At 62.0% G+C, this 455,571-nt stretch carries 427 protein-coding genes, 14 tRNA genes, 6 pseudogenes and 1 riboswitch (2 of these 448 only partly in view); of the genes and pseudogenes, 287 read left to right on the top strand and 160 right to left on the bottom strand.

Going from position 1 to position 455,571, the window contains the following annotated elements; all coding sequences use genetic code 11:
- From hscA to G7016_RS02980, 14 genes are all read left to right on the top strand, one after another.
- A protein-coding gene (hscA, locus tag G7016_RS02915; RefSeq protein WP_181111347.1) for a Fe-S protein assembly chaperone HscA crosses the window boundary here: on the top strand, positions 1-946 show its 3' portion. 917 nt of this gene lie to the left of the window's left edge; only the last 946 of its 1,863 coding nucleotides appear in the window; its start codon lies beyond the left edge, outside the window; it ends in the stop codon at positions 944-946.
- Positions 947-949: 3 nt separating this feature from the next.
- The gene (fdx, locus tag G7016_RS02920; protein WP_181111348.1) at positions 950-1,291 is read left to right on the top strand and encodes an ISC system 2Fe-2S type ferredoxin; all 342 of its coding nucleotides are present in this window, start codon (positions 950-952) and stop codon (positions 1,289-1,291) included.
- 14 nt (positions 1,292-1,305) lie between these two features.
- Positions 1,306-1,506 (top strand): Fe-S cluster assembly protein IscX, encoded by a 201-nt coding sequence (iscX, locus tag G7016_RS02925; RefSeq protein ID WP_181111349.1) that lies wholly within the window; start codon positions 1,306-1,308, stop codon positions 1,504-1,506.
- Between the two features lie 87 nt (positions 1,507-1,593).
- A complete protein-coding gene (gene ndk / locus G7016_RS02930) occupies positions 1,594-2,019 on the top strand; it encodes a nucleoside-diphosphate kinase (RefSeq protein WP_181111350.1) in 426 nt (141 codons plus the stop codon).
- 28 nt (positions 2,020-2,047) lie between these two features.
- Positions 2,048-3,196, top strand: a complete 1,149-nt coding sequence (gene rlmN, locus G7016_RS02935) for a 23S rRNA (adenine(2503)-C(2))-methyltransferase RlmN (protein ID WP_181111351.1) — start codon at positions 2,048-2,050, stop codon at positions 3,194-3,196.
- A 22-nt stretch (positions 3,197-3,218) separates the two neighbouring features.
- Positions 3,219-3,977 (top strand): type IV pilus biogenesis/stability protein PilW, encoded by a 759-nt coding sequence (pilW, locus tag G7016_RS02940; RefSeq protein WP_181111352.1) that lies wholly within the window; start codon positions 3,219-3,221, stop codon positions 3,975-3,977.
- On the top strand, positions 3,977-4,990 hold the full coding sequence (locus G7016_RS02945; protein ID WP_181111353.1) for a RodZ domain-containing protein: 1,014 nt from the start codon (positions 3,977-3,979) through the stop codon (positions 4,988-4,990). The genes pilW and G7016_RS02945 overlap by 1 nt, the downstream gene beginning before the upstream one ends.
- A gap of 5 nt (positions 4,991-4,995) precedes the next feature.
- Positions 4,996-6,105: a flavodoxin-dependent (E)-4-hydroxy-3-methylbut-2-enyl-diphosphate synthase gene (ispG, locus tag G7016_RS02950; RefSeq protein WP_181111354.1), complete on the top strand. Its 1,110-nt coding sequence runs from the start codon at positions 4,996-4,998 to the stop codon at positions 6,103-6,105.
- Between the two features lie 40 nt (positions 6,106-6,145).
- A complete protein-coding gene (gene hisS, locus G7016_RS02955) occupies positions 6,146-7,432 on the top strand; it encodes a histidine--tRNA ligase (RefSeq protein WP_181111355.1) in 1,287 nt (428 codons plus the stop codon).
- Positions 7,433-7,480: 48 nt separating this feature from the next.
- Entirely contained in the window at positions 7,481-8,122 is a 642-nt protein-coding gene (locus G7016_RS02960; protein WP_181111356.1) for a YfgM family protein, read from the top strand.
- The gene (gene bamB / locus G7016_RS02965; protein WP_181111357.1) at positions 8,115-9,266 is read left to right on the top strand and encodes an outer membrane protein assembly factor BamB; all 1,152 of its coding nucleotides are present in this window, start codon (positions 8,115-8,117) and stop codon (positions 9,264-9,266) included. The genes G7016_RS02960 and bamB overlap by 8 nt, the downstream gene beginning before the upstream one ends.
- Positions 9,267-9,382: 116 nt before the next feature.
- Entirely contained in the window at positions 9,383-10,846 is a 1,464-nt protein-coding gene (der, locus tag G7016_RS02970) for a ribosome biogenesis GTPase Der (protein WP_181111358.1), read from the top strand.
- 81 nt (positions 10,847-10,927) lie between these two features.
- Complete coding sequence (locus tag G7016_RS02975; RefSeq protein WP_181111359.1) at positions 10,928-12,076, top strand: pyridoxal phosphate-dependent aminotransferase; 1,149 nt, start codon at positions 10,928-10,930, stop codon at positions 12,074-12,076.
- A complete protein-coding gene (locus G7016_RS02980) occupies positions 12,064-12,855 on the top strand; it encodes an amidohydrolase (protein WP_181111360.1) in 792 nt (263 codons plus the stop codon). Before G7016_RS02975 ends, G7016_RS02980 begins: the two co-directional genes overlap by 13 nt.
- A gap of 69 nt (positions 12,856-12,924) precedes the next feature.
- On the opposite strand, the gene leuA is transcribed toward G7016_RS02980, so the two are convergent.
- From leuA to xseA, 3 genes are all read right to left on the bottom strand, one after another.
- Positions 12,925-14,595: a 2-isopropylmalate synthase gene (gene leuA, locus G7016_RS02985; RefSeq protein ID WP_181111361.1), complete on the bottom strand. Its 1,671-nt coding sequence runs from the start codon at positions 14,593-14,595 to the stop codon at positions 12,925-12,927.
- Positions 14,596-14,918: 323 nt separating this feature from the next.
- Complete coding sequence (locus G7016_RS02990; protein WP_181111362.1) at positions 14,919-15,746, bottom strand: peptidoglycan DD-metalloendopeptidase family protein; 828 nt, start codon at positions 15,744-15,746, stop codon at positions 14,919-14,921.
- A gap of 2 nt (positions 15,747-15,748) precedes the next feature.
- A complete protein-coding gene (gene xseA / locus G7016_RS02995) occupies positions 15,749-17,128 on the bottom strand; it encodes an exodeoxyribonuclease VII large subunit (RefSeq protein ID WP_181111760.1) in 1,380 nt (459 codons plus the stop codon).
- Between the two features lie 85 nt (positions 17,129-17,213).
- Here xseA and G7016_RS03000 point away from each other — a divergent pair, with 85 nt between their 5' ends.
- The 6 genes and pseudogenes from G7016_RS03000 to tadA all read left to right on the top strand — a co-directional run bounded on the left by G7016_RS03000 (position 17,214) and on the right by tadA (position 23,688).
- Entirely contained in the window at positions 17,214-17,762 is a 549-nt protein-coding gene (locus G7016_RS03000) for a sugar ABC transporter ATPase (protein WP_181111363.1), read from the top strand.
- Positions 17,763-17,840: 78 nt separating this feature from the next.
- The gene (guaB, locus tag G7016_RS03005; protein ID WP_181111364.1) at positions 17,841-19,310 is read left to right on the top strand and encodes an IMP dehydrogenase; all 1,470 of its coding nucleotides are present in this window, start codon (positions 17,841-17,843) and stop codon (positions 19,308-19,310) included.
- A 169-nt stretch (positions 19,311-19,479) separates the two neighbouring features.
- Positions 19,480-21,057 carry a glutamine-hydrolyzing GMP synthase gene (gene guaA, locus G7016_RS03010; protein ID WP_181111365.1) on the top strand — a complete coding sequence of 526 codons (1,578 nt, stop codon included), beginning with the start codon at positions 19,480-19,482 and terminating at the stop codon, positions 21,055-21,057.
- 310 nt (positions 21,058-21,367) lie between these two features.
- Positions 21,368-21,658: pseudogene (locus G7016_RS03015) on the top strand (DNA-binding protein); the annotation flags it as partial.
- Positions 21,659-21,820: 162 nt separating this feature from the next.
- On the top strand, positions 21,821-23,194 hold the full coding sequence (locus tag G7016_RS03020) for a multicopper oxidase family protein (RefSeq protein WP_181111366.1): 1,374 nt from the start codon (positions 21,821-21,823) through the stop codon (positions 23,192-23,194).
- Positions 23,194-23,688 carry a tRNA adenosine(34) deaminase TadA gene (gene tadA, locus G7016_RS03025; protein WP_181111367.1) on the top strand — a complete coding sequence of 165 codons (495 nt, stop codon included), beginning with the start codon at positions 23,194-23,196 and terminating at the stop codon, positions 23,686-23,688. The genes G7016_RS03020 and tadA overlap by 1 nt, the downstream gene beginning before the upstream one ends.
- A gap of 122 nt (positions 23,689-23,810) precedes the next feature.
- On the opposite strand, the gene mltF is transcribed toward tadA, so the two are convergent.
- Positions 23,811-25,283 (bottom strand): membrane-bound lytic murein transglycosylase MltF, encoded by a 1,473-nt coding sequence (gene mltF, locus G7016_RS03030; RefSeq protein ID WP_181111368.1) that lies wholly within the window; start codon positions 25,281-25,283, stop codon positions 23,811-23,813.
- A 186-nt stretch (positions 25,284-25,469) separates the two neighbouring features.
- Between mltF and purL the strand changes: the two genes are divergently transcribed.
- Both purL and G7016_RS03040 read left to right on the top strand, forming a co-directional pair.
- On the top strand, positions 25,470-29,366 hold the full coding sequence (purL, locus tag G7016_RS03035) for a phosphoribosylformylglycinamidine synthase (RefSeq protein ID WP_181111761.1): 3,897 nt from the start codon (positions 25,470-25,472) through the stop codon (positions 29,364-29,366).
- 15 nt (positions 29,367-29,381) lie between these two features.
- Positions 29,382-29,693, top strand: a complete 312-nt coding sequence (locus G7016_RS03040; RefSeq protein ID WP_181111369.1) for a Nif3-like dinuclear metal center hexameric protein — start codon at positions 29,382-29,384, stop codon at positions 29,691-29,693.
- Positions 29,694-29,746: 53 nt separating this feature from the next.
- Here G7016_RS03040 and G7016_RS03045 read toward each other — a convergent pair whose 3' ends face one another.
- From G7016_RS03045 to G7016_RS03055, 3 genes are all read right to left on the bottom strand, one after another.
- The gene (locus tag G7016_RS03045; RefSeq protein ID WP_181111370.1) at positions 29,747-34,309 is read right to left on the bottom strand and encodes a hemagglutinin repeat-containing protein; all 4,563 of its coding nucleotides are present in this window, start codon (positions 34,307-34,309) and stop codon (positions 29,747-29,749) included.
- A 23-nt stretch (positions 34,310-34,332) separates the two neighbouring features.
- Positions 34,333-36,063, bottom strand: coding sequence for a ShlB/FhaC/HecB family hemolysin secretion/activation protein (locus tag G7016_RS03050; protein ID WP_181111371.1), 1,731 nt, complete (start codon positions 36,061-36,063; stop codon positions 34,333-34,335).
- A gap of 139 nt (positions 36,064-36,202) precedes the next feature.
- The gene (locus G7016_RS03055) at positions 36,203-36,748 is read right to left on the bottom strand and encodes a L,D-transpeptidase family protein (protein ID WP_181111762.1); all 546 of its coding nucleotides are present in this window, start codon (positions 36,746-36,748) and stop codon (positions 36,203-36,205) included.
- Positions 36,749-36,957: 209 nt separating this feature from the next.
- On the opposite strand from G7016_RS03055, the gene G7016_RS03060 reads away from it, so the two are divergent.
- The 3 genes from G7016_RS03060 (at position 36,958) to purT (ending at position 39,087) form a co-directional block, all read left to right on the top strand.
- Positions 36,958-37,557, top strand: a complete 600-nt coding sequence (locus tag G7016_RS03060) for a CoA pyrophosphatase (RefSeq protein ID WP_181111372.1) — start codon at positions 36,958-36,960, stop codon at positions 37,555-37,557.
- Between the two features lie 14 nt (positions 37,558-37,571).
- Positions 37,572-37,787, top strand: a complete 216-nt coding sequence (locus tag G7016_RS03065; RefSeq protein ID WP_181111373.1) for a DUF1289 domain-containing protein — start codon at positions 37,572-37,574, stop codon at positions 37,785-37,787.
- Positions 37,788-37,905: 118 nt separating this feature from the next.
- Entirely contained in the window at positions 37,906-39,087 is a 1,182-nt protein-coding gene (gene purT, locus G7016_RS03070; protein ID WP_181111374.1) for a formate-dependent phosphoribosylglycinamide formyltransferase, read from the top strand.
- Between the two features lie 53 nt (positions 39,088-39,140).
- On the opposite strand, the gene G7016_RS03075 is transcribed toward purT, so the two are convergent.
- The 3 genes from G7016_RS03075 to G7016_RS03085 form a co-directional block, all read right to left on the bottom strand.
- Positions 39,141-40,448, bottom strand: coding sequence for an MFS transporter (locus tag G7016_RS03075; protein ID WP_181111375.1), 1,308 nt, complete (start codon positions 40,446-40,448; stop codon positions 39,141-39,143).
- 235 nt (positions 40,449-40,683) lie between these two features.
- On the bottom strand, positions 40,684-41,892 hold the full coding sequence (locus G7016_RS03080) for a transporter associated domain-containing protein (protein WP_181111376.1): 1,209 nt from the start codon (positions 41,890-41,892) through the stop codon (positions 40,684-40,686).
- Positions 41,893-41,901: 9 nt separating this feature from the next.
- The gene (locus G7016_RS03085) at positions 41,902-42,714 is read right to left on the bottom strand and encodes a cytochrome C assembly family protein (RefSeq protein WP_181111377.1); all 813 of its coding nucleotides are present in this window, start codon (positions 42,712-42,714) and stop codon (positions 41,902-41,904) included.
- 191 nt (positions 42,715-42,905) lie between these two features.
- Here G7016_RS03085 and ffh point away from each other — a divergent pair, with 191 nt between their 5' ends.
- The 14 genes from ffh (at position 42,906) to G7016_RS03155 (ending at position 55,972) form a co-directional block, all read left to right on the top strand.
- Positions 42,906-44,279, top strand: a complete 1,374-nt coding sequence (ffh, locus tag G7016_RS03090) for a signal recognition particle protein (RefSeq protein WP_181111378.1) — start codon at positions 42,906-42,908, stop codon at positions 44,277-44,279.
- Between the two features lie 166 nt (positions 44,280-44,445).
- Positions 44,446-44,697 carry a 30S ribosomal protein S16 gene (rpsP, locus tag G7016_RS03095; protein WP_109262361.1) on the top strand — a complete coding sequence of 84 codons (252 nt, stop codon included), beginning with the start codon at positions 44,446-44,448 and terminating at the stop codon, positions 44,695-44,697.
- A gap of 5 nt (positions 44,698-44,702) precedes the next feature.
- Entirely contained in the window at positions 44,703-45,239 is a 537-nt protein-coding gene (rimM, locus tag G7016_RS03100; protein ID WP_181111379.1) for a ribosome maturation factor RimM, read from the top strand.
- A 3-nt stretch (positions 45,240-45,242) separates the two neighbouring features.
- The gene (gene trmD / locus G7016_RS03105; RefSeq protein WP_181111380.1) at positions 45,243-45,995 is read left to right on the top strand and encodes a tRNA (guanosine(37)-N1)-methyltransferase TrmD; all 753 of its coding nucleotides are present in this window, start codon (positions 45,243-45,245) and stop codon (positions 45,993-45,995) included.
- Positions 45,996-46,036: 41 nt separating this feature from the next.
- Entirely contained in the window at positions 46,037-46,387 is a 351-nt protein-coding gene (rplS, locus tag G7016_RS03110) for a 50S ribosomal protein L19 (RefSeq protein WP_181111381.1), read from the top strand.
- 158 nt (positions 46,388-46,545) lie between these two features.
- The gene (gene xerD, locus G7016_RS03115) at positions 46,546-47,442 is read left to right on the top strand and encodes a site-specific tyrosine recombinase XerD (RefSeq protein WP_181111382.1); all 897 of its coding nucleotides are present in this window, start codon (positions 46,546-46,548) and stop codon (positions 47,440-47,442) included.
- Between the two features lie 145 nt (positions 47,443-47,587).
- Positions 47,588-48,316 (top strand): bifunctional protein-disulfide isomerase/oxidoreductase DsbC, encoded by a 729-nt coding sequence (gene dsbC / locus G7016_RS03120; protein WP_181111383.1) that lies wholly within the window; start codon positions 47,588-47,590, stop codon positions 48,314-48,316.
- An 84-nt stretch (positions 48,317-48,400) separates the two neighbouring features.
- On the top strand, positions 48,401-49,705 hold the full coding sequence (locus G7016_RS03125) for a homoserine dehydrogenase (protein ID WP_181111384.1): 1,305 nt from the start codon (positions 48,401-48,403) through the stop codon (positions 49,703-49,705).
- Positions 49,706-49,889: 184 nt separating this feature from the next.
- The gene (thrC, locus tag G7016_RS03130; RefSeq protein WP_181111385.1) at positions 49,890-51,299 is read left to right on the top strand and encodes a threonine synthase; all 1,410 of its coding nucleotides are present in this window, start codon (positions 49,890-49,892) and stop codon (positions 51,297-51,299) included.
- Between the two features lie 162 nt (positions 51,300-51,461).
- A complete protein-coding gene (locus G7016_RS03135; protein WP_181111386.1) occupies positions 51,462-51,863 on the top strand; it encodes a response regulator in 402 nt (133 codons plus the stop codon).
- Between the two features lie 115 nt (positions 51,864-51,978).
- A complete protein-coding gene (locus G7016_RS03140) occupies positions 51,979-52,269 on the top strand; it encodes a DUF3509 domain-containing protein (RefSeq protein ID WP_181111387.1) in 291 nt (96 codons plus the stop codon).
- A gap of 204 nt (positions 52,270-52,473) precedes the next feature.
- Positions 52,474-53,016, top strand: a complete 543-nt coding sequence (locus G7016_RS03145; protein ID WP_181111388.1) for a YaeQ family protein — start codon at positions 52,474-52,476, stop codon at positions 53,014-53,016.
- A gap of 54 nt (positions 53,017-53,070) precedes the next feature.
- Positions 53,071-54,780 (top strand): single-stranded-DNA-specific exonuclease RecJ, encoded by a 1,710-nt coding sequence (gene recJ, locus G7016_RS03150; RefSeq protein WP_181111389.1) that lies wholly within the window; start codon positions 53,071-53,073, stop codon positions 54,778-54,780.
- An 85-nt stretch (positions 54,781-54,865) separates the two neighbouring features.
- Positions 54,866-55,972, top strand: a complete 1,107-nt coding sequence (locus tag G7016_RS03155) for an NADH:flavin oxidoreductase/NADH oxidase (protein ID WP_181111390.1) — start codon at positions 54,866-54,868, stop codon at positions 55,970-55,972.
- 131 nt (positions 55,973-56,103) lie between these two features.
- Here G7016_RS03155 and G7016_RS03160 read toward each other — a convergent pair whose 3' ends face one another.
- From G7016_RS03160 to G7016_RS03195, 8 genes are all read right to left on the bottom strand, one after another.
- The gene (locus tag G7016_RS03160; RefSeq protein WP_181111391.1) at positions 56,104-57,723 is read right to left on the bottom strand and encodes a glucan biosynthesis protein D; all 1,620 of its coding nucleotides are present in this window, start codon (positions 57,721-57,723) and stop codon (positions 56,104-56,106) included.
- A gap of 136 nt (positions 57,724-57,859) precedes the next feature.
- A complete protein-coding gene (locus tag G7016_RS03165) occupies positions 57,860-59,284 on the bottom strand; it encodes a gamma-aminobutyraldehyde dehydrogenase (RefSeq protein ID WP_181111392.1) in 1,425 nt (474 codons plus the stop codon).
- A gap of 16 nt (positions 59,285-59,300) precedes the next feature.
- Positions 59,301-60,107 carry an ABC transporter permease gene (locus G7016_RS03170; RefSeq protein ID WP_181111393.1) on the bottom strand — a complete coding sequence of 269 codons (807 nt, stop codon included), beginning with the start codon at positions 60,105-60,107 and terminating at the stop codon, positions 59,301-59,303.
- Positions 60,097-61,047: an ABC transporter permease gene (locus tag G7016_RS03175; protein ID WP_181111394.1), complete on the bottom strand. Its 951-nt coding sequence runs from the start codon at positions 61,045-61,047 to the stop codon at positions 60,097-60,099. Before G7016_RS03175 ends, G7016_RS03170 begins: the two co-directional genes overlap by 11 nt.
- 2 nt (positions 61,048-61,049) lie before the next feature.
- Positions 61,050-62,075, bottom strand: a complete 1,026-nt coding sequence (locus G7016_RS03180; protein WP_181111395.1) for an ABC transporter ATP-binding protein — start codon at positions 62,073-62,075, stop codon at positions 61,050-61,052.
- Positions 62,076-62,175: 100 nt separating this feature from the next.
- Positions 62,176-63,327 (bottom strand): putative ABC transporter substrate-binding protein YdcS, encoded by a 1,152-nt coding sequence (gene ydcS / locus G7016_RS03185; protein ID WP_181111396.1) that lies wholly within the window; start codon positions 63,325-63,327, stop codon positions 62,176-62,178.
- Positions 63,328-63,418: 91 nt separating this feature from the next.
- The gene (locus tag G7016_RS03190; RefSeq protein WP_181111397.1) at positions 63,419-64,885 is read right to left on the bottom strand and encodes a gamma-aminobutyraldehyde dehydrogenase; all 1,467 of its coding nucleotides are present in this window, start codon (positions 64,883-64,885) and stop codon (positions 63,419-63,421) included.
- An 87-nt stretch (positions 64,886-64,972) separates the two neighbouring features.
- Positions 64,973-65,881: a LysR substrate-binding domain-containing protein gene (locus G7016_RS03195; RefSeq protein ID WP_181111398.1), complete on the bottom strand. Its 909-nt coding sequence runs from the start codon at positions 65,879-65,881 to the stop codon at positions 64,973-64,975.
- A gap of 350 nt (positions 65,882-66,231) precedes the next feature.
- On the opposite strand from G7016_RS03195, the pseudogene G7016_RS25770 reads away from it, so the two are divergent.
- The 14 genes and pseudogenes from G7016_RS25770 to G7016_RS03260 all read left to right on the top strand — a co-directional run.
- Positions 66,232-66,654, top strand: a pseudogene (locus tag G7016_RS25770) (MCP four helix bundle domain-containing protein); the annotation flags it as partial.
- Between the two features lie 108 nt (positions 66,655-66,762).
- A pseudogene (locus tag G7016_RS25775) lies at positions 66,763-67,794 on the top strand (methyl-accepting chemotaxis protein); the annotation flags it as partial.
- Between the two features lie 14 nt (positions 67,795-67,808).
- Positions 67,809-68,318, top strand: coding sequence for a chemotaxis protein CheW (locus G7016_RS03205; protein ID WP_181111400.1), 510 nt, complete (start codon positions 67,809-67,811; stop codon positions 68,316-68,318).
- Positions 68,315-69,568 carry a CheR family methyltransferase gene (locus G7016_RS03210; RefSeq protein WP_181111763.1) on the top strand — a complete coding sequence of 418 codons (1,254 nt, stop codon included), beginning with the start codon at positions 68,315-68,317 and terminating at the stop codon, positions 69,566-69,568. Before G7016_RS03205 ends, G7016_RS03210 begins: the two co-directional genes overlap by 4 nt.
- A complete protein-coding gene (locus tag G7016_RS03215; RefSeq protein ID WP_181111401.1) occupies positions 69,565-70,248 on the top strand; it encodes a chemotaxis protein CheW in 684 nt (227 codons plus the stop codon). Before G7016_RS03210 ends, G7016_RS03215 begins: the two co-directional genes overlap by 4 nt.
- Entirely contained in the window at positions 70,245-72,518 is a 2,274-nt protein-coding gene (locus G7016_RS03220; RefSeq protein ID WP_181111402.1) for a hybrid sensor histidine kinase/response regulator, read from the top strand. The genes G7016_RS03215 and G7016_RS03220 overlap by 4 nt, the downstream gene beginning before the upstream one ends.
- Positions 72,515-73,525 carry a chemotaxis response regulator protein-glutamate methylesterase gene (locus tag G7016_RS03225; protein ID WP_181111403.1) on the top strand — a complete coding sequence of 337 codons (1,011 nt, stop codon included), beginning with the start codon at positions 72,515-72,517 and terminating at the stop codon, positions 73,523-73,525. Before G7016_RS03220 ends, G7016_RS03225 begins: the two co-directional genes overlap by 4 nt.
- Before the next feature lie 52 nt (positions 73,526-73,577).
- Positions 73,578-74,585 (top strand): diguanylate cyclase, encoded by a 1,008-nt coding sequence (locus G7016_RS03230; RefSeq protein WP_181111404.1) that lies wholly within the window; start codon positions 73,578-73,580, stop codon positions 74,583-74,585.
- 87 nt (positions 74,586-74,672) lie between these two features.
- A protein-coding gene (gene prfB, locus G7016_RS03235) for a peptide chain release factor 2 (RefSeq protein ID WP_181111405.1) occupies positions 74,673-75,768 on the top strand; the annotation gives its coding sequence in 2 pieces (ribosomal slippage) (positions 74,673-74,744 and positions 74,746-75,768; 1,095 coding nt in all).
- Positions 75,769-75,928: 160 nt separating this feature from the next.
- Positions 75,929-77,431, top strand: coding sequence for a lysine--tRNA ligase (lysS, locus tag G7016_RS03240; RefSeq protein WP_181111406.1), 1,503 nt, complete (start codon positions 75,929-75,931; stop codon positions 77,429-77,431).
- Between the two features lie 92 nt (positions 77,432-77,523).
- Complete coding sequence (locus tag G7016_RS03245) at positions 77,524-78,270, top strand: TetR/AcrR family transcriptional regulator (protein WP_181111407.1); 747 nt, start codon at positions 77,524-77,526, stop codon at positions 78,268-78,270.
- A gap of 13 nt (positions 78,271-78,283) precedes the next feature.
- Complete coding sequence (locus G7016_RS03250) at positions 78,284-78,835, top strand: hypothetical protein (protein WP_181111408.1); 552 nt, start codon at positions 78,284-78,286, stop codon at positions 78,833-78,835.
- Between the two features lie 18 nt (positions 78,836-78,853).
- Positions 78,854-80,131 (top strand): flavohemoglobin expression-modulating QEGLA motif protein, encoded by a 1,278-nt coding sequence (locus tag G7016_RS03255; protein ID WP_181111409.1) that lies wholly within the window; start codon positions 78,854-78,856, stop codon positions 80,129-80,131.
- 28 nt (positions 80,132-80,159) lie between these two features.
- Positions 80,160-80,996: an alpha/beta hydrolase gene (locus tag G7016_RS03260; RefSeq protein ID WP_181111764.1), complete on the top strand. Its 837-nt coding sequence runs from the start codon at positions 80,160-80,162 to the stop codon at positions 80,994-80,996.
- Positions 80,997-81,070: 74 nt separating this feature from the next.
- On the opposite strand, the gene G7016_RS03265 is transcribed toward G7016_RS03260, so the two are convergent.
- The 3 genes from G7016_RS03265 to G7016_RS03275 all read right to left on the bottom strand — a co-directional run bounded on the left by G7016_RS03265 (position 81,071) and on the right by G7016_RS03275 (position 82,853).
- On the bottom strand, positions 81,071-81,853 hold the full coding sequence (locus G7016_RS03265; protein ID WP_181111410.1) for an OmpA family protein: 783 nt from the start codon (positions 81,851-81,853) through the stop codon (positions 81,071-81,073).
- 40 nt (positions 81,854-81,893) lie between these two features.
- Positions 81,894-82,307: a DUF4398 domain-containing protein gene (locus tag G7016_RS03270; protein ID WP_181111765.1), complete on the bottom strand. Its 414-nt coding sequence runs from the start codon at positions 82,305-82,307 to the stop codon at positions 81,894-81,896.
- A gap of 165 nt (positions 82,308-82,472) precedes the next feature.
- Positions 82,473-82,853, bottom strand: a complete 381-nt coding sequence (locus G7016_RS03275) for a pilin assembly protein (protein WP_181111766.1) — start codon at positions 82,851-82,853, stop codon at positions 82,473-82,475.
- A gap of 160 nt (positions 82,854-83,013) precedes the next feature.
- Here G7016_RS03275 and ppc point away from each other — a divergent pair, with 160 nt between their 5' ends.
- The 7 genes from ppc (at position 83,014) to G7016_RS03310 (ending at position 89,875) form a co-directional block, all read left to right on the top strand.
- A complete protein-coding gene (gene ppc, locus G7016_RS03280) occupies positions 83,014-85,680 on the top strand; it encodes a phosphoenolpyruvate carboxylase (protein WP_181111411.1) in 2,667 nt (888 codons plus the stop codon).
- Positions 85,681-85,939: 259 nt separating this feature from the next.
- Positions 85,940-86,587 (top strand): adenylate kinase, encoded by a 648-nt coding sequence (gene adk / locus G7016_RS03285; protein ID WP_181111412.1) that lies wholly within the window; start codon positions 85,940-85,942, stop codon positions 86,585-86,587.
- Between the two features lie 81 nt (positions 86,588-86,668).
- Positions 86,669-87,352 (top strand): tRNA (adenosine(37)-N6)-threonylcarbamoyltransferase complex dimerization subunit type 1 TsaB, encoded by a 684-nt coding sequence (tsaB, locus tag G7016_RS03290; protein ID WP_181111413.1) that lies wholly within the window; start codon positions 86,669-86,671, stop codon positions 87,350-87,352.
- A gap of 136 nt (positions 87,353-87,488) precedes the next feature.
- A complete protein-coding gene (locus G7016_RS03295) occupies positions 87,489-87,791 on the top strand; it encodes a hypothetical protein (protein WP_181111414.1) in 303 nt (100 codons plus the stop codon).
- Positions 87,788-88,657 carry a DUF72 domain-containing protein gene (locus G7016_RS03300; protein ID WP_181111767.1) on the top strand — a complete coding sequence of 290 codons (870 nt, stop codon included), beginning with the start codon at positions 87,788-87,790 and terminating at the stop codon, positions 88,655-88,657. The genes G7016_RS03295 and G7016_RS03300 overlap by 4 nt, the downstream gene beginning before the upstream one ends.
- A 30-nt stretch (positions 88,658-88,687) precedes the next feature.
- Positions 88,688-89,371, top strand: a complete 684-nt coding sequence (locus G7016_RS03305; RefSeq protein WP_181111415.1) for an extensin-like domain-containing protein — start codon at positions 88,688-88,690, stop codon at positions 89,369-89,371.
- A 99-nt stretch (positions 89,372-89,470) separates the two neighbouring features.
- A complete protein-coding gene (locus G7016_RS03310; RefSeq protein WP_181111416.1) occupies positions 89,471-89,875 on the top strand; it encodes a hypothetical protein in 405 nt (134 codons plus the stop codon).
- Positions 89,876-89,995: 120 nt separating this feature from the next.
- Here G7016_RS03310 and G7016_RS03315 read toward each other — a convergent pair whose 3' ends face one another.
- Positions 89,996-91,099, bottom strand: coding sequence for an enoyl-CoA hydratase/isomerase family protein (locus tag G7016_RS03315; protein WP_181111417.1), 1,104 nt, complete (start codon positions 91,097-91,099; stop codon positions 89,996-89,998).
- A 109-nt stretch (positions 91,100-91,208) separates the two neighbouring features.
- Between G7016_RS03315 and ung the strand changes: the two genes are divergently transcribed.
- Positions 91,209-91,904, top strand: a complete 696-nt coding sequence (gene ung, locus G7016_RS03320; protein ID WP_181111418.1) for a uracil-DNA glycosylase — start codon at positions 91,209-91,211, stop codon at positions 91,902-91,904.
- On the opposite strand, the gene G7016_RS03325 is transcribed toward ung, so the two are convergent.
- The 4 genes from G7016_RS03325 to G7016_RS03340 are packed head-to-tail and all read right to left on the bottom strand — an operon-like array spanning position 91,899 to position 95,930.
- Positions 91,899-92,939, bottom strand: a complete 1,041-nt coding sequence (locus G7016_RS03325) for an AbrB family transcriptional regulator (protein WP_181111419.1) — start codon at positions 92,937-92,939, stop codon at positions 91,899-91,901. The two genes, ung and G7016_RS03325, sit on opposite strands and share 6 nt — an antisense overlap.
- On the bottom strand, positions 92,932-94,443 hold the full coding sequence (locus tag G7016_RS03330; protein WP_181111420.1) for a tripartite tricarboxylate transporter permease: 1,512 nt from the start codon (positions 94,441-94,443) through the stop codon (positions 92,932-92,934). The genes G7016_RS03325 and G7016_RS03330 overlap by 8 nt, the downstream gene beginning before the upstream one ends.
- Position 94,444: 1 nt before the next feature.
- Positions 94,445-94,906, bottom strand: coding sequence for a tripartite tricarboxylate transporter TctB family protein (locus G7016_RS03335; protein ID WP_181111421.1), 462 nt, complete (start codon positions 94,904-94,906; stop codon positions 94,445-94,447).
- Positions 94,907-94,949: 43 nt separating this feature from the next.
- Positions 94,950-95,930: a Bug family tripartite tricarboxylate transporter substrate binding protein gene (locus G7016_RS03340; protein WP_181111422.1), complete on the bottom strand. Its 981-nt coding sequence runs from the start codon at positions 95,928-95,930 to the stop codon at positions 94,950-94,952.
- Between the two features lie 216 nt (positions 95,931-96,146).
- Between G7016_RS03340 and G7016_RS03345 the strand changes: the two genes are divergently transcribed.
- Both G7016_RS03345 and G7016_RS03350 read left to right on the top strand, forming a co-directional pair.
- Positions 96,147-96,818 (top strand): response regulator, encoded by a 672-nt coding sequence (locus G7016_RS03345; RefSeq protein ID WP_181111423.1) that lies wholly within the window; start codon positions 96,147-96,149, stop codon positions 96,816-96,818.
- A complete protein-coding gene (locus G7016_RS03350; RefSeq protein ID WP_181111424.1) occupies positions 96,811-98,205 on the top strand; it encodes a sensor histidine kinase in 1,395 nt (464 codons plus the stop codon). Before G7016_RS03345 ends, G7016_RS03350 begins: the two co-directional genes overlap by 8 nt.
- A gap of 177 nt (positions 98,206-98,382) precedes the next feature.
- Here G7016_RS03350 and G7016_RS03355 read toward each other — a convergent pair whose 3' ends face one another.
- Both G7016_RS03355 and ygfZ read right to left on the bottom strand, forming a co-directional pair.
- Positions 98,383-99,195 carry an HDOD domain-containing protein gene (locus G7016_RS03355; protein ID WP_181111425.1) on the bottom strand — a complete coding sequence of 271 codons (813 nt, stop codon included), beginning with the start codon at positions 99,193-99,195 and terminating at the stop codon, positions 98,383-98,385.
- A 54-nt stretch (positions 99,196-99,249) separates the two neighbouring features.
- The gene (ygfZ, locus tag G7016_RS03360) at positions 99,250-100,194 is read right to left on the bottom strand and encodes a CAF17-like 4Fe-4S cluster assembly/insertion protein YgfZ (RefSeq protein WP_181111426.1); all 945 of its coding nucleotides are present in this window, start codon (positions 100,192-100,194) and stop codon (positions 99,250-99,252) included.
- Positions 100,195-100,333: 139 nt separating this feature from the next.
- Here ygfZ and G7016_RS03365 point away from each other — a divergent pair, with 139 nt between their 5' ends.
- Together G7016_RS03365 and G7016_RS03370 are read left to right on the top strand one after the other, a co-directional pair.
- Positions 100,334-100,588, top strand: a complete 255-nt coding sequence (locus G7016_RS03365) for an FAD assembly factor SdhE (protein ID WP_181111427.1) — start codon at positions 100,334-100,336, stop codon at positions 100,586-100,588.
- Entirely contained in the window at positions 100,572-101,039 is a 468-nt protein-coding gene (locus G7016_RS03370; RefSeq protein ID WP_181111428.1) for a protein YgfX, read from the top strand. Before G7016_RS03365 ends, G7016_RS03370 begins: the two co-directional genes overlap by 17 nt.
- Here G7016_RS03370 and nadB read toward each other — a convergent pair.
- Positions 101,036-102,646 carry an L-aspartate oxidase gene (gene nadB, locus G7016_RS03375; protein WP_181111429.1) on the bottom strand — a complete coding sequence of 537 codons (1,611 nt, stop codon included), beginning with the start codon at positions 102,644-102,646 and terminating at the stop codon, positions 101,036-101,038. The genes G7016_RS03370 and nadB overlap by 4 nt on opposite strands.
- Positions 102,647-103,160: 514 nt before the next feature.
- Between nadB and rpoE the strand changes: the two genes are divergently transcribed.
- The 11 genes from rpoE to pdxJ all read left to right on the top strand — a co-directional run bounded on the left by rpoE (position 103,161) and on the right by pdxJ (position 113,393).
- Positions 103,161-103,742: an RNA polymerase sigma factor RpoE gene (rpoE, locus tag G7016_RS03380; RefSeq protein ID WP_003252049.1), complete on the top strand. Its 582-nt coding sequence runs from the start codon at positions 103,161-103,163 to the stop codon at positions 103,740-103,742.
- A 31-nt stretch (positions 103,743-103,773) separates the two neighbouring features.
- Positions 103,774-104,352: a sigma-E factor negative regulatory protein gene (locus tag G7016_RS03385; RefSeq protein WP_181111430.1), complete on the top strand. Its 579-nt coding sequence runs from the start codon at positions 103,774-103,776 to the stop codon at positions 104,350-104,352.
- Between the two features lie 8 nt (positions 104,353-104,360).
- A complete protein-coding gene (locus G7016_RS03390) occupies positions 104,361-105,308 on the top strand; it encodes a MucB/RseB C-terminal domain-containing protein (protein WP_181111431.1) in 948 nt (315 codons plus the stop codon).
- Between the two features lie 261 nt (positions 105,309-105,569).
- Entirely contained in the window at positions 105,570-107,000 is a 1,431-nt protein-coding gene (locus G7016_RS03395) for a DegQ family serine endoprotease (protein ID WP_181111768.1), read from the top strand.
- A 174-nt stretch (positions 107,001-107,174) separates the two neighbouring features.
- Positions 107,175-108,971, top strand: a complete 1,797-nt coding sequence (lepA, locus tag G7016_RS03400) for a translation elongation factor 4 (protein ID WP_181111432.1) — start codon at positions 107,175-107,177, stop codon at positions 108,969-108,971.
- 9 nt (positions 108,972-108,980) lie between these two features.
- Complete coding sequence (lepB, locus tag G7016_RS03405) at positions 108,981-109,838, top strand: signal peptidase I (protein WP_181111433.1); 858 nt, start codon at positions 108,981-108,983, stop codon at positions 109,836-109,838.
- Between the two features lie 66 nt (positions 109,839-109,904).
- Positions 109,905-110,282, top strand: a complete 378-nt coding sequence (locus tag G7016_RS03410) for a DUF4845 domain-containing protein (RefSeq protein ID WP_181111434.1) — start codon at positions 109,905-109,907, stop codon at positions 110,280-110,282.
- Positions 110,279-110,971 (top strand): ribonuclease III, encoded by a 693-nt coding sequence (gene rnc, locus G7016_RS03415; protein WP_181111435.1) that lies wholly within the window; start codon positions 110,279-110,281, stop codon positions 110,969-110,971. Before G7016_RS03410 ends, rnc begins: the two co-directional genes overlap by 4 nt.
- Entirely contained in the window at positions 110,964-111,866 is a 903-nt protein-coding gene (era, locus tag G7016_RS03420; protein WP_181111436.1) for a GTPase Era, read from the top strand. The genes rnc and era overlap by 8 nt, the downstream gene beginning before the upstream one ends.
- Before the next feature lie 15 nt (positions 111,867-111,881).
- Positions 111,882-112,565: a DNA repair protein RecO gene (gene recO / locus G7016_RS03425; protein WP_181111437.1), complete on the top strand. Its 684-nt coding sequence runs from the start codon at positions 111,882-111,884 to the stop codon at positions 112,563-112,565.
- 75 nt (positions 112,566-112,640) lie between these two features.
- Entirely contained in the window at positions 112,641-113,393 is a 753-nt protein-coding gene (gene pdxJ, locus G7016_RS03430) for a pyridoxine 5'-phosphate synthase (protein WP_181111438.1), read from the top strand.
- Between the two features lie 43 nt (positions 113,394-113,436).
- Here the strand turns inward: pdxJ and nadE are convergent, their stop codons facing one another.
- The 5 genes from nadE to lon all read right to left on the bottom strand — a co-directional run bounded on the left by nadE (position 113,437) and on the right by lon (position 119,135).
- Positions 113,437-114,267 carry an ammonia-dependent NAD(+) synthetase gene (nadE, locus tag G7016_RS03435; RefSeq protein ID WP_181111439.1) on the bottom strand — a complete coding sequence of 277 codons (831 nt, stop codon included), beginning with the start codon at positions 114,265-114,267 and terminating at the stop codon, positions 113,437-113,439.
- A gap of 114 nt (positions 114,268-114,381) precedes the next feature.
- On the bottom strand, positions 114,382-115,338 hold the full coding sequence (gene cmoB / locus G7016_RS03440) for a tRNA 5-methoxyuridine(34)/uridine 5-oxyacetic acid(34) synthase CmoB (protein WP_181111440.1): 957 nt from the start codon (positions 115,336-115,338) through the stop codon (positions 114,382-114,384).
- Positions 115,335-116,078 (bottom strand): carboxy-S-adenosyl-L-methionine synthase CmoA, encoded by a 744-nt coding sequence (gene cmoA / locus G7016_RS03445; RefSeq protein WP_181111441.1) that lies wholly within the window; start codon positions 116,076-116,078, stop codon positions 115,335-115,337. Before cmoA ends, cmoB begins: the two co-directional genes overlap by 4 nt.
- 148 nt (positions 116,079-116,226) lie before the next feature.
- On the bottom strand, positions 116,227-116,631 hold the full coding sequence (locus G7016_RS03450; RefSeq protein ID WP_181111442.1) for a protease inhibitor I42 family protein: 405 nt from the start codon (positions 116,629-116,631) through the stop codon (positions 116,227-116,229).
- Between the two features lie 71 nt (positions 116,632-116,702).
- Positions 116,703-119,135, bottom strand: coding sequence for an endopeptidase La (gene lon / locus G7016_RS03455; RefSeq protein WP_258195050.1), 2,433 nt, complete (start codon positions 119,133-119,135; stop codon positions 116,703-116,705).
- A gap of 230 nt (positions 119,136-119,365) precedes the next feature.
- On the opposite strand from lon, the gene G7016_RS03460 reads away from it, so the two are divergent.
- From G7016_RS03460 to G7016_RS03475, 4 genes are read left to right on the top strand one after another with little or no spacing between them, the layout of a single operon-like run.
- On the top strand, positions 119,366-120,052 hold the full coding sequence (locus G7016_RS03460; RefSeq protein WP_375139207.1) for a methylamine utilization protein: 687 nt from the start codon (positions 119,366-119,368) through the stop codon (positions 120,050-120,052).
- A complete protein-coding gene (locus G7016_RS03465; protein ID WP_181111443.1) occupies positions 120,036-122,393 on the top strand; it encodes a putative bifunctional diguanylate cyclase/phosphodiesterase in 2,358 nt (785 codons plus the stop codon). The genes G7016_RS03460 and G7016_RS03465 overlap by 17 nt, the downstream gene beginning before the upstream one ends.
- Before the next feature lie 14 nt (positions 122,394-122,407).
- Positions 122,408-123,262, top strand: a complete 855-nt coding sequence (locus tag G7016_RS03470) for a DUF3034 family protein (protein WP_375139214.1) — start codon at positions 122,408-122,410, stop codon at positions 123,260-123,262.
- Entirely contained in the window at positions 123,262-123,687 is a 426-nt protein-coding gene (locus G7016_RS03475; RefSeq protein ID WP_181111445.1) for a group I truncated hemoglobin, read from the top strand. The genes G7016_RS03470 and G7016_RS03475 overlap by 1 nt, the downstream gene beginning before the upstream one ends.
- Before the next feature lie 143 nt (positions 123,688-123,830).
- Here the strand turns inward: G7016_RS03475 and G7016_RS03480 are convergent, their stop codons facing one another.
- Both G7016_RS03480 and G7016_RS03485 read right to left on the bottom strand, forming a co-directional pair.
- Positions 123,831-126,227 (bottom strand): glucose/quinate/shikimate family membrane-bound PQQ-dependent dehydrogenase, encoded by a 2,397-nt coding sequence (locus G7016_RS03480; protein ID WP_181111446.1) that lies wholly within the window; start codon positions 126,225-126,227, stop codon positions 123,831-123,833.
- Between the two features lie 92 nt (positions 126,228-126,319).
- Entirely contained in the window at positions 126,320-127,684 is a 1,365-nt protein-coding gene (locus G7016_RS03485) for a carbohydrate porin (protein WP_181111447.1), read from the bottom strand.
- A 148-nt stretch (positions 127,685-127,832) separates the two neighbouring features.
- Here G7016_RS03485 and G7016_RS03490 point away from each other — a divergent pair, with 148 nt between their 5' ends.
- Positions 127,833-128,498, top strand: a complete 666-nt coding sequence (locus G7016_RS03490) for a Pr6Pr family membrane protein (protein ID WP_181111448.1) — start codon at positions 127,833-127,835, stop codon at positions 128,496-128,498.
- Here the strand turns inward: G7016_RS03490 and G7016_RS03495 are convergent.
- From G7016_RS03495 to G7016_RS03520, 6 genes are all read right to left on the bottom strand, one after another.
- Complete coding sequence (locus G7016_RS03495; RefSeq protein WP_181111449.1) at positions 128,452-129,228, bottom strand: siderophore-interacting protein; 777 nt, start codon at positions 129,226-129,228, stop codon at positions 128,452-128,454. The genes G7016_RS03490 and G7016_RS03495 overlap by 47 nt on opposite strands.
- 3 nt (positions 129,229-129,231) lie before the next feature.
- Complete coding sequence (locus G7016_RS03500; protein WP_181111450.1) at positions 129,232-129,768, bottom strand: PadR family transcriptional regulator; 537 nt, start codon at positions 129,766-129,768, stop codon at positions 129,232-129,234.
- Between the two features lie 54 nt (positions 129,769-129,822).
- Positions 129,823-132,948 carry a transglycosylase domain-containing protein gene (locus G7016_RS03505; RefSeq protein ID WP_181111451.1) on the bottom strand — a complete coding sequence of 1,042 codons (3,126 nt, stop codon included), beginning with the start codon at positions 132,946-132,948 and terminating at the stop codon, positions 129,823-129,825.
- Positions 132,949-133,066: 118 nt separating this feature from the next.
- Entirely contained in the window at positions 133,067-133,288 is a 222-nt protein-coding gene (locus tag G7016_RS03510) for a hypothetical protein (protein ID WP_181111452.1), read from the bottom strand.
- 87 nt (positions 133,289-133,375) lie between these two features.
- A complete protein-coding gene (locus G7016_RS03515; RefSeq protein WP_181111453.1) occupies positions 133,376-134,797 on the bottom strand; it encodes a mechanosensitive ion channel domain-containing protein in 1,422 nt (473 codons plus the stop codon).
- A gap of 77 nt (positions 134,798-134,874) precedes the next feature.
- The gene (locus G7016_RS03520) at positions 134,875-135,786 is read right to left on the bottom strand and encodes a LysR family transcriptional regulator (protein ID WP_181111454.1); all 912 of its coding nucleotides are present in this window, start codon (positions 135,784-135,786) and stop codon (positions 134,875-134,877) included.
- A gap of 97 nt (positions 135,787-135,883) precedes the next feature.
- Between G7016_RS03520 and G7016_RS03525 the strand changes: the two genes are divergently transcribed.
- Positions 135,884-137,086: an aspartate aminotransferase family protein gene (locus tag G7016_RS03525; protein ID WP_181111455.1), complete on the top strand. Its 1,203-nt coding sequence runs from the start codon at positions 135,884-135,886 to the stop codon at positions 137,084-137,086.
- Here G7016_RS03525 and G7016_RS03530 read toward each other — a convergent pair.
- Entirely contained in the window at positions 137,083-137,607 is a 525-nt protein-coding gene (locus G7016_RS03530) for a DUF4174 domain-containing protein (protein WP_181111456.1), read from the bottom strand. The two genes, G7016_RS03525 and G7016_RS03530, sit on opposite strands and share 4 nt — an antisense overlap.
- An 84-nt stretch (positions 137,608-137,691) precedes the next feature.
- Positions 137,692-139,125, bottom strand: a complete 1,434-nt coding sequence (locus G7016_RS03535) for a M48 family metalloprotease (RefSeq protein WP_181111457.1) — start codon at positions 139,123-139,125, stop codon at positions 137,692-137,694.
- Positions 139,126-139,306: 181 nt separating this feature from the next.
- Between G7016_RS03535 and G7016_RS03540 the strand changes: the two genes are divergently transcribed.
- Entirely contained in the window at positions 139,307-139,546 is a 240-nt protein-coding gene (locus G7016_RS03540; protein WP_181111458.1) for a sulfurtransferase TusA family protein, read from the top strand.
- A 21-nt stretch (positions 139,547-139,567) separates the two neighbouring features.
- Positions 139,568-140,638: an AI-2E family transporter gene (locus G7016_RS03545; protein WP_181111459.1), complete on the top strand. Its 1,071-nt coding sequence runs from the start codon at positions 139,568-139,570 to the stop codon at positions 140,636-140,638.
- A 93-nt stretch (positions 140,639-140,731) separates the two neighbouring features.
- Here the strand turns inward: G7016_RS03545 and G7016_RS03550 are convergent, their stop codons facing one another.
- On the bottom strand, positions 140,732-141,196 hold the full coding sequence (locus tag G7016_RS03550; RefSeq protein ID WP_181111460.1) for a peroxiredoxin: 465 nt from the start codon (positions 141,194-141,196) through the stop codon (positions 140,732-140,734).
- A 10-nt stretch (positions 141,197-141,206) separates the two neighbouring features.
- Complete coding sequence (locus G7016_RS03555; RefSeq protein WP_168085969.1) at positions 141,207-141,767, bottom strand: glycine cleavage system protein R; 561 nt, start codon at positions 141,765-141,767, stop codon at positions 141,207-141,209.
- Positions 141,768-142,014: 247 nt separating this feature from the next.
- On the opposite strand from G7016_RS03555, the gene dapA reads away from it, so the two are divergent.
- The 7 genes from dapA to darG all read left to right on the top strand — a co-directional run bounded on the left by dapA (position 142,015) and on the right by darG (position 147,748).
- Positions 142,015-142,893, top strand: a complete 879-nt coding sequence (gene dapA / locus G7016_RS03560) for a 4-hydroxy-tetrahydrodipicolinate synthase (RefSeq protein ID WP_181111461.1) — start codon at positions 142,015-142,017, stop codon at positions 142,891-142,893.
- A 17-nt stretch (positions 142,894-142,910) separates the two neighbouring features.
- On the top strand, positions 142,911-144,026 hold the full coding sequence (gene bamC, locus G7016_RS03565; protein WP_181111462.1) for an outer membrane protein assembly factor BamC: 1,116 nt from the start codon (positions 142,911-142,913) through the stop codon (positions 144,024-144,026).
- A 1-nt stretch (position 144,027) separates the two neighbouring features.
- Positions 144,028-144,786, top strand: coding sequence for an MBL fold metallo-hydrolase (locus G7016_RS03570; protein WP_181111463.1), 759 nt, complete (start codon positions 144,028-144,030; stop codon positions 144,784-144,786).
- Between the two features lie 30 nt (positions 144,787-144,816).
- Positions 144,817-145,527 carry a phosphoribosylaminoimidazolesuccinocarboxamide synthase gene (gene purC, locus G7016_RS03575; RefSeq protein WP_181111464.1) on the top strand — a complete coding sequence of 237 codons (711 nt, stop codon included), beginning with the start codon at positions 144,817-144,819 and terminating at the stop codon, positions 145,525-145,527.
- 93 nt (positions 145,528-145,620) lie between these two features.
- Positions 145,621-145,710: transfer RNA gene (locus tag G7016_RS03580), tRNA-Ser, on the top strand.
- 345 nt (positions 145,711-146,055) lie between these two features.
- Positions 146,056-146,676 carry a type II toxin-antitoxin system toxin DNA ADP-ribosyl transferase DarT gene (gene darT / locus G7016_RS03585; RefSeq protein WP_181111465.1) on the top strand — a complete coding sequence of 207 codons (621 nt, stop codon included), beginning with the start codon at positions 146,056-146,058 and terminating at the stop codon, positions 146,674-146,676.
- On the top strand, positions 146,660-147,748 hold the full coding sequence (darG, locus tag G7016_RS03590; RefSeq protein WP_258195051.1) for a type II toxin-antitoxin system antitoxin DNA ADP-ribosyl glycohydrolase DarG: 1,089 nt from the start codon (positions 146,660-146,662) through the stop codon (positions 147,746-147,748). The genes darT and darG overlap by 17 nt, the downstream gene beginning before the upstream one ends.
- A 505-nt stretch (positions 147,749-148,253) precedes the next feature.
- Here the strand turns inward: darG and G7016_RS25460 are convergent.
- The 7 genes and pseudogenes from G7016_RS25460 to G7016_RS03620 all read right to left on the bottom strand — a co-directional run bounded on the left by G7016_RS25460 (position 148,254) and on the right by G7016_RS03620 (position 158,192).
- On the bottom strand, positions 148,254-148,691 hold the full coding sequence (locus G7016_RS25460; RefSeq protein WP_375139672.1) for a methyl-accepting chemotaxis protein: 438 nt from the start codon (positions 148,689-148,691) through the stop codon (positions 148,254-148,256).
- Positions 148,692-148,805: 114 nt separating this feature from the next.
- Positions 148,806-149,696: pseudogene (locus G7016_RS25465) on the bottom strand (PAS domain-containing protein); the annotation flags it as partial.
- Positions 149,668-152,415 (bottom strand): O-linked N-acetylglucosamine transferase family protein, encoded by a 2,748-nt coding sequence (locus G7016_RS03600; protein ID WP_181111467.1) that lies wholly within the window; start codon positions 152,413-152,415, stop codon positions 149,668-149,670. The pseudogene G7016_RS25465 and the gene G7016_RS03600, both read right to left, overlap by 29 nt.
- A gap of 163 nt (positions 152,416-152,578) precedes the next feature.
- Positions 152,579-155,626, bottom strand: coding sequence for a beta strand repeat-containing protein (locus tag G7016_RS03605; protein WP_181111468.1), 3,048 nt, complete (start codon positions 155,624-155,626; stop codon positions 152,579-152,581).
- A 654-nt stretch (positions 155,627-156,280) separates the two neighbouring features.
- Positions 156,281-157,072 carry a COG4705 family protein gene (locus tag G7016_RS03610; protein ID WP_181111469.1) on the bottom strand — a complete coding sequence of 264 codons (792 nt, stop codon included), beginning with the start codon at positions 157,070-157,072 and terminating at the stop codon, positions 156,281-156,283.
- A 129-nt stretch (positions 157,073-157,201) separates the two neighbouring features.
- A complete protein-coding gene (locus tag G7016_RS25470) occupies positions 157,202-157,375 on the bottom strand; it encodes a DUF3606 domain-containing protein (RefSeq protein WP_181111470.1) in 174 nt (57 codons plus the stop codon).
- A gap of 136 nt (positions 157,376-157,511) precedes the next feature.
- On the bottom strand, positions 157,512-158,192 hold the full coding sequence (locus G7016_RS03620) for an SAM-dependent methyltransferase (protein WP_181111471.1): 681 nt from the start codon (positions 158,190-158,192) through the stop codon (positions 157,512-157,514).
- 236 nt (positions 158,193-158,428) lie between these two features.
- Here G7016_RS03620 and G7016_RS03625 point away from each other — a divergent pair, with 236 nt between their 5' ends.
- From G7016_RS03625 to G7016_RS03650, 6 genes are all read left to right on the top strand, one after another.
- Positions 158,429-159,112: a lipopolysaccharide core heptose(II)-phosphate phosphatase PmrG gene (locus G7016_RS03625; protein ID WP_181111472.1), complete on the top strand. Its 684-nt coding sequence runs from the start codon at positions 158,429-158,431 to the stop codon at positions 159,110-159,112.
- On the top strand, positions 159,109-159,942 hold the full coding sequence (locus G7016_RS03630; protein WP_219856206.1) for a phosphatase PAP2 family protein: 834 nt from the start codon (positions 159,109-159,111) through the stop codon (positions 159,940-159,942). Before G7016_RS03625 ends, G7016_RS03630 begins: the two co-directional genes overlap by 4 nt.
- Positions 159,943-160,342: 400 nt before the next feature.
- A complete protein-coding gene (locus G7016_RS03635; protein WP_181111473.1) occupies positions 160,343-161,956 on the top strand; it encodes a phosphoethanolamine transferase in 1,614 nt (537 codons plus the stop codon).
- A gap of 184 nt (positions 161,957-162,140) precedes the next feature.
- Positions 162,141-162,911: a COG4705 family protein gene (locus G7016_RS03640; RefSeq protein ID WP_181111474.1), complete on the top strand. Its 771-nt coding sequence runs from the start codon at positions 162,141-162,143 to the stop codon at positions 162,909-162,911.
- Between the two features lie 236 nt (positions 162,912-163,147).
- Positions 163,148-165,736, top strand: a complete 2,589-nt coding sequence (locus tag G7016_RS03645) for a glycosyl hydrolase family 28-related protein (protein WP_181111475.1) — start codon at positions 163,148-163,150, stop codon at positions 165,734-165,736.
- Between the two features lie 170 nt (positions 165,737-165,906).
- Positions 165,907-166,242: a hypothetical protein gene (locus G7016_RS03650; RefSeq protein ID WP_181111476.1), complete on the top strand. Its 336-nt coding sequence runs from the start codon at positions 165,907-165,909 to the stop codon at positions 166,240-166,242.
- Here G7016_RS03650 and G7016_RS03655 read toward each other — a convergent pair.
- The gene (locus G7016_RS03655) at positions 166,239-167,039 is read right to left on the bottom strand and encodes an NAD(P)H-dependent oxidoreductase (protein ID WP_181111477.1); all 801 of its coding nucleotides are present in this window, start codon (positions 167,037-167,039) and stop codon (positions 166,239-166,241) included. The genes G7016_RS03650 and G7016_RS03655 overlap by 4 nt on opposite strands.
- Positions 167,040-167,100: 61 nt before the next feature.
- On the opposite strand from G7016_RS03655, the gene G7016_RS03660 reads away from it, so the two are divergent.
- The 9 genes from G7016_RS03660 to G7016_RS03700 all read left to right on the top strand — a co-directional run bounded on the left by G7016_RS03660 (position 167,101) and on the right by G7016_RS03700 (position 176,704).
- On the top strand, positions 167,101-168,027 hold the full coding sequence (locus tag G7016_RS03660) for a LysR family transcriptional regulator (protein WP_375139673.1): 927 nt from the start codon (positions 167,101-167,103) through the stop codon (positions 168,025-168,027).
- A gap of 134 nt (positions 168,028-168,161) precedes the next feature.
- Positions 168,162-170,324: an ATP-binding protein gene (locus tag G7016_RS03665; RefSeq protein ID WP_181111478.1), complete on the top strand. Its 2,163-nt coding sequence runs from the start codon at positions 168,162-168,164 to the stop codon at positions 170,322-170,324.
- 327 nt (positions 170,325-170,651) lie between these two features.
- Positions 170,652-171,788 (top strand): phosphoribosyltransferase domain-containing protein, encoded by a 1,137-nt coding sequence (locus tag G7016_RS03670; RefSeq protein ID WP_181111479.1) that lies wholly within the window; start codon positions 170,652-170,654, stop codon positions 171,786-171,788.
- Positions 171,778-172,536, top strand: a complete 759-nt coding sequence (locus G7016_RS03675) for a trehalose phosphatase (RefSeq protein WP_181111480.1) — start codon at positions 171,778-171,780, stop codon at positions 172,534-172,536. The genes G7016_RS03670 and G7016_RS03675 overlap by 11 nt, the downstream gene beginning before the upstream one ends.
- Positions 172,529-173,617: a cysteine protease StiP domain-containing protein gene (locus G7016_RS03680; RefSeq protein ID WP_181111481.1), complete on the top strand. Its 1,089-nt coding sequence runs from the start codon at positions 172,529-172,531 to the stop codon at positions 173,615-173,617. Before G7016_RS03675 ends, G7016_RS03680 begins: the two co-directional genes overlap by 8 nt.
- The gene (locus G7016_RS03685; RefSeq protein ID WP_181111482.1) at positions 173,617-174,546 is read left to right on the top strand and encodes an HpcH/HpaI aldolase/citrate lyase family protein; all 930 of its coding nucleotides are present in this window, start codon (positions 173,617-173,619) and stop codon (positions 174,544-174,546) included. Before G7016_RS03680 ends, G7016_RS03685 begins: the two co-directional genes overlap by 1 nt.
- A gap of 52 nt (positions 174,547-174,598) precedes the next feature.
- On the top strand, positions 174,599-175,048 hold the full coding sequence (locus tag G7016_RS03690) for a tellurite resistance TerB family protein (protein ID WP_181111483.1): 450 nt from the start codon (positions 174,599-174,601) through the stop codon (positions 175,046-175,048).
- Between the two features lie 8 nt (positions 175,049-175,056).
- Complete coding sequence (locus G7016_RS03695; RefSeq protein WP_181111484.1) at positions 175,057-176,091, top strand: TerC/Alx family metal homeostasis membrane protein; 1,035 nt, start codon at positions 175,057-175,059, stop codon at positions 176,089-176,091.
- Positions 176,092-176,125: 34 nt separating this feature from the next.
- Entirely contained in the window at positions 176,126-176,704 is a 579-nt protein-coding gene (locus G7016_RS03700; protein WP_181111485.1) for a TerD family protein, read from the top strand.
- A 21-nt stretch (positions 176,705-176,725) separates the two neighbouring features.
- On the opposite strand, the gene G7016_RS03705 is transcribed toward G7016_RS03700, so the two are convergent.
- From G7016_RS03705 to G7016_RS03745, 9 genes are all read right to left on the bottom strand, one after another.
- Complete coding sequence (locus G7016_RS03705) at positions 176,726-177,796, bottom strand: protein-glutamate methylesterase/protein-glutamine glutaminase (RefSeq protein ID WP_181111486.1); 1,071 nt, start codon at positions 177,794-177,796, stop codon at positions 176,726-176,728.
- A gap of 11 nt (positions 177,797-177,807) precedes the next feature.
- Positions 177,808-178,614 (bottom strand): CheR family methyltransferase, encoded by an 807-nt coding sequence (locus G7016_RS03710; RefSeq protein WP_181111487.1) that lies wholly within the window; start codon positions 178,612-178,614, stop codon positions 177,808-177,810.
- Positions 178,611-179,117 carry a chemotaxis protein CheW gene (locus G7016_RS03715; RefSeq protein WP_181111488.1) on the bottom strand — a complete coding sequence of 169 codons (507 nt, stop codon included), beginning with the start codon at positions 179,115-179,117 and terminating at the stop codon, positions 178,611-178,613. The genes G7016_RS03710 and G7016_RS03715 overlap by 4 nt, the downstream gene beginning before the upstream one ends.
- A gap of 13 nt (positions 179,118-179,130) precedes the next feature.
- A complete protein-coding gene (locus G7016_RS03720; RefSeq protein ID WP_181111489.1) occupies positions 179,131-180,768 on the bottom strand; it encodes a methyl-accepting chemotaxis protein in 1,638 nt (545 codons plus the stop codon).
- Positions 180,769-180,783: 15 nt separating this feature from the next.
- Positions 180,784-182,808, bottom strand: coding sequence for a chemotaxis protein CheA (locus G7016_RS03725; RefSeq protein WP_181111490.1), 2,025 nt, complete (start codon positions 182,806-182,808; stop codon positions 180,784-180,786).
- 28 nt (positions 182,809-182,836) lie between these two features.
- The gene (locus G7016_RS03730; RefSeq protein ID WP_181111491.1) at positions 182,837-183,133 is read right to left on the bottom strand and encodes an STAS domain-containing protein; all 297 of its coding nucleotides are present in this window, start codon (positions 183,131-183,133) and stop codon (positions 182,837-182,839) included.
- The gene (locus tag G7016_RS03735) at positions 183,130-183,498 is read right to left on the bottom strand and encodes a response regulator (RefSeq protein ID WP_181111492.1); all 369 of its coding nucleotides are present in this window, start codon (positions 183,496-183,498) and stop codon (positions 183,130-183,132) included. Before G7016_RS03735 ends, G7016_RS03730 begins: the two co-directional genes overlap by 4 nt.
- Before the next feature lie 64 nt (positions 183,499-183,562).
- Positions 183,563-184,747 carry a methyl-accepting chemotaxis protein gene (locus G7016_RS03740; protein ID WP_181111493.1) on the bottom strand — a complete coding sequence of 395 codons (1,185 nt, stop codon included), beginning with the start codon at positions 184,745-184,747 and terminating at the stop codon, positions 183,563-183,565.
- A 342-nt stretch (positions 184,748-185,089) separates the two neighbouring features.
- Positions 185,090-185,347, bottom strand: a complete 258-nt coding sequence (locus G7016_RS03745; protein ID WP_181111494.1) for a DUF465 domain-containing protein — start codon at positions 185,345-185,347, stop codon at positions 185,090-185,092.
- Between the two features lie 143 nt (positions 185,348-185,490).
- Here G7016_RS03745 and G7016_RS03750 point away from each other — a divergent pair, with 143 nt between their 5' ends.
- The 5 genes from G7016_RS03750 to G7016_RS03770 all read left to right on the top strand — a co-directional run bounded on the left by G7016_RS03750 (position 185,491) and on the right by G7016_RS03770 (position 190,166).
- Positions 185,491-185,856, top strand: a complete 366-nt coding sequence (locus G7016_RS03750; protein WP_181111495.1) for a 5-carboxymethyl-2-hydroxymuconate Delta-isomerase — start codon at positions 185,491-185,493, stop codon at positions 185,854-185,856.
- 180 nt (positions 185,857-186,036) lie between these two features.
- A complete protein-coding gene (locus G7016_RS03755) occupies positions 186,037-187,656 on the top strand; it encodes a phosphoethanolamine transferase (protein ID WP_181111496.1) in 1,620 nt (539 codons plus the stop codon).
- A gap of 63 nt (positions 187,657-187,719) precedes the next feature.
- Positions 187,720-188,856, top strand: a complete 1,137-nt coding sequence (rnd, locus tag G7016_RS03760) for a ribonuclease D (protein ID WP_181111497.1) — start codon at positions 187,720-187,722, stop codon at positions 188,854-188,856.
- On the top strand, positions 188,853-189,146 hold the full coding sequence (locus G7016_RS03765) for a YcgL domain-containing protein (RefSeq protein WP_181111498.1): 294 nt from the start codon (positions 188,853-188,855) through the stop codon (positions 189,144-189,146). Before rnd ends, G7016_RS03765 begins: the two co-directional genes overlap by 4 nt.
- Before the next feature lie 87 nt (positions 189,147-189,233).
- Positions 189,234-190,166 (top strand): D-2-hydroxyacid dehydrogenase, encoded by a 933-nt coding sequence (locus G7016_RS03770; protein WP_181111499.1) that lies wholly within the window; start codon positions 189,234-189,236, stop codon positions 190,164-190,166.
- A gap of 9 nt (positions 190,167-190,175) precedes the next feature.
- Here the strand turns inward: G7016_RS03770 and G7016_RS03775 are convergent, their stop codons facing one another.
- Positions 190,176-190,772, bottom strand: a complete 597-nt coding sequence (locus G7016_RS03775; RefSeq protein WP_181111500.1) for a nitroreductase family protein — start codon at positions 190,770-190,772, stop codon at positions 190,176-190,178.
- Positions 190,773-190,940: 168 nt separating this feature from the next.
- Here G7016_RS03775 and G7016_RS03780 point away from each other — a divergent pair, with 168 nt between their 5' ends.
- Positions 190,941-191,390, top strand: coding sequence for a YcgN family cysteine cluster protein (locus G7016_RS03780; protein ID WP_181111501.1), 450 nt, complete (start codon positions 190,941-190,943; stop codon positions 191,388-191,390).
- A gap of 104 nt (positions 191,391-191,494) precedes the next feature.
- On the opposite strand, the gene G7016_RS03785 is transcribed toward G7016_RS03780, so the two are convergent.
- The gene (locus G7016_RS03785; protein WP_181111502.1) at positions 191,495-191,866 is read right to left on the bottom strand and encodes a YgaP family membrane protein; all 372 of its coding nucleotides are present in this window, start codon (positions 191,864-191,866) and stop codon (positions 191,495-191,497) included.
- A 65-nt stretch (positions 191,867-191,931) separates the two neighbouring features.
- On the bottom strand, positions 191,932-192,402 hold the full coding sequence (locus G7016_RS03790; protein WP_181111503.1) for an RNA methyltransferase: 471 nt from the start codon (positions 192,400-192,402) through the stop codon (positions 191,932-191,934).
- A 146-nt stretch (positions 192,403-192,548) separates the two neighbouring features.
- Between G7016_RS03790 and G7016_RS03795 the strand changes: the two genes are divergently transcribed.
- Positions 192,549-192,803: a hypothetical protein gene (locus tag G7016_RS03795; protein WP_181111504.1), complete on the top strand. Its 255-nt coding sequence runs from the start codon at positions 192,549-192,551 to the stop codon at positions 192,801-192,803.
- 7 nt (positions 192,804-192,810) lie between these two features.
- Here G7016_RS03795 and G7016_RS03800 read toward each other — a convergent pair whose 3' ends face one another.
- Both G7016_RS03800 and G7016_RS03805 read right to left on the bottom strand, forming a co-directional pair.
- The gene (locus G7016_RS03800; protein WP_181111505.1) at positions 192,811-193,275 is read right to left on the bottom strand and encodes a Crp/Fnr family transcriptional regulator; all 465 of its coding nucleotides are present in this window, start codon (positions 193,273-193,275) and stop codon (positions 192,811-192,813) included.
- Between the two features lie 33 nt (positions 193,276-193,308).
- A complete protein-coding gene (locus tag G7016_RS03805; protein WP_181111506.1) occupies positions 193,309-195,351 on the bottom strand; it encodes a S9 family peptidase in 2,043 nt (680 codons plus the stop codon).
- A 111-nt stretch (positions 195,352-195,462) separates the two neighbouring features.
- Here G7016_RS03805 and G7016_RS03810 point away from each other — a divergent pair, with 111 nt between their 5' ends.
- Genes G7016_RS03810 through G7016_RS03820 form a run of 3 tightly spaced genes read left to right on the top strand, consistent with a single transcriptional unit; the run spans position 195,463 to position 197,322 of the window.
- Complete coding sequence (locus tag G7016_RS03810; protein ID WP_258195052.1) at positions 195,463-195,990, top strand: MFS transporter; 528 nt, start codon at positions 195,463-195,465, stop codon at positions 195,988-195,990.
- 24 nt (positions 195,991-196,014) lie between these two features.
- Positions 196,015-196,791, top strand: coding sequence for a class II glutamine amidotransferase (locus G7016_RS03815; protein WP_181111507.1), 777 nt, complete (start codon positions 196,015-196,017; stop codon positions 196,789-196,791).
- A 9-nt stretch (positions 196,792-196,800) separates the two neighbouring features.
- The gene (locus G7016_RS03820; protein WP_181111508.1) at positions 196,801-197,322 is read left to right on the top strand and encodes a DUF2937 family protein; all 522 of its coding nucleotides are present in this window, start codon (positions 196,801-196,803) and stop codon (positions 197,320-197,322) included.
- Positions 197,323-197,424: 102 nt separating this feature from the next.
- On the opposite strand, the gene G7016_RS03825 is transcribed toward G7016_RS03820, so the two are convergent.
- The 3 genes from G7016_RS03825 to G7016_RS03835 form a co-directional block, all read right to left on the bottom strand.
- Positions 197,425-198,603, bottom strand: coding sequence for a vWA domain-containing protein (locus G7016_RS03825; protein WP_181111509.1), 1,179 nt, complete (start codon positions 198,601-198,603; stop codon positions 197,425-197,427).
- A 21-nt stretch (positions 198,604-198,624) separates the two neighbouring features.
- The gene (locus tag G7016_RS03830) at positions 198,625-199,470 is read right to left on the bottom strand and encodes an AAA family ATPase (protein WP_181111510.1); all 846 of its coding nucleotides are present in this window, start codon (positions 199,468-199,470) and stop codon (positions 198,625-198,627) included.
- Positions 199,471-199,539: 69 nt separating this feature from the next.
- Complete coding sequence (locus tag G7016_RS03835; protein ID WP_181111511.1) at positions 199,540-200,616, bottom strand: DUF748 domain-containing protein; 1,077 nt, start codon at positions 200,614-200,616, stop codon at positions 199,540-199,542.
- A 134-nt stretch (positions 200,617-200,750) separates the two neighbouring features.
- Between G7016_RS03835 and cysK the strand changes: the two genes are divergently transcribed.
- From cysK to G7016_RS03850, 3 genes are all read left to right on the top strand, one after another.
- Entirely contained in the window at positions 200,751-201,725 is a 975-nt protein-coding gene (gene cysK / locus G7016_RS03840; RefSeq protein WP_181111512.1) for a cysteine synthase A, read from the top strand.
- A gap of 92 nt (positions 201,726-201,817) precedes the next feature.
- Entirely contained in the window at positions 201,818-202,756 is a 939-nt protein-coding gene (locus tag G7016_RS03845) for an aspartyl/asparaginyl beta-hydroxylase domain-containing protein (RefSeq protein ID WP_181111513.1), read from the top strand.
- 247 nt (positions 202,757-203,003) lie between these two features.
- Positions 203,004-203,543 (top strand): GNAT family N-acetyltransferase, encoded by a 540-nt coding sequence (locus tag G7016_RS03850; RefSeq protein ID WP_181111514.1) that lies wholly within the window; start codon positions 203,004-203,006, stop codon positions 203,541-203,543.
- A 75-nt stretch (positions 203,544-203,618) separates the two neighbouring features.
- Here the strand turns inward: G7016_RS03850 and G7016_RS03855 are convergent, their stop codons facing one another.
- The 3 genes from G7016_RS03855 to G7016_RS03865 all read right to left on the bottom strand — a co-directional run bounded on the left by G7016_RS03855 (position 203,619) and on the right by G7016_RS03865 (position 206,628).
- On the bottom strand, positions 203,619-204,887 hold the full coding sequence (locus G7016_RS03855) for a nitrate regulatory protein (RefSeq protein WP_258195054.1): 1,269 nt from the start codon (positions 204,885-204,887) through the stop codon (positions 203,619-203,621).
- Positions 204,888-204,965: 78 nt separating this feature from the next.
- The gene (locus G7016_RS03860) at positions 204,966-205,799 is read right to left on the bottom strand and encodes a DUF6279 family lipoprotein (protein WP_375139674.1); all 834 of its coding nucleotides are present in this window, start codon (positions 205,797-205,799) and stop codon (positions 204,966-204,968) included.
- Positions 205,800-205,908: 109 nt separating this feature from the next.
- Positions 205,909-206,628, bottom strand: a complete 720-nt coding sequence (locus G7016_RS03865) for a TorF family putative porin (RefSeq protein ID WP_181111516.1) — start codon at positions 206,626-206,628, stop codon at positions 205,909-205,911.
- 289 nt (positions 206,629-206,917) lie between these two features.
- Between G7016_RS03865 and G7016_RS03870 the strand changes: the two genes are divergently transcribed.
- The 4 genes from G7016_RS03870 to def all read left to right on the top strand — a co-directional run bounded on the left by G7016_RS03870 (position 206,918) and on the right by def (position 209,659).
- Positions 206,918-207,757, top strand: coding sequence for a CvfB family protein (locus tag G7016_RS03870; RefSeq protein WP_181111517.1), 840 nt, complete (start codon positions 206,918-206,920; stop codon positions 207,755-207,757).
- 115 nt (positions 207,758-207,872) lie between these two features.
- Entirely contained in the window at positions 207,873-208,061 is a 189-nt protein-coding gene (locus G7016_RS03875; protein WP_181111518.1) for a CsbD family protein, read from the top strand.
- 124 nt (positions 208,062-208,185) lie between these two features.
- Positions 208,186-209,112, top strand: a complete 927-nt coding sequence (locus G7016_RS03880) for a YihY/virulence factor BrkB family protein (protein ID WP_181111519.1) — start codon at positions 208,186-208,188, stop codon at positions 209,110-209,112.
- Between the two features lie 19 nt (positions 209,113-209,131).
- A complete protein-coding gene (gene def / locus G7016_RS03885; RefSeq protein ID WP_181111520.1) occupies positions 209,132-209,659 on the top strand; it encodes a peptide deformylase in 528 nt (175 codons plus the stop codon).
- 75 nt (positions 209,660-209,734) lie between these two features.
- Here the strand turns inward: def and alkB are convergent, their stop codons facing one another.
- The 4 genes from alkB to G7016_RS03905 all read right to left on the bottom strand — a co-directional run bounded on the left by alkB (position 209,735) and on the right by G7016_RS03905 (position 213,923).
- A complete protein-coding gene (gene alkB, locus G7016_RS03890; RefSeq protein ID WP_181111521.1) occupies positions 209,735-210,394 on the bottom strand; it encodes a DNA oxidative demethylase AlkB in 660 nt (219 codons plus the stop codon).
- A gap of 3 nt (positions 210,395-210,397) precedes the next feature.
- Positions 210,398-212,230, bottom strand: a complete 1,833-nt coding sequence (locus G7016_RS03895; protein ID WP_181111522.1) for an ABC transporter ATP-binding protein — start codon at positions 212,228-212,230, stop codon at positions 210,398-210,400.
- Between the two features lie 58 nt (positions 212,231-212,288).
- A complete protein-coding gene (locus G7016_RS03900) occupies positions 212,289-212,852 on the bottom strand; it encodes a peptidylprolyl isomerase (RefSeq protein WP_181111523.1) in 564 nt (187 codons plus the stop codon).
- 147 nt (positions 212,853-212,999) lie between these two features.
- Positions 213,000-213,923 (bottom strand): LysR family transcriptional regulator, encoded by a 924-nt coding sequence (locus G7016_RS03905; protein WP_181111524.1) that lies wholly within the window; start codon positions 213,921-213,923, stop codon positions 213,000-213,002.
- A gap of 137 nt (positions 213,924-214,060) precedes the next feature.
- Between G7016_RS03905 and G7016_RS03910 the strand changes: the two genes are divergently transcribed.
- The 5 genes from G7016_RS03910 to G7016_RS24980 all read left to right on the top strand — a co-directional run bounded on the left by G7016_RS03910 (position 214,061) and on the right by G7016_RS24980 (position 217,866).
- Entirely contained in the window at positions 214,061-214,660 is a 600-nt protein-coding gene (locus G7016_RS03910; protein WP_181111525.1) for an FMN-dependent NADH-azoreductase, read from the top strand.
- 49 nt (positions 214,661-214,709) lie between these two features.
- Positions 214,710-215,564 (top strand): carboxylate/amino acid/amine transporter, encoded by an 855-nt coding sequence (locus G7016_RS03915; RefSeq protein ID WP_181111526.1) that lies wholly within the window; start codon positions 214,710-214,712, stop codon positions 215,562-215,564.
- 112 nt (positions 215,565-215,676) lie between these two features.
- Positions 215,677-216,996, top strand: a complete 1,320-nt coding sequence (locus G7016_RS03920) for a DEAD/DEAH box helicase (protein WP_181111527.1) — start codon at positions 215,677-215,679, stop codon at positions 216,994-216,996.
- A gap of 90 nt (positions 216,997-217,086) precedes the next feature.
- Positions 217,087-217,464, top strand: a complete 378-nt coding sequence (locus G7016_RS03925; protein ID WP_181111528.1) for a transcriptional regulator — start codon at positions 217,087-217,089, stop codon at positions 217,462-217,464.
- Between the two features lie 279 nt (positions 217,465-217,743).
- On the top strand, positions 217,744-217,866 hold the full coding sequence (locus G7016_RS24980) for a PA1414 family protein (protein ID WP_258195055.1): 123 nt from the start codon (positions 217,744-217,746) through the stop codon (positions 217,864-217,866).
- 16 nt (positions 217,867-217,882) lie between these two features.
- Here the strand turns inward: G7016_RS24980 and G7016_RS03930 are convergent, their stop codons facing one another.
- Both G7016_RS03930 and speB read right to left on the bottom strand, forming a co-directional pair.
- On the bottom strand, positions 217,883-219,373 hold the full coding sequence (locus G7016_RS03930; RefSeq protein WP_181111529.1) for a purine-cytosine permease family protein: 1,491 nt from the start codon (positions 219,371-219,373) through the stop codon (positions 217,883-217,885).
- 120 nt (positions 219,374-219,493) lie between these two features.
- A complete protein-coding gene (speB, locus tag G7016_RS03935) occupies positions 219,494-220,444 on the bottom strand; it encodes an agmatinase (protein ID WP_181111530.1) in 951 nt (316 codons plus the stop codon).
- 155 nt (positions 220,445-220,599) lie between these two features.
- On the opposite strand from speB, the gene G7016_RS03940 reads away from it, so the two are divergent.
- From G7016_RS03940 to G7016_RS03950, 4 genes and pseudogenes are all read left to right on the top strand, one after another.
- Positions 220,600-221,493, top strand: a complete 894-nt coding sequence (locus G7016_RS03940; RefSeq protein ID WP_181111531.1) for a LysR family transcriptional regulator — start codon at positions 220,600-220,602, stop codon at positions 221,491-221,493.
- Between the two features lie 140 nt (positions 221,494-221,633).
- Positions 221,634-221,915 (top strand): annotated as a pseudogene (locus tag G7016_RS25475) (PAS domain-containing protein); the annotation flags it as partial.
- Between the two features lie 237 nt (positions 221,916-222,152).
- Complete coding sequence (locus tag G7016_RS03945; RefSeq protein ID WP_445674569.1) at positions 222,153-223,199, top strand: methyl-accepting chemotaxis protein; 1,047 nt, start codon at positions 222,153-222,155, stop codon at positions 223,197-223,199.
- Positions 223,200-223,360: 161 nt separating this feature from the next.
- Positions 223,361-223,939, top strand: a complete 579-nt coding sequence (locus G7016_RS03950; protein ID WP_181111533.1) for a tRNA-uridine aminocarboxypropyltransferase — start codon at positions 223,361-223,363, stop codon at positions 223,937-223,939.
- A 91-nt stretch (positions 223,940-224,030) separates the two neighbouring features.
- Here G7016_RS03950 and G7016_RS03955 read toward each other — a convergent pair whose 3' ends face one another.
- From G7016_RS03955 to G7016_RS03975, 5 genes are read right to left on the bottom strand one after another with little or no spacing between them, the layout of a single operon-like run.
- On the bottom strand, positions 224,031-224,684 hold the full coding sequence (locus G7016_RS03955) for an HAD family hydrolase (RefSeq protein WP_181111534.1): 654 nt from the start codon (positions 224,682-224,684) through the stop codon (positions 224,031-224,033).
- 22 nt (positions 224,685-224,706) lie between these two features.
- Positions 224,707-225,696 (bottom strand): ABC transporter ATP-binding protein, encoded by a 990-nt coding sequence (locus G7016_RS03960; protein ID WP_181111535.1) that lies wholly within the window; start codon positions 225,694-225,696, stop codon positions 224,707-224,709.
- 1 nt (position 225,697) lies between these two features.
- Complete coding sequence (locus G7016_RS03965; RefSeq protein WP_181111536.1) at positions 225,698-226,495, bottom strand: ABC transporter permease; 798 nt, start codon at positions 226,493-226,495, stop codon at positions 225,698-225,700.
- A complete protein-coding gene (locus tag G7016_RS03970) occupies positions 226,482-227,324 on the bottom strand; it encodes an ABC transporter permease (RefSeq protein WP_181111537.1) in 843 nt (280 codons plus the stop codon). Before G7016_RS03970 ends, G7016_RS03965 begins: the two co-directional genes overlap by 14 nt.
- A 2-nt stretch (positions 227,325-227,326) precedes the next feature.
- Positions 227,327-228,373, bottom strand: coding sequence for an ABC transporter substrate-binding protein (locus G7016_RS03975; RefSeq protein WP_375139676.1), 1,047 nt, complete (start codon positions 228,371-228,373; stop codon positions 227,327-227,329).
- A gap of 329 nt (positions 228,374-228,702) precedes the next feature.
- Here G7016_RS03975 and G7016_RS03980 point away from each other — a divergent pair, with 329 nt between their 5' ends.
- Both G7016_RS03980 and G7016_RS03985 read left to right on the top strand, forming a co-directional pair.
- Positions 228,703-229,413: a UTRA domain-containing protein gene (locus tag G7016_RS03980; RefSeq protein ID WP_181111539.1), complete on the top strand. Its 711-nt coding sequence runs from the start codon at positions 228,703-228,705 to the stop codon at positions 229,411-229,413.
- Positions 229,414-229,431: 18 nt separating this feature from the next.
- Positions 229,432-229,584 (top strand): hypothetical protein, encoded by a 153-nt coding sequence (locus G7016_RS03985; RefSeq protein WP_181111540.1) that lies wholly within the window; start codon positions 229,432-229,434, stop codon positions 229,582-229,584.
- Here the strand turns inward: G7016_RS03985 and G7016_RS03990 are convergent.
- The 6 genes from G7016_RS03990 to minC form a co-directional block, all read right to left on the bottom strand.
- Positions 229,581-231,677, bottom strand: coding sequence for a mechanosensitive ion channel family protein (locus G7016_RS03990; RefSeq protein WP_375139209.1), 2,097 nt, complete (start codon positions 231,675-231,677; stop codon positions 229,581-229,583). The two genes, G7016_RS03985 and G7016_RS03990, sit on opposite strands and share 4 nt — an antisense overlap.
- A gap of 62 nt (positions 231,678-231,739) precedes the next feature.
- On the bottom strand, positions 231,740-233,029 hold the full coding sequence (locus G7016_RS03995) for a M18 family aminopeptidase (RefSeq protein ID WP_181111541.1): 1,290 nt from the start codon (positions 233,027-233,029) through the stop codon (positions 231,740-231,742).
- Between the two features lie 73 nt (positions 233,030-233,102).
- Positions 233,103-233,738, bottom strand: a complete 636-nt coding sequence (locus G7016_RS04000; RefSeq protein WP_181111542.1) for an RluA family pseudouridine synthase — start codon at positions 233,736-233,738, stop codon at positions 233,103-233,105.
- A 69-nt stretch (positions 233,739-233,807) separates the two neighbouring features.
- On the bottom strand, positions 233,808-234,062 hold the full coding sequence (minE, locus tag G7016_RS04005) for a cell division topological specificity factor MinE (RefSeq protein ID WP_181111543.1): 255 nt from the start codon (positions 234,060-234,062) through the stop codon (positions 233,808-233,810).
- On the bottom strand, positions 234,059-234,874 hold the full coding sequence (gene minD / locus G7016_RS04010) for a septum site-determining protein MinD (RefSeq protein WP_181111544.1): 816 nt from the start codon (positions 234,872-234,874) through the stop codon (positions 234,059-234,061). The genes minE and minD overlap by 4 nt, the downstream gene beginning before the upstream one ends.
- 137 nt (positions 234,875-235,011) lie before the next feature.
- A complete protein-coding gene (minC, locus tag G7016_RS04015; RefSeq protein ID WP_181111545.1) occupies positions 235,012-235,767 on the bottom strand; it encodes a septum site-determining protein MinC in 756 nt (251 codons plus the stop codon).
- Positions 235,768-235,887: 120 nt separating this feature from the next.
- Here minC and G7016_RS04020 point away from each other — a divergent pair, with 120 nt between their 5' ends.
- Positions 235,888-236,823: a lipid A biosynthesis lauroyl acyltransferase gene (locus G7016_RS04020; RefSeq protein WP_181111546.1), complete on the top strand. Its 936-nt coding sequence runs from the start codon at positions 235,888-235,890 to the stop codon at positions 236,821-236,823.
- On the opposite strand, the gene G7016_RS04025 is transcribed toward G7016_RS04020, so the two are convergent.
- The 3 genes from G7016_RS04025 to G7016_RS04035 all read right to left on the bottom strand — a co-directional run bounded on the left by G7016_RS04025 (position 236,824) and on the right by G7016_RS04035 (position 239,909).
- The gene (locus tag G7016_RS04025) at positions 236,824-237,678 is read right to left on the bottom strand and encodes a pirin family protein (RefSeq protein WP_181111547.1); all 855 of its coding nucleotides are present in this window, start codon (positions 237,676-237,678) and stop codon (positions 236,824-236,826) included.
- Positions 237,679-237,841: 163 nt separating this feature from the next.
- Positions 237,842-238,618, bottom strand: coding sequence for an MlaA family lipoprotein (locus G7016_RS04030; RefSeq protein WP_181111548.1), 777 nt, complete (start codon positions 238,616-238,618; stop codon positions 237,842-237,844).
- Positions 238,611-239,909, bottom strand: a complete 1,299-nt coding sequence (locus G7016_RS04035; protein ID WP_181111549.1) for a serine/threonine protein kinase — start codon at positions 239,907-239,909, stop codon at positions 238,611-238,613. The genes G7016_RS04030 and G7016_RS04035 overlap by 8 nt, the downstream gene beginning before the upstream one ends.
- Before the next feature lie 203 nt (positions 239,910-240,112).
- Here G7016_RS04035 and G7016_RS04040 point away from each other — a divergent pair, with 203 nt between their 5' ends.
- Positions 240,113-240,514: a hypothetical protein gene (locus G7016_RS04040; protein ID WP_181111550.1), complete on the top strand. Its 402-nt coding sequence runs from the start codon at positions 240,113-240,115 to the stop codon at positions 240,512-240,514.
- Between the two features lie 4 nt (positions 240,515-240,518).
- Here G7016_RS04040 and G7016_RS04045 read toward each other — a convergent pair whose 3' ends face one another.
- A complete protein-coding gene (locus G7016_RS04045; RefSeq protein WP_181111551.1) occupies positions 240,519-242,066 on the bottom strand; it encodes a glycoside hydrolase family 17 protein in 1,548 nt (515 codons plus the stop codon).
- A 291-nt stretch (positions 242,067-242,357) separates the two neighbouring features.
- On the opposite strand from G7016_RS04045, the gene G7016_RS04050 reads away from it, so the two are divergent.
- The 3 genes from G7016_RS04050 (at position 242,358) to G7016_RS04060 (ending at position 245,299) form a co-directional block, all read left to right on the top strand.
- Complete coding sequence (locus G7016_RS04050) at positions 242,358-243,209, top strand: glycine betaine ABC transporter substrate-binding protein (protein ID WP_181111552.1); 852 nt, start codon at positions 242,358-242,360, stop codon at positions 243,207-243,209.
- Between the two features lie 123 nt (positions 243,210-243,332).
- Positions 243,333-243,644: a DUF485 domain-containing protein gene (locus tag G7016_RS04055; protein WP_181111553.1), complete on the top strand. Its 312-nt coding sequence runs from the start codon at positions 243,333-243,335 to the stop codon at positions 243,642-243,644.
- A complete protein-coding gene (locus G7016_RS04060; RefSeq protein ID WP_181111554.1) occupies positions 243,641-245,299 on the top strand; it encodes a cation acetate symporter in 1,659 nt (552 codons plus the stop codon). Before G7016_RS04055 ends, G7016_RS04060 begins: the two co-directional genes overlap by 4 nt.
- A 198-nt stretch (positions 245,300-245,497) precedes the next feature.
- On the opposite strand, the gene G7016_RS04065 is transcribed toward G7016_RS04060, so the two are convergent.
- The 3 genes from G7016_RS04065 to G7016_RS04075 form a co-directional block, all read right to left on the bottom strand.
- Complete coding sequence (locus G7016_RS04065) at positions 245,498-245,803, bottom strand: HigA family addiction module antitoxin (protein ID WP_181111555.1); 306 nt, start codon at positions 245,801-245,803, stop codon at positions 245,498-245,500.
- A 7-nt stretch (positions 245,804-245,810) separates the two neighbouring features.
- Positions 245,811-246,089, bottom strand: a complete 279-nt coding sequence (locus G7016_RS04070) for a type II toxin-antitoxin system RelE/ParE family toxin (protein WP_181111556.1) — start codon at positions 246,087-246,089, stop codon at positions 245,811-245,813.
- Positions 246,090-246,250: 161 nt separating this feature from the next.
- On the bottom strand, positions 246,251-246,403 hold the full coding sequence (locus G7016_RS04075) for a DUF3309 family protein (protein ID WP_040262120.1): 153 nt from the start codon (positions 246,401-246,403) through the stop codon (positions 246,251-246,253).
- A gap of 204 nt (positions 246,404-246,607) precedes the next feature.
- On the opposite strand from G7016_RS04075, the gene G7016_RS04080 reads away from it, so the two are divergent.
- The 3 genes from G7016_RS04080 (at position 246,608) to csrA (G7016_RS04090) (ending at position 248,294) form a co-directional block, all read left to right on the top strand.
- On the top strand, positions 246,608-247,414 hold the full coding sequence (locus tag G7016_RS04080; RefSeq protein ID WP_181111557.1) for an SDR family oxidoreductase: 807 nt from the start codon (positions 246,608-246,610) through the stop codon (positions 247,412-247,414).
- Positions 247,415-247,451: 37 nt separating this feature from the next.
- Complete coding sequence (locus tag G7016_RS04085; RefSeq protein WP_181111558.1) at positions 247,452-247,781, top strand: YnfA family protein; 330 nt, start codon at positions 247,452-247,454, stop codon at positions 247,779-247,781.
- Between the two features lie 318 nt (positions 247,782-248,099).
- Positions 248,100-248,294: a carbon storage regulator CsrA gene (csrA, locus tag G7016_RS04090; protein WP_181111559.1), complete on the top strand. Its 195-nt coding sequence runs from the start codon at positions 248,100-248,102 to the stop codon at positions 248,292-248,294.
- Between the two features lie 6 nt (positions 248,295-248,300).
- Here the strand turns inward: csrA (G7016_RS04090) and G7016_RS04095 are convergent, their stop codons facing one another.
- The 6 genes from G7016_RS04095 to mnmC all read right to left on the bottom strand — a co-directional run bounded on the left by G7016_RS04095 (position 248,301) and on the right by mnmC (position 257,544).
- Entirely contained in the window at positions 248,301-248,531 is a 231-nt protein-coding gene (locus tag G7016_RS04095; protein WP_181111560.1) for a YheU family protein, read from the bottom strand.
- An 87-nt stretch (positions 248,532-248,618) separates the two neighbouring features.
- On the bottom strand, positions 248,619-249,794 hold the full coding sequence (locus G7016_RS04100; protein ID WP_181111561.1) for an osmoprotectant NAGGN system M42 family peptidase: 1,176 nt from the start codon (positions 249,792-249,794) through the stop codon (positions 248,619-248,621).
- Between the two features lie 94 nt (positions 249,795-249,888).
- On the bottom strand, positions 249,889-251,634 hold the full coding sequence (gene ngg / locus G7016_RS04105) for an N-acetylglutaminylglutamine synthetase (protein ID WP_181111562.1): 1,746 nt from the start codon (positions 251,632-251,634) through the stop codon (positions 249,889-249,891).
- A gap of 3 nt (positions 251,635-251,637) precedes the next feature.
- Positions 251,638-253,410, bottom strand: coding sequence for an N-acetylglutaminylglutamine amidotransferase (locus G7016_RS04110; protein ID WP_181111563.1), 1,773 nt, complete (start codon positions 253,408-253,410; stop codon positions 251,638-251,640).
- A gap of 244 nt (positions 253,411-253,654) precedes the next feature.
- Positions 253,655-255,442, bottom strand: coding sequence for a sensor domain-containing phosphodiesterase (locus G7016_RS04115; RefSeq protein WP_181111564.1), 1,788 nt, complete (start codon positions 255,440-255,442; stop codon positions 253,655-253,657).
- Between the two features lie 122 nt (positions 255,443-255,564).
- A complete protein-coding gene (gene mnmC, locus G7016_RS04120) occupies positions 255,565-257,544 on the bottom strand; it encodes a bifunctional tRNA (5-methylaminomethyl-2-thiouridine)(34)-methyltransferase MnmD/FAD-dependent 5-carboxymethylaminomethyl-2-thiouridine(34) oxidoreductase MnmC (protein ID WP_181111776.1) in 1,980 nt (659 codons plus the stop codon).
- A gap of 81 nt (positions 257,545-257,625) precedes the next feature.
- Between mnmC and pap the strand changes: the two genes are divergently transcribed.
- Entirely contained in the window at positions 257,626-259,113 is a 1,488-nt protein-coding gene (pap, locus tag G7016_RS04125) for a polyphosphate:AMP phosphotransferase (RefSeq protein ID WP_181111565.1), read from the top strand.
- Positions 259,114-259,169: 56 nt separating this feature from the next.
- A complete protein-coding gene (locus G7016_RS04130) occupies positions 259,170-259,595 on the top strand; it encodes a VOC family protein (protein ID WP_181111566.1) in 426 nt (141 codons plus the stop codon).
- Positions 259,596-259,720: 125 nt separating this feature from the next.
- On the opposite strand, the gene G7016_RS04135 is transcribed toward G7016_RS04130, so the two are convergent.
- Entirely contained in the window at positions 259,721-259,933 is a 213-nt protein-coding gene (locus G7016_RS04135) for a DUF6316 family protein (protein ID WP_181111567.1), read from the bottom strand.
- Between the two features lie 71 nt (positions 259,934-260,004).
- Entirely contained in the window at positions 260,005-261,399 is a 1,395-nt protein-coding gene (locus tag G7016_RS04140; protein WP_181111568.1) for a class II fumarate hydratase, read from the bottom strand.
- 178 nt (positions 261,400-261,577) lie between these two features.
- On the opposite strand from G7016_RS04140, the gene G7016_RS04145 reads away from it, so the two are divergent.
- The 6 genes from G7016_RS04145 to G7016_RS04170 all read left to right on the top strand — a co-directional run bounded on the left by G7016_RS04145 (position 261,578) and on the right by G7016_RS04170 (position 267,548).
- Entirely contained in the window at positions 261,578-262,114 is a 537-nt protein-coding gene (locus G7016_RS04145; protein WP_181111569.1) for a DUF2059 domain-containing protein, read from the top strand.
- 5 nt (positions 262,115-262,119) lie between these two features.
- Complete coding sequence (locus G7016_RS04150; protein ID WP_181111570.1) at positions 262,120-262,413, top strand: BolA family protein; 294 nt, start codon at positions 262,120-262,122, stop codon at positions 262,411-262,413.
- A gap of 124 nt (positions 262,414-262,537) precedes the next feature.
- Complete coding sequence (trhO, locus tag G7016_RS04155) at positions 262,538-263,476, top strand: oxygen-dependent tRNA uridine(34) hydroxylase TrhO (RefSeq protein ID WP_181111571.1); 939 nt, start codon at positions 262,538-262,540, stop codon at positions 263,474-263,476.
- 3 nt (positions 263,477-263,479) lie between these two features.
- Complete coding sequence (locus G7016_RS04160; RefSeq protein ID WP_181111572.1) at positions 263,480-264,112, top strand: DsbA family protein; 633 nt, start codon at positions 263,480-263,482, stop codon at positions 264,110-264,112.
- A gap of 151 nt (positions 264,113-264,263) precedes the next feature.
- Positions 264,264-266,705 (top strand): EAL domain-containing protein, encoded by a 2,442-nt coding sequence (locus tag G7016_RS04165; protein WP_181111573.1) that lies wholly within the window; start codon positions 264,264-264,266, stop codon positions 266,703-266,705.
- 51 nt (positions 266,706-266,756) lie between these two features.
- A complete protein-coding gene (locus G7016_RS04170; protein WP_181111574.1) occupies positions 266,757-267,548 on the top strand; it encodes a TenA family transcriptional regulator in 792 nt (263 codons plus the stop codon).
- A 72-nt stretch (positions 267,549-267,620) separates the two neighbouring features.
- Here the strand turns inward: G7016_RS04170 and G7016_RS04175 are convergent, their stop codons facing one another.
- From G7016_RS04175 to G7016_RS04190, 4 genes are read right to left on the bottom strand one after another with little or no spacing between them, the layout of a single operon-like run.
- Positions 267,621-268,361 carry a YciK family oxidoreductase gene (locus G7016_RS04175; RefSeq protein ID WP_181111575.1) on the bottom strand — a complete coding sequence of 247 codons (741 nt, stop codon included), beginning with the start codon at positions 268,359-268,361 and terminating at the stop codon, positions 267,621-267,623.
- A gap of 31 nt (positions 268,362-268,392) precedes the next feature.
- A complete protein-coding gene (gene mupP / locus G7016_RS04180; protein WP_181111576.1) occupies positions 268,393-269,064 on the bottom strand; it encodes an N-acetylmuramic acid 6-phosphate phosphatase MupP in 672 nt (223 codons plus the stop codon).
- 2 nt (positions 269,065-269,066) lie between these two features.
- Positions 269,067-269,765: a bifunctional 2-polyprenyl-6-hydroxyphenol methylase/3-demethylubiquinol 3-O-methyltransferase UbiG gene (gene ubiG, locus G7016_RS04185; RefSeq protein WP_181111577.1), complete on the bottom strand. Its 699-nt coding sequence runs from the start codon at positions 269,763-269,765 to the stop codon at positions 269,067-269,069.
- Positions 269,766-269,812: 47 nt separating this feature from the next.
- Positions 269,813-271,144 (bottom strand): TRZ/ATZ family hydrolase, encoded by a 1,332-nt coding sequence (locus tag G7016_RS04190; protein WP_181111578.1) that lies wholly within the window; start codon positions 271,142-271,144, stop codon positions 269,813-269,815.
- 103 nt (positions 271,145-271,247) lie between these two features.
- Between G7016_RS04190 and mtnA the strand changes: the two genes are divergently transcribed.
- The 7 genes and pseudogenes from mtnA to rpsA all read left to right on the top strand — a co-directional run bounded on the left by mtnA (position 271,248) and on the right by rpsA (position 281,357).
- On the top strand, positions 271,248-272,324 hold the full coding sequence (gene mtnA, locus G7016_RS04195) for an S-methyl-5-thioribose-1-phosphate isomerase (protein WP_181111579.1): 1,077 nt from the start codon (positions 271,248-271,250) through the stop codon (positions 272,322-272,324).
- A 302-nt stretch (positions 272,325-272,626) separates the two neighbouring features.
- A complete protein-coding gene (gyrA, locus tag G7016_RS04200; protein ID WP_181111580.1) occupies positions 272,627-275,302 on the top strand; it encodes a DNA gyrase subunit A in 2,676 nt (891 codons plus the stop codon).
- Between the two features lie 120 nt (positions 275,303-275,422).
- Entirely contained in the window at positions 275,423-276,505 is a 1,083-nt protein-coding gene (gene serC, locus G7016_RS04205; protein WP_181111581.1) for a 3-phosphoserine/phosphohydroxythreonine transaminase, read from the top strand.
- Positions 276,505-277,599 carry a prephenate dehydratase gene (gene pheA, locus G7016_RS04210; protein WP_181111582.1) on the top strand — a complete coding sequence of 365 codons (1,095 nt, stop codon included), beginning with the start codon at positions 276,505-276,507 and terminating at the stop codon, positions 277,597-277,599. Before serC ends, pheA begins: the two co-directional genes overlap by 1 nt.
- Positions 277,600-277,689: 90 nt before the next feature.
- Positions 277,690-278,595: pseudogene (locus G7016_RS04215) on the top strand (prephenate dehydrogenase/arogenate dehydrogenase family protein); the annotation flags it as partial.
- 257 nt (positions 278,596-278,852) lie between these two features.
- Entirely contained in the window at positions 278,853-279,539 is a 687-nt protein-coding gene (gene cmk, locus G7016_RS04220) for a (d)CMP kinase (RefSeq protein ID WP_181111584.1), read from the top strand.
- Between the two features lie 135 nt (positions 279,540-279,674).
- The gene (rpsA, locus tag G7016_RS04225; protein WP_181111585.1) at positions 279,675-281,357 is read left to right on the top strand and encodes a 30S ribosomal protein S1; all 1,683 of its coding nucleotides are present in this window, start codon (positions 279,675-279,677) and stop codon (positions 281,355-281,357) included.
- 48 nt (positions 281,358-281,405) lie between these two features.
- Here the strand turns inward: rpsA and G7016_RS04230 are convergent, their stop codons facing one another.
- The 4 genes from G7016_RS04230 to G7016_RS04245 all read right to left on the bottom strand — a co-directional run bounded on the left by G7016_RS04230 (position 281,406) and on the right by G7016_RS04245 (position 287,205).
- Positions 281,406-282,743 (bottom strand): hypothetical protein, encoded by a 1,338-nt coding sequence (locus G7016_RS04230; protein ID WP_181111586.1) that lies wholly within the window; start codon positions 282,741-282,743, stop codon positions 281,406-281,408.
- A gap of 215 nt (positions 282,744-282,958) precedes the next feature.
- On the bottom strand, positions 282,959-283,219 hold the full coding sequence (locus tag G7016_RS04235; RefSeq protein ID WP_258195056.1) for a hypothetical protein: 261 nt from the start codon (positions 283,217-283,219) through the stop codon (positions 282,959-282,961).
- 187 nt (positions 283,220-283,406) lie between these two features.
- A complete protein-coding gene (locus G7016_RS04240; RefSeq protein ID WP_181111587.1) occupies positions 283,407-285,239 on the bottom strand; it encodes an LTA synthase family protein in 1,833 nt (610 codons plus the stop codon).
- 622 nt (positions 285,240-285,861) lie between these two features.
- A complete protein-coding gene (locus G7016_RS04245) occupies positions 285,862-287,205 on the bottom strand; it encodes an MFS transporter (protein WP_181111588.1) in 1,344 nt (447 codons plus the stop codon).
- Between the two features lie 299 nt (positions 287,206-287,504).
- Here G7016_RS04245 and ihfB point away from each other — a divergent pair, with 299 nt between their 5' ends.
- Together ihfB and G7016_RS04255 are read left to right on the top strand one after the other, a co-directional pair.
- A complete protein-coding gene (ihfB, locus tag G7016_RS04250) occupies positions 287,505-287,804 on the top strand; it encodes an integration host factor subunit beta (protein ID WP_181111589.1) in 300 nt (99 codons plus the stop codon).
- A gap of 17 nt (positions 287,805-287,821) precedes the next feature.
- Positions 287,822-288,100 (top strand): lipopolysaccharide assembly protein LapA domain-containing protein, encoded by a 279-nt coding sequence (locus G7016_RS04255; RefSeq protein ID WP_181111590.1) that lies wholly within the window; start codon positions 287,822-287,824, stop codon positions 288,098-288,100.
- On the opposite strand, the gene G7016_RS04260 is transcribed toward G7016_RS04255, so the two are convergent.
- Complete coding sequence (locus G7016_RS04260) at positions 288,097-288,636, bottom strand: cysteine hydrolase family protein (RefSeq protein WP_181111591.1); 540 nt, start codon at positions 288,634-288,636, stop codon at positions 288,097-288,099. The two genes, G7016_RS04255 and G7016_RS04260, sit on opposite strands and share 4 nt — an antisense overlap.
- A gap of 16 nt (positions 288,637-288,652) precedes the next feature.
- Entirely contained in the window at positions 288,653-288,931 is a 279-nt protein-coding gene (locus G7016_RS04265) for a hypothetical protein (protein ID WP_181111592.1), read from the bottom strand.
- Between the two features lie 242 nt (positions 288,932-289,173).
- Between G7016_RS04265 and G7016_RS04270 the strand changes: the two genes are divergently transcribed.
- The 14 genes from G7016_RS04270 to G7016_RS04335 all read left to right on the top strand — a co-directional run bounded on the left by G7016_RS04270 (position 289,174) and on the right by G7016_RS04335 (position 304,521).
- Positions 289,174-290,595, top strand: a complete 1,422-nt coding sequence (locus G7016_RS04270; RefSeq protein ID WP_181111593.1) for an MBL fold metallo-hydrolase RNA specificity domain-containing protein — start codon at positions 289,174-289,176, stop codon at positions 290,593-290,595.
- Positions 290,596-290,978: 383 nt separating this feature from the next.
- On the top strand, positions 290,979-291,557 hold the full coding sequence (locus G7016_RS04275) for a hypothetical protein (RefSeq protein WP_258195057.1): 579 nt from the start codon (positions 290,979-290,981) through the stop codon (positions 291,555-291,557).
- Between the two features lie 73 nt (positions 291,558-291,630).
- Positions 291,631-292,365 (top strand): CatB-related O-acetyltransferase, encoded by a 735-nt coding sequence (locus tag G7016_RS25330; protein WP_181111595.1) that lies wholly within the window; start codon positions 291,631-291,633, stop codon positions 292,363-292,365.
- Positions 292,366-292,621: 256 nt separating this feature from the next.
- Entirely contained in the window at positions 292,622-293,509 is an 888-nt protein-coding gene (gene rfbA / locus G7016_RS04285; RefSeq protein ID WP_181111596.1) for a glucose-1-phosphate thymidylyltransferase RfbA, read from the top strand.
- Positions 293,510-293,515: 6 nt separating this feature from the next.
- A complete protein-coding gene (locus G7016_RS04290) occupies positions 293,516-294,430 on the top strand; it encodes a glycosyltransferase (protein ID WP_181111597.1) in 915 nt (304 codons plus the stop codon).
- Complete coding sequence (locus G7016_RS04295; protein WP_181111598.1) at positions 294,427-295,374, top strand: NAD-dependent epimerase/dehydratase family protein; 948 nt, start codon at positions 294,427-294,429, stop codon at positions 295,372-295,374. The genes G7016_RS04290 and G7016_RS04295 overlap by 4 nt, the downstream gene beginning before the upstream one ends.
- Before the next feature lie 149 nt (positions 295,375-295,523).
- Positions 295,524-296,381: an MraY family glycosyltransferase gene (locus G7016_RS04300; protein ID WP_308812129.1), complete on the top strand. Its 858-nt coding sequence runs from the start codon at positions 295,524-295,526 to the stop codon at positions 296,379-296,381.
- 93 nt (positions 296,382-296,474) lie between these two features.
- Positions 296,475-297,287, top strand: a complete 813-nt coding sequence (locus tag G7016_RS04305; RefSeq protein WP_181111600.1) for an ABC transporter permease — start codon at positions 296,475-296,477, stop codon at positions 297,285-297,287.
- Positions 297,288-297,377: 90 nt separating this feature from the next.
- Positions 297,378-298,652 (top strand): ABC transporter ATP-binding protein, encoded by a 1,275-nt coding sequence (locus G7016_RS04310; protein WP_181111601.1) that lies wholly within the window; start codon positions 297,378-297,380, stop codon positions 298,650-298,652.
- On the top strand, positions 298,636-299,673 hold the full coding sequence (locus G7016_RS04315; RefSeq protein WP_181111602.1) for an acyltransferase family protein: 1,038 nt from the start codon (positions 298,636-298,638) through the stop codon (positions 299,671-299,673). The genes G7016_RS04310 and G7016_RS04315 overlap by 17 nt, the downstream gene beginning before the upstream one ends.
- Positions 299,670-300,740 carry an NAD-dependent epimerase/dehydratase family protein gene (locus G7016_RS04320; protein WP_181111603.1) on the top strand — a complete coding sequence of 357 codons (1,071 nt, stop codon included), beginning with the start codon at positions 299,670-299,672 and terminating at the stop codon, positions 300,738-300,740. Before G7016_RS04315 ends, G7016_RS04320 begins: the two co-directional genes overlap by 4 nt.
- A gap of 1 nt (position 300,741) precedes the next feature.
- Positions 300,742-301,659, top strand: a complete 918-nt coding sequence (locus G7016_RS04325; protein WP_181111604.1) for a glycosyltransferase family 2 protein — start codon at positions 300,742-300,744, stop codon at positions 301,657-301,659.
- A gap of 4 nt (positions 301,660-301,663) precedes the next feature.
- Complete coding sequence (locus G7016_RS04330) at positions 301,664-303,523, top strand: glycosyltransferase (protein ID WP_181111605.1); 1,860 nt, start codon at positions 301,664-301,666, stop codon at positions 303,521-303,523.
- 44 nt (positions 303,524-303,567) lie between these two features.
- On the top strand, positions 303,568-304,521 hold the full coding sequence (locus tag G7016_RS04335; RefSeq protein ID WP_181111606.1) for a glycosyltransferase: 954 nt from the start codon (positions 303,568-303,570) through the stop codon (positions 304,519-304,521).
- A 174-nt stretch (positions 304,522-304,695) separates the two neighbouring features.
- Here the strand turns inward: G7016_RS04335 and G7016_RS04340 are convergent, their stop codons facing one another.
- Positions 304,696-305,655 (bottom strand): glycosyltransferase family 2 protein, encoded by a 960-nt coding sequence (locus G7016_RS04340; RefSeq protein ID WP_258195058.1) that lies wholly within the window; start codon positions 305,653-305,655, stop codon positions 304,696-304,698.
- Positions 305,656-305,893: 238 nt separating this feature from the next.
- Between G7016_RS04340 and G7016_RS04345 the strand changes: the two genes are divergently transcribed.
- The gene (locus tag G7016_RS04345; protein ID WP_375139677.1) at positions 305,894-307,891 is read left to right on the top strand and encodes a polysaccharide biosynthesis protein; all 1,998 of its coding nucleotides are present in this window, start codon (positions 305,894-305,896) and stop codon (positions 307,889-307,891) included.
- Positions 307,892-307,953: 62 nt separating this feature from the next.
- On the opposite strand, the gene G7016_RS04350 is transcribed toward G7016_RS04345, so the two are convergent.
- Entirely contained in the window at positions 307,954-308,220 is a 267-nt protein-coding gene (locus G7016_RS04350) for a hypothetical protein (protein WP_181111608.1), read from the bottom strand.
- A 205-nt stretch (positions 308,221-308,425) separates the two neighbouring features.
- Between G7016_RS04350 and G7016_RS04355 the strand changes: the two genes are divergently transcribed.
- The 3 genes from G7016_RS04355 to fabF all read left to right on the top strand — a co-directional run bounded on the left by G7016_RS04355 (position 308,426) and on the right by fabF (position 311,373).
- Positions 308,426-309,481, top strand: a complete 1,056-nt coding sequence (locus G7016_RS04355; protein WP_258195059.1) for a lactonase family protein — start codon at positions 308,426-308,428, stop codon at positions 309,479-309,481.
- Positions 309,482-309,585: 104 nt separating this feature from the next.
- Positions 309,586-309,900, top strand: a complete 315-nt coding sequence (locus G7016_RS04360; RefSeq protein WP_181111610.1) for a ComEA family DNA-binding protein — start codon at positions 309,586-309,588, stop codon at positions 309,898-309,900.
- A gap of 201 nt (positions 309,901-310,101) precedes the next feature.
- A complete protein-coding gene (gene fabF, locus G7016_RS04365) occupies positions 310,102-311,373 on the top strand; it encodes a beta-ketoacyl-ACP synthase II (RefSeq protein ID WP_181111611.1) in 1,272 nt (423 codons plus the stop codon).
- Between the two features lie 387 nt (positions 311,374-311,760).
- Here the strand turns inward: fabF and G7016_RS04370 are convergent, their stop codons facing one another.
- Positions 311,761-312,324: a TetR/AcrR family transcriptional regulator gene (locus tag G7016_RS04370; protein WP_181111612.1), complete on the bottom strand. Its 564-nt coding sequence runs from the start codon at positions 312,322-312,324 to the stop codon at positions 311,761-311,763.
- Between the two features lie 58 nt (positions 312,325-312,382).
- Positions 312,383-312,550 (bottom strand): DUF2897 family protein, encoded by a 168-nt coding sequence (locus G7016_RS04375; protein ID WP_181111613.1) that lies wholly within the window; start codon positions 312,548-312,550, stop codon positions 312,383-312,385.
- Between the two features lie 151 nt (positions 312,551-312,701).
- Between G7016_RS04375 and pyrF the strand changes: the two genes are divergently transcribed.
- A complete protein-coding gene (pyrF, locus tag G7016_RS04380) occupies positions 312,702-313,403 on the top strand; it encodes an orotidine-5'-phosphate decarboxylase (protein ID WP_181111614.1) in 702 nt (233 codons plus the stop codon).
- 51 nt (positions 313,404-313,454) lie between these two features.
- Here the strand turns inward: pyrF and G7016_RS04385 are convergent, their stop codons facing one another.
- The 6 genes from G7016_RS04385 to G7016_RS04410 all read right to left on the bottom strand — a co-directional run bounded on the left by G7016_RS04385 (position 313,455) and on the right by G7016_RS04410 (position 317,988).
- Positions 313,455-314,219 carry an SDR family NAD(P)-dependent oxidoreductase gene (locus G7016_RS04385; protein ID WP_181111615.1) on the bottom strand — a complete coding sequence of 255 codons (765 nt, stop codon included), beginning with the start codon at positions 314,217-314,219 and terminating at the stop codon, positions 313,455-313,457.
- A gap of 77 nt (positions 314,220-314,296) precedes the next feature.
- On the bottom strand, positions 314,297-315,493 hold the full coding sequence (locus G7016_RS04390; protein ID WP_181111616.1) for a benzoate/H(+) symporter BenE family transporter: 1,197 nt from the start codon (positions 315,491-315,493) through the stop codon (positions 314,297-314,299).
- A gap of 235 nt (positions 315,494-315,728) precedes the next feature.
- On the bottom strand, positions 315,729-316,274 hold the full coding sequence (folE, locus tag G7016_RS04395; RefSeq protein WP_181111617.1) for a GTP cyclohydrolase I FolE: 546 nt from the start codon (positions 316,272-316,274) through the stop codon (positions 315,729-315,731).
- Between the two features lie 90 nt (positions 316,275-316,364).
- A complete protein-coding gene (locus G7016_RS04400) occupies positions 316,365-316,922 on the bottom strand; it encodes a Smr/MutS family protein (RefSeq protein WP_181111618.1) in 558 nt (185 codons plus the stop codon).
- Between the two features lie 34 nt (positions 316,923-316,956).
- Positions 316,957-317,280, bottom strand: coding sequence for a hypothetical protein (locus tag G7016_RS04405; RefSeq protein ID WP_181111619.1), 324 nt, complete (start codon positions 317,278-317,280; stop codon positions 316,957-316,959).
- Positions 317,281-317,397: 117 nt separating this feature from the next.
- Complete coding sequence (locus G7016_RS04410) at positions 317,398-317,988, bottom strand: cysteine hydrolase family protein (protein WP_181111620.1); 591 nt, start codon at positions 317,986-317,988, stop codon at positions 317,398-317,400.
- A 134-nt stretch (positions 317,989-318,122) separates the two neighbouring features.
- Between G7016_RS04410 and prmB the strand changes: the two genes are divergently transcribed.
- Entirely contained in the window at positions 318,123-319,031 is a 909-nt protein-coding gene (gene prmB / locus G7016_RS04415; RefSeq protein WP_181111621.1) for a 50S ribosomal protein L3 N(5)-glutamine methyltransferase, read from the top strand.
- 139 nt (positions 319,032-319,170) lie between these two features.
- On the opposite strand, the gene G7016_RS04420 is transcribed toward prmB, so the two are convergent.
- Positions 319,171-319,959 (bottom strand): hypothetical protein, encoded by a 789-nt coding sequence (locus G7016_RS04420; protein WP_181111622.1) that lies wholly within the window; start codon positions 319,957-319,959, stop codon positions 319,171-319,173.
- 59 nt (positions 319,960-320,018) lie between these two features.
- Positions 320,019-320,975 (bottom strand): alpha/beta hydrolase, encoded by a 957-nt coding sequence (locus G7016_RS04425; protein ID WP_181111623.1) that lies wholly within the window; start codon positions 320,973-320,975, stop codon positions 320,019-320,021.
- Positions 320,976-321,108: 133 nt separating this feature from the next.
- Between G7016_RS04425 and aroC the strand changes: the two genes are divergently transcribed.
- From aroC to mtnC, 5 genes are read left to right on the top strand one after another with little or no spacing between them, the layout of a single operon-like run.
- Complete coding sequence (gene aroC, locus G7016_RS04430; RefSeq protein ID WP_181111624.1) at positions 321,109-322,203, top strand: chorismate synthase; 1,095 nt, start codon at positions 321,109-321,111, stop codon at positions 322,201-322,203.
- Positions 322,204-322,228: 25 nt separating this feature from the next.
- Entirely contained in the window at positions 322,229-323,389 is a 1,161-nt protein-coding gene (locus tag G7016_RS04435) for an MFS transporter (RefSeq protein WP_181111625.1), read from the top strand.
- Complete coding sequence (locus G7016_RS04440) at positions 323,386-324,000, top strand: methylthioribulose 1-phosphate dehydratase (RefSeq protein ID WP_181111626.1); 615 nt, start codon at positions 323,386-323,388, stop codon at positions 323,998-324,000. The genes G7016_RS04435 and G7016_RS04440 overlap by 4 nt, the downstream gene beginning before the upstream one ends.
- 25 nt (positions 324,001-324,025) lie before the next feature.
- Positions 324,026-324,571, top strand: coding sequence for a 1,2-dihydroxy-3-keto-5-methylthiopentene dioxygenase (locus G7016_RS04445; RefSeq protein ID WP_181111627.1), 546 nt, complete (start codon positions 324,026-324,028; stop codon positions 324,569-324,571).
- Between the two features lie 16 nt (positions 324,572-324,587).
- On the top strand, positions 324,588-325,271 hold the full coding sequence (gene mtnC, locus G7016_RS04450; RefSeq protein WP_181111628.1) for an acireductone synthase: 684 nt from the start codon (positions 324,588-324,590) through the stop codon (positions 325,269-325,271).
- A 103-nt stretch (positions 325,272-325,374) separates the two neighbouring features.
- Here the strand turns inward: mtnC and G7016_RS04455 are convergent, their stop codons facing one another.
- Complete coding sequence (locus G7016_RS04455) at positions 325,375-325,653, bottom strand: DUF3509 domain-containing protein (protein WP_181111629.1); 279 nt, start codon at positions 325,651-325,653, stop codon at positions 325,375-325,377.
- Between the two features lie 317 nt (positions 325,654-325,970).
- On the opposite strand from G7016_RS04455, the gene G7016_RS04460 reads away from it, so the two are divergent.
- From G7016_RS04460 to G7016_RS04480, 5 genes are all read left to right on the top strand, one after another.
- The gene (locus G7016_RS04460; protein WP_181111630.1) at positions 325,971-326,492 is read left to right on the top strand and encodes an ankyrin repeat domain-containing protein; all 522 of its coding nucleotides are present in this window, start codon (positions 325,971-325,973) and stop codon (positions 326,490-326,492) included.
- An 81-nt stretch (positions 326,493-326,573) separates the two neighbouring features.
- Positions 326,574-327,107: a hypothetical protein gene (locus G7016_RS04465; protein WP_181111631.1), complete on the top strand. Its 534-nt coding sequence runs from the start codon at positions 326,574-326,576 to the stop codon at positions 327,105-327,107.
- 57 nt (positions 327,108-327,164) lie between these two features.
- Positions 327,165-327,353 carry a PLDc N-terminal domain-containing protein gene (locus G7016_RS04470; RefSeq protein ID WP_181111632.1) on the top strand — a complete coding sequence of 63 codons (189 nt, stop codon included), beginning with the start codon at positions 327,165-327,167 and terminating at the stop codon, positions 327,351-327,353.
- Positions 327,354-327,447: 94 nt separating this feature from the next.
- Positions 327,448-328,308 (top strand): polyamine aminopropyltransferase, encoded by an 861-nt coding sequence (gene speE / locus G7016_RS04475; RefSeq protein ID WP_181111633.1) that lies wholly within the window; start codon positions 327,448-327,450, stop codon positions 328,306-328,308.
- A gap of 147 nt (positions 328,309-328,455) precedes the next feature.
- Complete coding sequence (locus G7016_RS04480) at positions 328,456-330,534, top strand: LTA synthase family protein (RefSeq protein ID WP_181111634.1); 2,079 nt, start codon at positions 328,456-328,458, stop codon at positions 330,532-330,534.
- Between the two features lie 145 nt (positions 330,535-330,679).
- Here the strand turns inward: G7016_RS04480 and G7016_RS04485 are convergent, their stop codons facing one another.
- Together G7016_RS04485 and G7016_RS04490 are read right to left on the bottom strand one after the other, a co-directional pair.
- Entirely contained in the window at positions 330,680-330,886 is a 207-nt protein-coding gene (locus G7016_RS04485) for an SEC-C metal-binding domain-containing protein (RefSeq protein WP_181111635.1), read from the bottom strand.
- A gap of 5 nt (positions 330,887-330,891) precedes the next feature.
- Positions 330,892-331,377: an LEA type 2 family protein gene (locus tag G7016_RS04490; RefSeq protein ID WP_181111636.1), complete on the bottom strand. Its 486-nt coding sequence runs from the start codon at positions 331,375-331,377 to the stop codon at positions 330,892-330,894.
- Between the two features lie 107 nt (positions 331,378-331,484).
- Between G7016_RS04490 and G7016_RS04495 the strand changes: the two genes are divergently transcribed.
- Positions 331,485-332,009 (top strand): hypothetical protein, encoded by a 525-nt coding sequence (locus G7016_RS04495; RefSeq protein ID WP_181111637.1) that lies wholly within the window; start codon positions 331,485-331,487, stop codon positions 332,007-332,009.
- Positions 332,010-332,013: 4 nt separating this feature from the next.
- Here G7016_RS04495 and G7016_RS04500 read toward each other — a convergent pair whose 3' ends face one another.
- Positions 332,014-332,487 (bottom strand): YchJ family protein, encoded by a 474-nt coding sequence (locus G7016_RS04500; RefSeq protein ID WP_181111638.1) that lies wholly within the window; start codon positions 332,485-332,487, stop codon positions 332,014-332,016.
- Between the two features lie 5 nt (positions 332,488-332,492).
- On the bottom strand, positions 332,493-332,984 hold the full coding sequence (locus tag G7016_RS04505) for a DUF6231 family protein (protein ID WP_181111639.1): 492 nt from the start codon (positions 332,982-332,984) through the stop codon (positions 332,493-332,495).
- Between the two features lie 150 nt (positions 332,985-333,134).
- Here G7016_RS04505 and G7016_RS04510 point away from each other — a divergent pair, with 150 nt between their 5' ends.
- From G7016_RS04510 to G7016_RS04525, 4 genes are all read left to right on the top strand, one after another.
- Positions 333,135-333,869 (top strand): OmpA family protein, encoded by a 735-nt coding sequence (locus G7016_RS04510; protein ID WP_181111640.1) that lies wholly within the window; start codon positions 333,135-333,137, stop codon positions 333,867-333,869.
- Between the two features lie 66 nt (positions 333,870-333,935).
- On the top strand, positions 333,936-334,220 hold the full coding sequence (locus tag G7016_RS04515) for a DUF1145 domain-containing protein (RefSeq protein WP_181111641.1): 285 nt from the start codon (positions 333,936-333,938) through the stop codon (positions 334,218-334,220).
- Between the two features lie 79 nt (positions 334,221-334,299).
- Positions 334,300-334,902: a DUF4823 domain-containing protein gene (locus G7016_RS04520; protein ID WP_181111642.1), complete on the top strand. Its 603-nt coding sequence runs from the start codon at positions 334,300-334,302 to the stop codon at positions 334,900-334,902.
- Between the two features lie 9 nt (positions 334,903-334,911).
- Positions 334,912-335,472, top strand: a complete 561-nt coding sequence (locus G7016_RS04525) for a DUF1285 domain-containing protein (RefSeq protein ID WP_181111643.1) — start codon at positions 334,912-334,914, stop codon at positions 335,470-335,472.
- Positions 335,473-335,475: 3 nt separating this feature from the next.
- Here the strand turns inward: G7016_RS04525 and G7016_RS04530 are convergent, their stop codons facing one another.
- The gene (locus G7016_RS04530; protein WP_181111644.1) at positions 335,476-335,853 is read right to left on the bottom strand and encodes a COG4315 family predicted lipoprotein; all 378 of its coding nucleotides are present in this window, start codon (positions 335,851-335,853) and stop codon (positions 335,476-335,478) included.
- A 243-nt stretch (positions 335,854-336,096) separates the two neighbouring features.
- Between G7016_RS04530 and G7016_RS04535 the strand changes: the two genes are divergently transcribed.
- Positions 336,097-337,626 carry a Fic family protein gene (locus G7016_RS04535; RefSeq protein WP_181111645.1) on the top strand — a complete coding sequence of 510 codons (1,530 nt, stop codon included), beginning with the start codon at positions 336,097-336,099 and terminating at the stop codon, positions 337,624-337,626.
- Between the two features lie 103 nt (positions 337,627-337,729).
- On the opposite strand, the gene G7016_RS04540 is transcribed toward G7016_RS04535, so the two are convergent.
- Both G7016_RS04540 and G7016_RS04545 read right to left on the bottom strand, forming a co-directional pair.
- Positions 337,730-337,805: transfer RNA gene (locus tag G7016_RS04540), tRNA-Asn, on the bottom strand.
- Between the two features lie 121 nt (positions 337,806-337,926).
- The gene (locus G7016_RS04545; protein ID WP_181111646.1) at positions 337,927-339,123 is read right to left on the bottom strand and encodes an amino acid aminotransferase; all 1,197 of its coding nucleotides are present in this window, start codon (positions 339,121-339,123) and stop codon (positions 337,927-337,929) included.
- 248 nt (positions 339,124-339,371) lie between these two features.
- On the opposite strand from G7016_RS04545, the gene uvrB reads away from it, so the two are divergent.
- The 10 genes from uvrB to G7016_RS04595 all read left to right on the top strand — a co-directional run bounded on the left by uvrB (position 339,372) and on the right by G7016_RS04595 (position 346,109).
- Positions 339,372-341,387: an excinuclease ABC subunit UvrB gene (gene uvrB, locus G7016_RS04550; protein WP_181111647.1), complete on the top strand. Its 2,016-nt coding sequence runs from the start codon at positions 339,372-339,374 to the stop codon at positions 341,385-341,387.
- 32 nt (positions 341,388-341,419) lie between these two features.
- A complete protein-coding gene (locus tag G7016_RS04555; RefSeq protein WP_181111648.1) occupies positions 341,420-341,737 on the top strand; it encodes a DUF2845 domain-containing protein in 318 nt (105 codons plus the stop codon).
- 159 nt (positions 341,738-341,896) lie between these two features.
- Positions 341,897-343,378: a glutamate--tRNA ligase gene (gltX, locus tag G7016_RS04560; RefSeq protein WP_181111649.1), complete on the top strand. Its 1,482-nt coding sequence runs from the start codon at positions 341,897-341,899 to the stop codon at positions 343,376-343,378.
- 202 nt (positions 343,379-343,580) lie between these two features.
- Positions 343,581-343,656: transfer RNA gene (locus G7016_RS04565), tRNA-Ala, on the top strand.
- A 67-nt stretch (positions 343,657-343,723) separates the two neighbouring features.
- Positions 343,724-343,799, top strand: a tRNA-Glu gene (locus G7016_RS04570).
- A gap of 47 nt (positions 343,800-343,846) precedes the next feature.
- Positions 343,847-343,922: transfer RNA gene (locus G7016_RS04575), tRNA-Ala, on the top strand.
- Positions 343,923-343,964: 42 nt separating this feature from the next.
- Positions 343,965-344,040 (top strand) — tRNA-Glu (locus G7016_RS04580).
- A gap of 90 nt (positions 344,041-344,130) precedes the next feature.
- A complete protein-coding gene (locus G7016_RS04585; RefSeq protein ID WP_181111650.1) occupies positions 344,131-344,583 on the top strand; it encodes an acyl-CoA thioesterase in 453 nt (150 codons plus the stop codon).
- A gap of 4 nt (positions 344,584-344,587) precedes the next feature.
- Entirely contained in the window at positions 344,588-345,547 is a 960-nt protein-coding gene (locus G7016_RS04590; protein ID WP_181111651.1) for a tRNA dihydrouridine synthase, read from the top strand.
- 112 nt (positions 345,548-345,659) lie between these two features.
- The gene (locus G7016_RS04595; protein WP_181111652.1) at positions 345,660-346,109 is read left to right on the top strand and encodes an Hsp20 family protein; all 450 of its coding nucleotides are present in this window, start codon (positions 345,660-345,662) and stop codon (positions 346,107-346,109) included.
- An 85-nt stretch (positions 346,110-346,194) separates the two neighbouring features.
- Here the strand turns inward: G7016_RS04595 and G7016_RS04600 are convergent, their stop codons facing one another.
- Together G7016_RS04600 and G7016_RS04605 are read right to left on the bottom strand one after the other, a co-directional pair.
- Positions 346,195-349,104 (bottom strand): EAL domain-containing protein, encoded by a 2,910-nt coding sequence (locus tag G7016_RS04600; protein ID WP_181111653.1) that lies wholly within the window; start codon positions 349,102-349,104, stop codon positions 346,195-346,197.
- A gap of 39 nt (positions 349,105-349,143) precedes the next feature.
- Positions 349,144-350,022 (bottom strand): LysR family transcriptional regulator, encoded by an 879-nt coding sequence (locus G7016_RS04605; RefSeq protein ID WP_181111654.1) that lies wholly within the window; start codon positions 350,020-350,022, stop codon positions 349,144-349,146.
- 164 nt (positions 350,023-350,186) lie between these two features.
- Between G7016_RS04605 and leuC the strand changes: the two genes are divergently transcribed.
- The 25 genes from leuC (at position 350,187) to G7016_RS04730 (ending at position 375,452) form a co-directional block, all read left to right on the top strand.
- A complete protein-coding gene (leuC, locus tag G7016_RS04610; protein ID WP_181111655.1) occupies positions 350,187-351,620 on the top strand; it encodes a 3-isopropylmalate dehydratase large subunit in 1,434 nt (477 codons plus the stop codon).
- A complete protein-coding gene (leuD, locus tag G7016_RS04615) occupies positions 351,617-352,255 on the top strand; it encodes a 3-isopropylmalate dehydratase small subunit (protein ID WP_181111656.1) in 639 nt (212 codons plus the stop codon). Before leuC ends, leuD begins: the two co-directional genes overlap by 4 nt.
- 65 nt (positions 352,256-352,320) lie before the next feature.
- The gene (gene leuB / locus G7016_RS04620) at positions 352,321-353,403 is read left to right on the top strand and encodes a 3-isopropylmalate dehydrogenase (protein WP_181111657.1); all 1,083 of its coding nucleotides are present in this window, start codon (positions 352,321-352,323) and stop codon (positions 353,401-353,403) included.
- 65 nt (positions 353,404-353,468) lie between these two features.
- Positions 353,469-354,581, top strand: a complete 1,113-nt coding sequence (gene asd / locus G7016_RS04625; protein ID WP_181111658.1) for an aspartate-semialdehyde dehydrogenase — start codon at positions 353,469-353,471, stop codon at positions 354,579-354,581.
- A 93-nt stretch (positions 354,582-354,674) separates the two neighbouring features.
- The gene (locus G7016_RS04630) at positions 354,675-355,676 is read left to right on the top strand and encodes an aspartate-semialdehyde dehydrogenase (RefSeq protein WP_181111659.1); all 1,002 of its coding nucleotides are present in this window, start codon (positions 354,675-354,677) and stop codon (positions 355,674-355,676) included.
- 75 nt (positions 355,677-355,751) lie between these two features.
- The gene (locus G7016_RS04635; protein ID WP_181111660.1) at positions 355,752-358,361 is read left to right on the top strand and encodes a FimV/HubP family polar landmark protein; all 2,610 of its coding nucleotides are present in this window, start codon (positions 355,752-355,754) and stop codon (positions 358,359-358,361) included.
- A gap of 73 nt (positions 358,362-358,434) precedes the next feature.
- On the top strand, positions 358,435-359,289 hold the full coding sequence (gene truA, locus G7016_RS04640) for a tRNA pseudouridine(38-40) synthase TruA (RefSeq protein WP_181111661.1): 855 nt from the start codon (positions 358,435-358,437) through the stop codon (positions 359,287-359,289).
- A gap of 60 nt (positions 359,290-359,349) precedes the next feature.
- On the top strand, positions 359,350-359,973 hold the full coding sequence (locus G7016_RS04645) for a phosphoribosylanthranilate isomerase (RefSeq protein ID WP_181111662.1): 624 nt from the start codon (positions 359,350-359,352) through the stop codon (positions 359,971-359,973).
- Between the two features lie 215 nt (positions 359,974-360,188).
- Positions 360,189-361,115, top strand: a complete 927-nt coding sequence (gene accD / locus G7016_RS04650) for an acetyl-CoA carboxylase, carboxyltransferase subunit beta (RefSeq protein ID WP_258195060.1) — start codon at positions 360,189-360,191, stop codon at positions 361,113-361,115.
- Positions 361,112-362,419: a bifunctional tetrahydrofolate synthase/dihydrofolate synthase gene (folC, locus tag G7016_RS04655; RefSeq protein ID WP_181111663.1), complete on the top strand. Its 1,308-nt coding sequence runs from the start codon at positions 361,112-361,114 to the stop codon at positions 362,417-362,419. The genes accD and folC overlap by 4 nt, the downstream gene beginning before the upstream one ends.
- Entirely contained in the window at positions 362,403-363,095 is a 693-nt protein-coding gene (locus G7016_RS04660; RefSeq protein WP_181111664.1) for an SPOR domain-containing protein, read from the top strand. Before folC ends, G7016_RS04660 begins: the two co-directional genes overlap by 17 nt.
- 182 nt (positions 363,096-363,277) lie before the next feature.
- On the top strand, positions 363,278-363,859 hold the full coding sequence (locus G7016_RS04665) for a CvpA family protein (RefSeq protein ID WP_181111665.1): 582 nt from the start codon (positions 363,278-363,280) through the stop codon (positions 363,857-363,859).
- Between the two features lie 16 nt (positions 363,860-363,875).
- Positions 363,876-365,381, top strand: coding sequence for an amidophosphoribosyltransferase (gene purF, locus G7016_RS04670; protein WP_181111666.1), 1,506 nt, complete (start codon positions 363,876-363,878; stop codon positions 365,379-365,381).
- A gap of 11 nt (positions 365,382-365,392) precedes the next feature.
- A complete protein-coding gene (locus G7016_RS04675) occupies positions 365,393-366,607 on the top strand; it encodes an O-succinylhomoserine sulfhydrylase (RefSeq protein WP_181111667.1) in 1,215 nt (404 codons plus the stop codon).
- Between the two features lie 5 nt (positions 366,608-366,612).
- The gene (locus tag G7016_RS04680; protein WP_181111668.1) at positions 366,613-367,380 is read left to right on the top strand and encodes an SDR family oxidoreductase; all 768 of its coding nucleotides are present in this window, start codon (positions 366,613-366,615) and stop codon (positions 367,378-367,380) included.
- A gap of 117 nt (positions 367,381-367,497) precedes the next feature.
- Positions 367,498-367,573: transfer RNA gene (locus G7016_RS04685), tRNA-Val, on the top strand.
- Positions 367,574-367,618: 45 nt separating this feature from the next.
- Positions 367,619-367,695: transfer RNA gene (locus tag G7016_RS04690), tRNA-Asp, on the top strand.
- Between the two features lie 96 nt (positions 367,696-367,791).
- Positions 367,792-367,868 (top strand) — tRNA-Asp (locus G7016_RS04695).
- A 446-nt stretch (positions 367,869-368,314) separates the two neighbouring features.
- Positions 368,315-370,876: a nitrite reductase large subunit NirB gene (gene nirB / locus G7016_RS04700; RefSeq protein ID WP_181111669.1), complete on the top strand. Its 2,562-nt coding sequence runs from the start codon at positions 368,315-368,317 to the stop codon at positions 370,874-370,876.
- 1 nt (position 370,877) lies between these two features.
- The gene (gene nirD, locus G7016_RS04705) at positions 370,878-371,240 is read left to right on the top strand and encodes a nitrite reductase small subunit NirD (RefSeq protein ID WP_181111670.1); all 363 of its coding nucleotides are present in this window, start codon (positions 370,878-370,880) and stop codon (positions 371,238-371,240) included.
- 95 nt (positions 371,241-371,335) lie between these two features.
- Entirely contained in the window at positions 371,336-371,986 is a 651-nt protein-coding gene (locus G7016_RS04710; RefSeq protein ID WP_258195061.1) for an RHS repeat-associated core domain-containing protein, read from the top strand.
- Between the two features lie 223 nt (positions 371,987-372,209).
- Positions 372,210-373,181 carry a pca operon transcription factor PcaQ gene (pcaQ, locus tag G7016_RS04715; RefSeq protein WP_181111672.1) on the top strand — a complete coding sequence of 324 codons (972 nt, stop codon included), beginning with the start codon at positions 372,210-372,212 and terminating at the stop codon, positions 373,179-373,181.
- A gap of 154 nt (positions 373,182-373,335) precedes the next feature.
- Positions 373,336-374,115 carry an FKBP-type peptidyl-prolyl cis-trans isomerase gene (locus G7016_RS04720; RefSeq protein ID WP_181111673.1) on the top strand — a complete coding sequence of 260 codons (780 nt, stop codon included), beginning with the start codon at positions 373,336-373,338 and terminating at the stop codon, positions 374,113-374,115.
- Between the two features lie 318 nt (positions 374,116-374,433).
- A complete protein-coding gene (locus tag G7016_RS04725; RefSeq protein WP_181111674.1) occupies positions 374,434-374,883 on the top strand; it encodes a YkvA family protein in 450 nt (149 codons plus the stop codon).
- Between the two features lie 197 nt (positions 374,884-375,080).
- Entirely contained in the window at positions 375,081-375,452 is a 372-nt protein-coding gene (locus G7016_RS04730) for a hypothetical protein (protein WP_181111675.1), read from the top strand.
- 119 nt (positions 375,453-375,571) lie between these two features.
- Here the strand turns inward: G7016_RS04730 and G7016_RS04735 are convergent, their stop codons facing one another.
- On the bottom strand, positions 375,572-377,335 hold the full coding sequence (locus tag G7016_RS04735) for a bifunctional diguanylate cyclase/phosphodiesterase (protein ID WP_181111676.1): 1,764 nt from the start codon (positions 377,333-377,335) through the stop codon (positions 375,572-375,574).
- Positions 377,336-377,458: 123 nt separating this feature from the next.
- Complete coding sequence (locus G7016_RS04740) at positions 377,459-379,534, bottom strand: carboxy terminal-processing peptidase (protein WP_181111677.1); 2,076 nt, start codon at positions 379,532-379,534, stop codon at positions 377,459-377,461.
- A gap of 174 nt (positions 379,535-379,708) precedes the next feature.
- Here G7016_RS04740 and G7016_RS04745 point away from each other — a divergent pair, with 174 nt between their 5' ends.
- Positions 379,709-380,674, top strand: coding sequence for an NAD(P)H-quinone oxidoreductase (locus G7016_RS04745; protein ID WP_181111678.1), 966 nt, complete (start codon positions 379,709-379,711; stop codon positions 380,672-380,674).
- Positions 380,675-380,734: 60 nt separating this feature from the next.
- On the opposite strand, the gene G7016_RS04750 is transcribed toward G7016_RS04745, so the two are convergent.
- Positions 380,735-382,090: a TolC family outer membrane protein gene (locus G7016_RS04750; protein ID WP_181111679.1), complete on the bottom strand. Its 1,356-nt coding sequence runs from the start codon at positions 382,088-382,090 to the stop codon at positions 380,735-380,737.
- Positions 382,091-382,627: 537 nt separating this feature from the next.
- Between G7016_RS04750 and G7016_RS04755 the strand changes: the two genes are divergently transcribed.
- Entirely contained in the window at positions 382,628-387,427 is a 4,800-nt protein-coding gene (locus tag G7016_RS04755) for a retention module-containing protein (RefSeq protein ID WP_181111680.1), read from the top strand.
- Between the two features lie 185 nt (positions 387,428-387,612).
- On the opposite strand, the gene G7016_RS04760 is transcribed toward G7016_RS04755, so the two are convergent.
- The gene (locus G7016_RS04760; protein WP_181111681.1) at positions 387,613-388,200 is read right to left on the bottom strand and encodes a UPF0149 family protein; all 588 of its coding nucleotides are present in this window, start codon (positions 388,198-388,200) and stop codon (positions 387,613-387,615) included.
- Positions 388,201-388,362: 162 nt separating this feature from the next.
- Here G7016_RS04760 and recQ point away from each other — a divergent pair, with 162 nt between their 5' ends.
- From recQ to G7016_RS04775, 3 genes are all read left to right on the top strand, one after another.
- A complete protein-coding gene (gene recQ / locus G7016_RS04765; RefSeq protein WP_181111682.1) occupies positions 388,363-390,501 on the top strand; it encodes a DNA helicase RecQ in 2,139 nt (712 codons plus the stop codon).
- Between the two features lie 92 nt (positions 390,502-390,593).
- Positions 390,594-391,031 (top strand): MarR family transcriptional regulator, encoded by a 438-nt coding sequence (locus G7016_RS04770; protein WP_181111683.1) that lies wholly within the window; start codon positions 390,594-390,596, stop codon positions 391,029-391,031.
- An 83-nt stretch (positions 391,032-391,114) separates the two neighbouring features.
- Complete coding sequence (locus tag G7016_RS04775; protein WP_181111684.1) at positions 391,115-393,415, top strand: FimV/HubP-related protein; 2,301 nt, start codon at positions 391,115-391,117, stop codon at positions 393,413-393,415.
- 11 nt (positions 393,416-393,426) lie between these two features.
- On the opposite strand, the gene G7016_RS04780 is transcribed toward G7016_RS04775, so the two are convergent.
- Together G7016_RS04780 and G7016_RS04785 are read right to left on the bottom strand one after the other, a co-directional pair.
- Complete coding sequence (locus tag G7016_RS04780) at positions 393,427-393,738, bottom strand: DUF962 domain-containing protein (RefSeq protein WP_181111685.1); 312 nt, start codon at positions 393,736-393,738, stop codon at positions 393,427-393,429.
- A gap of 60 nt (positions 393,739-393,798) precedes the next feature.
- Positions 393,799-395,253 (bottom strand): TrkH family potassium uptake protein, encoded by a 1,455-nt coding sequence (locus G7016_RS04785; protein ID WP_181111686.1) that lies wholly within the window; start codon positions 395,251-395,253, stop codon positions 393,799-393,801.
- Between the two features lie 96 nt (positions 395,254-395,349).
- Here G7016_RS04785 and G7016_RS04790 point away from each other — a divergent pair, with 96 nt between their 5' ends.
- Entirely contained in the window at positions 395,350-395,916 is a 567-nt protein-coding gene (locus G7016_RS04790) for a nitroreductase family protein (RefSeq protein ID WP_181111687.1), read from the top strand.
- Positions 395,917-396,069: 153 nt separating this feature from the next.
- On the opposite strand, the gene G7016_RS04795 is transcribed toward G7016_RS04790, so the two are convergent.
- The 5 genes from G7016_RS04795 to G7016_RS04815 form a co-directional block, all read right to left on the bottom strand.
- The gene (locus G7016_RS04795; RefSeq protein WP_181111688.1) at positions 396,070-397,404 is read right to left on the bottom strand and encodes a sensor histidine kinase; all 1,335 of its coding nucleotides are present in this window, start codon (positions 397,402-397,404) and stop codon (positions 396,070-396,072) included.
- 62 nt (positions 397,405-397,466) lie between these two features.
- Positions 397,467-397,910, bottom strand: a complete 444-nt coding sequence (locus G7016_RS04800; RefSeq protein ID WP_181111689.1) for a Spy/CpxP family protein refolding chaperone — start codon at positions 397,908-397,910, stop codon at positions 397,467-397,469.
- Positions 397,911-398,038: 128 nt separating this feature from the next.
- Positions 398,039-398,716, bottom strand: coding sequence for a response regulator transcription factor (locus G7016_RS04805; RefSeq protein WP_181111690.1), 678 nt, complete (start codon positions 398,714-398,716; stop codon positions 398,039-398,041).
- Between the two features lie 6 nt (positions 398,717-398,722).
- Positions 398,723-399,028: a YciI family protein gene (locus G7016_RS04810; protein WP_181111691.1), complete on the bottom strand. Its 306-nt coding sequence runs from the start codon at positions 399,026-399,028 to the stop codon at positions 398,723-398,725.
- 1 nt (position 399,029) lies between these two features.
- Positions 399,030-399,620 (bottom strand): septation protein A, encoded by a 591-nt coding sequence (locus tag G7016_RS04815; RefSeq protein ID WP_181111692.1) that lies wholly within the window; start codon positions 399,618-399,620, stop codon positions 399,030-399,032.
- 65 nt (positions 399,621-399,685) lie between these two features.
- Here G7016_RS04815 and G7016_RS04820 point away from each other — a divergent pair, with 65 nt between their 5' ends.
- The 7 genes from G7016_RS04820 (at position 399,686) to G7016_RS04850 (ending at position 406,887) form a co-directional block, all read left to right on the top strand.
- Positions 399,686-400,555, top strand: coding sequence for a PHP domain-containing protein (locus tag G7016_RS04820; RefSeq protein WP_181111693.1), 870 nt, complete (start codon positions 399,686-399,688; stop codon positions 400,553-400,555).
- 1 nt (position 400,556) lies between these two features.
- On the top strand, positions 400,557-401,186 hold the full coding sequence (locus G7016_RS04825) for an L-threonylcarbamoyladenylate synthase (protein WP_181111694.1): 630 nt from the start codon (positions 400,557-400,559) through the stop codon (positions 401,184-401,186).
- A gap of 125 nt (positions 401,187-401,311) precedes the next feature.
- The gene (locus tag G7016_RS04830; RefSeq protein ID WP_181111778.1) at positions 401,312-402,010 is read left to right on the top strand and encodes a segregation and condensation protein A; all 699 of its coding nucleotides are present in this window, start codon (positions 401,312-401,314) and stop codon (positions 402,008-402,010) included.
- A 20-nt stretch (positions 402,011-402,030) separates the two neighbouring features.
- Positions 402,031-402,828 carry an SMC-Scp complex subunit ScpB gene (gene scpB / locus G7016_RS04835; RefSeq protein ID WP_181111695.1) on the top strand — a complete coding sequence of 266 codons (798 nt, stop codon included), beginning with the start codon at positions 402,031-402,033 and terminating at the stop codon, positions 402,826-402,828.
- 115 nt (positions 402,829-402,943) lie between these two features.
- The gene (gene rluB, locus G7016_RS04840; protein ID WP_181111696.1) at positions 402,944-404,074 is read left to right on the top strand and encodes a 23S rRNA pseudouridine(2605) synthase RluB; all 1,131 of its coding nucleotides are present in this window, start codon (positions 402,944-402,946) and stop codon (positions 404,072-404,074) included.
- Between the two features lie 116 nt (positions 404,075-404,190).
- On the top strand, positions 404,191-405,570 hold the full coding sequence (locus tag G7016_RS04845) for an amino acid permease (protein ID WP_181111697.1): 1,380 nt from the start codon (positions 404,191-404,193) through the stop codon (positions 405,568-405,570).
- 114 nt (positions 405,571-405,684) lie between these two features.
- Positions 405,685-406,887 carry an MFS transporter gene (locus tag G7016_RS04850; RefSeq protein WP_181111698.1) on the top strand — a complete coding sequence of 401 codons (1,203 nt, stop codon included), beginning with the start codon at positions 405,685-405,687 and terminating at the stop codon, positions 406,885-406,887.
- A 205-nt stretch (positions 406,888-407,092) separates the two neighbouring features.
- Here G7016_RS04850 and G7016_RS04855 read toward each other — a convergent pair whose 3' ends face one another.
- A complete protein-coding gene (locus G7016_RS04855; protein ID WP_375139250.1) occupies positions 407,093-407,305 on the bottom strand; it encodes a DUF2790 domain-containing protein in 213 nt (70 codons plus the stop codon).
- A 367-nt stretch (positions 407,306-407,672) separates the two neighbouring features.
- On the opposite strand from G7016_RS04855, the gene acs reads away from it, so the two are divergent.
- The 13 genes from acs to astE all read left to right on the top strand — a co-directional run bounded on the left by acs (position 407,673) and on the right by astE (position 422,091).
- Positions 407,673-409,628: an acetate--CoA ligase gene (gene acs / locus G7016_RS04860; RefSeq protein WP_181111700.1), complete on the top strand. Its 1,956-nt coding sequence runs from the start codon at positions 407,673-407,675 to the stop codon at positions 409,626-409,628.
- A 424-nt stretch (positions 409,629-410,052) separates the two neighbouring features.
- Positions 410,053-410,829, top strand: coding sequence for an ABC transporter substrate-binding protein (locus G7016_RS04865; RefSeq protein ID WP_181111701.1), 777 nt, complete (start codon positions 410,053-410,055; stop codon positions 410,827-410,829).
- Positions 410,830-410,928: 99 nt separating this feature from the next.
- Positions 410,929-411,618, top strand: a complete 690-nt coding sequence (locus G7016_RS04870; RefSeq protein ID WP_181111702.1) for an ABC transporter permease — start codon at positions 410,929-410,931, stop codon at positions 411,616-411,618.
- Positions 411,615-412,313: an ABC transporter permease gene (locus G7016_RS04875; protein WP_181111703.1), complete on the top strand. Its 699-nt coding sequence runs from the start codon at positions 411,615-411,617 to the stop codon at positions 412,311-412,313. The genes G7016_RS04870 and G7016_RS04875 overlap by 4 nt, the downstream gene beginning before the upstream one ends.
- 49 nt (positions 412,314-412,362) lie before the next feature.
- Positions 412,363-413,127: an ABC transporter ATP-binding protein gene (locus G7016_RS04880; protein WP_181111704.1), complete on the top strand. Its 765-nt coding sequence runs from the start codon at positions 412,363-412,365 to the stop codon at positions 413,125-413,127.
- A 43-nt stretch (positions 413,128-413,170) separates the two neighbouring features.
- Positions 413,171-414,151, top strand: a complete 981-nt coding sequence (gene argR, locus G7016_RS04885) for a transcriptional regulator ArgR (protein WP_181111705.1) — start codon at positions 413,171-413,173, stop codon at positions 414,149-414,151.
- 234 nt (positions 414,152-414,385) lie between these two features.
- Positions 414,386-415,606: an aspartate aminotransferase family protein gene (locus G7016_RS04890; RefSeq protein ID WP_181111706.1), complete on the top strand. Its 1,221-nt coding sequence runs from the start codon at positions 414,386-414,388 to the stop codon at positions 415,604-415,606.
- Between the two features lie 60 nt (positions 415,607-415,666).
- Complete coding sequence (gene aruF / locus G7016_RS04895) at positions 415,667-416,686, top strand: arginine/ornithine succinyltransferase subunit alpha (protein ID WP_181111707.1); 1,020 nt, start codon at positions 415,667-415,669, stop codon at positions 416,684-416,686.
- Positions 416,687-416,760: 74 nt separating this feature from the next.
- A complete protein-coding gene (astA, locus tag G7016_RS04900; RefSeq protein WP_181111708.1) occupies positions 416,761-417,795 on the top strand; it encodes an arginine N-succinyltransferase in 1,035 nt (344 codons plus the stop codon).
- Positions 417,792-419,252, top strand: a complete 1,461-nt coding sequence (astD, locus tag G7016_RS04905; RefSeq protein ID WP_181111709.1) for a succinylglutamate-semialdehyde dehydrogenase — start codon at positions 417,792-417,794, stop codon at positions 419,250-419,252. The genes astA and astD overlap by 4 nt, the downstream gene beginning before the upstream one ends.
- Before the next feature lie 159 nt (positions 419,253-419,411).
- Positions 419,412-420,758 carry an N-succinylarginine dihydrolase gene (gene astB, locus G7016_RS04910; protein ID WP_181111710.1) on the top strand — a complete coding sequence of 449 codons (1,347 nt, stop codon included), beginning with the start codon at positions 419,412-419,414 and terminating at the stop codon, positions 420,756-420,758.
- Positions 420,759-420,772: 14 nt separating this feature from the next.
- Complete coding sequence (locus G7016_RS04915; RefSeq protein ID WP_181111711.1) at positions 420,773-421,066, top strand: topoisomerase II; 294 nt, start codon at positions 420,773-420,775, stop codon at positions 421,064-421,066.
- A gap of 20 nt (positions 421,067-421,086) precedes the next feature.
- Positions 421,087-422,091 (top strand): succinylglutamate desuccinylase, encoded by a 1,005-nt coding sequence (gene astE / locus G7016_RS04920; RefSeq protein ID WP_181111712.1) that lies wholly within the window; start codon positions 421,087-421,089, stop codon positions 422,089-422,091.
- Positions 422,092-422,293: 202 nt separating this feature from the next.
- On the opposite strand, the gene G7016_RS04925 is transcribed toward astE, so the two are convergent.
- A complete protein-coding gene (locus G7016_RS04925; protein WP_219854697.1) occupies positions 422,294-422,764 on the bottom strand; it encodes a 6,7-dimethyl-8-ribityllumazine synthase in 471 nt (156 codons plus the stop codon).
- Positions 422,765-422,824: 60 nt separating this feature from the next.
- Positions 422,825-422,963, bottom strand: a riboswitch (FMN riboswitch).
- A 122-nt stretch (positions 422,964-423,085) separates the two neighbouring features.
- Between G7016_RS04925 and ltaE the strand changes: the two genes are divergently transcribed.
- From ltaE to G7016_RS04965, 8 genes are all read left to right on the top strand, one after another.
- Positions 423,086-424,111 carry a low-specificity L-threonine aldolase gene (ltaE, locus tag G7016_RS04930; protein ID WP_181111714.1) on the top strand — a complete coding sequence of 342 codons (1,026 nt, stop codon included), beginning with the start codon at positions 423,086-423,088 and terminating at the stop codon, positions 424,109-424,111.
- Positions 424,112-424,228: 117 nt separating this feature from the next.
- Positions 424,229-426,853: an alanine--tRNA ligase gene (gene alaS, locus G7016_RS04935; RefSeq protein ID WP_181111715.1), complete on the top strand. Its 2,625-nt coding sequence runs from the start codon at positions 424,229-424,231 to the stop codon at positions 426,851-426,853.
- Between the two features lie 88 nt (positions 426,854-426,941).
- Positions 426,942-428,177 carry an aspartate kinase gene (locus G7016_RS04940; protein ID WP_181111716.1) on the top strand — a complete coding sequence of 412 codons (1,236 nt, stop codon included), beginning with the start codon at positions 426,942-426,944 and terminating at the stop codon, positions 428,175-428,177.
- A 154-nt stretch (positions 428,178-428,331) separates the two neighbouring features.
- Positions 428,332-428,520, top strand: coding sequence for a carbon storage regulator CsrA (gene csrA / locus G7016_RS04945; RefSeq protein ID WP_181111717.1), 189 nt, complete (start codon positions 428,332-428,334; stop codon positions 428,518-428,520).
- A 62-nt stretch (positions 428,521-428,582) separates the two neighbouring features.
- Positions 428,583-428,673: transfer RNA gene (locus G7016_RS04950), tRNA-Ser, on the top strand.
- A 46-nt stretch (positions 428,674-428,719) separates the two neighbouring features.
- Positions 428,720-428,796: transfer RNA gene (locus G7016_RS04955), tRNA-Arg, on the top strand.
- Between the two features lie 72 nt (positions 428,797-428,868).
- Positions 428,869-428,945: transfer RNA gene (locus G7016_RS04960), tRNA-Arg, on the top strand.
- Between the two features lie 70 nt (positions 428,946-429,015).
- A tRNA-Arg gene (locus G7016_RS04965) sits at positions 429,016-429,092 on the top strand.
- Positions 429,093-429,244: 152 nt separating this feature from the next.
- Here G7016_RS04965 and G7016_RS04970 read toward each other — a convergent pair.
- Positions 429,245-429,628 carry a DUF4124 domain-containing protein gene (locus tag G7016_RS04970; protein ID WP_181111718.1) on the bottom strand — a complete coding sequence of 128 codons (384 nt, stop codon included), beginning with the start codon at positions 429,626-429,628 and terminating at the stop codon, positions 429,245-429,247.
- A gap of 315 nt (positions 429,629-429,943) precedes the next feature.
- On the opposite strand from G7016_RS04970, the gene mgtE reads away from it, so the two are divergent.
- Complete coding sequence (gene mgtE / locus G7016_RS04975; RefSeq protein ID WP_181111719.1) at positions 429,944-431,386, top strand: magnesium transporter; 1,443 nt, start codon at positions 429,944-429,946, stop codon at positions 431,384-431,386.
- Between the two features lie 82 nt (positions 431,387-431,468).
- On the opposite strand, the gene G7016_RS04980 is transcribed toward mgtE, so the two are convergent.
- Positions 431,469-431,798 carry an Arc family DNA-binding protein gene (locus G7016_RS04980; RefSeq protein WP_181111720.1) on the bottom strand — a complete coding sequence of 110 codons (330 nt, stop codon included), beginning with the start codon at positions 431,796-431,798 and terminating at the stop codon, positions 431,469-431,471.
- A gap of 413 nt (positions 431,799-432,211) precedes the next feature.
- Between G7016_RS04980 and phnN the strand changes: the two genes are divergently transcribed.
- The gene (gene phnN / locus G7016_RS04985; protein ID WP_181111779.1) at positions 432,212-432,799 is read left to right on the top strand and encodes a phosphonate metabolism protein/1,5-bisphosphokinase (PRPP-forming) PhnN; all 588 of its coding nucleotides are present in this window, start codon (positions 432,212-432,214) and stop codon (positions 432,797-432,799) included.
- Here the strand turns inward: phnN and G7016_RS04990 are convergent.
- Both G7016_RS04990 and G7016_RS04995 read right to left on the bottom strand, forming a co-directional pair.
- Complete coding sequence (locus tag G7016_RS04990) at positions 432,780-432,965, bottom strand: PA3371 family protein (RefSeq protein WP_181111721.1); 186 nt, start codon at positions 432,963-432,965, stop codon at positions 432,780-432,782. The two genes, phnN and G7016_RS04990, sit on opposite strands and share 20 nt — an antisense overlap.
- Before the next feature lie 12 nt (positions 432,966-432,977).
- The gene (locus G7016_RS04995; RefSeq protein WP_181111722.1) at positions 432,978-433,220 is read right to left on the bottom strand and encodes a hypothetical protein; all 243 of its coding nucleotides are present in this window, start codon (positions 433,218-433,220) and stop codon (positions 432,978-432,980) included.
- Between the two features lie 384 nt (positions 433,221-433,604).
- Between G7016_RS04995 and G7016_RS05000 the strand changes: the two genes are divergently transcribed.
- Positions 433,605-433,679: transfer RNA gene (locus G7016_RS05000), tRNA-Arg, on the top strand.
- Positions 433,680-433,987: 308 nt separating this feature from the next.
- The gene (locus G7016_RS05005; RefSeq protein WP_181111723.1) at positions 433,988-435,307 is read left to right on the top strand and encodes a solute carrier family 23 protein; all 1,320 of its coding nucleotides are present in this window, start codon (positions 433,988-433,990) and stop codon (positions 435,305-435,307) included.
- A gap of 18 nt (positions 435,308-435,325) precedes the next feature.
- Here the strand turns inward: G7016_RS05005 and rutR are convergent, their stop codons facing one another.
- Complete coding sequence (rutR, locus tag G7016_RS05010; protein ID WP_258195078.1) at positions 435,326-436,003, bottom strand: HTH-type transcriptional regulator RutR; 678 nt, start codon at positions 436,001-436,003, stop codon at positions 435,326-435,328.
- Positions 436,004-436,363: 360 nt separating this feature from the next.
- Between rutR and rutA the strand changes: the two genes are divergently transcribed.
- The 7 genes from rutA to G7016_RS05045 all read left to right on the top strand — a co-directional run bounded on the left by rutA (position 436,364) and on the right by G7016_RS05045 (position 442,794).
- The gene (gene rutA / locus G7016_RS05015) at positions 436,364-437,506 is read left to right on the top strand and encodes a pyrimidine utilization protein A (RefSeq protein WP_181111725.1); all 1,143 of its coding nucleotides are present in this window, start codon (positions 436,364-436,366) and stop codon (positions 437,504-437,506) included.
- Positions 437,507-437,508: 2 nt separating this feature from the next.
- Positions 437,509-438,258 carry a pyrimidine utilization protein B gene (gene rutB / locus G7016_RS05020; RefSeq protein ID WP_181111726.1) on the top strand — a complete coding sequence of 250 codons (750 nt, stop codon included), beginning with the start codon at positions 437,509-437,511 and terminating at the stop codon, positions 438,256-438,258.
- 14 nt (positions 438,259-438,272) lie between these two features.
- On the top strand, positions 438,273-438,665 hold the full coding sequence (rutC, locus tag G7016_RS05025; RefSeq protein ID WP_181111727.1) for a pyrimidine utilization protein C: 393 nt from the start codon (positions 438,273-438,275) through the stop codon (positions 438,663-438,665).
- Entirely contained in the window at positions 438,662-439,450 is a 789-nt protein-coding gene (rutD, locus tag G7016_RS05030; RefSeq protein WP_181111728.1) for a pyrimidine utilization protein D, read from the top strand. Before rutC ends, rutD begins: the two co-directional genes overlap by 4 nt.
- Positions 439,451-439,485: 35 nt before the next feature.
- Entirely contained in the window at positions 439,486-440,004 is a 519-nt protein-coding gene (locus G7016_RS05035; protein WP_181111729.1) for a flavin reductase, read from the top strand.
- A 188-nt stretch (positions 440,005-440,192) separates the two neighbouring features.
- Entirely contained in the window at positions 440,193-441,434 is a 1,242-nt protein-coding gene (locus tag G7016_RS05040; protein ID WP_181111780.1) for a glutamine synthetase family protein, read from the top strand.
- A gap of 85 nt (positions 441,435-441,519) precedes the next feature.
- Positions 441,520-442,794 carry an MFS transporter gene (locus G7016_RS05045; protein WP_181111730.1) on the top strand — a complete coding sequence of 425 codons (1,275 nt, stop codon included), beginning with the start codon at positions 441,520-441,522 and terminating at the stop codon, positions 442,792-442,794.
- A gap of 92 nt (positions 442,795-442,886) precedes the next feature.
- Here the strand turns inward: G7016_RS05045 and G7016_RS05050 are convergent, their stop codons facing one another.
- The 4 genes from G7016_RS05050 to flgA all read right to left on the bottom strand — a co-directional run bounded on the left by G7016_RS05050 (position 442,887) and on the right by flgA (position 445,442).
- Complete coding sequence (locus tag G7016_RS05050) at positions 442,887-443,633, bottom strand: flagellar brake protein (RefSeq protein WP_308812131.1); 747 nt, start codon at positions 443,631-443,633, stop codon at positions 442,887-442,889.
- Between the two features lie 84 nt (positions 443,634-443,717).
- The gene (locus tag G7016_RS05055; RefSeq protein ID WP_181111732.1) at positions 443,718-444,185 is read right to left on the bottom strand and encodes a flagella synthesis protein FlgN; all 468 of its coding nucleotides are present in this window, start codon (positions 444,183-444,185) and stop codon (positions 443,718-443,720) included.
- Between the two features lie 55 nt (positions 444,186-444,240).
- On the bottom strand, positions 444,241-444,543 hold the full coding sequence (gene flgM / locus G7016_RS05060; RefSeq protein ID WP_181111733.1) for a flagellar biosynthesis anti-sigma factor FlgM: 303 nt from the start codon (positions 444,541-444,543) through the stop codon (positions 444,241-444,243).
- Between the two features lie 149 nt (positions 444,544-444,692).
- Complete coding sequence (gene flgA, locus G7016_RS05065; RefSeq protein WP_181111734.1) at positions 444,693-445,442, bottom strand: flagellar basal body P-ring formation chaperone FlgA; 750 nt, start codon at positions 445,440-445,442, stop codon at positions 444,693-444,695.
- 92 nt (positions 445,443-445,534) lie between these two features.
- Here flgA and G7016_RS05070 point away from each other — a divergent pair, with 92 nt between their 5' ends.
- The 12 genes from G7016_RS05070 to flgJ form a co-directional block, all read left to right on the top strand.
- Entirely contained in the window at positions 445,535-446,461 is a 927-nt protein-coding gene (locus G7016_RS05070; protein ID WP_181111735.1) for a chemotaxis protein CheV, read from the top strand.
- Between the two features lie 47 nt (positions 446,462-446,508).
- Positions 446,509-447,336, top strand: a complete 828-nt coding sequence (gene cheR, locus G7016_RS05075; protein WP_181111736.1) for a protein-glutamate O-methyltransferase CheR — start codon at positions 446,509-446,511, stop codon at positions 447,334-447,336.
- 385 nt (positions 447,337-447,721) lie between these two features.
- Positions 447,722-448,129, top strand: a complete 408-nt coding sequence (gene flgB, locus G7016_RS05080) for a flagellar basal body rod protein FlgB (RefSeq protein ID WP_181111737.1) — start codon at positions 447,722-447,724, stop codon at positions 448,127-448,129.
- A 3-nt stretch (positions 448,130-448,132) separates the two neighbouring features.
- The gene (gene flgC / locus G7016_RS05085; RefSeq protein ID WP_181111738.1) at positions 448,133-448,582 is read left to right on the top strand and encodes a flagellar basal body rod protein FlgC; all 450 of its coding nucleotides are present in this window, start codon (positions 448,133-448,135) and stop codon (positions 448,580-448,582) included.
- A gap of 15 nt (positions 448,583-448,597) precedes the next feature.
- Complete coding sequence (gene flgD / locus G7016_RS05090) at positions 448,598-449,314, top strand: flagellar hook assembly protein FlgD (RefSeq protein ID WP_181111739.1); 717 nt, start codon at positions 448,598-448,600, stop codon at positions 449,312-449,314.
- Positions 449,315-449,344: 30 nt separating this feature from the next.
- Positions 449,345-450,643, top strand: coding sequence for a flagellar hook protein FlgE (gene flgE / locus G7016_RS05095; RefSeq protein WP_181111740.1), 1,299 nt, complete (start codon positions 449,345-449,347; stop codon positions 450,641-450,643).
- Between the two features lie 48 nt (positions 450,644-450,691).
- Positions 450,692-450,880, top strand: a complete 189-nt coding sequence (locus G7016_RS05100; protein WP_181111783.1) for a hypothetical protein — start codon at positions 450,692-450,694, stop codon at positions 450,878-450,880.
- A 345-nt stretch (positions 450,881-451,225) separates the two neighbouring features.
- Positions 451,226-451,963, top strand: a complete 738-nt coding sequence (locus G7016_RS05105) for a flagellar basal body rod protein FlgF (protein WP_181111741.1) — start codon at positions 451,226-451,228, stop codon at positions 451,961-451,963.
- A gap of 63 nt (positions 451,964-452,026) precedes the next feature.
- Complete coding sequence (gene flgG / locus G7016_RS05110; RefSeq protein ID WP_181111742.1) at positions 452,027-452,812, top strand: flagellar basal-body rod protein FlgG; 786 nt, start codon at positions 452,027-452,029, stop codon at positions 452,810-452,812.
- Positions 452,813-452,883: 71 nt separating this feature from the next.
- Positions 452,884-453,582 (top strand): flagellar basal body L-ring protein FlgH, encoded by a 699-nt coding sequence (gene flgH, locus G7016_RS05115; protein WP_181111743.1) that lies wholly within the window; start codon positions 452,884-452,886, stop codon positions 453,580-453,582.
- Positions 453,583-453,594: 12 nt separating this feature from the next.
- Complete coding sequence (locus G7016_RS05120; protein ID WP_181111781.1) at positions 453,595-454,704, top strand: flagellar basal body P-ring protein FlgI; 1,110 nt, start codon at positions 453,595-453,597, stop codon at positions 454,702-454,704.
- Positions 454,705-454,716: 12 nt separating this feature from the next.
- On the top strand, positions 454,717-455,571 hold the 5' portion of the coding sequence (gene flgJ, locus G7016_RS05125) for a flagellar assembly peptidoglycan hydrolase FlgJ (RefSeq protein WP_181111744.1). It continues 462 nt past the right edge of the window; the window shows 855 of its 1,317 coding nt (coding positions 1-855); its start codon is at positions 454,717-454,719; the stop codon falls past the right edge of the window.

Genomic DNA, 455,571 nt, shown 5'->3' on the forward strand with positions numbered 1-455,571 from the left:
ATTGCTGGCCCGTAGCCTCAAGGCCTGTCGCCGGGCGGTTCGCGATTCCGGCGTAGAGCTGGAAGAAATCGGCGCGGTGGTGATGGTAGGTGGCTCTACTCGCGTGCCTCGTGTGCGCCAGGCCGTAGGCCAACTGTTCGGCCGCGAACCCCTCACTACGATCGACCCCGACCAGGTCGTTGCCATTGGCGCGGCCATCCAGGCCGATACGCTGGCGGGCAATCAGCGCGACGGCGAAGCCTTGTTGCTGCTCGACGTGATTCCACTGTCCCTGGGGCTCGAAACCATGGGCGGGCTGATGGAAAAGGTCATTCCTCGTAACACCACCATTCCGGTCGCCCGTGCCCAGGAATTCACCACCTACAAGGACGGCCAGTCGGCCATGGTGATCCATGTGCTGCAGGGCGAACGCGAACTGGTGAGCGATTGCCGTTCCCTCGCGCGCTTCGAGCTGCGTGGTATCCCTCCGATGGTCGCCGGCGCGGCGAAGATTCGCGTGACCTTCCAGGTGGATGCCGACGGCCTGCTCAGTGTGTCTGCGCGGGAGCTGGCGTCTGGCGTGGAGTCGAGTATCCAGGTCAAGCCGTCCTACGGCCTTACCGATGGTGAAATTGCTCGCATGCTCAAGGACTCCTTCGAATACGCAGGCCATGACAAGCAGGCCCGCCAGCTGCGCGAGCATCAGGTAGACGCCGAGCGCTTGCTCGAAGCGGTCCAGGGCGCGCTGGAAGCGGATGGCGAGCGCTTGCTCGACGCCGAGGAGCGCCTGGCGATCGAATACCAGATGCAGGAACTCCGGGACTTGATGACCGGCACTGATGGCGCTGCCATTGAACAACAAACGCGCCGTTTGTCGCAGGTAACCGATGCATTTGCCGCCCGTCGCCTTGATTCGACGGTAAAAGCCGCACTGGCCGGGCGCAACCTGAACGAGATTGAGGAGTAAGCAATGCCCAGGGTTGAATTCCTGCCGCATGACAAATTTTGCCCCAACGGGCTGGTAGTGGAAGTACCGTCCGGGACCAATATCCTGGAGCTGGCCCACGAGCACCACATCGAGATGGAAAGCGCCTGCGGCGGCGTGTGCGCCTGCACCACTTGCCATTGCGTTGTGCGCAAGGGCTTCAATTCGTTGGCCGAGGCCGACGAGATGGAAGAAGACATGCTCGACAAGGCCTGGGGCCTGGAAGCGCAGTCTCGCCTGGCGTGCCAGGTCACGGTGGGCAGTGAAGACCTGACCATCGAGATTCCCAAGTACTCGCTTAACCATGCAGCCGAAGCGCCGCACTGATCGGGAAGCCAATCATGAGTCTCAAATGGGTGGACGTGCAGGAGATCGCCATTCAGTTGTCGGAAGTACATTCCGACGTCGATCCTCGTACCATCAGCTTCCCGCGGCTGCGCAAGTTGGCGATGGAGCTGCCGGATTTCGACGACCACCCCGACCGCTGCGGCGAGAAGGTGCTCGAGGCGATCCAGGCGCACTGGATCGAAGAAGCGGATTGAAATGTTCCGCCGTTAGGAAATACCTCCAAACCCGCGTATAATTCGCGGGTTTAATTTTTGCTTAACTCACTGTTTCTGGAGTGTCACATGGCTGTTCAACGCACCTTCTCCATCATCAAGCCCGACGCCGTTGCCAAGAACGTCATCGGCAAGATCACCACTCGCTTCGAAGACGCCGGCCTGCGCGTTGTCGCTTCCAAACTCAAGCAACTGTCCAAGGCCGAGGCCGAAGGCTTCTATGCCGAGCACAAGGAGCGTGGTTTCTTCGGTGATCTGGTTGCCTTCATGACTTCCGGCCCGGTTGTGGTTCAGGTTCTGGAAGGTGAAAACGCCATCGCCCGCAACCGCGAGCTGATGGGCGCTACCGATCCGAAGAAAGCAGACGCTGGCACCATCCGCGCTGACTTCGCCGACTCCATCGACGCCAACGCTGTCCACGGTTCGGATTCCGAAGCCGCTGCTGCTCGCGAAATCGCTTACTTCTTCGCTGCTACCGAGGTAACCACTCGCTAAGCGAACGCTTACGAGTGAGGGTGAATCCATGACTTTATCTACTGACAAAATCAACTTGTTGGGCCTTACCCGCCAGGAAATGGAAAAGTTCTTCGACACGCTCGGGGAAAAACGCTTCCGCGCCGGTCAGGCGATGAAATGGATTCACCACTTTGGCGTCGATGATTTCGACGCCATGACCGACTTCGGCAAGGCCTTGCGCGCCAAGCTCAAGGCCTGCGCCGAAATTCGCGGGCCCGAAGTGGTCAGCGAAGACATCTCCGCCGACGGTACCCGCAAGTGGGTAGTGCGCGTGGCCTCGGGCAGCTGCGTCGAGACCGTGTACATTCCCCAAGGCAAGCGCGGCACTCTGTGCGTGTCTTCCCAGGCGGGCTGTGCCCTGGATTGCAGCTTCTGCTCCACGGGCAAGCAAGGCTTCAACAGCAACCTCACCGCCGCCGAAGTGATCGGCCAGGTGTGGATTGCCAACAAATCCTTCGGCAGCATTCCGGCAACCGTCGACCGTGCCATCACCAACGTGGTGATGATGGGCATGGGCGAGCCGCTGCTGAACTTCGACAACGTCGTCTCCGCCATGCACCTGATGATGGATGACCTGGGTTACGGCATTTCCAAGCGCCGCGTTACCCTGTCTACCTCCGGCGTGGTGCCGATGATCGACGAACTCGCCAAACACATCGATGTGTCGCTGGCCCTGTCGCTGCATGCGCCCAATGACGCGCTGCGCAACGAGCTGGTGCCCATCAACAAGAAGTACCCCCTTGCGGTAGTACTCGATTCCTGCAAGCGCTACATGGCCGCCCTGGGCGAGAAGCGCGTGCTCACCATCGAATACACCCTGCTCAAGGATGTGAACGACCGTCCCGAGCATGCCGAGGAAATGATCGAGCTGTTGCGCAACGTGCCTTGCAAGGTCAACCTCATACCGTTCAACCCGTTCCCGCATTCGGGCTACGAGCGCCCCAGCAACAATGCTATCCGTCGCTTCCAGGATGCCCTGCACCACGCAGGCTTCAATGTGACGGTGCGCACCACGCGGGGTGAAGACATCGATGCGGCCTGTGGCCAGCTGGTTGGGCAGGTCATGGACCGCACCCGTCGCAGCGAACGTTACATTGCGGTGCGTCAGCTGGAAGCCGACGCCGAAGCGCTGTCTCATAATGGCAGCCGTCCCTGAGCGGAACCCAGAGAGGAACTCAATGACCCAGCGCACCGCGCTCCTGCTTTTGTTGACCTTTGTGCTCACTGGCTGCGTTACCACCGGCAAGGTGAACCCGATGGACACCCGGCATGGCCGTGAGCAGGCGCGTGATGCCTACATTCAGCTGGGCCTGGGCTATCTCCAGCAAGGCGATGCCGAGCGCGCGAAAGTCCCATTGAAAAAGGCACTGGACCTCGACAGCTCCAGCGCGGATGCCAATGCGGCCCTGGCTTTGGTGTTCCAGACCGAAGGCGAAACCGAGCTCTCCGAGCAGCATTTCCGCAAGGCGTTGTCCTCGCGGCCAGGCGATGCGCGTATCCTGAACAACTACGGCGGCTTCCTTTACGAGCGCAAGCGCTACAAGGATGCCTACGATAAATTCCAGGAGGCCGCTGCCGACAGCCTTTACCCGGAGCGCTCCAGGGTATTTGAGAACCTTGGGATGACCGCGTTGATGCTGGGCAACAAGGATGAAGCAAAGCAGCTGCTGGACAAGGCGCTGCGCCTGAATCGCCAGCAGCCCCGGGCACTGCTTGAAATGGCCGAGCTGTCATACGAAGCGCAGCAATATGTCCCGGCGCGCGATTACTATGAGCGCTTCAGCCAGCTGAGCGAGCAGAATGCCCGTAGCCTGCTGCTAGGTACGCGCCTGGCGAAGCTGTTCGATGACAAGAACCGGGCCGCCAGTTATGGCCTGCAACTGAAAAGACTCTATCCCGGCACGCCGGAATATCAGCAATACCTGTCGGAGCAATGATGAAAGCGGCGCATCCCGAAGTTGTAGCAGCGGCTCGCACGAATCCCGGCGAAACCCTGCGCCAGGCCCGCGAAAGCAGAAGCTGGTCGTTGCAGGAAGTCGCGGCGCGGCTGAACCTGACCACCACCTCCCTGGCCAATCTGGAGTCCGGTGCCTTCGAACGGCTACCCGGCCATACTTTCGCGCGTGGCTACATTCGGGCCTACGCCAAACTATTAGGCATGGACCAGACCCCGCTGGTTGAAGCATTCGACCATTTCACGGGTACCAACGCTCAGGGTTCGGCCGTGCATGGCCTGGGCCGTATCGAGGAACCGGTGCGGTTGTCCCACAACATCCTTCGCATTGTCAGCCTGTTGCTGCTGGTGCTGGTCATCGGCGGCGGTTTCCTTTGGTGGCAGGACCAGAACGCCTCGCGCGGCCGTGATCAGGCGGGTACCGCCATGGAGCACGTCGAAGTCGAAAGCGCTGACGGCACCACCCAGATCCACCCGATCGACGAGCCGGAAGATCAGGCGTTGGTCGATAGCCAGGCCGCGCCTACGCCAGGTGCCGATACCGCCGCGTCAGGTTCCCCACAGGGGTCGGCTGCGGCCACTGCCCCAAGCGAACCCGCGGTTACAGCACCTTCAACGACCGTGACCACGCCAGCCGCTCCCACCGCGCCGGCTGCTACAGCACCGCATACGCCAGCGCCAGCCGCTACGCCCGCCGCGCCGGCCATTGCGCAGCCGGCAGTGCCTGCCAGCGAGGCTGCGGCGGCGGTTGCCGGAGCAGGCCAGGTGCAGATCCAGTTCGTCGCCGACTGCTGGACCCAGGTCACGGACGCTACAGGCAAGGTGCTGGTCAGCGCACTCAAGCGCAAAGGTGACAGCCTGGACGTCAGCGGCAAGCCACCCTTTCAAGTACGCCTGGGCTTCGCCCGTGGCGCGCAGGTCACGTATAACGGCGCGGCCGTCAATGTGGCACCGTTCACCTCGGGCGAGACCGCTCGCCTGAAACTGGGGCAATAACTGTCATGCACGGCGAATCTCCGATCAAACGTCGCGAATCACGGAAAATCTGGGTGGGGTCCGTCCCGGTGGGTGGCGATGCCCCTATCGCGGTGCAAAGCATGACCAACACTGACACCCTGGACGTGTTGTCCACCGTTGCCCAGATAGCCCGGCTTGAAGAGGCCGGTGCCGACATCGTGCGGGTGTCCGTGCCGGACATGGACGCCGCCGAGGCGTTCGGCAAGATCAAGCAACTGGTGAACGTGCCGCTGGTCGCCGACATTCATTTCGACTACCGCATTGCGCTGCGCGTGGCTGAATTGGGCGTGGATTGCCTGCGCATCAACCCGGGCAACATCGGCCGGGAAGACCGGGTCCGGGCCGTGGTCGATGCGGCCCGGGACCGTGGCATTCCGATCCGGATCGGCGTGAATGCCGGCTCGCTCGAGAAAGACCTGCAAAAGAAATACGGCGAGCCTACGCCTGAAGCGCTCGTGGAGTCGGCGCTGCGGCACGTGGAGCACCTCGACCGGCTGGACTTCCAGGACTTCAAGGTGAGCGTGAAGGCTTCCGACGTGTTCATGGCCGTTGCTGCCTACCGCCAGCTGGCCGGTCAGATCATCCAGCCCTTGCACCTGGGCATCACCGAGGCGGGCGGCCTGCGCTCCGGCACGGTCAAATCCTCTGTGGGCCTGGGAATGTTGCTGGCCGATGGCATCGGCGACACTATCCGCATCTCGCTGGCCGCCGATCCGGTCGAAGAGGTGAAGGTAGGCTTCGATATCCTGAAATCCCTGCGCCTGCGTTCACGTGGCATCAATTTCATCGCATGCCCTAGCTGCTCGCGGCAGAATTTCGACGTGGTGAAAACCATGAACGAGCTGGAAGGGCGCCTTGAAGACCTGCTGGTGCCGTTGGACGTTGCGGTGATCGGCTGCGTGGTCAACGGGCCCGGCGAGGCCAAGGAGGCCCATGTGGGGCTCACCGGCGGCACGCCAAACCTCGTTTACATCGACGGCAAGCCGGCCCAGAAGCTCACCAATGACAACCTGGTGGAACAGCTCGAGCGGCTGATTCGCCAGAAGGCGGCAGAAAAGGTCGAAGCTGACGCGGCATTGATTGCCCGCGGCTGACGCTCCAGGCGCCTGATAACTGATTCGTTAAGGACACCCCGTGACAAAAGCTCTGCAAGCCATCCGTGGCATGAACGACATCCTGCCCGAGCAGACTCCGCTGTGGCGTTACTTCGAAGGCACCGTGGCCGGCTTGCTGGACAGCTATGGCTATCGCCAGATCCGCATGCCTATCGTCGAGTTCACCGAGTTGTTCAAGCGCTCGATCGGCGAAGTCACCGACATCGTGGAAAAAGAGATGTACACCTTCGAGGACCGCAACGGTGATTCACTCACCCTGCGCCCCGAAGGTACCGCAGCCTGCGTGCGTGCGGTGCTGGAGCACGGCATCACCGGTGGTGGCCAGCCCCAGAAGCTCTGGTACATAGGCCCCATGTTCCGCCATGAGCGCCCACAGAAAGGCCGCTATCGCCAGTTCCACCAGATCGGCGTGGAAGTGTTCAACCTGGCCGGGCCGGATATCGACGCAGAATTGATCGCGCTTACCTGGCGCCTCTGGGGTGCCCTGGGCATTCGTGATGCAGTGACCCTGGAGCTCAACAGCCTGGGCACCAGCGAAGCCCGCGCCCGCTATCGCGACGCGCTGGTGGCATTTCTTTCCGAACGGCTGGAGCAGCTGGACGAAGACAGCCAGCGTCGCCTGCAGACCAACCCGCTGCGTATCCTGGACAGTAAATCGCCAGAAACCCAGGCGCTGCTGGTCGATGCGCCGAAGCTGGCCGATTACCTGGACGAAGAGTCCAAGGTGCATTTCGACGGCCTGAAGGCCCGGCTGGACGCGGCGGGCATTCCGTACGTCATCAATCCAAAGCTGGTTCGTGGCCTGGATTACTACTCCAAGACGGTATTCGAGTGGGTGACCGACAAGCTCGGCGCCCAGGGCACCGTCTGCGCGGGTGGCCGTTACGACGGGCTGGTGGAGCAGATGGGCGGCAAGCCTACGCCAGGCGTTGGGTTTGCGATGGGCATCGAGCGGCTTATCCTGCTGCTCGAAACCCTGGAGCAGGTCCCTGAATCCATTGCTCGCCAGGTAGACGTCTACCTGTGCGCGATCGGCGATGCAGCCGAGCTGGCCGCGCTCACCCTCTCCGAGCGGTTGCGCGATGGCTCCCCTGCATTACGGCTGCAGGTGAATTCGGGCGGCGGCAGTTTCAAAAATCAGTTCAAGAAAGCCGACCGAAGCGGGGCGTTGTTCGCCCTCGTGCTGGGGGAGGACGAGCTGGCCCGTGAGGTGGTAGGGTTCAAACCTTTGCGCGGGCAGGGCGAACAACAGGAAATCGCCTGGGACGCGCTGGCCGATCATCTCGCCAGTGCCTTGCAGGCCTGATCAACCGCCCACCAGGGCAAGACGTTTATAAAACACAGGAGTATCGGGGTGTCGGGTAGCGATGATGAACAGCTCGTCCAGTTCAAGGACTGGTGGCAGCGCAACGGCAAGCCCTTGGTCACCGGCGGCCTGCTCGCGCTGATTGTGGTCTTTGGCTGGCAGGGTTGGCAGAAGTATCAAGGCAACCAGGCTCAGGGGGCGTCCAGCTTGTACCAGCAATTGCTGGAGACGGCGCTCACGCCTTCGGGCAAGCCGGAGCAGGCGAAGGTGGACTACCTCGTTGGCGAGCTGGAAAAGAACTACGCCGGCACGGCCTATGCTCAATACGGCAAGCTGTTCCAGGCCAAGGTCAATGTGGACGCAGGCCGTCCCGACGCCGCGGCAGGCCAGCTGCAAACCGTGATCGACAAGCCAGCCAACCCGACCCTGGGCGAAGTGGCGCGCGAGCGCCTGGCACAGGTGCTGGCGGCACAAGGCAAGGCCGAGGATGCCCTCAAGCTGCTCGACGGCCAGGCTGACAAGGCGTTCGTTGCCAGCCGCGAAGAGCTGCGTGGCGACCTGCTGGTGAAACTGGGCCGGGCCGGCGATGCCGCCGCTGCCTATCGCAAGGCCAAGGACGCCCTGGCCGACGACGCCGCTGTAGGCGACCTCCAACTCAAGCTCGACGACCTGGCCAAAGGGGATGCGTGACGTGATTCGATGGAAACATGCGGTATTGCTGACGCTGGCCGTTGCGGTCGTTGGTTGCAGCAGCAACAGCAACAAGGAACTGCCCCCGGCGGAACTGACCGACTTCAAGGAAGAGGTTACGCTGAGCAAGGTCTGGAGCGAGTCCATCGGTGATGGCCAGGGCAAGACCTACAACATGCTGGTACCTGCCGTGGAGAACAACACCCTCTACGCAGCAGATACCACCGGCCTGGTGATGGCGCTGGACCGCATGAACGGCGACGTCCAGTGGAAAAAAGACATGGAAATGCCTATCTCCGGCGCCGTAGGCGTGGGCAGTGGCATGGTCATGTTCGGTACCCTGCGCGGCGACGTGGTGGCACTGGATGCCGCCAACGGTGAAGAGCGCTGGCGCGCCCACGTAAAAGCCGAGGTGCTGGCCCCGCCGGCGACCAATGGTGACGTGGTAGTGGTGCAAACCCAGGACGACCGCCTGGTCGGGCTGGACGCCAGCAATGGCAACCAGTTGTGGATCTACGACAGCACCCCGGCGGTGCTGACGCTGCGTGGTACCAGCGCTCCGCTGGTGACCAACCAGTTGGCCGTGGCTGGCTTGTCCACTGGCAAGGTTGTAGCGCTGGACATCCGTAACGGTACGCCGGTATGGGAAACCCGCGTAGCAATCCCGCAGGGCCGTTCCGAGCTGGATCGGGTAGTGGATATCGACGGCGGCCTGCTGCTGTCGGGCGGCACGCTGTACGTATCGACCTATCAGGGCCGCATGGCGGGCCTGGAGCTGGAAAGCGGCCGTGTGCTTTGGCAGCGTGACGCGTCCAGCTATGCCGGCGTGGCGCAAGGCTTTGGCAGCGTGTATGTCGCCGAGGCCACCGGTACGGTCGAAGGCGTGGATGAGCGCTCTACCACCGCATTGTGGAGCAACGATTCGCTGGCCCGTCGTCAACTGACCGCGCCGGAAGTGTTCTCCAGCTACATCGCCGTTGGTGACATGGAAGGTTACCTGCACCTGCTGAGCCAGGTGGATGGCCGCTTCGTTGGCCGCACCAAGATCGACGGTGACGGCCTGCGTGCGCGGCCGCTGGTGGTAGGCGACATGCTGTATGTGTACGCCAACAGCGGCAAGCTCGAGGCGCTGACCATCAAGTAATGCTTGCTATGCTTGGGGCTGAACGCCCCGGGCGCGCGGGGCGATCCCGCATTCGTTAATGGCCGCTGCCCCCGCAGCGGCCTTTGCCTTTCTGAAATTCCGAAGTGGAGAGCCGCATGGTTCCCGTAATCGCCCTGGTGGGCCGCCCCAATGTGGGCAAATCCACCATGTTCAACCGCCTGACCAAGAGCCGCGACGCTATCGTCGGCGACTTGTCCGGCCTCACTCGCGACCGCCAATACGGCGAGGCGGTCTGGCAAGGCCGCTCCTACATCGTCATCGACACCGGTGGGATCACCGGGGACGAGGCGGGCATGGACGAAAAGATGGCCGAGCAATCGTTGCTTGCCATCGAAGAAGCCGACCTGGTGCTGTTCATGGTGGACGCGCGCGCGGGTTTCACCGCCGCCGACCAGATGATCGCCGAGCACCTGCGCAAGCGGAACAAGCGCTCGCTGCTGGTTGCCAACAAGGTCGACAATATCGACCCTGAAATGGCCCGCGCCGAGTTCGCCCCGCTGGGCATGGGCAACGCCATTCCGGTGGCCGCGTCCCAAGGCCGTGGCATGAACAGCCTGTTGGAAACTGCCCTCGGTGAGTACCCCCGCGACCCTTCGGAAGAAGAGGAATTCGGTGAAGTCGCCGAAGGCGAGGAACCCGTCCGCGTTCCCGGCCCGAGCGAAAAAGACGGCGTAAAAATCGCTATCATCGGCCGGCCCAACGTGGGCAAGTCGACCCTGGTGAACCGCATGCTCGGCGAAGAGCGCGTGATCACCTACGACGAGCCGGGTACCACGCGCGACAGTATCTACATTCCGTTCGAACGCGATGGCGACAAGTACACCCTCATCGACACTGCGGGTGTGCGCAAACGCGGCAAGATCCACGAGGAAGTTGAAAAGTTCTCGGTGGTGAAAACCTTGCAGGCCATCAAGGACGCCAACGTGGTGATCTTCGTGATGGACGCACGCGAAGGTGTGGTGGATCACGACCTGAACCTGCTCGGCTTTGCGCTGGAAACCGGCCGTGCCATCGTGATCGCCCTGAACAAGTGGGACGGCATGGAGCCAGGCGAGCGCGAATACGTGAAGACCGAGCTGCAACGCCGGTTGTTCTTCGTGGACTTCGCCGACATCCACTTCATCTCGGCCCTGCACGGCACCGGCGTCGGCCACCTGTACGGCTCGGTGCAGGCTGCCTTCAAGTCGGCCATCACCCGCTGGCCCACCAGCCGCCTCACGCAAATCCTCGAAGACGCGATCAGCGACCACCAGCCGCCGATGGTCAACGGCCGCCGGATCAAGCTGCGTTACGCTCACCTGGGCGGTGCCAACCCGCCGCTGATCGTGATTCACGGCAACCAGGTGGAGAAGGTCCCGCGTTCGTACACCCGCTTCCTCGAAAACACCTACCGCCGTGTGCTGAAGCTGGTAGGTACGCCTATTCGTATCGAATACAAGGGCGGCGAGAACCCGTACGAAGGCAAGAAAAACACCCTCACCGATCGCCAGGTCAACAAGAAGCGCCGGTTGATGTCGCACCATAAGAAGGCCGAAAAGAAGCGCAAGGACAAGCGTTAACCTAAAGGTGCCTGGCGCCCGCTGATCGGCTATCCTGCGCCTTCGCCCGGCTTACCGGGCGCAGGCCAGCAGGGGACCCGCATGATCGCCAGTAAACTGCCGAATGTCGGCACCACCATCTTCACCACCATGTCGCAGCTCGCCGCTGAAACGGGCGCGCTGAACCTGAGCCAGGGCTTTCCGGATTTCGACGGCCCGCTGGCACTGCGCCAAGCCGTTGCCCGCCATGTGATGGACGGGCACAACCAATATTCCCCCATGACTGGCCTGCCAGCCTTGCGTGAGCAGGTAGCCGCCAAGATCGAGCGCTGCTATGGCGCAAACGTTAACCCTGACCTGGAAGTGACCATCACCCCCGGCGCCACCGAAGCCATCTTCTGTGCGGTGCAGGCCATCGTTCGGCCCGGCGACGAAGTGATCGTGTTCGATCCCGTCTACGACAGCTACGAGCCCTCGGTGGAGTTGGCTGGCGGCCGCTGCGTGCATGTGCAGCTAAGCCCCGGCACCTTCACTATCGACTGGGAACGGCTGACTGCGGCGCTCAGCCCACGCACACGCCTGATCATGCTGAACAGCCCGCATAACCCGAGCGGGGCGCTGATCAGCCAGCGTGATCTGGACCGGCTGGCAGTGCTGGTAGAACAGCGCGGGTTGTATGTGATCAGCGATGAAGTGTATGAACACCTGGTGTACGACGGTGTGAAACACGCCAGTGTATTGGCCCATCCCGGACTGTACCCAAGGGCCTTCGTGGTGAGCTCCTTCGGCAAGACCTATCACGTCACCGGCTGGAAAACCGGTTATGTGGTCGCGCCGCCTGCGTTGAGCGCGGAGCTGCGCAAGATCCACCAATACGTGAACTTCTGTGGGGTTACGCCGCTGCAATGGGGCTTGGCCGACTACATGGGCGCGCACCCGGGGCATGTGGACGAACTGCCCGGTTTCTATCAGGCCAAGCGCGACCTGTTCTGCGACTTGCTCGATCGCTCGCGCTTCAGCTTCACTCGCACGCCGGGCACCTATTTTCAGGTAGTTGACTACAGCGCGATTCGCCCGGACCTCAACGACGTCGAGATGTCGCTCTGGCTTACGCGGGAGCACGGCGTAGCCACCATACCGATTTCCGTGTTCTATCAAGCGCCGGTGGAAGGCCAGCGGTTGGTGCGCCTATGCTTTGCGAAACGGGAAGACACCCTGCGAGCGGCGGCGGAGAAACTATGCGCGATCTGAATGAACTGCCGGACCTGAAGCTGGCATTGGTGCAGAGCGATCTGGCCTGGCACGACCGCTCCGCTAACCTGAGCCGTTTTGGCGAGCTGCTGGAGCAGGCGCGGGGCGCGGACCTTATTGTGCTTCCGGAGATGTTCACCACCGGGTTTTCGATGGATTCGGCCAGCCTGGCCGAGCCGGAACAAGGCCCTGCCAGCGAGTGGCTGTTGCAGCAGGCAGCAAGCCTGGATGCGGTAGTAACGGGTACTGTGATCGTGCAAGCCGCGGACGGTAGCTATCGCAACCGCCTGTTGTGGGCCAGGCCAGACGGCACGCTGCTTCACTACGACAAGCGGCACCTGTTCCGCATGGCCGGCGAGCATGAGCACTACACGGCCGGCGAGCGCCAGGTGCGGCTGGAACTCAAGGGCTGGCGAGTTCGGCCGCTGATCTGCTACGACCTGCGCTTTCCGGTATGGAGCCGCGATGCCGAGAATACCGACCTGTTGCTCTACACTGCCAACTGGCCCGGCGCGCGGCGGCACCATTGGAACCGCTTGCTTCCAGCCCGGGCGATTGAAAACCTTTGCTACGTTGCCGCGGTGAACCGCGTAGGCACCGATGGCAAGGGCTATGCGTATACCGGCGACAGCCAGGTGCTGGATTTTCAGGGCGAAACGCTGCTCAACGCAGGCGATGCCGAAGGTGTTTTCCATGTGAGCCTGAGCAGCGCCGGGCTGGCTGCGTACCGCACCCGCTTCCCTGCGCACCTGGATGCCGACCGGTTCGAGGTTTCGTAGCTGGCAGCAGTCAGCGAACCGGGCATAAAAAAAGCCGACCCCAAGGTCGGCTTTTTCACATCTGTAACTTTACGCCGCTTGCGCTGCGCGCTGGCTGAGGGAGCGGTTCAGCGCACTGAACAATGCCTTGAAGCTGGCGGTGGTGATGTTTTCGTCGATACCGATGCCGTGCACCGGACGTTCGCCGGCCACCCGCAGTTCGATGTAGGCCGCCGCCTTGGCGTTGGTACCCGAGCTGATCGCGTGTTCGTTGTAGTCCATGATCTCCACATTGATTGGCAGGGAGGTGACCAGCGCTTCCAGTGCGCCGTTGCCTTTGCCTTTCCAGTGAAGGGTTTCGCCGTCGCTGCTGATTTCCACATACACCTGGCTGTTGCCGTTTTCTTCGGTCAGGCGATGGCTTACCAGTGCGTAGGGCAGGTTGGCTTGCAGGTACTCTTTCTGCAGCAGCTTGTAGATCTGCTCGGCCGTCATCTCCAGCCCCAGGCGGTCGGTTTCACCCTGCACCACCTGGCTGAACTCGATCTGCATGCGGCGGGGCAGGCTGATGCCGTATTCCTGCTCCAGCAGGTAGGTAATGCCACCCTTGCCGGACTGGCTGTTGACCCGAATCACCGCCTCGTAGCTACGCCCGATATCAGCGGGGTCAATCGGCAGGTAGGGTACTTCCCACAGGGTGCCTTCCTTCTGCTGGGTAAAGCCCTTGCGGATAGCATCCTGGTGAGAGCCGGAAAACGCGGTATGGACCAGATCACCCACGTAGGGGTGGCGTGGATGTACAGGCAACTGGTTGCACTCTTCGACCACCTTGCGCACGCCGTCGATGTCCGAGAAGTCAAGCTGCGGGTTGATGCCCTGGGTGTACAGGTTCAGGCCCAGCGTCACCAGGTCCACGTTACCGGTACGCTCGCCATTACCGAACAGGCAACCTTCCACCCGATCGGCACCCGCCATCAGGCCCAGCTCCGTAGCTGCCACGCCAGTGCCGCGATCGTTGTGGGTGTGCAGGCTGATCAGCACGCTGTCCCGACGGTTCACGTTACGGCAGAACCATTCGATCTGGTCCGCATACACGTTGGGCGTGGACACTTCTACAGTCGCAGGCAGGTTGAGGATGATCTTGTGCTCCGGCGTCGGGTTCCATACCTCGATCACCGCATCACACACTTCCTTGGCGAACTCCAGCTCGGTGGCGCTGAACGTTTCCGGCGAGTACTGGAACGTCCATTGGGTTTCTGGTTGCTGCGCGGCGTACTTCACGAACAGCTTGGCCGCGTTGACCGCGATCTCTTTCACGCCTGCCTTGTCCTGGTTGAACACGATCCGGCGGAACGAAGGGCACGTTGCGTTATAGAGGTGGACGATGGCCTTTTTCGCGCCGCGCAGGGATTCGAATGTGCGGGCGATCAAGTCTTCGCGCGCTTGGGTCAACACCTGGATGGTGGTGTCTTCGGGCACGTGGCCGTCTTCGATCAGCGTGCGGATGAAGTCGAAATCGGTTTGTGAGGCAGAGGGGAAGGCGGCTTCGATTTCCTTCACGCCAACCTTGACCAGGGTTTTCCAGAACCGCAGCTTTTTCTCGGCATCCATCGGCTCGATCAACGACTGGTTGCCGTCACGCAGGTCCGAACTGCACCAGATAGGCGCTTCGGTGATGGCCTTGGACGGCCAGGTGCGGTTGGGCAGGTCTATGGTCGGGAATGCGCGGTATTTGCTGGACGGGTCTTTGAGCATGGTCATGATCGTTTTCCTTGGTCGGCCCACCTGAGGGCTGCCTGAATGCTTAAGGTATGAAGCGCGCCTGGCGACAAGATTCAGCCCGGTAGTCGGTAACTGACCAGATTCAGGCTCAGGTGCTGGCGGAGCAGAATGTGCGTGCTTGAGTTGTTCATGACTCAAACCCTAACCAGTGCAGAGAAAGATCGCAAGTGAGCAGAAAAAATTAGTATAAAAAACCAAATAGCCTCGAGGTTCAGGCAGAAAACAATGATAAGCATCCATGAGCGATCAAAAATTGCGCGCACTTTAAGGGTGCGAAATACTCGCCTGATAGCTGCTCCGGCTTAGTGCGCTCCAATAAATATCGCCGGGTCTACCCGCGCGTCGTTCAGGCTCACATTCCAGTGCATGTGTGGGCCCGTGGCGCGCCCGGTGCTGCCAACCCGGCCTACCACGGCACCGCGAGGCAAGGCCTGGCCCACGCTCACATCCACCTTGGACATATGGCAGAACATGCTGATAAACCCTTGGCCATGGTCCACAAACACCGTTTTGCCGTTGAAAAAGTAGTCGCCCACCAGAATTACCCTGCCAGCGGCGGGGGTCTTGATCGGCGTGCCGGCGGGGACGGCGAAATCCAGCCCGGCGTGAGGGTTGCGCTCCTCGCCATTGAAGAACCGCCGCACGCCGAAGCGGCTCGATAGCGGGCCATTCACTGGCTTGTCCAGCAACAGGTTGCTCGGCGTACCAGAGGTGAAGCTGGCATAGGCGCGGTTCTGTTCTGCCAACTCTTTATTGATGCGGGTAAGGTCTTGGGGGTCAGGGTTCACCTGCCGCTTGTTCTTCAGCGTGATTCGCTGCTCGGGGTAGGCCTTGGCCGTGACGTTGAACGTCACATTGCGAGTACCGCCCCCTTGTCGCACCTGCAATGCCTGTGGGGCGGGCGGTGTCTTCAACGAGATCCCGGCCACGGCGCGCCAGATGCCTTGCTCATTCACCACCATCACTGGCTTGCCCTCCAGAAATACCTGTGGCGCGGCTGGGGCGGCGCCAAGGTCCACCACGGCCACGCCGCCGGGCACGGGCCGGTTCAACTGGCGGGTAAGGTAGCTGTCGGCCCAGGCGGGCAGGGTGGCTGCGGCGAGCAAGGCCGCGCAGAGCAATCGGTACATGATCAATCCAACAACGAAAGGGTCACAGGGGCTACATGGTTGTCTTCAACCCGTACGCTGAGCTTGCCTTCACCCAGCCGCGCGGTCAGGCGCTGGCCGGGTGCGGCTTGCTCGGCGCGGCGGATAGCGTGGCCACGGTCGTCGAGCAGGATGCTATAGCCGCGGCCAAGGGTCGCCAACGGGCTGACAATATTCAACGCCTGGGCCTGGGTCTGCAGGCGCAGCCGCTCCGCACGCAGGCGCTCTTGCATTACCCGGGGAAGCCGCGCGCGCAGCTGTTCCAGCCGTTGTTGCAGCAACGCCAGCGCGCGCCCCGGATGCTGTGCGGCCAGGCGCGCATCCAGATGCATCAGCCGCTGCTGGCGGTGCGCCAAGGCGGTGTTGAATGCCCGCCGCAAGCGCATGTCCAGGTCGTCCAGCCGTTGTGCCTGCTGACGAACCTTTTCGCCAGGGTGGCGCAACCGGCGGCTCAGCCCTTCGAGGCGCAACCTGTCGTGCGCCAGGCGATGCTGCATGCGCAACAACAGGCGGCGCTGCAAACCGGCCAGCTGGCGTTGCAGGTCGTTGCTGTCGGGGGCCAGTAACTCGGCGGCTGCGGTGGGGGTGGGGGCGCGCACGTCGGCAACGAAGTCACTGATCGACACGTCCGTTTCATGGCCGATCGCGCTGACCACCGGCGTCACGCAGGCATCGACCGCACGGGCTACGGCTTCTTCGTTGAAGCACCACAGGTCTTCGAGCGAGCCGCCGCCACGGGCGAGGATGATTGCATCGAAGCCATGGCGGTCCGCCAGGCCCAGGGCCCGGACGATTTGCCCGATGGCCTCGCGCCCTTGAACCGCCGTGGGAATGACCGTGAGCTGCACTTGGGGCGCACGCCGGCGGAACACGCTGATGATGTCGCGTATCACCGCGCCACCAGGGGAGGTGACGATACCGATGCGCCGAGGATGGGCCGGCAGGCTTTGCTTGCGCTCGGCACTGAACAACCCCTCGGCGCTGAGTTTTTCTTTCAGCGACTCGAAGGCCAGGCGCAGGGCGCCATCTCCGGCGGGCTCGACGGTATCGAGGATGAGCTGATAGTCCCCGCGCCCTTCGAACAGCGACACCTTGCCGCGAACCTTTACCGCAAGCCCGTCCCTCAATGCCTGGCGCACCCGGGCGGCATTCTGCCTGAAGAGGGCGCAGCGCACCTGGGCGCCGGCGTCCTTGAGGGTGAAATAAAGGTGCCCGGAGGCAGGGCGCGCGAGGTTGGAAATCTCGCCTTCTACCCACACGCTGCTGAACACGTCCTCAAGCAGCACGCGGGCGCGGCCGTTGAGCTGGGAAACCGTGAGGACCTGGCGATCCAGGCCGAGCCTGGCAAAGGGATCGTTATTCATGCCTGGATAATAAAGCCAAGCTTGGCGGCTGTCGCGGCTGCTGGTGGTAGAATCGTTCACCGTTCCGTCGTTGTATGGCTAGCACATGGCTTCGCAAAGCATTCTGGTTCCCCAACTCTCCACCGTCCCCGGCAATGAAGGCGCCGCCAGCCTGATGCTGCGCTGGCTCGTTCACAAGAATGTCGTGGATGGCCAGCCCACCACCTGCTGCCGGGGCGGCAATGGCATGGGCTACGCCATTGCGGACGGCGCCCGTCGGGTGGTGCGCCATCCGGAGCGCCTGCCGTTCGGCGAAAAGATCAACGGCCTGCGTATCGTCACCAAGCGCTGCATCTATACGCCGCAGAAGGGCTTTCTCGAAGAAGCGGGTTGCCCCAAATGCCGTCGGGAAGTAGGCGAGCCCCTCTTCGAAAGCCTGGACGAGTGGTATCCCGGCCTCACGGACAATTTCACCTGCCCGCTGTGCGGCTTCGAAGACGACATCAATGGTTTCCTGTTCCTGCAGCCTTGCGGCTTCTCCAACCTGGGCTTCATTTTCGAAGGTTGGAGCGAGGCCGGCTTCACTGACGCCTTCGTGAAGGGCTTCGCCGAGCGGCTGGATTGGCCGGTACGGCTGGTGGATGTGCAACTCTGAAGCACGCGCGCATTGAGCCTTGGGGCATGTACAGGTATAATGGCGCGCTTCCATTTTTCCCGCCCGGGAGCCCCCGCGATGCTGCGTATCAGCCAAGAAGCCCTGACTTTCGATGACATTCTTTTGGTCCCCGGTTATTCCGAGGTCCTGCCGAACGAAGTCAGCCTCAAGACCCGTTTGACCCGTGGCATCGAACTGAACATTCCCCTGGTGTCCGCCGCCATGGACACCGTGACCGAAGCCCGCCTCGCCATCGCCATGGCCCAGGAAGGCGGCATCGGTATCATTCACAAGAACATGACTGTCGAGCAACAGGCCGCGGAAGTCCGCAAGGTCAAGAAGTTCGAAGCAGGCGTGGTCAAGGACCCGATCACCATCGAGGCCGGCGCCACTGTTCGTGACCTGTTCGAGCTCACTCGCCAGCACAATATCTCCGGCGTGCCGGTGCTGCACGATGGTGACCTGGTCGGCATCGTCACTTCCCGCGACGTACGTTTCGAAAACCGCCTGGACATCCCTGTCCGCGAGGTGATGACCCCGCGTGATCGCCTGGTGACCGTGCGCGAAGGCGCCACCAAGGAAGAAGTTCGCCAACTGCTGCACAAGCACCGGCTGGAGAAGGTCCTGATCGTGGACGCAGACTTCCAGCTCAAGGGCATGATGACCGTAAAGGACATCGAAAAGGCCAAGGCCTACCCGCTGGCGAGCAAGGACGACCAGGGTCGCCTGCGTGTCGGCGCTGCGGTGGGTACCGGCAAGGACACCGGCGAGCGCGTTACCGCGCTGGTCGCCGCTGGCGTGGACGTAGTGGTGGTAGACACCGCCCACGGCCACTCCAAGGGCGTGATCGACCGCGTGCGTTGGGTCAAGCAGAATTTCCCGCAAGTGCAGGTGATCGGCGGCAACATTGCCACCGGCGCGGCCGCGCTGGCATTGGTTGAAGCTGGCGCCGATGGCGTGAAAGTCGGTATCGGCCCAGGCTCGATCTGCACCACCCGTATCGTGGCTGGCGTGGGCGTTCCGCAAATCAGCGCAGTGGCCAACGTTGCCGAAGCATTGAAAAACACTGACGTTCCATTGATCGCCGACGGCGGCATCCGCTTCTCCGGGGACCTGTCCAAGGCCGTGGTCGCCGGCGCCTATTGCGTGATGATGGGCTCCATGTTCGCCGGTACCGAAGAGGCTCCGGGCGAAATCGAACTGTTCCAGGGGCGTTCCTACAAGGCCTACCGTGGCATGGGTTCGCTGGGCGCCATGGCTCAGGCTCAGGGCTCCTCGGACCGTTACTTCCAGGATTCGTCCGCTGGTGCGGAAAAGCTGGTGCCGGAAGGTATCGAAGGCCGCGTGCCCTACAAAGGCGCCCTGTCTGCGATCATCCATCAGCTGATGGGCGGCCTGCGTTCGTCCATGGGCTACACCGGCAGCGCCAACATCCACGAAATGCGCACCCGTCCGGAATTCGTCCGCATCACCGGCGCCGGCATGGCTGAATCCCACGTCCACGACGTGCAGATCACCAAGGAAGCGCCTAACTACAGGGTCGGCTGAGGCCGGCTTGCGCCGACAGTTTCAAGCTACAAGCTTCAAGCGGCCAGCAGGTTGGCCAACCCCACCTGCCACGCCTCGAATCACTTGAGGCTTGCAGCTTGAAGCTTATTGCTAATCACCAACTTGCAGCTTGCAGCTTCAAGCTTGCCGCTGCCTTTCAGAGTCTCCCATGGCCCTCGATATTCATGCTCACCGCATTCTGATCCTCGATTTCGGTTCGCAGTACACCCAGCTGATCGCCCGCCGCGTGCGGGAAATCGGCGTGTACTGCGAGTTGCACCCTTTCGACATGGATGACGAAGCGATTCGCGAATTCGCTCCGCGCGGCATTATCCTGGCCGGTGGCCCGGAATCCGTGCACGAGGCCAACAGCCCGCGCGCGCCTCAGGCCGTATTCGACCTGAACGTGCCGCTGCTGGGCATCTGCTATGGCATGCAAACCATGGCCGAACAACTGGGCGGCCGGGTAGAAGGCTCCAACCTGCGTGAGTTCGGTTATGCCCGCGTGGACGTGGTTGGTAAAAGCCGCCTGCTCGACGGCATCGAAGACCATGTAGACGCCGACGGCGTGCTGGGCCTGGACGTGTGGATGAGCCACGGCGACAAGGTCACCGAAATTCCGTCCAACTTCCACGTGCTGGCCAGTACCCCCAGCTGCCCGATCGCTGGCATGGCCGACGATGCCCGTGGCTACTACGGCGTTCAATTCCACCCGGAAGTGACCCACACCAAGCAGGGCGGCCGCATGCTGTCCCGCTTCATACTGGATATCTGCGGCTGCGAAGCCTTGTGGACGCCGTCGCGCATCGCCGACGACGCCATCGAGCAGGTTCGCGCACAGGTCGGTGATGCCAATGTACTGCTGGGCCTTTCTGGCGGCGTGGATTCATCCGTGGTCGCAGCACTGCTGCACAAGGCTATCGGTGATCAGCTGACCTGTGTATTCGTCGACAACGGCCTGCTGCGCCTTCACGAAGGTGAGCAGGTAATGGCCATGTTCGCCGAGAACATGGGCGTGAAGGTTATCCGCGCCAATGCCGAAGACCAGTTCCTCGGCAACCTTGCGGGTGAGGCAGACCCGGAGAAGAAACGCAAGATCATCGGCCGCACCTTCATCGACGTGTTCGATGCCGAGGCCAGCAAGTTGCACAACATTCAGTTCCTCGCCCAAGGCACGATCTACCCGGACGTGATCGAGTCGGCTGGCGCCAAAAGCGGCAAGGCCCATGTGATCAAGTCCCACCACAACGTGGGTGGCCTGCCGGAGGAGATGAACCTCAAGCTGGTAGAGCCGCTGCGTGAGCTGTTCAAGGATGAAGTACGCCGCCTCGGCCTGGAATTGGGCCTGCCGTACGACATGGTCTACCGCCATCCCTTCCCGGGCCCTGGCCTGGGTGTGCGCATCCTCGGCGAAGTGAAGAAGGAATACGCCGACCTGCTGCGCCAGGCCGACCACATCTTCATCGAAGAACTGCGCAAGGCCGACTGGTACCACAAGGTCAGCCAGGCATTCGTGGTATTCCAGCCGGTCAAGTCTGTAGGCGTGGTCGGCGACGGCCGCCGTTACGCCTGGGTGGTGGCGCTGCGCGCTGTCGAAACCATCGACTTCATGACCGCGCGCTGGGCGCACCTGCCGTACGAACTGCTCGAAAAAGTCAGTGGCCGCATCATCAACGAGATCGAAGGCATCTCGCGTGTCACCTACGACGTCTCGAGCAAGCCGCCTGCGACGATCGAGTGGGAATGATCGGGCGTTCGGCAATAGCCGGCACCAACTAGCAGAGAATGCCCTGAAGCCCGCGCGATGCGGGCTTTTGGTTTTCTAAGGGGGGGGCACCGGTGCAAAGCGCTGCTCGTGCTCGCCGCTCCTGAATTGTTTGCTCGTGTTGCCATCAGTCTTCCCCATGGCCCGTATCGGTATAGGGACATCTTTCCAGACGATTCCTCCGTACGAGCCCTCCACCCACCGGTCACAATGCGGCGCTTAGCGGAAAATTGAAGCGTGTCGTGGACAACTGCACGGTGGCTTGTCTGCAAGATGACGGTAAGGAGTAACCATGGAATACATATTTACGTTCAAATACCAGCTCACCGTGGCAGACCAGGATCTCCATGCGGTTGTAGAGCGCCTGGGGGAAGCGGGCTGTGACGACGCGGTGGTAGGTATTGGCCAGCCTGGGAGGCTCGCACTGGAATTCACTCGCGAGGGGCCGACCGCCGCTGCCGCAATGCGCAGCGCGCTGGCCGACGTGCAACGTGCAGTACCCTCGGCAAGGCTGATTGAAGCGGCGCCGGATCTGGTAGGCCTGACGGACGTTGCGCAAATAGCCGGTGTGTCACGGCAGAACACCGATTGAATCGGGATCTGGGCGCTGCCCTTGGTACGCTGTCGGTGTAATACCCGCAAGTTCTTACCTCTCACTCAGCCCTTAAAATTCCTCCCATACCTGTGTATCGTATCGGCCCCTTCGCGGCTGGTCCGCGTTTGCCTATCCCGAGGTTCCCAAGCCATGTCCGTCACCCGTCGCCAATTCCTCACGGGCCTGTCCGGCCTGGCTGTCGTGGGGCTGGGAGTGGGTGGCGCCACGCGCTACTGGCTGGGCCGCAATGAAGCGCCCGGCGGGCACGATTACGAGTTGATCGCGGCGCCACTGGATGTCGAGCTGGTGCCAGGCCATCAAACCCCTGCATGGGCCTATGGCGGTGCGGCGCCGGGGTTGGAGCTGCGGGCGCGTCAGGGCGATTGGCTGCGGGTCAAGTTCACCAACCATCTGCCAGTGCCCACTACCGTCCACTGGCATGGCATACGCCTGCCGCTCGAGATGGACGGCGTGCCCTATGTCTCGCAGTTGCCCGTGCTGCCAGGGGAGTCCTTCGATTACCGCTTCCGAGTGCCGGATGCCGGCAGCTATTGGTACCACCCCCATGTCACCAGCAGCGAGCAGCTGGGGCGCGGGCTAGTGGGCCCGCTGATCGTTGAAGAGCGCGAGCCCACCGGTTTTGTGCATGAACGCATCCTTAGCCTGAAGAACTGGCATGTGGACGAGGAGGGCAGTTTCCTTCCCTTCAGCATCCCGCGGGAAGCCGCGCGTAACGGTACGTTGGGGCGGTTATCCACGATCAATGGCGAGCCCAACCCCACGCTGGACCTTCCCGCCGGCCAGATCGTGCGGGTGCGCCTGCTGAACCTAGACAATACGGCCACCTACCGGCTGAACCTGAAAGGGCAGGGCGAAGCCCGTATTTACGCATTGGACGGCAACCCCGTAACCCCACGGGCCATGGGCCCGGATTACTGGCTTGGGCCTGGCATGCGGATCTGTCTGGCGCTGCGCATGCCCGCCGCAGGTGAAGAGATTGCCCTACGCGATGGTCCGGTACGCCTGGGTACCTTGCGTGCGGTTCCGTCCGAAGGCAGCGCGACCAACTGGCCCGCGCCGTTGCCGCCCAACCCCATCGCCGAGCCCGACCTGGCCAATGCAGAGAAGCTCAACTTCAATTTCGAGTGGGTGGGCAGTACGGCGGAGGAAGGCGTGGATACCCCACCTAGCCTGTGGCAGATCAACGGCGTGGCCTGGGATATCAACGACAAAACCTGTGCCGACCGCCCGATTGCCAAACTGCAGCGGGGCAAGAGCTATATTTTCGAGCTCAAGAACATGACCCAGTACCAGCATCCGGTTCACCTGCATGGGATGAGCTTCAAGGTAATCGCCTCCAATCGGCGCAAGATCATTCCCTATTTCACCGATACCTTCCTGCTGGGCCGCAATGAGCGGGCGCAGGTGGCGCTGGTTGCGGATAATCCGGGCACCTGGATGTTCCATTGCCATGTGATCGACCATATGGAAACCGGCCTGATGGCAGCGATCGAGGTGGCCTGATGCGTCAACCCATGATCATCGATCGCAGCCGCGACCGCGATTTCATGCAGATGGCACTGGCCCTCGCCGAGCAGGGCGCGGTGCTGGGCGAGGTGCCGGTGGGCGCGGTGCTGGTGCAAGGCGGCGAAGTGATCGGGCGCGGCTTCAATTGCCCGATCAGTACCAGTGACCCCAGCGCCCACGCGGAGATGGTCGCGATCCGTGAAGCTGCCCAAGCGGTGAGCAACTACCGGCTACCGGGCGCAACGCTCTATGTCACGCTGGAGCCCTGCAGCATGTGCGCGGGTTTGATCGTCCATTCGCGGGTGGCCAGGGTGGTGTTCGGCGCGCTGGAGCCCAAGGCGGGGATTGCCCAAAGCCAGGGGCAGTTCTTTGCTCAGCCGTTCCTGAATCACCGGGTATTGATCGAAGGCGGGGTAATGGCCGAAGAGTGTGGGGCAGTACTGAGTGCGTTTTTCAAGCAGCGGCGCAGCGCAGGGCGACCCCCGCTGTAGGAAGCGGGCGGAGCTCGCGAATATATTTTCGTACCATTTCGCGAGCTTTGCCCGCTTCCTACGGGATTATTTTAGGAGCTCGCGAATAAGGGCTTTCACAAGGCAGGAATTTGCGAAAACTGTTACAGCGGCGGGGTAACTTGCGGCTGGGCCTGCGCTGGGCGGGTCTTGTCCACACCGGGCACGTGCAGGTTGTTGTCCGCGACCTGCCCGCCCTCAGTCTGGGGTTGGGTTACCCATGTGAGGATGTCGTAGTAGCGGCGGATGTTTGCCACGAAATGCACCGGCTCGCCGCCCCGGGCATAACCGTAACGGGTTTTGCTGTACCACTTCTTTTGTGACAGCCGTGGCAGCATTTTCTTCACGTCCAGCCACTTGTTCGGGTCCAGGCCCTCATCCACCGCCAGCTTGCGAGCGTCGTCCAGGTGCGCGGTGCCGATGTTGTAGGCGGCCAGGGCGAACCAGGTGCGGTCGGGTTCCTTGATGCTATCGTCGAGCTGGTCCTTGATCAGCGCAAAATACTTCGCCCCGCCATAAATGCTCTGGCGCGCGTCCAGCCGGTTGGATACGCCCATGGCCTGTGCCGTGCTTTGAGTCAGCATCATCAAGCCGCGCACGCCCGTTTTCGAGGTTACGGCGGACTGCCACATGGACTCCTGATAACCGATGGCCGCCATCAGCTTCCAATCCACCCGCTCTTGCTTGGCAGCAGCCTGGAAGTGCTTCTCGAATTTTGGCAGGCGCTCCTGCAAGTGCTGGGCGAAGGTATACGCGCCCACATAGCCCAGCACATCCACGTGGCCGTAATAACGGTCCTTGAGGCGCTGCAGAGTGCCGTTGCGGCGTACCTTGTCCAGGAACAGGTCGATCTCGTGCAGCAGGCTGTTATCAGTGCCAGGGGCGACGGCCCAACGCTGGTCGCGGGCATCGCCGAGGTCAAACGCCACGCGCACGTTGGGGAAGTACACCTGGTTCATCGCCACTTCGTTCGAATCCACCAGGGTGTAGTCGATCTGGCCCTCATCCACCATGCGCAACAGGTCGACCACTTCCACCGCGTCAGACTCTTCGTACTCGATGCCGGGGTTCTGCGCCTTGAGCTCGGCCAGTTGCTCGGCATGGGTGCTGCCCTTGAGCACAGTGATCTTCTTGCCGATCAGGTCCTTGGCATCGGTGGGCCGAGGCTGCCCGTTGCGGTAGATGATCTGCGGCGTGACCTCCAGGTACGGGTGGGAAAAGCGCGCCGTTTGCTGGCGGGCCGAACTGCTGACCAACCCGGCGGCAGCCAGTACCGGCCCGTTGGGCTGGCCCAGCCGGTTGAACAGGTCGTCGAGGTTGTCGGCGGTCTGGATCTCGAGCTTTACGCCCAGGTCGTCGGCGAAACGCTTCACCAGCTCGTATTCGAAGCCGGTATCGCCGTTGCGGTCCTGGAAATAGGTGGCGGGGCTGTTGCGGGTAATCACGCGCAGCACGCCATCCTCCTTGACTCGCTCCAGTGTGCTGGGTTTTTCCACACAGCCGCTGAGCATCAAGAAGAAACCGGTTGCAAGGAGCCACAGCGCATGGCGCAGGTGGGGAACAATCGAGGCGAACATGGGTGCAGTATACGCAAAGCGGCTTCGCGACCATATCTCGACAGTGTGACGGGGTTCTGCTAGGGCCTGAAATGGGCGGGGAAGGGCAACCGTCTGCCCACGAGCGCGCCGATACGGATGCCTGGCGCGCCGGTTTAGGCTAGAATGCACGACCCAATCTACACCCCTCTCGAGGCTGTCCCCACGATGTTGATCCTGCGCGGCGCTCCTGCCCTTTCTGCCTTCCGCCACGGTAAATTACTGGAGCAAGTAAGTCAGAAGGTCCCCGCTGTCACCGGCCTGTACGCTGAGTTCGCCCATTTCGCCGACCTCAAGGCCGACCTCGACACCGAACAGCTGCAAGTGTTGGATCGCTTGCTCAAGTACGGGCCCAGCGTCCCGGTGCAGGAGCCGGTGGGGCGCCTGTTCCTGGTGGTGCCACGTTTTGGCACCATTTCGCCATGGGCCAGCAAGGCCACCGACATCGCCCATAACTGCGGCCTGGCCAACGTGGACCGCCTCGAGCGCGGGATCGCCTACTACGTACAGGGCGAATTGACCGACGCCCAGGCGGCCGACATCGCCGCCGTGCTGCACGATCGCATGACCCAGCGCGTGCTGGATCGCCTCCAGGATGCCAGCGCGCTGTTCAGCCACGCGCAGCCCCGGCCGATGACCTCGGTGGACGTGCTCGGTGGTGGCCGCGCCGCCCTCGAGGCCGCCAACGTGAGCCTCGGCCTGGCCCTGGCCGAAGACGAGATCGACTACCTGATCACCAGCTTCCAAGGGCTGGCGCGCAACCCCAACGACATCGAACTGATGATGTTCGCTCAGGCCAACTCCGAGCACTGCCGCCACAAGATCTTCAACGCCAGTTGGGACATCGACGGCCAGGCTCAGGAAAAAAGCCTGTTCGGCATGATCAAGAACACCTACCAGATGCATGGTGAGGGTGTGCTTTCCGCTTACAAGGACAACGCCGCTGTCATCGTCGGCAACGAAGCGGGCCGCTTCTTCCCGAACCCGGAAACCGGCGAATACGCCGCAGTGCGCGAGCCCGTGCACATCCTGATGAAGGTCGAAACCCACAACCACCCCACGGCGATCGCGCCGTTCCCGGGCGCTTCCACCGGCTCGGGCGGGGAAATCCGTGACGAAGGCGCCACCGGCCGCGGCTCCAAGCCAAAGGCAGGCCTGAACGGCTTCACCGTTTCCAACCTGAACATTCCCGGTTTTGAGCAGCCTTGGGAAAAGCCCTACGGCAAGCCCGAGCGCATCGTGACCCCGCTGGACATCATGATCGAAGGCCCGCTGGGCGGCGCCGCGTTCAACAATGAATTCGGCCGCCCCGCGCTCACCGGCTACTTCCGTACCTTCGAGCAGGCAGTGAACAGCCCTCGTGGCGAAGAAGTGCGCGGCTACCACAAGCCCATCATGCTGGCCGGCGGCCTGGGCAACATCCGCGCCGAGCACGTGCAGAAGGGCGAGATCCCGGTCGGCGCCAAGCTGATCGTGCTGGGCGGCCCCGCCATGCTCATTGGCCTGGGCGGCGGTGCAGCCTCATCCATGGCCACCGGTGCCAGCTCCGCAGACCTGGATTTCGCCTCCGTGCAGCGCGAAAACCCGGAAATGGAGCGCCGTTGCCAGGAAGTCATCGACCGCTGCTGGCAGCTGGGCGACGCCAACCCGATCTGCTTCATCCATGACGTGGGTGCGGGCGGCCTGTCCAACGCCTTCCCGGAACTGGTGAACGACGGCGGCCGCGGCGGGCGCTTCGAGCTGCGCAATGTGCCCAACGACGAGCCGGGCATGGCCCCGCACGAAATCTGGAGCAACGAATCCCAGGAGCGCTACGTAATGGCGGTGGCGGCGGAAGACTTCCCGCGCTTCCAGGCCATTTGCGAGCGCGAGCGTTGCCCGTTCGCGGTAGTTGGCGAAGCCACTGCCGAGCCGCACCTTACCGTTACCGACAGCCACTTCGGTAACAGCCCGGTAGACATGCCGCTGGAAGTGCTGCTGGGCAAGCCGCCGCGCATGCACCGTACCGTGGCCCGCGAAGCCGAGCAGGGCGATGACTTCGACCCGGCCAGCCTGGACCTCACCGATTCGATCACCCGCGTGCTGCGTCACCCGGCCGTGGCCAGCAAAAGCTTCCTGATCACCATCGGCGACCGCACCATCACAGGCCTCGTGGCCCGTGACCAGATGGTCGGCCCATGGCAGGTGCCGGTGGCGGACTGCGCAGTGACCGCTACCAGCTTCGACGTCCACACCGGCGAGGCGATGGCGCTGGGCGAGCGCACGCCGCTGGCACTGCTAGACGCCCCGGCATCGGGCCGCATGGCGATCGGTGAAACCCTCACCAACCTGGCGGCGTCCGCGATCGGCAAGCTGTCGGACGTGAAACTCTCCGCCAACTGGATGGCCGCCGCCGGCCACCCGGGCGAAGATGCCCGCCTGTACGACACCGTCAAGGCCGTGGGCATGGAGCTGTGCCCGGCACTGGGCATCACCATCCCGGTGGGCAAGGACTCGATGTCCATGCAAACCCGCTGGCAGGAAGAGGGCACCGACAAGTCCGTGACCTCGCCAATGTCGCTGATCGTCAGCGGCTTCGCGCCAGTGACCGACATTCGCAAAACCCTCACCCCGCAGCTTCGCCTGGACAAGGGCGAGACGGACCTGATCCTGATCGACCTGGGCCGTGGCAAGAACCGCATGGGTGCTTCCATCCTGGCGCAGGTGCATAGCCAGCTGGGCAAGGTCGCACCCGACGTGGACGATGCCGAAGACCTTAAGGCGTTCTTCGCGGTCATTCAGGGCCTGAACGCCGATGGCCATCTGCTCGCCTACCACGACCGCTCCGATGGCGGCCTGCTGGTGACCGCGCTGGAAATGGCCTTTGCCGGCCATTGCGGCCTGGACCTGCGCCTGGACACCCTGGCGCATGGCCGTGAAGAAGCCACCGCCGTGCTGTTCAACGAAGAGCTGGGCGCGGTGATTCAGGTGCGTCATGACGCTACCCCGGAAATCCTCGCCCAGTTCAGCGCCGCAGGCCTGGAAGACTGCGTTGTGGTCGTGGGCAAGCCGGTTAACAACGGCCACGTGGTCATCCGCCTGGGCGACGAAACCCTGTTCGAAGGCGAGCGCCGCCTGCTGCAGCGCCAGTGGGCCGAAACCAGCTACCGCATTCAGCGGATGCGGGATAACGCCACCTGCGCCGACCAGGAATTCGACGCGCTGCTGGAAGAAGACAACCCGGGCCTGCACGCCAAGCTGTCGTTCGATGTGAACGAAAACGTCAGCGCGCCTTACATCAAGACTGGTGTGCGGCCGAAGGTGGCCGTGCTGCGCGAACAGGGCGTGAACGGCCAGGTGGAAATGGCCGCGGCGTTCGACCGTGCCGGCTTCAGCGCGCTGGACGTGCACATGAGCGATATCCTCGCCGGCCGGGTAGACCTCAACGACTTCAAGGGGCTGGTCGCCTGTGGTGGCTTCTCCTACGGTGACGTGCTTGGCGCGGGCGAGGGTTGGGCCAAGTCGGCCTTGTTCAACAGCCGTGCGCGGGATGCCTTCCAGGCCTTCTTCGAGCGTACCGACAGCTTCGCCCTGGGCGTGTGCAACGGTTGCCAGATGATGTCCAACCTGCACGAGCTGATCCCCGGCAGCGAAAGCTGGCCTCACTTCGTGCGTAACCGCTCCGAGCAGTTCGAAGCGCGCGTGGCGATGGTGCAGGTGCAGGAGTCCAACTCGATCTTCCTGCAGGGCATGGCCGGTTCGCGCATGCCGATCGCCATCGCTCACGGCGAAGGCCATGCGGAGTTTGCCAGCGAGCAGGCCTTGATCGAAGCGGATGTGTCGGGCTGTGTGGCGTTGCGCTTCGTGGACAACCACGGCAAGGTGACCGAAACCTACCCGGCCAACCCCAACGGTTCGCCGCGCGGGATTACCGGCCTGACCAGCCGTGACGGCCGCGTGACCATCATGATGCCGCACCCGGAGCGCGTGTTCCGCGCTGTGCAGAACTCCTGGTACAGCGATGAGTGGAGCGAGGACGGTGGCTGGATGCGCATGTTCCGCAACGCTCGGGTGTGGGTGAACTAACCCTGGAGAGGCACGATGTACAAGCTTTGCTTCTTCGTGCCGCCCAGCCATGTGGATGAGGTAAAGGCCGCCGTATTCGCTGCCGGTGGCGGGCGAATCGGCGGTTACGACCAATGCTGTTGGCAGGTATTGGGGCAAGGCCAGTTCCGGCCGCTGGACGGCAGCCAGCCGTTCATTGGCACCGCCGGCACCGTTGAAACCATAACGGAATGGCGGGTGGAACTGGTTGTGGCGGATGAGCTGATTGCGGCGGTGATTGCCGCGCTCAAACTCAGCCACCCCTATGAAACCCCAGCCTATGAAACCTGGCGGCTTGAGGCCTTTTAAGCCCCGTTGCGCTTCGTTCCCGAGCTACGCCTTGCGGCTTCGCCCAGCTCGTACTATCTGCGCTCCTCCACTGCGGCCTTGAAGGTTTCTGACCGGTCATGGCCGCCTGTGCGGATCACACCCACGTTCCCATGTTCATCAGCCTTGGCTTGCTCGCTGCGGCTGGCCGTGAGTTCGCTGATCACTCCGCTCAACAGCTCTGCCGGCCCGTTGGACGCATTGATACTCACGTCGGCGCGATAATCCCGGCCGGCCAGGGCGTTCAAGCGCACTTCGCTGCCGCCTAGTTCCACTTTGCCCTCACCCGAGCGAAGCTTTGCACCGCTGAGGCGGGTTTCACCGGCCACATTCAGGTCGATGCCCTGTCGGCCGCTGAGCGAGGCAACACGCGCAACGGTATCCCGTTGTTCATTCTCTACGTCCACCAGCAGCGTGGGCGTTACGGTCAGGTCCATGGCCTGTACCTGCTTGCCAACCTTTTCAGTAGCCTTGTCGGCGAACGGGCCTGTGACCGACTTCAAGCCGTTGAGCAATCCCTGCGGGTTGGTTTCCTTGCCGATACGCCCGTCCACCTGTACCTGTGTGGACGACACGCTGTCCTGGGCGCTGCTTACCACCAAGTCGCCACCAACCGTTCCGTTGACGTTATCAGCCGCTACTACCGCACCTGTCAGCTGTGTATCCATGGCGGAGTCAAACGTAACGTTTTTTACCCGAAGGTCAGCGTTCTCGTGGGTGTGGCTGTTCACGTTATCCAGGTTAAGCCGGGCGCGGGCATACAGGGCCGAGGCGTCGTCATCCTTGTCAAGGCCGCGGCTGCCGTTCAAGCCGGCGCCCGCAGTGGCCTGTACATTGTCCTTGTGCTCAGTGCTGCGCGCGGCCTTGATGTGAATGCCGCCGTTCGCCGCGTTCAGGTGCAGGTTATCCCCGGCGAGTTGCGTACCTTCCAGCTGTACCGCGACTGCTTCGTGAGCGCCGGCTTTAACCGTGAGGTTGGCCACGTTCAGCTCGGCCCCTGTACGGCGTTCCGACTGTTCGTTCACCCGGCCCATGTCCGCATGGCCACCGAGCGAGCCACCCGTGCGTTGGGCATCGGCGGTGGGGTTACGGCTGAGCCCGGCCTGTAGCGCGCCGCCCAGGGTTTGCCCTTGGGCCTCGTGGGTATCCACTTTCGCTGCCAAGGTTGCGGTGCCCCCTGCCTTTACCTCGAAAACGTTGGTGGGGGCATTGCCATTGCCGACGGCTACGCCTTCTAGGCGGGCGTTACCAGCCACGTCCACTTGGCCGTCCGGTGTCTTGATGCGCCCACCCACCCCCTGGGTGTCGGTAGTGGTAAGGGTTTGATGTTCAAGCCCGCCCATGAACAGGGCATTGGTGCCGCCCGGAGCATTGCCGGCTTTGACCAACCCGTACCCGCTGGTATTACTTTCTTCCTTGTGCTGGCGGTTGGTGGCTTGAGGCATGCTCAGGTCGCCCCCGAGCTTGATGCTGAGTGCGCCGTTACCCGTGTCCCATACGGTGCCTTCGTAACGGCCATCGGTACCGAGCTGTACGGGAATGCCCGCCTGGGCGATGAATTGCGTCGGCCGCGCGGTATCTCGCTCTTCGAGTGTCTGCTTGCGGCTACCTTTGCCATCGAGGCGCACATTGATATCGCTGCCCGTGGTGGTGTCCACCCGCAGGCTTGCTTCAACGTCGGTACGGTTGAGGGTTTCAACGTATTTTTCCGTCGCGGCGCGGGCGTCGTGGCTGCCTGCCTGGATCGCAACCTGGCCGCCCGTAGCGGTGTAGCGAGTGCCTTCGTCCTCCAGTGCGCCGGGCAACGTTACATTGGCTTCGCTGGCCTTCAGCGTGGTTACCGTCGGCGTTTCAGTGCGCACGCTGTGCTCACGGTGGGTATAGCTCGCCATCGCGTCCGCGCCCAGCGATGGCGGCACCATCGCGTCCTCGACACCTTGTTGCTGGAAGCGGGTTTGCTCCTGGCCTTCGAACGCTTTCTTCAGAGGGCCACTGATGTCCTTGTACTCGGCACTCACCATGGTTTCGCCGGTGTAGTGGGTGCGTTGCTCTTGTTTTTCGTCGATGTCCGCCACGGCTGTGCGGCGCACGCTGCCCGCTGTTTCGTTGAACTCGCCCTTGACGTCGATCAGCGCACCGGCATATTTGGCCTCGCCCTCGACATCAAGGTTTACATCCCCGGCGGACTTCACAATAGCCTGCGCCGCGGTCGCCCGGCGGGTCTGTTTGTTTTCGGTTACATGCTCACCCGCATGGCCAGCGCCCACGCGGTCGATGCCAGCGGTCACCTTCTCGCCGATGGTGGTAGTGGATGTTTTGCTGGACGTAGTGGTGTCATTCAGTTCTGAGATGGCCCTGAAGGCCTTGGCGGCCACGTCCGTATTGCCGTTGAGCGATTCCACGGTAGAGCTGATCACGCTGATGGTATCGCCTGCCTTGACATCGACAGTGCCTCCCAATACCGAGGCGCCCGCCTGCTCGACCGTATCGCTTGTGCCTTCGCTATGGTCCCGGCGATAGCTTACCTGGGCGTAATACTGGCTCGATCCGTCCTTGCCGTCTTCGGCGGTGCGGGTTTCGCCAGCGCTTGCGGTCAGTGAGCCTGTGCGTGTGGAGCTGTGCTCCTTTTGCCTGTTTTGAGCCGCAACAATATCTATGTTGCCCTTGGCTTCCAGGTCGTTCTTGCCTTCTGCCTCCACAATGGAGCCAACGACCCGAATGTGCTCCGCGCTGACGATTTTACTGTCGCCCTGCGTCTTCATATGTGACGGCACCGCCTGCTCGCGCTCGCGTGTGCTGCTGCTATCGGTACCGAAGACGCCAGCCAGCTTGCGATCCTTGCGCTGGTCTTTCACATGGGTGATATCCGCCGCGCTGGCAATGATCACCGGGCCGTTTTCTCCCACGGTGAAGGTGCCCGCTTTGCCCTCGACGGTACTGCCCTTGATCAGTACGTCGTCCGAGACCAGCCTGGCGGTGCCCTCGGCCTTAAGGTTGCTGCCGCGTTGGCGCGTGCTGGTTTCTTCGCGGGCGCCGGTGTCGCCGAACACCCATCCGTCCACCAGGTCGCCTCGGTAATCATCGCGGGTAGCGGTGCGCTTCAAGCCTTGGCTGTCGATCTCGATGGACCGGGCACGGATGTTGAGGTCGCCATCGCTGGTAATGTCGCTGCCGCGAACCGTGGCCTTGCCGCCAGCGCTGATGTTCACGCTGGCGGCTTTGAGTTCCGACGGTACCGCACGCTCTTCATGGCTTCGTTCATCCCTGTCACCCCGCCACAGGTGCTTGCGGTGGCGTACCTTTTCGGTGATATCGATGCGCTCCATCCCGGCCTCTACGGTCACAGCCTCGCCGCCGCGAATATCCATGGCGCCGCCGGCCTGGAGCTTGCTCCCGCGCAGGGTCACGTTACGTCCCGCTTCGAGTTCCATGTCTGTTACCGCGGTGGCGACCGTTTCCTGCAGCCGGGTATGGCGCTTTTCGCTTTCCTCCATGTAGGTCTCGGTGGTGATGAACAATGTTTTCTTGCGCCAGTCGTCCCGGTGCCGCTGCACGCTTTCCCGGGTGCTTGCGTCCATCGTGAGGTCACGCCCGGCCTTGGCCCGGATCGCCTGCCCGGCCAGGCGGCCGCCAGTGACCGTAATGTCTTGTCGGGCATTGAGTGCGAGGTCGCCCCGGATGGAAGCCACCATTGCCTGGCCTTCCCCTTCACGGCCAATCAGCACATCCCCGGCGGAGTCCACGCTTACGCCATGCTCACCCACAACGCTCGGGCCTGCCAGGCGAATGCCCGCACCTTCCCGGGTGCTCACCAGGCGAATCCGCCCGGCTTTCATGGCGCCAAGTGCATTGAGGTCAACGCTCGGGGCCTGGCCTGCTCGCTGCTGGGTTTCGAGCATTGCAAGGTTGTCGGCCGCTACGCGGTTTCGGCCGGCGATTGCCGTAAGGCCGGCAGCTGCGTAGAGGTCGCCCTGGCTGTCGATACGGGGCGCGATCAGGTCTACAGCCGCTTCGGTGCTCAGGCCTTGCCCGGTGATGCGAAGGTCGCCAGGGGCGGAGAAGGTATTGAGCGCGGCGAGGCGACCGTCCTGGATTTCAGGTGTGCCCACCAGAAAGATCGCGCGGGGCGTATTGATAAAGCCCACCCCTTGCACATGAATGCCGTTGGGGTTGGCCAGCACGTAGTCTGCCGCCTGCCCGAAAATCTCCTGTGGCCCGCGTATGTTGGACGGCAGTTGGCCGACCACTTCATTGAGGATGGTACTGGCGGCCTGGCCTTGGAACTGGGGGTTGGCGGACAGCGCCCCGGCCAGCTGGGACGCGCCCGCTCCGGTGGCGTTATTCAGTACCAGGCCTTGGGGCGGTACGTTGAAATCGCTGAAGGGGTTGTGCGACAGGCCGCCGGGCCCAGGCGCGGTGATATTGACGATGGGGATGCCGTTCTGCTCGTGCACCTGTGCGGTGCCGCCGGCCCCCGGGACGGGAACGATGCCTTGCGCGGTGGCCCACACGGGATTGAGCAACAAGGCGCCCGCGACGGACCAACGCAGGGGGTCATGACGCAAGCGAAACGAGGGAGAACCTTTGGTTTTTTTCATCGGGGTTTCTCGGGTGGGATGGATCAGAACCGCAGCTGCAGGGACAGCTGCCAATAACCAGGGGCGAGGGGGGCGTTGCGGCGGTAAAGGCTGTGTTGGTAGTCCACGGCCAGGCTACCGTGGCGGTGTTCCAGGCTGGCGCCAAGGCTGGCACCGAGCAGGCGCTCGTCACGCGCCGGTTGTGTATGTAGTGCGCCGCGGGTGCGGCCGCGGTTATCGGCCCAACCCGCGTCCAGGCCCAGGCTGGGTATGAGGCGCAGCCCGCCATCGAGTGCAAACGGCAAATACAGGGTATTGCGCCATGCCAACCCGTTGACTGTGTCTGCCGGCTGGCCGTGGAAGCCCCTGACCGCTGCGGTGCTCGCCAGGGCCATTGCTTCCAGATGAGGCAGGCGATCCGCGCTGTATTGCCCGGCCCAGCTGCTTGCAAGGGTCCAGCGCAGCCCGCCCCACGTGTAGCTGGCTGTACGGCTGAGGCTGGCGCGCCACTTGCCGTATCGGGCGCTCTGCGCGTCGGGGTCTTTGTAACGCCGGCCGTCGTTGCCGCTCCAGCCACCCAAGCCACGGCTGTAGCCAGCGAACGCCGACCAGGTGGCATCACCCAGCCATAGCCCATTGAGGCCGGCTTCGATGCTCTGGTAGCGAGGGCTTTGCACGGCAATCCGTTGCGACAGCAGGTACGCCGCGTTGTGCTTGTCATCAAGGCGCAGCGTTGCGCTCAACAAGCGGCGTTGATCGCGCCATAGCGCGCGCTCCAGTGAGTAGCTCAACAGGGTGCTCACACCGCTGGTTTCGATGGGCCCCAGCAACCCCTTGGCCATGCTGCGATAGCGAAAGCGGTTGGCGGCGGCTGAAAAATTCCAGGGGCCGTGAGGGATGCTGTAGTACAGCCCGAACGTGGCGCTGCCTGAATGCCCTTGCCCAGGGGTGTACATGCCATAAAGGCTCAGGCTGTCGTTGCGTTCCAGCGGGGTGTCGAGCCCGGCGTTCAGGCTGAGGCGGTGTCGCCCGGTGCTCGAACTGCCGCCGTTATCCAGGCCGGCGTTCAGTTGCCAGCGAGGTAACCGCTGCAGGCTTCGCAATACGATTCGCGATCCGCCCGGCAGGCTTCCCGGCATGATGTCGGCGGTAAGGTCCACGGACCGTAGCCGGTTGAGTTGATCCAGGCCCTGTTCGAGCTTTCGCAACTCCAGTGGCTGGCCAATCATCCCGGGGAAAGCCGCAGCCAGGCTGACGGGCAGGTCTTCGCCGGCGAGCTCGATCGCTTCCACAAAGCCTTCCTCGATCGCCAGTTCGAGGGGTTGCCCGTGCGTGGGCGGTGCGAGTAGCAACGGCCGGCTGGCCACGTACCCGGCGTCGGTGTAAAGCCGGGTCACCTTCGCCAGCATGTGGTTGATCTGGCCAGGGTTGAGGCAAGCTTCAAGCAAGGGTAGAACGGCGCTGCGCAGCGCTTTGTCGCTGATCAACCGGTTGCCCGTCAGCCGCAGGCCGGTGATCCGCCAGCAGGGGCCCTCGGGGCCTTCGTCTATCGCTTGCGCGCCATGGTTATTTTCGCTCGGCGCGGGCGCGGCGCGTTGCAGCTGCCGCTCACGCTGGTTGCCTTCGATTGCCTTGCGGTGGGCTTCGGCGTCCTGGAGGAATTGCTGCAGCGCTTCGGAAGGTAGGGGCAGGGCGGGGGCCGGTTCGCGGGCGTGAGCCAGGCTGCTGCAATGAGCAAGGACGAAACCCGAAAGAATCGCTATGAGCTGACGCATAGGGAAAAACCACTCAAATGAATGGTTTTACCTTACGGGGTTGCGCTCAGCCATGGTGTGAGGCGGGGGATGAACGTGTTGCAGGAAGGCGGTGAGGCTTGCGCGGGAAATGTCCTAGGACAACCCGCGGAAAGTTGCGTCAGGGCCGGATTTCGATCAGCGTGCCGTCCTTCACCAGGCTCCATACCTCTTGCATGTCAGCGTTTTTCAACGCAATGCAGCCGTCGGTCCAGTCCAGCGACTGGAAGTACCATTCCGGGTACTCCTCACTGGCGGGGGTGCCGTGGATCATGATCATGCTGCCGGGTTCTACCCCTGCCGCGCGCGCCTTGGCAGCGTCTCGGGCATTGGGGTACGAAAGGTGAAGTGCGAGGTTGAAGCGATCGCTCACCTTGCGCCAATCCACCCAGTACAGCCCTTCCGGGGTTCGTTTATCGCCCTCGCGCTCCTTTGCGCCACGCGGTTGCTTGCCAAGGGATACCCGGTAGGTTTTGACCGCTACGCCATGGCTGAGCAACTGCAACTTGCGCGCAGATTTGATCACCAGCAGTTTATCCACGGTGGCATTGGGGGCCAGAGGCGACACCGCGGGAGCATTTAAGGGGCGGGTGATGATCGTCTGGGTAAAAGTGGCATTGGCCAGGGTCGCGAACGACAGGCACAGGAACGCAAACAGCACACGCATCGACAGAGGAAACCCCAGGGAAGAAAAGCCGGTTTGTTTCTGCTGGCAGGGTGTGCCAGGCAGGGCAAAACGCATTCTAAGGTACCCGCAGGGCAGGTGGAAGTTTGATCGTGAATGCACGCCATGGCTCGACCAACCGGCACTTTGGGGGTTGGGCAATACGCGGGTTTGTTGCATGATGGACGGCAGGTCAAGTGACGGGGAAAACCATGCTTGAGGAGTTGCTGCGCCGTATCGGCAATCACGTTCCGCTTACGCTCGAAACCGACAAGCGGTTCCCTGAGGCAGCGGTACTGATTCCGCTCACGCGCGGCGATAATCCGGAAATGATCCTTACCCTCAGGGCCAGCGGGCTGTCGACCCATGGGGGCGAAGTGGCGTTCCCGGGCGGGCGCAGGGATCCGGAAGACCCGGACCTGGTGTTTACCGCGCTGCGCGAGGCCGAGGAAGAAATCGGCCTGCCGCCGGGGATGGTCGAAATTGTCGGGCCGCTCAGCCCGCTGGTGTCTCGCCATGGTTTGCAGGTCACGCCGTTCGTTGGGCTGATTCCCGATTACGTGGAGTACCGGCCCAACGACGCCGAGATCGCCGCGGTATTTTCCGTGCCGCTGACGTTCTTCCGTGAGGATCCTCGCGAACATACCCATCGTATCGACTACCAGGGGCGTAGCTGTTACGTGCCGTCTTATCGCTACGAGGATTACAAGATCTGGGGGCTTACGGCCATCATGATCGTGGAGCTGGTAAACGTGTTGTACGACGCTGGCATTGACATGAGCCGCCCCTCCGGGCCGTTCAGCGTGCCGTGATGGATTCAAGCGTGATGGATTCGAGGAATACCCCGGTGGAAGTGCAAGCCGAGCGCCCGGTGCGCTCTCCCTGTGTAAACGTCTGCGCTCTGGACGATCATGATGTGTGCATTGGCTGCCAGCGCACCGCGGAGGAAATCACCCGCTGGGGGCGCATGAGCAACGACGAACGTCGGCAGGTGATCGCGCTCGCCGTGGAGCGTGCCCGGGCCCAGGGTGTGATGCTCTGACGCCATTCCACTGCGCCCGCATGAAAGGGCGCCCCTGGCAGGAACGCTGATGTAGAATGCGCGGCTTTCAGGGTTGCGAACCGGGCGGCCCTCGATTCACTCACCTTGAGGACCTCACATGACCCGTATCGGAACCCCCCTGTCCCCGACGGCCACCCGTGTCTTGCTTTGTGGCTCTGGCGAGCTGGGCAAGGAAGTGGTGATCGAGCTTCAGCGCCTGGGTGTGGAAGTAATCGCCGTGGACCGCTACGCCAACGCGCCGGCCATGCAGGTGGCCCACCGCAGCCATGTGATCAACATGCTCGACGGTGCGGCGCTGCGCGCGGTGATCGAAGCCGAGAAGCCTCACTACATCGTGCCGGAAATCGAAGCGATCGCCACCGCCACGCTGGTGGAACTGGAAAACCAAGGCTTCACGGTCATCCCTACCGCGCGTGCGGCTCAGCTGACCATGAACCGCGAGGGCATCCGCCGCCTGGCCGCCGAAGAGTTGGGCCTGCCCACGTCGCCCTATCGCTTTGCCGACACGGTCGAGGATTACCGCGAGGCCGTTCAGGCGCTGGGCTTCCCTTGCGTGGTCAAGCCGGTCATGAGTTCCTCCGGCAAGGGCCAGAGCCTGCTCAAGGGCGAAGACGACGTTCAGCGCGCGTGGGAATACGCCCAGGAAGGCGGGCGCGCCGGCAAGGGCCGGGTGATCGTCGAGGGGTTCATTGACTTCGACTACGAAATTACCCTGCTTACCGTGCGCCATGGCGCCGGTACCACCTTCTGCGAGCCTGTCGGGCATCGCCAGGAAAAAGGCGATTACCAGGAATCCTGGCAGCCCCAGGCCATGAGCGAAAAAGCCCTGGAGGCGTCCCGCGAAGTCGCCCGCGCCGTGACCGAAGCCCTGGGTGGGCGCGGCATGTTCGGCGTAGAGCTGTTCATCAAGGGTGATCAGGTGTGGTTCAGCGAAGTGTCGCCGCGCCCGCACGACACTGGCCTGGTCACCTTGATCTCGCAAGACCTGTCCCAGTTCGCCCTGCACGCTCGCGCTATCCTTGGCCTGCCAGTGCCAGTAGTGCGCCAGTTCGGGCCATCGGCTTCGGCTGTGGTGCTGGTGGAAGGCACGTCCCAGCAAACCGCTTTCGCCAACCTTGGCGCCGCCCTCAGCGAGCCGGATACGGCCCTGCGCCTGTTCGGCAAGCCGGAAGTCAACGGTCAGCGGCGCATGGGTGTGGCGCTGGCGCGGGACGAATCCATCGAAGCGGCCCGCGCCAAGGCCACGCGCGCGGCCCAGGCCGTGAACGTCGAGCTGTAACAGTCATGAAGTATGCGGGCCATAGCCGATAGGCCAGGCCCGCAAACCGCTGTTCAGAGATTCTTGTCTCGGGTTTCCTTCAGGCACATCACGGCCAGCAGGCTGATCAGGGCGGCGACGGACACATAGCCGCCCACCCAGCTCAGGCCGCCCATGGCCACTAGCTTCTGCGCGAAGAACGGTGCCGCCGACGCGCCCACGATGCCGCCCAGGTTATAGGCCGCCGATGCGCCGGTGTAGCGCACCCGGGTGGGGAACAGCTCGGGCAGCAGGGCGCCCATCGGTGCAAAGGTCGCCCCCATCAGCAACAGCTCCAGGCTCAGGAACAGCACCACGCCCGTGGTGGAACCCTGTGTGAGCAGCGGCTCCATCGCAAACCCCGACAGCAGTGCGAGCACGCCGCTGACCAGCAGCACCGGCTTGCGCCCGTAGCGGTCGCTCAGCCAGGCAGACACCGGCGTGGCCGCCGCCATGAACAGCACCGCGAAGCACAGCATGGCAAGAAAGCCCTGGCGGCTATACCCCAGGCTGGTGACGCCATAGCTGAGCGAAAACACCGTGGAAATGTAGAAGAGTGCATAGCACACCACCATGGCCGCGGCGCCCAGCAGCATGGGCCGCCAATGCTGGGTAAACACTTCCATCACCGGCACCCGGGCGGTTTCGTGGCGCGCCAGGGCGGCCGCGAATACGGGTGTTTCCGCCAGCTTGAGGCGTACATACAGGCCCACTACTACCAGCAACGCGCTCAACAGGAACGGCAGGCGCCAGCCCCAGCTGCGAAATTGCTCGTCATCCAACCCCAGGGCCAGGGCAAGGAACAAGCCGTTGGCCGCAAGAAAGCCAATCGAAGGGCCGAGTTGCGGGAACATGCCGAACCAGCCGCGCTTGCCTTTCGGCGCATTTTCGGTGGCCAGCAGCGCGGCGCCACCCCATTCCCCGCCCAGCCCCAACCCTTGGCCGAAGCGCAGCACGCACAGCAGCACAGGTGCCCAAAGGCCAATCTGCTCATGGCCCGGCAGCACGCCAATCAAAGTGGTGCACACGCCCATCAGCAGCAGCGAGGCTACCAGGGTGACCTTGCGGCCTACACGGTCACCGAAATGCCCGAACAGCGCAGAGCCCAGTGGCCTGGCCAAAAAAGCGATGCCAAAGGTGAGAAAGGCGGACAGCATTTGCGCGGTGCCGGAGCTTTGCGGAAAAAACACTGGCCCGATCACCAGCGCGGCGGCGGTGGCGTACACGTAGAAATCATAGAACTCGATCGCAGTACCGATGAAGCTGGCAGTGGCGACGCGGGCAGGGGAGTTGACAGGGTGTGCCGAGGGCACGTCATCGCAGGCGAGGGTGGTAGCGGTCATGGGTGTCTCGACAGTCATTGGCCATGGGCGGCAAGGGCCGCGCTGGCGGATTGTTTTGATCCTCACTGAACCGCGCCCCCGGATCGGGGTGGCGCCGCCTTTTCGGGTTGGAAAAAGGCAAGCGCGGCGTTCAGCTGGGCTGACTGGCCAGAAACGTGCGGCGCGGGTGGCACCGGCTTCGGCGGGCTTGGGTAAGCCCTCGGAGTATAGGAAGCGCTGCCCTGGCGGGCAATCGTCACAACGCGGGAGGGGTGGCTACGTGTTGCCAGGCAAGCAGCCGCTTTACGCGGTTTTCCTCGGTTTCGAGGATTTCCATGCGATAGCGGCCGATCTTCAGGCACACCGCTCGCTCAGGAATGGACTCCAGCGCTTCGGTGACCAGGCCGTTGAGGGTCTTGGGGCCGTCGCTGGGGAGGTGCCAGCCCAGCACCTTGTTCAAGTCGCGCAAACTGGCGGCGCCGTCGAGAATGTAGCGGCCATCCGGTTGCGGGAACACATGAGGGTGGCTGCCGGCTTGCTCGCTTTCGAACTCGCCCACGATTTCCTCGAGGATGTCTTCAAGGGTTACCAGGCCAAGCACTTCACCGTATTCGTCGACCACCATCCCCAGGCGACGCTGCTGCTTGTGGAAGTTAAGCAGCTGTATGTGCAACGGGGTGCCTTCCGGGACGAAGTAGGCCTCGTAGCAGGCACCGAGCAAGGCTTCTTCGGTCAGGCTGCGGCTGGGCAGCAGGTGGCTGATCTGCCGGGTATTGACCACCTTGTCCACCTGGTTGATGTCGCCGCGGAACACCGGCAGGCGGGTGTGCCGGCTGACCATCAGCTGGTCGATGATCTGCTCGAGCGGGTCGTTCAGGTCCAGGCCATCGACCTCGTGGCGGGGCACCAGGATGTCGTTCACCGTCATGCGGTCCAGGCCCATGATGCTGCTCACTGCGTTCTGTTTCGCTGCCCGGCCCTCGGCTTCCCGCTCCTGAGACGAGGCAGGTTTGCGCTGTGCGTCACGGCCCGATGCCGCCGGAGCGGTGGCGGCAGGGCCGATGAGCGCCTTGACCAGGCGCTGTTGCAGGCCTGCCAGCGGCGCGAGCAGGCGCACGGGCAACCACAGGAGCACGCCTGGCTGAACGAAATGATCCGGGTAGCGTTGGGCGAGCAGGCGGGGAAGGGCGCCGGTGAGCAACGTAATGCCGAGCCAGGCAAGCACCGCGGCCCAGGCCGCCCCGGCCGCGCCGTGGTGCTGATCTGCGAGCAGCACGGCCAGGCTGACAATGATCACCTGAAACACCAGCCGGGCCAGCCCTACGCTCACCCGTTCCTTGTCGGATGAACGCTGGCCACGGCCAGTGCGTGCGCGCCGGGCGTGCTCGAAGGTACCAATGCTGGCGGCCCACAACAGCGCCAGGGCGATGGCGCCTGCCGCCGGTGCCACGGTCAAGGAGGTCATGGCTGGCTCTCAGATATGAAGGATGTATTCACGAACCAGCTTGCTGCCGAAGTAGGCGAGCATCAGCAACACGAAGCCTGCGAGGGTCCAGCGGATGGCCACGTGGCCTCGCCAGCCCAAGCGGGTGCGGCCCCACAGCAATACGCTGAACACCACCCAGGCCACGCAGGAGAGCAGCGTTTTATGCACCAGGTGCTGAGCGAACATGTTCTCGAGGAACAGCCAGCCGGATATCAGCGACAGCGACAACAGTACCCAGCCCGCCCACAGGAAACCGAACAGCAGGCTCTCCATGGTTTGCAGGGGAGGGAAGGCGCGGATCGGCCCGGAAGGGTGCTTGTGCTTGAGCTGGTGGTCTTGCGCCAGCAGCAGCAAGGCCTGGAACGCCGCGATGGTGAACACGCCATACGCCAGAATGGACAGCAGGATATGCGCGAGGATGCCCGGCTCGTCGTCGATCACCGGTACGGTGCCGGAGGGCACGAACTGAGCGACCAGGGTAGTAATGACCCCAAGTGGATAAAGCAGCACCAGGAGGTTTTCCACGGGCAGGGACGCGCAAGCCAACAGCGTGAGGGCGATCACTGCGGCGGCGATAAGGTTTGCCGCGGTGATGAAATCCAGGTTGAGCCCGCTGGGCGCCAGCATTTGCGAGGACAGGGCCAGCGCGTGCAGCAGCACGGCGAGTATGCCCCCACCACACAGCAGGCGCTTGTTGGACCTGGCCCCATGGGCAAGCCGCGCGCCCTGATAGACCGTGACCGAGGCGTAGATCAAGGCAGAGGCAAGGCTGGGTAGCAAACTGGGGGGCAAGGGAAGCATAGGTCCTGACGAGCGGCCACTAAAGAAGCGAGTGTGGCATAGAACCTTCGCCCGGATAAAGACTGCCGCACCGCCCCGGTGTCGGCCCGGGCAACTTCCCGTTATAATCGCCGGTCTTCCCTTGCCCGTGGCCAGAGCACATCGGCAGGCCGCATGCCACTTCGGTTCGACGGAGCCTGTAAGGATCGCCCATGTTTGAAAATCTTTCCGATCGTCTCTCGCAGACGCTTCGCCATGTCACCGGCAAGGCGAAGCTGACCGAAGACAACATCAAGGACACCCTGCGCGAAGTGCGCATGGCGCTGCTCGAGGCGGACGTCGCGCTGCCGGTGGTGAAGGACTTCGTCAACGCCATCAAGGAACGCGCGGTCGGCACCGAGGTGTCCCGTAGCCTCACCCCGGGCCAGGCATTCGTGAAAATCGTGCGCGCCGAACTCGAAGCGGTGATGGGCGCGGCCAACGAAGACCTGATGCTCAATGTGGCACCGCCCGCGGTGGTGCTCATGGCCGGCCTGCAGGGTGCGGGTAAAACCACTACCGCCGCCAAGCTGGCGCGCTTCCTGAAGGAGCGCAAGAAGAAGTCGGTGATGGTGGTGTCGGCGGACGTGTACCGCCCCGCAGCCATCAAGCAGCTCGAAACCCTGGCCAACGATGTCGGGGTGACCTTCTTCCCGTCCGACATCAGCCAGAAGCCTGTGGCCATCGCCGAAGCGGCGATCCGCGAGGCCAGGCTCAAGTTCATCGACGTGGTCATCCTGGACACCGCCGGCCGCCTGCACATCGACGCCGACATGATGGCCGAGATCCAGGCGCTCCACGCTGCGGTCAAGCCCGTGGAAACGCTGTTCGTGGTAGACGCCATGACCGGCCAGGACGCGGCCAACACCGCCAAGGCGTTCGGTGACGCGCTGCCGCTTACGGGCGTGGTGCTGACCAAGGTCGACGGCGACGCCCGGGGCGGTGCCGCGTTGTCGGTGCGTTCCATTACCGGCAAGCCGATCAAGTTCATCGGTATGGGCGAGAAAACCGAAGCGCTCGAGCCGTTCCACCCGGACCGTATCGCTTCGCGCATTCTGGGCATGGGCGACGTGCTCAGCCTGATCGAGCAGGCCGAGCAGAACCTCGACAAGGAAAAGGCCGAGAAGCTCGCCAAGAAGATCAAGAAGGGCAAGGGGTTCGACCTCGAAGACTTCCGCGACCAGCTGCTGCAGATGAAAACCATGGGCGGCCTGGGCAGCCTCATGGAAAAGCTGCCCAACATCGGCGGCGTCAACCTCTCCCAGATGGGCAATGCCCAGGGCGCGGCCGAGAAGCAGTTCAAGCAGATGGAAGCGATCATCAACTCGATGACCCCGGCCGAGCGCCGCGATCCCGAGCTGATCAGTGGCTCGCGCAAGCGCCGTATCGCCATCGGTTCGGGCACCCAGGTGCAGGACGTAGGGCGCCTGATCAAGCAGCACAAGCAGATGCAAAAGATGATGAAGAAATTCTCGGCCAAGGGCGGCATGGCGAAGATGATGCGCGGCCTTGGCGGCATGATGCCCGGCGGAATGCCTCGCCTCTGAGGCGCGGTAACCATGCGTGCGTCGGGGTTTCCGACGCCGTGCCGGGAGCAGGGGTAAAAGAGGTTTGCAAAAATCCCTGCATTCCTTGAGAATATGCGGCCTTTCGGGCACCCGTGCCCGCTGTGCCTTACAGATTTGCAGCACCGACAACAGGAACGATGTTCACATGGTAACCATCCGTCTTGCCCGTGGCGGCTCCAAAAAGCGCCCGTTTTACCACCTGACCGTGACCGACAGCCGCAATGCGCGCGACGGTCGTTTCAACGAGCGTGTTGGCTTCTTCAACCCGATCGCCAACGGTGGCGAAGTTCGCCTGTCCGTCAACCAGGAGCGCGTAAGCTACTGGCTGTCCCAGGGCGCACAGCCGTCTGAGCGCGTTGCTCAGCTGCTGAAGGACGCTGCCAAGGCTTCCGCCTGAGCAGTATGAACGACACGCCAGACTCCGCGGATGACCTCATCGTCATCGGCAAGATTGTTTCGGTGCACGGCGTTCGTGGCGAAGTGAAGGTTTTCTCCTTTACCGACCCGATTGACAACCTGCTGCAGTACAACCGCTGGACGCTTCGGCATGAAGGCATCGTCAAGCAGGTGGAAATGATCAGTGGCCGTTCCCAGAACAAGGTCCTGGTCGCGAAGTTGAAAGGTCTCGACGACCGTGAAGAGGCGCGCCTCCTCGCCGGTTACGAGATTTGCATCGCGCGCAGCCTGCTGCCCGACCTCACCGACGGCGATTACTACTGGTATCAGCTCGAGGGTTTACAGGTCATCAACGGCGAAGGGCACGTATTGGGCAAGATTGATCATCTGCTCGAAACCGGCGCCAACGATGTAATGGTGGTCAAACCCTGTGCGGGTAGCCTGGATGATCGCGAGCGCCTGTTGCCCTATACGGACGACTGCGTGCAAGCCATCGACCTCGGTGCCGGCGTCATGAGGGTTGAATGGGATGCGGATTTCTAGGCCATGGCGAGCCTGCGCATAGAAGTCATCACCCTGTTTCCCGAGATGTTCTCGGCCATCAGTGATTACGGCATTACCAGCCGCGCGGTAAAGCAGGGTCTGCTTCAGCTGACCTGTCGCAACCCGCGGGCCTACACCACGGACCGTCACCACACAGTGGATGATCGCCCGTTTGGCGGTGGCCCTGGAATGGTAATGAAGATCAAGCCGCTGGAAGATGCCCTGGCCGATGCCAGGCAGGCAACCGGAGGCGCGGCGAAGGTGATCTACCTTTCGCCACAAGGCCGGCGCCTTACTCAGGCGGCGGTGAAAGAGCTGGCAACCGTGGATTCCTTGATCCTGATTGCCGGGCGTTATGAAGGCATCGACGAGCGTTTCATTGAAGCGCATGTGGATGAAGAGTGGTCGATTGGCGATTACGTGTTGTCCGGTGGCGAGCTGCCGGCCATGGTGCTGATTGATGCGGTTACACGTTTGCTGCCTGGAGCTTTAGGGCATGCAGACTCCGCGGAGGAGGATTCCTTCACGGACGGCCTGCTGGATTGCCCGCACTACACCCGACCTGAGGTGTATGCGGAACGGCGTGTACCCGACGTGTTGCTTAGTGGCAACCATGCACACATCCGGCGCTGGCGTTTGCAGCAGTCCCTTGGGCGGACCTACGAACGACGTGCCGATCTTCTGGAAAGTCGCTCACTTTCTGGAGAAGAGCAAAAGCTGCTGGCGGAGTACATCCGCGAGCGGGACGATAGTTAACGTATCGATGGCAAACGAACCATTTGCCTTAGGAGCACAGCATGACCAACAAGATTATCCTTCAGCTCGAAGCCGAGCAGATGACCAAGGAAATCCCGGCCTTCGCACCAGGCGACACCGTTGTCGTTCAAGTGAAGGTAAAGGAAGGCGAGCGTACCCGCTTGCAGGCCTTCGAGGGTGTTGTCATCGGCAAGCGTAACCGTGGCGTCAACAGCGCCTTCACCGTTCGCAAGATCTCCAACGGTGTTGGCGTTGAGCGTACCTTCCAGACCTACAGCCCGCAGATCGACAGCCTGGCCGTGAAACGTCGTGGTGACGTGCGTAAAGCCAAGCTGTACTACCTGCGTGAACTGTCTGGCAAGGCCGCCCGCATCAAGGAAAAACTTTCCTGATAGCGGCTTGAGCTCAGGCTCTCCCGAAAACCCCGGCCCTCGCGCCGGGGTTTTCCGTTTTCGGGTTTCTGTTTCTGGCTTACAGACGCAGCCGGGATGTCGGGCACCTATGGATCGGCACATGCTAGGATCCTGCCCTTTGCCAACCTGAAGCCGCCATGCCCGCCCTCGATCACGCCCTTATCGACCAATTCCTCGACGCCCTGTGGCTTGAAAAAGGCCTGTCCGAGAACAGCCGCAGCGCGTACCGCAGCGACCTGGCCCATTTCAATGGCTGGCTGGTGGGGCGGGGCATAGATCTGCAGGCGGCGGGCCGCGATGCGTTGCTCGACTACCTCGCATGGCGCGTCGACAACCAGTACAAGCCCCGCTCGACTGCACGTTTCCTCTCCGGCGCGCGGGGGTTTTACCGGTACCTGCTGCGTGAAGAAATCATCCCGCTAGACCCCACCTTGCTGGTCGAGCTGCCCAATCTCGGCAAGCCCTTGCCCAAAAGCCTGTCCGAAGCTGATGTCGATGCGCTGCTCGCCGCGCCAGACCTCAGCGAAGCCATTGGCCAGCGTGATCGCGCCATGCTTGAGGTGCTGTACGCGTGCGGGCTTCGAGTAACCGAGCTGGTAAGCCTTACTCTGGACCAGTTGAACCTGCGCCAGGGCGTGGTGCGTGTGATGGGCAAAGGCAGCAAGGAGCGCCTGGTGCCCATGGGGGAGGTGGCGATCAGTTGGCTGGAACGCTACTTGCGCGACGGCCGCGCAGAGCTGCTGAACGGCCGCCCCAGCGACGTGGTGTTTCCCAGCCAGCGGGGCGAGCAGATGACCCGCCAGACCTTCTGGCACCGCATCAAGCACCATGCCCTGCGTGCGGGCATCGACAAGGCCCTTTCACCGCATACATTGCGGCACGCGTTTGCCACGCACCTGCTGAACCATGGCGCAGACCTGCGTTCGGTACAGCTGCTGCTGGGTCATGCCGACCTCTCCACCACGCAGATCTACACCCATGTGGCGAAAGCCAGGCTGCAGGAATTGCACGCCCGGCACCATCCGCGCGGCTGAAAGATCGTACACATTCGTTGACGTGTGCCGCAGTCGGCCCCGCGAGCCTTATGTGGTAGTCTTTGCCGTCAGTTATGCCCAGCCCGCCGCTTCGTATCATCCCCCGGCCGGCCTGGGCCGTTCGTCCGCCGCCTCAGGAGTTCTCATGCGCGTGACACGTCTTTTCGCGGCCGCCGCCCTGGCGTTGGTCAGTACTTTTGCACTGGCCGATGACGCCGAGCAGGCTATCCGCAAGACACTCGACACCCTCCAATTGGATGTGCCCATCGAAGCCGTCTCCAGCAGCCCCATCAACGGGCTCTACGAAGTGCGGCTCAAGGGCGGCCGGGTGCTGTATGCCAGTGCCGACGGCCAGTTCGTGATGCAGGGTTACCTGTACCAGATGCAGGACGGCAAGCCGGTGAACCTCACCGAGAAAACCGAGCGCGCCGCCATTGCCAAAACCATCAATGCCATCCCGAGTGGCGAAATGGTGGTGTACCCGGCCGAAGGCGAGGCCAAGGCTCATATCACCGTATTCACCGACACCACCTGCCCTTACTGCCAGAAGCTGCACGCTGAGGTGCCCGAGCTCAACCGCCGCGGTATCGAAGTGCGTTACCTCGCCTTCCCGCGCCAGGGCCTGGGCTCCGAGGGCGACCAGCAGTTGCAATCGGTATGGTGCTCTTCCGACCGCCGCGCTTCGCTCAACAAGCTGATCAATGGCAAGGACGTGGATGCCGCCAAGTGCGCCAACCCCGTGAGCAAGCAGTTTGCCCTGGGCCAGAGTATCGGGGTCAGTGGCACGCCGGCGATCATCCTTCAGGACGGCCAGGTCATTCCGGGCTATCAGCCTGCGGCGCAGGTGGCGAAGATCGCCCTGGCCGCGCAGTGACAGGCGATTCAAAACACAGGCCGCGATAATCGCGGTGCTATCCGCGGCTGGCGTACACGCCGGCCGTTTCATGGGGAGTCAAGAGTGAAACCGGTCAAAGTAGGCATCTGTGGGTTAGGTACCGTCGGTGGCGGCACCTTCAACGTACTTCAGCGCAACGCCGAGGAGATTGCCCGCCGTGCCGGGCGTGGAATCCAGGTCGCGCAGATTGCGATGCGTTCGCAAAACCCCGATTGCCAGATTACCGGTACCCCCATTACCAACGATGTCTTCGAAGTGGCCGGTAACCCGGACATCGACATCGTTATCGAACTGATCGGCGGCTATACCGTCGCTCGCGAGCTGGTGCTCAAGGCCATTGAAAACGGCAAGCACGTGGTTACCGCCAACAAGGCGCTGATCGCCGTGCATGGCAACGAGATCTTCGCCAAGGCGCGGGAAAAAGGCGTGATCGTGGCCTTCGAAGCGGCGGTCGCGGGTGGCATTCCTGTCATCAAGGCCATCCGCGAAGGCCTCTCGGCCAACCGGATCAACTGGGTCGCCGGTATCATCAACGGCACTGGCAACTTCATTCTCACCGAAATGCGCGAGAAAGGCCGTACCTTCCCGGACGTGCTGGCCGAAGCACAGGCCCTTGGCTATGCCGAAGCGGACCCGACCTTCGACGTGGAAGGTATCGACGCAGCGCATAAGCTCACGATTCTGGCGTCCATTGCGTTCGGCATCCCGCTGCAGTTCGAAAAGGCCTATACCGAAGGCATCTCGAAGCTCACCACCGCCGACGTCAACTATGCCGAAGCACTGGGCTACCGGATCAAACACCTCGGCGTAGCGCGCAGTACCGCAGCCGGTATCGAATTGCGGGTACACCCCACCCTCATCCCCGCCGATCGCCTGATCGCCAACGTCAATGGCGTGATGAACGCCGTGATGGTGAACGGTGATGCGGTAGGTTCCACACTCTTCTACGGTGCTGGCGCCGGCATGGAGCCTACGGCCTCTTCGGTAGTGGCCGACCTGGTGGACGTGGTACGCGCCATGACGTCCGATCCGGAGAACCGCGTGCCGCACCTGGCTTTCCAGCCCGACTCCCTTTCGGCGCACCCGATCCTGCCCATCGATGCCTGCGAAAGCGCCTACTATCTGCGTATCCAGGCCAAGGACCACCCGGGTGTACTGGCCCAGGTAGCCAGCATTCTGTCGGCGCGTGGTATCAACATCGAGTCGATCATGCAAAAAGAAGCCGAAGAGCATGATGGTCTGGTGCCGATGATTCTTCTGACTCACAAGGTCGTGGAAAACCGTATCGACGACGCTATCAACGCCCTCGAAGCGCTGGATGACGTAGTAGGAAGTGTGGTGCGTATCCGGGTCGAGCACCTGGCCTGAGCGGGCGCTGTAGGACCAGGCGAAGCCTGGGAATCAGTCAACCTCCACTGCACTGAATAAATCGATTACCACAGCGGTAGCAGCCCGTGCTGCAAGTCGTGAAGCCCACGCGGCTTTTGCTTGCAGCTTGCAGCTGAAGGCTTGTAGCTCAAGCCCAGCCGCTCAAACCAAAGGTTTGCCCAACATGCGTTACATCAGTACCCGCGGCCAGGCACCCGCGCTCAATTTCGAGGAAGTGCTGCTGGCTGGCCTGGCCACCGATGGTGGCCTGTATGTACCAGAAAACCTTCCACGGTTTACCCAGGAAGAGATCGCCTCCTGGGCTGGGTTGCCCTACCACGAGCTGGCCTTCCGGGTGATGCGCCCGTTCGTGACCGGCAGCATTGCCGACGCCGACTTCAAGCAGATCCTCGAACAAACCTACGCAAACTTCTCGCACGCCGCCGTTGCGCCCCTGCGCCAGCTGAACGGCAATGAATGGGTGCTCGAGCTGTTCCACGGGCCGACCCTGGCGTTCAAGGATTTCGCCCTGCAACTGCTCGGCCGCCTGCTGGACCACGTGCTGGCCAAGCGTGGCGAGCGCGTCGTGATCATCGGTGCTACCAGTGGCGACACCGGCTCGGCGGCCATCGAAGGCTGCAAGCACTGCGAGAACGTCGACATCTTCATCCTGCACCCGCACCAGCGGGTATCGGAAGTTCAGCGCCGGCAGATGACCACGCTGTTTGGCGACAACATCCATAACCTGGCGGTGGAAGGCAACTTCGATGATTGCCAGGAGATGGTAAAGGCCAGCTTCGCCGACCAGAGCTTCCTGAAGGGCACGCGCCTAGTAGCGGTGAACTCGATCAACTGGGCGCGGATCATGGCCCAGATCGTGTACTACTTCCACGCGGCCCTGCAGCTGGGCGGCCCAGCGCGCTCAGTCGCCTTCTCGGTGCCTACCGGTAACTTCGGCGACATCTTCGCCGGTTACCTGGCCCGTAACATGGGCCTGCCCATCAGCCAGTTGATCGTTGCAACCAACCGCAACGACATCCTCCATCGCTTCATGAGCGGCAACCAGTACGTGAAGGACACCCTGCACGCCACGTTGTCGCCATCCATGGACATCATGGTCTCTTCAAACTTCGAACGCCTGCTGTTCGACCTCCACGGCCGCAACGGCACCGCCATCGCGCAGCTGATGTCCAGCTTCAAGCTGGGCGGTGGCTTCAGCGTGGAAGAAGACCGCTGGACCGAAGCGCGGCGCCTGTTCGACTCACTGGCCGTGACCGATGAACAAACCTGCGAAACCATCGCTGAAGTGTTCGCGAGCACCGGTGAAGTGCTGGACCCGCACACGGCCATTGGCGTACGGGCGGCCCGCGAATGCCGCCGCAGCCTGGACACGCCCATGGTGGTGCTGGGCACTGCCCATCCGGTCAAATTCCCTGAGGCAGTGGAGCAAGCCGGCGTAGGCAAGGCCCTGCATCTGCCAGCTCATCTGGAAGACCTGTTCCAGCGGGAAGAACGTTGCACGGTGCTGCCGAACGACATCACGGCTATCCAGGCCTTCGTGAGCGCCCACGGTAACCGCGGCAAGCCGCTGTAATACGATGCCTTTACGGCGGTGGCCAGGGGCGCTTGTAGGAAAACGCTCTTGGTCCCGCCGTCCTCCGTCGACTTTTCCTGCAAGCCTTTCGGATCATTCCTATTTAGCCTTGAGTGCGCGTTATTTAAGGTGGCGTTCGTTCCCACTTTCGAGGCCGCAACCATGCGTTCGCTCAAGGTTCTCGTCGTAGAGCATCAACCTGCCCGCCTGCTGCAACTTCATCAAATGCTCAATGCCTGCGGCGTCTATGGCGTTCGGGTTGCGGAAGATCCCGCCTCGGCCCGTCGTACCCTGGAACGGCAGGGGCCAGTCGATGTAGTGGTATTTGGAAGCCAGGCCACCTCGGCGCTCATGTTCCTGGATGCGTTGGCAGCGTCCGGTGAAACCGCAGGGGTGATTATCCAGGGCCGTAGCGAGTGCCCCGAAACCACCGCCGCCGTACGGCGCGCCCGTCAGGCCGGCTTATGGGTACTGGGTGTGCTGCCCTGGGGCCAGGCGGTATGTCCGCTGCACCAGATGCTCTGCCGTTTCAAGGTGCATGTGGCCGAACCGCTTATCGCCTGAGGTACCTTTCATCCTGCCGTTGCGCTTGTTGGCCCCGGCTGCCCGAACTTTTGCCAAGCGGTGATGGTCATTTACTGGCACTGAAATGAATTTCGGGTAAATAAGGGTGATCGAGATGGAAAACATCAGCTTATTGTTAAGTGATGCGCTGGCACCTTACTGCGTCAGCCTGGCTCCGTCGGATCTCCAAGATCGTTTTCGTGTCACGGTAACCGACCAGGCCGGCGCGGCCATCCTCCACAGGGACGTTCCGAAGTCGCAGTTGGCGTCCCGGTACGCCCTCACGGACGTCGTTGATGGTTTGCACCGTGACCTCATGATTGCCGAAGGCCGGCTGGAACCAAGCACCATTGCCGCGCTGCGAAGCGTAGGCACCGTTGGTCGGTTCGCGGTGGAGTTGCGTTAAGCCGGGAACCTTCACGAGGGCTCGCCCTCTTACCTTACAAGGACGCTTGAACGGCATTGTGCTCCGGTGCCGTTCAGTCGTCCGGTGGCCCGAATGGGTCATGTTTGCCCCGGCCGGCCTCCCCACCGCGTCCGGGGTTTCTTTTATGCGCAGCCTAAGCCCATCAGGTAAACTACGCGCCCCCTCGCTATATCGAAGCCTGCCATGGCCCAGCCATCGACTACTTACAAGTTCGAACTCAACCTGACCGACCTCGATCGCGGTGTTTACGAAAGCATCAAGCAAACGATTGCCCGTCATCCTTCGGAAACCGAAGAGCGCATGGCGGTGCGTTTGCTGGCCTATGCCCTCTGGTATAACGAAAACCTGAGCTTCGGCCGCGGCTTGTCGGACGTGGACGAGCCCGCCTTGTGGGAAAAGAGCCTCGACGATCGTGTGCTGCACTGGATCGAAGTAGGCCAGCCAGACCTCGACCGCCTTACCTGGTGCTCCCGCCGCACCGAGCGGGTTAGCCTGCTGGCATACGGTAGCTTGCGCGTCTGGCAGAACAAAGTCGCAGATCCCGCCCGCACCCTCAAGAACCTCAGTATTGCCGCTGTGCCTCAAGAGGTACTCGAGGTACTGGCCACTGATATGCCGCGCTCCATCAAATGGGACGTGATGATCGATGAAGGTACCGTATTCGTGACCGATGATCGGGGCCAGCATGAAGTGCAGCTGGAATGGTTGCTGGGGGAGCGGGGGTAAGGTCACTATGGCCGCCCTGTCGTTTCGCCGTTTGATGTGAGAACACTGCCGCACATGCGTATCGAGCCCCGCCCGCTGCCCGCCGAACTGCCTTTCCTGGGTGATCTGCCACCCCTGCTTACCCGCCTGTATGCCGCCCGAGGCGTGCAAAGCCAGGCCGAGCTGGACAAGGGGCTGGCACGGCTGATCCCGTATCAGCAACTCAAGGGCATCGATGCCGCGGTGGACATGCTGGTCACCGCCATCGACCGGGGTGAGCGCATTCTGGTGGTGGGCGATTTCGACGCCGACGGCGCCACGGCCAGTAGCGTTGCGGTGTTGGGGCTGCGGCTGCTCGGCGCGGCGCATGTGGATTATCTTGTCCCGAACCGGTTCACCTATGGCTACGGCCTCACCCCTGAGATCGTTGCCGTGGCGCTCGAGCGCCAGCCCGACCTGCTGGTAACCGTGGATAACGGCATTTCCAGCGTGGAGGGCGTTCAGGCGGCGCGAGATGCCGGGCTCAAAGTGCTGATCACCGACCACCACCTGCCCGGCGCGCAGCTGCCGCAGGCCGATGCCATCGTCAACCCGAACCAGCCAGGTTGTGACTTTCCCAGCAAGGCCCTGGCGGGCGTAGGGGTGATTTTCTATGTGCTGATGGCCCTTCGTGCGCAACTGCGAGCACTCGGGCGTTACGCCACGGCGCCGCAGCCTAATATTGGTGAATTGCTGGACCTCGTCGCGCTGGGCAGTGTGGCCGACGTGGTGCCGCTCGACGCCAACAACCGCATTCTTGTGCATCAGGGCCTGGAGCGTATACGCGCGGGCCGGGCGCGGCCGGGCATCATGGCGCTGCTGGAAGTGGCCCGTCGGGATCATCGCCGGCTCACGTCCACCGACCTCGGCTTTATCCTTGGGCCAAGGCTGAATGCCGCCGGGCGTATGGATGACATGAGCCTGGGGATCGAGTGCCTGCTCAGCGAAGACCTCGCTCACGCAAGAGGCATCGCCGCAGAACTGGATGGCCTCAACCAGGACCGCAAATCGGTGGAGCAGGGCATGCAGCGTGAAGCCCTGGCGCAGCTCAAGGACCTGCCGCTGGCCTCGATGCCGTTCGGCCTGTGCCTGTTCGAGCCCGACTGGCACCAAGGCGTTATCGGCATCCTCGCGTCACGGATGAAAGAGCGTTATCACCGCCCTACCATTGCCTTCGCGGATGCCGGCGACGGGCTGCTCAAAGGCTCGGCGCGATCGGTGCCGGGTTTCCACATCCGGGACGCCCTGGACGCCGTGGCGGCCAAGCATCCGCACCTGATCACCAAATTCGGCGGGCATGCCATGGCGGCTGGGTTGTCCTTGCCCGCCGAGCATTTCGAAGCCTTCGCTGAAGCCTTCGACAAGCAGGTTCGCGAACACCTGTGCGAAGACGACCTCACCGGCAGGCTGCTGTCAGACGGTTGCCTGGCCGTGGAGGAGTTCCACCTGGAGCTTGCCCGCGCGCTGCGTAATGCAGGGCCTTGGGGCCAGCACTTCCCGGAGCCGCTGTTCCATGGCGTGTTCCAGTTGGTGGAGCAGCGGGTGGTGGGCGAGCGGCACCTCAAGGTAGTGCTCAAAAGCGAATGCGGTAGCCTGCGCCTGGATGGCATTGCGTTCGGGGTAGACCGCGAAATTTGGCCCAACCCGAGCGCGCGCTGGGTGGAAATGGCCTACAAGCTGGATGTGAACGAATACCGTGGCGTTGAAACCGTCCAACTCATGATCGCGCACATGAGCCCTCGTTAGCGGAATCTGCCGTCTCCCTTGTGGGTCTACTACGCTGCAAAGAGTGCAAACCTTACAGCCTGATATCCCACTCGAGAGGTGCTTCATGAGCCTGTTGCTGGAACCCTACACCCTGCGTGGGTTGACGTTGCGTAACCGTATCGTGGTTTCGCCCATGTGCCAGTATTCGTCCGAAGATGGCCTCGCCAACGACTGGCACCTGGTGCATCTGGGCAGCCGCGCGGTAGGGGGCGCCGGCCTGGTGATTTTCGAGGCAACCGCCGTCACCGCTGATGGCCGCATCACCCCCGAAGACCTCGGCCTGTGGAAAGATGAACAGATCCCGATGCTTCAGCGCATCACGCGCTTCATTGAAGCGCAGGGCTCGGTGCCTGGTATCCAATTGGCTCATGCTGGCCGCAAAGCCAGTACCTGGCGGCCCTGGCTCGGCAAGCATGGCAGCGTCACCCTGGATGAAGGCGGCTGGATTCCCGTAGCGCCTTCGCCCATTTCCTTCGACCCCGAACATGCCCGCCCCACCGAACTGGACGAAGCCGCGATTACCGGCATCAAGGAAGCGTTCGTGGCGGCTGCCAAGCGTGCGCTGACCGCCAATTTCAAGGTAGTGGAAATCCACGCGGCCCACGGCTACCTGCTACACCAGTTCATGTCGCCGCTGAGCAACCGCCGCACGGACCAGTACGGTGGCAGCTTCGATAACCGCATTCGGCTGGTGCTGGAAGTGACCGAGGCTATTCGTGCGCTATGGCCTGCTGACCTCCCGGTATTCGTGCGGGTGTCGGCCACCGATTGGGTAGATGACGGCTGGAACCCGGATGAAACCGTGGAGCTGGCGCGGCGCCTGAAGGCTTTGGGTGTAGACCTGGTGGATGTGTCCTCGGGTGGCACCGCCGCCAATGCGGAAATCCCGACCGGGCCTGGCTATCAGACCCGCTTCGCCGAACGCGTGCGCAAGGAATCGGAGATTGCCACCGGCACCGTGGGTATGATCACCGACCCTGCCCAGGCGGAGCATATTCTGCGCACCGGCCAGGCTGACCTCATCCTGCTGGCCCGCGAGCTGCTGCGTGACCCGTACTGGCCGCTGCACGCCGACGACGACCTGGGCGGACGCAAGGCCACCTGGCCTGCCCAGTATCAGCGCGCTACCCACCGCGACCAGCCTATTCACGAATCCGATCTGCGGGATTGACATCCTTTTTCGCGAGCTACGCCGGATGGCCGGCCCCGCCGCTTCCCACAGGTTGCGTTGACTACTGTGGGAGCAAGCGGAGCCGAAGGCGTAGCACGCGAATAGGGTTTAAGAAAACAAGACCTATACGGTCACACGTACTTACGCTTCTCCGGCGCGGGCGGGAAGTACTGGTACAGCCAGGTTTCGCTGAGGGTGCGGTCGCTGGTGCGGATGAACAGGCGCATTTCCACCGGGTCCACGCTGTCGCTGGTGGGGTACCAGTCGAAGATCACCCGGTAGCCCTTGATGTCCGGGATCACCAGCACGTGGAAGTCCTGCACCTTGCCGCTCGATACGGTGACAACCGGCTCGATCCCGGTGCCTTCCGGCAACCGGTCCAGCCCGCCGCCGGTGAAGTCGATGGCAAAGCGGCGTGCCCATTTGTCCGGGTAGTGTTCGCCCGGCGCCCAGCCTTCGAGGAACCCGCCCATGCCTGAGCGCGTGGCGTGTACCCGTGCCAATGGCGTGCCGGTAGGGGGCAGGGCGCTCCAGTAGAGCTTGTAGCCGAAGCTCAGCGTATCGCCCGCGGCAACTGGCTTCTTCGGCGTCCAGAAGGCCACGATGTTGTCCAGGGTTTCGCCGGTGGTAGGGATTTCCAGCAGGTCGATCGAGCCCTCGCCCCACGCAGTGGTGGGCTCCACCCAGAGGCTTGGCCGCTTGCTGTACCAGTCCACCGTGTCCTGGTAGCTGGCGAAGTTGTGGTCGGTCTGCACCAGCCCGAAGCCCTTTGGGTTGGTGTCGGCGAAGGCGTTGAACTGCAACTTGGCGGGGTTGTTCAGCGGCCGGCAGATCCACTCGCCATTGCCGCGCCACATGGCCAGGCGGTCCGAGTCGTGAATTTCCGGGTGGATGGTGTCGCACATGCGGCGCTCGTGGGTGCCGCAGCTGAACATGGTGGTCATCGGCGCGATGCCCAGTTGCTGGATCGCCGTGCGCGCGGTCACCTGCATGTCCACTGCCATCACCACTTGCTCGGCCTGGCAGTCGATATCGAAGCGATAGGCGCCCGTGGCGCTGGGGGACTCAAGCAGGGCATAGACCACGAAACGGGTCGCGTCCTTGGTGGGCGTCTCGAACCAGAACTTGGTGAAATCGGGGAATTCTTCCTGGCGCTTGGCGTAGGTGTCCACCGCCAGGCCGCGAGCGGACAAGCCGTACTGCTTGGTGGCGTCTACCGCGCGGAAGTAACTGGCGCCCAGGAACGACACGATGTCGTGGCTGGCGATTTCCGGTGCCTTGAACAGCTTGAAACCGGAGAAGCCGAGGTCGCCCTTGAGCTGTTTCTGCTCCACCTTGCTGTCGTTGTAATTGAACAGCTCGGGGCGGAAATGCACCTCCCGCGCCTGGCGGTTGGAAGGGTCCACGCTGTACATGCGCACCGGCGTACGGAAGCCCATGCCCACGTGGAAGAACTGCACGTCCAGCTGGCCGTTGAGGTCCTTCCACAACGAATGGTTGGCGTCGTACTGGATGGCGTTGAACTGCTGCGGGGTCATGTTCGCCAGCGTGGGCGGCAGTTGCTGTTTACGGTCCGTGTAGGGCTGGGCGGCCAGTGCCTTGGCCTGGGCCTTGAGGCCCTCGAAGTCGAAATACTCGGCGTCGCCATTGGCGGTCGCGGCCAGGGCCCGGGCAGACATCAGCGCGGTGGACGACAGGCCGGTGTAGGCCGCCAGGGCCATGGATGCTTTCAACAGACTTCTGCGGTGCATAGACAACCCTTCGGTGAAAATTGGCAACGTTAGCCAAGGAGAGGGGCGCGACGCAATCTCAGAATGTTCGAGAGTGTCACAGCCATCCTTGCTTCACGGCCTGTGTAGAGCCGCGAAAGCAGGGATGGTTCACGCTTTAGTGCTTGAACATCACATGGCGCACCACGGTGTAGTCCTCCAGCCCGTACATGGACATGTCCTTCCCGTAGCCGGAATGTTTCTGCCCGCCGTGGGGCATTTCGCTGACCAGCATGAAGTGCGTATTCACCCAGGTGCAGCCATATTGCAGGCGAGCACTGAGGCGGTGGGCGCGGCCCAGGTCGTTGGTCCACACCGAGGACGCCAGGCCGTAATCAGAGTCATTGGCCCATTCCAGCGCCTGAGCTTCATCGCTGAAAGGCGTAACGGTCACCACCGGCCCGAACACTTCGCGGCGCAGAATCTCGTCATCCTGCTGTACGTCCGCCAATACTGTGGGCTCGAAGAAGAAGCCATCCCCTTCGATCACCTTGCCACCGGTGACCAGGCGGATGTGTGGTTGCGCCGCAGCGCGGGTCACGAAGCCTGCCACGCGGTCCCGTTGCTGGGCGCTGATCAAGGGGCCCAGCTCGGTATCTTCGGCTTCCTGCGGGCCATGGCGCAGGCTGCCGACCGCCTCGCCGAGCTTCTCTACGAAGCGCTCATAAATACCCTGCTGGGCGTATACCCGGCAGGCAGCCGTGCAATCCTGGCCCGCATTGTAGAAGCCGAAGGTGCGGATGCCCTCAACTGCGGCGTCGATGTCGGCATCGTCGAAGATGATCACCGGCGCCTTGCCGCCCAGCTCCATGTGCATGCGTTTCACCTGCGCCGCGGTACTGGAAATGATCTGCGAGCCGGTGGCGATGGAGCCGGTGAGCGATACCATGCGCACCTTGGGGTGTTCCACCAGGGGCCCGCCTACGGTGGCGCCTCGGCCGAACAATACGTTCAGCACCCCGGCGGGGAAGATGTCCGCGGCCAGTTCAGCGAGCTTGAGCGCGGTCAGCGGGGTGAGCTCGGAGGGCTTGAGTACCACGGTATTGCCAGCGGCGAGGGCGGGGGCGATTTTCCAGGCGACCATCATCAGCGGGTAATTCCACGGCGCGATGGAGGCGATCACGCCCACCGGGTCGCGGCGAATCATCGAGGTGTGGCCAGGCAGGTATTCGCCCGCCGCAGACCCACTGAGGCAACGCGCGGCACCTGCGAAGAAACGGAACACGTCGGCAATGGCTGGCAACTCATCGTTACGCGCCGCAGCCAGAGGCTTGCCGCAGTTGGCAGACTCCAGCCGGGCCAGTTCGTCGGCGTTGGCGTCGATGGCGTCGGCGAGTTTCAACAGGGCCAGCGAGCGGTCCTTCGGCGCCGTTTGCGCCCAGCCGTCGAAGGCCGCGTCGGCTGCGCGCACGGCCGCGTCCACCTGAGCCTCGCTGGCCTCAGGGATTTCAACCAGCACGCTGCCGCGCGCGGGGTCGAATACCGCTTGGCTCGCGCCTTCTCCCGCGACCAGTTGGCCGTTGATCAGCAGTTGGGTTTGCATGGTGCGATCCTCCAGTTCATTTGCCGCCACCGGCGACCGATTCGCCGCCGCGGGTCAGGTAGTAGGCGCCCAGAATGGGCAGCATGGTCACCAGCATCACCAGCAGGGCAACTACGTTGGTGACCGGTACGTCTCGCGGGCGGGCCAGCTGGTTGAGCAGCCAGATCGGCAAGGTGCGCTCGTTGCCCGCAGTAAAGGTGGTGACGATGATCTCGTCGAACGACAGGGCAAACGCCAGCATGCCCCCGGCGAGCAGGGCAGAGCCCAGGTTGGGCAGCATGATGTAGCGGAAGGTTTGCCAGCCGTCCGCGCCCAGGTCCATGGACGCTTCGATCAGGCTGTGGGAGGTGCGCCGCAGCCGCGCGATGACGTTGTTGTAAACGATTACCACGCAGAAGGTGGCATGACCGATCACGATCGTCAGCAGCCCAGGTTCGATGCCCAATACCTTGAACGCCGAGAGCAGCGCGATGCCGGTGACGATGCCGGGCAGGGCAATCGGCAGGATCAGCATCAGCGAGATCGCGTCCTTGCCGAAGAACTGCCGCCGGTACAACGCCGCCGAGGCCAGCGTACCTAGCACCAGTGCCACTGCAGTGGCCAGGCAGGCGACCTGCAGGGACAGCTTGATCGCCTCCACTACGTCCTGGCGGGCGAAGGCCACGCTGAACCATTTGAGGGTGAACCCGCGTGGTGGGAAGCTGAAGGCGGCGTCTTCAGTGTTGAAGGCGTAGAGCACGATCACCAGGATGGGTATGTGCAAAAAGGCCAACCCGCCCCAGGCGGCGATACGTAATGTGAGGGGCGCTTTTTCAGAGTGCATCGAAGGCCCCCAGGCGTCGGACGATGGACAGGTACACCGCGATCAGCACGATGGGCACCAGGGTGAAGGCCGCGGCCATGGGCAGGTTGCCGATGGCGCCTTGCTGGGCATACACCATGCTGCCGATGAAATAGCCCGGCGGGCCGATCAACTGGGGCACGATGAAGTCCCCCAAGGTGAGCGAGAAGGTGAAGATCGAGCCGGCGGCGATGCCGGGTACCGAAAGTGGCAGCACCACCTGGAAGAACGTTTGGCGCGGGGTAGCACCAAGGTCGGCGGACGCTTGCAGCAGCGAGGGCGGCAAGCGCTCCAGCGCCGCTTGAACCGGCAGGATCATGAATGGCAGCCAGATGTACACGAACACTAGAAAGCGGCCCAGGTGTGAGGTGGACAAGGTACTGCCGCCAATGCCCGGTACCTCCATCAGCCAGGCCAGCGCGCCGGCCAGGCCCAGGTGCTGCACGAACCACTGAGCCACGCCTCCCTTGGCCAGCAGTAGCGTCCAGGCGTATGCCTTGACGATATAACTGGCCCACATGGGCAACATGACCGCGATGTAGAAGAAAGCCTTGGTGCGGCCGGTGGTGTAGCGAGCCATGTAATAGGCCAGCGGAAAGGCGACAAGTGCGCTTGCCACTGACACCGCAGCCGCCATGCCCAAGGTGCGCAGAATGATGTCCAGGTTGGCGGGCACAAACAGCGCTTGCAGGTTGGCCAGGGTAAGGTCGGGCGTGACCGTCATGCTGAAGTCGTCGAAGGTGTACAGGCCTTGCCACAGCAGGTTAAGCAGTGCGCCAAGGTAGATCACCCCAAACCACAACAAGGGCGGCACCAGCAACAACGCCAGGTACAGGTTGGGCCGTCGATAGAGCAGGTCCGCCGCCCAGCGCGCAAGCGAGGCGCGGGCGGGCGAGGAGGGCGCATCCAGCACAAGGGTCATGGTCAAACGCCCTCGTCCAGCAGCGGCACCATGGCGCCACGCGGCCATGCCAGAGTGAGGCGCTGCCCGGGTTGCAGGGCGGCGGCGTCGGGCTGCCAGTCCTGGTTGGCCTGGCTCACGTTGAGCAACTGCCCGTTGTTCAAGCGCAGCTCATAGCGCGTGGCGCTGCCTTGGTACTGTACGTCCTGAAGGATGCCTTCGAGCCGCACCTGATCGGCCATCGCCGGCACGCCAAGGCGGATGTGTTCGGGCCTGATTGAAAATGCTCCGGGAACGCCGCGCAAGGCGGCTGCCAATTCACCCCGCAGCACGTTCGACGTACCCACAAACTCGGCCACGAACGCCGTGGCCGGCTTCATGTACAGGTTGCGCGGGGTATCGCACTGTTCGATGCGGCCTTTATTGAACACCGCCACCCGGTCGCTCATGGACAAGGCTTCAGTCTGGTCGTGGGTCACGAACACGAAGGTGATGCCCAGCTGGCGCTGCAGCTTTTTGAGTTCGCTCTGCATCTGTTCGCGCAGCTTGAGGTCGAGCGCACCCAGCGGCTCGTCCAGCAGCAGCACCCGTGGGCGATTCACCAGTGCCCGCGCCAGCGCCACCCGCTGGCGTTGCCCACCGGACAGTTGCGCGGGCTTGCGCTCGCCAAAGCCGACCAGCGCCACCATCGCCAGGGCTTCCTCGGCACGGTTCAAGCGCTCGGCCTTTGCCACGCCTTTCACTTTCAGGCCATACGCCACGTTGTCCCGCACATTCATGTGGGGGAACAACGCGTAATCCTGAAACACGGTATTCACGTCGCGTCGATACGGCGGCAGGCCAGCGGCTTCCTGGCCATGAATACGAATCGAGCCCGCGCTGGGCTGTTCGAAGCCGGCGATCAGCCGCAGGCACGTGGTTTTTCCCGACCCCGAAGGGCCGAGCATGGAAAAGAATTCGCCGTCGTGGATGTCGATCGACACCCGATCCACGGCCTTCACCTCGCCAAACAGGCGCGATACCTCGGTAAATTGCACAGCAGGGGTCATGGTAATTGCCTTCTGATCTGGCGGCCCATTCGCGAGCTTCGCCCGCTTCCTACCTGTTGGAAGCGGGCGAAGCCGGCCAGGCGTAGCTCGCGAAGCGGCGTTAGCGGCCGCCCATGATCGCTATATAATCCTGCGTCCACCGGCTATACGGCACGAACTTGCCGCCCTCGGCCTGCGGGGTTTTCCAGAAGGCGATTTTGTCGAACAGGTCAAAGCCATTGGTGGCGCAGCCCTCGGCGCCCAGCAGGTCGCTCGCCTTGCAGGCGGCCGGTACCGCGGGCAACGAGCCGAACCACGCCGCCACGTCCCCCTGCACCTTCGGTTGCAGGGACCAGTCCATCCACTTGTAGGCGCAGTTGGGGTGCTTGGCTTCGGCATGCAGCATGGTGGTGTCGGCCCAGCCGGTCGCGCCTTCCTTCGGCACAGTGGAGGCCACCGGCTGGTTGTCGGCCTTCAGCCCGTTGACCATGTACCCCCAGGAACTGGTAGCTGCAACGCCTTCGTTTTTCACGTCGCTCATCTGCACGGTCGCGTCGTGCCAGTAACGGTGGATCAACGGCTTTTGCTGGCGTAGCACATCAAGTACCGCCTTGTACTGGGCTTCAGTGAGCTGGTAAGGGTCTTTGATGCCCAATTCGGGCTTGGCCGACTTGAGGTACAGCGCGGCATCGGCGATGTAAATCGGCCCGTCATACGCCTGCACCCGGCCTTTGTTCGGCTTGCCATCAGGGAAGTTCTGCGGCTCGAACAGCACGCCCCAGGTGGTAGGCGCGGTCTTGAACACTTCAGTGTTGTACAGCAGCACGTTGGGCCCCCACTGGTAGGGCGTGCCGTACACTTGCTTGTTCACCACGAACCAGTCGCCACTGGCCAGGCGCGGGTCCACGTTCTTCCAGTTGGGAATCAGCGCGGTATTGATCGGCTGCACGCGCTTGCCCGCGATCAATCGCAGCGAAGCGTCACCCGAGGCGGTTACCAGGTCGTAGCCACCCTTGGCCATGAGGCTGACCATTTCATCGGACGTGGCGGCGGTTTTCACGTCCACCTTGCAGCCGGTTTCCTTTTCGAAGCCGGTTACCCAGTCATAGCTTTTGTCGCTCTCGCCACGCTCGATATAGCCCGGCCAGGCGATGATATTCAGCTGGCCTTCACCGGCACCTATGGCTGTGGGCAGGTCGGCGGCATGAACGCCAGCGGTTGCCAGCAGGGCGGTGGTAATGGCGCTGAGCACTGCGGTCTTTGGGGCGGACATGGATTTCCCTCTTTTTCAAATTATGGTCGGGGCAGTAAGCAAGCAGGCGCGCGGGGCGCTGATTATTGGAATGCTGAGCCAGGTGCAGGAGTCAGTTCAGCACCTCCCGCTGTCGCGCCATGATATGGCGCACCACGCTGTAATCCTGGAGAGAGTCGCTGGACAGGTCTTTGCCATACCCCGAACGCTTCAGCCCGCCATGGGGCATTTCGCTGGCCAGCATGAAGTGGCTGTTGATCCAGGTGCAGCCGTACTCCAGCCGCGCCGCCAACTGCAGCGCCTTATCCAGGTCGCGGGTCCACACAGAGGAGGCCAGGCCGTATTCGGATTCGTTCGCCCAGGCCAAGGCCTGGCCGGGTTCATCGAACCGGGTGACGGTCACCACCGGCCCGAACACTTCACGCTGAACGATCTCATCCTGTTGGCGGCAGCCGGCGAGCAGTGTGGGTTGGTAGAAGAACCCAGGCCCGGAATGGGCGGCTGCTCCGGTTACCCGTTCGATATGCGGTTGGCTCAAGGCGCGCTGCACAAAGCTGGCCACGCGGTCGCGCTGGCGGGCGCTGATCAGCGGCCCCAGGTCGTTGTCCTCGTCGCGCTTGCTGGCATAGCGCAGGCTTGCGACCGCCGCACCCAATTCTTCCACCAGCCGGTCATGGATGCCTGCCTGAGCATAGATACGGCAGGCAGCGGTACAGTCCTGGCCGGCGTTGTAATACCCGTAAGTGCGAATGCCCTCCACCACGGCATCAATATCGGCGTCATCGCACACGATCACCGGTGCCTTGCCGCCGAGTTCCAGGTGGGTGCGTTTGAGGGTGCGCGCCGCGGCCTGGAGCACCTTTTGCCCGGTCACGATATCCCCGGTCAGCGACACCATGCGCACGCGCGGGTCGCTCACCAGTTGCCCGCCCACGCCATCGCCGGCACCGCAAACGATGTTCAGCACCCCGGCTGGCAGCAGCTCGGCCAGCGCCGGTGCCAGCGCCAATATCGACAGAGGTGTGTGTTCGGATGGCTTGAACACCACGGTATTGCCTGCGGCCAGCGCCGGCGCGAGCTTCCAGGCGGCCATCATCAAGGGGTAGTTCCACGGGGCGATGGACGCAACCACGCCGATGGGGTCGCGCCGTACCATGCTGGTGTACCCCGGCACATATTCCCCGGAAAGTTGCCCCGTCTGGCAACGCACGGCACCGGCAAAAAAGCGGAACACGTCGACGCAGGCACTGAGGTCGTCCTGGCGAGCGAGGTGCAGTGGCTTGCCACAATTAAGGGCTTCGATCCGGGCCAGGCGATCGGCTTGCGCTTCGATGCAATCGGCGATGGCCAGCAGGCGTGAAGCCCGCTGTTGGGGCGTGGTCCTGGCCCATGTGGGAAAGGCTTGAGCGGCCGCGGCGATGGCGGCCTGCACCTGGGAGGTGCTCGCTTCGGCGACCAATGCCAGGCAGCTGCCATCGCTTGGGTCCAGAACGCTTTCTACGGCACCTTCCCCGGCAACGAGTTGGCCATCGATCAGCAGGGCGGTAAGCAAGGGCTCTGGCTGGACTGATGGGTTCATGGCACAGGCTCGGGCTGGCTGGGTTGCCTGAGCCTAGGCGCAGCGGCGTGGTAGCTACAAATTCCTAATATCGAAAGCCGCGTTCGGTTAAATCGAATGCTTGCGGGCGTGCTGTTCTCTCGCCACGGTGAGGAAAGGGTCCACCAGCATCGGGCGCGCGCTGCCGCGACGCCAGGCCAGCCCGACATCGAGCGTGCGGGTGAGGTCCACCACGCTGCGCGCTTCGATGATATCGCCCTCCAGCGACCATGGCCGGTAGGTCATGTCAGGCTGAATGGACACGCCCAGGCCGGCGGCAACCAGGCTGCGCACGGCTTCTGTGGAAGCGCTGCGAAGGCTTACCTGCGGCCTCAAGCCAGCGTGCTGCCAGATGCGCTGGGCGTTGTGGTCCATTTCATCCACGTTCAGCTGAATCAGCGGTTCAGCGGCCACGTCCGCAAGCGAGATATCGTCCCGCTCCAGCAAGTGATGCCGCGCTGGCAACCATAAACGGTGCGGCGAGTGGGTCAGCACTTCAGTTTGCAGGGCATGCCGGTCTTCCAGGTTGGAAAGGATCAGCACGCCTACGTCGATTTCGCCGTTGAGTAGCAAATGCTCGATGTAAGGGCGTTCATCCTCCATCACCCGCAGCTCGACGTTAGGGTAGGCGCGCTGGAACCGTGTGAGCAGGTTGGCCAGGTAGTAACCGGCAACGAGGCTGGTGACGCCAATGGTGAGGGTGCCGCTGATCTGGTCCGTGCTTTGTTGCAGGCTTCGCTTGGCGTTGTCCACCGTAGCGAGGATCAAATGTGCCTGGCGCAGAAACTGATGGCCTTGGTGAGTCAGGCTCATGCCCTTGGCGTGTCGGTTGAACAGGCTTACACCAATCTCCTCCTCCAGCTGCTGGATGGCCCCGGTCAGGGTGGACTGAGAGATAAACACCGCCTGCGCCGCCGCCGAGATCGAGCCCGTTTCGGCAACCGCGATGAAATGGCGAATCTGGCGCAAGGTCATCATGGGCAGCTATCTGAAAGGCCGAGGTGAACGGTGTTATATCGGAAAAACCGTGGGCGGGGAATGAGAGGGCCGGGCCGCGGTGAAGGGTAGAGGGCAAAGAACTAATAAGCGTTACCGATGATTTATAACGGAAAATCGGGTGTATCACCCTGCAAACAAGGTGATGGCAATTTCGTACCTGCCGACGCTGGCGTTGTGCCCCGGGATGGCCGAAAGTACGCGCCTTGCTTCAAGGCCGGTGGTCTATACTGCCCGGCTTTCGCGCGCGCGCTTACCTTCGAGGAGTGGTTGTGAAGAATTGGACTCTGCGCCATCGGATCCTGGCGAGTTTTGCTGTCGTGGTCGCCATCATGCTGTCCATGGTGCTCATCGCGTACACCCGGCTGATGATGATCGAGCAGGAGGCGGCCAGCCTTCGCAGCGAGAGCATTCCCGGGGTGTATTCGAGTTCGATGATGCGCGGCGCCTGGTCGGACAGCTATCTGTATACCCAGCAGCTGCTGGGCTTGAGCTACCAACGGGAACTCATCACCGCCGATGAGGAGCAGTACAAGGGCTTTGCCGAGCGCCTGGCCACGCAGATGGCGGTGTTCCGTCAAACCTTGCGCAGCGATGAAGAAAAGACCGCTTTCACCGAGTTCGAGCGCTGGCGCGGCACGTACGAAGCGGCACTGAAGCGAACCCTGGCTGCTTACCAGCAACGCCACTTCACTGAAGCCATGGAATTGCTTGAGCAGGAGCTGACCCCCGCCTGGACGTCGGGCCGCAAGCAGATCAACACCGTGGTGGACCTCAACCGCAAGGCGGCGGAGGAAGCCGGTGCATCCATCGAGCGGTCCGTGGCCACTACCAAACTGGTGATGCTGTGCTGCCTGCTGGTCGCGCTGATCGCGGCGATCAGCTGCGGGCTGCTGTTGCTGCGAAATATCATGGCGCCTACCAACAAGCTGCTGAGCATCCTCGAAGTGATGCGCGCCGGCGACCTCAGCGTGCGGCTCAACCTTGGCCGCAGGGATGAATTCAACGCGATCGAAACCGGCTTCAACGCCATGATGGATGAGCTCAACGCCCTGGTTTCCCAGGCGCAACGCTCGTCGGTACAGGTCACTACCTCGGTGACTGAAATCGCCGCCACGTCTCGCCAGCAGCAAGCCACGGCTACCGAAACTGCTGCCACCACCAGTGAAATCGGCGCCACCTCCCGTGAGATTGCCGCTACCTCCCGCGACCTGGTGCGCACCATGGGCGAGGTTACCGGGGCCGCGGACCAGGCTTCGCTGTTGGCCGGCAACGGCCAGCAGGGCCTGGCCCGGATGGCCGAAACCATGCAGCACGTGATGGGCGCCGCCGACCTGGTGAACGCCAAGCTGGCGACCCTCAACGAAAAGGCGGGGAACATCACGCAGGTGGTGGTCACTATCGTAAAGGTGGCAGACCAGACCAACCTGCTGTCCCTTAACGCAGCGATCGAGGCCGAGAAAGCAGGCGAATACGGGCGCGGCTTCGCTGTTGTCGCGACCGAAGTGCGCCGGCTGGCCGACCAGACCGCCGTGGCGACCTACGACATCGAACAGATGGTGCGTGAGATCCAGTCAGCGGTTTCGGCGGGCGTGATGGGCATGGACAAGTTCTCGGAGGAAGTACGCCGCGGGATGCTTGAAGTACAACAAGTGGGAGAGCAACTGAACCAGATCATCCATCAGGTACAGGCGCTGGCGCCCCGGGTACTCATGGTCAATGAAGGCATGCAGGCCCAGGCCACGGGCGCTGAGCAGATCAACCATGCGCTGGCGCAGCTGAGCGATGCCAGCAGCCAGACCGTCGACTCGTTGCGCCAGGCCAGCGCGGCCATCGACGAACTGAGCCAGGTCGCCGCAGGCTTGCGCGGCGGCGTGTCGCGTTTCCGAGTGTAATGGCCAGCACGCGCATGAACGCTCCCGGCGCACCGACCGGCAAGCTGGCCGGCACGTTGTTTTTGTTGTTCACCCTTGGCGAACAACGCTTCGCGCTGCCTGCGCGTGCCGTAGTGGAGGTGTTGCCGCTGCTGCCACTCAAGCCCGTGCCCCAGGCGCCGGCATGGGTAGGTGGTGTGTTCGCCTACCGTGGCAAGGTTGTTCCGGTGATCGACATGCGCGCATTGGCCCTGGGCGAACCGGCGGTACGCCGTACCAGTACTCGCATAGTGCTGGTGAACTACCAGCAGGGCCTGTGCCTGGGGTTGGTGCTGGAGCATGTAAGCGAAACGCTGCGCTGCGACCCGTCTGAATTCAAGCCCTATGGGCTGGCCAACCCCGAAGCGCGGTACCTGGGGCCCATCCGGGAAGACGCCCGTGGGCTATTGCAGTGGATCACCGTGGACGAGCTGTTGGATGAGCGCGCGCAAGCCCTGTTGTATGCCCCGGGTAACGCGGCCTTGCTCGACGGGGAGGGCGCCTGAGCATGGACCGGCGCTTCCTCGACTTCCTGTACCAGCGCATCGGCCTGGACGCTGCCTCGGTGGGCCCGGCGATGATCGAGCGTGTAGTGCGTCAGCGGCAGGCAGCGTTGGGGCTGGCCGCGCTAGAAGCCTATTGGGCACTGCTGAGCAGCGACGACGCGGAGCAGCAGGCGTTGATCGAGGCGGTGATCGTTCCGGAAACCTGGTTCATGCGTTACCCCGAGTCCTTCGCCGCCTTTGGCCGCCTGGCGAGGGCACGCTGGCACGAGCTGGGCGGCGCACGGCCGCTGCGCGTGTTGAGCCTGCCGTGCTCTACGGGCGAGGAGCCGTATTCGCTGGCCATGGCGTTGTTCGACGCCGGGTTGTCAGCGTCCGCCTTTGTGATCCACGCGGTGGACGTGAGCCCGCAGTCACTGGCCAAGGCACGCCGCGGCCTGTATGGCCGCAATTCCTTCCGAGGGGACTACAAGGCTTTCCAGGCGCGTTATTTCACCGCCACCCCCGAGGGGCATCACGTGCAGCCCCGGTTGCTGGAACAGATCCACCTGCAGCCCGGTAACATACTCGACCCCTTGTTGCTGGCCGGGGAACAACCCTATGATTTCGTGTTCTGCCGCAACTTGCTGATCTATTTCGATGTGCCAACCCAACAGCAAGCGGTCAACGCCTTGAAAGCCTTCACCCGCGAGGACGGCGTGCTGTTCATCGGGCCGGCGGAAGGTAGCCTGTTGGCCTCCAACGGCATGCGCCCGTTGGGGCTGGCGCAGGCGTTTGCTTTTGTACGCCAGCCAGAGCCCGCGCAGGCCCCGAGGCTGACCACGCCGTTACCGCTGCCGGTCCCCCGACCGGCGCCGCGCCCCACTCCAGTAACCGTGACGATGGCGCCCGTGCCTCGCCCTGTGCCGCCGGCAGCCCCGGTTGTCGAAGCAGCAGGCTCCGCCGCTTTGCTGGCGCAGATCGCCGCCCTGGCCGATGCCGGCAAAAGCGCCGAGGCGCGCGCGGCGTGCGAGCGCTACCTCAAGGACCACCCGCCCCAGGCCCAGGTGTTTTATTGGCTGGGCCTGTTGAGCGATGCGGGTGGGAATGCGCTCGAGGCGCAGAATTTCTATCGCAAGGCCCTGTACCTGGAGCCACAGCACCCTGAAGCGCTGGCGCACCTGGCCATGCTGCTGGCCGCCCGCGGTGATGCCGAAGGTGCCCGGCGGTTGCAGGCGCGTGCCACCCGCGCATTGAAGGAGCCCAAGGCATGAGCGACCAACAGCGGCCCGGCTTGACCTATTCGGCCGACGGCGCGGCGGTCACCTTCGACGCCTGCTGGAAGACCATTGGCGTGCGCGGCGACAGCTCCTGCCCGCGGTTGGCGGAATACGTGCGCTGCCTGAATTGCCCGGTGTTCGCCGACGCCGCCACGCTGCTGCTGGACCGCTACAGCCTGCAGCGTGAGCCCGGCGAACTGGTCTACCCCGAGGCCCCCGTAGCCGTTCCGTCACGCTCGCTGGTGGTGTTCCGTATCGCTGGTGAATGGCTGGGCCTGGCCACGCGCTGCCTGGTAGAAGTGGCGCCCAGCCAGCCGGTGCATTCCGTGCCGCATCAGCGTTCCCGTACCCTCATGGGCGTGGCCAACGTGCGCGGCGCGCTGGTGCCCTGCATCGCGCTCGGTCAACTGCTGGGCATTGAAACGGGGCAGGCTGCAGCGGCCAGCGGGAGAGTGGTGCCGCGCTTGCTGATTCTGGCCGCGCAAGGAGGGTCTGTGGTGGTGCCGGTGGACGAGGTCGATGGCATCCGTCGCTTCGATGAGCACCTGATCGAAGCGGGTGCCGGCCCTCAAAGCAGCCGCTTCACCCTCTCCGTGCTCGCCGATGGGCCCCGCACCTTGCGGGTGCTGGACGAGCAGGCATTGATGGTGGCGATCACCCGGAGCCTCACATGACCCCCGAGCAAATGCGCGACGCCTCCATGCTGGAACTCTTCGCGCTCGAAGCCGAAGGGCAGACCAGCGTGCTGAGCGCAGGCCTGCTGGCGCTGGAGCGCAACCCCCGTGACCCTGCGCAGTTGGAGGCCTGCATGCGAGCGGCCCATTCGCTCAAGGGTGCCGCCCGGATCGTGGGGGTGGATGCGGGTGTGCAGGTTGCTCATGTGATGGAGGACTGTCTGGTTGCCGCTCAGGCCGGGGATTTGATACTGGGCGCCGACCACATCGACGCCTTGCTCCAGGGCACGGACCTGCTCATGCGCATTGCGGTCCCGGACAAAGCGCCCGGCGCTGCGGATATCCAGGCGTTCATGGCGCAGCTGGCAGTCGCGCTCGATCCAGCCTCGGCGCCTGCCGCTGCGCAGCTCACGCCACCACCGGCAAGCGAGCCGCCGCCCGCAGAAATAGCCGCAAGCCCGGTGCCGCTAGCCCTGGAAGAGCCCGCTCCGGATGCGGCAGGGCCACGCCGCAGTAACGAAGGTGAGCGGGTGCTGCGGGTGACCGCCGAGCGGCTCAACGCATTACTGGACCTGGCCAGCAAAGCCATGGTTGAAACCCAACGGCTCAAGCCGTACCTGGCAACCCTGCAGCGGCTCAAGCGCATGCAAGCGCAAAGCCTGCGCGCGTTGGATGATCTGAAGGACAGCCTCGACGCCGGCCAGCCCATGGAAGACGTTCGCGCCGCCCTGGCTCAGGCGCGGACGATGCTGGGGGAAACCCAGCGGGTGCTGCTAGGCCAGGCGACCGAGCTGGACGATTACGGCTGGGACGCCGCTCAACGTGCACAACAGCTGTATGACACCGCCCTGGCGTGCCGCATGCGGCCATTCGCTGACGTGTTGAACGGCCAGGCGCGCATGGTCCGGGACCTCGGCCGCAGCCTCGGCAAGCAAGTGCGGCTGGAAGTAGAGGGCGAAAAAACCCAGGTCGACCGAGATGTACTTGAGCGGCTGGAAGGCCCGCTTACTCACCTGCTACGCAATGCCGTTGACCACGGGATTGAAGCACCGCAAGCCCGGGTGCTCGCCGGCAAGCCCGCCGAAGGCACACTACGGTTACGCGCGTCGCACCGCGCCGGGCACTTGTTGCTGGAGCTGGCCGATGACGGTGCCGGTGTGGACCTGGCGCGCTTGCGCCAAAGCGTGGTGCAGCGGCAGTTGGCCCCGGCCGAGACGGTGGACCGGTTGAGCGAAGAGGAACTGCTCGCGTTCCTGTTCCTGCCAGCCTTCAGCCTGCGCGATACCGTCACCGAAGTCTCTGGTCGCGGCGTGGGCCTGGATGCCGTGCAACACATGGTGCGTGACCTGCGTGGTTCAGTCGAGATGACCCAGGCGAGCGGGCAGGGGAGCCGCTTCCTCGTTGAAGTGCCGCTCACCTTGTCGGTGGTGCGCAGCCTTGTCGTCGATGTGGGAGGCGAAGCCTACGCCTTCCCCCTGGCTCATATCGAACACAGCCTGGCGCTGGCACCGGGCGATATCGTTCAGCTTGAAGGCCGCCAGCACTTCTTTCATCAAGGCCAGCAGGTGGGCCTGGTCGCCGCCAGCCAGTTGCTTCAACGCCCCGCCGCGCAGCATGCGGGAGGCAGCATTCGCGTGGTTGTGGTGCGCGAGCGCGATGCGCTCTACGGCATCGCGGTCGAACGTTTCATCGGCGAGCGGGTGCTGGCGGTACTGCCGCTGGATTCACGCCTGGGCAAGGTTCAGGACATCTCCGCCGGGGCTTTGCTGGACGACGGCTCGGTGGTGCTGATCATCGACGTGGAAGACATGGTGCGTTCAGTGGACAAGCTGCTGAGCACGGGCCGGTTGGAGCGCATCGACAATATGGCCGAAGGCGGCCGGCAACGCACGGGCAAGCGAGTGCTGGTGGTGGACGACTCCCTCACGGTACGCGAATTGCAGCGCAAGCTGCTGGTGGCGGCCGGCTACGAAGTGGCGGTTGCCGTGGATGGCATGGATGGCTGGAACGCCTTGCGCAGCGAACCGTTCGACCTGCTGATCACTGACATCGACATGCCACGCATGGACGGCATCGAACTGGTCACACTGCTGCGTCGCGATGCCCGCCTGAGCGCGCTTCCGGTCATGGTGGTGTCCTACAAGGATCGCGAGGAAGACCGCCAGCGTGGACTCGAGGCCGGGGCCGACTACTATTTGGCAAAAGCCAGCTTCCATGACGACGCGTTGCTCGATGCGGTCGCCGAGCTGATCGGAGGAGTCGAGGGATGAGGGTGGCGATTGTCAACGACATGCCGATGGCGGTAGAAGCGCTGCGCCGCGCGCTGGCCTACGACCCGGCCCATGAAATCATCTGGGTGGCCGGGGATGGGGAAGAAGCCGTGCGCCGCTGCGCCGAGGACCGGCCCGATGTACTGCTGATGGACCTGATCATGCCGAAAATGGACGGCGTGGAGGCTACCCGGCAGATCATGGCCAGCACGCCCTGCGCCATTGTGATCGTGACCGTGGACCGCGAGCAGAACGTGCACCGGGTATTCGAAGCCATGGGCTATGGCGCGTTGGACGTAGTCGATACCCCGGCGGTTGGCGCAGGAAACGGGCGAGAGGCCGCCGCGCCGCTGTTGCGCAAGATCGTCAATATCGGTTGGCTGATCGGCCCGCGGGGTGCCCCTGCCAAACGTCCGCCGGTCGCGCGGCCCCAGGGCGGCCAACCGCAGGGGCTGGTGGCTATCGGTTCCTCCGCGGGCGGGCCGGCGGCACTGGAAACGCTGCTCAAGGGCCTGCCGGCCGACCTTCCCGCAGCGCTGGTGCTGGTTCAGCACGTGGACGAGGTGTTTGCCGCAGGCATGGCCGACTGGCTGGCCACGGCGTCCCGCCGCCCCGTGAGGCTTGCGCGCGACGGCGACCGACCACAACCGGGCGATGTGCTGCTGGCGGGGACCAACAATCACCTGCGCCTGACCCGCGACGGTACCCTGACCTATACCGCCGAGCCGGTGGACGAAATCTACCGGCCATCGATCAACGTCTTTTTCGAAAGCGTTGCTCGCTACTGGCAGGGCAGCGCGGTGGGTGTGCTACTCACTGGCATGGGGCGCGACGGCGCGCAGGGGCTAAAGGCCATGCGCGAACGAGGCCACCTCACCATTGCCCAGGATCAACAAAGCTGCGCGGTGTTCGGGATGCCCAAGGCCGCGATAGCGATTGACGCAGCAGTGGAGGTGCGGCCACTGGAGCGCATCGCTTCACGCTTGATGGAAACTTTCGCACTATGAACAAACGGAACGGGCCACGCCGGCACACAGGCAGTATTCAGGTGAAAACGCAATGATTGATCTGCAGATCGAGCAGTACAGGTCCACCGATGAAAACAAGGCCATGGTGTTGCTGGTGGATGACCAGGCGATGATCGGGGAAGCCGTGCGGCGCAGCCTGGCGGCCGAACTCAACATCGACTTCCACTTTTGCGCCGACCCCCACCAGGCGATCGCCAACGCCGTGCGCATTCGCCCCACGGTCATCCTTCAGGACCTGGTAATGCCCGGCCTGGATGGCCTTACGCTGGTGCGCGAATACCGTAACCATCCCTCTACCCGGGACATCCCGATCATCGTGCTTTCCACCAAGGAAGACGCGGTGGTCAAGAGCGCTGCCTTCGCCGCGGGCGCCAACGACTACCTGGTCAAACTGCCCGACACGATCGAGCTGATCGCGCGCATTCGCTACCACTCCCGTTCGTACCTCACGCTCCTGCAGCGCGACGAGGCTTATCGGGCACTGCGGGTAAGCCAGCAGCAGTTGCTGGATACCAACCTGGTGTTGCAGCGGCTGATGAACTCAGACGGCCTTACCGGGCTGTCCAATCGCCGGCATTTCGATGAGTACCTTGAGCTGGAGTGGCGCCGTGCCATGCGCGATCAAACTCAGCTGTCGCTGCTGATGATCGATGTGGACTACTTCAAGGCCTACAACGACAACTTCGGCCACCTGGAAGGGGACGAAGCCCTGCGCAAAGTGGCGGACGCCATCCGTGACTGCTCCAGCCGCTCCAGCGACCTCCCGGCCCGCTATGGCGGCGAGGAGTTCGCGCTGGTGCTGCCAAGCACGTCCCCGGCCGGCGCGCGGCTGGTGGCCGAGAAACTGCGGCAGAGCATTGCGGCGCTGGGCATCTGGCATAACGCCCCGGAGCCTGCCTCGCCACTGACGGTGAGCATCGGCCTGGCCACCATGACGCCTGCGCCAGGCACCCACTGCCGGTTGCTCATTCTTGCCGCCGACAAAGGCCTTTACATGGCCAAGCACAGCGGGCGCAATCAGGTGGTGGTCGCCGATTGACCAGTGCAACCGGGCGTAAGCCCGGGAATGAACACGCAAGCGCTGCATGCTATACTCCCCGGCTTTTGACGTGAGTGCGCAGCCGCCATGGAAATCAACCCGATCCTCAACACCATCAAGGACCTCAGCGAACGCTCCGAAACCATTCGGAGGTATCTTTGACTACGATCAGAAGGCTGAACGCCTGACCGAAGTCAATCGCGAGCTTGAAGATCCAAACGTTTGGAACAATCCCGAATACGCCCAGAACCTGGGCCGGGAGCGCTCCACCCTGGCGATCATCGTCAATACCCTGAACGAATTGTCCGGTGGCCTGGCCGATAGCCGCGAGCTGCTCGACATGGCGGTCGAAGAAGACGACGAAGGCGCGGTCGCCGATGTGGTGAGCGAACTGGAGCGCCTGCGCGGTTCGCTGGAAAAGCTCGAATTCCGCCGTATGTTCAGCGGCGAAATGGACGCCAACAACGCCTACCTGGACATCCAGGCCGGTTCCGGCGGCACCGAGGCCCAGGACTGGGCGAACATGCTGCTGCGCATGTACCTGCGCTGGGCTGACAAACGCGGCTTCGACACCACCATCATGGAACTGTCCGAAGGCGAAGTGGCCGGTATCAAGGGCGCTACCCTGCACATCAAGGGCGAATATGCCTTCGGCTGGCTGCGTACCGAAATCGGCGTGCACCGGCTGGTTCGCAAAAGCCCGTTCGACTCGGGCAACCGTCGCCATACCTCGTTCACCGCGGTGTTCGTGTCGCCGGAAATCGACGACAACATCGAGATCGAGATCAACCCGGCGGACCTGCGCATCGACACCTACCGCTCCTCCGGCGCGGGCGGCCAGCACGTAAACACCACCGACTCGGCGGTGCGGATTACCCACGTGCCGACCAACACCGTGGTGAGCTGCCAGAACGAACGCTCCCAGCACGCCAACAAGGACACCGCCATGAAAATGCTGCGGGCCCGGTTGTACGAGCAGGAAGTGCAGAAGCGCAACGCCGCGTCCCAGGCGCTGGAAGACAGCAAATCGGATATTGGCTGGGGCCACCAGATCCGCTCCTACGTGCTGGACGCGTCGCGGATCAAAGACCTGCGCACCGGCGTTGAGCGCAGCGACTGCGACAAGGTGCTGGACGGTGACCTCGACGAATACCTCGAGGCAAGCCTCAAACAGGGCCTCTGACAGGGCCCGTCGGCCCTGGCGGCAAGCTTCAAGTGGCAAGCTGCAAGCCAGAAGCGACTGGCGTTACGCCGGCTTCTGCCTTGCAGCCCTTGATCTTGCTTTTACTTGCAGCTTGAAGCTTGAAGCTTGAAGCCCCAGAAAGACTTTTTACGGATGTGACATGAGCGACCAACCACTCGACCCGCAAGCCCTTCAACAGGAAGAAAACAACCTGATCGCCCTGCGCAAGGAAAAACTTGCTGCCGTGCGCGCCGAAGGTCAGGCCTTCCCTAATGATTTCCGCCGTGACAGCTATGCAGGCGACCTGCAAAAGCAATACGCGGACAAAACCAAGGAAGAGCTCGAAGCTGCGGCGATCCCGGTGAAGGTTGCCGGCCGCATCATGCTCAACCGTGGTTCGTTCATGGTTATCCAGGACATGTCCGGGCGTATCCAGGTTTACGTGAACCGTAAAACCCTGCCCGAAGCCACCCTGGCGCAGGTGAAAACCTGGGACCTGGGCGACATCATTGCCGCCGAAGGCACTCTGGCACGCTCCGGCAAGGGTGACCTGTACGTTGAAATGACCCAGGTGCGCCTGCTCACCAAGTCGCTGCGCCCGTTGCCCGACAAGCACCACGGCCTGACAGACACCGAGCAGCGCTACCGCCAGCGTTATGTGGACCTGATGGTCAACGAAGACGTGCGCGAAACCTTCCGCGTGCGCTCCAAGGTGATCGCTCACATCCGCAGCTTCCTGATGAAGCGCGACTTCCTCGAAGTCGAAACCCCCATGCTGCAGACCATCCCCGGCGGCGCGGCGGCCAAGCCGTTCGAAACCCACCACAATGCCCTGGACATGGAAATGTTCCTGCGCATCGCGCCCGAGCTGTACCTCAAGCGGCTGGTGGTAGGCGGTTTCGAGAAGGTCTTCGAGATCAACCGCAACTTCCGTAACGAAGGCGTTTCCACCCGGCATAACCCCGAGTTCACCATGCTCGAGTTCTACCAGGCTTACGCCGATTACGAAGACAACATGGACCTCACCGAAGAGCTGTTCCGCGAGCTGGCCATGGAGGTGTTGGGTACCACCGACGTGCCCTACGGCGACAAGGTGTTCCACTTCGGCGAACCGTTCGTGCGCCTGTCGGTGTTCGACTCTATCCTCAAGTACAACCCGGACATTACCGCCGAAGACCTCAACAATATCGACAAGGCGCGCGCGATCGCCAAAAAGGCCGGCGCCAAGGTGCTGGGCTTCGAAGGCCTGGGCAAGTTGCAGGTGATGATTTTCGAAGAACTGGTGGAGCACAAGCTGGAGCAGCCGCACTTCATTACCCAGTACCCGTTCGAAGTGTCGCCGCTGGCGCGCCGTAACGACGACAACCCAAGCGTGACCGACCGCTTCGAGCTGTTCATCGGTGGCCGCGAGATCGCCAACGCCTATTCCGAGCTCAACGATGCTGAAGACCAGGCCGAGCGCTTCATGCGCCAGGTGGCGGACAAGGACGCTGGTGATGACGAAGCCATGCACTACGACGCCGACTTCGTACGGGCGCTGGAATACGGCATGCCGCCCACCGCGGGTGAAGGCATCGGTATCGACCGCCTGGTGATGCTGCTGACGAATTCGCCGTCCATTCGCGACGTGATTCTCTTCCCGCACATGCGCCCGCAAGCCTGACTGTACGAAACATCGCCTTGTAGGAAGCGGCGGGGCCGGCCATCCGCTTCCTGCAAGGTGAGCTGCCTCCTGCAGAGTCGGGAGGCCGGGATATGGATGGCGACAACCTGAAAGGATCTGAAGTGGAACCCGCAACCGTTTCAACCAGCGCTGCTGGCGTGGCAAGTGCCGTGGCCATGAGTGTGCAATACGAGGGGCGCAAGCCCGCCAGGGAGGGCAGCGAACAACGCCGCCAGGCCATCCTCGATGCCGCCATGCGCATTGTTGTGCGCGACGGCGTGCGCGGCGTGCGCCATCGCGCGGTGGCGGCCGAAGCCGGGGTTCCGCTGTCGGCTACCACTTACTATTTCAAAGACATCGAAGACCTGCTGGCCGATACCTTCGCCCGCTATGTAGAGCGCAGCGCTGCGCACATGGCCAAGCTGTGGGCCAGCAGCGAGGAGATGTTGCGCCAGTTGCTCGCCGCTACCGATCAAACGGCCGAAGCGCGCGGTCGCCTGGCCGACGCCATCGCGCGAATGACCGCCGACTACGTGCGCAAGCAGCTGAATACCCGCCGCGATTACCTCATGGCCGAACAAGCCTTCCGCCAGGAGGCCCTGCTCACGCCTCGCCTGGCCGGCCTGGTGTTGTCGCACCAACGCATCCTTCACGAAGGGGCTTGCCAGATGCTGCGCGTATTGGGCTCACGCTGCCCCGAGCAGGACGCACAAGTGTTGACGGCGTTGATCGGGCAGATGGAATATCAGGCGCTGTTGGCCCCCGACCAGGCGGCCGAAGACACCGGGATGCTCGACATTCTCACCCGCTACATGCACCTGGTACTGGCCGCAGCCTGAAGGAGGCCCGGGGATGAACGTCTGGCGCACGCTGTTCGCGGTCATGCTGGTGGGCGCCCTGCTCAGTGGTTGCCTGGCCACGTTCGATGAGCCCATCCCGCCGGGGCAAAAGGCGCCCGCGGCCTTGCTTGGCCAATGGCAGGCCCGGGATGCCTGGGGCGAGCACCTGAACCTCAAGATCCAGCCCGCCGCTGAGGGGCATTACAGCGCCATCAGCTACCAGAAAGGTTCTCCTGCCCCACGGGATCAGGCGACCTTTACCGTAAGCCGCCACGGGGGCCGCTGGTACGCATCTGCGCCCATGCCCAAGGCCTATGGTGGGCGCTTCGCTATCGTTGGCTTCGAACTGAGCGATGCGGACGAATTGGTGGTCTACAACCTGGACCTGGAGCGCTTGCAGCAGGCGATAGCCCAGGGTGCCCTCGCCGGTGAGCGCTTCGACACGCGTGACGGCCAGGGCGTTGCCGTACGCTCAAGCCCGGCCCAAGTGTTCGCCTGGCTGGACGACCCGGCCAACACGGATGTGTTCGTGGAAATCGCCCGCTACAAACGGGTTGCACGCTGACTTCACAAGGGAGGGCCGATGGACGACTACCAGCAAACGGTGCGAGTGCTGTCCGATCGTATTGTTGCCGCGCAAACCCCTATTCGTATCCTCGATGCGGTGAAATGGGACGACAACGTCCGCCAGGCGTTCCTCAAGGCCAAGGGCAAAGCCCTGCCTGAAGTGGACCGCGCCTGGTACCAGAGCCGGCCGTTGGGCTTCGACGCGACGGCCGTGCGGGTGGAATTCCAGAGTATCGAGCGCGAGGTCACGCGGCAGCTGGGGCAATTCAACCCGGTAGGGCAGATCATGCGCCGCATGTGCCGCGAATACCGGATGGTGGTGCGCATGCTGGAAGCCCGGGGCACTGAGGATTTCGGGCTCATTTCACAGGAGTTGTATGGCGCGGCTTCCGATGCGTTCCATGCTGGCGACCCCACCCTGGCAGACCTCGGCATGATGCTGTCCGATTACCTCAATAACATCGACGGCCGTGGGGACCTTAAAGACGAGATAAAAAACCTCACGGCCAAGGAAGCGGTAGACATGCTGCAAAGCCGGCTCAACCGCGTATTCGGCGAAACCGAAGGCACTATCCGCGTGTTCGAGTCCGATGGCATCGTGGCCGACGCCGCGGCCGGCGCTGATTACATCAAGATCCGCGCCGACGCCATGTTCAACGAGCGGGATGTGCGCGCGCTGGAGGTGCATGAGGGCCTGGTGCATGTGGGCACCACACTGAACGGGTTGAACCAGCCTATCTGCACCTTCCTGGCCAAGGGGCCGCCGTCCTCTACCGTCACGCAGGAAGGGCTGGCCATCCTCATGGAGGTGATTGCCTTCGCCTCCTACCCCAGCCGCCTGCGCAAGCTCACCAACCGCACCCGTGCCATTCACATGGTGGAGGAGGGGGCGGACTTCCTTCAAGTGTTCGATTTCTTCCAGGAGCAAGGCTTCGGCATGGCCGAGAGCTACGGTAATGCCAGCCGGGTATTCCGCGGTTCCACCCCTACGGGGCTGCCCTTTACCAAGGACCTGTCCTACCTCAAGGGCTTCATCATGGTCTACAACTACATCCAGCTCGCGGTTCGCAAGGGCAAGCTGGAGCAGGTGTCGCTGTTGTTCTGCGGCAAGACCACCCTGGAAGACATGCGTATCCTGCGCCAGTTGGTGGAAGAAGGCCTGGTAGCGCCGCCCAAGTACCTCCCGGAACAGTTCCGTGACATGAATGCGCTGTCGGCGTGGATGTGCTTCTCCAACTTCCTCAATCACCTGAGCCTGGACCGCATTGAAGCGGATTACGCGAACATCATTTAAAGCCTTGGGGCTGGCGCTGCTGCTGGGCATGTCCGGCTGCAGCAGCCTGCTGTTCTATCCCGAGCCCGGCGAGCCCTTCACGCCTGATGTGGCAAAGCTGGCCTGGCGCCCGCTAGCGCTGCAAAGCGCCGATGGCGTTCGCCTGCATGCCTGGTGGTTGCCAGCCAAGGCCGGTGTGCCGGTCAAGGGTACGGTGCTGCACCTGCATGGCAACGGCGGCAACCTATCCCGCCACCTGGGCGGCAGTTGGTGGCTGCCGGCCGAGGGGTATCAGGTATTGATGCTGGATTACCGCGGCTATGGGCTATCCGAAGGCAGTGCCGACCTGCCGGGGGTGTACCTCGACATACAAGCGGCGCTCGACTGGCTGCGCCAGGCACCGGAAACCCAAGGCCAGCCGTTGATACTGCTGGGGCAAAGCCTGGGTGGCGCGCTGGGCATCCATTACCTGGCCGGGCACCCGAGCGAAGCGGCGCGTTTCAAGGCCTTGGTATTCGACGGTGCGCCCGCCAGTTATCGCAAGGTGGGCCGCTTTGCCCTGAGCACCTCGTGGCTGACCTGGCCTCTGCAGGTGCCGTTGTCCTGGATCGTGCCGGACGGTGACAGCGCCATCGCGGCGGCTGAGCACATCGGGCCCATCCCCAAGTTGTTGTTCCAGAGCCTGGATGACAGCGTGGTGCCGCTGGAAAACGGCATAGAGCTGTACAAGGCCTTGCCACCGCCCCGTGTGCTGCAACTGACCCGTGGGGGCCATGTGCAAACCTTCGCCGACCCCACCTTCCGCCAGGTGATGCTGCACTTCCTCGAGGACCCCAGCCACTTCGACGGGCTGCGCCGGTTGGGCGAGATTCCCAATTACCCGTAGCAGCTGGCCTTGGCGCCAACCGCCCACAAAAAAGCCAGCCCCGAGGGGCTGGCTTTTTCATGCAACTGCGGCGCTTAGTGCATCGAGGAGCGTGGCGCGACGGGCTGGTTGTCGTTGGAAATGGTCACTTCCACACGACGGTTCATGGCGCGGCCCGAGCTGCTGCTGTTGTCAGCTACGGGGTACTGCTTGCCGTAGCCTTGAGCGACGATGCGCTTGGCGTCTACACCCTGGCGAACCAGCGCGGCCATCACGGAGGTGGCACGGGCCTGGGACAGGCTCTGGTTGTAGGAATCCGACCCAGTGGCGTCGGTATACCCTTCGATGATGACCTGACGGTCCGGGTTGTCCTTCAGGAACTGAGCCAGCTGGATGACGTTGGTCATGCCGCTGGGCTTGAGCTCGGACTTGTTCAGGTCGAACAGTACGTCGCCGAAGGTCACCAGGGTGCCACGGTCGGTCTGCTTGGCGTTCAGGCTGTCCTGCAACTTCTTGATCTGAGCGTCGCGAGCGTCCAGCTGTGCCTTGGCGCGCAGGGCGGCGGCGTTCTTGATGTCATCTTCGGACGTGCGCAGGGCGATGGTCTGCTTGGCGAATTCCACGCGCTGGTTGGTCAGGTAGGCCAGTTGGTCGACCTTCTGCTTGTCGTCGCCTTCACGGTAGGCCTTGTCGGCCTTGTCCAGCCATTCCGAAGCATCCTTGGTTTCCAGCGCAGCCAGGGTCGCGGATTTCGGGTTGGTCTGCAGCGAGGAGTAGTTGGTGCGGGCGCTTTCCAGGTTGGCGTTCGGGTCGTGCGAGCAAGCGCTCAAGCTAACGGCCACGGCCAGCAGGGCAGGGATCATCAAATGTTTACGCATGGGGGTTCTTCCTTATCTGTCCAAAGTGCACTCGGGGCGGTTACTGAGCGTTGCGCATGCCTTCCTGGCGCAGTTCTTCCACGCCCTGGTGCGCGTCGTCCACGGCCTTCTGTGCCTTGGCGGCCTGTGCCTTGCGCTCGGCTACGCGAGCGTCCCACTCAGCCTGTTCGGCAAGCATTTTTGCCTTGTCGTAGTCTTCGTCGTGCATGGCGATTTCGGCCGCCTTGAATTTGTCCTGGGCCGATTTGGTTTCCACGGCCGCGTATTCGGTCCCGCCAGCGCTTACCGCGCTGTTCACGGCCGATTGGGCCAGCGCGTATTGCTCAGTGGGTGGGTTACCGGCGCAACCGGCCAGAATGAAGCTGCTGCCCAGCGCCAGAGCGGCGAGCTTGAGCCCACGGACTGCGTTGGACGAGGGTTTGGCAGTGCAAGTCTTCATGATCTTCGACTCCATAGGAGGGCTTTCAAAAAACAACTTATCCATGGCAGCGGCCTGGGCAGCGTAACCGCGGGCATACTACTGCGATGGCTAATGTTTGGGACTCAAGTGTTTTTCTGATAGTTCACAAAACTGTCCAAAGGAATGAATTTTTACTTCCTGAAGGCTCTGGGACAGGGCCTAGCGGCCGCTTTCCGTCAGGCCTTGGGCGGCAGTATCGACTGTCTCGGGTGTGTCTTTTTGGTTAAGTTCGTCCAGATAACGACGAGACAGTGCAAGGAAGCGCGGTGTCGGCCCGATGTCTTCGTACATAGGGTCGCCTTCTTCATCGGTAGCGATCACCTTGGTTCCGCGGATATACGGAAAGCTGGTTTCAAGCTCTTCGAGCGCCGCGCCGATCAGCTCTCCGAGCAGTTCTTCGGCATGGTGTTTCGGATACATTTCCTGCAACGCCGACAGGCGAGCGGCCGATTCAACGTCCAGATGGATGCTGTAGGGTGTTTTGGTCAGGCGGCCTTTGGCGTTCTGTTCCCAATGCCGGGCGAGCTCACGGATTTTCATGGGCACCTCATGGGTCGGATAGGTCATTGCGAGGCCAAACAGCCGTGCATCCACAAGGCTGAATAAGGCGTACAGGAGTATTGAGCGGTTTTTCCGGGCCGCGTTCATTTGCCGCTGCGCTATCCTGCCTGCGTCTGCCGGCCATCAGAGGAGCAAGGACATGAGCGAAATCGATGCGCGCCTGCGTGAGCGGGTCCATGTGTTGGGCGAATTGCTCGGCACCACCATTCGCGAGCAATACGGCGAAGCCTTCCTCGAAAAGATCGAGCGCATCCGGCAAGGGGCCAAGGCCGATCGCCGCAGCGCGACCGCCAGCACCGCGCAGCTGCGCGACAGCCTCGATGACCTGAGCGAGGACGAGCTACTGCCGGTGGCACGGGCGTTCACTCAATTTTTGAACCTGGCCAACATCGCAGAGCAGTACCAGTTGATCCGCCGGCGGGCCGAAGGCGACGCCCCGGTCGCGCAGCTTGCGGACCCGAGTGCGGACATGGCGGATGCCGAGCGCCTGCCCGAGCTGCTGCGCCGCCTGCAAGCCGCCGGGCATGATGCCGACCATCTGGCCCGGCACGTGGGCCGGCTGGATATCGAGCTGGTGCTCACCGCGCACCCCACGGAAGTGGCCCGGCGCACGCTGATCCAGAAATACGACGCCATCGCCGCTCAGTTGGCCATGCTGGACCATCGCGACCTTACCGATGCGGAACAGCAAGCCATCCATCACAAGCTGCAGCGGCTGATCGCCGAGGCGTGGCATACCGATGAGATCCGTCGCACCCGTCCCACGCCGGTGGATGAAGCCAAATGGGGTTTTGCGGTGATCGAGCACTCCCTGTGGCACGCGGTGCCCAACCACCTGCGCAAAGTGGATGCTGCGCTGCATGCCGCCACCGGTTTGCACCTGCCACTGGAAGCGGCGCCGATCCGCTTTGCCTCGTGGATGGGCGGCGATCGCGACGGTAACCCCAATGTCACGGCTGCGGTGACCCGCGAGGTGCTGCTGCTGGCGCGGTGGATGGCGGCAGACCTCTTCTTGCGCGACGTGGACCAATTGGCCGCGGAGCTGTCCATGCAGCAGGCCAGCGAAGCGCTGCGTGCACACAGTGGTGATAGCGCCGAGCCCTACCGGCACGTACTGAAGGCATTGCGCGAACGCCTGCGGGCAACGCGCAGCTGGGCCCAGGCCGCCCTTAAGGGCCCGCACCCGGCCGATGCCGAGGTGCTACAGGACAACCATCAACTGCTGGCGCCGCTACAGCTATGTTTTGAGTCGCTGCATGCCTGTGGGATGGGCGTGATCGCCGATGGCCCATTGCTGGACTGTATCCGTCGGGCCGTCACCTTCGGCTTGTTTCTGGTGCGCCTGGACGTTCGCCAGGATGCGGCCCGCCACGCGGCGGCCATGAGCGAAATCACCGAGTATCTGGGGCTGGGGCGCTATGCGGACTGGGACGAAGACGACCGGGTAGCCTTCCTGCTGACAGAGCTGAACAACCGCCGGCCGTTATTGCCGGCCCACTTCCGGCCCTCGGCCGAAACCGCCGAAGTGCTGGCCACCTGTCGCGAAGTGGCGGCTGCACCGGCGGCGTCGCTCGGCTCTTATGTCATCTCCATGGCGGGGGCCGCATCAGATGTATTGGCCGTGCAACTGCTATTAAAGGAATCGGGCGTATTGCGACCCATGCGGGTGGTGCCATTGTTCGAAACCCTGGCAGACCTGGACAACGCCGGCCCGGTGATCGAGCGCTTGCTGTCGCTGCCCGGCTATCGCGCCAGGCTCCATGGGCCTCAGGAAGTGATGATCGGTTATTCCGACTCGGCCAAGGACGCTGGCACCACGGCAGCGGCCTGGGCGCAATACCGGGCGCAGGAAACACTGGTGAACATCTGTGCGGAGCAGGGCGTCGAGCTGCTGCTGTTCCATGGCCGCGGCGGGACCGTCGGGCGAGGAGGCGGCCCCGCACACGCGGCCATTTTGTCGCAGCCGCCCGGCTCGGTGGCCGGGCGCTTCCGCACCACTGAGCAAGGGGAGATGATCCGTTTCAAATTCGGCCTGCCTGATATCGCCGAGCAAAACCTGCACCTATACCTTGCGGCCGTGCTCGAGGCCACGCTGCTCCCGCCGCCGCTTCCCGAAGCGCCGTGGCGCGCTCAAATGGACCGCCTGGCCACGGACGGCGTGCAGGCATATCGCAAGGTAGTGCGTGAGCACCCTCAATTCGTGGAGTACTTCCGCCAGTCAACTCCGGAGCAGGAGCTGGGGCGCTTGCCCTTGGGCAGCCGGCCGGCCAAGCGCCGCCAGGGCGGCATCGAAAGCTTGCGTGCTATCCCGTGGATTTTCGGTTGGACGCAAACCCGCCTGATGTTGCCGGCCTGGCTGGGCTGGGAAGCGGCGCTGGGCCAGGCCCTGGAACGGGGCGACGGCCCGGTGCTGGCGCAGATGCGAGAGCGTTGGCCGTTCTTCCGTACCCGCATAGATATGCTGGAAATGGTGCTGGCCAAGGCAGACGCGGACATCGCCAGCCAATATGACGAGCGCCTGGTAGAGGATTCGCTCAAGCCGCTGGGCCAGGAGCTACGCGACCTATTGTCGCAGTGTGCACACCATGTACTGGCGGTCACCGGGCAGCCGAAACTGCTGGCCAGCAGCCCGGATACCCTTGAGTTCTTTGCCCTTCGCAATACCTACCTGGACCCCCTGCATCGCCTGCAGACCGAGCTGCTTGCCCGCTCCCGATCCCAGCAGGGCGCCCCGCACAGCGGGCTAGAGCAGGCGCTGCTGGTAACCGTGGCGGGTATCGCCGCCGGCTTGCGCAACACCGGTTAAGGGAACCTTCCTGATGCGGCAGGAAGTGTCCGCCAGGGCACACCTCGCCGCCCAGGCAGTCACACTTGGTTGCACCTTGCCCGCTGCGGCGGGTTCCTGCGACCTTCGACGGCTTGTCTGGCCTCGGGCGCCTGTGTATCTTGGACAGCCTTTTGGCCGATTTCGGCCAGCCCGAATTTTTTCGGTGGCTCACCGGTAGTTACGTTTTCTCCAGGGTCATCGGCGTTGTCATATAAAAAAACATTTGAGGAGCACATCGATGCGCGTGATTCTGCTGGGAGCTCCCGGAGCCGGGAAAGGTACGCAGGCCAAGTTCATCACCGAGAAGTTCGGTATTCCGCAGATCTCCACTGGCGACATGCTTCGCGCGGCAGTCAAGGCCGGCACTGAACTGGGCCTCAAGGCCAAGGAAGTGATGGCCAGCGGTGGGCTGGTATCCGACGACCTGATCATTGCGTTGGTGAAGGAGCGTATCGCTCAGCCCGATTGCGCCAATGGCTTCCTGTTCGACGGCTTCCCACGCACCATTCCCCAGGCCGAAGCCCTGGTGAAAGCCAACGTTATTCTGGATTACGTTGTGGAAATCAACGTGGCCGACGAAGAAATCGTCAATCGTATCGCCGGCCGTCGCGTACACGAAGCCTCTGGCCGGGTGTACCACACCGTGTTCAATCCGCCGAAGGTTGCCGGCAAGGACGACGTGACCGGTGACGACCTGATCCACCGCGCTGACGACACCGAAGAAACCGTGCGCAAGCGCCTTCAGGTTTACCATGACCAGACCGAGCCGCTGGTGAACTTCTACAAGAACCTGTCCGTGGAACAGGGCAAGCCGAAATACGCCTGTATCGAAGGCGTGGGTACGGTGGAAGACATCACTGGCAAGGTGGTTGCAGCGCTCAGCTGACAGCTTCCCGGATAAACGAAAGCCCGTTCGCGGGCTTTCGTCGTTTATACTCTCTGCCTTTTTTCTGCCCCGGACACCGCAATGCCCACCTTGCTGGCCCTCGATACCGCCACCGAAGCCTGTTCTGTCGCCTTGCTCCATGAGGGTCGGGTACTCAGCCATTATGAGGTGATCCCCCGGCTGCATGCGCAGAAGCTGCTACCGATGATCCAGCAGGTTCTGGCCCAGGCTGGTATCGCGCCAAGTGCGGTGGATGCTATCGCCTTCGGTCGCGGCCCCGGCGCGTTCACCGGGGTTCGCATTGCCATTGGCGTGGTGCAGGGCCTGGCGTTCGCGCTGGATCGCCCTGTGCTCGGCGTTTCCAACCTGGCCGCGCTTGCCCAAGGTGCCTGGCGGCGTCACGGCGAGGCCAGGGTGGCCGCGGCCATCGATGCTCGCATGGATGAAGTGTACTGGGGCTGCTATCAGGAACAGGCCGGCGAAATGCGCCTGTGCGGCATCGAGGCCGTGCTGCCCCCTCATGCGGTGCAGTTGCCGGCCGATAACCCGGAGGGCTGGTACGGCGCTGGCACGGGGTGGGGCTATGCTGATCGCTTGGCGGTCAAGCCCAGGCAGTTCGACGCCATGGCCCTGCCGCACGCGGAAGACGTACTGGCGCTGGCCACGTTCGGCTGGGCGCGTGGCGAGGCCGTCGCCGCTGACCAGGCACAGCCGGTGTACCTGAGGGACAACGTGGCAACGCCAAAGGGCGCTCCTCGCGCCTGAGCCGGGTTCCGACAGCCCGAGGGGTTTTCGACCCACGGCCCTAAACCTTTTGCACGTTATGTGGTCCAGTTATCACCGAGTCAGTGCTGGGGGCGCTACAGTGCCAGCACGCTGATATCACCTATCGAGAACCTGAATGCGCATAGATGGCGTCTCCTCGCGGTCGTACCCGATCAAGCGCAAGCCCGGCAAGGGCTTGGCGCGGGTTGAGGACGTGCCTGAAGAACGGGAAGGCGAGATCGAAGTGATCGAGGCCCGCCCGCGGCCTGCCGCAAGCGGTGGCCGCGGTACGCTCGTGCCGGCCTTCTCCGCGCGCGAGCAGGAAGAACTCTTCCGCGGCGTCAACACCCGCGTGGCTACTGCCTTGGCAAGCTACCTCACCACGGCGAGCTTCGTGGAGTGGGACGGTGAGGTTCTGGGCCTGGACGTTCATATCTGACTTCTGCCGACCTTCCGTATTACCTGGGCTGCCCTTCCTGGAGCGATGCGGCCTGGCGGGGCAGCTTCTACCCTGCCGATACCCAAGCCTCGGACACCCTAGGGCTGTATGCCAGCGCCTTAAATGCCGTGGAAGGCAACACGACCTTTTATGCCTGGCCAGCGGCGTCCACGGTTGCGCGCTGGGCCGAGGAAATGCCCGCCCACTTTCGCTTTACCGCCAAGTTTCCAAGGGACATCAGCCACGGTGGAGAGCTCGCTAGCCAGCTCGAACTGGCGCACCAGTTTCTGCGCTCGCTTGCCCCGCTTGGCGAGCGCGTTTCACCGGTGTGGCTGCAATTGTCAGCCAGCTTCGGGCCTTCCCGCCTCGCAGACCTTGCCCTGTTTATCGAAGGGGTGTCCCGGCCGCTGGCGGTAGAAGTGCGGCACCCCGCATTTTTTTCCAAGGGAAGCGAGGAGCGCGCGCTTAACCGCCTGCTCCGGGATAGCGGCACGGAGCGCATCTGCATGGACACCCGCGCGCTGTTCAGCGTGACGTCCACCGACCCTGGCATTCTTCATGCACAAGCCATGAAGCCACGGGTGCCGCCACGGCCCGCCGCGTTCACCGATCGGCCTCAGGTGCGTTTCGTTGGATTGCCGCGCGTAATTGATAACGAGCCGTTCCTTGACCCTTGGGTGGCCAAGGTAGCCGAATGGATTGAAGAAGGCCGCCGCCCCTATGTGTTCATGCACACCGCCGACAACCGTGAGGCGCACGCCCAGGCGCGACGGTTTCATGAGCGGCTGACTGAACGGCTGCCTGGGTTGCCAGCCCTGCCGCCCGTGCCTGCAGCTGGCGCCCCTACGCAGATGGGCTTGCTGTGAAAGGGCCTGCGCATTCGCGGAGCGCTTAGGATGCGTGGGCTTATCATGTTGTGCGGGTTGGCTGTAGTGGGGTTTGTGCTGTGGTGGGCGTTGCCGCTTCCCCCACGCTGGAACCCCTGGGCGCCTCTGGATGTAAGCGAAGCACCCAATTGGCTCACGCCGTTCAAGCTGCGCCGCCTCCAGGCGGATCCGCAACTGTGCGCGCAGGTGCTTGCCGTGTCTGGCCTGCGCTACCAGCCCCAGGCGGATTCGCCGCCCGGCCAGCGCTGCCCGCTGCGTGAGGTAGTCCGCGTAAGCGGCGGGCCGGTTCGGTTAAGCAGCAGTTTCCTGGCCAGTTGCCCGTTGGCGGTGTCCGCGGCCATGTTCGAACGTCACGGTTTGCAGCCGGCGGCCCAGGCCGTTTATGGCGCGCCAGTGGTCGCCATGGAGCATCTGGGCAGCTTCGCCTGCCGCAACGTATACAACCGCAGCCAAGGCAGGCTCAGCCAGCACGCCAGCGCCAACGCCTTGGACATTGCCGCCTTCCGGTTGGCTGACGGCCGCCGGATCAGTGTGTTGCAGGGCTGGAAGGGCAGTGCCGATGACGCCGAATTTCTTCGGCAGGTGCACCACAATGCCTGTAAGTATTTCAATACCGTGCTTGGCCCCGAATACAACGCAGCCCACCGCAATCACTTTCACGTAGACATGGGCGGATGGGCCGTATGTCGATGAAAGGCAATGTATTTCCGGTTGTTTCCGTCGCCGCACTTGAGTCGTGTTTGTCAGTCTGAGGTTACGCAGACTTCCCCACTGCGGTCCTGGAGGCCGCTCATGTATCGCAAACTATTGCTGATCGCTTCAATGGGAACGCTGCTTGGAGGCTGCGTACCTTACGCCACCGATGGCTATGTACAAACGGACGTCTACACCGTACAGCGCCCTGTTTATGAGGCTCGCCCTTATGCCTATCCCTATGGCTATACCAGCGGCTACTACGTAACCCCGGGGCCCCGCTATTACGCGCCGCCGCCCCAGTACTATCGGCCGCCGCCACCGCCAGCCTGGCGCCCGGGGCCACCGCCTCGGCCTGCGATGGGTTGGCGCGGCGGGCCACCCCCGCAATGGCGCCACGACCGCGGCCCGGACTGGCGTGACCATGGCCGCGGCGGGCCGTATCGCGGGCCGCGTGGCGATCACGGCGGCCGTGGCGGCTGGGACGGGCGGGGTTATCGGTAGAACGCTCTACGCCGGATGGCCGACCAAACGGCGCCCGCTATTATTCGCGAGCTCCGCCTTCGGCTCCGCTTGCTCCCACAGGAGGCTCTAACCCATTGTGAACCCGGGGCTCGGGGTTCATTACAAATCCTTCAAGGGGTGTTCACCTTCCCAGGCGCGGCTGAAGTGGGCGTTCACCACGGCCTCGGGAATGGCAGCCACGTCGGGCCAGTGCCAGTGAGGTGTGTTGTCTTTGTCGACCAGGCGCGCGCGCACCCCTTCGCTGAATTCCGGATGACGGCAGCAGTTGAGGCTGAGGCCGTACTCCATTCGCAGCACGTCCGGTAACGATAGCTGCCGGGCGCGCTTGAGCTGGTGCCAGGCCAGGTGAGCCGTGAGTGGGCAGCCACTGATCAGGTTTTGCGCTGCCTGGGCAAGGTCTGGGTCGGCGTGGTCGCGCCAGCGGGCGATGGCTTTCCACGCCTGCACAGGGCCTGCCACGTCCAACAAGTCATCCACAGCGGCACGTCGCGCCAGCCATTGTGCAGGCGGGCGGGAGGGCAGGGCATCATGTTCGAGCGCGCGCAGGAGGCTGATCAGCTGTACGTCTGCGTTTTCCTGCCAGTTCATTTGCACCAGGCCGTCAATCAGCTCGTCCTGTTGGTCATCGCGCAGCAACCTGTCGGCCAGCCCAAGCTCCAGAGCATCGGTACCGTTCACCTGGGCCCCGGTCAACGCCAGGAACAGGCCCAGCTTGCCCGGGAGGCGGTTATAGAACCAGCCGGCACCCACATCGGGATACAGGCCGATGCTCACCTCCGGCATCGCCAGGCGGCTACCGGGCGTGACGATACGGATCGCGGCGCCTTGCAACAGGCCCATGCCGCCCCCCAATACATAGCCATGCCCCCAGCAAATGACCGGGCGGGTGAACGTATGCAGGCGGTAGTCCAAACGGTATTCAGCTTCGAAGAACCGCGCCGCCAGGTCGGGGACTTCCCCGGGATGAGCGCGACAGGCCTCGACCAGGCTACGCACGTCACCGCCCGCGCAGAACGCTTTCGGGCCATTGCCCCGCAGCAGCACGCAGGCGATGCGGGGGTTGCGCTCCCAGGCGTCGAGCTTCTCCATAAGCGCCTCGATCATCGGTAGCGATAATGCGTTCAAGGACTTCGGGGCGTCGAGGGTAGCAATGCCAATATGGGCACCGTTTGCCCCGATAAGCTCTTCAAAACTCAGATTCATCGAAACCTCTGCTCAGCACTTTGTTGGAATTATGGACCGCAAGGGTCGGTTCGATTGACAACAGAGAAGGTCTTTCCTAGTGTCCCCGGATTGTTCCATGGACTGCCACATGACCACCACTGCCTCTGAAGAAGATCGCATCAAGCTTGAGCCAAGCTGGAAACAGGCGCTCAAGGAAGAGTTCGACCAGCCGTACATGCGGCAGTTGCGCGAGTTCCTGCGCCACGAACTGGCCGCAGGCAAGGAGATTTATCCGCCCGGGCCGCTGATATTCAATGCGCTGAACCTCACCCCGCTGGATCAGGTGAAAGTGGTGATACTGGGCCAGGACCCTTATCACGGCCCCGGCCAGGCTCACGGGCTGTGTTTCTCCGTGCAGCCGGGCGTGCCCGCGCCGCCCTCGCTGGTGAACGTGTTCAAAGAGCTCAAGCGCGACCTTAACCTAGACGTTCCTTCCCATGGCTGCTTGCAGCACTGGGCCGAACAGGGTGTGCTGTTGCTTAACACTACCCTTACGGTCGAACGCGGCATGGCGGCCTCCCATGCCAAGAAGGGCTGGGAGCCGTTCACCGACCGCATCATCGAAACGGTGAGCGAGCGCTGCGAGCACGTGGTGTTTTTGCTGTGGGGCGCCCATGCCCAAAGCAAGAAAAAACTGATCGACCCTACCAAGCACCTGATTCTTACCTCGGTGCACCCGTCGCCGTTGTCAGCGCACCGGGGCTTCATCGGCAATGGGCATTTCAGCAAGACCAATCAGTTCCTCAAGGACCACGATCTGGCCCCGATCGACTGGGCGCTATGAATGGGCGCCGGGCTGCCTGTTCCAGCGGCGGAACAGCGGCTCGGCCAGGAACAGCACAAACAGCAGGCGCATCACTTGCAGCGCGGTCACCAGCGGCACGGACAGTTGCAAGGTTTCGGCGGTAAGGCTCATTTCGGCGATGCCGCCGGGCATCATGCCCAGGGTGAGGGAGCGCAGGTCCAGCGCGGTCGCCAGGCTGAGCAGCCAGGCGGCGAGGCCGGCAATCAGCATCGTCAGCAGTGTGCCTGCCAGCGTACGCCCGAGGAACGAAGGCGCGCGGCGAAAGAACGCCCGGTTGAAGTGACAGCCCAGGCCGCTGCCAATCAGCCATTGGCCGAGCTGGCTGCCACCCGCAGGCAAGCTGCCCTGCAGGCCCATGCCGATACTCAGGGTGGCGGTAACCAGCAGCGGCCCGAACAGCCAGGGGTTGGGCTGGTCAAGCTTTTGCCACACCAGCGCCGCCACAACGCCCAGCCCGCCAATCAACGCAAGCCAGGCCCAGCCCAGCTCACCATTGTGCTGAGGCACCGCACCCTCGCCCAACAGGTACTTGAACACCGCGGGCACCAGCAATACCACCAGCAGTACCCTCAGGCTTTGCCCCGCGGCCACTCGGCCAAGGTTGGCGCCGTTGCGCGCGCCCAGGTTGACCATCTCGCCGGAGCCCCCTGGCATGCTGGAGAAAAACGCGGTAGCCCGGTCTTCACCCGTGCGCAGCAGCAGCCATACGCTTACCAGGCTGGACACGCTGGTCACCAGGGCGCCGACGAGAATCAGCGGCCAGTGCTCGGCCACCTGCTCGAGAATGATCGGGGTGAAATGCAGCCCAATGCCAGTGCCGATGATCCATTGCCCACAGCGGCGCCCATTGGGGATTTCGCGCAACTGCCAGGGGGTAGCGCAGCGCACCAGGATGACGGCCAGCAACGCGCCAGTCATCCAGGGCAACGGCCAGCCCACCTGGCTGGCCAACCAACCGCCTACCAGCCCGGTTACAGCCGTGACCCACCAGGCGGGTGACCTTGCTTCAGGCATTGGCGAGCCGGCGGGCACGTTGACGATTGCGCCAGATGCGGATCAGCGGCAGCACCAGCATGATTGCAGTCAGCACCCAGGTGCCCACGGTGATGGGGCTGCCGGCGAGGATGTGCAGGTCTCCGTTGGAAATGGACAGCGCGCGCCGCAGGTTCTGCTCCATCAGGCCGCCGAGAATGAAGCCCAGCAGCAGCGGAGACAGCGGAAAGTCCAGCTTGCGCAGGATGTAGCCGAAGATGCCGATGCCCACCATCAGGAACAGGTCGAAAGTGGTCGCATGCACCGCATACACACCAATACCGGTGATAATGGCGATCACCGGCACCAGCGCCCAGTTCGGCACCGACAGAATACGCGTGAACACCCGGATCATCGGGATGTTGAGGATCACCAGCATCACGTTGGCGATGAACAACGAAGCGATCAACCCCCACACGATGTCGGGCTGCTGTTCAAACAAAAGCGGGCCCGGGGTGATGTTGTAGAGGCTAAGCGCGCCGATCATCACTGCCGTGGTGCCCGACCCTGGTACGCCCAGGGTAAGCATGGGCACCAACGCCCCACAGGCGGCAGCGCCGATAGCGGTTTCCGGCGCCGCCAGCCCGCGCAGGTCGCCCTTGCCGAATTTCCCGGTAGGCCCGGCCATGCGTTTTTCCGTCATGTAGGCCACAGCGCTGGCCAGGGTGGCGCCGGCGCCAGGCAGTACACCCATGATGAAGCCCAGCAGGCCGCAACGAACGTTCACCATCCATACCGCAACGGCTTCCTTGAGGTTGAACATCATGCGCCCGGTGGCTTGCGCGGCTTGATGGCCGTGGTGGGTTTTTTCGAGCAGCAGGAGAATCTCGGACACCGAGAACAGCCCCAGCACCAGCACCACGAATTGAATGCCGTCAGCCAGATGCACACTGTCGCCCGTGAAGCGGTACACCCCGCTGTTCGCGTCGATGCCGATAGTGGACAGGAACAGGCCGATCAACGCTGCGATGAACGTCTTCAGCGGCCGGTTGCCCGCCATGCCGCCCAGGCACACGATGGCGAACACCATCAGCACGAAGTATTCCGCAGGCCCGAAGGCGATCGCCCATTTGGCCAGCAGGGGCGCGAACATCACCATGCCGCAGGTGGCGATCAGGGCGCCGATGAAGGAGCTCCAGGCCGACAGCGACAGTGCCACACCGGCCATGCCCTGACGGGCGAGGGGGTAGCCATCCAGCGTGGTCATCACGGTGGACGCCTCGCCCGGAATGTTCAGCAGGATGGAGCTGATACGCCCACCGTATTCGCAGCCCAGGTACACCGCCGCGCACAGAATGAGCGCGGATTCAGGCGGCAAGCCGAGCGCGAAGGCGATGGGGATGAGCAGCGCTACGCCGTTGATCGGGCCTAGCCCTGGCAACAGGCCGACCACGGTACCGATCAAGGTGCCGATCAACGCGGTGATCAGGTTGTACGGTGACAGGGCAACACCAAAGCCTTGCCCGAGGTAGCCGAGAGTGTCCATGTCAGTTCTCCAGTACGTCGAGCAACCCCATGGGCAGCGGGACGTCCATCACGCGGTCGAACAGGATGTAGAGGCCGATGCTGGCGATCGGAATAACCACCAGCGCGGGTATCCAGCGCCCGCCGTACAGCCGCGCCATGGGCAGGCCGATCAGCATGGCGCTGAGGATGAAGCCCAGCGGTTCGAACAGGCCGGCGAACAACAGCAGCAGGCCGATGCAGGCGCCGATCTTCAGCAGGCTGTGGCGGTCAAGGCTGGGCTCGTCCTCGGTATGAACGATGGGAGTAGGGCGCAGCAGCATGTACAGCAAGGCGATGCCCATCAATGCCAACAGCAGCAAAGGGTAGGCACGGGGGCCGACGGGCTCGTAGGAAAAAGCTGCCTGGTAGGGCCAGGCCATGACCGCCAGCACCGCGCACATCGCCAGCAGTGCCGCGGCGAACAGCCGTTGCAGTGTTTTCATGGTTGTTCTCCGAGGCGCCCGCGAGGCCGCGGGCGCCATGAGGTCACTGGATGAGCCCGAATTCCTTGGCGAGGGTCTTGTAGTCCGCCACCTGTTTCTTCACGTAGGCATCCAGTTCCGGGCCGGTAAGGGCGAAGGGGAACAGTTCACGCTGGTCGCGCAGCTTGGCGAACTCATCGGTGGCCAACATCTTGTCGAACGTGGTCTTCCACCAGGCGTAGTCCTCGTCGCTCACCTTTGGCCCTACATAGAAGCCACGTACCACGGGCCATTGGATGTCGTAGCCTTGCTCTTTGGCGGTAGGGATGTCCTTCATCGCCGGCTCGTCCAGGCGTTTGTCGGAGAACACCGCGAGGATGCGCATGTTGCCGGCCTCGATGTGGGGCATGGAGTCAGAGATGTCCGTGCTGCCCACCTGGATGTGGCCGCCCATCAGGGCCGTGGCGATTTCGCCGCCTCCCTCGAGCGCCACATAGCGCAGCTCCTTGGGGTTGATGCCCGCCGCCTTGGCGATCAGGGCGGTTTGCATCCAGTCCTGGCTACCCACGGTGCCGCCAGAGCCGATCACCACCTTGCTGGGGTCGGCCTTCAGGGCTTGCACCAGGTCATCGAGGTTTTTGTAAGGGGAGTCACTCTTCACTGCGATAGCGCCGTAGCTGGTGCCCACCGCGGCCAGCCAGCGAACAGCGTTCTCGTCGAACCTGCCGAACTTGCCTTGGGCCAGGTTGAGCAGCGAGCCGCTCGACCAGGCCACAAGGGTGCCGCCATCGGCGGGCCGCTGAGCTACTACGGCGTTATAGGCTACCGCACCCACGCCGCCGGGCATGTACGTGACGCGCATGGGCTTTTCCAGCAGCTTCTGGTTGAGCAGGGCGCTTTGTACGAGTTTGCAGGTGAGGTCGAAGCCGCCACCGGGCGAGGCCGGAGCGATGCATTCAGGGCGTTTGGGTTCGGCCGCGAGGGCAGAGGTGGTAAGCGCCAGGCAGGTGACGGCCAGCGCGAGGGGGCGCAGTATCGCGTTCATGGTGACTCCACTTTTGTTGTTTTTGTTTGGCGGCTTCGGACTGTCGCAGGTGACGAGTCAGTACCGGCCATCACTGAGCCTAGAATGCGAAACTTTCACCAGGCTTTCAGCGAAACATGCCGCTTGAAAAATCGGACCGTTCCCGTTGCAAGGATCGCCAACAGGCCGGGAATGGGGGACACTCCCCAGCCGCGTGGCGCTGAACAAGGGGGAACGATGCGCATTTTGCTGGTTGAAGATCACGTGCAGCTGTCGCAAAGCATTGCCCAGGCCTTGAAAGCCGCCGGCCTTACGGTCGACGTACTGCACGACGGCGTCGCGGCCGACCTTGCCCTGGCCAGTGAAGACTACGCCATGGCCATACTTGACGTGGGCCTGCCCCGGATGGACGGTTTCGAAGTACTCGCCCGCCTGCGCGACCGCGGCCGCAACCTGCCTGTGCTGATGCTCACCGCACGCAGTGACGTCAAAGACCGGGTGCATGGCCTTAACCTGGGCGCGGACGACTACCTGGCCAAGCCCTTCGAGCTCACTGAACTCGAAGCCCGGGTAAAGGCCCTGCTGCGCCGCACCCTGCTGGGCGGCGAGCGGCAGCAACGTTGCGGGGCGCTGGTGTACGACCTGGAAGCCCGCCGTTTCAGCATAGGCGAAGTGCCGCTGGTGCTCACGTCCCGCGAACAATCGGTGCTCGAAGCCTTGATCGCCCGGCCTGGCCGGGTGATGAGCAAGGAACAGCTGGCCGCCCAGGTATTTGGCCTGGACGAAGACGCCAGCGCCGAAGCCATCGAGATCTACATTCACCGCTTGCGCAAGAAGCTCGATGGCCAAGGCGCGGCCATCGTGACCTTCCGCGGCCTGGGTTACCTGCTCGAGGGGCGTGATGCCTAAGCCGGCCAGCCTGCGCTGGCGCCTGCTCGGTAACCTGGCCAGCTTGCTGATACTGCTGATGCTGGCCAGCGGGCTGAGTGCCTACTGGAACGGCCGCATGGCTGCCGACACCGCTTACGACCGTACCCTGTTGGCCTCGGCGCGAACCATTTCGGCCGGGCTGTTCGAGCAGGACGGCCGCCTCAGCCTCGATGTGCCCTACGTCGCCCTGGATACGTTCGCCTATGACAGTGCCGGGCGGATCTACTATCAGGTCAACGGCATCGACGGCCAGTTGATCTCGGGCTACGAGAACCTTCCCTCGGCGCCGCCGGGCACGCCTCGCACGGATGCCTATCCGGCCTTGGCCAAATTCTATAACGGCAGCTACCGCGGGCAGGATGTGCGGGTGGTGAGCCTGCTCAAGGCGGTGAGCGAGCCCAGCATGAACGGCATGGCCGAGATACGGGTGGCGGAAACCGACGATGCCCGGGTGAACATGGCCCGCGACCTGATGACCGATACGCTGTTGCGGCTGGGTATGTTGGGTGGGGGGGCATTGCTGCTGGTATGGATTACCGTGAGCGGGGCGTTAAGGCCACTGGAACGGCTGCGGCGCGCGGTGGAGGAACGCAGGTCTGACGACCTGCGGCCGTTGCCCCATGACGAGGTGCAACGCGAACTGCTGCCGCTGGTGCAATCAATCGACCACTTTACCGAGCGCCTGCGCTTGCAGTTCGAGCGCCAGAGCCAGTTCATCGCTGATGCTGCCCATGAGCTGCGCACGCCGCTGGCCGCTTTGAAGGCCAGGGTAGAGCTGAGCCTGCGCAGCAGCGATCCTGCAGAGCTGAAAACCGCGCTGGCGGACGGCCGGGACGGTATCGACCGGTTGACCCATCTCGCCAATCAGCTGTTGTCACTGGCCCGCATCGAGAACGGCGCCCAGGCCATCGCGGAGGGCGGGGCGCAGCAGATCGACCTTTCACAGCTGGCGCGGGAGCTCGGCATGGCCATGGCGCCCCTGGCCTATGGGCAGGGGATCGAGCTGGCACTGGAGGCCGAGCAGCCGGTGTATGTGCGGGGTGAGCCTACGTTGCTCAGCGAGCTGTTGAGCAACCTGCTCGACAACGCACTGGCGCACAGCCCCAAAGGTGGCGGCGTGGTGCTGCGGGTGCTGCCCGAGGGCGTGCTGGAAGTGGAAGACGAAGGGCCGGGCATTCCCGAAGATGCCCGCGAACGGGTGTTCCAACGGTTCTACCGGGGCAGCCAGCAAGGTACCGGCCTGGGCTTGGCCATTGTGGGTGAAATCTGCCGGGCGCACCGGGCCAGCATCTCCCTGCATGACGGCGCCCATGGCGGGCTTAAGGTACGGGTGGCGTTTCCCGAGCACGAATCGCAGGCCCTGTAGAGGGGCCTTTAACCCTGTGGGAAGCAACTGTCTTGAGCGGTTTCCTTAGGCCCTATTCGCGAGCTACGCCTGCGGCTTCGCTTGCTCCTACAATAGCCTCAAAACCCTGTAGATCCTGTGGGAAGAGGCGGGGCCGGCCATCCGGCGAAAGCTCGCGAACAAGGGCTTTGCCCAAGGTCAGGCCAGCATCACCCGCGCGTCTTCCAGTTCGCTGCCCAGCAGCGGCGGGTCTAGGCGGTCCATGCCCAGCCGTTCATAAGAAGGGAGTTTGCTGATGGACGGGCGCCTGTCGATTGGTGTGTTCAGCAGCGAGGCGATCTGCACTACATCTGAATAGTCCGCCGCGGCCTGCTCGCGCTGGTAATCCAGATAAAGCAGCGGCACGTCCGATAGCGCCCGCGGGAAATCCCAGGATTTGAGAATCCGCGCGCCGATCACCGGGTGAATCTTTTCAATCACATGATTCAGGCACACCGGGTCGCTGAGCAGCTCGTTATGCTCCTCGGCGTAGGTGAGTATCGGCAATACGCCGATCAGGTGAACCATGCCGGCCAGTGCGCCCTGGTCAGGCTTGAGGTGTGCCTGGCGACGGCAAAGTTCGTAGCCAATCCCTGCCACTTCCACGCTGGTTGCCCAGATCTCTCGAAGCTTGGCTTCCACCACGGGCAGCCGCGCATTGAAGATCTGCTCGATCACCAGGCCTATTGCCAGGTTGCAGGTGTAGTTCACGCCCAGGCGAGTGATAGCCGATTGCAGGCTAGTGACTTCCACCTGGCTGCGCAGCAAGGGGCTGTTGACCACCTTGATCAAGCGCGCGCTCAGGGCCGGGTCCCGGCCAACCACGCGGCTCAGCTCGCTTACGCTCACCTCGCTGTCTTCGGCCGCCTGACGGATCTCCAGGGCGACTTCCGGCAGCGTCGGCAGCATCAGGTCGTCCCGGTCGATGGCGACCAGCAAATCTTCTTGAACCGCTTGGGCCAGCTTGCTCATGAGGCCTCTCGGCATGCAAAGGTGAAGCGCGGGCGGAAAGGTCCGCCGACCAGGCTACCGTTGTATCTCGCGGTCGCGGTCCAGTTCGTACGGAAGCTCAAGCACCGTGAGGCGCGCGCCCTGTGCATCGCCGAGGTGAATTTCGCCTTGTTCGGCGGCATCGCCTTGCAGCACCGCGAGCAGTTCCACACCTGTGCCCGCCGGCGCGGCCAGCACTACCTCGCCAACGGCGCTGGAGTGGACGGGAGAAAACAGGGGTGTGCCGGGCGCGGGAATTTCGCCTTCGGCCAGCGCCAGGCGGTATTGGCGGCGCTTGAGCTTGCCCAGGTACTGCATGCGGGCGACGATTTCCTGCCCGGTGTAGCAGCCTTTCTTGAAGCTCACACCGCCCACGGCCTGCAGGTTGAGCATTTGCGGGATGAACATCTCATGGGTGGGGCCAAATACCTGCCCTATGCCGGCGCGTACCTGGCCGAGCAACCAGGCCTCGAGCGGCCCTTCGGGTAGCGCGGCGGCCAGGCTGGCGCGCAACGCCTCGGCCTGGCTTGCTGGCACCCAGGCTTCAGCCCTGCCCGGTGAAACGCGAATGAACAGCGCGTCACCCTGACGGGCCACCGCATGAGTTTCTTCAGGCAGGTTGACACCCAGCTGTTCCAGCGCGTTCGCGTTGGCTTCCTGGATACCGAAGCGTAGCCATTCGCTGGAGGCGTCGGAAAGGGTTGCCTTGGAAAACACGGCGTATTTCTTCAGATCGGCCAGCTGCAGGTCGACCAGTTCGCGCGCCATTGCCAACAGGCAGCCGTCGCCCTCCAGCACAATGCGGAAACTCGACTGCATGCGGCCCTTGGGCGTACAACGCGCGCCCAAGCTGCTGGTGTGGGGGTTGAGGTAGTTGAGGTTGCACGTCAGCTGGCCTTGCAGGAACTTGCCGGCATCCGAGCCACGAACCGCAAGAACGCCCTCATGGTTGAGCGCGCAGAAAAAGGCAGAATCGGACATGGGTCACTTTGCTGAACCTGAATGCGCTCATGATAGTGCCCCGCGCGGAAAATAAACAGGCGCCACATCCGCTCATACCCGCAAGGTGCCCCGCGATAGCCTGGCCTGTATACTGCCGGCCTTTCCCCAGGAGGCCCCCATGGTCGCGGATATCGAACTCAATCGCCTGTACTGGCACAGCCGCCGTGGCATGCTGGAGCTGGACGTACTGCTCGTACCCTTCGTGAAGGAGGTATACCCCACGCTGAACGACGTCGACCGCGCGGTCTATGTGCGTCTGCTTGCCTGTGAAGATCAAGACATGTTCGGCTGGTTCATGGAGCGTAGCGAATCCGAGGATCCAGAGCTTCAACGCATGGTTCGGATGATCCTGGACCGTGTTCAGCCGAAATGATCGGTTCGAATGCCGCTGGCGGCCTTCCCGGCGGCTATTCCAGGTGTACTGTGCGGTAGCGTCGCTGGCGTTGTGCTCAGCCATGGTGCTGCAGGTACCAGCATCGGTTCGCTTCCTATTACTGATCAGTGTGGTTGCGCATGCTGCCTGGGTGCTCCCTCGGCATGTACTGCTGAGCTCGCCCGCCGCGGTTACCGCCATACGCAGAACGCCTGAAGGGTGGGCGATGCTCAGCCGCCGTGCTGGCTGGCATCCCGTACAGCTTCTGCGTGACAGCGTGGCATTACCGGCCCTGGTGGTGGTGCGCTATCGCCAGCCAGGCCAATGGTTCGCCCGCGCCGCCTGCATTCCCGCTGATGCACTAGGTGCCGAAACCCATCGGCGATTGCGCCTTCGGTTACGTTTGAGCCGCAACCGCTTTGCGCCGCCGTCCGCCGTTCGTCAGCCTTAAGTTGCAGCGGGGTCCAGTACCGTATCCCTCGCCTCGGCCAGCAGCTCCGGATAATCCAGCGTGTAGTGCAGCCCACGGGATTCCTTGCGTTGCATGGCTGACCTGATCATCAGCTCGGCCACCTGGGCCAGGTTCCTCAGCTCGATCAGGTCGCGGCTTACGCGGTAGTTGCTGTAGAACTCATCTATTTCATCGAGCAGCAGCCGCACGCGGTGCTGGGCGCGCTGCAGGCGCTTGGTGGTGCGCACAATGCCCACGTAGTCCCACATGAACCGGCGCAGCTCATCCCAGTTGTGGGCGATCACCACGTCTTCGTCCGAATCGGTTACCTGCGTGGCATCCCAGGTGGGCAGTGCCTCCGGCGCCGGAACCGTTTCGAGCAGGGACTGGATATGCTGCGCCGCCGAGCGGCCGTAGACGAAGCATTCCAGCAGCGAATTGCTCGCCATACGGTTGGCCCCATGCAGCCCGGTAAAGGTGGTTTCGCCGATGGCATAAAGGCCGGGTACATCGGTACGGCCGTGGCTGTCGATCATTACGCCACCGCAGGTGTAATGCGCCGCAGGTACCACCGGGATGGCTTCTTTGGTGATGTCGATGCCAAAGGCCAGGCAGCGCTCATAAACAGTGGGGAAGTGCGTGCGCACGAACTCGGCGGGTTTGTGGCTGATGTCCAGGTATACGCAGTCGGCGCCCAGCCGCTTCATCTCGTGGTCGATGGCGCGGGCCACGATATCGCGCGGGGCCAGTTCTTCCCGAGGATCGAAGCGGGGCATGAAGCGCTCGCCGTTCGGCAGCTTGAGTACCGCCCCCTCGCCACGCAGCGCCTCGGTCACCAGAAAGCTCTTGGCCTGGGGGTGATACAGGCAGGTAGGGTGGAACTGGTTGAACTCCAGGTTCGCGACCCGGCAGCCAGCTCGCCAGGCCATGGCAATCCCGTCGCCGCAGGCGCCGTCCGGGTTGCTGGTGTACAGGTACACTTTGGCGGCGCCGCCCGTGGCCAGCACGGTGAAGCGAGCTGCGAACGTATCGACCTCGCCTGTTTTACGGTCCAGCACATAGGCGCCCAGGCAACGGTCGCCATCGCGCCCCAGGCGCCGTTCGGTGATCAGGTCCACGGCCACGCGCTGCTGTAGCAGTTCAATGTTGGGGCGTTGCCGGGCCTGGGCCAGCAGCGTATTGAAGATCGCCGCGCCGGTGGCATCGGCTGCGTGGATGATGCGGCGGTGGCTATGGCCACCTTCCCGGGTAAGGTGGAATTCGAACTGGCCGTCCTCCGCCGAAGCGGTATCGTCCCGCGTAAACGGCACACCCTGGTCGATCAGCCACTGGATCGCTTCGCGGCTGTGCTCCACCGTAAAACGCACCGCCGCTTCGTCACACAGCCCACCACCGGCGTCCAGCGTGTCGCGCACATGGGAGTCCACCGTGTCGGCATCGTCCAGAACGGCAGCCACGCCGCCCTGCGCCCAATACGTAGAGCCGTTGGACAATTCCCCTTTGCTTAACACAGCAATGCGTAAATGCGCGGGCAAGGTGAGCGCAAGGCTCAAGCCAGCCGCGCCGCTGCCGATGACTAGTACGTCATGTTGCAAATGCTGACTCATGTGACGAAGTGTCTCCTGCGGCTGCGGCGGCCGCTTTCTTGTTGGCTGGGCGTGCGATTTTGCCGTTGAGAAGGACCGACGGAGGTGATCCAGACTCAGATATGGCAAAATGGAACCATCGAGCGCAGCGGTGGGCCGGTATTTATACCAGCGCCGCTCAAGCAGGGCCACGCCAATGTCCCGGAGGGCGTATGCTGCTATGGACCTTGCACCCTTTTTTGTAGGAAATTGGCTATCCGGTAATGGGAACTTTCCTATTTGGGGCACAATCCATAGGTGGTTGCCAAACTACAGGGTACGCCGGAGCACCACCTTCGCGTGGCTGTTTCGTCAGTGGCCGGATGTCCGATTGTCTACGCAGCAGGCAAGCGCCTGGTGCGTTTTTTCCTGTACCCGAATTTACGGGCAGGAAACTTGCGTGGAGGGGAGAACTTTTGCACAAAGCCCGAGTCTATGGTTGCAAGCCTGAACGATGGCTCTTGCAGCGCTCCTTGGAGCACAACGAGGAGTGTTCATGCTAACCCAGGAAGAAGATCAACAGCTGGTCGAGCGCGTTCAGCGCGGCGACAGGCGAGCGTTCGATCTGCTGGTGCTCAAGTACCAGCACAAGATTCTCGGGCTGATCGTGCGCTTTGTGCACGACACCCACGAAGCACAGGACGTGGCCCAGGAGGCCTTCATCAAGGCGTACCGGGCCTTGGGCAATTTCCGCGGAGACAGCGCCTTTTATACATGGCTGTACCGCATCGCCATCAACACGGCGAAAAATTATCTGGTGTCCCGAGGACGACGGCCGCCGGATAGCGATGTCAGCTCCGAAGACGCTGAGTTCTACGATGGCGATCATGGCCTCAAAGACCTCGAATCGCCGGAACGCTCGCTGTTAAGGGATGAGATCGAGGGCACCGTCCACCGGACCATCCAGCAATTGCCGGAAGACCTGCGCACGGCATTGACCCTGCGTGAGTTCGATGGTCTGAGTTATGAAGACATTGCAAGTGTAATGCAGTGTCCGGTGGGTACCGTGAGGTCTCGGATATTCCGTGCTCGCGAAGCCATAGATAAAGCCCTGCAGCCGTTGCTGCAGGAAACCTGAGACAGCGGCGACAGCCAAGAGAGGAACCGCAATGAGTCGTGAAGCCCTGCAGGAATCGCTGTCCGCGGTGATGGATAACGAAGCGGACGAACTTGAATTACGCCGTGTATTGAGCGCTGTGGAAGACAGCGAAGCACGTGCTACCTGGTCGCGTTATCAGGTCGCCCGGGCAGCCATGCACAAGGAACTGCTCAATCCACGCCTGGACCTGGCCTCGGCGGTGTCTGCTGCACTGGCCGACGAAGCGGTACCTGCACGCTCCACGCCTCGCCCATGGCGCAGCCTGGGTCGCCTTGCAGTAGCGGCCTCGGTCACGCTTGCAGTGCTGGCGGGTGTACGTCTGTACAACCAGAACGAAATCGCCGGTGCCCAAGTGGCCCAGCAAGCGCCACAGCCTGCCTTGGTAGCGCCACAAGCCCAGGGTCCAGCCGTGCTGGCCGGTTACACCGAGAGCAGCGAAGCTGTAAAGGCTCCGGCCCTGGAGAATCAGGCCGGCTGGCAGGATGAAAAGCTGCCTGGCTATGTACGCCAGCACGCTCAGGATTCTGCAGGCAAGGGTACTGAAGGCGCATTGCCGTACGCCCGCTCGGCGAGCATGGAAAACCGCTAAGGAGGAACATGCGCGTCCTCCCACTGGCCACACTGTTGTGCGGCAGTTGGTTTTCCCTTCCGGCGTTGGCCGCCGCTGACGCCTCACAATGGCTCGATCGCGTAGATCGGGCCGAGCAGCAACGCAGCTTTCAAGGCACTTTCGTCTACGAGCGCAGCGGCAGCTTTTCCACTCATGCGATCTGGCACCGGGCTACCGGTGGCCACGTTGTCGAGCGGGTTTTTCAACTCGATGGCCTGGTGCAGGAAGCTGTCCGCGCAGACGGGCGCCAGCGCTGCGCCAGCATGGCCTCCGAAGCTGTATCGAACGGCCCTGTCGCCAGCACCCGCACCTATGATGCTCTCAAGCTCATGTCCTGGTACGACATCAAGGTTGCCGGGGATTCTCGCGTAGCCGGTCGCCCGGCTGTGGTCATTACCGTTACCCCCAAAGACCGCGACCGATATGCCCTGGAATTGCACCTGGATCGTGATACCGGTTTGCCTGTCAAATGGTTGCTTCTGGGCGCAAGCGGGCAGTTGCTTGAGCGCCTGCAGTACACCCGTTTCGTCACGGATGTTCCTTCGGATAACGATCTGAAGCCCACCGCAGATTGTCACCCGCTACCGGTGGAAGCCGCAGCGGCGGCAACCGGCGCTGTGCCTTGGCGCGCCGAATGGGCCCCGGCGGGGTTCGAACGGATTGACGCCTCACACTATCAAAGCCCCGAAGGTACCCCGGTAGACCGCATGCTGTTCGACGACGGCCTGGCGCGTTTCTCGGTGTTTATCGAGCCTGCCAGCTCGCCTCGGGCTACGGATGGGCGCACCCAGTTGGGCCCGACCGCAGCGGTGTCGCGCCGTATTGCCAGTGACCGGGGCGATGTGATGGTGACCGTAGTGGGTGAAATTCCCATGGGTACGGCTGAGCGTGTGGCGCTTTCGATGCGTGCCCAGGCCGAGGATAAGAAGCCCTGAACATAAGCGTGCAGGCGGCTCCTTGCCCCCGCGCACGCCCTGAAGTGTGATGAAATCCGGTTCATGTATAAAAATGCAACATGAAAGATCTGCCGATGTTATTGCAAAGCGACCCGGTTTTTCTTATAGGTCGTTGCCACCATGTGCGGCTGGTCGAGGAGTTGCGCTCAAGCGCACCGGCCGGTCGTGATGTATCGCCCTCTGGGGCCAGCTTTGCCCCTTCGCTTAACCATGCTCGTAATGTACGGGAGCCGTATGTCCATACCACGCTTGAAATCCTGCCTTTCGCTGTTCGCGGCGGTACTGATGCTGGGGCAGGTCGTTACCGCCCACGCCGAAGCGCTGCCCGATTTCACAACCCTGGTGGAGCAGGCCTCCCCGGCGGTGGTCAACATCAGCACCACGCAGAAGTTGCCCGACCGCGGCGTGGCCGACAGCCAGATGCCTGACCTTCAGGGCCTGCCGCCGATGTTCCGTGAGTTCTTCGAGCGCAACATGCCACGCAACAACCCGCGCGCCCCGCGGGGCGATCGCCAGCGCGAAGCGCAATCCCTGGGTTCGGGCTTCATCATTTCGCCTGACGGGTATGTGATGACCAACAATCACGTGATCGCCGACGCCGACGAGATCGTGGTGCGGCTGTCCGACCGCAGCGAGCTGAAGGCCAAGCTGGTAGGCACCGACACCCGTACTGACGTGGCCTTGCTCAAGATCGACGGCAAGAACCTGCCCACGGTGAAGCTCGGCGACTCGGACAAGCTAAAGGTAGGTGAGTGGGTACTGGCCATCGGTTCGCCGTTCGGCTTCGACCATTCCGTTACCAAAGGCATCGTGAGCGCCAAGGGCCGCACGCTGCCGAACGACTCCTATGTGCCCTTTATCCAGACCGACGTTGCCATCAACCCCGGTAACTCCGGCGGGCCGCTGTTCAACATGAACGGTGAAGTGGTGGGGATCAACTCGCAGATCTTCACCCGCTCCGGTGGCTTCATGGGCCTGTCGTTCGCGATCCCGATCGACGTTGCCCTGGATGTTTCCAATCAGCTGAAGAAAGACGGCAAAGTCAGCCGCGGCTGGCTGGGTGTGGTTATCCAGGAAGTGAACAAGGACCTGGCCGAGTCGTTCGGCCTTGATAAGCCGGCCGGTGCGCTGGTTGCCCAGGTGATGCAGGACGGTCCTGCCGCCAAGGGTGGCTTGCAGGTGGGTGATGTGATCCTGAGCATGAATGGCCAACCGATCATCATGTCGGCAGACCTGCCGCATCTGGTCGGCGGGCTGAAAGCGGGTGCCAAGGCCTCGCTGGAGATCATTCGCGACGGCAAGCGGCAGAACCTGGACCTTACCGTGGGCGCGCTACCCGAGGATGAGGACATGGAGACGGCCACCGACGCCGACGGCCAGCCCGAGCGCAGCAGCAACCGCCTGGGCGTGGCTGTTGCAGACCTCACCGACGAGCAGAAAAAAGCCGCCGACCTCAAGGGTGGCGTGTTGATCAAGGACGTGCAGGACGGCCCTGCGGCCATGATCGGCCTGCAGCCTGGCGATGTGATCACTCACCTGAACAACCAGGCGATCACCTCCGCCAAGCAGTTCACTGACGTAGCCAAGGGCTTGCCAAAGAACCGCTCGGTGTCCATGCGCGTCCTGCGCCAAGGCCGTGCGAGCTTCATTACCTTCAAGCTGGCCGAGTAATGGGTTGAGATGTTCGCGGGCTTTGCCCGCTCCTGCAGGGCTCTCCCCCCAGGGGAGCCCTGGCCCGCGAACATGCCAACCATCGAAGGTTGCCTCATAGGCCACGGCATCAGGTACAATGCCCGGCTATTTTTTGTCGGGCGTCCGGCCCAAGGCCTTTTTGAGTGCTGATCCGTGAGTGATTTGAGTCATATCCGCAATTTCTCCATCATCGCCCACATCGACCACGGCAAGTCGACCCTGGCCGATCGGTTCATCCAGATGTGCGGCGGCCTCGCCGATCGCGAGATGGAAGCGCAGGTCCTCGATTCGATGGACCTGGAGCGTGAGCGCGGCATCACCATCAAGGCCCACAGTGTCACCCTTCACTACAAAGCGAAGGATGGTAAAACCTACCAGCTCAATTTCATCGATACCCCCGGTCACGTCGACTTCACCTATGAAGTCAGCCGCTCCCTTGCCGCCTGCGAAGGCGCATTGCTGGTAGTGGATGCCGGCCAGGGTGTCGAGGCGCAATCCGTTGCCAACTGCTACACCGCCATCGAGCAGGGCCTGGAAGTAATGCCCGTGCTCAACAAGATGGACCTTCCCCAGGCCGATCCGGACCGGGTGAAGGACGAGATCGAGAAAATCATCGGCATCGACGCCACTGATGCCGTGGCCTGCAGTGCCAAGAGCGGCATGGGCGTGGACGAAGTGCTCGAGCGCCTGGTGCAAACCATTCCGGCGCCCGAGGGCAATATCGAGGCGCCGTTGCAGGCCCTGATCATCGACTCCTGGTTCGACAACTACCTGGGTGTGGTATCGCTGGTGCGGGTACGTCACGGCCGGGTGAAGAAGGGCGACAAGATCCTCGTCAAGTCCACGGGTAAAACCCACTTGGTGGACAGCGTGGGCGTATTCACCCCCAAGCACACCCCAACGGCGGACCTCAAGGCCGGCGAAGTGGGCTTCATCATCGGCAGCATCAAGGACATTCATGGCGCGCCCGTGGGTGACACCCTTACCCTTTCTACCACGCCGGACGTGGAAGTGCTCCCCGGGTTCAAGCGGATCCAGCCTCAGGTTTACGCCGGGCTGTTCCCGACCACCTCGGACGATTTCGAGGACTTCCGCGAAGCCCTGCAAAAGCTGACCCTCAACGATTCGTCGCTGCAATACCAGCCCGAAAGTTCCGACGCCCTGGGCTTCGGCTTCCGTTGCGGGTTCCTCGGCATGCTGCACATGGAGATCATCCAGGAGCGCCTGGAGCGCGAATACGACCTGGACCTGATCACCACTGCGCCGAGCGTTATCTACGAAGTGAAGATGAAGACCGGCGAGACGATCTACATCGACAACCCGTCCAAGCTTCCAGATGTGTCGTCGGTGGAAGATTTCCGCGAGCCGATCGTCGAAGCCACCATTCTTGTGCCTCAGGAGCACTTGGGTAACGTCATCACGCTGTGCATCGAAAAACGCGGCGTGCAGCGTGACATGCAGTTCCTCGGTAGCCAGGTGCAGGTGCGGTACGACCTGCCTATGAACGAGGTGGTGCTGGACTTCTTCGACCGCCTCAAGTCCACCAGCCGCGGCTATGCATCGCTCGATTACCACTTCGCTCGTTACCAGTCGGCCAACCTGGTGAAGCTCGATGTGTTGATCAACGGCGACAAGGTCGATGCGCTGGCACTGATCGTTCACCGCGACAACGCCCACTACAAGGGCCGCGCGCTGACCGAAAAAATGAAAGAGCTGATCCCTCGGCAGATGTTCGACGTCGCGATCCAGGCAGCCATTGGCGGCCAGATCATTGCCCGAACCACCGTCAAGGCGCTCCGGAAAAACGTTCTGGCCAAGTGCTACGGTGGTGACGTGAGCCGTAAGCGCAAGCTGCTTGAAAAGCAGAAGGCCGGTAAAAAGCGTATGAAACAGGTCGGTAATGTGGAAATTCCACAAGAAGCCTTCCTCGCCGTGCTCAGGTTGGAATAATCAGGTCCTATGTCTCTTAACTTCCCGCTGTTGTTGGTTATCCTCGTGGCCGTGTGTGGCCTGCTGGGTCTGCTCGACCTCGTTATCTACGCACCGCGGCGGCGCACTGCCATTGCGAATTACCAGGGCAGCGTGGCTCAACCCGAGCCCGCCGTGCTGGATCAACTGAACAAGGAGCCGCTGCTGATCGAGTACGGCAAGTCCTTCTTCCCGGTGCTGTTCATCGTGCTGGTGCTGCGTTCGTTCCTGGTCGAGCCCTTCCAGATCCCCTCGGGGTCGATGAAGCCTACGCTGGAAGTGGGCGATTTCATTCTGGTGAACAAGTTCTCGTATGGCATTCGCCTGCCCGTGCTGGACACCAAGGTGATCCCGATCGGCGATCCGCAACGCGGCGATGTGATGGTGTTCCGCTACCCAAGCGATCCTTCCGTCAATTACATCAAGCGCGTGATCGGCGTGCCGGGCGACACCATCCGCTACACGTCGGACAAGCACCTCTATGTCAACGACGCTCTGGTGGACGAACAGATGGTGGGCACCACCTTCGACCCGCACCTGGGCGAAGTTGGGGTATACAAAGAGCGCATCGGCGACGTGGAGCACTTGATCCATCAGCAGATGGCGACCTACCGCATGCTCCCCGGCGGGCAGTGGACTGTACCGGCCGATCACTACTTCATGATGGGCGATAACCGGGACAACTCCAACGACAGCCGTTACTGGGACGATCCGCGTATTCCCAAGGACCTCCTTGGCATGGTTCCTGACCACAATATCGTCGGCAAGGCCTTCGCGGTCTGGATGAGCTGGCCGGAACCGAAGATGCGCCACCTGCCCACGCTGGATCGGGTCGGCCTCATCAAGTAACCCCTGGGGAGAAAGCTGCCAGGCGCCTGGCAGCCTTTCCGGGCAATCGTCGGGCGAGGGTCTAGCATGAATGCATTACGCTCCCAGCAGGGGCTATCGTTGGTTGGCGGCCTGGTGCTGCTGGTAGCGGTGAGCCTTGTGACCATCGCTGGCCTGCGAGTAGGCCCGCATTACATGGATTACTGGGCCATCAGGAAAGCGATGGACAAGGCTGCCAGCGATCCGACAGTGAAGGTCGGGGACGCCGACGAATATTTCGACTATGTGGGCCGCAGTTTGCAGGTCAATAACATCCGGGATCTGGATTTGAAAAGAGCGTTGAACATCACTGAACAGCAGGGCGGGCTTCTTGCCCGGTTGGCTTACGAGCGGCGCGAGCACCTGCTGGGCAACATCGACCTGGTAGTGAGTTTCGATCATCAAGCCAGCGTGCGTGTGCCGTGAGCCAGTCGCCTCTCAATCGTCTCGAGCGCCAGCTCGGCTACACCTTCAAGAACAAGGATCTGATGCTGCTGGCGCTGACGCACCGCAGTTTCGCGGGTCGCAACAATGAACGCCTCGAGTTCCTGGGGGACGCGATCCTCAATTTCGTGGCCGGCGAATCCCTCTACGACCGCTTCCCCCAGGCCCGGGAAGGCCAGCTGTCCCGCCTGCGCGCCCGCCTCGTCAAGGGCGAAACCCTGGCGGTGCTGGCCCGGGGTTTCGACCTGGGCGAATACCTGCGGCTGGGCTCGGGTGAGCTCAAAAGCGGTGGCTTCCGCCGTGAATCCATACTGGCTGATGCTCTGGAGGCGTTGATCGGGGCCATCTACCTGGATGCCGACATGGACACCGCACGCGAGCGCGTGCTGGCCTGGCTTACGAACGAGTTCGAAAGCCTTACCCTGGTCGACACCAACAAGGACCCGAAAACCCGGCTGCAGGAATTTTTGCAGTCCCGTGCCTGTGAATTGCCTCGATACGAAGTGGTCGACATTCAGGGTGAACCGCATTGCCGTACCTTCTTCGTGGAATGCGAAGTGGCTTTGCTCAATGAAAAAAGCCGGGGTCAGGGCGTCAGTCGGCGTATCGCCGAACAGGTCGCCGCCGCGGCTGCCCTGATCGCACTCGGCGTGGAGAATGGCAATGACTGATATTCCGGCAACCCGTTGCGGCTACGTGGCCATCGTCGGCCGGCCCAACGTCGGCAAATCCACGCTGATCAACCATATTCTCGGGCAAAAGCTGGCGATCACCTCGCGCAAGCCGCAAACCACGCGGCACACCATGCTGGGTATCAAGACCGAAGGCCATGTGCAGGCGATTTATGTCGACACCCCCGGCATGCACAAGGATAACGACAAGGCGCTTAACCGCTACATGAACAAAACCGCCTCCGCCGCCCTCAAGGACGTGGACGTGGTGATCTTTGTAGTGGACCGTACCCGCTGGACCGACGAGGATCAGATGGTCCTCGAGCGCGTGCAGTACGTCGAAGGCCCGGTGATCCTGGCGATCAACAAGACCGACCGGCTGGAAGACAAGGCCGCGCTCATTCCGCATCTGGAATGGCTGCAAAAGCAGCTGCCCAAGGCCGAAGTGGTACCGATCTCGGCGCAGCAGGGCCATAACCTCGACACCCTCGAGGCGCTGATCGGCAATTACCTGCCTGAGAACGACCATTTCTTCCCCGAAGACCAGATCACCGATCGCAGCAGCCGCTTCCTCGCCGCTGAACTGGTACGCGAGAAGATCATGCGCCAGCTGGGCGCCGAGCTTCCCTACCAGATCACCGTCGAGATCGAAGAATTCAAGCAGCAAGGCGCTACCTTGCACATCCATGCCTTGATCCTGGTAGAGCGTGACGGCCAGAAGAAGATCATCATCGGGGACAAGGGCGAGCGCATCAAACGCATCGGCATGGAAGCGCGCAAGGACATGGAGCAGATGTTCGACGCCAAGGTGATGCTCAACCTGTGGGTGAAAGTGAAGGGCGGTTGGTCCGATGACGAACGCGCACTGCGCTCCCTTGGCTACGGCGACGTCTGACCTGCGCGCACGCCCATGAGCGGCACGCTGCCGCAGCCGGCCTACGTACTGCACGCCCGGCCGTACAGGGAAACCAGCGCGTTAGTGGACTTCCTCACACCGGGCGGGCGGCTGCGTGGCGTATTGCGCGGCGCCAGGGGCAAGGCGGGCAGCCTGGCCCGGCCCTTCGTACCGCTTGTGGTGGAGTTTCGTGGCAAGGGCGAGCTGCGCAGCGTAGGGCGGCTCGAAGGCGCCGGCACCAGCCCATGGCTTGTAGGCGAAGCGCTGTTCAGCGGCTTGTACCTGAACGAGCTGTTGGTACGCCTGCTGCCCTTCGAAGCCCCACATCCGGCGCTCTACGACCACTACGGCCTTACGCTCGAGGCACTGGCGCAGGGGCGCCCGCTTGAGCCGCTGCTGCGGGCTTTCGAATGGCGTTTGCTGGACGAACTGGGCTATGCCTTTGCGCTGGATACCGACAGCAACGGTAGCCCGGTGGTGAGCGACGGGCTGTATCGGCTAAGTGTGGACGAAGGCCTGGAGCGGGTGTTCAGTTTTGCCCCAGGGTTATTCCACGGCGCGGACCTTCTGGCCATGGCCACGGCAGACTGGAGCGCCGCGGGTGCGTTGCTGGCGGCCAAGCGCCTCATGCGCCAGGCGCTGGCCGCCCATCTCGGCGGCAAACCGCTGATGAGCCGGGAACTGTTCCGCCGGCCGTAAGGCCCTTGCTATTCGCTTCCTACAACACCCCGCCGCCACGTATCCTTGGCTGATCTACTGCCAGGGAGCTTTTCCGTGACCACCAGCAACCGCATTCTTCTGGGCGTGAACATCGATCACGTCGCCACACTGCGCCAGGCGCGGGGCACGCGCTACCCGGACCCGGTCAAGGCTGCGCTCGATGCCGAGCAGGCAGGCGCCGATGGCATTACCGTGCACCTGCGCGAAGACCGCCGGCACATTCAGGAGCGCGACGTATTGCTGCTGAAGGAGGTGCTGCAAACCCGCATGAACTTCGAGATGGGTGTGACCGAGGCCATGCTCGAATTCGCGGAAAAGCTGCAACCTGCCCATGTGTGTCTGGTGCCTGAAACCCGTCAGGAGCTCACCACTGAAGGTGGCCTGGACGTGGCGGGTCAGGAAGCCCGGATCAAGGCGGCGGTAGATCGGCTCAGCGCGGTGGGGAGTGAAGTGTCCCTGTTCATCGATGCCGACCCGGCGCAGATCGAAGCCTCTGCCAGGGTAGGGGCACCGGCAATCGAGTTGCACACCGGGCGCTATGCCGATGCCCATACGCCGGAAGAAGCCGCTATTGAATTACAACGTATTGCCGACGGGGTCGCCCAAGGCCGGAACCTTGGCCTGATCGTGAATGCCGGCCATGGCCTGCACTACCACAATGTGGAGCCTATCGCGGCCATCTGCGGCATCAACGAGCTGAACATCGGCCATGCCCTGGTTGCACACGCCTTGTTCGTGGGTTTCCCGGCTGCGGTCGCGGAGATGAAAGCGCTGATCGTGGACGCTGCGGAGCGTGCCCGCTGCTGATCCCTGAAAGGAGCGCCGCGCAGGCAGCGCTCCTTGAACGGCATTACTCGGGGGCGTAGGGCTGGCGACGTTTGTGAGCGGTCTTGTCGTAGGTGCGAACAATGATGTCGTACGCGTCGTCCCGCACGGTCTCGCCATGGAGGAACGCGTCGATTTCCTTGTAGCTTACGCCATGGGCATCTTCATCCGGCTTGCCTGGAGTGAGTTCTTCCAGGTCAGCAGTCGGGACCTTGAGGTACAGTTTTTCCGCCGCACCCAGGTATTTTGCGATTTCGCGAACCTGGCCCTTTACCAGCCCCTCCAGTGGCGTGAGGTCACAGGCGCCGTCACCAAACTTGGTAAAGAAGCCCATCACCGCTTCGGCGGCGTGGTCGGTACCGATGACCAGCCCGTCGTTGGCATTGGCGATGGCATATTGCGCCACCATGCGCATGCGGGCCTTGGTATTGCCGCGCACGAAGTCACGACGGGCATCGGTCAGCTTCGAGACAGCGTCCAACTCTGCATCCAGGCCTTTTACGGCGTCGGCAATGTTCACCGTGACTTCCTCGTCGGCCTTCACGAACTTCATCGCGGCCGCTGCGTCGTCCTCGTCATGCTGCTGGCCGTAGGGCAGGCGCACCGCGATAAAGCGATAACCGGCGTCGCCGGTCTCTTCCCTCAGCTCCTCTACTGCCAACTGAGCCAGACGGCCCGCCGTGCTGGAGTCCACGCCGCCACTGATGCCCAGTACCAATACCTTGAGGCCGGCATTACGCAGGGTTTGCTTGATGAACGCCTTGCGCCGTTCTACTTCGGCGGCCAGCGCGGCTTCATCGGCAAACGGGGGAATGACATTCAGCGCAGCGGCGATTTCGGCCTGGCGGTTGCTCATCGGGTTCGATCTCCTGTGAGAGCCAGCAAGCTGGCAAAGAACTATAGACACGGTAGGAGCTTACCTTGATCCGTGGGAATGCGCCCAATAGTGCTTGGCCCTGGCCGCTCGCGCTTACTTGCGTGCCGTTATCACCGCCCGCATGGGCGCTGGCAAGCCTTCCACGGTTTTGCTGTGGTCTTCCGGGTCGAGGAAGTGTTCGAGGGACTGGTAGCGCATCCAGTCGGTGCTGCGCTGCTCGTCGGGAGTGGTATAGCTCACATCCACGCACTTCACGTCCCGGAAGCCGGCGCGACGCACCCACAGTTCCAAAGCCGCCACCGAGGGCAGGAACCACACGTTACGCATTTGCGCGTAACGATCCTCGGGCACCAGCACCTGCTGTTCGTCGCCACGTACCACCAGGGTTTCCAACACTAGTTCGCCGCCTTTTACCAGGCAGTCCTTCAGTGCGAACAAGTGGTCGATGGGCGAACGACGGTGGTACAGCACGCCCATGGAGAATACCGTGTCGAAGCCCTGAAGGTTGGGCGGAAGGTCTTCCAGCGCCAGTGGCAAGTGCCAGGCAGGCAAGCCCGGCAGATACTGGCTCAGGGCCTGGAACTGGCAAAAGAACAGCCAGTTGGGGTCGATGCCGATCACGCTTTCGGCGCCAGCGCCGAGCATCCGCCATTGGTAATAGCCATTGCCGCAGCCTACATCCAGCACCCGCTTGCCGTTCAGGTCCAGGTGCGGCGCCACTCGGGCCCATTTCCAGTCCGAGCGCCACTCGGTGTTCACGTGTACGCCGAACAGGTTGAATGGCCCCTTGCGCCATGGGGAAAGGCCCATCAGCGCGTCGTGCAGGCGCTGCCGGGTAGCGTCATCGCATTCGCCGTCGAGGGTTACACTGCTGGCGAGGTCCACCGCATTGGCGTGCAGCTCCGGTAACGCGGCAAGCGCCTTTTGCCAGCGCTCCAGGTCGCCGTGGCCTTTTTCCATGCGCGTGTCGAGGTCGGCCTGCAGGCCATTGGCCCATTCGGCCAAGGGCGAACCTGCCAGGCGGCGGGCGAGGGGGGAGAGGTCGATCATGGCAGGGCGATCATCGAAGCGAAGTTAAGGCATTGGAACCAAGGCACCACCTTGGTGAAGCCCGCAGCCAGCAAGCGTGCACGGTGCTCCTCGAAGCTGTCGGGCTTCATCACATGCTCGATCGCGCTGCGCTTCTGGGAAATTTCCAGTTCGCTGTAGCCGTTGGCACGCTTGAAATCCACGTGTAGCTCAGTGAGCAGCTCGTGCGCCTGTTCATCCTCGAACCGTAGCTTTTCCGAAAGCAGCAATGCCCCACCCGGTACGATGGCCTGGCGGATCCGCGACAGCACCTCCAAGCGTTGCCCGGGTGGAATGAACTGCAGGGTGAAGTTCATTGCCACCACCGAGGCTGGCTGAAACTCGAAGCCGAGAATATCGGTTTCCAGTACCTGAACAGGCAACAGTTCCTGGAACATCGAATCCTGCCCCTGCAGGTATTCACGGCAGCGCTGAACCATGGCCGACGAGTTATCGATCGCCACCACATGGCAGCCGTCCTTGCGCACGTGCCGACGCAGTGCCTGCGTCACCGCCCCCAGCGAGGCGCCCAGGTCGTACAGGCAGGTATGGGGCTGGGCGAAACGCGCGGCCAGTACCCCCAGGTTCTCGACAATCGCCGGGTAGCCAGGTACCGAGCGCTTGATCATATCCGGGAACACCCGTACCACATCCTCGTTGAAGACGAAGTCGGGTACCTGGGCCAGGGGTTGGGCGAAAAGACGATCAGGAAGTTCAGACACGGGATTCTGCGGGCGTGGCGGGAAAGGCCGGGATTTTACGAGCTTCGAGCGGCAAGCTACAAGCTGCAAGCGAAGGCCGCCATCACGCCGGCCGCTCTTGCTCTTGCTTGCAGCTTAAGGCTTGCCGCTTGCCGCTCGAAGCTTGCCGCTACATAACCGTGATATCGCAATCAAAGGCTTGCACGGGCTTCACCTCAGGTGCCCAGGGCTGCTGCAGCACCATCAACAGGTGGCCCTGCCCCGGGCCTTGCGCACGGTAGCGCCATACCGACTGCCCGGCGGCGCCCACGATGCCGGCGTCTTCGGCGTTGGTGTATACCTCGGGGCCGAGGCTGCGTAATACGGACTGTGCGGGGTTCTGCAGCAGCCAGCGGTAGCCGGTGGTGGGGTTGCTGGGGAGAGTAACGATCAACAGCTGGCCTTGGGCCAATGTGATAGGGCACTGCTGCTGCTTGTTCAGCTCGAACGCAACGGAAGGGTCTGGCGCATGGCGCCCGGCGCAGGCAGTGAGAAGGGCAAGGCTGGCAACAGCGAAAATACGCAACAAGGGCATCGTCGGAGCATCCTGGCGAAGGCGATGCCCGCCAGCATAGCGCAGGCGGGCAACACGAGTCAGGCGATAACTTAGAACAGCACCTTGGCCACGTCGGAGAATCGTTTCGCGAAGTGAACGGTAAGCCCTTCCTTGAGGTAATCCGGCAGTTCCTGGAAGTTGCCCCGGTTGGCTTCCGGCAAAATCAGCTCGGTGAGCTTCTGCCGGCGCGCTGCGATCACCTTCTCGCGCACACCGCCAATGGGCAGCACGTGGCCGGTAAGCGTGAGCTCGCCGGTCATCGCCACGCCTTTCTTCGGCGGTTGGTTGCGTGCCAGGGACAGCAGCGCGCTGGCCATGGTTACGCCTGCGCTCGGGCCATCTTTCGGGGTGGCGCCTTCCGGCACGTGCAAGTGCACGAACGCTTCATTGAAGTACGTAGGCTCGCCACCGAATTGTTTCAGGTTCGCCGTGACGTAGCTGTAGGCGATTTCCGCAGACTCTTTCATCACCTCGCCCAACTGCCCGGTGAGCTTGAAACCACGGGTAAGGCTATGGATGCGCGTGGCTTCGATAGGCAGCGTGGCGCCGCCCATGCTGGTCCAGGCAAGGCCGGTGATCACGCCAACACCTGAAAGCAGCTGCTCGCTGCGGAACACCGGCATGCCCAGGTAAGCTTCCAGTTCCTTGGGCCCCACCTTGATCACTGCGCCGGGCTCCTCGAGCAACCGCACCACCGCCTTGCGCACGACCTTGCCCAGCTGTTTCTCCAGTTGCCGCACACCGGCTTCGCGGGCATAACCTTCGATTACCATGCGCAGCGCGCTGTCGCTGATGCTGAGGTTGGCCTTGGCAACGCCGGCCTTTTCAAGCTGCTTGGGCCACAGGTGCTTGCGGGCGATGGCCAGTTTTTCTTCGGTGATGTAGCCCGACAGGCGGATGACTTCCATGCGGTCGAGCAGCGGGCCGGGGATCGAATCCAGCGTGTTGGCGGTGCACACGAACAGCACCTTGGAGAGGTCCAGGCGCAAATCCAGATAGTGGTCGAGGAAATCCACGTTCTGTTCCGGGTCCAGGGTTTCCAGCAGGGCAGACGCCGGGTCGCCCTGGTAGCTCTGGCCCATCTTGTCGATTTCATCGAGCATGATGACCGGGTTCATCACCTCCACTTCCTTGAGTGCCTGCACCAGCTTGCCGGGCTGGGCGCCTATATAGGTGCGGCGGTGGCCTTTGATCTCGGCTTCGTCACGCATGCCGCCCACGCTGAAGCGGAAGAATGGCCGCCCGAGGGATTCGGCAATGGACTTGCCGATGCTGGTCTTGCCCACGCCCGGCGGGCCCACCAGCAGTACGATCGAGCCGCTGATTTCGCCTTTGTAGGCACCTACCGCAAGGAATTCCAGAATGCGGTTCTTGATGTCGCCAAGGCCGGCGTGGTGGGCGTCGAGCACCTTGCGCGCGTGCTTGAGCTCCAGGCGGTCCTTGCCGTACACGCCCCACGGCAAGGCGGTGGCCCAGTCCAGGTAGTTGCGGGTCACGGCGTATTCGGGCGAGCCGGTTTCCAGAATCGCCAGCTTGCCCATCTCTTCATCGATACGCTTGCGCGCAGCGGCGGGCAGGGTTTTGCCTTCGAGGCGCTGCTCGAACTGCTCCAGGTCCGCGCTGCGGTCGTCCTTGGTCAACCCCAGCTCCTGCTGGATGACCTTGAGCTGTTCCTTGAGGAAGAACTGCCGCTGATGCTCGCCAATCTGCCGGTTCACCTCCGCGGAAATTTCCTTCTGCAGCCGCGCCACTTCCACTTCCTTGCGCAGCATCGGCAACACCCGTTCCATGCGCCGCAGCATCGGCACACAGTCCAGTACCTGTTGCAGCTCGGCGCCGGTGGCGGACGTCAGCGCCGCGGCGAAGTCAGTCAGCGGAGACGGATCGTTCGGGCTGAAGCGGTTGAGGTAGTTCTTCAACTCTTCGCTGTACAGCGGGTTGAGCGGCAGCAGCTCTTTGATGGCGTTGATCAGCGCCATGCCGTAGGCCTTGATTTCGTCGGTAGGCTCGGCCGGCTGCAGCGGGTATTCCACTTCCACCAGGTAAGGAGGGCGGTGATGCTTGAGCCAGGTGCGAATGCGCACACGCGAAAGGCCCTGGGCGACGAATTGCAGCTTGCCGTCTTCCCGGCTGGCATGGTGGATCTTCACCAGGGTGCCGTAGAGGGGCAGGGCGGACGTGTCCAGGTGGCGCGGGTCTTCGGCAGGCGTTTCCATGTAGAACAGCGCCAGCGAGTGGTGCGGTGTTTTCGCCACCAGGTCCAGGGTTTCGGCCCAGGGCTCTTCGTTCACGATCACCGGCAGCACCTGCGCCGGGAAGAAAGGCCTGTTATGGATCGGGATCACGTAGACCTTGTCAGGCAGGTTCTGGCCCGGCAATACCAGCTCGGTGCTGGAGGTTGTGGAGTGCTCCACCTGCTCCGGCCCTGCGGAGGGTTCGTTAGAAGCGTTGGGGCGGTCCGTAACGGAATCCTGGTCGCTCATGAGGCACCTGCGGCAATGGCTATGACGCTTAGATGGGGCGCACACCTGCGGGTTTCAATGGCCCACTGAAGGATTCGCGCTTACGGCCGATAACTCATGCACAAGGCCTGAGCGCACGCTGTGTGGTGGCCATTTAGTGGCAATTTTGTTGGATGTTGCCCATGTCTCCATCAGGCAGCCCGTTCCAGAGCGATCGGCGCAGCCCTCTGTGATCCGAACGAGTGTGTACCATGCTTCCATTCCTCCGCGGTTTCGCCTTGCTCATGCTGATCGGTGCGTCGATACCCGCTGCGCTGGCTGCTGACCTGAACCTGAGCGTCAACGATGGAGAGGGGGCGCCGCTGGCGGACGCTGTGGTGAGCCTCGCCGGCCCGTCGGCCGGTGCCAGCGCCAGCGCGCCTTTGCGGGCAAACATGGACCAACGCGACAAAATGTTCTTCCCACACGTATTGGCCGTACGCACAGGAACGGCCGTGACCTTCCCTAACAGCGACGATATCCGTCATCAGGTGTATTCGTTTTCATCCAGCAAGCGCTTCGAGCTGCGCCTGTATGAAGGTACGCCCACCGCGCCGGTAGTGTTCGACCAGCCGGGTGTGGTGGTGCTGGGCTGCAATATTCACGATTGGATGCTCGGTTACGTTTATGTCACGCCCGACCCCTGGTTTGCCGTGACAGATGGACAGGGCAAGGTGAAGTTCAGCCACCTTGCCGAGGGCACCTACAACGTGACGCTCTGGCACCCGAAGGTGGTGGACCTGCAGCCGCAGGCCGCGGGTACGCTCACGCTTGGCGCGGCCCCGGCGGCGAAGGCCTACACCCTGGCGGTAGCGCCCTCGGACGACGACACGCCTGTACCCCCCACCAGCCCGTTCGGCGATGCCTTCGGCAAGGCGCTGCGTGAAAACCAGAAGTAGCGTCCAATGGCGCATCAGCAGCGTGCTCGTGTTGCTGCTGCTGGTGGTGATTGCCGCGTTGACGCTCGCCGTCAAGCTGGCCACCGGCGATGCCGTGCGCACCCAGGCGACCCAACAGCTGGAGGTGGGCGGGCGGGTGTTCGAGCGCCTGCTGGACATGCGAGGCCGCCGCCTGCGCGACGGCGTCCAATTGCTTGCCGCTGACTTTGGCCTGCGCGACGCCATCGCCAGTGCGGATTCGGCCACTATTCGCTCAGCGCTTCTTAACCATGGCGGACGCATCGGCGCCAGTGATGCCGTACTGCTGGGCATGGACGGAAAGGTCATGGCCAGTACCCACGCGACCTTCGTGGAAGGCGCGCCGTTCCCCTACGACCAGGCGCTGCGTGATGCACGCAAGCGCAACCAGAACATGGTGATCGTGGCCTGGGGCGGCCTGCCGGTACTGCTGGTAGACGCCGTGGTATCGGCCCCCTTGCCGATCGCCCGCGTGGTGATGGGTTTCACCATGGATGATAGCTTTGCCCAGGAGCTTCACGCGCTGAGCAACCTGCAGGTGTCGTTTCTGGCGGTGAATGCCGGGCAGGTAGGCGAGCTGATTACCACTCAACCCCCAGCGATGCGGGCCGGGCTGGTGCAGTGGCTGCTCAGCGAGCACCCACCGGTGCTGGTGAATGTGGGCCAACACGGCGGCCAGCGGTTCCTCGAACAACGGCTGGAACTGGCCGGCGGGGAAAGCTCGCCGGAGCGGGTGATCGCCCTGCTGCAAAGCCCGCTCGACGATGCCTTGAGAGCCTTCGCCCCGCTGGATCACGACATCATGATGATCGCGGTGGCGGCGCTGCTGGCGTCGTTGTTGGGTGCGCTGGTGCTGGCGCGTACCATTTCCCGCCCCGTGCGTACCTTGGCCGATGCCGCCGAGCGGATTGGCCAGGGGGATTATCAAGTACGGGTGCAGCTTCGGCGCAGCGATGAATTCGGCACCCTGGCCAGCGCGATCAACATGATGCAGGCCGGTATCGCAGAGCGCGAGCAGCGGCTCGCGCACAATGCCCTGCATGATCACCTCACCGGCCTGCCCAACCGCGCCTTGGCCATGGAGCGGCTCGGTAGTGCCATCGCCGCGGAACGCCCTGTGGCGGTGCTGAGCGTCGCCCTCGACAACTTCACCACGTTGGTGAGCAATGCCGGGAATCACTTCGCCGAGAGCCTGCTGCGCAGCGTGGGCCCTACCCTGGAGCCGATATTACGGCCCGGCGACACGCTGGCGCATTTGATCGGTGGCGAGTACCTGTTGGTCCTCGAAGGCGTTGACGCTCAGCGCGCAGTGGCAGTGGCCGACCGTTTGCAGCAGACGTTGCTCAAGCCGCGGCGGCTTGATGGTCACGACTTTGCCCTCGAAGCCAGCATCGGCATTGCGGTGTTCCCCGGTGACGGGCAGCAGGTGGAGGTGCTGGTTTCCCGCGCTTGTATCGCCCGAAACGACGCGCTGGCGCTGCCAGGGCGCTTGCAGCTATACGAGCACGGTCGAGACCTGGTGCACCAGCGCGAGGTGAGCTTGATCCGCGACTTGCGCGGTGCTGCGCACAACGGCCAGTTGGCGCTGCATTACCAGCCCAAGCTGGACCTGCGCCTGGGCCAGGTGCGCCAGGCCGAAGCATTGCTGCGCTGGCAGCATCCCGTATTCGGAATGGTTTCGCCCGGTGAGTTCATCCCCCTCGCCGAGCGTACCGGGAGCATCCAGGGCCTTACGCGCTGGGTGATTGCCGAGAGTATTCGCCAGCTGGCCGAGTGGAACGATCGAGGTTTCGAGGTGGAGCTGTCGGTGAACGTGTCGGCGGAGGATCTGTTGGGGACGGACCTCGCCGACCGCGTGCCCCGATTGCTCGCGACCCATGGCGTGCCAGCCCGTCAGCTCACGTTCGAGATCACCGAAAGTGCGGTCATGCGTGAGCCTCAAGCCGCGCTGGCTGTGTTGCACCGGCTGCGCGGCTGCGGTATCAGCCTGTCAGTGGACGACTTCGGTACCGGCTATTCCTCCCTGGCGCACCTCAAGCGCCTGCCGGTGCAAGAACTGAAGATCGACCAATCCTTTGTGCGCGACCTGGATGAAACCAGCGAAGACGCGGTGATCGTGCGGTCGACCATCGAAATGAGCCATAACCTGGGCCTGCGTGTGGTAGCCGAGGGCGTTGAACATGAGCGCAGCCTGCGCCTGCTCGAGCGCTGGCACTGCGATACCGCCCAGGGTTACCTGATCAGCCGGCCCCTCGCGGCCGGGCCGTTTGAAGCCTGGGTACGCCAGGCTGCTTATTCACCTGCTACCGAGGTTGTTGGTTGATGCGCCTTACACACATGCTGTGCTGGCTGATGCTGGCCACCGCCGCCCCCGTGCTGGCGGACGAGAGTGCCCGCCAGGGCCGCTTGCTGGCCACCGGTGGCGCCAGCAGTATCGATGGCGCCGCAGGTGGCGGTATCACGCCCTGGGCGGTGATCGCTGGCTACGGTGAAGCCGGGCAGGTAGGGGCGACTGTGTTCGCCACGCGGGTGCAGCTACCTGACTATCGGCTGGATGTGGCTGGCGCCGCTATCGGCTATGGCAACCGGATCGAAGTGTCCGTCGCGCGCAATCGCTTCGACCTCGGCAGCCTGGTGAACAAGCTGGGCCTGCCTGAAAACACCCTGAGCCAGGATGTGCTGGGCGCCAAGGTGCGCCTGTTCGGCGACCTGATCTACGATCGCCTGCCGCAAGTGTCGCTGGGGCTTGAGTACAAGCATCAGAAGGATTTCCTCATCCCCAGCCTGGTGGGCGCGCGGCGCGACGAAGACGTGGAAGGCTACCTAGCCGCCAGTCGGCTGTTCCTGGGAGGTGCTTTTGGTTACAACCTGCTGGTAAACGCCGGGCTGCGTTACAGCCGCGCCAATGAACTTGGCCTGTTGGGCTTCGGTGGCGACCGACGCGACAGCCGCAGCCTGTTGAAAGAAGGCTCGATAGCGGTGCTGTTGAACCCTCGCTGGGCAGTGGGGATGGAATACCGCGAGAAGCCGGACAACCTGTCGTTCGCGGGGGAGAGCGACTGGGCCGACCTGTTCGTGGGCTGGTTCCCCAGCAAGCATGTGTCGGTGGTGCTGGCCTATGCCCGCCTCGGCGAGATCGCCACGCTGGATAACCAGAACGGCACTTACCTGTCTGTTCAAGGAGCGTTCTGATGCGCCTGGCCTGGCTTCCCCTTACGCTTGCGCTAGCCCTTTCTGCCTGCGCCCAACGCCCCGCCCAGGACGACAGCCTGTATCAGGCCCTCGGCGGCAATCCCGGCATCACCCGTATCGTCGAAGGCATGTTGCTCAATGTGGCCCGCGACCCGCGCATTGTGCAGCACTTCCGCAACGTCGACCCCGAGCGGCTGCGCAACAAGCTGGTGGAGAAGTTCTGCGTCGAAGCCGGCGGGCCTTGTACCTACACCGGCGACACCATGGCCGAAGCCCACAAGGGCCAGCGTATCGACCCGGCGGAATTCAATGCCTTGGTAGAAAACCTGACTGATGCCATGGAAGCCCAAGGCGTACCGGTGAGGGTGCAGAACCGTTTGCTGGCCCGATTGGCGGCCGAGCGCGGCGAGGTGATCGGGAAATAACCCTGGATCTTGCAGCTCAACCTGTAGGATCGCGGGGCCGGCCTTCCGGGCGTCAGCCCGGGAATGGACTGCACTTGAGCCGTCAGCGCGCTCCAACAAAAACGGCGCCCCTCGGGGCGCCGTTTTGTTACATCACCAATGCATCACTTCGGCAGCGCGAACGCCATCACGTAGTCACCTTGCTTGGTGCCCAGCGAGCCGTGGCCACCGGCGACCACCAGCACATACTGGCGCCCATCCTTGCCGGTGTAGGTCATCGGCGTGGTTTGCGCGCCGGCAGGCAGGCGGGCTTCCCACAGTTGCTTGCCGTTGTTCATGTTGTAGGCACGCAGGTACTGGTCCAGGGTGCCGCTCAGGAAGCCAACGCCACCAGCGGTGACGAAGGTGCCGCCCAGGCTAGGCACGCCCATGCTCAGCGGCAGCGGTACCGGCGAGTTGTCGCGCACGGTGCCGTTCTTGTGCTTCCAGATGGTTTTGTGGGTGGTGAGGTCCACCGCTGCCACATAACCCCAGGCCGGTGCCTGGCACGGCAGGCCAGCCTTGGACAGGAAGGCTTCGAGGATCACGCCATACGGCGCGCCCTTGTTCGGCTGCACGCCTTCGGTTTCGCTTTTGCGAGCCGGGCCGCCTTCCACATCGCTGCTAGGCACCAGGCGCGATTTGAAGGCCATGTAGTCCGGGTTCACGAAGGCGATCTGGCGAACCGGGTCAACCGAAATACCGCCCCAGTCGAATACCCCGAAGTTGCCTGGGTAAACGATCGAGCCCTGCAGCGACGGCGGGGTGTAAATCCCTTCGTAGCGCAGCGAACGGAAGTCCATGCGGCAGAGCATCTGGTCGAACGGCGTCACACCCCACATGTCCTTCTCGCGAAGGGTCGGCGGCATGAAGTTCAGCTCGGACATCGGCTGGGTCGGCGAGGTGTGGTCGCCTTCCACCGCGCCTTGCGGTACCGGCGTTTCGTTGACCGGCACGATCGGCTGGCCATTGCTGCGGTCCAGCACGTAGATGCTGCCCTGCTTGGTCGAGGCCATCACGGCAGGCTTCATGCCGTCTGCGGTCTTGATGTCGATCAGGCTGGGCTGGCCGCCCACGTCCATGTCCCACAGGTCGTGGTGGGTGAACTGGAAGGTCCAGCGTACCTGGCCGGTGGCGATGTCCAGCGCGGTCACGCCAGCGCTGTATTTCTCGCTTTCAGGGGTGCGGTTGCCGCCCCACTGGTCAGGCATCTGGTTGCCCATGGGCAGGTAGAGCATGCCCAGTTTTTCGTCCACCGACATCAGCGACCACATGTTCGGCGAGTTGCGGGTGTAGTGCTCACCCGGGCCGATCGGCGTGGTTTTTTCGGGGTTGCCGCTGTCCCAGTTCCACACCAGGTGGCCGTCATGCACGTCGAACGCGCGTACCACGCCCGAAGGCTCGTCGGTGGAGACGTTGTCGGTGACGTGGCCGCCAATCACCACCAGGTCCTTGGTGACTGCGGGTGGTGAAGTGGAGTAGTAGCCGCCCGGTGCGAAGGTACCGATGTTGGCGGTAAGGTCGATAGCGCCCTTGTTGCCGAAGTCTTCACACATCTTGCCGGTGTCGGCGTTCAGCGCGATCAGGCGGGTATCGGCGGTAGGCACGAAGATCCGCTTGGGGCAGGAGGTGGCCACGGCAGGGCTGGCTTGCGCGTCGGCGGCCGCATAAGCGGCGTCGTCGTGGTAGGCCACGCCACGGCAGGTCATGTGAGCCCAACCCTTGAAGTTGTCAGCGCCCTGGGTGCTGATTTTCGGATCGAAGCGCCAGATTTCCTTCCCGGTGTCCGGGTCCAGTGCAATCACCTGGCTGTGCGGCGTGCACACATACAGCATGCCGTTCACCTTCAGCGGGGTGTTTTCCGCCGTGGTTTCGCCCGGGTCGCCCGCGCCCGGGATATCGCCGGTACGGAAGGTCCAGGCCGGCTCCAGCTTCGACACGTTCTCGGTGTTGATCTGGTTCAGTGGCGAGTAGCGGTCACCGAAGGCGCTGCGGCCATACGAGGCCCAGTCACCGTCGGCCATGGCCGGTGCGGCGCTGGTGGTGCCAGCGGTATCGCGGCCCAGCTCGCCCTTGATTTCACCAGGGTTGGTGAACTGGCTGGCCAGTGCGCATAGCCCGGCCAGCACCACGGCAACGCCCAGGCCGTTGGTGCCCAGCGGGTAACGCACGCCACGGGTGAGCGGCAAACGGAACCATGGCAGCAGCATCACGATGCCCAGCGCGAACCACAAGGCCAGGCGTGGCACCAGCTGCCACCAGTCCAGGCCCACTTCCCAGAGTGCCCAGAGGGTGCTGCCGAACAGCACCACGGCATAGAGGGCCAGTGCCGCGCGCTTGTGGGCAATCAGCAATACGCCCGTGAGCAGCACGCCGATACCGGCGATGAGGTAATACAAAGACCCGTGGGCCACCACCAGCTTGATGCCGCCGACCAGCAAGGCCAGGCCCATCAGCAGGAAGAGCAGGCCGAGCAGGGTAGGCAGGATGCGCCGACCGCTCTTGGCACCGTCAGTGCTCATACTTGAAAATCTCCAGTCGTTGAAAATATGTCGAGAAATTTCCTACAGGTTAGTAGGTTGGTTTCCCTTCGGTTAGTTCGCAAAATATTGACTTAGAACGACGCCTGTACCTTGAGCCCGCCGATCAGGGCGTCGTCTACTTGAGATACCCCACCCGGGTGACGGATGTATTGAACGTTCGGGCGCAAGGTCAGCCAGTTGGCCACATGAATGCCGTAGTTCAATTCCGCGCTGTACTCGGTGCGCTGCACCGGCAGGTAGGCCGAGTCCTCGTAACTGGACACGTCATTGGCGGCATTCACCGCTTCGGCGTTGTGGCGATAGGCCGGGTTCACGTGGATACGCGCCAGGCCCAGGCCAATGTCGTCCGCCGGGCGGGCGTCAAGCAGGCCTTTGTAAACAACGCCGGCCTGCACATAGTTGTCGATGGCGTTGGTTTTCTTGTCATGCAGGGTAAGGTTGGCGAACACGCTCAGGCCACGAGAGCCGTCACTGGCCAGGCTGGTCAACTGCTGGCGAGCGCCCAACCACATCCCATGTTTGCTCGATGCGCTGCGGTATGAATTACCACTCAGCGCGGCGGCATTGCCGTTGCTGTCCTTGTAAACATCGGTGGCATCGGCGCTGCTGTAGTAATAACCGATACGGTATTCCCCCGGCAGGCCTTGCACCTTGGGCGTCCACACCAGCTCCACAGGGATCAGCGCGCCTTCGGTGCCGCTGCCACTGAGTTTGAAGCCATTGTCGTTCTCAAGGTTGGAGGGGTTCTGCTCGAAGGCACCCACCTGCGCGTACAGCTCGGGGGTGATGTGGTATTTCACCCGCATCGCCCACTGGCTTACCGGCCAGTTGTACCAGATGCTGCCAGCCCAGTTGCCCACCTGGGAGCCGCAGAACGCCAGGTTCTGGAAGTCGCAGGGGAAGCTGTTGAAGTCTTCGCCTTCGCCAAAGCGGCCCACCTTGATGTCCAGCTTGTCGTCCAGGAAGGTCTGCCGGTACCACAGCTGGGTCAATCGCCAGATCTGCCCGCGGCCCCATACTTCCTGAGCCGAGGTGAACCCACCCACGCGCGGGTCGTTGATGCGGTCATTGCTGATGTTATCGCCATTGCGATCGGTTACCGTGACCTGGAAGTCCGCGCCGTGCCAGCCGAGGATCTTCTGCAGGTCCAGGTGGGCGCCGAGGCCGATCTGGTCGCTGTAGCGGGCAACGTGGTCGTGATCATAGCCGCCGTGCAGGTTGGCGCCGGCTTCGCCCACGTAGTCGAGCTTGAAGTCATAGCCACGGCGAGCGAGGTCGCTGCGTTGGCCGTTCCAGTCACCGAACATATAGGGCGAATCGGCGTCGAACATGTCCGCCGAGAAGGCCGGGCCGGTCAAGGCACAGGCCGTGATGGCCGTGGCCGTGGCTACGCAAAGCAGGGTACCGCCGTCGCGGCGGGAAGTATTAGCAGGCATCGAAGGCAATCTTTCTAATGGTTTTATCGTGCAAGCTGAACGGGTTCAGCCTGAGGCGCCGGGAGGATATAGATATCTCCGCCTGCGGCAAAGCGCCGCTGCAAAGACACAGTCTTGCCCGCTTCGTAACAATACGGAGCGGCTGCTGATGCGAGGGGAGAAAGGGTTGAAGCTGATGGCCGCGGTTGCCTGGGCGGCGCTGGCGTTGCAGCTGTATCTGGCGCTGGAAGTGCGTTGGCACCTGGGGGCCAGCCTGGTAGGCGGGCTGATCAACGTTTTCAGTTATTTCACTGTGCTAAGCAACACCTTCGCGGCCAGTGTGCTCAGCGCTGCAGCCTGGCCGCACAACACGTGGGCCGCGCGGTGCCTGCGCCGGCCGGCGGTGGCCGGGTGCGCGGTGATCAGCATGTTGCTGGTAGGGATCGCCTACAACCTGCTGTTGCGCCAGTACTGGGACCCGCAAGGCGCGCAATGGCTGGCCAACGAGGTGCTACACAACATCATGCCGCTGGCGATGTTGGGCTTTTGGTGGTGGCGCGTGCCCAAAGGGCATTTGCGCCCGGCCCATGTGCTGGCCTGGGCGCTGTACCCTTTGGGCTGGTATGGCTTCACGCTGTTACGGGGCGCGAGCATCGGGGTGTGGCCTTACCCGTTCCTGGATGTGACCGAGCTGGGTTTTGCCCGAGCCTTCGTCAACGCGCTGGGCCTGCTGGCAGGCTATTGCGGGGGCGGCCTGGCGCTGGTGGCGCTGGACCGCTACCTCGGCCTCAGGCCGGTACGTCCTCGTCGCGCCGCCAGTAACCCGCGGCCTTGATGGCGTCCTCGCTCAGCTCGAAATGGTCCAGCAAGATCCGCCGCAGCCGGCGGGAGAGGGCGGCTTCGGTCGCGATCCACGCGTAGAGCTCGCCCTGGGGAAGGGTAAGCCCCGCGACCACGGCTTCGAGGTTTTGCGTGTGGCGCGATACCCAGATCACCTCGATGCCCGGGCGCTCCAGCAGTGGCTGCCGCTCCTGCTCGTCTTCGATTTCGATAACGGCCACTACCTGGCGGTTGGCGGGCAGTTCTTCCAGGCGCCGGCCAATGGCGGGCAGTGCGGTTTCGTCGCCGATCAACAGGTAGCTGTCGAACACATCGTCCACGATCAACGAGCTCCGCGGCCCGCCGATGTAGAGTGTGTGGCCTGGCTCGGCCGCCTCGGCCCAGGTGGACGCTGGCCCGTCGCCGTGGATCACGAAGTCGATGTCCAGCTCGCCTTTTTCCAGGTCGATACGGCGCGGGGTGTAGTCACGCATGGCCGGCTTCGGCCCTTCGTTGTCGCGCCCCAGCACCATGGTGTGCAGCGCGGCTTCTTCCTCGGCGTTGCGCGGGAACATCAGCTTGATGTGGTCGTCACTGCCCAGGCTCAAAAAGCCGGCAAGCTCCGGCCCGCCCACGGTGATACGGCGCATGCGGGGGGTGAGGTCTGTCACGCGCAACACCTCCAGCTTGCGGCGCTTGATCTCGTGCATCACGCGGCGTACAGCCGAATCGGGGCCTTTGGTCATGGGTCAGTCCTGTTGAGTGGGGCCATCGGCGATGGCGCGGGCAGTGGAATTGAGCAGGTCGCGAACGCGGGCGATTTCCGCCTCGCTCCAGCGGCCATGGTGAAGTTGCAAGGCGTGGCGCAGGTTGTTGACGGCTTCCTGGATCGCCGGTGGGCGGTCCTGGCCGCGCAGCGCGCGTTTGCTCACGTCCATGCGGGTACGGATGCCGTCCAGTGCCACGGCCTGTTCGGCCAGGTGCGCGCGCCCGGCGTCGGTCGCGCTGAACAGCTTTTTGCTGCCTTCGCTGGCACTGACAATCAGGTCACTTTCTTCAAGGAAGGTGAGGGTCGGGTAAATCACGCCAGGGCTAGGGCTGTAAGCGTCGTCGAACATTGTTTCGATCCGGCGGATCAGGTCGTAGCCGTGGCAGGGCTGTTCGGCAACCAGTGCCAGCAGCAGCAATTTCAGGTCGCCGGGGGCGAATACGCGGCCACCACGGCCACCGCGCTCACGGCCGCGGCCGCGCTCGAAGCCGTCGTGGGGAGGAAGGTTATGTCTCATGTCTATGCTCTCGTTGGGTACGGGAGCAAGACTAAGATATATCTTAAGAAACGTCTACAGATGTATCTCACCGCCCGTCGCCATGGAAGTCAGCGGGCGCGGCCGGGCTATACACGCCCCTTCGCCACCGCTGCCTTGCAGATAGGTGTTCAGGAACGGCGCCATGCCTTTGAGTACCTGTACCGGCAACGCTGAGGTGAAGGTGAAGTTGGCGGAGGCGCGCCCAGGTACGAACGCCGTGAGCGTGCCGAAGTGGTGCTCGCCCAGGTAGAACACGAAGGTGGCCGTGCGGTTGAGCGAGCGCGAGCCCAGCAAGCGGCCGCCGCTGCCGAAACTTTCGATCCGGTTGTCCCCGGTGCCGGTCTTGCCACCCATGGCCAGGGGGCTGCCGTCGGGGTGGGTGAAGCTGCCCGCCACGCGCCGGGCGGTACCGGCGTCCACCACCTGCGCCAGGGCTTCGCGCATGGCGCTGGCCACCTCGGTCGACAGCAGCCGTTCGCCGCCATCGGTGCGAGTAATCAGGGACGTTTCATAAGGTGTGCCCTGGGCGAACAGCAAGTTGTCGATGCGCACCGTGGGCATTCGCACGCCGTCGTTGAGGATCACCCCCATCAGTTCGGCCAGCGAGGCGGGGCGGTCGCCCGAGCTGCCCAGCGCGGTCGCCAGCGACGGCACAAGGTGGTCGAACGGGTAACCCAGCCGCTGCCAGCGGCGGTGAATGTCCAGGAACGCTTCAATCTCGATCATGGTGCGGATGCGGCTGTCGCGCGCGCCCTTGTGTCGGCTCTTGAACAGCCACCCGTACACTTCCTGCCGCTCGAAGCGGCTGGCCTCGACCACCTCGCTCCATTGGGCATCGGGGTGCTGCATGAGGTAGCCCAGCAGCCAGAGGTCCAGGGGGTGTACCCGGGCAATGTAACCCTGATCGGGCAGGTCGTAAGCGCCGGGGCCGTAGCTCTGGTACATCTGCTCCAGCCGCGTATCGGTGAGCGGGGTCTTGTCCCAGTGTTTGCGCACGAAGCGGGTGAACTCTGGCAATTCGGCGTTGGGGTAGAGGTAACGGTGCACTGCTGCCAGGCGCACGGGGGTCACCCTCAAGCTGTCGAGGAAGGTCTCGAAGCGGTCATTAGTGGCCTTGCCTTCATATTTACGCCAGAACCGTCGCAGGTACTCGGTGCCTTCGCGGTCGGCGAAGCGGGCCAGGTAGGTCTGCCGCTCGGGGTTTTTGTCGTCCTTGAGCAGTTCGGCGCTATTACTCGGGGCCTGATAGATGCTGTAGCGCACCAGGTCACGGATCAGCCTCACGAACGGCAGGTTGATGGACTCTTGCAGCGCTTCCTTGAGCGTAGGGCTGCGGCTGTCGTCCTCGCGGCGGAAGTTATGGAAGGTGTGCAAGCCGCCGCCGGTGAAGAACCGCTCCCCGGGGTTTGCCGAATACTTGCGTTCCAGCGCCGCATCGAGCATGGCCTTGAGGTTGGTATCGCGGTGTTCGAGCAAGTAATCCAGGGCCCAGCGGGTGAGATGATCCTGCGGCTCTACCGCTACCTTGCGCAGCGCCGAAGGGCTTTGGCCGGCATAGCGATCGTGCAGCTCGTTGATGATCTCAAGGTAGCTGGTGAGCACCCGCAGTTTGGCGGTAGAGCCCAGCTCCAGCTTGCTGCCCTCGTTGATATCGAAGGGCTGGTCGGTGTTGTCGGTTTGCACCCGCACATGCGCGCCATCCGGTGTGTTCTCGAACAACGTGAAGCTGTACTTCACTTCCCTGGTGCTGGCAGGCGTGAGCAGGCGCTCGCCGATCACGCCGATCCCCTGCGCGAATGCGGGGTCGGCCAAGTGCTTGAGGTACTCGGTGGCCTCGCTTTGCAGCTTGGCATTCAGGCTGGTGGTGGCAGACAGGTCGAGGCGGTCCAGGTCGTACAGCGGCACATTCAGCAAACCGGCCAGGCGGCTGCGCGCCACGCTCACGCCCTTGTCATTTGCGTAGGGCTCCCAGGTAGGCTCCTTGGCCCAGTCCCGCCAATGCAGGCGGCTCGCCAGCGCGGCTTTGGCCACCTCGGGCGGAATTACGTTCTGGCCGGCGAGCAGGCGTACGTGAGCATCGGTAAGCTCATCCAGTTCATCGTGCCCTCGGCTCAAAAAGTGCGACGGGCGCCGCTGGGCAATCATCAGCGACAACACTTGGCGCAGTGCAAGGCCACGATCGGACAAGGCTTTGGCGCTGGTGTCCTGGCTGCTCAGTGCAGCGTTCACCTGCTTGAAATCCGCGCCGTACCACACCCGCAACCCCTCGGCCAGGCCGTGGACTTCGCCATGCCCTGGCACGGCCGACAGCGGCACACTGTTGAGGTAATCGCGCACGATGCGCTGGCGCGCGGGCAAGGTGTTCGGGCCTTCCTGATACGCCCGCACACTGGCAGCCAGCATTTGCCGCAGCTTTTCAGGGCCCGAAGCAGTAAGCCCGTCCGGGGAATGGCGGTATTTCTCCAGCTGCGTGGCCAATGTGCTGCCGCCCGCCGACTGGCCGGGCAGGCCCAGCGTGCGCGCAACCTGGCTCCAGGCAGCCTTGGCGAACCGCGGCCAGTCGACTGCCGGGTTCTGCTGGGGCTGACTGGCATCGAGCAGGCGGCGGTTCTCGATGAACAGCAGGCTGCTCACGGCTAGGGGCGGAATTTCCTCGAAGGTGGCATACAGCTGCTGCGGGTAGCGGAAACGATAAAACTCGCCGGCGGTGCAGTCATTGATCAGCAACCCCGCCTGGGGCTTTTCGGCGTAAGGAATGAACAAGCCATGGCCGGCGTAGCGGCTGAGCGCTGGCGAGAACTGCATTTGCCGCTCCACGGCGTAGTTACGTTGCAGCAGGCGGGTCACGAACGCGCCGATATCGCTGTAGCCCAGGCGCTTGTCGAACGGCCCCGCCGAGGGGTAGACGATGCTGTCGCTCGGGCCCTCGCCCGGTGCATAGGTGAGGTCGGCCGCCCAGCGGGACAGCAGATGGGCTTGCACGCGCGAGCTTTGCATTTCCGAGCGGGCCGCCAGGCCCACCGCCCCGGCTGCGCCCAGCAGCAACAGCAGTGCCACGCGGCGGGCGTAACGTTTTGGAGGGGCGGGCGGCTGAGCGGGGTCCGGGCTATCGACGGTCGCCTTGGTCTTGCCGGGATCGTTGTGCCACAGAGCGCCCATAGTGCTTAGCCTGGTGACGAGAATTCTGTCTCACTGCTTCCAGCTTAGACGCTAGAGCGCTTGCTGGAGCTTCCTGGCGCTGCGTTGTAAGCCCGGCGAGCCGCTTGCCGACGGCTGGTCAGGGAAATGCCGTGAGTGGTTTGCCGACGCTTGCCTGGGGCCCGCCGTTGCGCTCGTCTTCCTCGAATACCGCTTGCTCGCAGTGGCAATCCGAGCGTGGGCAGGGTTGCTTGTCCGGATGCCGGTCCGCGCAAGCCTGGCTACAAAACCCAAGGCCGTTGCGCTGGAAAGAGGGCGTGGCGAATGCCTTGCACTTGGGGCAGGCACAGGTGTCCGGCATGGCATGGTCTCCCTGGTTTCCCTACAGGCCGGTGGTACAGGTTGGAAATCCGGGGAATGCGGGAGTTCCTGCGCCTTGCCGGGGCATTCAATGCCGCTGCAGCCACCCCAGAAAACCACCCTTGCGCACCGGCGCGGGGCGTTGCAACAGCAGAGACTGGCTGCTCTGGCGCCGTACTGCCTGCAGCTTCTGCAGGGCCTTGCCCACCTCTGCCCGGGCGGCTACACATTCACGCGTGAGGGCCTTGTCGACGCTGTAGAGGGTGCAGGACGTAAGCGCAGTGAAACGGGCCTGCGAGGGCGTGTCGTCGAGCACACTCTGTTCGCCCATAACTTCGCCCGGGCCCATGCGGCCCGCTTCGATAAAGGTGTCGCCGTTCGCGATGGCCGCGCTCACCACGCCGGCACCGATGATGAACAGGTTGGCCGGTACTTCGTCCACGTCCAGGATCACTTGCCCGGCGGGCACGTCGCGGGCCTGCAAGGCATCGGCGAGGCGGTCCTTCTCGCTGGAGGCGAGCGCTCGGAACACTTTCACTTCATCGAGCAAGGCGCGTTTGCGGGTGCTCGCCGGGCCGCTGTCGTGGCTGGTCACGCCGGCCGCTTCCAGGTGGCGGTGGGCCAGGTCGAACAGCTGGTTGCGCACTTCGCCTTTGCTGGCAAGGTTGGCCACGAACCCGCTGGCGGTGTATTCCGTGGCGTCCTCGCCGGCCTCTTTTACCAACGCCCTGGGGGGCGGGTCGGGCAGCAGCGCATGGCTGCCTCGCAGTGCGCGCTCCAAGGCTTCCAGCACCCGGCCCGGGCGCACCGCATTGGGCACGCTGACGGTGATGGTGACCCCATGGCGGCCGGCGGGGCGGCTGTAATTGACGATGCGCGCCTTGGCGGCCACCGAGTTCGGCACCACGGCGGTGGCGCCGGCAGTGGTCAGCAAATGCGTGGCGCGCCAGTCGATATCCGTCACCTTGCCTTCGGTACCGTCGATGGCCACCCAGTCATCCACCTGGTAAGGCTTGGTGGTGTTGAGCACGATCCCGGAAAACACGTCGCTGAGGGTGCTTTGCAGCGCCAGGCCGACGATGATCGCGACGGCGCCGGACGTAGCCAGCAACCCTTTGACCGGCAACTGGAGTACGTAGCCCGCTGCCGCCACCACCGCAATCAGAAACACCACCGCGCCCAGCACATCGCGCAGCAGGCGGCCGCTGTGGCCGATCCTCCGGGTAAGAATGAGCCCCAGCACCTCGCCCAGGGTACGGGCGCCATACAGCCACCAGATGATCGCAAGGCCTGTGGCGGCCAGGTTCCATAACGTGTTGTCGGGCCAGGGCGGCGGCTGCAGCGGGCTGATGCCGGCGGCCATGATCACGGCGCTGTAGCCCAGAAACAATGCCACCCGCACGCCTACCCGGCCAGCCTGGTGGGCGAAAGGCGCCCATTGCCACAGCAACAGGTCGGCAATCAGCAGGGCAAAGCCCCACAGCAAAGGCTGGCTGGGCAGGTTGGGCATGATCGGGCATTCCACGAAAGGGCAGCGGCAGGAGCTTACGGCGTTTGCGGCGGGCGCGGCTACAGGCTTTGTGCGCTTTAATGCGGCCGCGCCCAGCGGGCGAGGGCAAACTCCACGAAGCTGCGGATTTTAGGCAGCCGGTACCGGTCGCTGGCGTACATAAGGTTCATCGGCCGCGAGGGCAGGCGCCACCCCTGCAGCAAGGGGACCAGCCGCCCTTCAGCCAGGTCCTGGGCCACCAGGGCATCGGGCATCATCACAATGCCCATGCCCGCCAAGGCCGCCTGGTGCATCGCCGATGAGCTGTTCATGGTAAGCGGGCCACTGACCGGCACCACCACTTCCCCCTCTGGCCCTTCAAGGCGCCATTCCTTTTCCACAGAGCGCCAGTCGTCGCCTGCGGGGTAGGCAAACGCGAGGCACTCGTGGCTTTGCAGGTCCAGCGGCTGCAAGGGCACGCCGTGGTCGTCCAGGTAGCCCGGCGCCGCGCACATGGTGAGGGTGTAATCTTCCAGCGGCCGGGCAATCACGCCATTGGCCGGGTCCGGGTTGCCCAGGCGGAACGCGAGATCAAAGCCATTCTCCAATAGGTCCAGGCGTTGATTGCTGAGTACCACGTCCAGCCGCACCTTGGGGTAGCGCCGGTGGTATTCGGCCAATGCAGGGGAAAGCCGCTCCACGCCGAAGGTCAGCGGGGCGGTGATCCGCAGCCGGCCGGCGGGCTCGGCCTGGGCTTGCTCGGCCAGGCGCTCGGCGGCGTCCACCAGGCCCAGCACCTCCACGCAGCGCTGGTAGTACTGGGTACCAAATTCCGTGAGCCGCTGTCGCCGTGTGGTGCGCTGTAACAGGCTCACCCCAAGCCGTTGCTCAAGGGCGCGCAAATGGTTGCCCACCATCGTCGTCGACAAGCCGCAGGCCTGAGCGGCGGCGGTCATGCTGCCGTCTTCCACTACCCGCACATACACGGCCATGGCCTGCAACACGTCCATTATCAACTCCAGCTTTTTAATGATTGAAGTGTGCCCTAGTTTATCCAGCTCAGGTGGCTAACGATACTGAAGCTCTTCACGGAAAGGAGCCCAAGCCATGACCGCCACAAGCCTGATGAATACCTACAAACCACTGCCGCTTAGCTTTGTGCGTGGCGAGGGCAGCACGATCTGGGATGCTTCCGGCAAGCGATACCTCGATGCAATGGGCGGCGTGGCGGTGACCAGCGTAGGCCACTGCCACCCCAGGGTGGTGGCGGCGATACGCGACCAGGCCGGCCTGCTACTCCATACCTCCAACCATTACGCCATCGACTGGCAGCACCGGCTGGCCGCAAAACTCGCTGCGTTGAGCGGGCTGGATGCGGCGTTCTTCAACAATTCCGGCGCTGAAGCCAACGAAACCGCGCTCAAGCTTGCCCGGCTGGCAGGGTGGTACAAAGGCGTGCAGCGGCCGCTCATCGTAGTCATGGAAGGCGCGTTCCACGGTCGCACGCTGGCCACGCTGGCCGCCAGTGACGGGGCGGGTGTACGGCTGGGCTTCGGCGCTTATGACGATGACTTCCTGCGGGTGCCGTTTGGTGATGTGGCCGCGCTGGAGGCCATCGCTCGCCGGCACGGTGCCGACGTGGTTGCGGTGTTGCTCGAACCGGTGCAAGGGGAGGGCGGCGTAAGGCCGGCACCCGAAGGCTACCTTCGGGCGGTGCGTGCGCTATGTGACCGCCAGGGCTGGCTGATGATGCTCGACGAGGTGCAAACCGGCGTAGGCCGCACGGGCCACTGGTTCGCCTATGCCGAAGAGGGCGTGCTGCCGGATGTGGTCACGCTGGCCAAAGGGCTGGCCAATGGTATTCCCATCGGTGCTTGCCTGGCGCGGGCGCGTACGGCACGTTTGCTCACCCCGGGCAGCCACGGCAGTACCTTCGGTGGCAACCCGCTGGCATGCCGGGTGGCCTGTGAGGTGCTGGAGATCATCGAAGAGCAACAGCTGCTGGCCAATGCCCGGCGGCAGGGCGCGTGGCTGCTGAAGGCTCTGCGGGAGAGGCTTGCCGGGCACCCCGGCGTGCGTGAGGTGCGTGGCAAAGGCCTGATGATCGGTATCGAGCTGACCGAGGCCACGGGCAAACTGGCGAGCCAGGCGGCTGAAGGCGGGCTGCTGCTGAATGTGACGCGGGGCAATGTTGTGCGCCTGTTGCCGGCGCTCACCCTGAAGGACGACGAGGCGCGTCAGATCGTCGAGCACCTGGTGGCGCTACTCAGCCCGGCCAGCCTGCCGGCAATGGTAGCGCAAGCGGTTTAATCTTCGAGGTCGGCGGCGGGCTTGGCGGCGGCTGCCTTGCCCGGCTTGCCCTTGGCTTTGCCGGCATCCGGGGCGGGTTCGGCGGGCGCCGCAGCGGCGGCGGCTTCCTTCTCGGCCATCGGCATCTGGTCGATGGTGGAGAAAATCTTGTCCAGCGGGAGCGGGTCGGTACTCTCAAGTTTTTTCTCGCCGTCCTTGCCCACCAGTACCACCTTGGCCTTGGTGCCAGCGCCCAGGTTCAGCTCACGGATCAACGCCATGGTGGCCTGGGTTTCCAGCGGCTTGCCGTTTCGCTCGCCGGCCAGCCCGACCACCTTGTACACCACCACGTCGCGCTGTTTCAGGCCGGGGTCTTGTACGGCGGTGCTTTCATTGACCAGCGCCTGATCGCTCCCGCTTTTGGAATAAATGAGCAGGGGCCTGGCTTTGCCGCGGTCCTGGGCCAGCGGCGAGTCGCCGTCGGCCGCGTATAGCGGGCTGGCGGCGAACAGGGCGGTGAGCGCGAGGGTGCGGATGAGCATGCGGGTCTCCTTCGTCAGTATCCCTTAAGCATCGCTCAAGCTGGCGAAACGGCCAGCCGGGCGACCAAATTATGCGAGCGCGGCCTAGCGCATCATTTCTTTCACCGCGCGCTCCTGCTCCATCATTTCCTTCTGCCGGGCGTCGATGCGCGACGCCAACGGGAAGTTGTCGCCAGCCCTGCGCTTGGCGAAGTCCAGCTGCTGGATGGCCTGCTGGAAGTCGCCGATCAGCGCGAAGTACTCGGCGCGTGCCTGATGCAGGCCAATGATGTTGCCATTCTGGCCGCGGGTTTCCGCGACCATGTACCACACGTCCGGGTCTTCCGGCCGTGCCTTGAGCAGTGCATCCAGACCCTTTTCGGCGTCGGCGGTTCGGCCTTGCTTGAGCAGCAGGTCGATGCGGGCCTGATTCAGCGGGTAACTGGCCGGGAACAGCGTGAGCATCCGGTCCACCCGTTGCTGGGCATCAGGCAAGCGGTTGTTGGTGATGTCCAGGTCGATTTCAGCCAGGTTGTAGGTGAGGTCGTTAGGCGCGCCGGCGAGCAACGGCTTGAGGTTTTCCCGGGCTTCGTTGAGCTGGCCGGATTTCACCTGGGCAATGGCCAGGCCGTAGCGGGCTACGTCGTTCTTCGGGTTTTCATCCAGCTGGGCGCGGAATCGCTTGGCGGCCAGGCCTGGGGTTTCCTCGTACATCAGCTGCACCCGCGCGCGCATCAATTGGTACAGCTGGCTGTCTTCCTTGCCGCCTTTGGGGGCCTGCTCGGCGCGGTTGCGGGTGTCGGCGATACGGGATTCGGTCACCGGGTGGGTCAGCAGGAATTCCGGCGGCTTGCCGTCGAACTGGTACTGCCGCGCCAGGCGCTCGAACATGTTGGGCATGTTGCGCGGGTCGTAGCCGGCTTTTTGCAGGTTGAGAATACCAATACGGTCGGCTTCTGCTTCGTTTTGCCGCGAGAAGCCGCGCTGGCTCTGGATCGCCGCCGCCTGGCTGCCGAATATCGTCGCCATGCCCGCATCGCCGGCCCCCGCTGCGGCCATCACCACGCCTGCCAGCAGCGCAGCCATCATCGGCAATTGCATCCGCTGTTGCTCTTCCAGCCCACGCGCGAAGTGCCGTTGAGACAAGTGAGCAAGTTCGTGGGCGAGCACCCCGGCATATTCGCCTTCGGTTTCGGCGCCCAGGAACAACCCGCCGTTCACCCCCACAATGCCGCCGGGTGCGGCGAAAGCGTTGAGCTCCTTGCTGTCGATGATGATGAATTCCAGCCGCCGGTCCTGCACCTGGCTGGTTTCGGCCAGGCGGTAAACGCTGGTCTCAACGAAGTCCTTGAGCTGGGCATCCGGCAGTTGCTTGACCTGCGAGCGCAGCATGCTCAGCCAGGCGCGGCCAAGGTCGTGCTCCTGTTCAGGGGACACGATCGCCGAGCTGGCGTCGCCAAGGGAAGGAAGGTCGTCACCCAGGGCGGGAACGGCGAGAAGGCAGGCCAGGGCCAGCAGCGTAGGGCGCAGAAGGGTCATGCACGAAACTCTGGGCGGCAAAAGGGTACTGTATCCATGGCAAGGGGTGAGCTACAAGGGCGCAAGGTCAGGCCAGCGGCTTAAACCGTGGCATGAAAGCGCTCCGGCAGTTCCTGTACCCTTGCCCAGCGGCACTTTGGCTGAATGAGCAGTGCACTACACCGATTTTGTGAGGGTTTCGATGGTTGATGAAATAAAGTGTGACGCCGAGGTAGACGCCAGCGGTCTGAATTGTCCGCTTCCCTTGCTCAAGGCCAAGCTGGCCCTCAATGGCCTGCCCACGGGTGGGGTGCTCAAGGTGGTGGCCACCGACGCCGGCTCGCAGCGGGATTTTCGGACCTTCGCGAAGCTGTCCGGCAACGCCCTGTTGAGCGAATCGGCACAGGCGGGGACCTACACTTACTGGCTACAGAAGATCTGACCTTCGGCCCAAGGATTCTGCATGTACAAGCTGTTCAGGGACTGGACCCAGCGCTACTTTTCGGATGAAGAAGCGGTTGTACTGGTATTGCTGCTAGTGCTTGCGTTCACCGTGGTGCTCACGGTAGGCGGCATGCTCGCGCCCGTGCTGGCGGCGATGGTGCTGTCGTTCCTGATGCATGGCCTGGTTGCGCAGCTCGAACGCTGGCGCATGCCACCGGCCATGGCGGTAGGGCTGGTGTTCACCCTGTTCATGGGCCTGCTGGCGGTGATCGTACTGGTGCTGGTGCCGTTGCTCTGGCATCAGATCATCACCCTGTTCAACGAGCTGCCCGGCATGCTCGGCAAGTGGCAATCACTCTTGTTGCTGCTGCCCGAGCGCTACCCGCAGGTGGTCACGGATGAACAAGTGCTGGCGGCGATCGAGGCCGCACGCGGGCAGATCGGCAAATTCGGCCAGTGGGCGCTTACCTTGTCGCTGTCCAGCGTGCCGTTCCTGGTCAACCTGATGATCTACTGCGTGCTGGTGCCGATCCTGGTGTTCTTCTTTCTGAAGGACCGTGAGCTGATCGGCCGCTGGATCAACGGCTACCTGCCTCGCGAGCGCGCATTGCTGACGCGGGTCACTCAGGAAATGAACCGGCAGATCGCCAATTACATTCGCGGCAAGGTCATCGAAATCGTGATCTGTGGCGTGGCGACCTACATCGGCTTCGTCGCCCTGGGCCTGAACTACGCCGCGCTGCTCGCGCTACTGGTGGGTATTTCCGTGGTGGTGCCGTACGTAGGTGCGGTGGTGGTGACCGTCCCGGTGGCGATGATCGCGCTGTTCCAGTGGGGCTGGGGCGATCAGTTCATCTACCTGATGGTGGTGTACGGCATCATCCAGGCCCTGGACGGCAACGTGCTGGTGCCATTGTTGTTCGCCGAAGCGGTGAACCTGCACCCGGTGGCGATCATTTGCGCGGTGCTGCTGTTCGGTGGGCTGTGGGGCTTCTGGGGGATCTTCTTCGCTATCCCCCTGGCCACCTTGGTGAAAGCCGTGCTCGAGGCATGGCCTCGCAACCAGGGCGGTGTGGCGCCGTTGTTGTAGGGTAGCCCCGCCGCTTCCCACAGAGTGCCCTGACCCCTGTGGGAGCAAGCGAAGCCGAAGGCGGAGCTCGCGAATAGGGGCGAGGCCTGCATCTTACGCTTGCCTGGCGGCCTCGAGTACCTCGGCCACATGGCCGGGTACTTTCACGCCACGCCATTCGCGGCGCAGCACGCCCTGCTCATCGATCAGGAAGGTGCTGCGGTCTACGCCCAGGTATTCCTTCCCGTACAGCTTTTTCAGCTTGATCACATCGAACAGCTGGCACAGGGTTTCGTCCTTGTCGCTGATCAGCTCGAAGGTAAAGCCCTGCTTGGCCTTGAAGTTCTCGTGGGACTTGAGCCCGTCGCGGGAAACGCCGAACACCGTGGTGCCCGCGGCTTCGAATTCCTGGTGAAGGTCACGGAAACCCTGGCCCTGGGTGGTGCAGCCGGGGGTGCTGTCCTTGGGGTAGAAGTACAGCACCACCTTGCGCCCACGCAGCTCGGACAGGGAAACAGTGTGACCGGAAGTGGCCTGTGCGGTGAAATCCGGCACCGGCTGGTCGAGGGCTACGGCCATGAAACGATCCTTACACAGGGTTCTGGGGGCGCCACGGTTCGATCAGCGCGTCCAGGTTCAGCGCATCGGCGAAGTCCAGGAACTGATCGCGCAGCCAGCTGATCTGCACGCCGGCGGGGAGGGTGACGGTGAACGTGGCGTTGAGCATCATGCCGCCGGTTTGCGGCGCCTGATACGTGTCGCAGGTAAGGTTTTCCAGCTCCACGTTGTTATCGATGAAGAACTGGCACAGCTCGTTGATGATGTCCGAACGGTACACCGAGCTCACATAGGCCACGTAGGGCAGCGCCTGTGGGCGGCTTTCGAGCGTGGAGCTGCGCACAACATCCACGTGCAGGTCGTGGCGCTTGGCCAGGCCGGGCAACAGGCCTTCGAAACGGGCCAGCGCATCCCAGTTGCCAGCCACCTGCAATACCAGCGCGCTGTACTCGCCATGGCGGGTAAGGCGGGAAGTCACCACCGAGCAGCGGCTGTCGTGGCTGGCACGGCAAAGCACATTGGTCAGCTCCATGGGATTGCGGCCCATGGCGCTGAGGACGAGAAATTGTTCGCGAACGGGTGGGGTGGACATGCAGCCTTCCTAAAGCGATGAGCGGTCGAGACAGGCGGGGAGCCGAACGCAAGGCCGGCGCCGCGGACGAGCCGGCAATGGCCGCCCGGCGGGGCGATCATGGCAAGGGCGCCCGCCCATGTCGATCAAAGGGTCAAGGGTAGCGAAAAGCGCCGCCTGTGGGAATGCTCGAAACCGAGCCGTCGCTTGTGCAAGGTCGGTGGCGCCAGTACCATTACCGCTCTCTTTTTCCGGCAGGAGCGGTTGCATGTACGCGGGCAGCATGGTGGCGTTGGTCACCCCGATGGATGCCAAGGGCGATCTCGACTGGGACGCTCTGAGCAAGCTGGTGGATTTCCACCTCGAAAACGGCACCGATGCCATCGTCGCCGTCGGCACCACCGGTGAATCGGCCACCCTCGACGTACAAGAACACATCGAGGTTATCCGCCGGGTCGTGGACCAGGTCAACAAGCGCATCCCGGTCATCGCCGGCACGGGCGCCAACTCCACTCGCGAAGCGGTGGAGCTGACCACCAACGCCAAAAATGCCGGGGCCGACGCCTGCCTGCTGGTCACGCCGTACTACAACAAGCCCACCCAGGAAGGCTTGTTCCAGCACTTCAGCCATATCGCCAAGGCCGTGGCCATCCCGCAAATCCTCTACAACGTGCCGGGCCGCACCGCGTGCGACATGCAGGCCGATACCGTGGCGCGGCTGTCGAAGGTGTCGAACATCATCGGCATCAAGGAAGCCACCGGCGACCTGCAACGCGCCAAGGACATCCTCGACCGCATGAGCCAGGATTTCATCCTGCTGTCCGGCGATGACCCCACCGCCGTGGAACTGATCCTGCTGGGCGGCAAGGGCAATATCTCGGTAACCGCCAACGTGGCGCCGCGCCAGATGGCCGACCTGTGCGCAGCCGCCCTCAAGGGCGACGCCGCCACCGCCCGCGCGCTGAACGAACAACTGATGCCGCTGCACAAGAATCTCTTCCTCGAGGCCAACCCGATCCCGGTGAAGTTCGCGCTACATGAAATGGGCCTGATGGCCGAAGGCATCCGCCTGCCGCTCACCTGGTTGAGTGAACCCTGTCACGAGCCGCTGCGGCAGGCCCTGCGCCAGTCCGGCGTTCTGGTTTGAGTGAGGAAGTACAACGCATGAAGCGCTTGGCTGGTCTTTCCGCCCTTGCTGTCATTATTTCGAGTACCAGTGGCTGTGGTTGGCTCTGGGGTGAACACGGCTATTTCCGCGACCGTGGCAACGACTACCTCGAAGCCCGTCGCACCGCACCGATGAACCTGCCGGAAGGCGTGGCCACCAGCAAGCGGCTCGATCCCCTGTTGCCGATCCCACGTAATGTGGCGGACGACACCGCGCTCAACGATTACGACGTGCCGCGCCCGCAGCCGCTGTCCGTGGTCGCCGAAAGCGGGGACTTCACCCTGCAGAAAAGCGCCGCCAGCCGCTGGATCCTGGCGCAGCGCCCACCGGCCGAGGCCTGGCCGGTGGCCCGGCAGTTCTTCGAGGACAACGGCTTCCGTATCGACCAGGAAAGCGTGCAAACCGGCGAGTTCACCACGGCGTGGCAGTCGTTCGACAGCCTGAGCAGCGATCTGGGCCAACGCCTGCGTGGCGGCTCTGACGTGAACGGCGACATCCGCCTGCAGGTGCGTGTCGAGCCCGGCGTGCAGCGCAATACCAGTGAAATCTACGTGGTAAGCGCCCAGCGGCCTGCCGGCAGCACCGAAGACGTCGCCTTCCCCGCGCGCACCACCAGCGGCGTGGATGCCACCCTGGTCGACGAAATGCTTTCGAGCCTCACCCGTGGCGCCGAGAAAGGCGGTTCGGTGTCCCTGCTGGCCGCTCGCGACTTCGACGCCCCAAGCCAGGTCGCCATGACCGAAGACGGCAGCGGCAACCCGGTGCTCACCGTGGGCGCCGACCTGGACCGCGCCTGGTCGAGCGTTGGCCGTGCGTTGGAGCAGGGCGGGCAATGGCGCGTCGAGGACATCAACCGCAGCCTTGGCCTGTACTACATCAACCTGGCCGAGAAAGGTGGCCGCGCCGACGACAACAAGCCTGGCTTCTTCGGCCGGCTGTTCGGTCATGAGCCCACCAAGGAAGAACTCGAAGCCCGTGCCGACCGCTATCAGGTTCGCCTGAGCAAGGTGGGCGAGGCTGTGCAGGTCACCGTCGAGAAGAACATCAACACCGTGGCGCCGGCTGACGTAGCCCGCCGCGTGTTGAGTGTGATTCAGGACAACCTGGGCTAACGTGCGCTTCGCCGTTCTTGGAAGCGGAAGCCAAGGGAATGGCACGCTCGTCTCCAGTGGCAACACGCTGGTGCTGGTGGATTGTGGCTTTTCGCTGCGTGAAACCGAGCGGCGCATGGCGTTGCTCGGCGTACACCCCGCTCAGCTGAAGGCCGTGCTGGTCACTCACGAACATGCCGACCACGTGCACGGGGTGGAGCTGCTGTCGCGGCGCTACAATGTGCCGGTGTACCTCAGCGAAGGCACCCGCAGCGGGCTGCGCAAGCCGGTTGTTTCGGCCCGTGCCGTGCATTGCGGCGATGCGTTCGATATCGGCGACCTGCATGTGCGTGTTGTCGGCGTGGCCCACGATGCCCGCGAGCCTACGCAGTACGTGTTCAGCGACGGCAAGCGGCGCTTCGGCCTGCTCACCGACCTGGGCTCGTGGTGCCCGAAGGTGATGAACCATTACAGCGGCCTCGATGCATTGATGATCGAGTCCAACCACTGCCGCGATCTGCTTGCAGGCGGCCCTTATCCCTACTACCTGAAACAACGGGTGGGTGGGGACCGTGGACATTTGAACAACCATCAGGCCGCGAACCTGGTGGCGGAACTGGGATGGCAAGGCTTGCAGCACCTTGTGCTCGCCCACCTCAGCCAGAAGAACAACCTGCCGGAACGCGCCAGGCAATGCTTCGTCGACACGTTGGGGTGCGACTCGGCCTGGCTGCAGCTGGCGGATCAGGCATCAGGGCTGGACTGGCGCGCCATAGCCTAGCCAGCCCACTTACAGTTAGCGGAGCCCCTCATGGAAAAGCGCGAAGAACTCTACCGCGGCAAGGCCAAATCGGTTTACAAGACCGACGACGCCGACCGCCTGATCCTCCTGTTCCGCAACGACACGTCGGCGTTCGACGGCAAGCGCATCGAACAGCTGGACCGCAAGGGCATGGTGAACAACAAGTTCAACGCCTTCATCATGCAAAAGCTGGAAGAGGCCGGTGTGCCTACCCAGTTCGACCGCCTGCTGGGCGACAACGAATGCCTGGTGAAAAAGCTCGACATGATCCCGGTGGAGTGTGTGGTGCGTAACTACGCCGCCGGCAGCCTGGTCAAGCGCCTGGGCGTGGAGGAGGGCAAGCAGCTGGTGCCGTCCACCTTCGAGCTGTTCCTGAAGAACGACGCCATGGGCGACCCCTTCATCAACGAATCCCACGTGGTCGCGTTCGGCTGGGGCACCGCCGAGCAACTGGCAACCATGAAGCAGCTGTCGCTCAAGGTGAACGAAGTGCTGAACAAGCTCTTCGACGACGCCGGCCTGCTGCTGGTGGACTTCAAGCTGGAATTCGGTGTGTTCCACGGCCAGATCGTGCTGGGCGACGAGTTCAGCCCCGACGGCTGCCGCCTGTGGGACAAGGAAACCCGCAAGAAGATGGACAAGGACCGCTTCCGCCAGGGCCTCGGTGACGTGATCGAAGCCTACGAAGAAGTCGCCAAACGCCTGGGCGTGCCGCTGTAAGCGCAGCGCTCACGCAAGCGCCTGATAGCACGCGGTTTTTTTTGCGTAGGGGGCTTCGCCTCAAGCGAAACTGCTGCTATCATGCGCGCCACTGGAGAGATGCCGGAGTGGTCGAACGGGACGGATTCGAAATCCGTTGTACTGGCAACAGTACCTAGGGTTCAAATCCCTATCTCTCCGCCATACATAGAAAACCTCTGCAATTCAATGAGTTGCAGGGGTTTTTTCTTTTCGATCGTACGATCGTTTTGTACTACTCTTTCAGCTGTCATTGTCGGCATATGTATCGGCGGGCGTGGTTACAGTACCGTCCTTCGAACGCATGGCGTTCGAGTTGGAGCAGGTGTTTAGCTAGCTTGTTAGGCTGGGCCGCTGTGCTGTCGCCACTGCTTCGGGTTCGTGAAAAGCCAGCAGGCCAAGAAAAAAAACCTTATTATTCGCGTCCAAACAAGGACAGTTCAGGGTTCGCGCGTAAGCAGCACGCGTCACCGGGCGAACCGCTGCTAGATGCTAACGCAGGCGCGATGTATGAAATCCAGACCTCAAGATGTGCTCATTTACCACATTACTGATATTGCCAATCTGCCAAGGATCATTGCTTCTGGTCTTCAGTCAGATGCCGTGATGATTCAATCAGGTCAGCATTCAGTCATTGGCTACGATCACATCAAGCTTCGCAGGCTTCAGGAGATCGTTGTGGACTGCTGCGCGCCTCGGTATGTTGGTGAGTTTGTGCCCTTCTATTTCTGCCCGCGCACCCCGATGCTCTATACCGTTAACATGGGGAACACGGGGAAACCTCCGGGATGTCAACGTGACATCGTCCACCTTGTGAGCTCAGTCGGCACTGGCTTAGGGCTTCAACGGCACTGGGCCTTCAGCGACGGAAATGCTGGCTCGTACCATACCGATTTTTACAATGATATTGGTAAGCTCGCCGAATTGGATTGGTCCTCGATCAATGCCAGGTATTGGGGAGAAAAGCGGCATCAAAAGCAGTCAGAGTTTTTAGTGGCAGAGCAATTCCCCTGGGAGGGTATCCACTTTATTGGTTGCCACAATCAGGCGGCGGTTGAACGAGTGCAAGAAGTTCTGCGCAATTCAGCACATAAGCCTGAGGTGAAAGTCAAAAATGATTGGTACTTCTAATATGATCAAGCTCAGCAAGGGAAATCTTCTTACAGCACCCGCCGAAGCGCTGGTGAACACCGTCAACACCGAAGGTGTGATGGGGAAAGGCATCGCGCTGCAATTCAAGCAGGCGTTCCCGAACATGTTCAAAAGCTATCAGGAAGCATGCAAGAACGATATCGTTCAGCTAGGCAGGGTTCATGTGTTTGATCTTGGTGGGCTGGTCGGTGGGCCGCGTTGGATTATTAACTTTCCGACTAAAGGTCACTGGAAGTCAAAAAGTCGGCTGGAAAATATTAGAAGTGGCCTGGTTGATCTAGTTTCCAAAGTGAGTGAATTGCATATTAGGTCTATTGCAATTCCTCCGCTTGGCTGTGGGTTGGGTGGTTTGAAATGGGAAGAAGTCCGGCCTGAAATTATCCAGGCCTTCTCGTCATTGCCGGATGTTGAAGTGCTGTTGTATCCTCCATCTGGTGCGCCCGCAGCTAAGGAAATGCCTAATGCAACTGAGCGTCCCAAGATGACAGACGGTCGTGCGGCGTTGATTTTATTGATGGACCGTTACCTGAAAGGCCTTTTGGACCCATTTGTGAGTCTGTTGGAAGTTCATAAATTAATGTATTTCTTGCAGGAGGGTGGCAAGCCGCTTCGGTTGCAGTTTGAGCCAAAGCAGTATGGCCCATATGCAAAAAATCTTAGGCAGGTGCTGATCAAAATAGATGGTCACTTCATACAGGGGTATGGAGACGGTCAGGATGATCCTACTAAACCTTTGGAGCTAAAGGCAGGTGCGGTTGAAGAAGCTGAAAAGTTTTTGCTTGGAGATGTAGAAACTATGCGGCACATGGAGAAAGTCGCTGAGTTAATTGATGGGTTTGAAGATCCATACGGGATGGAGTTGCTTAGTACTGTTCATTGGGTTATGTCTAATACCCCTGGTGCGAAAGATGATTCGGAGGTTGCCATCGGTGCGGTGCATCAGTGGAGTGAGCGCAAAAAATCTTATTTAAAACCTACCCATCTGGCGCGGGCCTGGCATCGTTTGAAAAAAATGAATTGGGATTCCGCATCTGGAAGCAGTATCTGCTAGTTTGAATTGTTCGTTGCACGCGAAGCCCTTGCAGCTCGCTGAGCTGAAAGGGCTTTCTGCATTATTGTATTCTCGCGCGGTCGACCAGCCCCGTCGTCCTCGAATGAATCAACGCATTTCAACGCCGATGGGTTCTCGCGCTGGTGGATTTGATTTTCTAGGCTTTAACTTCCCGCCTGAAATGCCGCGCGGGGATTTGAATACTTTGCTCGCGGACTTCGTCAGCCTTTTTCGAGGTTTGCTGACCCGAGTATGTGCGAAGCGCAAAAGACAATTTTATGTTGAAGTCCTTGCCAGGATTCAAGATCAGCTATTTTCATTGCTGTCCCAGCAGTCCCGCATTCCAGTGTCCGGAGGGTTGTTTCTCCCTTGTTCACTTACGTTGACTAGATGGATACAAGGCAGCTACCAAACTTCCTGGCTAATCTATCCCCGTCCCGGCTCCGGCTCACCAGTTCGTGTCGCATCCCAGCCAAGTGCTATCCCGATTGTGGCGGATCTTAGTTCAGGCCTCAGTCGAAAGCTGAGTAGCGAAGCTCTCCACGGCGCCCACCACCCGCTTGGCTCCTTCCTGAATCTCGGTAATCACCGTTCCAGCCTGATTGGCGAGGTGTAAGCCGGACTCAGCCTTATGTTTGCCCGCGCCTATGGTGGCTACCGCATCAGTGGCGAGTTTCTGATTCTGCTGAACCACGGTCGCGATTTCTCCGGTGGCTTGTGTGGTCCGTGAAGCCAGTTGGCGAACTTCATCGGCTACCACGGCGAAACCGCGGCCCTGTTCCCCTGCACGCGCCGCTTCGATGGCCGCATTCAACGCGAGCAAATTGGTCTGTTCGGCAATCCCACTGATCGTTTTGATGATGGTGGAAATCACCTGGCTCTGCCGATCCAGGGCTTCGATACCTTCAGCGGCGCTTTGCATATGGTGAGCGAGGTCATTCATTACCTTGACCGTCTCTTGCACCACCTCGGCACCGCGCTGTGCGGTGTCATCAGTGCCCACTGACGTGTCATAAGCGACCGTCGCTGCTTGGGCAATGGCAACTTCACGTTCTACTTGCTCAGTAATCACTGTGGCGACTTTCACAACTTTGTAGAAGTTGGCATTGCCGTCGCGAACCGGGTTGTAGGAGGCCTCGAGCCAAACCTCGCGCCCCCTGCTGTCAATCCGCTTGAAGCGCTGAGCAACGAACTCTCCACGACGCAGCCGGTCCCAGAACGCTTGATATTCGGCGGAGTTGGCGATGTCGCTACTGCAGAACTGGCGGTGATGTTTGCCCTTGATCTGGTCCTGGGTATAGCTCATCGCCTGCAGGAATAGATCGTTGGCGGCAAGCACATGGCCGCTCATGTCGAACTCGATAACCGCCGTGGAGCGCATGAGTGCCTCAATGAAGTTCTCATGGGCACGAGCAGTCTCGATGGTGTTGGTCTGGTCGATGGCATAGCACGAGAACTTGAGCAATTTGCCGTCTGTGCTGTGTACGGGATGCATGATGACGCGCAGCCAGGATTCACGGCCGTCCTTACGCGATAGCCGCCATACACCTAAAAAATGCTCTCCACGCTGCATGGCGGTTCGCATCTGCGCATACTGTGGATCCTTCCTGGCGTGCTCGACAAACAGGTTCTCCAGCGGCTTGCCCATCAGCTCGTCGTTACGGTATTGCAATACGGCTTCAAAATTGGCGTTCACACCGAGCACGCACCCTTGAGGGCTGAGCCGCATGTGAATGGTTTCCTTGTCCAAGCCCTCACGCACCTGGCGAGAAATTGCCACCTCTTCACGCAGGGCGGCTATTTCGTTTTTCAGGCGTTTGAATAAAGAAAACATGGCATGGGCTCGGCACGGGGGAGGTACCGAAGTGATCGACAGTGCCGAGAAAAACTTGAAGGCAGCCGTCAGTTCATCAGAGCGCTCACACCCGCCGCGCATACACCTCCACATGCCCCCGGTACCGATTCGGAATCGCCAAATCCACCACCTCGAACCCACACTCCCCCAGCACGCCAATCAACCGTTCGCGGCTGAAGTGGTGGTAGCTCTCCAGTTCCTGCCAGTAGGGGTTCGCCCCGCTGGCGTCCATCACTTTCCAGCTGGACGAGCCCAGGTCGGGCAGGCCGACAACCAGCAGGCCGCCCGGGCGTAGCAAAACTGCAGCCTTTGTCAGTGCCTCTTTCGGGTAGGGCACGTGCTCGAGCATATCCATCATCGAAATCACATCGAAGGTGGCGTCGAACGGGTGGGCCATGAAGTCCTGGTGCACGGCGTTGAAGCCCAGTTGGCGGATTTGCGTCACGGGCGCCAGCCTCGTATCCAGCCCGGCGCTGGCAAAGCCGTAGTCGGCTGCAAGCATTATCAACGCGCCATCACCGCAGCGGGCGTCGACCCAGGTTGGCGGTTGGCCAGTGCCCAGTGCTGCGTGATAGCCGCCCATTAGGCTCACCACTTTGTCGACTACCGGCGCCCAGGCGCTGCGCCTGGCGTCGTAGCGCTCGGCGGTGATGGCCAGCCGGGCGGCGTCGGCCTTGCGTGCCACTTCGGCCATACCGGCGGGTGTCCAGAACTGGCGCGTATGCACGTGCCCGCAGGCTGTGCATTTCATCCATTCCACTGAAGGCGGCAGCGTCGCGTGCCACAGTTCATGCCCGGTGCAGTTGGCAAACCCCAGGGTTTCGCTGGTGCCTTGGCACAACGGGCAGGCGGGGTAGGTGTTCTGTAGCGGCGCTGCGGCGATGTCGTTGACGGCCGGGCAGGCGATGGCCGCGTCGATCGGCCCGCAGTCCGGCACGTCGATGTGCGCGCCTTTTACACCGGGGCGGTGCTGCTGGACCATCTGCTCGATGGCGGTTTCGAAGTTGCGGGTAAACCGCAGCGTATCGAACAGCGGTGTGCTCAAACGGTTGGCCGCTACCTTGGCACGCAGTGCCGTCCGGTACTCGGCGTCGCTGCCGATGCGCTGGGCGATACCCACCATTGCGTTATGGTCGGCGCCCACCAGTTCTGGCAGCTCGATGGCGTTGAGCAGGCTTTCACTCACCCGCGACGAGAAATGCCGGCCGCGTGAGGTGATGACCGGAACACCGGCCCAGAGTGCATCGGAGGTCGTGGTATGGCCGTTGCACACCAGTGTGTCGAGCACGGCGTCGGCCAGTTGCAGGCGGGCCAGGTGATCCTGAGGCGCGGCGAACGGGGCGAAGATCAACCGTTGCGGATCGACACCGGCCAACTGCGCATAGTGGGTGAGGTTGGTAATCGCCTCGTCGCATTGGCCCAGCAACCAGAGCACGCTGTTTGGCACTTCGGTCAGTACCCGCAGCCACACGGTAAAGCTGGTGCGGTCGATCTTGTAGGACTGGTTAAACGCCCCGAACACCACTTTGTCTTCCGGCAATCCATGGGCCGCGCGGTTGGCCGGCTGCGCGGCGGCGCTGCGTTTACGGTCGTTGCACTGGTAGGTGTGCGGCAGGCGGCAGAACGCTTCGGGGTAGAAGGGCGTGCTGCTGTCTGGCGTGACGAAACGGTCCGAGACGATGTAGTCGATGTCGGTGTTCGCCGCGCTGCCCGGGTAGCCCAGGTACGCCACCTGCAGCGGCGCTGGCCGGTACGCCATGATCCCCGGGCGCCCGCCGCCGGTGTAGAGCTTCAGGTCGAAGAGGATATCCAGTTGGTCAGCGGCCATGCGCTCGGCAGCCTGTTGATCGGTCATGGCGTGGATGGCGATCACGTGTTCGCAGCCCTCGGTGAAGCGCTGCCGATACGCCGAAACATCGGGCGCGCTGTAATCGTAGGCAAACACCTCAAAGCGATTACGGTCGTGGGCCTCGAACAGCCCGGCCATCAGGTGCATGGTGGCGTGATTGCGAAAATCGCAGGACACGTACCCCACGCGGATTCGCCGGCCAGCCAACGGAGCCGCTGCCCGCGCGGGCAAAGGCTCGGCGGCCGGGACCATGCGTTTCACATAGGCTTGGGTCACGCCCAGGTTGCGCGCTTCGTCGGTGCACCAGGTGAGGTGCGTGAGCGGGTATTCTTGCGGCGCGTCGAAGGCGCCCTGATCGTACCAGGCACCGATTTTCTGCTGCAGGGCTTCCACCCATTCCCACTCGCAGGTGAAGCGCGCCGGTACCAGCGCTGCACCACGTACGGCCGGGTCTTCAGGCGCCAGCGCGATGATCGTTTTGAACGCGCCGGAGGACTCTGCGTAGAGGTCGTTGCTTTGCAGCAGCAGGGCCGCGTGCGTCAGCAGCCGTGGATTGGCACTGACCGTCAGCTGCCGGCGAGCGAACTCGATGCCCTCGTGCTGGCGGTTGGCGTTGAAGCAGGTGGTGATCAATGCGTCCAGCACTTCTTCGTTGTCGGGTGCTTCCTCATTGGCGCTGCGCAGGCACTGCAAGGCATCGTCAGTGCTGCGCATGGCCGCCAGCAGCACGCCGGCCGCCAGCCAGTTACGCACGCCGGCGCCTTTGCTGGCGGCGTGCCTGAACGCTTCCACGGCTTCGACCAGGCGCCCGGTCAGGCGCAAGGCTTCGGCCCGCAACCCCAGCAGGGCGAGGTTTTCCGGCGCCTGGCTCAGCAGGTGGTCAAGCTCGGGGAGGGCCTCGGAGGAACGGCCGCTGGTGATCTGTTCGAGTAGTACCGCGAGGCGCTCTTCTGGATGGGTCATAGGGCTACGTTTTCGAAAGAAATGATCGCGAGATTGCGACGAAGACATCCGCGGATGTCAGCTACTGGAAAAAAAGGTCACGCCTGAACGTGGGTGATCATAACCCGGTGAAATGCAGGGGCCGGCAGTTGCCTGCCGAACCCCCGCATTTCAACGCACGCTCTTACAGGTTCAGATACGGGATCTGGGTCGTAGAGAGTTGGGCCATCTGGGTCGCGGTCAGTGCGCTGATCTGGGCCTTGGTCAATGAGTTGACCTGAGAGGTCGACAGTACACCGATCTGGGCCGTGGTCAGCGAACTCACCTGAGCAGTGGTCAGGGCGGCAACGTCCTTGGTGGTGATTGCCGCTACCTGCGCAGTGCTCAGTGCCGCCAATGCTGTGGTGGAGATGCCAGCCACCTGTGCGGTGGACAGCAAGCCCACCTGTGCGGTAGACAGGTTGCTGCTCAGCGCACTGACCTGGCTGTACTTCATTGCAGCGATCTGGCTGGTGGTGAAGCTGGTCACCTGGGCGCTCGACAGGCCGCCGGCCTGGGCGGTGGTCAATGCAGCGATATCCGCCGCTTCGATCGCCTGAACCTGCGTGGTGCTCAGGTTGTTCAGCACGGTGGTCGACAGGCCTGCGACCTGGGCGGTCGACAGGGCGGCGATTTCCTTGGTGGACAATGCCTGCAGCTGAGTGGTGCTGAACCCGGAAAGCAGCGTGGTGGTCAAGCCTGCTGCCTGCGCGGTGGTGAGGGCGCCGATCTGGGTGGCGCTGAAGTTCTGGCCCAGCGAGCTGATCTGGGTGTACTTCAATGCCGCTACTTGGCCGGTGCTAAAGCTACCCACCTGAGTGCTCGACAGCGCGGTCATTTGAGTGGTGGACAGGAAGCCGATATCAGCCGTCGAAATCGCTGCGACCTGCACCGTACTCATGCTCGCGGCGATCAAGCCAGTGATCTGAGTCGAGGTCAGTGCGCCCACCTGGGCGGTGGTCAGCTTGGCGGTCAGCGTGCCCAGTTGAGTGGTGGTCAGCGCAGACAGCTGAGCCGTGGTGATTGCGGCAACACTGGTGGTGCCCAGCGCGCCCAGCTGAGTGGTGGTCAGCGACGAGATATCACGGGTGGCGATGGCGGCGACTTGCGCGGTGGTCAATGCAGCCACGGCGGTAGTGCCCACGCCGCCCACCTGGGTGGTGGTCAGTGTGCCGATCTGGCCGGTGGTGAATTTGGTAGCCAGCGTGCCAGCCTGGGTGGCCGACAGTGCAGCAACCTGTGCGGTGACCAGAGCGCCGACCTGGGCGGTCGTCAACGACGCCAGCTGGGTGGTCGACAGCGCGGCTACGTCTTTGGTGGAGATAGCCTGCAGTTGAGCGGTGGTCAGGTTACCCAGCGCGGTGGTCGACAGGCTGGCCACCTGAACGGTCGACAGGGCAGCGATGTCGTTGGTCGAAAGCGCTTGCAACTGAGCGGTGGTGAACGCGCCCAGAACGGTCGTGGACAGGCCGGCGGCCTGAGCCGTGGTCAACATGCCAACCTGGCCCGCAGTCAGGTTCGCGGCGAGGGTACCGACCTGAGCGGTGGTGAGTGCCGTGACCTGGGCGGTGGTCAGCGCGGCAACGCCTGCCGTTGTCAGGCCGCCCAGCTGGGTGGTGCTCAGCTTGGCGATGTCGGTGGTGGAGATCGCGGCCACCTGCGCGGTGGTCAGGGCCGCCAGCGCCGTGGTGGTCAGGCCCGAGGCCTGCACCGTAGACAGCGCACCGATCTGAGCGGTAGCCAGTTTGGTGGCCAGCACGCCGACCTGGGTGCTCGTCAATGCCGCAACCTGAGTGGTCACCAGTGCGTTCACCTGAGCAGTACTCAGTGCACCGACCTGAGTGGTCGAGAGCGCGGCGACGTCTTTGGTGGAGATCGCCTGCAGCTGGGCCGTGGTCAGGTTGCCGAGTGCGGTGGTCGACAGGCCGGCCACTTGTGCGGTGGACAGGGCAGCGATGTCCTTGGTGGAGATCGCTTGCAGCTGGGCGGTGCTCAGCGAGCCCAGCACGGTGGTCGACAAACTACCGGCTTGAGCCGTGCTCAGCGCGGCAATCTGGCTGGTGGACATGTTCGCGGCCAGCGCGCCGACCTGTTTGGTCGTCAGTGCAGCAACCTGAGCGGTTGTCAGCGAAGCGACGCTTGCGGTGGCAATGGCGCCCAGTTGAGCGGTAGTCAGCGCCGCGATGTCTTTGGTCGACACGGCAGCCAGCTGCGTGGTGGACAGTGCCGCCACGCCCGTTGTGCTAAGCCCGGCAGCCTGTGCGGTGGACAGCGCACCCACCTGAGCGGTGGACAGTTTGGCGGCCACGGTGCTGAGCTGAGTGCTGGTCAAGGCGCCGGCCTGCACGGTGGTCAGTGCGGCAACCTGAGCGGTGGAAAGGCTGCCGACCTGCGTGGTCGACAGCGCGGCGACGTCCTTGGTGGAGATCGCCTGCAGCTGAGCCGTGGTCAGGTTACCCAACGCGGTGGTCGACAGGCCTGCTACCTGTGCAGTCGAGAGCACAGCGATGTCAGCGGTAGAGATCGCCTGCAGCTGATCGGTGCTCAGGGCGGCCAGTGCGGTGGTGGTCAGGCCCGACACTTGTGCGGTGGTCAGTGTGCCGATCTGAGCGGTCGACAGCTTGGTCGCGATGGTGCCGACTTGCAGGGTGGTCAGCGCATGGATCTGCGCGCTGGTCATGGCCGCAGCGCCGGTAGTGGACAACGAACCGATCTGGGTGGTTGTCAGCGCGGCAATGGCCTTGGTGCTCAAGGCCGCCACCGGCGTGGCCGCCATGGCGCCCAGCACGGTGGTGGTCAAACCCTTGACCTGAATCGCCGACAGGGCGCCGATCTGGGAAGCCGTCATGTTGCTGGCCAGTGCGCCGACCTGAGTAGCGCTCATGGCGCCGATCTGGGTGGTCGAAAACGCAGCCACTTGAGTGGTGGTCAGCGCGGCAACCTGGGCGGCGGCCAGCGCGGCCACATCCTGGTTGTTCAATGCATTGAGCTGCGATGCGTTAAACGCTGCGATGGCCGCCGTGCTCAGCGACACAACATCTGCCGTCGACAGCACGGCAATCTGGCTAGTGGTTAAAGCGGATGCTTGGGCGGTGCTCAGTGCTGCAATATCAGACGTTGATAGTGCGGCGATCTGCTTGGTCGATAGCACGGCGATTTGAGCCGTTGAAAACGACGTGACGATGGATGTCATCGAGTTTGCATTCCTGATTATAAATTTATTGGCAGGCATCCTTGACTCACGCTTGCACCCCTGCAAGGTAGGCCCATGACCATTAAAAACTCGGTCGTCCGGGTTATCGACATGGCCTTTTGATACTTTAGTTATTTTAGATACATTTAGTAACTAGCACGAGACAAGCGGGGGCTGCGCTTATCATCATTGGTACATTGGCGTAAATTACTTTAAATTGTTTTTAGAGGATTGACATTTGGCTTTAGTCAAGAGAGCTAGAGTTGAGTGGCGCTTGGCCATTGGCCCGAACCACTCCCTCTAGCGAAGTGCGCGAGTTCACAAGAAACGATCGTGACTGCTACAGGCTTGAACGCGACCGGGCGGTCAGTATCCGCCGCAGCGGTCTGATGCGTATACGGTAACCGTCAATAAAGTTGTATGGCGCTCTGCTGCCTAACTAACTTATTTGCCGGAAATAGCCTCGCCGCCCTGCGTTACGCCCAAGCGTGACTAAGCCTGACGAGTAGGTGTTCTCGTCAGCTTAATGGCACCCCGGACTTGGATAGGGGTGACCACGCCAGCGTGCACGCACGTGCGATCGACGGCAACACACCGGTGGTCAAGGCCACAACACTCAGGAGGCTGGGTACCAACCTTAAAACCGAGCTTAAGTCAGCTGGCTTCGGAAATGTGCTGACGCGTTGCAGCAGGGCGGTCGGCGGAGCGGGCCACCTGGCGGGGCTTCCTGTTGAGGGCAATCGCGACCGTAACCAACACCACGAGAATGCCCAACAACACCATGGATGAGCCGGCAGTGCCGAAATCCAGGCCACCTTTTTCATAGGGTTTGGTCAATACATCGCCCAGCGTGGCACCAAAAGGCCTTGTGAGTACGAATGCCACCCAGAACAGCAATACCGAGGGAATCCGCGTCAGTAGCTTGAGAAGTACTACCACGGCGAGGGCGCTACCGATCAGAAGCGCGCCACCCGCGAAACCGAGCCCAGAATCATCAGCCAGAAAATCTCCGAGCGCGGTGCCCAGCGTGTTGGAAAAGAGAATGGCAAACCAGTAAAACAGTTCACCCTTGCGGGTGGTGATGCGGTCCACTGACAACGACCCTTCGCTGCGGTACCACGCCGCGAAGATTGCCAGCAGTATCGCAATCAATATGGCCGACCCTCCTGCATAGCCCACCTCCAGAGTACGGTCCATGAAGTCCGACATCGTGGTGCCAGCGGTGCTGGTTGACAGAATCACCAGCCAATACAATGCGGGATGGTAACGCTTGGCCGAAAGTTGCCCCACGAGTGTAGCGACGAACATACTGATGAGTATCAGAGAGCTTAAGGCATAGCCAACGTTCAGTGTCATCGACAGGAGATCCCCCGCTGTTTCTCCCAGCGTGGTCGCGCATATCTTCATCACCCAAAAAGCGAGGGTTATCTGCGGTAGTTTGTTCATTGCGTGTCTCGTGACAGTGGGTAGGGTAGGTTTTGGTAAAAGGATGATGCCGACAGAAATATGAAAAAAAAGTCAGCTCGACATCAAAAACCCCTGCCGCCCTTACCCGGCAATAACAGCGCCACACGCTTATTCCTTGATTTTTTCAGTGACCGCCGAGAGTGAGTCACCGACCTCTTGTACCACAGATTTCAATTTTGCTTTCGTGACTCCGAGCCTGACCGACCAAAACTGGAGTTCGGTCTTGTCACGCACGTTTATTCTTAAAAATGAGTTGCTGTCTTGCAGCGCTTTGCTCTTCACAAAGGATGCTCCCGCCTCCAATTAATATACAGTGGTCTAGCTCTTGCCCTCTATAAAGCAAACTATGGCCGCACCCGATGGAATCAGGCGCCGGTTCAAATTTTGTGTAAGCAGGGCGGCTTGTGTAAAGCGTAGTCTATGTTTCTTTTCTCAGTACATACACCCGCCATGAAGAAAATAACGGAAGCAACTCGAATACACCGACAACTTTCAGGCCTGCCTTTTCAAACTCTTGCTCTACCGTCTGTTGATCGAGTATCGAGCCGAAGCTCCACGGCGCTACCTGGGGTTTGCCGCGCCTTGTAACCCGCCTGCCCCGGTTCCAGGACGCGACATTCCCATCCACACAGGCAGAAATGATAACGGACTCCCGAGTCAGCCGATAAAACTCTCCGAGCAGGGCGAGCCGCTGCGTCGAGTCCAGGCCGGTTTCCCATAGGCCGATGCATGCAACGCAGTCCACTCCCCCTTGGGGCAGATCTATTCTGGAAAAGCCTGTTTTGAGCGGGTAGATATGCTCGGCTATAGACGATGGCTGCGCACCTCGCGTAGTGACGATCCTCTCGATATCAGCACCGCCAGCAATCAGCCTACGGTTTAGCTTCTCCATAATTACCGGCCAAAACCTTCCCACACTTCGAGATACATCGAGCACCAATCCTGGGTCATCAGCATGCATAAACGCATTGCGGACAACCTGATCAGCTCGATCATCCCAGAGATGGCTCAACGACGTGCGGCGCCTGGTGGGGCTCTGCAGGCGGCGCGTTCTGCCAGGGATACGTGCAAGGGCATATAAATTCGCGAGCATCATCATATCGACCTCGGCCAATGGTGCGGCCAAGTTAGTGGCTACGAGATCCTCTGGAGGTAAAAGACAAGTAAAAAAAGTGTTAGAGGGAGGCCCGGCGATCGGGTCAGTACGCCGCGCGAAATTTTCACAGCGCTTTCATTTTATGGTCACCGTCACAGCACCATATTGGCGCGCACTTATTCCGCCAAATATAACCGCCTGTACTTTCGTGCGTGTTTCAATATCAAGGAGGTGCTGCAATGCATCTTGAAAACGTATTTGCGCCAGGCCGACTCGCCGGCCTCTTGCCATTTCCCAAGCGTCGCTTCTGGCTTTGGGTCGCGTTCGTGTTGCTGGCTATTCCGCTGATAGGATGGATACTCCGAGCGCCTTCAGCCCACAACCTGGAGGAGGGCCGTTCAATCGCGGCAGCAGGTCTATTCACCGCATGGGCCCAAGGTAACGCCATGGTGGTCATGCGCCATGCGGAGCGTTGTGATCGCTCTCACAACGAATGCCTGGGTGACCCGGACGGCATCACGGTCGAAGGTGCAGACGTTGCTGCCAAGGCGGGTCGAGCGCTCCGGGCTCTTGGGATTAAAACTACCGATTTTCTGAGCAGCCCGCTTGTGCGCACCGTGCAAACCGCCCAGGCGGTGACGGGTCGGGACGTGCCTACCGTGGAATGGCTGCAGGACTGCCGGAGGCCATCACTCGAAGCGCTGCTGGCTTTGAAAAAGCCTGGACGTAATCTCGTGGTCGTGACGCACAGCGGCTGTATCGAGCACTACGAGCAACAGCTCGGCGTGGGCGGCACTCCGTCGAGTGGCTATGTCAGCGCTCTTTTCCTCTCAAACATTCATGACGATTCAGCGAAGGTGCTGGGGTACCTGGATGCTCCCGGATGGCAAACCCTTCTTGATCAGGCGGCAAAATCAAAATGATCGTGCAGTCCATCCCGACCGCAGCACAGTTCTTTATCCGGTACATTGGCATTCCTTTGCTGATTGGGCTGGTGACATTCCTGGTTTTCGACCTTGGGAACCTCGACCTCGCCTTCAGCAACCTTTTCTGGGACCCGGCGGCTGGCCAGTTTCCGCTCGAACACAATCATCTGTTCGAGAAAATCACCCACAAATGGGCGCGCGTCATTCCTGACTGGACCGGAGAAGGCGCCATAGTCGCGTTCCTCCTCTCCTTTGTATGGCCAGTCTTGAAAGGGTCCGGTGCTCCGGGGATTATCCGGCTGAGCGAGGCGATAAAACTTGGACCGGTATTACGTTTCGCCCATCGGCACCGTGTGGATGCGCTGTTTATCGTCGTGGCATTCGCTGCAAGTACAGGCGCGATTCACTATTTGAAAAGTCATACCAGCGTGTACTGCCCGGTAGAAACCACGCTGTATGGGGGCGAACACCTGCGCATGGAATGGTATAAAAACTTCGCCTTCTGGTCGTCGCCAGGGGAGGGCCGATGCTGGCCGGGCGGGCATGCTTCCAGCGCCTTCAGCCTTTTCGCGCTGTACTTTGTCGCCCGCCGTTATGGCTGGTGGTACTCCACCTTGCTGCTCGAGGGGATCATCGTGCTGGGTATGGTGTATGGCACCACCCGCGTATTGCAGGGTTGGCATTACATGTCCCATACGCTGTGGGCTGGCGTCACTGTATGGCTAGCCACCCTGGCCGTTGCAGCGTTGTTCTACACAAGGGCCCAGTTGCAGCAACCGTTGGTCGCGCCTGCCAGTAGAGTGCTAGCCCCGCTCGCAGACGCGTAGCCGACACGGTAGCAACCGAGGCGAAAAAAATGTAAACCGCTAATATGGCCAAACGCCAGTGTAGTAGGACGGTTGCTGTAGAGCGGATGCACCGTCGACAAAAGTTGCCACTGCGGGGGTATCGCCTGGAAGCACAAACGTACTAACTCTCAAAGGCTGTAAGGGTAGTCATTTAAAAAATAACCGAAACATAAAACGAAGCTATTCTCAATAAGTCAGGCGATACTTCAGCCTGGCCTCCGTGTTATCTATTGCAGCTATCCACCAAACAACGCTGCGGCGGCAACTTATTACCATACTTTTCACAAAAATTTTTCTTCAGCTTACCTAGACTCTGGCGAAACCGCACGCGTAACCACCTGGTAATCCGAGGTGGCCAGAACCAAGGAAAGTCACCAGCATGGCAAAGTTGCCACCAGCACGACCAGAGGCCGTAACGCTTGTTACCAGCGTCTTTCTACTAGCTGCCTTCAACCTGCCACTCTTGCGGCACCTTGCCAGCCTTGTCGAGCAAACCGGTGGTTGGTTAATTTCAGGGATTTTCCTGGCTATAGTGCTATTCATCTTTAACCTGGTACTGAACCTGTTGGCTACCCGGTGGACGCTGAAACCTTTGCTGATTACTCTCCTGCTGCTAAGTGCCGGAGCGACTTATTTCATGCAGGAATACGGCATAATCATCGATGTGGGTATGCTGCGCAATGTTATCGAGACAGATGTCGGCGAGGTAAAAGGGCTATTGTCCGTTGAATTCTTCGGATATTTGATAATGCTGGGCGTGATCCCTTCTGTTTTGCTTTGGCATCTCCCCATTCGATATCGCGCCTTGCCACGCGCAGTCCTCACCAAGCTTATCGTCATCGTGTCCAGCGGCGCCGTTATTGGCTTACTTGCGATCAGTAATTATCAAGGCTTGTCTTCCTTGTTGCGTAATCATCACGAGCTCCGGCTGATGGTCGTTCCAAGCAATGTAATAGGCGCAGCCATGGCATACGCAGGAGAGCAAGCTGTCACCGCACACCGTCCCTTCGAGCACGTTGCCATGGACGCTCGACCAGGGTCCGGCTGGGCCAAACATACACGTAAATCCTTGACTGTACTGGTTGTGGGCGAGAGCGTACGCGCCGGCAACCTTGGCGTGCTCGGCTACGGCCGCGATACCACGCCGGAGCTGGACAAGGTAGCGGGGATGCTGGCATTCACCAATGTCCATTCTTGCGGCACCGAGACAGCGGTATCAGTGCCCTGCATGTTTTCCAACCTGACCCGCAAGGGCTATTCGGCTGGCGCCGCGGCTAACCGTGAGGGGCTACTGGATGTGCTCAAGCGTGCCGGGCTCGATGTGATCTGGCTGGACAATCAGTCAGGGTGCAAAGGCACCTGCGCCCGTGTTGGCTACACCAATCTGGATAATTCCCCCGATGCTACCTATTGCAGTGATGGGGAATGCCACGATGAAATTTTGCTGCGTGAGGTGCCTAAACTGCTCGATAACCTTCAGCGCGATACCGTCTTGGTATTGCATCAAATGGGTAGCCACGGGCCGGAATATTTCAAGCGGGTGCCTGCAGGGTTCGATCATTTTCAGCCGATCTGCCGCAGCAATGCCTTGAATAACTGCACCCAGGAACAGATCGTCAACGCCTACGACAATACAATCCGTTATACGGATTACGTTCTAGCCCGCTTGATCACCATGCTCGACAACAGTAAAGGCAATGATACCGCGCTGCTGTACCTCGCTGACCACGGCGAGTCGCTGGGAGAATACAACTTATACCTGCATGGCACGCCATATCTCATTGCACCGGAGCAACAAAAGCACGTTCCATTGTTGGCCTGGTTCTCCGATGGCTATCGACAAGACTTCGGTGTCGATGTTTCGTGCCTGGAGGCGGCTCAACACCGCGCGCTCAGTCACGACAACCTGTTTCACTCCATGCTGGGGCTACTTCAGGTGAACACTGAGGAGTACCACGCGGATCTGGATATATTCAGCGGCTGCCGAAAATAAAGCAAAGCGGCAGATGAGATCTTGAACGCCCCGTCGAGTGACGGGGGCAAGGTCCAACCTGGTCAATGTTTCCTGAGTGATATCCAATCGCCATAATTTGGCGTTTTTTTGATTTACTACCCACAAGCGCTTCATGTTTGCTTTGGAAAAATAGAAAGCAGCCAGTCTCTTTTCGGTGTCCAGAATGACCAATTTGCCCAAGATCACGCTAGCGTTTTGGATCACGAAGATCTGCGCAACTACATTGGGTGAAACCGCTGGGGATCTATTGTCTACGACCCTTGATGTCGGGTATGCGCTCAGTTCGCTTATCCTTTTTACGGCATTTCTTGTTGCGCTGATGGCTCAGCTCTCCACGCGTAAGCACTACCCCCTGCTGTTTTGGATGGTGGTACTTGCTACTAGTATCATGGGGGCCACACTTTCGGACCTGATGGACCGTACCCTGGACATGGGATATGCCTGTGGCTCTGTATTCTTGATGGCGATCCTTTGGTTCGTGTTTGCCCTATGGTATTTCACCGAGGGTACGGTCTCGATCAGGTCGGTCCGCAGCCGTCGCTCACAGCTTTTCCTGTGGTGTGCAATCCTGGTATCAAACACCTTAGGAACCGCGCTCGGGGACTTTCTCGCCGAGGATTCGGGACTGGGCTTCGCCGGTAGCGCCGCGGTAATTGGAAGTACCTTGTTGTTGATTACCATCCTGCGTTACGGCTCACGGTTGTCAGCGGTCCTGCTGTTCTGGCTAGCGTTCGTCCTCACTCGCCCGCTCGGTGCCACCGTGGGCGATTACCTGACGAAGGGGGCCGAGCAAGGAGGGCTGGGCTTCGGCACTGCCTGCTCGTCAGCAATGCTACTGACCATACTGATAGCATTCGTAGGAATCGCAGCCTTGGTCATACGCAACCGCCGCGAGATCGGTACCCCTAAGGGAGCGGCCTGGATGTGCAAGTAGCTTGATAATCGGTGTGCAGGAGTAATTACCCACCCCTTAAACACATTTTCAGGTTTTGGACCGCTCACGGATCATGCAAGGCCAGGCATAACGAAATTTATTTCACGATTCGGGTAGCATCATCGCTGCGTGTGGAGCCGCCTGGCCCCAGGCCCCCCGGCCATGTATCCGATCCCGCCTCTGCGCCGCCATGCCCAGCTAAAGTCTTCGTACTAGCTTTGTGCAGGTACGCCGACATGAATACGATCTTCAACGTGCTCGATTACGGCGCCAAAGGTAATGGCATCGCCGACGACACGCGTGCCATCCAGCAGGCTATCAATGCCGCAGCAAGCGCTGGGGGTGGCGAGGTATGGGTGCCCCCGGGCACCTACCTGGTCAGTGGCCCCAACGCCGACGGCGCCTGCGTTACGCTCAAAACCAATGTTCATCTGGTCGGCAGTGGGCCGGCCGAAACCGTACTGAAACTGGCTGATGGTTCCAGCTCGAGCATCGACGGCATCGTTCGTGCCTCGGCACTGCACAACACGCTCAATGCCAGCGTTGCAAACCTCACCATCGACGGTAACCAAAGCCAGACCAGCGGCACTGTGCACGGCCTGGTCACCGGCACCGACACCAACCTCGATGCGCACACGATCAATTTCGCAGTGAGCAGTGTAGTGATGGCCAACTGCAGTGGCGATGGCTTGCTGGCCAATGCGCTCACCATTGACCTGCAAGTGAGCGACAGCCTGGCTGCGGATAACGGCAACGACGGCTTCAGTACACGTTTTTTGAACGTAAGCTACCAACACCAGAGCGATTCGGTGGAGTTTGTCGACAACGAGGCGGCCCGCAATGGCGGCGACGGGGTTGATTTCCAGTACGGCTACTTTTCGACGGTCGATAACCTGAAGTCTCATGAGAACGGGGCCAATGGGGTGGTGCTCCAATGGCTACCTCTCGACACCCCCTACAAAAGCGAAGCCCGGCTGACGTACGGCGATGTGTATGACAATGGCGGAGCAGGGGTGGTGGTGCGAACATTAACCCCCAATTTCTATTGGGTGGCCGCTCATGATAATGGTGCCGCAGGGTTCAGTTTTGAAGGTGCTTCCAGTGCTTACGTCAATCAGAGCGAGCTCAGAAATAATCAGCAGTCAGCCAGTGAAGGGGCTACGGCGGCGGAGCTGGTGGTAAAGGGCTATATGGACGCTGACGGCACACTGCACAGGGCTACCGGACGGCTGGACATTGTACTCAGTAGCTTGCTTGGCGAGGGCAAGGCTACCGTCGGCATTGCAGTGGAGGACAGCCTCGGCAACAGCCTCAGCCTGGTAACGCCCATTGTTATCGCGGAAACTGTCTTCAGCGGTTTCGAGAGCGCCACCACTGGCCTGGACAACCCGTTGCTTGAAAACTACATGATGAACCGCGTGTACGGTACGGATCAGGCCGATGTGCTCGACGCTGCGGTGGGCTCCGCGGCGTTGTTCGGCGGGGGCGGCAAGGACACGCTGGTGGGCGGTGAATTTGCCGATCGCCTCAGCGGTGGCGCTGACGGCGATACGCTGAGGGGTGGCGACGGCGCCGATGTGTTTGTGTTCGCCCAGGCCAGTGATAGTTCCCGGAGCGGGTCTAGCGCAGCCTTCGACACGCTTACCGACCTGCTGCCAGGTGTGGATCATCTCGACCTCACAGCGCTGGGCTTGCAAGGCGTAGGCGATGGCCTGAACGGCACCGTCGCGCTCAGCTATGACTCAAGCCAGGGCCTTACATACCTGCGCAGCCTGGCAACCGATGGCCCGAGCCAGGGCTTTCAGGTCGCATTGGCGGGCGACTATCGCAATGAGTTAAGCGGCGGCGATTTCGTCAGCCTGCGCCAAGGGACTGACCATGCCGATACGCTGGACGAGACGGCCGCTGGCGCGGCCACCGTGCTGCGTGGCGGGGGCGGTGATGATGAGATAACGGGCGGGGCGGCCGCCAACCAGCTGGTTGGCGGCGCCGGTGCGGATTCTCTCACCGGCAATGATGGGGTCGACGTGTTCGTGTACGAACAGGTAACCGACAGCTTCGTGAACGACCGCACCGGGGTAGCGTCGGTGGACGAGATCCATGACTTTGGCCCTTATGGCTTCGGGGATCGCCCTGACATGGACCGTATCGACGTGACGGCGCTGGGCTTCACTGGGCTAGGCGACGGGCACGGGGGCACGCTAGCCCTCACCGAGGGGCCGGATGCAAGCGTGCTGCTCCAGTCGCTGGATGCGGACAGCGACGGTAATCGCTTTGCCCTGCAACTGGACAAAGCCGCTGACCTCAGCCGGTACGGCATTCCCTTGACCGAAGGATTCTATTTCACGCCGGGGCCCGGATTGCCGACGCCTGCCCTGACGATTCACGGTACCCAGGGGAGCGACCTGATGGTCCACGGCGAAGAACACACGGAGATGCTGGGCGAGGGGGGCAACGACGTTCTGTACGGTGGAGGGGGCGACGATATCCTTGATGGCGGCCTGGGCCAGGACAAACTCCATGGCGAGTCTGGCGCGGATACCTTCAGGTTTGTCACCCTGGCAGACAGCGTGCGAGGTGACAACGACCTGATCACGGATTTCCTCGCCTTCAAGGATAAGGTCGATGTTTCAGCGCTGGGCTATACCGGGCTTGGTAACGGTACCGACGGCACCATAAAGCTGGTTTACAACAGCGACCTGGACCGGACCTATATCAAGAACTTCGATGCGGACGCGAGCGGCGAGCGGTTCGAAATTACCTTGCTTGGCGGCCTTGAGCGTCACCTGGGCGCGGAAAACTTCATCTTCGCGGAACAGGGGTGAGCCGTCTTCTGGCCTTACTGAGCGCCCGTAGCAGCCCATACTTCTGACTGAGTAGGTAAATTCCTCAACGGCATCATCCTTGCTGTCGACCACTCAGCGCCTTCCCCTTGGCGCTTAGCCTTAAGCTTGCCCTATACTGTACGCATAACCAGTATCGGAGCATTCCTGCCATGGACGACCCGTCAACGCCTCCATCACCCCCCGACCACGATCGGTTCGCCCTCGGTGTGCCGTCCCTGCTCGAAACCTGGAAGCACCAATGTACCTTGCTGGGCCATGAACTGGACGAAACCAACCGTGAACTGGTGGCCTGCCGCAAGCGCATCGCCAGGTTGGTGAAGATGCACGACACCGATCAGCAGCGGATAGCCAACCAGCAGGCCAGAATCCTCCAACTCGAGGCCGAGCAGAAGGTGCTCAGGGAAAAGCTCGTTGCGTTCACTGCCCAAGAGGCGTCCGGGAGGTCAGCGGCGATTTTCCAGAAGGCCTATACGGGGCAGCCCTAGAGCGAGGAGGGCCCGATGCTGGTTGAAACATGAACCCTTACCCCCTCGACGCCAGGCGCCAGGTCCTCTCGAAGCGTGAGCGCCGGTATCTCGTACTCGCCGCCATTCTGCCGCCGAAATGCAATGGGCGAGTCGCTCCATAACCCATCAAGCCTGTGTTCCAGTGCTGTGCAGGCCGCGGCGAAGCCTTCTTCGTCGACCTTGCTGGTACGGTAAATCACGAACGGCGGCAGCACCTCGAAACCCGGATAAAACAAAATGCCGTGCTGGATGGGGAAGAGCAGTTCGTCCAGCGGGCCATTGATGCCCCGCGGGCTGTAGTGGGAAGCCCAGCCGCCGGTGGTCACCATCAACATCGCGCGTTTGCCCGCCAAGGTGCCTTCGCCGTATCGGTCCCCCCAGTGGCTATCGGAATGCTCGCCTACGCCATAGGCAAAGCCATAGGCATATACCCGTTCTACCCAGCCCTTGAGTATCGCCGGCAAACTGAACCACCACAGCGGGAACTGCAGGATAATGGCGTCGGCCCACTGCAGCTTTTGCTGCTCTGCACTGATGTCCGCGCGTTGAGTGCCCTTGGCAAACGCGTCACGGGAATCTTCCGAGGGATAAAAGCGGGTGCCTGGCGAATGCGCGGTATTGTCGCCGGCATTCAGCGCGGCCTTCCAGTCCATGGCGTATAAATCCGACACCTGCACGCTGTGCCCCTGGCGCTCCAGATAGCGGACGGCATGGTCCTTCAAGGCGCCGTTAAGCGATCGGGGTTCCGGGTGGGCGTACACAATCAACACATTCATGGCGGTGCTCCAATAAGGCCGTGCGGGCATGATGGGAGCGATGCACGTATAGTAGAAATGAATATCCGAAATCCCAGGTATTGCAGTTGATAATTCCTTGCGCCGGCTGGACCTCAACCTGTTGGTTACCCTCGATGCGTTGCTCGCGGAGCTGAACGTTACCCGTGCCGCCGAGCGCCTGCACCTTTCCCAGCCAACCGTAAGCGTGCAGCTGTCGCGGCTGCGCGATGCGCTGGGTGATCCGCTGCTGCTGCCCGGGCCCCGTGGCATGCGGCCTACCGCAAGGGCCGAATCGCTGCGTGCGCCGCTGCGCCAGGCGCTCGAAGCCTTGCGCCAGGCAATCGCTCCCGCCGATGCGTTTGATCCTGCAACGGCACGGCATGCCTGGCGTGTGGCGGCCACCGATTACACCGAATCCACTATCTTGCTACCGGTGCTGGCCTCGCTCCGCAAAGAAGCCCCCGGCACGCGGCTGGCAGTGCTCAACCTGTCGCCTGGCACACTGGTACGCCAGGCTGAGCAAGGAGAGATAGACATGGCATTCCACATTGCCCATCAGGCGCCGTCGGCCTTGCATCGGCGTTTGCTGTATGTGGAACGCTATGTGCTGGCAGGGCGCGCCGATCACCCACGGCTCAAGCGCCGGCCGGGGCTGGATGTCTTTTGCGAGCTTGAGCATGTGGTCGTTTCGCCTGACGGCGGCGGCTTCTCCGGGCCTACGGATACCGCGCTCGCCGCGCAAGGCTTGGCCAGGAAGGTGGTGGTGTCGGTCCCTCACTTCATGTTCCTGGGGCCGCTGCTGGAGAATACCGATCTGGTGGCCATGGTGCCGTGGCGGGTGGTGGCCAATAATCCACGACTGAAGGTAGTTGAAGCGCCGTTGCCGGTGGAAGGCTTCGAGATGCTTATGCTGTGGCCTGAACGCGTGCACCGGGAGCCCGGGCACCAGTGGTTGCGCCAGCGGATCGTGGAGTGCGTCAGCGGCTGAAGCTCGCCACCGGCTACCCGGGCGGCGATCTTTGGTCGCTCGTCACGCAAACGGCACTTTCCGCGCTGAGCGTCGCCCAAATGCGAACCGGTGTGCCTTAAATCCCCATGACTTGATGTGAGAGTGAGCGAGCCTTGAAAGACCTGAGTCGTGAAGACCTTGAGGCCGAAAATGCAAGGCTGCGGTATATCCTGGACGCGGCGGGCATCGACGGTGAGTACAGTACCAGGCCAGACATCGCCCGGCTGCTTGCCAGGGAAGCGGCCCTTCGCAAGAGTGAACAGCGCTTTCGCACGATACTGGAAACCATCGAGTCGGCGTTTGCCATCGTTCAGGTCAAGTTCGATGCCGACGACCTTCCTATCGACTATCAATTCATCGAGGCCAACCCCGCGTTCGAGCGGCAGGCCGGGGTCAACCTCAAGGGAAAGTGGGTAACCGAGTTTGCTCCCGAGCTGGAGCAGTTCTGGTTCGATACCTATGGCCATGTGGCCAAGACAGGCGAGCCTGCCACCTTCGAGAGCTACGCCAAGGCCTTTCAGCGATGGTTCGACGTGAGGGCGGTGAGCGTAGGTGATCTGGCCGAGCGGCAGATTGCGATCATCTTCAGCGACGTTACCCAGCGGCACGAGGCCGAGGAACGCCTGCGCGTAAGCGAAGCGCTGGCGCGGCGGAACGTGGAACGGGTACAGCTCGCGCTTGCGGCGGGTGCAATTATCGGAACCTGGCATTGGGACGTGGTCACCAATCGCTTTACCTTCGACGACGGTTTCGCCGCCGCGTTGGGCCTGGGCCACGCCTCGGGTGATGAAGGCCTGGCGCTTGAGCAGGTGATTGCCGCGGTGCATCCGGAAGACCTGCCTGGCCTGATGGCCGCCATCGAGGGCGCGTTGAAGCGGGGCGGGGCCTATGCACATCAATACCGGGTTCGGCGCGCCGATGGCTACTACTACTGGATCGAAGCGAACGGCCGGGTCGACCTTGCCGCTGATGGCACAGCGCTCAGCTTCCCGGGTGTGGTCATTGATGTGGAAGAGCGACGCTCTGTCGAAGCCGAGCGCGACCGTGCGGTGTTGGCGCTGCGATCGCTCACCGAAACGCTGGAACAGCGCGTGGCGGACCGCACCCTGGAGCTGATGCAGGCAGAAGAAAAGCTGCGCCAGTCCCAGAAAATGGAAGCGGTGGGTCAGCTGACCGGTGGCCTTGCCCACGATTTCAACAACCTGCTGGCCGGTATTTCCGGTGCGCTGGAACTGATGAGTACGCGCCTTGCGCAGGGGCGCGTGGCGGACATGGAACGCTACATGATTGCTGCCCAAGGCGCGGTGAGGCGCGCCTCGGCGTTGACACACCGCTTGCTCGCATTTTCACGCCGTCAAACCCTGGATCCCCGGCCTACCAATGTGAACGCGCTGGTAGAAGGCATGAGCGACCTGATCCAGCGTACCGTTGGGCCGAGTGTCGCGGTGGAAACAGTAGGTGCAACCAGCTTGTGGCCTACCCTCGTCGACGCCAGCCAGCTTGAGAATGCGCTGCTCAACCTGTGCATCAATGCGCGCGACGCAATGCCCCAGGGCGGGCGTATCACCATAGAAACGGCCAACCGCTGGATGGATCACGAAACGGCCCGGGCTTACGATATGACCCAAGGCCAATACTTGTCTCTATGTGTCACCGACACCGGTGTGGGCATGACGCCAGACGTGATTGCGAAGGCCTTCGACCCCTTCTTTACCACCAAGCCCATAGGCCAGGGGACCGGGCTGGGGTTGTCGATGATCTACGGGTTCGCCAAGCAATCCGGTGGCCACGTACGTATCTATTCCGAAGTGGCGCTGGGCACCACGATCTGTATTTATCTGCCCCGTTATCATGGGGAGGCGGTTGATGATGTACGCGAAGTCGCCACCTTGACCACTCACCCACAAAACACCGGAGAGACGATTCTCATCGTGGATGATGAACCCACGGTAAGGATGTTACTGACCGAAGTGCTTACCGAGCTCGGCTACCAACTGATCGAGGCGGCTGACAGTGTTGCCGGGCTCGCCGTTCTGCGCTCCAGTGCGCACATCGACCTGCTGATCACGGACGTTGGGCTGCCCGGCGGCATGAACGGGCGGCAGATGGCCGATGCGGGCCGGGAACTGCGCCCGGGGTTGAAAACCTTGTTCATCACGGGTTATGCGGAAAACGCCGCTATCGGGAATGGCCACCTTGCCCCGGGCATGCAAGTGATTACAAAGCCGTTCGTACTCGAAACACTGACGGCGCGGGTCCGTGAACTTATGGGTTAGCGCTGCGGTAGTTTTGCTGTAATGGCCGCGCGCGCCCCTGAAAGTTGCGTCTGATAGTGTTTGGAAAAATATTTTAAATTACCTGTCTGATACTTTTATTAGGAATATTCTGCAGGCTGTGTAGGACGGCTGCTGGAGTTTTTGTAGATCTCATATGCTGCAACACTTGTAACAGTGTGAAGTGCTGCATTTGATTCATCAGCTGCGCATAATGCGCGCCTCCTCGATACCCGGGCCTCGGCCTCTGGCGCCATCGATTAGAGTGCTTTCCTTTATTTATTGATCCAGCCTGGGTTTTGATGTTCTGCCGTCCGCGGGAATTAACACATGGAATCAAGTGTAACCGATTTTAACTCTACGCAACTCCGCGCTGTATTACAGCAGGGCGTACTCGATGTCGAAGTCCAGAGTTCTGTAGTCCCCCCTCGGTCCCTTTTCGGGTTCGCGGAGCGGCATAACCCAAGGCGAGCGTTTCTTTTCATTTCACGTGTACTCGGCAAGCACATTCCTGTTGCGCCTTCACGCTTCTCGGAAACGTGCGAGCAGCTTGCAAGCCGACTACCCGGCGACCTTCCCGGCCCGGTGCTATTCATTGGCCTTGCGGAAACCGCTGTGGGCCTCGGCGCCGGTGTGCATAGGGCTTACAGCCGTTTCCGCCCCGACTCGATGTACCTTGTTACCACCCGCCACTTCGTAGCCGAGGATCTGTTCGCCTGTTTCGAGGAGGAGCACAGCCACGCAAGTACTCACCTCGTACATGCCCCTGCCGCCCCAGCGTTGCGGGAGATGATGCTGAGTGCACGTTCCCTGGTACTGGTGGACGACGAAGCCTCTACCGGCAAAACCCTGCTCAATCTCTACAACGCTTTGCTGGCTTCAGGGCTGAGCAGGGTCGAGCGGCTTGTTACCTGCGTCCTTACCGACTGGTCCGGCGGTGCGATCACTGCCGCCGTTGGTGAGCACGCCGCGCAGGTATCGCTGCTGCGGGGGGCATACCGTTTCACCGGCAATTCATGTTCAGTGGTGCCTGCCCGCCCCCGGAGCGGGCTCGCCCCAGTGGCCAGGTGGCCAATCGACCCGGCAAACGACTGGGGGCGCCTGGGTGTACGGAACGTGGCCAACACCCTGGGCCGTGACCTCCAGGCGGTACCTGGCGAGAACATCCTGGTGATCGGCACCGGGGAGTTCGTATGGAAGCCGTTTCTGTTGGCGGAGCGGTTGGAGCGCAGCGGCGCCCGGGTGCATTTCTGCTCTACCAAGCGCTCGCCCATTGCCGTTGGGCACGCCATCGAGCGCGTAATAGCATTCCCCGACAACTATGGGCAGGGCATAGACAACTTCCTTTATAACGTCGCGCCCGGGCAGTTCGAACGGGTATTGCTGTGCACGGAAACCCACAGGCTCGCCTTGCCTGTTTCATTGATCGACACGCTGAATGCGCAGGTGATCGTCGATGGTGAGTAATCGGCCGCTCGTGTTCCTGGACCTGGACGATACCCTTTTTCAAACACCCGGCAAGATGCCCGAAGATGCCTGTCGGTATCCAGCTTCCCATAACGTGGAAGGGGCAGTAAGCGGCTACCAGAGCGAAGCGCAAAAAACCCTTCTGGACTGGCTACGGCGCGATTGCGATCTGGTGCCCGTGACCGCTCGCAGTGTGGAAGCGTTCGGGCGCGTGGCGCTGGGGTTCAGTGGCGGCGCCATTTGTGCCCATGGCGGGGTGATCCTTCGCCCAGACGGTGAGGTGGACCTTCACTGGCAACGCGCGATGGCCGAGCGGCTTCGCCCCTTTCACGCTCGTTTGCCGATGCTGTGTGAAGCGGCCCTTCAAGCAGGCGCCGAACTCGGTATGTCGCTTCGCGGCTGGGTACTGGAGGAGGGAGGGCAGCGGCACTGCATCGTGATCAAGCACAACGCGGGCACCGATGCCCAGTTGGTGCGCTTGCGCGACACCTTGCTGATCGCAGGCCACCTCGAAGGCCTGTACACCCACCTCAACGGTAACAACCTGGCCTTGCTCCCCCTGGGCATCAGCAAGCGCGCTGCAGTGGAGCATTACCTCGCGCAGGATTACGCGCTGCACGGTGGGCGCCTGTTGCTTGGTATTGGAGACAGTGTTTCGGATCTGGGCTTCATGGGGCTGTGCCATTTCTGGGCTACGCCGAGCGGTAGCCAGGTCGCCAAGTGTGTGGAGGGAATCGCCCATGCTTGACCCACTGGCCATGCCAACCGTTGGCAGCGGCAGTTATCTGCCGGCCGATGTTCACATTCTGCTTCGCGTCACGGAACTTGTACCTACGGCCGTGCTGGAAAAGGAACGTTGTATCCAGCGGCAGCAGAAACATTATTCAGAAATGCTCAGCCGCGAGGAGGCGCCTTCGGGTTCCCACCTGGCCTATTTCGAACGCGCGCTGGAGAACAGCGCCGGCAGGATGGCCGCGGACGTGCAAGCCCTCGCGCTAGGGCTGGCGGCGCGTTATACGGGTGCTTCCATTGTGCTGGTGTCCTTTGTGCGCGCCGGCCTTCCTGTGGGGGTGCTGCTGCGTCGGGCGCTGCTGGAACAGGGGCGCGATGTTCACCACTACGGGATCAGTATCGTACGAGGTCGCGGCATCGACACCGTGGCGCTGGAGCACATCATTGCCCGTCATGGGGCGCAGAACATCGCATTCGTCGACGGCTGGACCGGCAAGGGCGCCATTGCCGCCGAACTCAAGCGCAGCCTTGCAGGCGACCACCGCTTTCCCGACCTGCCGCGGTTGGTGGTGCTGGCAGACCCCTGTGGTCGTGCATGGCTGGCAGCCTCGGCGCAGGACTGGCTCATCCCGTCCGGCGTGCTTGGCGCAACGGTATCCGGGCTGGTTTCGCGCTCTGTCTGGCCCACCGATGCAGGGCTGCATGGATGTGTGGTGCAGCATGACCTGACGGCGCACGACCTCACGCGCCCCTTCATCGAAAGGGTCGACGCCGCCCGGGCCACTGTTCGCGCAAGCGCCGCAGCGCCTTGGGCCCCGCCGCACGCAAAGGCACTGCAAGCCGCAACTTCAGGAGTGTTCGGGCACCTGTGCGAGCGCTTCGATACAAACGACCTCAATCGAATAAAGCCCGGAATCGCAGAGGCCACGCGGGCGGTATTCAGGCGTGTTCCTGACCAGGTAGTGGTACGGGACCGGCGCGACCCTGACGTGCAGTTACTTATCCATCTCGCTCAGCAAGCCAGCATCGAGGTGCAGGAGGCCGGCACGGCACTGGGGCCGTACCGGGCGGTTACCCTTATCCGGAGGGTGAGCTAGTGCGAAACGTCTCTCCGTTTGCCTTGGGCGGTACCCTGTATATGCCGGCTACTCGACCGGACCTTCTGGCGGTTATGGTGGGGAAGAAACTACCCGGCCTGCGATCGCTGGTGGTGTGCCTTGAGGATGCCATTGCCGAGTCGGATGCGGCCCCGGCCTTGGCTCGACTACGCAGCACACTAGCCAGCGTCGCCCGCAGTGGCCGTGCCGATGACTGCCGCCCATTGGTGTTCGTTCGCCCTAGAAACCCGCGCATGGCCGCTACGCTGATGGCTTGGCCGGAAATACACGCAGTAGATGGTTTCGTGATTCCCAAACTCGATCTGGCCTCTCTTGAGCGCTGGGCCCGTGTGCTGGATGCCCCCAACCAGTTACTCATGCCCACCCTTGAAACTGCACAGGTCTACAACCCTGCCGCTGTGGCGGATTTGGGCAAGGCGCTACGGGCCGAATTCGGGCAGCGAATCCTGGCGATCCGCATCGGGGGAAACGATCTGCTGGGTTGTCTGGCCCTGCGGCGCCCGCGTACCGGCACCCTGTATGAAACCCCAATGGGCTATGTGATCCCCATGCTTGCCGGTGTGCTGGGCGCGCAGGGTTTCGCGCTCACGGCGCCCGTATTCGAACACCTGGCCATGCCAGAGCTGCTCAATCGGGAAGTGCACCTGGACATGGCCCATGGGCTGGTGGGCAAAACGGCCATCCATCCCAGCCAGGTGCCCCTGATCCATGAAGGCTTGAAGGTCCCCATAGAAGACCTGAACTGCGCCCGGTTGATCGTCCAGGGCGCCCGCCCCGCCGTGTTCAGGCACGACGACGCCATGGTCGAACCGGCCACGCATTACAACTGGGCTGCCAGGACGCTGGAGCGCGCGAAGTGGCATGGCGTGAAGCCGGTCGATTGCAGCCTGGCGCAGGCAGGGCGGTAAAACGCGCGAATGACCGCTGGGCTTATTGCCCTGTAAACAAGGAGAAACCCAAATGCTGGGATGGCTGAAAAGCAACGCTGCAATGGCGCGGGAAGCGCTTACCACCGAAGTAGCGAAGTTCCGAAACCGGCACTTCATGGAAGCAACGGCTGCGGCGTGCGCAATGATCGCCGCCGCTGATGGCGAAATAACTGCCGCTGAAAAAATGAAGATGACGGGTTTTATCAATAATTCGCCCGAATTGAAGGTGTTCAACTTGAATGACGTACTTGCAGCGTTCAACGACGCCAGCAGCAAGTTCGAATTCGATTTCCACATTGGCGAGGCCGAGGCGCTCAAGACCATCGGCAAGCTCAAGGGCAACGACAGCGCGGCACGCTTGCTGGTGCGGGTCGCCTGCGCAGTGGGTGGTTCCGATGGCAACTTCGATAAGCAGGAACGCGCCGCCTGCCGCCAGGTATGCCTGGAACTGGGGCTTAACCCCGCTGACTTCGACTTGTGAGGTACACCATGGACGCTACGCCTCTCGGCTTCCCGCCGTTGACCATCGCGGTATTCGCCGGCATCGCGCTCGGCGCACTGCTGCTGGACATGGTCACCCATCGCGCCGACAGGCCCGTTTCACTGGCCAAGGCATCGCTGTGGTCGGTGTTCTGGGTTGCACTCTCGCTGGGGTTTGCGGCTTTCCTGTACGTGCAACATGGCGCCCATACCGCCAGCCTGTTCATTACCGGCTACGCCCTGGAAAAAGTATTGAGCGTCGACAACCTGTTCGTCTTCATGGCCATCTTCGCCTGGTTCAAGGTTCCGGACGAGCTTCGCCACCGCGTTCTCTACTGGGGTGTGATCGGCGCAGTCGTTTTCCGTGGGGTCTTTGTGCTTATCGGCACCGGGTTGCTCGCCCTGGGCCCCTGGGTCGAGGTGGTATTTGCGGTGATCGTGGCGTGGACCGCCGTCATGATGCTCAAGGGAAGTGGCAGCGATGAAGCTGAAGAGGACTATTCCCGCCACATTGCCTATCGCGTGGCCACCCTGCTGTTTCCGACCTGGCCCAAGCTGCACGGCAATCGGTTCTTCGTCAGCCGCCAGGTGCTTGAAGCGCAGGTACTGAAGCCCGAAAACCATGGCATCACGCTCGCGGCGAAAGGCGCTGTGTTCGCGACGCCCCTGTTCCTGTGCCTTGTGGTGGTGGAAGTGTCGGACCTGCTGTTCGCGTTCGACTCGGTGCCCGCAGTCATTGCGGTAAGCCGAGAGCCGCTGATTGTGTATTCGGCAATGCTGTTCGCCATTCTGGGGCTGCGCAGCCTGTACTTCGTGCTTGAAGCGCTCAAGCGTTACCTGGTGCACCTGGAAAAAGCCGTGATCGCGCTGCTGTTCTTTATTGCAGCGAAGCTTGGCCTCAACGCCACCCACCACCTGTTCGAACACAGCTACACGATCGCCCCCAATACAAGCCTGGCGATTGTCATGGCCGTACTGGCTGCGGGCATTGCCGCCAGCCTGATCTTCCCCGCAAAGGCGCCTTCACAAGCCGAACACAACTGACCCCTCGCACACCTGTACGAACAAGGAGCTTCACATGGCATTGTCTCTTCAAAAGGGCGGTAATCTTTCGCTTACCAAAACCGACCCTTCCCTCACGCGAATCGTCGTAGGGCTGGGTTGGAACCCCCGCGCTACCGACGGCGTGGATTTCGACCTGGACGCCAGCGCCTTCCTGCTGAACGCAACGGGGACAGTCCGCGGGGAGGGGGATTTCATCTTTTACAACCAGCTGAAAAGCCCCGACGGCTCGGTCGAGCACACTGGTGACAACCGTACCGGCGCTGGCGACGGCGATGACGAGCAGATCAAGGTAGACCTCGCGCTGGTCCCGGCAGACGTGGATAAGGTGGCGTTCGCCGTGACCATTCATGAGGCGGGCGACCGAGGGCAGAATTTCGGCCAGGTGGGTGGTGCGTTCATCCGCATCATCAACGAGACCACGGGCGAGGAAGTGGTCCGCTACGACCTTGCCGAAGACGCTGGCACCGAAACCGCCATGATCTTTGCCGAGCTGTACCGCCACAATGGCGAATGGAAATTCCGCGCCATCGGCCAGGGTTACGCAGGGGGGCTCAAGCCCTTGGCGCAGGGCTACGGGGTAAACATGGGCTAGCGGCGAGTAACGGCCGGTAGCTCAGCCCCGTGACGTTTGCACGATCAGCTGAGCTATCCGGTCCAGCCCCACCACTTGCCGGGCAGCCCCAAGGCGAATCGCTTCCTTGGGCATGCCGAACACCACGCAGCTGGCCTCATCCTGGGCGTAGGTATCGGCCCCGGCCTCAAGCATTTCTTTCAGGCCCCGGGCGCCATCGTCACCCATGCCCGTCATGATCACGCCTGTGGCATTGGCGCCGGCGAAGCGCGCAACGGAGCGGAACAGTACATCCACCGACGGCTTGTGCCGGTTGACGTGAGGGCCATCGGTGACCTGCACGTGATATTGCGCGCCGCTGCGCTTGAGCAACATATGGCGCCCACCCGGCGCGATCAGCACCCGCCCCGGCAACACACGGTCGTTGTCCCGGGCTTCCATCACTTCCACCTGGCAAAGGCTATCAAGCCGCTGGGCGAACGCAGCAGTGAATTTCTCGGGCATGTGCTGCACCACGAGAATGGCCGGGCATACCCGAGGCAGCGCCGTCAGCACGCGCTCCAGTGCCTGGGTACCGCCAGTGGAAGTGCCCAATGCAATCACGCGCTCAGTGGTGCGGGCCATGGCCTGAGCGCCGGCGGGCGGCAGAATCGCATCGGCGGTATGTTTCGGCGCCACCGCTGGCAGCGGTGAACGTGCACGCAGAGCGTTCAGGTTGGCTTTCGCCGCACCCCGTACCGCGCTGGTCAATTCCGCCGCCGATTGGTGCAGGAATTCCTTCAGGCCCATTTTCGGTTTGGCAATGATATCCGCAGCGCCGGCGGCCAAGGCTTGCAGTGCGGTCTGGCTGCCACTTTCAGCCAGGGTAGAGCAAATCACCACGGGGGTAGGGCGCTCGGCCATCAGCTTGCGCAGGAAGGTCACGCCGTCCATGCGCGGCATTTCCACATCCAGCACGATTACATCCGGCCATTGCTTGGCCATCTTTTCCATGGCGAACAACGGGTCGCTGGCCACACCGATAACCTTCAGGTCGGGGCTCTGCTCCAGAATGGCTTGCAGTACCTGACGCACCACGGCCGAGTCGTCGATGATCATTACCTTGATGGGCATGGCGAGCGGGCTCATGGTTTGCGGTAGATGGAAGGAGACACCAGCGCCAGCGCGTCCGTTACGCCGTTCAGGCTTTCGGAGTGGCTCACGATGAAGTAGCCACCGCTGCGCAGTAGCGGGACCAGCCGGCTGAGCACGCGCTGCTTGGTAGGTACATCGAAATAGATCAGCACATTGCGCAAAAAGATCACATCGAATTCGCCCAACTTGGGCAAGTGATCGTTCAGGTTCACCTGCAGGAACTGCACGCGATCGCGCAGCGGTTTGTCCACCAGCAGCGTGCCTGCCTGGCGCCCGATGCCCTTGAGGCAATAACGGCTCAAGTGTTCCTGGCTCAGGTTGCGGGCCCGCTCCATGGGGTAATGGCCCCGAGCGGCTTTTTCCAACACCCGAGTACTGATATCCGAGCCGAGTATTTCCCAGGGTTTTTCGCCCAGGCAGTCGGCCAGCAGCATGGCGAGGCTGTAGGGCTCTTCCCCGGAAGAACAGGCGGCGCTCCACAGGCGGAACGTGCGCCCCGGCCGTTGAAGCTGCGGAAGCTGCTCACGCAGCCACTCGAAATGCTTGGGTTCGCGAAAGAAATAGGTTTCGTTGGTGGTGAGCAGATCCAGTGCAATCTGGGCTTCGTCCGCACCCTGGGGGGTGGTGATCATCGCAAAATAAGCGCCATGATCATTCATGCCATGGTGACGCAAACGCGTGGCCAGGCGGCCCGCCACCAACGCCTTCTTGCTGGCCGCCATATGGATGCCCGCGCGCTGATAAAGCCAGCGCTGAAAGTGCGCGAAGTCGGCGTCGGTGATGCCGCTGTTGCTCACGCCGCCGCCTCGCCTGCCATGTGGCTGATGGCCGCCAGGTCTTGCAAGGCGAGCACACGGTTGGCATCGAGCACAATCACAAAGCGTGCATCCAGGCGCGCCATGCCGGCGATGAAGTCGGCGCGAATGCGCGCGCCGAACGCCGGCGCCGGCTCCATGTGCTCGGCGGCAATGTCGAGCACCGCGCACACGGCATCTACCAGCAGGCCGAACACCTGCTTGTCGCCGTCGTCCGAGTTTATTTCCAGGATCACCACGCAGCTGCGGCGGCCAAGCTCGGCCGGTGGCTGACCGAAGCGTGCGGCCAGGTCAATCACGGGTACCACCGCGCCGCGCAAGTTGATCACGCCGCGCACATAGGCCGGCATCATCGGTACCACAGTCATCTGGCTCAGCTCGATGATTTCCTTGATGCCTTCGATGGCCAGGGCATAGGTGTCCCCGGCAACCGAAAAGGTCAGGTACTGCGCATCGGCGAGGGTGCCGGGGGGTGGGCTAGTCATGGCGGCGCCTCCTTCAGAACCGGGTGAACTCGGTTTCACACAGTGCCGCAGCCGGCTCACCGCGCCAGGCCTGACGTGCAGGCGTGGCGACCGCTGGCCGCACCGGGCTGCGCTGCGAGGTTGGCGGCACGCCGCGGGCGTTGTCGGTTTCCATGCGGAAGAAGCTCATGGCGCGCTGCAGTTGCTCGGCCTGGCTGCTCATTTCCTCGGCGGTGGCCGCCAGCTCTTCGCTGCTGGAAGCGTTCTGCTGAGTGACCTGGTTCAGCTGCACCATTGCCATGTTGATCTGGGCGACGCCCGCAGACTGCTCTTCGGAGGCAGCACTGATTTCCTGCACCAGGTCGCTGGTCTTGCCGATGGAGGGCACCATCTCGGTCAGCAGGGCGCCGGCGCGTTCGGCCAGGCTCACGCTGCTGGTAGACAGTTCACCGATTTCCTGCGCGGCCACCTGGCTGCGTTCAGCCAGCTTGCGCACTTCGGCGGCAACCACCGCGAAGCCTTTGCCATGCTCACCGGCACGGGCGGCTTCGATCGCAGCGTTAAGCGCCAGCAGGTTGGTCTGGTAGGCGATGTCGTCGATGATCCCGATGCGCTGGGCGATCTTCTTCATGGCGTCGACGGTAGCCTGCACCGACTGCCCGCCTTCCACGGCTTCGCGCGAGGCCTTGCTGGCCATGCCATCGGTCACCTTGGCGTTTTCCGTGTTCTGGTTGATGCTGGCGGTCATCTGTTCTACCGAAGCGCTGGTCTGTTCCACGCTGGCAGCCTGCTCGCTGGTGGCCTGGCTCATGGACTGCGCGGTGGCGCTCACTTCTTCCGAAGCGCTGGCCAGGTTATCCGCCGCATGGCGCACTTCGCCAATGATGCGGCCAAGCTGGCCGGCCATGTTTTCCATAGCAACCAGTACCCGGCCGGTTTCATCCTGGCTGGTCACTTCCACCTTCACGGCCAGGTCACCCTCGGCCAAGCGCGTGGCCACATCCATGGCATGGCGCAGGGGGCGGGAGATGATGCGGGACACGAACCAGGTAAGGAACAGGCCCATGATCACCGAGCCGGCCAATACCAGCGCGATCGCCAGGCGTGCGCGCTCATAGGTGCTGGCAGCTGCTTCGCTGACGGCCTGGGCGTTGGCGTCGTTGAGCGCGACCAGCTTGCCAAGGGTCGCCGAGGCGCCCTCGAACACCGGGCGAGAATCCACGGCCAGCATGGCTTTGGCGCCTGCCTTGTCGCCCTGGCGGGACAGGTTCAGCAGTTTTTCGCTTATGGCAAGGTACTGGCGATAGTCGCCGACAAAGCTGTCGTAGAGGGCTTGTTCCTCGGGGCCGGAGATCAGCGGCTTATATTTTTCCAGGTTGGCATCAACTTCAGCTTTGGACTGCTGCCCGGTGCGCACCAGCTCATCCATCTCCGCGTCGCTGTCGGCCAGGATGTGGCGCGCCTCGCGGGTGCGGTACTGGGTAAGGTTGTAGCGCATGGCGGCTGCGGCGCGGATGGACGGCACGGAATCCTCGCTCATGCGTACCGCGGCGCTATTGACCGCAGACAGTTGCATGATCGCGAAGACGCCCAACACGATGGACAGTGACAGCACCAGCAGGAAGGAAATCAGCAGCTTGGCGGAGATTTTGAGATTGTAGAACCAGTTCATTGGAACACCTCGGGACTAACCCTGGACAGCCTGAAACGTTGAAGAAAGTTTGAGCGAGGCGCTCTCGCGCTCGGTCAGGTGCTTGAGCAGGGCAGGCACGTCGAGGATCAGGGCGACTGCGCCACTACCCAACACGCTGGAGCCGCTGATGCCTCGAACGCCGCCGAACAGCGCGCCGAGGGGTTTGATAACGGTTTGGTATTCGCCCATCAGGTGGTCCACCACCAGCCCCGCCTTGAGGCCGTGGGCGCGGATCACCACGATGTTTTCCCGCCGGGGCGCTTCGCCGTGCAGCTCGAAATGGTCACGCAGGAACACCAACGGCAGCACTTCCCCGCGCAGGTCAACGTGGCCCCTGGCCCGCAAGGCGTCACGTTCGCCGGGCACCAGCTCCATGCATTCGCGCACCATCCCCAAGGGGATGACATAACTGCTGCCCGCAGCTTCCACGAGCAGCCCGTCGATCATCGCCAAGGTGAGTGGCAACCGGATGCGCACAGTGGTGCCTTCGCCTGGCGGGCTGAACAGCTCGATACTGCCGCGCAGGCCGGTGATGTTGCGTTTCACCACGTCCATGCCCACGCCACGCCCGGACAGGTTGGTCACGGCCGCCGCGGTGGAAAAACCCGGTTCGAAAATCAGTGCCAGCAGCTCACGATCGCTAGGCTCGGTATTGCCGATCAGGCCGCGTTCGCGTGCCTTGGCCAGAATCCGCGCGCGGTTCAGGCCGGCACCGTCATCGCTGAGCTCCACAACAATGTTGCCGGCGTCGTGAAACGCGTTGAGGTGCAGCCGGCCACGCGCAGGCTTGCCTGCCGCCAACCGCGCTTCGGGTGTTTCGATACCGTGGTCCATGGCGTTGCGCAACAGGTGCATCAGCGGGTCACCGAGCTGCTCCACCAGCGCTTTGTCCAGTTCGGTGTCGCCACCGCTCACCACCAGCTCGATGTCCTTGCCCAGCCCCTGGCTGACGTCACGTACCACGCGATGAAACCGGTTGAAGGTTTCGCCGATCGGCACCATGCGCATGGCCAGCGCGCCTTCGAGCACCTGCTCCACCAGCGCGTTGACCGAGGCGGTCGCTTCCAGCAAGGCCTCGTCGCCGCGGCCCGTGGCGGCACGTTCGGCCAGCAGGCGCGCACCGGCGCCCGCAGTTACCAGTTCACCTGCCAGGTTGATCAAGGCCTCGAGCTTGTCGGCGCGCACCCGCACCCAGGCCTGGCGGTTGTCTGGTGTTGCGCGCGGCTCTGGCGTGGCTGTTTGCACAGCTGTCGCCACGGCGGGTTCCACGGCCTCCACAGGCAACTGCTCGCTCAAGGGCTCGCCGGTCAATTCGTTGATCGCCAGCTCGCATTCACCCTCTACAAACGCGAACGCCTGGGCCAGGGTGTCTGCATCGCAGGCGGCCTGCAGCTGAAGGTCGAAGCCCAGGTAGCAGGTTTCAGGGTCGAAGGTTTCGGCTTCGCTGATGCCTTGCTGGTGAAGCTCCAGGGCCTTGCGCTCGCCGAGGGTATCCAGGTAACGCAGGAACGACAGCGGGTCCATGCCGTGGCGGAAGGTGTCTTCGCCGAAGCGCACCGAAACCTGCCAAAGCCGACCAGGGTTTGCTTGAGCCTGTTCCACCGCAGCCGCCGGGGCAGCCGCGGCTTGCCCACCGCAGGCGGCAAGGCGGTCACGCAACGGTTGTTCGTTGGCCAACAGCGCGGCACCCGGCTCGCGGCGCTCCACGGCTACGCACTCGAGCAAGGCGCTCAAGTGGTCGTTGCAGCCCAGCAGCAGCGCGATGCGATCACGGTCGATGGCCAGGCTGCCGCTACGCAGGCGGTCGAGCAGGTCTTCGACCACATGAGCGAAGCTCACCAGCGGGTCGAGCCCGAACAGCCCGGCCGAGCCTTTGATGGTGTGGGCCGCGCGGAACACGGCGGCCAGGCACTGCATATCGCCCGGCTCGCTCTCCAGGCGCAGCAGCGCTTGCTCCATGTCCTGGAGGAGTTCGCGGGCTTCGGCGATAAAGGTCTGCAGTGCAGCGTCAAGGTTCATAGGCCGGTTTGTTCCTGAGGGTCAAAGATCACGAAGGCATCGCGAGGCCGGTCGCGGGGCAGAGCTGGAGCACGGCACGCACGGCATCACTGGCGGCGGTGAGGGCCAGGTCATGGCCCTCTGCGCGCAGCCGCTGCTGAATGAACAGCAACCACTGCAACCCCGCACCGTCCATTTCTGCCACCTGGCTGAGGTCCAGGCGCCAGGCGCAAGCTTGGGCGAGCCAGGCTTGCGCGGCGGCGTGCAGTTCGCCCACCTGGTAAATGGTCAGCTCGCTTTGCAAGGTGACCTGCAGCGCGTCGCCGGCTCGCTCTGCCACGATCATGGCGCGATCAGCTTGGCCACGGCGGCCAGCATCTGCGCTGGCTGGAAGGGCTTCACCACCCATGCACGGGCGCCAGCGGCCTGGCCTTCCTGCTTGCGGCTTTCCTGGGATTCGGTCGTGAGCATGATCACCGGCGTGAACTTGTACGCCGGCAGTTTCTTCAGCTCTTTCACGAAGGTAATGCCATCCATGTTCGGCATGTTCACATCGCTGATCACCAGGTGGATCTTCTGGCCGGTCAGCTTGCGCAGCGCATCCTGGCCATCGCAGGCTTCCAGCACGTCGTAACCCTGGCCCTTGAGGGTGATACCTACTACTTGGCGAATGCTCGCGGAGTCATCCACCACCAATATGGACTTGGCCATATAACCTCCTGAAGGGTGATTTATTAAAAGCGGTCAATACGCCGTTGCCCGAAAGGGCAGCGGCCTAGAAAAAGGTGATAGCGCTGTCGGCGGGCCTGGCGCTGCCCCGGCCGTGATGGTTGTTGCGCTGCTCTTGCATCGCGTAGGTGCGTTCGGTTTCGGCCAGCCAGGCGTCCACGTCGAGGTGGAAGGGTTCGCCGGTCGCCTGGCAATGCTCCAACTGCTGATGCAGGCTCGCCATCCGTTCACGTACCTGAACGAGGATCTGGCTCACGCGGTCCTGGAACTGCAGTTCTACCAGCACCTGGGAAAGCTCATGGCCAATGCCGGTACTTTCGTCCTGCAGCAGCTGCGATGCACTTTGCAGCTGCCCGGTGATGCCCTCGAAACTTCCTAGCACGCCTTCGATGGTGTGCTCGGCCTGCGCAACGGTGTCGTTGCCCTTGTCATTGCTTTCACCCGCCACTTCTACCAGGCGGCCGATGGCGGTATTGATCACGTCCACCTTGGCGGACATTTTCTGGCCCGTTTCGCTGGACTGGCTCGATAGCGAGCGCACCGCATCGGCAACCACGGCAAAGCCGCGGCCGGCTTCCCCGGCGCGTGCCGCTTCAATAGCGGCATTGAGCGCCAACAGGTTGGTTTGCTGAGCGATGGCGGCCACTTCCGCTGCCATCTGCCGCAGCTCGCCGGTGTAGTCGGTGAGGTTGCGCACGGCGTGGAGCATTTCATTACGGCTTTGCTGGCTCACACGCAACGTGTCCACCACTTCGCTCAGGGCAGCCTGGCTTTGGGACAGGCCTTCGCCTGCGCCTCCCTGGCCCATGTCACCGGCGGCCTGGCGCGAGGTACTCACGGTGTGGTCGAGGCGTTGGGCAATGTCTACGAAACGTTGGGTAAGCGCACCAATGGCCGCTTCGGTCTGGTCACGCGAGGTGTCGATCTGGCGCATCCATACCGGCAATGCGGCGAGACACAAGCGCTGAGCATCTTCAACCCGAGGGGCTTCACTTGCAGGCGCCTGGCTGGCGAGCTCACGCGCCTGCGCTTCGGCCGCCTGGTGCTGGCCGCGCCAGCCGCATAGCGCGCCGGCCACCACAGCGGGCGCAGCGACACAAACTGCGGTCAACCAGAACGGCAGGGCAGGCGCGCTTGCCAGCACGGCCAGTGAGACGGCTGCGCCCACAGCGTTGAACAACACAGGCGCGCAACGGGCGACAGGATGAACATCGCGAACGTTGGACTTCATGGGTAACCCTTGAGCAGCGGCCCCGGGCGGGGCAAGTACCTGGGTTATCCCCTATGGGCTCAATAACCTTAGTCAATCGAGCAGCCATTCGTCGTAAAGCTGGATCCTATTGTGCGAGGTTTGTACAGGCAGGCAGGCGTGTAAAACACCGCCTTTGGCGGACGGACCGTTCGTAGTCAATGATCACGGGGCAGAGCGGGGGGATAACGAAACGGCTTGAATGCAAAGCACGCTGTACAACTTTTCATGGCCTTGCTTTCACGCAGTTGCCGACCGTAGGAGTCGGCGGAGCCGGCGAACGCATCGGTTTGCGTGTGCCGGCCTCCAAGCCTTTGAATGAATCTAGAAGTTTTTCGCGGCCCCCCGGGTGCCGGGGTATTCGATTTCCTGAACGATCTTGTTCTTGATGTCCAGGCGCTTTTTCTTCAGCGCGCTTACGGTGTCATCGTCAGCCGAGGCGCTCTCGGCATCAACCACTTGCCGGTCGATGTCTTCGTATTTGGTGACCAGGCTTTGCAGCAGTTTGTTGGTCTGCTGCAGCTTGTTTACTTCTTCTCGCGTTTTGCCCAGGTCGGCATAAAGATCATGTGTAGCTGGCATCGCTTCACCTCGCGGCTGGTGGATTATACGGAGCATAGCCGTTGATTCACGGGTTTGACCCTTGCAAGCGGGGCGTTCGTTCCCCTGACCTGGGCTATGCTAAGACCACTGGTCACTCCTGGCCGGCCGATGTGAGGACCTCCATGCCACACCTGCACCTGGAATACACCCGCAACCTGACTGGCCTCGAACCTGAGAAGCTCCTGCTCAAGCTGAACCATTCCCTGATGGCGAGCGGTCAGTTCGCCCATGAAGTGGATATCAAGGCCAGGGCCGTGCAGCTCGATCATTTCCGCGTAGGCATTGGCCTGGGTGAACGGGCGTTCGTGTACGTGAAGCTCGCCATACTCAGTGGCCGGTCGGCCGAGGTAAAACGCAAATTATCTGAAGGGCTGCTTGGCGCTCTGCAAGAAGGTATCAGTGCACCGCCGGGGCTGGATCTGCAGCTGGGTGTGGACATCGTCGACATGGACCGCGAAGCCTATGTCAAATGGCGAAGCCAGCCCTGAGCGCGCGGCGCCACTGTTTTGTGTGAGGGAAACCTGAAAGTTTCCTTCATAAATTATCAAGGTTTCGTTTAACCTGGTGCTAATACTTACTCCCGGCATATTTTTCACGAAAAGTTTATTTTCCTCGCCCTAAAGTTCGCTCGGCTCGGCTGGCGAGCGAACTTTGCGAACGTGAAAAATATGTCGATGATCAAACCGGTGCGCCCGGAAGTGATAACACTTGCGGCTAGTGCCTGCCTGTTGGCCTCGTTCAACCTTCCGTTGTGGCACCACCTTGGCGAAATCACGCGTAGCACCAGCGCTGGCTTGACGATTGCCTTCGCAGCACTCATAGGGCTTGCGTTCAACCTCGTGCTCTCGTTGCTTGGCGGTCGCTGGACCCTGAAGCCCGTGTTGATGGTGCTGTTCCCCGTGAGCGCGGGCGCGGCCTGGTTCATGAACAAGTACGGCATCGTTATTGACCCCGGCATGTTCAGGAACATTGCCGAAACGGACATCAGCGAAGTACGTGACCTGCTTTCGTTGAAGTTCATAGGGTATATGGTGTTGTGCGGTGTGGTGCCCGCAGTGGTGATCTGGAAGTTGCCTGTAAGTTACCGCCCGGGGCTGCGCGGCCTATTCGCCAAACTTGCCGCCCTGATCGCCAGCGCCGTGCTTATGGCCGTTATCGCACTGAGCAACTACCAAGGCCTTGCTTCGCTGTTTCGTAACCATCACGAGCTGCGTTTGCTGGTAGTGCCGAGCAATGTGATAGGGGCAGGGCTGGCGTACGTCAATGAACAGGTCGCTTCGGTACGCCAGCCCTTCGAGCAGGTGGGCGCCGATGCACACAAGGCCACGGCCTGGGCCAGCCATACCCGCCCATCGCTCACGGTGCTGGTGGTGGGCGAAAGCGTGCGGGCAGACAACGTAGGCCTGCTGGGCTATCAGCGCGATACCACCCCCGAGCTTGCTCAGGAGGAAGGCGTACTGGCCTTTGCCCATGTGCAATCGTGCGGCACCGAAACCGCCGTGTCGGTGCCATGCATGTTCTCGAACCTGGGGCGCAAGGGGTATACCGCCGTACGGGCGCAGAACCAGGAAGGCTTGCTCGACGTGATCCAGCGTGCCGGGGTGAAGGTGGTCTGGCTGGATAACCAGTCAGGCTGCAAGGGTACCTGCGCCCGGGTGAGCTACCAGAACCTTGCTCAAAGCAAGGACGGCCATTACTGCGACGATGAGTGCCACGATGGAATACTCCTGCGTGACCTTCCCGCCATGCTCGACAACCTGAAGGAAGACACCGTGCTGGTGCTGCATGAAATGGGCAGCCATGGGCCGGACTACTACAAGCGCTACCCGGCCGGGTTCGACTTTTTCACGCCTGTTTGCCGCAGCAATGCGCTGGATGCCTGCTCCCGGGAAAGCATCGTGAACGGGTATGACAACACCGTGCGCTACGCCGATCATGTGCTGGCCAGCCTGATCGACACCCTGCGCAGCCATGAGGGCAAGGTGGACAGCGCCATGCTGTACCTGTCCGACCACGGCGAGTCGTTGGGTGAATACAACCTCTACCTGCACGGCACTCCGTACATGCTGGCCCCCGATCAGCAAAAGCACGTGCCGCTGATCGCCTGGTTCTCCACGGGCTACCGCAGCGCTTTCGCGGTAGACACTGCGTGCCTGCGCCAGCGGCAAAGCCTGCCCTTAAGCCAGGACAACCTGTTCCATTCCATGCTTGGCCTTCTGGCCATTGACACCTCGGTGTATGAGCCTGCCCTGGACCTGTTCGCAGGCTGCCGTGGCAACAAGCCATGACCCGGCTGTAACGGTCCTCGAGCGGCGCGATATATACTGCGCCCATTGTTTGAGGAGAGGCTTGTGGCCATAGCGATAGAGTGGATCCGTGACGACCAGGCACTGGCGGCGCAGTGTGCTGCATGGCAGGCGCTGCCGTTCATTGCGTTGGATACGGAATTCGTGCGAGTGGACACCTTCTACCCCAAGGTCGGGCTGCTGCAGGTGAGCGACGGGCATACGGCCTTTTTGATCGACCCGCTCGGCATTTCTGCCTGGGCACCGCTGGCCGAGCTGTTGGCTGCGCCAGGCGTGGTGAAGGTGCTGCACGCCTGCAGCGAAGACCTTGAGGTGCTTGCCCGGCTGACCGGCCAGTTGCCTGCGCCGCTGTTCGATACGCAGCTGGCGGCGGCCTACCTGGGGCTGGGGTTCTCGATGGGGTATTCCCGCCTGGTGCAGGAAGTGTTGGCAATCGAACTGCCCAAGGGCGAAACCCGGTCCGACTGGCTGCAGCGGCCCCTTTCCGAGCTACAGGTGAGCTATGCCGCGGAAGACGCGCTGCACCTGGCCGAGGTGTATCAGGCGCTGCGCCCGCGGTTGAGCGACGAGCGCTTTGGCTGGGTACTGGATGACGGCCACGAGCTGGTAGCGCAATGGGGCCGCGAGGTCGACCCCCGTGAGCTGTACCGTGACGCCCGGCTCGGCTGGAAACTCACGCCGGTGCAGTTGGCGGTGTTGCGCGAGCTGTATGCCTGGCGCGAAGAGCAGGCGCGCCTGCGCGACGTGCCTCGTAACCGGGTGATCAAGGAACAGACGCTCTGGCCGCTGGCCCGCTTCCAGCCCAATAACCTGTCGGCGCTGGCGAAGATCGACGAAATGCACCCCCGCACCATCCGCCAGGACGGCGAAACCTTGCTTGCGCTTATTCATGATGCAGCCCACACCCCGGAAGCGGAACTGCCCGCGCCGTTGCCCGAGCCTTTGCCAATGGAGGCCGCAGGCGTGCTCAAGCAGCTGCGCGCGGTAGGCCAGGCCGAGGCCGAGCGGCTGGGCATCGCCCCGGAACTGGTATTGCGCAAGAAAATCCTCGAAGCCCTGCTGCGCAGCGGTTTTCCGAACGGGCCCTACACACTTCCCGATACCTTGCGCGGCTGGCGGCGCGAGCGGCTTGGCCAGGCCTTGCTCGATAACCTGGCCACCGTTGGAGGCGAACAGCCATGAAACGTATCTGCTCGATTTATCGCAGCCCCAAGAAAAACGAGATGTACCTCTACGTACTCAAAAGCGATGCGCTGGCCCGGGTGCCCGAGGGGCTGCTAGCCGCGTTCGGTGCGCCGCATCATGCCTTCGACCTGGTGCTCAGCCCCGAGCGGCAGCTGGCTCGCGAGGATATTCACAAGGTGCTGGAAAACCTTGATGCCCAAGGCTACCACCTGCAGATGCCGCCGCCTGAAGCGGAGTACATCGAGCACCTTCCCGAGGAGCTGCTGCGGCGCAACGATCCCATCTAGCCCGCGGCGTGCCGATTTCACTGGACTGCCGGTGGCCTTCTTGTAGGCTGCCGGCCTTTGCCTCGTTGTCGCTTTCAAGGTTCGACCATGCGCGTGCTTATCGCGGAGCAGGCCTTTGCCGCCTACACCGCCCTGCTTCAGGACAAGGCACCGGCCTTGCACATTCACACCAGCGGTGATTCCGCCGAACTCTCTCGCCTGGCTGCCGAATGCCCGGTATGGCTGGGGCAGCCGGATTTACTGGCCAGCCTGTTGCGTCAGGGCCACCGCCCTCGCTGGGTGCAGTCCACCTGGGCGGGCATCACCCCGTTGCTGGCGCTGGGCTTGACCCGGGATTACACCCTTACGCGCGCAGTCGGGATTTTCGGCCAGGTGATGGCCGAGTACGTGCTTACCTATGTGCTGGGCCATGAGCGCAAGGTGATGACCCGCGTGGTCAGCCAGGTCGAACGGCAGTGGGACAATCGGCCGGTGGCCAGCATCGCCGGGCGCAAGGCGCTGATCGTGGGCGTAGGGGATATCGGTCGCAGCGTTGCCTATTACCTTTCCCTCTTTGGCGTAGAGCTGTATGGCATCGCCAGCGGCCCGCGCGAGCTGGCGCCATTCAAAGAGGTCGCCGGGCTTGAGGCGCTGCCACGGCTGGTGCAGGAGGCGGATTTTGTGATCAACCTGTTGCCCGATACGCTCGCCACTCGAGACGTGTTCGATGCGCGGCTGTTTGCCGGTTTCAATCCCGAGGCGTTGTTCATCAACGTGGGGCGGGGGAGTGCCGTGGTGGACGCAGACCTGGTGCAGGCCCTGCGCGACGGCCACCTGGCGGGTGCGGTGATCGACGTGTGCCGGCAGGAGCCGTTGCCCCGCCAGCATCCGTTCTGGACCGCCTGGGGGCTGTTGCTCACTGGCCATACCGCGGCGCCTACATCGCCCGCGTTGATGGCCGGCCTGTTCCTCGAAAACCTTGCGGCATTCGAGGCAGGGCAGCCCTTGCGTGGCACCGTGGATTTCAACCGCGGCTACTGAACCGGGGCTTCAGCTGAAATCGAAGTCGCCACTCTTGGCCAGCTCTTTTACCGGGCGCCGTGGGCTTGGGGTTTCCCGGCCCTGCAGGTACTCCGGAAGGCTGGCCTTGTCGCCCAGCTTGCCGACCGCTACCGCCGCATGCAGGGCATAGCCTTCAGGCACTTTCAGGGCTTCGCGGGTTTTGGCCTGGTCGAAGCCGGCCATGCCATGGGTGTGATAGCCGCTGATGCTCGCTTGCAGGGCAAAGTGCGCCCACGCCGAGCCGGTGTCGAAGGTGTGCCACAGCGCCGGGCCTTCTTCAGTGGCACCCGGCGGGGTGAAGGTGGTTTTCGACAGGATGATCACCAACGCCGAGGCGTGTTGTGCCCAGGCGCGGTTGAATTCGTTGAGCAGCTCCAGGTAACGCGCCCAGTCCGGGGTATCGCGGCGGGCATACAGGAAGCGCCACGGCTGCGAGTTATAGGCCGAGGGTGCCCAGCGCGCGGCTTCGAAGAAGCTCAGCAGGGTTTGCTCGTCGATCGGCTCGGCGTTGAAGGCACGGGGCGACCAGCGATTGATGAAGTGTTCGGCGATGGCGTAATCGGCAATACGTGGGGTATCGGGCATGGCGTCGCTTCCTGTTCAAGAAGGTAGCAAGCTACTCAACCGGATCGACGCTGGCAAGCAACGGTTACCGACAGTCGCCGGGGCTTGGCCCCAGCCCCGCGCACCACTAGACTTGCGCCCGCTTTCTGCCGATGCCCCATCGGCATGCCTTTCGTATCAGGAACGCCCATGGCCGCCAAAGTAGAACCCTTCTGGATTCGCAAAACCCTCGATCAGCTCGATCAGGGGGAGTGGGAATCGCTGTGCGATGGCTGCGGCCTGTGCTGCCTGCAAAAGCTGGAAGACGAAGACGACGGCAGCGTGTATTACACCCGCATTGCCTGCCGCCTGCTGGACCGCGACACCTGCCGCTGCAGCGATTACCCCAACCGCCGCGCCCAGGTGCCGGATTGCATCCAGCTCACCCCGGACCAGGCCGATGAGTTCAAGTGGCTACCGCCTACCTGCGCTTACCGGTTGGTGAGCGAGCGCCAGGACCTGCCCCTCTGGCACTACCTGGTGTGCGGCGACCGCGATCAGGTGCACAAGCAGCGCGTGTCCCAGGCCGGCCGCATGCTCAGCGAAAACGCCGTGGCTGCGGACGACTGGGAAGAGCACCTGATCTTCCGCGCCGGCTAACGACTGCCGTATTTTTAGTAGCAGCCACGCTTGCCTGCGACCGGCTCTGCTCGGTGTCGGCCCAGTCGCGCGCGAGCGCGGCTGCTACGGTCGGGGTGCGCGGTTTAAACCTTTGGCGATTCCAGCGAATCATTCCCGGTCACGGTCGCCGATTCGGTGGCAGCCACGGCGTTGTCCTTGAGCGACTTGAGCTGATCACCCGCGCGTTCGATGTTGCCACGCAGGCCGTCCAGTTCTTCCCGGCCCTTGGCCAGCAGCGCTTTGGTCTTGCTGCGGCCGGTGAAGCCACGGGCCAGGGCAACGCCACCCAGGGCGATCTGGATCAAGCCAAAGATGCCGCCGCGGCGAACACCCTTGCCTACCAGCAGCGCGCCGCCAGCAATGGAGCCGGCGCGTTCCCAGCCGTGAACGTTGGTTTCTGCGCCGGTGGAGGTGGGCAGTGCTTCTACAGCTTCGGTGATGATGTCTTTGCTCATTCGGGCGTCTCCATGGGAAGTTGTAAGGCTCCCTAAGCTGACTCCCAAACGCGACGGCTGTTCCCTTATTTGAAGCGCGGGCCGGAACGTGTGTTGTTGCCCTTGGCGAGGCGGTCATACAGCACCACGTTCACCGTGGCGGCGAGGTTCATGCACCCCTGGGTTGGGATGTAGATCGTGTCCTCGCACCACTGGCGCAGGTCTTCATCCAGGCTGCCGTCTTCAGGCCCGAAGATGTACAGCGCCCGGTCGGGATGGGTATAGGTCGGCAACGGCCGGGCATCGTCCACCAGCTCGACGGCCACGGGCACGCAATCGAGCGGCAGGATCGACCGCAGGTCGTCCACGCCGATCAGCGGGATGTCGTAGTGCACCCGTTTGGTATCGGTCACGAAGTCCCGGGCGCGCTCGTAGCGGCGGCCGGTGTAGAACACCGAGTTCACCCCATAGCAGCCCGCGGCGCGCATTACCGAGCCCACGTTTTCGGGAGACTTGGGGTTGTGCAGCCCGATGCAACTGTATCGCTTGTTCGCCACGGCCGGCCCCTGGTTGAAAAACGCGCGATTATCCGGGGCAGGGGGCGTGAGGGCAAGGATAAGCGCGACGGGGGGCTTGTGATCCCGCTGCCAGGGGGATAGCGTTATGCCTTGCCCCAGCAACGAGAGGCCGTCGCTTGATCGCCATGACCCGATACCTTTTGCTGTTGTCCCTCACCCTCACGGCTGTTGCCCAGGCCGCCACCGAGCCGCCCGCGCCCGTGGACGCGGCGCCTCCGGTACCTGCGGTTGCGCCAGCTACACCGTCCGTTCAGGGCGGGCCAGGCGCGGCCGCTCCGCCGGCAAGCCCAAGCTCGCCGTTGCCCGAACTGCAGGTGCCTCAGCCCCCTGCGGTCAGCCCGGCGGCGGCACGCAAGCCGGGCAGCGCGGAGGAAAGCTGAGGCGCGCTCAGGACAGCCGCTGCCCGTCCGCCATGCGCAACCGTTTGGACAAGGCGATCGCCAGCGCGCGAATCAGCTTGGCGGCCACCTTCGGCGCTTCGGTCATCATCTTCTCCAGCGAGTCCTTGCCCAGGCTGAGCAGCTGGCAATCCGTGGCCGCAAGGCAGGTGGCGGAGCGCCGCTCACCGTCGAGCACCGCCATTTCGCCAAACGAACGGCCCTTGCGCAGCAGCGCGATCTCGACCTGATTGCCCTCGGCATCGGTCTTGGACACTGAGACGTTGCCGTAGTGGATGATGCACATGAAGGTGCCGGCGTCGCCCTCGCTGAAGATACGGGCGCCTTGCTCCATGGAAACAATGCTGAAATAGCCCGCGGCCACGCCGCAGTCATCGGGGTGCAATTGGCTGAACAGGCCGCAATCCATCAGCATGATGCGGATTTCATTGTTCAGTGAAGCGGCGTTGGCCATGGTGGATGTCTTCGCTATGCCTTTGAAGGTTATTTACACCAGATTCAGCACCTTGAACACAAAGCTGTATTCGAGTGCCACGTCTCGCAGGCCTTGGTATCGGCCGCTCATGCCGCCATGGCCAGCGCCCAGCTCGGTCTTGAGCAACAACAACCGATCATCGGTCTTGAGCTCCCTCAGGCGAGCCACCCATTTGGCAGCTTCCCAATAGGCGACACGGCTGTCGTTGTAGCCTGCCACCACCAGCAGATGCGGGTAGGCCTGGGGCTGCACGTTCTCGTAGGGTGCATAGGCCTTGATACGGGCGTACACCTCCGGCTCCTGGGGGTTGCCCCATTCGTCGTACTCGGTAACGGTAAGCGGCAGCTCCGGGTCCAGCATCGTGTTGAGCGTGTCGACGAAGGGCACCTCGGCGATGGCGGCGGCGAACAGCTCCGGGCGCTGGTTGAGCACTGCACCGATCAGCAGGCCGCCGGCGCTGCCGCCACTGATGACCAAGCGGTCGGACGCGGTAATGCCAGCACTGATCAGGTGCTCCGCGCAAGCGATGAAGTCGCTGAAACTGTTGTGCTTGTTGGCCTGCTTGCCGGCCTGGTACCAGGCCTCGCCCAATTCGCCGCCGCCGCGTACATGGGCGATGGCAAAAGCAACGCCGCGGTCGAGCAGGCTCAGCCGCGCGTGGGAAAACCACGGGTCCAGGCTTTCGCCATAGGCACCGTAGCCGTAAAGGTACAGCGGCGTGGGTTCGCCAATACGATCACGGCGGCGCACCAGGCTCACCGGTACCTGGGTGCCATCCGGCGCGGTGGCCCACAGCCGTTCGCTGAGGTAGTCGTCCGGGTTGAACGGGCCCAGCACCGGCGTTTGCTTCAACACCACCTGCTCACCGCTGGCCAGGCTGAGCTGGCGTACCTGGCCCGGGCGGTTCAATGCCTCGTAGCGCAGGCGCATGTGCTCGCCAGCAAACTCCAGGGTGTCTTGCACGTAAAGGCTGTAGGCCGCGTCGGGGAGTTGTACCCGGTACGCCTCTGCGCCAGCGGGGTGTACCTGCACGATCGGCAGTCCCGCCTCGCGCAGGCTGAGCACATAAGCCTGATGATTGAGGCTGAAGCCATCGAGCATTACCTGGGGGTTATGAGGCACCAGTGATCGCCAATCGGCTTCCCGTGGCGCGGTATTGCCTTCCGGGCACTGGTACAACGCGAAGTTCAGGCCGTCACGGTTGGTGCGGATGAACCATGCCCAGGCGCCGTTCAACTGGCCGTGGTCGACGTCGTAATCATGCCCTTCGCGCCGCTCGGCCACACAGGCGAACGCGCCTTGCGGATGCTCGGCATCCAATACCCATGCCTCGGCGGTGGTCTTGCTGTTCACGTGCAGCACCAGTTGCCGCTCGGAGCTGGTGCGGTAGCAATGCAGGAAGAAACGGCCGTCGGTTTCCTCGAATACCAGCGTGGCCCCCTGGGTGCCGAGGCGGTGGCGATACAGCCGGTACGGGCGGTGGGTGTCGTCATGCACGGAGAAAAACAGTGTCGCGCTGTCGTTCGCCCAGGTCATGCTGCCCGAGCACTCTTCGAACGGCAGGCTTTGGACCTCACCGCTGGCCAGGTCCTTGACGAACAGTTCGTAGGTCTCGTCGCCCTGGGTGTCCAGGCTGTACGCCAGCCGCTGGTGATCCGGGCTTACGCTGAACGCGCCCAGCGACAGGAAGCCGCCATTGGCCAGCTCGTTGGGGTCCAACAGCAGTTGCTCTTGAGCGGGGTCTACGTTGAGCGAGCCGTCGGCCGGGCGCGGTGCGCGATAGTGCCGGGCGTATTCGTCGCCCGCCGTTGTGCGGGAATAGTACAACCATGGCCCCCAGGGGGAGGGCAGGCTGAGGTCGGTTTCCAGGATGCGGCTGCGGATTTCCTCGAACAGCGCCTCGCGCACGTCGGCCTGATCGGCCAGTTGGGTGTCGAGCCAGGCGTTTTCGGCCCGCAGGTGTTCCAGCACTTCATCGCTGCCGCGGGCCTGCAGCCAGGCGTAAGGATCGCTGCCGTCAGCCTTGCGGGCGATAGGTGGCGTGGGCTGTGACATGCGCAAGTCCTCGATTCGATGGCGCGGCGGAGCCACGCTGGCCGGCGGCACTGCGCCCCCGGCCAAAAGCCGTTATCATAAGCGCCACTTTGCCGCCTTGCCACGAGCACCATGACCGAGAACGACTATTACATTGCCTGGGGTATCTATGCCTTCGCGGCCCTTGGCTGCCTGCTGGTGTGGTTTCGCCTTACCCGCTGGCTGTGGCGCTGGTTGCGCGAGCCGCTGCGGGTGGTTGGCGCCGCGCTGCTGTTCACGCCTACGGTAGTGGACCCGGCGCGTGAGCAGTTCGCTCCGGCGATTGCCATCACTGCCCTGGACCTGCTGTTCAAGGTCGCCGGCAACGCCTGGCGCGCGGTATCGGACCTGGCCATGTACAGCGTGATCGCGCTGGCGGTGTATGCGGTGTTTGCGTTCATTCGCTGGCCCATCGAGCGCGGCGCGCGCGCGCGTCAGGCCGAGCGGGACGCCGAAACGCAGCGCCAGGCCAGGCTGGCCGAGGCCGAAGCGAGCGAGCCTTTCGCACCCGAGCGCCCGAACCTTGCGGCAGGCCGGTACGATGCCGAACCCCGCCCGGCCAATCCCGCGCCGCGTCGCCCTCCCGAGGGTGGCTCCATGCGCGTCGAGCCACGGCTTTAGCACTGTCATTCCCAGGAGCCTGTCATGTGTGAACTGCTCGGCATGAGCGCCAATGTTCCCACGGACATTGTGTTCAGCTTTACCGGTTTGATGCAGCGGGGCGGCCGCACCGGGCCCCACCGCGATGGCTGGGGCATCGCCTTTTATGAAGGGCGTGGCCTGCGGCTGTTCCAGGACCCGGCCCCCAGCTGCGAGTCCCGCGTGGCGGAGCTGGTGCGGCAATACCCGATCAAGAGCGAAGTGGTGATCGGCCATGTGCGCCAAGCCAATGTAGGCAAGGTGTGCCTGTCCAATACCCACCCCTTTGTGCGTGAACTGTGGGGGCGTAACTGGTGCTTTGCCCATAACGGCCAGCTGGCGAACTTTGCGCCAGCGCCTGGCTTTTACCGCCCGATCGGCGATACCGACAGCGAAGCCGCGTTCTGCGACCTGCTCAACCGCGTCCGTACCGCGTTCCCCGACCCCGTGCGCGAAGAGTTGCTGGTGCCGATCCTGGTCGAAGCCTGCGCGGGTTATCGCCGGCTGGGCGTGTTCAACGGCCTGCTGAGCGATGGCGACTGGCTGTTCACCTTCTGCTCCACCAAGCTGGTGCACATCACCCGGCGGGCACCTTTCGGCCCGGCCCGGCTCAAAGACGTGGACGTGATCGTGGACTTCAAGGCAGAAACCACGCCAAACGACGAGGTCACGGTGATTGCCACCGAACCGCTCACGGAAGACGAAACCTGGCACCGGCACGAGCCCGGCCGCTGGTGCCTATGGCGCGGAGGCGAATGCATCGCCGAAGGCCACATCGAATAAGGACGCCCCATGCTGCGTAGCTATCTTCGCCTGATACTGTTCGCTGTCGGCTTGCTGGTAGGGGTTCAGGTGCCGGGGGTGATCAACGATTACACCCAACGGGTGCAAGCGCACTTGATCGAGGCGCAGAGGGCGCTGCAGGGCTTCAATGAGACCGCGCAGAAGTTCTTCAATGGCGACCTTCAGGCGCTGGTGCAGCACTACCAGAACAGCGACGACCCGGTGTTCCGCAGCGACGCCCAGAGCGTGGCGGGGCTGGTGTCCCGTGAGCAGGCGCTGGAGCACGAATGGCAAGCCCTGCAAGGGCGCTGGTATGAACGCGCCTGGCATGTGGCTACTGCCGCTGACAAGCAGATCCGCGAAGAAACCCTCAACAGCTACGACTACCGCGTGCCATTGTCACCGGATGCCATCGCCTGGGGCATTGCCGTAGCCCTGCTGCTGGCTGCGGCCATCGAGTGGTTGCTGATCGGGGTGGGCTATACCTTTGGCATCCGGCCAAGGAAGCCTATTCCGGAGAGTTGGCGGTAGAAAATCCGCCGGTTGGGCCAAATGTTCCCGGGCTTCGCCCAGTCCTACAGATTTGTAGGACCGGCGGGGCCGGCCATCCGGTGAAACCCGGGAATGGACTCACTATTTGGCCAGGTAGCGCATCCCTTCTTCCAGCCCTGCCAGGGTGAGCGGGTACATCTTGTCGTCCACCAGCTCGCGCACCAGGGTGGTGGACGCGGTGTAGTGCCAGGTTTCCTTCGGGTACGGATTGATCCAGATCAGCTTGCGGAATTTGTCCCGAAAGCGCTGCATCCACGCCGCGCCGGCCTCTTCGTTCCAATGCTCCACGCTGCCACCGGGGTGAGTGATTTCGTACGGGGCCATGGCGGCATCGCCCACGAAGATCACTTTGTAGTCCGCGCCGTATTTGTGCAGCAGGTCGTGGGTGGCGGTGCGCTCGGAGGTACGGCGCAGGTTGTTCTTCCACACTGATTCGTACACGAAGTTATGGAAGTAGTAATACTCCAGGTGCTTGAACTCGGTCTTGCAGGCCGAAAACAACTCTTCGCAGGTCTTCACATGGGCGTCCATCGAGCCGCCAATGTCGAACAACAACAGCAGCTTGATGCTATTGCGACGCTCCGGGCGTAGCTGGATGTTCAGCAGGCCCGCATCACGGGCGGTATGGTCGATGGTGCCGTCGATGTCCAGCTCTTCCGCCGCGCCTTGCCGGGCAAACTTGCGCAACCGGCGAAGCGCCAGCTTGATGTTGCGGGTGCCCAGCTCTACCTGATCGTCCAGGTTCCTGTACTCGCGCTGGTCCCATACCTTTACGGCCTTGCCCTGGCGCTTGCCAGCGTCGCCCACGCGGATGCCTTCGGGGTTGAAGCCGCCAGAACCGAACGGGCTGGTGCCGCCCGTGCCAATCCACTTGTTGCCCCCGGCGTGCCGAGCCTTCTGTTCGGCGAGCCGCTCCTTGAACGCATCGATCAGCTTGTCCAGCCCGCCCAGGGTCTGGATCTGCGCGCGCTCCTCGGGGCTGAGCGAACGCTCGAACTCCTTGCGCAGCCATTCTTCCGGGATCAGCGCTTCCAGGTGCTCGCCCAGGTTGTCCAGCCCGTTGAAGTAGGCGGAAAAAGCCCGGTCGAATTTGTCGAAGTGGCGTTCGTCCTTCACCAGGATGGCGCGGGACAAGTAATAGAATTCGTCCATGTCGGCGAACACCACGTGGCGCTTCAAGGCCTCGAGCAGGTCCAGCCATTCGCGCAGGGACACTGGCACTCGCGCCGCGCGCATTTCATTGAACAGGTTAAGCAGCATGGCGTTGGCCTCCGCGGCGGTTCAGCGGTTGCCGCGACGGCTCATGAATGCCAGGCGCTCGAGCAGCTGCACGTCCTGTTCATTCTTTACCAGCGCGCCGGCCAGCGGCGGAATCGCCTTGGTGGGGTCGCGCTCACGCAGCACTGCCTCGCCAATGTTGTCGGCCATCAGCAACTTGAGCCAGTCCACCAGCTCACTGGTGGAAGGCTTTTTCTTGAGGCCCGGCACCTTGCGCACGTCGAAGAACACATCCAGCGCTTCGCCTACCAGGCTTTCCTTGATGCCGGGGAAGTGCACGTCCACGATTTTCTGCAGGGTGTCGCGGTCGGGGAAGGCGATGTAGTGGAAGAAGCAGCGGCGCAGGAAGGCGTCCGGCAGTTCCTTTTCGTTGTTGGAAGTAATGATGATGATCGGGCGGTGGCGCGCGCGGATGGTCTCGTCCGTCTCGTAAACGTAGAACTCCATCTTGTCGAGTTCTTGCAGCAGGTCGTTGGGGAATTCGATGTCTGCCTTGTCGATCTCGTCGATCAGCAGAATCACCCGCTCCTCGGCCTCGAAGGCTTCCCACAGCTTGCCTTTCTTGAGGTAGTTGCGAACGTCATGCACCTTGTCTACGCCCAGCTGGGAATCGCGCAGCCGGCTTACCGCGTCGTACTCGTACAAGCCCTGATGAGCCTTGGTAGTGGACTTGATATGCCAGGTAATCAGCCGGGCGCCGAAAGCCTGGGCGAGCTGCTCGGCCAGCATGGTCTTGCCGGTACCGGGCTCACCCTTTACCAGCAGCGGGCGCTCCAGAGTGATGGCCGCGTTGACCGCCAGCTTGAGGTCGGATGTGGCGACGTAGGCCTGGGTCCCTTCGAATTTCATGCGGCGATCCTCTTGTTTTGGTTGCAGGGATCATAACCCGTGCCCGGGGGGAATTCATCGCCCCGGGGTTTAGTCCTTCGTCGGCGGCGCTTGCTCGTAACGGGCACTGAAGGCCTGAACGAAGCCATTGCGCAGGATTTCCCAGAAGGCCTGCAGCGGGCTGATGTCCTGGCGATGCACGTTGCCGCTCAGCTCTACACGGGTCGCGAACTGGTTTTTGCGCTGGTTTTTCAGCACAGTTTCAGTGCCGCCCACCAAGGCTTCCCATACAGAGCGGAAGAAGCCCTTGTCCTTGTTCTCCACATCCTGCTGCCAGTTGAACACGTCCACGTCTCGCAGCAATGGCTTGATGTAGCCGCTCAACCGGGCCTTGTCGGCCTTGGCCTCGATCACTACGTCACCGTGGCCGGCGTTGAAGTCGAATTTGCCGTAGGCAGAGGCGAAATCGTTCACGCGCTTGAGCTCGATATCCGTCACGCGCAGGCGGAACTCGAAGTCCTCGAAGTTGCTGAAGGGGTCGAAGGTGGCCGTGGCATTCACCGGGGCCTGGCCGAACAGCACGGCCTTGCCGTCGAAACGGGCGTCGCGTTTGCCTTGGGCGTCTTCCACGTTGGTGAGGTTGTAGAGGCTAGCGTTGATCTGGGTGGCTTCAAGCTTCACCGGTGGCTTGGAAGTGAAGTTGTTGAAGCTGACTTTGCCGTCATCCACGCGAATTTCGTTCAGGGTGATCGGCAGGAGTTTTTCCAGCTGCGCACGCCAGTCGGTGCCCGCACCGGTCTGGGACGCCTGTTTGTTTTCGCCACCATCGACGAAGTTCAGCGCAGGGCGCAGGAAGGCGATCCGGGCTACCACGGCGTGGTCGTACCACAGCGAATGCCAGCTCACCGCGATGTCTGTACGCGGCAGTTCGAGCAGCGGTACCGGCACCTTGCCGTCCACCTTGGTGACTTTCAGCCCATTGACCACATAAGCGCCGCGCCACAGCGCGATGTCCACGTCGTCCACGTGGCCGCTGTAGGCGCCCATGTCGCGAAGCTTGTCATTGAGGTAGTCGCGCACAATAAAGGGCAGGGCGATGTGCAGCGCGATCAGCAGCACAACCAACGTAACGATAGCCACGAGCGGCCAGCGGTAGCGACGTTTCATCGAAGCGGGCTCCTTCAAACATGGTCAGTGGACTGTTTTGTGCGCAAGACGTTCGACCCGCCGCCCACTGGACGCTGCGCACCTGCAGGCTTACCCTCTGGCGACTTCCGGCCGATTCACACAAGGACAACCCCATGAGCCGCATTTTCGCCGACAACGCCCACTCCATTGGCAATACGCCGTTGGTGCAGATCAACCGCATCGCGCCGCGGGGGGTAACGATCCTGGCGAAAATCGAGGGGCGTAACCCGGGGTATTCGGTCAAATGCCGCATTGGCGCCAACATGATCTGGGACGCCGAGGCCTCCGGCCGCCTCAAGCCGGGCATGACCATCGTGGAGCCCACCTCCGGCAACACCGGTATCGGCTTGGCGTTTGTGGCGGCGGCGCGCGGCTACAAGCTGATGCTGACCATGCCGGCGTCCATGAGCCTGGAGCGGCGCAAGGTGCTCAAGGCACTGGGCGCCGAACTGGTGCTCACCGAGCCGGCCAAGGGCATGAAGGGCGCGATCGAGAAAGCCACGGAAATTGTAACGGCAGACCCAGCCACCTACTTCATGCCGCAGCAGTTTGAAAACCCGGCCAACCCGGCCATCCATGAGAAAACCACTGGGCCGGAAATCTGGAATGACACCGACGGGGCGGTCGACGTGCTGGTGGCGGGCGTGGGCACCGGCGGCACTATCACTGGTGTGTCCCGTTACATCAAGCAGGTGCAAGGCAAGCAGATCCTGTCCGTGGCGGTCGAGCCGATCGGTTCGCCGGTGATCACCCAGGCGCTGGCCGGCGAGGAGATCAAGCCGTCCCCGCATAAAATCCAGGGCATCGGCGCAGGCTTTGTACCGAAAAACCTCGACCTGAGCCTGGTGGACCGGGTAGAGCAGGTGAGCGATGACGAATCCAAAGCCATGGCGCTGCGGCTGATGCGTGAGGAGGGCATTTTGTGCGGTATTTCCTGTGGCGCGGCAATGGCCGCAGCGGTGCGCCTGGCCGAGAAGCCGGAGATGCAAGGCAAGACACTGGTGGTGATCCTGCCGGATTCGGGCGAGCGCTACCTGTCGAGCATGCTGTTCAGCGACCTGTTCACCGAGCAGGAAAACCAGGCTTGAACATGACATCCGTCATACCCACCCGCCGCTGACCTGTGCGCGGCGGGGCTTCGGGTTTATCATGGCGGTCTGCCAAAACCCAGGAGCGCTGCATGACCCTCTCGTTCACCGCCAAGGCCCTTGTGCTGCTGATGTTCATCGGCAGCACGCTCTATGTGCACTTGCGCGGCAAGGCGCGGCTGCCGGTGCTGCGCCAGTTCGTCAACCACTCGGCATTGTTTGCGCCCTATAACGCGCTGATGTACCTGTTTTCCAGCGTGCCGTCCCGGCCCTATCTGGACCGTAGCCGCTTTCCGGAACTCGATGTACTGAAGGACAACTGGGGCGTGATTCGCGAGGAGGCGATGCGCCTGTTCGACGAGGGCTACATCCGTGCCGCCGAGAAGAACAACGACGCGGGCTTCGGGTCGTTCTTCAAGAAAGGCTGGAAGCGCTTCTACCTGAAGTGGTACGACAAGCCGCTGCCGTCGGCGATGGCGCTGTGCCCACGCACAGTCGAGCTGGTGAGCGGGATTCCTAACGTGAAAGGCGCCATGTTTGCGTTGCTGCCTGGTGGTAGCCATCTCAACCCGCACCGCGACCCCTTCGCGGGCTCCCTGCGGTATCACCTGGGGCTGGCCACGCCCAACTCGGATGCCTGCCGCATTTACGTGGATGGCCAACCCTATGCCTGGCGCGACGGCCAGGATGTGATGTTCGATGAAACCTACGTGCACTGGGTGAAGAACGAAACCGATGAAACCCGAGTGATCCTGTTCTGCGACATCGAGCGGCCATTGTCCAACCGCCTGATGACGCGGATCAACCGCAGCGTCAGCGACTTCCTGGGCCGTGCCACCGCGCCGCAGAACCTCGACGACGAGCGTGTAGGCGGTATCAACCAGGCCTACGCCTGGAGCAAACGCTTCAGTGACCGCACCAGCTCGGGCGTGAAGCAGTTCAAACGGCGCCATCCCAAGGCCTATCGGGTATTGCGCCCTGTGCTGGCGGTCGTGGTGCTGACCGCGCTGGGCTACTGGCTGTTCGGCTAAGCCTTTCCTTGCCATTCGCGGCGCCGATGCCGCGGATGCGGCCTGAATATGGGACACCTGTCACAAATCCACACCCCGATGGCACTTTGGTGAAACGGAGCGGCACTTTTGACGAAGCGGGGTGCCTCACATCGGGGTAAGCTTGCAGGGCTCGATGGTTGGATCCATCCTTCGCGCTTACCCTAGAGGGAGCGGTGCTTGCGATGGATTCCTCGCATTTCGGGAATTTCTTCAGGATGTCTGTTTTATGACGTTTTGCCTGGTAAGAACGGCGCGTATCAGCGACTGCGCGGCGCTGCGTGCCGTTCATGCAAACCCTGCACACGGTGTATCCGTGCCTGCCGGCAACGACCCGGACCTGTGCGGGCTGTTGGCCACAACGCTTGGCCGCTACCCCTTCCTGGTAGCGGAATGCAACGATGAAATTGTCGGCTTTGCCTACGCCCGTGCTCACAAGGCGCCCTTGGCGTTGCGCTGGTCCGTGGACGTTACCGTGTACATGACGCCCCGCGGTCGGGAGCTGGGCATGCTGCGGTCGCTGTACCGGTCGTTGCTCGAACATTTGCAGGAGCAAGGTTACCTGGCGGTGTATGCCGGCGTGGCGATTACCGACACGGAAACCATCGCCCTCCACGAAGCGCTGGGCTTTGTGCACATCGGCATGGGCCAGGCGCTGGACCTGCGCGGCGACGCCGAGTATTGGTGCCTTACGCTGGGCGGTAGCGCAGGGTGCGGTGGTGCGGGGTATGGCCTTCCTCAAGCGCCGTCACGGTTGTTTGCAAGCTGATACCGGGGCACCTTGGTTGCCTTGGTCGCGCGCAAGCGCGGCTGCTACGGGCAATCGAAGTACCTGCGATTGCGGCTACGCTTGCAGGTCCACCACCGCCTGGGCAACGTCCGCCAGCCGCTGGCCGCGTTCCATGGCTGCTTGGCGCAGGCGCGCATAAGCGTCGCTTTCGCTCAGGCGGTACTCGTCCATCAGGCGCTTTTTCGCACGCTCGATGATCTTGCGTTCGGTGAGTGCACGGCGGGCCTGTTCAAGCTCATCGGTGGTGCTTACCAGCCGCTGGGTTTGCGCATGCAGCAGGTCCAGTACCGAGCGCCCCAGTTGCGGGCCCAGCCCATCCTGCGGCGGGGCGTCGAGCCCGCTGGCATATACGCTGAACAGTCGAGCCTGCTCGCTCTGCCCCGTGCTTTCCAGGCTGGCCAGCCGACGCAGCAGCAGGCGGTGATTGTGAAGGTCGGCGCGTGCCAGTTGGATGCTCTGCCGGCACCCGTCCTGCAGGGCACGGGTAAGGTGGTTTTCCACATCCTTGAGCGCGTCGATACGCCGTGTGGCGATGTCGAACCATACCCGGGACAGGGCCGGGTCCACGCACGCGCCGGCATGGGTACGCAGCGCCATGGCGCGCATGCGCTGTAACTGCATCAGGGTTTCACTGCTGAGTTGAGCCTGCCAGAGCGTAAGGGCGCCCGCCTCGGCGAACTCGCAAAACACCTCGAAACACCGGTCCTGGGCCTGGCCCAGATGTTCCAGCCGCTGGCGCAAAGCTTCGTCGAAATAGCCGATAGCGAAGCCATTGACGCCAATGGCCCGCTCCTGCCCGGCCAGTTCCTTGCCCTGCATGAAATTGAACAGCGCCACCAACAGCCGGGTGATGGCCGGGTCGATCGCCGTGTCCGCGGCTTCGAATACTACCGCCAGCAAGCCGCCGATCAACCGGGTAAGCGCGCTGGTGGCTTCTACCGCGGTAATTCGCCGCTCACGTACGCGGCGCCGCAAACCAGGCAGCTCCTCAAAGCCGTGCAATACATAGGCGATGCGGTTGAACAGCCGCGCCCTGTCGGTAGAGGCCGCTGCGTCGAGGTCCATGCCTTCGAAACAGGCGCGCACCTGTTCTTCGATGGCCTGGGATTCTTCCGCCAGCCGTTGCAGCTCGTCGAGATGATCCTCGAGCGCGCTGCCCAGGTGGAGATTCGACCAGCCGCGCTCTCGCTGAATCGCATGCACCAGTTGGCTGAGCGCTGATACCAGATCGCACGTAAAGGCCAGGCTCTCCAGCCCTTCGAGTTCGATCCGGCGAGCCGCCAACATGAAGCGCAGGGCGGGGGGCATGTAGTGATCTGACATGAGCGTTCAGGTATCAAGGGGTCCCGTCTGATTAGAGCACGATAGCCCAGGCGTCGCCCATGCGATGGAGGCATTTGGCTACTGTTTTTTCAGGCAACGCAGTGCTGAAAAGCGTGCCCGTAGTTTTTCCAGTTGCTCGGTGAGCTGCTGGCGCTGCCCGGCGTCGGTCAACGCCAGCACCGCCTGGGTCAGGGCCCGGGCCGCCGCCTGGCTGTTGCCGCGGTCTACCCGGTAGGCTTCACTCCACAGCGCCTCGCGCCGTTGCAGCAACTGAGTGATACGCGACTCGAAACCTGGCTCCGCCCGGTGCTCGAGTGCCGTGAGCAAGGCCTGCTGCCAGTGTTCGCGATTCTCCAGCGCTACCGCGTTGTGATTACCAAGCTGGGCAGACCAGCGGCTGATCGCTGCGTCCTGCTCTGCGCTGACTCGGCCGAGCCAGGGCTTGAGCCGGTCGTGCATCTTTTCGGCTCGGGTTTCTATCTGTTGCGCCAGTGGCGGGGCAACCTGTTCCCGGCGGCGCTTGGCAATGTCCTTGGCGAAGGCTTCACGCAATGCACTGACCTGTTCGTCGGTGAGGTTGCGCAGCAATGTCACGGCCGAAGGCGTGATCTGCCGGGCAATGGCGTTGGTTGCCTCTTCGGCGTCCCGCGTGAGCGCCTGCAAGGTGTCGTCGCTTACGTTTTGCGCGGCTACCAGTGATTGAAGGCGATCCAGCCATGGCAGATACCCGGGAAGCTGCGTTTGGCAGTGCCAGCGCAAGTGCTCTGCCAACTGATCCTCGAACCACGCCTTCTGCTCCCGGTTCATGTCCAGGTAGTCGTCGAGGCTCCAGGGTATCAAGGTATCGAGGTTGCGATACGCCAGGTCCATGCGGGTACACGCGGCGAGGGCCAACACCGCCAGCAGACACACCGCCAACCATCCTCGATGAACCGCACAACCCCTCATCGTTCCCCCGTACCCGCTACTGCTGCCTGCGCTAACGGTAGAACGCCGGTGGGCGTGACGCAAACCGCTGGCGTTAGAAGAACGCCCGCTGCGCCTTGAGGGTGACCATGCTGTCGCAGGCCGGGTTGTGCCCTGAGTAAGCCACACACTCGCCGCCCCGCAGGTCGGAACTGCTGTAGATGAGGTTGAGGTCTACGCCCATCAGCGGCCGGGATACCTGCATGGACCAGTCACTGAAGCCTTCGACCAGTTCCCCATCACCCAGTGCGTAGGGCGAGCTGAGGCTGTAGCGGCTGACTTTTACAGAAACATCAAGGTTGAACAGCGGCAACTGGCCAAAATCCGCGAACAGCGTGCCGGAGCGGCTGTCGACCGCCTCGCTGAAGGCCGCGCCGAAACGGCTTTCGAACACCCGCATGCCGGCATACAACTGATGGCTGTTGCCGTCGGCCACATCGGGCCGGGTATAACTGATCACGCCCAGCTCATAGCCGAAATCCGGCACCAGGCGGCGCTTGTACCCCAGGTAGCTGTCCAGCTCGAAGTTGCTGTCTGGGGTGAGCCCGACGCTGGGTGACCACTGGCCGAAATACCAGCCGCTGTCATGGGTAACGTCGATACCGCCATGGAAAGAGCCGATGGTGCCAGGCGCTACCAGCCCCTGGGCCATGCTGCGCGTTGGCGTGGTGCCCAGTTTCAGGTCGAAGTCGCCCAGTTCGCGCTGCAGGGTTTGGGCGTGAAGGTGAGGTGCGGCCAGAAGGCCTGCGGTCAGCATCAGGCTGGGTTTGAGCATGCGTCTCTCCCTGGCGCAAAGCGCGGAGGCTGCTGCGTGGTGCTCGCAACGGTATCGGGTTAAGGCAGATGCCCGGTTTAGACGGGTCAGAGGATACCTTCGATCATCATTCGAGGGGCCATCATAGGGCGCCATTCGTCGATTTGGCCGGATCGGGCGGTTTGCCCGGACCGCCCTTGGGCCCGATCGAACTGGCGGGGCCGGCCATCCGGTGCAGCCGCAGGCAAAACCCGGGAAGGGTCGCGCCGGGGTGAGTTACACTAACGGCTTGTCAACATAGGTGTCGGTCATGGCTTTGGTGGGTCGCTACAACAGCTTGCAAGTGGTCAAGCATACGGATTTCGGGCTGTACCTGGACGGCGGCGCCGATGGGGAGATTCTTCTGCCCAACCGCTACGTGCCCAAGGATATCCCGCACGAGGTCGAGGACTGGCTGAACGTGTTCGTGTACCTGGACAGCGAAGACAAGCTGCTGGCAACTACCGAGAAGCCCAAGGTGCAGGTTGGCGAGTTTGCCAGCCTCAAGGTCAAGGAAATCAATTCCATCGGGATTTTCCTGGACTGGGGTCTCCCCAAAGACCTGTTGCTGCCGTTCTCCGAAGAAAAACGCCAGGTGCGTGCCGGGGAATACTGCGTGGTGCATGTGTTTCTGGACCGCCGTACGCGCCGCATCACGGCCAGCGCCAAGGTAGACCGCTACCTCGATAAAACCCCGGCCACGTACAAGGTCGGCCAGCCCGTGCAGGTGCTGGTCGCCGCCCAGACCGACCTGGGGTTCAACGCGATCATCGAGAACGCCCACTGGGGCCTGATCCACAAGAACGAGGTGTTCAAGTTCCTGCGTAGCGGCATGCGCGAAACCGCCTACATCAAGGCGGTACGTGAGGACGGCAAGATTGCCCTGAGCCTGCAGCCCATAGGCGAGCAGGCGGTTACAGGCCTGCAGGAGCAGATCGTGGAGGCCTTGCGCAAGGCGGGGGGCAGCTTGCCTTTGAGCGACCGCAGCGAACCCGAAGTGATCGCGCAGCAGTTCGGCGTGAGCAAGGGCAACTTCAAGAAGGCCATCGGCGCGCTGTACAAGGCCGGGAAAATTGTCATCCGCCCGGATAGCATTTCGTTAGCGCCGTGACCCTTCGTCGGCGCCCGCCAACTTGCCAAAAAAATGTTGAAACTCATGAGCGGAGCGGTTTGTCCATCTTTATGCCGATTGAATTCATTTCAATCCACACCGAGGAGTAATACTCATGAGCGGTACTGGCGACAAGATCAAAGGCAAGGCTAACGAACTCGCGGGCAAAGCCCAGCAAGCGGTAGGCGATGCCACCAACAGCCCTGAAACCAAGGCCAAAGGCGCTGCGCGCGAAATCAAGGGTGAAGCCCAGCAAACCAAGGGCGACATCAAGGAAACAGTGACCAAGGGCACTCGATCCTGAACCTGAGTAAAACTTCGTAATACTACAGCGGTCATCTCAGGATGGCCGCTGTGCTATCAGGCATGGCGAAATCACAGGGGCTGGCTTAGCCAGGCCAAGGGGATAGTCAAAAGGAGCCCGCCAGATGATTTTTCCAGATATGAAGCAGCTGCCGCTGACCAAGGTATTGGTCCGCACCGTTCAAGAGTTCTCCAACGACGAAATGTCCACCTACGCCTCCGCACTGGCGTATCAGATGCTGTTCTCTTTATTCCCGTTCCTGTTGTTCCTGATCGCGATGATCGGTTTCTTACATCTTCCCGATTTCTTCTCATGGCTGCGTGAGCAGGCGACCATGGTGCTGCCTCACCAGGCACTGGATTCCGTAAACCCGGTGATCGACCAACTGCAGCAGTCCAAGGGCGGCCTGTTGTCGTTCGGTATCATCGCCGCGCTGTGGACGGCTTCCGCGGCGGTGCGTTCACTAATGAGCGCAATGAACGCAGCCTACGATGTGGCGGAAGGGCGCCCAGCCTGGAAGCGCCTGCCGCTTTCGGTGCTGTACACCATAGGGCTGGCCGGCATGATGCTGTGCGCGGCTGCCTTGATGGTGCTGGGGCCGCAAGTGATGAACTGGATTGCCGGGCAGATCGGCCTCGAAAGCATCACGGTGACCATCTGGACCATTGCCCGTTGGCCGGTTGTGGTGGTGTTGCTGATGCTGGCCGTGGCATTGATCTACTACCTGATGCCAGACGTGGATCAACGCTTCCGCTTCCTCACGCCCGGCGCCGTGCTAGCTGTGGTGGTGTGGATTCTTGCATCGGTCGGGTTCGCCTATTACGTACAGAACTTCGCTGACTACAACGCCATGTACGGCAGCATTGGCGCGATCATCATCCTGCTGCTGTACTTCTACATCTCGTCGGCCGTTCTGCTGCTGGGGGCGGAAATGAACGCGGTAATCGAGCATATGTCCGCCGAGGGCAAGGACAAGGGCGAGAAAGCCCCTGGCGAGCCGTCGGAAGGGAATGAAGACGAGCGCGCGGGCCTGGGCGGCGCCAAGACCTGAGGCAGGGCGGGGAGGTCCTATGATTCGCGATATCCTGAAGATGGGCGATGAACGATTGTTGCGGGTTGCACCTCCTGTTCCCGAAGCGCTGTTTGGTAGCCATGAGCTGGACGAGCTCATAGCCGACATGTTCGCGACCATGGGCGAGGCCGGCGGCGTAGGGCTGGCCGCCCCGCAAATCGGCGTGGACCTGCAGGTGGTGGTGTTCGGCTTTGAAAGCAATGCACGGTACCCCGGCGCGGCGGCCGTGGAACGGACGGTACTGATCAACCCGTTGATCACGCCGCTGAGCCCGGAGCTGGAGGAGGGCTGGGAAGGTTGCCTGTCCATACCTGGCCTGCGCGGTATGGTTGCCCGCTACAAGCACATCCGCTACGAAGGCGTGGACCCTCGGGGCAAGGCTATACAGCGGGTAGCCCATGATTTTCACGCCCGGGTAGTGCAGCACGAGGTCGACCACCTGATCGGCCGGCTGTACCCCTCGCGCATCACCGACTTCGGCCGCTTCGGCTATACCAGCGTGCTGTTCCCGGAACTGGAACGCTGAACCTTATAGTCACTCGTGTCAGGATGAACCCTGTAGGAGCAAGCGAAGCCGAAGGCGTAGCTCGCGAATAAGGGCTCATCGGTTCACCTTCCGAAAGGTGAGGTTCAATCTCCGGTCGCCAGTAAGCGGGTGTTCCCCGGCCTTCACCGGCGCTACTCCGTGGAAGCGCAGCCGATCTTCGCCGCCCCACACCACCACGTCACCATGCTGCAGGCCGTACCGTTCCACGGGATCGCTGCGCTGGGCGCCGCCGAACAGGAACACAGCCGGCAACCCCAACGACACCGAAACAATAGGCGCGGCGAGGTCCTGCTCGTCCTTGTCCTGATGTAGCGACAAGCGAGCGCCAGGGGCGTAGCTGTTCATCAGGCAGGCATCCGGATCGAACGCGGCATAGCCTGCCGCCTCGGCGGCATCATGCGCCAGCTTCACGAATACTTCAGGCATGGGTGGCCAGGGCTTGCCGGAAAGCGGATCGAGCGGGCCATAGCGGTAGCCCTTCAGGTCGCTGTTCCAACCGAGGCGGCCACAGTTGGTCATCGCCACCGACATGGTGAAGCCACCCGGCGTTACCAGGTGGCGAGGCGGGCTTAGCGCTTCAATGGCCTGCACGGCCTCGACCAGCGCCTCGGCCCGCGCCAGGGCGAAGCCCTCCAGCAGCCACGCACCAGGCCCCAACTGGCGGCGTTCGCCAACGGAGCGGGGCAGGTCGCCGAACAGGTCGAGGGTGAACATGGTTCAGTCCACGCCCACGAACCCGCCGGTCTGGTGCCGCCACAGGCGCGAATACAAGCCCTTGTGCGTCAGCAGTTCGCTGTGGCTGCCCACTTCCACCACACGGCCTTTGTCCATCACCACCAGCCGGTCCATCTGGGCGATGGTGGACAAGCGGTGAGCGATGGCGATCACGGTCTTGCCTTCCATCAAGGTTTCCAGGCTCTCCTGAATGGCCGCTTCCACTTCGGAGTCCAGCGCCGAGGTGGCTTCGTCCATGATCAGGATCGGCGCGTTTTTCAGCAGTACCCGGGCAATGGCGATCCGCTGCCGCTGGCCACCGGATAGCTTCACGCCGCGTTCGCCCACATGGGCGTCCAGGCCGATTCGGCCCTGAGTGTCGGTGAGGTGCGCCAGGAATTCATCCGCCTTGGCCTTGCGCAAGGCCTCCCACAGCTCTTCGTCGGTGGCGTCCGGGCGCCCATACAAGAGGTTGTCACGGATCGAACGGTGGAGCAGGGCGGTGTCCTGGGTAATCAGGCCGATCTGTTCGCGCAGGCTTTCCTGGCGTACATGGGCGATGTCCTGGCCGTCGATGAGGATGCGCCCGCTCTCGAGGTCGTAGAGCCGCAGCAGCAGGTTCACCACCGTGGATTTACCGGCCCCGGAAGGGCCGATCAGGCCGATGTTCTCGCCCGGCGCGATTTCCAGGTCCAGCCCGCTGATCACCCGGCCAACCTTGCCATAGTGGAATTCTGCGGCTTCGAAACGGATGCCGCCGCGCTCCACCTTGAGGTCCTTGGCGTCGGGCATGTCCGTCACGCTCAAGGGTTGGGCGATGGTTTGCAGGCCGTCCTGGACCATGCCGATGTTCTCGAAGATGCCGTTGACCACCCACATGATCCAGCCAGACATATTGACGATTCGAATCACCAGGCCAGTCGCCAGGGCGATAGCACCCACAGTGAGCAAGCCCTGGGTCCACAGCCACAGTGCCAGGCCGGTGGTGCCCACGATCAGCAAGCCGTTGAGCGTGGTGATAACCACGTCCATGCTGGTGATCACCCGGCTGGCCAGTTGCGTCTTCTCGGTCTGCTCGGTAATGGCTTCGCGGGCGTATTCCTGTTCGAGGTTGGTGTGGGCGAACAGCTTGAGCGTGGTGATGTTGGTGTAACCATCCACGATCCGGCCCATCAGCTTGGAGCGGGCATCGGAGGACACCACCGAGCGCTCTTTCACCCGCGGCACGAAGTACCAGAGGGAAACCACGTAGGCGAGGATCCACAGGATCAACGGGATCATCAGGCGCCAGTCGCTTTCAGCGAACAGCACCAGCGAACTCACGGCGTAGATTGCCACGTGCCACAGGGCATCCACCGCCTGTACGGCGGAGTCGCGAAGGGAGTTGCCGGTTTGCATGATCCGGGTGGCGATGCGGCCTGCGAAGTCGCTTTGGAAGAAGTTCATGCTCTGCTTGAGCACATGGCTGTGGTTTTGCCAGCGGATCATGCTGGTCATGCCCGGCGAGATGGTCTGGTGCACCAGCAGGTCGTGCAGGCACACGAACACCGGCCGGATAATCATCGCAACCACGAGCATCCACAACAGGCTGCCCCAGTGTTCGCTGAAGAAGCGATCGGGCGCGGTGCTGTTGACCATGTCGATGATGTCGCTGAGGTAGCTGAACAGCGCTACTTCGATGAGCGCGGCGATCAGGCCTACAACCAGCAGGGCCGCGAAACTGGGCCACACCTGGCGCAGGTAATACAGGTAGAACGAGGTGACCTTGCCAGGCGGTGCGTCGGTGGGTGCTTCACGAAATACATCGATCCACTTTTCGAAACGGCGGTACAGCATTGGCATCCCCTCCAGTTCAGTACACCGCCCGGGGGTACGGGCGGTGGCAAGGCACGGATCAGTCGATACGCTTGGCGGTCTTGATCAAGATCGGGTTGGACGGCACGTTTTGCATGCCGCCGCGGTTGGTGGTGGGGCTGTTGACGATGTTGGTGACAACGTCCATGCCCTTGACCACCTTGCCGAACACGGCATAACCGAAGTCCCGGCCACCATGGTCAAGGAAGGCGTTGTCGTTGACGTTGATGAAGAACTGGCTGGTGGCCGAGTTCACATCGGACGTGCGTGCCATGGCCAAGGTACCGGTCAGGTTTTTCAGGCCGTTGTCGGCTTCGTTCTTGATTGGCGCCTGGGTAGGCTTTTCGCTCATGTTGCGGTCGTAGCCGCCGCCCTGAACCATGAAGCCAGGGATTACCCGATGGAATTGGGTGCCGTTGTAGTGGCCGCTGTCCACGTAGCTCAAAAAGTTTTGGGTGCTGATTGGCGCCTTGTCGGCATCGAGTTCTACTTCGATCGGGCCCATATCGGTATCCAGCAGCACATGGGGCTTGTTCGCGGGCGCTGCCTGAAGGGTAGCAGCGAACATCACGGAGCAGGCGCAAAGAACGAGTTGTTTGAACATGGAGGCAGGGCTTCCTTCGTGTAAGTGTTTGTAATGACTGCCGCACGCGGCGGCGCCTCAGCCGAGGCAGCTTCACAGGGTAGCGCAAAAGGCCCTCGATACCCTTAATGGATGCCCGCTGGGCGCGGACGTTCCACTGCCGTGGGCTCAGGTGGAGGGCGGTGCTGCGTAGGGGGCATCCAGGGGCGCGGTGTCGAAACTGCGCAACAGCTCTACCAGGATCTGGGTGGCGGGGCCGAGGGGCTTTTCCTTGCTGGCATACAGGTAGAACACCGGGTGGCGGCTGCCGCCCTGGTCCAACGGCAGGGGCTTGAGCAATGCCTCGCGCAACTCGCGCTCGATCATATGGCGCGGCAGCCAGGCAAAGCCCAACCCGCTGCTCACGAAGTTGGCAGCGGTGGCAAGGCTGCCGACCGTCCAGCGTTGCTCGGCCCCCAGCCAACCCACGTCGCGCGGCTGTTGCCGCCCGGAGTCGCGAATCACCACCTGCAACTGGCTTTCCAGGTCCTGGAACGTAAGTTCGCGGTTCATCCGGTGCAGGGGGTGATCCGGGTGGGCCACCGCCACAAACTCCACGGCGCTCATCTCGGTGCCCAGGTAACCAGGGATGTTGAACGAGCTGATGGCCAGGTCCGCGATACCTTCCTGCAGCACTTCTTCCACGCCAGACAGCACCTCCTCGCGCAGCCGCACCCGGCAGCCGCGGCTTTGCGGCATGAACGCCGTCAAGGCGCGCACAAGGCGGGCGTTGGGGTAGGCGGCGTCCACCACCAGGCGCACCTCGGCCTCCCAGCCTTGCTCCATATGCTGGGCAAGGTCTTCCAGCTGGCTGGCTTGCTTCACCAGTTGCCGGGAGCGGCGCAGCAGCACCGCGCCGGCATCGGTAAGTACGGCCTTGCGGCCATCGATGCGCAGTAGCGGTACGCCCAGCTGTTCCTGCATGCGCCCCACGGTGTAACTCACCGACGACTGGGAGCGGTGAAGCGCCTGCGCCGCCTGGGCGAAGCCACCGTGGTCGACAACCGCCTGGAGGGTACGCCACTGATCGAGGGTTACGCGGGGTGCCTTCATTGTGGCTACCTGAAAAGTGTGATGGCTTATTAAACAGGAAAACCGATGCTTTGTAGCGATTTTTTGCGCTTTTCAATCGATAGGTTGGCCATTAACCTGCGCTCATTCCACAACACATCTTTCCAATGAGGTTCGCCATGTCCCGTGTACAAGTGATTGAAAGCAGCGCTCGCCAGGAAGGTTCGGTTTCCCGGGACCTCACCCAAGCCTTTATCGCTCAATGGAAAGCCGCGCACCCGGATGACAGCATCCAGGTACGTGACCTGGCCCGCCAGCCGGTTCCTCACCTGGACGCAACCCTGCTGGGTGGCTGGATGAAGCCTGAGGCCGATCGTACGGTTGCCGAAGCCGAAGCGCTGGCCCGCTCCAACGAGCTTACCGAAGAAGTGCTGGCTGCCGACGTGCTGGTGCTCGCTGCACCAATGTACAACTTCGCGATCCCCAGCACCCTCAAGGCCTGGTTCGACCATGTGCTGCGCGCCGGCGTAACCTTCAAGTACACCGAAACCGGCCCGCAAGGCCTGCTCACCGGCAAACGTGCGTATGTGCTTACCGCTCGCGGTGGCATCCACGCCGGCGCGACCAGTGACCACCAGGAACCCTACCTGCGCCAGGTACTGGCGTTCATCGGTATCCATAACGTGACGTTCATCCATGCCGAAGGCCTGAACATGGGCGCCGAGTTCCTCGAAAAAGGCTTGGGCCAGGCCCGTGCGCAGCTGGCGGACATTGCCTGAGCCGGCTGCCTGAATGTGTTAAAGTTGCGCGCTTTGCCCGAAGCGCGCTATGCCCTACCTGCTGATCGTCACCCTCGTTCAAGCCTTCTCCTTCAGCCTGATCGGCGAATACCTTGCCGGCCATGTGGACAGCTACTTCGCCGTGCTCGCGCGGGTGCTGATCGCAGGCCTGGTGTTCCTCCCGCTTACCCGCTGGCGTGAAGTGCCCGCAGCCTTTGCCCGCCGGCTGTTGCTGATCGGCGCGTTACAGTTCGGGGTGACGTACGTGTGCCTGTACTTGAGCTTCCGCGTGCTCACGGTACCCGAAGTGCTGCTGTTCACCATCCTTACCCCCGTGCATGTAACCCTGCTGCAGGATGCCTTCGAGCGCCGTTTCAACGCGTGGGCATTGTTGGCTGCGCTGGTTGCGGTGGCGGGCGCGGCGGTCATCCGTTTCGATGGTATTTCCGCGCACTTCCTGGGCGGCTTTTTGTTGCTTCAGCTGGCCAACTTCACCTACGCGGCAGGACAGGTGCTGTACAAGCGCCTTGTCGCCGAGCAACCGTTGCCCGGGCCGCATTTCCATCGCTTCGGCTATTTCTTCCTTGGCGCGGTGCTGGTGGCGTTGCCGGCCTACCTGGCGTTCGGCAATCTTTCCCGGCTTCCTGATGCGCCCCTGCAGTGGGGTGTGCTGCTGTTCCTTGGGTTGATAGCGACGGCATTCGGCATGTACGCCTGGAACAAAGGGGCCAGCCAGGTGCCCGCCGGTATGCTGGCGGTAATGAATAATTTGCACGTGCCAGTAGGCCTGTTGCTCAACCTGCTGATCTGGAACCACAACGAACCGCTCGGCCGCCTGGCACTGGGCGGCGCGATTATCCTCGCCTCGGTGTGGATCAGCCGCCGCCGCGCGGCGCTGGCCTGACCATGTCGGCGGGCCGCCTGGGCACCCGCTCGGGCGCTTGCGGCTCGCTTGTAGGCCGAAGCTCCGCTACCCTATGCCGTCGTTCCACGTTCTCCTTCGAGGTAGTACCCCAGTGTTTTCCCAATTCGCCCTTCATGAACGCCTGCTCAAAGCCGTGGCCGAGCTCAATTTCGTCGAGCCGACCCCTGTGCAGGTCGCGGCCATTCCGCCAGCGCTCGAAGGGCGTGACCTGCGGGTAACCGCCCAGACCGGCAGCGGCAAGACCGCCGCGTTCGTACTGCCCTTGCTCAACCGCCTCATCGGCCCGGCGCGCCCACGCGTGGATATCCGCGCGATCATCCTGCTGCCCACCCGTGAGCTGGCCCAGCAAACCCTCAAGGAGGTGGAGCGCTTCGCCCGCTACACCTTCATCAAGGCGGGGCTGATCACCGGTGGCGAGGACTTCAAGGTACAAGCGGCGATGCTGCGCAAGGTGCCGGACATCCTCATCGGTACGCCGGGCCGGCTGCTCGAGCACCTCAATGCCGGCAACCTCGACCTGGCCCAGGTGGAAGTGATCGTGCTCGATGAAGCCGACCGCATGCTGGACATGGGCTTCGCCGAAGACGTTAACCGCCTGTGCGACCTGTGCCCGCCGCAGCGCCAGACGCTGCTGTTCTCCGCCACCACGGGCGGCGCCGGCCTGCGCGACATGATCGCCAAGGTGCTGAAAGATCCCGCCCACCTGATGGTCAACAACGTGAGTGACCTCAGCGAGTCGGTGAAGCAGCAGATCATCACCGCGGACCATAACGCCCACAAGGAAGCGATCGTTCAGTGGCTGCTGGCCAACGAAACCTATCGCAAGGCCATCGTGTTCACCAACACCCGCAGCATGGCCGACCGCATTTATGGCCACTTGGTAGCGAAGGACTTCAAGGTATTCGTGCTGCACGGCGAAAAGGACCAGAAGGACCGCAAGCTGGCCATCGAGCGCCTGAAGCAGGGCGCTGCGAAGATCCTCGTGGCCACGGACGTCGCCGCTCGCGGCCTGGACGTGGACGGCCTGGACCTGGTGATCAACTTCGACCTGCCGCGCAGCGGCGACGAGTACGTTCACCGCGTTGGCCGTACGGGTCGCGCTGGCAACGAAGGGCTGGCGATCTCCTTGATCTGCCACGGCGACTGGAACCTCATGTCCAGCATCGAGCGCTACCTGAAACAGAACTTCGAGCGCCGGGTGATCAAGGAAGTGAAAGGCACCTACAGCGGGCCGAAGAAGCTCAAGGCTTCAGGCAAGGCCGTTGGGGTGAAGAAGAAAAAGACCGACAAGGACAAGAAGCCCGCCGCCAAGGCCACGCCCAAGCGCAAGCCGAACGCGCGCAAGCCTGACAGCGCGGGCCTTGCCAGCCAGGACGGCCTGGCTCCGCTGAAGAAGCGCAAGCCCGAATGACCTTTGCCCGGGGCTGACCGAACGGTCACCCCGGGCCCCGGTCACAACCAGGAATGCTGTGCCCTCCCTCATTCCTGGAGTTACCGCACCATGCCTACCTATAACTGGGACCTGATCGAACGCTTGCTGCACAAGGTGCAAAGCACTGCCGGAGAAACCTTCGACAGCGATCACTCCGCCGAAGAACTCGCGCAAACCCAGGCTGCCGAAGGCGCCACCCCTGTCGGGGTGGATACCCTTAAGGCAGATGCTTCGAGCTATGAAACGCTGCTGCGCGAACGTGGCTTCATTGAAGCGGGCGCCGGGCAGGGCTATCAACTGACCACCAACGGCGCTCGCCTGCTTGCCTTGCTGGACAGCAGCATCCCGGACAGTGAGCACCCTCGGGACGTGCTCGACGAACAGGAGGACGCCCTCGATCCGCTGACATTCGTGGAGCTGGCCAACAAGGCGCAAGTTGCCCCCTGAACGCACGACCATCTTGCGGTGGAACCTCTGAATCCCGCGCAAGGTCATCCGTTACACAGCACGGGAGCAAGCTGCGCTTCAGCATCGCTTCCGTCTGCCGATAACGGGATTATCAGGGGTGCTGGCTGGTGACCGTCGGTCGCCACAGGTCGGCCAAAGCCCTCACTGCGATCATTCGTCGCAGCGGGGGCGATGCGCTGGCCGGCCCCCCGGGTTTATGATCTGTACAGTAACGGCACACGCAGTTGCCGTATCGGGCAAGTCCCAAGGGGGCAGGTGATGCAAGACAAACTCTTCAACTGGCTGCATGACCTGGCTGTCGCGCTTGGTTTGATACCGCCCATGCAACCGGTTCCAATCCCCACCGAAGACGAGCGCAAGCGGCGCCAGCCTCGCCGCTGAGCTTCTTCGGTGCTTTTCAGGCTGCGGCGGCCAGGCCTGCTGGCAGCTTGGCTGAAGCAGGGCCGTACACGTCCGGCGATTCGGGGAACAGCTTGAGCAGCGTCAGGTAGATCACTGCAGCCAGCCCCAGCGTGACCGGCAAGCTGATATCAATGCCGCCCGCCAGCTCGCCCAGTACCCCTACGAATTGCCCGGGCAGGTTGACGAAGCACAGCCCTACCAGTGCGCTAGGGATCCAGGCCCCCAGGCCCCGCCAGTTCCAGCCATGGTGGAACCAGTAACGGCCGCCGCGCTGGCCGCGGGTGAACACCTGCAAGTCGTCCGGGCAGTACCAGCCGCGGCGTTTCATCAGGCCGATCAGCATGATCACCATCCAAGGCGTGGTGCAGGTGATGATCAGTACCGCGAAGGTCGACACGCTCTGCACCAGGTTCGCCGCGAAGCGCCCGATAAAGATGAACGCGATGGACATAAGGCCGATGAGCAGCGTGGCCTTCACTCGGCTCAGCAGCCGTGGGAACACACTGGACATGTCCAGACCGGTGCCATAGAGCGACGTAGTGCCGGTGGACATGCCGCCGATCACCGCCAGCAGGCACACCGGCAAGAAGTACCAGGTAGGCGCGATGGCCAACAGCCCGCCGACATAGTTGTTACTGGCAATGTAGTCCGGCGCCTGCACCGCAACGATGGTGGCGGTGACCAGCCCGAAAAAGAACGGCAGCAGCGTCGCCAGCTGGGCCAGTACCACCGCGCCCAGAATGCGCGAGCGTGGAGCGGTGCGGGGAATGTAGCGGGACCAGTCGCCCAGGAAGGCGCCAAAGGAAATCGGATTGCTCATCGCCACCAGCGCGGCGCCGATGAAAGCGGCCCAGAACCCTTCCTGCCCTTGGGCAACCTGCCCGGCGTAGTGTGGATCGAACGGGCCGGCGAAGGCCACCATCCCCAGCAGGAACAATACGCTGGCGCTCCATACGGCTACCTTGTTCACCCACAACAGGAAGCGGAAGCCGTAGATGCACACGGTAAGCACCAGGATCGCGAACAGGCCATAGGCCAGCCCGAGGGTAAGGTCGCTTTCAGCCAGGCCTACGAGGCGATGCGCGCCACCCACCAGTGCGTCGCCGGAGCTCCACACCGAGATGGAGAAGAACGCGATCGCGGTCAGCAGTGAAAGGAACGAGCCGACGATACGGCCATGGACACCAAAGTGAGCGCCTGAGGACACGGCATTGTTGGTGCCATTGATAGGGCCGAACAGCCCCATGGGCGCCAGGATCAAGGCCCCCACCAGCACACCGGCGATGATCGCCAGCGCCCCCGCCTGGAAGGACAGCCCGAACAACACCGGGAAGCTGCCCAGTACCGCCGTGGAAAACGTATTGGCGCCGCCGAAGATCATCCGGAACAGGTCCAGCGGCGTGGCCGTGCGGTCCTTGTCCGGGATCTGCTCGACCCCATAGGTTTCAATCTTGCCGATGCTCTGATTCGCGTTGTTGTTATGCATGATCTGCTCCGATCACTTTTTTTAGTGGCAAGCTTCAAGCGGCAAGCTGAAGCTTCCCGCTCATGGCTTTTTCTTTTTTCTCAGGCTCTCACTATTTGCAGCTTGCAGCTCCGCTGAACGTCAGCGGTGCGCCACCCCCGGCATCACGCACAGCATTTCGTACAGCAGGTTGGCGCCCAGCAACGAGGTATTACCGGTGGTGTCGTAGGGGGGCGACACCTCGACCAGGTCACCGCCGATCAGGTCCAGGCCCTGGCAACCGCGGATGATCTCCAACGCCTGGATGGTGGTGAGGCCGCCTACTTCCGGGGTGCCGGTGCCCGGAGCCCAGGCCGGGTCGATGCCGTCGATGTCGAAACTCAGGTACACCGGGCCGCCATCCACCTTGGCGCGCACTTCTTCCATCAGCGGAGCGAGTGAGCGGTGCCAGCATTCTTCGGCCTGCACCACGCGAAAGCCCTGGCGGCGGCTCCAGTTGAAGTCATCGGCGGTATAGCCCTGGGCGCGCAAGCCGATCTGCACCACGCGGTCGCAATCGAGCAGGCCTTCTTCCACAGCGCGGCGGAAGGTAGTGCCGTGGGCGATTTTCTCGCCGAACATGTGGTCGTTCACGTCGGCGTGGGCGTCCACATGCACCAGGCCGATCTTGCCGTGCTTTTTGTGCAGGGCACGCAGGATCGGCAGCGTGATGGTGTGATCGCCGCCCAGCGTCAGGGGCTTCACGTTGTGCTCGATGATGCCGTCGTAGGCTTCTTCAATGATCCGCACCGCATCCAGCAGGTTGAAGGTGTTGATCGCCACGTCACCGATGTCGGCGACCGAGAGGGAATCGAAGGGCGCCGCACCGGTGGCCATGTTGTAGGGGCGGATCATCACCGACTCGGCGCGGATTTCCCGCGGGCCGAAACGGGTGCCCGAACGCAGCGATGTGCCGATGTCCAGGGGCACGCCTACGAAGGCGACGTCCAGCCCGGCCGGGGAGGCCAGGTGGGGCAGGCGCATCATGGTGGCGATGCCGCCGAAGCGCGGCATTTCATTGCCACCCAGGGGTTGGTGGAGAATCTTGTCCACGGTAAGCCTCGTTCTGCGAAAGCGGGATGGCTGGAGTCTGCGCAACCGCCCGCGCCGGAAGAATCGGGCCGAGGAAAAACTTAGTTCAGGTATTTCTGAAGTAATGGCATGCTGCGTTCCTCGCTTTTCTGCCCTTGCCTGACCCGAGTGCTGCCATGGCCAATGCCTTTCCGGACCTTAAACTGCTGCGTATCTTTACCAGCGTGGTGCATCACCAGGGCTTCGCCAACGCCCAGCAGGCGCTCAACCTGTCCACCTCTGCGATCAGCACCTACATGAGCCAGCTGGAAGCCGCGCTGGGTATCGTGCTGTGCCACCGTGGCCGCGGCGGTTTCAGCCTCACCAGCAAAGGTGAGCTGTTCCATCAGGAAGCGCTGCGCCTGCTGGCGGAAATGGAAGGCTTCGAACGCTATGCCGCCGCGCTCAAGGGCGAGCTACGCGGCACGCTGAACCTGGGTGTGATCGACTCCACCGTAGGTGATCGCCAATTGCCGTTTGCCGAAGCCATCGGCGCCTATACCCAGGAGCACCCGGCGGTGCATATCCATCTGGCGGTACAAAGCCCTTACGAGCTGCAGCTGGGCGTGCAGGAAAACCGCCTGGACCTTGCCATAGGCGCGTTCTCCACGCGCATGAGCGGGCTGGTGTATCAACCCCTGTACCGCGAGCAGCACTGGCTGTATTGCAGCAGCCGACATCCGTTGTATGCCGAGCGGCGCATCCCCGAGCAGGTCATTACCCAACAGCGCATGGTAGGGCGGGGTTACTGGAGCCAGGCCGAGCTGGCGCGTCATGGCTTCAAGCACAGCGCGGCGACCGTGGACAGCATGGAGGCGCAGCTGATTCTGGTGTTGTCCGGCGCCTACATCGGGTACCTGCCGGAACACTACGCCCAACCGTGGGCAGATAAAGGCGACTTGCGCGTGCTGTCACCGGCCACCTTTGGCTATCAGGCGCCGTTCTCGTTGATCCTGCGCCGGGGCCGCACCCGCGAACCCCTGATCCAGACATTCCGCGATCTGCTCAAGAGCCAACTGCTGGCGAGATAACCGCAGCGGCCGTTAAAGATTGCGCAGGCAGCGCCGACACTCCTCTGAATGGATCCCGGTTTCTCGCCGCCGCGTCTCCCTCTGCTAGCCTTAAGTGCGACCGAGGGCTTTTGTCTTTCCCCTGCCAAGGAATGCTGCTCATGCGCTCCAACCTGCCTGTGACCGACCGTGAACGTACGTTCCCTGCCGAACAACGGCTGATTTCCACCACCGACCTCGACAGTCGGATTACCTACTGCAACGATGCCTTCGTTGCGCTCAGCGGCTTCACGCGCGAAGAGCTGATAGGCCAGCCGCACAACCTGGTACGCCACCCGGACATGCCGCCTGCGGTGTTTGCCCATATGTGGGAAACCCTCAAGCAGGGCAAGCCGTGGATGGGCGTGGTGAAGAATCGCGCCAAGAATGGCGACTTCTATTGGGTAAGCGCCTATGTGACTCCCATCTACGAAAACGGCCGCATCGCCGGCTTCGAGTCGGTGCGCTTTCTGCCGAGCCGCGACCAGGTGCGCCGCGCTTCCGCGCTTTATGCGCGAATGGCCGCGGGCAAGAGTGCAATCGCCCCCCAAACTCGGGCAGTGCAAACGCTCAGCCGTGCCTGGCCGTTCGTTGTGGTCGGGCTGGTGGCGCTGGCAGGCTGGGCTTGGTTCACTCCAGGTATCGCGGTGGTTGCCACGCTGCTGGCGATCGCCGTGGCCTTCGTATTGAGCGAAGCCCGGCAGCAGCAAGCCATCCGCCGAACGCTGGCCGAGCACCCCAAAGCCTTTACCAGCCCATTGGTGGCGTTGACCTACAGCGACAACAGCGGCCTGCAGGGGCAACTGGACCTGGCGATGGTGAGCGAGGAGGCACGCCTGCAAACCGCGCTCACCCGCCTGGTGGACGCCGGCCTGAGCGTAAAGGCGCGCGCGGGCGAATCCTCGGCCCTGTCCGAGGACCAGGCCGGTTCCCTTGAGCGCCAGCGTCACGAAACCGACCAGTCCGCTACTGCGGTCGCGCAAATGGCCGCGACCATTCAGGAAGTGACCCAGAACGTTCAGCTCACCGCCAGCGCCGCTGAGGACGCCAACCGCCTGGCGGGCGAGGGCGGCGAACTGGCCCGGCAAAGCCTGATGGCCATGGAAGAAATGGGCGCTGCCGTGGCCGACATCGGCCAGGCCGTGAATGCACTGGCCGAGCAAACCCAGTCCATCGGCAGCGTCGCTGACGTGATCACTGCCATTGCCGAGCAAACCAACCTGCTCGCGCTCAACGCCGCCATCGAAGCCGCCCGCGCGGGTGAGCAGGGCCGAGGCTTTGCAGTGGTGGCCGACGAGGTGCGTTCGCTGGCCATGCGTACCCGTACCTCCACCGAGCAGATCCATCAGATCATCAGTTCGTTGCAGGCCGGCGCCGACCGCGCGGTGCAGACCGCGAGCCGAGGCAGCCAGATCTCCCACACCAGCATGGGCAGCGTAGAAGCCGTGAAAGGCGCGCTTAGCGGCATTTCAGAAGCCGTGGCGCGTATCACCAACATGAGCCAGCAGATGGCGACCGCCTCCGAGGAGCAAAGCCACGTGGTGGAGGACATCAACCAGCAGATCACCCGGATCGCCCAGTTGTGCGACCATAGCGCCGGCCAGGCCAGGCAGGGTGCGCAGATCAGTCATGAGCTGGAGCGTATGGCGGAGTATTTACATGGCTTGGCGGAACGCTTCAGCCGTTAGGCTCATACGGAAAGTGGCTGCACTCGGCCATGCTACGTTAAAAGCAGGCTCGGAATGCTCATTTACAACTAGTAAACTCCGCTTCCTCGCCTGCTTTTGCCTTGCCTGGCCCGCGTTCGCCGACTTTTCGTAAAGAGCCTTGAACTGCTTTAGAGATATTCATGCCCCGTCTCCATTGCCCTCGTTGTCAGCGCCCGGAAGGCCATTGCCTGTGCGCGCTGATCCCTCAACTGCCCAGCCGCACGCGGGTGTTGATCCTTCAGCACCCCAGCGAAGCGGACCACGCGCTCAATACCGCGCGCCTGGCCCATTTGGGCTTGGTGAACAGCGAACTGGTGGTTACCGAACAGGTGCCGTCGTCGTTATGGGAGGCACACGAGGGCCAAGCATATGTGCTGTTTCCCGGAGAAGGCTCAACGCCGTTGGCCACCGCATGCACAGGCCCCGTACAGTTGATCGTGCTGGACGGCACTTGGCGCAAGGCCCGCAAGCTGTTGCACCTCAACCCGGCGCTGGCTGCCTTGCCTCGGGTATCGCTCGCCGATGCCGCGCCGTCCCGCTACCGCCTGCGCAAGGCGCCGGGGCCAGGTGCGCTATCGACTATCGAGGCTATCGTTGCCGCGCTCGAAGTGCTCGAAGCGCCTGCCTCGTTTCAGCCGCTGCTGGCGCCGTTCGACGCGCTGATCGAAGGGCAGATCAAAGCCATGGGAGAGGAAACTTATCAGCGCAATCACATGTAGCAGCCCGCCTCGGCGGCGACCGGGCCGACAGGGCCGCAGGTTGGGCGGTGGCCCGGGTCGCAGGCAAGCCAGCGTGGCCAAGCCCCGCTGACTACTTCCACGCCACCACCGGCCACCCGGCCTCTTCGGCACGGGCTCGCAGCACGGGGTCGGGGTTGACGGCCACTGGGCGGCTTACTTTCTCCAGCAGCGGCAGGTCATTGCGCGAATCCGAATAGAAGGCCGCGCCTTCGAGGGTTTCGCCTTCGGCCTGCAGCCATTCCATCAGGCGGGTGACTTTACCTTCCCGGTAGGTGAGGGTGCCTCGAGTATGGCCGCTGTACACGCCATGGGCGATGTCCAGCTCGATGGCCAGCACCTCATCGATGCCGATGCGTTCGGCAATCGGCTTCACCAGGTGCACGCCCGAAGCGGAGATCACCAGCAGGCGATCGCCGGCGGCACGGTGGTTGGCAATGCAGCGGGTGGCGTCGCTGAAAATCAGCGGTTCGATCACATCCTCCACCCAAGGGCCCACCAGATGGTCGACTTCTTCTTCGGTGCGCCCGATCAACGGCTCCAGCGTGAACGCCATGTAATTTTCCATGGCCAGTTCGCCTCGGCTGTAAGCGGCCATCAATTCATGGTCGCGGCGCACGAAGCTTTCAGGGTCTACCCAGCCGAGGCGGGCCATCTGCTCGCTCCAGAGGGAGGCGCAGTCGCCGTCGATCAGGGTTTCGTCCAGGTCGAAAATGGCCAGAGGCATAGCAAGCGTTCCTTGTGTTTCGTCAAGCCACTTCACGCACGGCGGCGGGGGCAATGTGCAAGCGTACCCGAGTACCGTTGGGGTGCAAGTCATCGGCCGAGCGGTTGAGTACGTCCACCACCACTTCCACGGCCTGGGCCCGCACGCGGTAGCGGATCACATTGCCCAACAGGCTATGGCTGAGAATCTCTGCGCTGCCATCGGGTTCCACAAACAGTTCGATCGCTTCCGGGCGGATCGCCTGAGCAGCGCCTACCGGGCGTTGCAGCAAACGGCTGGCACTCTCGGCGTCCAGCACGTTGTAATTGCCGATAAAACCTGCGGCAAAGGCGCTCACAGGGGCGGTATAGAGGTTCTGGGCATCGCCGCTTTGCACGATCTGGCCCTTGTTCATCAGGAAGATCCGATCCGACATCGTCAGCGCTTCTTCCTGGTCGTGGGTCACGAAAATGGTCGTGAGGCCCAGGGCTTGCTGGATGGAGCGAATCTGTTCGCGAAGGTGCTTACGGATACGGGCGTCCAGCGCGGATAGAGGTTCGTCCAGCAGCAACAGGCGCGGGCGGGTGACCAGCGAACGCGCCAGGGCGACCCGTTGGCACTGCCCCCCGGACAGCTGATGCGGGTAACGGTCGGCGAAGGTGTCCAGCTCTACCATGGCCAGGGCTTCTCGAACCCGCTCGCGGGTGTCAGCGGCGCTCACCTTTTGCATGTTCAGGCCAAACGCCACGTTTTGCGCCGCCGTCATGTTGGGAAACAGCGCGTAGCTTTGAAACACCATGCCGATGTCGCGCTTCTGCGGGGCCAATGGTACGAGGTTTTGCCCCTCCAGCAGGATTTGCCCGGCGTCCACGTGGGTGAGCCCGGCGATGCAGCGCAGCAGGGTGGATTTGCCGCACCCGGATGGGCCCAGCAACGTCACGAACTCGCCCTTGGCGATGGTGAAGTCGATATCGGCAAACACGGTGGTGCTGCCGAAATCCTTGCGCAGCGCGCTCACGCTCATGAAGCCCATGTCAGTGGGTGTCCTTGTTCAGCCGTGTGGCGATCCACGTCATCACCAGCACGAAAAGGAAATAGGAAATCACCAGCGCGCTGTTGAAGTGGCCGCTGCTGTTGCGCATGTTGTTGAGGTACACCTGCAAGGTTTCATACTGGGTGCCCACCAACAGGTTGGCGAACACAAACTCGCCGAACAGGAACGAGAACGACAGCAGCAGCGCCACCATCAAGCCCTTGCGCAGGTTGGGCAGCACCACCCGCCATGCCGCCTGCCAGGGGCTGGCACCCAGCAGTTGGGCGGCATCCATGAGGTCGCGCAGATTGAGTGCCTGCAGGTTGTTGGTGATCGCCCGGTACATGAACGGCAGCGCCACGGTGAAGTAGCAACCGATCAGTATCCAGGGCGTGCCGGTCATGGCCAGCGGCCCTGAGCCATAGAGCTGCAGTAACCCCACCGAAGACACCACCGGCGGCACCGCGAAGGGTAGCAGGATAAGAATGTTCATCAGGGCGTCCAGCCGCGGGAAGTGGTAATGCACCACGAACAGCAGCGGCAGGATCAACACCACCGCCAGCGCCAACGCCCCCACGCACACCAGCAGGGAGTGGCCAAATGCGGTAAGAAAGCGCGCGTCTGTCCATAGCGCCAGGTACCACTTCAGCGTGAGGCCACTGGGCAGCAGCGTGGCCGACCAGCTGGTGGCCAGGGAGTAGAGGAGGGTGCCGGCCAGCGGCAGCAGCAGGATCAGGAACAACAGCCACACCACCACGCGGTGATACAGCCGGGCGGAAGCGCGGTCAGCGGCGGCCATGGTAGCTCCTGCGCAGTATCCATTGGTGCACCACGGTGACCAGCCCCATCATCGCTACCAGGATGATCGCCAGCGCGCTGGCAAGGTTAGGGTCCAGCGAAATGTCACCGGCCACCATGGCAGCGATGCGGATGGGCAGCACGTTGAAGTTGCCGGTGGTGAGGGCATACACGGTGGCATAGGCGCCTAAAGCGTTGGCTAGCAGAATCACGAAGGTGCCCAGCAACGCGGGCATCAGCACCGGTAGCCCGATGCGCCGCCAGTATTGCCAGGCGCTGGCCCCAAGCAGTGCGGCGGCATCGCGCCAGTCGTCCTTCAAAGCATCAAAGGCCGGGTACAGCAGCAATACGCCCAGCGGAATCTGAAAATACGTGTACACCACGATCAGGCCGACCTTGGAATACAGGTTGAAGTCGGTCAGCAGCCCGCTTTGCTTGAGCAGCAGGGTAATGGCCCCGTTGAACCCCAGCAGAATGATGAAGGCAAACGCCAGGGGCACCCCGGCGAAGTTGCTGGTCATGTTGGCGAAGGAGGTGACGAAGTTGCGCAGCCGGGAGTCCACCTGGCGCAGGGAGTAACTCCCCAGCACGGCAATCACCAACCCGATCACGCTGGACCACAGGCTGATTTCCAGGCTGAACTGCATCGCCTGGCGATAAAAGCGTGAGCTGAAGGCCTTGGCGAAATTCGCGAGGCCCCAGCCGTCCGCGCTTTGCAGGCTGCTGATCGCCACCCACGCCAGCGGGGCAAGCTGGAACACGATGAAGAAGACGGCAAACGGCAGCAGCAACAGCGCTGCCAGCCACTTGCCCCGGGGCGCGTCGCTCATGGTTATTGCATTTCAACGATGACTTGTTCGTTCCACTGCTGCGGCAGCGCCTTGGAGCTCTTTTCCCAAGCGGCTGCGTTGGTGATCGGTTTCACGCTCTTGTATTGCTCGGCAGGCAGCAGTTTGGCGGCCACTTCAGGGGGCAGCTTCACATGATCGGCGCGGATAGGTCGCGCGTGGCCGGTGGCCAGGTTGATCTGCCCGGCATCGCTGAGGATGTATTCGCGAGCGAACTTCGCCGCGTTGGGGTGCTTGGCGTATTTGTTGATGATGGTGGTGTAGCCGGAGATCACCGAGCCGTCGGACGGGATCAACACATCAAAGCGCTTGGGGTCGATCTGGTCACGGTAGCTAAGCCCGTTGAAGTCCCATACCACGCCCACTTCGATCTCGCCCTTTTCCAGGGTTTGAATGGTGGGGTTGGCCAAAGACAGGCGGCCTTGCTTCGCCAGCTTGGTGAACAGCTCCAGACCCGGGGCCAGGTTGGTTTCGTCGCCCTTGTAAGCGATGGCCGCTGCCAGCACGCCGTTGGCCGCCTGTGCAGCTGTGCTCACGTCGCCGATGGCAACCTTGTACTTGCCGCTTTCCAGGTCATGCCAGCTCTTGGGGGCGTCGCTGTCTTTCACCAGCTGCTTGTTGATGATGAAGGCGATGCTGCCAGTGTAGGCCAGCATCCAGTGGCCGTCCTTGTCCTTCGCCCAATCCGGGATCTGCGCCCAGGTGCTCGGCTTGTAGGGCTGGGTGACACCCTGGCTGGCGGCAATCGGGCCGAAGGCCGCGCCCACATCGCCGATATCGGCGCTGGCGTTGTCCTTCTCGGCGGCGAACTTGGCGATCTCCTGCGCCGAGCTCATGTCAGTGTCCACGTGCTTGAGGCCGTACTTGCTGGCCAGGTCGTCCCAGGTGCCCTTCCAGTTGGCCCAGGCGTCTGGCATGCCCACGCTGTTCACTTCGCCTTCTTTCTTCGCGGCGGCTTCCAGGCTGGCCAGCTCATCGGCGGCCATGGCTGAGTTGCCCAGTGCCAGGGCCGAACCCAGCAGCGAGGCCATGAACAGTGTTTTTAGCGTGGGCTGCTTTTTCATCTGTAGCTCCAGAAGACAAACGTCATAGGGAGGAGGTGTCGCTTGCTGGTCTAGGTCAGCAATACGCAGGCCAATCTAGCGAGGCGGCATGACATTTTGATGTCCATGCGCCGCTATTGCCGTTTCGCTGAACAAGCGTAGACCAAGCCGCCGCCCTTGGTGGGCCGAGCATGCAAAGGCCTGGCTGATGCCGCGTTGTCATCTATCGTTCATTCGGGCGACCTAGGCTGACTGCAACGGTACCTGGCCCCACAGGCCCTGTCAGTGCACTGGTCTAGACCAACAAGGAAGCTGGCATGCGAGAGAATGCACCGCGAGCAGTCACCGCCATAGGCGCGGCCTTGCAAGAGCAGATCGAGCATGGGTTATTGCAGCCTGGAGCCAAGCTGCCGGCGGAGCGAACCCTCAGCGAGTTGTTCGCCACAACGCGCATTACCTTGCGCGAGGCGTTGCTGCAGCTTGAAGCGCGTGGCCTGGTGTATCGCGAAGACCGCCGCGGTTGGTTCGTGTCCCCGCCACGGCTGACCTACGACCTCAATGAGCGCAGCCACTTCCATGCCATGGCCCAGCGTCATGGCCGTTTGCCCGCGACCGAGTTGATTACCGCCCGGGCCCAGGCCGCCCCTGCCGCGATCTGCGACTACCTGGGGCTGGCACCATTGTCCGCGGTATATCGCATCTGCCGTGCCCGGCGTATCGACGGCCGTTTGGTGCTGTATGTGGAGCATTACCTCAACCCGGCGTGCTTTCCCGGCTTGCTCGGCCATGACCTTAGCCAGCCGCTGACCGAGCTGTATGCCCGCGAATATGGCATCGAATATGGGCAGGTAGAGTTCGAGCTGTTACCTACCGCCTTGCCCAGCGACGCCGCCCTCGCGTTGAAGGTATCCACGGGAAGCCCTGGACTGCGCATTACCCGTATCAACCACGACCGCCAGGGCAGGCGAATCGACTGCGACCTGGAGTATTGGCGCCACGATGCGATCCGGGTGGTGGCAACGGTGTAGTCATAGGGAGGCGGGCCAGTGTCATGCGAGCGTAAACCAGCACTGGCATTCTCTGCCCAAACCCAGGCACAGGAGCGCTACGTTATGAACGAATACGAAGAAGCCTTGCTGGAGCAAGCCGCCGACGCCTACGAAACTGCAGACGTCGAGGACGATGCCGAGGAGCTTTAACGCGCCGGTGGGCCGGCGTGTGTCACCTGCACGCTCAGGCGCGGGGTAGCCAGGTCCAGCCCGGCTTCGTCCAGGGTACGCTTGAGCAGCAGGTTGAAGGCCCGGGAGATTTCCCACTGCTTCAGCGGCGCGGTCTTGAAGCGCGCCCTTAGCACCGCCGAGCCAGACTCGAAGCTTTCAACCCCCTGAAATTCCAGCGGCGACCAGATTTCACGGCGCAGCAGCGGGTCGCTGTGCATCTTCTGGCCCACGTCCCGCATCAGCTTGATCGCATCGTCTATGCCTACCGTATAGGGAATGGCCACGCGGAAAATCGCGTAGCCGAACTCCCGCGAGTAGTTCTTGATGCTCTTGATCTCGCTGAACGGAATGGTGTGCACGATGCCGTCGATGTCCCGCAGGCGCACCGTACGAATCGTCAAGCCTTCCACCGTGCCCAGGTGGCCGCCCAGGTCCACGTAGTCATCGATGGCGAGGGAGTCCTCCACGATGATGAACAGCCCGGTGATCAGGTCCGCCACCAGCGATTGGGCGCCGAAACCGATCGCCAGGCCGATCACACCGGCACCGGCCAGCAGAGGCGTGACGTTCACGCCCATGTTGGCCAGGGCCACGATCCCGGCAATCACGAAAATGGCCACGAACAGCACGTTGCGAATCAACGGCATCATGGTTTGCGCGCGGGCGTTCGCCAGGCCTTTGCGAGAGCGTGCCAGGCCAAGATGAATGGCGGTGTCGGCCAGGATCCACACCAGCCAGGCGAACATCAATGTGCCGGTAAGGCCGAACAGCCGAAGGCTGAAGTCATGACCACTGCCTTCGGTAAAGCGGATAAGCGACAGCCCCCACACCCTCAGGCCCAGCTCGAGAAACACCATCCACACAAAGATGTGCACCAAGGTGTAGAAGAAGCTTTTCAGCCGCTCGGCGTACGCTTCCTGACGGCGGGGCCGGTGGCTGGGCTTTTGCGCCTGGCGGCTGACCAGCCCGTTGATCACCATGCACACCACCAGCAGCACCGTGCACAGCAACGATTGGCGCAGCGCCGTGCTGGTGTCACCGGCGGAGATAAAGGTGCCTACCAGCGACACGCCTACCAGCACCAGCGCCGGCAGGTACCAGTAAGTACCCAGCACCTCCAGGGTGTCGGTCATCGCCCGTTTGTGCAGGCGCCTGTCCAGTGGCTGATTGCAGATCAAATGCGCGATCGGGCGGCGGAAACGCAGAATGAACAACCCACTGAACAGCGCGGCCAGCACATTGGCCAGGGCGGCTGCGGTGTGGGCCAGGTGCGGGCCCAGGCCGGCGACCAGCCGAGGATCGCTCAGCGCCTCGCCAAACGCGGCGAAGCTGCCGATCAGCCACATTGGCCGGAAGGCGCGACGCCGCAGGATGTACAGCGCGCGGTGCCGATGCGGCCCATCGAGCAGGGAGAATGCGATAACGCAGATCGCCGCGAAACAGGTACCGACCACCAGTGCGTAGGCCACCACCAGCGCCAGGTCCTTGCCCAGCGACGATGGCACGGCATAGCCGATGCCAAGCGTGAGCCCGAGCGCCACCAGCCAGGGGCCGATCTTGCGCAGGGCGAACCGCAGCAGGTCCCAGGTGCTGGGATGCTGGGGTAGCTCTTCGGTCAGGCCGAAGCGTTCGCGCATGCGCTGGCTGAGCCAGTTCAGCAAAGAAGCCAGCAGCGCCCAGGCCAGGATCGTGGCCATGAACACCAGCGCTACGGTGCCTTGATCCACAACGGTGCTTGCACGGTCCAGCAGTTCAGTGCGGGCCAGGGTAAGTTCTTCCAGCCACTGGCTCAGCGGGCTGTCTTCGCCGGCGAATTGCCGCTCCAGCGCTCGCACCGTACCGCCCAGCAGGCCGACCACGCCTTCTTCCTGGGCGGGCTTGGCCTTGTGGCTGGCTTCACGCAGTTGTTTGAGATCGCTCAGCAGCCGGGCGCGCTGCGCGTCGTTCTCCAAGGTAGCAATCACCTGGTCCAGCGACTGGTCGAGGTTTTCGGCGGGTGCCTCGCTTTTGGCCGAGCCGCCCAGCAGGCTTGGCAGCCCGCTCGCCTGTGCCGGCAGCGCAACAGCTATCACGCACCACAGCAGCCAGCCAAGGGCCCGCGCCCAGCGGCGGGAAGGCCCCTGTATCGCCGTGATCACGGCAGCGCTCGGGCAGCATAGAAGGCGCCCAGCACCTTCACCAGGTGGGCCAGGTCATGGCTGCCGGCCAGCTCGCGGATGGAATGCATGGCGAACGTCGGCAGGCCGATGTCCACGGTGCGTACACCCAGGCGGCTTGCGGTGATTGGCCCGATGGTGGAGCCGCAGCCCATGTCGCTTCGCACCACAAAGCTCTGCACAGGCACTTCCTCGGCCATGCACAAGTGGCGGAAGAAGCCAGCGGTCTCGCTGTTGGTGGCGTAGCGCTGGTTGCTGTTGACCTTGATCACCGGCCCGGCATTGAGCTTGGGGCCATGGTTGCCGTCGTGCTTGTCGGCATAGTTGGGGTGCACGCCGTGTGCGTTGTCGGCCGACACCAGCAAGGAACGCTGGATGGCTCGCACATACTCGTCGCCCTCGGGCAGCAATCGCTGGAGGGTTTGCTCCAGCAGCGGGCCGTCAGCGCCACAGGCGGAGCTGGAGCCCACCTCTTCATGGTCAGTGCAGATCAGCACGCAGGTTTCATCCCCTTCGGCCCGCAGCAAGGCTTGCAGGCCGGCGAAGCAGGACAGCAGGTTGTCCAGGCGAGCGCCAGCGATGAACTCGCCGTTCAAGCCGATCACTGCGGCAGGCTGGGTGTCGTAGAAGCTCAACTCGTAGTCGAGCACCACGTCGGCATTCACGTCGTGCTCGCGGGCCAACTGCTCGGTGAGCAGGGCGCGAAAATCGAAGCGATCACCGCCGGCTACCTGGGCCAGGATCGGCGGCAGTTCGTTCTGTGCATTGATCGCCCAGCCTTCGTTGGCGGTGCGGTTGAGGTGAATCGCCAGGCTGGGGATTACCGCGATAGGCAGGCGGAAGTCCACCAGCTGGCTGGCCACGCGGCCGTCCTGGCGGAAGGTGACACGCCCGGCGAGCGAGAGGTCGCGGTCGAACCAGGGCGCCAGCAGCGCACCGCCATAGACTTCCACGCCCAGCTGCAGGAAACCCTGACGTTGCAGCTCCGGCTGCGGCTTCACCCGCAGGCACGGGCTGTCGGTGTGGGCACCTACCAGGCGAAGGCCTTCGGTAACCGGGGATTCCTTGCCCAGGCGGATGGCGATGATCGACGAGTCGTTACGGGTGAGGTAGTAGCGCCCACCCGGAGTGGTGTTCCAGCGCTCGCGTTCGTCAAGCCGTTGATAGCCGGCGGCTTCGAGGCGTTTGGCGAGGGTGGCGGTGGCGTGGAAAGGGGTGGGCGAGGCCTTGAGGAATTCGATCAGGCCTTGGTTCAAAGTGTCGCGCATCAGGGTACTCCAGGCAGCAATGCCGCGAGTCTAGCGCATTCGTCTGGTGAATGGTTTCAATGCACCATGAAGCTTAAAACGGTGCCGGGCACTCGAAACGCACGCGCTCACCGGTGACCGGGTGGCTGAAGGCAAGCATGCTGGCATGCAGGCACAGCCGAGGGGCAGCTTGCAGTGCCGCGTCGTGAGCATAGAGGCGGTCCCCCAGCAGTGGATGGCCGATGCTCAGCATGTGCACACGCAACTGATGGGAGCGGCCAGTGACCGGCGTGAGCTCAACGCGGCAAACGTCGCCATTGCGCTCCAGCACACGCCAGAAGGTGAGCGCGTGCTTGCCCAGCTCATGATCCACCACATGCCGGGGCTTGGTGGGCGGGTCGTAGCGCAAGGGGAGGTCGATGCTGCCGCTGTCCAGCGCGGGCTGGCCCCAGCAAAGCGCGGTGTAGGCCTTTTCCGTTTCCCGGTCATGGAACTGACGGGACAGCTCGCGGTGGCTGTCCGGATTGCGCGCCAGCAGAATGATCCCCGAGGTTTCCCAATCCAGCCGGTGGACGATCAACGCCTCCGGGTAGCCGTTTTCCTGCAGGCGGGTAATCAGGCAATCCTTGTTGTCGTCCGCGCGCCCAGGCACGGAGAGCAGCAGGGTCGGCTTGTCGATCACCAGAAACGAAGGGTCCTGGTGCAGGATGCGAATGTTGGACAGAGGCATTGCGGGAGTGCTCTTGGAACGCACATGGCGGCTTGCAGGGAAGCCACCACATGGGGAACCCGGGCCGCTTCAGCGGTCGGGCAGGGTGATGTTGAGTTCGAGGATCGAACAGCTGCCCTGGTTTTCCAGAGCCACGTGCACGTCGTCGTTGTCGATGCTGACGTATTTGCGGATTACTTCCACCAGCTCTTTCTGCAAGGCAGGCAGGTAGTCGGGGGTAGCCCGCTGGCCGCGCTCGTGCGCCACGATAATCTGCAGACGCTCCTTCGCGACCGAAGCGGTGCTGCCTTTCTTGCGGTCGCGAAAGAAGTCGAAAATATTCATTCACGGCCTCCAAACAGGCGCTGTAGCCAGCCCTTTTTCTGCACGTCGAGGAAGCGATGGGCGACTTCCTTGCCCAGCAGGCGGTCTACCGCGTCGCTGTAGGCCTGGCCCGCATCGCTTTGTTCGTCGAGAATCACCGGCACGCCCTGGTTGGACGCCTTGAGTACCGCCTGGGATTCGGGAATCACGCCCAGCAGGCGAATGGCGAGGATTTCTTCCACGTCTTCGACACCGAGCATTTCGCCTTTGCTCACGCGCTCCGGGTTGTAGCGGGTGAGCAGCAAGTGTTCCTTGATCGGGTCTTCGCCGATTTCGGCGCGGCGCGACTTGCTGGCCAGCAGGCCCAGCATGCGGTCCGAGTCTCGTACCGAGGACACTTCCGGGTTGGTGACCACGATGGCTTCGTCGGCGAAGTACATGGCCAGGCTGGCGCCCTTCTCGATACCGGCCGGGGAGTCGCAGATCACGTACTCGAAGTCCTGCTTGAGTTCGTTGAGTACCTTTTCCACGCCATCCTGGGTAAGGGCATCCTTGTCGCGGGTCTGGCTGGCGGCGAGTACATACAGGTTCTCGAGCCGCTTGTCCTTGATCAGTGCCTGCTTGAGCGTTGCTTCGTTGTTTACCACGTTCACGAAGTCGTACACCACGCGACGCTCGCAGCCCATGATCAGGTCGAGGTTACGCAGGCCGACGTCGAAGTCGACGATAACGGTTTTGTGGCCGCGCAATGCCAGGCCGGTGCCGATGGCTGCGCTGGTGGTGGTCTTGCCCACACCACCCTTGCCGGAAGTAACCACGAGAATCTTGGCCAAGGTGTATCACCCCTAAAGAAAAAGGACGTTGAGTCCTCGAAAACGTGAAGATGAAGATCGAATGCTTATGAATGTGCGTAACCTGGCGAAAACGCCGCCGACCGAACACGTTACGCATAAAATGGCGGCAGTATCCGTTAAAGACGGGTGATGTTCAACACATCGGCAGTGAGGCTGATCTGTACCGCGTTGCCCCAGAGAGGGTCCCGCCTGAGGTCTTCGGCGACCTTGTACTGCCCCGCGATGGACACCAGCTCCGCGCCCAGATGCTGGCAAAAGATACGAGCTCGCGTGTCGCCCTTGATCCCTGCCAGGGCACGGCCGCGCATGGGGCCGTACACATGGATGTTGCCATCGGCCAGAAGTTCCGCACCCGAGCTTACCGAGGACACGATCACCAGGTCCCCGCCTTGGGCGTAGATCTGCTGCCCACCCCGTATGGGCGTGGTGATCACCCGCGTGGGTTGGATGACGGGTGCTGGCGGCGTTTCGATCACGGGCGCAGGCGGCTCCACAGCCACCTTGCGCTCTTCGGGCAGTTCCACCGGGCGCTCGCGGGCGTTCGACGGCGGCAGTACCGGCAGGTCGATGGCGATCGCAGCGGCAATGTCTTCGATGCGCGCGGCGCGGATGGCCAGTGTGCGCAAGCCATGGTGGCGGCATACGCGCATCAGCCCGGGAAGGTCGATGGGCCCCCCATCGGCCGGCAGCTTGTCGAGCGCCAGCACCAACGGCGTATTGCTGAAGAAATTCGGCGCCTGGGCAACCTTGGCGGCCAATTGGCGGTCAAGGCCTTCGAGGTCATTGCGAGCCAACTCCAGCACGGTGATGGCGAGCATGCTGCCCTTCAGTTGAAATACGGCTTCCTGCTGCTGAGGTTCAGTTTGGCTCATGGTCGGCAAATGTCGCCTTGTCGCGAAAAGTGCCGTGACTTATAGCGAGAACGCTTGCCAGCCGCAAGCCGCGCGCAACCCATGTAGAATGCGCGGCTTTGCCTTTGCCCGGAAATACCCATGCAACGACCGCAGTTTCGCCGCGCCTTCCTTCATCCCCGCTACTGGCCCCTGTGGCTGGGGCTCGGGCTGCTGTGGCTTACGGTGCAGCTGCCCTATCCGGCCTTGCTGCGCCTGGGGGGCGCGCTGGGCCGGCTGATGGGGTATTTCGCCACGGATCGGCGCCTGATCGCTGCGCGTAACCTGGAGTTGTGTTTCCCCGAGCTCCCCGCCAAAGAGCGTGAGCGGCTACTCAAGGAAAACTTCCGCTCAACGGGCATCGCCTTCTTCGAAATGGCGATGAGCTGGTGGTGGCCGGCACCCCGGTTAGCGCGGCTGGCACACATCGAAGGGCTGGAGCACCTGCGCGAAGCACAAGCGGCGGGGGAGGGCGCGATCCTGATGGCGGCGCACTTCACCACATTGGAAATCGGCGCGGCGCTGCTGGGCCAGCATCACACCATCGACGGCATGTACCGCGAACATGGCAATGCGCTGTTCGACTACATTCAGCGGCGTGGCCGCGAGCGGCATAACCTCGACGCCCTGGCGGTGGAACGCGAGGATGTACGCGGCATGATGAAACTGCTGCGCAAGGGCCGCGCCATCTGGTATGCGCCCGATCAGGATTACGGCGCCAAGCAGAGCGTGTTCGTGCCGCTGTTCGGCATCCCCGCGGCCACGGTAACGGCCACCAGCACCTTCGCCAGGCTGGGCAAGGCACGGGTGATACCTTTCACTCAAATGCGGCTGGCTGATGGCAGTGGATACCGGCTGGTGGTACACCCGCCGCTGGACAACTTCCCCGCCGAGACGGTGGAAGAAGATTGCCTGCGGATCAACCAATGGGTAGAAGAGGCGATCCGCGCCTGCCCCGAGCAATACCTGTGGGCGCACCGCCGATTCAAGTCACGCCCGGAAGGCGCGCCCAGGTTGTACCCCAAGCGCAAGGGCTGATCAGGCGGTAAGGCGGTTAGCATGAAAATCGCGAACCGCCTGTTCGATTTCTTCCCGGCTGTTCATCACGAACGGGCCGTATTGCACGATGGGCTCGTTCAGTGGCTTGCCGGCGATCAACAGCAGGCGGCAACCGTTCGCGCTGCTCAGGCGTAATTCGCCTTGCTCGCTCAACCGCGCCAGCCGCCCGGCTTCGACGGCCTGCGGCTGGCCCTCGACCTGCGCCTGGCCTTCGTATACGTACAGCAAGGCCCGATGGCCGTCGGGTACCTTGGGGCTTACCGTCGCTCCGGCCGGCAGATGAAGGTCCAGGTACAGTGGCTCGGTGTCCGGGCGCTGCACTGCCCCAGCAAGCTGCGTCTGGCCATCGTCGAACTCACCGGCGATGGCGATCACGGTCACCCCACCTGGCGTGACCAGGCGAGGGATGCGCTCTGGCTGAATATCGTCATAGGCCGCATCGCCCAGCTTGCTCTTGGCTGGCAGGTTCAGCCACAGCTGGAAACCCCGCATGGCGCCTTCTTCCTGTTCCGGCATTTCGCTATGGATCACCCCGCGGGCGGCGGTCATCCACTGCACGCCGCCACTGCCCAGCAGGCCCACATTGCCCATATGGTCTTCATGGCGCATGCGGCCTTCGAGCATGTAGGTCACGGTTTCAAAACCGCGGTGCGGGTGGGGCGGAAAGCCCGCGATGTAGTCGTTCGGGTTTACCGAGCCGAATTCGTCGAGCATCAGGAAGGGGTCGAAACGCTCGACGCCCGGGCCACCAAACACGCGGATCAGGCGCACACCGGCGCCATCGGACGTAGGCTGGCCTACATGAACATCAAGTACTTGGCGAAGCAGGGACATGGCAAAGGCTCCATAGCGCAATGGCGCCATGATATGCCTGCCGGGTTGCTGGATGGGTGAGTCTTTTGGCGGGGAATGATCGGGGTTTTCGATTTGTTTTCGTTTGCGGCTTCGCGGGCTACGCCCGCTCCTGCTCGAGCGTGGCGAAGCCCGCGAACGATGCTTACTCGCTAACCTGAAGCTTGCGCGCTTCGGTGTACACGTAGCGGACCTTCTCGTATTCGAACGGCGAGTTCAGCTGGCCATAGCGGAAGCTGGTGGTGTAACGCCGGTCCACGCCGCGTAGCAGGAGGATTTCCGGATGGCGGCCGCTTTCCTCGGACACGTTGAGGAAGTTGATCTGCGATTCGGCCGCGAAATCGGTGATCAGGCCTGTGGTGTCACGCAGGTTGGACGGCCCGAAGATCGGCAGTACCACATAGGGCCCTTCCGGCACGCCATAGTGGCCCAGGGTTTGCCCGAAGTCTTCGTTCTGCCGAGGCAGGCCGAAGTGGGTGGCAGGGTCCCACAGGCCGGCCACGCCCAGCGTTGTGTTCATCAGCAGGCGGCCGCTGATGTCCAGCGAACGCTTGCCCTTGAGCTGCAGCATGGCGTTGAGCAGGTTGCTCACATCGCCCAGGTTGTTGAAGAAGTTGCTCACGCCTGTGCGCAGGAAGCTGGGCGTGATGTAGCGATAGCCGCGTATTACCGGCAAAAACACCCACTCATCGAAGCGGTAGTTGAAGTGGTACACGCGGCGGTTCCACGATTCCAGCGGGTCATAGACATTCAAGGCGCTGAGGGTCGAGCGTTCGAATTCCCGCTGGTCCAGGCCAGGGTTGAACCTGAGCTGCTTGAGCGGCTCCTTGAAGCCGTCCGGGTCTGTCGGGGTGCGACCGTCATCGGCCTGGGCCGCGCCTGCGCACAACAGCGCGGCAATGAGCAGGGCATGTTTAACCACGGAAGAACTCCAGAATAGCGTCGCTGTTGACACGGTAGTTGAGGTTGCCGCAATGCCCGCCGTAGGGGTAAAGGGTGAGGCGGTCGCCAAAGGTCTTGCGCAGGAAGCCGATGTCGCCGGGGCCGAGGATCACGTCGTCGGCGTTGTGCATCACGGCGATCTTGGTGCTGTTCTGGAGGTAATCCTTCAGGCCGTAAAGGCTCACCTGGTCGATCAGTTGCAGCACGCTGCCGCCGTCGGTGCGGGCGCGCCACATGGGGATTACCTGCTCGGTCATGTAGCAGTCGAAGTCGCACTGCATCGCCACGCGCATGAAGTCAGTGAGGCTGGTGCCCTCGCGGATCGGGTACTTGGGCGGGATGATCAGGCCGCGACGGTTGATCAGGTCCGAGGTAAAGGCGATGTCCGCCGCCGAGAAGCGGAACGACACACCGATCAACATTGCCATCTGCTCGTTCGAGAGGTGCTGGCGCGACTGCTGGAAGTCATACAGCAGGGCTTCGTTGAGGTCGATGTAACCTTTTTGCTGGAAGTAGCGAGTGAGCTTTTTCAGTACCAGCTCATAGAACGTGGTGCTGTTGTTGATGCCCTTCACTTCGGTCTGGGTGAGCTTGTCCAGGTTGTTGATCGAGGTGTAGAGGTTCACCGGAGGGTTGAGCAGCAGCACCTTCTTGAAGTTGAAGCTGCGGCGGGTTTCGTCCAGCTTGCTCACGAAGGCTGCGTCCAGCCCACCCAGGCTGTAACCGGTGAGGTAGTAATCGGTCACCGGCAGCTTCGGGTGCTGGGCTCGCACGCCTTGCATCACGCGGTAAAGGTCTTCGGCGTCTTCGCTGCTGATGCCTGGCGTGGCAAAGCGAGAGGCGGCGCTCATGAAGTCATAGCTGGTGGGCGAGGACAGCTGCACCACGTGGTACCCGGCCTGATAGAACAGCTTCTTCAGGTACTCGTTGAGCGTGCTGTTATAGGCCGCGCCAGTGCCTGCGATGAGGAAGATCAGCGGCGCGGCATGGTCTTGCTCGGCCAGCCGATAGCGCAGCTTTTTCACCGGCCAGAAGTTGTCCGGCAGGATGAACTCCCGCTCCGGGCGAATGTTCAACGTGTAGTCGGCCTGGTCGATATCGTCGTCCAGCGGCAGCTTGGGTCGCAGGTCGGGGGGCGTGGAGGCGATGGTGGCCTCGAACGGGTTGGTCAGCGGAAAACCGTAGCTGGCCGGGTCGATGTCCCTGGCCTGCGAGAACGCGCTCATGACAAGGCCGCCGAGCAAGGCAGCGAGGCGCAAAGTTCGAAGCATTTGGATGTTTCCTGACGACGAGATGCTGACTAGACAACCGCCGTAATGGCGAGTTGCCAACCCCCTGAAAATGTTTTTGTACGCCCGTACCGAGGCCGCGGGTGCAGCGAGACGATACACCGATTTTGCCTTGGGGATGTAGAGTATCCCTATGCTTTTGTGCGCTGATGCGCGCCTCGTTAGCCACGTTCACGGAACACCGGATGAAACGCATGAACCCACGGTATAAATTGTGCGGCGTACTGCTGCTATTGGCGGCCTGGATCGCCGTTGCCTATGGCGTGCGCTATGGGCTGATGGAGAACACTGCTTGGGTGGGGGCCTGCGCCGCAGACCCTGCGCAGATAGCCTGCCAAGCGAAGGCGGGCATGGGCTTGATGATCCACTGGAATGTGCTGCCGCTGGCCGGGCTGGTGCTGGCGCTGGGTGGATGGTTGCTGCGGGGCGCGCGTGGGCAGCTAGTGGCGCTGATGGGCCTGGTATTCGCCCTTCCGGGGTTGGTGCTGTACACCACATCATTGGCCGGGGTGGTGGTGATGCTGGCGGCATTGCGGTGCGTGCATGTGAGGCATGAACCTGTAAGACCGGGCGTAGCCCGGGAATGACTGTTTACGCTGCCCGAGGCTTGCGAATCAGCGCCCAGCCCATGATAGAGACAGTAATGGCCCACCCCCAGGCATAGGGGTTCTGCCAACCTTCCCGCACCAACTGCACAGGAATGCTCACCGCACACATGGCCGCGAGAAGGCGAGTGGCGCGCGGCGCCAATGCTGCGGGGCGCCAGAACAACAGAAGCGCCGGCACCAGCAACCCTGCCGTGGCGAAGCTTCGATAGCGGGGGTCGAACACCATCCAGATCGCTTCCACGACGGTTGCGAAGCCAGCTGCCAAGGCCAAGTGGGCGCGCCAGCTCGTCAGCAGGCTCCCCAGCCGCGAACGCCATCCGCCTCCCGCGCCCAGATGCAGTACGGCCTCGGCAAGCAGGGCCAGGCTTGTGACCCCCAGGCAAGTTGCCCAAACCCATTCGCCCAGGTAGCGCGCGCCGACTTCAGCTTGCCGCGCCCAGCACGCCAGGCTTGCACCGGCCACTGCGCCAAGCCAGGGCAGGGCCAGCGCCGCCATGCGGGCGCTTGGTCGGCCGGCCAACAAAAGGCTAAACGCCAGCACCCACACCGAGCCGCCCAGCCACAGCCGCCAGTTCGGCACATCGCTTACCGGGCCGAACAGCACGCCTTTATCTTCTCGATCGGCGTCGAGCATCCCCCAGTAGCCGCCCACAGCGCCCTCGTTGTTGCGCTTCCAGGGCTGGTCAATGGCTTCGATAAGGTTGTATTGCCAGCCAAGCCGATCGGCCAGGTGCACGAAATCCCGAATGAAACGTGCCTGGTTCACAGGGCTGGGTTCAGCGGTTTCCCGTCGCCGGCCTTCACTTGGCCAGCCGGTTTCGCCGATCATCACCGGCTTGGGTGCGAAGCGCCTGGCGAAGTCGTCATGAATGGCCTGCACATGCGACAGTGCGGTATCCACGCCATGAGGCACATCTTCCCAATAGGGCAGCAGGTGCACGGTAATGAAATCCACCTGGGGCGCCACTTGCGGGTACAGGTTCCAGTACTCCCACACGTCGGCATAGGTCACCGGCTGTTGCACCCGCGCCTTCACCTGGCGTACCAGCTCGGCCATCCGCTCGCCGGTCGCTTCCTTGCGCAGCAGCACCTCGTTGCCCACGATCACCGCGGTTACAACGTCGGGGTATGCATTGGCCGCGTGCACCAGCGCATCCACTTCCTTCTGGGTGTCTTGTGGGTTGCTGTTTACCCAAGCGCCCAGCATCAGCTTCAGGCCGTGCTTGCGCGCCAATTCCGGCAGGCTTTCCAGCCCGGTCATGGAATAGGTCCGCAGGCAGGCGAAGCGTTTGCTCAACAGCGCCAGGTCGCTTTCAAGCTGGGCCGGGCGAATCGCCAGCGGCTGGTCGAACGGCGATTGGTCCTTGCCAAAAGGCGAGTAGGAGGCGCACTGCAATCGTTGGCCTTGTGCCACCGCGTCGGTCATGGGCACGGGGCGGCCCTGGGAGTACCAGAAACCGAGCAAGGCGAAACAGGCAAAAGCGGTGGAAAGCCACCAGAGGACGCAAAGGCGGGAGTCGGTCGAACGCATGGACAGGCCGAGCTGAAAAGGGAAGCGCTGATCTTAACGTGTTCACCCTCAAGCGGGGCGGCAATTCCAGCATGCAAGTAATGGGCGAAGGCGCGGCGGTAATTGCGCTGGTGGCTAACTGCTGTCGCGGATCGCCCGTTGCAGGTCGCACCCAGAACCGGATGCAAGCGGCCACAGGCCGATGATCAGCCTGTCGGCAGCGTGCCGGCCGCGGGTGCTTCGGCGGGGGAGCTTTTAGCGTGCAAGCGCGCACCGCCGTGAGCCACGCCTACATCTTGATGGGGAGCGAACATGAAAGCGCGAACACTATGGGGAGCGGGGGCCGCACTGGTGCTGGCAATGGGCTCGGGCCTGGCCAGTGCCAAGACCGAGCTGAGCGTAGGCTATGTGGATGGCTGGTCGGACAGCGTAGCCACCACCTTCGTGGCGGCGGAGGTGATCAAACAGAAACTGGGCTACGACGTGAAACTCATGCCCGTGGCCACCGGCATCATGTGGCAGGGCATTGCCACCGGCAAGCTGGACCTGATGCTCTCGGCCTGGCTACCGGTGACCCACGGCGAGTACTGGGAAAAGAACAAGGAAAAGGTGGTCGACTACGGCCCCAACTTCAACGACGCCAAGATCGGCTTGATCGTGCCTGACTATGTGAAGGCTAAAACCCTTGCAGACCTGAAGACCGACGACAGCTTCGGCAAGAAGATCGTAGGCATCGACGCCGGCTCCGGTGTAATGCTCAAGACCGACCAGGCCATCAAGGATTACGCCCTCGACGGCTACAAGCTGCAGGCCAGTTCCGGCGCGGCCATGACCTCCGAACTGGGCCGGGCCTATGACAAGCAGCAGTCCATCGCTGTTACGGGGTGGGTGCCTCACTGGATGTTCGCCAAGTGGAAGCTGCGCTTCCTCGAAGACCCGAAAGGCGTGTATGGCGCCGCCGAACACGTGGATAGCGTGGGCAGCAAGCAACTGGACGCCAAGGCACCGGAAGTGGTGGCGTTCCTGAAGAAGTTCTCCTGGAAAGACGCCAACGAAATCGGCGAAGTAATGCTGGCCATCCAGAACGGCGGCAAGCCCGAGGCGGTGGCCAAGGCATGGGTCGAAAAGAACCCGCAACGTGTGGCTGAGTGGACCGGTAAGTAGTAAGCGCTTGATCAGGGTGGGCCAGGCCAGCCCACCCTTACGACTAAGGTCGTCTATTGTTCTGCAGTACGGGGAATACAGTGGCTAAGGTTCCACTAAAACCGTGCTGCGGAGACAAAAACAATGAACGACAGCATTTATCTCGTAATACAGAACAACCCCCGCTTCAAGGAGCTCGTTGCAAAACGCGAGCGTTTCGCCTGGATACTTTCGGCGATCATGCTCGGCCTCTACGCCGCCTTCATTTTGCTGATTGCCTACGGGCCGCGCCTGCTGGGCACGCCGGTGAGTGAAGGATCGTCTGTTACCTGGGGCATCCCGCTGGGGGTGGGGTTGATCCTCTCCGCCTTCGTGCTCACCGCTATTTACGTGCGTCGCGCCAATGGCGAATTCGACGACATGAACCGCGCGCTGCTCAAGGAGGTGCAGCAATGAGCCGTCGCCTGTTCGCGGTACTCGCCGGCGCGGCCCTTGCCCCGTCAGCCATGGCGGCCGATGCCATCGCCGGGGCGGTGCAAAAGCAACCCCTGAACGTTGCCGCCATCGCCATGTTCGTGCTGTTCGTGGCCGCCACCCTGTGCATCACCTACTGGGCGTCGAAGCGCAACCGCTCGGCGTCGGACTACTACGCAGCCGGTGGGCGCATCACGGGCTTCCAGAATGGCCTGGCGATTGCCGGCGACTATATGTCCGCGGCGTCCTTCCTGGGCATTTCGGCGCTGGTGTTCACTTCCGGCTATGACGGGCTGATCTACTCCATCGGGTTCCTGGTGGGCTGGCCGATCATCCTGTTCCTGATCGCCGAGCGGCTGCGCAACCTGGGCAAGTACACCTTCGCCGACGTAGCGTCCTATCGGCTCAAGCAGATGGAAATCCGCACCCTGTCGGCCTGTGGCTCGCTGGTGGTGGTGGCGTTCTATCTGATCGCGCAAATGGTAGGCGCAGGCAAGTTGATCCAGCTGCTGTTCGGCCTGGATTACGCCGTTGCCGTGGTGCTGGTGGGCATTCTGATGTGCATGTACGTGCTGTTCGGCGGCATGCTGGCCACCACCTGGGTGCAGATCATCAAGGCCGTGCTGTTGCTCTCCGGTGCCACCTTCATGGCATTGATGGTGATGAAGCACGTGAACTTCGACTTCAACACCCTGTTCTCCGAAGCGATCAAGGTTCACCCCAAAGGCGAGGCCATCATGAGCCCCGGCGGCCTGGTGAAAGACCCGATCTCGGCGTTCTCCCTCGGTCTGGCGCTGATGTTCGGTACCGCTGGCCTGCCGCACATCCTCATGCGCTTCTTCACCGTGAGCGATGCCAAGGAAGCCCGCAAGAGCGTGCTCTATGCCACAGGCTTTATCGGTTACTTCTACATCCTTACCTTCATCATCGGCTTTGGCGCGATCTTGCTGGTAAGCACCAACCCGGACTTCAAAGACGCTACCGGCGGCCTGCTGGGCGGCAACAACATGGCAGCGGTGCACCTGGCAAACGCCGTGGGTGGCAGCGTGTTCCTGGGCTTCATTTCGGCGGTGGCGTTTGCCACCATTCTGGCGGTGGTCGCCGGGCTTACCCTGGCCGGTGCATCGGCGGTGTCCCACGACCTGTACGCGTCGGTGCTGAAGAAAGGCAACGCCAACGAGAAGGATGAAATCCGCGTTTCGAAGATCACCACCATTGCCCTGGGCGTGCTGGCGATCGGCCTGGGCATTCTGTTCGAGAAGCAGAACATCGCGTTCATGGTGGGCCTGGCGTTCTCCATTGCCGCCAGCTGTAACTTCCCGGTGCTGCTGCTTTCCATGTACTGGAAAAAGCTCACCACCCGCGGCGCGATGATCGGTGGCTGGCTGGGGCTGATCACGGCCGTCGGCCTGATGATCCTGGGCCCGACCATCTGGGTGCAGATCCTCGGCCATGCCACGCCCATCTACCCGTACGAATACCCGGCGCTGTTCTCCATTGCCGTGGCGTTCATCGGTATCTGGTTCTTCTCCATCACGGACAAGTCCGCGGCGGGCGAAGAAGAGCGTGCGCGGTTCTACCCGCAATTCGTTCGCTCGCAAACCGGCCTGGGCGCCAGTGGGGCGGTGTCTCACTGATCAAGCCTGAGTTGCGTTGCCCTGTGTAAGCAGGGCCCTGCCGGACCATGAACCCCCGCTTTCGAGTGGGGGTTGTTTTTTTTTACGGCCGGCTGATATCAGAGGTGATGGACGCGGTTCTCGGAAGACAAACAAAAACCCCGAGGGTGGGCTGGCCACCGCTCGGGGTTCTGTTTTTTTCAGGCCGGGAAAACGCCCTCAGGCACAAGCCACTAACTGCGCAACTTGTCGACAAATCATCTCTCCGCTTTCAATCTCCGCCACGCGTAAGTCGTAGCTGGCCTGCAGGTTTACCCAGAATTCTGGCGTTGTACCCAGGCAGCGGGAAAGCCGCAGAGCTGTATCGGCTGAGATGCCCCGCCGTTCGCGAGCTATGTCATTCACAGTGGGTGCCGAGACACCGAGCGCACGAGCCAATGCCGAAGCGGAAAGCCCCATGGGCACCATGAATTCTTCTCGGAGGATTTCGCCCGGGTGAATAGGGCGCATGCCATTCTTGAACATAAAAACCTCAGTGATAATCCACAATTTCCACGTTAGCCGGGCCATTTTCGGTCCACACAAAGCATACGCGCCATTGGTCATTGATACGTATGCTGTGCTGCCCCTCGCGGTTTCCGCGCAATGCCTCCAACCGATTGCCTGGTGGCGCCCGGAGATCAACCAGTTGTGAAGCAGCGGCTACCATTTGAAGCTTGCGCGTGGCGACATTGGCGATTCCTGACCACTGCGAGGTACGTCCGGTGACGAACAGTACCTCGGTGTCCTTGCAGTTAAAGCTGACAATCATCGTTTTGACGCTTAACCCTTAACGTTAGGCGTTAATATACCCCGCGCGACCGGATTTGCAAACGACAGATCAGCTAAGCACATAGGCATGCAAACAAAAACCCCGAGGGTGGGCTGGCCACCGCTCGGGGTTTTGTTTTTTTCAGGCCAGGCCTGAGCGGGCTATATCTTCCCGAGCAGCACAAGGATCAGCAGGATGATCAGCACGGTACCGATGATACCGGACGGCCCGTAACCCCAGCTGCGCGAGTGGGGGAAGACGGGTAGACCACCGATCAGCAGCAGAATCAGAATGATGATGAGTATGGTGCCCATGGCGGATTTCCTTTTTTTGGACCCTGTGCGGCAGCTGCCGCGGTTGGGGCGGGGCATTTGCCTTCCGCTTGTTAGTACGATCCTGAAGCGCGCAAAAAGTTTGAAATACCGCCAAGCCGGTCCCGGCATTCAGCGCGCTGATGATTCTTATACAGTAGCAGGGGCGCGGCTAGGCTTGCTCCAATTGCAGCCAGGAGATGCAGCATGAGCAACCGCATGATGGTGACCGGCGCCGGGTCTGGGCTGGGCCGCGAAATCGCCCAGCGTTGGGCGCGAGAGGGATGGCAGCTGGCCCTGTGTGACCTGGATGAACGCCGGCTCGAAGAAACTCTGCGCCTGGTGCGGGCCGAAGGCGGTGACGGTTTCATCCGCCGCTGCGATGTGCGCGACTATAGCCAGCTGAGCGCCTTTGCCGAAGCCTGCGAGGCGCAACTGGGCGGGATCGACGTGCTGGTGAACAACGCCGGGGTCGCATCCGGCGGGTTCTTCGAGGAGTTGTCGCTGGAAGACTGGGACTGGCAGCTCTCGGTCAACCTGATGGGGGTGGTGAAGGGCTGCAAGGCGTTTCTGCCGCTGATCCTGCGCAGTCAGGGGCGGATCATCAACGTGGCGTCCATGGCCGCGCTGATGCAGGGCCCGGGGATGAGCAACTACAACGTGGCCAAGGCCGGCGTGGTGGCGCTGTCCGAAAGCCTGAGGGTGGAACTGCGCGGCCAGGGGGTGAAGGTCCACGTGCTGTGCCCGTCGTTCTTCCAGACCAACCTGCTCGATTCCTTCCGCGGCCCTACGCCGGAAATGAAAGCCGCCGTGGGCAAGCTGCTGGAAGGCTCGCCTATCAGCGCTGCCGACATCGCCGAATACCTCTATCAGCAGGTGGCCGAGGGCGCATTCATGATCCTGCCCCATGAAGCGGGCCGCGAAGCCTGGGCCGGTAAATGCCGGAACCCGGAGCCACTGTATGCCGAGATGGCGCACATGGCGGACCGGATGAGGGCCAAGGCCCGCGGTTGACGTATGCTGGCGGCTTCGCTCATTGACGGGGGCTGCTGTGCTCAATTACCTGTGGTTTGCCTTGGCGGCGGTGTTCGAGATCGCCGGTTGCTATGGTTTTTATCTGTGGCTGCGGCTAGGGAATAGCCCTGCCTGGGCCGTTGCCGGGTTGCTGAGCCTTACCTGCTTCGCGCTGCTGCTCACCCGCGTGGAGGCGGCCTATGCCGGCCGTGCCTACGCGGCATACGGCGGCGTGTACATCGCCACCTCGCTGGGCTGGCTGGCGTTCGTGGAGCGAAGCCGGCCGCTGCTCAGTGATTGGGTAGGGGTGGGCATCTGCCTGCTGGGTGCGAGCCTGGTGCTGTTCGGGCCCAGGTTTTCTTCCTGACATCCAATAGGAAGCATCTGTCTTGAGCAGTTTGCTTAACCCCCTATTCGCGAGTTCCGCCTTCGGCTACACCCGGCTCCTACTGGGTTCATCCTGATATGCTGAGGGAGCTTGTACCTCTGTGGGAAGTGGCGGGGCCGGCCACCCGGCGGAGCTCGCGAATGTTAGTGACAGGTACAGAACGTGCACGGATTTGCACGGAATGTTGTAGGAAAGAGTCCAATTTTCGCTCCAGAGCGCGTATTCATCCCTTGGCGCGTTGAAACGCCCGGCAATCCAAGGCAGGCTCCGGTTTCCACCCATGAAAGGACGCATACCATGCTTGTACTGACCCGAGCCGCCGGTGAGGAAATCATTATCGGCGATGACATCCGCATCAAGATCCTGTCGTCCACTGGCGGCCAAGTGAGGCTGGGTATCGCCGCGCCGCGCTCCGTGGAGGTTCACCGGGCCGAGATCTACAAGCGGTTAGTGCTCGAGCGCAACGAGCGCCTGGCCGCTGCCGGGCGCTGAGGCCGGTCAATCCTCCAGCAATTCCTTGGGGATATCGTGGCGCGCCAACAGCTGGCACTGCTGGCTGTCGGCATCGAACAGGATGAACGCCTGGCCCTTGGCCAAGGCTTGGCGAACCCGCAGCACGCGGGTTTGCAGAGGGGTTTCGTCGCCGTTATCGGTCCCGTCCCGGGTCACGAAGTCTTCGATCAGCCGATTCAGGGTGTCCGGAGCGAGTTGGTCGTAAGGAATCAGCACAGCATTGCACCGTTGAAAATGATGGTGCCTAGCTTACCGCAACCGCCAGGCGCCATCGCGTTGTAACGACCGCTGTCCGTTGAGCAGTCACTTGCCGATGATTTCGTCCACGGCCGGCACGCGGGTGTCATTCGCCATATGGGCCTCATGTTCGATCTGCTTGCTGAACTTGGTCAGCGAGGCATTCGCCGGGTCGGCATCACTGGCAAACACGGGCGGGCTGAGGATATAAGCGGCGAGCAGGCGGCTGAGCCCGGCCAGGCTGTCGATATGGGTACGCTCGTAGCCATGGGTGGCATCACAGCCAAAGGCCAACAGGGCCGCGCGAACGTCATGGCCAGCGGTGACCGCCGAGTGGGCATCGCTGTAGTAGTAGCGGAAAAGGTCACGGCGTACCGGCAGCGCGTGGTCCTGCGCCAGGCGCAACAGGTGGCGCGACAGGTGATAGTCATAGGGGCCGCTGGAATCCTGCATGGCCACGCTCACCGCGTGCTCGCTCGAATGCTGGCCCGGCGCGACCGGCGCAATATCGACTCCCACGAATTCGCTCACGTCCCACGGCAGTGCTCCTGCCGCGCCGGAGCCTGTTTCCTCAGTGATGGTGAATATCGGATGGCAGTCGATCTGCGGTTCTACCCCGCTGTCCACGATCGCCTTCAATGCCGCCAGCACCGCAGCCACGCCAGCCTTGTCATCCAGATGGCGCGCACTGATGTGGCCGCTGTCAGTGAACTCCGGCAGCGGGTCGAACGCCACGAAGTCGCCGATGTTCACGCCCAGCGCCTCGGCATCTGCGCGGGTGGCGGAGTACGCGTCCAGGCGTAGCTCCACATGGTCCCAGGTGATCGGCATCTGGTCGATGGCGGTATTGAAAGCGTGCCCGGAAGCCATCAAGGGCAACACGCTGCCGCGCACGATCCCGTTGTCGGTGAATACGCTCACCCGGCTGCCTTCGGCGAACCGGCTGGACCAGCAGCCTACCGGCGCAAGGCCCAGGCGGCCGTTGTCCTGGATCACCCGCACGATGGCCCCTATGGTGTCCAAGTGGGAGGAAATGGCCCGGTCGGGCGAGCTGTGCTTGCCCTTGAGGGTGGCGCGCAGGGTGCCGCGGCGGGTGAGTTCGTACGGAATACCCAGCCCCTCGAGGCACTCGGCAACGTAACGCACGATGGTGTCGGTGAAGCCGGTGGGGCTGGGAATCGCCAGCATTTCCAGCAGCACTTTGCGCAGATAATTCATATCCGGTTCGGGGATTTTCGACATCTGTTCTCTCCTCGGAGGATACGCAAGGGCCGCTTGCAGGCCTTGGCGGGCGCTGCAAGGGCAAGGTGGCGCCCGCAGCCACGGGCGCGCGTCGTCAGCGCGCAGGCTGTATATGTGGGAACAGCAAATCCACGAAGCGTTCCGCGGTAGGGCGGGGCTCATGGTTGGCCAGGCCAACCCGCTCATTGGCCTCGATGAACACATACTCAGGCTGATCGGCGGCCGGCACCAGCAGGTCCAGGCCCACCACAGGGATGTCCAGGGCGCGCGCCGCATTGATTGCCGCCTCGCGAAGCACTGGGTGAAGGATGTCAGTCACATCCTCCAGGTGCCCGCCGGTATGCAGGTTGGCTGTCTTGCGCACCGCCAAGGTTTCGCCCTTGGGCAACACGCTGGTGTACTCATACCCGGCGGCCTGGACGGTGCGCTCGGTCTCCCGGTCCAGCGGAATCCGACTTTCTCCGCCTGTGGCAGCCTGTCGGCGGCGGCTTTGCGCTTCGATCAGCTCGCGGATGTTGTGCTGACCGTCGCCGACGATCTGGGCAGGGCGCCGGATCGCGGCGGCGACCACATCAAAGCCGATCACCACAATGCGCAGGTCGGCGCCTTCATGGAAGCTCTCCAGCAACACGTGACTGTCGAACTGGCGGGCAGCCTCGATAGCGGCCTGCACATCTTCGAGGGTGCGCAGGTCCACCGCCACGCCCATGCCTTGCTCGCCATCGAGCGGCTTGACCACAATGCGGCCGTGCTCTTCGAGGAAGTCCTGGTTGTCGTCCGCGCTGCCGGCCAGTTGTTGCGCGGGCAATGACAGGCCCGCCGCCGCCAGCACCTTGTGGGTGAGGCTCTTGTCCTGGCACAGCATCACGCTGATAGAACTGGTGAGGTCGGAAAGGGACTCTCGGCAACGAATCCGCCGGCCGCCATGGCTGAGGGTGAACAGCCCATGCTCGGCATCGTCCACATGTACATCGATACCGCGGCGGTAAGCCTCGTCGACGATGATGCGCGCATAGGGGTTCAGGTCCGCAGCCGGCCCCGGGCCTAAAAACAGCTTCTGATTGATGCTGTTCTTGCACTTCACCGCGAAGGTAGGCAGCGTGCGGAAGCCCAGTTTGGCGTAGAGGTTCTTGGCCAGGCGGTTATCGTGCATCACCGACAGGTCCATGAAATTCAGGCCCCGGCCCATGAAGTGCTCTACCAGGTGGCGCACCAGCACTTCGCCCACGCCAGGGCGGGTGCAGCGGGGGTCTACGGCCAGGCACCACAGGCTGCTGCCGCCTTCCGGGTCCTGGAAAGCGGTGCGATGGTTCAGGCCCATCACACTGCCGATCACGCTGCCGTCGGTTTCATCCTCGGCCAGCCAGTACACCGGCCCGCCCTGGTGGCGGGGCGTGAGCAGCGCCGGGTCCACCGGCAGCATGCGGCGCTTGCGGTACAACTGGTTGATCGCTTCCCAGTCGTGCTCGGTGCAGGCGCGGCGGATGCGAAACCCACGAAACACCCGCTGCGCCGGGCGGTAATCGTTGAACCACAGCCGCAGGGTGTCGGACGGGTCGAGGAACAGCTGTTGCGGGGCCTGGGCCAATACTTGCTGGGGCGCCGCCACGTACAGCGCGATGTCGCGTTCACCCGGGCGCTCTTGCAGCAGTTCGGTCGCCAGCTCCTGGGGCGACGGCCAGGTGTGCCCCATCAGCAAACGGCCCCAGCCGCAGTGCAAGGGGCGAGGGCTGTCGGCCAACGGCACGCCGTCTTCGGCACACATGGCCTGCAGGCGTTCATAGGACGGTGGCTGGCCGCGTTGCAGGCGCTGGCTGACGGAGTGTGGATGGGCTTTCATAACTTAGATTCCTTGTTCACTGAGCCACAGGTTCAGCGCCGCCAACTGCCACAACTTGGAACCGTGCAGTGGGGTCAACTGGCCGTGTGGGTCGGTCAGCAGGGCATCGATGCGGGTAGGGTTGAACAGGCCACGGTCGTGGCTGCTGTCCATCAGCAGGTCGCGCACCCAACCCAGGGTCGCGCCTTCCAGGTGCTTCAGGCCGGGCACCGGGAAGTAGCCCTTCTTGCGGTCGATCACTTCGCTGGGGATCACCCGCCGCGCGGCCTCCTTGAGTACGTGTTTGCCGCCGCCTGGCAGTTTGAACTGGCCAGGAATGCGCGCGGACAGCTCCACCAGCCGGTAATCAAGGAACGGCGTGCGTGCTTCCAGGCCCCAGGCCATGGTCATGTTGTCCACCCGCTTGACCGGGTCGTCCACCAGCATCACGGTGCTGTCCAGGCGCAGCGCCTTGTCCACGGCGGCATCGGCGCCCGGCATGGCGAAGTGCTCGCGAACGAAGTCACCCGCGGCGTCGTGGTCCAGGCGCCAGCGCGGCTGCACGGTGTCGGCGTACTCGGCGTAGTCGCGGTCGAAGAAGGCCTTGCGATACGCGGCATACGGGTCGCTGGCGCCATCTACTTGCGGGTACCAGTGATAGCCGGCGAACAGCTCATCCGCACCTTGGCCGCTCTGTACCACTTTGCAGTGTTTGGCGACCTCGCGAGACAACAGATAGAAGGCGATACAGTCGTGGCTTACCATCGGTTCGCTCATGGCGCGGAAGGCGGCCGGCAACTGATCGAGGATCTCCCCCTCGGCGATGCGCAGCTGATGATGCTTGGTGCCGTAATGGCGGGCGATCAGGTCCGAATATTCGAATTCGTTGCCCCGCTCGCCGCCCGCATCGTCAAAACCGATCGAGAAGGTGGAGAGGTCCTCCACGCCCACCTCGCGCAGCAGGCCAACCAGCATGCTGGAGTCCACGCCGCCGGAGAGCAGCACGCCGACGTCCACCGCGGCGCGCTGGCGGATGGCCACGGCTTCACGGGTGGCATCCAATACGCGGTCCACCCAGCCTTCAAGGTTCAGGCTGCTTTCTTCCGCCGAGGGGCCATAAGGCAGCGTCCACCACACCTTCTCCTCGGTGGTACCGTCGGCGTCAATCCGCATCCAGGTGGCCGCTGGCAACTTCTGCACATTGGCGAGAATGGTGCGAGGCGCGGGTACCACGGCATGGAAGTTCAGGTAGTGGTTGAGGCCGACCGGGTCCAGCATCGGGTCGATATCGCCGCCTTTGAGCAGGGCGGGCAGGGCGGAGGCGAAGCGCAAGCGGCTGCCGTTGCGGGTCAGGTATAACGGCTTCACACCCAGGCGGTCGCGGGCCAGGAACAGGCGCTGGTTGTCCCGCTCCCACACGGCGAAGGCGAACATGCCGTTGAGCTTGGGCAGCATGGCCTCGCCCCAGGCGTGATAGCCCTTGAGCAGCACCTCGGTGTCGCCGTCGGAGTAGAAGCTGTAGCCAAGCGCTTCCAGCTCTTTGCGCAGCTCTGGGTAGTTGTAGATGGCGCCGTTGAAGGCCAGCGCCAGGCCCAGCTGGCCGTCGACCATCGGCTGCGCGGAGCAGTCGGACAGGTCCATGATTTTCAGGCGACGGTGGCCGAAGGCAATCGGCCCCTGGCTATGAAAACCCCACGCATCCGGGCCGCGCGGGGCGAGGTGGTGGGTGATGCGCTCAATGGCGCCGAGGTCGGCCGGCTGGCGGTCGAAACGAAACTCTCCTGCGATTCCACACATGTAGCTTGAACCTTTGCTATAGGTTTTCGCGCTACTGGGGACGTGCGGGCGATGCGCCTGGAAAACGAAAAATCAGACACAAGCCAGATCGCGCACGGCGTATTCAGCCAGTAGCGCAGGGGCCCTGCGGCGGCGTCACGCTGGCAGGGGCTTGGCTTGTTGGAGGGCCGGAGGCATCGGATCGTTCCGTTCGCCTTGCCCCTGTAGCAGCCGGCCTTGGCCGCGACGGGGTACTTAAGAACGGCTACCGTCCGGCCCCCAGGGCTTGAAGCCCCTGCCGCCAAGCCTCCAGCGCATCGAGTTCCATCGGCCGCGCCAAATAGAAGCCTTGCACTTCATGGCACCCCGCGCGGCGCAGTATTTCCAGCGTGTCGGCGGATTCGATGCCTTCGGCCACGATGCGATAGCCCAGGCGCAGGCCCAGGCCGATCAGGGTTTCCACCAGGCGGCGGTCGCGGTCGTCGTTGCCGATGTTGCAGATCAGCGAGCGGTCCAGCTTTACCGCTGTGGCAGGCAGCTGACGCAGGTAGGTCCAGTTGCTGTAGCCGGTACCGAAGTCGTCGATGGCCACGTCGATACCGATCAGCCGCAGCCGCTCAAGCTGCTCGCGAACCAGTTCGGGGCTCTGGCACAAGGCGCTTTCAGTGAATTCCAGTTCCAGCAATTCGGGCGGCAAGCCGCTTTCGGCTAGCAGGGCGAGGAGGGCATCGGTGAACTGGCTACCATCCAGGTCTTCAGCCGATACGTTGACCGATACCTTCAGGCTTTGGCCAAGGCGGTGCCATTGGCTGGCTTGTTCCACGGCCTGGCGGACCACCCAGAGGCTGAGCGGGCGGATCATCGACGTGCGCTCGGCGAGCGGAATGAATTCGGCCGGGCTTACCGCGCCGAGGAACGGGTGTTCCCAACGCAGCAGGGCTTCCACTGAAAGCATGTCGCCGGTATTGGCGTCGAACCGTGGCTGGTACGCCAGGCGCAGTTGCTCAGGGCTTTGCATGGCTTCTGCCAGCGCGCTCAGTAACATGAACGCGCGTTGCTGAGCACGCCCCAGCCCGGGCTGGTACCAACACCAGCCCTGGCCCTTGGTGCGGGCATCGTCCGAAGCGCTCACCACCATGCGCAGCCAGTCCGGCAGGCTGGCCTGGGCGGCGGTGAGTTCAATGGCGCCGATACCGATTTGCGTCTGGATCGGGATGCCGGCGCACATCAGTGGCCGCTTGAACCGCTGCACCACGTCAGCGAACAGCGTATCGGCGTCGGCGCCGCGGTGGCTGTCCAGGAAGAAACCGAAGCGGGTCTGGCTGACCCGGTAGATGGCCGTGTGCGCGGGCAGCACCGCGGCCAGCTCATCGCGCATGGCGAGCATCAGGTCCTGGGAGAACTGATACCCCAGCGCTTTAACGATGTCGTTGAGCATCTGCGGCGACACCATGTCGATGGCCACCAGCGACTGCGCTGCCTGGCCGCGACGGCTGATGATGTCTTGCTCCAGCCGGGCCCGGTTGAGCATGCCGGTTTGCGGGTCGTGGAAGTTCAAGGCGCGCGATGTGGCAATTCGTTGCATCACCAACGCGGCGAAGCGGCGGAGTGCGGCCTCTTCACGTGGCGTAAGCGGAGGGCGTGGCTGGGTGTCGATCACGCAGAGGCTGCCCAGGCCCAGCCCGTCTTCGGTAATCAGCGGCATCCCGGCGTAAAACCGGATGCCCGGCGTACCGGTAACCAAGGGATTTTGGCAAAAGCGTTCGTCCAGGTGTGAATCCGGTACAACGAACAACTCGTCCGAGAGGATCGCGTAGGTGCAGAAAGACACATCCCGCGGGGTCCCCTGCGCGCAAATTCCGCGGCTGGCCTTGAACCACTGCCGGTGCTCTTCGAGGATCGAGATCAGGGCGATAGGCGCGTTGAAGTAATCCTGCACCAGCTCGACGATGTCTTCGAATACCGGGTCCTGCGTGCCCTCGAGCAGGCAGAGCTCCGCTACACGACGCAGGCGGGCTGCTTCGTTGATCGGCATCGGCGGTGGCTGGATCATCAGGTATTTTCCGCTGCGGGCGAGGGGATTGGGTCTGTGATATCAGAATGCCCTCTCATGCTACAGCGTATCGGCCGCGTTAGCCTATCCTGCAGGTGCCATCGGTCGGAGGCAGGGCCGGGTCAGCTTTTTACCGCGCCTTTGGATAGTTTTCGTACGCTGAAACGGTTCGGATGACAGCTTTCGGCGACATTGACGGGCATCGGTAGCGGCTCATGCTCGAGCCAGGCAGCAATAAGTTCACCCGACAGCGGGGCGGTAATCAGCCCTCGCGAACCGTGCCCGCTGTTTACATAAAGCCCTGGCAGCCAGGGGCATGGCGCGTCACAGGCTGCACGGGCGTTGCGCTGCAGCGCCTCATAAGCCTGGTTGAAGGCAGCGGTATCGGCCACCGGGCCCACGATGGGCAGGTAGTCCGGGCTGGTGCAGCGCAAGCCCACCCGGCCATCCAGGTGTTCAGGCGCAGCCGGGGCGAGGCGCCGGGCCAGGTCAGGTGAAATGCCCTCGAGCAGTGCCAGGTTCTGGGTGTGCTCGGCAATGCTGGGTTCGTTGTCCAGGCGCTGGAAGTCGAAGCTCGCGCCAAGGGTATGCTCGCCTAGCCGCGCCGGTGCTACGTAGCCTTCGGCACACACTACGGTGCTCAGTACCTTGCTTTCAGCGGTGGCCGGCAGGCGGGTGATCTGCCCCCGTATCGGCTTGAGTGGCAGGTCGGCCGTGTATTCGAAGGCACGCACCTGCGCCGCGCACGCCAGTACTGCGACAGGGGCGCTGGCGAGTACTTCATTGCCGGCCAAGGCGCGCCAGCGCTCGTTCACTCGCTCCAGGCGCAGCACGTCCTGATGAGGCTTTACCGTGATGCCAGGATGAGCGACCAGCGCTGCGCATAAAGCTGGCGGGTGCACCCAGCCACCTTCCGGAAAGTACAGGCCACCGGCTGGCAGGGGGACGTTTGCAAGGCTGCTGGCCTCAGCGGCGCTTACCAGGCGCAGCAGTTCCGGGGCAAAGGCATCGGCCAAGGCGTTCTGGCGCGAGGTGTCGGCGGCCGTGGTTGCCAATTGCAATACGCCGCAGCCTTCCCAATCGCTACCTTGTTGCAAGCGTTCCAGCCAGCGGCGGGTATACCCGAAACCGCTAAGGATCAGTTGTGACAGCGCGGTGCCGTGGGCGGAGAGTTTGAGGTACAGCACGCCCTGCGGGTTGCCCGAGGCTTCGGGGGCGATCTGCCCATGGCGCTCCAGCAGGGTGACCTTCCAGCCGCGCACGGCCAGGCTGTACGCCGTGGCGCAGCCGGCCAGCCCGGCACCGATCACCAGCGCCTCGCGGGGCCCCGGTACTGTTGGCGGGTAGGCGAACCAAGGCTTGGCGGTAGAGGTGGCGGCGGCATCCGGAGCACCGATGAAGTCCCCCCGCATGATTTCCCATTTCTTGCCCTGGCCTGGCAGCCTTTTCATCTTGAAGCCCACTGCGATCAGGCCACGGCGCACCATTCCCGCCGCGCTGAAGGTGCCGAGCGTAGTGCCTTCATGCGACAGCCGCCCCACCTCGGCGAACAGTCCGGGCGTCCACATGTCCGGGTTTTTCGCAGGGGCGAAACCATCGAGGAACCAGGCGTCCACCCTTGCGCTCAGTTGACTCAGCTGGGCCTGGGCGTCGCCGATCAGCAGGGTCAGGGTTACCCGCCCCTGCGCGAACGCCAGCCGCTGCGACCCGGGGTGAATGGCCTGGTAAGCCCCCTGTAGCTGAGCCGCCCAGGGTGCGAGTTCAGGCCACAGCGCCAGCGCCCGCTGAAGGTCGTCCCGGGTAAGGGGGTATTTTTCCGTGCTCACGAAATGCAGCCGCGCGCCTGGCCTGGCGATAGCGTCGAACAGCCGCCAGGTCGCGAGGAAGTTCATGCCCGTGCCAAAGCCGGTTTCACCGATCACCAGGTGCTCCCCGTCCGCCAGCGCGGCGAAGCGCGCTTCCAAGCGGTTCTGCTCGAGGAATACGTAACGGGTTTCCTCCAGCGCCGCCTGGCTGGAAAAATACACGTCGCCAAACACGCGGGAACGCGGTTGGCCGTTTTCGTCCCAGTCGAGCTGGGCAGGGGTGATAGCGCTGGGCATGGGCTTGAGGGATCGGCTTCGAACGGGCGCAGCATTCTGCCACAAGGCGCTGTCCAGATAAGCAGCCAAGGGAGGTCACCCATGTTTGAATCCGCCGAGATCGGCCATGCCGTGGACGATGAAACCTATAAGGCCGCGGTGCCCGCGTTACGCCAGGCACTGCTGGAAGCGCAATACGAACTCAAGGAGCAGGGCCGCTTTCCGGTGATCGTGCTGATCAACGGCATTGAAGGCGCGGGCAAGGGCGAAACCGTCAAGCTGCTCAGCGAATGGATGGACCCACGGCTGATCGAGGTGCGCACGTTCGATCAGCAAACGGATGAAGAGCTGGCCCGCCCACCGGTATGGCGCTACTGGCGGCAGCTGCCAGCGAAGGGGCGAATGGGGGTGTTCTTCGGCAATTGGTACAGCCAGATGATCCAGGGCCGCGTGCATGGCCACTTCAAGGACGCCGTGCTGGACCAGGCGATCAACCAGGCCGAACGGCTGGAGCAGATGCTCTGCGATGAGGGCGCGCTGATCTTCAAATTCTGGTTCCACCTGTCCAAGAAGCAGATGAAACACCGGCTCAAGTCGCTCAAGGACGACCCCTTGCACAGCTGGCGCATCAGCCCCCTGGATTGGCAGCAATCGAAAACCTACGACCGCTTTGTGCGTTACGGCGAGCGCGTGTTGCGCCGCACCAGCCGTGAGTACGCACCCTGGCACGTGATCGAGGGGCACGACAGCAATTACCGCAGCCTGGCCGTGGGCAAGATCCTGCTCGAAGGCCTGCAGGCCCGATTGAATGCCCCGCAGCAGCCGGTTCAACAGGCCGTGACGCCACTGGGCGACAGCCTCGACCAGCGCACCTTGCTCGACGCGCTGGACATGAGCCTGGCGTTGGACAAAAGCGACTATCAGCAGCAGCTGATCGAGGAACAGGCGCGGCTGGCCACGCTGTTGCGCCACAAGCACATGCGCCGACACGCGTTGGTGGCGGTATTCGAGGGCAACGACGCTGCCGGCAAGGGTGGCGCCATCCGCCGGGTAGCGGCCGCGCTGGACCCGCGCCAGTACCACATCATCCCCGTTGCGGCCCCCACCGAAGAAGAACGTGCGCAGCCCTACCTTTGGCGGTTCTGGCGGCACATCCCGGCGCGCGGGCAATTCACCATCTTCGACCGTTCCTGGTATGGCCGGGTACTGGTGGAGCGCGTGGAGGGCTTCTGCCAGCCGGCGGACTGGCTGCGTGCGTACAGCGAAATCAACGACTTCGAGGAGCAACTGACCGACGCCGGGGTGGTGGTGGTGAAATTCTGGCTGGCGATTGACGAGCAAACCCAGCTGGGCCGCTTCAAGGAGCGCGAAGAAACGCCGTTCAAGCGCTACAAGATCACCGAGGACGACTGGCGCAACCGTAACAAGTGGCCGCAATACCGCGAGGCTGTGGGCGATATGGTCGACCGCACCAGTACTGAAATCGCGCCGTGGACGCTGATCGAGGCCAATGACAAGCGCTGGGCGCGGGTGAAGGTATTGCGCACGATCAACGACGCCCTGGAGAAGGCTTTCCGTAAGCACCGTTGACTTATGCCGGGCTTTGAGCGATGGATGGGCCTCCAGCACTGTTCAAGGACACCACCATGAGCTTGTCGCCTTTCCACTTGGCTATCCCGGTTTACGACCTGCCCGCTGCCCGGCACTTCTACGGCGAAGTGTTCGGCCTGGCGGAGGGTCGCTCCAGCGATCACTGGGTCGACTTCAACTTTTACGGCCACCAGTTGGTCATCCACGAACACCCGCGCACCGCTTCCCAGGAGGCCGCCCACACCAATGCCGTGGACGGCCACGACGTGCCGGTGCCGCATTTCGGCATCGTGCTGGGTTGGGAAGAATGGGAGGCCTTGGCCGACCGCCTGCGCGCGCGGGAAACGCGCTTCGTGATCGAGCCCTACGTACGGTTCCAAGGGCAGGTGGGCGAACAGGCGACCATGTTCCTGTTCGACCCTTGCGGCAATGCCCTGGAGTTCAAGGCGTTCAAGGACATGAGCCAGCTGTTTGCTGTGTAGCCCTCATTCGCGAGCTCCGCCTGCGGCTTCGCCGGATGGCCGGCCCCCCAGCTCCCACAGGTGCACGTTTGAACTTGTTGGAAGCGGCGGGGCCGGCCATCCGGCGTTAGCTCGCGAATGAATCGCTACGCGCTCTGCGGCAGTTCTGGATTGCGGCTATGGCCAGCGGTACGTTCTATATACATCTCGCTTTCCCGCAGGGCTTCTTCCCGGCTGGGGAAGGGGCCTTCGAGGGTATTTTCCCGGGTGCTGAAGAAAAAGTTGCCGTTGATCAGGGTGAACCGATCACTGCGAAAGTGAGTGGCGGGAGCGGATTCTTCTGCGCGTTTGCCGAACATGGTGATCTCCGAACGAACTGAAAGCCGAAGGTGTGCCTGCCCGCCAAAGCGGCGGGCAGGGGAGGGCAACGTTAGCCTTGGCTACCGGCGCCGAGCATGTTCTCGGGCCGTACCCATTGGTCGAACTGCTCATCGGTGAGGTAGCCCAGATCGAGCGCGGCCTGGCGCAGGGTCAGGTTTTCACCATACGCCTTCTTGGCGATCTGCGCGGCCTTGTCGTAGCCGATATGCGGGTTGAGCGCGGTCACCAGCATCAGGCCGCGTTCCAGATGCTCGGCCATTTTGTCGGCATCGGCTTCCAGCCCGGCGATGCAGTGGGTATTGAAGTTGCGGCAGCCGTCAGCCAGCAAGCGAATGGATTGCAGCAGGTTATGGATGATCACCGGCTTGTACACGTTCAGCTGCAGGTGGCCCTGGCTGGACGCGATGCCAATGGTCACGTCGTTGCCCAGCACCTGGCACGCCAGCATGGACAGCGCCTCGCATTGGGTAGGGTTCACCTTGCCCGGCATGATCGAGCTGCCAGGCTCGTTGGCCGGCAACCGTACCTCGGCCAGGCCACCGCGGGGGCCCGAGCCCAGCAGGCGCAGGTCGTTGGCAAGCTTCATCAGGGCCACGGCCAGGGTTTTCAGTGCGCCCGCGAGGGTGACCAGCGGCTCATGGCCGGAGAGGGCCGCAAACTTGTTCGGGGCGGTCACAAAGGGCAGGCCCGACAGCGCCGCGATTTCCGCGGCAATGGCCTCGGCAAACCCGGACGGCGCATTCAGGCCTGTGCCCACGGCGGTCCCGCCTTGCGCCAGCTCGTACACGCCGGGCAAGGCAGTGCGGATCGCCTGTTGCGCGTAGTCGAGCTGAGCGACGAACGCCGACAGCTCCTGGCCAAAGGTAATAGGCGTGGCATCCATCATGTGGGTGCGGCCGGTTTTCACCAGCTGCATGTGGCGCGCCGACAGCTCGGCCAGGCCTGCGGAAAGCTCCGCTACGCCGGGCAAGAGGTCGTTCTGCACTGCCTTGGCCGCCGCGATGTGCATGGCCGTAGGGAAGCAGTCATTGGAACTTTGCGAACGGTTCACGTGGTCGTTGGGGTGCACCGGGCTCTTGCCGCCGCGGCCTTGGCCGGCCAGCTCGTTGGCGCGCCCGGCGATCACCTCGTTCACGTTCATGTTGCTCTGGGTGCCACTGCCGGTTTGCCACACCACCAGGGGGAATTGGGTATCGTACCCGCCCGCCAGCACTTCGTTGGCGGCTTGCTCGATCAGGTTGGCAACATCCGGAGGCAGGTCGCCGCTGCGGCTGTTGACCCGGGCCGCAGCCTTCTTGATAAGCGCCAGGGCGTGCACCACGTCCAGCGGCATGCGCTGCTCGCCAATGGCGAAGTTGATCAGCGAACGCTGGGTTTGTGCGCCCCAGTAACAGTCTTCGGGGACGTCGATCTGGCCAATGCTGTCTGTTTCGATGCGGGTCATTGCGTTCTCGCTCGTGCAGGTTCGACAGCCAGTTTAGGCGCATTCCAGCGGGCGGGGTTCCCTGTTTTCGGCACTTCTGCGGGCTGGCACTCGTCAGTGAGGGTTGAGTGGCCGGTTGGGTTGGGCGCAGAATGGCCTGCTCCGGGGTTTGCCCCAATCGCCACAGTAAGGAAAACCGATGAATCGAGTTCGCGCCCTTTGCACAGCGGCCGTTCTGGCCTGCGCCGGGCCGGTGATGGCCGATACCGCCAGCCACAACGCCAGCGCGGAAGCCTTCCTGATGATGGCCCATGCGGACAAGCTCGGCACGCCGGTGTACATGCAGGTGCAACAGATGTTTGCCCAGCGTTTCGCCCAGGCCAACGCTCCTGAGTCGAAAAAGGCCACCCTGGAAAGCTACCAGGCCAAGGCCAACGCCGCGCTGGACCAGGCCATTGGCTGGGACAAGGTCAAGCCGGACATGATCAAGCTGTACACCGACAACTTCAGCGAGCAGGAGCTGAAGGACCTGGTCAAGTTCTACAAGTCGCCGCTGGGGCAGAAAGTGCTGCAGACCATGCCCAAGGTCACCCAGCAGTCGGTGGAGCTGAGCCAGCAGCACCTGGAGCCTGCCGTGCCGGTGGTGAACAAGCTGCTTGCCGACATGACTGCTGAAATCACCCCGCCCAAGGCCGACGACGCGGCGAAGGGTGCCGAGCCCGCCAAGAAGAAGTAACCGCCATGACCTTGCAAACCCGCATCGAGCACACACTGGGCCTGTTGCAGCCGCAGCACCTGCAAGTGCTGGATGAAAGCCACATGCACAGCCGTGGCCAGCAAACCCACTACAAGGCCGTGGTGGTGAGCGAGCGCTTCCAGGGGCTGAACAGCGTGAAGCGCCACCAGTTGGTGTACGGCACGCTGGGCGAGCTGATGGGGGAGTTCCATGCGCTGGCCTTGCACACCTACACCCCTGAGGAGTGGGCGGCACAAGGCGTGGCGCCGGCTTCGCCGGTGTGCGCGGGCGGGCATTGATCCGCGGCAACACACAGGCGCTTGTCCCTTTGCTAGAATGCGCGCCGCCCGGGCCTGCCCGGCGCGCGTATTCGTGACCTGCCTGGTCCGCCCTTTGCGAGGGCGACCACCTGGAGAAGCAAAGATGACTCACCCTATCGTCGTGGCGGCGCTGTACAAGTTCGTCACCCTCGAAGACTACGTCGAGCTGCGCGAGCCCCTGCTCAAGGTGCTGCTGGACAACGACATCAAAGGCACCCTGCTGTTGGCCAACGAAGGCATCAATGGCACGGTTTCCGGCACCCGTGGTGCGATCGACAACCTGCTGGCCTGGCTGCGCAGCGATCCTCGCCTGGTTGATGTGGACCACAAGGAATCGTACTGCGACGAGCAGCCGTTCTACCGCACCAAGGTCAAGCTCAAGAAGGAAATCGTCACTCTGGGCGTGCCGGGCGTGAACCCGAACACGCGCGTGGGCACCTACGTAGAGCCGCAGGACTGGAACGCCTTGATCAGCGACCCCGAAGTGCTGCTGATCGACACCCGCAACGACTACGAGGTAGCCATCGGCACCTTCGAGGGCGCCATCGACCCGAAGACCGAAACCTTCCGTGAGTTCCCGGAGTACATCAAGGCGCACTTCGACCCGGCCCGCCATAAAAAGGTAGCGATGTTCTGCACCGGCGGCATCCGCTGCGAAAAAGCCTCCAGTTACATGCTGGGCGAGGGGTTCGAGGAGGTGTACCACCTCAAGGGCGGCATCCTCAAATACCTTGAAGAAGTGCCTCAGGAAGAAAGCAAGTGGCAGGGCGACTGCTTCGTTTTCGATAATCGCGTAACGGTGCGTCACGACCTGACCGAAGGCGACTATGATCAGTGCCACGCCTGCCGTATGCCGATCAGCGCCGAGGATCGCCAATCCCCGCACTATGCGCCCGGTATCAGCTGTGGGCACTGCTGGGACAGCCTGAGCGAGAAAACCCGCCGCAGCGCCATCGACCGGCAGAAGCAGATCGAGCTGGCCAAGGCGCGCAACCAGCCCCACCCTATCGGCTACAACTACCGCAAAACCACCGAGGCCTGAGCCATGTCCAGCCGTCTGGTATATGTGATGGACCCCTTGTGCTCCTGGTGCTGGGGCTTTGCCCCTACGGTACAGGCGCTCATCGACCAGGCGGCAGAGGCCGGGATCCATACCCACTTGGTGCTCGGCGGGCTGCGCACGGGCCAGACGGCACTCGACAGCGGTACCCGTGAGCGCATTCTCGAGCACTGGCACAGTGTCGAGGCGGCCACCGGGCAACCTTTTCGCTTCGAGGGGGCAATGCCGCCTGGGTTTGTATACGACACCGAGCCCGCCTGTCGGGCCGTGGTTGCCGTGCGGCGGATAAATGAGCAATTGGCCTGGCCCATGGCCAAGGGGATTGCCCAGGCGTTCTATCGCGATGGCCTGGACGTGACCCGTACCGCCACGCTCGTGGATGTGGCCGAAGCCGCAGGCATCTCGCGCATCCGCTTTGCCGAAACCTTCGACCTCGCCGCCACGGCTCAGGCCACTCAGGACGACTTCAGCTGGTCACATTCGTTGGGTATCTCTGGCTTTCCTACGTTGCTTGCCGAACGCGACCGCCAGTTCGCCTTGCTCACTAATGGCTACCAGCCATTAGAGGAACTGGCGCCCTTGCTGGCACGTTGGCTAGAACGTGCCGCCGCGCTATAGTCGCCCCGGTGTCGCTTCGCCCCCGGGCGCGGCCTGGGCACGGATAAAGGTGTAGCAGGGCCGCAAGTGCTGTCAGTGCTGGCCGCGCTGCGCTGAATGTGTGCCGGGACGTGGTTCGCGTGTGTCCCGGCTCTGCGTTGTAAAGGATCACATGAAGCAGAATCGGACGCTCGAAACGCCAAGACTCATCAGCATTGCCTGGCCATTCATCGCCGTTGTGCTGCTTCTGGCATTGCTCGGCTGCATCAGCCTCTACGCCCTGTCGGCCGTTCGCGGGTATGTCGCGGGCGAAAGCCTGTGGTCCAAGGGCCAGAAAGACGCCATTTTCTACCTGAGCCTCTACGCCGATAACCGCGACGAACAGGTGTTCGACAAATACCGCGCGGCCATGGCGGTACCAGAAGGCAGCCGCGACCTGCGCTTTGCCCTGGACCAGCCGCACCCGGATGTGGAGCAGGCTCGACGTGGCTTGTTGCAGGGCGGCACGCACCCGGATGACTTCGATGGAGTGATCTGGCTGTTCCTGAATTTCCGTCACATTTCCTACTTCTCCCGCGCCATAGAGCTCTGGACCATTGGTGACCGCTACCTGGACCAGCTCGACAGCATCGCCATGCAGATGCATGGGGCAATAGAGGCGGGTACGGCGTCCAACGCGGACATGACGCGGTGGAAGGGCGAAATCGTGGCCCTCAACGATGCCGTTACGCCGGCAGCCAAGGCATTCAGCGATGCGCTGGGCGAGGGTTCGCGGGTACTCCAGCGGCTGTTGATCGCCACCAACCTGATCACCGCCTTCGTGCTGATCGGGCTGGCGTTGTGGATCACCCGCAAGCTGCTCATTCAGCGCCATAACATGGCCGCCGCGCTGCAGCTTGAGAAGGAGCGGGCGCAAGTGACCCTGGCGTCTATCGGCGACGGGGTGATCGCCACCGACGTAACCGGCGCCATTGCCTACATGAACCCGGCGGCGGAGCAGCTCACCCATTGGAAAGCCGAGCAGGCAGCGGGCTTGCCCTTGGCGGCGCTGTTCAACCTGCTGGACGAAAACGCCGAGCAGGACAGCTTCACCCTGATCGAACGCATCCTCGGTGGCCAGCTCAAGGGGGGCAGCGAGCATGCCAAGTTGATCCAGCGGCTGGATGGCAGCACGGTCTCGGTAACGCTGGTAGGCGCGCCTATCCGCACGGAGGGGCGGATCAGCGGGGCGGTGCTGGTGCTTCACGACATGACCCAGGAGCGGCAATACATCGCCAACCTGTCCTGGCAGGCCAGCCATGATGCCTTGACCGGCCTGGCCAACCGCCGTGAGTTCGAGCAGCGGCTGGAACAGGCCCTTGCCCGCATGGCCAGTGGCAAGGGCCGCCACTCGCTGATGTTCCTGGACCTTGATCAGTTCAAGCTGGTGAATGACACCTGCGGCCACGCAGCGGGAGATGAGTTGCTGCGGCACATTTGTGCCGTGCTTGCCTCCGGCCTGCGCGAAACCGATACCCTGGCGCGCCTGGGCGGCGACGAATTCGGTGTATTGCTGGAGGACTGCCCGCCCGAGCAGGCCGAACGCATTGCCGAATACCTGCGCGAAAGCGTGCATAGCCTGCACTTCGTATGGAAGGGCCGGCCGTTCATGACCTCGGTGAGTATCGGCCTGGTGCACCTCAACCTGCTGCCGGCCACCCTCGAGCTTTCTCTGCGCGCCGCCGACATGGCCTGCTACATGGCCAAGGAAAAAGGCCGTAACCGGGTTCAGGTGTACCACGCCGACGATTCCGAGGTGTCCACCCGCTTCGGGGAAATGGCGTGGATACAGCGGTTGCGGATGGCCCTGGAAGAGGACCGGTTCACCCTCTACGCCCAAGAGATCGCCTTGTTGGGCAACGAGCGCCACGGCGGCAGCCATGCGCGGCACGTGGAAATCCTGCTGCGCCTGCACGACGAGAGCGGGCGAATGATCCTCCCGGACACCTTTATTCCCGCGGCGGAGCGCTATGGCCTGATGACGGCCCTGGACCGTTGGGTGGTGAAGAGCGTGTTCGGGATCATTCGCCAGGCCATGGATCAGGGCGGCGACGAACCGCTGGCGATATGTGCCATTAACTTGTCCGGGATCAGTATCGGCGACGACGATTTCCTTGATTATCTGCGCGAACAATTCCGGCGGTTCGCCATTGCGCCGCATTTGATCTGCTTCGAAATCACTGAAACCAGCGCCATTTCGAACCTCGGCAGCGCCATCCGTTTCATCAATGAGCTCAAAGCCCTGGGTTGCCTGTTCTCGCTTGATGACTTCTGTGCCGGTATGTCGTCCTTCGCGTACCTCAAGCATTTGCCGGTGGACTTCCTCAAGATCGACGGCAGCTTCGTGAAGGACATGCTCGACGATCCGATCAATCGGGCAATGGTGGAAGTGATCAATCACATTGGCCATGTGATGGGCAAGCGCACCATCGCCGAGTTCGTTGAAACGCCCTTGATCGAGCAAGCCTTGATGGAGATAGGGGTGGATTATGCCCAGGGTTACCTGATCGAGCGCCCTCGCTTGTTTACCTGCGAAAGCCTCAGGAGCGCGGCCAAGGCCCGTGCGACGCCGTGAATCGTTGTGGATGCATGCGGTAGTTTTTCACCAACAGAAAGGAAGTTGTCGATGAATGATGTAGCAGACTCAGGCTTCACCCGCACCGGGCCACTGATGGAGGCCAGCAGCTACCCGGCATGGGCCCAGCAATTGCTGCGCGATTGCAGCATTGCCAAACGGCGCGTGGTGCAGCATGAGCTTTATCAGCGGATGCGTGATAACAAACTCAGCGCCGCGACCATGCGGCAGTACCTGATCGGCGGCTGGCCGGTGGTCGAGCAGTTCTCCCTGTACATGGCCCAGAACCTCACCAAAACCCGCTTCGGCCGCAACCCGGGCGAGGACATGGCCCGCCGCTGGCTGATGCGCAACATTCGCGTGGAGCTCAACCACGCCGACTACTGGGTGAACTGGTGCGCGGCCCACGGCGTGACCCTGGAAGACCTGCAGGCGCAAAAAGTGCCGCCAGAGCTGCAGTCCCTGAGCCACTGGTGCTGGCAAACCTGCGCCACCGACCCGCTGGCGATTGCCATGGCAGCCACCAACTACGCCATCGAAGGTGCGACCGGTGAATGGTCCGCGGTGGTGTGTTCCAGCGACGTGTACGCCAATGCGTTCCCGGAAGAAACGCGCAAGCGCGCCATGAAGTGGCTCAAGATGCACGCCCAGTACGACGACGCCCACCCATGGGAAGCGCTGGAGATCATCTGCACCCTGGCCGGCAACGACCCTTCGCAGGCCCTGCAGAACGACCTGCGCAAGGCCATCTGCAAGAGCTACGACTACATGTTCCTGTTCTTGGAACGCTGCATGGAGCTGGAGCACAAGGCCGTGCACCGCGAGCGCGAAGCGGTGGTGTAACCGATTCGCGAGCTTCGCCCGCTTCCAACACAATCGGTAGGAAGCGGGCGAAGCTCGCGAATGAGGGCGCCGTTACCTCGCATCCAGCGCCTGGCCATTCACGCCGGCGCTGTCGGGCCCCATCAGGTACAGGTACGCCGGCATGATCTCTTCCGGCGTAGGGTTGCGGCTCGGGTCTTCGGCGGGGTAGGCCTGGGCGCGCATGTCGGTGCGGGTGCCTCCCGGGTTCAGGCTGTTGGCGCGGATCAGCGAGCTGCCATCGGATTCGTCCGCCAGGGTTTGCATCAGGCCTTCCGTGGCGAACTTGGATACCGCATACGCCCCCCATTGCGCACGGCCTTTACGGCCTACGCTGCTGGAGGTGAATATCACCGAGGCGTCCTTGGAGCGGTGCAGCAGCGGCAGCATGGCCCGGGTAAGCATGAAGGTCGCGTTGACGTTCACCTGCATCACCTGGATGAAATCGGCGTCGGGTATTTCGTCCAGGCTGGCGCGCGGCCCGAGGATCGAGGCGTTGTGGAGCAAACCATCCAGGCGGTCGAACTGCTTTTCGATCGCCACTTCCAGCTGTTCGTAATCCGCCGTTCTCGCGGTTTCGAGGTCCAGCGTATACACCATCGGCGTGCCATGGTCGGCATGGCGAATGCGCAGCGCCACGTTTTCCAGGTGGGAGCGGGTTTTGCCTAACAGGATGACCTGCGCGCCATGCCGGGCATACGCCTGTGCGGCCGCCGCACCGATGCCGCGGCCAGCGCCGGTGACCAGTATTACCCTGTCGGCCAGAAGGTTCGGGGGTGCCTTATAATCGAACATTGCGCGTCTCCTTGCCGCGGGCGGGGAAGGGTCAGCAGCCGCAGAGCGCACGGTCCAGCACGTCGCGCAGCTCTTGGGGGTGGCTCACGACCACATCCGCGCCCCAGTGATTGGGATTGTCATGGGGATGAATATAGCCGTAACGCACTGCCGCCGTTTTAGTGCCCGCGTCGCGCCCCGACTCGATATCACGCAAGTCATCGCCCACGAACAGCACCCGGGACGGGTCCACGCCCAAGGTTTTGCAGGCGAGTATCAATGGCTCCGGGTCTGGCTTGCTGCGGGTCACGTGGTCAGGGCAGATGAGCACGCGGGACCGCTCGGCCAGGTTCAGCTGCTGCATGATCGGCTCGGCGAACCGCACCGGCTTGTTGGTGACCACGCCCCAGATCAGCCCGGCCTTTTCGATGTCCGCCAGCAACTCGGCCATGCCATCGTAAAGGCGGGTATGCACCGCACACGCCTGTTGGTAGCGGTCGAGAAACTCCAGGCGCAGCGCTTCGAATTCCGGGGCCTCGGGCGACAGCGCGAAGGTGGCGCTGACCATGGCGCGAGCGCCACCGGACACCACGTCGCGGATCAGTTGATCGTTGACCGCCGGCAGGTTGCGCTCGGCCAGCATGGCCTGGCACACGGCGATGAAATCGGGGGCGGTATCCAGCAGGGTACCGTCCATGTCGAACAGCACGGCGTCCAGGCGCATGTTCAACCCTCCCGTACGGTCTGGATCATGTAGTTCACATCCACATCCGAGGCCAGCTTGTAATGCTTGGTCAATGGATTGTAGGTCAGGCCCACCATGTCCCGTACCCGCAGGTCGGCGGCGCGGGCCCAGCTGCCCAGTTCGGAAGGGCGGATGAATTTCTTGAAATCATGGGTACCGCGTGGCAGCAGCTTCATGATGTATTCCGCGCCCACGATGGCGAACAGGTAGGCCTTGGGGTTGCGGTTGATGGTGGAGAAAAACACCTGGCCGCCGGGCTTGACCATGCGCGCGCAGGCCTGGATCACCGAGGAGGGGTCTGGCACGTGCTCGAGCATTTCCAGGCAGGTCACCACGTCGTAGGCGCCGGGGGCTTCCTCGGCCAGGGCCTCGGCGGTGATCTGCCGGTAGTCCACTTCTACACCGGATTCGAGCTGGTGCAGACGTGCCACGGCCAGGGGCGCTTCGCCCATGTCGATGCCGGTCACGGTGGCACCACGCAAGGCCATGGCCTCGCTGAGGATGCCGCCGCCGCAGCCCACGTCCAGCACCTTCTTGCCGGCCAGGTGCGCGCGTTCGTCGATCCAGTTCACCCGCAGCGGGTTGATCTCGTGCAACGGCTTGAATTCGCTTTCCCGATCCCACCAGCGGTGAGCCAAAGCTTCGAATTTGGCGATTTCAGCGTGGTCGACGTTACTCATGGGCGGTCCTTGAATAAATATGAAAGAAGGTGGCTGGCCGGGTAGGTTCAGCGGGCATCGGCGGCGCCAATGCGCTCGCCCCAGGCGCGGGCCCGCGCGATGAGCGCTGCCTCGTCAAAGCCTGTGAGCTGGCCGTTTTCCAGCAAAGGTTTGCCCGCGACCCACACGTGCTTCACGCACTCGCGGCTTGCGGCATAAATAAGTTGAGATACCGGGTGATACACCGGCTGCAAGGCCAGGCCGGAGAAGTCGAACGCTACCACGTCTGCGGCCTTGCCCACTTCCAGCGAGCCGATGCAGGCGTCCAGGCCCAGGGCGCGTGCGCCGTTGAGGGTGGCCATGCGCAAGGCGCGATGGGCATCTACCGCCGTGGCCGAACCAGAGACTGCCTTGGCCAGCAGCGCCGCGGTACGGGTTTCGGCCAGTAGGTCCAGGTCATTGTTGCTGGCCGCGCCATCGGTGCCCATGGCCACGTTCACGCCAGCCTGCCACAAACGCTCCACCGGGCAGAAACCGCTGGCCAGCTTGAGGTTGGACTCGGGGCAATGCACCACGCTGCAGTTGTTTTCTACCAGCAGCGCCAGGTCGCTTTCGTCGATCTGGGTCATGTGCACCGCCTGGAAGCGCGGGCCCAGCAAGCCAAGGCGCGCCAGGCGGGCGAGCGGCCGCTCACCGGTTTTTTCGACTGCCTCCTGCACCTCATGGGCGGTTTCGTGCACGTGCATATGAACGGGCGCGTCGAGCTGGTTGGCCAGCACCCGTACTTTCTCCAGGTTTTCATCACCCACGGTGTAGGGCGCGTGCGGGCCGAACGCCAGGCTGATGCGCGGATGCTCACGCAGCTCGTCGAACAGGGCGACACCTTCGCGCAAGGCTTCGTCGCTATCCCGTGCCCCTGGTACGGGGAAATCCAGCACCGGGATGGCGATCTGCGCGCGCACACCGGCTTCGTGTACCCGGTCGGCGGCCACTTTGGGGAAGAAGTACATGTCGGCAAAGCAGGTGATGCCGCCCTTGATCTGCTCGGCAATGGCCAAATCCAGCCCGTCGCGGATGAAGGCTTCGTCTACCCAGCGGCCTTCGGCCGGCCAGATATGATCTTGCAGCCAGCTCATCAGCGGAAGGTCGTCGGCCAGCCCGCGGAACAGGCTCATGGCGGCATGGCCGTGGGTGTTGACCATGCCGGGGGCCAGCAGACAATCCGGCAGTTCGCGCACTTCCAGTGCGGAACGGGCCAGGCCGTCGGCGCGTGGGCCGATGAACTCGATCACACCGTCGCGGATGCCCAGCGCGTAATCCTTGAACACCACACCCGCTGGCTCCACCGGCACCAGCCAGGTGGGCAGCAACAAAAGGTCGAGTGTGGGGGCTTGGGGCATGGAGGCCTTCCGATAAGAGGAATGAGTTGCCGAAGTATACCCGAGCGTGTTTCCCGGGGGAGCGGTATAATCGGCGGTTTTGAACGCTTGAGTGGGGTGGGGCATGCGCGATCGTCTTTTGGCAGCAGAGAAGGTAAAGGCGATCGACTGGCGGGATGGCGCCCTGTTTCTTCTGGACCAGCGCCTGCTGCCTGCTGCCGAAACCTGGCTGCGCTACGACGATGCCGCCGGGGTGGCCGAGGCCATTCGCAGCATGGTAGTGCGAGGCGCGCCAGCGATCGGTATCGCTGCGGCCTATGGCGTGGTGCTGTCGGCGGCCCGGCGTACCGCCGCAGGTGGCGACTGGCAAGCCGCCGTAGCCGCCGACATCGTGCTGCTGGCCGATTCACGGCCCACCGCGGTCAACCTCTTCTGGGCGCTGAACCGCATGCGCGAACGCATGGCGCGGCTGCGCGAAGGCGAGGCCCCGGTTGCCGCGCTGGAAGCCGAAGCCATGAACATTCACGAGAGCGACCGCGAAGCCAACCTCACCATGGCGCAATTGGGGGTGGACCTCATCCGCAAGCATCAGGGCAACGTGCAGGCCTTGCTTACCCACTGCAACACAGGTGCGCTGGCCACCGGCGGCTTCGGTACCGCGCTTGGGGTGATTCGTGCCGCCTGGCTCGAAGGGATGGTAGAGCGCGTGTATGCCGATGAAACCCGGCCCTGGTTGCAAGGTTCGCGGCTGACTGCGTGGGAGCTGGCCAATGAAGGCATCCCGGTTTCGCTGAACGCGGATTCCGCCGCCGCGCACATCATGAAAACCAAGGGCATTACCTGGGTGATCGTGGGCGCGGACCGCATCACCGCCAACGGCGACGTGGCCAACAAGATCGGCACCTACCAGCTGGCGGTCAACGCCATGCACCATGGCGTGCGCTTCATGGTGGTCGCGCCCAGCTCCACGATCGACATGTCGCTGGAAAGCGGCGACGACATCCCGATCGAAGAGCGCGCCGGCAGTGAGCTGCTGGAAGTGGGCGGCACCCGTTTCGGTGCCGATGTCGAAGCCTTCAACCCCGTGTTCGACGTTACCCCCGCCGACCTCATCGACGTGATCGTGACCGAGAAAGGCATCGTCGAACGGCCCGACACCGCCAAGATGAACCAGCTCATGTGCCGCAAGCGCTTGCATTAAGTTCCGGCGCGGTGGGAAGCGGGGGGCGGCCATCCGACGCAGCTCGCGAACAAGGTAAAATGCATTCGCGAGCTTCGCCCGCTTCCTACGGTGGGCTGTGAGCGGTTTTATGTGGCCTGCCTTCTCCTCCAAAGCCCACATCAGGATAGGCCTCACACGCGCTCTGTGGTAACATCCGGCGGTTCAGAGGCTGGCCTTTTCATGAAGCGCCGCCCCGGTTTTTATGAGACGCAAGTCGTCAGGTGTGTCACGGGCCGTAGCGGGCCCGGCTGAGTTTCATTACATAAGGAATCAGGCTTCTCATGGGCGAACTGGCCAAAGAAATCCTACCGGTCAATATCGAAGACGAGCTCCGGCAGTCGTACCTCGACTACGCCATGAGCGTAATCGTGGGGCGTGCATTGCCCGACGCCCGCGATGGCTTGAAGCCAGTGCATCGGCGGGTTCTCTTTGCCATGAGCGAACTCGGCAACGACTGGAACAAGCCCTACAAGAAGTCGGCCCGTGTGGTCGGTGACGTGATCGGTAAGTACCACCCCCACGGCGACACCGCCGTATACGACACCATCGTGCGCATGGCGCAGCCGTTCTCGCTGCGCTACCTGCTGGTAGACGGCCAGGGCAACTTCGGTTCGGTGGACGGCGACAACGCGGCGGCCATGCGTTACACCGAAGTACGCATGACCAAGCTGGCTCACGAGCTGCTGGCCGACCTGCACAAGGAAACCGTCGACTGGGTGCCCAACTACGACGGCACCGAGCAGATCCCGGCGGTAATGCCCACGCGCATCCCCAACCTGCTGGTCAACGGCTCTAGCGGTATCGCGGTCGGCATGGCCACCAACATTCCGCCGCACAACCTGGGTGAAGTGATCGACGGCTGCCTGGCGCTGATCGACAACCCGGATGTGACCATCGACGAACTGATGCAGCACATTCCGGGTCCGGATTTCCCCACGGCCGCCATCATCAATGGCCGCCAGGGCATCATCGAGGCCTACCGCACCGGCCGTGGCCGCATCTACATGCGCGCCCGCTCCACGGTAGAAGACATCGACAAGGTTGGCGGCCGCCAGCAAATCGTGGTCACCGAGCTGCCGTACCAGTTGAACAAGGCCCGGTTGATCGAGAAGATCGCCGAGCTGGTGAAGGAAAAGAAACTCGAAGGCATCACCGAGCTGCGTGACGAGTCCGACAAGGACGGCATGCGCGTTGTGATCGAGCTGCGCCGCGGCGAAGTGCCTGAGGTGATCCTCAACAACCTCTACGCGCAAACCCAGCTGCAAGCGGTGTTCGGCATCAACATCGTGGCCCTGATCGATGGCCGCCCGCGCCTGCTGAACCTCAAGGACCTGCTCGAAGCCTTCGTGCGTCACCGCCGCGAAGTGGTTACCCGCCGCACCGTGTACGAGCTGCGCAAGGCGCGTGAGCGTGGCCACATTCTCGAAGGCCAGGCCGTTGCGCTGAGCAACATCGACCCGGTCATCGCGATGATCAAGGCGTCGCCTACCCCGTCCGAAGCCAAGGAAGCCCTGGTGTCAACCGGCTGGGAATCCTCGGCGGTGATGACCATGGTCGAGCGCGCTGGCGCCGACGCCTGCCGCCCGGAGAACCTCGATCCGCAATACGGCATGCGCGACGGCAAGTATTTCCTGTCGCCCGAGCAGGCCCAGGCCATCCTCGACCTGCGCTTGCACCGCCTTACCGGCCTGGAGCACGAGAAGCTGCTGGCCGAGTACCAGGAAATCCTCAACCAGATCGGCGAGCTCATCCGCATCCTCAGCAGCGCCGAGCGCCTGATGGAAGTGATCCGCGAAGAGCTCGAGCTCATCCGTTCCGAATACGGCGACGTTCGCCGCACCGAAATCCTCGATGCGCGCCTGGACCTCACCCTCGGCGACATGATCCCGGAAGAACACCGTGTGGTCACCATCTCTCACGGTGGCTACGCGAAAACCCAGCCGCTGGCCGCCTATCAGGCCCAGCGTCGCGGTGGCAAGGGCAAGTCCGCCACCGGCGTGAAGGACGAAGACTACATCTCGCACCTGCTGGTCGCGAACAGCCACACCACGCTCATGCTGTTCTCCAGCAAGGGCAAGGTGTACTGGCTCAAAACCTATGAAATCCCCGAAGCCTCCCGCGCCGCGCGCGGTCGCCCACTGGTGAACCTGCTGCCGCTGGGCGAAGGTGAATACATCACCACCATGCTGCCGGTAGAGGAATACACCGAGGGCCACTTCATCTTCATGGCCACCGCCAACGGTACCGTGAAGAAGGTGCCGCTGCCGCAGTTCAGCCGTCAGCGCAGCGTTGGCCTGATCGCGCTGGAGTTGGACGAAGGCGATGTACTGATCTCCGCGGCCATCACCGACGGCGAGCGCGAGGTAATGCTGTTCTCCGATGCCGGCAAGGTCACCCGCTTCAACGAAGGCGACGTGCGCCCCATGGGCCGTACCGCCCGCGGTGTTCGCGGCATGCGCCTGGGTGAAGGCCAGCGCCTGATCTCCATGATCATTCCGGAGGAGGGCAGCCAGATCCTCACCGCGTCGGAGCGTGGCTACGGCAAGCGCACCGCCATCGCCGAGTTCCCGCAGTACAACCGTGGTGGCCAGGGCGTGATCGCCATGGTGAGCAACGATCGCAACGGTCGCCTTGTAGGTGCCGTGCAGGTACTGGAAGGTGAGGAAATCATGCTCATCTCCGACCAGGGCACCCTGGTGCGTACCCGTGTAGGCGAAGTGTCCAGCCTGGGCCGTAACACCCAGGGCGTTACCCTCATCAAGCTGGCCACCGACGAGAAACTCGTGGGCCTGGAGCGGGTGCAGGAACCGTCCGAGGAAGAAGTCGAAATCTTCGAGAGCGAAGATGCGCTGGCCCAGAGCATGGTCGAGGAGCTGATCGAGGCGCCTGAAGACGGCGTTGAAACCCCGGCCGAGACCCTGGGCGATACCGGCGACGAGCCGCTCGACGAAGAGTGACAGGCAACAGGTACACGTAGAAGATGGGTTCGGTACAACAAGCACGCCGAGCGCCGCGCAAGGCGCTTGTTGTACCCGAACCGGCAAAGACAATCAGCCCTTTGTAGAGCGAGACTGGATGTGAGCAACCGAGCCTTTAACTTCTGCGCGGGCCCTGCCGCGCTTCCTGAAGCCGTTCTGAAGCGCGCCCAGGCGGAGATGCTCGACTGGCATGGCAAAGGCCTTTCCGTAATGGAAATGAGCCACCGCAGCGACGACTATCAAGCCGTCGCGCACAAGGCCGAGCAGGACCTGCGCGACCTGCTGTCCATCCCTTCCAACTACAAAGTGCTCTTCCTGCAAGGCGGCGCCAGCCAGCAGTTCGCGGAAATCCCGCTGAACCTGCTGCCCGAAGGCGGCGTGGCCGACTACATCAATACCGGAATCTGGTCTGGCAAGGCCGTCGACGAAGCGCGCCGCTACGGCACCATCAACGTGGCCGCCAGCGCCAAAAGCCTCGATTTCCTCGACCTGCCACCCCAGGCCGAGTGGCAGCTGAGCGACAACGCCGCCTACGTTCACTATGCCAGCAACGAAACCATCGGCGGCCTGCAATTCCAGTGGGTGCCGAAAACCGATGCGCCACTGGTAGTGGACATGTCCTCGGACATCCTGTCGCGGCCGATCAACGTTGCCGACTACGGCATGATCTACGCTGGCGCGCAGAAGAACATCGGCCCCAGCGGGCTGGTGGTGGTGATCATTCGCGAAGACCTGCTCGGCAACGCCCGCGCCAGCTGCCCGACCATGCTCAACTACAAGGTCGCCGCGGACAACGGCTCGATGTACAACACGCCCGCCACGTATTCCTGGTACCTCTCGGGCCTGGTGTTCGAGTGGCTGAAAGAGCAGGGCGGCGTGCCGGCCATGGAACAGCGCAACCGCGCCAAGAAGGATCGCCTCTACAGCTTCATCGATAGCAGCGACTTCTACAGTAACCCTATCGCGCTGGCGTCGCGCTCCTGGATGAACGTGCCGTTCCGCCTGGCGGACGAGCGCCTGGATGCGGCCTTCCTCGCTGGCGCCGATGCCCGTGGCTTGCTTAACCTCAAGGGCCACCGCTCGGTCGGTGGCATGCGCGCTTCCATCTACAACGCCCTGGGCCTGGACGCGGTCGACGCGCTGGTGGCCTACATGGCTGAGTTCGAGAAGGAAAATGGCTGATGTCTGATCAGGAACTGAAGGCGCTGCGCCTGCGCATCGACAGCCTCGACGAGAAGATTCTCGAACTGATCAGCGACCGCGCCCGCTGCGCCCAGGAAGTGGCCCGGGTGAAGATGGAAGCACTGGGCGAAGGCGAAGCTCCCGTGTTCTATCGCCCTGAGCGTGAAGCTCAGGTGCTCAAGCGGGTGATGGACCGCAACCAGGGCCCACTCGGTGACGAAGAGATGGCGCGGTTGTTCCGCGAAATCATGTCCACCTGCCTGGCGCTTGAGCAGCCGCTGAAAGTCGCGTACCTGGGCCCCGAAGGCACCTTCACCCAGGCCGCAGCCATGAAACACTTCGGCCACGCGGTGATCAGCCAGCCCATGGCGGCCATCGACGAGGTGTTCCGCGAAGTGGTCGCCGGCGCAGTGAACTTCGGCGTGGTGCCCGTGGAAAACTCCACCGAGGGTGCGGTCAACCACACCCTGGACAGCTTCCTCGAACACGACATGGTGATCTGCGGTGAAGTGGAGCTGCGCATTCACCACCATTTGCTGATCGGCAGCAACACCAAGACCGACAGCATTTCGCGCATCTACTCCCACGCCCAGTCCCTGGCGCAGTGCCGCAAGTGGCTGGACGCGCACTACCCCAACGTGGAGCGCATCGCCGTTTCGAGCAACGCCGAGGCCGCCAAGCGGGTGAAGGGTGAGTGGAACTCCGCCGCCATCGCCGGCGACATGGCGGCCAGCCTGTATGGGCTGGACCGGCTGGCCGAAAAGATCGAGGACCGCCCGGACAACTCCACGCGCTTCCTGATCATCGGTAGCCAGGAAGTGCCACCCACCGGTGATGACAAAACGTCCATCATTGTGTCGATGCAGAACAAGCCTGGTGCGCTGCATGAACTGTTGATGCCGTTCCACGAGAACAACATCGACCTCACCCGGATCGAAACCCGGCCCTCACGTAGCGGCAAGTGGACGTACGTGTTCTTCATCGACTTCGTGGGCCATCACCGCGACCCGTTGATCAAGGCAGTGCTGGAGCAGATCAGCAATGAGTCCGTAGCGCTGAAAATTCTTGGCTCGTATCCCAAGGCTGTGCTCTGAACCCTCCGTGCCCGCGGCCTTGCGAAGGCCGCATTGTTTAACCCGGTACGCGGCGTTTGCCGCCGCGGCCAAGGCTTCCCGGACCTCTCCATGTTGAATGAACACTCCAACGGCGCTGCGCCGCTCATCGGACGCCTGGTGGTGGTAGGCCTGGGCCTGATCGGCGGCTCCTTCGCCAAAGGGTTGCGTGAGAGCGGCCTGTGCGCCGAAGTGGTAGGCGTGGACCTCAATGCCACCTCGCGCGAGCGCGCCGTGGAGTTAGGCGTAACCGACCGCTGCGTGGCGGCGCTGGCGGATGCCTGCACAGGCGCTGATGTGATTCAACTGGCGGTGCCGATCCTGGCGGTGGAGCGTGTGCTTGGCATGCTCGCCGAGCTCGACCTGGGCAATGCGATCATCACCGATGTGGGCAGCGCCAAAGGCAGCATCGTGCAGGCAGCCCGGGCGGCAATGCCTGCCCGGCTTCACCGGCTGGTGCCTGGCCACCCCATCGCGGGGTCGGAGCAGAGCGGGGTAGAGGCCTCCAACAGTGCGTTGTTCCAGCGTCACAAGGTCATTCTCACGCCTCTGGCCGAAACCGAGCCCGCCGCGCTGGCCGTGGTGGACGCGTTATGGCGGGCGCTGGGGGCTGATGTGGAGCACATGGCCGTGGACCGCCACGATGAGGTACTGGCCGCCACCAGCCACCTGCCGCACCTGCTGGCGTTCAACCTGGTGGACTCGCTAGCCCGTCGCGACGAAAGCCTGGAGATCTTCCGCTACGCCGCTGGCGGCTTCCGTGACTTCACCCGTATTGCGGGCAGCGATCCGGTGATGTGGCACGACATCTTCCTCGCCAACCGTGACGCCGTGTTGCGCCAGCTGGACATCTACCGGGCAGACCTGGACGCCCTGCGCGAAGCCGTGGACCGGCGCGACAGCGAAGAGCTGCTGCGCACGTTCACCCAGGCGCGCGCGGCACGTGAACACTTCGGCGAAATCCTCGCCAAACGCGCCAAGGCCAAACCCTACCAGGGTGCCGAATAACGCATTTTTTCCCTGTAGGAAGCGGGCGAAGCTCGCGAAAAGGGCAACCCATTCGCGAGCTTTCGCCCGCTTCCTACCGGTTTGAAATGCCTCTGCAGAATTTTCTCGCAACACGGATCGGGTATCATGCGCCGCAGCAGCGGTAGCGGTCGGGCAGCCACCATTTCATTTGCGTATTCCTCGGGCGCCAGGCGCACGGGAATGCAGGCGTCAAAAGAGGGAACGTTGTGAATTTTCAAGCTCCGGTCATCACCATCGACGGCCCAAGCGGCTCGGGCAAAGGCACTGTTGCCAGCAAATTGGCTGAAAAGCTCGGCTGGAAATTGCTGGATTCCGGTGCCCTCTACCGCTTGCTGGCCTTCGCTGCCGGCAATCACGGGGTGGCCCTGAGCAACGAAGCGGCCCTGGTGTTGCTGGCCAGGCACCTGGATGTGCAATTCGTCGCGGCGACGGATCATCGGCTGGACCGCATCATCCTTGAAGGGGATGATGTGTCCCAGGCCATTCGCAACGAGCAGGTCGGTGCCGGCGCTTCACAGGTTGCCGCCATTCCCGCCGTGCGCGAAGCCTTGCTCGAGCGGCAGAAGGCATTCCGCGACCAGCCAGGCCTGATCGCCGACGGGCGCGACATGGGAACCGTGGTATTTCCTGACGCGCCGCTGAAGATCTTCCTCACCGCCAGCGCGGAAGAGCGTGCCCGACGCCGCTACTTGCAGTTGAAGGCCCGGGGCGATGATGTTAGTCTGGCGAGTCTGTTGGATGAGATACGTGTGCGCGACGAGCGCGACACCCAACGCGCAGTGGCCCCGCTCAAGCCGGCCGCCGACGCCATACAGCTCGATTCCACCGAGTTGTCCATCGAACAGGTGCTTGATCGAATCATGAGCGAGGTCGCACAACGCGATCTCGCCTGACCCGGAAGGCTCACGGGGTTCCAGCGTAAGCGGCGATGGCCGCTACCCCGGAAGGCTTTCCTTTACTTGAACGCAGCCCACGTTAACTGGATCGTGGTTGTGGGCCGGTCTCCGGCTCAATCTACAGGAATTAAAATGAGCGAAAGCTTTGCAGAACTTTTTGAAGAAAGCCTGAAAACCCTCAATCTTCAGCCTGGCGCCATCATCACCGGTACCGTTGTCGATATCGACGGCGACTGGGTGACTGTACACGCTGGCCTGAAGTCCGAGGGCGTCATCCCGCTCGAGCAGTTCTTCAACGAAGCTGGCGAGCTGACCATCAAGGTCGGTGACGAAGTTCACGTCGCGCTGGACGCGGTGGAAGATGGCTTTGGCGAAACCAAGCTGTCCCGTGAAAAAGCCAAGCGCGCCGAGTGCTGGATCGTTCTGGAAGCTGCCTTCGCTGCCGAAGAAGTGGTCAAGGGCGTCATCAACGGCAAGGTCAAGGGTGGTTTCACTGTCGACGTCAACGGCATCCGTGCGTTCCTGCCGGGTTCCCTGGTCGACGTGCGCCCAGTGCGCGACACCACTCACCTCGAAGGCAAAGAGCTCGAGTTCAAGGTCATCAAGCTGGACCAGAAGCGCAACAACGTTGTCGTTTCCCGTCGTAGCGTCCTGGAAGCCGAGAACAGCGCCGAGCGCGAAGCGCTGCTGGAATCGCTGCAGGAAGGCCAGCAGGTCAAGGGTATCGTCAAGAACCTCACCGACTACGGCGCATTCGTCGACCTGGGTGGCGTGGACGGTCTGCTGCACATCACCGACATGGCCTGGAAGCGTATCAAGCATCCTTCCGAAATCGTCAATGTTGGCGACGAGATCGACGTCAAGGTTCTGAAGTACGATCGCGAGCGTAACCGCGTATCGCTGGGCCTGAAGCAACTGGGCGAAGACCCATGGGTTGCTATCAAGGCTCGCTACCCGGAAGGCACCCGCGTGAACGCACGCGTTACCAACCTGACCGACTACGGCTGCTTCGCAGAGCTGGAAGAAGGCGTGGAAGGCCTGGTGCACGTTTCCGAAATGGACTGGACCAACAAGAACATCCACCCGTCGAAAGTCGTTCAGGTTGGCGACGAAGTGGAAGTCATGGTTCTGGACATCGACGAAGAGCGTCGTCGTATCTCCCTGGGCATCAAGCAGTGCAAGTCCAACCCATGGGAAGACTTCTCCGGCCAGTTCAACAAGGGCGATCGCATCAGCGGTACCATCAAGTCGATCACCGACTTCGGTATCTTCATCGGCCTGGACGGCGGCATCGACGGTCTGGTTCACCTGTCCGACATCTCCTGGAACGAAGCCGGTGAAGAAGCCGTTCGCCGCTTCAAGAAGGGCGACGAGCTGGAAACCGTTATCCTGTCCGTTGATCCTGAGCGCGAGCGCATCTCGCTGGGCATCAAGCAGCTGGAAGACGATCCGTTCTCGAACTTCGTAGCAGTTAACGACAAGGGCGCCATCGTCCGCGGTATCGTTAAAGAAGTTGACGCCAAGGGCGCTGTAATCACCCTGGCCGATGACATCGAAGCTACCCTGAAAGCCTCCGAAATCAGCCGTGACCGCGTTGAAGACGCGCGCAACGTTCTGAAAGAAGGCGAAGAAGTCGAAGCCAAGATCATCAGCGTCGACCGCAAATCTCGTGTTATCCAACTGTCGGTCAAATCGAAAGACGTTGAAGACGAGAAAGAAGCTATCCAAAGCCTGCGCGACAAGCCAGCTTCGGAAAGCGCCGGTCCGACCACCCTGGGTGATCTGCTCCGCGCTCAAATGGAAAAGCAGAACTGAGTTCTGTCTACCATTGAAAAAAAGGGGTGACTTCGGTCACCCCTTTTTTTATTTGCCGCCAAGCGCCGGGTGGTTTTCCCTGATCGAGCGTATGGCCTCCGGCACACTTACCCCGCCCCCGATCAGTGCCGCAAACTCCAGCAGTATCTCCGGCACCCTGTTTTCCGCAACCGCCGCTCGCATCAGCTCGGTAGCAGGGGCCAGCAAGGCCGCTTCGCAAGCAGGCACCTCTGCCTGCAACCCTATTCTCGAAAACATCAGCAGTGCGTCGGCACCGGTAGTGTTTTCGTCAATCTCGAACAACTCCCAGAACACCATGCCCAGCGTACCCGCCGGATGTTCCTCACGGCGTGCCCAGGCGCGCAGGGGCGCGGCTTCGCGGTCTACCTTTTCCATGTGGCGGCGAACCTTGCCTGGCAGTGTGGCCGCCGCCTTTTCCCGGTTGTAGTACGTGCGGTTTGCCAGGCTGGCAGCATCGCGCACTACCCGCCAGGCCACGGACCACAGCTGCGCAACGCTGTAGGTGCCCAATGCGCTGCGAAAGCTACTCTGGATATCCAGTAGCTCCTCGGCCGAGAGCTCATGGTTGTAGGTGTGGCATTCGCTCATGAAGTAATGCATCACGTCCTGAAGGGCATAGTCGAGCCACAGCTGAGCGAGGGCGTGGCCGTCGGTGAGTTCCCGGTTGGAAACTACCTCCAGTACGGAATTTGCCGATCCCAGGTTCGGGTCCGGTGCCAAGGCATAAACCGCCTGGGCTCGCCGAATCCATAAGCTGTCGTCCTTGAGGTAATAGGTGCCGGCTTCCGCCTCCAGCGGGCGTTCCATCAGCACACCCGCCTCCAGCAAGCGCTGTACGTATGGCCCGGCATCACCGGCGCACAGCGCCTCGCAATCTTTCACCGAGAACGTACCGGTTGTTAGCCGAGGGGTGATAGCGGCCTCGAGCGCCAATACCACAAGCGCGAGATCATCTCCAAGTGCACGGTAGTCACAGGTTTGATCGCTGAGCGCTTCGGCATATTCGGCCAAACGAGCGGCCAGCTCGGCTGCTGCTGCGATCTCCTGCTTTTGCCTGAGCGCTAGCGCCGCCTGCTGGCAGGCCTTGCACATGGCGAATGCGCGCACCGGCGGCTGCTTCCTGAATTCCGAACGGCTGGATATTTCGATGGGCTCCCCGCAGGTTTTGCAGGGCTGGTTTTGGTCGTACGCCGTGCACCGCTGCCGCACGAAAGCGGCAATGGCGCCACCTTGTGTAATTTCCCTGAAGGGAACGAGCTCGTTCACCTTCTCGATAAAAGCCCCGTCTTCATCCGTGGCCCAGTAACGCTGGATAAACGCGATCTCTTCCGGATCCTCGGTGTGTAGCTCTAGCCTGATCGCCATGTGCGGTAGTCACTTGTTCAAGCGGGACATATCCATGCAAAGAGTCTGTCATCCCTGGTCGAAAGACTCGTAAAGGCGTAAATCAGGCCGCAGCGTAAAATAATCTTGAATGGTTTTTCAGCCGCTTTTTCCTTACCTCATGTTGCTGGCATTCGTATGTGGGACCGGGGGGCCGGCCTTCCGGCAAAGCCCGGGAATGGACTGCACCACCTTATTCAGCCCGCCTTCGCACCAACCCCCTCGCCAATCGCCGCTGGCTTGGGCGCCCGCGCCAGATACAGCCCCAGCACACCCCCCGCCAGCAACGCCCCAGCCACCAGGAGAAGGGCATAGTCATAGCTACCGGTGCTGTCCTTGATCCAGCCCATCACCGGCGGCAGCCCAAGCCCTGCGATATTTGCGATGGAGTTGATCAGCGCGATGGAGGCTGCGGCAGCCGCGCCGGACAAGTACTCGGTAGTAGTGGCCCAGAACACCGGTGTGGCCGCCCAATTCAGGCCAACCGCCGTTACCAGCAGCCCGCGGGTTACCCAAGATCATAGCTAGGGCTATCAACACTGCACCCGGTATTAAGGACGCCGGTAAAAATGATAGCGGCGGAAGATACGCTACTCAGCTGGCCTTCCCTATATACTGACCGCAGCACCGATAAGCAAAGGCACGTCATTGGAGTTCCTTCCCTGAGTAAGGGGAAAATTTATGAGCTGACCTTTGATCGCCAAAAAGAATGTCATACTGGATTGATTTGTATTGCTCTAGAATGTTTTTCTCTTGTCGGGCGGAACGTTCATCTGCATGGAGGTCCGCAGACGATATGATGTTTTTATCAATTATTTTGAAATAAGAAAGTGCGTTATCTAAAAAGCCGCCATAAAACGGTGTATTTGCTTCCACGGCCTCATCGATAATGTGAGGTATGAAGTTTGGACTGATGATCCCTAAATATTTTTTCTCCTTGTCATAATTTGACCATATAATTAATGGCGTGGAGTGAAGCTTTATGCGTTCACTTGTTGATAGTTCGGGAGTCTTTGAGCTTATCAGGCCCAAGGTTCTATAGGTTTCGAAATCAAGGCCTAGCATTGGAAGATGGTCTCCAAAAAAAATAACCAATGTCGGTTTGGTCTCTCTGGATAGCTCTTTTATAAGTTCTCTAAATCCGATATCGGCGTCGCGTGTTCCTTCAGAGTAAGTTTCTAGCGCGCTTACGGTAATTGCGTCTGTATCTGCTTTTGGCTTTATTGTGATGTGATTTTTTAGATATCTTGATTTTTCGTAAGGGCCGTGATTTTGCATGGTAACTACAAACAAAAATGTCGGTTTATCCGCGTCGCGTAAAACTTTAAGGATGTCTTGGCTCAGAGCTTTATCTGAATAAAATAAGCCTTTAGTATTGTTTTTATTTAATTGGTCAATGCTTAAAAATTCGTCAAACCCAAGGAGTGAATATACTTTTTCCCTATTCCAAAACCATTTGTGATATGGATGTAGCGCCACAGATCTATATCCCAAATTGCTGAGGGTCCTAACTACAGAGGGAATCGGTCTTTTAATGTACTGTTGGTAGGGTAAGCTTCCTGTCGGCAGAAAGGCATTTGAAAGTCCCGTCAACGCTTCAAACTCAACATTTGCAGTGCCGCCACCATATGTAGGTGAAAAAATCTCACCTGTTTGGTTTGCTCGTAGTGTTGGAATTGGATCTTTTACGAACTCCGCTAAAGGTAGTTTTGTTGCGTCCCAAAATGACTCGCTCATTATGATCACGATGTTAGGTCTATTTAGAAGCGAGGCGGCTTTGGGTGCAGTCTCAGGTAGTCCTTGCATTGCATTCTCGATAGCTAAATTGGGCTTTTCGATAATGGCGGAGTTTAGGCTGTAAGCGAATGCTAGCAGAAATCCATTCTTAGAGTAATTTAAAGACTGCTCCCATGCCATGTTCATTATTCCAGAAAGCCTATAAAGTGTGATGCTTCCTGCCGGGCTGATCCCGTAAATGGTAAAGGCAAGTGGTATAAATGCTAAGCTGCCGAAGATTATCCTAGGTCGTACAGTTGTCTTTTGACGTTTGTAAATGGCTATTATAGCTATTGCCGTGAGGAGAGTGAGGGTTGCTGTCACTAGCATTATTGCGGCACCTGCTAGGGGCCTTTCTTTCATAAGAAGAGGCAGCAGGTCAAAAATTTGCCTGACAAATAAAAAATCCCAAGGATAAAGCGGTTCTGATCGATAAGATGATTTTTGTCCGCTAATGGCCGAAATCAATATGATGAAGGGGAATAGCATTGGAATAGAAATGTATTTACGCCCTATCACACAGTCCAGAACTATGCAAGTCAGAAACACTAATATCGAGGAAAATAAAAATTCTTTAGAAGAATGTTTAATAAATAGAATCATCGTTTCTAGTGAGCTTGCGAGCGTTTGTGCGATTGAAACTATGGCTAAGCAGGCCGCGCCAGTAATAATAAAATAGATTATGGTTTTCTTTGCTTGCATTTTTGTTTTGTCTTTCGTCGGTCTATTGTCGAAGGTGGTTGGCTTTGCTTCAGTTCAACGTGTATAGTTGTGCGGCTTAAATTTGGCTATGTATGTCATAGGTTACGCAGCGGTGTGGTGGTGATATGATTCTGCGGTATCTATAACTATTGCTCGTGGATTTGGAAGTTCGGATTTTGTATATGCGGAATTTATCCTAGAGCGAGGCTCACTCCGCCGCGGCTTCACCGCTACGATTCTCCGTCCGCCTCCGCCCGCCAGCAAGTAATTAAGCCATGAAGTCCGCTGCAAAGACTATTCCATAAGCTTCGAGCGGCCAGTGATTTCGAAAACTCCCGCAGCTTGAGCCGGATCGGGGTTCGTCGTAGGCAGTAAACACTTTAAAACCCAGCCGGCAATAGAGTCATCGTGGCTGAACTCCCGAAACGAAACAGATTGTTGATTTGGCAGCTATCCCTAGATGAAAGCGAAACTGCGTAAAAGGCACAGCCTAGCTCTGGTTAGGCTTGGTATGTGATGAGCACAGCATGTTAATCCTGAATGGTTTTCAGCAGTCTCCCTAGCCGAGGGTGCGGCTTCGACCGGTATCATACTTTAGAATAGGGCGCAGCCCGGAGACAATTTACTTTTGGACAGATTCCACATGACCCTGCAGGTCCACCCTTTCGCTAAAGGCCGCCACTTTGGGCATGCGCGCCAGATACAGCCCCAGCACACCCCCCGCCAATAGCGCCCCTGCCACCAGGAGAAGGGCATAGTCATAGCTACCGGTGCTGTCTTTGATCCAGCCCATCACCGGCGGCAGCCCAAGCCCTGCGATATTCGCGATAGAGTTGATCAGCGCGATGGAGGCTGCGGCAGCCGCGCCGGACAAGTACTCGGTAGTAGTGGCCCAGAACACCGGTGTGGCCGCCCAATTCAGGCCAACCGCCGTCACAAGCAGCCCATAGGCGAGCCACGGGTTGCCCGATACCACTGCCAGCGCAAGCAGCACGCCTGCCAGCATCAATGGCACGCCCAAGTGCCTGGCGCGTTCGCCCTTGCGGTCTGAGTGGGTGCCGTTGAAATACATGAATACGCAGGCGAAAAGGAACGGCAGCGCCGACAGTGCGCTAACCGTGAACGAAGCCTGGCCGGAGACCGATTTGACGATCAGCGGGAGGAAGAGGGTAATCCCGATGGTGCCGAAAGCCTGCAACAGCCAGAAAAGGCTAAGCAGCCATACTTGCCGGCTTTGAAAGGCTTTGCGCCAGCCCACGTGGTGTGAAATAGGGCTGCTGGCCTGTTCCGCAGCAATGGTGCGGCTTAGCCAGGTGGCTTGGGCGGGTTCCAGCCAGTGGGTACGCTGGGGTGTGTCAGGCAAGTAACGCAGCACAACCACGCCCAGCACCACCGCCGGCAGGCCTTCGAGAAGGAACAGCCAGCGCCAGCCGCTCACGCCGAAGTAACCGTCCAGGTGCAAGAAGGCGCCGGACAATGGCAAACCGATCACCGAGGCCAGCGCGGCGCCGATGTAGAAGAAGGACATGGCCTTGGCCCGGTCGGTGCGCGGGTACCATTGCGACAAGTAGTAGATGATCCCGGGCGTGAAACCCGCCTCCGCCGCACCCAGCAGCAGCCGCATACCATAGAGTTGGTTGGCGCTTTGCACCAGGCTCATGCCGGCCGCCACTATGCCCCAGGTAATCATGATGCGGGCGATCCAGCGCCGTGCCCCTACCCGCGTCAGGATCAGGCTGCTTGGCACCTCCAGCAGGATGTACGTGAGGAAGAACAAGCCTACCCCTATGCCATACATACGAGCGGTAAGGCCGAGTTCGGCGTTCATCTGCAACGCCGCTACGGAGATATTGGACTTGTCGATGTAGGCAACCATGTACAGCAGCATAAGAAACGGGATGAGCTTCAGGTTGAGGCGTTTGATGGTGCTGGCGTGAAGGCCGGCGTCCAGGTTCGGTTGAGCCATGGGAACCTCAGGCTGTTGTTGTTATGGATGCTTGGGAGCTGAGCCCACCCTAAAGTAGTTTTAAAATTCGCTCAATATATGATTATTAATCCCACATAGTGGGAAATTAACACTATCTATCTAAAGATGTTCTCTATGAAGCGAGGCGGCGGCGTCAACAAATTGATGCCTGTTTTTATGGGCTGGCAGCGCTTTCGCTTGGATTTCCAAAAAGTCAAGATGCGGGCTGTTCAAACCCTGTTCACCGTGCTACAACCTTTCTTGCGGTTTCCTAGCTTCTTGATAAAGAAGGGAAAAACATGACGAAGTCCGAACTGATCGAACGCATAGTCACGCATCAGGGCCTGTTATCGTCGAAAGACGTAGAGCTGGCGATCAAGACCATGCTCGAGCAGATGTCCCAGTCCCTGGCCACAGGAGACCGGATTGAAATCCGTGGCTTCGGCAGTTTCTCGCTGCACTACCGCTCACCGCGGGTGGGCCGAAACCCGAAGACCGGCCAGTCGGTTACCCTGGACGGCAAGTTCGTTCCGCACTTCAAGCCTGGCAAAGAGCTGCGTGACCGGGTGAATGAAGATGAAGAGCGAGACAGCGCCTGACCTCTGGAGGAAAGCCCGTGCGTAGCTTCACGCGCCTGCTGCAAGTTGTTGTTGTTCTGGTCGTGGCGGCGGTATGCCTGCTGTTCGTACTGGAAAACCCGCAAAAGGTGGCCTTGAGCTTCCTTGGGTTCACAAGCCCTGAATGGCCGCTATCGGTAGTGGTGCTGCTTGCGCTGCTGGCCGGGTTGGCCGTGGGGCCGCTGATTGGATGGTTTATCGCAATGCGGGGCCGTCGGCGGTTGCGCCGGGCAGCCATTCGGCAGAAGGTAAACAGTGTACCTGCCAGCCAGGCCTAGGCCAGTAGCGCAGCCGTGGTAGCGATTGCCGCGTAGTCCAGCGCCAGGTTGCTCAAGGACAGCGCGTGTACGTCCTCGGCCGGCCACAAGCGCCCGCTGAGGTCCTGCTGATCGTAGGTGTACGTCGCGTCCTCGACCACGGTTACCGCAAAGCCCAGGTTGCCTGCGGTCCGTGCGGTAGCTTCGACCGAATTATTCGTTATAACCCCAACCACCACCACATCGTCGATACCGCGAACACGCAGCCAGCGCTCCAGCTGGGTGGCGGTAAAGGCGCAGGGCACGTTCTTTTCGAATACCGCTTCGCTCGCCAAAGGTGCAAGCGCGGGCTGGAATTCGCAACCCGGCTGCCCAGGGTAGAACACCGACCCGGCGGTTCGGGAAATATGCCGGACGTGCACCACCGGCCAGGCCCTCTCGCGCCAATGGCCGAGTAGCGCGGCAATATTGTGTTCGGTGTCGGGGTTGTTGCGGCGGCCGAGGTGCGGCGCTTGCATGCCCTGCTGCATGTCGATGATCAGCAGTGCGGCGCTCATTGCGCTAACCCTGACATCAGCGGCACAACACAATCATGCTGCGGCTGGTATAGCCCGCCGGGTTGATACCGAATGGATACTCGCTGGCGTCTTCGCCGTCCTGGCCCGAGCGGGCGAGCACCTTGTAGTCACCGCCACAGGCTTTCTCCGCTCGCTTGTAGCAGCGGTTCCACGAGGAGGTAAGCCCCGAGCAACTGATGTTGAGGCCCTTTTTCCCCTGCCGGATCTGGGATTGCGAATCCGCCGCACACCCACACAACGCCAGCACTGCTATCGCCACCAGAATACGTTTCATGCCCGCCCTTATGATCATTGCCCGGGTGCGTTGCCCATGGCTGAACGGCTTTATACGTAGTTATCCGCCTGTATCGGCGGCTACGGCCTGATACCCCAAACCTACCTCAAACAAGGCCCGAAGCGTAGAAAACTTTACTTACGAATCAACGATTCACGAAGTATTTCGGATCAGCGCCTATAGGGTTTCCGGATGGATACACGGCTAAATCCTGCCCCCCATCGCACAAAGGAATGGAGCCAGTGCCGTATCCAGATATTACCCACCACGGTGCCCACCAAGGCGTCACCGGGTCCTGCCATCAGGTTCAGCTAGGCAATGGCCGAAGCCTTCTGGTGGATTGCGGGCTGTTCCAGGGGCGTGAAGCCAACGGCCGCAGTAATGCAATCGACTTTCCCGTAGAAAACGTCGCCGGGCTGGTGATAACGCACGTACACCTGGACCACATCGGCCGTATTCCCTGGCTGCTGGCGGCCGGGTTCGATGGGCCTATCTACTGCAGCGAGCCCTCTGCAAAGCTATTGCCGCTGATGCTCGAAGACGCCTTCAAACTGATGATCTCCCGGGACCAGACGAAGGTGGAACGCTACCTCGCCCTGGTCGCCCAGCGAACAGTGGCCTTGCCCTACGGCCAGTGGAATGCCTTGCCTGACCAGCCAGGCTGTCGCTTGCGGCTGCAGCGGGCCGGCCATGTGCTGGGGTCCGCCTACGTCGAGCTCGATATACAGCAGCCGGGCGAGCCAGGAAGCACGCGAGTGGTATTCTCCGGCGACCTGGGTAGCGGCCGCTCCGCGCTGCTCAGGCCCCCAGTGCCGCCAGAGCGCGCCGATGTGCTTGTGCTGGAAAGCACCTATGGCAACCGAATGCATGGCGGGAGCGAAGATCGCGTGGCCCGGCTGGCCCGCCTGATCGAACAGGCCCTCGAAGACCAGGGTACTATCCTCATTCCGTCTTTCAGCCTGGGGCGCGCGCAGGAGCTGTTGGCCGATATCGAAACCATTATTCGCCACAAGGCGCTGAGCCAGGGCAGGGGAGATGCCTCAGACATTGTGGACTGGCCGCAATTGGCGGTAATCCTGGATTCCCCGCTGGCAAGCCGAATCACCCAGGCCTATCGCGACCTGCAGCCGTGGTGGAACGAAGAAGCGCAAGCACGTGCCCAAGCCGGGCAATCGCCGTTGGCGTTCCCACAACTGATTACCATCGACAACCACGAGCAACACCTGCGCACCGTCAACTACCTCAGCAGCACGCTGCGCCCGGCCATCGTTATTGCCGGCAACGGAATGTGCTCGGCAGGGCGGATCGTGAACTACCTCAAGGCCATGCTCAGGCACCCTCGGCACAACGTACTGTTTTCCGGGTACCAGGCCAAAGGCACCCCGGGTGCAGTGATCCAGGCGGCGGAGGGCGCGGAAGGCTTTCTTGGTATTGACCTTGATGGCGAGCGCTACGACATTCGCGCTGGTGTGGCCACGCTCGAAGGGTACTCGGCCCACGCCGACCAAGCGGGGTTGCTCGCGTTTGTGGGCGGAATAGAGGCGCCGCCGAAAGAGGTGCGGTTGGTGCATGGTGAGTTCAAGGCCAAGGCTGCGCTGGCGAAGGCGCTGCGTGAAGCACAGCCTGAAATTCGTGTGATAGGGCATGTCACGGAGAGTGTCTAGGACAAGACAAGGTTTGCCCCGTTAGCCCAACAAGCGCTGATCACGCAATGCTGTGGAATATTGTAACAAGGTGAAAAAAATGTGAATATTGTGTAAATGGCATTTTGATACCTAGAGGCAGTTGCGTGGCAAGGCAGCAAAAACTACTGATCGCCGAATTCCCTTATCGGCTCAAGCATGCCACTGCCACGCTTCACTTCAGGACACAGCTATCAGCCGCTGCACGGGTTGAAGTAGAGCAAATGATCACGGGCCCAGCGAAGGGAAGGCGCATAAGTGCCCCGCTGGGTAACCCCCAGAACGCAATATTTGCGAAGCAGGAACAGCTGGATTCCCTGCGGCAGCGGTTCCGGGTGCATACCGGCCGCCTTCGGCGCAATGGTATGTACGACTGGCCTGTCGAGGAACTCCGTAACACGGCCGAAGCCTTCAAGCGTGGCGCCCCGGTAGCAGGGTTAATGGGCTTTGGCTATGGCCGTTCCAAGGTGGGGCTGGTGGACAGGCTGTTTCTCTTTACCCCGCTGCTGGGTAAGCATGTTGACGGCTTAAGCTGGATCGAAGCGCACCCAAGAGAGGCTCGGCAGTTTGCCCGGGCCGCCTTCGAGCTGATTCGGTCTCTTCATGCGCAAGGTATCGCCCATATGGACCTGTGGGCGGCGAACGTGATGATGCCGACCGTCGAAGGTGACACGGTCCTGGCGATCGATCTGGAAAACAGTTTCTCGATCCCGACTCGGTTTTTGAGCGAGACCTTGGGCTTCCAGTTTGGCTTCATCTATCACCGCGAACTCTACCGCTACATTACCGAGGCGGATTACGATGCGCTGGTGAGTGAAGCCTTGGATGGCTTTGCGAATGTAGATCGGCAGCGTTTCTGGCAAACGTACGTGGTGTGCAAGCATGAGCATGTGGGTCGGCTTGAGCGCAGGGAAATCTTTCTAAAAGGGCGCATTGGCGGTTAAGGTCCGTTAGTATCCTGCAACACCCTGCAGCCCTGGGGCGCCCAGCCCTTCAGTAAGGACCAGTCTCCCCGTAATGAATGTATTCGCGCGGCTGTGGCTGAACGCCAGGCTCAAACGCGGGCTAGCCCGCAACCAATGCCGGCTCGACAGCGGCATTCGCGGCCTCAGGAACGAGGGGGAGCTCACGCTTGAAGAAGGCGTGAAGCTGCACGACATAAAGATCTTCTCCCGGCAACTGCAGATAGGCGCCTACACCGACATCGTCAGTGGAAGCGAACTGCACCATGTAAGCCATATTGGCCGGTATTGCTCTGTAGCGGCCGGGGTGGTCATTGGCCAGGACCGGCGGTCACATCCTTTGAACTGGCTATCCACCAGCCATGCAGTATTGAAGGCAAGGCTGGACCAGGCGCCGGACGCGCAAAGCGTTACAGACCCAGGGCCGGACTTCCCTACCATCATTGGCCACGACGTATGGATTGGCCGAGACGTGATTATCATGAAAGGGGTGACCATCGGCACGGGTGCGGTGGTAGGTGCGCAATCTTTGGTAAACAAAGATGTGCCTCCCTACGCCATTGTGGCCGGGTCTCCGGCACGGGTGGTGCGTTACCGTTTTGACGAGCCGACACGACAGGCCCTCATGGCGACCTGCTGGTGGGATTACCAGTTGGAGGCGCTAGGCGGCCTCGCCATCGAAAACCCCAGCCTGCTGGTAGCTCAGTTGGGCACTAATAGCGCGCTGCCACGCCTGCAAACCACCACGCTTAGGATAAGCCACACTCCGCTTCGCATCACTATGAACTAAGCCAGGCGGGCATAAGCGCCCTGGCATGTCGAATGAGGTGCCAAGGCGCAAGGTGTGCTCTGTAAGGCTCGATTCAGAATCGTCCCTTCGCCGTTCGCTTCATTCATATCCTTGTTTTTGGTATTGTTTCCCAGCTACGCAGCCTTGCGATAAACGGGAGCAATACGTTTCGCGCCTGCGAGGCTGCTGCCTTGCGAGGCATTTATGGAAAGCCGGCCCGGTGAGGGCAGAGGCATAGCAAAAGGAACCTGTAACCATGGCAAGCCCGCGCAAAGGCATTATTCTGGCCGGAGGCTCCGGCACACGCTTGCACCCGCTAACCCTGGGTACGTCCAAGCAGATGCTGCCCGTGTACGACAAGCCGATGATCTACTACCCGCTGTCCGTGTTGATGCTGGCAGGCATGCGGGAAGTTCTGATCATCTCCACGCCGGACGACCTGCCTTCCTTCCGCAAGCTGTTGGGCGATGGCAGCCAGTTCGGGCTGAAGCTCGAATACGCCGTGCAGCCCAGCCCGGACGGGTTGGCTCAGGCGTTCCTTATCGGCGAAGAATTCCTCGCGGGCGCGCCCAGCTGCCTGATCCTGGGCGACAACATCTTTTACGGGCAGCATTTCTCCGACAACCTCCACGCTGCGACCCACCAGCAGCAAGGCGCGACCGTGTTCGGCTACCACGTGGCAGACCCGGAGCGGTTCGGCGTGGTGGAATTCGACGCACAGGGCCGCGCGCTCAGCATCGAGGAAAAACCCGCCCAGCCCAAGTCCAACTACGCGGTGACCGGGTTGTACTTCTACGACAGCCAAGTGGTAGAAATTGCCAAGGCCATCAAGCCCTCGGCGCGTGGCGAGCTGGAGATCACCGACCTCAACCGCGTATACCTGGAACAAGGCTCGCTGAACGTAGAACTGCTGGGCCGTGGCTTCGCCTGGCTGGACACCGGCACCCATGAATCGCTGCTTGAAGCCAGCCACTTCGTGCATACCATCGAGCACCGGCAGGGGCTAAAGGTGGCGTGCCTGGAAGAGATCGCGTTCCATGCAGGCTGGATTTCCAAGGAGTCCTTGGTAGAGCAGGGGCAGCGCCTAGCAAAGACGGGGTATGGGCAGTACCTATTGAAAATCGCCAATGAAACCCAGCTGTAACCCAGTATGGTAAGCACTCCGCGGGTGGCAGTCCTGATGGCTGCCTTCAACGGCAGCCAGTGGATAGGCGAACAGATCGATACCATCCTGTCGCAATCGGGCGTCTCCGTTGAGCTCTTTATCAGTGTGGACCTGTGCGAGGACGACACCTTCCAGAAGTGTCGCCAGCGGGCAGGAGCGAGCCCTCGCATCCATCTGCTGCCGTATGGCGGCCGCTTCGGCAATGCGGCAGCGAACTTCTTTCGCCTGCTCGCCGAGGTGCCCTTCGAAGGCTTCGACCTGGTGGCGCTGAGTGACCAGGACGACCATTGGCTGCCTGGAAAGCTGCAACGCGCCGCTGATCAGCTAGGTGCGCAGCAGTGCGAAGCCTATTCCTCCAACGTGACCGCCTTCTGGCCGGACGGCCGGACCCGCCTGTTGCACAAGGCGCAATCGCAGGTCGCGTATGATCACTTTTTCGAAGCTGCGGGACCGGGCTGTACTTATGTGTTTACCAAAGCGCTGGCTGAATTCATCAAGGTGCGCCTCACCGCTGAGGCTAGCGCCTTGAGCGGTATCACCCTCCACGACTGGTACCTGTATGCGCTAGTGCGCGCCAGCGGCCGGGCTTGGTTTATCGACGCGGAGCCCGGCCTGCGCTACCGCCAGCATGCCGCCAACGCGGTGGGCGCCAACGTGGGGGCACGCTCGCTGCTCACTAGGTACCGCCGTATCCAGACAGGCTGGTGGTTCGGGCAGATCCGTTTGATCGCCGGCCTGGTCGGCTGCCCCCCATTGCTACAACGTCAACTTGACGGCGGGCGCCGCGGGCTGGTGTGGCTCGCCATGCACGCCCGGCAATGCCGCCGCCGGCCGCGTGACCGCCTGTACTTCGCCGCGTTGTGCCTGGCGCGCCTGTTCAGCCGGAGTACGCCCCGGTGAACCGTTCGATATTGGTCACAGGCGCAACGGGCTTTGTGGGCACAGCGGTAGCAGCGCGCCTTGCCCGGGAACCGGGTACCGACGTGGTGGCCGCAGTGCGTGCGCCGGAACGCTGGGCCGGGCCGGGGAGGGCGGTGGTCTACGACCTGGTAGCCCAGGCATTGCCGGACCTCACCGGCATCGACGCGGTGATCCACTGCGCCGCGCGGGTGCATGTGATGACCGATACCGCGCAAGACCCACTCGAAGCTTATCGGGCAGCCAATGCCGAGGCGACCGCACGTTTGGCGGCGCATGCGGCGGCGTGCGGTGTGCGGCGCTTTGTGTTTATCAGCACCATCAAGGTGAACGGGGAAACTACCCAAGGGCGCGGGCCTTTTACAGCGCAGGATACGCCAGCGCCGCAAGATCCCTACGCGCAGTCCAAGCTTGAGGCCGAGCAGGCGCTGATGTCGCTGTCCACTCAGAGCGGCATGGGGGTCGTGATCATCCGCCCACCGCTGGTGTATGGTCCGGGTGTGAAGGCCAATTTCAGAGCATTGATGAAAGCCCTCGACCGTGGCTGGCCATTGCCTTTCGGCGCGCTGGCTAATCGGCGAAGCATGATTGCAGTGGACAACCTCGCTGACTTGGCAGTGCACAGCACAGGGGCCACTAAGCAGGGCGTATTCCTTGCCCGGGACAGCGAACAACCGACCACCAGCGAACTGATGAAGGCTCTGGCCAGCGCACTGGGCCGGGAGCCGAAACTTGTTCCCGTCCCGGCCAGTTGGTTGCGCATTGCCGGCACCCTAATCCGAAAGCAAGCCATAGTCGGCCGGCTGACCGACCCATTGGAAGTGGATCTGCAGCACACCTGTGCGCAATTGGAATGGCGACCACCCGTGCCTATGGCAGAAGTGCTGCACCAGACCGCCCATGCCTATCACAAGGAGCCAAAGTGAGCGCCGTTCTTTACTTGGTCGTATTTGCGCTCTCAGCGGTGCTTACCGGATGCGTATGTGGTTATGCCCTGCGCAAGCAACTGATGGACGTGCCTAACGCCCGAAGCTCCCATTCCGTGCCTACACCACGGGGTGGCGGGGTAGGTATTGTGGCCGCGTTCTTGGCCGGCTTGCTTGGAGCCGTCGCGCTGGGGGTGATCTCGCTGGCCGATGCTTGTGCGCTAGGTATCCCAGGCTTGGGCGTAGCCGCCATCGGCTTTGCCGACGACCACGGGCACATCGCTGCCCGCTGGCGCTTGCTTGGCCATTTCATCGCAGCCGGAACAGGGCTTGCACTGCTGGCCACCTGGCCCGTGATACCTCTGTACGGCGACGTCCACCTCACTGGCGGCTTGCTGGCAGTGCCGCTGGTGATAGGCTTGGTGTGGCTGCTCAACCTCTATAACTTCATGGACGGTATCGACGGCATCGCTGGAGTGCAGGCCGTAACGGTATGCTTGGGCCTGGGGTGGTTGAGCTATAGCTACGGCACACCGCATGACACAGTTTTGGCGCTACTGTTAGCTGCAGCATCGGCGGGCTTCCTGTGCTGGAACCTACCTCCGGCGAAGATTTTCATGGGTGATGCGGGCAGTGGTTTTCTTGGCCTGGTGATCGGCCTGCTGTGGCTTAAGATCGCCAGCCATTCGTCCCAAGCGTTCTGGGCAGGGCTGGTGTTGATGGGAGTGTTTGTTGTCGATGCTACCTGGACGCTGGTGATGAGGCTGATGCGCAGGGAGCGTGTGTATGAGGCCCATTGCAACCACGGCTATCAGCATGCGGCGAGGCGGTTCAGAAGCCATGGTAAGGTAACGGCGGCGGTGGCAGTGGTAAATCTTGGGTGGCTGTTGCCGATTGCTTGGGGAATTGCTAATGAGGTCGTGGAACCGATCATTGGGGTAAGTGTGGCAATGCTACCACTTTTCTTATTACGTCACTGGTTACGAGACGACAAGATCCGAAACTGAACACGCAACCCCCTGCCGTCATTTGTTCTGCAGATCGCGATCTAGAAAAAGAAGAACAGTAAGTTAAACTTTTTACAAAATTAGGGGCGGAAGATGTCAAGCTCGGCAACACAGGTCATAGGTATATTAATATCAAACTTCAGCTTGATCAAAAGAATGGTGGTGCGGGAGATTCTTGGCAGATATAAGGGGTCTGTCTTTGGCATTACCTGGTCCCTCTTTAATCCGCTTTTGATGCTCGTGGTTTATACCTTTGTTTTCTCAAGTGTATTCAAAGCTAAATGGCCTGCACTGGAAAACGGCGGAACGGTAAACTTCGCTTTGCTCGTTTTTAGCGGCATGGTAATTCATTCCTTCATTGCTGAATGTCTAAATAAGTCCCCGACCCTGTTTCTCGAGAATTCAAACTATGTGACAAAAGTCGTATTCCCCCTAGAAGCTCTTAACATTGTCATTGTAGGTTCGGCACTATTTCATTTGCTCATCAGCCTCGCAATACTAGTCATTGGTATAGCCGTCATCCAAGAAAGCATATCAAGTACGCTCTGGCAGGGAATTTTCTTGCTGCCGCCGCTATGCATGGGCGTCACAGCGATAAGCTGGATGCTGTCTTCACTGGGTGTTTATATTAGAGATCTAGGCCAGGTAATAACACTCTCCGTCTCAATGCTGCTGTTTGTTTCGCCGGTATTCTTTCCTCTATCATCTATTCCTGAGCAATATCAAATTTACATTCAATTGAATCCGATGACATGGTTTATAGAGAATCTACGCAACGTGACTATATACGGCTACTCAATTGATCCACTTGAGTTGGCATATGCTTATGCGGGATCCTATGCTGCAGCTTGGCTAGCCTACCAGTGGTTCAAGCTCACACGCCACGGTTTTTCGGATGTTCTGTAATAAGGTAGAGCTCTTTTGAACGTTATAACAGTAGAATCCGTTTCGAAAAGTTTTCTGTCCTATGATAAGCCTTTTCATCGATTGCTTCAGATGTTCATCAGGCGCAAAGCATTTTTCAAGCAGCATGAGATATTGCATGAAGTCAGCTTTGAGGTCAAATCAGGCGAAACGGTTGGAATTGTAGGCCGAAACGGGGCGGGTAAGTCTACGCTGCTACAAATCATATGCGGAACGCTGGCTCCTTCTTCAGGGGTTGCGAAAGTAGACGGTCGCGTTGCAGCCTTGCTAGAACTAGGAGCGGGTTTCAACCCGGAATTCACGGGGTATGAAAATGTATTGCTGAGCGGACAAATATATGGGCTCACCGAAGAGCAGGTGCGGGCGAGAGCTGATGTCATAATTGAATTCGCAGAGCTTCAGGGTCACCAGAACCAGCCGGTGAAGCACTATTCCAGCGGTATGTTCATGCGCTTGGCATTTTCTGTTATTGCTCATGTTGACGCTGATATTCTAGTAATAGACGAAGCACTGGCTGTTGGAGATGCCTACTTCGTACAAAAGTGCATGCGTTTTCTTTCAGATTTCAAAAAGAAAGGCGGATCGCTTCTGTTTGTCAGTCACGATGCGACCTCAGTGGCGGCATTATGCGATAAAGTCGCCTGGCTTGATAGCGGGACTGTAAGAAGGTTTGGAGATCCAAAATCCGTGATGGAAGACTATCTTAAGGATTTCTATAGCAAATCTCAGGTTATATCTGGAGATATAGCACAAAAAGCAGAGCCGTCTTCTGGCCAGTCACAACCCGCTACCTACTATGACCAGCGAAGAGATTTTGTCAATTCTACCCGGCTGATCAACGAGCTTTCTGTGAGTTTCCCCTCACTGCACGACAGGGTATTTGGGACGGGGGGCGCACAAATTATGGATGTTTGTATTCAGGATTTGAATTTTCGAAGATTGACCTGGGTGGTGGGAGGGGAATACGTTACGTTAAAAATAGCATTTAGTACCCTTTCGGCTATCACGAATACGATTGTAGGGTTTTTAGTAAAAAACAAAAACGGACTACCTTTGTTTGGAGACAATACCTATATACGTTTCGTCGAGAAACCTAGGTTTGCATCACCCGGCGAAGTTTGGGAAGCTGCATTCAGCTTCGTGATGCCTGTGCTGCCAGGTGGTAGTTACTCAGTGACGGTTGCGGTCAGCGATGGCTCGCAAGAATCGCACGAGGTACAGGCTTGGATAGACGAAGCGTTAATAATCAATAGTGCATCAAAAAATATCGCCACAGGATTAATGGGCATCCCAATGATCGAGATGGCGCTGCAGAAAAAGGAAGGCAATAATGCGCCCGCGGAATAATTTCGAATGCTTACGAATTTTGGCAGCGCTTGTCGTAATCTATGGGCACGCGTTTCCGCTGACGGCAACTAGTGCGCCTAGCTTATTTTTCGGTTCAATTCAAGCGGTTGCGGTAAAAATATTTTTCTCAATAAGTGGTTATCTTGTAACAAAAAGCTTGATGAAAGATGGTGATATTACGAACTATTTAAGCAAAAGGATTCGTAGAATATTTCCGGGGCTTATCGTAGTCGTGATTGTATGCGCGTTCGTAATTGGACCATTGGTCTCAACATTAGATTTTGCACAGTACTTTGGGTCTCCGACATTCAAGACCTATTTTAGAAACATATTTATGTATCCCGTTTACAATCTCCCTGGTGTATTTGAGTCTAACAGTTATCCAGTAGCAGTGAATGGATCTTTGTGGAGTCTCCCCGTAGAGTTTCTAATGTATCTAGTTTTAGTCCCTGTGTTCATGCTTACAACGATGGCAAACCGGATTTCTTTAATTCTAGTGGCTATAACTACATGCGCAGCCAGCTTGTACTTTACCCATTTGGTTCCAGGAAAGTGGAGATATGTTGTTTATGGCTCTGATCTGATAATGGCTTTAGACGTCATACCTTATTTCTTTATAGGCGGGTGCTTGGCAAGATTCATGATCCCGGGGGTACTGGATATGGGATGGGCTCTTTTCTTGGTACTACTTATCTCGCTCATGCAGGTGATCAATCCTGTTCTTGCCGAGCTAGCACTATATGCAGTAGGTCCATATGTAATAATCAGTTTTGCTGTATCGTCGACACCGTTTCTACGTGAAGCTGGTAAATATGGAGATCCGTCCTATGGGATCTACTTATACGGGTTTCCCGTCCAGCAATGCATAATTTACATGTGCGGTGGTCACATGTCTCCAGTGCTCAATGCAATTATTTCCATACCAATTTGCATAGGTCTGGGGTACTTGTCTTGGCATTTTGTTGAGAAAAGATTTTTACCCGCTGTTAGCCATCCACTAATTAAAAGGGGCGTTGTATGAAAGACCGCAATGAGATCTGCCTAGTCACTGGGGGGGGCGGATTTATCGGGTGCGCAATAGCGAAATCGTTGACCGAGCGCTTTGCTCAGGTAGTTGTCATGGATAATCTTCATCCTCAGGTACATTCCCAACGGGTAAGGCCTAAGGATTTACATAGCGACGTGAAATTTGTTTTGGGCGATGTCACATCCTCTAATAGCTGGGACGCAGTGCTTTCAGTGTATCAGCCAGACGTAATCTATCATTTGGCTGCAGAAACAGGTACGGGGCAGTCGCTTACGGAATCATATCGTCATTCAAACGTTAACGTGTCCGGAACTGCGTGCATGCTGGATGCGCTTTCCAAGCACAGCATAACACCTAGAAAGATCATACTGACAAGTAGTCGGGCGGTGTATGGTGAAGGAGGGTGGCGTGATGCCGAAGGCGGTCTGACGTACCCGGGAATGCGGACCAAAGCCATGCTGGATAATAACCAGTGGGACTTTCCGGGGCTATTGCCGACACCATTCTCTGCTGTCATTACATTGCCAAAACCCACGAGCATCTATGGGATCACCAAGTTTGCCCAAGAAGAAATCTTGCGGTGTTGGTGCGATGCATACGGAGTGGAACTGATTATAACACGCCTTCAAAATGTCTATGGAGTAGGGCAGTCATTGACGAATCCTTATACAGGTATCGTGCCCTTCTTCACACAGTTGGCGAAGTCTGGCAGGTCTATCCCAGTATATGAGGATGGAAAAATAGTGAGGGACTTTGTATACATAACTGATGTTGCAAATGCGCTGATCGAGGTTTTAGATAGAAATTTGGGCAACCATATCGTAGATATCGGTTCCGGTGTTCCAAATACAATAAATCGTCTTGCGAATCTAATTGCAAAACGGTATGGCGCTCCTGATCCGCACATTTGCGGACTTTATCGGGAGGGAGATGTTAGGTCAGCAAGTTGTGATCTTAATCCAACCTTGGAACTGATTTCATGGCGCCCGCAGGTGAGCTTCGAAGCTGGGATTGATGCTCTCTGCACCTGGATCGATCAGCTGGCAAAAGGAATCAAGTAAGATGGTTACCAAACTCAGGGGGAGTCTCGGTTCGCTTCGTGTTCATTCAGTGCTGTATGGGAATGATTTTAATCGCATACTGCAGACAGTACGGCATTTAAATCGCGCCGCCGACTTGGCAATCGCAGCAGATGTTTTTTCGTCAGTTGAAATTATCTACGGCGATTCATCGCCGCAGCAGGTTATTGACGAACCAAGCTTAGATAAGATGCGGGAAGAAATGTATGCCTTGGCCGATGTCAATGTTGATTTTTTCAACGCTAATCTGGGCTCTGCGGGCGGGCATAACAGATTGTTAAAGCCTGCCGCGTCTGATTATGTACTTATAATGAATCCAGATGTCATGCTAGCTCCTGATGCTTTGATTGAGTTAGCTCGACCGTACTCCGAGAAGTCTGTAGGGCTTGTGGAGGCAAGGCAGCTGCCAATTGAGCATCCCAAAGAATATAATAAAGTTACAGGTGAAACTGGTTGGGCTACGACGGCTTGTGCTCTGATGCCCAGGGACGTCGTAAACGAGATAGGAGGATTCGATAACGAGACGTTCTTTCTCTATTGCGATGATGTAGATCTTTCTTGGCGCATGCGGCTGGCTGGTTATAAGGTTATCTATCAACCATCCGCTTCGGTGTATCATGATAAGCGGTTAAGCACTACTGGTAAGTGGGCCCCCACCAACAGTGAGCAATATTACTCGGCCGAAGCAGCCATTCTTATGGCGCACAAATATTCGAGGCCTGATTTAGTATCGTCGCTTCTGCACTCCTTCGAAAGCTCGGAAAATCGAAACCTTACGGACGCAGCGGAAAAATACCATCAGCTTAAACAGGAAAATAAGTTGCCCGAGCCAATAGATCCTTCGCATAAAGTTGCGAGCTTCGAAGGCGACTTCTATACTAAACATCGATTCGGACTATAGATTTATGGGAACCTACGACAATCCCGTTTTTCACGATAATGTGTATGGTCACACTCTTGCGGTCATTGGCCGTAAGACTCGTGTTGAAGAAGGTCTGCATTTAGACATTGGCTGTAGTTATGCACGCTTAGGCGAGGCTGTAGAAGCGCAGCTGGAGCGTACATACGTCGGTTTTGATATTGATGACGAAGCCCTGGAAGCAGTGCGCAGTCGGGGATTACGAGCGCACAAACTTGATCTTAGTGATTTAGCCGCTGCGCGAGGGGTCTTGGATGATGCCATTGCTAGTGAAAAAGTATTATCCATCTCTATTCTAGACACTCTTGAGCATGTAGCTAATCCTTTGGAAGTTCTTATCTTTCTCAGGGAAGTGGCGCTAAAGTTTAACTGCCCTATTCTTGTAACAGTTCCAAACATGGCTCATAGGGATGTCGGATTCAAGTTGGCTTTCGGAGCTTGGGACAAAACTGAGAAAGGTTTGCTTGATAAAACCCATTTACAGTTTTTCAACGACAAAATCGTTTCAGATCTTCTGAGTCGTGCAGGTCTTCACGAAATAGATCGGTATGATGTATTGTTGGAGCAAAGTGATCAGCACTTTCCCACTTATCATCCCGCACTTGCTACATCCACACCTTTAAATAAATTTCTGCATAATTTAAGGGATGGCGTAGACGCCTCTGCTAGTGTAAACCAGTTTGTGAGGTTGTGTTTGCCTGGGCCAGTGGTGCCAGAGCCAGCCAAGTCGGAATCGCGCCCATTCTTATCTATTATTACCCGTACTCAAGGTCGGCGGCCTGATACTCTTCGGGACGTGCTATTATGCCTATCAGCGCAAACTGAACAAGATTTCGAGTTGCTGATCATAGGCCATCGGTTGGATAAGGCTAGCCAGCTATTGGTCGAGCGATTGATTGACGACACGCATGCAACGTTTAGGAAAAAAGTTCGCTTTATCTTAGTTGATAAAGGCAATCGGACCGAGCCCTTGAACGTAGGTTTCAGTTCCGCTCGAGGGGACTATGTCGCAATCCTGGATGATGACGATATTGTCTTGGCGAATTGGGTAGAGCATTTTAAAAGCCTCGCTGTCACCAATCCGGGTCGCGTACTTCGGGCGACTGCCGTAGCTCAGTCTTGGGAACCCGTTACTACGTTGCACGGCACTAAGAGCGTTCGCGCTGTGGGTGGGATGGAGACACGCTACCCAAACCATTTTGATTATTTTACTCACCTTATTCAAAATGAGACCCCACCGGTTAGCTTGGCATTCCCTGCAGATTGTTTTCGCGCTTTGGGGTTGCGCTTCGATGACACGTTGACAACTACCGAAGATTGGGATTTCCTCATCCGCACCGCGGCTATCTGTGGTGTAGGCTCTAGCCCGGAGATTACATCTATCTACCGGCAGTGGCATAGCGGTGAATCTTCCTTTACCGTCCATTCTTCCGAGGAGTGGACTGCCAATCATTATGCCATCTGGAAGAAACTCGACAGTCTTCCTCTGCTTTTAGATACCGGAGGCGCGACGAGGGTACGCCAATTGGTAACCTTTTGGTTGGAGCGCTCCAACCAAGGTAAAGAGCAGCCGCTGCTTCCACTGCCTCACCCAGACTTAGAGGCTGAACAATATAAGAATGCGCTAAGAGATCGCATTCACAATCGTCTGCACAGTAAAGCTTGGCGGATAACCTATCCCATACGCCTGTTCGGTATGCTGCTAGGCAGGCGGTTCTCTTATCCTCAGCTTTGGGCGATGGACGCTGCAGCGTTAGAGAACTATACAGCTCAACTGCAACAATCTAGCAGTATTCGAGTCGCCGAGAAGCTGAAACGAATAGCGTATAAGATTGGCTTTCGTTAAATAGGAGAGAGACCCGTCTGGCAACTTTCTGGCGGGTCAATTTTATGAATATAAGTATTGTGCTTTGTACATATAACGGTAGTCGCTATTTAAAAGCGCAGTTGGAAAGTATTGTCTCGCAGGAATGTCTAGTGATGGTGCAGATCATTATTTTCGATGACTGTTCCACGGACGGCACTCAAGAAATCATAGAGGGCTATTCAAGCGTCTTTCGTGCCAAGGGCTGGAAAGTTTCTCTTCGCTATCGAGTTTTGAATGTTGGTTACATACAGAATTTTACCGACGCGATACTTCTCGCAGAAGGGGATGTAGTGCTATTTTCCGACCAAGACGACGTGTGGATGCCTAGCAGAATTCACGATGTACTGGTGCTTTTCAATACGGACGTTGAACTGGTTCTGGTTCACTCAGATGCCGCATTGATTGATGCTAATGACCACTGTTTGGGTCGAACTATATTCGACCAGCTAAAAGTTTCTCCTTTTGAACGATATCTTCTCCATAGCGGGCAGCATGTCACTGCTTTTCTTAACCGGAATTTGGTGACAGGAGCTACGATGGCTGTAAGGCGGGACGTTTTGGCTGCTGCTTTACCTGTCCCCTCTGGCTGGATTCATGACGAATGGATTGCACTCTATTGCAGCTTGTTTGGAAAGTGCCTAACGCTCAGTCAGGGATTTATACGTTACAGAACGCATTCATCTAATACTGTAGGTTTGGGTGATCCAGCGCCCACTATACGGCGTTCCATTATTCGTGAAAATAAGCTGAAGTACATTGATAGTCGGTTGCAGAAATTAGACTTCGCACTGGCTCGCAAAGATATTAGCGGTGAAGCCTGTCGGACCCTGCTCAGTCATCGAGAATTTCTAGGATTGCGTGGGGATACCATCAGGCTTCGCCTGCCGAGACGATTGTTGCGTCTTGTTATCTCTGCCCCTAGGTATTTTCGCCATCCTGGTGGATTTAAGAAACTTGTCTCGGACGCTGTGTTCTAATTCGTTAAGTACTCATAGATGTACCAATGGAGTGCCTTGTAAAGGGGCGCCCGGCCGGTCAGCTGGCATCGGAGTTAAACTTGGGCCGAAGTCCCAAATTTATCGCCGAGAGCGGCGACGCTAAATCCATTGCTTGCTTTATTCATAGCGTAATTGTGAAGAGCAAGCTCGGGGTCAAATCTTTCCTAAAAATGCACCAAGCAACAAACTGCACTGCCCAACCAAGGTCTGTCTGTACACGCCGGAGCGCCAAAGCGCCCACAGTCCCTTGAGTCCGCGGGTGCCATGGCTTTGCTTGAACCATCGCAAAGCTTCTGCATCCTTCTGATTTAGCGGCGGCTGGAGCTGCTCCAGAATGCTCAGGTTTGCCTGGCTCCATTTGCGGAACCGTCCCTGCAGCAACATGCCCAGGCGCTTGTAGCGAGCGGAAAGCTTCGTATTAGCCCCAATCACATTATGCGCATGCTGGCGATAGTCGAGCGCTGGCTGGGCATCATAGATGACCGGGCCGCTATACGCCGTCACAAGGAGATACGCCAGCCAATCGTGGGCGATAACGTGCGCTTCAGTTGGGAGCTTAGTCAACAGGCTTCTGGCCTGTGCATTGAGAAGCATTGTATTGGCGCCGGCCAAGCTTTGAACCAATGCGTTGCGAAACGACGGCCGACGGGAAAACAGCGGAGACAGCCCCAAGTAATGGCCTTGCTCGTCCACGAGCCTGCAGCGCCCGCAATACAGGGCGGGTTGGCCCGTGGCTTCGGCACGTTGCAGCGTGCTTAGTGAGTGGGCGAGCTTATTTGCATGCCATACGTCGTCCTGGTCGGCAAAGGCAAAGTAGTCCGCGTCAATTCCAGAATCGCAAGCCAATGACATGAAGTTTTCAGCGAAGCCCCGACCTGGGCCTCTGCGGATTGTCAGGCGGTCCCCCAATCTGGACCGATGCTCCTCCAATAGCCTAAGGGTGGCATCGGTTGAACCATCATCTGAGACTACGAGGAACCAGCGGTCGTAGGTCTGATCAATGATGGACTGGAGCTGTTCAGCGAGGAAAGCGGCGCCGTTGTAGGTGCACATTAAAATGGCCACAAGCGGTTGGCTTTCGGGAGGGGCTCCGCGCTGGTTGTCAAGCGTCATGCTTTGGTATTTTCCCGTTAGTTGAACAGGTATTGCTGCAACTGATGGGGGCAGCATAAAACCTTGTAAATCATACCAGAACCCGGCCGATGGCTTCGACCTGTACTGGCTAGCTAGGTAAGGCACATACCGGAGCTAGATGATTCAAGGGTGGTAATGTCTGCCGGGCCCGGCTTATCCTTCCAGATTGCAAAGACTCTACGGGGGAATTACCTATGTACAGATGCCTCACCGCATGATGCTGACTGCACTACGGTCGCGGCTGATCAACCTCCCGCGCCGTCAAAAGCGCTTGATGCAGGTTACGACGGACGTGGTACTGGTCTGGCTTGCGCTGTACCTGGCGTTTGTGGTGCGCTTGGGCATCGATGACGCGGGTAATCCCTTTGCGAGGCATACTTGGCTATTCATTACGGCCCCGCTTTTCTCAATCCCAATCTTCATCCGCTCTGGCATGTACCGTGCCGTGATGCGCTATTTTGGCAACGACGCGTTGATGGCCATCGCCAAGGCCGTATCACTGTCATCACTGGTGCTCGCATTGGCCGTTTACTGGTACAGCGACCACAAAGTCATCGTGCCGCGCTCAATCATCTTCAACTACTGGTGGATCAGCCTTGTGCTCACTGGTGGCCTGCGCCTGGCAATGCGGCAGTTCTTCCATGGGGATTGGTTCATGGGCTTGCAAGGCGTGCCCCGGATGCGGCGTGACCAAGGCCTGACCAAGGTCGCCGTCTATGGCGCAGGGGTTGCAGGAAACCAGTTGGTGGCCGCGCTTCGGCTTGGCCAGCGCATGCGCCCAGTTGCGTTCATTGACGACGATTCCACAATTGCTAACCGCGTGATCTCAGGCTTGGCCGTTTACAAGCCCAAGCACCTGGAGCAGATGCTTCGTGAAACCGGCGCCACGGAAATCCTGCTGGCGCTGCCTTCGGTAAGCCGCTCCCGGCGACGGGAAATCCTCGAGTACCTAGAGGGCTTCCCGTTGCACGTTCGCAGCGTTCCAAATTTCTCGGACCTGGCGGCTGGCCGGGTAAGCGTTCAGGACCTGCAGGAAGTGGACATCGCTGACCTGCTGGGCCGTGATGCCGTGCCGGCGCAAGAGGAACTGCTTGCACGCTGTATCACGGATCGTGCGGTAATGGTGACTGGCGCCGGTGGATCGATCGGCTCAGAGCTGTGCAGGCAGATCGTCGCGCTTCGGCCCAGGGTGCTCATCCTGTTCGAGCACAGCGAGTACAACCTTTATGCAATCCATCAGGAGTTGTCTGCGCTGATGGAGCGCACCGGGATCGCTGCGCAAGTGTTGCCTGTGCTCGGCTCCGTACGAAACCCCGAGAAGCTGTTCGACGTGATGCGCACCTGGAGCGTTGACACGGTGTATCACGCCGCCGCCTATAAGCACGTGCCCATCGTTGAGCACAACGTGGCCGAGGGCGTCTGGAACAATGTGATGGGTACGCTGTTTACCGCGCAGGCGGCGGTACGCACCAATGTCGCGAACTTCGTGCTTGTGTCAACGGACAAGGCTGTGCGCCCAACCAACGTGATGGGGAGCACCAAGCGCATGGCGGAAATGATGCTGCAAGCGCTCAGCCGCGAGGTCGCGCCGGTGTTGTTCCAGGATTCGGCTCGGGTGTCCCAGGTCAACCGAACACGCTTCACCATGGTTCGTTTCGGGAATGTGCTCGGGTCGTCAGGCTCGGTCATCCCGTTGTTCCACAAGCAGATCCGCGCGGGTGGACCATTGACGGTGACCCATCCGAAGGTCACCCGTTACTTCATGACCATTCCCGAGGCGGCGCAGTTGGTTATCCAGGCGGGTTCCATGGGGCAGGGGGGGGATGTGTTCGTGCTGGACATGGGCGAACCGGTGCGGATCGTGGAGCTTGCCGAGAAGATGGTACGGCTGTCGGGCTTGTCGGTACGCTCCGAGAAGAACCCCCAAGGCGATATAGCTATCGAGTTCACTGGGCTACGACCAGGAGAGAAGCTGTACGAAGAGCTGCTCATTGGGGACAACGTTGCTACGACTCGCCACCCGATGATCATGTGCGCCCAGGAGGATGCATTGGGGTGGGAGGCTTTGAAGGGCGGTTTGCAGTCCCTTCTGGATGCCTTGCAGGCAGATGACTACGTGCGTGTGCGTTATGTACTCAGAGAGCTGGTGAGTGGCTATGCCCCTTCAGACGAGATTGTCGACTGGAAGCATTTGCAGCAGAGGCGTGACCCTTGAAGGCCGATGAGCCTGCGCAGGAAGCCACGCACCCGGCTGCTGACAGACCTGATGCTTGAAGCTCAATGCACCTGCGCCGGCATCTCCACCGGCGCATACGCAAACTTGCTCAACGGCTTGACCCAGTACCGTTTGTAGTCCGCCTCGCTAGGCGGCACGGGCTTTTCGTTGAACCAGCCCGAAGGGTGCCGCAGCTCGGCACGGTAGGCGTCCCATTCCATCTTCAACGCCGCTTCCCTGGCGGTGGCTTCGTTCTCGAACCAGCCCAGTACGTAGGCTTCGCCGTATTCCCGGCCGTGCTCGATCAGCAAATAGATGTCGTTGTTCATGGGGAATCTCCGTCAATCAGCGGCGTTCGGTAGGCCTTGTTCTGGTTTCGGCTAGCGCTCTCCTTCACTTTAGACACCCCTTTGCAAAGTGGTGCAATGGAAACGTCACCTTCTGTTACACGCCCCGGATCAGCGGCAGAGGTTGAGTGCGGTGCCGAGTGGTCATAGGATGACTGCCTATCTGACTGCCTGCCGAGGGACCGCCATGAGCTATGCCTACATTTCCAGCCCCAACGATGGGCTGATCACCCATTACCACCTCAATGACGAAACCGGTGAGCTGAGCCTGGTTGAGCAGCTTACAGCGGGGGAGAAGGTGAACGCGTTGTCGCTGTCCCCGGACGGCAGCACCCTCTACGGCGCGCTGCGCGGCCAACCACCAAAGGTGGTGAGCTTCAGCGTGGACGCCGGCAGCGGCAAGCTCACACGCCGTGCCGAGGCACCACTTGGCGCGGGCCTATCGTATATGGCCACCGATCGCCAAGGCCGCTTCCTGTTTGGCGCTTCTTACGGGGAGGACGTGGTAACCCTGCAGCCCATTGACGACGAGCTCCAGGTACTGGAGGCGATCCGCAAATACCCAAGCGGCCTGCATGCGCATTCGGTGCGTACAGACCCAAGCAACCGCTTCGTATACGCCTGTGTACTGGGTGTCGATCGCGTGCTGCAATTCACCCTGGATGCCCAAGCGGGTGAATTACAGCCGATTGAAGAAGGGTTTGTAACGGTCGATGAGAACACCGGCCCGCGTCATATGGCCTTCTCCGAAGATGGCCGTTACATGTACGTGGTTGGTGAGATGAGCGGCACGGTGATCTCCTTTGCCATCGACGCGCAAACCGGTGCGCTCACCCAAATTGGCGTTGAAAGCGGCATCCCTGCGTCGCTCAACCTGAGCGAAGGCCTTGTGCGGGACAGCCGCAATAATAACTTGGCCGATGACCCTACACCCCGCGTGTGGTGTGCAGACATCCGCCTGGTGCCGGGCGGGAAGCTGCTGTATATCACCGAGCGCACCACCAGTTCGGTGAGCGTGTTCGAAGTGGCAGACGGTGGCCAGCTGAAATACCTCGACAACCATAAGCTCGAAGAGAAGCAACCGCGCAATATTGCTGTGTCGCCTAACGGGCAGTGGCTGATTGCCTGTGGTGAGCTGAGCAAGGTGGTGGGCACTTATCGCATTCATCCAGACGGTAGGATCGCCCGCGTGAGCCAGGCCCCTTCAGGGGACGGCGCGCTGTGGATCGAGGTGCTCGGCTAACACGGAAAACTTCGCTAACAGCTGTACACTGGTATTCGATTTCAGCTCCGCTAAGGTAGGTGCACGGCTCATGACGTGCCGTGCAACCTGTCAAGGAGCATTCCATGCGCAAGACTATCCTTTCTTCCATTCTCCTCGCTGCACTGGCTATCACTCCGCTCGCCGCCCAGGCCAATACCACCAGCACCGCACCCACGCCCTCCGCTGCGGCCATGGCCCAGAGCCTGGTCAATCTGAACACGGCGGACGCCACTACCCTGCAGAAGGAGCTTGCCGGCATTGGCGCGGCGAAAGCCCAGGCCATCGTCGCGTTCCGTGAACAGAACGGCGCCTTCACATCGGTAGACGAGCTGCTTGAGGTGCAAGGGATCGGGAAATCCCTGCTGGACAAGAACCGCGACCGCCTCGCTGTTAAATAATCGCTCCGCAAGCCCGGCCCTCGCTAAGGAAGGAGGGCAGGGCTACCGCTCTTTAAATGCTGGTTGACATCTTAAGCCTGCTCATCGCAAGCTCTTTGCATGATAACTGTCATCCAAGCGTTGTGGAGAGCCCTTCATGTCCCTGTCTGAAACCTGCAACCGTGCACTGCACCTTATCCGCTTGCACCGTGGAGGCCGCCCATGAACGCGCCTCGCATTGTGGTAACCGGCTTGGGCGCGGTGTCGCCCCTGGGTGTTGGCGTAGCGGCCAACTGGGCTCGTTTGATCGCTGGGGAGTCGGGTATCCGGGCGCTTGATCCCGCGACGGTGGAAGGGCTGTCCGTGGCGGTAGCGGGGCGTATACCTTCGCGGGATGAAGACCCAACCGCCGGCTTCGATCCCGAAGCCGTGGTAAGCGGCAAGGATCAGAAGAAAATGGCGCCGTTCATTGTGTATGCCCTGGCCGCTGCCGAAGAGGCCTTGAAGCAGGCGGGGTGGGCACCGTCGGATGATGAGGCTAGGGCCCGCACCGCGACGGTGATCGGCTCAGGCATTGGCGGGTTCGGTACCATTGCCGAAGCAGTGCGCACTACGGATGAGCGCGGCCCTCGGCGGCTGTCTCCGTTTACGATTCCGTCGTTCCTGGTCAACCTGGCCGCGGGCAACGTCTCGATCCGCTATGGCTTCCGTGGGCCGTTGGGCGCCCCTGTAACGGCGTGCGCGGCGGGTGTTCAAGCCATAGGGGATGCTGCGCGGATGATTCGCGCCGGCGAAGCTGATATCGCGCTATGCGGCGGAACGGAGGCGGCCATCGATCGCGTAAGCCTGGCCGGCTTTGCTGCCGCGCGGGCGGTGTCACCCAATGCCGTAGCCGCCGAGGCCTCCCGCCCCTTCGATAAAGACAGGGACGGCTTCGTGATGGGGGAGGGTGCAGGGCTGCTGGTGATTGAAACGCTCGAGCATGCTCAGGCCCGCGGCGCGGTACCGCTGGCAGAACTGGTGGGGTATGGCACCTCGGCGGATGCCTACCATCTCACCGCCGCGCCGGACGACGGCAACGGCGCGCAGCGTGCGATGCAGGCGGCGTTGGCCCAGGCAGGCATTGAACCCCGGCAGGTTGGGCATATCAACGCGCACGCTACCTCCACGCCGGTCGGCGACCGGGCCGAGTTGCAAGCCGTGCGGGCCGTGTTCGGGGATGCGCCGGAGCTGACCATCTCGGCCACGAAATCGGCTACGGGCCATTTGCTCGGCGCTGCGGGTGGCCTGGAGGCTATCTTCACTGTGCTTGCGCTGAGAGATCAGCTTGCGCCGCCCACGCTCAATTACCGTGCGGCGGATGAGGCCGTCGGTGCGCTCACGATAGCGGGGCCGAACGAACCTACACCCCTGTCCACGAGCTATGCCTTGTCCAATGGGTTCGGCTTCGGTGGCGTGAACGCGAGCGTTATCTTCCGCCGTTGGGTGGATTAGCACTATCGAGCTGTTCAGTTTTTGATCAGTTGCCGCAAACCCGCGCCAGCCGTGGGTTTGCGAGGTGTTCCCCCAGCTTATGCACAGCGCCATGCAAGTTTTAAAGGGATAAGTGCTGTATTTACAATCACATAGGGAAAACGCTGTATAACTCATAAACAGCAGGTCGGGCTGATCAAAAATTGATCATGTCGCCGCAGGCCCTGCCACCCGTGGCTTCCAGGGGGTTGTGCAACGGTTATCCACACAAGCGTCCCCGTGCTTTGTGCACAACCCCTAGGCAGTTGATCGGAAACTGCTCAATGCCTGCAAAGCCACGAGCACCGCGGCCTCCAGCGCTTACCCCCCAGCTTGTCCACACGTTCACACAAGGTTTTGTTGGATAACCTACGCTTGGGTATAGCTGGCCTTGAGCGAGCGTTTGGTGTCTTCCAGTATGCGCGTGGAAAGCGCCGGGTCTTTTACGCTCCGCGCGAGCACCAGGGCACCAACCAGTGACGACCACAGCACTGTTGCACGGGCCTCGGCGTCTTCGCCTTGTAGCAGTTTGGCAATCAGGGCCAGCCGGCCCTCGATGGCCTCATCCACGATTTCGCTGGGCTCTCCGCGCTGGCCCAGCTCTGCAGCCAGCGTAGGGAAGGGACAGCCGCGTTCCGGGTGGTCCCGGTGGCCTTCGCTCAGGTAGCGGTCGATCAGGGCTTCGAGAGGGGTAGGATTAGCCGCAGCTTCGGCAACCACTGTGTCCATTTCCGCAGTGGCTTCTCGCAGTACGGTTTCCACCAATGCCTGCTTGGATGCAAAGTGTGCGTAAAAGCCGCCGTGGGTGAGCCCCAGCGCCTTCATGAGGGGCTGCAGGCCGGTAGCGGCAATGCCATCGCGGCGAAAGCGCGCGCTGGCTTCCCGCAGGATGCGCTGATAGGTTTGTGCCTTGTGGTCCTGGGAATATCGCATAAGGGCTCCAGGGTGATGAAATGTTATGCGACATTCTATCACCCTGAGCGGCTATGGCTTAGCGATCACGCGCCTCTTTCGCGTCCATTTCCGCATTCCGCTCATGCACGCGCTTGAGCTGCGCTTCGCTCAAGGGCAGCTTTTGTGCGCTTTGGCGCAATACCATCAAGCCACCGACCACAGAGCCGATAGCCACCAACAGGATCAACCACGCATACCAGGGCATAAGAGCCTCCTTTACCGCTTCGAGTAACGCCGCCTGGCGTTGGTTCCAGTATAGGGCCCGGGGCGCATGTACTCCCGCCCAAATGCCCTCCCTCGGGGAAGCAAATCCGCTACAATGCGCGCCGTTTTCCAGTTTGCCGCCGAGAGCCCACATGCCTGCCTGCCAGTCGCCCGTTATTGTCGCTTTGGACTTTTCCACCCGCGAAGCCGCCTTGGCGCTTGCGGATCGCCTGGACCCTGCCCTGTGCCGGGTTAAAGTGGGCAAGGAACTGTTCACCAGCAGCGCGGCAGGCATTGTGGAAGCGCTGAACGATCGTGGCTTCGAAGTGTTCCTGGACCTTAAATTCCATGACATCCCCAACACTACGGCCATGGCGGTGAAAGCGGCTGCCGAGATGGGCGTGTGGATGGTGAACGTACACTGCTCGGGCGGCCTGCGCATGATGAGCGCCTGCCGTGAAGTGCTGGAGCAAAAAGGCGGGCACAAGCCGCTGCTGATTGGCGTGACCGTGCTCACCAGCATGGAGCGCGAAGATCTCGCCGGCATCGGCCTGGATGTAGACCCGCAAGAGCAGGTGCTGCGTTTGGCTGCCTTGGCTGAGAAAGCCGGGATGGATGGCCTGGTGTGCTCCGCCCTGGAGGCGCCGGCGCTCAAGGCCGCGCACCCGAGCCTGCAACTGGTTACCCCCGGCATCCGGCCCGCCGGCAGCGCCCAGGATGACCAGCGTCGCATCCTCACCCCACGCCAGGCGCTGGATGCCGGCTCCGATTACCTGGTAATCGGCCGCCCGATCAGCCAGGCGGCGGACCCGGCCGAGGCCTTGGCGCGGGTGGTGGCTGAGCTCAACGGCTGATCGGTCCAGCCATTCCCGCTGATCTGAGCCCCTAAAGGTCGGCGTGGCGGCTCACGCCTGCGGCGGTTGCCCATTCGATGCATGCAGCCCGCCGTCCACGGGCAGGTTTACGCCGTTCACGAACCGGGCGTCATCGCTGGCGAGGAAGGCAATCACGTCGGCGATTTCCTGAGGCTCGGCGGCGCGGCCCATGGGGATGCGTTCTTCGAACTTGGCCATCAGCGCCTCGTCGTTCTTCATCTCTGCCGTGAGGTCGCTCCAGGTGAGCGCGGGGCACACGGCGTTCACACGTACGCCCTGGCGGCCATATTCCAGCGCTAGCGAGCGGGTGAAGTTGCTGACCGCGCCCTTGGCCGCGTTGTAGAAGCTCATGCCCCAGTCCCCGCCTAGGCCGGATACCGAAGACAGGTTGATGATCGAGCCTTTGCTCTCGATCAGATGAGGCATTGCCGCGCGGCAGCCGTAGAACACCCCGTTCACGTCGATGCTCATCACGTTGTGCCAGTCTTCCATCGGCGTTTCGGTAAGCGAGCCGGTAGGCGCAACCCCGGCATTGTTCACCAGCACGTCCAGCTTGCCGAAGCGCTCGATCGTCTGGTTGATAACGTCCTGCACGGCTTCCCAGGACGATACGTCCGCTGGCACTACCAGGGTTTTATCTTCCGGCAGCAGCGCCGCGATGCGCTCGAGTTTGGACTTGTCCCGGCCCACCAGCGTTACCAGCGCGCCCTCCGCACCGAACCGCTGCGCGGTGGCCGCCCCGATGCCAGAGCCAGCGCCTGTAACGATTACAACCTTGTCGACAAACCTGAACATGCCCAGCTCCTGAAAAATGAATGGCTCATTTTCTGAGAGCGCCGCAAGAGCAGGGTTCCGCCTTTATGCTGCCCGGCTCAGGCTGCGCGCCGGTTGGCATTCAGAATCAGCAAGGTAACCACGCCGGCGACAATGCCCCAGAAGGCCGAGCCGATGGAGAACAGCGTCATTCCCGAGGCAGTGACCATGAAGGTGATCAGTGCCGCTTCCCGCTCGCGGGGCTCGGCCATGGCCTGGGTAAGGCCGTTGACGATGGAGCCGAACAGCGCCAGCGCGGCGATGGAGAGCACCAGCTCACGCGGGAAGGCCGCGAACAGCGCGGCCAGTGTGGCGCCGAACGTGCCGGCCGCGCCATAGAACACGCCGCACCACACCGCCGCCGTGTAGCGCTTCGCCGGGTTTTCATGGGCTTGTGGCCCGGTGCAGATTGCGGCGCTGATGGCCGCCAGGTTGATGCCATGGGAGCCGAAAGGCGCCAGTAGCAGCGAGGCGATGCCGGTGACTGTGATCAGCGGGGAGGCGGGCACCTGATAGCCGTCGGCCCGCAGCACGGCCATGCCTGGCATGTTCTGCGAGGTCATGCACACCACGAACAGCGGTATGGCGATGCTGATGGTGGCGCCAAGTGAGAACGCCGGCGTGGTCCACACGGGCACAGCAAGCTGCAAGCTTACGCCGCTGAAGTTCAGCAACCCCAGCCCCGCCGCAAGCGCCAGGCCAACCAGCAAGGCCACCAGCACGGCGTAACGGGGCGAGGCGCGCTTGCACACCAGGTAGGCGAAGAACATACCCAGCACCAACAGCGTTTGGTGCTGAGCAGCGATAAAGATCTCGCTACCAATGCGGAACAGAATGCCGGCCAGCAGCGCAGCAGCCAGCGAACCCGGTAACCGCCGCACCAGCCGTTCGAAAGTGCCGGTTACGCCGCACACCGTCACCAGTGCCGCGCAGGTGAGATAGGCGCCGATCGCTTCGGGGTAGCTCACGTCGCCCAGGCTGGTGATCAGCAAAGCCGCGCCGGGCGTGGACCAGGCCACGGTGATTGGCGTGCGGTAGCGCAATGACAAGCCGATGCTGCACAGCGCCATGCCGATGGACAGCGCCCAGATCCACGACGCGATCTGCCCCGCGCTCAAACCGGCAGCCTGGCCGGCCTGGTACATGAGGATGAGGGAGCTGGTGTAGCCGGTCATCATCGCAATGAAGCCTGCCACTACGGCGGATACAGAGGTGTCGGCAAGCGGTCGGAGGCGGGGAGGGGCTGCGCTGAGCATGGGGCGGATCCTTGCGTGTGGTGCACGAAGGGTACCGCCGCCTTGCCGGATTCAAGCCGTACAGCGAGGGGAACATTGGGCGATACAGTAGCCAGTTGCGGTTCACCCTGTAGGAAGCTGGCGAAGCTAGCGAATGGGTTTAAAAGTCCATATGCAGGATTAATCGCCTATTCGCGAGCTTCGCCGGACGGCCGGCCCCGCCGCTTCCCACAAAGTTAGGCAGTGGCTCTGATAATTACTTGATCAACCCGAGGAATTCCATGCGGGTGGCGGCGTTGTCGCGGAATTCGCCCAGCATCACCGAGGTGATCATGGTGGAGTTCTGCTTTTCCACGCCGCGCATCATCATGCACATGTGCTTGGCTTCAACCACCACGGCCACGCCGGCAGCGCCGGTGACCTGCAGGATCGCGTCGGCGATCTGGCGGCTGAGGTTTTCCTGGATCTGCAGGCGGCGGGCGTACATGTCCACGATGCGCGCCACCTTGGAGAGGCCCAGCACCTTGCCGTTAGGCAGGTAAGCCACGTGAGCCTTGCCGATGAAGGGCAGCATGTGGTGTTCGCACAGGGAATACAGCTCGATGTCCTTCACCAGCACCATTTCGCTGTTGTCGGAGCTGAACAAGGCGCCATTGGTGACTTCTTCGAGGGTTTGCTCGTAGCCGCGGCAGAGGTACTGCATGGCCTTGGCGGCCCGCTTGGGCGTGTCCAGCAGGCCCTCGCGCGAGATGTCCTCGCCGATCTGACCGAGAATGGCGCTGTATTGCTGTTCCAGGGACATGAATTTACCTGTAAGAAAATTTTTTGCAGGCGCGTAGGGTAAGGCCGCCAATCAGGCGCCGCAAGTCTGCCTTGGGGCGCGCGGGTGCGGTTATTCGTCCCGGCCCTCGAGCATGGTGCGCCGCAGCATCACATACACAGCGCCAGTGCCGCCGTGGCGAGGCTGGCACGAGGTGAAGCCCAGTACCTGGGGATGCTGGCGCAACCAGGTGTTCACATGGCTCTTGATCATAGGCCGCTTGCCGTCCAGCCGCGACGCCTTGCCGTGGGTCACTCGCACACAGCGGATCTCGAGGCGGGTGGCTTCGGCAAGGAATTCCCAGAGGATCTCCCTGGCCTTCTCTACCTGCATGCCGTGCAGGTCCAGGCTGCCTTCGAAGGCAATCTGGCCGAGCTTGAGCTTGCGCATCTGGCCTTCCTGCACGCCGTCCCGCGCCCAGTCCAGCGCATCCTCGGGGCCCACGTCGATCACGAACTGATCAGACAGCCCATCCACCACCTTTACGTCCTGGCGTACGGTCGCGGCCTGGCGCAGGGTTTGCACCCGCTGGCGGTCGGCGCGTGGCTTGCCGGTGTCCGCGCGGTCGTGGCGGATGGGCTTTACCCCCCGCACTTCCGATTGGAACAGGGAAAAATCGTCGTCTTGCATCGTTGCCTCCAAACAGGAGGCCAGTCTACGCGAGTCAGTCGTGCTTTTTCATCAGGTGTGGCGCCAGGTTCAGGTCCTGTGTGCGCCGCATCCGCCGACGGCAGCGCCGCCACACGATGATCCCCAGGTAAAGGAACAGCAGGCCGAACACCACCTGGATAATGGCACCGGTGGTGCTGGTATCGAGGCCTTCAAGGGCAGGTGGGCGGCCCAGCAGGCTGGCCGCGCCGGCCATGCCCAGCAGGATGCCAAAGGTGGCCAGCAATGCCGCGAAGGTTGCACCCAACCGCATCCGCCACCGGTTTGGACCGCGAGGGCGAAGCCGGCGGGCGTCAAAACCGTCGTCGGATAGCTTCATCGGGAGTTCCTCAGGTGAATATCGGCCCTTCGACCCGCTTCAGCGGTTCGGGTTCCGACATGGCTGGCAATTGGCTTGCGGTGGCCAGGTTGATCGACAGGCGGTGCGGGTTGTGAACTAGATCACATTTGCAGTCACGGTAACTGCCGCGAAATTGTCCGCCATGGTGGCCATGCCTACCTGCTTCACCTGCTCGGCACTCAGTACGCCGTCCTTGTAGGGAAGGTCACGGGTAGCGCAGGCGTCTTCAACCAGGGTGCACCGGTAACCGTAGTCCTTGGACGCACGGACGGTGGTGCTGATGCTCGAATGGGTCATGAAACCGCACACGATCAGGTCCACATGGCCCAGGCTCTGCAGCAGGTCGTGCAGGCCGGTGTTGTTGAATGCGTTGGGCATGCGTTTTTCGATGATGTGCTCGCCTTCGAGCGGCGCGGCCTTGTCGATAAACCGCCCACGCTCGCCCTGGGGGTCGAACAGGCCACCGGGAATGCCCAGGTGTTTTACATGCACGATCGGCCGGTTGGCCTTGCGCGCGGCGTCCAGCAGCAGGGCGATGTGATCGACGGCTTCGTCAATGCCCGACAATGCCAGAGGCCCGCTGAGGTACTCCTTCTGCGCATCGATAATGATCAGCGTGGCATTGCTCAGGGTGAACGGCGGATAGCCGCGACCGCTGAGTTGGAACATCGTCTTGACATCGGGCATCAGGGGCTCCTTTGGATAGGGCTTTTGCGTATTGTCCACTGCCGAAGCCGTTAAGGGAATCACTGTAATGCGAAGTCACGCTGGCTTGAGCGCAGGCTGATAGAATCCACGGCACTTTTTTCGAGGAGCCTGCCGTGATTACCACTCGCCTGCGCACCCTGCGCGACCACATCCGTTGGGCCGTCAGCCGCTTCCATGCCGAAGGGCTCTACTTCGGGCACGGTACCGACAATGCCTGGGACGAGGCGCGGCAGCTGGTTGTCGGCGCCTTGCACCTGCCATGGGATATCAGCGACGCCTACCTGGATTGCCGCCTGGAAGACGACGAGCTCAGCCACGTGCAGCACCTGCTGCGCCGGCGCATCAAGGACCGCATCCCCGCCGCCTACTTGCTGGGCGAAGCCTGGTTCTGCGGCATGCCGTTCGTGGTGGATGAGCGTGTATTGATCCCGCGTTCGCCAATTGCCGAGCTGATCGGCCAGCGCTTCGCCCCCTGGCTGGCGGCAACGCCAGCGCGCATCCTGGACCTGTGCACCGGCTCGGGCTGCATCGGGATCGCCTGCGCTCAGGCGTTCCCAGCCGCGGAAGTGGTGCTCGCCGACCTGTCGTTCGAGGCCCTTGAAGTGACCAATCAGAATATCGAGCGGCACGAGCTGGACGCCCGCGTATTCACCGTGCAGGGCGATGGTTTCGAGGGGTTGCCGGGGCAGCGTTTCGACTTGATCGTGTCCAACCCGCCCTACGTGGATGCGGAAGATTTCGCCGACATGCCGCCGGAATATCACCACGAGCCGGCCTTGGGCCTGGCCTGCGGCGATGATGGGCTGGACCTGGTGCGGCGCATGCTGGCCGAAGCCGCCGACCACCTCACCGAGCATGGCTTGCTGGTGGTGGAAGTGGGCAACAGCCAGGTGCACGTGCAGGACCTGTACCCGGAAGTGGATTTCACCTGGTTCGAGTTCGAGCACGGCGGCCACGGCGTATTTGGCCTCACCGCCCAGCAGTGCCGCGATCATCAGGCGTTGTTTGCTGAGCGGGCGTGATTACCAGGTTGGGAGTGGGATGTAGGAGCCGGGCGAAGCCGAAGGCGTAGCTCGCGAAAGAGCGAAATCTATTCGCGAGCTTCGCCCGCTTCCTACAGGTAAGAGATCTAGCGGGTCTTGTGGGAGCGGCGCCACAAGGCTACCGGTGGGTCGCAATCCAGATCAGTAGCGCGGCCTGGAACACGGCGAACGCGATCAGGCAGGCAATGGTGAAACGCAGGCTGCCATCTTCACGGCGGTACTTGTTGATGCGCTCTTCCTGCTGGCGCAGCTTCACCTCCTGCTCCTGCAGGGCCTTGTCGGCCAATTGCAGCATTGTTGCGCTTTCCATCACGTTCATCCGCTGCAGCTTGTCGCCATTCCAGTCGGTGAGCAGGGCGCTCACGCGGGTGGCTTTGTAGCTGCCCTTCAGGTGCTGGGCATCGGCGTATTCCACGTCCAGGCCGTGGGTGCGCAACACGTGATCGCGGCGCAGGCGAGTACCTTCCACCAAGGCATCGCGGTTCGGCAGCTCTGCGCTGTCGATACGGTATTCAGGCCAGCGGGCTTTGGCCCACGCAGCGGCCTGCGCGAGCATGAAGCGCCCAAGCCCACGGTTGGCCGGCTCGGTGCTGAGAACGTCCGGGATACTCCACACGCGCTTTTCAAGGTGGTCCGCCCACACATCCAGGCAGTTCTGTTCCTTGCGTACGTGCTGGCCGGGCAACGCGATGTTCAGGCGCAACAGGCTGCAGCGTTCGCTATGGCGCTCGGCCCAGCCGTATTGCACGAAGCGCAGGGGGCGTGGGCCCGTGGTGCGGTCGGTTGGCAAAGCGGCCAGGCGCAGTAGTTCGTGGTGCTCGGTGGCGACTTCGCCCCACGGCATTTCCACGGCGGGCGGGGCGGCATCGGCGGCGGCCGGCGCCTCGGATAAAAGGGTTTCAGACATATCGGCGATCCTCTCTCTTGGCAAGGTATCGGCCACCGATACAAATCCTGAAGCATCGCTCAGCGGTTCGCTTTGATGAACCCTGCTAGCTCCCGCGCCAGCCCGGCTGCCAGCGGCAGGTCGGGGTTGTCATACGAGGCTACCTGCTGCTTCAGGTCCATGGGCACGATACGCAGCACATGGTTCATGCCGGGGATCAGCACCTTGCGCGCCTTCGGGTTGGCCGCGACCAGGGCGTCGGCGTCAGCCACACTTACCTGGATATCATGCTCGCCCTGAACCACCAGGGCGGGGATCTCCAGCGCGCCAAAGGCCTTGGCCGGGTTCTGGCGGAACAGCGATATCAGGTAAGGCTGAACGCTGGGCCGGAACACCACCTGCAAAGGCGGGGGCACTTGCTCATCCAGTTGGCCGGCTTTCAGTTCATCCAGCAATTGTTCGCTGCGGGCATAGAGGTCCGGCGGCAGCCGTTCGCGCAGCTGCTCGCGCAGTACCAGGTCGATGGGCCGGCCACTGCCCGCCAGAGAGATCAACCCGGTGGCGTTGGTGTTCGGTGCCGCCAGCGTGGCGATGAGCGCCCCCTCGCTGTGGCCCAGCAGGGTAAGCGAGCCGAAACGCGGGTCAGCGGAGAGTTGCCGCGCCCAGGCCTCCGCATCCGCCACATACCCTTCAACGCTCAGGCTGCGTTCATCCGGGGCGAGTGGCAGCCCGCTGGCGACGCCCCGCTTGTCGTAGCGCACGCTGGCGATCCCGGCACGCGCCAAGGCCCATGCCAGCTTCTTGAGGCTGTCGGTGCGCCCGGCGTCGGCATTGTTGCCGTCCCGGTCGGTGGCCCCAGAGCCGGAAATCATCAATACCACCGGTACCGGGTTGGGGGAGCGGGGCAGCAGCAGGCTGCCATGCAAGGTGCCGCTACCGGTGTCCAGGTCGATAGGCCGTTGCAGGATGGAGCTAGACGCCGCATGGGCGAAGGAGGTGAAAAGGGCAGCGAGGAGGATAAGAAAGCGCAACTTCATCAACCATATGGGCAGGAGGAAGGTTGGACCGAAGCGGCCCGGCAGGGTTCGTGAGAGGGTGAACTGCCTTGCCACCCTGCGTATACTGGCCGGCCCCATGTTTCATCCAGATTCATCTCGCGGAGCGTCTCGCATGTCTGGCAATACCTTCGGCAAGCTGTTCACCGTTACCACCGCAGGCGAAAGCCATGGCCCTGGCTTGCTTGCCATTGTCGACGGTTGCCCGCCAGGCCTGCCGCTGGACATTACCGACCTGCAGCAGGACCTGGACCGCCGCAAGCCCGGCACCAGCCGCCACACAACGCAGCGGCAGGAAGCCGATGAAGTGGAAATCCTCTCCGGCGTGTTCGAAGGGCGGACCACCGGCACGCCGATCGGCCTGTTGATTCGCAACACGGACCAGAAGAGCAAGGATTATTCGGCCATCAAGGACGTGTTCCGTCCAGCCCATGCCGACTACACCTATCACCATAAATACGGCGTACGCGACTACCGTGGGGGCGGTCGCAGCTCGGCGCGGGAAACCGCCATGCGCGTGGCCGCCGGCGCCATCGCCAAGAAATACCTGGCTACCCGGGGCATTCAGGTGCGCGGCTACATGAGCCAGCTGGGCCCCATCGAGATCCCCTTCGTGAGCTGGGATGCCGTGGAACAGAACGCATTCTTCTGCCCTGACCCCGCCAAGGTGCCGGAGCTGGAGGTGTATATGGACCAGTTGCGCCGTGACCAGGATTCCATCGGGGCGAAAATCACCGTGGTCGCCGACGGTGTGATGCCAGGCCTCGGCGAGCCGATCTTCGATCGCCTGGACGCCGAGCTTGCCCACGCTCTGATGAGCATCAATGCCGTTAAAGGCGTGGAAATCGGCGCCGGTTTCGCCAGCGTGGCCCAACGCGGCAGCGAGCATCGCGATGCGCTCACCCCGGAAGGTTTTGTAGGCAACAACGCGGGTGGCATCCTGGGAGGTATCTCTTCGGGCCAGCCGATCATCGCGCACCTGGCGCTCAAGCCCACCTCGAGCATTACCACGCCGGGCCAATCCATCGATGCCAGCGGGCAACCAGTGGACATGATTACCAAAGGCCGCCACGACCCCTGCGTGGGCATTCGTGCCACGCCTATTGCCGAAGCCATGATGGCCATCGTGCTGATGGACCACCTGTTGCGCCACCGCGGCCAGAACGCTGACGTACAGGTGAGCACGCCGGTGCTGGGTCAGCACGTATGACGTCACCTCAGGCGGCCGGTCGGGGGTGACTGGCGTGGCGGTGCCGTACTGGCGGTTGTCCGGCTTCTACCTGTTCTACTTTGCGTTGCTGGGGGCCACCGCGCCTTTTCTGGCACCCTGGTTCGCCTACCTGGGGTTCGCCCCGGCGCGCATCGGCGAGCTGGTCGCCATTCCCATGGTGATGCGCTGCATCGCGCCACACCTGTGGGGCTGGCTGGGTGACCGCAGCGGCCATCGCCTGAGAATTGTACGGCTGGGCGCGGCGGCCACGCTGCTGGGGTTCAGCCTGGTGCTGGTGAGCCAAAGCTACGCCTGGCTGGCGCTGGTCATGGCCCTGCATGCGTTCTTCTGGCATGCGGTATTGCCGCAGTTCGAAGTAATTACCCTGGCGCATCTGCGGCAGCAGCCTACCCGCTACGGGCAGGTGCGCTTGTGGGGCTCGGTAGGCTTTATCGCAGCGGTCATTCTGCTGGGGCGCTGGTTCGAGCTGCGCGGCATGGGCAGCTACCCGATGACGGTGATGATCATCATGGCCGGCATTCTCCTGGCCAGCAGTTGGGTTCCGGCCCCGGCACGTGAGGCGGATGAAACCAGTGCGCCCCCGCCCGGCGATGGCTTCCTCGCCCGGTTACGTCAACCCGGCGTGATCACCTTTTACCTGTGCGTAGGCCTGATGCAGCTCAGCCATGGGCCTTATTACACCTTCTTCAGCATTCATCTGGCCCAATTGGGGTACAGCGCCGTTGCCATCGGGCTGTGCTGGGCCTTGGGCGTGGTGGCCGAAGTACTGATGTTCCTGGCCATGGCTCGGCTGCTGGCGCGGTGGTCGGTAAACACGGTGCTGGCTGTCAGCTTTGTGCTGGCCGCAGTGCGCTGGCTGCTGCTCGGGGGGCTGGCGGGCGAGCTGTGGGTGTTGCTGTTTGCCCAGGTGTTGCACGCCGCTACCTTCGGCAGTTTCCATGCCGCCGCCGTGCAAAAGGTACGGGTTACCTTCGGCTTGCGTTATCAAGGGCAGGGCCAGGCGTTGTATGCGGCGCTTGCCGGGGTGGGCGGCGCGTTGGGTGCGGTGTATTCGGGTTATGCCTGGCAGGCCATCGGGCCGTTTGGCACCTTTGCACTGGCCAGCATCGCCGCAGTGGCGGCAGCGGTTATGATCGTTCTATTCACGCACAAGGAGCCGGTATGATCCCGGATCGCGATACCCTGGCCCGGCAGATCATCGACGCCGGCCGTTTCCTTTATTCCCGTGGCTGGTCTCCGGCTACCAGCAGCAACTACTCGGCCCGGCTGTCGGCCAGCGAGGCGCTGCTGACCGTGTCGGGCAAGCACAAGGGCCAGTTGGGGTTGGAAGACGTACTGGCGACCGACATGCAGGGCAACAGCCTGGAACCCGGCAAGCGGCCCTCGGCGGAAACCTTGCTGCATACCCAGCTGTATAACTGCGACGCGCGCATCAATGCCGTGCTGCACACCCACTCGGTGAACGCCACCGTGCTCTCGCGCATCACCCAGGGGCCGCACCTGGTGTTCGAGGATTACGAGCTGCAAAAAGCCTTCAGTGGAATAGCCACTCACGAAAGCCGGGTGCTGGTGCCGGTGTTCGAGAATGACCAGGACATCGCCCGCCTGGCCTCGAAGGTGCAGCCCTGGCTGGACGCGAACCCCGATTGCGTTGGCTATCTGATCCGGGGGCACGGCCTGTATACCTGGGGGGCGAGCATGCAAGACGCCTTGCGCCAGGTGGAAGCGTTCGAATTCCTGTTCGAATGTGAATTGAAACTGCGCGCGGTGCGCTGACACCGCCGTTGCGAGGAGCCCTCTGATGAGCTGCCTGACCGTTTACCACGAAAGTACCCCGGATATTCCGAACAAGGTGCTTACCCACGTCGAGGACATCGCCGCCACCCTGGCCGTACATGGCGTGCGCTTCGAGCGCTGGCAGGCCTCGGCACCGATCCAGCCCGGCGCCAGCCAGGAAGCCGTCATCGAGGCCTACCGGGAGCAGATCGACCGGTTGATGACCGAATGCGGCTATATCACGGTGGATGTGATCAGCCTCAACAGCGAACACCCCGACAAGGCCGCCTTGCGCGCGAAGTTTCTCGAAGAGCACCGCCACGGCGAAGACGAGGTGCGTTTCTTCGTGGCCGGGCGCGGGCTGTTCACGCTGCATATCGACGACTATGTGTACGCCGTGCTGTGCGAGAAAAACGATTTGATCTCGGTGCCTGCCGGTACCCCGCACTGGTTCGACATGGGCGAGCATCCGCACTTTGTGGCGATCCGCCTCTTCAACAATACCGAAGGCTGGGTGGCGAAATTCACCGGCGAGCCGATCGCCCAGCGCTTCCCTCGCCTGGATGACTGACAAGGATCTTTCTCACATGCCGATCAAGGCCATCCTCACTGACATCGAGGGCACCACCAGCGCGGTCACTTTTGTGTATGACGTGCTGTTCCCCTTCGCCGCCAGCCGCTTGCCCGGCTTCCTCCGCGAGCATCAGGCCGTGCCCACGGTTGCCGCGCAGATCGAAGCCGTGCGCGCCGAGGCAGGGGAGCCTGGTGCCGACCTCGACCAGGTAATCGAGATTCTTCTCGGCTGGATGCGCGAGGACCGCAAAGCCACGCCGTTGAAGGCCTTGCAAGGGCAGGTTTGGCAAAAAGGTTACGAGAGCGGGGAGCTCAAAGGGCACGTGTATCCGGATGCCGTCGCCGCGCTGAAGCAGTGGCATGCAAAGGGCTACCGTTTGTATGTCTATTCCTCAGGCTCGATCCAGGCGCAGAAGCTGATTTTCGGGTGTTCCGAAGCGGGCGACCTTACCGGTTTGTTCAGCGGATACTTCGACACCACCAGCGGTGGCAAGCGGGACGCTGAGAGCTACCGTACCATCGCCAGCGCGATCGACGTGGCGCCGGAGCAGGTTCTGTTCCTGTCAGATGTAACCGCTGAACTGGACGCAGCGCGCAAGGCCGGGATGGTCACGTGTGGGCTGGCGCGGGAAGGGGGGCTGGAAGCAGATCACCCTGTGGTGACCAGCTTCGACCGGATCGACGTGGCGGCCTACTGACTGGCTTGCCGCACATATAAATTCGCCGTTGGCCTACCCACTAATACACGGCTATGGGAAGGTCAGCGGCGAAATTTGGCGACGCTTGAGCGAAAGACGTGTCTCAGACCGAATGGTAGGTCGGCAGCGCGAAGCGGTTCTGGCTTTGCAGCAGGTGAATGTCTGGCAGCTGGCTGACCTCACCGGCGAGGTCGCGGCGGATCGCGTTGATCACCCAAGACAGTTGTTCCGGGGTGTTGAGCTGGGAATAGGAGATGGAACGGCGGGTTTGCCGGCCGTCAGCACCGCGCAGCGTGAGCAGTACGGCACCGTCCGGGCGGGGTTGGGTGACAACGTCATACTCGGAAAACAGGCTGGCGAATTTTTCTTGGAGAAATTCCATCTGGCGACTCCTTGGCATATCCAATGGGCAGGCTATGCAGAGGAGGTTGCAGCGAATGTGCCAACTTTGAATTAAATCAAAAACCCTTGTTTTTCAGGCACTTGCGTCAGGAAGCATTTTTACGTAATCGTGCAAACTGCAAGGTGGGGCCTGGTGCACGATGCATTTTGCGTGATGAACATCACAGTTTGGCGGGGCGTACAACCTTTGACATCATTTTGCCCATTAATTCCGTCTTGGGCCCTTATTTACAGTGGCTGTTGACCGGTGGTTTAGCGGTGAGGAACACTGAAGCCACTGTTCAGCTGGAGCCTGTAATGTCCGAAACTACTCAACCGCAGGTCATGACCGATGACGAAGCCGCCGAATTTGCCGCTCAGGTATTCGATGTAGCGCGCAACGGTGATGCCGACACATTGCACAAGCTTCTCGAAAAAGGTTTGCCCGCCAACCTGCGTAATCAGAATGGCGACACCTTGCTGATGCTGGCCAGCTACCACGGCCACTTGGCCGCTGCGCGGGTGCTGCTGGAGGGCGGCGCCGATGCCAACATCCCCAACGACAAGAACCAGCTGCCACTGGCGGGTGCGGCCTTCAAGGGCAACCTCGACATGGCACAGCTGCTGGTGAGCCATGGCGCTCAGGTGAACGGCGCCGCGGCCGATGGCCGTACCGCCCTGATGATGGCCGCCATGTTCAACCGCACCGCCTTCGTGACCTACCTGCTAGAGCAAGGCGCGGACCTGCATGCCCGCGACATCGCCGGCGTTGACGCTCTCGGCGCCGCCCGTGCCATGGGCGCCCAGGAAACCATTGCCCAGCTGTCTTCGCTGATGTAGGCCGTGGGAAGCGGCGGGGCCGGCCCCCCAGGGGGGCCAAAATGCTATGCTCCGCCGCTTTGCCACCCAGTCGAACCTTCCATGCAAAGCCTTTTGACCGAACTCATCACCTGCATCAGCTCCGGCTGCATGACCGAACAGGACATCGCCCGCATCGCCTCCGAGGCGGCGCAAGCCTACGCTGACCCGGACGCGTTTCTGGCGGCGAACCCGGATATCAACTACGACGACAGCTTCCCCATCCCACTTGGCGAATGGGTGGTAGTGGGTAGCCTCCCCGATACCGTGCTGTTCCAGGCAGACAGCTATCAGGAGCTGCTCGAGGAGATCATCGGGTCTTTCGGGCCAGACGTGCCGTTCAATATCAAGCCCAAGCAACTGGCCAAGGTCGAGCCGCTGGTTGCGCTCAACCGGATTCAGATCCAGCTTTCCAGCATGAACCGCGAGATGGGCGGCTACGTGCTGCTGAACTTCAGCCGGGTGCTGGATACCGAGCTGCAGGCGGTGCTGGTTTACAAGAACGACTTGGAGCGCGTGCTTTCCCTGTGCGAACAGGCCTGCATTCATGCGGCGCCAGCGCTGGAAGCACTCAAGGCGAGCGCCGCCACGCCGTAACGGAACCGCAGCCGCGGGAAGCGACCTAACGGCGGTACGTTTCCCGCGGAGTGGATCATGGGCGCAACCTTCAATGGCCTGTTCGGCCTAATCGTTCTGGCCCTGGATATCTGGGCGATTCTTCACGTTCTCAAAAGCGGCGAGGAAGTGGGCATCAAAGTGCTCTGGATTCTGCTCATCGCCATTGTGCCGGTACTTGGGCTGATCATTTGGGCGATCCTCGGCCCACGGGGAAATCTTCGCTAAGATCTCCCGTTCGCCATGCCGGCGCCTACGTCGTAGAATGCGCCCCTTTCTTGCGGCGGCCACGCGCCGCTGTCGATTTGCAGGGGGCATGCATATGAACGAATACCAGGAAACCCTATACGAAGGTTACGGCCAGCGTTTTCGCATGGAGAAGCTGCTGCACGAGGTGCGCACCGAGCATCAGCACCTGGTGATCTTCCAGAACCCGGTGATGGGCCGTGTGATGGCGCTGGATGGCGTGATCCAGACCACCGAAGCAGACGAATTCATCTACCACGAAATGCTCACTCACGTGCCGATCTTCGCCCATGGCGCGGCGCGTCGGGTGTTGATCATCGGTGGTGGCGACGGCGGCATGCTTCGCGAAGTGGCCAAGCATCCCGGTGTTGAACACATCACCATGGTGGAAATCGACGGCACCGTTGTGGAGATGTGCAAGGAATTCCTGCCCAACCACTCCAGCGGCGCGTTTGAAGACCCTCGGCTGAACCTGGTGATCGACGACGGCATGCGCTTCGTGGCCACTACCCAAGAGAAGTTCGACGTCATCATTTCGGACTCCACCGACCCCATCGGGCCGGGTGAAATTTTGTTCACCGAAAACTTTTATCAGGCATGCCATCGTTGCCTGAACGATGGCGGGATTCTGGTCACTCAGAACGGCACCCCCTTCATGCAGCTGGATGGCGTACGCACCACCGCTGGCCGCTTGCGCGGGCTGTTCACCGACTGGCATTTCTACCATGCGGCGGTTCCCACCTATATCGGTGGGGCAATGACCTTCGCGTGGGGCGCAACCCGGCCTGAATACCGCAAGCTGCCGCTGGAAACCCTGCGCGCTCGCTTCGCCGGCAGTGGCATCGTCACCCGTTACTACAACCCGGAGATCCACCTTGGCGCGTTCGCGCTGCCGCAGTACGTGCTGCAGGCAGTGAACAAGCCGAGCAACGATTGAACGGCAAAGGTTGATCGGGTTTTGCTGACCCTGCAGGCGCGCCACGGCAACGGGCGCGCGCCTGCACGGAATTTTCACCTGTTTCACCGCAAAATCCGCGCCCGTCTCGCTTCTTAATCGCCCACCTGTACGGATACCTGACGAAACATGGCCACCCTGGATGCTCAGAGCCCGGAACGCGCGAGCACGCGCTCACTGCGCCCTTCCTTGAAATCCCACCTTGCCTACACGCTGCTCAGCGGCCTCGCCATCATGGTGCTGCTCAGCGGCCTGCGCGCTGCGCTGCTGGCGTATAACCTCGAGTCCGCAGGCGACGCCTCCACGTCCGCCTTGGTCGAAGCCTTCCTAAACGGCCTGCGCTTCGACCTTCGCCTTGTGGTGTACCTGCTGGTGCCACTGTTGCTCGCCATTCTCAGCGCCAGGGCAATGGCGGCGCGGGGCGTGTTCCGGGCCTGGCTCACCATCACCTCCAGCCTGGTGCTGTTCGCCGGGTTGCTGGAAATGGACTTCTACCGCGAGTTCCACCAGCGCCTCAACGGGCTGGTGTTCCAGTACGTGAAGGAAGACCCTAAAACGGTCATGAGCATGATCTGGTACGGCTACCCGGTGGTGCGCTACCTGCTGGCCTGGGCCTTGGTCACCTGGCTGCTCAGCCTGGTGTTCAAAGGGATCGACCGTATTACACGGCCGCGTGGCGCTGTGGTGATGGCGCGGGCCAGCGCTCCCTGGTACGGCCGCGTTGCAGTGTTCGTGGTCGTGCTGCTGGTAGCCGTGGTTGCCGTGCGCGGCACGCTGCGCCAGGGCCCGCCGCTGCGCTGGGGTGACGCCTACACCACGGATTCGAACTTCGCCAACCAGTTGGGCCTGAACGGCACCCTCACGTTGGCGACGGCGGCGAAGAGCCGGATGTCGGAGGATCGCGACAACATCTGGCAAGCGACGCTGCCTCAGGCCCAAGCCACGCGGACCGTGCGCGACATGCTGGTAACCGCCAACGAGCGCCTGATAGACACCGACAGCGCCGCGGTTCGCCGGGTGTTCACCCCACCTGCCGGTAATACCCTGCCGATCCGCAACGTGGTAGTGATCCTGCTGGAGAGCTTCGCCGGGCATTCGGTAGGCGCGCTGGGCAGCGATGCCAACATCACGCCTTACTTCGACAAGCTCAGCAAGGAAGGCCTGCTGTTCGACCACTTCTTCTCGAACGGCACCCATACCCACCAGGGCATGTTCGCCACCATGGGCTGCTTCCCGAACCTGCCGGGCTTTGAATACCTGATGCAAACCCCGGAGGGTAGCCACAAGCTGTCGGGCTTGCCGGCCATGCTCAGCGCCCGGGATTACAACGACGTCTACGTGTACAACGGGGACTTCGCGTGGGACAACCAGTCGGGCTTCTTCAGCAACCAGGGCATGACCACTTTCATTGGCCGCGATGATTTCGTGAACCCGGTGTTCTCGGACCCTACCTGGGGCGTGTCCGACCAGGACATGTTTGCCCGCGGCAACGAAGAGCTGGACAAGCTGACCGCCCAGGGCAAGCCGTTCTATGCCTTGTTGCAATCGCTGTCCAACCACACGCCGTACGCGTTGCCCAAGGACCTGCCGGTAGAGCCTGTAACCGGGCGCGGCAACCTGGACCAGCACCTCACCGCCATGCGCTATTCGGATTGGGCCCTGGGGCAGTTCTTCGAGAAAGCCAAGCAGTCGCCGTACTACAACCAGACGCTGTTCGTGATCGTGGGTGACCATGGCTTCGGCAACGAGCGCCAGCTGACCGAGATGGACCTGAGCCGTTTCAACGTGCCCTTGCTGTTGATCGCCCCTGGCATCCAGGACAAGTTCGGCGCGGTCAACCACACCGTGGGTACCCAGATCGACATCGTGCCCACCATCATGGGCCGCCTGGGTGGCGAGGCGCAGCACCAGTGCTGGGGCCGGGACCTGCTCAACCTGCAACAGGGCGACCAGGGCTTCGGCGTGATCAAGCCTTCGGGTAGCGAGCAGAGCGTGGCCATCGTGACCGGCGACCGCATCCTGATCGAATCCCGCGACATGGAGCCCAAGCTCTACCGCTATACGCTGGGCCACGACCCCAAGGCTGAGGTCATCCCGGAAACCGCGGACGTTCCTGCACTACGCAACAAGCTCGACGCGTTCATCCAGACGGCCACCAAGAGCCTGATGGACAACACCGCCGGCGCGGTGCAAAGCAAAACCGAGTAAAACCCGCGCTCGAGTAAAACAAACCCCTGCTGATGAGCGGGGGTTTGTGCTTTCTGGGGTTCAGGTTGTTGGCGTTTTACCCTGTAGACCCGGCAATCTCAGCCCTTGCGGACCCGGCGAAGCCGGGGAAGGGTCACGCCACAGCTCAGGCGCCGTGGCACTTCTTGAATTTCTTGTTGCTGCCGCAGGGGCAAGGGTCGTTGCGGCCTACATCCTTCAAGGCGTTGCGTACTGGCTCCTGCGGCTCATGGTTGCAGTGCGGGCCGTGCACATGGCCGTGGTCATGCGCGTGGTGATCATGGTCATGGTCGTGATTGCAATCAGGGCCATGCACGTGAGGTTGTTGCGACATTTCTACTACTCCGAAAGCAAGCCTGCGGGGGTGATTTCACCTGTTCGCCGCAGGGAAAGGTTGTGGCCGAATAATACCCCGGTGCGCAGTTCCCCCTCCAGCCGATACTGCAGCGGGCGGTTGGGGTGGCGCAGTAATTTCGCCAGCGGCTTGAGGTGCTCCCACAGGTTGGTTCGCACGTCCACTACATGGATGGCCCGGCTGTGAGCACGTACACTGAACCAGCTGTCATCCTCACCTTCGGCCAGCAGCAGCCCTTCCAGGCTCACCTTATAGCTAAGCCCCCGGATGGGAAGATCCTCATCGTTGGGGTTGTCGATCACGAAATGCAGGCGAAAGCGCTGCTCCAGCAACTTGGCCTTCACCACCTCAACCTGTTTGAGATGTACCTCGGGATCGTCATAATTGCCGGTAAGCCAGGTGGAGCAGCCTCCAAGCCCAAGCATCAGGGCCAGCAGAAACAACCATAGCGTGTGGTGCGCGTATCGCATCTACTGCCTCCGGTGGAGTGTGCACCCGCCCGAAAACCCCGGTCACGGATGCTGGTGCGAGGCTACCCTGTCAGGAAACACCGTGCCCAATTGAAGGAGAACATAACATGGCGCTGTACGAAATTGCCTTCAGCGGCGAATGCCTGCCCGGTACCTCCGTGGAAACCGTGAAGGCCAACGTCGCGCAGTTGTTCCGTGCCGACGCCGAGCGCGTTCAGCTGTTGTTCTCGGGCCGCCGGCTGATACTCAAGAGCCAGCTGGATGCAGCGGGTGCGGAGCGTTTCCGCCAGGCCTTGGAACGCGCCGGGGCGGTGGCCGAGGTGTGTGCGATTGAACCTGTCGAAACCGTCGACCTGGCACCGCCGCCCGCTGCGGCGCCTGCTCGTGGCCCAAGGGCCAAGGTAACGCCGCGGGATAATTACATGGCGGCCTTTGTCGACGTGGACGCTCCGGCGTACGACATCGCCGAAGCCGGCGCCAGAATGCAGCCTGAAGCCCCGCCCGCCGCAGCGCCCAAGGTAGACCTCAGCCAGATGAGCCTGGCGCCGGTGGGGGCAGACCTCGGCAGCGGGAATAGCGCCCAGCCCGCACCACCGCCGCCGGATACCTCGCACCTCAAGCTCGCGCCGTAGGGGCTCAGCCTCTGAGATAACCCGCGCAGCACTTCTTGAATTTCTCCCCGCTTGCACACGGGCACGGGTCGTTCCGGCCACTGCTCAACGGCACGGTAGGGTCGATGAAATACCAACGGCCGTCGTTCTGCACGAATGCCGAACGCTCACGGTGGCTATGCTCGCCCTCGGCGTCATACCAGCGGGCGGTGAAGGTCACGAACGCATGCTCAGGCTTGCCGCCGATCACCTCGGCGTTCTCCACTTCCAACCCCAGCCAGGTGGCCTGCGCGCTCCATGCCGCCATGGCTTCGCGATCGAGCCCGGCCTGCTGGGCGGGGAGGGTGGTCGCGATCAGGTAATCCACCAGGCCCAACACGTAGGCGGTGTAGCGCGAGCGCATCAAGTGCTGGGCGTCCGGCGCCGAGAAGTCCCCATGGAAGCGCCCGCAACAGTCATCCAGAACGCTTCCGCTGCCGCATGGGCATACCGCTATCATTTTGTTTACCACCAGTATTTACCGAAGTGCTGCGGGTTGGCCCAGAAGCGAGCGTTGAGCCAATCCGGTGCCTGTTTGTATTCACGCAAATCATAGGTGAACAGCCCCAGCGTTTGCTCCCCCCGCTTGAACGTGGCGGTTTTTTGCAAGGCCAGGGCATAGAAGTCGGTTTCGCGCCAAGGGCTGGCCGCGAGGTCCGCCAGTACCGCCAGCCGGCTCGCGTTCAGGTTGCGAATACCGCCCAGCAGCTCCTGCCCGGCGCGGCGATCCAGGTGTTCCAGGCAGTCCACCACAACCGCCAGGTCGAAGCGCTCCGCAGCCAGTTCCGCCGGCAAAGCCCCCGGCAATGCGAAGCCCAGCAGCGTGTTCGGGTGGGCTTCGATAAAGGCATCCAGCGCCGGAAACCGGCTGGCGGCGACCACCAACAGGCGCGCGGGCTGCTGCGCATCGAGCAGGGCGGCAAGCGCTTCCTGGGGGGTATGGGTCGAAACGGTCATTGCTTCAGGTCCTCTTTCAAGAAACAAAGACTAGCCTTCCGGAACCTTAACGCCTAGTGCGCAATCAATCTGCCTGTATTACGGCAGAGTGAACTGCCTTGGGCTTTAATCCATATACCGGCAGCAGCCGGAGACACAGGAGTTTCAACGATGAGAATGATCGTGCGGGCACTGTTGCCCGTTCTTCTGGTCAGCAGTGTTCTCAGCGGTTGTGCTTCGCGCAGTGATGGTACTGCGCCGCTCAACCAAGGGAACTGGCCCATTTGCAGTGCCATCGGGGGTGTAGCAGGAGCGGGGCTGGGCGCGCTGGAAAGCGGCGCGTGGGCGGCCGGCGGTGGTTTGGCCGGCGCTATTGCAGGGGGATTGATCTGTTACGCACATGACGGCGACGAAGACGGCGACGGGGTATTCGACCGCCGTGATCGTTGCCCGGGCACACCGCCACGTACGCCAGTGTCGCACAACGGTTGCCCGCTTCCGGCAGCGCCGGCGCCAGCGGCCGTGGAACCACCTGCGCCACCACCACCGCCCAAGGAAGAAGTGATTACCTTGAGCGATGCCGGTGACGTGCTGTTCGAGTTCGACAAGTCCAACCTGACGGCCGAGGCCCAGAGCCAGTTGACCGGCTTGCTGGATCGGTTGAAGGCGGCGGACATCGTAAGCGTGAAGGTAGACGGCCATACCGATAGCGTAGGTACGGATCGCTACAACCAGGGGTTGTCCGAGCGCCGCGCTGCCAGCGTGGTGACCTTCCTGACCGAGCACGGTGTATCGCAAGCCAAGCTCAGCAGCGAAGGCTTTGGCGAAAGCCGGCCGGTTGCCGATAACGGCACCTCGGAAGGCCGTGCACAGAACCGCCGTGTAGAGCTGCACTTGAACCGCTGAGGGGACGCCTCGCGGCTTTTTTAGTAGAGTGAGCGCTCTACTGGATACGCCGCGAGGCTTTGCTCAATGACTTCACCCGCCGGGCTTGCCGTCGGCATCGCCAAAGCCCTCACACTGGTGTTCTGGTGGCTGGTGGTGCTGAACCTGCTGTCGCCTTTTCCAAAGCCTTTTTCGGCCTGGGTCAACCTTGCCGGGGCCTTCCTGCTATTGCTGCATATCGCCGAAATGCTGATCTTCAACCGGCGGCTGCAGTCCCGCTCGCACCGTTGGCTGGACCGTACGCAAATTCTGCTGCTGGGTATTTTCCATCTCCACTCTGTTCGAGAAGCGGCAGTGGTTTCCAAACCCTGAGCGGCTTGCCCGAACTGGCGCAAAAGCTGCATCGCCTCCAACATTCGCCGGGTTTCCGTCGCGGCTTTCGGAGAGAACGATGCAAAGGTTGTGTGTAGTAGTGATGCTGCTGATGTTGGGCGGGTGCATGAGCGTGAGCGACATGGGCGTGGTGGCTCGGGACCAGCTCAGCGATGCCGGTGTGCTCGACCATAGCCAGACCCGCCGTTCCACCAATTTCCGGCTGCAGCCCGACTCGTTCATCTACATCGCCCAGGGCTCGTTCGTACCGCCGGGTGGCGCCTACCCGCGGCCTAATGTGGTGGCTGAGGAGGCCTTCCGTGGCTTCGTGGAGTACTTCCCCATGGTTCGCCGCGCCGAACAGCCTGAAGGGCTGGAGCAAGCCTTGAGCGAGGCACGGGGTGTGGGCGCCCACTATGTGCTGTACACCCGCTTCGCCCGTGCCGATGACCGCATCGGTAACCTGGAGGAGTGGTCTGACCAGGAGGCCGTCGACCGCCTGGGCATCGACAGCGGCGTGGTGCAGGTGATGCTGATCGAAACCAGCACCCGCTACTTGATCGATACCGCGACCATTCGCAGCCGCGGCGGCTTGCTCACCCTGCACAACAACAAGCCGGAAGATTTGCTTGGCCCACCGTTCGAGGACTACGCTCAGCGCTTGTTGGGAATGAGCCAGTAAGGAGGCGCCATGAGCGGCGCGGCAACGGTCAATGATTTGTTGGGGCAAATCCCCAAGGCGCAGGGGCTGCCCCCGGTTCATTTGTGGAACCCGGCCTTTTGCGGCGACATCGACATGCGCATCGCCCGCGATGGCACCTGGTATTACCTGGGTACGCCGATCGGGCGCAAACCGATGGTTCGGCTGTTCTCGACCATTCTGCGACGGGATGAGGACAAATGGTTCCTGGTGACCCCGGTGGAGAAAGTCGGGATTACCGTGGAAGACGCGCCCTTTGTGGCGGTCATCCTTGAGGCTGAAGGGGAAGGCGAGCAGCAACGTCTGCATTTTACCGATAACGTCGAAAACCGTTTTACAGCTGGGCCCGAGCACCCATTGCGGGTGATCACCGACGGCGTTACCGGCGAACCCGCACCCTACATCACGGTGCGGGGCAACCTCGAAGCCTTGATCCACCGCAACGTGTTCTACCAGTTGGTGGACCTGGCCATTACCCGAGAGGTGAATGGCCAGCGCCTGCTGGGGGTATGGAGCGACGGCGAGTTCTATTCTCTCGGCGAGGCCCCGTAACCGTCAGGGCTTGGCCACGTGCCACACCCCGCCCTTGTTATCGCCACCGGCCTCGCCTGGCTTGGCATCGTTCTTCCAGGTATACAGCGGCTTGTCTTTGTACGCCCACTGCTGGCGGCCATCGTCGCGCTTGACCAGCGACCAGTCGCCTTCGGCCTTGGCGCCATCCTCGGCCACGAACGCGGGCCAGTTTTCCACGCATTTGCCATTGCACATGGACATGCCGGTCATGTCCTGGTCGTAGGTGTACAGCACCTGGCCTTTACTGTCGGCCAGTACAGGGCCGCTGGCGGTGTTCGCCGTAGTGGCGGGGCCAGCGGCTTGCGCCGTGCCGGCGAGGCAGGCAAGGGCGAGCAGGGCGGAAATACCGATACGTTTCATGAAAGGCTCCTGTTGTGTGAGCGGGCAAGGCATGCGCCGCGATTGTCGCGGGCAGGCTTATGATTCCCGCCTGCGGGGCAGTGCACAACAGGAAAACGCAGCGGTCCGTTAACGTTTTCGTTGGAAAACCGCGTTTCAGTAGTGTTTTCGCGAGGCCGGTAGCGTTTTCAATCTCTCAGTCACCATTTTTCGCTTACCATCGGCGTCTGTTCATCGCTTTCGCTGTAAGCAGGAGACGCATCCATGCAGGTAGGCTTCAAGGCCCTCGCTGATCGGTACAGAATCGATCTTGTACAGCCTCTGCGGGTTGAATCCGTCATCGGCACCACACGTATGGTCCGCGAAAGCGAGAGGCAGCTTCACAATACCTACCCCTCCAGCTACCAACCCACCGACGACTTTTCTGGCCATTTCGAATTTGGGCTCAAGTACGAAGAGCTCCATCTGGAGTTCCTTGCCCGCTTGTTTGCAGTCACCGGGCCCGGGCCCATCGAGGCATGGTGCCGGGAGGCGCCCTTTGGGCAATATGCGCGCCGCGCCGGGTTCCTGTACGAATGGCTGACGGAAGAACGCTTGAATGTGCCCGATATCTCTAATGGTAGCTACGTCGACGCTGTTTCGTCCGAGCTTTATCTGACACGGTCCAAGCCGGTACGTGTACAGCGCTGGCGTATCAAGGACAACCTTCCAGGCACGCCTCGGTTCTGCCCTTTGATTCGCCGCACTATTGCCGTTCAGGAAGCACTGCAGTTTGATGTGGGTGAAGCGTTACGCGAGCTGAACCGTAATTTCGGGCCCGACATTCTGATGCGGACAGCCAGCTGGCTGACGTTCAAGGAGTCCCGCGCAAGCTTTTTGATAGAGAAGGAAGCGGATCAGGCCGATAGAATCCAGCGGTTTGCCCATGTGATCGCCCAGTATTGCGGGCATATCGAAGGTCCGTTGAGCGACAGCAGCCTGCATACGTTGCAGGCAGGTATTCTCGGCCACGATGCAATCGGGTTAGGGCTGCGACGGTCACCGGTCTTCGTCGGTCAAGCAACGTTGCGCGAGAACATCGTGCATTACGTCGCCCCAGGGTTCGAACAGGTCCCGCAGCTTCTGGAAGGGCTGAAACAATTCGAGGAGGTCACCCGCGGCGCTGAACCCTTGGCGCGTGCCGCAGCGCTGGCCTTCAGCTTTGTGTATATCCACCCCATGCGCGACGGCAATGGCCGGATTCATCGATTTCTGATCAACGATACGTTGATCCGTGACAAGGCAGTGCCTGATGGCGTGATTCTCCCCGTGTCGGCGACAATTACCAGCTCTATTGATTTTCGGGCTCGGTATGACCGTACGCTTGAGGTCTTTTCCCGGCCGCTCATGCATCGCTACGCGGCGTCATACCGCTTCGGCGAGCTTGTTCAATACACAGACGGCACGCTGAGCAACCTGGTGTTTGATGATTATGCCGACGCGCTGTTTGCTTGGCGTTTCCCGGACCTTACGGAACACGTGCTGTACACGGCTCAGGTTGTCGCCCATACCGTACGCACCGAGATGGCCGAGGAAGCGCGTGTGCTGATGATCTTCCAGCGGGCTCAGGAGCAGATGAAGGAGGTGCTGGAAATGCCCGACCAGGATGCCAACCGCATCATCCGCTCCCTCAAGGAAAACCACTGGCAAGTGTCCGGCAAGCTGAAAAAGGCGTATCCGCAACTTGAGGATGAACGCCAGGCGGAGCGTATCGTGGACGCTGTGCGTTCAGCGTTCGAATACTGGAAGGGGTGAGGGCGCGGCCCAGGGTGCCCGCCCCGTAAAACGAAAAAACCCGCCATAAAGGGCGGGTTTTTCGGGATTCAAAGGCGAGCACGGCAGCCTCTGAAATAGTGTTTGGCTCCGCGACCTGGACTCGAACCAGGGACCCAATGATTAACAGTCATTTGCTCTACCGACTGAGCTATCGCGGAACAACGGTGGCTATCTTACTGATAACGTTGAGGAAGTCAACGTTGCCTGAAGCCGGGGTGTGTAGGAGTCGGAACCGGTTCGCCGGCTGCGCCGGCTCCTACACGCGGAGCATTGAAGGCGTTACAACACCTTGATGATCGCCTCGGTCACCGCGCCCAGGTTGCTCTGGTTGAGCGCTGCGGCGCAGATGCGGCCGGTGTCCAGGGCATAGATGCCGAACTCGTTACGCAGGCGATGCACTTGTGCAGTGGTCAGGCCCGAGTAGGAGAACATTCCGCGCTGCTGCTTGATGAAGCTGAAGTCCTGCGCGGCGCCCAAGGCAGCCAGGCGATCGACCATGCCCACGCGCATGTCACGGATGCGGCTGCGCATTTCCGCCAGTTCCGCTTCCCACATGGCGCGCAGCTCCGGGCTGTTGAGCACGGTGGCCACGATCACCGCGCCATGGGTAGGCGGGTTAGAGTAGTTGGTGCGGATCACTCGCTTGATCTGCGACAGCACGCGGGTGCTCTCGTCTTTCGAGGCGGTGACCATCGACAGCGCGCCCACGCGCTCGCCGTACAGCGAGAAGGACTTGGAGAACGAGCTGGACACGAAGAAGGTGAGGCCTGCCTCGGCGAACAACCTTACTGCTTCAGCGTCCTCGGGGATACCGTCGCCGAAGCCCTGGTAGGCAATGTCCAGGAACGGCACATGGTCCTTGGCGCGAACCACGTCCAGCACCTGTTGCCAGTCTTCACGAGTGAGGTCTACCCCGGTCGGGTTGTGGCAGCACGCATGCAGCACGACCACCGAGCCGCTTGGCAGAGCGTTCAGGTCCTCCAGCAGGCCGGAACGGTTCACCCCATGGCTGGTCGCATCATAGTAGCGATATTCGCGTACCGGGAAGCCGGCGGTTTCGAACAGGGCACGGTGGTTTTCCCAGCTTGGATCGCTGATTGCCACTACCGCCTCGGGGCGCAGGCGCTTGATGAAGTCGGCACCCAGCTTGAGCGCGCCGGTGCCACCTACGGCCTGCACGGTGACCACACGGCCTTCGGCCAGCAACGGCGACTCGGCACCGAACAGCAAGGTTTGCACGGCCTTGTCATAGGCGGCGATGCCGTCGATGGGCAGGTAACCACGGGCGGCATGTTGGGCAACCCGTGCCTGCTCCGCTTCGATGACCGCACGAAGCAGCGGGATCTTGCCTTCTTCGTTGTAGTAAACGCCTACACCCAGGTTGACCTTTTCAGGCTGCGGGTCGGCATTGAAGGCTTCGTTGAGGCCGAGGATAGGATCGCGGGGCGCCAATTCAACAGCGGAAAACAGGCTCATTAGGGACCGTGGCTCTGTAGAGGAGAGTGAAAAAATCCGCACCAACGCGGTGCGCCAACGGTCGATGAGTATAGAGAGGGTTGCGCATGTTCGCGACAGCTAGTGTCCGATTTGTTCGTTTTTTTTTACACCCGTTAACACGGAGAATCGTGCTTTACCCTTCAGCTGTGTGTAACGCGATTTGACGACCTGTATAGCACCCCAGTACTGTTTATGGATACAGCCCTGCGGGGCGATTGAGGTAGCCCATGTCCGAATTCCAGCTTGTGACCCAATACAAGCCCGCTGGCGACCAGCCTGAAGCCATTCGCCAATTGGTGGAAGGCATCGATGCAGGCCTCGCTCATCAGACGCTGCTGGGTGTGACCGGGTCGGGCAAAACCTTCAGCATTGCCAACGTGATCGCGCAGATAAAACGCCCTACGCTGGTACTGGCGCCCAACAAAACATTGGCGGCGCAGCTTTACGGAGAGTTCAAGGCATTCTTCCCGAACAATGCCGTGGAATACTTCGTTTCCTACTACGACTACTACCAGCCCGAGGCCTACGTGCCGTCGTCGGACACCTTCATCGAGAAGGATGCCTCCATCAACGACCACATCGAACAGATGCGGCTGTCCGCCACCAAGGCATTGCTGGAGCGCAAGGACGCCATCATCGTGACCACTGTCTCGTGCATCTACGGCCTGGGTAGCCCGGAAACCTACCTGCGCATGGTGCTGCACCTGGACCGGGGTGACCGCTTCGACCAGCGCGAGCTGCTGCGGCGGCTGGCCGAGTTGCAATACACCCGCAACGAAATGGACTTCGCCCGCGCCACCTTCCGCGTGCGCGGCGACGTGATCGACGTGTTCCCGGCCGAATCCGACCTCGAAGCCATCCGCATCGAGCTGTTCGACGACGAAATCGAAAATATCTCGTCCTTCGACCCGCTCACCGGTGAGATCATCCAGCGCCTGCCGCGTTATACCCTCTACCCGAAAACCCACTATGTAACCCCTCGGGAAACCATCGTCGGGGCCATCGAAAAGATCAAGGTGGAGCTGGAAGAGCGGCTGGAATACCTGCGCGGTGCCAACAAGCTGGTAGAAGCCCAGCGGCTGGAGCAACGCACGCGGTTCGACTTGGAGATGATGCTGGAGCTGGGCTACTGCAACGGCATCGAAAACTATTCCCGCTACCTCTCCGGTCGGCCCGCCGGCGCGGCGCCGCCCACGTTGTACGACTACCTGCCGCCCGAGGCGCTGCTGGTGATCGACGAATCCCACGTGAGCGTTCCGCAGGTGGGGGCGATGTACAAGGGCGACCGCTCCCGCAAGGAAACCCTCGTGGAGTACGGCTTCCGCCTGCCCTCCGCGCTGGATAACCGCCCCATGCGGTTCGACGAATGGGAGGCGATCATGCCGCAGACCATTTTCGTCTCCGCCACGCCTGGCCCGTATGAGCAGGAGCACGCCGGCAGGGTGGTGGAGCAGGTGGTTCGCCCCACCGGCCTAGTAGACCCGCAGATCGAAATCCGCCCGGCCTCTACTCAGGTGGACGACCTGTTGTCCGAGATTCGCAAGCGCGTGGCGCTGGATCAGCGGGTACTGGTCACCACGCTCACCAAGCGCATGTCCGAGGACCTTACCGACTACCTCGCCGACCACGACGTTCGGGTGCGCTACCTGCACTCGGACATCGACACGGTGGAGCGGGTGGAGATCATCCGCGACCTGCGCTTGGGCACCTTCGATGTGCTGGTAGGGATCAACCTGCTGCGCGAGGGCCTGGACATGCCGGAGGTGGCCCTGGTGGCCATCCTGGATGCCGACAAGGAAGGCTTCCTGCGCTCGGAGCGTTCGCTGATCCAGACCATCGGCCGCGCCGCGCGTAACCTCAACGGCCGGGCGATCCTTTATGCCGACAACATGACGGGCTCCATGGAGCGGGCCATCAACGAAACCGAGCGGCGGCGGGAAAAGCAGATCGCCTTCAACGAAGCCAACGGCATCGTGCCCAAGGGGGTTGTGCGCGACATCGCCGACATCCTCGAGGGCGCCAACATCCCCGGTGGCAAGAGCAAGAAGCGCAAGGGCATGGCCAAGGCCGCGGAGGAAAGCGCCAAGTACGAAGCCGAGCTGCGTAGCCCGAGCGAGATCAACAAACGCATCCGCCAGCTGGAAGAGAAGATGCTCCAGTTCGCCCGAGACCTGGAGTTCGAAGCTGCCGCGCAAACCCGCGATGAAATCGGCAAGCTGCGCGAGCGGTTGCTGGCGGTGTAACCTGCGGATGCGCTGGGGTCGAAGGAGCCGATATGATCAAACTCGTAGCGATAGGGATGTTGGCGCTTGCCTGTATCCCCGCTGCCGAAGCAAGCACCCGCTGCGGCAGGGAACTGATCAATCCTGGCGCCAGGCTGGATGAAGTGCTGAGCCGCTGCGGGCCACCCGCGGCGCAGGCCAGCCAGCCTCCCGCGCTGCGCCCAAACGGGGTGCCACGAAAAGGCGCGACCAAAACCGATGTGCTGGTGTACGGCCCCAATGGCGGCGCCTGGAAATACTGGCGCTTCCAGAATGACGTGCTGATACGCGTGGATACCCGCCGGGAAGCCCCGGACGACCATCTCCTTTGATCTAGGCTTAAGCCTTCGCGAGCTGCGCCTGCGGCTCCGCTTGCTCCCACAAGGGCCGGCGCAACCCTGCTTATTCTGTAGGAAGCCTGGGCTTCTACCGGCCACCCGCCCGGCCTGCTACCATTCCCTGCTTTGTACTGTCCTGTCCGAGAGCCCTCCATGAGCACCGTTCGCACCCGAATCGCGCCTTCGCCCACTGGCGACCCCCACGTTGGCACGGCGTACATCGCCCTGTTCAACTACTGCTTCGCCAAAAAGCACGGCGGTGAATTCATCCTGCGGATCGAGGACACCGACCAGCTGCGCTCCACCCGCGAATCAGAGCAGCAGATTTTCGATGCCTTGCGCTGGCTCGGTATCGAATGGAGCGAGGGGCCGGACGTTGGTGGCCCGCACGGCCCGTACCGTCAAAGCGAGCGTGGCGAGATTTACAAGCACTACGCCCAGCAGCTGGTAGACGCCGGCCATGCCTTCCCATGCTTCTGCACAGCCGAAGAGCTGGACCAGATGCGTGCCGAGCAAATGGCCCGTGGTGAAACCCCGCGCTATGACGGCCGTGCCCTGTTGCTGTCCGCGGAAGAAGTGCAACGCCGCCTGGCCGCAGGCGAGCCTCATGTGATCCGCATGAAGGTGCCAAGCGAAGGCGTGTGCGTAGTGCCGGACATGCTCCGTGGCGACGTGGAAATCCCGTGGGACCGCATGGACATGCAGGTGCTGATCAAGACCGACGGCCTGCCCACCTACTTCCTGGCCAACGTGGTGGACGATCACCTCATGGGCATCACCCACGTGCTGCGTGGCGAGGAGTGGCTGCCGTCCGCGCCCAAGCTGATGAAGCTGTACGAGTACTTCGGCTGGGAGCAGCCGCAGCTGTGCTACATGCCGCTGCTGCGCAACCCGGACAAGTCCAAGCTTTCCAAGCGCAAGAACCCCACCTCCGTCACTTTTTACGAGCGCATGGGCTTCATGCCCGAAGCCATGCTCAATTACCTGGGGCGCATGGGCTGGTCCATGCCGGACGAGCGCGAGAAGTTTTCCCTCGACGAAATGGTCGAGCATTTCGACCTGTCCCGCGTATCGCTGGGCGGGCCGATCTTCGATATCGAGAAACTGTCCTGGCTCAATGGCCAGTGGCTGCGCGAGCTGCCGGTCGAAGAGTTCGCCGCGCGGGTGCGCAAATGGGCCTTCAATCAGGATTACCTGATGAAGATCGCACCGCTGGTACAAGGCCGGGTCGAAACCTTCAGCCAGGTCGCGCCCCTGGGTGGTTTCTTCTTCGAGGGCGGTGTGCGCCCGGATCCTGCCCTGTTTGCTTCCAAGAAGCTGACTCCGGATCAGGTTCGCCAGGTGATCCAGCTGATTCTCTGGAAGCTGGAAAGCCTGCGCCAGTGGGAGAAGGACCGTATCACCGCCTGCATCCAGGCCGTGGTGGACGCACTGCAGCTCAAGCTGCGCGATGCCATGCCGCTGATGTTCGCAAGCATCACTGGCCAGGCCAGTTCGGTGTCGGTGCTGGACGCCATGGAAATCATCGGCCCGGACCTCACCCGCTACCGCTTGCGCCAGGCGCTGGACCTGCTGGGTGGCGTATCGAAGAAAGAAAACAAGGAATGGGAAAAGCTGCTGGCTGACATCGGCTGACAGCCTGGGCTTGCGACCACGGAAGGGAAGGGCGTTGCGCTTGCGGCCCCTTTACCCCGTAAATTCGAGGCGCGGGCCCTAACCCTTTGAATGCCGGGAATAATTTTTTAAAAATTTCTGAAAATTAGTTTGACAGGGTAGGGGTGTCGTCTTAATATGCGCCCCGTCCACGACATGGTGCTGAAACAAGGCGCCGCGCTGTGGGGCTATAGCTCAGCTGGGAGAGCGCTTGCATGGCATGCAAGAGGTCGACGGTTCGATCCCGTCTAGCTCCACCAAATTCCTCGCCCCAGGTGTTGTAAACCTCGGGCAGGCCGGTTACCAGACCGGCCGGAAAGAAGGTCTGTCCCCTTCGTCTAGTGGCCTAGGACACCGCCCTTTCACGGCGGTAACAGGGGTTCGAGTCCCCTAGGGGACGCCATTTTCACCTGTATCGCTTCGGCGGTACACGCCGCCAGGCGTAAAATCGGGGCTATAGCTCAGCTGGGAGAGCGCTTGCATGGCATGCAAGAGGTCGACGGTTCGATCCCGTCTAGCTCCACCAATTTGCCAGGGCCTGCTACGGCAGGCCTGCTCGAAGGTTTGCGTCCCCTTCGTCTAGTGGCCTAGGACACCGCCCTTTCACGGCGGTAACAGGGGTTCGAGTCCCCTAGGGGACGCCACGTTTACCCCGATCTCCGGGAATCAAGGCTCATTCGATTATTGAATGGGCCTTTTGTTTTTCCGGCCCTATGGTGAGCGCAGGAGAGCATATGAACTGGGATCTGCCGTCACCCTTCACCCTCGACCTCCGTGTCAGCGCCGACGATATCGACGGGCTCGGCCACGCCAACAACGCCGTTTATGTTTCCTGGCTCGAGCGCTGTGCCTGGCGCCATTCGGGCTATCTTGGCCTGGACCTTGTCGAATACCGCCGGCTGGATCGCGCCATGGCGGTGTTACGCCACGAAATCGACTACCTGGCCGCCGCTTACGAAGACGACGAACTGGTAATGGGTACCTGGATCATCGACTGGGACCAGCGCCTGAAGATGAACCGCCGTTTCCAGCTCATTCGCCCTTCCGACGGCGCTACGCTGTTGCGTGCACAAACCACCTTCGTATGCATCGAGCTATCGACTGGCCGCCCCAAGCGCATGCCGAGCGAATTCATCGACGGCTATGGCTGTGCCATCCAGCCGGCCCCTGCCACACCTGAGAACTGAACCTATGCAACTCGCCCTGGCGCCTATGGAAGGGCTGGTCGATAACATCCTGCGCGACGTGCTCACCCGTGTGGGCGGCATCGACTGGTGCGTGACCGAGTTTATTCGCGTCTCGGACCGCGCCCTCCCGCCGTCGTCCTTCCTCAAGCTGGCGCCCGAGTTGGCCCATGGCAGCCAGACCCGCGCTGGTACGCCGTTGCACGTTCAGCTGCTGGGTTCTGATCCCGTGCTGCTAGGCGACAGCGCCGCCGTGGCCAGCGAGCTGGGCGCGCCGGTGATCGACCTGAATTTCGGTTGCCCGGCCAAAACGGTGAATCGCTCTCGCGGGGGCGCTGTGTTGCTCAACGAGCCCGAGTTGTTGCACGCGATCGTCAGCGAAGTGCGCCGCAGCACCCCCTCGCACATTCCCGTCACAGCGAAAATGCGTTTGGGTTACGCCAGCCCCTCCAGCGCCATGGACTGCGCTCGCGCGTTGGCCGATGGCGGCGCGGAGCGCATCGTGGTGCATGCCCGTACCAAGCTGGAAGGCTACAAGCCTCCGGCCCATTGGGAATGGGTGGCACGGGTACAGGATGTGGTAAAGGTGCCGGTGTATGCCAATGGCGAAATCTGGACCGTAGAGGATTGGCAGCGCTGCCGTGAAGTCAGCGGCGCGCAGCACTTCATGCTGGGGCGCGGGCTGGTCTCCCGGCCCGATCTGGCCCTGCAGATCGCCGCAGCAGCCCAGGGCAAGGCGGTAGTGCCCATGACGTGGGACGACCTGCTGCCCCTGCTGCAAGACTTCTGGCGGCAAGCCACCGCCAAGCTCTCGCCCCGCTATGCTCCAGGCCGGTTGAAGCAATGGGTGGCCATGCTCACCCGCAGCTATCCGGGCGCGGTAGAGCTGTTCACGGCGCTGCGGCAGGAAACCGACTGCACCCGCATCAGCGAAATGCTGGGCCTCGAGGCGCCTGTAGCTGCATAAAAAAAGCCGACGAACGGTCTTGAAAGCGTTAAGCGAGCCCCTATCTGTTAGGTACGCGATGCCGAAGTCGGGTCGCGGAATCAACTACTCGCTGAAATCTCAGGAGATCGTCATGAGCACTGCATTTTCCTTGGCTCCACTGTTCCGTCATTCCGTTGGCTTCGATCGTTTCAACGATCTGTTCGAGTCGGCGTTGCGCAATGAGTCGGGTAGCACCTACCCACCCTACAACGTCGAGAAACATGGCGATAACGAATACCGCATCGTCGTGGCTGCGGCAGGCTTCCAGGAGCAGGACCTCGACCTGCAGGTCGAGAAAGGCGTGCTGACCGTCACCGGCGGCAAGAACCGCGAGGGCGACACCAGCAGCATCACCTACCTGCACCAGGGCATTGCCCAGCGGGCCTTCAAGCTGTCCTTCCGCCTGGCGGACCATATCGAGGTCAAGGCGGCCGGCCTGCAGAATGGCTTGCTGAACATTGACCTGCTGCGTGTAGTGCCGGAAGAGGCCAAGCCAAAACGCATCCCGATCGGTGGTACGCAGCCTGTGCTGGAACATTGATCGCTCGACGCGAGAAGTGAAAAGGGGCGCCTGGTGGGGCGCCCCTTTTTTATTGCCTGACGATTCCTACAGGGCAAAAGGCCTCCTACGCGCCCACCAGCAGCTCCTTGAATTGCTCCAGCGGTACCGGGCGGCTGTACAAGTAGCCTTGGTAGTAATGGCACCCCAGCCGGTCGAGGAAATCCAGCTGCTCGGTCAGCTCTACCCCTTCGGCAATCACGGTCAGTTCCAGGCTGCGGGCCATGGCCACGATAGCGCGGATGATCTCGGCGTCGTTGGGGTCGTGGGTGCAATCGCGTACGAAGGACTGGTCGATCTTCAAGGTGTCCACCGGCAACCGCTTTAAGTAGGTAAGGGACGAATACCCCGTGCCGAAGTCGTCCATCGCAAAGCTCACGCCCAGCTTTTTCAGCGCGCGCATCTTGCTGATGGTGTCCTCCAGGTTCTGGATCACGATGCCTTCGGTGATTTCCAATTTGAGCAGGCTGCACGGCAACTGGTTGTGGCTGAGGCTGCGCTCGATGCGCGCGACGAAATCGGTTTGGCGGAATTGCCGCGGGCTGATGTTCACGCACAGGCTGAACTCCCTGGCATTGATCAACCCGGCCTGCAGCAGCCTGGCGCAGGCGCCGCAGGCTTCGTCCAGTATCCAGTTGCCCACATCCAGGATCAGCCCGCTTTCTTCCAGCACTTGAATGAACTGCGCCGGCGACTGCTGCCCCAGCTGCGGGTGCATCCAGCGCAGCAGCACCTCGGCACCGATGATGCGGTTATCGCGCGCGTCCACCTGAGGCTGGAAATGCAAATGCAGTTCGCCTCGGCTGAGGGCCAGGCGCAGGTCGTTTTCCATGCGCAGCCGCTCGCTGGCGGCCTTTTGCATGGCGCTATGGAACATCTGCGCGGTGTTACGTCCCGAGTCCTTGGCCCTATAGAGGGCGATGTCCGCGCGTTTTAGCAGGTCCGCCGGGCTGGTGCCGTGATCCGGGATAAGCGCCATCCCGATGCTCGGTGTCACCCGCAGCCGATGGCCGTCGAGGGACATTGGCTCGGCCAGCAGTTCGCGCAGCGTATCGGCCAAGGCACGTACCTCGGCGGTGACCTCGCTGCGGCTGCCTTCCAGGCCGCCCACCAGGATCACGAACTCATCCCCGCCCAGCCGCGCCACCGTGTCTTCCAGCCGCACGCTGGCTTCCAGCCGGGCGGTGACAATCTTGAGCACCGTATCGCCCACGGGGTGCCCGAGCGAATCGTTGATGTGTTTGAAATGGTCCAGGTCGAGGAACAGCAGCGCGCCGCGCTGGTTGTAACGCTTGAGCAGGGTCACTTGCTGGCTGATGCGGTCCATCAGCAACGCCCGGTTGGCCAGGTTGGTGAGGGGGTCGTGGTAAGCCAGGTGCTGGATCTGCGCCTGGGCGTTCTTGAGCTGGCTTACATCGCGCGCTGTCATCAGCATGCATGCGGTGTTGTCGAGCGTGATGGGTTCCAGGGTGATTTCGAGGATCAGGGGCTCGCCCGTCTTGCGCCGTGCGATGATTTCTCGATGGCGAACGCGGGCGAAGCGTCTCAGCTCCTCCTTGAGCATCGCCTGTTGATGCTCGTCACTCCACAGCCCCAGCTCCTCGGCGGTGCGCCCGATTACTTCGCCTGCGGTCCAGCCAAAGGTTTCGCAGAACGTAGGGTTCGCTTCCACGAAGCGGCCGGTGGCCTGCTCGCTTACGCACACCGGGTAAGGGCTGGCCTGGAACAGCCGCACGAATTTATCTTCGGAATGCAGCAGCCGTTGCTCTCGCTCCACCTGATCGGTGATGTCCAACAGCGTGCCGGCCATGCGCAGGGGCGCGTGGTCTGCGTCGCGGTGCAGCCGGGCGCGGGTTTCCAGGTAGCGGATAGCCCCCTGGCCTGCGTCCACGCGGTAGGTCATTTGATACTCGCTGCCACCCCCGGCGATCAGTTGCCGATACAGGTGGCGCATGGCCCGGCGGTCTTGTGCATTGATCTGCCGGAAGAACGCGGCAAAGCTTTGATGGAAGGGCGCGGCGGGCAGCCCGTGCAGTTGGGCGGCCCGGGGCGAGCCATAGAGCATGCCGCTGGGGATGTGCCAGTCCCAGGTGCCGAGCCGGGCGGATTCCAGCGCCAGGTCCAGGCGTTCCTGGCTGTCCTTGAGCAATTGTTCGGCGCGAATGCGTTCGCTGGTGTCCACGAAGGTGCTGAGCAGGAACGCGCGCCCGTCCAGGTCGATGTTCTGGCTGCAGAGGATGCCTTGGCGCAATTGCCCGGTAGCGGCGCGCAGGCGCACTTGCGTGATGATCGGTTCGTTGCTGGCAAGCGTCGCCAGCATCAGCTCCGTGCGTTCCGGCGGGTCGGCCCAGAGCGCGAGTTCCTCGGTGGTCTTGTTGATCACCTGATCGGCCGGCCAGCCGAGCACCTTTTCGAAGTGGTGGTTCACTTCGTAGATCAACCCGTCACTGCGGCGGGTGAGCATCACCACGTTCGGGCTGAGCTGGAACAGGGTGGCGAAGCGTTTTTCCGACGCGATCAGCGCGGCTTCACGCTCGCGCTGTTGAGTGATCTCCCGCACCACGCCCACCATGTGCGGGCGGCCGTCGCGGCCGCTGACCAGGCTGCCGCTGATTTCTATCCAATGCAGGCTACCGTCCGGCCAGCGAATCCGGTGGCGCATGGCCTGGTCCAGCGGTTCACCGCGCAGCACGGCCTCGAAGGCTTGCAGGGTGCGGGCCTGGTCTTCCTCAGGCAGCAAGTCCAGGTAGTCGATATCCTGTGCAAGCCGAACCTGGGGGTCGAAGCCGAACAGGGCCTGGGTGCTTCGGGACCAGTTGATCACCCCTTCCTCGATGTCCCAGTACCATGCGCCCAACCGGGCGCCGTTGAGCGCTGCGAGCAGTTGCGATGCACTTTCCCACAACGCTTCCGCTTCCCGAGGGTCAGCCGCCTGTATTCGCGGCAAACGAGCACGTGCTTTGAGGCTCTTGGGCATGAGGCCGGGCTTCCTTGATCGGGCAATTGCCTGTGTCTGTCATTCAGAGACAGTTTCTGCTTCCAGTAATGCCATGAACGCGCGCGCGGCGTTCGAGAGCGTTCTTTCCGTATGCACGATGTAGCCTAGCTTGCGGTTCAGCTGCACGCCCGGAAGTGACAGCCTTGTCACCTGGTCATCCAGCATGGTGCGCGGCAGCACGCTCCAGGCCAGCCCAATGGACACCATCATCTTGATCGTTTCAAGATAGTTGGTGCTCATGGCGATGTTGGGGGTAAGCCCTTGTGCCTGGAACAAATGCCGCACGATGTGGTGAGTAAAGGTGTTGCCGCCCGGGAACACCGCAGGGTGGCGGGCGATGTCTTCGAGCGATACCTGTTTCTGACGGGCCAGCGCATGCTCAGGCGCGGCCACCAGGTCCAATGGGTCGTCCCAGATCTGCACCGCCTTTACAAGGCCGTAGGGCTCGGGTGCCAGCGTGATCACCGCCAGTTCGGCGCGGCCATGGAGAATTTCTTCATAGGCCACTTCAGAATCCAGAAACTGGATATCCAGCGCTACGTTGGGATAGCGGCGGGTGAAGGCCCTTAATAAAGGCGGCAACCGGTGCAAGCCAATGTGATGGCTGGTCGCAAGGGTCAGCCGGCCGGTGACTTCGCCGTTGAGGTTGCTCAAGGCCCGGCGGGTGTCGTCCAGCACGTTGAGAATCTGGTAGGCGCGTGGCAGCAAGGCCCGCCCGGCCTCGGTCAGGCTCACCTCGCGGCCCAGCCGATCGAACAGCCGAGTATTGAGTTGGGCTTCCAGCCCGGCGATACGTTTGCTGATAGCCGGCTGGGTGAGATGGAGGCGCTCGCCTGCATTAGAGAAGCTGCCGGTTTCGGCCACACTGATAAACGCGCTGAGGTTTGCCAGATCCACGCGGTGAAATTCCTTGTTGTTATCCAGAACATAAAAATTATGAATTTGAGTTATTCAATCTAACGCCATAGCATCTCTATCACAAGCAGAGGCACCTCAATCGAGCAGCGACAAAACGCCGCCATGCCACTGCCACAAGTCATAGCCTGACGAGGAACCGATCGATGGCCGGTAGAACGCTTTACGACAAGCTTTGGGATGCTCATTTGGTCAAGCAGCGGGACGATGGCTCGGCGCTGATCTATATCGATCGCCACATCGTTCACGAAGTGACCTCACCCCAGGCTTTCGAAGGGCTAAGGCTGGCCGGCCGTACTCCGTGGCGCGTGGACAGCATTGTCGCTACCCCCGACCACAACGTACCGACCACCCCCGAGCGCAAGGGCGGCATCGAGGCCATCGCCGACCAGGTATCGCGCCTGCAGGTGCAAACCCTCGACGACAACTGCGATGAGTACGGCATTACCGAATTCAAGATGAACGATGAGCGCCAGGGCATCGTTCACGTGATCGGCCCGGAGCAGGGCGCGACCTTGCCGGGCATGACCGTGGTATGCGGCGACTCCCACACCTCCACCCATGGTGCGTTCGGCGCGCTGGCCCATGGCATCGGCACCTCGGAAGTGGAGCACGTGCTCGCGACCCAGTGCCTGGTGGCCAAGAAAATGAAAAACATGCAGGTACTGGTCGAGGGCACCTTGCCCTTCGGTGTTACCGCCAAGGACATCGTGCTGGCGGTGATCGGCAAGATCGGCACCGCAGGCGGTAATGGCCATGCGATCGAATTCGCGGGCAGCGCCATCCGTGACCTGTCCGTTGAAGGCCGCATGACCATTTGCAACATGTCTATCGAGGCCGGCGCCCGTGTGGGCCTGGTGGCGTGCGACGAAAAGACCATCGCCTACGTGAAAGGTCGCCCGTTCGCCCCAAGCGGCGATAACTGGGAAAAAGCCGTTGCCGAATGGCAGGGCCTGACGTCCGACGACGACGCCCATTTCGATACCGTGGTGCGCCTGAACGCCGCCGAGATCAAGCCGCAGGTCAGCTGGGGTACGTCTCCAGAAATGGTGCTGGCGGTGGACCAGGCCGTTCCAGACCCGGCCGCGGAGGCCGATCTGGTAAAACGCGGCTCCATCGAGCGCGCCCTCAAGTACATGGGCCTGCGTGCCAACCAGCCGATCACGGATATTCGCCTGGACCGTATTTTCATTGGTTCCTGCACCAACTCGCGGATCGAAGACCTGCGCGCCGCTGCTGAGGTTGCCAAGGGCCGCAAGGTCGCCGCCACCATCAAGCAGGCGATCGTGGTGCCTGGCTCCGGCCTGGTGAAGGCCCAGGCCGAGCGGGAAGGGCTGGACCGCATCTTCATCGAAGCGGGCTTTGAATGGCGCGAACCGGGCTGCTCCATGTGCCTGGCCATGAACCCGGACCGCCTGGAATCCGGCGAGCACTGCGCTTCCACCTCCAACCGCAACTTCGAAGGGCGCCAGGGTGCTGGCGGCCGTACCCACCTGGTAAGCCCGGCCATGGCCGCGGCCGCCGCCGTGGTCGGCCACTTCGTAGACGTCCGTGAACTGTCCCAGGAGAGCGCAGCATGAAAGCTTTCACCCAGCATACCGGCCTTGCCGCGCCCCTGGATCGCGCCAACGTCGATACCGACCAGATCATTCCCAAGCAATTCTTGAAGTCGATCAAGCGCACGGGGTTCGGCCCCAACCTGTTCGATGAATGGCGCTACCTGGATGTGGGCCAGCCCTACCAGGACAATTCCAAGCGCCCGCTCAATACCGAATTCGTGTTGAACCATCCACGCTACCAGGGCGCCAGTGTATTGCTGGCCCGGGAAAACTTCGGTTGCGGCTCCAGCCGTGAGCACGCGCCTTGGGCGCTGGACGAATACGGCTTCCGCTGCGTGATTGCCCCCAGCTTCGCGGACATCTTCTTCAACAACAGCTTCAAGAATGGCCTGCTGCCGATCATTCTCGATGCCAGCGACGTGGATGAACTGTTCCGTCAGGTGGAGGCCGAGCCCGGTTACCAACTGGCCATCGACCTGGCCGCGCAGACCGTCACTCGTCCCGATGGCAAGGCGTACAGCTTCGAGATCGACGAATTCCGCAAGCATTGCCTGCTGCATGGCCTGGACGACATCGGCCTGACCCTGCAGGATGCCGACGCTATCCGCGCCTTCGAAACCCGGCACAAAGCAGCGCAGCCCTGGCTGTTCCGCTGATCCCCCAGGCGCCACACATTTACCGGCACCCCGTGGGGTGCCGTTTTGCATAAGAAGAGGAACGCATGAGCAAGCAGATCCTGATTCTCCCCGGCGACGGCATTGGTCCTGAAATCATGGCCGAGGCGGTCAAGGTGCTCAATGTCGCCAACGAGCGCTTCAAACTCGACCTGAGCCTGACCGAAGACGTGATCGGTGGCGCCGCCATCGACCGCCACGGTGTACCTCTGGCCGACGAAACCCTGGAGCGCGCCCGCGCGGCCGATGCCGTGCTGCTGGGTGCCGTGGGCGGCCCGAAGTGGGACAAGATCGAGCGGGACATTCGCCCGGAGCGCGGCCTGCTGAAAATCCGCGCCCAATTGGGCCTGTTCGCCAACCTGCGCCCGGCCATCCTCTATCCGCAACTGGCCGATGCCTCCTCGCTCAAGCCGGAAATCGTCGCCGGGCTGGATATTCTCATCGTGCGTGAGTTGACCGGCGGCATCTACTTCGGCGCCCCTCGCGGCACCCGGGAGCTCGAAAACGGCGAGCGCCAGGCCTACGACACGCTGCCCTACAGCGAGAGCGAAATCCGCCGTATCGCTCGAGTGGGCTTTGAAATGGCACAGGTGCGCGGCAAAAAACTGTGCTCGGTCGACAAGGCCAACGTCCTTGCGTCCAGCCAGCTGTGGAGAGAGGTGGTCGAGGACCTTGCGAAGGATTATCCTGAGGTCGAGTTGAGCCACATGTATGTGGACAACGCCGCGATGCAGCTGGTACGGGCACCCAAGCAGTTCGATGTGATGGTCACCGACAACATGTTCGGCGACATCCTCTCGGACGAAGCGTCCATGCTCACCGGCTCCATCGGCATGCTGCCCTCGGCGTCCCTGGATGCCCGCAACAAGGGCATGTACGAGCCCTGCCACGGTTCCGCGCCAGACATCGCGGGCCAGGGCATCGCCAACCCGCTGGCCACCATCCTCTCGGTGTCCATGATGCTGCGTTACAGCTTCAACGAAACCGAAGCGGCCGCAGCCATCGAAGCGGCAGTCGGCAAGGTGCTCGATCACGGCGTGCGCACCGGCGACATATGGTCGCAAGGCTGCACGAAGGTCGGTACGCAGGAAATGGGCGACGCAGTAGTCGCGGCCCTGCGAAATCTGTAATCTCTCGGGCCCGCCGCTCCGTCTGCAAGGGGCGGCGGCCCACTTTTTTCAAGGGTGTAGTTGCGATGAAACGTGTAGGTCTGATCGGTTGGCGCGGTATGGTCGGTTCCGTGCTCATGCAGCGGATGCTGGAAGAGCAGGACTTCGACCTGATCGAACCGGTATTTTTCACTACCTCCAACGTGGGCGGTGAAGGTCCTGCCGTGGGCAAGGATGTCGCGCCGCTCAAGGATGCGTACAGCATCGAGGAACTGAAAACCCTGGACGTCATCCTCACCTGCCAGGGTGGCGACTACACCAGCGAAGTGTTCCCCAAGCTGCGTGAAGCTGGCTGGCAGGGCTACTGGATCGACGCCGCGTCCACCTTGCGCATGCAGGATGACGCCGTGATCGTGCTCGACCCGGTCAACCGCAAGGTGATCGACCAGCAGCTCGATGCCGGTACCCGCAACTATGTGGGCGGCAATTGCACCGTCAGCCTGATGCTGATGGGCCTGGGCGGCTTGTTCGAAGCCGGCCTGGTGGAATGGATGAGCGCCATGACCTATCAGGCGGCGTCCGGTGCCGGCGCGCAGAACATGCGCGAGCTCATCCGCCAGATGGGCGCTACCCACGCCGCAGTTGCCGATGACCTGGCCAACCCGGCCAGCCCCATCCTCGACATCGACCGCAAGGTGGCTGAAGCCATGCGCGGCGAAGCGTTCCCTACCGAGCAGTTTGGTGTACCCCTGTCCGGCAGCCTGATCCCGTGGATCGACAAGGAGCTGCCAAACGGGCAAAGCCGCGAGGAATGGAAAGGCCAGGCCGAGACCAACAAGATCCTCGGCCGCTTCAAGAACCCCGTTCCGGTCGACGGTATCTGCGTGCGCATCGGTGCCATGCGCTGCCACAGCCAGGCGCTGACCATCAAACTGAACAAGGATGTGCCGATCGCCGACATCGAAGGCATGATCAGCCAGCACAACCCTTGGGTGAAGCTGGTGCCTAACCACCGCGAAGCCAGCATGGCCGAGCTCACGCCTACTCAGGTGACCGGTACGCTGAACGTGCCAGTAGGCCGCCTGCGCAAGCTCAACATGGGTTCGCAGTTCCTCGGTGCTTTCACCGTGGGTGACCAGTTGCTCTGGGGCGCCGCCGAACCGCTGCGCCGCATGCTGCGTATCCTGCTGGAACGCTGATACGCGCAAGGCCCTTCGCGGCTGGTGTGATGTTTCCCGTTCCGGAAACACCGCGCCAGCCGCGTTTTCGTTTTCTCTGCTGAAGGAAAGGCAATGTCCGTCACTTTCGATGTCGCCGTGGTTGGCGCTACCGGTACCGTGGGTGAAACCCTGGTACAAATCCTCGAAGAGCGTGAGTTCCCGCTGGGCCAGCTGTACTTGCTGGGCAGTGAGGCTTCGGTGGCCCAGTCGGTACCGTTCCGTGGGCGCAACGTGCGGGTGAAAGCGCTGGACGGCTTCGACTTCCAGCAGGTGAAGCTGGTGTTCTTTTGCACCGGTGAAGCGGTCAGCCAGGCCTATGTGAGCAAGGCCCGCGCCGCGGGCTGTACGGTAATCGACCTGGCGGGAGGGCAGGGCACGCCCGTGGTGGTACCAGAAGTAAACCCTGGCATCGCAGAAGGCCTTGCCATGCCGGCGTTGATCGCCAGCCCGGGTAGCGTGGCGACGGGCCTTGCCCTGGCGCTGGCGCCGCTGATGCCGTTGCTTGAAATAGAGCAGGTGAACGTTACCGCGTGCCTCTCCATGTCCTCCAAAGGGCGTGATGCCATCCGCGAGTTGGCGCGCCAAACCACCGAACTGCTGAATGCCCGGCCCTTGGAGCCGCGGGTGTTTGACCGCCAGGTGGCCTTCAATCTGCTGCCCCAGGTGGGCGAGCCCGATGCCGCTGGCCACCTCGCGCTGGAAAAACGTGCGCACCGTGAATTGCGCGAACTGCTTGGCCTGCCTTTACTCAAAGCATCCATCAGTTGCATCCAGGCACCGGTATTCTTTGGTGACAGCCTTGCCGTGAGCGTACGCTCCAGCACGCCTGTCGATCTCGAAGCCGTGTGTGCCGCGCTGGAAACGGCACCTTCCGTAGAGTGGACGGGTGCCGACGATTATCCGACCGCAGTAGGGGACGCCGTGGGCCAGGACGTGCTCTACGTGGGCCGCGTACGTACCGGGTTGGATGACGCCTGCGAGCTGAACCTCTGGCTGACGCTGGATAACGTGCGCAAGGGGGCCGCGCTGAATGCGGTGCAATTGGCGGAATTGTTGATAAAACGCCTTTCCTAAAAGATACTTGGGAATACTTTACATAAAGTTTCTTGGTTCACGATGTGAGTCCGGCACGCACAAAAGGATCTGGCCATGGTTCAAGTTCGCAAACTGGTCTTGGCGATAGCCGCTGCCACCGCGCTGTCATCGGGTATGGCGCAAGCCCTGGAACTGGGCGAGCTCACGTTGAAATCGGCGGCCAATCAGCCGCTTGTCGCGGAAATCGAGCTGCGTGATGTCGCTCAGCTCACCGCTCCGGAAATCGTGCCGGGCCTTGCCTCCTCCGAAGAATTCGCGCGCGCCGGGCTGGACCGCCAGGCCTTCCTGAACCAGTTGAGCTTTACCCCGGTGATCAACCCGGGCGGGCGCAGCGTGATTCAGGTCACGTCCCCCGCGCCCTTGCCCGAGCCTCTGCTCAAATTCCTGGTGCAAGTGATTTACCCCAGCGGCCGCCTGATGCGCGACTACAGCGTGCTGGTCGACCCGTCCCGCTTCTCCCCGCAAGCCGCAGAGGCCGCCGCGCCGCCTGCCACGCCGGCGGTTACCGCGCCCGCTTCGGCGAACGCCCGGGAATACACCACCACCAATCGCGACACGCTGTGGGAAATTGCCGCGCGCTTCCGTGAGCAGGCCTCGGTACAGCAGACCATGCTTGCGATTCAGGCGATGAACCCGGACGCGTTCCAGGACGCCAACATCAACCGCCTGCGCGCGGGGCAGGTGCTGCGCCTGCCGGATAACAGCGACGCTACTGCCCTGCCGCAGCCAAAGGCCATCGCCGAAGTGGCGCGGCAGAACGCTGCCTGGCGCGAGGGGCGGCGGTTGGGCCCTCGTGCGCAGCAACTCGATGCCACGCGCGGCAACGGGCGCGGCAATGCCCCGGCGCCGGCGCAGGGCGACAACCTCAAGCTGGTGTCCGGGGAAGCGGCCAACGAGCGCGCCCGTGGCCTGGCCGGTGACAACAAGGTGCTGTCAGACAAACTGGCGGTGACCCAGGAAAGCCTGGACAGCGCGCAACGGGAAAACAGCGAGCTGCAGAGCCGCATGGCAGACCTGCAAAGCCAGTTGGAAAAGGCTCAGCGCCTGCTGCAACTCAAGAGCGATCAATTGGCGCGCCTGGAGGCTGCAGCCTCGGGCACCCCGGCTTCCAACGCCGCCGAGCCTGCGGCTGTGCCGGAAGGTACCGCCCCGGCCGACGGCCAGCCGGCTATCAATGCCCAGCTCGCGCCGCCGCCCGAAAGCCAGGAGGCTCCCGCAGAAGGCGCTGCCACGCCAGCACCTGCGCCGGCGGCAAACGATCCTGCGGCAGTGCCGCCTGTGGTCGCCGAGCCCGTGGCCGAGGAGGCCCCGAGCAACCCTTGGGTACTCGGTTCCGCTGCCGGGCTAGCTATCGCCGCGGTACTGCTGGCCGCCTGGCTGCTGGCGCGCCGGCGCAAGGCCCAGCAGGAATCCGAACGCCACGCGCGCATGGCGCGTGAATTGTCCGAGGCCCAGGAGTTTCGTTCCGAGGACTTCGACCTCCCGTCCACCAGCTTCGAAGGGCTAGGTACCCCCGCGCCGAGTGTCCGCCTTACGCCGGCGATGGTTGCTGCGTCCGCCGCTGCCGCCCAGGCCGCGGAGGCGCCGGTGTACCAACGGCCGAGCACGCCCCCACCGAAAAATGAACTGCCCACGGTTGCCTCGCTGGTGGTAGCGCCCGCTGCAGACGATGCGCTTACCCAGGCTGACGATCAGATCACGCAAGGCCGCTACACCCGGGCCAGCGACATCCTGGAAGCCGCCATCGAGGCAGAGCCTGATCGCAGTGACCTGCGCCTCAAACTCATGGAAGTGTTCGCTCATCAAGGCGACCGTGACGGGTTTGTGGCCCAGGAGCGGCGACTGATGGCAACCGGCGCCAACCACGCGCGGGTCAATGAACTCAAAGCGCGCTTCCCGGCGATGGCCGGAGTCGCCGCTGGCTTGAGCGCCGCGGCAGTGGCGGCGGAACTGGACGCTCAATATGTGAAGGACCTGCTGCAGGACGAGCCAAACGCGCCTGAGCCCATCGGCGATGTGTTCGACACGGATTTTGACCTGAGCCTGGATGGCATTGAAACGGCCCCTGAGGAGCCGGCCCCGGCAGTAGAGCAGGCGCCGGCGCGCGCTGTTCCACGGGACGAACTGGATTTCGAGTCGCTGCTGCGTGAACGTACCGCCTTGCAGGCCTCCGAGGCACCGCCTGCCGAGCCGGATGTAGCGCCCGATGAGCCTGCGCCTTCGCCCGTGGACGAACTGCACGAGGTTGATCCGCTGGACATTGACCCCATCCCTGACGAAGCGCCGGACGATGCCGCAGTGCTGTCGGACCATGAACGGCTGGAGGATTTCGACCTGTCGCTGTCCGACGACGAGAAAGAGGATCAGGACCGTTTCGCTGCCGACGTGAACGATGTCAATTCCCAGCTCGACCAGCTGTCACGCAGCCTCAGCGAGGCCTCGGCCGGCAATAGCCTGCACAGTGCCCAGGGCGCCGATGAAGGGCTGGACGAGTTTGATTTCCTGGCCGATTCGGATGAAGTGACCACTAAACTGGACCTTGCCCGTGCCTATATCGAAATGTCGGACGCCGAAGGTGCCCGGGATATTCTCGATGAGGTGCTCAAGGAAGGTAACGTGGCGCAACAGAAGGAAGCTCGCAAGATGCTCGCCGCCTTGAGTTGAGCGCGGTAGTTTATCTCCCGACGGCAGCCGCGCAGGCTGCCGTTGTCGTTTTTCTGGATATGGGTTTCAAGCAGTGACTATCTACCAAAGCGCGGCGGACGAAGTTGCCGCCGACGGTTACACCCGCATTGCATTGGGTGTGGAATACAAAGGCTCACGCTATAACGGCTGGCAACGCCAGGCCGACGGCGTGCGCAGCGTGCAGGAAACCCTCGAGCGGGCGCTTTCCAAGGTGGCGGCGTGCCCGGTGTCGGTCATGTGTGCCGGGCGCACGGATGCTGGGGTGCATGCCTGCGGGCAGGTCGTGCACTTCGATACGCAGGCCGTTCGACCCGAGCGCGCCTGGGTAATGGGCACCAACGCCGAATTGCCCAGCGACATCAGCGTGACCTGGGCGCGGCCGATGCCACGCGACTTCCATGCCCGCTTCAAAGCGATGTCCCGGCGTTACCGCTACGTCATCTACAACGACCTTATTCGCCCGGCGCACCTGGCCGATGAGGTGACCTGGAACCATCGTCCGCTGGACGTCGAGCGTATGGCGGAAGCGGCGCAGCCGTTGCTTGGCACCCATGACTTCAGCGCGTTCCGCGCCAGCCAGTGCCAGGCCAAGTCCCCGATCAAGCAGATGCATCACCTGCGTATCAGCCGTCACGGCCAGATGATCGTCATTGACGTTCGTGCCAATGCGTTTTTGCATCACATGGTGCGAAACCTTGCCGGGGTGCTGATGGCGATCGGCTCTGGTCAGAAGCCCGTCACCTGGGCAGAAGAAGTGCTGCAGGGGCGGGAGCGCCGCCAGGGCGGCGTCACGGCGCATCCCTATGGGCTTTACCTGGTGCACGTGGAATATCCGGATAGCTATGAAATACCGTCGAGATATCTCGGGCCACATTTCCTTACAGGCTTCTGCGGCCTGGAAGGCTGACGCCCCAAGGTGCTTTTGCTAACATGCCAGGCTTTCCGCAAGCGCTGAGGTAGTAGCCCGATGGCCGCCGTTCGCAGCAAGATCTGTGGTATTACCCGCGTCGAAGACGCTCTGGTGGCGGCGCATGCCGGTGCCGACGCCATCGGCCTGGTGTTCTACCCTCGTAGCCCCCGGGCGGTTACCGTCCTCCAGGCGCGCGAAATTATCAACGCCTTGCCCCCTTTCGTTACCACGGTGGGGCTCTTCGTCAATGCCAGCGCCTGTGAAATCAACGAAACACTGGATGCCGTCGCCCTCGACCTGCTGCAGTTTCATGGGGACGAAACGCCCGAGGAATGCGGTCGTTACGGGCACCCGTATATCAAGGCGCTGAGGGTTCGGCCCGAAGATGATATCGCCGAGGCGTGCAGGCGCTACAAGGGCGCCAGCGGCCTGTTGCTCGATGCGTTCGTGGAAGGTGTACCCGGCGGCACCGGTTTGGCGTTCGATTGGGGGCTGGTTCCGGCGGAGCTGGACAAACCCATCATCCTGGCCGGGGGGCTCACCCCCGAAAACGTCAGCGAGGCCATCGAGCAGGTGCGGCCGTACGGGGTGGACGTAAGCGGCGGGGTAGAGCGCAGCAAGGGCATAAAGGACGCCCGTCGCGTGGAGGCATTCGTCAAGGCTGTGCGCTCCTGGCGTTGACTTGCCCGGGCGGTATGGCAATGTGACGGCGGCGACCTTGCCGCCGTCGTACGTTTCTAGCGTGCCTTGCAGGCCCCACAAGGTGGCCCGGTACGCCTATAGCTATTTTCGAGAGGGTGAAGCGTCACGCGCTCCCCTGGTGTTGAATGACCGTGGCGGCACTGGCCCCCAGGTCCGGCCCGCACAGGGTTTGCCCAGTTACTGGAGAAACAAGCATGAGCAACTGGTTGGTAGACAAACTGATCCCTTCGATCATGCGTTCCGAAGTGAAGAAGAGTTCGGTTCCCGAGGGCCTGTGGCACAAGTGCCCGAACTGCGAGGCGGTGCTTTACCGTCCCGAGCTCGAGAAAACCCTCGACGTTTGCCCCAAGTGCAACCATCACATGCGCATTGGCGCTCGCGCCCGCCTGGATATCTTCCTTGATGCCGAGGGCCGCGAGGAACTGGGTGCCGAGCTTGAGCCGGTTGACCGCTTGAAGTTCAAGGACGGCAAGAAGTACAAGGATCGCCTCACCGCTGCGCAAAAGCAGACCGGTGAAAAGGATGCGCTGATTTCCATGAGCGGCACCCTGATGGGCATGCCGATCGTGACCAGTGCCTTCGAATTCAGCTTCATGGGCGGTTCCATGGGCGCCATCGTGGGTGAGCGTTTCGTTCGCGCGGCCAATTACGCGCTGGAAAACCGCTGCCCCATGGTGTGCTTCGCGGCGTCCGGTGGTGCCCGCATGCAGGAGGCACTGATCTCCCTGATGCAGATGGCCAAAACCTCCGCTGTGCTGGCGCGGCTGCGCGAAGAAGGCATTCCGTTCATCTCGGTACTGACCGACCCGGTGTACGGCGGCGTTTCCGCCAGCCTGGCCATGCTGGGTGACGTGATCGTCGGCGAGCCCAAGGCGCTGATCGGCTTTGCCGGCCCGCGAGTGATCGAGCAGACCGTGCGCGAAAAACTGCCGGAAGGTTTCCAGCGCAGCGAGTTCTTGCTGGAACACGGCGCCATTGACCTGATCGTTCACCGTCAGGAGCTGCGCCCGCGCCTTGCGCGCTTGCTGGCCCAGATGATGAACGTGCCTACCCCTGGGCAGGCGGTGATCTCCGCTCAGCCCGCCGAGCCGGCTGCCGCGACCACGCCTGCAGCGGTATGAAACCTCGCACCCTGGGCGCCTGGCTGGCCTACCTTGAACAGCTGCACCCCGTGGCCATCGACATGGGGCTGGAGCGGTCACGAGAGGTATTCCAGCGGTTGAATCTGGGGCCGCTGGCGCCCCGGGTCATCACAGTGACGGGGACCAACGGCAAGGGTTCCACCTGCGCCTTCCTCGCCAGCCTGCTGGCAGGGCAGGGCCTTCGTGTGGGGGTGTACAGCTCGCCCCACTTGCTGCGGTACAACGAGCGCGTTCGCCTGAACGGTACCGAGGCCTCGGATGCGCAGCTCTGCGCTGCGTTCGAGGCCGTGGAAGCAGCACGCGGTGACGTGTCGCTCACCTATTTCGAAATGGGTACCCTGGCGGCCTTCTGGCTGTTTGCCTCCGCGGGCCTCGATGCCGTGGTACTGGAAGTGGGGCTGGGTGGCCGTCTCGATACCGTCAACCTCGTGGACGCCGACCTTGCTGTGGTCACCAGCATCGGCATCGACCACGCCGACTATCTGGGCAATACCCGGGAATCGGTAGCGTTCGAGAAGGCCGGAATTCTTCGCTCCGGTCGGCCCGCGCTATGCGGCGACCTCGATCCGCCCGCGCCTCTGCTCGAAAAGGCTCGCAGCCTGGGTTGCCCCCTGCTGCTGCGCGGCCATGAGTTCGACCTGCAAATACAGGCGCAAGGTTGGAACTGGCAAGGGCAGGGCGCCGAAGGTCAGGCGCTGCGCCTGGTGAACCTGCCACGGCTGGACCTGCCCATGGAAAACGCGGCGCTCGCCTTGCAGGCCTTCGCGCTCCTGGGCCTGCCCTGGGAAGCGGACAGTATTGCCGAGGCGCTGCGAACCACCCATGTTACCGGCCGCCTGGATCGGCGGGACGTTGCATGGAAAGGCAAGCAGGTGCGCGTGCTGCTGGACGTGGGGCATAACCCCCATGCTGCGCAATACCTGCAGGGGCGACTGCCACCGATTGCCGCGCCTGCCATTCGCCGTGCGGTGTTCGGGCTGCTGGCTGACAAGGACCTTGCAGGCGTGATCAAGCCGCTGTTGGGTAGTGTGTCTGACTGGGCCGTATGCCCCTTGCCATCGCCTCGTAGCCGCTCTGCCGAGTCATTGGAGGCAGCCTTGTCGAACCTTGGGGCCGTAGCAACGTCACATGGCAGTGTCGAGGCGGCCCTTGAGCATCAATGTGATCTGGCTGGCCCCGGCGACGAGATACTCGTGTTCGGATCTTTCTTTTGTGTAGCCGATGCCTTGCCATGGATCGAGCGGCACGGCCTGGAGGTAGCCGCGGATGGCTCTGCTGGATAACGTCTTCAAGCAACGCATGGTCGGTGCGTTGGTGCTGATTGCACTGGCCGTGGTGTTTCTGCCCATGCTGTTCAGCCGCCCGGACGAGCTTCGTGAGGTGCGCGTGAATGCGCCCTCGGCGCCGGTCGCGCCCGTTGTGCCTGACGTAAGTGTGCAGCCGGCGGCAGTTCCGGACGCGCCCCCGCCTACTGTGGTCGAGGATGCGGCACCCGCGACGGCGCCGTCCCCGGCACCCGCGCCTGCGCCAGCGATTACTGCCAAGGCACCTGCTCAAGCTCATCCGCCCAGCATGCCCATCGCCTCCGCCCCTACGGTCACCGCGCCCGCAGCAGGCACCCCTGTGGCAGGCACCCCTGCGGTCGCGCAGCCGAAAGTGGCGCCGCAGGCTGCCACGCCTGCGCCAACCGCGTCGGCCAACAAGCTGGACGGTAGCGGCGTACCGGTGAGCTGGTCGGTGCAATTGGCCAGCCTTTCCAGCCGCGCGGGCGCCGATACCCTGCAGAAGACCCTTCGGGCTCAGGGCTACAATGCCTATGTTCGCTCGGCTGACGGCAAGAACCGCGTGTTCGTTGGGCCGCTGATCGACCGTGCGGAAGCCGAGCGCCTTCGCGATGTGATCAATCGCCAACAAAACCTGAAGGGGTTCGTGGTGCGCTTCGAGCCTGAGCGCACCTGAATCGTGTTTCTTGAAGCCTCTTCCGGCTTTGCCAGGCGGCGGGCTTGCCGGTCCGCCAGGTATGGCCAAAGGCTCTCTTTCCGGCCATAGCCCCAGCCAATAGCGGCGATCCGATAATGCCGCTTAACCGGAACCTTCCCGTCTGCTAAAATGCGCGGCCTTATCCGTATGCAGGCCGAAAAGTGGCTTTTACCTGGGTTGACTGGGCGATCATTGCGGTCGTCGCTATCTCTGCGTTGATCAGCTTGAAGCGCGGCTTCGTCAAGGAAGCCCTCTCGCTGGTAACGTGGATAGTCGCAGGCGCCGTGGCCTGGATGTTCGGCGGCGGCCTTTCCCAGTACCTTGAAGGTTATATTCAAACGCCATCAGCGCGCGTTATCGCCAGTTGCGTCATTCTGTTCGTTGCCACCCTGTTGGTGGGCGCGATGGTCAATTTCCTCATAGGCGAACTCATTCGTGTCACCGGGCTGTCTGGAACAGACCGCTTTCTGGGCATGGTGTTCGGCGCCGCCCGTGGTGGGCTGCTGATCGTGATTGCCGCCGGCCTGCTCAGCCTGGGCCCCGTTCAACAGGATCCATGGTGGCAGCAGTCGCAATTGCTACCGCGTTTTCTTCTCGTTGCAGACTGGTCAAAGAACCTCATTCTCGGAATGAGCAGTCAGTGGCTGGCGGCCGGGGTCACTTCCCCGGTCGAGATTCCGTTCAAGGAGCATCTCTTGCCTGCGCCCAAAGGCCATGAGCAAGGGTCCGTTCAGGTTCACTAAGTAGGGGTTGTGTCGCATGTGTGGCATCATCGGTATCGTCGGTAAGTCGAACGTCAATCAGGCACTGTATGACGCATTAACCGTCTTGCAGCATCGCGGCCAGGACGCTGCCGGTATTGTGACCAGCCACGACGGCCGGTTATTCCTTCGCAAGGACAACGGCCTGGTCCGTGACGTGTTCCAGCAGCGCCACATGCAAAGGCTGGTGGGGCATATGGGCATCGGGCACGTGCGCTATCCCACCGCTGGCAGCTCCACCTCGGCAGAGGCACAGCCGTTCTACGTCAACTCCCCTTACGGGATCACCCTGGCGCACAACGGTAACCTCACCAACGTCGAGCAGTTGGCCAAGGAGATCTACGAATCGGATCTGCGCCACGTCAATACCAGCTCGGACTCCGAGGTGCTGCTCAACGTCTTCGCCCACGAGCTGGCCGTGCGCGGCAAGCTGCAGCCCACCGAGGAAGATGTCTTCGCTGCAGTCAAAGACACCCACAAGCGTTGCCGGGGCGGCTACGCCGTTGTGGCGATGATCACCGGCTACGGTATTGTCGGCTTCCGCGACCCTAACGCCATTCGCCCCATCGTGTTCGGCCAGCGCCATACCGACGAAGGCGTCGAGTACATGATCGCCTCCGAAAGCGTCGCGCTCGACGTGCTCGGCTTCACCCTGATTCGCGACCTGGCGCCGGGCGAAGCGGTGTACATCACCGAAGACGGCAAGCTGCACACCCGCCAGTGCGCACCAAACCCCCAGTACGCGCCCTGCATCTTCGAGCACGTTTACCTGGCCCGGCCGGATTCGATCATCGACGGGATCTCGGTGTACAAGGCGCGCCTGCGCATGGGCGAGAAGCTGGCCGAGAAAATCCAGCGCGAACGGCCAGACCACGACATCGATGTAGTAATCCCGATCCCGGACACCAGCCGCACTTCGGCGCTGGAGCTGGCGAATCAGCTAGGCGTGAAATTCCGCGAAGGCTTTGTGAAAAACCGCTACATCGGCCGTACCTTCATCATGCCGGGCCAGGCAGCGCGCAAGAAGTCTGTTCGGCAGAAGCTCAACGCCATCGAACTGGAATTCCGCGGCAAGAACGTGATGCTGGTGGACGACTCCATCGTACGCGGCACCACCTGCAAGCAGATCATCCAGATGGCCCGTGAAGCCGGTGCCCGGAAGGTGTACTTCTGCTCCGCAGCGCCGGCAGTGCGCTACCCGAACGTGTACGGCATCGACATGCCGAGCGCTCATGAACTGATCGCACATAATCGCAGCACTCAGGAAGTAGCCGACCTTATCGGTGCCGACTGGCTGATCTACCAGGACCTGCCAGACCTGATCGATGCAGTGGGCGGGGGCAAGGTGAAAATCGACCAGTTTGATTGCGCGGTATTCGACGGTAACTACGTCACCGGTGACGTGGACGCGGCCTACCTCAGCAAGATCGACACGGCCCGCAACGACGTGGCCAAGGTGAAAACCCAGGCCGTGAGCGCGATTATCGACCTGTACAACAACTGAAGGAGCAGAGCATGAGCCAGGAATGGGACGCAGGGCGCCTCGACAGTGATCTGGAAGGCGTAGGTTTCGACACCCTGGCCGTGCGTGCGGGCCAGCACCGCACCCCGGAAGGGGAGCACAGCGACCCGCTGTTCTTCACGTCCAGCTACGTGTTCCGCACCGCGGCGGATGCAGCGGCACGCTTTGCCGGTGAGGTGCCGGGCAACGTCTATTCCCGCTACACCAACCCTACCGTGCGCTCCTTCGAAGAGCGCATGGCGGCATTGGAAGGTGCCGAGCAGGCGGTCGGTTTCGCGACCGGCATGGCAGCGATCACCGGCGTGGCCATGGGGTTGTGCAGCGCGGGGGACCATGTGCTGGTGTCCCAAAGCGTTTTCGGCTCCACCATCAGCCTGTTCGACAAGTACTTCAAGCGCTTCGGTATCGAGGTGAGCTACGTGCCGCTGGCCGACGTTGCCGGTTGGGAGCAGGCCATCAAGCCTAATACGCGGCTGCTGTTCGTAGAGTCACCGTCCAACCCGCTGGCTGAGCTGGTCGACATCGCCGCGCTGGCCGAAGTCGCCCATGCCCGGGGTGCGCTGCTGGTAGTGGACAACTGCTTCAGCACGCCGGCCCTGCAACAGCCTTTGAAGCTGGGCGCGGACATTGTGGTGCATTCGGCCACCAAGTTCATCGATGGCCAGGGCCGTTGCATGGGCGGTGTTGTAGCGGGGCGTGCGGAACATATGAAGGAAATGGTCGGCGTGGTGCGTACCGCCGGCGCTTCGCTCAGCCCGTTCAATGCCTGGATCTTTCTCAAGGGGCTTGAAACGCTCAGCCTCAGGATGCGCGCTCACTGCGCCAACGCCCAGGCACTGGCCGAGTGGCTGGAGCAGCAGGATGGCATCGAGAAGGTGCACTACGCCGGCCTTGAAAGTCACCCGCAGCACGCGTTGGCGAAGCGGCAGATGCGTGGCGGCTTCGGCGGCGTGGTCAGCTTCGAGGTGAAGGGCGGCAAGCAGGGGGCATGGGCGTTTATCGACGCTACCCGGCTGGTGTCCATCACTGCCAACCTGGGCGACAGCAAGACCACCATCACCCATCCGGCGACCACCTCTCACGGGCGCTTGTCCCCGCAAGAGCGCGAAGCGGCCGGGATTCGTGACAGCCTGATCCGCGTGGCGGTGGGCCTGGAAGACCTCGCAGACCTGCAGGCGGACATGGCCCGAGGCCTGGCTGCGCTGTGATTCCGATGGAAATTGCCCGTACCGGCTTTCGCGATGCTCGCGTTGCGCTGGTCACGGGCGCGGCGCGGGGCGTTGGCCTGGGCATTGCCGCCTGGCTGCTGGTAGAGGGCTGGAAGGTGGTGCTCGCCGACGTGGATGCGGCTCGGGGCGCCCAAGTGGCCGAGGTACTGGGGGAGGGTGCTGCTTTCGTTGCCATGGACGTGGCTGATGAGCGGCAGGTGATTGCCGGGGTAGCCCAGGCCCTGGCGCGCTTCGGCCGGCTTGATGCCCTGGTGTGCAACGCGGCGATCACCGATGCACACGGCGGGCCGATCGAAAGCGTGCCCCTTGCGCACTGGCAGCGGGTGATCGGCGTGAACCTCACCGGCACCATGCTCATGGCCAGGCATTGCGCGCCATACCTGCGCGCACGCAACGGAGCGATTGTGAACATCTGCTCCACCCGCGCGCATCAGTCAGAGCCAGACACCGAAGCCTACGCGGCGAGCAAGGGCGGCGTGCTGGCACTCACCCACGCGCTAGCTATCAGCCTTGCTCCGGAAATCCGTGTCAATGCGATCAGCCCTGGCTGGGTCGATGCGCGCGATCCTTCCGAGCGCAGGGCCGAACCCTTGAGCGAGGCCGACCATGCGCAGCACCCCGTCGGGCGAGTAGGTACCGTGGAAGACATCGCCGCGGCTGCGGCGTGGCTGTTGTCGCCCAGTGCCGGGTTCGTTACCGGCCAGGAGTTCATCATCGACGGTGGCATGACCCGCAAGATGATTTACGTCTGACAACGGGCGGTAGGGCGGCGTAACGGCCAAATCTGCCTTTTTGAAAAAAACTTCAAGCAGGGTATTGACTTACATTCACCTCATCGCCAAAATGCGCACCACTTCGACGCAGTACACGGGTGATTAGCTCAGCTGGGAGAGCATCTGCCTTACAAGCAGAGGGTCGGCGGTTCGATCCCGTCATCACCCACCACTTCGAAGTGCTCTGATTCTAGAGCGGACGAAAGTCCACCGACGCGCAGCGGTAGTTCAGTCGGTTAGAATACCGGCCTGTCACGCCGGGGGTCGCGGGTTCGAGTCCCGTCCGCTGCGCCATTTTTCTCCAGGTATCGCTAACCCGTTGCCTGAGATCGAAGCAACCACCCCGCTTCGGTCAGCCTGTTTCACTTCGGGCGAAAGCCTGAGCGATACGCAGCGGTAGTTCAGTCGGTTAGAATACCGGCCTGTCACGCCGGGGGTCGCGGGTTCGAGTCCCGTCCGCTGCGCCATCTTCGATCCGAAACGTTGAACGGTTTCGGATCTACAGAAAAACGACCTTCGGGTCGTTTTTTTTTGCCCGCTGTTTTCTAACAGAGGTCTGTCTTCTGCGTTCCCCACGGCCGGCCGCGTCGGGCCTGTGAAATGCCCTATAACCGTGAGGGTTTTTCGGCGGCGCACTGCATTGGTTCGTCTCGTCCCTCGTTTCTCTCCCGCAAAACCACGCAAATCAATGATTTAGGTTCTGGCACAGAGGTTGCTAAATGTCTTGGGCCCATCGCAGCGCATGGGCCGACCTTCCGGTTGATCAATGTCGATCACCCGGCCGGGCAGTGGCGAGCAACGCGGCTCTCCATACAGAACTTACTGAATACCAGGCAAAGGCGCCTGGAGCTCTCACGGGCTCCAGGCGCCTTTTTCGTTTTTGCGGGGCCAAGGCCTCGAGGCGAGGTAGCGTATGAACTCGATTCTGACTCACAAGCCGCGCGAGCAACTGATCATCGTGGGTAACGGCATGGTCGGCCACCATTTGCTGGAGCAACTCGCCCAGCGCGGCGCCGTGGCGCGTTATGACGTGCATGTGTTCGGCGAAGAGCGGCAGCGTGCCTACGACCGCGTGCATTTGTCCGAATATTTCACCGGGAAGGACGCCGAAGCCTTGGCCATGAATGGCCCGGCTTTCTATCGCGACAACAGCATGCAGGCCCACCATGATGAGGCCGTGTTGGAGATTGATCGCACCAACCGGGCCATCGTCACGAACAAAGGCCGCTACCACTATGACCGGCTGGTGCTCGCCACCGGCTCTTATCCCTTTGTACCGCCCATTGCGGGTTGCGAAGGTGATGCGCGGCTGGTGTACCGCACCCTCGACGACCTTGATCGCATCCGCCTGGCGGCCCAAGGTGCTCGCCGAGGGGTGGTCGTGGGCGGCGGGTTATTGGGGCTCGAGGCCGCCAATGCTTTGAAGTCGCTCGGGCTCGAGGCGCATGTGGTGGAGTTCGCGCCGCGGCTGATGCCGGTTCAACTGGACAGCGAAGGCGGAGCAGCCTTGCGGGCCCGTATCGAAGCCCTGGGCGTGGGCGTTCACCTGGCGCGGGCGACTCAGAGCGTGGAAGCGGGTGACACATACCGCTATCGCATGAATTTCGACGGTGGGGAGCATCTGGAGACCGACCTGATCGTGTTCTCGGCGGGTATTCGCCCGCAGGATGCCCTGGGCCGGGCGTGTGGCCTGGATATCGCGCCACGGGGTGGTGTGGTGATTGACAGCGAGTGCCGCAGCAGCGACCCCGCAATCTTCGCCATCGGTGAATGTGCATCCTGGAACGGCAGTGTGTTCGGCCTGGTTGCCCCGGGTTACACCATGGCGCGTAACCTGGCTGATTTGCTGACTGATGGCGAGGCCGGTAACTTCACCGGCGCGGACATGTCGACCAAGCTCAAGCTGCTAGGCGTGGACGTAGGCTCTATCGGCGATGCCCATGGTACTACCCCGGGCGCGCGTAGTTACCGCTTCATCGACGAGGCAACCGCCAGTTACCGGCGGCTGGTGGTCGACGCCAGCGGCAGCAAAGTGCTGGGCGCTGTGCTGGTAGGCGATAACAGCTACTACGACACGCTGCTGCAATACGCCCAGAACGGTTTGCCACTGCCCGCAGACCCTGCGGTGCTCATCCTCCCTCAAGGCGAGGCCGCGCCTTTGCTGGGCCCGGACGCGCTGCCCGCCACAGCCACTATCTGTTCCTGTCACAACGTGAGCAAAGGGGCGATATGCGGCGCTATCGACAGCGGCTGTGGCGATCTTGCATCCGTAAAGTGCCAGACCAAGGCAGGCACTGGCTGCGGTGGCTGTTCGGCCCTGCTCAAGCAGGTGTTCGAGCACGAGCTCAGCGCCCGCGGCGTGACCGTGGACAAGAGCCTTTGCGAGCACTTCGCTTACACCCGCCAAGAGCTCTATGCCCTGGTACGGGTGGAAGGCATTCAAACGTTCGAGGAGCTGCATGCCCGCCACGGTCGAGGCAGCCTGGGGTGCGATACCTGCAAGCCCACGGTGGGCAATATCCTGGCCTCGTGCTGGAACCAGCCCGTGATGAACCCCTCGCTGGTACCGCTGCAGGACACCAACGACACCTTCATGGCCAACATGCAGAAGAACGGCACCTACTCGGTGGTGCCGCGCATCCCGGGTGGCGAAATTACCCCGGACAAGCTCATCGCGATTGGCGCGGTGGCGAAGAAATACGACCTGTACACCAAGATCACCGGTGGCCAGCGGATCGACCTCTTCGGCGCCCAGCTGCATGAGCTTCCGGATATCTGGAGTGAGTTGATCGAGGCAGGGTTCGAAACCGGCCATGCGTATGGCAAGTCGACTCGTACGGTGAAATCCTGTGTAGGCAGCACGTGGTGCCGCTATGGCGTGCAGGACAGCGTAGCCATGGCCCTGCTGATCGAGGACCGCTACAAGGGCCTGCGCTCGCCGCACAAGCTCAAATTCGCGGTGTCGGGCTGTACCCGCGAATGCGCCGAAGCCCAGAGCAAGGACGTGGGCGTGATCGCCACGGAGAAAGGCTGGAACCTTTACCTCTGCGGCAATGGCGGCATGCGCCCGCGCCATGCCGAGCTGTTCGCGACCGACCTGGACGACGCCACGCTCATTCGCTACATCGACCGCTTCCTGATGCTGTACATCCGCACGGCCGACAAACTCCAACGCACCTCCGTATGGCGCGAAAGCCTGGAAGGCGGGCTGGATTACCTCAAGGCCGTGGTGATCGACGACAGCCTGGGGCTGGCCGCCGAGCTGGAAGCCCAGATGCAACTGGTGGTCGATCGCTACGAATGCGAATGGGCCAACGCGCTGAAGGACCCGGAGAAACTCAAGCGTTTCCGCACCTTCGTGAACGAGAAACATGCCGACCCAGGCGTGCAATTTGTACGCGAACGCGGCCAGCGCCGGCCGGCCCGCGCTGATGAACTTCGCCTGATTCCCGTTACCGCCACTGAGGATGCATGACATGAGCGTGCCAAGCCCTGTTTACCGTACCGATACCCCGTGGGCCACCCTGTGTGGGCTCGACGACCTGGTGCCCAACTCAGGCGTCGTGGCGTGGCACGAAGGCCAGCAGATCGCACTGTTCTACCTCCCGGGCCAGGCCCCCGAGCTGTTCGCCCTCGACAACCGCGATCCGCGCTCCGGCGCCAATGTGATCGGCCGCGGCATTATCGGCAACCTCGGCGGCGAGCCGGTAGTGGCGGCGCCGCTGTACAAACAGCACTTCAGCCTGGTAGACGGCCACTGCCTCGAAGATGCTGCCCAGGCGTTAAAAACATGGCCCGTGAGGCTGGTGGAGGGCAGGGTGGAAGTCGGTGCGACGTAAGGCCGGGCGGAACAAAGCCTGGCGGTTTATCAGGCATGCCTGATAAGGCAGAACCGGTAGCCTGCATTTTTCTAATCCATTGCAGGCGTCGTCTAATGCTCGTAATCAGCGATCTCCAGAACACTGTCCTGAAAACCGTCCGGGCCAACGGCGATTATGTGCTGTTTGACATATACGGATACGTGGCCTCAAAGCACGCGGGCCATTTCAAAGGGGTGCTGCACGAAAAAGCGAACCTGTATCTGCTTGGAAATGGGTGCAGAACTTACGGGCCGACGATAAAACGGTTTTGTTCACCAGACCACCTAGCGCCGTTTGGGCCAGGTGGGCTGAACGCATATGCATACTGCCTGGGCGATCCGGTCAATTTGATGGATCCTGAAGGAACGACACCAGTGCCGCTTTTCAATGTACTGAACAAGACCTTCAAATCGCGCGCCCCGAAAAAGATCGTAGTCGTTCCGTTCAAAGGCCCGGGCACTGCGCCAGTCCAGGTTGAGGCGCTGGCCGTTGCGCCTCGCCGGTTGAGCTTCGAGACTGATGCATTGGAGGTACACAATGCCCCTGGGAATGGGGAAGTAATCCAAGCAAGGTCGCTCGACGGTCGGTTAGGGGCCAGGACGCGGCCACGTCCAAGCCTAATACCCGGGCCATTCCGGATGGAAGGGGAAAACGCTGTTCGAATTGGCCGTCTGGCGGAGCGTCGGAATGCCATAGCATTGCCCCGATTACACATACCGCGTTAGCTTCGTAAAGATAGATATAGGTGAGACGGTTACTCGGTACTTGGCCGGATAAAAATCGTAGGTTTCGTCAGCGCGTCCAGGGTCATCCATTCGTGGGCCTTGCCCACTGCCATAGCCCGCCATTGCCCGTCGGGGTAAACCTGACTCGGACTTGTGGGCCCTGGGGACAGCCAGGGAATGTTGGGCGTATGTGCTGAGCGTCGATGGCGGGTAAACTCCCGCCATGAACCTCGACAACCGCATCAAATTTCGCCACCTGCTGTGCTTCCTGGAAATCGCCCGCCATGGCAGTTTCGCTCGCGCGGCGGATGCCATGGCGATCAGCCAGCCGGCGATCTCCAAAACCTTGAAGGAGCTTGAAGACCTGCTCCAGGCGCGGCTGTTCGAGCGCAGCAAGGGCGGGGTGGCGCTGACCCCCGCGGGGGTGCGCTTCATGCGCTACGCGGGCCCTTGCGTGCAGGCGCTGCGCGACGGCGTGAGTACATTACGGGACAGCAGCCACGAGCCGCCTCATGTGCGCGTGGGTGCCCTATCTACGGTTGAAAGCCAGTTCATGGCTCAGGTGCTGAGCCTGTTGCATGAGCGCCACTCCGCGCTGGTGGTCAGCGTGGCCACCGGCCCGGGCGCCTACCTCTTGGGGCAGCTGCATGTGGGCGAACTCGACCTGGTGATCGGCCGTGTGGCCGACAACCCGCAAATTCAGGGCCTGACCTTCGAGCACCTGTACAGCGAAGCAATGACGCTTGTGGTTCGGCCGGGGCACCCCTTGCTCGGCGCCAGCCCCGTGGACGTGACCCGCATACCGGCGTTTGCGCTGGTACTGCCCCTGGCAGGCACCACCATTCGCAAGCACGCCGACAGCCTGTTCGTTCAATGTGGCATTCCACCGTCGGCGCAACGGCTTGAAACCCTGTCCCCGACCTTGAGCCGTCGTTACGTGCAGGGCAGCGATGCGATCTGGGTTGCTCCACGTGATGCCGTTCACCTGGATATCCACCAAGGTGAACTGTGTGAGCTGAGCCTGGGGGTGAGTGAGCCGGGCGGCTCGGTGGGCATCTGCGGGAACGCCGCCTTGCCGTTGTCGTTACCTGGCCAGTGGCTGTGTGATGTAGTGCGAGAGGTGGCGGCGAGGTACCGCGAAGGGGAAGCGCAACTGGAGGAATACACGCTCGCTGGCCACTCGCGCGGCGGTTAAACGATCTTTCACCTGCGCGATTGAAAATCCTTTGGTAGCTTGAACTTATCTGATTATTCCCCCTCCTATGGCATAGCCATTGGTCGGGCCCGCCTGCTAAGCTCGCGGCTTAACTCGACCGCCCTTCGTATGGCGCCCCTCACAAGGAAACAGCATGAAACAGCATCGGTTGGCGGCTGCGATCGCCCTGGTTGGCTTGGTTCTCGCCGGTTGCGATAAGCAGACCAGCAGCGTCGAGCTGAAAACCCCGGCTCAGAAAGCCTCCTACGGCATCGGCCTGAACATGGGCAAGAGCCTTGCCCAGGAAGGCATGGACGACCTCGATTCCAAGGCAGTAGCCCTGGGCATCGAAGACGCTGTCGGCAAAAAAGAGCAGAAGCTCAAGGATGACGAGCTGGTCGAGGCCTTTGCTGCGCTGCAGAAGCGCGCCGAAGAGCGCATGACCAAGATGAGCGAGGAGTCCATGGCCGCTGGCAAGAAATTCCTTGAAGAGAACGGCAAGAAGGACGGCGTGGTCACTACCGCTTCCGGCTTGCAGTACCAGGTAGTGCAGAAGGCCGATGGCCCGCAGCCCAAGCCTACCGATGTGGTCACCGTGCACTACACCGGCAAACTGATCGACGGCAAGGTGTTCGACAGCTCTGTAGAGCGCGGCAGCCCGATCGACCTGCCTGTCAGTGGCGTGATCCCGGGTTGGGTCGAAGGCCTGCAACTGATGCACGTGGGCGAAAAGGTCAAGCTCTTCATACCGAGCGACCTGGCCTACGGCGCGCAAAGCCCGAGCCCGACCATTCCCGCCAACTCGGTGCTGGTGTTCGATCTCGAACTGCTGGGCATCAAGGACCCGGCCAAGGCCCAGGCTGAAGGTGACGACGCCGAACAGGCAGCACCGGCGGACGAAGCCCCGGCTGAAGCGCCCGCCAAGGCGCAGTAAGGCCCCAGGTTGCTCCTCCCACAACGCCCCGCACTTGCCGGGGCGTTGTTGTTTTCGGCTGGTTGAAACCCGCGGACCAAGCGAACCTGGCCAATCGAAAGCGAACCCCTGAGGGTGCTGAAAGTCAGAGATGAAGGGCTTGCGCCTGGGCGTGCGGGCTGTTATGCGGGGGTTTTTGTCAGTGGATGTGAACGAAAAAACGCCGATCTGACCTTCGCCCCGTCCCGCTGGGGCTTTCAGCCCGATCCAAGGCCACTGTTCACATGGTTATCCACAAATATTGTGGATATCCTTTCCAACGAATGCCCGGGAGGCTTCATGAAGGCACCATTCGGCTTCACCCAATTTTTGCCTCTGGCCGAGCGCCTGGTCGCGCGTGGCCGGTTGCCTGCGCTGGCCATTGCTGTTGCCCGTAAAGTGCGCGGCAAGCGCCTGGGCCAGGTGAAAGAAGACGTCGCATTGTTACAGGCGCTGTGCATGGCGTACTGGCGCGGCGAATACCGCGCGATCGGCGCAAAGGCCATCCTGTCGGTGGTGGCGGGGCTGCTGTATTTCGTGAGCCCTATCGATGCGATCCCCGACTGGCTGCTGGGGGTAGGCATGCTCGACGACATTGCCGTGCTCGGCTGGGTGATGAAAGTACTGCAGGGCGAGCTGGATGCCTTTCGTGCATGGCGTGGCCAGCAACACCCCGAAACGCTGAGTGTGGTGGAGCGTGTGCCCGAGCAGAGCGTGCCACTGGAGGGCGAGTACCTGCGCCGCCCTTGAGCCGCGCGCATTGACGTATGTCGGCGAGGCGCCCTGTCGCACTTCACGGAAAGGTCTGGGCTGTTAAGATGTTTAAAGCCGGTGAAGACCATTCAAGTGACAGGGTCATCAAGGAGGGCTCCGATGACATATGTATCTCAGCGTTTTGAAAATTGCCTCGTTGTGCCTGGCGTAGCCCCAGGCGAGGGGAGCGATCGATGAGCGTGAGGATCAGTCGGCAACATTGGGACGGCCTGCTCGGTGAACTGGATGTGGCAAGACGGCAGCGTCATTTGCTCACCTATCGCGCCTTGCTCGAGCGCCTGCAACTGCCAAGCCCTGCCATGCAAACCCTTACCGCGGCACTTGAGCACCTGGCGATGCTCGATGCGCGCGCCGAGCAGCCGCTGCGCAGCTCGCTGGTGATCAGCCAAGGCGCGAGCCGCCTGCCGCGAACCGGTTTCTTCGAATGCGTGGAACGGCTTGGCCGCTTTTCCGGCCCGGTCGATGGGATAGCCGCGGCTTCGTGGCACGCTTCGGAGGTGGTACGGGTGTTCGAGTACAGTTATCCGGGTAAGTCGATGAGCTGAAGGCGTCGTTTTCGCAAGCTTGCGCCGCCTATTGTAGGAGCAAGCGAAGCCGCAGGCGGAGCTCGCGAATAAGGGCTTAACAAAACAGCGGTAATCCGCTTTTCACAGCGTTAAAGCGCCTACAGCGGGATGGCCGCAAGCACAGGAGCCCTGACGAACACTGCCGACCCCACAATCTCCTTGGCGCTGTGTTTGGCCTCCGAAGCCTGCGCGGCCAGGTCTTCGGCATTCAGCCCCGCGCAGTCTCCTGCATTCAGGTGCACCACGCCAATGGACAGTGACAGCAGCGCGAACGCCTGCCGTACGCCCTGGCGGTTATGCGAAACAAAGCACCCGGCCTCCAGGTGCTCGCTGCGGTAGAAGCGTCGGCACTGCTGGGTGAAGTCTTCGATCAGGCGGTCCAGCCGGGGTCGCCAGTCGCCCGAGCCGATCACTAGCATGAAGTCGTCCCCGCCGATGTGGCCAAGAAAGTCGCGGCTGGGATCAACCCGTTCGCTCAGGCAGTGGGCGAGGCACAGCAGCACCTCATCGCCACGGCTGTAGCCGTAGAGGTCGTTGAAGGGCTTGAAGCTGTCGATATCGATGTAGCACACCGCTACTTCCCGGCCTTGGGCGAGCACCCGCTCCAGGCACTGGCGAATGGGTACATTGCCTGGCAGCAGGGTGAGCGGGTTGGCATAGCGCGCCTGTTCGATCTTCAACTCAGTAATCAATTTCAATACGTCGATCACCCTGCCAAGCCCTTGATAGGCGCCACCCTCGGTGATGATGAAGTCTTCTTCGATGCGTTGGCGCGCCCGGCTGGTGAGCAGCCGGCTCACCTGCTGCAGCGACTGGCCCAGCTCCACGGCAAGAAAATCCGCGCTCATCAAGCGGCTGATCGGCTTGCGTGCGAACAGGTCGGTGGCAAAGGGTTTGAGCAACGCATCGGAAAGCGAGTGGCGATGAACGATCCCGCATGGGCGGCGCTCCGTATCCAACACGGCCATCGAGTTCAGGTTAGCCTGCAGGCGGAACGCCTCCAGCACGCGGGCAATCGGCGTGTCATGGGCCACCGCCGGCTGCTCCAGCAGCAGGTTGCGCAGGTCCCGTGCTTCCTCGGCCAAGGCCGGTGCGGCCTCCACGCGCGGCAGCATGTCGGTTGCCTCCCTTGGTGGCCGTTCATGCGGCCGGGCAAGCAGATAGCCTTGCACCAGGTCCACGCCCATTTCGGTCAACACCGCCAGTTCTTCTACTTGTTCGATGCCTTCGGCGATCACTTGCGCCCGGGAGCGACGGGCGATTTGCAGGATAGAGCCCACGAATTCCCGCTTGAGCGCATCCTGGTGAATACCCTCGATAAAGTGGCGGTCGATCTTGACGTAATCGGGGCGCAGCTCGGACCACAGCCGCAGGCTCGAATACCCGGCGCCGAGGTCGTCCAGCGCGATGGTAAAGCCCATGCTGCGATAATGGTGCAATGCTCTAGACAACAGTTGGAAGTCGTCTGTCGGAGTCTGCTCGGTGAGTTCGATCACCACCTGGCTCGGCGACAGCCCGCAGCGTTGCAGCAGCTGCAACGTAAGCCCGGACGGGTGTATGGGTTCCAGCAGGGACTCGGGGGACACGTTGAGGAACAGCTTGCCCTGCAACCGCTGTGCGCTGAAGCATTTGCAGGCGGTTTGCCGACACAACACTTCGAGCTCGCTGAGGTGCCCGGTTTGCCGGGCCACGGCGAAGAGGTTGAGCGGGGAGTGAAGCGGGCTGTTGGACGGGCCCCGCGTGAGTGCCTCATAGCCCAGTACCCGGCGTTCGGCCAGGGAAACGATCGGCTGGAACAGGGTATGGACATTGCCCTGGGCCAGGATGGCACTCAGGGCGCCGAGCTGTTCGGTGATGGTCATGCGTGTCCCGCTGCCGAGAATGAAAAAGGCCGGGCATCGCTGCCCGGCCTCGTATTTCACGACAGTTGCGTGACAGGATGATGACTAAAACGCCATCAGCCCGCCGCGCTATCACCTTTCACATCAGTGCTTGGCCACCTGGGTATTCAGCCGCAGGTAGTCGATCAGGATGCGGCCGGTTTCACTCAGGTAGGCATCGTCCTCGGGCTTGCTGTCGTCGGGCGCGCCTGCCAGCGGGTCTTCGTCCTCTTTCTTCAGTTCCTTGAGCGGCTCCTGCCCCTTGGCCTTGCGGCGGGCATTTTCCAGCGCAAGCTGTTGGGCTTCGATGCTGGTGTGCTCGGCGCGGCGCTGGGCTTCGTTGAGGCTCACTGTTTTTTCGTCAGCGAGCTTCTGGCTGAGCGCCAGGCGGTCGCGGATATAAGCGAATTCCGCGTCGCCCTCGGTCCGCTTGTCATGCAAGGTCTTGAGCTGCGCCAGGAACGGCTTGAAGGGGTCGGTTTCCGGTTTGACGGCAGGCCGGATGGTGTCCCACGGCATGGCTTCGGGCAGCGCGCTCTCGCCGATTTCCTTGGTGTCGATGATCGACGGGTAAGCGATGTCCGGCAGTACGCCCTGGTGCTGCGTGCTCTGACCCGACACTCGGTAGAACTTCGCCAAGGTGAGTTTAAGCTCGCCATGGTTGAGGGGCTGGATCGTTTGCACGGTGCCCTTGCCGAAGGTCTGGCCACCGATGATCAGCGCTCGGTGGTAGTCCTGCATCGCGCCAGCGAAGATTTCAGACGCCGAAGCGGAGAGGCGGTTGACCAGCAACGCCAACGGCCCCTTGTAGAAGGCGCCAGGGTTTTCGTCCTCGAGCACGTCGACCTTGCCGTCGCTGTTGCGCACCAGCACCGTCGGGCCTTTCTCGATGAACAGGCTGGTGAGCTCGGTCGCTTCCTGAAGAGAACCGCCGCCGTTGTTGCGCAGGTCGATGACCACGCCGTCGACTTTTTCTTTCTGCAGCTCGCTGAGCAGCTTCTTCACGTCCCGGGTGGTGGACTTGTAGTCCGGATCCCCGGCGCGGAAGGCTTTGAAGTCCAGGTAGAACGCCGGGATTTCGATCACGCCCAGCTTGTAGTCGTGGCCGTTCTGGTTCAAGTGCAGCACGGATTTTTTCGCCGCCTGCTCTTCGAGCTTCACCGCTTCACGGGTGATGGACACGATCTTGCTGGTCTGGTCGTTTGGCGCGTTGGTATGCGGGATCACTTCCAGGCGCACCACCGAACCCTTGGGCCCGCGGATCAGCTTGACCACTTCATCCAGGCGCCAGCCGACCACGTCGACCATTTCCTTGTCGCCCTGGGCTACCCCGATGATCTTGTCCGAAGGCGCGACCTGCTTGGTCTTGTCCGCCGGCCCGGCCGGTACCAGCCGCACGATCTTCACCTGATCGTTGTCGCTCTGCAGCACGGCCCCGATGCCTTCCAGGGAAAGGCTCATGTTGATATCGAAGTTTTCCGCGTTGTCAGGCGACAGGTAGTTGGTGTGCGGATCGTAGGACTGGGCGAAGGTATTGATGTATGCCTGGAAGATATCTTCGGCGCGGGTTTGATCGAGCCGTGCCAGCTGGTTCTTGTAGCGCTTGGTCAGGGTTTCCTGGATCTGCTTGGAATCCTTGCCCGCCAACTTCATGCGCAGTACTTCGTCCATCACCCGCTTGCGCCACAGGCCATCCAGGTCGGCGGTGGTTGCCAGCCATGGGGAATCCTTGCGGTCCACCTCGAGCGTTTCGTTGGTGCTGAAGTCCATCTTGTCCACGCCATCGTCCAGCAGGTCGAGGGCGTAGTCGAGGCGGGCCTTCACGCGATCCAGATAACGCTTGTAGATGGTAAAGCCAGGATCGAGGTTTCCGTTTTTCAGGAAATCATCGAACTGGGTTTTCCACTTGTCGAACTCTGCGATATCACTGGCCAGGAAATAACTGCGGGACGGATCCAGCAGTTTGATATAGCTGTCATAGATGATGACCGAGCGCGCATCGTTCAGCGGCGGTTTGCTGTAGTGATGGCGTTTTAACAACTCGACGACGTTGAGGCTGGCGATCACCTCGTCGCGGTCGGGCTGAAGGCTGTTCCAGCTATTGGCCGCAAAGCCTGGGGCTGACAGCAGGCTGAGGCTGATGCCTAACGCCAGGGCGGTACCGGGGAATAGTTGCTTCATGCTCATTCGACGAGGGGACAGTTGATAACGCATATTAGGCCGTCTTTGAATGGACCGGTTCCAGCTCCGCTACATTAAATCCTGTTCATGCAGCGGCGCGGCACTTGAGTCACATAATGCAAAAAACCCCGCGTCATCGCGCGGGGCTCAGTTCAAGTCAACTATGGAGGCAGCGTGAAGGCATTGCAAGGCGTTGAAGGGCATGTGGAATGGGCCGAGTACCCGGCACCCCCATGCGATGTGGGGCAGGTGCGCATTCGCGTGGCCGCCGCTGGGCTCAATCGGGCCGACCTGTTGCAACGCGCGGGGCATTATCCGCCGCCGCCAGGGGCCAGTGAAATCCTCGGGCTGGAATGTGCCGGGGTGATCAGCGAAGTGGGTGCCGGGGTCGCTGCGTTCAACGTGGGCGACCGTGTATGCACCTTGCTCGCCGGCGGTGGCATGGCCGAAGAAGTGGTGGTCGACGCCCGCCATGTGCTGCCCGTGCCAGAGGGGCTGAGCCTGATCGAGGCCGCAGGCATTCTGGAAGTGTACGGCACGGTATGGTTGAACCTGTTCCAGCTGGCGCGCCTGCAGCCTGGCGAGAAGGTGCTGCTGCACGCGGGGGCCAGTGGCATAGGCTCGGCGGCGATTCAGCTGTGCAAGGCCTTCGGCAACCCTACCTGGGTGACGGTGGGCTCGGCGGAACGGCTGGAGTACTGCCAGGCGCTGGGCGCACAAGGCGGCGTGCTGCGCGGTGAGGGCCTGTCGGCACTCAAGGACTTGGGCCCGTTCGACGTGATTCTGGACCCGGTAGGGGGCAATTACGCCGAGCTCAACCTGCAAGTGGCTGCCCAGGACGGCCGGTGGGTGTTGATCGGGGTGATGGGCGGCCGTGAGGCCAAGCTGGACATGGGGCTGATGCTGGGTAAGCGCGTGCAGCTGATTGGCTCAACGCTGCGCAGCCGCGACGATACCTTCAAGGCGGAGCTGCTGAGGGAATTGGGGCAAGAGGTGTTGCCGCTGTTCACTGAAAAGCGGCTCAACCCACAGATCGCCAGGACCTTCCCCATCGGCGAGGCCGAGGAAGCCTTCGCCGAACTGGCCACCAACCAGATCACCGGGAAGGTGGTGCTGGTGGTGGATCCGACGCTGGTTTAACTACCGGTTCCCGGGCTTCGCCGAATGGCTTGCCGAATGGCTAGGCCCGGGAATCACGGATTAGCGCATATCCGGCAAATGCGCTTCGCTTTTCACGTCGGTCTTGGCGATGGCTTCGGCCGGCAGCACGATCTTGGACTTCGGCAGCAGCATGCCCATGTTCGCCAGTACGCGGTACATCGAGTATTCCTCGGTGTAGCGCACTTCGGTGTAACGACGGTTGGCGTTGTACAGCTCGTTTTCGCTGTCCAGCAGGTCGAGCAGGGTGCGTTGGCCCAGGCCGAACTGGTTCTGGTAGGCAGCCCTTACCCGCGTGGTGGTTTCGGCGTACTCACGTGCGCTGGGTGCCTGCTGGCGCGCGTTGAGCATGGCGTTCCAAGCCAGGGACATGTTTTCGTTCAGGCTGCGCAGGGCATTGTTGCGGATATCCATCGCCTGGTTGATGCGATGCGCGTCGCCTTGCAGGCGGGCCTTGTCGCTACCACCACGGAAGAGGTTGTAGCTGACCGCTACACCCGCACGCCAGTCGTTGGCATGGCCTTCCTCGCCAGAGATGTTGTCGTTGGCGCCCACGGCCACTTCCGCGTCTACCCGTGGGTAAAACTGCGACTTGGCGCCTTCATATTGCTGTTCCGCTGCCTGTACATCCGCCTGGGCAGACTTCAGGTACGGGTTATTGTCGATCATGGCCTGGCGGGCGTCGGTGACTTCGGGAGGCAACTCGCCACGAATGGTAGGCGGTGCTTCGAGCTCATCCGGCATGCGGCCCGTGGCGCTGTAGAAATTGGCTTCGGCGTCGGCCAGGTCAACCATGGCGGTCTGGTAGTTGTTCTCGGCCAGCGCGCGGCGGGCACGGGACTGATCGCTGTCGGCGGTGCTGCCGATACCGCGCTCGGTGCGCAGGCCGATCTGGTCATTGACCCTCAGGTGCGCTTGCAGGTTGTTCTTGGCCAGGTCCACCAGCTCTCGGCGCTTGAGCACCTCCAGGTACACCTCAACCGCGCGCAGGGCGAGGTCTTGTGCCACGCCTTGCACATAAAAGGCACGAGAGGTGGAAACCGCTTCGGTTCGTGACACTTCACGTGTCGCGCTCGACCCGTCGAACAGCATCTGGCGCAGACGCAGCTCGGACGTTGTATACGTCAGCAGCTCTTTATGGTGGTCACCCCGGGCCCGGGTAGTCGGCGTGTCGGATTTCTCCCGACCATAGCCGCCCACGAAGTCCACGCTCGGCAGGTAGGCACCGCGGGCGACTTTTACGTCTTCGTCTGCGGCAAGCCGGCTGTTGATATTCGACTGCAGCTCCGGGTGTGTATCCACGGTGCTCTGAATAGCCTCCTGGAGCGACATGGCATGGGCCTGCATGGCCCCGATCGCCAACAGCACGGCGCTGCAGAGGGGGGTTAAGATGCGCATCGGTGTACTACTCCCAGTCCCTGTAATAATGGCAGTCGCCAAATTATTGGCGATTATTCTTATTGATCCATGCGCGGATCGTAACATTACTGACGCTGTGAAAATTCTGTGATGTTAATATCATTTCTTCATAAGCCTTATTCCTAAAAAAACTTATGCAGGCGATGCGCTTTCGGTTCATCGTACAGTCGCCCGATTCGCTGAAAGGACCGCGTGCGGGGGCTTTCAGACGATTTTTGAGGATTCGGTATTTAGTGTGTCAAGGGATCAGTGGGTCGTACTCCAGAAGGATTTTGGGCAGTTGTGAGGGCGACGTTTTTTTGTCGCCGTAGTCCGCAGAGCACTTTTTGCTCTCATGTTCGATACGAAGCTGCTATGAGCCGCAACCCGTTGAATTAGTTCGGCTTATGCGTGAATTTCATCAGCTTCGACGCGTCAGTGGCTGTCAAGATGCCAGCCCTCTCGTGAACTCCGGGGAACATCCCCTGTCTCCTTTGCGCAACGGCCTGGTGCCGAAAGGCAATGGAGGAGTAGGCAATGGCAACCTTGATCGGTGTCGTCAGTAAAGTAGTAGGGCAGGTATTCGCAGTCGCCGGTGATGGCACTCGTCGTCTCCTCGTTGAGGGAGATCGTGTTTACGCTGGCGAACAGCTGGACACCGGTGTGGGGGGTGCCATTTCGGTTCACCTGCAGAGCGGGCAGGACCTCGCGCTCGGGCGCGGGAGCAGCCTGGCGCTCAATGAAGGGTTGCTGCACCACCAGGCACCGGACATCCAGACCACAGGTGAGCGCGTTGCCGACACCGCGCTGGACGATGTCAACGCCCTGCAGCAGGCCATCGCCGCCGGGGTGGACCCTACCCAGGTTTCCGAACCCACGGCCGCGGGCCCTACCGCGACCGGCCCTACCGGCGTGCCCGGTGGCGGCGGGGGGCATTCTTTCGTATTGCTGACTGAAGTCGGCGGTTCGGTTGCGCCCACCGTCGGCTTCGATACCGCAGGCTTGCCGGCCGCGCCGGAATTCCCGGACCCCACGCTCCCGCCTTTGGTAACGCTGGCAGCCGCCACGCCGGACAACCCGGTGGTGCTCACAGGCCTGGACGTGACCGGCGGCGAAATCACCGTCAACGAAGCTAACCTGGCGAACGGTTCCAGCCCGGACGCGGGCGCGCTCACGCAGGCCGGTAGCTTTACGGTCACTGCGGCAGATGGCCTTTCCAGCCTGGTGATCGGCACCCTTGAGGTGATCCGTGCCGGGCAGGTTGTGGGAATAGGGCAGTCCTATACCACGGCCGACGGCAACCTGCTTACCGTAACCGGCTTCGACCCGGCCACCGGCGTGCTGTCCTACACCTACACGCTGACCGGTAATGCCGACCATCCCGCCGGGAATGGCGCCAATACCCTCGGTGAAAGCATCCCGGTCACTGCCGTGGACAACGACGGTTCCACCGCCAGCGGCAGCCTGGACGTGACCATTCAGGACGACGTGCCTACCGCTGTAGCCGATACCCAGGCTGCAAGCGATGACCTGACCGTGGTGACCGGCAACGTGCTCAGCAACGATGTGCTGGGCGCCGACGGCATCGCGTCCCCGGTGACGACCCCTGGCACCTACACCGGCACCTACGGCACCCTGGTGCTCGGCGCTGACGGTTCCTACACCTACACCCTGGATACCACCAGCCAGGCTTACCGCGACCTGCTGTCCGGCAATGCCACCGTAGGCAACGGCACGGAAACCTTCAGCTACTCGATCATCGACAGCGACGGCGATGCCGCCACCGCCACGCTGACCGTGAACGTTACCAACCCGGACGACCCGGTCACCTTTATCAGCCTGGGTGTGGACGGCGGCGAGCAGCGGGTGTTCGAAGCCAACCTCAGCACCGGTACCGACCCTGACGCAGCGGCGCTGACCCGCGTTGGCAGCTTTACCCTGGATGCGAAAGACGGCCTGGCCACGCTGACCATCGACGGCGTGGACGTGATCGGCGGCAGCGCCACCGGCCTGCCAGTGACCATCACCGGCCAATTGGGCAATGCCCTGACCATCACCGGCTACGATGCCACCACGGGCGTGGTTACCTACAGCTACACCCTGTCCGAAGCCCAGCAGCACAACGTGGGCCAGAGCGAGCTATCGGAAGACTTCCACCTGATCGCCACCGACAGCGACGGCGACACCGGCAACGCCTGGCTGAACGTGCGCATCGAAGACGACAACCCTATTGCGGTCTCTGACACTACCGCCGTGAGCGACACCACCACGGTGGTCAGCGGCAACGTACTGGCCAACGATTCCCTGGGTGCTGACGCGATCCCGTCGCCAGTGACCAACCCCGGCACCTACGAGGGCACCTACGGTACCCTGGTGCTCGGCGCTGACGGTTCCTATACCTACACCCTGGACACCACTAGCCAGGCCTACCGCGACCTGCTGGCCGGCAACGCCACCGTGGGCAACGGTACCGAAACCTTCAGCTACTCGATCATCGACAGCGACGGCGATGCCGCCACTGCCACGCTGACCGTGAATGTCACCAACCCGGACGACCCGGTCACCTTCATCAGCCTGGGCGTGAATGGCGGCGAGCAGCGGGTATTCGAGGCCAACCTTCCAGGCGGTACCGACCCCAACGCTGCAGAACTCACCCGTGTGGGCACCTTCACAATCGATGCGAAGGATGGCCTGGCCACCCTGACTATCGATGGCGTGGACGTGATCGGCGGCAGCGCGACCGGCCTGCCGGTGACCGTAACCGGCCAGTTGGGTAACGCGCTGACCATTACCGGGTACAACGAAACCACGGGCGTTGTGAGCTACAGCTACACCTTGTCTGAAGCCCAGCAACACAATGTGGGCCAGAGCGAGCTGTCGGAAGACTTCCGCCTGGTGGCCACTGACAGCGATGGCGACAGCAGCCTTGCCTGGCTGAACGTGCGTATCGAAGACGACGTGCCCACGGCCGCGCCCATCACCGATAGCGTGTCCTCCACGGCGGTGAATACCAACCTGCTGATCGTGCTGGACGTTTCCAACAGCATGGGCAACGATTCCAAAGTCAATGGCCTGAGCCGGCTGGACCTTGCCAAGCAGTCCATCAACGAGCTGCTGGCCCGTTACGATGACATGGGCGATGTGCGGGTGCAGGTGGTGACCTTCAACAACCACGAAAACGTGCTGAGCAGCCAGTGGATGACGGTGGCCGAGGCGCGCGCGGCCATCAACAGCGACTCGGTGACCAATGGCGGCGGCACCAACTACGACTATGCGCTGGATGGCGCGCAGGCGGCATGGGCCACGGCTGGCAAGCTGACCGACGCGCAGAACGTGTCTTACTTCCTTTCCGACGGCAACCCTACGCTGTCTGATGAGCGTCCCAAGACCGGCAATGGCCAGTCTGGCAACAAGACAGACGTCGCGCTGGGCGACGGCATCGACAGTGCCGAACAGACGGCCTGGCAGACCTTCCTCGACGCTAACAATATCCAGTCCTATGCCATCGGCATGGGGCCGAGCGCCAAGGCGGTGTACCTGGACCCGATCGCCTACAACGGCACTACCGGGACCGATACGGCCTCTGTGGTCGTGACCGACCTGTCGCAATTGCCCAGCGTACTCAACGGTACCGTGGGCAGTGGGTCGGTCAGCGGCAGCCTTACCAGCGCGGCCCAGTTCGGCGTGGATGGCGGCCACCTGCAAAGCATCAGCGTGGACGGCGTGACCTACACCTATGACGGCAAGGGCGCGGTAACCGCCGACGGCACCGCCGGTAGCTGGAGTTTCGACAGCACCAGTAACCTGCTGAGCGTGACCACCAGCCACGGCGGCATCCTGGCCATCAATGTGGGCACAGGGCAGTACGGCTACATCACCGCGGCAGGCAGCAATGCCAGCAGCCAGGAGAACATCGGCTACACCATCGTGGACAACGACGGTGATACGGCGGGCTCAACCCTGACCATCAACGTCAACCCTGCCGCCACGGCCACCAGCAGCAACGCGATTCTCGTCAGCAATGACTGGGCGGCAGCTGGCGCTGATTTTTCCGCCACCAGCCCTGTCAGCCTGGCCGTCGCGGGGCGTGCACTGGCGGTGGAACGCTCTCAGTTCTACGCCAACTCCCTGGCACTGACCGCCGCGCTGCTGATCACGGGCACCCTGGCTCATGCGGGTACCGCCGATGCCAGCGACACGGTGAGTGTGCACTTGCGCCAGGGCGAGACCCTCACCGTCGATTCCGCCGCCGTCAGCAGCGGCGCGGCAACACTCAGCTACGCGCTGGATGATGGCAGCTATGCCGCCGTGGTCGGGAACAGCCTTACCGCTACCGCGGACGGGACCTACCACCTGAAAGTGACCAATGCGGACGCCGCGGCGACTACCGAAACCTATCAGCTGGCACTGAGTGTGGATTACAGCCACGCGCAAACCACGCCTGTGGCCACTGCCACCACCTCCGCTATCGACGATGCTCATGCGAGCCACGCCAGCGCATTGGTGGTGGCGGACCATCAGGGTGAGCACACCGTGACGGGCACCAGCGGTGACGACACCCTGACGGCCACCGATGACGGTTCCGTGCTTCAGGGCGGAGCTGGTAACGATGTGCTGGTGGCAGGGCAGGGCGCCGACGAATTGCATGGCGGCACGGGCAACGACCTGCTGCTGGCAGGCGTTCACACCGTGGTACTGGACGGCGGCGACGGGTTCGACACTGTCAGCTATGCAGCTGCAACCAGTGCCGTAACCGTGGACCTGAGAGAGGGCGGCACTACCGGCGGCTGGGCTGCAGGCGAAACCCTTACCGGTATCGAACACCTGATCGGCTCGGATTACGACGACATCTTCCATGCGGGCGACAACGGCCTGGTGATGAACGGAGGCGCCGGCAACGACCAGCTCTATGGCGGCAATGGCGCGGATACGCTGATCGGCGGTGCCGGGAACGACACCCTCACCGGTGGCGCGGGCGCTGATAGCTTCGTATGGCAGGCAGGTGATACCGGGACTGATACCGTGGCCGACTTCAAACTGGGCACCGACACCCTCGACCTCGGCTCCCTGTTGGGCGACCTGGGCAAAGGCGACCTTGAAGGCCTGTTGAGCTTCAAGGTCACTGGCAGCGGGAGCAACCTGGTCAGCACCATCGACATCAGCAGCACCGCTGGTGGCGCCGCGGTGCAGAGCATCGACCTGCAACACGTGAACCTGGCCCAGGCCTACAACGTGAGCACCGATGCCAACGGGCTGGTGGTAGGGTTGCAAAACAATTCGGCCATCATCAACGGCCTGCTGGGCGATCACTCGCTGAAGGTCGATAGCACGGTGTAAGGCTCGTCGCGGCCAAGGCCAGCTGCTACGAGGTGTATCCCGTAGCAGCTGGCCTTGGCCGCGATCGGCGGGTATATCCCGTAGCAGCTGGCCTTGGCCGCGACCGGCCTATCAGGGCCGCTGTTTCGGAACTGCCGCGGTCGCCGGCAAGGTCATCTTACGGGCGCAGCGCTGAAAGCCCTGGGTCAGTGAGTACGCGGCTTGAGCAGCGCCGGCTTTTCGTCTGGCGCATGCATCATCAGGTACAGGCCGGTAAGGATTTCCGGGATCTGTACCACCATTTCATCCTGAAGGTCGGGGCTGCTGGCGATATCGGAGAACTCGGACTGCTCGTCGAACAGGCCCGACCCCACCATGATCGGCAGCAGCAGCTCGCTGACTTCGTCTTCCGCGGTTTCGAACCAGGCCTCTTCGCGCAGGAACACCCCTTCCATGAAGCCGATGCACCAGCCGCGCAACTCGGAGTCGTCGGGCTCTTCGCCCAGGTCCAGGTCGCACGGCAGCTCGAATTCCTCATCGCTGGCGAGCTGACGAGCAATATGCGCCTTGAGCTGCACCAGCGTGCCTTCGATCATTTCGCGCTCGGCATCGTCGGCATAGTGCGGCTCTTCGGCGAAGAGCGCGTCGATCCACTCGCGCTCGGGCACTTGCTCAGTGGTAATGGACAGCGCGGTCAAGTAGCCATGCGCCGCTACGTAATCCAGCGCTTCTTCATGGAGCTCATCGGCGTCCAGGAAGACTTGCAGGCGGGTAAGTTGCTCGGCGAATGACATGAATGACTACCTTGGGGGAAAAGGACAATGCTGAATTCTAGGCCCTGAACCGGGGTAAGCGCCACCGCAAGGCAGGTAAAAGCGCTGTGGCTCGGTGGTTTGGTATACTGCTCGCCATTTTTTCGACCCGCGGGCGGTTTTCGCGGTTTCCTGGAGTCATGCATGCTCGAACAGGCACAACGTGTCCTAAAGGACGTCTTCGGCTACGACAGCTTCCGCGGTCGCCAAGGGGCGATCATCGAGCGTGTGGCGCGAGGCGGCGATGCCCTGGTGTTGATGCCCACCGGCGGCGGCAAATCGCTGTGCTACCAGGTGCCTGCATTGCTGCGCGAAGGCCTCACCATCGTGGTGTCGCCCCTTATTGCCCTGATGGAAGATCAGGTTGCCACGCTCGATGAGCTGGGCGTACCCGCCGCGGCGCTCAATTCCACCCTCGATGCCGAACAGCAGCGCGAGCTGGCGGTTCGCCTGCGTCAGGGGGAAATCAAATTGCTGTACCTGGCCCCCGAGCGGCTGGTGCAGCCGCGCATGCTCAGCTTCCTGCAGCAACTGAATGTGGCGCTGTTTGCCATCGACGAAGCGCATTGCGTCTCGCAGTGGGGCCACGACTTCCGTCCCGAATACCTGCAACTGGGTCAGTTGGCCGAGTTGTTCCCCGATGTGCCACGGATCGCGCTGACCGCCACGGCGGATAAACGCACGCGAGAGGAAATCGTCAACCGCCTGGCCCTGCATGACGCCGAGCGCTTTCTGTCGAGTTTCGACCGCCCCAACATCTTCTACCGCATCGTGCCCAAGGAGCAGCCGCGCAAGCAGTTGCTGGCATTCCTTGGCGAGCATAAAGGCGATGCCGGTATCGTGTATTGCCTGTCGCGCAAGAAGGTGGACGAGGTCGCCGCCCAACTGGTGGAGCAGGGCTTCCCGGCATTGCCCTACCACGCCGGCCTGCCTGCCGAGCTGCGCGCGTTCAACCAGAAGCGCTTCCTCAACGAGGAAGGCCTGATCATGGTGGCTACCATTGCCTTCGGCATGGGCATCGACAAGCCTAACGTACGCTATGTGGCCCACCTGGACCTGCCCAAATCCCTCGAGGCGTATTACCAGGAAACCGGCCGCGGAGGCCGCGATGGCTTGCCGGCCGATGCGTGGATGGCATACGGCCTGCAAGACGTGCTGATGCTCAAGCAGATGATGCAGAACTCCGAGGGCGACGAGCGCCACAAGCGGGTGGAGCAACATAAGCTCGACGCCATGCTGGCGCTGTGCGAGGAAACCCGCTGTCGGCGTCAGGCGCTGCTGGCCTATTTCGATGAAGACCTGCCCCAGCCTTGCGGGCATTGCGACAACTGCGTGGACGGTGTGCAAACCTGGGATGCAACCGAGCCTGCGCGCCAGGCGCTGTCGGCCATCTACCGTACCGGCCAGCGCTACGGCGTGGGCCACCTGGTGGACGTTCTGCTGGGGCGTGACAACGAGAAGGTACGTGCCTCTGGCCATGAGCGCCTCGCCGTGTTCGGGGTGGGTAAAGGCAGGGCAGAAGGCGACTGGCGGTCGCTGTATCGCCAGCTGGTCGCCCGTGGGCTCGCTGACATTGACCTCGAAGGCTATGGCGGGCTGCGCCTGACCGATGCCTGCCGACCCCTGCTGCGCGGCGAAGTGACCCTTGAACTGCGCCGGGACCTCAAACCCCAGGTGACTGCGCGCAGCAGCGGCGGCAGCCCGGCCAGCCAATTGGTGCGCGGGGAAGAGCGCGAACAGTGGGAAGCGCTGCGGGCGCTGCGTCGCCGGCTGGCCGAAGAACATGGTGTGCCGCCGTATGTGATCTTCCCGGATTCGACCTTGCTGGAAATGCTGCGCAGCCAACCCACTACCCTGGCGGAAATGGGTCGGGTAAGCGGCGTAGGCGCACGCAAGCTGGAGCGCTATGGCGATGCTTTCCTCGAGGTGCTTGGCGGTACCCAGAGCAGCGCGGCGGCCCCTGCCCCTGTGGTGGACCTTCGCCATGAACTGGTAAGCCTGGCCCGCGCTGGCATGACCCCCACGCAGATCGCCGGGCAACTCAAGTGCTCCGAGAAAAATGTGTATACCTTGCTGGCCGAGGCGATTGGCGCCCAGCAACTGTCATTGGAGCAGGCGTTGGACCTTCCCTTCGAGCTGCTCAGCGAAATCCAGGACAGCTTCCTGGATGGTGAGGGGGAGCTGCCGCCGGTAAGCGAAATCGCTCCGCTGTTCCAGGGGCGAGTGCCCGAAGGGGTGCTGTACTGCGTACGCGCCGCACTGCAGTCGGAGTTCGAGCTTTAAAAGGAATGGTCTGGAAGCATTACAAGCACTTGCCAAGCACCAGCGCTCCTGCTTAGCTCCCTAATAATTGTATTCGTGACTTGAGTTGACCTATGCCCCTGACTGACCAACACCGCTTCGGCATGCAACTGGCCCAGTTGTCCCGAGGGTGGCGCGGCGAACTCGATCGCCGCCTGGCAGGCCTCGGTCTGTCCCAGGCCCGCTGGCTGGTGCTGTTGCACCTGGCCCGTTTCGAAGTTGCCCCCACACAGCGTGAACTGGCCGCCAGCGTGGGCGTTGAAGGCCCGACCCTGGCCCGGTTGCTCGACAGCCTGGAGGCTCAGGGCCTGGTGCGGCGCCACGCAGTGGTGGAAGACCGCCGCGCGAAGCAGATCAGCTTGAGCGAATCGGCCCTGCCGCTGATCAAACAGATTGAAACCATTGCCAACGAACTGCGCCTGGAGCTGTTCAGCGGCATCAGTGAGCAGGATCTGGCCACAGCCATGGCGGTTCACGCCAAGGTACTGGCCAACCTGGAGAAGCGGGCCTGAACCGGTAGGCCGTCGCGGGGCTTTGAGTTTCCCCGGGCGCAGGCTATAAGGAAGGCTGTGGAAGTCGTTCCCAAGGGATGCTCATGCGCAAGCGTTTTACCCGTAATGTCCGGTTCGCGCCTCGATCGGCCACTCGCCTGGCGCTCTATTCGATACTGGGCGGCTGTGCCCTTGCATGGTCCGGCCTTGCCTGCGCGCTGGGGCTGGGCGACATTACCCTGCATTCGGCACTGAACCAGCCGCTGAACGCCGATATCACCTTGGCTGACAGCGCCGGCCTTGACGAAAGTGATATCACCGTCAGCCTCGGTACGCCGGAGGAATTCGCCAGGGCGGGCGTGGACCGCTCGTTCTTTCTCACCGACCTGCGCTTCACGCCGGTGTTCAAAAATGGCCGCAAGGTTATCCATGTCACTTCCAGCAAGGTAGTGTTGGAGCCCTACCTGAGCTTTATCGTCCAGGTCACCCAGCCCAGCGGGCAGCTTCTGCGCACCTACACCCTATTGCTCGATCCGCCGGGCACCGTGGCGTTGCCACCGCCACTGATCGCCACCAACGCGCGGCCAGAACCTGTGTCGTCGGTGGCGCCCATGCCTACCCAGGCCGAAGCGCCGGTACCGCCGCCTGCTGCGCCGCGCAAGCGAAGCAACGAAGGTAGCAGCCCGGCCAAGGAAACCTCGGCCGGCGAACAACTGACCGCCACGGCGGCCCAGAACAAACAGCTGCAGCAGTCCGTGGACGACCTCGAGTCCCGCTTGCAGGGCCTGGAGGAGGAACGCAGTACCAAGGATCAGCAGCTTGCCGAGCTGCAATCCCGCCTGGCCGAAGCGCAGGCGATCGCCGCGGCGCGAGCGGCTGTTGCGCCGCCTGTGGCAGCACCTTCCACTTCGACGGCGCCCACTACGAACACAGCAGGCGCGCCTGCCGAGGCTGGCGCTTCGGTTGCTCCTGCAGCACCCGCGCCAGCTTCCACAGCGCCCGCTGCGCCCGTAGCTGCAACGGCCACACCCCCGGCTGCCGCTCCTGCAGCGGCACCTGCGGCCGCGAATCCGCCCGCCCCCGTGGCCCCGCTGGTGGTAGCCCCGGAAACGGACGATCTCACCTGGCTGTTGCAACTGGGCGCGTTGCTGGCGCTGGTGCTGCTTATCGCCGCCTGGCTGTTGCAGCGTCGCCGCCAGCGCACCGCTGCGCCGGAGGCGCCAGTATTGCCCGCTACAGTTGCTGCCGGCCAAGGCGACGCCACTGACGTCCAGAACGCACTGGCGACCGCGGTACCGGTGGCGGCGCGGCGCGAGCACGCGCCCGCGACCGACGCGCTGGACGCCGCCAGTATCTACATCGCCTACGGGCGCTTCAACGAAGCCCTCGGCGTGCTCCGGGAGGGGCTGCAGCGCCAGCCAGAGCGCCGCGACCTTCGCTTGCGCATTCTTGAAGTGCTGGGCTTGCAGGGCAACGCCCACGCCTATGCCGAGGAAGAGGCTGCGCTGCGCGCCAGTGGCGAGAGCGATGCCACGCTGGATCAAACCCGTGCTCGCTTCCCCCGCTTGGCTTCGGCCGCCGTGGCGCTGGCAGCTGGCACCGCGGCCGCCACGCAGCTGCCGCCGGTCATTCCCGAGTCGCCGCGCCAGGTTCGCCCGGAGGATTTCGAAGCGCCGGCTACCACCGACGAGTTGCCTGCGAACGACACGCTGTCAGACCTGGACATCGATTTCGATGCGCTGGGGGACCTGAACGAACCGGACGTGGCTGCGCCAGCGGCTGCATCGCAAGCCTTGGCGGCCGATGAATTCCATCTGAACCTGGAGGACATGGCGCTGGATGCGGATTGGTCTTCCATGGACCCGTTCGATCCACCCCCTGCGCCGCTTTCTCGCCCAGCTTCGAGCGTGCTGGACACGCCAGCCGACAGCGCTCCGCTCGATGAAAGCCTGTTCTTTTCCAACCTGCGCGAATTGCCCGAGGTGCTCGAGCTGCCTGAAGACGAATTCCTCAGCGACTTCGCTGATGAGCCGCTCGCACTCGTGCCCGAAGAGGGTGGAGAGGATCTGGACGCGGCGTTTCTTGATAATTTTGCCGACGAGCCGGGATTGTTGCCCGGCCTCGGGAGTGATTTGCCCGTGGAGGACGAAGCGCTCGAACTGCCCGGAGAAGGGCTTGGCGAGGACTTTGCGCTGCCGGGGAGCGAGCTCCCCGACCTGGATGAGCTGAGCATCGATTTCGATGATCTGGAAAGCCAGGCCCAGAGTGCAGACCGTCTCGATCATGCCCGCGCGCTGCTGGCTCAGGGTGAGCGGCAAGAGGCAAGCTGGCTTTTGCACGAGCTGGCCCAGGACACCGACGAAACCACCCGCGAAGCTGCGCGGCAACTGCTTGCGGGCCTGTAGGGCCCGCCTGTTCAGAAGCTCAGTTTGCCCGTGATCAGGTCGCGGAACATCGCGAAGTCGCCCATCAGGCTATAAAGCGGGTGCTTGAAGGTGGCCGGGCGGTTGTGTTCGAAAAAGAAGTGGCCGACCCAGGCGAAGCCGTAGCCCACCACAGGCACGGCGAGCAGCAGCCAGGGGTTGAAGGTCGCAAAGGCGTAGGTCACGAATGCAATCACCAGGCTGGTGCCCACGAAGTGAAGGCGCCGGCTGGTGTTATTGCTGTGCTCGGCCAGGTAGTACGGATAAAACTCGGCAAAACTCGCAAAACCGTGGGTATCGCTCATAAGGCCTCCGGGCGCCGCGCCTGTTCAATGGCCAGAGCATAGCCAAAGCGCAGCCTGCGCTCAATGCCGCCAGAAAGCAGGCATGCACAGCACCAGCACGGTAATGATTTCCAGCCGCCCCAGCAGCATGCCAAACGACAGCAGCCATTTGGCTGCATCCGGCAAAGGCGCGAAATTCCCGGCCGGGCCGATGGTGTCACCCAGGCCCGGGCCTACCCCGGAGACCGTACTGGCCGCGCCCGTTAGCGCGGTCATCCAATCCAGCCCAAGCAGCCCCAGTGCCAGCGCGATCAGGCCGATGGTGGCGCCGAAGAAGAACGAGAACGTGAGGATCGAACGCACAATGTCTTCGTCCAGCCGGTGGCGATTGTATTTCTGGCTGATCACCGCGCGCGGGTGAATGAGCTGGTTGAGGCTGGCCTTGAGCAGGATATACGCCACCTGGAACCGGAAGATCTTGATGCCCCCGGCCGTGGAGCCCGAGCAGCCACCGATGAAGCCCAGGTAAAAGAAAAACATGAGGGCAAAGTTGCCCCACAAGCTGTAGTCCCCCAACGCGAAGCCGGTAGTGGTGATTACTGAGGTAACGTTGAAGGCCACGTGCAGCAGCGCCTGCGAGAACGGCAAGCCGGTGCCCAGCCAGTACCAACCGCCCAGCACCACCCAACACATCAGCAGCAGCCCGAGAAAGCCCTGAACCTGTTGGTCTCGCAGCAGCGCCTGGTAGTGGCCGCGCAACGTCGCCACGTAAAGCGTGAACGGCAGGCTGCCGAGAATCATCAGTACGATGGCCACCCATTGCACCGCCGGTTGATGCCACTTGGCGAGGGATTGGTCCGAGGTGGAAAAACCGCCCGTAGAGATGGCCGACATGGCGTGGTTGACCGCATCGAACAGCGTCATCCCGGCGAGCCATAACCCCAGGGCGCCGAGAGTGGTAATGCCCACATACACCAGCACGATGGACTTGGCGACCATGTGCGAGCGCGGCATCAGCTTTTCCGATCGGTCCGAGGACTCTGTCTGGAACAGGCGCATGCCACCGATGCGCAGCAGAGGCAGGATGGCGACGGCCATGGCGATGAAGCCGATGCCGCCCAGCCAGTGCAGCAGCGAGCGCCAGATGAGTATCCCGGGAGACATGGCGTCGAGCCCGGTGAGCACGGTGGAGCCGGTTGCCGTGATGCCCGACATGCTTTCAAAGAACGCATCGGTGTAGCTGATGTGAGCGGTGAAATAGAAGGGCAGGGCGGCGAAAACCGCTACCAGTACCCAGCTGCTCACCGTGAGCAGGTACATGTCGCGAGGGCGGAGGTTGCTTTGCTCGGGGCGGCCGCGGATGACCAGTGCCAGGCCCGACAGGAAGGTCAGCAAGCTTGCCCAGAGGAAACTGTGCAGGTCTTCGGTGCGGTCGAACACAACGAGGGTGAGCATGGGAATGGCCATGCCGACGGCCAGCGTGAGCAGGAAAATGCCGATGATGAAGCCGATGACACGAAGGGTCGACAGTGACATTGAACCCACGCTGGGACAAAAGGGCCGGACATTTTACCTGCGGGCCAGCCGGTGTAAACGTTAGACTAGCCCGAACGAGTTGATAAGGAGTGCCCGATGGAAGCCTTGGAAGCCCTGCTTGAACGTGTGTCCGTCAGCCGGCTGGTGGAGCCTGCGCCCAACCAAGAGCAGCGAGCCTTGATGTTCGACGCCGCCATGCGCGCGCCGGACCATGGCCAGCTCAAGCCATGGCGGTTTTTGACCGTCGAAGGCGATGCGCGCCTGGCGTTGGGTGAGCTGCTTGCCCAGGCGGCGGCGGCAAAGGGCGGAGAGGGCAACGAGGCGGCCATCGAGAAAGCGCGCAAGGGCCCGCTGCGGGCTCCGTTGGTGGTGGTCGCCATCGCTGTGACCAGGCCCCATCCGAAGGTTCCGGTCTCTGAACAGGTGCTCACGGCGGGCTGCGCGGTGCATGGGTTGCTGCTGGCGGCCTACGCCCAAGGCGTCGGCGCCATGTGGCGCAGCGGTGAGCTGTCGTTCGCCCCGTCGGTGGCGGCCGGGCTGGGGCTGGCGGCCCATGAGCAGATCATCGGGCTGATCTACCTGGGCACCCCGGCTCACGAAGTCCGCCCTGCCAGCCGTACCTCGGCGGAAGGGTTCGTCAGCGCTTGGGTGGGGCGTGGCTGAGGTGAGCCACACTCCTGTAGGAGGGCTCTAACCCCCTATTCGCGAGCTACGCCGGATGGCCGGCCCCCCGCTTCCTACAGGTGTACGCCAGAATTTGTAGGAAGCGGGCGGAGCTCGCGAATAAGGGCGGTCTACAAAGGTAGTGCCCCACGCCTACGCCGCGGAAGGTGGCGCCAAGGGCAGCTCAAGCCGCGCGATAAAGCCGCCCTCGGGGTGGTTGTCCAATAGCAGCCTGCCGCCATGGCGCTCTGCTGCACGGCGAGCGATGGCCAGGCCCAGGCCGTGGCCGGGCGCTGCCTGGCCAGGGGCGCGGTAGAAGGGCTCGCCCAATTGGGCCAGGTGCTCCGGCGGGCACCCCGGGCCGTGATCGCGAACACTGATGGTCACACCGGCGTCCGTGGCCGCCGCGCTTACCGCGATCGGCTGCCCGCTGGGGTTGAAGCGCAGCGCATTGCGCAGCAGGTTGTCGGTGGCGCGCTCGATCAGGGTTGGCCAGCCGCGTAGTTCCAACCCCGGGGTGACGTTCAGTTCTACCACCTGCTCTGGCGCGCTCAGCCTGGCATCGTGCACGATGCTCTCCAGCAAAGGCTCCAATGCAACCGCTTCGGCGCTGGTTTGCTCGGCGTCTACCCGCGCCAGTACCAGGATTTCACTGATCAAGGCCTCCAACCGGTCGCACTCCAACGTGAGGCGTGGCCATAGCCGTTCGCGTTCCGCTGGCTCGGCCCGTTCGGCCAGCGCCAAAGCGATGCGCAGGCGAGCCAGCGGCGAGCGTAATTCATGCGACACGTCGCGCAGCAACTGCCGCTGGCTACCGATCAGGCTTTGCAAGCGGGCGCCCATGCGATTGAAGTCGTTGGCCAGCACGCCGAATTCGTCACGGCGAGCGGCCAGCCTCGCGAGGCTGTGCTGCTGATAGGTCGCCTGGCCGAGGTCATGCACTGCTCCGCGCAAGCGCTGCAACGGCCGGGTAATGGAGAGCGTGACCAGCAGGCTGAATAACGTGAGTACTACCAACGCGATGCTCAGCGCGCCGATCGGCCAGAACAGGCTGTCGCGGTGCCAGGCATCGAGTTCAGGATGAGGAATGCGGTAAATGAACAGGTAGGTGTCGCCACTGGCCGGGCTGGTGTATTCCGTGGTCAATCGGCGCCAGGGCAGCTTGCGATCATCCTGGCTCTGGCGGTCTTCGAACGCTTGCGCCCGGCGCGGGAAGGTTCCGGGAACCACGGCTTCTCCGGCCTCGTTGAGCACTTGGGTGTCCACATGGAATTGCCGTTTGTGATCCTCAAGCAGCGCCTCGGCGGCGTCCGCGCCCTGTGCTTCATAGCGTTGCGCCCATTCCTGGGAAAAGTGCTTGAGGGCAGGGTGCCGGCTGAGGATCCACGCATCCTGGTTGAGCACATGCCCCATCAGCACCGACAAGCCCGCGACCAGGGTGATCGCGAGCCAGAAGCTCGCCAGGATTCGCCAGAACAATGAACGCAACGGAGCACCTCTTCACGGGATAGACAAAACCCGGCCATGGGCCGGGTTCGGTAGGTAGCGGCTTATTGAGCCTTTTTGTCTTTCTGCGCTTTCCAGGCCTGGAACTCGGCCCACTCCGCGCGGCGCTCATCGCGCTTCTTGTTCATCTCATCGAACTCTTTCTGTTGCTCTGGCTTGAGCACTGCGCGAATGTCGCTACGGGTCTTGGCTTCGCTGGCCGCCAAGGCGTCGTGCATGGCCTTTTTCTCGGCAGCGGGGAGTTTGTCCAGGTAGGTTTCGGTGATTTCGCGGCGTTGTTTCATCTGCTCGCCCATCAGCTTGCCAACCTGCTGGCGCTGTTCACGGCTCAGGTCCAGCCCTTCGAGTGGGCCCGGGCCACGGTGATGCATCATGCCAGGGCCAGCGCCTGGGCCCATGTCCGGACCGTGCGCCGGGCCTTCGGGGGCCGCCATGGCCAGGGTTGGAAGGGTGGCCGCGAACAGCAGGGCAGTCAAAGTCTTGCGCATGGTGAAGCTCCTTGTCTCGTCGCCGGTCGTTTACCGGATGAGTTCAGTCTACGCAGAGCAGCGTCAAGGGCAGTCAGCACCAGGTAAAGACTTGGTAAACACAGGTAAGGGGAATGTTACAGGCCTCTTCACTCGGCGTAGAAATAACCGCGGCTGCGCAGCGCAACGATCCGCGGGCGGCCATCGGGATGGGGGCCGATTTTCTTGCGCAGGTTGCTCACGTGCATGTCCAGGCTGCGATCGTAAAGCGTGAGTTTGCGGCCCAGCGCCAGTTGCGCAAGCTCCTGCTTGTCCAGCGGCTCGCCCGCCTGCCGTAGCAGGGCTTCGAGGATGCGGCTTTCCGATAGCGTGAGGGATATATCGTGCTGGTCAATGCTGGCTACACCCCTCGCCGGGCTGAACGTCAGGTCCCCGACTTCGATCTGGCTGGTACTGGCCGTTGGATGGCTGCGCCGCAACACCGCGCGTAAACGTGCTGTCAGCTCCCTCGGGTCGCAGGGCTTGGCCACGTAGTCGTCCGCGCCCAGTTCCAGGCCAAGGATGCGGTCCAGCGGCTCGCCCCTCGCCGACAGCATCACCACCGGCAATTCGGCATGCTCGGCGCGAAGCTGCTTGAGCAGCTCCAGCCCGCTGCCATCTGGCAGCATCACATCGAGCACTACCGCCGAGGGCGCCGACTCGGCGAGCGCGCGGCGGGCGCTCTGGCCGTCGTGACAGGCGCGCACTTGAAAACCCTCGTGGCTCAGCCAGCTGCTCAGCAGTTCGCACAGTTCCACATCGTCGTCGATCAGCAGCAGTTCGCTCATCGTCGATCAGGCGCTTGGGAAGACTTGCTTGAACGGCTTGACCACCACGCTTTCGTACACGCCGGCAGCCTTGTAGGGATCGGCTTCGGCCCATTCACGTGCAGCGTCGAGCGAGGCAAACTCGGCCACGATCAGGCTACCCGAGAAACCGGCGCTGCCTGGGTCGCTGCTGTCGATGGCAGGATAAGGCCCGGCCAGAACCAGCCTGCCCTCCGCCTGCAAGGCATGAAGCCGTTCGAGGTGGGCAGGGCGAGCGGCGAGGCGCTGGGCCAGCGAGCCGGCGACATCGGTAGCGTTGATTGCGTAGAGCATGTCAGTCCTCGGTTTTGGAAGGTTCGTGATCGTGCAGATGACGCGACAGGTATACGCCCTGGCCCAACAGGAACAGCAAGGTCATGCCCAGGCTGCCGAACACCTTGAAGTCCACCCAGAAGCGCTCGAAGGTGAAGGCCACGAACAGGTTGGCTGCCCCGCAGATCAAGAAGAAGATGATCCAGGCCACGTTCAGGCGGTTCCAGACCGCAGCGGGCAGGTTCAGGGCATGGCCCATGATGCGCTGGATAAGCACGCGGTCGCCGATAAAATGGCTACCCAGGAACGCCAGCGCGAACAGCCAGTTGACCACCGGCGCCTTCCACTTGAGGAAGGTTTCGCTGTGGAACGCCAGGGTCATGCCGCCGAACAGCAGGCAGGCCAGCAAGGTCAGCCACTGGCTTTTCTCCAGCCGCCGCTGGCGAATGAACAGCAGGCCATAGACCACCAGCGAACTGCCGATCAGGAACGCGGTCGCACTGAAAATACCACCGAAGGCAAAGCTGTGACCGGCCAGGTCCAGCGTGCGGGGCTCGGTTTTATAAACAATGAAGAACAGTAACAGCGGGATAAAGTCGATCAGTTGTTTCACGGTGGCAGCCAGGCGCGGAATGTGGCGGCATAATAGCAAACCTTCTTGAACTCGAAAGCGCCGCCATGAATGTTGACCTGCACTGCCATAGTACGGCCTCCGACGGCGCCCTGGCCCCGGCCAGCGTGGTGGCGCGCGCCCATGAGCGCGGCGTGGAGCTGCTTGCCCTCACCGACCATGACACGGTGGATGGGCTGGCCGAAGCCCGGGACACGGCGGCAGCACTGGGGATGCGATGGGTAAGCGGGGTGGAAATGTCCTGCACCTGGGGCGGCGCCACTATTCATGTGCTCGGTTACGGCTTCCCGCTCGACGCCCCGGACCTGAACGAAGCGTTGGAGGCCTTGCACACCGGGCGCTGGCAGCGTGCCGAGGAAATCGACCGCCGGCTGGCCGCCAAGGGCATGCCCGGCGCGTTGGAAGGGGCGCGAGCCATTCAGGCAGCCTTGGGTGACAGCCGCAACGCGCCGGCCAGGCCGCACTTTGCCGACTTTCTCGTGCAGCAGGGCCACGTGCCGGACCGGCAAACGGCGTTTCGCAAATGGCTGGGTGCCGGCAAGATTGGCGACGTGAAGCAGCACTGGCCCACGCTCGAGCAGACCGTAACCACGCTGCGCCGGGCGGGCAGCTGGGTAAGCCTGGCTCATCCGATGCACTATGATTTCAACCGAAGCAAGCGTCGCCGCCTGGTGACCGACTACCAGAACGCCGGTGGTCAGGCCCTGGAAGTGGTCAATGGCCAACAGGCAGACGAGCAAACGGGTACCTTGGCCATCCTGGCCCGAGAATTCAGCTTGCTGGCGAGTGCCGGTAGCGATTTCCACGGGCCGGGCAACTGGGGCGAAATCGGCAGCTACCGCGCGCTTCCGCAAGACCTGCCGTTGCTGTGGGAGCGTTTTGGCGATGAGCGTGCATGCCTACCATCAGGGATATGAAGTGAGCCAGTTCTTTCAGATTCACCCGCAAACGCCGCAAACACGCCTCATCAAGCAGGCAGTGGACATCATTCGCGCAGGGGGCGTGGTGGTTTACCCTACCGATTCGTCCTACGCGATCGGTTGCCGGATCGGTGAAAAGTCCGCCATTGAACGGGTGCGCCGCCTGCGTCAGCTGGACGACCGGCACAACTTCACCCTGTTGTGTTGCGACCTGTCGCAACTGGGCCTGTTCGCCAAGGTAGACACCGCCGCGTTCCGCTTGTTGAAAGCGCATACCCCGGGGCCTTATACCTTCATCCTGAGCGCCACCCGCGAAGTGCCGCGGCTGCTGCTGCACCCCAAGCGCCGTACCATCGGCCTGCGCGTGCCCGAGCACCCCATCGCCCAGGCCCTGCTCGAAGCGCTCGGCGAACCACTGATGAGCGTGAGCCTCATCCTGCCTGGCGATGCCGAGCCACTGAGCGACCCCTATGAAATGCGTGAGCGGCTGGAGCATCACGTGGACCTGATCATCGACGGCGGCCCGGGAGGCGGTTCGGCCTCCACCGTGGTGGACCTTTCCGGCGACGATCCTCATGTAGTACGGGTGGGCTGTGGCGACCCGGCGCCGTTCCAGGCGGGTGCATGACCGAAATCGTTGACCCGGTGGCCGCTGACCTCGAGGCCGAAGCCGGGGGCCAGTTGCAGCTGGCGCTGGTCTATGGCGAAGCCTTCACCGAGGTGCCGCAAGACCTGTACATCCCGCCCGATGCGCTGGAAGTGTTCCTCGAAGCCTTCGAAGGCCCGCTCGACCTGCTGCTGTACCTGATCCGCAAGCAGAACATCGACGTCCTCGATATTCCCGTGGCGGAAATCACCCGCCAGTACATGACGTACGTGGAGCTGATGAAGACGATCCGGCTGGAGCTGGCCGCCGAATACCTGGTGATGGCCGCCATGCTGGCCGAAATCAAGTCCCGCATGCTGTTGCCGCGTTCCGCCGAGGTGCAGGAGGAGGAGGGCGACCCTCGCGCCGAACTGATTCGCCGCTTGCAGGAGTACGAACGCTTCAAGGCCGCAGCGGAGGGCATCGATGGCATGCCCCGTGTGGGCCGGGAAATCATCGTGCCCCAGCTGGACGCACCTCAGGCCAAGGCCCGACGCCTGCTGCCGGAAGTGGCGCTGGAGGAAGTTCTGCTGGCGATGGCCGAGGTGATGCGCCGCAACGACCTGTTCGAAAGCCATCAGGTGAGCCGCGAAGCGCTGTCTACCCGCGAGCGCATGAGCGAAGTGCTGGAAAAGCTCAAGGGCGGTGCTTTCGTGCCGTTCATCGACCTGTTCGCGGCCCATGAGGGCAAGTTGGGCGTGGTGGTCACCTTCATGGCTATTCTGGAACTGGTGAAGGAATCTTTGATCGAGCTGGTGCAGAATGAGCCTTTTGCCGCCATCCATGTCCGGATGCGCGGGGAATGAACGCAGCGACCTGAGCCCCCATGAATCTGAATGAACCCCGCGAGCTGGCCTCCCTGCTCGAAGCCTTTCTGCTCGCCTCTGGCAAGCCGCAAAGCCTGGACCGCCTTTACGAACTGTTTGAAGAGGCCGAGCGCCCGGGGCCCACGGTGTTTCGCAAGGCCCTGGACCTGTTGCGAAAGTCCTGTGACAACCGTGCCTTCGAATTGGTAGAGGTCGCCTCCGGCTACCGTTTGCAGATCCGCGAGCGTTATGCCCCCTGGGTAGGCCGATTGTGGGAAGAGCGGCCGCAGCGGTATTCCCGCGCGTTGCTCGAAACCTTGGCACTGATCGCCTACCGCCAGCCGATCACCCGGGGGGAAATCGAGGACGTTCGCGGCGTGGCCGTCAACAGTAACATCGTGAAAACGCTGTTGGAGCGAGAGTGGATTCGCGTGGTGGGCCACCGCGAGGTGCCTGGCCGGCCGGCGATGTTCGCCACCACCAAGGCGTTTCTGGACCACTTCAACCTCAAGAACCTGGACGAACTGCCGCCGTTGGCCGACCTTCGCGAACTGGAGCCGCGGCCTTTGCTGGACGAGGAAGACCTGCCTGTGCCTGCGCACCTGCAGGCCATGGCCGATGCCAGCGCCGAGCCAGAGGATGCCGAAGCCGCGCCGCCGGCGGAAGAGACCAGCTTCCGCAGCCTGCTGCTGGAGCTGGACACCCTGGAGGCGGGCCTGAAAACCGACTTCGACGACCTGCGCGTGCCAGAGCCCGAGCTCGACCAGGAGCTGGCTTCCGAACCGTCCGACAGCAACGAGGAAGCTGAACCGCGCTGACGCGCTGGTCGAATACTTCCCCCCAAACGGGTGCGCCGCGTCGGCTTTGGGCGTATGATGCGCGCCCTTTTCGGCGAAAGCCGCCGTGTCGTCAACCCACCGGGAGGTGCCAACCATGAATGAACACGAACTCGACGAAGCCCAGGCTCCGTTGCCCCCAGCAGGTGAAAAACTCCAGAAGGTCCTTGCGCGTATCGGCGTAGGCTCGCGTCGTGACGTAGAGGCCTGGATCGGCGAAGGCCGCATCAAGGTCAACGGCAAGGTGGCCACCCTCGGCCAGCGCGTCGACCTGCACGACGCCATCAGTGTGGATGGCAAGCTGATCAAGCGCGAAGAGGCGTCCGAAACGGTCCGCCGCGTGATCATCTACAACAAGCCTGACGGCGAGATCTGCACCCGCGACGACCCCGAAGGCCGCCCGACCGTATTCGATCGCCTGCCGCGCCCGCGCGAAGGTCGCTGGATCAACATCGGTCGCCTGGACATCAACACCACCGGCCTGCTGATGTTCACCACCGACGGTGAGCTGGCCAACCGCCTGATGCACCCGTCCTACGAGATGGACCGCGAATACGCGGTGCGTGTGCGCGGCGAAGTGGACGACGACATGATCGCCCGCCTCAAGGAAGGTGTGGTGCTCGAAGACGGCCCGGCCAAGTTCACTGACATCCAGCAAGCACCTGGCGGCGAAGGCTTCAACCACTGGTACCACTGCGTGGTGATGGAAGGGCGTAACCGCGAAGTTCGCCGCTTGTGGGAGTCCCAGGGGCTGGTGGTCAGCCGCCTGAAGCGCGTGCGTTTCGGCCCGGTGTTCCTCAACTCGGACCTGCCCATGGGCCGCTGGCGCGAACTGGGCCAGCACGAGGTGGACATTCTGGCTGGCGAAGTGGGCCTCAAGCCCGTTGCCATGCCGGTGCAAACCGCCAAGGCGAAAGAAAAACTCGAGCGTATGCAGCGCAAGTCGGCTCGCCCGCTGGGCCGTAACGAGCGCGTGCGGCAAGTTCGCCCCGCGCTGGAAGGCAGCGAAGAGCGCGCCCCACGCAAGGGTCGCGACGAGCAGAAGCCACGCCCTGCCGCCAACCGTGGCACCGTGGTGGCCGAGCGCCCGAGCGAAGTGCGCGGCGGCAATCGTCGCTCGCCGGACGGCAAGCCAGACGGCAAGCCTGCGGGTTCCCCGAGCGGGCGCCCGGGCGGCAAGCCAAGCGGCCGCTCCACCGGCGCACCCAAAGGTTCGCCAAAGCGTTAAGCCCCTGCCGCCCGGGTAGCCCCGGGCGGTTCGCTTTACCCCCGTTTCTCGTCATTCTTCCCCGCCGATCGTTGCCAGCGGGAAAGCGCAGTGCTGATTATTCAAGGTGACCGCTTTTGACCGCTTCCCACCCCTCCGATTCAGGCGCCCTCAAGCGTGGCCTGAAGAACCGCCATATCCAACTCATTGCCCTCGGTGGTGCCATCGGCACTGGCCTGTTCCTGGGATCCGCTGGTGTGCTGAAGTCTGCCGGCCCGTCGATGATCCTTGGCTACGCCCTGTGCGGGTTTATCGCATTCCTCATCATGCGTCAGCTCGGCGAGATGATCGTGGAAGAACCGGTAGCGGGTTCGTTCAGCCATTTCGCCCATCGCTACTGGGGCGGCTTCGCAGGCTTTCTATCCGGCTGGAACTGCTGGCTGCTGTACACCCTGGTGGGCATGTCCGAGCTCACAGCGGTGGGCAAGTACATCCAATACTGGTGGCCGGAGATCCCTACCTGGGCATCTGCGGCCGGCTTCTTCGCTCTGGTAACGCTGGTCAACCTGGCGAACGTACGGGTGTTCGGCGAGGCCGAGTTTTGCTTTGCGATCATCAAGGTCGCGGCGGTGGTAGGCATGATCGGCCTGGGTAGCTGGTTGCTGGTTTCTGGCCATGGCGGGCCCCAGGCGAGCGTGGCAAACCTATGGGAGCACGGTGGGTTCTTCCCTAACGGCATACACGGCCTGGTGATGGCGCTGGCGCTGATCATGTTCTCGTTCGGTGGCCTGGAAATGCTCGGCTTCACTGCCGCGGAAGCAGACCGGCCACGGGAGGTCATCCCCAAGGCCATCAACCAGGTGATCTGGCGCATCCTGATCTTCTACGTCGGTGCTTTGGTCGTGCTGTTGTCGTTGATTCCCTGGGACAGCCTGCTCGGTACCCTGGGCAGCGCCGGCGATGCCTATAGCGCCAGCCCCTTCGTGCAAGTGTTCGCCATGTTGGGCAGTGGCACGGCCGCTCATGTGCTCAACTTCGTGGTGCTTACCGCTGCGGTGTCGGTGTACAACAGCGGCGCCTATTGCAACGGGCGCATGCTGGTAGGCATGGCGGAGCAGGGCGATGCACCCGCAGTGCTGGCCCGGATCGACCGCCGCGGCGTACCCGTGCTGGCGATCCTGGCCTCGGCGGCAGTCACTGCGGTTACCGTGCTGCTGAACTACCTCATGCCCCACGATGCCCTGGAAGTACTGATGGCGCTGGTGGTGGCCACGCTGGTAATCAACTGGGCGATGATCAGTTGGTCTCATCTGCGCTTCCGCCAGCACCTTGATCGCCAGGGCCAGCGGCCCCTGTTCAAGGCGGTGTGGTACCCGGCTGGCAATTACCTCTGCCTGGCCTTCGTGGTGCTGATTCTCGGCGTGATGTGGGCCATGGGCATGCACGTGCCGGTGATGATGATCCCGGTATGGGTGCTGGTGTCGCTGGGGTTGTACCGGTTGAAATCGCGGCGCTGAATACCTTCCCCGGCACTATGTGGGGCCGGGGAGGAGCCCTGCGGGGAAACCCGGGAACAGGTACTCTGCGTCTGCGCTAGAATCCCTATCTTCGATCACTCACACGGCGCACTCATGGCTTTTACACCGCACCCCCTGGCGGTCACGCTTCAGGTTGTTTCCATAGTAATGTTCACCTTTATCGGCTACCTGAACATCGGCATTCCGCTGGCTGTGTTGCCGGGCTTCGTGCATACCACCCTGGGGTTCGGTGCGGTACTGGCCGGCCTGGTGATCAGTGTGCAGTACCTGGCCACCTTGCTCAGCCGGCCCTATGCCAGCCGCATCATCGATAACCGCGGCAGCAAGCAGGCGGTGATCTACGGGCTGTTCGGCTGTGGGCTCAGTGGTGTGTTCATGCTGCTGGCGGCGTGGTTGCAGGCGCTGCCGGGGCTCAGCCTGGCCTGCCTGTTCGTTGGCCGTATCGTGCTGGGGTCGGCCGAAAGCCTGGTGGGGTCCGGCGCTATCGGGTGGGGCATCGGCCGGGTGGGCGCTGCCCACACCGCCAAGGTCATCTCCTGGAACGGCATTGCCAGTTACGGTGCGCTGGCCATCGGCGCGCCGGGCGGGGTGTGGCTGGTAGGGCAGCTGGGGCTATGGAGCATGGGCGTGGCGGTGCTGCTGTTGTCCGCCCTGGGCGTGGCCCTGGCGTCGCCGAAGTTGGCCGCGCCTATCGTCAGCGGCGAGCGCTTGCCGTTCATTCATGTGCTGGGGCGGGTATTCCCGCATGGCTGCGGGCTGGCCTTGGGCGGCATTGGCTTCGGCACCATTGCCACCTTCATCACGCTGTATTACGCATCCAATCAGTGGGGCAACGCCGCGCTGTGCCTCTCGTTGTTCGGCGCCTGTTTCATCTTCGCGCGGCTGTTGTTCGGGGGCATGATCAACCGCCTGGGCGGCTTCCGGGTGGCGATCGCTTGCCTGGGGGTAGAGTCGCTGGGCTTGCTGATGCTGTGGCTGGCACCCAGCATGGAGTGGGCGATGGCGGGGGCGGCGCTGAGCGGCTTCGGCTTCTCGCTGGTGTTCCCGGCGCTGGGCGTGGAAGCGGTCAACCTGGTACCCGCCTCAAGCCGTGGCGCTGCGGTAGGCGCCTATTCGCTGTTCGTCGACCTGTCCCTTGGCCTTACCGGCCCGGTGGCCGGTGCCGTGGCGTCAGGCTTCGGCTTCGCCTCGATTTTCCTCGTTGCGGCCATTGCCGCCGCAGCCGGCCTGCTGCTCAGCCTGCGGCTGTACAAGCAAAGCTTGAACGCGCCGCGGCATCCGGACGAGCCGTTGTAACATCCGTTCGGCAGCGCAGGTCGGCATGAGCGCATTGGAGTTGGTTCTCACAGTCTTAGGGGCGTACTTGGTGCCGGACGACATTGATGCAGCCTTTCAAGGCGCGATCGAATTGATGTTCCAATAACCAAGGCGCTCCTTTCCCCTATACAGCGGCCCCGCCCACGGTCATCGCAGCCCCAGGCGCGGCGCCTTGAGCGTCGCGTCAATCCACGCAGCCGCTGCCCATCACTTCATATTCGAGCAAGTGGCGTTGGCCCTTGCTGTCCTCGTACAGCATGTGCAGCGGCACCACCCGGCACACGTTGGGTATCGACTCCATGGACACTACCCGGGCGATGTCCAGGGGCATGGAATAGCTATAGTGTTCTACAGGAAGTTCATCCGCCGCGGCGGGCAACGCCGCCACGATTGCCATGGGCAGGGCGCAGGCGGAGAGTGCGAACATCAAGCGTTTCATTGCGGTTTACCTTTTTACGGTCGAACGTGCCCGCGCGACCGTTTTTCGGGGCGCGGGCTGGCGTTCAGGGAGCGTTTGGAAGCAGGCCTTCGTGGGGGCTGTTCAGTGCGTTGCCATTGCTGGCGGGGCGCATTCTAGGCGCGGCCTTGACGGCGGTAACAGGCTGGCTTTTGATAAACAGTATTATCGGAATACGTAACAATTGCGCTGCCTCAGGCAGTGCTGCACCGCGACTATTACTACCATCGTCGAATGGTTGCCTGGCCGTGGGTTCACGTACAACGCAACCATACAAGAACAATGATTGCCCCCGAGGAAAGTAAAGATGAGTGCGGCTTCCCTGTACCCCGTTCGCCCCGAAGTGAAGGAAAACACCCTCACCGACGAGGCAACCTACAAGGCCATGTACCAGCAGTCCGTGGTGAACCCCGACGGCTTCTGGCGCGAGCAAGCCCAGCGTCTGGACTGGATCAAACCCTTCGACAAGGTGAAGCAGACCTCCTTCGACGACCATCGCGTGGACATCAAGTGGTTCGCCGACGGCACGCTGAACGTGGCCTACAACTGCCTTGACCGCCACCTGGAAACCCGTGGCGACCAGGCTGCGATCATCTGGGAAGGGGACGACCCGGCCGACAGCCGCACCATCACCTACCGTGAGCTTCACGAAGAGGTGTGCAAGTTCGCCAACGCCCTGCGCGGCCAAGACGTGCACCGGGGCGACGTGGTCACCCTCTACATGCCGATGATCCCTGAAGCGGTGGTAGCCATGCTGGCCTGCGCCCGTATCGGCGCCATCCATTCGGTGGTATTCGGTGGCTTTTCGCCGGAAGCCTTGGCCGGGCGCATCATCGACTGCAAGTCCAAGGTGGTGATCACGGCGGACGAAGGCGTGCGGGGCGGCAAGAAAACCTCGCTCAAGGCCAACGTGGACCGGGCGCTGACCAACCCGGAAACCAGTAGCGTGCAGAAGGTGATCGTGTGCAAGCGCACCGGTGGCGAGATCGAGTGGAACCGCCACCGCGACATCTGGTACCACGCGCTGCTGGAAGTGGCTTCGAGCACCTGTGCGCCGAAGGAAATGGGCGCCGAGGAAGCATTGTTCATCCTCTACACCTCGGGCTCCACCGGCAAGCCAAAGGGTGTGTTGCACACCAGCGCGGGTTACCTGCTGTACGCGGCACTCACCCATGAGCGCGTGTTCGACTACAAGCCGGGCGAAATCTACTGGTGCACGGCCGACGTAGGCTGGGTGACCGGCCACAGCTACATCGTGTACGGCCCGCTGGCCAACGGTGCCACTACGTTGTTGTTCGAGGGCGTGCCCAACTACCCGGACATCACCCGCGTGTCGAAGATCATCGACAAGCACAAGGTGAACATTCTTTACACCGCACCCACGGCCATTCGCGCCATGATGGCTGAAGGCACCGCCGCCGTGGAGGGCGCGGATGGCTCCAGCCTGCGCCTGCTGGGCTCGGTGGGAGAGCCGATCAACCCCGAGGCCTGGAACTGGTACTACAAGACAGTGGGCAAGGAGCGCTGCCCGATCGTCGATACCTGGTGGCAGACCGAAACCGGTGGCGTGTTGATCAGCCCGCTGCCTGGCGCCATCGGCCTCAAGCCAGGCTCGGCGACCAAGCCGTTCTTCGGGGTGATCCCGGCCCTGGTGGACAACCTGGGCAACCTCATCGAAGGCGCGGCCGAAGGCAACCTGGTGATCCTCGATTCCTGGCCAGGCCAGGCGCGTTCGCTGTACGGCGACCATGACCGCTTTGTGGATACTTACTTCAAAACCTTCCGAGGCATGTACTTCACCGGCGACGGCGCCCGCCGCGACGAGGACGGCTACTACTGGATCACCGGCCGCGTGGACGATGTGCTCAACGTGAGCGGCCACCGCATGGGCACCGCGGAAATCGAAAGCGCCATGGTCGCGCACCCCAAGGTGGCCGAGGCGGCTGTGGTGGGCGTGCCACACGACATCAAGGGGCAGGGCATCTACGTGTACGTAACCCTCAACGCCGGCGAGCAGCCCAGCGAAGCGCTTCGCCAGGAGCTGAAAAACTGGGTGCGCAAGGAAATCGGCCCTATCGCTTCACCCGATGTGATTCAGTGGGCGCCGGGGTTACCCAAAACCCGCTCCGGCAAGATCATGCGGCGTATTCTGCGCAAGATCGCGACCGCTGAATACGGGGCGTTGGGCGATATTTCCACCCTGGCCGACCCTGGCGTGGTGCAGCACCTGATCGACACCCACCGGCAAATGTCGGCGGCCTGACCCCTCAGGATCCAAGGCCGTTTATCGAGCCCCGCTTCGGCGGGGCTTTTGCTGTGTGGAAACCCAAGCGGTGTTACCGGATAATGCGCCCGCTGAAACCGTAAGGAACAGTTTACGGAGCGGTTGGCGGTCGCATGAACCGGGATCAACATCCCGATCGCTCTAGCATGCGGCCCCGTTGGAAAGGGCAGGAAACTTGCAGTAAGTTCTAGTTTGAACTCTCGCGCTTGATCAATACCGGGCCGCCTTGTCAATAGGCTGGCTGCCGGTATTCGTTCGTTCTGTAATATGTTGTCGCATTGCAGAAATTTCCCATCCCCGCACGCCGCTAGAATGCCCCCACTCGCTTCCGCTTTGGAGGCGCGATTGATCCTGGTAACACGCCTGCCCGGCTGTCGTGTGTTACCCCCGATGGAGTTCACCCATGAAGAAGCTTGCACTCTTTGGTGCCCTGGCGCTGTCCGTGTTGTCCTTCGCCGCCGCAGCGGAAGACAAGCCGATGAAGATTGGTATCGAAGCCGCTTACCCGCCCTTCGCCTCCAAAGCACCCGACGGCAGCATCGTTGGCTTCGACTACGACATCGGCAATGCCCTGTGCGCCGAGATGAAGGTCAAGTGTGTATGGGTGGAGCAAGAGTTCGACGGCCTGATCCCGGCGCTCAAAGTGCGCAAGATCGACGCCATCCTGTCGTCCATGTCCATCACCGAAGACCGCAAGAAATCCGTGGACTTCACTAACCGCTACTACCTCACCCCGGCTCGCCTGGTGATGAAGGAAGGCTTTGCGCTGGACGACTCCCTGAGCGCGCTCAAAGGCAAGAACATCGGCGTGCAGCGTGGCTCGATCCATGAACGCTTCGCCCGCGAAGTGCTGGCGCCCAAGGGCGTGGAAGTGAAACCCTACGGCTCGCAGAACGAAATCTACCTCGACCTGGCCGCTGGCCGCCTCGACGGTACCCTGGCCGACGCCACCTTGCTGCAGGACGGCTTCCTGAAGACCGATTCGGGCAAAGGCTTCGCCTTCGCCGGCCCGGCCTTCACTGACGTGAACTACTTCGGCGACGGTGTAGGCATTGCCGTGCGCAAGGGCGACAAGGCCAACCTGGACAAGCTGAACGCGGCGATCACGGCAATTCGCGCCAACGGCGAGTATAAAAAGATTCAGGACAAGTATTTCAACTTCGATATCTACGGCCAATAACTCGGCTGTGTCCCCTCGCAGGGCCGTTCGCGGCCCCGCTCTCTTTTTATTGCCCTAAGCGGTCGTTTACGCCCGCGCTCATTCTGAAGGCTTGCGAGCATGTTGAAAGGCTACGGCGAGGTCATCCTCGAGGGGGTCGGCCTGACCCTGCAACTGGCGCTCTCGTCCATGGCGCTGGCCATCGTGCTGGGGCTGTTGGGTGCCGCGTTCCGCCTGTCGCCGGTGCGTGCGCTGGCCTGGCTGGGCGAACTGTATTCCACGGTGATCCGCGGTATTCCGGACCTGGTACTGATCCTGCTGATCTTCTACGGTGGCCAGGACCTGATCAATCGCCTGGGCCCCCTGGTGGGCTATGACGATTACATCGACCTCAATCCGTTGCTCACCGGGGTATTCACCCTGGGGTTCATCTTCGGCGCGTACCTGTCCGAAACCTTCCGCGGCGCCTTCATGGGCATCCCCAAGGGCCAGGCTGAAGCCGGCATGGCCTACGGCATGAGCAGCCTGCAGATTTTCTACCGGGTACTGGTGCCGCAAATGATCCGCCTGGCAATTCCAGGCTTCACCAACAATTGGCTGGTGTTGACCAAGGCGACCGCGCTCATTTCCGTGGTGGGCTTGCAAGACATGATGTTCAAGGCCAAGCAGGCGGCGGATGCCACCCGCGAGCCGTTTACCTTCTATCTGGCCGTGGCGGCGTTGTACCTGGTGATTACCAGTGTTTCGCTGCTGCTGCTCAAATGGCTGGAGCGGCGTTACTCGGTTGGTGTAAGGACGGCAGAACTATGATCTTCGACTACACGGTGATCCAGGCGAACCTCCCGCTGTACCTGGCGGGCATGCTGGAAACCCTCAAGCTGCTGGCGATCTCCTTGGTGCTCGGGCTGCTGGCCGCGCTGCCGCTGGGGCTCATGCGGGTGTCGCGACGGCCCTGGGTGAATGCCCTTGCCTGGACGTACACCTACGTGATCCGCGGTACGCCCATGCTGGTGCAGCTGTTCTTGATCTACTACGGCCTGGCGCAGTTCGCCGCCGTGCGTGAAAGCATACTGTGGCCATGGTTATCCAATGCCACCTTCTGCGCCTGCCTGGCCTTTGCCATCAATACCAGCGCCTACACGGCCGAGATCATCGCCGGCAGCCTGCGCGCCACGCCTCATGGCGAGATCGAAGCGGCGCGGGCCATGGGCATGTCGCGGGCCTTGATGTACCGGCGCATTCTGCTGCCGTCGGCCATGCGCCGCGCGTTGCCGCAATACAGCAACGAAGTGATCATGATGCTGCAGACCACCAGCCTGGCCTCCATCGTGACCCTGATGGACATCACCGGCGCGGCCCGCACGGTCACCGCGCAGTATTACCTGCCGTTCGAAGCGTACATTACCGCGGGCGCCATCTACCTGGCCCTTACCTTCATCCTCGTGCGGCTGTTCAAGCTGGCCGAGCGGCGCTGGCTGGGCTACCTGGCGCCACGCAAGGGCTGATCGCGTTCATGGGCGGCGCGCTGCCCACCCTTATTTCAGAGAACACAGCATGAACAAACTCGAAGTACAGGACCTGCACAAGCGCTACGGCAGCCATGAAGTGCTCAAGGGCGTAAGCCTGGCGGCCAAGGCAGGCGATGTGATCAGCATCATCGGGTCCAGTGGCTCGGGCAAAAGCACCTTCCTGCGGTGCATCAACCTGCTGGAGCAACCTTGGTCCGGGCAGATCCTGCTCAACAACGAAGCCCTCAAGCTGGTGCCCAACAAAGGCGGCGGCCTCAAGGCCGGTGACCCGAAGCAGTTGCAGCGCATGCGCGCCAGGCTGGCAATGGTGTTCCAGCACTTCAACCTGTGGTCCCACATGACCGCATTGCAGAACGTGATGGAAGCACCGGTGCACGTGCTCGGGATGAGCAAGAAGGATGCCCAGGAAAAGGCAGAGCACTACTTGGCCAAAGTAGGGGTGACCCACCGCAAGGACGCCTACCCCGGCCATATGTCCGGCGGCGAACAGCAGCGCGTGGCCATTGCCCGGGCATTGGCGATGGAGCCGGAAGTGATGCTGTTCGATGAGCCTACCTCCGCGCTGGACCCCGAGCTGGTGGGTGACGTGCTCAAGGTAATGCAATCGCTGGCGCAGGAAGGCCGCACCATGGTGGTGGTCACACACGAAATGGGCTTTGCCCGGGAAGTGTCCAACCAGGTGGTGTTCCTTCATCAAGGGCTGGTGGAGGAGCGGGGCAACCCCCGTGAGGTGCTGGCCAATCCGCAGTCGGATCGGCTGCGCCAGTTCCTCTCCGGTAGTCTTAAATGAGCGTATTTCGCGCCGCCCGGAACTTCACTGCGTGAGTGCTCACATGACTGCCCAGCGTATCGGCTTTCTTATCTGGCCTGGCACCAAGGCACTGACCCTGGCGCTGGCCGAGGAGGCCTTGACCGTCGCCCGCAAGGTGCATCCCGAAGTGCTGTACGAGCCGTTGTTCCTCCAGGCCGAAGCACCAACCGCGGGCGGCTGGCAATTGCCGGGTGAACCCTGGGCCGGGCGCCTCGAAGGCTGTCAGAAGCTATTCCTGGTGGCGGACGAACCCCCGGCCTCCATGGCGCCCGCGCTGTCCAGCGCATTGAAGCAACTGGTACGCGGCGGGTGCGTGATCGGCGGCTTGTCCGCGGGTATTTATCCGCTCGCGCAACTCGGCTTGCTGGATGGCTACCGCGCCTCGGTGCACTGGCGCTGGCAGGACGATTTCAGTGAGCGTTTCCCCAAGGTGATTGCCACCAGCCACCTGTTCGACTGTGACCGTGATCGCCTCACGGCTTGCGGTGGCCTGGCCGTACTCGACCTGATGCTGGCCCTGCTGGCGCGCGACCACGGCGCCGAACTGGCAGGCGCGGTGTCGGAAGAACTGGTGGTGGAACGCATCCGTGAAGGCGGCGAGCGCCAGCGCATACCCCTGCAAAACCGCCTCGGTTCCAGCCACCCCAAGCTCACCCAGGCGGTGCTGCTGATGGAAGCGAACATCGAGGAGCCGCTCACCACCGACGAAATCGCCCAGCACGTGTGTGTGTCGCGGCGCCAGCTGGAGCGGATCTTCAAGCAGTACTTGAACCGGGTGCCCAGCCAGTACTACCTCGAGTTGCGCCTGAACAAGGCCCGCCAGATGCTGATGCAAACCAGCAAGTCGATTATCCAGATCGGCCTGTCGTGCGGCTTTTCCTCCGGCCCGCATTTCTCCAGTGCGTACCGCAACTTCTTTGGAGCTACCCCGCGCGAAGATCGCAACCAGCGCCGCGCCGGCAGCCCGTTCGAGCTGGCCCCTGTTCCAGCAGAGCGCGGGTAGGAAAACGTGCAGGCGCCAGCGTAGCCCGGGAATCCAGGGCCATTCGCCGGCTGCGTCGGCGCCTGCAAGTGTTTTAAACTGTCCCTATTTGTCGCATTGCTGAAAACCCCGGTATTTCGGGGGTTCTGGCTGTAACAAGTTGTCGCTTGGCGGCAAGGCCAAGGGCCAACCACTCCTTACAATCCTCCCATCGCCGGCCACTTTCAGGCCCGCGCTTCGCTTCAGGAGACGCTGATGTCCGCTGATCACGCCCAGGTGCAACGCACCGATTTCGACCAGGTAATGGTCCCCAACTATGCGCCGGCGGGTTTCATTCCCGTGCGTGGGGCAGGCTCTCGAGTCTGGGACCAGGCGGGTCGCGAGCTGATCGACTTCTCCGGCGGCATCGCGGTCAACGTGCTGGGCCATGCCCACCCTGCGTTGGTCGGCGCGCTTACCGAGCAGGCCAACAAGCTGTGGCACGTGTCCAACGTGTTCACCAATGAACCGGCCCTGCGCCTGGCCAAAAAGCTGGTGGCCGCCACGTTTGCCGAGCGCGTGTTCTTCTGCAATTCGGGCGCGGAGGCCAACGAAGCCTGCTTCAAGCTGGCACGTCGCGTGGCCCATGACACGTTCGGCCCGGAAAAATACGAGATCATCGCCGCGGTCAACAGCTTCCACGGGCGTACCCTGTTCACCGTGAGCGTGGGCGGCCAGCCCAAGTACTCCGATGGTTTCGGGCCGAAGATCGAAGGGATCACCCATATCCCCTACAACGACCTCGACGCGCTGAAAGCCGCGATCTCGGACAAGACCTGCGCCGTGGTGCTCGAGCCTATCCAGGGTGAAGGCGGCGTGTTGCCGGCAGACCGGGCTTACCTCGAAGGCGCTCGCGCCCTGTGCGACCAGCACAACGCGCTGCTGGTGTTCGACGAAGTGCAAAGCGGCATGGGGCGTAGCGGCAAGCTGTTCGCCTACATGCAGTACGGCGTGACCCCCGATATCCTCTCCAGCGCCAAGAGCCTGGGCGGTGGCTTCCCGATCGGTGCAATGCTCACCACCGAGAAATTGGCCCGCCACCTGAGCGTAGGCGTGCACGGTACTACCTACGGCGGCAACCCGTTGGCCTGCGCGGTAGCGGAAGCGGTGGTGGATGTGATCAATACCCCTGAAGTGCTGGAAGGCGTTCAGGTTCGCCATGAGCGCTTCGCCACCCGCCTGCGCGCCATCGGCGAACAGTACGGGGTGTTTACTGAAGTGCGTGGCATGGGCCTGCTGATCGGCTGTGTGCTGAGTGAACAGTGGAAGGGCAAGGCGAAGGAATTCTTCAACGCCGCCGAGCGCAACGACCTGATGATCCTGCAGGCCGGCCCGGACGTGGTCCGCTTCGCCCCCAGCCTGGTGATCGACATCGCTGACATCGACGAAGGCCTCGACCGCTTCGAGCGCGCTGTCGCCCAGCTGACCCAGGCCTGACGGCTGACCGGCGGGGCCGTGCGCCCCGCCTTTATTTTCTTGATTCAAAGGAGTGGCACCATGCTCGTGATGCGCCCTGCGCAAATGGCTGACCTGGACGAGGTGCAACGGCTCGCCGCAGACAGCCCGATCGGTGTCACTTCCCTGCCCGACGACCTGGAGCGCCTGCGCGACAAGATCGTTGCGTCGCAAGCCTCCTTTGCCGCCGAAGTCAGCTTCAACGGTGAAGAGAGCTATTTCTTCGTGCTCGAAGACACCGCTCGCGGCACCTTGGTAGGTTGCTCGGCCATCGTTGCGTCGGCCGGTTACTCCGAGCCGTTCTACAGTTTTCGCAACGAAACCTTCGTTCACGCCTCTCGCGAACTGAAGATCCACAACAAGATTCACGTGTTGTCCCAGTGCCATGACCTTACGGGTAACAGCCTGCTCACCAGTTTCTATGTGCTGCCGGAACTGGTGGCCACACCTTGGGCCGAGCTCAACTCGCGGGCGCGCCTGCTGTTCATGGCCAACCACCCGGAGCGTTTCGCCGATTCCGTGGTGACTGAAATCGTTGGCTACAGCGACGAACACGGCGACTCGCCGTTCTGGGACGCCATCGGCCGTAATTTCTTCGACATCAACTACGCGGCGGCGGAGCGCTTGTGTGGGTTGAAAAGCCGCACATTCCTGGCCGAGCTGATGCCTCACTACCCGATCTATGTGCCGCTGCTGCCGGACGCCGCCCAGGAGGCCATGGGCCAAGTGCATCCAAGGGCGCAGGTCACCTTCGACATCCTCATGCGCGAAGGCTTCGAAACCGAGCATTACATCGACATCTTCGACGGCGGGCCGACCCTGCACGCCCGAACCTCCAACATCCGCTCGATTGCCAGCAGCCGCGTGGTGCCTGTGAAGGTAGATGAGAACGCTGCCAAGGGCGGGCGTCCGTATCTGGTAGCGAACTGCAATTTGCAGGACTACCGCGCCGCGTTGCTGGAACTGGACTGGGCGCCAGGCAAGCCTGTGAGCTTGCCGGCGGCCGTGGCCGAACGCCTCGGCGTGGCCGATGGCGCCAGCGTCCGCGTAGTGGCCGTGTAAAACAGCAGGGTTGGTTGCCTGGCTACGTCAGGCTGAGCATCGCGGCGCCCTTGGCGGCCGCTCGAGGAGTACACATGATTGTTCGTCCCGTACGCAGCAGCGACCTCAGCGCGCTGATCGACCTGGCTCGCGGCACCGGCCCGGGCCTGACGACCCTGCCTGCCAACGAGGAGCGCCTGGCCCACCGAGTAGGCTGGGCGGAGAAGACCTTCCGCGGCGAGGCCGAGCGGGGCGATACCGATTACCTGTTCGTGCTGGAAACCGATGACGGCACCGTGGTGGGCACCTCCGCCATTGCTGGCGCGGTAGGGCAGCGCGAACCCTGGTACAACTATCGCGTGGGCCTGACCGTCAGCGCCTCGAAAGAGCTGAACATTTACCGGGAAATTCCCACCCTGTTCCTGGCCAACGACCTTACCGGCAACTCCGAGCTGTGCTCGCTGTTCCTGCGTGACGACATGCGCAACGGCCTGAACGGCCGCCTGCTGGCCAAGGCGCGGCTGTTGTTCATGGCCGAATTCACCGGCCTGTTCGGCAACAAGGTGATCGCCGAGCTGCGAGGCATCTCTGATCAGGCGGGGCGCTCGCCGTTCTGGGAAAGCCTGGGCCGGTACTTCTTCAAGATGGAATTCAGCCAGGCCGATTACCTTACCGGCGTAGGTAATCGTGCATTTATCGCCGAGTTGATGCCCAAGTTTCCGCTCTATACCTGTTTCCTTTCCGAAGCCGCCCGCGAGGTGATCGGCAAGGTGCACCCAGACACCGAGCCGGCCCTTTCGATGCTGCGCGCCGAGGGCTTCAACTACCAAGGGTACGTGGACATCTTCGACGCCGGCCCGGCCGTGGAATGCGAAGTGGCGAAAATACGTGCCGTTCAGGAGAGCAAAAGCCTGGTGCTTGCCGTTGGCACACCGGGCGATGATGCCCCTGTGTATCTGATCCATAACCGCCAACTGGAGCACTGCCGCATCACCGCGGCGCCGGCGCGCCTGGCGGCCGGCACCCTGGTGGTCGACCCGCTTACTGCCCGCCGTTTGCGCCTGCATGCGGGCGACCAGGTACGCGCGGTCACCTTGTCACCCAACACGGCTCTGGAGGGCCAGCCATGACCACTTTGTTCATCGACGGGCAATGGCTCGCGGGCGAAGGCGAAGCCTTCCAGTCGCTCGATCCGGTTAGCCAGCGTGTGATCTGGGAAGGGCAAGCCGCCTCGGCCGCGCAAGTGAAATCGGCTGTGGCCGCCGCGCGCCAGGCATTCCCGCAGTGGGCAACGCTGCCGCTGGAAACCCGCATCGGTTATTTGCAAGCGTTCGCCGAGCGGCTCAAAGCCTCGAGTGATCAGCTGGCCCGCTGCATCGGTGAAGAAACCGGCAAGCCGCTGTGGGAAGCCGCCACGGAAGTGACCAGCATGGTCAACAAGGTGGCAATTTCTATTCAGGCGTACGAAGAGCGCACCGGCGAAAAACACGGCGTGCTGGGCGATGCCAAGGCCGTGCTGCGCCACAAACCCCACGGCGTAGTGGCGGTGTTCGGCCCTTACAACTTCCCTGGCCACCTGCCTAATGGCCACATCGTGCCGGCGCTGTTGGCCGGTAATACCGTGGTGTTCAAACCCAGCGAGCTTACGCCCGCGGTGGCGGCACTCACGGTCAAGTGCTGGGAAGAGGCGGGGCTGCCTGCGGGCGTGCTCAACCTGGTGCAAGGGGCCCGCGATACCGGCGTGGCCTTGGCGGACGCGGACATCGACGGCGTGTTCTTTACCGGCTCCAGCCGTACCGGCAACCATTTGCATGCCTTGTTCGCCGGCCGCCCCGAAAAAATCCTCGCGCTGGAAATGGGCGGCAACAACCCCTTGGTGGTAGACGAGGTGGAGGACCTGGACGCAGCCGTTTACACCATCGTGCAATCGGCCTTTATTTCCGCTGGCCAGCGTTGCACCTGCGCCCGGCGCCTGCTGGTGCCAGAGGGGGACTGGGGTGATCGCCTGTTGGCACGGTTGGTGGAAGTGGCCCGTGGCATTCGCGTGGGCGCCTTCGACGAACAGCCCGCGCCGTTCATGGGCTCGGTGGTTTCGCTCGCGGCTGCCCAGGCACTGATGACCGCCCAGGCTGACTTGCTGGCCAAGGGCGCGCAGGCGCTGTTACCGATGACCCAGCCCAACCCCGGCGCGGCACTGCTGACGCCCGGCCTGATAGACGTTACCGCCGTGGCCGAGCGTTCGGACGAAGAACTGTTTGGCCCGCTGCTGCAGGTGGTGCGCTATCAGAACTTCGATGGCGCGATCGCCGAAGCCAACCACACCCGTTACGGCCTGGCCGCTGGCCTGCTGTCCGATTCTGCCGAGCGCTACCAGCACTTCTGGCTGCACAGCCGCGCTGGCATCGTGAACTGGAACAAGCAACTGACCGGCGCCGCCAGCAGTGCACCGTTCGGTGGGGTAGGTGCCTCGGGCAATCACCGAGCCAGCGCATACTACGCGGCTGATTATTGTGCCTTCCCGGTGGCTTCCCTTGAGGCAGACCGGGTAAGCCTGCCGGCCACCCTTACACCGGGTGTGACGCTGTAAGCCGCGGGCGGCCAGCCGCGGGCGGCCTTGAGTTGCAAGCTGCAAGCGGCAAGTAAAGGCAAAAGCAAGAGCAAGCAAAAGCAAAAGCAAAAGCAAAAGCAAAAGCCAAAGCAAAAGCAAAAGCAGTAAGCCATAAGACATTTAGCGGGAGCCGGGCCAATGAAAGCGTTTGAAGTCAACTTTGACGGGCTGGTGGGGCCTACCCACAACTATGGCGGCTTGTCTTATGGCAACGTTGCTTCGCAGAGCAACAGCCAGGCGCAGTCCAACCCGCGGGAAGCCGCGCGCCAAGGGTTGGCGAAGATGAAAGCCTTGAGCGACATGGGCTTTGTGCAGGGCGTGTTGGCGCCTCAGGAGCGCCCCGATGTGGCTGGCTTGCGCCGCCTGGGGTTCGCCGGCACCGACGCCGAAGTGATCGCCGCCGCTGCCCGTGATGCCATGCCGATTCTCGCGGCCAGTTGCTCAGCGTCAAGCATGTGGGTGGCCAACGCTGCGACCGTGAGCCCCAGCGCAGACACCGCCGACAGCCGGGTGCACTTCACCGCGGCCAACCTTAATTGCAAATACCACCGCAGCATCGAGCACCCAACGACCAGTCGCGTGTTGGCCGCCATGTTCGCGGACCCCGCTCATTTCGCTCACCACGCGGCGCTACCCGCGGTGGCTCAGTTCGGTGACGAAGGCGCGGCGAACCACACCCGGTTCTGCAAGGACTATGGCGCGCCGGGAGTAGAGTTCTTCGTGTACGGCCGTGCGGCCTTCGATAGCCGCCGCCCCTCGCCACAACGCTACCCGGCGCGGCAAACCCTCGAAGCTTCCCAGGCGGTGGCGCGCCTGCATGGGCTGAGCGAGGCCGGGACGGTCTACGCGCAGCAGAACCCGGCAGTGATCGACCAGGGCGTGTTCCACAACGACGTGATCGCGGTGGGCAACGGCGAGGTGCTGTTCCATCACCAGGACGCCTTCCTCGAAACCGAGCAGGTGCTGGGTGAGTTGGCGGCGAAATTGAGCCAGCGGGGTGGGCATTTCCAGTCCATCAGCGTGCCCCGCGACCAGGTAAGCGTGGAAGACGCTGTACGCTCGTACCTGTTCAACAGCCAACTGCTCACCCGCGCAGACGGCCGCATGCTGTTGATCGTGCCGGAAGAATGCCGCGCCAACCCGCGCGTGTGGGATTACCTGCAGGCGCTTACGGCTGGCAATGGCCCGATTGCCCAGGTTCAAGTGTTCGACCTCAAGCAAAGCATGCAGAACGGCGGTGGCCCGGCCTGCCTGCGCCTGCGCGTGGCCCTCAACGAACAAGAACTGGCGGCGGTGAACCCAGGGGTTATCATGACGGCCAGCCTGTACGAGCGGCTGACCCAATGGGTGGACCGGCACTACCGCGATCGCCTGAGCGATGCGGACCTGGCTGATCCACAATTGCTGGTAGAGTGCCGTACAGCGCTGGATGAACTCACCGTGCTGCTGCAGCTCGGCTCGGTTTATCCATTCCAACTCAATTGAAGGGAACCCCAACCATGTCAGATGCCCTGCGGCTGATCCTTGAAGATGACGACGGCACTCAGCTTGAAACCTCCTGCACCCGCCTGGCGGTGATGTGGCAAGGCAAGGAACTGTGGATTCAAATCGGCGGCAACGATCAGTTGTTGATCGGCGTGGATGTGGACGAGGGCGATACCGAGTACGCCAACTTGCTGATGCGCCCGATGGCCACCAACCTGGTGAGCTTGCAGCTGGAAATGGAACCTGCCGAACTGGCGGATGAAGAAGACGGCCACGTGCACGGCCCCGACTGCGGCCACCATCACTGACCCCGGCCGGGAGCCCGCCTATGCTGTCGCTTGGAAAACTGCTGGAACTCACCCTGGCCGACCGTGAGCCGGCGCAGAAGACTCAGATGACGGTAAGCGGCACCTGCCTGCGCTGGCTCGCGCCGGGCGCGTTGGAAGTGCGCCCTCATGCGGACCGCGACAATGGGCTGGACCTGCTGCTGTCGGCGGGCATCCATGGCAACGAAACCGCGCCCATCGAGCTGCTCGATTCATTGATTCACGCCATCGCGCGTAATGAGCTGCAGCCCCGGGCGCGGTTGCTCTTCCTGTTCGGTAACCCGGAAGCCATCCGGCGCGGTGAGCGCTATGTGGAGCAGGACGTGAATCGGTTGTTCAACGGCCGTCATGAACTGTCCAGCGGCTTTGAGGCCATGCGTGCCTGTGAGCTGGAGCGGCTGGCCGCCGGTTTCTTCAACCGCCCGGACCGGCAGCGGCTGCACTACGACCTGCACACTGCCATCCGCGGTTCTCGCATCGAGCAGTTTGCCTTGTATCCGTGGAAGGAAGGGCGCGAGCACTCGCGGCTGGAACTGGCGCGTTTGCGCGACGCGGGCATGGAAGCGGTGCTGCTGCAAAACCGTCCCGCCATCACCTTCAGCGCCTACACCTATGAAACCTTGGGGGCCGAGGCCTTTACCCTGGAGCTGGGCAAGGCCCGCCCGTTCGGCCAGAACGCCGAAGTAGACCTGACGCGGCTGGATGCATGCTTGCGTGGGTTGATCGAGGGCAGCGCAGGGGTGGCCGACGGTGACGATCTCACCGGGCTACAGCTGTTCAGCGTGTCCCGCGAGATCATCAAGCACAGCGATAGCTTCCTGCTTCACCTGCCCGCAGACGTGGAAAACTTCTCCGAGTTGCCCACCGGTTACCTTCTGGCCGAGGACGAAGGCACGCGGTGGGTGATCGAGGAGGAGGGCGCCCGGATCATCTTCCCCAACCCCAAGGTGCGCAATGGCCTGCGTGCTGGCATCGTGATTGTGCCCTGTGGGAAGCAGCTGCCTTAGCGGTTTGCTTAAACCCTTATTCGCGAGCTTCGCCTTCGGCTCCGCCGGATGGTCGGCCCCCCAGCTCCCACAGGATTCATCCATCCCCTGAAAGAGCTCGCTCTTCTGTGGGAGGCGGGCGGAGCTCGCGAATAGGCAATAAATCTTTCGCGAGCTAATGCCGGATGGCTGGCCCCGCCGCTTCCAGACGGTTTTAAGGGGGTTACCCCGCGATCATGCCTTTGAGGTCACGCACCTTGGTCAGCGTATCCACGCAGGCCCGCGCCGCTTCCAGGCCTTTCACATGGAAATGCCGGAAGAAGTAATCGTGGTGTTCCTTGCCTTCATGGAAGTGGTGCGGGGTAAGCACTACCGAAAACACGGGTACTTCAGTGTCCAGCTGTACGCGCATCATTCCGTCGATCACCGCCGGGGCCACGAAGTCATGGCGGTAGATGCCGCCGTCCACCACCAGCGCGGCGCCGACGATGCCGGCGTAGCGCCCGGAACGGGCAAGCAGCTTGGCGTGCAGAGGGATTTCATAGGCGCCGGCAACTTCGAAGAAGTCTACCTGATCGGCGCTCACGCCAAGCGCGGCGAGGCCTTCGATAAAGCCGAGGCGGCTCTGGTCCACAATATCCTTGTGCCAGCTGGCCTGGATGAAGGCGATGCGCGAAGCGGATTGGTTTTGCATGGTGACTCTCCTGTTCATTGGCAATAAACAGGGCACACGAGTGAAAGGAGCGCGCAGGCACCCCGTTCTCTCTTTATCCGGACTATACCGTCGGCCCCGGGATCACACCGGGTCTGCTGACCTCGCCGAAACGAGCGCTCGCGGGCTAGGCTATGCCATTACCGCCGGTGGGGAATCGCACCCCGCCCTGAGAACGTTGCCGCGTGTGGCGGCGCGGCATTATTAACACAGCAGGTAGGCAGGGGGAATCCTTCCCTGCGTGACGTGTTAGATTTTTTCATTAGGGCGCTATTCCCTCGCGCCCGCTCAAGGAGAGGCCTGATGACCCCGATCGACCTGCGCAGCGATACCGTGACCCGCCCCTCTTCGGGCATGCTCCAGGCCATGGCGCGCGCCGAAACCGGTGATGACGTTTATGGGGAGGACCCTACCGTAGCCCACCTGCAAGCGCGGCTGGCCGAAGAGCTTGGCTTTGAAGCGGGCCTGTTCGTACCCAGCGGCACCATGAGCAACCTGTTGGGGCTGATGGCTCATTGTGAGCGAGGGGATGAATACATCGTGGGCCAACAAGCCCACACCTATAAATACGAAGGCGGCGGCGCGGCGGTGTTGGGGTCCATTCAGCCGCAACCGCTGGAAAACCAGAGCGATGGCTCGCTGGCCCTCGATCAGGTAATCGCCGCCATCAAGCCCGACGACTTCCACTTCGCACGCACTCGGCTGCTGGCATTGGAAAACACCATGCAGGGCAAGGTGCTGCCGCTGGATTACCTGGCGTGCGCCAAAGCACTGTGCACAGAGCATGGCCTGGGCTTCCATCTCGATGGCGCTCGGCTATTCAATGCCGCGGTCGCTCAAGGCGTGGCGGCGGGCGAGATCAGCAGGCATTTCGATTCGGTTTCCATTTGCCTGTCCAAGGGCCTCGGCGCTCCCGTAGGCTCGGTGCTGTGTGGTGATCGGGCACTGATTGCTCGCGCCACGCGCTGGCGCAAGGTCGTGGGCGGTGGCATGCGCCAGGCCGGCATTCTGGCCGCGGCAGGCTTGTATGCGCTGGACCATAACGTAGCGCGCCTGGCGGATGACCATGCCAACGCCCGCCGCCTCGCCGAAGGGCTTGGCGCACTCGGCTACGCCGTAGAGCCTGTGCAGACCAACATGGTGTATGTACAAGTCGGGCCGACGGCAGAGGCGTTGCGCGACTACGCGGCAGGGCAGGGCGTACGCCTCACGGCCAACCCACGCTTGCGCCTGGTCACTCATCTTGATGTGGATGCGCGTCAGATCGACCAGGTGATTGAAGTGTTTGCCGGCTTCGCACGCCAAACCGGATACGAATCGTCCAATTGATGGACTCAATCGTACAAACACACTGTACCCTGACCGCAGGGCCGATATAATGCGGCCCTTTGCCGTCGTTTCGACGCCAAGCCTGTGCCTCTGGCCGCTGTCTCCGTGGAAGAACCTATGAAAAGCGCAGAAATCCGTGAAGCCTTCCTCCGCTTCTTCGAAGAGCAAGGCCACACCCGTGTAGCCTCAAGCTCTCTGATCCCCGCCAACGATCCGACCCTGCTGTTCACCAACGCCGGGATGAACCAATTCAAGGACTGCTTCCTCGGCCAGGAAAAGCGCGCCTACACCCGCGCGGTAAGCAGCCAGAAGTGCGTGCGCGCCGGCGGCAAGCATAACGACCTCGAAAACGTGGGCTACACCGCGCGCCACCACACGTTCTTCGAAATGCTAGGCAACTTCAGCTTCGGTGATTACTTCAAGCGTGACGCCATCACCTTCGCCTGGACCTTCCTCACTTCGGAAAAATGGCTGAACCTGCCCAAGGAAAAGCTGTGGGTTACCGTTTACGCCAGCGATGATGAAGCCTACGACATCTGGACGAAGGAAGTGGGCGTGCCGGCCGAGCGCATGGTGCGCATTGGCGACAACAAAGGTGCCCCGTACGCTTCGGACAACTTCTGGACCATGGGCGATACCGGCCCTTGTGGCCCTTGCACCGAAATTTTCTACGATCACGGCGCGGACATCTGGGGCGGCCCGCCCGGCTCCCCGGAAGAAGACGGCGACCGTTACATCGAGATCTGGAACAACGTGTTCATGCAGTTCAACCGCACCGCCGATGGCGTGCTGCATCCTCTCCCAGCGCCGTCGGTAGACACCGGCATGGGCCTGGAGCGGATCAGCGCGGTGCTGCAGCACGTGCATTCGAACTACGAGATCGACCTGTTCCAGCACCTGCTGCACGCCTCTGCCGAGGCCATCGGCTGCGGCAACGAGGGCCAGCCGTCGCTCAAGGTAGTGGCTGACCACATTCGTTCCTGTGGCTTCCTGATCGCCGACGGTGTGTCGCCTTCCAATGAAGGCCGTGGCTATGTGCTGCGCCGGATCATTCGACGTGCCTGCCGCCACGGCAACAAGCTGGGCGCGCGCGGGGCGTTCTTCCACCGCATCGTCGCCGCACTCGTCACCGAGATGGGCGAAGCCTTCCCCGAACTGAAAAACCAGCAGGCGCATATCGAGCGCGTGCTCAAGGGCGAGGAAGAGCAGTTCGCCAAAACCCTGGAGCAGGGCCTGAAGATCCTCGAGCAGGACCTGGCCGAGCTCAAAAGCGACGTGGTACCGGGCGATGTGATCTTCAAACTGTACGACACCTACGGTTTCCCGATGGACCTCACCGGCGACATCGCCCGTGAGCGCAACCTCACCCTGGACGAAGCCGGCTTCGAACGCGAAATGGACGCCCAGCGCGAGCGCGCCCGGTCGGCCAGTGCCTTCGGCCTGGACTACAACAGCCTGGTGAAGGTCGAGGAAGACACGCAGTTCCTGGGTTACACCACCCACGACGGCGAAGGCAAAATTGTAGCGCTGTATAAAGATGGGCAGTCGGTGCAGGAACTGGCCGAAGGCGAGGAGGGCGTGGTGATTCTCGACCGCACGCCGTTCTACGCTGAATCCGGTGGCCAGGTGGGCGACCGCGGTACGCTGCAGGGGGGCAACAGCCGCTTCCAGGTAAGCGACACCACCAAGTCCGGCGGCGCGTTCCTGCACCACGGCCTCGTTGCGCTGGGTAGCCTGAAAGTGGGCGAAACGGTGCAGGCGCAGGTTGAAGGCGACCTGCAACAGGCCACATCGCTCAACCACTCGGCTACCCACTTGCTGCATGCCGCGCTGCGCGAAATCCTTGGCGATCACGTCCAGCAGAAAGGCTCTCTGGTCGACAGCCAGCGCCTGCGTTTCGACTTCAGCCACTTCGAGCCGATCAAGCCCGAGCAGATCAAGGCGCTGGAAGATATCGTCAACCGCGAGATCCGTCGCAACACGCCGGTGCAGATCGAAGAGATGGACATCGAGAGCGCCAAGCAGAAAGGCGCCATGGCCCTGTTCGGTGAGAAATACGGCGACCGCGTGCGCGTACTCACCATGGGCGGCGACTTCTCGGTGGAACTGTGCGGCGGCATCCACGCCAAGCGCACCGGCGACATCGCGCTGTTCAAGATCACCAGCGAAAGCGGCGTGGCTTCGGGCGTGCGGCGTATCGAAGCGGTGACCGGCGCGACCGCGCTGGCCTTGCTCAACAACGCTGAAGAGCAAGTGAAAGAAGCCGCGTCGCTGCTCAAGGGCAGCCGTGAAAACGTGCTCGACAAATTGCAGGCCGTGCTGGAGCGCAACCGTCAGCTGGAGAAACAGCTGGAGCAACTCCAGGCCAAGGCCGCCAGCGCCGCGGGCGACGATCTGCTGGCCGGTGCCGTGGACGTGAAAGGCGTGAAGGTGCTGGCCGCGCGCCTGGATGGCGTGGAGGGCAAGGGCTTGCTGGCCCTGGTAGACCAGCTCAAGAACAAACTGGGCGAAGGGGTGATCCTGCTCGGTGGCGTGCACGACGAAAAAGTAGTGCTGGTTGCCGGTGTCACCAAAGCCTTGTCGGCGCGCGTGAAAGCGGGCGACCTGATGAAGCAGGCCGCGGCGGCAGTCGGTGGCAAGGGCGGAGGCCGGCCAGACATGGCTCAGGGCGGCGGCGTGGATGTCGCGGCCCTCGACCAGGCACTGGCACTGGCTGTGCCGTTCGCCGAAGGCGGGCTGTAATCCCGGCGGCATGCGCCACGGCCCCGCCGTGGCCGCAAGCGTGCGGATGTTTAATGGGTGCCCTGCGTGGGCGTGAGGCGGCGTTGAAATGGCTTTGATCGTACAGAAGTTTGGCGGCACTTCGGTGGGCTCCATCGAGCGTATCGAGCAAGTGGCCGATAAGGTCAAGAAATTCCGCGAGCAAGGCCACGACCTGGTGGTCGTGCTTTCGGCAATGAGTGGCGAAACCAACCGGTTGATCGATCTGGCCAAACAGATCACCGATCAACCCGAGCCGCGTGAGCTGGACGTAGTGGTGTCCACGGGGGAGCAAGTGACCATTGGCCTGTTGGCCATGGCCTTGATCAAGCGTGGTGTGCCGGCGGTGTCCTACACCGGTAACCAGGTGCGCATCCTCACCGATGATGCCTATAACAAGGCGCGTATTCTGCAGATCGATGATCAGCGCCTGCGCGAAGATCTCAAGGCTGGCCGCGTAGTTGTGGTAGCCGGCTTCCAGGGTGTAGACCAGAACGGCAACATCACCACGCTGGGCCGTGGTGGCTCCGATACCACCGGTGTTGCTTTGGCCGCGGCATTGAAAGCCGACGAGTGCCAGATCTACACCGACGTGGACGGCGTCTATACCACCGACCCGCGCGTGGTAGCCCAGGCCCAGCGGCTGGACAAGATCACCTTCGAGGAGATGCTCGAAATGGCCAGCCTGGGTTCGAAGGTACTGCAGATCCGTGCGGTCGAATTCGCTGGCAAGTACAACGTCCCGCTGCGCGTGTTGCACAGCTTCCAGGAGGGTCCCGGGACCCTGATCACCATTGATGAAGAGGAAACCATGGAACAGCCGATCATTTCCGGCATCGCCTTCAACCGCGACGAGGCCAAGCTGACCATCCGTGGCGTGCCGGACACTCCCGGCGTGGCGTTCAAGATCCTGGGCCCCATCAGCGGTGCCAACATCGAAGTGGACATGATCGTTCAGAATGTGTCCCACGATAACACCACAGACTTCACCTTCACCGTTCACCGCAACGATTACCAGAAGGCGCTCGGCGTGCTTCAGGCCACTGCGGCTGAAATCGGCGCGCGGGAAGTGGTGGGCGATACCAAGATTGCCAAGGTGTCGATCGTGGGCGTAGGCATGCGCTCCCACGCGGGCGTTGCCAGCCGCATGTTCGAAGCGCTGGCCAAGGAGAGCATCAATATCCAGATGATCTCCACTTCCGAGATCAAGGTGTCGGTGGTTATCGAAGAGAAGTACCTGGAGCTTGCCGTGCGCGCCCTGCACACGGCCTTCGACCTGGACGCGACCGCCCGACAGGGCGAGTAAGCCGACCAGAAGGGGCGCGGCCATGGCTGCGCCCTTTTTCTTTTACGGCACGGGAAGGTTCTTCCACGGCCGTTTTGGCAAGCGGTTCGGCTTCGGCCCCCGTGACGCCCTTTTTTGCAGACCATTCCCGAATAAATACCGTTAGGAGATTTTCATGCTCATTCTTACCCGCCGTTGCGCCGAAAGCCTGGTGATTGGCGATGGGGAAATCACAATCACCGTGCTCGGTGTAAAGGGCAACCAGGTGCGCCTGGGCGTAGACGCGCCCAAGGAAGTGGCTGTGCACCGCGAAGAAATCTATCAGCGAATTCGCAAGGAGAAGGGCGAAGAACCAAGCCTTTAATTTTCTTCGTTTTTTTTGTTTGCAAACGGGGAAGAACGTGGTTAATATACGCCCCGTGTTGCGGAGAGGTGGCCGAGTGGCCGAAGGCGCTCCCCTGCTAAGGGAGTACACCTCAAAAGGGTGTCGGGGGTTCGAATCCCCCCTTCTCCGCCATTATTCAAGTGGGTTTGCTGAAAGGCGAATCACCTAGGCAGTACATGCACTCATAGCTCAGCTGGATAGAGTACTCGGCTACGAACCGAGCGGTCGGAGGTTCGAATCCTCCTGAGTGCACCATATCAGAGGCCCTGAAGTTTAATCTTCCGGAGTCCTGAGTTCCAGGGGAGACTGGGTTAACAACGCCAACCTGCACTCATAGCTCAGCTGGATAGAGTACTCGGCTACGAACCGAGCGGTCGGAGGTTCGAATCCTCCTGAGTGCACCACATCAGAGGTTCTGAAGTTCATCTTCAGAGATCCTGAACCCAGGGGAGACTGGGTTAACAACGCCAACTTGCACTCATAGCTCAGCTGGATAGAGTACTCGGCTACGAACCGAGCGGTCGGAGGTTCGAATCCTCCTGAGTGCACCATCTGCAAAGCCCACATCCCCGGATGTGGGCTTTTTTTTGCTTGTCACATAGCAGCCCGCCTTGGCGGCGACCGGCCCGTCAGGGCCGCTGTTTCAGTGGTACCCCGGTCGCAGCCAAGCCAGCGTGGCCTGGCCTCGCTGCTACAGGTAGCCTCAACTGCGCGTAGGCCGCCAGGGCATGTACTTCACTTTCTTCTTTTTCGTCCCTTTCTTTTTCGTCTCAGCCTTTTCCTCCACAGGCAGCACCTGCTTCGGTATGGCGCCAGGCTTTTTCACCGCCCTTGCATCAGGATCAGCGGCGCGAGCGGAGCGTACCTTCGGTGCCTGGCTTGCCGTTTGCCGCACCGCAGGCGCTACGCTGCCCGGCGTCGGGCTCCACACACGCTCACGCTGCCCCACGCTGTGGTCCGGGCATGAGGTGTGAGTGAAGGTCACTTGCCCGCCGCTGCCCACGCAGCGCTGTACCGTTGTGGCACCCGCTTCGTTGCTCAGGGCAAGAAGCGCCATCATCCATACCCCTACGTTCAAGCCTCGCATAGCGGCCTCCCTGGCTGTATTTCACTCTCCAAGCCTAGCGGCTGCACTGTGCGCGGACTGAAGGGTCTATTACCGAATGCTTCGTCACATAAACCTGCTATACCTTGGCTGCATGGGCCGGCAAGCATTTGTAAATCCACAATTTAGTAACCAAAAAGTCCATCGACCGGGTATCATTGCCGCCGTCTGCCCCGCCGGGGCTCCGGAATTCCTTCCATGGACTTACCCAGTAGAACCTTAATAACGCCTTTGGCCCCTATTGCACTGATTGATTGATCTCCTGGTGTGGTCCACTACTGGGAGTGGAGTACACCTATGACCGAAGTCGAAGTCCAAAACCTGCAAGAAAGCCTGCAGGACCGCCTTGGCCAGGTAATCGAACTGCTGCATCGGCAGCGGGTGGTCGAAGACCTGACCCATCGGCAGGAAGGGCAGCACCAGGCCTTGGTCGAAAATCTCGTGCACCGGCAGAACGTGGTCGAGCTTCAGCGCAAGCTCGATGACCTGCACTCCGCCGACATCGCCTATATCCTCGAAGCCCTTCCGCTCAATGACCGCCTTACCGTATGGCAGCTTGTAAAGGCCGAGCGTGACGGCGACATTCTGCTGGAAGTGTCCGATGCGGTTCGCGAAACCCTTATCGCGGACATGGAAGACCACGAGTTGCTGGCAGCGGCCAAGGAAATGGACGCCGACGAGCTGGCGGACCTCGCCCCGGAGCTGCCGCGCGATGTAGTGCACGAACTCATGGAAAGCCTGGACGCGCAGCAGCGGGAGCGCGTTCGATCGGCCTTGAGCTACGAAGACGACCAGGTCGGCGCGTTGATGGACTTCGAGATGGTCACCATCCGCGAAGACGTAACCCTTGAAGTGGTGTTGCGCTATCTGCGCCGGCTACGGGAGTTGCCGGGCCATACCGACAAGGTGTTCGTGATCGATCAGGACGGTGTGCTCAAGGGCGTGCTGCCGATCAAGCGGCTGCTGGTCAATGACCCGGAGAAGCGCGTTGCGGACGTGATGGCCAGCGACCCGGTCACCTTCCACCCTGACGCCGACGCTTACGAGGCGGCACAGGCGTTCGAGCGTTATGACCTGGTGTCCGCGCCTGTGGTGGACAAGAACCGTCGCCTTATCGGCCGCCTCACCATCGACGAAATGGTCGACCTTATTCGTGAGGAAAGCGAAAGCGAAGTGCTGAACATGGCTGGTTTGCGCGAAGAGGAGGACATCTTCGCGTCCGTGTGGCGTTCGCTGCGCAACCGTTGGTCGTGGCTGGCCATCAACCTGATCACGGCGTTCGTTGCATCGCGGGTGATTGGCCTGTTCGAGGACTCCATCGAGCGCCTGGTGGCGCTGGCGGCACTGATGCCCATTGTGGCGGGTATCGGCGGTAACTCCGGCAACCAGACCATCACCATGATCGTACGCGCCATGGCGCTGGACCAGGTAAGCACAGGTAACACCCGGCGCTTGCTGAAGAAGGAGCTATCCGTTGCGGTATTGAATGGGCTCATCTGGGGCGGTGTGATCGGCCTGGTGGCCTGGCTGCTGTACCACAGCTGGTCCCTTGGCCTGGTGATGACCGCCGCCATGACGCTCAACCTGCTGCTTGCCGCCTTCATGGGCGTGATCATTCCCATGAGCCTGGCGCGCGTTGGCCGAGACCCTGCCATGGGCTCTAGCGTGATGATTACTGCGGTAACCGACAGCGGTGGCTTCTTTATCTTCCTGGGCCTGGCGACACTTTTCCTGATGTGAAGGGTTATTTCGCGCAAACAAAAAGGCCAGCACGAATGCTGGCCTTTTTGCTATGTGCACCTCCTGTGCACGCGCCCGTTGGTTACGCGTCGGCGTCAGCGGACATCTCTGCATCGTGCGCGATCAGCGCAATAAGCGCATTCTGCTGACGATGAGCGAGCTGGCGGAAACGCTGAAGCAGTTCGCGCTCATGAAGCGAGAGCTCCGGGCTATCGAGGCGCATGCTGAGCTCCTCGCCGAGCGCACCCTCTTGAATGAGGCTCTGCTCCAGCCGCGCGATGATTTCAGAGTTCATGCTGCGGTGGTGGGTCCGGGCGACCTCAGCGATGCGTTCGCGCATCCCATCGGGAAGGCGGACGACAAACTTGTCTGCGGTGCGGCTGGAATAGACTGCCTGTTTCATTGGGCGCATATAGTTAACCGGTTGAGTTCAGGAAAGCGGTTCCTCGGAGCGGGCCGCAGGATGTGGGTACGACAGTCATTTTTGCCAAACGTTCCATCAGAAGGACCGCTTGGCTGCACATTATGCCTGTGATATGCCATAACCTTGGCGCCAATTCTGTGACAAATTCTGAACTGTGCGAGGGCGCTTCGCCAGTACGGAAAATCTGAAATGTGCACTGGTTCGGAAAAATGGCACATCGCCAGCCTTTCATCCGGTCGCCCGGTGCGTTGCACGGCCTTCGCTACGCGCAGGCGCGTACAGGGAAACCGAGGCGCCCCTGCTTTTGCCCACCTGTAACACTCAAGGTACTCTGTCAGCATAGTGGCAATCAGGCTATTAGCGAATGCACGGTGCGCAGTACCGATCAAGAGGCGGACAAAATGCGGCGAGGGCGGCTGGTTTATCTCATAGGGGCTTCTGGCGCCGGGAAGGACAGCGTGATCGAGGCGGCGCGGGAAGGCCTGGGCGCGCGCGGTGTCGAAGTGGTGCGACGGGTCATCACCCGCTCCGCCGAAGCGAAGGGGGAGCAGGCTGTGGGAGTAACCCGCGAGGCCTTTGAACACATGCTCGGTCAGGGGGAATTCGCCTTGAGTTGGGGGGCCAATGGCTTGATGTACGGCATACCCGCCGACATTGAAAACAGCCTGGCCCAAGGGCGCTGGGTACTGGTCAACGGTTCGAGAGGATACCTACCGCACGCCCTGGGCAAATACCCGGACCTTTTGGCGGTGCTGGTGACTGTTGACACGGAGGTATTACGCCAGCGGTTGGTAAGTCGAGGGCGAGAGACGCCTGCGCAGATCGAAGGTCGGCTGTCGCGCAATGAGCGGCTGCATCATACGGCCGCTGATTGGCAGGGGGAAGCCCCATGCCTGCATACCATTGATAACTCAGGTGCCTTGGCGGATGCCGCAGCGGCGCTACTGGCGGTGATAGATCAACAACGCCTCAACGCAATTGGGGATTGAAGCGGAATTTTTTCCCACGTATCAGCGCCAGCACGAACAGCACGGCGCAGCCCAGGCTCAGCGTCAGCAGCAGGGTGCTCAGTGCGCTGGTGGGGTAGGGGACAGCGGCGGCTGCCAGAAAGCACAGCAAGCTGCCAGCCAGGAAAATTATTGCAGACCTGGACATCTTGAGCCCGCCTTAAAAAGTGTATCGATCCAGACGGGGCGCAGGTAGCTGCCCTTGTTCGTCCATCCTTGGGGCCGTGGTGGCCAGCACCGGCGCCTGTACGCGCTCGTGCATTCCGGCCCGCTGGGCAGCCGGCCGTTGAACCCAGTCCTGCACATTGATGTGAACCTGAGCATTCGGGGCTTCGGCAAAAAAATGAAACGAAACTACGGCAACCATTGCCAAAGCGTTGAAGAGGTAGAGGGCGGCGTTCATCCATGTCTCCAAGGTGGTGTAGCTGGCTGACCATTCATAGCTGCCGACTACAGCGGTAGCACCCCTTGTGCCAATCCGCGCGGCATTAAAAATCCCTTTTAAATCAATACCATAGCAACACTAACTCGAAACGCTTACATGCATTGTGCATTGTTTGACACTTTTGCCCGTGCAGATTGCACGAAGACCCCCCGTAAAGTCCAGCAGCGGTGAGGCAATGTGCCTGCATTGCTTAGATTATTTGGTTTGCATCCATCAGCTTTATGCGCCGCCAAAGCTCGGTTTGCATCTCCCTGGGCGGGGTGATAGATTTGCACCCGCTTTGGCCGGGGCTATCCCGGTAACCTTTCGAGTGCCTGCAGCCCTGTCGGCATCGCGTACCAAGTCCTTGTAGTTCAACGGATAGAACGGGGCCCTCCTAAGGCTCAGATGCAGGTTCGATTCCTGCCGGGGACACCACGCCGCATCCCAATCTCGCTTGTTCCCAGCGTAGCCCCTAAACACGGGCCTTGCCTGCCTCGAACGCTTGTCTACCGTTTATAGCCTTGTTGCACCAGCAACGGCCGCGCCTGCACTGAGCGAGTGCTCTGAAGTGGACCAACAGGTCCGCATTTTCCCCTGGCCTTTGTATAAGCCCTTCATCCTTATAGGTTTTATTTCCCTGGCATACATCCTGCTCGGTTGGCCACGCTGCGGCCGCGTGCTTGGCTGCACATCGTATTGGGCAAGCTGCCGGGACAATCCTACTATCGAAGGGTGGACGTTATATGAACAACCCGTTTTCCTGGTCTGTAAAAGCCGACTTGGGCGGTATTATCGCCCCGGACGAGCGTTTGCCTTGGCCGCAGACCATTGCTCTTGGCATACAGCATGTGTTCGCGATGTTCGGCGCGACATTGCTGGCCCCGCTGCTGATGGGTTTCGATCCCAATGTCGCGATCATGATGAGCGGCATCGGTACGCTGATTTTCTTTATGGTGACGCGGGGCAAGGTACCAAGTTTCCTTGGGTCGAGTTTTGCCTTCATCGGCGCCGTGTCCGCAGCTACCGCCTATGCGGGAAGTGGCCCCAACCTGAACATCCCGCTGGCGCTTGGCGGGATCGTGCTGTGCGGGCTGGTGTATGTGGCCATCGGTATCGTGGTGCAAGCCGCCGGGGTAGCCTGGATTGAGAACATAACCCCGCCGGTAGTGACAGGCACGGTGGTAGCGGTTATCGGCCTGAACCTTGCCAGTGTGCCCATCAAGACAATGGCGTCCTCGAGTTTCGATACCTGGATGCAGCTCATTACCTTTGTGTGCGTGGCCTGCATCGCGGTGTACACAAAGGGCTTGCTGCAAAGAATGCTGCTATTGGTTGGGCTGATCGCGGCAACCCTCATTTACTTCGTGCTCGCCAACCTGATGGGCCTGGGCGCTCCGATCAACCTCGACCAGATCGCAGCCGCGCCGTGGCTTGGCATGCCGGCGTTCCAGGCACCTGTGTTCACGCTGTCGGCTGCATTGCTGATCATACCGGTGGTGGTGATCCTGATCGCCGAGAACCTGGGGCATATAAAAGCCATTGCGTCGATTACCGGGCAGAACCTGGATAAATCCATTGGCCGCGCGTTCATCGGCGATGGCATTGCCACGGTGATCAGCGGAGGCGTGGGGGGTAGCGGCATGACCACCTATGCGGAAAACATCGGCGTAATGGCGGCGACCAAGGTGTATTCCACCGCGCTATTCATTGTTGCGGGCATTGCAGCCATCCTCCTTGGGTTGTCACCCAAGTTCGGCGCCGTGGTGCACACCATTCCCGTGCCGGTGATGGGCGGGGTGTCTATCGTCGTGTTTGGCTTGATCGCCATTGCCGGCGCGCGGATATGGGTAGAGAACCGGGTGGATTTCTCCGATAGTCGCAACCTGTTGGTCGCTGCCATCCCGCTGGTTCTGGGCACAGGCGATTTTACCCTGCACCTGGGTGGCTTCGCGCTGGGCGGGCTGGGTACCGCCACCTTCGGCGCGATACTGCTTAACCAACTGCTCAATCGCCGCAAGGTCGCAGGCGCCGAGGTGCTGGGCGCCGGCGCATCTTCGAGATAAAAGGCGGGGCCGCCGAGGTCAGGGCCTCGGCTTCAGCCCATTGAACACCAGCGCCTTGATGCTGGCGAGGGTGTCTTCGAAGAACACCGGGTCGGACAGGCTTTTTCCCGTCACGGCATGCACCTGGGCGCCGAAGTCGGCGTAGTGCTGGGTTGTGCTCCACAGGGTGAATATCAGGTGGTAGGGGTCGACCGGCGCGAGCTTGCCGGCTTCTACCCACTGCTCGATTACTCCCACCTTGCTGGCCACCAGCTCGCGCAGCGGTTGGGTAAGCTGGGAGCGGATCAAAGGCGCCCCTTGCATGATCTCCATGCAGAACAGCTTGGATTCGGCGCAATGGTCCCTGGATAGCTCAAGCTTTACCCGAATGTATTGGCCAATGGCCTCGAGCGGATCCTGCTCGGCGCTGAACCCCCGAAGCGGGGCCAGCCAGATCTCCAGCACGTGTTCCAGCACGCAGACGTACAAATCTTCCTTGCTCTTGAAGTAGTAGAGCAGGTTGGTTTTCGAGACGTCCGCCGAAGAGGCCACCTGGTCCAGGCTGGTGCCGTGCAATCCATATATTGAAAACAAGCCAAGTGCGGCCTGAATGATTACGGCGCGCTTGTTTTCAACCATTTGCAAGCGCCTGTTCCGCGCCTTCTCGCTGATCTTGCGGCCCCCGGCCTCGGCGGGCTGAGCGTCTTTCCCGCCCAGTGCCTTGGTAGCGGGCGCCGCCTTGCGTCCAGCCCTTCCGGGTGAGGAAGCGCTGCCCTCTGACGTTGTATCGTTCACAGATCTGTCCGTGCTTCGAGTCGGTCCGGCATTGTAACAGGCTGCCTGGCCCCCCGGCGGAGGAGCATTTTTTGGTAAGCGGTGCACTGAAACGGCTCTGTGCGCCTCACCGCTGTGCAGAAAACCCATCCATTCGGTCTTTTTCGGACCATATGGTCTGAAGGAATCGCTCAGGAATTCTCAAGGCATTGAAAAGCAACGACTTTTAAATCTTGGCACATACCATGCTCAGTACCTCTCAGGACGCTGCCATGCAGGCTGGCGATTCAACCGGAGGCACCTATGAAAGTTGGTATCTTTATCCCCATTGGTAACAACGGCTGGTTGATCTCGGAAAACGCGCCACAGTACAAACCGACCTTTGAGCTCAACAAGCAGATCGCTCAGCGCGCTGAAACCTATGGGCTGGATTTTCTCCTGTCCATGATCAAGCTGCGCGGCTTTGGCGGCAAAACCGAGTTCTGGGACCACAACCTCGAGTCCTTCACCCTCATGGCAGGGCTCGCGGCAGTTACCAGCAAGATCAAGCTGTTTGCCACCGCGCCGTCCCTGGCGCTGCCGCCGGCGATCGTCGCGCGCATGGCCTCCACCATCGATTCCATTTCCAACGGCCGGTTCGGGGTGAACCTGGTCACCGGCTGGCAGCGGCCTGAATACTCACAGATGGGGCTATGGCCAGGGGACGAGTTCTTCAGCACCCGCTACGCGTACCTTTCCGAGTACATCCAGGTATTACGTGACCTCTGGGAGCAGGGCCGATCCGATTTCAAGGGTGACCACTTCACCATGGACGATTGCCACATGAGCCCCCGGCCAAGCGCTGACATGAAAGTGATCTGTGCAGGGCAAAGCGACGCGGGCATGGCCTTCTCGGCCCAATATGCCGACTACAACTTCTGCTTCGGCAAAGGCGTGAACACACCCAAGGCCTTCGCGCCGGCCGCGCAAAAGCTGATCGAAGCCACCCAGCGCACAGGGCGAAACGTGAGCACCTATGTGCTGATGATGGTGATCGCCGACGAAACCGACGAGGCCGCCTGGGCCAAATGGGAGCATTACAAGGCGGGCGTGGATGAAGAGGCCGTGGCCTGGCTGGGCGTTCAAGGCGGCGCGGACAAAACCTCCGGCGCGGACACCAACGTGCGGCAGATGGCCGATCCTACTTCAGCGGTAAACATCAACATGGGCACGCTGGTGGGCTCGTACGCCTCCATTGCCCGCATGCTCGATGAAGTGGCCGAAGTGGAAGGCACCGAGGGCGTATTGTTGACCTTCGACCATTTCGTAGAGGGCGTGGAAGCCTTCGGTACCCGTATCCAGCCCCTGATGAACAGCCGGATCGCGGCGGTTTCTCCGGTGCCGTCGCAAGCCGTTGCCAGTGCCGGTGCGGTACCCAGTGAAACAGCCGAAGCAGTGGGGGCTTGAGCATGGAAGTCGGTCAAAAGGTCACCCTCAGTTCCGCGACCCCAGCGGGCCTTCCCCTTGTGGACGGCCAGGCGGCCTGGGTGCTGCCGGCGCGCCCCGAGCCACTGTACTTGCACCCCTCCAATACGGCGCTGATCGTGGTGGACATGCAGAACGCCTATGCCTCGGTGGGCGGCTATGTGGATTCCGCCGGCTTCGACATTTCGGGCGCACAGGGTGTGATTGCCCGGATCGCCACGACGATCGAAGCCGCCCGCGCCGCCGGCGTGGCGGTGGTGTATCTGCAGAACGGCTGGGACAACCAGTACATAGAGGCAGGCGGGCCGGGCTCGCCGAACTGGCACAAGTCCAATGCGCTGAAAACCATGCGCAGGTTTCCCGAGCTTCAAGGGCAGTTTCTGGCCAAGGGCGGCTGGGATTATGAACTGGTAGAGGCCCTTGCCCCCCAGGATGGCGACATCGTTGTGCCGAAAACCCGCTACAGCGGTTTCTTCAACAGCACCCTGGACAGCACCTTGCGCGCCCGGGGCATCAAGAACCTGGTGTTCACCGGCATCGCCACCAACGTGTGCGTGGAGTCGACCCTGCGCGATGCCTTCCACCTCGAATACTTCGGCGTGATGCTCGAGGACGCGACCCATGAGCTGGGCGGCGCTGCCATACAGGCTGGGTCCGTTTACAACATCGAAACCTTCTTCGGTTGGGTGTCCAGCGTCGAAGCCTTCGTCAACCTCGTACGCAACCAACGATAAACAGGGGAACCGCCATGCCGAAACAAGCCATTATCCCACCGGGCACCGCCACCCCGATCGGCCCCTTCGTACCGGGCACCACCGCGGACGGCATCGTGTACGTTGCTGGCACCTTGCCGTTCGACAGTAACAACAACGTCGTCCATGTCGGCGATGCCGGTGCGCAGACTCGCCACGTGCTGGAAACGATCAAAAGCGTGATCGAAGCGGCCGGCGGGACCATGGAGGACGTGACCTTCAACCATGTGTTCCTCAAGCATTGGGAGGATTACGCGGCCATCAACGCTGTGTACGCCGAGTACTTCCCGGGCGAGAAGCCGGCGCGGTATTGCGTACAGGTGGGCTTGGTCAAGCCTGATGCCCTGGTGGAAATCGCCAGCGTGGCCCACACCGGCAAACGCCCATGACGGCCGGGCTGTATACCGAGGTGCATGGCGAGCCCGGCGCCGAAACCGTGCTGCTGTCTTCGGGCCTTGGCGGCTCGGCGGGGTACTGGGGCCCGCAGGTGCCCGTGCTGCTGGAAGCGGGCTACCGGGTGATCACCTACGACCAACGTGGCACCGGCCGCAGCCGCCAGGCGTTGCCGGCGGATTATCGCATCGAGCACATGGCTGACGATGTGATCGGCATCCTGGACAGCGAAGGGGTGTCGCGCTGCCATGTGGTCGGCCATGCGCTAGGCGGGCTGGTCGGCCTGCAATTGGCGCTGGACCAACCCGCGCGAATCTCGAGCCTGGCGCTGATCAACGCCTGGGCGGCGCCCAACCCTCATTCGGCACGATGCTTCGAGGCGCGCCTGGCGCTGCTCGACCATGTGGGCCCACGTGCTTATGTGGAAGCGCAGCCGATTTTCCTGTATCCGGCGAGCTGGGCCGCGGCCCACGCCGAGCGCGTGCAGGCGGAAGTTGACCATGCCTTTGAACACTTCCCGGGCGCCGACACCATGAAGGCACGCATTGGCGCCCTGCGCCGCTTCGATGTGAGCCAGCGCCTGGCCGAGCTTAGCCTTCCGGTGTTCGTGTCCAGCGCACTGGACGACGTGCTGGTGCCGGCAACCTGCTCCGGTCGGCTGAGCCAAGCCATCGCCGGCAGTACCGCCCACGTGCTGCCTCACGGTGGCCATGCCCACAACATCACCGCCCCTGACGCGTTCAATGAGTCACTGCTGGCCTTCCTGCGCAATCAACGCTAGGGCTTTCAAGTCCCATTTTTCGATGGAGAGAACCTATGTACGTATCGACCGCCGAGCCTGTATTGCCCACCGTTGACAAGGCTGAGTTCCGCGATGCAATGGCTCGCCTCGGGGCTGCGGTAAACGTGATCACCACCAACGGGCCCGGCGGGCTGGCTGGCTTCACGGCCTCGGCAGTGTGCAGCGTGACCGACCAGCCGCCTACCTTGCTGGTGTGCCTGAACCGGGGCGCGTCTGTGTATGAGGCCTTTCGGGATAACGGCGTGCTGTGCGTGAACGTGCTGGGGGCAGGGCACCAGAATATTTCAAACTGCTTCGGTGGCAAGACAGCGATGGCTGAGCGGTTTGCCGCGGTGAGCTGGGTGCCGGGTACCTCGGGCTGCCCGGTGTTGGAGGGGGCGAGCGTGTCCTTCGAATGTCGGCTGCGGCAACGCACCGAAGTCGGCACCCACGACGTCATGTTCTGTGAGGTGCTGGCTATTCATACCAGCGACATCGTGGGCAGCCTTATCTACTTCAATCGGGCCTATCACGAACTGTCAGCAATGCTGTAGCGAAGCTCCCCGTTTGGTTACCTGTGCCGCTTGATATTTTTAACGGCCGGTGCCAGTTTTGGTCAGTCGCCGTTCGCGGCACTGACCATAACAAGGAATGCGCGATGTTGATCGATGGCCCGCTGGCGGGTGTGGACGAAGTCGAATGCGTTACGCCGGACCTGAACGGCGTACCTCGTGGCAAGGTGATGACGGCGGCGGGCTTCGCCGAAGGGCGCCGGCTGCAACTGGCCAGGGGGGTACTGCTGCAGTGCATCATGGGCGGCTATCCGCCAGCCAAGTTCTACGGCAGCGATGACGGCGACCTTGCCTTGGTGCCCGACCCCGCGCACCTCTACCGCCTGCCCTGGAGCAACCACCCCCGCGCGTTCGCCATCTGTGACGCCAACGAACTGGAAGGTGGCGGTTCCTCGCTGTCTACGCGTGCGCTGCTCAAGCGGGTCATCGCCAACTACGCGGCCCGAGGCCTGGCCCCTGTAGTAGCGACGGAGCTGGAGTTTTACCTGTTTGCCGCCAACGCCGATCCCTCGCAGCCGTTCCAGCCGCCGATAGGCCTGGACGGCCGGCGAGAAGACGGGCACTCGGCATTCAGCGTTTCATCCAACAACGGTTTGCGGCCGTTCTGGACTGAGGTCTACCGTTGCATGGCGGCCCTTGGCCTGCCGCGCGACACCTTCATGCACGAGATGGGCGTGAGCCAGTTCGAGATCAACCTGCTGCATGGCGATCCGCTGCTGCTTGCCGACCAGACCTTCCTGTTCAAGCACCTGCTCAAGGAAGTCGCCCTCAAGCACGGGCTGATCGCGGTGTGCATGGCCAAGCCTTTGGCGGGCGTACCGGGCAGTTCGATGCATATTCACCAGAGCGTGGTGAGTGTGGGCAGCGGGCGCAACGTGTTCAGCGCCGAGAACGGCGAACCTACGGCGACCTTCCGGCACTTCATCGGTGGCCAGCAAGCGGCGCTGGGCGAATTTACCGCGTTGTTCGCCCCGAACGTAAACGCCTATCAGCGGCTGTTCCATCCCTATGCCTCGCCGAACAATGCGTGCTGGTCGGAGGACAATCGCGCCGCCGGCTTGCGCATTCCCGCCAGCGGCCCCGAGGCCAGACGCGTGGAAAACCGCCTGCCTGGCGCGGATGCCAACCCGTACCTGGCCATCGCTGCCAGCCTGGCCGCCGGCCTGCATGGGATCGAGCATGAATTGGAGCCCACGCCACCGATCCAGGGCGCGTTCGAAGTGCCGGAAAATCTTGCGCTGGCGTGTACCCTCGACAGCGCCTTGAAGCGTCTGAAAGGCAGCAGGCTGGCAGTGGAACTGTTCGGGCAAGAGTTCATCGAAGGCTACATCGCGACCAAGACCATGGAGCTCACCAGCTTCATGGATGAGATCACGCCTTGGGAACGCCGGGTGTTGGCCACGCAAGCCTGAGTGATGAGGCCCTGGCGAGCGCCGGGGCCGCCGTTTCGCCTGCTGTTTTAGCCTCGCCTTCTCTGTTCGGGAGCTGCAAGCGTCAATGCGTCAGATCTGGAAAAACTTTCGTGGCCTTTATTTCGCCTCTCTGATGATGTTGATCGGCTCGGGCTTGCTCAGTACGTACCTCGCGCTGCGCCTCGCCGCCGATCAGGTGGATGGCCTGTGGGTGGGCGCCTTGATGGCGGCGTACTATTTCGGCCTTGTGCTCGGGGGCAAGATCGGCCACCGGCTGATTGCACGCGTCGGCCATATACGCGCTTACACCGCGTGCGCGGGGATCGTCACCGCAGCGGTACTCGGGCATGGGCTGGTCGGCTACCTGCCAGCCTGGCTGGTGCTAAGGCTGGTCGTAGGGCTAGGCATGATGTGCCAGTACATGGTGATCGAGAGCTGGCTCAACGAGCAGGCCGAGGCGAAGCAGCGCGGAATGGTATTCAGCGGCTACATGATTGCTTCGTACCTGGGGCTGGTGCTGGGGCAGTTGATCCTCGTGTGGCACTCCGAACTGGGGCTTGAGCTGCTGATGATGGTTGCGCTGTGTTTTGCGCTCTGCCTCGTGCCCGTGGCGCTCACCCGGCGCCTCCACCCGGACGCGCTTCACCCGGTACCCATGGACCCGCGCTTTTTCATGCAGCGCGTGCCTCAATCCCTGACCACGGTGCTGTGCGCCGGCCTGATCATCGGTTCGTTCTACGGCTTGGCGCCTTTGTACGCGGCGGGGCAGGGGCTGAGTACCGAGGCGGTGGGCCTGTTCATGGGCTGCTGCGTATTCGCCGGGCTGGTGGTGCAATGGCCGTTGGGCTGGCTGTCGGACCGTTACGATCGAGCGCTGCTGATCCGCTTGATCGCCATGGTGCTGTGCGTGCTGGCGCTGGTGATGGCACTCGCGCCCAGGCTGCTCCATGTGCCCATGGAGGCGCTGTTCTTCGGCGGCTTCGTGGTGTCGCTGTTGCAATTCTGCCTGTATCCCCTGGCCGTGGCGTTTTCCAATGACCACGTGGAAAGCGAGCGCCGGGTGTCACTGACCGCCATGCTGCTGGTGACCTATGGCGTGGGCGCCAGCATCGGCCCGCTGGCCGCGGGTGTGCTGATGAAGCTGTACGGGAGCGACATCCTTTATGCGTTCTTCTCGTTCTTCGCGTTAGTGCTGGTATGGCGCATACGGCCCAAGGCGGTCACCAACCTTCACCAGGTCGAGGATGCGCCCCTGCATCACATCGCCATGCCCGACAACATGACCAGCTCCCCCCTGGTCGCCGCCCTCGACCCACGGGTGGACGAGCAGGTGGTGGACGACCAGATGAAGGATCATTGACGCCGCATTGGAGCGGGGGCAGCGGTAGCAGCACGCCTTGGCGGCGACCGGCCTGGCAAGGCCGCAGGCTGCGCCAGCTCCAACAGGCGTGCTTAGAAATCGTCCTTGTCGAACTGCCGCGCTTCGCGCTGCAGCTGATTGACGAAGCGCTCCACGTTGCGCTGCACCAGGCCGCTCATGTTGTGAAAGCGAACCCCGGCGAAGGTGGTGTCGAGGCGCTCTTCGAAGTGCAGGTAGCGCAGTTCGACCGGTGCGGTAATGGCGCCGAAGGGCAGGGCGGCGGCAAATTTTTCGTACACCTGGCCCAACTGTAGCTGCTGGGTGATGTTGCCTTCGAAGCGCAACTTGCAGCCGGTTGCCGACACGTCCAGCAGCTTGCCGCGTACCGCTTTCGCGACCTTGCTGCCAGCCACTTCGACGTCAACCAATTGAGACAGCTTGAGCGCGGCGCGGAAAGCGTTACGCCGCTGGTGATAGATCACTTCGCTGGGCAACGCGCCGTGGTAGCTGCGGCCATTGTCGTTATCCACCACTTTGAACGGCCCGTTGCATTCCCAGGCAATGCGCACGCCGTCATGGAAGCCTTCTACCCGAAAGTGTTCGCCATTGCTCAGGAAGCGCTCGCCATCACGCGGTATCAGCTCGTCGAAAGCCAGAGTACCGCTGTCACGGTCAACCTCTACCACGTAGCTCTGAAAACGTTGCTGGCGTTCGGTAAAGGTCACAATGAGCGGGTCATGCCCGTCCATCAGCGACTTCACGTTCGCGATGATTTCCAGTGGCGTGGTAAGAACCTTTGGCGGCTGCGGTGCATCGTCCGCACTCGAGGCGTTGAACACGATGATCGGGTCTCCAGGCAAAAAACGAAACGGGCGAACAGTACGGCATTGTGCCATCACTGTGCGCCCGGAGATACTAAATCCTCAGGCCTGGCTGAAGGCTCGCACTGTGGCCAAACGGGCCGTAGCGCCGCGCGCGGTGTACAGCGAAGGCGCTTCGCCGCCGCTCAGAATCCGCAACTGATTCGCAGTGGCAAATTGCTGAAGCTGAATGGCCCGGCCGTTCTGCTCATTGATGGTCTGACACTCGGCCAGAATGCCGGCCAGGTGCTCGCCGCGCTCGACCAGGACTTTGCCCAGCACCGACACCTGCGCCAGTTGCGCCAGGCCTTCGGCATCTGGCGACAGCCCCATGGAGGCAAGCAATTCGCTGCGTCGGCGGCCATGCTGGCCCAGCTGCACGATCAATGACTGCTTGTGCGCCAGGATGTTTTCCAGCAGCACCATGTCACGACCCCGCAGCGCCGTGTACTCCTCGCGCAGCAATGCCTGTAGCTGCTCTGCTGGCGCGATGTCGTCTTCAATCAACTGCAATAAGGTCGTGTCGTGCATGGCGGGTCCCGATGGTCACTGCGCCGGGTAAAACTTGAGCCGCTTGAGCGACGGCTCAGGATTCGAAGGAAAGCATCTTGCTGGCAATACTTTTGCTGTCGACCTTGTAGGTGCCGTCAGCGATCTGCTGCTTGAGCTCGGCAACACGGCTGGCGTTGACCGGCGCATCGGTACCGAGGCTTTCGGTGACCTTTTTCATGTGCTGGGCAACATCGCTCAGTTGTACGGATTCACCGGCCTGGCTGGTTTCCTTGACGCTTTTGACGTCGTCTACTGCCCCTACTGGCTTGCTGCTGGTGGTACGAGCAGTGCCCGAGACTTGAGTGGAGCCGGTAACGCTCCGGAAATCGATGACCATGATAAGAAACCCCTTGGTATTTGGACGCTTGCCTTGTTTTCGACCATGAGCGGAGAAACTTTAGGGTATTTTTTCGAAAACACCCCAACGGCAAGGTTCATGCACCAAGTGTAGGAAAATCGGGCCCGCGCCGCCAGAGCGGCTCGTCTTTACATGGAAACTTCCACCTGAGCGGGCCCGGTTACCCGTGCCTTTACCACCCGTTGGGAATTGAGGTTGCGTACGCGGATCTGCTCGTTCATGCCGCCATTGCTGAGCGCTTCGCCGGGCATGCGCACGGCCAGCGTACCGGCGCGCGCAGTGATGACCACTTGATCGCCCTTGCGGATCACTTCCGGTTGTTCGATCTGTACAGGTGCAATCACCTGGTCCATGACCGTCGGTCGGACCACCCGCTGGCCGATCGCCTGGTCCAGCGACGGCAGAAAGCCTTGGTTCAGCTGGCCCACATCACGCTCCTTGAGCGCTACGTCGCCGTCGGCGATCACCGTATCGCGCTTCAACGGCCGAGTCGCCACTACCACCTCGCGGTACAGCTTGACCGTCGCCGGCACGAAGACGGTCCACGGAGAGCCGCCTTCGCAGCGCACCCGCACGGTCACGCGCCCCAATGGAGTGGCAGGGCTTTCCAGCCGGGCAGTCAAATCCCGATCGCATTGAGGCATGCGCAAGCGGGGGTCCAGGTTCGCCACTTCGATTTCGTAGCGGCCGTCGGTCTGGCTGGTCGCTAAATAATCTTCAACGGTGAACTCAAGAAACCCCTGCGTCACACCGATAAGCTGTTCGGGCGCTGTGATGTCGTCGGCAAGCAGACGTCCCGACCCAAACAGACACATGGTGGCGAACAACCCGTAAAGGGCCGTGATCAGATGTCGTGAATATGGCGTTTTCTCGTTCATGGCTATGCTTGAGCAAGCGACGTGCCAGAAATGACGCTTGCTCGCACAGAACGAGGCTCCGCGGAGCCGACAGTACAAGGTGGAGGTTTAACATGGCTGGTGTGATGGATTCAGTAAACCAGCGCACGCAACTGGTAGGGCAGAACCGCCTTGAACTGTTGTTGTTCCGTTTGAACGGCAAGCAGTTGTACGGCATCAATGTCTTCAAGGTTCGCGAAGTGCTGCAGTGTCCGAAGTTGACCGTGATGCCCAAGTCCAGCCCGGTCGTACGGGGCGTGGCCAACATCCGTGGCGCCACTATTCCGATTCTTGACCTGTCCATGGCCACGGGCTCGCGCTCGCTGGAAGTGGCACAGGACCCCTTCGTGATCATCACGGAGTACAACACCAAGATTCAGGGTTTCCTGGTTCATTCGGTGGAACGCATCGTCAACATGAACTGGGAAGCGATTCATCCGCCACCCAAGGGCACCGGCCGTGATCACTACCTCACGGCGGTTACCCGGGTAGATAACCAGCTGGTGGAAATCATCGACGTGGAGAAGATCCTCGCCGAAGTGTCCCCGGTGTCGGAAGCGATCAGCAGCGGCGTGATCACCGAAGGGGTACAGGAAAAGGCGACCACGCTGCGCGTGCTGACCGTGGATGACTCCTCGGTGGCCCGCAAGCAGGTGAGCCGCTGCCTCGAAACGGTAGGTGTGGAAGTGGTCGCGCTCAACGACGGGCGCCAGGCACTGGAGTACCTCAAGGCAATGGTGGCCGAGGGCAAGGACCCGAACGAGGAATTCCTGATGCTTATCTCCGACATCGAGATGCCGGAAATGGATGGCTACACTCTTACGGCGGAGATCCGCAGCGATCCTCGCTTGCAGAAGCTGCACATCGTGTTGCACACCTCGCTGTCGGGCGTGTTCAACCAGGCCATGGTGAAAAAAGTCGGCGCGGACGACTTCCTGGCCAAATTCCGCCCGGACGATCTCGCGTCCCGGGTGGTCGAACGTATCAATGCAAAAGGTTGACCGGGCCCCGGCGCGGCAAAGAATGAACAACTTGAGAGGCGGCAGCTTTGGCTACGGCAAATTCGGATTTTGAGCAGTTCCGGGGGTTCCTGGAAAAAGCCTGTGGCATCGTGCTGGGCGAAAACAAGCAATACCTGGTGTCCAGCCGCCTCAACAAGCTTATGGAGCAACAAGGCATCAAAAGCCTGGGTGAACTGGTGCAGCGCATCCAGAGCCAGCCCAGGGGCGGCCTGCGCGAGCAGGTAGTAGATGCCATGACCACCAACGAAACCCTGTGGTTTCGCGACACCTACCCCTTCGAAGTGATGAAGAACAAGGTGCTGCCGGAGCTGGTGAAGGCCAACCCTGGCCAGCGCCTGCGCATCTGGTCGGCGGCCTGTTCGTCGGGGCAGGAACCCTATTCGCTGTCCATGACGGTAGAGGAGTTCACCCAGGCCAACCCGGGTCAGCTCAAAGGTGGGGTGCAGATCACCGCCACGGACTTGTCGCCGTCGATGCTCATCAACTGCAAAAGCGGCGAATACGACAGCCTGGCCATCGGCCGTGGCTTGTCCCCGGAACGCCTGCAGCGCTACTTCGATGTAAAGCCCGGCAACCGCTGGGCCGTTAAGGCGCCGATCCGCAGCCGTATCGACTTCCGGCCGATCAACCTGCTTGAAAGCTACATGTCGCTGGGCAAGTTCGACGTGGTGTTCTGCCGCAACGTGCTGATCTACTTCTCGGCCGAGGTAAAGAAGGACATCCTCTCGCGCATCCACGGCACCCTCAAGCCGGGCGGGTACCTGTTCCTTGGCGCGTCCGAGGCCCTCAATGGCTTGCCGGACAAGTACAAGATGGTCCAGTGCAGCCCGGGCATCATCTACCAGGCCATCTGATTGCCGCTGCGCCGCCGGAATTCCACCGGCGGCGTTTTCTTTTTGTGCAGGTGTTTTCTGCTTTTCCAATGTAAGACCAGGCGAAGCCTGGGAATAGACTGCGCACCATGTCCTGCTGAAATCCTGTTCCCAGGCTTCGCCTGATCCTACAGATCACGCGCCTTCGGCCCTTTGGCCCCTCTCTTGCAATTCTTCCCTCAACGGCAGCTTTTCTGACGCCGACCTTGCCGCTTTGCCGCTTGCCACCGGAAATAACTTGCCGCTTTTCTGGCGACAAATTTCAGCCTTGGCAGCGTAACCCTTCTAAAACAAGGGTTTAGAAAGTTGGCACAGCAGTTGCTATATCTCGATCAGCACACAAAGTTTCGTCGCAGAGGTACCAACCATGGGCATCAGTTTCGACAAGGCACTCGGCATTCATGAGCAGGCGCTGAACTTCCGCGCCCAGCGCGCCGAGGTATTGGCCAACAACCTGGCCAACGCCGATACGCCTAACTACAAGGCGCGCGACCTGGACTTCTCCTCGGTTCTGGCGGCTCAGGCCGACAAGACCCAGAAAGGCAGCTTTGGCTTGGAGCGTACGAACAGCATGCACATTGATGCCGAGGGCCTGGGCAACGACGACGGTACCTTGCAGTACCGCGTACCCACCCAGCCTTCCCTGGACCAGAACACCGTGGACGCGCAGATCGAAAACGCGAACTACGCCAAGAACGCAGTGGACTTCCAGGCAAGCTTCACCTTGCTCAACAACAAATTCAAAGGCCTGGTCACGGCCATCAAAGGAGAGTAACCCATGTCTCTTTCCAGCGTATTCAACATTGCCGGCACCGGCATGAGCGCTCAGACCACTCGCCTCAACACCGTGGCCAGCAACATCGCCAACGCCGAGACCGTGTCGTCGAGCATCGACCAGACCTACCGTGCCCGCCACCCGGTGTTCGCCACCGTGATGGCCGAGCAGGCCGGCGGTACCAGCGGCAGCAGCTCGCTGTTCGAAGACCAGGGCGAAGCAGGGCAGGGCGTGCAGGTATCCGGGATCGTCGAAGACCAGAGCAACCTCGAGCCACGCTACGAACCGAACAACCCAGCGGCGAACAAGGATGGGTACGTGTACTACCCGAACGTGAACGTCGTTGAAGAAATGGCAGACATGATCTCCGCCAGCCGGTCTTTCCAGACCAACGCCGAGATCATGAACACCGCTAAAACCATGATGCAGAAAGTACTGACGCTGGGTCAGTAAGCCAAGGGATAAACCATGACTACCACCACTGACAGCACCAGCGCCTCGATCCTTTCGCAGTACGCGGTTTCGGGCACCACCGGCACGTCGTCCACTTCGTCCTCGTCGTCCAGCTCCACCACGGGCACCGAGACCATGGGCAAGGACACGTTCCTGCAATTGCTCGTGACCCAGATGAAGAACCAGAACCCGCTCGACCCTCAGGACAACTCTGAGTTCGTGGCGCAGCTGGCACAGTTCAGTAGCGTTGAAGGCATCAACAACCTCAACGATACCGTGTCCGGCCTTGCCACCAACTACACCTCGAGCCAGGCGCTGCAAGCCTCGGCCCTGGTAGGGCACTCGGTACTGGCGCAAACCAGCAGCACCACAGTAGACACCAGCACCGGCCTGACCGGGCAGTTCGACCTGGCTTCGGCCAGTACCGACGCTACCGTCAAGGTTTACGACGCCAGTGGCAACCTGGTGAAGAACATCGACCTGGGCTCGCAAGCCGCAGGCACCGTCAGCTTCAACTGGGATGGCACCAGCAACGACGGCACTGTCCTTCCGTCCGGCACCTACAAATTTGTGGCCAGCGCCGCGGTAGATGGCAGCGAAGTTGCACAGACCACGTACCTGCCTTCCACCGTCACAAGTGTGACGGTCGGCAGTACCTCGGGTGACATGACCCTTAAATTGTCTGACGGCTCTAGCGTAGCGCTGTCGAACGTCAAAACCATCGGATCGTAAGCCGGCTTATCGGCACTGGAGTTTAGTACTATGTCGTTCAATACCGGCCTTAGCGGTCTCAACGCAGCCAACACCGCCCTCAACGTTACCGGCAACAACATTGCCAACGTTGCAACTACCGGCTTCAAGAAATCGCGCGCTGAATTCGGCGACGTATACGCCAACTCCCTGTTCCTTGGCAGCTCCAAGAACGGTGTAGGTTCGGGCGTTGCCACTGCGGCGGTTTCCCAGCAGTTCACCCAGGGCACCATCAGCAGCACCGGCGCCAGCCTCGACATGGCCATCAATGGCAACGGCTTCTTCGTGGTCAGCGACAACGGCAACAAGGTGTACACCCGTGCCGGTGCCTTCGGTACCGACAAGGATGGCAACATTGTCGATGCCAGCGGTAACCAGCTGATGGGCTACGGCACCGACTCGAACGGCAAGGTCATCGACGGCGTGCTCACCACGCTCAAGGTGGATACCTCTGCCCTGGCGCCCAAGGCGACCGACACCGTTTCGGAAACCATGAACCTGAACTCCAGCGACACCGTTCCGACCGTGACGCCGTTCGATGCCGCCGACACCGACAGCTACAACTACACCTTCAGCACGGACATCTTCGACAGTCAGGGTAACTCCCATACCATGACGCAGTACTTCGTGAAGGACGACACCAATGCGTGGAGCATGTACACCACCGTTGATGGCGTAAACCCGGCAGACCCGACGTCCACCACGCCGTTCACAGCTGCCATGACGTTCAACTCCGACGGTAGCCTGGCGACCACCACCAGCAGCGACATGACCGTGGATTCGACCGGCAAGCTGACCATGAGCAACTGGGTCCCGGCGGCCAAGAATGCCAGCGGCGTGATGGCGAGCAACGGTGCTACCGCGGCAACGACTGGCGTGACCCTGGACATGGCTAAAACCTCGTCCTACAACACCACGTCGGCGGTAACGGCCAAGTCGCAGGATGGTTATGCCACCGGTAGCTTGTCGTCCCTGTCCATCGACAGCGAAGGCAATATCTTCGGTTCGTACAGCAACGGCGAGTCCAAGACCATCGGCCAGGTGGCGTTGGCAAACTTCAGCAACGTCCAGGGCCTGACCCCGAACGGCAGCACCGGCTGGCGCGAGTCGTCCTCTTCGGGTGTGCCGGTGGTTGGCGCGCCGAACAGCGGCACCATGGGTACCCTGACCGCGGGCTCGCTGGAAGATTCCAACGTAGACCTGACCAGCGAACTGGTGAACCTGATCAAGGCGCAGAGCAACTATCAAGCGAACGCCAAGACCATTTCCACCGAAAGCACCATCATGCAAACCATCATCCAAATGACCTGATGCACACAGGGCGGCGCAAGGAGCCGCCGCCCTGGCCGCGGAGCCGCCATGAAAAAGTACGTCCATCTCTTCATGATTTTCCTGACCATGACTGGCGGCCTCGCGGAAGGCGCTCCGGCACCGTGGTTCAAGTATCAAAGCTTGAAAACCGGCCAGTTCGTTTGCATGCAAAGCGACCCGGGCGAAGCATTCCAGCGTTTTGCCGGCCCGTTCCATAACGCCGGTTGCCGCCCGTAACGATTTGCTGTAGGAAGCGGGCGAAGCTCGCGAAAGAATCATCAATGGATTAGGTGGTGCCTTCTTCGCGAGCTGCGCCTTGCGGCTTCGCCCGGCTCCCACACGGGGTATGGTTGCCCTGATAGCCTTGTGCGCCGCTTCGCCGTCAGCAAATACACGTCACTGCCTTGCCGATCCCGGCAAGGCAACGCCGAAATATCGGCACCTTTCCCCCGTCGACTTTCTGTCGAACCTCTGAAATGCCCGATCTAGAGCCTTTGTAGTCGGTTTTATAAACTTGGCCCGCGTATTGCTATATCACTGGTACACAGTTACTCAGCGGCCAACGCCGCCAAGGAGACGACCATGGATAAAATGCTTTACGTCGCCATGACCGGTGCCAGCCAGAACGCCCTCGCGCAGAAGGCTCACGCCAACAACCTGGCCAACGTGTCCACCAATGGTTTCCAGAAGGACCTCGAGCAAGCGCGTTCCATGCCAGTGTTCGGCGATACCTTGCCGTCCCGTGCCTATGCCATGACCGAGCGCCCGGCCACCGACCTGAGCGGCGGGCCGATGATTTCTACCGGTCGTGACCTGGACGTGGCCGTAGGTGGCGAAGGCTGGATCGCGGTACAGGCCCCGGACGGTTCGGAGGCTTACACCAAAAGCGCCAGCCTGAACGTCGACGCCTTGGGCGTATTGCGCACCAGCACGGGCATGGCGGTGCTGGGCAATGGTGGCCCGATCGCCGTGCCGCCGGAAGAACAGATTGAAGTGGGGCAGGACGGCACCATCAGCATTCGCTCGCTCGGCCAGGCGCCGTCGGTGATGGCGGTAGTGGACCGGATCAAGACCGTTAACCCGAAGGCGGCCGACCTCACCAAAGGCACCGACGGCATGATCCACACCAAGGATGGCCAGCCCGCTGCGGTGGACGGCACTGTGCAGATGACCTCCGGTTTCCTGCAGGGCAGCAACGTGAATGCCGTGGATGAAATGACCCAGGTAATGGCGCTTTCCAAGCAGTTCGAGATGCACATCAAAATGATGACGACTGCCAAGGAAGACGATGAAGCTATGGCACGCGTCCTGCAAATGTAAGTGTAACCCACACTTTTATTGACACCACAGGCGACGCAAACCCGGCGCCCGAAGGAGAACACCATGCTTCCAGCACTTTATGTCAGTAAAACCGGCCTGGCTGCTCAGGACACCAACCTGACCACCATTTCGAACAACCTGGCCAACGTTTCCACCACCGGCTTCAAGAAAGACCGCGCCGAGTTCCAGGACCTGCTGTACCAGGTAAAACGCCAGCCGGGTGCTCAGTCCACCCAGGACAGCGAGCTGCCGTCGGGCCTTCAGGTAGGTACCGGTGTGCGCATCGTCGGCACCCAGAAGAACTTCACCGCCGGTAGCCTGCAAACCACCGACCAGCCGCTGGACATGGCCGTGAACGGTCGCGGCTTCTTCCAGGTGATGCAGCCTGACGGCACCATTTCCTACACCCGTGACGGTACCTTCCACCTGAACTCGGATGGCCAGATCGTGACCGCCAACGGCTTGGCCGTGCAGCCCGCTATCACCGTGCCGGCTGAAGCGCAAACCTTCACCGTAGGTACCGACGGTACCGTTTCGATCACCACCACCGGCAGCGCCACCGCCCAGGTGATCGGCAACATCCAGACCGCCGACTTCATCAACCCGGCCGGCCTGCAGTCCATCGGCGGCAACCTGTACCTGGAAACAGCGGCCAGCGGTGCCCCGAACGTTGGTACCCCGGGCTTGAACGGCTTCGGTACCGTGCTGCAGAACACGCTGGAAAACTCCAACGTGAGCACCGTTGAAGAGCTGGTGAACATGATCACCACGCAGCGCGCTTACGAGATGAACTCCAAGGTGATCTCCACCGCGGACCAGATGCTGCAGTACGTGACCCAGAACTTGTAATTGATCGCTTGACCACTTTTACACGCTTGCTCAAACGCCTGAAGGATCAGTTACACCGTGAGGTTGGAGTCATGAATCGTCGTCTGTCTGCTGTGCTGTTGTTCACCGGAGCTGCGTTCCTCGGTGGCTGCATGTCGCCACCCCCCAAGGCGGATGACCCGTACTACGCGCCTGTGCTGCCGCGTACGCCCCTGCCGGCGGCGTCCAACAACGGCTCGATTTACCAGGCGGGCTTTGACCAGAACCTGTACACCGACCGCAAGGCGTTCCGTGTGGGTGACATCATCACCATCACCCTGGCGGAGAAAACCTCGGCGAGCAAAAGCGCCAACTCGAAGGTAACCAAGAGCAGCAGCAACAAGCTCGGCCTGACCTCGTTGTTCGGTGGTAGCGGGACCACCAACAACCCGCTCGGCGGTGGCGACCTGAGCCTGGATGCCGGCTACAGCGGCGACCGTACCACCAACGGCGACGCCAAGGCGGCCCAGGGCAACAGCCTGACCGGTTCGATCACCGTGACCGTGGCTGATGTGCTGCCCAACGGGATCATTTCGGTTCGAGGCGAGAAGTGGCTGACCCTGAACACCGGGCAGGAACTGGTACGTATTGTTGGCCTGGTTCGTGCAGATGACATAGCAACCGACAATACAGTGTCGTCGACCCGTGTGGCCGACGCGCGAATCACCTACTCCGGCACCGGCTCCTTCGCAGAAGCCAGCCAGCCAGGGTGGTTGGACCGGTTCTTCTCCAGCCCGTACTTCCCCTTCTGAGTGCGTATGACCATGTTGAACTTCAAGCAGTTGGTGGCGGCATCCCTGTTGTTCCTGACCGCGTTCGGCGCTCACGCCGAGCGCCTCAAGGACATCGCCAGTATTCAGGGCGTTCGTAGCAACCAGCTGATCGGTTACGGCCTGGTCGTGGGCCTGAGCGGCACCGGCGACATGACCACGCAAACGCCGTTTACCATCCAGACGTTCAACAACATGCTCGCGCAGTTCGGGATCAAGGTACCTACGGGTACCTCGTCGGCCCAGCTGAAAAACGTCGCGGCGGTGTCGATCCATGCCGACCTGCCGGCGTTCTCCAAGCCCGGCCAGACCATCGACATTACCGTGTCGTCCATCGGTAACTCCAAGAGCCTGCGCGGCGGCAGCCTGTTGATGACCCCGCTCAAGGGTATCGACGGCAACGTGTATGCGATTGCCCAGGGCAACCTGGTGGTGGGTGGTTTTGACGCGGAAGGCAAGGACGGCTCGAAAATCACCGTGAACGTACCGTCGGCTGGCCGGATTCCTGGCGGCGCAACGGTAGAGCGTTCGGTGCCGAGCGGCTTCGATCAAGGCAATTTCCTCACGCTGAACCTTAATCGGCCGGACTTCACCACCGCCAAGCACATCGTGGACAAGGTCAACGAGCTTCTTGGCGCGGGAGTTGCAAGTGCAGTGGACGGGGGATCGGTTCGGGTGACCGCGCCGCTTGATCCCAACCAGCGTGTGGACTACCTGTCGATACTGGAAAACCTTGAAGTAGACCCCGGCCAGGCCATGGCGAAGGTCATCATCAACTCTCGGACCGGCACTATCGTGATCGGCCAGAACGTCAAGGTTACGCCAGCGGCAGTGACTCACGGCAGTTTGACAGTGACGATCACCGAAGACCCGATCGTCAGCCAGCCCGGACCGTTGTCCAATGGCCAGACCGCTGTAGTGCCACGCTCGAAGGTCAATGCCGAACAGGAAGCCAAGCCCATGTTCAAGTTCGGCCCCGGAACAACGCTTGATGAGATTGTGCGTGCCGTCAACCAGGTTGGCGCCGCGCCCAGTGACCTGATGGCCATTCTTGAAGCCTTGAAGCAGGCCGGTGCCTTGCAAGCCGACCTGATCGTAATCTGAGGGTGATGCAGCATGGACATGTCTTCTGGCGCCGGTGTGAATTCTTCGGGTACCGATTCGGGTGCCTACACCGACCTTAACCGGTTGAACTCGCTCAAGGTGGGTGATCGCGACAGCGACGCCAACCTGCGCAAGGTTGCACAAGAGTTCGAATCGGTCTTCGTCGGCCAGATGCTCAAGTCCATGCGTTCGGCCAACGATGTGCTGGCCAAGGACAACCCCATGAACACCGAGGCGGTGAAGCAGTACCAGGACATGTACGACCAGCAGCTGTCGGTCAGCCTGTCCCACACCGGCAACGGCATCGGCCTGCAGGACGTGCTCATGCGTCAACTGTCCAAGACCAAGGACGCCTCCCACACCGGTGGCAACCCGTTCGCTCGCCCGGACAGCAACCAGCATGCCCTGGGCGCCGTGCGCAACGGCACTGCCGAAGCGAAATCGGCATCGGCATCGGCACGCAACGACATGGCCATGCTCAACCAGCGCCGCCTGGCCTTGCCCAGCAAATCGGTGGATCGCCTGCTGGCCGGTATCGTGCCAGGCGAAACCCAGGCTACCCAGGCCAACACGCTGGTGCGTGGCCAGGCGCCGCACGCCAACCTGCTGCACCCGCAGGTCGCCCACCGCATCAACGTGCCGGCCACCGCGCCAAGCAGCGTTGCCGCGGCCGTGGCCAGCAATGCCGCCGCCAGCGGCCAGCCAGCTACAGATACCACCGACGCCTATGGCGACTGGACCAACACCTATGCCACCGCGCCTAAAGCCAACAGCGATGCCACCGGCACCCGCACCCTGGCGCAGGTGCCATTGGCACCGGGCAAGGCGGCATTCGCCAACCATGACGACTTCATCGCGACCATGCTT

Source organism: Pseudomonas japonica (assembly GCF_013522925.1).
In the GTDB taxonomy this organism is placed as follows: domain Bacteria; phylum Pseudomonadota; class Gammaproteobacteria; order Pseudomonadales; family Pseudomonadaceae; genus Aquipseudomonas; species Aquipseudomonas japonica_A.

Excerpts from the sequence above, each read along its gene's own strand:
- thrC (WP_181111385.1), top strand. The coding sequence starts at position 49,890 with ATGCGTTACATCAGTACCCGCGGCCAGGCACCCGCGCTCAATTTCGAG.
- G7016_RS03190 (WP_181111397.1), bottom strand. The coding sequence starts at position 64,885 with ATGAACCCATCAGTCCAGCCAGAGCCCTTGCTTACCGCCCTGCTGATC.
- astB (WP_181111710.1), top strand. The coding sequence starts at position 419,412 with ATGAAAGCGTTTGAAGTCAACTTTGACGGGCTGGTGGGGCCTACCCAC.
- G7016_RS04485 (WP_181111635.1), bottom strand. The coding sequence starts at position 330,886 with ATGTCGCAACAACCTCACGTGCATGGCCCTGATTGCAATCACGACCAT.
- G7016_RS04355 (WP_258195059.1), top strand. The coding sequence starts at position 308,426 with ATGAGCTATGCCTACATTTCCAGCCCCAACGATGGGCTGATCACCCAT.
- G7016_RS04790 (WP_181111687.1), top strand. The coding sequence starts at position 395,350 with ATGGAAGCCTTGGAAGCCCTGCTTGAACGTGTGTCCGTCAGCCGGCTG.
- G7016_RS03805 (WP_181111506.1), bottom strand. The coding sequence starts at position 195,351 with ATGTCACAGCCCACGCCACCTATCGCCCGCAAGGCTGACGGCAGCGAT.
- csrA (WP_181111559.1), top strand. The coding sequence starts at position 248,100 with ATGCTTGTACTGACCCGAGCCGCCGGTGAGGAAATCATTATCGGCGAT.
- G7016_RS04265 (WP_181111592.1), bottom strand. The coding sequence starts at position 288,931 with ATGAAACGTATTCTGGTGGCGATAGCAGTGCTGGCGTTGTGTGGGTGT.
- G7016_RS03940 (WP_181111531.1), top strand. The coding sequence starts at position 220,600 with ATGGCCAATGCCTTTCCGGACCTTAAACTGCTGCGTATCTTTACCAGC.
- ndk (WP_181111350.1), top strand. The coding sequence starts at position 1,594 with ATGGCTGTTCAACGCACCTTCTCCATCATCAAGCCCGACGCCGTTGCC.
- G7016_RS03040 (WP_181111369.1), top strand. The coding sequence starts at position 29,382 with ATGTACAAGCTTTGCTTCTTCGTGCCGCCCAGCCATGTGGATGAGGTA.
- csrA (WP_181111717.1), top strand. The coding sequence starts at position 428,332 with ATGCTCATTCTTACCCGCCGTTGCGCCGAAAGCCTGGTGATTGGCGAT.
- G7016_RS03180 (WP_181111395.1), bottom strand. The coding sequence starts at position 62,075 with ATGACCCCTGCTGTGCAATTTACCGAGGTATCGCGCCTGTTTGGCGAG.
- G7016_RS04520 (WP_181111642.1), top strand. The coding sequence starts at position 334,300 with ATGCAAAGGTTGTGTGTAGTAGTGATGCTGCTGATGTTGGGCGGGTGC.
- folE (WP_181111617.1), bottom strand. The coding sequence starts at position 316,274 with ATGTCCCTGGAACAGCAATACAGCGCCATTCTCGGTCAGATCGGCGAG.
- fabF (WP_181111611.1), top strand. The coding sequence starts at position 310,102 with ATGAACGCGCCTCGCATTGTGGTAACCGGCTTGGGCGCGGTGTCGCCC.
- G7016_RS04055 (WP_181111553.1), top strand. The coding sequence starts at position 243,333 with ATGAACGACAGCATTTATCTCGTAATACAGAACAACCCCCGCTTCAAG.
- G7016_RS04140 (WP_181111568.1), bottom strand. The coding sequence starts at position 261,399 with ATGACCCGCATCGAAACAGACAGCATTGGCCAGATCGACGTCCCCGAA.
- G7016_RS04115 (WP_181111564.1), bottom strand. The coding sequence starts at position 255,442 with ATGATCCAGCCACCGCCGATGCCGATCAACGAAGCAGCCCGCCTGCGT.
- ispG (WP_181111354.1), top strand. The coding sequence starts at position 4,996 with ATGCACGGCGAATCTCCGATCAAACGTCGCGAATCACGGAAAATCTGG.
- G7016_RS03625 (WP_181111472.1), top strand. The coding sequence starts at position 158,429 with ATGCATCTTGAAAACGTATTTGCGCCAGGCCGACTCGCCGGCCTCTTG.
- G7016_RS03525 (WP_181111455.1), top strand. The coding sequence starts at position 135,884 with ATGACCGCCACAAGCCTGATGAATACCTACAAACCACTGCCGCTTAGC.
- G7016_RS04020 (WP_181111546.1), top strand. The coding sequence starts at position 235,888 with ATGCAACGACCGCAGTTTCGCCGCGCCTTCCTTCATCCCCGCTACTGG.
- purC (WP_181111464.1), top strand. The coding sequence starts at position 144,817 with ATGGAAAAGCGCGAAGAACTCTACCGCGGCAAGGCCAAATCGGTTTAC.
- G7016_RS03995 (WP_181111541.1), bottom strand. The coding sequence starts at position 233,029 with ATGCGCGACACTTTGAACCAAGGCCTGATCGAATTCCTCAAGGCCTCG.
- xseA (WP_181111760.1), bottom strand. The coding sequence starts at position 17,128 with ATGAATAACGATCCCTTTGCCAGGCTCGGCCTGGATCGCCAGGTCCTC.
- astE (WP_181111712.1), top strand. The coding sequence starts at position 421,087 with ATGCTGTCGCTTGGAAAACTGCTGGAACTCACCCTGGCCGACCGTGAG.
- G7016_RS03295 (WP_181111414.1), top strand. The coding sequence starts at position 87,489 with ATGCGCATAGATGGCGTCTCCTCGCGGTCGTACCCGATCAAGCGCAAG.
- G7016_RS02980 (WP_181111360.1), top strand. The coding sequence starts at position 12,064 with ATGCGCGATCTGAATGAACTGCCGGACCTGAAGCTGGCATTGGTGCAG.
- G7016_RS03325 (WP_181111419.1), bottom strand. The coding sequence starts at position 92,939 with ATGCCTGAAGCAAGGTCACCCGCCTGGTGGGTCACGGCTGTAACCGGG.
- flgC (WP_181111738.1), top strand. The coding sequence starts at position 448,133 with ATGTCTCTTTCCAGCGTATTCAACATTGCCGGCACCGGCATGAGCGCT.
- G7016_RS03825 (WP_181111509.1), bottom strand. The coding sequence starts at position 198,603 with ATGCTGCTTAACCTGTTCAATGAAATGCGCGCGGCGCGAGTGCCAGTG.
- ffh (WP_181111378.1), top strand. The coding sequence starts at position 42,906 with ATGTTTGAAAATCTTTCCGATCGTCTCTCGCAGACGCTTCGCCATGTC.
- G7016_RS03850 (WP_181111514.1), top strand. The coding sequence starts at position 203,004 with ATGACGTTTTGCCTGGTAAGAACGGCGCGTATCAGCGACTGCGCGGCG.
- G7016_RS04035 (WP_181111549.1), bottom strand. The coding sequence starts at position 239,909 with ATGCTTCGAACTTTGCGCCTCGCTGCCTTGCTCGGCGGCCTTGTCATG.
- G7016_RS03835 (WP_181111511.1), bottom strand. The coding sequence starts at position 200,616 with ATGAAACGTCGCTACCGCTGGCCGCTCGTGGCTATCGTTACGTTGGTT.
- G7016_RS03345 (WP_181111423.1), top strand. The coding sequence starts at position 96,147 with ATGCGCATTTTGCTGGTTGAAGATCACGTGCAGCTGTCGCAAAGCATT.
- G7016_RS03925 (WP_181111528.1), top strand. The coding sequence starts at position 217,087 with ATGCCTACCTATAACTGGGACCTGATCGAACGCTTGCTGCACAAGGTG.
- G7016_RS03220 (WP_181111402.1), top strand. The coding sequence starts at position 70,245 with ATGACCCCCGAGCAAATGCGCGACGCCTCCATGCTGGAACTCTTCGCG.
- G7016_RS04595 (WP_181111652.1), top strand. The coding sequence starts at position 345,660 with ATGAGCACTGCATTTTCCTTGGCTCCACTGTTCCGTCATTCCGTTGGC.
- G7016_RS03690 (WP_181111483.1), top strand. The coding sequence starts at position 174,599 with ATGCTGGGATGGCTGAAAAGCAACGCTGCAATGGCGCGGGAAGCGCTT.
- G7016_RS03065 (WP_181111373.1), top strand. The coding sequence starts at position 37,572 with ATGGATTCGAGGAATACCCCGGTGGAAGTGCAAGCCGAGCGCCCGGTG.
- G7016_RS03310 (WP_181111416.1), top strand. The coding sequence starts at position 89,471 with ATGTATCGCAAACTATTGCTGATCGCTTCAATGGGAACGCTGCTTGGA.
- G7016_RS05035 (WP_181111729.1), top strand. The coding sequence starts at position 439,486 with ATGTACGTATCGACCGCCGAGCCTGTATTGCCCACCGTTGACAAGGCT.
- G7016_RS04410 (WP_181111620.1), bottom strand. The coding sequence starts at position 317,988 with ATGCCCGATGTCAAGACGATGTTCCAACTCAGCGGTCGCGGCTATCCG.
- G7016_RS03305 (WP_181111415.1), top strand. The coding sequence starts at position 88,688 with ATGCGTGGGCTTATCATGTTGTGCGGGTTGGCTGTAGTGGGGTTTGTG.
- G7016_RS03535 (WP_181111457.1), bottom strand. The coding sequence starts at position 139,125 with ATGACCCTTCTGCGCCCTACGCTGCTGGCCCTGGCCTGCCTTCTCGCC.
- rplS (WP_181111381.1), top strand. The coding sequence starts at position 46,037 with ATGACCAACAAGATTATCCTTCAGCTCGAAGCCGAGCAGATGACCAAG.
- G7016_RS04780 (WP_181111685.1), bottom strand. The coding sequence starts at position 393,738 with ATGAGCGATACCCACGGTTTTGCGAGTTTTGCCGAGTTTTATCCGTAC.
- G7016_RS03830 (WP_181111510.1), bottom strand. The coding sequence starts at position 199,470 with ATGAAATTCGAAGGGACCCAGGCCTACGTCGCCACATCCGACCTCAAG.
- rutD (WP_181111728.1), top strand. The coding sequence starts at position 438,662 with ATGACGGCCGGGCTGTATACCGAGGTGCATGGCGAGCCCGGCGCCGAA.
- G7016_RS03620 (WP_181111471.1), bottom strand. The coding sequence starts at position 158,192 with ATGATGATGCTCGCGAATTTATATGCCCTTGCACGTATCCCTGGCAGA.
- G7016_RS03215 (WP_181111401.1), top strand. The coding sequence starts at position 69,565 with ATGAGCGACCAACAGCGGCCCGGCTTGACCTATTCGGCCGACGGCGCG.
- G7016_RS03640 (WP_181111474.1), top strand. The coding sequence starts at position 162,141 with ATGACCAATTTGCCCAAGATCACGCTAGCGTTTTGGATCACGAAGATC.
- dapA (WP_181111461.1), top strand. The coding sequence starts at position 142,015 with ATGTACGCGGGCAGCATGGTGGCGTTGGTCACCCCGATGGATGCCAAG.
- accD (WP_258195060.1), top strand. The coding sequence starts at position 360,189 with ATGAGCAACTGGTTGGTAGACAAACTGATCCCTTCGATCATGCGTTCC.
- G7016_RS03490 (WP_181111448.1), top strand. The coding sequence starts at position 127,833 with ATGCGAGGGGAGAAAGGGTTGAAGCTGATGGCCGCGGTTGCCTGGGCG.
- G7016_RS04850 (WP_181111698.1), top strand. The coding sequence starts at position 405,685 with ATGGCTTTTACACCGCACCCCCTGGCGGTCACGCTTCAGGTTGTTTCC.
- G7016_RS05005 (WP_181111723.1), top strand. The coding sequence starts at position 433,988 with ATGAACAACCCGTTTTCCTGGTCTGTAAAAGCCGACTTGGGCGGTATT.
- gltX (WP_181111649.1), top strand. The coding sequence starts at position 341,897 with ATGAGCACCGTTCGCACCCGAATCGCGCCTTCGCCCACTGGCGACCCC.
- G7016_RS03630 (WP_219856206.1), top strand. The coding sequence starts at position 159,109 with ATGATCGTGCAGTCCATCCCGACCGCAGCACAGTTCTTTATCCGGTAC.
- ltaE (WP_181111714.1), top strand. The coding sequence starts at position 423,086 with ATGACCCCGATCGACCTGCGCAGCGATACCGTGACCCGCCCCTCTTCG.
- G7016_RS04400 (WP_181111618.1), bottom strand. The coding sequence starts at position 316,922 with ATGCAAGACGACGATTTTTCCCTGTTCCAATCGGAAGTGCGGGGGGTA.
- ubiG (WP_181111577.1), bottom strand. The coding sequence starts at position 269,765 with ATGAGTAACGTCGACCACGCTGAAATCGCCAAATTCGAAGCTTTGGCT.
- G7016_RS04420 (WP_181111622.1), bottom strand. The coding sequence starts at position 319,959 with ATGTCTGAAACCCTTTTATCCGAGGCGCCGGCCGCCGCCGATGCCGCC.
- G7016_RS03900 (WP_181111523.1), bottom strand. The coding sequence starts at position 212,852 with ATGTTCAAACAACTCGTTCTTTGCGCCTGCTCCGTGATGTTCGCTGCT.
- G7016_RS03355 (WP_181111425.1), bottom strand. The coding sequence starts at position 99,195 with ATGAGCAAGCTGGCCCAAGCGGTTCAAGAAGATTTGCTGGTCGCCATC.
- G7016_RS04320 (WP_181111603.1), top strand. The coding sequence starts at position 299,670 with ATGAAAGACCGCAATGAGATCTGCCTAGTCACTGGGGGGGGCGGATTT.
- rutC (WP_181111727.1), top strand. The coding sequence starts at position 438,273 with ATGCCGAAACAAGCCATTATCCCACCGGGCACCGCCACCCCGATCGGC.
- alaS (WP_181111715.1), top strand. The coding sequence starts at position 424,229 with ATGAAAAGCGCAGAAATCCGTGAAGCCTTCCTCCGCTTCTTCGAAGAG.
- G7016_RS03675 (WP_181111480.1), top strand. The coding sequence starts at position 171,778 with ATGGTGAGTAATCGGCCGCTCGTGTTCCTGGACCTGGACGATACCCTT.
- G7016_RS04590 (WP_181111651.1), top strand. The coding sequence starts at position 344,588 with ATGCAACTCGCCCTGGCGCCTATGGAAGGGCTGGTCGATAACATCCTG.
- mltF (WP_181111368.1), bottom strand. The coding sequence starts at position 25,283 with ATGTTCGCCTCGATTGTTCCCCACCTGCGCCATGCGCTGTGGCTCCTT.
- G7016_RS03975 (WP_375139676.1), bottom strand. The coding sequence starts at position 228,373 with ATGGCCTCGCTGCTGGGTTCGGCCCTGGCACTGGGCAACTCAGCCATG.
- G7016_RS03780 (WP_181111501.1), top strand. The coding sequence starts at position 190,941 with ATGGCCGCCAAAGTAGAACCCTTCTGGATTCGCAAAACCCTCGATCAG.
- G7016_RS04230 (WP_181111586.1), bottom strand. The coding sequence starts at position 282,743 with ATGGCGATCAGGCTAGAGCTACACACCGAGGATCCGGAAGAGATCGCG.
- G7016_RS04305 (WP_181111600.1), top strand. The coding sequence starts at position 296,475 with ATGTCAAGCTCGGCAACACAGGTCATAGGTATATTAATATCAAACTTC.
- G7016_RS04865 (WP_181111701.1), top strand. The coding sequence starts at position 410,053 with ATGAAGAAGCTTGCACTCTTTGGTGCCCTGGCGCTGTCCGTGTTGTCC.
- aruF (WP_181111707.1), top strand. The coding sequence starts at position 415,667 with ATGCTCGTGATGCGCCCTGCGCAAATGGCTGACCTGGACGAGGTGCAA.
- G7016_RS04175 (WP_181111575.1), bottom strand. The coding sequence starts at position 268,361 with ATGTTCGATTATAAGGCACCCCCGAACCTTCTGGCCGACAGGGTAATA.
- rutB (WP_181111726.1), top strand. The coding sequence starts at position 437,509 with ATGGAAGTCGGTCAAAAGGTCACCCTCAGTTCCGCGACCCCAGCGGGC.
- purF (WP_181111666.1), top strand. The coding sequence starts at position 363,876 with ATGTGTGGCATCATCGGTATCGTCGGTAAGTCGAACGTCAATCAGGCA.
- G7016_RS04525 (WP_181111643.1), top strand. The coding sequence starts at position 334,912 with ATGAGCGGCGCGGCAACGGTCAATGATTTGTTGGGGCAAATCCCCAAG.
- G7016_RS04335 (WP_181111606.1), top strand. The coding sequence starts at position 303,568 with ATGAATATAAGTATTGTGCTTTGTACATATAACGGTAGTCGCTATTTA.
- G7016_RS03160 (WP_181111391.1), bottom strand. The coding sequence starts at position 57,723 with ATGCACCGCAGAAGTCTGTTGAAAGCATCCATGGCCCTGGCGGCCTAC.
- G7016_RS03330 (WP_181111420.1), bottom strand. The coding sequence starts at position 94,443 with ATGGACACTCTCGGCTACCTCGGGCAAGGCTTTGGTGTTGCCCTGTCA.
- G7016_RS03515 (WP_181111453.1), bottom strand. The coding sequence starts at position 134,797 with ATGCCCAACCTGCCCAGCCAGCCTTTGCTGTGGGGCTTTGCCCTGCTG.
- G7016_RS05055 (WP_181111732.1), bottom strand. The coding sequence starts at position 444,185 with ATGCACGACACGACCTTATTGCAGTTGATTGAAGACGACATCGCGCCA.
- G7016_RS04755 (WP_181111680.1), top strand. The coding sequence starts at position 382,628 with ATGGCAACCTTGATCGGTGTCGTCAGTAAAGTAGTAGGGCAGGTATTC.
- G7016_RS03765 (WP_181111498.1), top strand. The coding sequence starts at position 188,853 with ATGAAACGTATCTGCTCGATTTATCGCAGCCCCAAGAAAAACGAGATG.
- G7016_RS04940 (WP_181111716.1), top strand. The coding sequence starts at position 426,942 with ATGGCTTTGATCGTACAGAAGTTTGGCGGCACTTCGGTGGGCTCCATC.
- rpsA (WP_181111585.1), top strand. The coding sequence starts at position 279,675 with ATGAGCGAAAGCTTTGCAGAACTTTTTGAAGAAAGCCTGAAAACCCTC.
- G7016_RS04445 (WP_181111627.1), top strand. The coding sequence starts at position 324,026 with ATGAGCTGCCTGACCGTTTACCACGAAAGTACCCCGGATATTCCGAAC.
- pyrF (WP_181111614.1), top strand. The coding sequence starts at position 312,702 with ATGCCTGCCTGCCAGTCGCCCGTTATTGTCGCTTTGGACTTTTCCACC.
- G7016_RS03075 (WP_181111375.1), bottom strand. The coding sequence starts at position 40,448 with ATGACCGCTACCACCCTCGCCTGCGATGACGTGCCCTCGGCACACCCT.
- G7016_RS03635 (WP_181111473.1), top strand. The coding sequence starts at position 160,343 with ATGGCAAAGTTGCCACCAGCACGACCAGAGGCCGTAACGCTTGTTACC.
- G7016_RS04630 (WP_181111659.1), top strand. The coding sequence starts at position 354,675 with ATGTCCGTCACTTTCGATGTCGCCGTGGTTGGCGCTACCGGTACCGTG.
- G7016_RS25460 (WP_375139672.1), bottom strand. The coding sequence starts at position 148,691 with ATGAATGACCTCGCTCACCATATGCAAAGCGCCGCTGAAGGTATCGAA.
- G7016_RS04425 (WP_181111623.1), bottom strand. The coding sequence starts at position 320,975 with ATGAAGTTGCGCTTTCTTATCCTCCTCGCTGCCCTTTTCACCTCCTTC.
- G7016_RS04680 (WP_181111668.1), top strand. The coding sequence starts at position 366,613 with ATGGAAATTGCCCGTACCGGCTTTCGCGATGCTCGCGTTGCGCTGGTC.
- G7016_RS04470 (WP_181111632.1), top strand. The coding sequence starts at position 327,165 with ATGGGCGCAACCTTCAATGGCCTGTTCGGCCTAATCGTTCTGGCCCTG.
- phnN (WP_181111779.1), top strand. The coding sequence starts at position 432,212 with ATGCGGCGAGGGCGGCTGGTTTATCTCATAGGGGCTTCTGGCGCCGGG.
- G7016_RS04240 (WP_181111587.1), bottom strand. The coding sequence starts at position 285,239 with ATGCAAGCAAAGAAAACCATAATCTATTTTATTATTACTGGCGCGGCC.
- nadB (WP_181111429.1), bottom strand. The coding sequence starts at position 102,646 with ATGAGTCAGCATTTGCAACATGACGTACTAGTCATCGGCAGCGGCGCG.
- G7016_RS03495 (WP_181111449.1), bottom strand. The coding sequence starts at position 129,228 with ATGACCAAAGGCCCCGATTCGGCTGTACGCCGCGTGATGCACGAGATC.
- G7016_RS03795 (WP_181111504.1), top strand. The coding sequence starts at position 192,549 with ATGACCCGATACCTTTTGCTGTTGTCCCTCACCCTCACGGCTGTTGCC.
- G7016_RS04990 (WP_181111721.1), bottom strand. The coding sequence starts at position 432,965 with ATGTCCAGGTCTGCAATAATTTTCCTGGCTGGCAGCTTGCTGTGCTTT.
- mtnC (WP_181111628.1), top strand. The coding sequence starts at position 324,588 with ATGCCGATCAAGGCCATCCTCACTGACATCGAGGGCACCACCAGCGCG.
- lepB (WP_181111433.1), top strand. The coding sequence starts at position 108,981 with ATGTCTCTTAACTTCCCGCTGTTGTTGGTTATCCTCGTGGCCGTGTGT.
- pcaQ (WP_181111672.1), top strand. The coding sequence starts at position 372,210 with ATGAACCTCGACAACCGCATCAAATTTCGCCACCTGCTGTGCTTCCTG.
- G7016_RS03775 (WP_181111500.1), bottom strand. The coding sequence starts at position 190,772 with ATGCCCGATACCCCACGTATTGCCGATTACGCCATCGCCGAACACTTC.
- G7016_RS04190 (WP_181111578.1), bottom strand. The coding sequence starts at position 271,144 with ATGCCCCAAGCCCCCACACTCGACCTTTTGTTGCTGCCCACCTGGCTG.
- G7016_RS04970 (WP_181111718.1), bottom strand. The coding sequence starts at position 429,628 with ATGCGAGGCTTGAACGTAGGGGTATGGATGATGGCGCTTCTTGCCCTG.
- G7016_RS05120 (WP_181111781.1), top strand. The coding sequence starts at position 453,595 with ATGTTGAACTTCAAGCAGTTGGTGGCGGCATCCCTGTTGTTCCTGACC.
- G7016_RS03875 (WP_181111518.1), top strand. The coding sequence starts at position 207,873 with ATGAGCGGTACTGGCGACAAGATCAAAGGCAAGGCTAACGAACTCGCG.
- lysS (WP_181111406.1), top strand. The coding sequence starts at position 75,929 with ATGAGCGACCAACCACTCGACCCGCAAGCCCTTCAACAGGAAGAAAAC.
- G7016_RS04880 (WP_181111704.1), top strand. The coding sequence starts at position 412,363 with ATGAACAAACTCGAAGTACAGGACCTGCACAAGCGCTACGGCAGCCAT.
- G7016_RS03880 (WP_181111519.1), top strand. The coding sequence starts at position 208,186 with ATGATTTTTCCAGATATGAAGCAGCTGCCGCTGACCAAGGTATTGGTC.
- G7016_RS04145 (WP_181111569.1), top strand. The coding sequence starts at position 261,578 with ATGAATCGAGTTCGCGCCCTTTGCACAGCGGCCGTTCTGGCCTGCGCC.
- G7016_RS04535 (WP_181111645.1), top strand. The coding sequence starts at position 336,097 with ATGCAGGTAGGCTTCAAGGCCCTCGCTGATCGGTACAGAATCGATCTT.
- darT (WP_181111465.1), top strand. The coding sequence starts at position 146,056 with ATGAAATCCAGACCTCAAGATGTGCTCATTTACCACATTACTGATATT.
- G7016_RS04275 (WP_258195057.1), top strand. The coding sequence starts at position 290,979 with ATGTACGACTGGCCTGTCGAGGAACTCCGTAACACGGCCGAAGCCTTC.
- G7016_RS03960 (WP_181111535.1), bottom strand. The coding sequence starts at position 225,696 with ATGGGCTTCATGAGCGTGAGCGCGCTGCGCAAGGATTTCGGCAGCACC.
- G7016_RS03000 (WP_181111363.1), top strand. The coding sequence starts at position 17,214 with ATGGCTTCGCAAAGCATTCTGGTTCCCCAACTCTCCACCGTCCCCGGC.
- G7016_RS04925 (WP_219854697.1), bottom strand. The coding sequence starts at position 422,764 with ATGCAAAACCAATCCGCTTCGCGCATCGCCTTCATCCAGGCCAGCTGG.
- G7016_RS03815 (WP_181111507.1), top strand. The coding sequence starts at position 196,015 with ATGTGTGAACTGCTCGGCATGAGCGCCAATGTTCCCACGGACATTGTG.
- G7016_RS03905 (WP_181111524.1), bottom strand. The coding sequence starts at position 213,923 with ATGAAGGCACCCCGCGTAACCCTCGATCAGTGGCGTACCCTCCAGGCG.
- G7016_RS04040 (WP_181111550.1), top strand. The coding sequence starts at position 240,113 with ATGAAACGCATGAACCCACGGTATAAATTGTGCGGCGTACTGCTGCTA.
- G7016_RS03965 (WP_181111536.1), bottom strand. The coding sequence starts at position 226,495 with ATGGCCGCCGCTGACCGCGCTTCCGCCCGGCTGTATCACCGCGTGGTG.
- trhO (WP_181111571.1), top strand. The coding sequence starts at position 262,538 with ATGACTCACCCTATCGTCGTGGCGGCGCTGTACAAGTTCGTCACCCTC.
- adk (WP_181111412.1), top strand. The coding sequence starts at position 85,940 with ATGCGCGTGATTCTGCTGGGAGCTCCCGGAGCCGGGAAAGGTACGCAG.
- pap (WP_181111565.1), top strand. The coding sequence starts at position 257,626 with ATGTTTGAATCCGCCGAGATCGGCCATGCCGTGGACGATGAAACCTAT.
- G7016_RS03725 (WP_181111490.1), bottom strand. The coding sequence starts at position 182,808 with ATGAACCTTGACGCTGCACTGCAGACCTTTATCGCCGAAGCCCGCGAA.
- G7016_RS03505 (WP_181111451.1), bottom strand. The coding sequence starts at position 132,948 with ATGGGCGCTCTGTGGCACAACGATCCCGGCAAGACCAAGGCGACCGTC.
- G7016_RS04245 (WP_181111588.1), bottom strand. The coding sequence starts at position 287,205 with ATGGCTCAACCGAACCTGGACGCCGGCCTTCACGCCAGCACCATCAAA.
- G7016_RS03610 (WP_181111469.1), bottom strand. The coding sequence starts at position 157,072 with ATGAACAAACTACCGCAGATAACCCTCGCTTTTTGGGTGATGAAGATA.
- G7016_RS03080 (WP_181111376.1), bottom strand. The coding sequence starts at position 41,892 with ATGACCTCCTTGACCGTGGCACCGGCGGCAGGCGCCATCGCCCTGGCG.
- G7016_RS03680 (WP_181111481.1), top strand. The coding sequence starts at position 172,529 with ATGCTTGACCCACTGGCCATGCCAACCGTTGGCAGCGGCAGTTATCTG.
- argR (WP_181111705.1), top strand. The coding sequence starts at position 413,171 with ATGACTGCCCAGCGTATCGGCTTTCTTATCTGGCCTGGCACCAAGGCA.
- G7016_RS03135 (WP_181111386.1), top strand. The coding sequence starts at position 51,462 with ATGCGTTCGCTCAAGGTTCTCGTCGTAGAGCATCAACCTGCCCGCCTG.
- G7016_RS02945 (WP_181111353.1), top strand. The coding sequence starts at position 3,977 with ATGAAAGCGGCGCATCCCGAAGTTGTAGCAGCGGCTCGCACGAATCCC.
- recJ (WP_181111389.1), top strand. The coding sequence starts at position 53,071 with ATGCGTATCGAGCCCCGCCCGCTGCCCGCCGAACTGCCTTTCCTGGGT.
- iscX (WP_181111349.1), top strand. The coding sequence starts at position 1,306 with ATGAGTCTCAAATGGGTGGACGTGCAGGAGATCGCCATTCAGTTGTCG.
- recQ (WP_181111682.1), top strand. The coding sequence starts at position 388,363 with ATGCTCGAACAGGCACAACGTGTCCTAAAGGACGTCTTCGGCTACGAC.
- G7016_RS03060 (WP_181111372.1), top strand. The coding sequence starts at position 36,958 with ATGCTTGAGGAGTTGCTGCGCCGTATCGGCAATCACGTTCCGCTTACG.
- G7016_RS04135 (WP_181111567.1), bottom strand. The coding sequence starts at position 259,933 with ATGTTCGGCAAACGCGCAGAAGAATCCGCTCCCGCCACTCACTTTCGC.
- G7016_RS04075 (WP_040262120.1), bottom strand. The coding sequence starts at position 246,403 with ATGGGCACCATACTCATCATCATTCTGATTCTGCTGCTGATCGGTGGT.
- mnmC (WP_181111776.1), bottom strand. The coding sequence starts at position 257,544 with ATGCCCAGCGCTATCACCCCTGCCCAGCTCGACTGGGACGAAAACGGC.
- G7016_RS03530 (WP_181111456.1), bottom strand. The coding sequence starts at position 137,607 with ATGCTCATCCGCACCCTCGCGCTCACCGCCCTGTTCGCCGCCAGCCCG.
- G7016_RS03460 (WP_375139207.1), top strand. The coding sequence starts at position 119,366 with ATGCTTCCATTCCTCCGCGGTTTCGCCTTGCTCATGCTGATCGGTGCG.
- G7016_RS04000 (WP_181111542.1), bottom strand. The coding sequence starts at position 233,738 with ATGCCTCTGTCCAACATTCGCATCCTGCACCAGGACCCTTCGTTTCTG.
- G7016_RS03170 (WP_181111393.1), bottom strand. The coding sequence starts at position 60,107 with ATGCACTCTGAAAAAGCGCCCCTCACATTACGTATCGCCGCCTGGGGC.
- G7016_RS03745 (WP_181111494.1), bottom strand. The coding sequence starts at position 185,347 with ATGCCAGCTACACATGATCTTTATGCCGACCTGGGCAAAACGCGAGAA.
- G7016_RS03705 (WP_181111486.1), bottom strand. The coding sequence starts at position 177,796 with ATGCCCATCAAGGTAATGATCATCGACGACTCGGCCGTGGTGCGTCAG.
- G7016_RS04875 (WP_181111703.1), top strand. The coding sequence starts at position 411,615 with ATGATCTTCGACTACACGGTGATCCAGGCGAACCTCCCGCTGTACCTG.
- G7016_RS04330 (WP_181111605.1), top strand. The coding sequence starts at position 301,664 with ATGGGAACCTACGACAATCCCGTTTTTCACGATAATGTGTATGGTCAC.
- flgE (WP_181111740.1), top strand. The coding sequence starts at position 449,345 with ATGTCGTTCAATACCGGCCTTAGCGGTCTCAACGCAGCCAACACCGCC.
- ppc (WP_181111411.1), top strand. The coding sequence starts at position 83,014 with ATGAGCGAAATCGATGCGCGCCTGCGTGAGCGGGTCCATGTGTTGGGC.
- G7016_RS04160 (WP_181111572.1), top strand. The coding sequence starts at position 263,480 with ATGTCCAGCCGTCTGGTATATGTGATGGACCCCTTGTGCTCCTGGTGC.
- G7016_RS05040 (WP_181111780.1), top strand. The coding sequence starts at position 440,193 with ATGACGGCGGCGGGCTTCGCCGAAGGGCGCCGGCTGCAACTGGCCAGG.
- astA (WP_181111708.1), top strand. The coding sequence starts at position 416,761 with ATGATTGTTCGTCCCGTACGCAGCAGCGACCTCAGCGCGCTGATCGAC.
- dsbC (WP_181111383.1), top strand. The coding sequence starts at position 47,588 with ATGCGCGTGACACGTCTTTTCGCGGCCGCCGCCCTGGCGTTGGTCAGT.
- G7016_RS03605 (WP_181111468.1), bottom strand. The coding sequence starts at position 155,626 with ATGACATCCATCGTCACGTCGTTTTCAACGGCTCAAATCGCCGTGCTA.
- G7016_RS04385 (WP_181111615.1), bottom strand. The coding sequence starts at position 314,219 with ATGTTCAGGTTTGTCGACAAGGTTGTAATCGTTACAGGCGCTGGCTCT.
- G7016_RS03165 (WP_181111392.1), bottom strand. The coding sequence starts at position 59,284 with ATGCAAACCCAACTGCTGATCAACGGCCAACTGGTCGCGGGAGAAGGC.
- G7016_RS04340 (WP_258195058.1), bottom strand. The coding sequence starts at position 305,655 with ATGACGCTTGACAACCAGCGCGGAGCCCCTCCCGAAAGCCAACCGCTT.
- G7016_RS02975 (WP_181111359.1), top strand. The coding sequence starts at position 10,928 with ATGATCGCCAGTAAACTGCCGAATGTCGGCACCACCATCTTCACCACC.
- G7016_RS04770 (WP_181111683.1), top strand. The coding sequence starts at position 390,594 with ATGCCCCTGACTGACCAACACCGCTTCGGCATGCAACTGGCCCAGTTG.
- speE (WP_181111633.1), top strand. The coding sequence starts at position 327,448 with ATGAACGAATACCAGGAAACCCTATACGAAGGTTACGGCCAGCGTTTT.
- G7016_RS03555 (WP_168085969.1), bottom strand. The coding sequence starts at position 141,767 with ATGTCCACCCCACCCGTTCGCGAACAATTTCTCGTCCTCAGCGCCATG.
- flgG (WP_181111742.1), top strand. The coding sequence starts at position 452,027 with ATGCTTCCAGCACTTTATGTCAGTAAAACCGGCCTGGCTGCTCAGGAC.
- G7016_RS04800 (WP_181111689.1), bottom strand. The coding sequence starts at position 397,910 with ATGCGCAAGACTTTGACTGCCCTGCTGTTCGCGGCCACCCTTCCAACC.
- minC (WP_181111545.1), bottom strand. The coding sequence starts at position 235,767 with ATGAGCCAAACTGAACCTCAGCAGCAGGAAGCCGTATTTCAACTGAAG.
- G7016_RS04440 (WP_181111626.1), top strand. The coding sequence starts at position 323,386 with ATGATCCCGGATCGCGATACCCTGGCCCGGCAGATCATCGACGCCGGC.
- G7016_RS04890 (WP_181111706.1), top strand. The coding sequence starts at position 414,386 with ATGTCCGCTGATCACGCCCAGGTGCAACGCACCGATTTCGACCAGGTA.
- rutA (WP_181111725.1), top strand. The coding sequence starts at position 436,364 with ATGAAAGTTGGTATCTTTATCCCCATTGGTAACAACGGCTGGTTGATC.
- G7016_RS03870 (WP_181111517.1), top strand. The coding sequence starts at position 206,918 with ATGGCTTTGGTGGGTCGCTACAACAGCTTGCAAGTGGTCAAGCATACG.
- flgH (WP_181111743.1), top strand. The coding sequence starts at position 452,884 with ATGAATCGTCGTCTGTCTGCTGTGCTGTTGTTCACCGGAGCTGCGTTC.
- G7016_RS04675 (WP_181111667.1), top strand. The coding sequence starts at position 365,393 with ATGAGCCAGGAATGGGACGCAGGGCGCCTCGACAGTGATCTGGAAGGC.
- trmD (WP_181111380.1), top strand. The coding sequence starts at position 45,243 with ATGGCGAGCCTGCGCATAGAAGTCATCACCCTGTTTCCCGAGATGTTC.
- bamC (WP_181111462.1), top strand. The coding sequence starts at position 142,911 with ATGAAGCGCTTGGCTGGTCTTTCCGCCCTTGCTGTCATTATTTCGAGT.
- G7016_RS03250 (WP_181111408.1), top strand. The coding sequence starts at position 78,284 with ATGAACGTCTGGCGCACGCTGTTCGCGGTCATGCTGGTGGGCGCCCTG.
- G7016_RS03340 (WP_181111422.1), bottom strand. The coding sequence starts at position 95,930 with ATGAACGCGATACTGCGCCCCCTCGCGCTGGCCGTCACCTGCCTGGCG.
- pheA (WP_181111582.1), top strand. The coding sequence starts at position 276,505 with ATGTCTGATCAGGAACTGAAGGCGCTGCGCCTGCGCATCGACAGCCTC.
- G7016_RS04370 (WP_181111612.1), bottom strand. The coding sequence starts at position 312,324 with ATGCGATATTCCCAGGACCACAAGGCACAAACCTATCAGCGCATCCTG.
- G7016_RS03450 (WP_181111442.1), bottom strand. The coding sequence starts at position 116,631 with ATGCCCTTGTTGCGTATTTTCGCTGTTGCCAGCCTTGCCCTTCTCACT.
- G7016_RS04725 (WP_181111674.1), top strand. The coding sequence starts at position 374,434 with ATGAAGGCACCATTCGGCTTCACCCAATTTTTGCCTCTGGCCGAGCGC.
- G7016_RS03350 (WP_181111424.1), top strand. The coding sequence starts at position 96,811 with ATGCCTAAGCCGGCCAGCCTGCGCTGGCGCCTGCTCGGTAACCTGGCC.
- asd (WP_181111658.1), top strand. The coding sequence starts at position 353,469 with ATGAAACGTGTAGGTCTGATCGGTTGGCGCGGTATGGTCGGTTCCGTG.
- G7016_RS04555 (WP_181111648.1), top strand. The coding sequence starts at position 341,420 with ATGATCAAACTCGTAGCGATAGGGATGTTGGCGCTTGCCTGTATCCCC.
- G7016_RS04495 (WP_181111637.1), top strand. The coding sequence starts at position 331,485 with ATGGCGCTGTACGAAATTGCCTTCAGCGGCGAATGCCTGCCCGGTACC.
- bamB (WP_181111357.1), top strand. The coding sequence starts at position 8,115 with ATGCGTGACGTGATTCGATGGAAACATGCGGTATTGCTGACGCTGGCC.
- G7016_RS03950 (WP_181111533.1), top strand. The coding sequence starts at position 223,361 with ATGCCCCGTCTCCATTGCCCTCGTTGTCAGCGCCCGGAAGGCCATTGC.
- def (WP_181111520.1), top strand. The coding sequence starts at position 209,132 with ATGATTCGCGATATCCTGAAGATGGGCGATGAACGATTGTTGCGGGTT.
- flgM (WP_181111733.1), bottom strand. The coding sequence starts at position 444,543 with ATGGTCATCGATTTCCGGAGCGTTACCGGCTCCACTCAAGTCTCGGGC.
- G7016_RS04810 (WP_181111691.1), bottom strand. The coding sequence starts at position 399,028 with ATGCTCTACGCAATCAACGCTACCGATGTCGCCGGCTCGCTGGCCCAG.
- lon (WP_258195050.1), bottom strand. The coding sequence starts at position 119,135 with ATGAGCGACCAGGATTCCGTTACGGACCGCCCCAACGCTTCTAACGAA.
- G7016_RS03740 (WP_181111493.1), bottom strand. The coding sequence starts at position 184,747 with ATGAAGTCCAACGTTCGCGATGTTCATCCTGTCGCCCGTTGCGCGCCT.
- G7016_RS03855 (WP_258195054.1), bottom strand. The coding sequence starts at position 204,887 with ATGTCAGATCACTACATGCCCCCCGCCCTGCGCTTCATGTTGGCGGCT.
- aroC (WP_181111624.1), top strand. The coding sequence starts at position 321,109 with ATGTCTGGCAATACCTTCGGCAAGCTGTTCACCGTTACCACCGCAGGC.
- G7016_RS05100 (WP_181111783.1), top strand. The coding sequence starts at position 450,692 with ATGAAAAAGTACGTCCATCTCTTCATGATTTTCCTGACCATGACTGGC.
- G7016_RS03260 (WP_181111764.1), top strand. The coding sequence starts at position 80,160 with ATGTCCGGCTGCAGCAGCCTGCTGTTCTATCCCGAGCCCGGCGAGCCC.
- recO (WP_181111437.1), top strand. The coding sequence starts at position 111,882 with ATGAGCGGCACGCTGCCGCAGCCGGCCTACGTACTGCACGCCCGGCCG.
- G7016_RS03550 (WP_181111460.1), bottom strand. The coding sequence starts at position 141,196 with ATGGCCGTAGCCCTCGACCAGCCGGTGCCGGATTTCACCGCACAGGCC.
- G7016_RS03655 (WP_181111477.1), bottom strand. The coding sequence starts at position 167,039 with ATGAATGTGTTGATTGTGTACGCCCACCCGGAACCCCGATCGCTTAAC.
- G7016_RS03915 (WP_181111526.1), top strand. The coding sequence starts at position 214,710 with ATGCCCTACCTGCTGATCGTCACCCTCGTTCAAGCCTTCTCCTTCAGC.
- rpoE (WP_003252049.1), top strand. The coding sequence starts at position 103,161 with ATGCTAACCCAGGAAGAAGATCAACAGCTGGTCGAGCGCGTTCAGCGC.
- G7016_RS04720 (WP_181111673.1), top strand. The coding sequence starts at position 373,336 with ATGAAACAGCATCGGTTGGCGGCTGCGATCGCCCTGGTTGGCTTGGTT.
- G7016_RS03970 (WP_181111537.1), bottom strand. The coding sequence starts at position 227,324 with ATGAGCGACGCGCCCCGGGGCAAGTGGCTGGCAGCGCTGTTGCTGCTG.
- xerD (WP_181111382.1), top strand. The coding sequence starts at position 46,546 with ATGCCCGCCCTCGATCACGCCCTTATCGACCAATTCCTCGACGCCCTG.
- G7016_RS04660 (WP_181111664.1), top strand. The coding sequence starts at position 362,403 with ATGGCTCTGCTGGATAACGTCTTCAAGCAACGCATGGTCGGTGCGTTG.
- G7016_RS03810 (WP_258195052.1), top strand. The coding sequence starts at position 195,463 with ATGACCGAGAACGACTATTACATTGCCTGGGGTATCTATGCCTTCGCG.
- rlmN (WP_181111351.1), top strand. The coding sequence starts at position 2,048 with ATGACTTTATCTACTGACAAAATCAACTTGTTGGGCCTTACCCGCCAG.
- leuC (WP_181111655.1), top strand. The coding sequence starts at position 350,187 with ATGGCCGGTAGAACGCTTTACGACAAGCTTTGGGATGCTCATTTGGTC.
- fdx (WP_181111348.1), top strand. The coding sequence starts at position 950 with ATGCCCAGGGTTGAATTCCTGCCGCATGACAAATTTTGCCCCAACGGG.
- G7016_RS04060 (WP_181111554.1), top strand. The coding sequence starts at position 243,641 with ATGAGCCGTCGCCTGTTCGCGGTACTCGCCGGCGCGGCCCTTGCCCCG.
- G7016_RS05045 (WP_181111730.1), top strand. The coding sequence starts at position 441,520 with ATGCGTCAGATCTGGAAAAACTTTCGTGGCCTTTATTTCGCCTCTCTG.
- purT (WP_181111374.1), top strand. The coding sequence starts at position 37,906 with ATGACCCGTATCGGAACCCCCCTGTCCCCGACGGCCACCCGTGTCTTG.
- G7016_RS03695 (WP_181111484.1), top strand. The coding sequence starts at position 175,057 with ATGGACGCTACGCCTCTCGGCTTCCCGCCGTTGACCATCGCGGTATTC.
- G7016_RS03410 (WP_181111434.1), top strand. The coding sequence starts at position 109,905 with ATGAATGCATTACGCTCCCAGCAGGGGCTATCGTTGGTTGGCGGCCTG.
- G7016_RS04025 (WP_181111547.1), bottom strand. The coding sequence starts at position 237,678 with ATGTCCCTGCTTCGCCAAGTACTTGATGTTCATGTAGGCCAGCCTACG.
- darG (WP_258195051.1), top strand. The coding sequence starts at position 146,660 with ATGATTGGTACTTCTAATATGATCAAGCTCAGCAAGGGAAATCTTCTT.
- rimM (WP_181111379.1), top strand. The coding sequence starts at position 44,703 with ATGAACGACACGCCAGACTCCGCGGATGACCTCATCGTCATCGGCAAG.
- G7016_RS03055 (WP_181111762.1), bottom strand. The coding sequence starts at position 36,748 with ATGCGTGTGCTGTTTGCGTTCCTGTGCCTGTCGTTCGCGACCCTGGCC.
- G7016_RS04915 (WP_181111711.1), top strand. The coding sequence starts at position 420,773 with ATGTCAGATGCCCTGCGGCTGATCCTTGAAGATGACGACGGCACTCAG.
- G7016_RS05105 (WP_181111741.1), top strand. The coding sequence starts at position 451,226 with ATGGATAAAATGCTTTACGTCGCCATGACCGGTGCCAGCCAGAACGCC.
- G7016_RS03645 (WP_181111475.1), top strand. The coding sequence starts at position 163,148 with ATGAATACGATCTTCAACGTGCTCGATTACGGCGCCAAAGGTAATGGC.
- G7016_RS03980 (WP_181111539.1), top strand. The coding sequence starts at position 228,703 with ATGCGAGAGAATGCACCGCGAGCAGTCACCGCCATAGGCGCGGCCTTG.
- G7016_RS03255 (WP_181111409.1), top strand. The coding sequence starts at position 78,854 with ATGGACGACTACCAGCAAACGGTGCGAGTGCTGTCCGATCGTATTGTT.
- nirB (WP_181111669.1), top strand. The coding sequence starts at position 368,315 with ATGAACTCGATTCTGACTCACAAGCCGCGCGAGCAACTGATCATCGTG.
- G7016_RS03540 (WP_181111458.1), top strand. The coding sequence starts at position 139,307 with ATGGTTGATGAAATAAAGTGTGACGCCGAGGTAGACGCCAGCGGTCTG.
- G7016_RS04345 (WP_375139677.1), top strand. The coding sequence starts at position 305,894 with ATGCTGACTGCACTACGGTCGCGGCTGATCAACCTCCCGCGCCGTCAA.
- G7016_RS03335 (WP_181111421.1), bottom strand. The coding sequence starts at position 94,906 with ATGAAAACACTGCAACGGCTGTTCGCCGCGGCACTGCTGGCGATGTGC.
- G7016_RS04710 (WP_258195061.1), top strand. The coding sequence starts at position 371,336 with ATGCTCGTAATCAGCGATCTCCAGAACACTGTCCTGAAAACCGTCCGG.
- flgD (WP_181111739.1), top strand. The coding sequence starts at position 448,598 with ATGACTACCACCACTGACAGCACCAGCGCCTCGATCCTTTCGCAGTAC.
- G7016_RS04750 (WP_181111679.1), bottom strand. The coding sequence starts at position 382,090 with ATGCGCATCTTAACCCCCCTCTGCAGCGCCGTGCTGTTGGCGATCGGG.
- G7016_RS03800 (WP_181111505.1), bottom strand. The coding sequence starts at position 193,275 with ATGGCCAACGCCGCTTCACTGAACAATGAAATCCGCATCATGCTGATG.
- folC (WP_181111663.1), top strand. The coding sequence starts at position 361,112 with ATGAAACCTCGCACCCTGGGCGCCTGGCTGGCCTACCTTGAACAGCTG.
- G7016_RS04465 (WP_181111631.1), top strand. The coding sequence starts at position 326,574 with ATGCAAAGCCTTTTGACCGAACTCATCACCTGCATCAGCTCCGGCTGC.
- G7016_RS04775 (WP_181111684.1), top strand. The coding sequence starts at position 391,115 with ATGCGCAAGCGTTTTACCCGTAATGTCCGGTTCGCGCCTCGATCGGCC.
- G7016_RS04100 (WP_181111561.1), bottom strand. The coding sequence starts at position 249,794 with ATGTCGAAAATCCCCGAACCGGATATGAATTATCTGCGCAAAGTGCTG.
- leuA (WP_181111361.1), bottom strand. The coding sequence starts at position 14,595 with ATGACCATGCTCAAAGACCCGTCCAGCAAATACCGCGCATTCCCGACC.
- G7016_RS03730 (WP_181111491.1), bottom strand. The coding sequence starts at position 183,133 with ATGATCGTGGCAGAGCGAGCCGGCGACGCGCTGCAGGTCACCTTGCAA.
- tsaB (WP_181111413.1), top strand. The coding sequence starts at position 86,669 with ATGCCCACCTTGCTGGCCCTCGATACCGCCACCGAAGCCTGTTCTGTC.
- tadA (WP_181111367.1), top strand. The coding sequence starts at position 23,194 with ATGCGTCAACCCATGATCATCGATCGCAGCCGCGACCGCGATTTCATG.
- G7016_RS03735 (WP_181111492.1), bottom strand. The coding sequence starts at position 183,498 with ATGGCCAAGTCCATATTGGTGGTGGATGACTCCGCGAGCATTCGCCAA.
- ygfZ (WP_181111426.1), bottom strand. The coding sequence starts at position 100,194 with ATGTCCGATTCTGCCTTTTTCTGCGCGCTCAACCATGAGGGCGTTCTT.
- G7016_RS03865 (WP_181111516.1), bottom strand. The coding sequence starts at position 206,628 with ATGCTCAAACCCAGCCTGATGCTGACCGCAGGCCTTCTGGCCGCACCT.
- G7016_RS04290 (WP_181111597.1), top strand. The coding sequence starts at position 293,516 with ATGGTAAGCACTCCGCGGGTGGCAGTCCTGATGGCTGCCTTCAACGGC.
- mtnA (WP_181111579.1), top strand. The coding sequence starts at position 271,248 with ATGCGCGATCGTCTTTTGGCAGCAGAGAAGGTAAAGGCGATCGACTGG.
- G7016_RS03045 (WP_181111370.1), bottom strand. The coding sequence starts at position 34,309 with ATGAAAAAAACCAAAGGTTCTCCCTCGTTTCGCTTGCGTCATGACCCC.
- G7016_RS04455 (WP_181111629.1), bottom strand. The coding sequence starts at position 325,653 with ATGGAATTTCTCCAAGAAAAATTCGCCAGCCTGTTTTCCGAGTATGAC.
- nirD (WP_181111670.1), top strand. The coding sequence starts at position 370,878 with ATGAGCGTGCCAAGCCCTGTTTACCGTACCGATACCCCGTGGGCCACC.
- G7016_RS04515 (WP_181111641.1), top strand. The coding sequence starts at position 333,936 with ATGACTTCACCCGCCGGGCTTGCCGTCGGCATCGCCAAAGCCCTCACA.
- G7016_RS03770 (WP_181111499.1), top strand. The coding sequence starts at position 189,234 with ATGCGCGTGCTTATCGCGGAGCAGGCCTTTGCCGCCTACACCGCCCTG.
- G7016_RS03140 (WP_181111387.1), top strand. The coding sequence starts at position 51,979 with ATGGAAAACATCAGCTTATTGTTAAGTGATGCGCTGGCACCTTACTGC.
- G7016_RS04730 (WP_181111675.1), top strand. The coding sequence starts at position 375,081 with ATGAGCGTGAGGATCAGTCGGCAACATTGGGACGGCCTGCTCGGTGAA.
- G7016_RS03480 (WP_181111446.1), bottom strand. The coding sequence starts at position 126,227 with ATGAGCACTGACGGTGCCAAGAGCGGTCGGCGCATCCTGCCTACCCTG.
- G7016_RS24980 (WP_258195055.1), top strand. The coding sequence starts at position 217,744 with ATGCAAGACAAACTCTTCAACTGGCTGCATGACCTGGCTGTCGCGCTT.
- G7016_RS02990 (WP_181111362.1), bottom strand. The coding sequence starts at position 15,746 with ATGTACCGATTGCTCTGCGCGGCCTTGCTCGCCGCAGCCACCCTGCCC.
- G7016_RS04350 (WP_181111608.1), bottom strand. The coding sequence starts at position 308,220 with ATGAACAACGACATCTATTTGCTGATCGAGCACGGCCGGGAATACGGC.
- rpsP (WP_109262361.1), top strand. The coding sequence starts at position 44,446 with ATGGTAACCATCCGTCTTGCCCGTGGCGGCTCCAAAAAGCGCCCGTTT.
- G7016_RS04740 (WP_181111677.1), bottom strand. The coding sequence starts at position 379,534 with ATGAAGCAACTATTCCCCGGTACCGCCCTGGCGTTAGGCATCAGCCTC.
- G7016_RS04505 (WP_181111639.1), bottom strand. The coding sequence starts at position 332,984 with ATGACCGTTTCGACCCATACCCCCCAGGAAGCGCTTGCCGCCCTGCTC.
- G7016_RS03510 (WP_181111452.1), bottom strand. The coding sequence starts at position 133,288 with ATGCCGGACACCTGTGCCTGCCCCAAGTGCAAGGCATTCGCCACGCCC.
- G7016_RS04635 (WP_181111660.1), top strand. The coding sequence starts at position 355,752 with ATGGTTCAAGTTCGCAAACTGGTCTTGGCGATAGCCGCTGCCACCGCG.
- G7016_RS04065 (WP_181111555.1), bottom strand. The coding sequence starts at position 245,803 with ATGTTCAAGAATGGCATGCGCCCTATTCACCCGGGCGAAATCCTCCGA.
- G7016_RS03470 (WP_375139214.1), top strand. The coding sequence starts at position 122,408 with ATGCTGTGCTGGCTGATGCTGGCCACCGCCGCCCCCGTGCTGGCGGAC.
- G7016_RS04050 (WP_181111552.1), top strand. The coding sequence starts at position 242,358 with ATGAAAGCGCGAACACTATGGGGAGCGGGGGCCGCACTGGTGCTGGCA.
- flgB (WP_181111737.1), top strand. The coding sequence starts at position 447,722 with ATGGGCATCAGTTTCGACAAGGCACTCGGCATTCATGAGCAGGCGCTG.
- G7016_RS04530 (WP_181111644.1), bottom strand. The coding sequence starts at position 335,853 with ATGAAACGTATCGGTATTTCCGCCCTGCTCGCCCTTGCCTGCCTCGCC.
- acs (WP_181111700.1), top strand. The coding sequence starts at position 407,673 with ATGAGTGCGGCTTCCCTGTACCCCGTTCGCCCCGAAGTGAAGGAAAAC.
- G7016_RS04150 (WP_181111570.1), top strand. The coding sequence starts at position 262,120 with ATGACCTTGCAAACCCGCATCGAGCACACACTGGGCCTGTTGCAGCCG.
- G7016_RS04325 (WP_181111604.1), top strand. The coding sequence starts at position 300,742 with ATGGTTACCAAACTCAGGGGGAGTCTCGGTTCGCTTCGTGTTCATTCA.
- cmoB (WP_181111440.1), bottom strand. The coding sequence starts at position 115,338 with ATGATCGACCTCTCCCCCCTCGCCCGCCGCCTGGCAGGTTCGCCCTTG.
- G7016_RS04980 (WP_181111720.1), bottom strand. The coding sequence starts at position 431,798 with ATGCGCCCAATGAAACAGGCAGTCTATTCCAGCCGCACCGCAGACAAG.
- ung (WP_181111418.1), top strand. The coding sequence starts at position 91,209 with ATGACCACCACTGCCTCTGAAGAAGATCGCATCAAGCTTGAGCCAAGC.
- guaB (WP_181111364.1), top strand. The coding sequence starts at position 17,841 with ATGCTGCGTATCAGCCAAGAAGCCCTGACTTTCGATGACATTCTTTTG.
- G7016_RS04805 (WP_181111690.1), bottom strand. The coding sequence starts at position 398,716 with ATGAGCGAACTGCTGCTGATCGACGACGATGTGGAACTGTGCGAACTG.
- G7016_RS03365 (WP_181111427.1), top strand. The coding sequence starts at position 100,334 with ATGGTCGCGGATATCGAACTCAATCGCCTGTACTGGCACAGCCGCCGT.
- G7016_RS04375 (WP_181111613.1), bottom strand. The coding sequence starts at position 312,550 with ATGCCCTGGTATGCGTGGTTGATCCTGTTGGTGGCTATCGGCTCTGTG.
- G7016_RS03390 (WP_181111431.1), top strand. The coding sequence starts at position 104,361 with ATGCGCGTCCTCCCACTGGCCACACTGTTGTGCGGCAGTTGGTTTTCC.
- G7016_RS03755 (WP_181111496.1), top strand. The coding sequence starts at position 186,037 with ATGTCGATGATCAAACCGGTGCGCCCGGAAGTGATAACACTTGCGGCT.
- G7016_RS04490 (WP_181111636.1), bottom strand. The coding sequence starts at position 331,377 with ATGCGATACGCGCACCACACGCTATGGTTGTTTCTGCTGGCCCTGATG.
- G7016_RS04130 (WP_181111566.1), top strand. The coding sequence starts at position 259,170 with ATGAGCTTGTCGCCTTTCCACTTGGCTATCCCGGTTTACGACCTGCCC.
- guaA (WP_181111365.1), top strand. The coding sequence starts at position 19,480 with ATGGCCCTCGATATTCATGCTCACCGCATTCTGATCCTCGATTTCGGT.
- G7016_RS05070 (WP_181111735.1), top strand. The coding sequence starts at position 445,535 with ATGGCTGGTGTGATGGATTCAGTAAACCAGCGCACGCAACTGGTAGGG.
- G7016_RS03195 (WP_181111398.1), bottom strand. The coding sequence starts at position 65,881 with ATGATGACCTTGCGCCAGATTCGCCATTTCATCGCGGTTGCCGAAACG.
- G7016_RS03910 (WP_181111525.1), top strand. The coding sequence starts at position 214,061 with ATGTCCCGTGTACAAGTGATTGAAAGCAGCGCTCGCCAGGAAGGTTCG.
- G7016_RS03820 (WP_181111508.1), top strand. The coding sequence starts at position 196,801 with ATGCTGCGTAGCTATCTTCGCCTGATACTGTTCGCTGTCGGCTTGCTG.
- G7016_RS03475 (WP_181111445.1), top strand. The coding sequence starts at position 123,262 with ATGCGCCTGGCCTGGCTTCCCCTTACGCTTGCGCTAGCCCTTTCTGCC.
- cysK (WP_181111512.1), top strand. The coding sequence starts at position 200,751 with ATGAGCCGCATTTTCGCCGACAACGCCCACTCCATTGGCAATACGCCG.
- rfbA (WP_181111596.1), top strand. The coding sequence starts at position 292,622 with ATGGCAAGCCCGCGCAAAGGCATTATTCTGGCCGGAGGCTCCGGCACA.
- G7016_RS03650 (WP_181111476.1), top strand. The coding sequence starts at position 165,907 with ATGGACGACCCGTCAACGCCTCCATCACCCCCCGACCACGATCGGTTC.
- astD (WP_181111709.1), top strand. The coding sequence starts at position 417,792 with ATGACCACTTTGTTCATCGACGGGCAATGGCTCGCGGGCGAAGGCGAA.
- G7016_RS04405 (WP_181111619.1), bottom strand. The coding sequence starts at position 317,280 with ATGAAGCTATCCGACGACGGTTTTGACGCCCGCCGGCTTCGCCCTCGC.
- G7016_RS04600 (WP_181111653.1), bottom strand. The coding sequence starts at position 349,104 with ATGCCCAAGAGCCTCAAAGCACGTGCTCGTTTGCCGCGAATACAGGCG.
- era (WP_181111436.1), top strand. The coding sequence starts at position 110,964 with ATGACTGATATTCCGGCAACCCGTTGCGGCTACGTGGCCATCGTCGGC.
- G7016_RS04995 (WP_181111722.1), bottom strand. The coding sequence starts at position 433,220 with ATGAACGCCGCCCTCTACCTCTTCAACGCTTTGGCAATGGTTGCCGTA.
- nadE (WP_181111439.1), bottom strand. The coding sequence starts at position 114,267 with ATGAGCAACCGCCAGGCCGAAATCGCCGCTGCGCTGAATGTCATTCCC.
- G7016_RS03275 (WP_181111766.1), bottom strand. The coding sequence starts at position 82,853 with ATGAAAATCCGTGAGCTCGCCCGGCATTGGGAACAGAACGCCAAAGGC.
- G7016_RS03050 (WP_181111371.1), bottom strand. The coding sequence starts at position 36,063 with ATGCGTCAGCTCATAGCGATTCTTTCGGGTTTCGTCCTTGCTCATTGC.
- leuD (WP_181111656.1), top strand. The coding sequence starts at position 351,617 with ATGAAAGCTTTCACCCAGCATACCGGCCTTGCCGCGCCCCTGGATCGC.
- G7016_RS04315 (WP_181111602.1), top strand. The coding sequence starts at position 298,636 with ATGCGCCCGCGGAATAATTTCGAATGCTTACGAATTTTGGCAGCGCTT.
- G7016_RS04390 (WP_181111616.1), bottom strand. The coding sequence starts at position 315,493 with ATGCTCAGCGCAGCCCCTCCCCGCCTCCGACCGCTTGCCGACACCTCT.
- G7016_RS03720 (WP_181111489.1), bottom strand. The coding sequence starts at position 180,768 with ATGAACTGGTTCTACAATCTCAAAATCTCCGCCAAGCTGCTGATTTCC.
- G7016_RS04110 (WP_181111563.1), bottom strand. The coding sequence starts at position 253,410 with ATGTGTGGAATCGCAGGAGAGTTTCGTTTCGACCGCCAGCCGGCCGAC.
- G7016_RS04310 (WP_181111601.1), top strand. The coding sequence starts at position 297,378 with ATGTTCATCAGGCGCAAAGCATTTTTCAAGCAGCATGAGATATTGCAT.
- G7016_RS04760 (WP_181111681.1), bottom strand. The coding sequence starts at position 388,200 with ATGTCATTCGCCGAGCAACTTACCCGCCTGCAAGTCTTCCTGGACGCC.
- scpB (WP_181111695.1), top strand. The coding sequence starts at position 402,031 with ATGAATCTGAATGAACCCCGCGAGCTGGCCTCCCTGCTCGAAGCCTTT.
- pilW (WP_181111352.1), top strand. The coding sequence starts at position 3,219 with ATGACCCAGCGCACCGCGCTCCTGCTTTTGTTGACCTTTGTGCTCACT.
- G7016_RS04080 (WP_181111557.1), top strand. The coding sequence starts at position 246,608 with ATGAGCAACCGCATGATGGTGACCGGCGCCGGGTCTGGGCTGGGCCGC.
- G7016_RS04170 (WP_181111574.1), top strand. The coding sequence starts at position 266,757 with ATGAATGATGTAGCAGACTCAGGCTTCACCCGCACCGGGCCACTGATG.
- G7016_RS04585 (WP_181111650.1), top strand. The coding sequence starts at position 344,131 with ATGAACTGGGATCTGCCGTCACCCTTCACCCTCGACCTCCGTGTCAGC.
- G7016_RS25330 (WP_181111595.1), top strand. The coding sequence starts at position 291,631 with ATGAATGTATTCGCGCGGCTGTGGCTGAACGCCAGGCTCAAACGCGGG.
- G7016_RS03145 (WP_181111388.1), top strand. The coding sequence starts at position 52,474 with ATGGCCCAGCCATCGACTACTTACAAGTTCGAACTCAACCTGACCGAC.
- G7016_RS03485 (WP_181111447.1), bottom strand. The coding sequence starts at position 127,684 with ATGCCTGCTAATACTTCCCGCCGCGACGGCGGTACCCTGCTTTGCGTA.
- G7016_RS03385 (WP_181111430.1), top strand. The coding sequence starts at position 103,774 with ATGAGTCGTGAAGCCCTGCAGGAATCGCTGTCCGCGGTGATGGATAAC.
- G7016_RS03500 (WP_181111450.1), bottom strand. The coding sequence starts at position 129,768 with ATGAGACATAACCTTCCTCCCCACGACGGCTTCGAGCGCGGCCGCGGC.
- G7016_RS04645 (WP_181111662.1), top strand. The coding sequence starts at position 359,350 with ATGGCCGCCGTTCGCAGCAAGATCTGTGGTATTACCCGCGTCGAAGAC.
- G7016_RS03955 (WP_181111534.1), bottom strand. The coding sequence starts at position 224,684 with ATGCCTCTGGCCATTTTCGACCTGGACGAAACCCTGATCGACGGCGAC.
- uvrB (WP_181111647.1), top strand. The coding sequence starts at position 339,372 with ATGTCCGAATTCCAGCTTGTGACCCAATACAAGCCCGCTGGCGACCAG.
- G7016_RS04735 (WP_181111676.1), bottom strand. The coding sequence starts at position 377,335 with ATGACCATCACCGAACAGCTCGGCGCCCTGAGTGCCATCCTGGCCCAG.
- G7016_RS04500 (WP_181111638.1), bottom strand. The coding sequence starts at position 332,487 with ATGATAGCGGTATGCCCATGCGGCAGCGGAAGCGTTCTGGATGACTGT.
- G7016_RS03930 (WP_181111529.1), bottom strand. The coding sequence starts at position 219,373 with ATGCATAACAACAACGCGAATCAGAGCATCGGCAAGATTGAAACCTAT.
- G7016_RS04545 (WP_181111646.1), bottom strand. The coding sequence starts at position 339,123 with ATGAGCCTGTTTTCCGCTGTTGAATTGGCGCCCCGCGATCCTATCCTC.
- G7016_RS04045 (WP_181111551.1), bottom strand. The coding sequence starts at position 242,066 with ATGCGTTCGACCGACTCCCGCCTTTGCGTCCTCTGGTGGCTTTCCACC.
- G7016_RS03225 (WP_181111403.1), top strand. The coding sequence starts at position 72,515 with ATGAGGGTGGCGATTGTCAACGACATGCCGATGGCGGTAGAAGCGCTG.
- G7016_RS04870 (WP_181111702.1), top strand. The coding sequence starts at position 410,929 with ATGTTGAAAGGCTACGGCGAGGTCATCCTCGAGGGGGTCGGCCTGACC.
- G7016_RS03750 (WP_181111495.1), top strand. The coding sequence starts at position 185,491 with ATGCCACACCTGCACCTGGAATACACCCGCAACCTGACTGGCCTCGAA.
- G7016_RS03020 (WP_181111366.1), top strand. The coding sequence starts at position 21,821 with ATGTCCGTCACCCGTCGCCAATTCCTCACGGGCCTGTCCGGCCTGGCT.
- G7016_RS04260 (WP_181111591.1), bottom strand. The coding sequence starts at position 288,636 with ATGAGCGCCGCACTGCTGATCATCGACATGCAGCAGGGCATGCAAGCG.
- G7016_RS04460 (WP_181111630.1), top strand. The coding sequence starts at position 325,971 with ATGTCCGAAACTACTCAACCGCAGGTCATGACCGATGACGAAGCCGCC.
- ydcS (WP_181111396.1), bottom strand. The coding sequence starts at position 63,327 with ATGTCCGCCCCAAAGACCGCAGTGCTCAGCGCCATTACCACCGCCCTG.
- G7016_RS03545 (WP_181111459.1), top strand. The coding sequence starts at position 139,568 with ATGTACAAGCTGTTCAGGGACTGGACCCAGCGCTACTTTTCGGATGAA.
- ihfB (WP_181111589.1), top strand. The coding sequence starts at position 287,505 with ATGACGAAGTCCGAACTGATCGAACGCATAGTCACGCATCAGGGCCTG.
- G7016_RS03785 (WP_181111502.1), bottom strand. The coding sequence starts at position 191,866 with ATGAGCAAAGACATCATCACCGAAGCTGTAGAAGCACTGCCCACCTCC.
- G7016_RS03715 (WP_181111488.1), bottom strand. The coding sequence starts at position 179,117 with ATGACTAGCCCACCCCCCGGCACCCTCGCCGATGCGCAGTACCTGACC.
- G7016_RS04785 (WP_181111686.1), bottom strand. The coding sequence starts at position 395,253 with ATGTCACTGTCGACCCTTCGTGTCATCGGCTTCATCATCGGCATTTTC.
- G7016_RS04480 (WP_181111634.1), top strand. The coding sequence starts at position 328,456 with ATGGCCACCCTGGATGCTCAGAGCCCGGAACGCGCGAGCACGCGCTCA.
- G7016_RS03085 (WP_181111377.1), bottom strand. The coding sequence starts at position 42,714 with ATGCTTCCCTTGCCCCCCAGTTTGCTACCCAGCCTTGCCTCTGCCTTG.
- purL (WP_181111761.1), top strand. The coding sequence starts at position 25,470 with ATGTTGATCCTGCGCGGCGCTCCTGCCCTTTCTGCCTTCCGCCACGGT.
- flgA (WP_181111734.1), bottom strand. The coding sequence starts at position 445,442 with ATGAACGAGAAAACGCCATATTCACGACATCTGATCACGGCCCTTTAC.
- G7016_RS03155 (WP_181111390.1), top strand. The coding sequence starts at position 54,866 with ATGAGCCTGTTGCTGGAACCCTACACCCTGCGTGGGTTGACGTTGCGT.
- G7016_RS03600 (WP_181111467.1), bottom strand. The coding sequence starts at position 152,415 with ATGACCCATCCAGAAGAGCGCCTCGCGGTACTACTCGAACAGATCACC.
- G7016_RS03895 (WP_181111522.1), bottom strand. The coding sequence starts at position 212,230 with ATGCTGTACCGCCGTTTCGAAAAGTGGATCGATGTATTTCGTGAAGCA.
- G7016_RS03315 (WP_181111417.1), bottom strand. The coding sequence starts at position 91,099 with ATGAATCTGAGTTTTGAAGAGCTTATCGGGGCAAACGGTGCCCATATT.
- minE (WP_181111543.1), bottom strand. The coding sequence starts at position 234,062 with ATGAATATTTTCGACTTCTTTCGCGACCGCAAGAAAGGCAGCACCGCT.
- G7016_RS03700 (WP_181111485.1), top strand. The coding sequence starts at position 176,126 with ATGGCATTGTCTCTTCAAAAGGGCGGTAATCTTTCGCTTACCAAAACC.
- G7016_RS03520 (WP_181111454.1), bottom strand. The coding sequence starts at position 135,786 with ATGGACGTGTTGCAGGCCATGGCCGTGTATGTGCGGGTAGTGGAAGAC.
- G7016_RS04165 (WP_181111573.1), top strand. The coding sequence starts at position 264,264 with ATGAAGCAGAATCGGACGCTCGAAACGCCAAGACTCATCAGCATTGCC.
- G7016_RS03205 (WP_181111400.1), top strand. The coding sequence starts at position 67,809 with ATGAACGCTCCCGGCGCACCGACCGGCAAGCTGGCCGGCACGTTGTTT.
- G7016_RS04360 (WP_181111610.1), top strand. The coding sequence starts at position 309,586 with ATGCGCAAGACTATCCTTTCTTCCATTCTCCTCGCTGCACTGGCTATC.
- rluB (WP_181111696.1), top strand. The coding sequence starts at position 402,944 with ATGAATGAACACGAACTCGACGAAGCCCAGGCTCCGTTGCCCCCAGCA.
- G7016_RS03265 (WP_181111410.1), bottom strand. The coding sequence starts at position 81,853 with ATGCGTAAACATTTGATGATCCCTGCCCTGCTGGCCGTGGCCGTTAGC.
- G7016_RS04070 (WP_181111556.1), bottom strand. The coding sequence starts at position 246,089 with ATGATTGTCAGCTTTAACTGCAAGGACACCGAGGTACTGTTCGTCACC.
- G7016_RS03670 (WP_181111479.1), top strand. The coding sequence starts at position 170,652 with ATGGAATCAAGTGTAACCGATTTTAACTCTACGCAACTCCGCGCTGTA.
- alkB (WP_181111521.1), bottom strand. The coding sequence starts at position 210,394 with ATGTTCACCCTCGACCTGTTCGGCGACCTGCCCCGCTCCGTTGGCGAA.
- G7016_RS03175 (WP_181111394.1), bottom strand. The coding sequence starts at position 61,047 with ATGACCCTTGTGCTGGATGCGCCCTCCTCGCCCGCCCGCGCCTCGCTT.
- G7016_RS03245 (WP_181111407.1), top strand. The coding sequence starts at position 77,524 with ATGGATGGCGACAACCTGAAAGGATCTGAAGTGGAACCCGCAACCGTT.
- mgtE (WP_181111719.1), top strand. The coding sequence starts at position 429,944 with ATGACCGAAGTCGAAGTCCAAAACCTGCAAGAAAGCCTGCAGGACCGC.
- G7016_RS04855 (WP_375139250.1), bottom strand. The coding sequence starts at position 407,305 with ATGGCAATCGTGGCGGCGTTGCCCGCCGCGGCGGATGAACTTCCTGTA.
- G7016_RS03230 (WP_181111404.1), top strand. The coding sequence starts at position 73,578 with ATGATTGATCTGCAGATCGAGCAGTACAGGTCCACCGATGAAAACAAG.
- der (WP_181111358.1), top strand. The coding sequence starts at position 9,383 with ATGGTTCCCGTAATCGCCCTGGTGGGCCGCCCCAATGTGGGCAAATCC.
- G7016_RS04510 (WP_181111640.1), top strand. The coding sequence starts at position 333,135 with ATGAGAATGATCGTGCGGGCACTGTTGCCCGTTCTTCTGGTCAGCAGT.
- leuB (WP_181111657.1), top strand. The coding sequence starts at position 352,321 with ATGAGCAAGCAGATCCTGATTCTCCCCGGCGACGGCATTGGTCCTGAA.
- ngg (WP_181111562.1), bottom strand. The coding sequence starts at position 251,634 with ATGAAAGCCCATCCACACTCCGTCAGCCAGCGCCTGCAACGCGGCCAG.
- G7016_RS03845 (WP_181111513.1), top strand. The coding sequence starts at position 201,818 with ATGACCCTCTCGTTCACCGCCAAGGCCCTTGTGCTGCTGATGTTCATC.
- G7016_RS03270 (WP_181111765.1), bottom strand. The coding sequence starts at position 82,307 with ATGGAGTCGAAGATCATGAAGACTTGCACTGCCAAACCCTCGTCCAAC.
- G7016_RS04820 (WP_181111693.1), top strand. The coding sequence starts at position 399,686 with ATGAATGTTGACCTGCACTGCCATAGTACGGCCTCCGACGGCGCCCTG.
- mupP (WP_181111576.1), bottom strand. The coding sequence starts at position 269,064 with ATGCGCCTGGACGCCGTGCTGTTCGACATGGACGGTACCCTGCTGGAT.
- gyrA (WP_181111580.1), top strand. The coding sequence starts at position 272,627 with ATGGGCGAACTGGCCAAAGAAATCCTACCGGTCAATATCGAAGACGAG.